We start from the raw sequence: 456,791 nt of genomic DNA, 5'->3' as shown, positions 1-456,791 counted from the left end.
GACCGGCGACAAGGCGGGCGACACTTGCCTGAAGACCTGGACGCTGGCGGCCGCCTACCAGTTCGGCCCGGCTCGGGTCTATGGCTCCTACTCGCGCGTGAAGCTGCCGTTGGCCAAGGTGCCGTCGGAAATCGCCGACAACCCGAAGCACAACTACAGTTTCGCTTCGCTGGCACATCCCAAGGAGCGTGGTGTCACCCCTCACTACAACATGCAAGACAACGGTGACTTCGTCATTGGTGGTTACAACAACGAGTCCAGCAGCACAGTGGACTTCGGCGTGCACTACCAGGTCTCGCCGGCCCTGTCGCTGATCAGCAGCCTGCAGTACACCCGCGCCAAGTTCGCACGCAGCGCCGACGGCCGTCTGCTGCAGGTCAACCTGGGCGCCAAGTACGAGCTGTCCAAGCGCACATCCACCTACGCCGTCGTGCGCAACCTGCGTTCGTCCGACATGTACAGCGTTGGCCTGGGCAAGGATCGCCAGCCTGGCCTGGACCGCAGCCAGACCGGCCTCAACGCCGGCCTGATCCACAGCTTCTAAGATCTGGCACTGCATCCGGGCTCGTGGGAGCCCGATGTTTTGGCCCGCATTCGCAAGGATGCGGGTCTTTTTTATGGCTTCGTCGTACAGCCCTGAGCTGGCTGTGCTGTTTTCTCGGCTTGCCCGGAAAGAGAGGTGGAGCGGTGCTGCCTGCTTGCCATGGTGCGGGGGCGCTGATCCGGTTGCCGCCCAACAAAAAACCCGCATCATCGCTGATGCGGGTTTTTCTCTTGCAGCGCGGGCCATGCGATGCATGGCCCCGGGCCGGAAGGCAAATTACATCATGCCGTCCATGCCGCCCATGCCGCCCATACCACCCATGCCGCCAGGCATGCCGGCCGGCTTGTCTTCTGCCACTTCGGCCACCAGGGCGTCGGTGGTCAGGATCAGGCTGGCCACGGAGGCAGCGTTTTGCAGAGCCGAACGGGTCACCTTGGCCGGATCCAGCACGCCCAGTTCCACCAGGTCACCGTAGGTGCCGTTGGAAGCGTTGTAGCCGAAGTTGCCCGAACCTTCCAGCACCTTGTTGACCACCACCGACGGCTCGTCGCCGGCGTTGAAGACGATCTGGCGCAGCGGTTCTTCGATGGCGCGCAGCACGATCTTGATACCGGCTTCCTGGTCGGCGTTGTCGCCCTTCAGGTCCTTGACGTTGGCGCGAGCGCGCAGCAGGGCCACGCCACCGCCAGGCACGACGCCTTCTTCAACAGCAGCGCGGGTAGCGTGCAGGGCGTCTTCGACGCGGGCCTTCTTTTCCTTCATTTCGACTTCGGTGGCAGCGCCAACCTTGATCAGTGCAACACCGCCAGCCAGCTTGGCCACGCGCTCTTGCAGCTTTTCACGGTCGTAGTCGGAGGTGGCTTCGCCGATCTGGGTGCGGATCATCGCCACGCGCGCTTCGATGCCAGCGGCTTCGCCGTTGCCGTCGATGATGGTGGTGTTTTCCTTGCCGATTTCAACGCGCTTGGCTTGGCCCAGTTCAGCCAGGGTAGCCTTTTCCAGGGTCAGGCCGACTTCTTCGGCGATCACCTGGCCACCGGTCAGGATGGCGATATCTTCCAGCATGGCCTTGCGGCGGTCGCCGAAGCCAGGCGCCTTGACGGCAGCGGTCTTCAGGATGCCACGGATGTTGTTGACCACCAGGGTAGCCAGGGCTTCGCCTTCGACGTCTTCTGCCACGATCAGCAGCGGACGGCCAGCCTTGGCGACTTGTTCCAGCACCGGCAGCAGGTCACGGATGTTGGAGATCTTCTTGTCGAACAGCAGGATGAAGGGATTGTCCAGGGCGACGATCTGCTTCTCTTGATTGTTGATGAAGTACGGCGACAGGTAGCCGCGGTCGAATTGCATACCTTCGACGATATCCAGTTCGTTTTCCAGCGACTTGCCGTCTTCCACGGTGATGACGCCTTCCTTGCCGACCTTTTCCATGGCCTTGGCGATGATGTCGCCGATGTCCGCGTCGGAGTTGGCCGAGATCGAGCCGACTTGAGCGATTTCCTTGGAGGTGGTGGTGGGCTTGGCCAGGTTCTTCACTTCGCCGACGATGGCGGTGACGGCCTTGTCGATACCGCGCTTCAGGTCGGTCGGGTTGAAGCCGGCGGCAACGTACTTGAAGCCTTCGCGCACGATGGCCTGGGCCAGCACGGTAGCGGTGGTGGTACCGTCACCGGCGTTGTCGGAGGTCTTGGAAGCGACTTCCTTGACCAGCTGGGCACCCATGTTTTCCAGCTTGTCCTTCAGTTCGATTTCCTTGGCGACGGAAACGCCGTCCTTGGTCACGGTCGGGGCGCCGAAGCTGCGCTCGAGCACGACGTTGCGGCCCTTGGGACCCAGGGTGACCTTGACTGCGTTGGCCAGGATGTTGACGCCGTTGACGACCTTGGCGCGTGCTTCATCGCCGAAAATAACTTGCTTTGCTGCCATGTTGGATTCTCCAGAAATTCGGTTCAGTTCATGTAGCCGGGCTTGAGCATGAAGCTTCAGGCATACCGGCTGCTGTCTTGCTGCCGCTGGCCTTCAGGTTTTCTCTCTATATATAGAAGGAAAAGGAAGGCCGGATGCCGAATTACTTCTCGACGACGGCGAACAGGTCTTCTTCGCGCATGACCAGCAGTTCCTGGCCATCGATCTTCACGGCCTGGCCGGAGTACTTGCCGAACAGAACGCGGTCGCCGACCTTCACGGCCAGTTGGCGGACCTTGCCATCTTCCAGGATCTTGCCGTTGCCGACGGCCAGGACTTCGCCTTGGTCCGGCTTTTCGGTCGCTGCGTCAGGCAGAACGATACCGGAAGCAGTCTTGGTTTCCTGGTCGAGGCGCTTGACGATAACGCGATCGTGCAAAGGGCGAAGATTCATGAGAACTCCTTAATTTTCAATAAGTTAGCATTGATTGCGGCGAAGCCTGCAACGGTTGTCTTCCAAATGCAGCAAACCTCACCGCAAGAAAAAGGGGATTGCGCCAGGCGGGCTGTTAGCACTCTGCCGTGACGAGTGCTAAGTATAGGGATGGGTTGGGGAATTTTCAAGGCTGCATGGTGGTGGCGTTTGCCATCCTTCTCTGCAAGATTGACGCGATACCCTGCAGCAGCCGGGAACCTGCAGTATTCACGCTCATATCGGCCGCCGGACACTCTCATCCATCGGCGAGTCGGTTGAAATGTAAAAACAAAGTTTTTTTTACATCCGAAATCGCATAAAAATTAGAAAAATCCCTTTATTATCAATTACTTGCGATTTGACTTTTCGATTGACTAGAGCTATCTTCGGCCATCCAATTTTTGGCAACCTTTGAAAATGTCCCCTGGAGCCATGAAGCTTCTTGAACTGCGTAAGCACCTCGGCATGAGTCAAGAGGCGTTTGCGGAGAGCATCGGCGCATCCCCCTCTCAACTGAGTTACATCGAGAGCGGTCAACGCCATGTACCGGATAAAGCCAGTGACATTTTGCGAATATGTGATGGATTGCCACTTTCGCAACATCAATATGCGGCGCTACATGAGGCGCTAACGCTTTCACTTGGGAAATTTCGACTTTCGCCTGGCGCGCCAGAAGAGCAGTTTTTGCTATTGGCTGCATTGCGTGATGCCGTTATGAGGGAGCCCTCACGAGCGAAAGTTTTGCAATGGAGAGAATTGCTGCTAATAACCGCTAAGCAAACGTAAGCAGCATTAACGAAGCCTTAACTAGGAGGATCTAACGAAGACAACAGATTTGAATTTAGCCGCCTGACAGGCAGCAACTAGCTGCCTTCAGGGGATGACGCATACAGATACTACGGTGTAGGAGCCTCAAGTATCCGTCCGCGTCCTCCCCCTGTCAAGTTGCGCCCCCTGTTTTTGAGATGCCTTTCCTGGCAGGGGGACTTGCACCCTAAACATTTTGACGTTTTGGAGGTTACATGGAGCAAATTGGAGCGGGTCGCCGCATCGTAAGAAGAAATCCTCATCGAATTGTGGGCACGATTTCATTTCCTACTCTTGGAAATGCGGATAGGGAATGGGAATCCGTAGTGGAACGGGATGCCTACGCGATCATCGGATATTGCAGCGAGGTCGTTGGTATCAACACACAACCCTTTTCGTTCACATATGAGTCAGGCACAGGGAAAAAGGCAACCTACACCCCAGATGCTCAGATTCTGTTCAAGGAGGGGCGCGAAATACTACTCGAAGTAAAGCCAGCAATCTTCGCCTTGGCGGATGAGGAGTTCGAGCGATTGAGCGCGATAAAGAGGCACTGCAACCTCCATGATGTCGGATTCGATATTCTGACCGACGTCGAAATACAGGCGGACGAAGTTCGTTTGGAAAACATCTTTTTGCTCCGTCGCTTCTTCAGCACGATGAATCTGAGTGAAGCGGCGCACCTAGCTGCAAAAATTTTAGGCGACTACGGCCCCCAGACCGTAGATCAGCTTACTGACATAAGTGACGGAGCCTTATCTGGCCAGACTGTTTTTTCATTGATTGCTGATCGAAAATTATCTATTGACTGGGGCGTTCCGCTCACGCTCAACAGCAAGATCTGGTTCTCTCAGACGAATCCTACGAATCTCTCATATGGCCAACTACGAGCTGAAGCCGAAACAAATCGTTTGGTGGGCGAAAGCGCTCTGGGTTGTGGAAAAGAGATTCAACGAGTCATGGCGCTTGAGAAGGCTAGTCGACGGCCAGTGCTACCTCCTTTCGCATGGGGTATTGGTTGAGCATCTTTTGAATGGAGAGTTAGTTCTCCTCGATATAAAAGATGTTCCATTAGAAGACGCCAGCATCGAGGTGCTGAGGCGTATTACGTCGACGCTAAATTATATGAATTTGAAATGAGCTATTTCTTAGGAAAAGGCTTGCTCATCGAGCGAGAAAAGAAAGTTTACGAATATCTTCATCGATCTGGTCATCGTATCCATTTTAAAGAGATTCAAACTGGCGACATCATCACGATAGAAGAAGATGAATTCCATTTGAAACGGGAGGCTGGTGAAATAGAAATTCTTTGCGCACGAGCATCTGATGCGGAGATAGAGACAAGTGAAAAATCAGTTCATCCCGACGTGTCTGCATTTCCTGAAAAAGTACAAGCCTCCACCTTAAGAGCTTACAGCTACGTCAGAGGAATTCAGCAACGAGGAATTACTCGGGGTGTCCTCCACTTGATCGAAGAGGCTATTACAGAAATTTCTTTGGAGATTAGCGATCTATCGCCGCCCAGCGCGCGAACGGTTTCTTCGTGGGCTGAAAAGTATGAGACTAGTCAAGGAGATCTATTTTCTTTGCTAGACAAGCGAGCGTGCAGGCGTGCGGCTAAAAGAAATAGTGCAGAGAATGAACGCTTAATTCAAGAATCCATAGAAGCTATCTGGATGAATCTCAAGCGTAGAGATATTCGTCATACCTATCAAGCATATCTTGATGCCATAAGAATAGAAAACGACAGACTCGGTAAGATTGGCATCGCTCGGATGGAATGTGTTTCCGAAAGAACCTTCTATCGAAGGGTGGCGGAGGTTCATAAACGGGACGCGGCAATCGCTAGATTTGGGCGGGCTCATGCAAACAATGAGTTCCGAATGATAAAGGGCCATCTTCCTGCAAAGCGACCGCTTGACTATGTTGAAATTGATAGCACAATTCTTGATCTCTATATCGTTGACGATAACTTAAATCTCCCGCTAGGACGGCCTACACTCTACGTGCTGAAGGACCGATATAGCGGGATGGTATTAGGATTCTTCGCCTCGTTCTCAGGATCTTCCGCAGAAGGTGCATTGACAGCTATTGCGAATTCATTCAAGCCGCGTAGCGAGATAAAAAAGCGATTCCCTAGCATTAAAAATGATTGGCCCATCGCTGGTCCCGCAACTGTGTATGTCACCGATAACGGTACAGATTTTCAGTCATTGGCTTTTAGAAGAGGAATTGCTGAGCTAGGAAGTATTCAGTCCCGTTGCGAGGTTCGCACTCCTTGGCATAAACCAAGCGTTGAATCATTTTTCAATGTCTTGAATGGATCCCTCCTTGAAGCAATGCCGGGAAAGACTTTTTCGCATGTGTTGAAACGATTCGGATATGACCCTGTAAGGGATGCAGTGGTCCGATTTTCGGTTTTTGTTGAGCTCCTCTACAAATGGGCTATTGATTACCACAATCAAAGGCCTCATTCGCGAAAGCATCTCTCGCCGAATCAACAATGGATTGAAGCAATGAAGGAACTTCCACTTCCACTTCCTCCTGATCCTCGCTCTATAAATCTAATGATTGGCGAGACGAGAGCAGCTAAGCCCAGTCATGAAGGAATTCGGTGCGAGAACCTGCACTATTCGAGCCCCGAGCTGATTGACCTTTATCACCAGGCTCGGCCGCAAAAGATTGAATTCAAAATCTCGCGTCAGGATCTCGGTCGGATCTACGTGCTGGATCCTCGTCACCGTAGATACATCGAAGTGCAATGTACTCGCATGGATTATGCGCATGGACTGTCTTTAACGCAGCACAAGATGATTTCTAAGTTCAATAGAGAAAAAGGGCGGGCATCGAATTCTACGGAGGAATTAATCGCATCTAAAAAGGAGCTTACAGAAATTCTGATGGAGGACATCGGACGGAGCAAGAGGGCGAACTTAAAAGCCAGTAGATACGTAGGAATTTCAAGTGAGAATGTTTTAGATGGGAGAAATACTTCGATCTCTGTAATTCGAGAAGAGAAGGCCCGAGGAACTGAAGAGCCTGATGTCGATGTGCTCTTCGATGCAATTTCCGCCTATCCAGCCATTTACAAGCAGAGAGGTACCTAATATGTACCAGACGCAATTGCTAGATCCCAGAGAGAACCGTATGTTATTCGACGAGAGCAACAGACGCGACGGCGTAACGAGCATCGAAGAGCGATCGTTAGATCGCGCTGCTTCTGTAGAAGCGATAACAATTCAAACGCCACAACTAGTAAAAGCAGTTGAGTTGATAACGACACTTATTCAAAGATCTGGGGTCCTTTGTGATCCGGGTGGACTCCGTATTATTGGCGCGCCAGGTGCTGGAAAGACACTCATACGCGATCTGATGATTGCAAATTACCCTCCTTCCGTTGGGCCAGATAAGCAGCCAATAGTGCCAATACTGTCCATTGAAATGATGCCCGCTCCTACGGTCTCTCAGATCGCCTTGAGAATGCTTAAAACGCTTGGCGATCAGTTTGAAAATCACAGAAATTCAAACGAAAGAACTGTAATTTTGAAGGAATTTATTCGACGTGCAGGCGTGCTGATTATCTTTATTGATGAGTTTCAGCATACTGTTGAGGGCGGCCGTAACAAGTCCGCCAATACGATTGCAGATTGGCTGAAGAGTCTTTATGACGAGGTGAAAATACCAATTGTTTTCTTTGGAACGCCCATCTCCACGAAGCTGTTTCAAATTAGCGAGCAACTTGCTAGTCGAATTCCCGGCGAGTATGAACTAAGAGCACTGCGGTTCGACGCAGAATTCATTTCGATTCTCGCCTCATTCAACCAGAACATGCCTATTCAGATTCATGCTGAGGACTTTAAAAAGCTCGCCAAGGCCATCTGCAAAAGCACAGTTGGAAGTTTACGGCTGCTGAAAAAGTTATTAAAGGAGGCGGTGATTATTGCTTCCAACCGGGAAGCTACTTCGCTTATTGGCGCGGATTTCAAACTTGCTTATGACCGAATTATTTGCTGTGGTCAAAACCCATTTGAGGAGTTTGTGTGAAAAAGCCAGTAAAACGCCTCCTATTCCCGGTTATGCCAAAAAGGGGAGAATCTCTTGTGGGATTATTGATGCGAGCGGCAGAGAATAATGGTCTCAAAAGCCCGACATCTATTTTAAATGTTCTGAACGGTAAGATCGGACGTCCGCCTCGCGTAGAACATATAGAAGATTTTGCTGAGATGATTGGATGTGATCCAACATTGATTCCTCCATTGTTCGGATTTGTGAATTGGCGCAATGGTGAAAAGCAATGGGATATTGAGGGAAATGTCCTAACCAAGGAATATTTTGTGCGTTCGAGGAGCGTAGCGGTTTGCCCTTGCTGTCTTAGGGAGGATGTTTATTTAAGAGCTTCCTGGGAACTGACGCCTTACGTGACGTGCTCGCGGCATGAATGCTTTCTGATCGACCACTGCGAGTCTTGCTCTCGTCCGCTTAGATGGGACCGCAATCAAATGGCCTTTTGCCCGTGCGGTCATGATCTCAGAACCACTAGTATTCAAAGGGCGTCTAGTGAAGAGATTTTTCTTAGCTGGTTAATTGATTGGAAGCTTGACTATAGCTCTCACATAAACCCGAAAATTCTCAATGTTGTTCATCGAGATGTGCTCAAGTGGCTATCTAAATTGTCCTTGGACGAATTATTTCGCAGTGTATGGTTCTTGGGTCACTGTTTAGCTGATTTTGAAAATACAGGAAAAGGGCATGGGGTAAGAAAAGGGCGACTTGTCGACGCTGCCAATATCGTCCGGCGATGGCGCTGCATGCTCCAGGAGTGGCCGTCGAAATTTGATGAAAAACTCCTCCGAATAAGTGATCGAAAATTTTCTCAGACATCCATGGGAATAATGGAAAAAACTTTCGGTCCTGTGCACACATATGTTGTGGACGAACTCAGAGGAGAAAATCTGGAGTATCTGCATCAAGCTTATAGCCGCTTCGTCATATTCCAATGGGGGAAATATTTGCGGCCACCAAAGTCTATTTTTGACGGTCAGTTGCAGTTAATTTGGGATTAAAGGACGTTAATCTATGCCAATTAAAGTCTTCGTTGATACGGAGTTCACGGACTTCTTTGAGCCGCAGCTTATTAGTATTGGATGCGTGTCGGAGACAGGCGAAACATTTTATGCCGAGGTTCCGTTTGATATTAAAAAGTGCAGTGATTTTGTACGTCAGACGGTTTTGCCTATGCTCGGATATGCATCGAATGCCATTCTTGAGGAAGATGGAGCGGCTTCGCAACTTGCTGAATGGCTTATTGCCTTAAGGCATCACGACGAAAAAATCGACATATGCTACGACTTCCAAACTGATTGGGATTTGTTCTGCAACCTGTTGGGGGAGAAGTTGCCAGAATGGTGCAAAAGTCGATTAATCAATGATCGAATCAACGAGGTGCGGCGTCTCGATTTCTATAAAAGAAGCCGCCTACCGGAGCATCACGCGTTAAATGATGCACGGGCAAATTTCTATGCGTTCGAGGATTAGCTCGTGCGACAGAAATAAAGGGGCTGATTTAGCAGAAAAGGGCGGCCCGCTCCTGCCGCCCGGATCTTCAAATTCTGACTTAAATGCAGAAGATGAAGTGACGCTTGTGTGTGAGCTGCCAACAGCCATTATGGATAAAGCGGGGCGTCACGCTCAGTATACTTCTCTACTTCGCTTCTCGTCCAGCGCCTTGCCAATATCAAAATCGTCTCCCCAAGTTGTGAACCATCTGTTATTCGAAGCCTTGAGCTTGGCCAATCCAGCCGCATCAATTTGGAATATGGCGGCCGCAAGTTGCTGAGTGTGGTCACTCACAAATGGGCAAGAAATTAGATCGAAGAATAGAAGTAGGGATTCTGTATTATGAGGCCAGTGCACCTGAAGATTTTTAAGTTTCTTGAGAGCATGTGCTTCAATAAACTCTCTCAGCTTCAGATAGCGCACCTTCCCTCTCATATATGCGAGAAGAACGGTAATTGAGAAAAAGTTTAAGAAATCTTCTCTTTCATAATTCCCATCCTGGTCAACACAAATAGAAAAGTATTTGACCAATACAGATTCGGGGAGCCAATATTCTTTGCCAATTTGGGATAAAGAAAGAAGAAGATATAGGGTTTCAATCTCCCGATGTTTATCCATTGAGTTTCGATCAATTTGCAAGACGATGTTATCGTGAAACGCTTTAAACAATAAATGCTTTAACTCGTAATTCACTGCTTCTCGGTTCAGGAAAGTGACGGCCGTAGACATCATTCGACATACTCGAATTGTGTGATTGACCTTTGGGCTGGCGGCGTATCCGAAGAACATAAATTCTGTGACAGATAGTAGAGCGCTAATCAATTTCTTTTTATCTTGTGTGGATTTTTCTGTCTCTAGATACGATTTAAGAAGACGTTCTACCTTATTTTCGACAATAGAAAATGTGTAGTTCAATAGGTCGCTATACGTAACATCAGTCTCTTTTAATATCGTCTTATATTGGACGATTAAGCTATTCTTATCGATATGGCAGACTAACTTTTTTTTCTCTGACACCTCAGGTTCTATGGCGATGGATGAGCTTGCCAATGCGCTATTTAGAAGCGAAGAAATCCTTTCCTTTGCGATAGTCACTTCTGTAATAATTGGACGTTCATAGCTTTTCAACTTTGAGCTATTGATGTTGAGTTTCTTTTCCTTTAACGCCCCCTGAAGCACTTCTACGATTATTTCCCGATTCTGTGCCTCGTTATGAAAAATGAAATAGTCGTCAACGTATCTAAAGATTTCGTAATCTACACCGCAGCAGAGGCTGAAGTCTTTTTCAAGCCGCCTTTTTAAAGTGCAATCCACGGATTGCAAGATTATTTCTGCGAAAATTCTAGAAAACTCTGGCCCAATGACGATGCCGTTTGTCTCATTGTAGTTGAGTCGTTGCATCAACTTGTCAAAAATTCCGGCAAAGGTTTGAGTGGATTCAGCCAAATTGAATTTGGTCTGATCTTTTCCCAAAACCGCCCAGGCTATGGAATGTGTGTAAATGCTATCAAAACATTTGCTGACATCCGCACGAAGTAATGTTCGATATTTCTTTTCACAGCGATGATAATCATCCGATTCAAAAAACTTATGGATGTTACTGAATTTCTTGTACACGAAGTATGAACCTAGCTGTTCATACTCGTGATCATCTTGCTCTACTCCTTTTGACACTTCCAGCCGCTGATCATGTAGCTTATCTTTGAAGTAGGCATATCTGGCAACAGATACTGGCCTCCGTATCGAGAAATCACTCTTTGAAGAATAGTATGTAATCAGCGAGCAAAATGTGGCATAAAAAGATGCCACAGAGATTTGGTTTCGAGGATGCACAACGCTAAGTATGCGTCCGTCGAGATTGTGTGCAACGTTAAAATTGAAGGGCGACGTGCTCGCGATATCACGGTCACGATAAGTGACCGACCGAGTATTCTTCAATGAACCCCATTGCCGCAATGGGGCTGTGGTAACCGGAGTTGTTGCGGGAAGGCCAAATAGGAGCTTTATTGTCAGATCAAATCTATCATCGTCGGCGATCCAGGTAATGGTCTTTGCTCGATGATCAAGTTCGATTCTCCTTAAGAAACTATAAAACCCTTTGTTGGAGAAGGTGGGGGGGACTTCAAATGGAAGCATGTCAGTCAAGATTGACCGATGCTTTCTATGTGTCAGCGAAACTCGATGCTTAGCCATGTTCCCATACCTCTACGATATTTTTTAGTTCCTTTGCGCTAAAGTTATGGAATACTCGCTTTTCAAAGCCATCTAGGAATTTGCATTTTTTTAAACGCGATCGAAGTCGAGGACTGCCAACGTGTGAGATGCATTTGACTAGAAATTTATCTAGAAGCGAGAAACTACGAACATGACTTGACAGTGAGTTGCTGTAATAAGAGCCAACGACTGCCGCTGACTTGCTATTTTTCAATCTGGCATTTCCCGTTAAAAATTTTATACGCGAGACGAGATCTCGATGAGCATGACGCGGGCTTGTATGTCGCGTTTTCTCGTAGGCTTCAAAAGCTTTTTGAATTCTTGATTTGTACTTCTTTATTTTTCTTGAGCTTGGTGAGAGCTGAAGTTCATTATTTTTGCGGAAGAATCGGTATCCCAAATATTCAAATTTGACATCCCTGGTCACAGCAAGATCAAAATACACTGTCTTCTGTTGGTTTTGGAGAAGACCATACTGCTCCAAAATTGAAGAGAATTCTTGGTCGAATGTAGATGAGTTAGATTGTGTCGGTGATGGAGAGAGTATTGCGACAATGTCATCCACATAGCGGCAATATAGGACCAAGCCATCTAAACTTCGAACTGACCTGTCGAAGTGACGAAGATAGAGTTCCGCTAAATAAGCACTTATTCCAATTCCTCGTGGGATTCCTTTTTCTGATCCTGCGAGGCGTCCATATATATCGAGAACATTTCTAATATGTCTCTTTGAGGACGAACTTAACAGTTGATCCTCTTCCAGTGTTTGGATTAGAGACTTTCTATCTATATTTTCATAAAAAGATGAGATATCAGTCCTAAGTACTTGATATGGGAAAGTAGAGCTCAAGATGTTTCTTACCTGACAGACTAAATCATGTCGATTGGACTGTTTGACGGCATAGAGATTTTGAAGATTTACCTGAAGCTGCTTCAGAACAAAATATGTCTCTGCCGTGTCTTCTGCGATAAAAATATTCTTCCCCCCCGGGCCAGTCGCCATTCTTAACGAGATCTGAAAACTCTTCGCCCCGACATTTTTACTGACAACCTCTAGTAGCTGATCGAGAAGATCTGATTTGGTCTTCTTGAGAGCATTGATTTGTTCTTTTAGGAGATCTTTTTGTCGATTGAATTCTGACTCGGGAAGTGAATTCTTTCTTGATCTTACGGCACGTAGTTCTTGTACCTTGTCTTTCAAATCGCGAACATTAGGTTCTAAAGTCGGGAAAAATCTAGCTACAAGGTCGTGGCCCCTTCGATTTTCAACATCGTAAATTTTTCGAAAATTCTCTGCGGTAAACAGCTGATCTAACATTGATTTACCCTCCCTGCCAACCAGTTTTCTTATCTGGAAAGTTTGATTATTTGAAGGCTAGCTTCTACTTTTTTAGATCCTCGGCACTTAGGAAATGACCTCTCCACCATTGATTCAATGAGTCTTTCACCGAGGTACACGACTGCGGTGAAAGAAAACCTTCAGCGAAAATGTAAAAGGTGGCAAAAGATCTAATTGTTTCTCGCGTAGCATGTCTGCTAATGGAAGACATAGAGATCGTGATCGACGCGCATATAAGTGACGTTGATGCATTCAAATCGTCAAGCATTTTTGCGTATCTACATACGAACAGTAAGCCGCTACGCACGTCAAGTGATGGAGATTGCAGATAGCGTAGCAAGGTTACTATTTCAGGAGCGGGACCGATGTTCTGGATGTCGGTCAGTGGCAAGAGATCTTCCGGTCTCAATGAAACAAAATCGTAGTTCGCTTTGGCGAGCTGATATAGCACTCTTGATACATCTACATATTCCACGAGCTTCTTCTGGAGACCATATCGGAACAATATAGCTGTCGGAGCTTGCCGAATTCCCACTGATGCTGCGAGCACTTCAATACCCAGATCATCAGCAATCAACGTTCCGTTTTCATTTGCAGAAAGTTGGAATGAGTCCGCAAGATAGGATGGCCATTCTCGCCGCATACGTGAATAATGTTCTTCCGCGATGCCTTCAGTCGGTACAGGTTTTAGTCGAACGTGAGTGTTTATCCACGTAAGAATTTGATCGAACGTTTCCTTCTCTCGCGTAATTTCCTCCGCTGTTATTTCCGTATGCGTGTATTTTCCATTTTCATGAGACGCAGACAACGTAGACCGCGATTTCCCCTCTTTTGAATCGAGCTCATTTCGTTTTTGGCGTATTAAATCTACGGCAGAAATCGACATGAAAAGAGACTTGCTAATGCTGGGTATAAGTTGAAGTATCCCAAAGTAGTGCCAACTGACGACGACAATTGGATCAAGAATCAAACTGAGAGGGGTCTGATCAAGTTGTTCGATCATGCGAGAGACAGTTGCGGTATCCCCCGACATTGCTCGTACGCTGTGCTGGCCACCAGTCAAAGCCATCCACATGTCGATAGGATGGCGATGTATCGCCTGGGCGAGAATGGCAAGCGGGATCGGTGATTTTGAATAGACGGATAGCGCATTAAGCGTGGCGTCTTTACTGTCGTCTAGCATCTTAAAGATGCTAGAAAAGTCATATTCTTCTCCTTCCCCCTTTAGCGAAATATAATAAAGGGAAGGGGCCATGGGAATTTCTTTCCCGTAGCGGCTTTGGATAAGATAGAAGGCGCCTTCAAATATTGGGACGATACGCTCAATTTTGAAGGGTCCGCCAGGAAACGCGCTGATGTCGATTACCGAGCCTAAGGTAGATCCAATTAAGTTTGGTATTTGACTGGATCGAGACGTGTACCATCCATCTGAGACCCTTTCGTCAAAGCGATCATCTACTACAATCCATCGCGATTGATCTGGATGTGATTTCGACGAAATTAAGACGCCGCATTGTTTCGTAACCGAACGCAGTTGTTCGTTGGATTCTTGGGGACGCTTGTTCAGTAAAAAATTTCCTAAAAACCACGCGGCGTTATCCGGGTCGTTTCCCTTTTCTCTAATCCATCGATACGCAATTTCATCTGCTTTTCGATTTTCTGAAAGCCTAGAGGCTTGATGAATATAAAGTTTGATTGCTCCTGCTGGAGACTCAGCATCGAAGCTAATTGCCTCAAATTTCTCTCGGGCATCAGTGTTTTTCCCTTCGTCGAGAAGCAATGCCACTTCCAGAGACTGAAGTCTGAGATTGTTTGGCCGCGTACTTAAAGCAGTTCGAATTGCAGCTAAAGCTGCTGAGTAGTCTCCGCGAGAAAGATGTAAATCTATTCGATAGAAATCAAATCGCGATGAGTAGGGGGCCTGGGGCGAAATGCCTTCTAAGAGTTTAGTGAGTGTTTCGAATCGCTGGAGTCTTAGAAGGCAAAACGCCATTCTTTCTTCCAGAGGACCACCTTGAGGAGAAGTTAGATCTATATTTTTCGATAGCAGAGATAGCGCATCTTCATTGCGTTCAAGTGTAAGTAGTGCATCTACTGCAAACAATAGGTAATTGGGATCCAGGATTTCTTCGTAAAGCTGAATAACCTGCTGTGCGTAGATTTTTGACACATCCGCCATATTCCGATGCGATGCATTTTCAAATACTCTACAAGTGGCGGCCAACTTATTTTGAGATGCGGCGACGAAATCCTTCGTGATCAGGGAGAAGTCTGCAGTCGGTTCCTTTTGCATACGGGCCACAACAAGCATCCAGCCAATGCTGTCGATCATTACGTCATCGATTTCGTGTGATATAGGCCCCGTAGAAATTTTCTCTAGCAGAGTGATGGCCTCTCCAAACCGGCGAAGATGCATTAGGGCGCTGGCCCTCGCCATTTGGAGTTTCGTATCACTGATACTTGCGTGTTCAGTTATATCGAGAGCCTTTTGCTCGTACCCTCCTTCTGCCAAGGCGAGCGCTAAAGAACCAATTTCTTCAACCGTCGTTCCGTAGTTCTTAATAATCTCGGCCGCGACTTCTGCTGCGTCCTTGTAGCGATCAAGCAGTTTGAGCGTAGAGACAAGATTTGTAGCTGTGGAAATCCATACGGCTCTTTCCCGAATGGGGTCGCGTCCAGCGAGAGCTATTTTGTAGAGTTTGGCGGCGGATTCTAAGGCATTCCTATCCTTGCCGTGAATAATCTCCGTGCGGCGTCTCTTGTTGCCACCAATGACACTGTGAAGCTCCAAGTCAGCACGTAAAGACATGAGGTCGGTGTCGTCGCTGTGATCGGATGCCGCTGCATTGGCAATTTCTTGCGCGTGTTTTAAGTCACCGTCATTAATGGCGACTAGTATCCTGACCATTACTACGTCACGCTCAACTTTTAGTCGATTACTTAATAGTCCGTCGATCTCTAAGCGGCGGCCTAGGCGCTGGCCACTAATGAGTGCGGCAGTTGCAGAAAGAACAGACGGTGGCTGAGTAGTTAAACCCTGTAGGGCCAGATCCAATGCCTTTTGATTTTCTTCTATGCAGATAAAGTACTGTGCACGTCTAGCCTTGCTTCCGTCTTCGGATGGATCGACATCGGCAGCTTTTTTCCAATATTCGGCTGCACCATCAAAGTCTGCTGCACGAGCAGCGAGGACTGCAGCCGTACCATACGTTCGTGCCAATTCAGAATCAGAAAGTGCATCTTTTCTTTTTAGAATTAGTTCGATCATGGAGCCAGCTCCCGCCATATCACCTGTTTTGACGCAGTCTCGCACGTCATCGAGCATGGCGGAATAGAGCTGGCTCGCAGTGGCAGCGATTACCGGGGAGCTTTGAGCGTTAGTACTGGATACCACCTCTGGTCGCGAGACCGAGCTTTCGGGGGACCAGGTTGGTGGTGATAAAGAATTTCCAGTGGTTTTTCCATATAGGCGAGCAAACAGACCGTAGCGGCGAACTTCCTCTTCAAAATCTCGCCACATAAAGTAGCTGAAATCAATGCCATGCGATCTGCAGGCTAACTTTTGAGCATCTAAAGCATCGATAGTTTTGGTGTCGCTAGATGCCGATGTATAGAGGAGAAATTTACCAATAGGTGGGTCAATTGCTCGCGAGGCTTCAATATCGCTCGCGATCTGAGCTATGTCTAATTTTCCTCCTTGCGCTACAAACTTGCATTGGACGCCAAGACGAACATCACCGTCGAACGTAGAAAAATCAATTCCGTGTTGTTTTTGCCCGCGTCTACCATAAGCGTTTGGTGTGTGTCCAAATTTGGCAAAAAGGACATGTGATACCCAACTTTCCCAAACAGCTTCATTTGCAGGAAGAGGAACGGCTTGTCCATCTGCATTGCTCATAGTTGTATTCGTCGAATGGAGTGTGCGCTAATATTAATGCCTAATGGACAATTAAGTGCAACTCGATAAAATTGCATAGCAGTATTTTTTGAGCTGTTCATTTTCCACGCTGTTTTCAGAAACCTCGCATGAAATTTCAGATTCTTCAGTCAAAATTCCACCGTAAGTGGCGCTCTACTAATTGTTGAATATCAAAATGCTTCATCAATGGAATTAGTGCGGAATATATTTCCTCAGTTTCTGTTTTGCAGAGCCATGAAGCATCGTCATCTAGTCCCTCCAGTAGAGCGCTTAGCAGATTGCGAACTATATGTGCAGACGGAATGGCGGGCCCATCTTTTATATAGCGCTCCAGAGCATCGATAAGTTCTACACGAGAATTGAAACGATCATCAAGTATTAGCTTGGACGCAATATACGATAAGTAGCCACGGTTCCCCTTTATTACCAATATCAGAGCACGATATAGTTTTCGCGTTTCGTCAGAAGTAATATAAAAACGAGGGGACGAATCCATCATGCTAGATTGCAGAGTCTCAGTTGTAGAGACTAGTCCAATCGATCTGTAGCGCTCGCCTTCCAGTAACGGATATTGGCGGCGCTCCCAAACTCGGACGTGATGGGTCTTCCAAATTTCAAGAAGGGACTTCCGAGAGGGTTTTCGCTGCCACGGTTTGTATGAACGAATTTCCTTATTGATCAGCCAATCCCCGACCGCAGGCAGTAGTTTCTGGCATAGCCAATGAAACGTTTGGGTACAGGACATCCAGCGCCGAGGGTCTATCTCAAAACTCTCGAAAGAATCTGGTGGGGTCCAGGTTAAAACCACGTCAGAATTGTTCGAATCTCTTGATTCGTTGTGGGCATGAATGAATGCGTGGTATCCAGGTTCGAAGTCTGCGTGCTGCTTGTTGGTGAAAACCTTTAAGTAGAGACGATTGAAATCGAAAATATGCCACTCAGTATCTCCGGCACCTGCCTCATGCGCATTTGCAAATTCTAGAATATTTCGCCAAAGGCGCGAAGGTATAGAGCAGAGAACCACCGCTGTATCACTACTCCGGTGTATGACAGGGAATCCCTCTGCTTCCCATCGTCTTTCTAAGCGCCGTAGGGCATCTATATATATTGGAGTAAGTTGGTCCAATGCTTTGCACATCGCATCGACGCCATCGGGGGAAATTTGCAACCTGGCACTATTGATATCAATGGTGACTTCGGAGTTCGGTTTATTCGATACGGGGCCGATGATAAATGGTCGATATGAGTGATCAGCAGGTGCCTGAGGGTGAGATAGAAGATTTTTTAGAAGCCATTCCTGTGATAACGCTATAACCAAGCCGGAAGTGTTCTGCTTCTTGATTACAATCGCTGCAGAACCAGACGAGGATCGTTTCCTTGGTAATAGAGCGGTAATTTGAATCCAGTGTCCATTAAATGACCAATGTGTTTCGTCGCCGTCAACGCGTTCTAGTTGAATATCCTGACTGTCATCACCGGTTCCTTGAGCCACAAATTCTCGCGCTAATTTCCGAACAGAAGGGCGGTCATCTACTAGAGCTTTTTGCAGCTGATCCATAAAATTCACTCGCCGCATCCACTCGTTGCAATAGAGGCTCACCGTGGCATGCGGGAAGAACCTGACAAGAATATCTGGATGGAGACGAATACGTTCTGTTAGATGTAAGCCTGTCCAAAGGTCGCTGCCGATACCAAGAGCCTTGAGTTTTTGTTGTGTTGCACGCCATTCGCCTGCTAGCTTGCCGATTTCAGGCTGAGCAATAATTAGCACGAAGTGGCAGCCAGGTTCGGCCCAAGATTGAGATAGGAATCTATCTACGCTATCTCTTAGTGAGTGAGCGTCATATTCCTGCCAACATTTGCACTCGAACACATGGAGTTCATTCTTGTCGTGCGAGGTCGCAAATAAATCGATTCCCCCTTGGCTTCTGCCTTTACCGCCTATCAGTTGACAACCCTTTATTTCGTAATCTCTCTGCACTACCCACCAACAGAATTGCTCAAATTGCTTCCAGTTCATATCTCTGAATGGCAATGGGTGAATTCCTAGTGGAGGGGCCCCCCAGACGGGTTCAACTTCTACAGAATGATCTAGATGTGGAGGAAAGTCTTGTGGGAGAGATTGCATAAAGGAGGGCTGTTGTTGTGTGCAAATTGAAGGCAATCAATCTGTGTTTTTGTACAGTACCTCCAATATATTGCGTCCTTGCAAGTGAATCAAGACTATCGGCCAGCTCTCGTGATCCCCTGCAAGGAATAGTGTCAAAAAACAGTGGAAATGAAAAATTGAGTGGCAATTTCTCAGGGAAGAATATGGCGGTGAAATGAAAAAGCTCTTTGAAATCAAGAAAGAGGAATGAAGCATTCGATGGCAAACGCCAGGTGGCTTGGTGTCGGAATTCGTTTAAGTCTGAACTCTAGTCACGTAAGTCTGAACTTTTGATTCAGCCGACCAGTTTTTTGCAGCCAGCGAAGAAGTTCTAGTCGAGGGAGCGAGGTTCGCGGTGTCTTATTGGAGGTAAGCCATCCTGATTCTTTGACTGAACGCTCACAAATAGCGATCACCACCTCTATCTCGTCGGGCGCCAAATGTCCAAATAAGCTCAAAACACGTTCTCCGCCAAGTTGTTGCACTTTCTGCAAATAGCACGGTAAGTCATTCAGGCACCGGCGTGCTCCATCTCGCTCGGTTTGGAAGTAGCCGTGCAATATCGATGAAATAATTGCATTTTGGTAATCAATTGTCTTCTTTATGCTAGTTCCCAAAGGGCGCGGAGGATTTTGTCCCGTCTTGCGCATATCAAATCGGCAGTAGAAGCAGGTTGCTAGATTAGCGAGGGGCGCAGTACTGGCGTTTCCACCTAGTATGGAGCGGTGCGTCACCAGCGGCATTTCACATGACGGGCATTGGTCCGCAAGTGGAGTTCCGTGCAATCTGCAATATCGAACATGATGAAATTTCCAGTCTAGCCTGAGATATGGGATCTGATCTTTATGCCAGCAATACGTGCAAAATCGATACTTCCCTTTTGCATGTAATAAGGATTGCAGTCCAGGCTGAATGACGAAGCGACAACAACTGTGTCGGATAAGCTGAAGCGTCTCTTTGGATATATCGCATCTTTTTCCAAAAATATCGAGCTGCTCTGGTGACATAGATAAGTCCATGTCACGGCTCGGCGTTGTCTGAAATATTTTACGAAAACCGGCGAAACTTAAATCATGACGTTGCGCTATGCGTTGTATGAATGAGAGCAACGTTTCATCTGCAAGTGGTGGGGAAATCCCAGGTAATTTGAGATACATTGTTAGAAAAGATGTAGTTGCCTTTGTGTTCGTGGAGTTGCGGAATATTTCCCATTAGATTGGCGCACAAGCTCGCGTGATAGCCAATCAGCAAAGCTGGAATCTGGGGTCGAATCTGCTTCCGACACGAATCCCCTGATGCCGCTGAGGTGGACTGAATCCAGCACTGGGTTGACTTCTCCGCGTGTCGCTGCCGAACAGAAATCTCTTAATCGGCTATATCCCCTTTCAATACAAGATAATGCGTCTTCAGTACGAAGGGCCTTCTGGCTTCGTCCGGGCCCAATATGGCTATTTGCATTTTCCTTAAACCCAAATATCCAAACTAGCTTCGAGACGGCATCAATGCTGAGATTCGACAGTGCAAGATCGAACGAGTCAGAAAGGTTTAGAGCGATACTATTAGGCCGAATCTTGTGTTGGAAGATCGCAGCCAACTGAATTCCAGGAGAACCAAGATTTCTGTGCCCTGCCTGAATTTTGTGCCATGGAAGGCCGCAGTTGCACTGATGCAGAAGCGGTCGCATCCACTGAATGTGGCGCCCGCAGTTAGGGCATTGATCTATAAGCGCGCAAAGATGTACGGGGCACACGCACACGAACTGCAAATCCCAAGCGAGGCGGCAATATCCGATTTCTGTTAGGCAGAGAATACAAATTTGCGGCCGCAGAGGACGAATAAGATATGACCTGGTGATCTTGATTGTGTCTAGGATGTTGATTGCAGAACCGTCGATAAATCTTCGCCTCCACATGGCCCGCTGGATATCTACGATTGGCACGCCGAAGATGGTGGAGATGGCCGAGCAATCTTCAAATTTGAATCTGTTTAACTTATCTCGATTGAGCCGTTGGTACAGCCAGTGGATGCCTTGTACTTCATTTGCATTTGCCATTCTGAGAACGAAGCCCATTATTGACTCGTCATGCTTCAATCCTCCTTGTACGGGCATAGGTAGGAGCTTTTCGCTAACCAAAGATGTTCTCCGTCTGATGGATAGTGCCAAATACGCTTGAATATCCTGCTCTCAGACTTTCCGCATCCAGAATTGTTTTCCCTGATTGAATTCCAGCAGAGGTGCTGGCGATAAGGAGCTGTTTTAATGTTCTCGGAACACCGTTGGTTGCTTTATGGATCTTCTTAGAAAATGTGGTCACAGGCGACAGATCAAAAGCACTGACTTCCTTAGCTATTTTGGTCAGCAGTCCAATCCAACTTTTGTCATAGGGGAATTCGGATAGAGAGAAAGTGGCGGGCGACCTTGATGCGAGTTGATCATTACTTGCTCCGAGAGGCGTAAATTCTCTGGTGCCCATCATTACAATTACTACCCCAGATGCGTCCCTTAGTTCCTTCAGCCAGTCCGTAATAGAGGCTGCAGAAAGTGTTCGTCTTCCACGAGAAATATGCTGAGACTCATCGATGAAGATTGCGGTAACTCGTCGTTCTTTTAGAGTTGCTGCTAACAGCGCGCTTTGCTCGGAGATTGTGGATGCACGGATAATCGTTTGATAGCCGAGTTGCTTCATTAACTGCGAAATAAGTTGACCAATATTTGTATTTGCTCCAGCTGCGACACTCAAGCACATCGCGCCTTTTTGAATGGACTCTTGGCTTGCAATATTCTGCTGAACAAGTTTGATAAGGGAGGTTTTTCCACAGCCCGAAGGCGCAATAACGACTCCACCATAAGCTGTATCGGAAAGGCTGTTGAGATAAATGAGATTCATGATCCCTTTGTATACCTGTTCAAATTTCTCGTGCATTACGATGGTTGAATTGATTTGTCTAGCTGCATCTAGGATTTTTTCGTTATTCATTGAATATCCTTTTAATCAAGAGAGAAGCTAGAGAAAGATGGAATATCTTTTTCTGGGATGGCGTATGCATTTGCATCTACTAACTGTTCGTGCGAGCGTAGGCCGTGACTTCCATTCGTTGGTTCTGAGAGAAGTGTCTGAGATGATGTGAGCGAGCCGAATTTTTGCGCGGCAGCGATATTTTTCTTCCCCTGATTTCCTCGCAAGAAATCGTTATACATATCGATCATTTCAATCTTCCCTTGCTCAAGAGTTGCGATCGCATTATTCCTATTCAGTTGAGATTTCTTCAAAAGTCGAATGGCTCGGTGCTGGATAATGGACAGACCTTGCGTATATCCAGGGTCGCAGCTAGGAACTACGATCCAGTTTTTACTAATCGGATCTTGGATATAGACGTGGCCCAAATCTGGGCCTGTACATAATTTTGTGTAAACGGACTATTGGCAGGAAACTGTCGCCTTGTCCGGAGCCACAATGAGTAAAAAGAAACACGACGTACCCGAAGAATTACTGGCTGGATTGCTAGCCAATTACAAGAATCCCGAAGATTTAATAGGTGAAGAAGGCCTGTTGAAGCATCTCACCAAGCTGGTGGTGGAACGAGCCCTGGAAGCCGAGCTGAGCGAGCACCTGGGCCATGAGAAGCACGGGAGCGTAGCCAATGAGTCGGGCAACACCCGAAACGGCAAGAGTCGCAAGACGCTAAAGGGCGAATTCGGCGAGTTGCCAATTGAAGTTCCTCGAGACCGTCATGGCAGCTTCGAACCGAAGCTGGTAACCAAGCATCAGACGCGCTGGGCCGGCTTCGACGACAAGATTATTTCGCTGTATGCCCGTGGCATGACAGTAAGAGAGATTCAGGCGCACCTGGAAGAGATGTATGGAACCGAGGTGTCACCCAGCCTGATTTCATCGGTCACTGACGCCGTTGTCGATGAAGTCAAAGCCTGGCAAGCTAGGCCATTGAATCCAATTTATCCCATCGTTTATCTCGACTGTATCCATGTCAAAGTGCGTGAAGGAACGGTGCGAGTAAAAGCCGTCTACCTAGCCATCGGCATCACCATGGACGGTGAGAAGGAGGTGTTGGGACTGTGGCTAGCGCAAACGGAAGGCGCCAAGTTCTGGCTGCAGGTTGTCACTGAGCTGCGTAATCGCGGCGTGCAAGATATCTTCATCGCTTGCGTTGACGGCTTGAAGGGCTTCCCGGATGCCATCGAAGCTGTGTTCCCGAAGACCACGGTGCAGCTGTGTATCGTCCACATGGTCCGGCACAGCTTGAATTACGTCTCATGGAAACGACGTCCGGAGGTGGCGGCTGACCTACGATTGATTTACCAGTCGGCAACCGCCGAAGAAGCCGAACTCCGACTCGGTGAATTCGAAGAGAAATGGGATGCAGAGTATCTGCCTATCGGCCAATCCTGGCGGCGCAACTGGCCCCGTCTGATTCCGTTCTTCGACTTCCCACCAGAGATTCGAAAGGTCATCTATACGACCAATGCCATCGAGTCGGTCAACATGAGTTTGCGCAAGCTGACTAAGAACCGGGGCTCGTTCCCCAGCGATGAGGCGCTGATTAAACTCTTCTTCCTGGCCCTGCGCAACATCAGTAAAAAGTGGACGCTGCCCATCCGAGATTGGAAAGCTGCACTGACTCGGTTTACTATCCAGTTCGGTGAACGTATCTCTATGAATTAAACGAAATCCCGTTTACACAAAAAATCGGACACGCCCCCACTTGGGGCTGACATGATGGTGTCGAGACATTGTTGCTTGGCTTCTAGGCTGGCTGAGCCGCGGGCAAAGCGCAGTAGAAAGCTGGCATTTTCTACTTTGATACCATCATCTATTTCCCAGTCTGTTATAACCAAAAACGGAATGTCGTTATTAGCGAGAAGGCGCTGGGCTTCTATTAGCTTTGCTCGGTGCTTTTTTAGGAATTTTCTAGGCTTGATTTCGATCACGACTTTGGTGCCATCCTTCAAAAGGACTAGAAAGTCTGGGACGTATGTACGTGGAGCTCCGTCTTCTATGTATTCGATTCGGAATGGTTGATGGACCACTCGCTTTACCATAGGCAAAACTAGCGTCTGCAGGAGAAAACGGCGCTCCAGTTGCGATTCATATTCAATGCCGCGATCCTGTATCCATGAGCACGCCAAAATGCCAACTGTTCGCTGCGGAGAACGGTGTGTGACCTGCCGCACTGGCCGAATTGCACTCCCTTCGGCAAGATCCTTGAGGAGCTGTTCATTCATCTTTTTCAAAATGACTCCCATGCGCCTTGGAAAACTTCCGAGGCGAATTCCATTTTTTGTGGAGTGAGTGGGTATAGGCGTGCGAACGCAATAGCAGCGTAAGGAGCTATTGACATGCGACGAATGGAAGGGGATACTTTAGAAAGGTTGTCCAGACCTAGAAGCATCCTAAAAGCCCGCAAGCGCTAACTTGCGGGCTTTTTCCATTTCTACACCCTCGGTTTTGAAACTCGGTCGGGGCCGTTATTCCATCGGAAAGTTTCCTTTTCGTTTGTTTGCGATAAGTGGATCAAATATTTAGGTTCGTTCAGACGGCGTTGGAACGTTGTTCGGCTAGCCAAATAGCCACATCCCTAACGAGTGCAAATTTGCCTCGCCGATTCGCGATTGCGAATACGGGAACGGGTATGGTCTTGCGTGCCACTGCTTGTCGAAATGCGTCTTGAGATCCATAGCCGAGTACAAGCCTCAGGTTTTCTCCGGAGACTAAAGGGCCATAGCGCTGGATGAGATCATCCTCCAGTTTCTGAATCAATTCACTGTCTTGCCTAGCGTGCATCTACGCTCCGTCACTGCTTGTCACGGCTGTACTGTAAACAAAATATATAGTGAAAGCCAGACGGTAAGATTTGCCAAAAGTTTTACCCTGTTTCTAGCATCGAGGAATCTGTAAGTGACTGATATACATCGAGTAAATCGGATCTATGAGGAATTTCTCAACTCCATGCGAAATCCAATTAAAGCGCCGAAAGGTCCGCGGAAGGATATCGTCGATGCGATTCGTACCGTTTATTGGTGCCGCGGGGTTTTGGAGAGGTTGGGTCTTAACAGTGTTTATAAGTTGGAGCAGTGTCTTGATGGAAGCTCTTTTAAGCGTTCTAATGGGACAACGAGCCCGTCACACAAGTGGCAAAAATACTCCAGGGGTAGCAATACACCTAGAAGTCGAGAAGTCGATTTGGCAGAGACACGTGCGCCTGGAACAGCGCAGCAGCTGCGCCACCTTTTGTGGGATGTTCTTAAGACGGAGAGTCCAGATACCGTAGACATTCATCATTGGCTTGCACGGCTTCAACCTTCCTCGCAGGGGATTTTGTTCGTGGGGGCACCTACGGCATTAAGTGGCCCTGGCTCGAGAGTTGAAGTGAATTCTCGACTCATACGCCGACTTCATCGACGTGCGAATATTGATGCTCTGGCCGCATTGGTTATCTTATCGAAAGAGGCCTTGATGCTAGGCCGTCGCGACCTCGTACGGATTCTTGTCGGAGCGACCTATCAAATGTTACTTATTCTCGGGATGGAGTTTTTAGCCCGAGGGATTGCTATTGAACTCTTCGATGTTTTTCATAGTCGCATTTTTTTGCCAGCTCTCGCGGATCAATTTCAGTTTGATGTAGATGCCGAGAGATTTGTGAAGGCTAGCTATATACTCAATCGCGCCACGTTTCAGACAAGAAAGACTAGTGGACAGAGTCTTGCCTGGGAAGAAAGAGTTAGGTATATGTGCGATATTTTGGAGGGAAAATTTGGTGAAGATCTGAGGTGTATATTGCGTCCAAATTTTAGGCCGCTAGACCCATCTAACAAGAATTTTGAGAAAGAAATGCGAATATTTCGTTTGTTGGAAGAGTTTTCCAATTGGGGGTGGCATTGTATCGATAATGGCATTTTTGGGAAAATGCGCCCATCTGGACTGGGTCTTTCGGACGGAGTAATAGTTGACCAGCGCGAATAATGGGCAATGGATGAGGAGGCTGGGCCATTGCAATTACCGCTTCGTTTAAGTTTTATCGACTTGAAGGCTATTTACCATGAAATGCCCAACATGTTTCGAAGACGAATTGCTACTTGATACGCGGAGTGTTTCATATAGCTACAAGGGGCAGAATACGATATTTCATTCTGTTGAAGCGGATTTTTGCCCGAAATGCGGAGAGTACCTAACAGGGCCTGCTGAGACGCAGCGTCTATTGGATCTGATGAAAAAATTTAAGGAAGAGGTGAACTTAGCGGTCGCTTCTGCTAACGGGGTGTAATGTTCCAGCGGTCACGTACTCGTGTTCCACCAACATTGGAGCGGGTGCTTATGGATAACGTTTACACCGCACTAGGGCAATTGCCTTGGCTGCATAAAGTGAGCAGGTTTCACTGGGTCATTACATTCAGGTAGAGCTGGGAGGTAGGATGCTGCGTGGAGTGTTTGGATAGAGCTGACGACCATAGTCCAGTGCTCGTTTAGAGCGTGCTATGTACCATGCATTCATCCTGATGTCCCAACTCCGGACGGCACAGAATTGCTCCCAGTTCAGCTCTACGATTCTGCTTAACGTCAAATCTTCATTGAGCAAGACGACAAGAATGAACTCGAAAAGCCTCTGCTCTTTATCTAGAAGGTCTGGATAAATGGTTCCCGTCTTTTTCGCTCTTTGAAGCGTCTTGATGGAATAGCGCTTCCCTTCGCGGGAAATAGCGTCAATGTTTTTGGTACCCCGAGGGGCAGGGGCCAGGATGGGTAGATCAGGGCATTCTTTGAATAGAGAAATTGCCAACTTTTCCCCGATCTCGCCTACAGTGAAATTGAGACCCCGCTTTCGGGCTTCGGTATCAATGGCGGCGCGTAGCTCCAGTAGTTGAATGTCATCAAGATGATTAAGATTGACGGGTAAAGCCTTCGAACCTTTGTATTTATTCTTCATTCGTATAATCCATTCCCCGGATAGTCACCTGCCTGCGTTCCGTGGAAAGCAGGAAGAGCCGGCACTGCTGTATAACTTCATCTACACCTATTTTTCCGGCACCTTTGAGGCTACACTCCCATACGGTGGCAATCCGCCACCCTTGCTCCAGAAGGACTTCTCCGACTCTTTGATCGCGGGCCCGATTCGATGCGATCTTGGCGCTCCAGAAGTCCTGACGAGTTTTGGGAGTCTTGAAGAGCGGGCAATTGTGTCCATGCCAGAAGCAACCATGCACAAAGATTACGGCGCGATAGCGAAGAAACACGAGATCCGGGCGACCGGGTAATTTTCGATCTTGAAGCCGATAGCGGAAGCCGGAGGCATGTAGTCCGCGCCGGATAAGCATTTCCGGCTTGGTATCTCGTCCACGGATCCTGCTCATATTGAGCTGGCGCTGTTCCGGTGTGAGCACATCGACCATCACGGTTTCCCCGTCGAATCTGTGACGATCGCTTTGAGCAAGTTGCGTAGCTCTTTACTGTTCATCCCTGGACGTAGCGTGACGGCACCGAAGCGAAACTTCTCCCGGTAGCGAGGGTGAAAGAGTCGTCCTGGAACCGGTGTTTTCTTAAAGTCCGAGTCAAGGGCGGGAACGTGCGGAGTCAACAGATAGGCGGCCGTGACAATGCCTTCAATTTCATTGTCGCCAACTTCCTGTACCAGAGCATCACGATACGTATGGATAGAGTTCAGGGCATCGTTCAGCCCCTCATTGATGCGATACTTTGCATCCAGCACGATGACCTGCTTTTCCGATCCGCCGAGGCCGGTCCCGGCGAGTACCATATCGGGCACCATGGTCCGGCTGAAACTGCCTTCTCCGCCAAGTTCAAGCCAGTACTCACGATACTGGCGCTGAAAACACAAGACCTTATCAGCCCCCACAGGCACGATGACGGAGCCGGCAGAAATCGTTACTCCTCCGGACGTATCAGTGGTGAACAAACTACTGAGATCCACACCGGCTGGTTCGTACTCTTCGATCGTAGCGCGCAACAGACGCAGAAAGCACCAAAGCTCATACAGTTCGTATGTCCTTGCCAGCGGCATCTGAAGGAAATCACCGAACAAGGCGGTAAGTCCCAGATTCATGTCCTGCCATAGTCGGAAGAAATGGCTATAGGCGGGGTCGTTCCGGAACAGGGATGACATTTGCAGCGTCGCCGGACCGCTGCTTACTTCTTTCATGAACCCTGAGCTGGCCGAATCGTTCAGTTGTCGTGCGATATGCCTTGCCCGAATTGCCCAACTGCCGGCAGTCGTGATGGTTTCTGGATCATCGGTTCTACCTGCCTTTTCCAATACATCGGCCACGCCGGACAGCCATGCTGCCCACGATCTGAGACACCCTTTGATTTGGCGGTGTTCAGGAATATCCACGCTGTTGTGACGCTGGCGTACCTTGATCTGCGCGGGCAGGCGTCCCCCTAATGCCGCCGGTAATCGTGAGGGGGTATTTGTTTCAGTCCGGATGAGGCCAGTTCTGAACGATTTGAGGATCTCCGGCCCTGTTGCGCGTGTGGCGCGGTGTGAGGGCAGCGTGACCTGTTCTGCCTGCAGAAAATGTCTGGGCGAACGGCTAATCGTGGAGATGGTTTTGGTGATCTCGTCTACACGTGAGCGCAGGAACTCCAGCCGCGCCAGGGGCGGCGGTCTGTTTCCGGGCTGGCGTGCAATGCCTTTGCGAAAAGCACTGAGCGAGAAAAGCGCGAAAGTGTCTTGCAGCACTTCACGCACCATTGTGTCGAAGTCCTCACGGGTAAGCTTACGCAGATCCGGATCCGTTGTGATCTCGAAGCGACGGACACCTGTGCCAGGGAGCTTGAGTGCCGCTTCTACTGAACCAGCATGGAAGCCGGGTGTCCAGCGCCAGCGTGCAACGCTTGATTGTCGTGAGCGCAGCGCTTCGACTGGAATGTCGTCAATCAGCAGATCCGCTGCGAGTGCATCAGCGCTATCCCGCAGTTCGAACAGGTAGGTTGAAGCCTCCCTAATTGCACCTGCGGGGATTGCATCCTGCGAAGGCCAGATCTGCCAAGCAGGCCCTGCACCTTCGCGCTGGATGTAAAGCGCACTCATGGTTCACCGCATCGCCTGGAACGACCCGAATTCATCCAGATCGTCCAGCAGCTTGCGGATGTAGGCTTGTGCGCGGGGAAGGCCTTCGCAGACTTTGTCTAGTGCAGAGAGGAGAGGACGCTGACGCTCAGATCCGCGCAACTTGGTCAGAATTTTTTGAATGAGCAATTGATCGGTAACACTCTCAACAGAATTGTGAAGATGTACCGCATCAAACGCGTGGTATCGGACAAACTCTTCGATCACGCGATAGCCAAAGCCCAGGCCGTGCTTGTCAAGCAGATCATGGATCTCGATCAGTTTCTGCTCGGATGCGTCCTTTGCTGCCCGTAGTTCTGGATGCAGGGCAACCAGTGACGCCAAAAAGCCAGGGACATCTACAGCGGACATATCAATTACTGATGCCCGGTCCAGCACTTTGTCGCTTACAGGATTGGTGGTTTCATCGACGTTGATCGTTCCGATAATGTACAGATTAGATGGTAGAGGAATCTCTGCCCGCACGGATGCACCGGTAGTTCCCTCCAGGGGGATACCGTTGGAGTGAAGCTGTAAAGTGCCCCCCGATTCGATGGCAGAAAGCACATCTGAGAGATAGTACTCCACACGTGCGAGGTTCATCTCATCGAGGATCACGAATACAGGGGACTCTTTGTGTGCGGTGGCAACCAGTACTGCTTCCAGGAAGGTGGGAACAACATACCTGTTTGTCAGTACATCGTAATATCCGGTCAGGCCTGTAGGATCAGTCCACTCCGGACGAACGGGGCATTCAAAGAGCAGTGGGTCCTGTTCGATATTGGATGTCAGTCCATGAACTGCACGGGCATACTTCAAAGCCAGTTGCGTCTTACCTGTCCCGGAGAGCCCGGAGAGAATCACGAAGTGCTTGTGATCCAAGAAATTCAGTGCAGCGTGAAAGCGCCTGACTTCTCCATTGGGATAGTGGCCTCCCATTGCCTCGATCGTCATCTCGATGTCTTTGACCGGAATGGTGGACGGCATACGCCGCATGGCTGGCCCAAGCGTCGCGCTATCCGTCCAGACCGGCAGTTCGTGGATCTTTTCTCTGCCGACCAGACTGCCTAGCCATCCGATGAACTCGCGAGCCAGTAGACTTCGCCGGGCGGAAGCGGTAGGAGGGTGCAGTGCAACGACGATCTCGTCGGGTTCAGTGGACGGGCCGAAAGGCGAGAGATCGAAAGCCAAGCTGTCCCAGAACTTGGCATTGCGCAGCCACAAGCGGCCGTCTCTAGCAAGATAAATCGGCACCAGATTATTTCTCGCGCTGTACTTGATGGAAGCTCCAGGAGCTTCTGCTTCGTCGCTGTCGCCAGAAGCTTCAAGTGAAAATTCGGCCTCTTCACTGGCGCTTTTTGCCGCTGTGCCAAGACGCTTCATCTCAGAAAGACGCGCGAGGAAGTTGGTTTTGTCCTTACGGACCAGGACGGCAAAGTAAACCTCGTCCTCCGGCGGAAACCTGAGAACGCAGCCGAAGATCAGCGCTTCGACATCATCCCTGACGTTCTCCAGATTTACGACGCCGAGTTGGATCCCACCTTCAACGATCTTAGCGCTATTTGAGACGCCAAAGAGTTCGCGAGGACGAACGGCTCTTGAGGTACGAAAGTGTTTTTGTGTCGCTTCAAGAAACTGCCGCTGCCGCTCGACGAGGCTCATTCTTTGCTTCCTTCTCAGTGATTGCCAGTCTGATGGTCTGCATCATGTGAGTAGCTAATGCCTTGGCCATCAGAGGGGGGACTGCATTGCCAATTTGCTTGAATGCAGGATTCATAGTGCCGCTGAAGCGGAAGCCATCCGGAAAGGACTGCAGGCGTGCTGCTTCGCGGACGGAGATAGTCCTTGCCTGCTTGCTGTCGTAATGGATATGGCTATAGCTGTCCTTGCCCAAGTGTGCCATGAGCGTGCGCGCGGGTTGGTCCTTCCACATTTTGCGCCACTTGTTCGGGAATTTACTGACGTCATACGGCGGGACGATTGCGTCCCATAGCGCCTTGTATTTTGCTGAACCTTCCGCAAGCTTTTCTCCAAGTGCCCGGGCGGCCGTCAGCCGTTCCTGGAACATTTCGACCGCGTGTGCGTACGCCTCGGGGTATTGATCGCCAGGGTTCATACGGGCAAAGAGTTCGTAGTCCCTGGGGAGGTAGCGTATGACATGATCAGCCAGCCCTTCTTTGGGCGCCTCGTGCCCTGGCCATGTCCGCATCAGCTCGGCGTAAGTGGAAGGCTTCTTGCGGTTGTAACTGACGTGTGTATCGAAACGACGCGCGCCGCGAGTGATCTTTCCGGTTGCGAGTAACTCACGGGCATTGATTGCCGGCAGGTCTGCCAAGGCATCTTCAGCTGTCACCGCGGGTGGCAGATCATGGGTCGCAGCCAGAGGGGCGATATAGGAGTGTGCCTGATCGACGAGATTGCGTAAGGTCTTGAGTGCGACAGAGCGGGACCCTTCGTATCCTGGCGGTAGTACCAGCCAGTGGGAAGGGGCAGGGAACGAGACTTTAGCGCCAAGCTCACGCTTGTACGCGATTAAGAACATGCGCTCTCGCATTTGGGGGACGCCATAAAACGCTGCGTTGAGGAGGGTGTAGCCGCAGACATATCCCTTGGCTTCGAGAACTTCGCAGGTTTCTTCTGCGATGTTCTGTCCACCGTGATTTAAAATATCTGGCACGTTTTCCATGAGAACGGCCAGAGGCTGAAACGCGTCTACATACTCCAGATATTTTTTGTAAAGCTGCGCGCGTGGATCATGGATAAAGGCTTCGGGATGTTCTTCGATCTCGCGCAGCTTGGACCGGCCTACACGGGCAAATGCTTGGCAGGGGGGGCCACCGACGACAATGTCAAAGGAATCGGCAACCTTACCAAGTCCGAGCTGGAGGCACAGATCCGTCGGAGAAGTTTTTGTAATGTCGATCGGTTTGCTATGGGCTTCCGCACTCTGATGAAAGTTCAGACCATGGGATCTGGCGGCATCGGGATCGAATTCGACGGCTCCCGACATCTCGAAGCCAGCGGCTTCGAAACCAAGCGAGATACCGCCGCAACCTGCAAACAGATCCAAAACGCGAGGCTTGGCTTTGGCCTGAAGGCGCGCCAGCTTACGGAGGATGACATCGTTATTCATAAATCGGATCCTTGTCGCCCAGACAGGCGCAGCGGCAGCTCCATCTGTCCTTGGTACTCGTCTAGAAAGCGTTGTACCGCCATCCGGATGACCCAGGCGGACGAAACGTGATTGGAGTCGGCCATCGCCTGCACCTGGAGGTGCACGTCTTCTGGCAGCATGACGGAGGTCCTGACGGTTTTCCGATCCGGAGCAATGGGGCTGCGGGCCATAGGCTGAGCATCAGTGGTAAAAGTGGTGCTATTATGCACCACAATGCATACCTTTGCACCGCGGCATGTACAGCGGGGCTGAGAGTGTTTCACGAAGGATAAGGAAGGAAGTGTCATGCCCCGCAAGCTGGCATTGAAGCGTCTCACCGCTTCAGACTTAACGCTGTTCAAGTGGCATTTCCAGAATCGACCAGCCGGAGCCGGAAAGCAAAAGGCCTTTAACTTGGACACGAATGTCCTGGTCGGCAGGTTGTACCCGCAACTTGGCGAACCTGCTTTGGTTCCTCAGCCTCGCTATCCTTTGGATCTTTATTTGTGCGGGCCGGGGCTTGCACCTGCCAACAATTTGCAGCGCAAGATCCTGAAGCAGCAGAAGAACTGGCGCCTTAACGGGGAACTGATTGACAACCCCGTTGACAGTCCGGAGCTGTACAACGTACTGGTGCCAGGTGACTTTGCTTTGTTCGAATTCACAGGCGATGTGACGCCGACGACAGCGAATGTGGTTTTGATTGCAAGTGCATTACCCGAGGACGCGGCACTTTACGCCGAGCTTGCTCGCCGCTTTGCTGATGGATCTATGTGGCCCCTGGAGGACCAGCTTGTTCATGATGTTCTTTCTGAGGCATCCCCGCCCGCCGGACACCCATTGCACGACTGGGCCGATACCAGTCTGCTAGAGGACGCAGTACTTGGGGGGGCGGCGGGCGCAGAAACAGTCAATACACGACGCGGCAATCGAGGGGTAACTCCTGAGGATTTCATGCGTTCGCGTCGGAATGCTGAGGCTACCGGCGTTGCCGGTGAAGAGCTTCTTAATGCATGGCTGGACGGAGAGCGACGGGACGGGCGTATTCGTGCATTTGAATGGACAGCCAGCATCAATGCCGTAGCTCCGTATGACTTCCGGGTAATCGGTACGACTGATGAAGTTCGCGTCGTGGACGCAAAAAGTACAGTCGGTGGATTTGGGAATCCAGTCCACCTCTCTCTGAGGGAGCTGGCAGTTGCGGTGCAAGGCCCCGCTCCATACGACATCTGTCGTCTTTATGAGGTTACTGAAGGCAGTGGAAAGATGCGAATAGCGAGAAATGTCGGAGCATCGTTACAGAACATCCTCTCGGCACTGAGTGCCATCCCGGAAGGCGTTACAGTGGACTCGATATCGCTTCGTCCGGAAATTCTGGATTTTTCAGCGGAAGTAATTTCGCTTGGTACATCAAACGCTGATGCCTAGGCTGCCACGCGGTCATTGTGAGATTGCATAAAGTTTTGACCCGAGAATTGCATCGAATGTTGACCCTCGGATTTTCAAACAGTACTAATGGTTTTCTTGTTTGATTTCTCTTTCTTTGCTATCTGGGTTGAACTGTTTTTGAAGCGGTAACTATCATTTCCAGTTTCAACGATATGGCAATGATGGGTAAGGCGGTCGAGAAGTGCGGTAGTCATTTTGGGGTCTCCGAAAACTGATCCCCATTCACCAAAGCCCAGGTTCGTGGTGATTACCAGACTTGTTCGCTCATACAGCTTACTGATCAGATGAAAAAGCAAAGCTCCACTTGCTTGGCTAAATGGTAAATATCCAAGCTCATCCAATATCACCAGATCTGTATGAAGTAGACGCGCCGCCAAGTGACCTGGTCGACCTTGTTGTTTTTCTTGCTCAAGCAAATTCACTAGTTCTATTGTAGAGAAGTAGCGCACACGTGCATCGTGATGTTCTATTGCTTGAATGCCAAGTGCGCTGGCCAGATGAGTTTTCCCAGTGCCGGGTCCGCCTACGAAAACCACATTCTGTGCGGTCTCCAAGAAAGAGCAGGAATGCAATTTCTTCACGAGAGCCTCGTTGACTTCGCTAACGCCGAAGTCGAAGCCGTTGATATCTCGATACGCGGGGAATTTCGCAACTTTCATTTGATAGGCTAGTGAGCGTACCTCCCGTTCAGCGATTTCAGCCTTGACCAGATCCGCTAAGATCGGGAGCGCTGCTTGGAATGCTGGTGAGTTCTGTGCAGCCAGGTCCTCGGCCGCCTGTCCCATACCTCGCCATTTAAGTACCCTGAACATTCCCAATAACGCATCAGGCAGCATCGACATGATCGTCCCCTTTCGTCCGTAGGGTGTCATAGCGGCTAATATCGGCTACAGGCTCTTTGACTAATTGCAGCGCCTGCGGCGCCTCAATTGCCGGCACGGGAGCCCCATCAAGGAGGCGGCTGAGAATGTTAAGTACTACTTGCTTTGAGGGTGCCCCGTTCTTCAGCGCTGTTTCAACGGCATTGAGAACCGCCTTTTCGTCGTGAAACAGGACTAGGGCGAGGATCTCGACCATTTCACGGTCACCGCCAGGGCGTTTGAGCAAGATCGATTGCATTTCCTTGAATGCCGCTGGCAGCTCTGCAAAGGGCGCGCCATTGCGCAGGGCACCGGGCTTGCGCTGCAGGACAGCCAAATAATGGCGCCAATCAAATACTGTTTGTCCGGGGCCATGGTCACGATTAATTACTCTGGCGTGTTCAGCAATTGCGTTTCCCTCCGCAACCACGACCAGACGATCAGCATAGATCCGCAGGCTGACAGGCCTGTTAGCAAAGGAAGAAGGCACGCTGTAGCGGTTCCGATCCAAGGTGACCAGGCACGTCGGAGAGACGCGTTTGGAATGCTCCACGAAACCGTCAAATTGCTTTCCCATGGCCAGTAGATGAGTGCGCTCCTCACTCCATACGTTCCCGACAGTGTCATCAAGCTCTGGATGCTTAATAGCCGTCCAAAGGCGTAGGCATTCGGTAGCCAGCCATTCGTTTAAGGCATCGAGGCTGGAAAACGGCGGGACCTTTTGCCATATCCTGTTGCGGCTGTCCCGAACATTCTTTTCAATTTGCCCTTTTTCCCACCCGGAAGCGGGATTACAGAATTCCGCATCAAACAGGTAGTGACTAGTCATGGCATTGAAGCGGGCGTTGATATCGCGTTGCTTCCCAGTTTTAACTTTATCAACAGCGGTTTTCATGTTGTCGTAAATGCCACGCCGCGGAATTCCACCAAAAGCTTCAAACGCGTGAGCATGGGCGTCAAAAAGCATCTCGTGAGTTTGAAGCAAGTAGGCACGAAGGAAAAATGCACGGCTGTAACTGAGTTTGAAGTGAGCAATCTGCAATTTTGTACGTTCGCCGGCAATCACAGCCCAATCTTCACTCCAATCGAACTGAAACGCCTCTCCGGGAGCGAATGAGAGCGGTATATATGTTGATTTGCTCGCAGAATTGACCCTCTCCATTTGACCCACCTTCCATTGCCTTCCAAAGGCTGCCACGCGGTCATAAGACCCTTCATATCCCAGCTCTCGTAAGTCCAGGAACATCTGTTTCAGGGTTCGTCTCTGCTTGCGCGATTTGACTGCCTCAGCGCTGAGCCAGGCTGAAAGTCGAGGCGCGAATTCATCTAGGGCACTGGATGAATGCCTTGAGGGGTAGGAAGGCTCGATCGCTCCGGATCGGATATAGCGACGAACCGTGTTTCGAGAGATGTCCAGCCGGCGGGAGATTTCCCTGATCGAGATGTGATCGCGGATGTACCAGCGTCGAATAATTCCAAGTAGGGCCACGTCTATCACTCCGTTCTCCTGCTCGCTGTGATGAGCAGGATTGTGGTCTAAACATGGGTCAACTTAGGATGCAAATTTCCGGGGAAAGTGGGTCAGTTTTCGATGCAACTCAACATGGGTCAATTTGTATGCAATTGACCCATAGTCAAACGGAAATGCTAAGTGCAATAGGCCTTTCGCCATGTTAGCTGGGTCAATCGAAGCCAGAGTCTCTCCTTAAGCAGCGGCGGCCAACAGACCCGCTTCGCAATTGCATATCAGTGTTTCGGACCGAAGTAGATCTCTCCTTCTTGAAGGAGATCATCCTTGTGGTCTTGAGGCGTGTTGATGCTTCCTAGCAGCTTTGGAACGGGTATGAAAATTAAGTGTTGCGCAAACGACTACAGCTATTGATAGTTTATGTGTATATTTATACAGTGCCATATCTAGATGATATTTTGATTTTTGTTCAATATCTAGTTGTTTGTGGTGCTTTGTTTATATTGCATTAACTCTCCAAGGAGGCGGCAATGGCAAATAAATCTACCGGCAAAAATGTGGCATCCACCTCTGCTCGAGTACTGGGCAGTTCTTCTTCCTCCGCAATTCAACGCAGTTTGGCTGGCAGCGTTCTGTCCCAAACGGGCAATTCAAAAGTCACCGGGAAAGTGATGGAAGCGAAGGCTTCTAATGCGCTTCTCAGCGACAAGTCCAGCAGCATCACAAAAACGTTGGCTGCTTCAGCGGTATCCCAATCCAAGAAAAGTCGCTAGAACGTCCAGCAGGATTCGGCGTTTGGTCGCATGACGCCGGAAATTCAAGCACCTGGTTGCTGGTGTTCAGCAGCTAGGCCTTCATGCGACAGTATCCTAAGCATGGAGGATTTTGTATGGCTAACTGTCACGTTACCTGTATTACCAAACCAAACGTCAATTCCCCGCATGAGCACATCACGCATGTTGGTAATCCCGCTTGGACAATGAAACGGCTGACCGTGGAAGACGTCATCCAGCGGATTAACTCAAGGACGGACACTTTTTATGTGGCCGACCAGTTTGGCAATCGAGCGATGATTGGCGTGGTGAACCCTGGGGCTGGGCGTCGTCCGTTCATCCGAACATACGCTGACGGAAAGTGGACGGATAACTTGCTTGCGCTGGACCAGTGTCGACTGTATTGAGGCAGGGAATTTGGGAAATTTGAAAAGCCGCTTTCGGGCGGCTTCTTCAATTCGACCACGGAGCTAGCTGCAACGCTAGCTCAATCCGGCAAGAGGAAAGTTCAGTGTTAAATGAACAAAATGCGGGAAAGTTCAGACTTAAATGAACCTCGAATTCAGACTTTATTGAATTTGAAATTGAACATGCCGTGTGGGTACTGGATTCGTAGTTCAGACTTAACGGGTTTCTGACACTTGGGTGAGCAGGCGTTGGCAATCGTGTAAGCCAGCCCAACGACGCGGCCACATCTTGCGATGGCCGCTGGGGGATATTTTTGCCTCGGGAAGTCGCCCTTGGCATCAAAAAATTACGAGATTACTTAAGAAAAACAATAACATGCATCGAAACAAGTATAAAAACTAAATGCGACTCATTAACATTTCGCCCTCTTTTGGGACTTGTCCGAAAGATTCCTTTTTTAAATAGGAAATAAACGGCGGAGGTTCGCCAATATTTTTATTGGACCGAAATGTTATGAAGACTAGTCAGGCCACTTTGTTTTTTGCGCGCGATATACGCATCGCTACCTCAACCCTTGCCTCGCTGGTGATACTGGGCTGCCCCTCGGCGGGTCTGGCACAGCAGCCAGCCTCGCCAGAGTCGCAGCCCGGGCTGGAGCCCATTCAGGTCAGCGGCGACTGGCTCGGCACTGGTCTTGAGAGCAGCGTGAAGACTTATCCGGGGGCGCGCACGGTGGTAAAAAAACAGGAGATCGAAAGCACGGGCGCCGTCAACATCGGTGACGTGATGCGCCGCATTCCCGGTGTGCAGTCCAGCGACAATGCCGGTACCTCAGGTAGTGCCATCGCCCTCAACATTGGTGTACGGGGACTGACAGGGCGCTTTTCACCGCGCTCCACCGTTCTGCTGGACGGCATCCCGATGGCGGTGGCGCCCTACGGCCAGCCGCAGCTCTCGTTCGCCCCGCTGAGCCTGAACAACATTGAATCGGTCGACGTCGTGCGGGGCGGCGGCGCCGTGCGCTTCGGTCCGCAGAACGTGGGCGGCATCATCAATTTCAAGACGCGCTCCATTCCCGCAACGACCGGCATCTCCGGCGACGCCTCGGTGCGCTACAACAGTTATGGCCAGGGAGGCGGCAATACGCAGTACACGGCCTTTGCCGGCGGCCAGAATGAGAGCGGCATCGGTATGGCCTTCCTTTATTCGGGGCAGGATGGCAGCGGATGGCGCGACAAGAGCGAGGAGCACCTCAACGATTTTGCGCTGAAGATGCGTTACGAGATCTCGCCGGCTTCCGAACTCTACGCCAAGCTCAATTACTACGATGTGATGAGCCGCACGCCAGGCGGCCTCACCACCGCGCAGTACGCCGCCGACCCCTTCCAGAACACCCGTCGGCGCGACAACTGGAGCGGTACCCGCAAAGGCTTCGACGTGGGTTACCTCAACACGATATCGGACCATCAGGAGTTCGAAATCCGTACCTATTTCAACCAGGCCACCCGCCAGAGCACCTTGATCAATGCGACCGGCGTACGCCTCTCGCATCAACCGCGCAATTACGAAACGCTGGGCATCGAGCCACGGTACACGCAGCGTTTCGCCTGGGGCAGTACCACGCACGACGTCACCGTCGGGTATCGCCATGTCCGCGAGCGCGGGGACGACAATATCTACAACGAGTCAGTCCGCACCGGCGTACTGAGCGGATTCACCCGGTTCCGGAACAGCACCGACGCCCATGCCGGTTACATCGACGACAAGATCGCGTTCAGGCAATGGCGCATCACACCCGGCGTGCGTTTCGAGCACGTGGAGTCCAGCCGGTATGACGTGGGCAACAAGGCGTCCTACCAGGTGGCCAACCGCAAGTTGCTGCCCTCGCTCAATATCGCCTACCTGCTCACCGAGCATCTGACCCTGTTCAGCAACTACAACACCTCCTTCGGCGTGGTGCAGAATTCGCAACTCAACACCATGTCATCGGCCAATCCGCTTTCCCCCGAGCTGGCCAGGACGATCGAAGGCGGCGTGCGTTGGAAGAGCGCCCGGGCCTCCGCCGAGGCGACCGTGTTCCACATCAATTTTGACAACCAGATCGTGTCGGTCCAGGGAACGATGCCCAACGTCTTCCGCAACATCGGCAAGACCCGCCACGATGGCATCGAGCTGGCGATGGACTACGCCTTCGATCAGCAAAGCCTCTTGAAGGGCTGGTCGGTCTTCGCCAACGTCACCTACACCAGGGCCCTGCAGATGTCGGGCAGCAACCCGGGCAAGGACTTGCCGTTCTATGCCCGCATCACCGATACGCTGGGGACCCGTTTCAACACGGGGCCATGGGGCATCACCCTGTCGACCACGCACCAGGGACGCCAGTTTGCCGATGAAGCCAATACCGTCGCCGAAAGCGCCGACGGCAGTATCGGGGAAATCCCCGGCTTGCGGCTCTGGAATGCCCAGGTGAGCTGGAAGGTGCCGGGCAGGAAGGGATTGGACATCTTTGCCGGCGTGAACAACCTGACTGATCGCCGCTATTTCACCCGGACCGTGGACGGCAATCTGGGCAAGCTGGTGGGGGCACCTCGCACCCTGTATGTGCAGGGGCGTTACTCATTCTGACCCGCCTTCGGCGAAGGAAAGCACATCATATCGCCGCTTCAGGCGGGGGCGAGGAGCGGTGCGGGGCGCATCATCGGCGCAGGGTCGGCACGGGTCGGAGCATGCCCTCGGACGATCACCGGAGACCGCCGTGAATTTTGGGCAAGTGAACGAAAATTCTGGCTTATGCTGCTCAGTTCCGCATGAATTGGGCTTGTCGGCAGGAGTCAGCAAGGTTTCAAGTGCGGTTTTCTGCCGTTTGCCCACCCTTATTGGTGCATTTCTTCGCATCATGATTCAAAAAAGTGCATAAAACGTGCGATATGAATGAACGGCCACGTTGGCACGGAACTCGCTCTCCCAGCCGCACCATTACGGTGTATTCTGCCCGGCGGGGCCGTGTATTGGAGGAACTGCCCCGCCTGGCCTGGCGCTGCGGCCGGGCCGCTTGCCTGCTGTGGCTCCGTCCCTTTTTAACCGGGGATGGCCGGCGGGAAAGCGCCCGAGTCGCGATGCTCTCAGGCATGGCTCGTTTTTTGCTGTAGCAGAGTCCGCAAGCAAGAACCGGTCAGAAACTGGGAGGCGCTGCGGCGTTGTCGGGTCTTGCCACCGTCCACAAGGGGGGAGCAGGGCCGGTCAGCGTACATAAAACAAATGGCACAACGCACTGCGTTTTCAATCATTCATTGGAAGTAATAGGAGCAATTCATGCAAAAAATCAAAATGATTCCTGTCGCTACAGCACTGGTGGCAGCGTTCGCATTCGCAGGGGCTGCACAAGCACAAGAAGTCATCAAGATCGGTCACGTCGCTCCCCTGACTGGTCCCAACGCGCACATCGGCAAGGACAATGAAAACGGCGCCCGCATGGCCGTGGACGAACTCAATGCCAAGGGCTTCATGATCGGTGGCAAGAAGGTGACCTTCCAGCTGGTCGCACAGGATGACGCTTCCGACCCGAAGCAAGCTACCACTGTCGCGCAGGCCCTGGTCGATGCCAAGGTCAAGGGCGTGGTCGGCCACATGAACTCCGGTACCACCATCCCGGCTTCCAAGATCTACTACGACGCCGGCATCCCGCAAATTTCGCCGTCGGCGACCAACCCCAAGTACACCCAGCAAGGCTTCAACACCGCCTTCCGCGTGGTGGCCAACGATGGCCAGCTCGGTGGCGTGCTGGGCCGCTATGCCGTCAATGAACTCAAGGGCAAGAGCGTAGCCGTCATCGACGACCGCACCGCCTACGGTCAAGGCGTGGCTGAAGAATTCCGCAAGAGCGCAATGGCAGCTGGCGCCACCATCGTGGCAACCCAGTACACCACCGACAAGGCCACCGACTTCAACGCCATCCTGACCTCGGTCAAGTCCAAGAAGCCGGATCTGGTCTTCTTCGGCGGTATGGACGCCGTGGCCGGCCCGATGCTGCGCCAGATGGATCAGCTGGGCATCGCTGCCAAGTTCATGGGTGGCGACGGTATCTGCACCACCGAACTGCCGAGCCTGGCCGGTGCTGGCCTGAAGGATAGCGAAGTGGTCTGTGCCGAAGCTGGTGGCGTGACCGAAGCCGGCAAGAAGCCGCTGGAAGATTTCAAGGCTGCCTACAAGAAGAAGTTCAACCAGGACGTCGTGATCTATGCACCGTACACCTACGACGCGCTGATGACCCTGGCTGATGCCATGCAACAAGCTGGCTCGTCGGATCCCAAGGTCTACCTGCCGTTCCTGGCCAAGATCCACCACAAGGGCGTGACCGGTGAAATCGCCTTCGACCCGAAGGGCGACATCCTCAACGGCACCCTGACCCTGTACACCTACAAGGGCGGCAAGCGTACCCTGCTGAGCGTGGTGAAGTAAGCATCAGGCTTCATCTCCGGCGCCCTCGCGGTGCCGGATGAAGTTGATTTGAAAGCCCCGGCATCGTTGCCGGGGCTTTTTCGTTCATGTCGGCCCAAAACCGCCTGGCGCCGGCGGCTTCATCCGCCCATCTCCTCATCCATCTCCCGCCCACTCTCCAGAAACACCCGCCGCAGCCATTCGATGCCCGGATCATTGGTGCGATAGCGATGCCACTGCAGCATCTGGTGCATTTCCGCCAGGGGCAGCGGGCTTTCCTTCAACACCACCGGCAGTTGCGGCGCCAGCTTGCGCGCCAGCCGGCCATGCACGGTGGCAATGCGGTCCGTCCCCTGCACCAGCGCCACGCAAGAGGCGAAGCTGAAACTGGTCACTTCCACCCGCCGCGCGAAGCCCAGCTTGTTGGCCATCCACGCTTCCACCGAGGTGGAGTTGGCCCCCGGCGGCACCATCACCACGTGGCCTGCCGTCATGTAGCGCTCGCGCGTGAGTTCGCCCTTGGCGAGGGCGCCATCGCGCCACACCACGCACACATGGCGCTCGCGGAAGACTTCTTCGGCGGGATGGTCGGGCGTACAGAATTCCTGCGGCAGCACCAGCAGATCGACTTCGGCGCGGTCCAGTGAACGGGTCGGGTCCTGCACCTGCGGCATCAGCGCAAAGCGGATGCCCGGCCCCTCGGCATGGGCGCGGGCGATCACGCGCGGGATCAGCACGCTCAGGCTGAAGTCCGAGACCGAGATGCGGAATTCCCGATGAGATTCGGCCGGCACGAAGGCCGGCTTGGCCGAGATCGAACCTTCGATGCGTCGGAGCACGTCGTTGACCGCATCGCGCAGCACCTCGGCGCGCGGCGTCGGTTCCATGCGGCGTCCTACCTGGATCAGCAGCTCGTCATCGAAATAGTCGCGCAGGCGGGCCAGCGCATTGCTCATGGCGGACTGGCTCAGGTGAATCTTTTCGGCGGCGCGGCTGATGTTGAGTTCGGTCAGCAGCGCATCGAGGGCGACCAGCAGATTGAGGTCGAGCTTGTTGAAGCGCATGGATAAGTCTCCGTGGTCAGGGGCCGGCCTTCTTGTGGGATTCGCTGGGCGCGGTCGAGGTATTGATGTCGCCGATATCATGAATCAAAACAATCCATTTGATCAATATCAAACGCAAGCTTAACCTTCGCTCATCCGCTGCACGGCCTCGCAGACAAGCACAAGAAAAGGCCGGCACGGCAAGCCGGTGGCGCAGTACGCAATCCGCGCCGCTGTTCAGCCTGGCCCCGACAAGACGCCGAGACGGCGAGACAACAAGCCAGGCAGGGTAGGAGACAAGGAGACAGAAGTGAAGAGAGGATATGTACCAGCCCGTCGGCTGGCAGCTTGTGCCGTCATGACCGCCTGGGGTGTTGCCAGCATGCAATCCGCGCTAGCCTTTGAAAGTGGCGTTTCGCCGTTCCCTGCCGGGTCCACCAGTGACTACATCGCGGCCTTGCCCCCCATTCCGGGCTTCTTCGCGGTACAGCAGTTCAACTACAACAGTTCGGACGGCCTGTACGACAACCATGGCAACAAGTTGCCCATCCCCTTCAAGTCGGACGCTTTCTCGTCCACCACGCGCCTGCTGGCTTCCTATGGCGTGGAATTCCTGGGTGCCAAGGTGTATTCGCAACTGGTGCTGCCGGTCGTCTCGCTGCATACCGAAGTGTATGGCCACGGTGAGAACCACAACGGCCTCTCCAACGTCACCGTCACGCCCCTGCTGCTGCGCTGGGACGTGGCCGCGAACACCAACGTCACCTGGGGCTTCGACTTCGCACTCAAGACCGGCTCCTACAATCCCGCCCGCACCAGCGTCGCGGTAGGCTACACGTCCTACCAGCCGGTGCTGGCCATCCGCCACAACGATCCGGAGGGTCTGGATCTGGGTATCTCCAACCGCCTGCTCTTCAACGACAAGAACAGCGATACCAACTACCGCTCCGGCTCGGCCTATGTGGCCGACTTCATCGGCGGCTGGAACTTCGGCAAGTGGAAGGTTGGCGTGACCGGTGCCTACCTGAACCAGTTCACCGACGACAGCCAGAACGGCAACACCATCACCGGCAATCGCGCGCGCAGCTTCGCGATGGGACCGATCGTGAACTACAACGCCGGCACCTACAGCATCAACATGAACTATCAGCGCGGCCTGTATGCCGCCAACACGTCCAAGAGCGATGCCATCTGGATCAACTTCGCCATGCCACTGTGGCTGGGCGGGCCGCACTGAGGCAGCAGCAACGCGGCATCCGCGCGCATTACTCATCATCTAAGGAGTTACACCATGTTCCGTTACTTCCCGACGAACTATGTCTGGAATCTTTCCGTCGATCTCGCCATCGAGATGGGCGCCCGCATCGGCGAAATCGAAGCCATGTGCGCGCCCTTGCAGGAGGCGGCCAAGCAGCCTGACGCCGAAGGCACCGCGGCCTTCCGCGCCACCTGGGCGGACATGGCAGAAAAGCTGTGCAGCCTGGCCGCCGAAGATGAAGTGCGCGGCCGGCTGCTCTCGGCCGGCGCCAAGTACAAGCGCGCGGCCAGCTATCTGCTGACCTGCGAACGCCTGCAGGGCCATGGTGCGCCGGGCCGCGTCGAACTGTACCGGCGCTTCCTGGAAGTGTTCCAGCGCGGCATCGCCTTGTCCGGCGACAACTGCGAGCGCGTCGAGATTCCTTATGAAGGCCGTGTCATCTCGGGGCTGTATATACGCGCCCACAAGGTTGACGGTCCGGCGCCGATCCTGGTGCAGCTCAATGGCCTGGATTCGACCAAGGAAATGAAATACATGGTCGGCCTGCCCGGCTGGCTGGCCGAGCGCGGGGTTTCCTCGCTGGTGATCGACCAGCCCGGCACCGGCGAAGCCCTGCGCCTGCAAGGCCTGACCGCACGCTTTGATGCCGAGCACTGGGCCCGCCACGTGGTGGACTGGCTGGAGCAGCGTGACGACGTGGACCCCGCACGCATCGGCTGCGAAGGCGTCTCCCTGGGCGGTTACTACTGCCCGCGCGTGGTCGCCATGGAACCGCGCTTTGCCTGTGGCGTGGTATGGGGCGCCAATCACGACTGGCGCGACGTGCAAAAGCGCCGCCTGGAAAAGGAGGGCGATTTCCCCGTACCGCATTACTGGCAGCACGTCTGCTGGGTCTGGGGTGCCAAGGACATCGACGACTTCATGCGCATTGCCGAGGACGTGCATCTGGATGGTGTGGTCGAGAAGATCCGCGTGCCCTTCCTGGTCACCCATGGCGAGAAGGACAGCCAGATTCCGCTCAAGTGGGCGCAGCGTACTTACGAACAACTGGTCAACAGCCCCAAGCGCGAATTGAAGATCTTCACCGACCGTGAAGGCGGCGCGCAGCACGCCAGTTTCGACAACTCCATCAATGCAGGGCACGTCATCGCCGACTGGGTGGCCGAGACCCTGGGTGGCCGTACCAAGGCCTGACGCACAGCGCCACGAGAAAACACCAAGTCAATCACAAGGAAATCCGCATGAACATCATTGGACCCGATGCCCTGGTCTTTGGCGTGGACGATCTGCCCGCCTGCCGCCAGTACCTGCTCGACTACGGCCTCAAGGACGCCGGCAACGACCGTTACGAAGCGCTGGATGGCACCGCCGTCGTGCTGCGCGCCAAGGACGACGCCACGCTGCCGCCGGCCATGGGCACCGCCAGCCTGCTGCGTGAAACCGTCTATGGCGTGGCCGACGTCGCCACCCTGGACGCCATCGAATCCGAACTGCGCCGCGACCGCGAAGTCAGCCGCCGCGATGGCGTCGTACGTAGCGTCGACGACATGGGTTTTGCGCTGGCCTTCCAGCTGACCGTGCGCCGCGACCTGGCACTGGCCGCCGAACGCGTCAACGGTCCCGGCGACGCCCGGCGCGCTCCCAATGAACTGGGTTTGCCACCTGACCTGCAAGCCCTGCCGCGCACGCTCTCGCACGTGGTGTATTTCGTGCCGGATACGGCCAAGGCCGAGGCCTTCTATCAACGTCTGGGCTTCGTCTGTACCGACCGCTTTACCGGCGTGGGCCCCTTCCTGCGCCCGGCTGGCACGCAGGATCACCATACCCTGTTCATGATCCAGACCCCGCCCTTCATGAAAGGCTGCGAACACTTCACCTTCCACATGGGTGGCCCGACCGAAGTGCTGCTGGCCGGCACCCGCTTCGTCGAGAAGGGTTACCAGAGCTTCTGGGGCCCCGGCCGTCATCGCTTCGGCAGCAACTGGTTCTGGTACTTCAATTCGCCGCTGGGCTGCCACGTCGAATACGACGCCGACATGGACCTGCACGACGATCAGTGGGCCGCACGCGAAGCGCCGATGGGCGCCGACGCCTCGCAGCTGTTCCTGTTCCAGTACCGCGAGAAGTGGGCACCGAGCGGCCCGCCGCCGTCGGGCGCTGCCCGCTGAGCGGTCAGGCGGAGACGGCCATGTACCTGTGCCACGTGACCCAATTGCCCGAGGATGGCGCGCGCGGTTTCGATACCGAAGGCGCAGGGCAGGCCACCATCTTCCTGCTGCGCCGGGGCGATCAGGTCCGTGCCTGGCGCGACATCTGCCCGCACCACGGCACGCCGCTGCCGTGGCGCCGCGATGCCTATCTCGACGCCAGCGGCGAGAACGTGGTCTGTGCCGCCCATGGTGCCTTGTTCGATCCGCTCACCGGCGTATGTACGCTCGGCCCTTGCCTGGGCGATACGCTCACCCCGGTGCCATTGCGCATCGATGATGACGGCGGCCTGCACGTGGCCGGGGACGATCAGGTTTGATTTGTGCAAGAAAAAATTCAGCAAAAAATTCAGGAGACTCACCATGACACTCGCAGCCCAACGCATCCTCATCATCGGCGGCGGATTTTCCGGCACGTCGGCCGCCATCGACCTGCGCCGCCGTGGCGCCCAGGTCGACCTGGTGGAACTCGATGCCCAGTGGCGCAACTACGGCGCCGGCATCAGCCTGGGCCCGGCCACCCTGCGCGCCTTGAAGCAACTGGGCGTGCTCGATGCCTTCCTGCGTGAAGGCGCTGCCGGTGACGGCGTGCAACTGTGCCTGCCGCATGGTCCGCAGGTGGCGGTTCTGCCCACGCCACGCCTGGCCTCGCCGGATGTGCCGGGCGGTGGCGCGATCCTGCGTCCGGTGCTCGCACGCATCCTGGCCGATGCCACCCGCGCGGCGGGCACTGACGTGCGCCTGGGCTGCACCTTCACCGCGCTGCGCGAGATCGGCGATGAAGTCGAGGTGGATTTCACCGATGGCCAGACCCGCCGCTATGACCTGGTGATCGGTGCCGATGGCCTCTATTCCAAGCTGCGCGCCCACATCTTCCCCAATGCGCCCAAGCCGCGCTACAGCGGCCAGGCAGTGTGGCGTGCGGTGCTGCCGCGTCCGGCGGAGATCACCACCTGCACCATGTGGATGGGGCCGCGCATCAAGCCCGGCGTCAATCCGGTGTCCAGGGATGAAATGTATCTCTTCGTCACCGAGCCGCGCCCGGTCAACGATCACGTCGATCCGGCCACTTTCGTCGAGCGCCTGCGCGGCCTGCTGGAGGACTTCAGCGCACCGGTGTTGAAGACCATCCGCGAGCAGCTCGATGACAACGCCCGCATCATCTTCCGTCCGCTGGAAGGCCTGCTGTTGCCGCGTCCGTGGTATTCGGGACGCGTGGTGCTCATCGGCGACGCCGTGCATGCCACCACACCGCACCTGGCCTCGGGTGCTTGCATCGGCATCGAGGATGCCCTGGTGCTGGCCGAAGAGCTGGCGCGCAACGGCAGCGTGCCGCTGGCTTTGTCGGCCTTCGAGGAGCGCCGCTGGGAACGCTGCCGCATGGTGGTGGAGAACTCGGCGCGGCTGGGTGAGATTGAGGTTGAGGGCGGCGACAAGGATGAGCATTCCCGCATCATGCGTGAGTCGCATGCCGCGCTGGTGCAGCCGATCTGATTGAAGAAAAATATAAAAAATATAAACGATTAACGCTGTTCAATCTGCTGCAACAAGGAGACAAGATGATCACGACCTATTCCAAGCGCGCCCTGGCTGCGCTGATGCTGGCGCACTGCGCCGGCATGATTGACCTGGTAGCGCTGCCGGTCTGGGTCGGCACGCTGGTGGCGCATTACCACTTCGATCCGCGGCAGGCCGGCCTGCTGGCTTCGCTGTTCCTGGGCGGGGCCGTGCTGGCTAGCGCCATGCTGGCACCGCGCTTCGATCCCGACACGGCGCGCTGGAAGGCCGCCGTCGGTTTTTCCCTGTCGGCCCTGCTGTTCGCGGTGGCGGCGCAGACCCATCACTACCTGCTGCTGGCCCTGCTGCATGCGGTATGCGGCATCACCACCGGACTTTCCTTGAGTGTCACCCATGGCACCATCGCCCGGGGCAGCAATCCGCATCGCGGTTTTGCGCTGGTAGGCATCTCCTTGGGTGTGTTTGCCATCCTGTTTCTGGGCAGTGTGCCGCCGATTGTTGCCAGCATCGGCGGTCCCGCGCTGTTCTATGTCTTTGCCGGCGTGATGGCGGTGGGCGCACTGGCGTGTGCCTTGGCTTTTCCGCGTCCCGAAACCGACGGTCTACCGCGCGTGATCGTTCCCCGTCAGCCGGTGCCGCGCCAGGTCTGGTACGGCATTGCCGGGATTGCCTGCATGGGACTGGTGCAATCGATGACCTTCAGTTTTTTGGAGCGTGTCGGCAGTGATCGTGGCTTCGGCCTGCAAGCCGTGACCGGCGTGCTGATCGCGCTGGGCTTTGTCAACCTCTTGCCCGCGCCGCTGGCCGCTCTGCTTGAAAAACGACTGCCTGCCCGCAGTGTGCTCATGGCCGGTCCTCTGGTGCAGGCCCTGCTGGTGGTGGCGATCATGTCCTCTGCGCGCTTTGCACCCTATGCTGCGGCAGCGTCGGTGTTTGCCGCCGTGATGATTTTCACCCACACCTTTGCCTTTGGCCTCATGGCTCGGCTGGATCGCAGCGGTCGCGCCATGGCCGCCACGCCTGCCATGCTGATGACGGGTGCGGCCATCGGACCCATCCTCGGGGGCACGCTGGTGCAGGGCTGGGGTTATGCCAGCCTGGGGCCGGTGGCTCTGGTGCTGGGCGTGAGCGCATCGATCTCTTTCTCGCGGCTGCCGCGTGCAGCTGTTGTTCAATCCCAGGAGGCATTGGCATGACCGCACCCTTGCAGGCAGGTCGACGTCATCGTTTCGTCGACTTGTCCATCTATCTTGAAAACGACGTGCTCTCCGATCCGCCTCCGCTGGCGCCGAAGATCACCTACCAGAAGCACGCGGACACCCTGCCGGAATTCATGGCCATGCTGCCCGGCACCCAGCCCGAGGATTATCCCGACGGCGAGGCTGCCGCCGCCGAGTGGGTCACCCTGACCACGCACAATGGCACGCACCTGGACGCGCCCTGGCATTTCCATTCCACCCAGGACGCCAAGAACGGCGGTGCCCGTCCCTCCATCACCATCGATGAAGTGCCGCTGGAATGGTGCTTCCAGGCCGGCGTGAAGCTGGACTTCCGGCACTTCCCCGATGGCTACGTCGCTACGGCGGCGGACGTGGAAGCCGAACTCAAGCGCATCGGCCACGTCCTGCAGCCCCTCGATATCGTGGTGGTCAACACCCGTGCCGGTTCACGCTATGGCCAGCGCGACTATCTGGGTGCCGGCTGCGGCATGGGCTACGAAGCCACCATGTACCTGCTCGAACGCGGCGTGCGCCTGACCGGCACCGATGCCTGGAGCTGGGATGCGCCGTTTTCCTATACCGCCCGGCGCGTGGCCGAGACCGGCAACAAGGCCTTGATCTGGGAGGGCCACAAGGCCGGCCGCGACATCGGCTACTGCCACCTGGAAAAACTCCACAATCTCGAAGCCTTGCCGGCCCACGGCTTCACCATCAGCTGCTTCCCGCACAAGATCCGTGGCGCCAGCGCCGGCTGGACGCGGGCGGTGGCGATCTTCGACGAACCCTGACGCCGGTCTGCTGCGCCGGCAGCGACCAGCGGATTTACGATGCATAGGAGTCCATGATGTCCTTCCCCCCCATTCACCGCGTCGTCACCGGCCACGATGCGCAAGGCCGATCCATCATCACCAGCGACGGCCCGCTGCCCACCGTGGTCGAGGTGGCCGCCATTCCTGGCACGCTCTTCCATGAGGTCTGGAACACCAGTACCACGCCCGTGCGCGTGGACAACGGTGCTGATCCCACCTTGGGGCCGCTGGTGCTGTCGCCGCCCGAGCGCGGCACGCGCATGCGTTTCGTCGACATCCCGCCCGATACCGAGGAATTCCTCGCCAGCGCCAAGAGCAAGATGCATGAAGCCTTCAGCCAGATCGGCGAAGCCGGGGCCTCCACCGTGCAGGCGGATTCTCCGCATCCGCTGATGCACCGGACCGAATCGGTGGATTACGGCATCGTCATCGAAGGCGAGATGACCCTGGTCCTGGAACGCGGCGAAGTCGCACTCAAGCCCGGCAGCGTGGTCGTGCAGCGCGGCACCAACCATGCCTGGGCCAATCGCTCGGGCAAGCCTTGCCGCATGCTCTTCATCCTGATCGATGGCGAATACGATCCGGCCATCGCCGCACAACTGGCCAAGGAGAACGCATCATGAAGTTCGCCACCCTGCGTGACGGCACGCCCGATGGCGCGCTGGTGCTGGTCGCCCGCGACGCCCGCAGTGCCTTGCCGGTGCCACGGATCGCGCGCTCCCTGATCGATGCGATCGCCCGCTGGGACGAGGTATATCCCGCGTTGAGCGCGCACTATCAGGCGCTCAATGAAGGCCGCGCCGAGGGTGTCATCCCCTTCGATGCGCAGCAGTGCATGGCACCGCTGCCGCGTGCGCCGCAATGGCTGGATGCCTCGGCCTTCCTCAATCATGGCCGGCTGATGGAAGAAGCGTTCAATACGCCACCGATCCCCAACTTCGATACGGTGCCCGTGATGTACCAGGGCGCCAGCGATGATTTCCTCGGTCCGTATCAGGACGTGCCGCTGCGCTCGGAACAGGAGGGTATCGATTTCGAAGGCGAGTTCGGCGTGGTGGTCGGCCCGGTGGCCATGGGCGCTACGCCGGAAGAAGCACTGCGCGCCGTGCGCCTGGTGGTGCAGCTCAACGACTGGAGCCTGCGCGCACTCGGCCCGCATGAGATGAAGACCGGCTTCGGCTTCCTGCAAGCCAAGCCCTCTACGGCCTTTGCTCCCATCGCCGTCACTCCCGATGAACTGGGTGACGCCTGGCGCGATGGCCGCGTGCAGATGCACCTGCACGTGCAATGGAATGGCACCCGTTTCGGCGAGCCGCACGGTGGCGAGATGAATTTTTCCTTCGGCCAGCTGGTCGCGCACGCCGCCCACAGCCGCCGCCTCACGGCCGGTTGCATCATCGGTTCGGGGACGGTCTCCAACGTGGCCCGTGCAGCAGGCTCGGCCTGCATCGCCGAACGCCGCGTGATCGAAAAAATTGACCAGGGTGAAATCTGCACCGGCTTCATGCATTTTGGCGATGCGGTACGCATGCAGGCTTGCTACGAGGATGGCCGCGAAGGTCCCTTCGGCGTGGTGCAGCAGCGCGTGGTGCAGGCGCCATGAGGGTCCTGGTCACGGGCGCTGGTGGCTTCATCGGCGCGACGCTGTTGCAGTTGCTGCAGCAAACCGGGCAGGTCGGCAACCGGCGCATTACGCGACTGATGGCCATGGACCGGCAGTTGCCGCCGTTGTCGGGCGAGGTCGAACGCATCGAAGGTGAGTTGCAGGATGCACAGGTGCAGGCGCGCCTGGCGCAGTTCGGAGCCGATCTCTGCTTTCATCTGGCGGCCGTGCCAGGGGGCGCGGCCGAAGCCGATCCGCTGCTGAGCCGCCGCGTCAATCTCGATGCCACGCTGGACCTGTTTGATTTGCTGGCCTCCGGCCGCGCTGCAGGGGCTGCGCCGCCGGTAGTGGTCTACGCCAGCAGCATTGCGGTCTATGGCACACCCTTGCCGAACCCGGTGACACCGGTCACGCCCACGCGGCCGGCGCTGATCTATGGCGCCCACAAGCGCGCCTGCGAAATCCTGCTGGCCGACGCCACGCGCCGAGGCCGGCTTGATGGCCGCTCGCTGCGCCTGCCGGGTATCGTGGCACGTCCGCGTGTGGCCTCGGGATTGGTCTCGGCTTTCATGAGCGAACTGTTGCATGCGCTGGCGGCCGGTGAACCGGTGAGCCTGCCGGTCAGTCCGCAGGCCACGGCCTGGTGGATGTCGGCGCAGCGCTGCGCCGAGAATCTGCTGCATGCGGCGACCATGGATCCCATGCTCGATACCGATGGCCACAGCGAACGCACCTGGGCGTTGCCGGTGCTGAGGCTGTCCATGCAGGAAGTGGTCGATACGCTCTCTGTCCTTTATCGGGTCGATGGCCGGACCCTGGTTCGCTATACCCCGCAAGAGCAGGTGGAGGCGGTCTTTGGCCGCTATCCCGCCCTCGATGATGGTGTCGCGCGTCGCCTCGGATTGCGTGATGACGGCTCGCCCGAGGCGCTGGTGCGGCGCGCGTTGGCCCCTTTTTCCTGAGCATCCCGGAGGCGCATCTTTGATGCGCTTCCTCTTCCTTCTGCTGCCGTGGCGTTCTGCTGCGGCACGCCCTCCTTTTTGCCCTCATGGCGTATAGCCGCCTACTGCTCAATTGATGACAATCCAGTCAACTTGACGCGTCATTGAGCGTCTTGGAATTGCGCTGACGCCGACTCTCAGTGACTTGATGGGTAGCAGCCGTGACGATTCCGGACTGGCAAGACTGTAAAGCATGGTCAAATTTTCGCAACGCATTTTTTCCTGCAGGTAATCCTCTCGCAGTCGGGTAGTTGGACCATCAGCGGCGATGGCTCCACGCCCATGTCAGCAACGCCAACCAAAAAAAAAGAAACAATGAAACAAGATCCCCGGGGAGTCTTGCGGGGCCGTCTGCGCCCGCGCAGGCTTGCTACTGCTTTGTCTTTCGCTTTTACTTTTGTCCAATGCGGTGCTGCAGCCGACGCGCGCTCGCAGAGCGATCCGGCCACGCAGCAATACCAGCGTGAGCAAGAGCGCGAACGCGCACTGCGCCGCCAGCAGGAAAGAGCACCCGACGTGCGTCTGCCCGTGCAGCCTGCCGTATCGGCCCCGTCCGTTCCTCTCCGGGAAACACCGTGCTACCCGATCCGGCGGGTCGAACTGCGCGGTGACGAGGCCGGGCGTTTCGCGTGGCTGCTCGGCAGCGATGCGGCCGTCGAAGGACGCTGCCTGGGCGTGCAAGGGATCAATGCGTTGATGACGCGCCTGCAAAACGCCATCGTCGCGCGCGGCTACATCACGACCCGGATACTGGCCGCACCGCAGGATCTCAACAGCGGCGTGCTGGTCCTGACCGTTCTCCCTGGCCGCGTGCGTCGCATCCGCTTTGCCGCCGATGCCGACCCGCGCAGCACGCAGTGGAATGCGTTGCCGGTACGTCCCGGAGACCTGCTCGACCTGCGCGATATCGAGCAAGGCCTGGAGAACCTCAAACGCGTTCCCACCGCCGAGGCCGACATCAAGGTGGAACCCGCTCAGGGCGAGGGGGCCTTGCCCGGCCAGAGTGATCTGGTCATCAGCTATCGGCAAGCCTTTCCCCTGCGGCTGGCCGTTTCGGTCGACGACAGCGGATCGGATGCCACCGGCAAGTATCAGGGCAGCATCACCTTGTCCTACGACAATTGGTGGACGCTCAACGATCTGTTCTACGTCAGCGTCAACCATGATCTGGGAGGCGGCAATCCTGGGCCACGTGGGACGCGCGGCAGCACCGTCCATTATTCGCTGCCCTTCGGCTATTGGAACCTTGGCTTCACCATCAGCAGCAGCGACTACCACCAGACCATTGCCGGACTGACGCAAAGCTATCTCTATCGTGGCCAGAGCGAGACCAGTGAAATCAAGCTGGCACGCATGGTCTATCGGGATGCCTCGCGCAAGACTTCGGTGTCGGCCAAGGCCTTTCTGCGCCGCGCCAGCAATTACGTCAACGACACCGAAATCGAAGTGCAGCGCCGCCGCACCGTGGGCTGGGAACTCGGCCTGGCCCATCGCGAATTCATTGCCGACGGCGCCCTCGACCTGAGCCTGGCCTACCGGCGCGGCACCGGTGCCTTCTCCGCCTTGCCCGCACCGGAAGATGCCTTCGGCGAAGGCAGCGCCCGCTTCTCGCTGGCCACGCTGGACCTGAACCTGAACCAGCCCTTCGGCCTGGATGCCCCGTGGGGACGGCAGGCGCTGCGCTACACGCTGAACGCACGCGGGCAATGGAATGGCACCGCCCTGGCGCCCCAGGAACGTTTCTCCATCGGCGGGCGCTATACCGTGCGCGGCTTCGACGGCGAGATGACCCTGCTGGCCGACCACGGCTGGTTCGTCCGCAACGAACTGGCGGCGGCGCTGGGCGGCAGCGGACAGGAAATCTTCCTGGGCCTGGACTATGGCGAAGTCGCCGGACCGTCTTCGCAACTGCTGGTCGGCAAGCACCTGGCCGGGGCCGTCATCGGCCTGCGCGGCGCCTTCAAGAGCCTGTCGTGGGAAGCCTTCGCCGGCACCCCGGTCTCCAAGCCGGAACGACTCCAGACCGCCAGCCTCACGGCCGGCTTCTCCCTCACCTGGTCCTACTGAACATCATGACACCCGCTCCCCGCTTCGAGATCCTTGCACCGCGCCTGCTGGAAGGCGAATTCAACGAAGCCACCGCCTTCGGCTCGGCGGCCTGGTTGTGGCTGCATTCGCCAAGGCATCGCAATGTGCCCCTGCATACCTTGTCCACGCTGCTTCTGCCGGCCATCAAGGAAGGCAAGTTCATCCTCGTCTCCGAGCGCGGCCAGCCGGTGTTCTACATGAGCTGGGCCGACCTCGACGAGGCCGCCGAAGCGCGCTACCTGCAGCACTCTCCGGAACAGATGCGCCAGCAAGACTGGAACAGCGGCGAGCGGCTCTGGATACTCGACTGGATCGCCCCCTTCGGCCATACGCGGCTGATGATGCAGCTGGTCCGCAAGCGCCTGATGGCCAATCGCATCATGCGCACGCTCTATCACCGAGGCTCCGAGCAAGGACTGCGGATCAAGGAGCTGCATGGCATGGCCGTACATCCATGCGAGGCGCGCGCCTGGTTTGCGCTCAATCCTCCCGCCGTGCAGGTTGGCCATGCGATTGCACCGGCACCCGCGCCGGCCATCGCTACCTCTCTCGATCCCCTTGCCCTGAGCGCCTGAGCCATGAACAAGCTTCGTTATCGCGTCATCTTCAACAAGACCCGCGGCCTGCTCATGGCCGTGTCCGAACTGGGCCGCAGCCATGGCACCGGGCCCTGCGAGGGCGGTGCACCTGCCGCTGCGGCGTCACACCTGGCGGCTGCCCGCTTGCAGCCCCTGGCCTTTGCCGTGCTGGTGCTGGCCGGTGCCGAACTGCTGGCGATGCCGGCCGCGCACGCGCAGATCGTGGCCGATCCAGCGGCACCGCGTGCGCAGCAGGCCGTGGTGGTCAACACGGCCAACGGGCTGCCGCAGGTCAACATCACCACGCCCAGCGCGGCGGGCGTATCGCGTAATACCTATAGCCAGTTCGACGTCAACAAGCCCGGCGCCATCCTCAACAATGCCCGCAACGACGTGCAGACCCAACTGGGCGGCTGGGTCCAGCGCAATCCCAACCTGGCCACCGGCACGGCCCGCGTGATCCTCAACGAAGTCAATTCGGCCAATCCCAGCTTCTTGCGCGGTTACGTGGAAGTGGCGGGTGACCGCGCGCAGGTCATCGTCGCCAATCCCTCCGGCGTCACCTGTGACGGCTGCGGCTTCATCAATGCCAGCCGCACCACGCTCACTACCGGCACGGCGGTCATGAACAATGGCAATCTGGATGGCTTCGTGGTCCGGCGCGGCACGGTCACGGTCCAGGGCGACGGACTGGACGCCAGCCAGTCCGACTACACCCACATCATTGCCCGTGCGGTGCGCATCAACGCCGGCCTCTGGAGCCGCGAGCTGCGCATCACCACGGGCGCCAACCGCGTCGATGCCGACAATCAGGTCCTCGACAAGCTCGACGGGGAAGGTGATGCGCCTTCCCTGTCCCTCGACGTGGCGCAACTGGGCGGCATGTATGCCAACAAGATCGTGCTGGTCGGCACCGAAGCCGGCGTAGGCGTGCGCAATACCGGCAGCATCGGCGCGGCGGCGGGCGAGGTGCGCATCAGCGCTGCCGGCCGCATCGAAAACAGCGGCAAGATCCAGTCCACGCAAACGGCCAGCATCGACGCCACCGGCCTGGACAACCGGGGCGGCAAGCTGCAGGCGGCCAGCGATATCGAGGTCAGGGCAGGCAGCGGCACCCTGGACAACGCAGGCGGCCTCATCGACACCCGTGCCAACGTGAGCCTGCAGGCCGCCAGCCTCGGCAACCAGGATACCGGCGGCAGCGACCAGGGCATCCATGGCGCCAACATCAGCGTGCAGGCCGACAGCATCGCCAACCAGCGCGGGACGATGCTGGCCAGCCAGACCCAGACACTGCGGGCCGAACGCAGCCTGGACAACAGCGGCGGCGCCATCTCGGCCGGGGGCAGCCTGTCCGTCAGCGGCGGCAGCCTGGTACTCACCAATAGGGACGGCCAGATCCAGACCAATGCAGCATTGAAGGTGCAGGCCGCCAGCATCACCAACACCGATACGATGTCGGCATCCCAGGGCCTGCAGGCCAAGAGCGTCGCGCTCGATGCTGACGTCATCGACAACCGCCGCGGCAAGCTGCGCGCCGATGACGCCCTGACCGTCACGGCCGCCAGTACCGTCGACAACAGCGGCGGTGCGATTTCCGCCACTGCCGGCGTTACCATCCACGACCGTGTGGACGCGCCTGCCACGCGTCAACTCGCCGTGCGCAATGACGGCGGCCTGATCGAAACGGCCAATGCAGTCGACATCAAGGCGGCCAGCCTCTCCAATACCGATACGGACGGCACCAGCCAGGGCCTGCGGGCCAGCCGCATCAACGTCGATGCCGACCGTATCGGCAATTCAGACGGCGCAGCAGATGAAGAAGGCGGCCGAGAGCACCACCGATGGACGGATGAAATTGCTGGCTGCCGCCAACATCGGCTTCGCGGGGAAGAATGCCTATGATGCGGTCAAGGCCGGCCAGGGCGTTGCGGTAGAAGGCAAAGACAATCCGCAAGTGCTGACCAACGCCCGCAACGAAGACGGCAGTCTCAAGATGGGTGCCGACGGCAAACCGGAGACGCGCGATGCCACGGCAGCCGACAAGGCTGGCGGCATCAATCTATCCATCAGCCTGGGCGCGAGCAAGAACGAAAGCCATTCCGAATCCAGTGCCAACACAGCCAAGGGATCGACGGTTGCAGCAGGCGGCAACGTCAATATCACCGCCACGGGTGGGCGGTGTGGTCGGTGGCTCCTCAGGAGTGATTGCAGGAGTGCATGTCGAGGCAAATAATCGTCAGCTACACAAGAAAGAGATCAATTGGATTGAAGAGAACAAGAAGAAGGCCGCGAGGTATTTGACGGAGAAGCTGGAGCGTGAAGTCAGCCCTGAAGAAGCTGCGGCCTATCTGACCTTGGCTGGAGAAGGGAATGTTGATGATGTGTACCAGCGGGACAACGCAAACAACAGGTTAGGGTCGCAGGCTAGTTCTGAACGCCAGCTTTACAACGGCGCAAAGCAATTCATCTTGATGAATGCGGTTGGCTCGTTCACCGACGATCGTGGGGTGACGCAAAAGCTCTTCACAGCGGCGGGTAACGATTTCTATAACGTGAAAGTCAATTCGAAATTGCGAAATGACAAGGAGTACCGAGACTTCTTATGGAAGACGCTGGGCGAAAATCTTCTGCCGGATAATCCGACGGCTGCGGAGCGCGCGGAATACGATGAGCGTCAGAAGATACGATTGGATGCCGATCTAAAGTCGGCAGCGCTCGGGATGATACCGGCGATTCTTGCTGGCATGGCCGTTAAAATCGCGACGACAACTCGGCAGATGCCAGGCATTTCTGAAATAAAGACCACCTCGCCATCGAAGCCTGATGAGATAGCGGGAAGGGAGAAGCTTAATAATTTAGGGCCTAGGCCCGGGGCTCTTATAGGATCAACTGAACATCTTAGTGAGGCTGAGAAAGGCTTCGTTTTAGAGATGCTACAGGGAGGAAGAAATGTTGAAATTATTCCTTCTAGTAATATCGGACGTTCTGCCGACTTTCTTATTGATGGAAAGAAGTATGAGTTAAAGACGATGGCGAATGTTGCTAACCAGACCGCTGATGGCTTATCAAAATCTTTATCCAGTACGATTATGAATGCGCGGGGTCAATCTGAAAATGTGATTGTCGATGCACGAGGCCAACCAGGGATGACAGCGGAAATTGCTGAGCGAGGGATTGTACGAGCATTTGGTCGAGATAAGACGTCAGGAGATAAGATCAGAGAAGTTACGGTCATTACATCGAGTGGGACGGTTTATGTTGCGAAGAAATAGGGGGTGTGAAAGTGTTAAATGGTTATCCTGAAGAGCAAGAACTTAAGAATAGAATCTTGAGACAGCTTAGTTGGCACGAGCCTAATGAGCAGGTTGGAATGCTTTGGCTCGGCTATTTGTCCGGGTTGCTGGAATGGGGAGTGATCGATATCGATGTTTACGGTCGGCTAAAAAATCTACTTCCGCTTGTTGGGGAAAAAGAAGTTCACGAAATGTTTGCGGACGAACCACTTTCTGCCGAAGATGCGAAGAAGATCGAAGCTTATTTAAATACACGTAAACCCTAAGAGGAGCGACCCGGATCAGCGTAGAACGCGTCGCGGCGCTCTACGTCGCCAACGCAGGCGGCACGCTGACCGCCACAGCGGGCCGCGACATCAATGCCCAAGCTGCGCAGATTACCAATAGTGGTGAAGGCGGCAGCACCACGCTTGTCGCAGGCAATAACGTCAACCTGGAAACGGCGGCGTCAAATCGATTTCACCACGTATTGGAAAGAGCGTGAAAAATTGTAATGACCCAGCCAAACCTGCTCACTTTATGCCGCTATCGGCATACCCAAGTAAGCCGAAGCCCGCGGCGCAATCACGTCAACCACTGGCACTTTCTCGATAGCGATCTCGCTTACTTTCTCTTTACTCAGGCCGCTTGCGCTGACTTCGTAATCGTGTCAGCCTAACCGCCAGATAGCGAAATCGATGTTGCACCGGAATAGTTTTCGCCCGCAAGGGTTAGGAAATGTAAAGGAAGGACGGAATCACCAAGGGAAACGATGCCACAGCGGAATGGCTTCGTGGTGAATCGCTCCACGATTTCACCGAGGGCAGCGCTGGACCGTCTACGGCAGCTTGATCCATCAAAAAACGAAAACAAAGGACTGCAATGTATCAACGTATTTTCCATACGCTCTTGCTGGTGACGTTCAGTCTCAGCTTGTCAGCATGCGTGAGTTTTCACTCCTATGTCGATAACTCACTGGGCGATCCCCAATACGCCACCCTGAAGAAGTCAGCCAGCCCGCAACCCATCCAGTTGCAGGTTGAATTCCAGAGCAAGGGCGTCTCCAATGCGCGCGCCACCGAAGCGGTTCGGCCCAAGGTCTTCGAGGAAATCTCGAAGTCAGGCATGTTCAGTACGGTGTCGTATGAGCCCGTTCCGTCCGGCCGCAAGCTGTCGGTCCTGATCACGAACATCGCGACGACCGACGACATCGCGGCCAAAAGTGTCACGACCGGGCTGACCCTGGGGCTGGCGGGCTCCACCGTGGTCGATGGCTATGTCTGCACGATGACCTATATCGAACCCGGTCATGACAATGTGGTACGGGAAATCAGGCATTCGGTGGTGTCCACCATTGGCAATACCGATGGCCCGAGCGGCTTGCAGCCCATGACGACGGCACAGGCCGCCGACAAGGTGATACGCCAGATGATCGGCAAGGGACTGATGGAACTGGGTGAGGCTTCGGATCTTTCGCAATGATGGAGGCCTCCATCACGATCAGCGGCGGCATCGCGTGCGCGGGCGTTCAGGCCGCCAATCCGAATTCTTCCAGCGTATAAGGCTGCCGCTGCTGCAGCACCTCGCCCAGTTCCATCGCCTTGCTGAACAGCCAGCCCTGCGCATGGATCTGCGGTGCGATGCTGCGGATGAGCCGCAACTGTTCTTCGGTCTCGATTCCCTCGATGACCACCTTCAGTTCCAGCTCGGTGGCCAGACGCAGCAGGTTGGGTACGACCGAGCGTAGTGGCGATCCGGTGCTGAGGGCACTGGTGAACAGCCGGTCGATCTTGATGCCGTCAAACTGTGCATACGACAGATGCGAGAGATTGGCACTGCCGGTGCCGAAGTCATCGATCCAGATCGCAAAGCCGGCCTGGCGCAGCAGTTCGATGTTGCGCGTAAAGACGGCCGAGCGGATGTCGGCGCGTTCGGTGACTTCCAGATGCAATTGTGGACGCAGCCCGGGCGTGGGTGCGGTGAGTTCGAGGGCGAATTCGATGAAGTCGGTATCCTCGATGTCGGCGACCTCCGTGTTGACCGCCAGCACCAGCGACGGATCGGCTTGCAGCAGGTCGTGCATCTCGCGTAGCGCCCGTGCCAGCACCACCTTGGCCAGTGCAGTGCTGAGCCGGTTCTGCGCCGCCAGCGGCACGAAGATGTCGGGACCGATTTCGGGCTCGTCGGCAGGCCGCCAGCGCGCCAGCGCTTCATAACCGTTCAGGCTCAGGTCGCGCACGCAGACGATGGGCTGGTACAGCAGCACGATCTCATCCTTGGCGATGCCCTCGCGCAGCTTCTGCAGCACGCCCTGGTTGCGGCGCAGGCGCAGGTAGACCAGATAGGCCAGCGCACCCAGCATGCTGCTGCCCGCCAGTACCGCCATGAAGCTCAGTGGCTGGGCCAGCGCAAACCAGTGCAGGTGCGCCGAGGCCTGTGCGCAGAGGGCCATGTCACGGCTGCATTCGGTGATGTCGATGCCGGGCAGCAGGTCGATGGCGCCCGAGGGGTTGTAGCGCAGGCCGTCGCGCCGGGCATAGGTATGCGTGCCGCTGCCATTGGTGATGCGCAGCGAAACATCCTGATAGAAACGATTCAGATCAAAGGTCGAGGGCGAGGAAATGGCGAGGCTGTGATTGAGCGCCACCAGGTTGCTCACGTAACGCGTCTGCAATACCGCCTGGTCGCTCCATACGTCGAAGCCGCCTCTTGCCTGGTAGTGCGGCGCAGGCAGGCGCACAGCCTGGTTCAGCTTGCCCCACAGCGCCGTGCAGCGCACCGCGCCTTGCTCGAGGCGGCCCACGTCGGCCACGTAGCTGTTGGCATAGGCGATATTGCGCAGGACGGCCAGGTCACCTTCGGAGCAGGCTTCGAAAGGACTGGCCTCGGCGCGCCGCAGGGCATCGGTGGTAGCGCGTCCGGCATCTTCGGCACGCTGCAGCGCCTGTATCGACGAAGCATCGATGTGGCGGATCTCGGAAATGCTCAGCACAAGCTGGGCCAGGATGACTCCCCCCAGCATGCTGCTGCAGGCCCATAGAAGGACTTTCCATAAGGAAATGCGTCGGAAGACTGTGCGGGTCATTGCTCGAGAAATAATTATTTCGGGCAAGCTTAATTTAAAACCGGTCTTCCTTATCTGGTTTTTTTCGCGGCCTGTTGTTTTGAATCGGGTTTTGCGTCCATTTCCCAGCATGCGGTAGAAGCCATGCCTGGCGATGATGCGCGCTGCCCACGAAGCTCACAGGTCCTCGCTCGGCCGCGCGAAGGCTCACAATGTGTGCCATTGGCGCGGTGTCGGGAGAAGGTATTGACGGCCTCCGGATATGCGGGCCCGGATGGGCTTCAGTTGCGCGTGGCAATGGCGGGATAGTCGCCAAAGCCTTCCGGCCAGGGCGTGAGGATTTCGTAACCCTTGGCCGTCACCACCACCATGTGTTCCCACTGCGCCGAGAGCGAGCCGTCGGCGGTCAGCACGGTCCAGCCATCGTCGAGCTGGCGGGTGTGGCGCTTGCCGGCGTTCAACATCGGTTCGATGGTGAAGATCATGCCTTCCTTGAGCGGCAGGCCACTGTTGCGCTGGCCGTAGTGCAGCACCTGTGGCTCGTCGTGATAGATGGTGCCGATGCCGTGGCCGCAGTATTCGCGTACCACCGAAAAGCCGTCGCGCTGCGCCACGCTCTGGATGGCGTGGCCGACGTCGCCCAGCGTGGCCCCTGGCCGCACCGCGCGAATGCCCGCACACATCGCCTCGTAGGTGGTATTGACCAGCTTGCGCGCGGTAGCGTTGGGCGAGCCGACGAAGTACATGCGGCTGCAGTCGCCATACCAGCCATCCTTGATGACGGCCACGTCGATGTTGATGATGTCGCCATCCCTGAGCACCTGGCCGCCGGGGATGCCGTGGCAGATCACGTCATTGACGGAACTGCAGATGGTCTTGGGGAAGCCGTGGTAGCCGACGTTGGCCGGGATGGCCTGCTGCACCTTGACGATGTGGTCGTGGCAGATGCGGTCCAGTTCATCGGTGGTCACGCCGGCCTTGACGTGTTCGGCCACGACGTGCAGCACTTCGGCCGCCAGTTGCCCGGCCACGCGGGCCTGGGCGATTTCTGCGGCGCTGCGCAGCTTTACTTTTCTCATGCTTGTCTGTTCTGTGGATGCCACGCGGTGCGCAGCGGTCATTCGGGCGACTATTTTATCCGGGGTGGCGCGTGGCTGCCGTATTGCTTGCGTTTGCCCGTGTTGCGCGGGTTTCGGGCCAAGTGTTCATTGCTTCACTGGCGCTGCCCGAGGCAGGCGTTTTGCGGCGTTCTCGTGCTGAATCATATGAACCGCCGCACCGCCCGCGGACCCAGCAAGGCCACCGCCACCATCACCAGCGACACGCCCGCGAAGCTCGCCCGCAGATCCAGATGCTCGGCCACGCCGCCGATGCACACCGGTCCCAGCAGCATGCCCACATAGGCGAAGCGCGCCACGGCGGCAATGCTTTCGGCGGCCGCCATGCCGGGCACGCGCGCTGCCGCCAGGAAGAAGATCGGCATCAGGTTGGCAATGCCCAGTCCGGCCAGCAGCAGACCGGCCATGGTCGCCAGTGGTACCGGCCAGGCCGCCGCCAGCGCGATGCCCGCGGCGCCGGCCAAACCGCTGCAGGCCAGCGTGCGCAGGCCGCCGATGCGCTCGCGGATGCGGTCGCCCGTCAGGCGCCCGGCCGCCATGCCGGTGGAAAACGCGGCATAGCTGTAGCCGACCCAGGCCGCCGGAGACTGCGCCACGTCGCGCATGTACACCGCCGCCCAGTCATACATGCCGCCCTCGCACATGAGCGCCAGGAAGGCGATCACGCCCAGTACCAGCACCGTGCGGCGGGCGGACTTGCCGCGGCCCGGAGTGGCCGCCGTTTCATCGTGAACTTCATCGGGCAGCGCAAAGGGGCCGATGGACAACGCCACCGCCAGCGTCACCGCCGCCACCAACGCGGCGTGCGCCAGCGGCGACAGGCCGGGCAGGGCGCCCAGGGCCGAGCCGGCAATGCCGCCGATGCTGAACATGGCGTGAAGGGTGGACATGATGGGCCGGCTGCGGCGTCCTTCGACCAGGGCGGCCTGGACCGACATGGCCACGTCGAAGGCGGCCATGGCGCTGCCGAACACCAGCAGCAGCGCCACCAGCATCCAGAACTGCGGCGCCAGCGGAATGAGCAGCAGCGTGGCGGCATAGACGATGCCGGCCAGGCGCAGGGCGCTGGCACTGCCCACGCGCGCAATCCACTTGCCGGACTGGCCCATGGTCAGCAGGGCGCCGCCGGCCACGGCCAGCATGGCCAGCGACAGCACGGCATCCGACAGGGCGAAGCGTTCCTTCACCGAGGGGATGAGCACGCCCCAGGTGGCGAAGGTGGCGCCATTGACGAAGAATTGCGCCATGGTGGCGCGGGTGGCGTTGCGAATGCGGTGTGGCTCGCAAGCGGGTACGGATGAGTTTCTTGAATGCATGGAGAACTTGCGCAATGAATCAAAGAGCGTGACTGTGCCAGCTTTTGATGCATTCGTTAAATGGAAAATGCGGATGAGCTTGGTCGATGGTGAAGGTGGATGAGGATGTGTTCGCGGCAGCGTATCGAGAAGTCCGAACCGGGATTTCACTGAAACGGAGTATTTCAGCATTTGCTGAAACCCGGATTTTTAGTGAAATAGCGTTTTCTTCCATGTCGTGGCGTCGATCCCTTGCTCAAGGAAGAACAGCGGCAAAAAAGCCCGGCCAGCTTGCGCCGGACCGGGCTGAGGGACTACCGAGGAGAAAGTGTCGGCTTATCGCTTTACCACTCGGCAAAGCTGCCATCCTTGTGGCGCCAGATCGGGTTGCGCCAGCGGTGGCCGACTTCGGCACGCTGACGGACATATTCTTCATTGATCTCGATGCCCAGGCCCGGGCCTTGCGGGATCTTGACGTAGCCGTCTTCATACGCGAACACGTTCTTGTCGCGGATGTAGTCCAGCAGGTCATTGCTTTCGTTGTAGTGGATACCCAGGCTCTGTTCCTGGATGAAGGCGTTGTAGCTGCCGGCGTCCACCTGCAGGCAGGAGGCCAGGGCGATCGGGCCCAGCGGGCAGTGCAGCGCCAGGGCGACGTCGTAGGCTTCGGCCATCATGGCGATCTTGCGGGTTTCGGTGATGCCGCCGGCGTGCGAGACGTCGGGCTGGATGATGTCCACGTAACCCTCGGAGAGGATGCGCTTGAAGTCCCAGCGCGAATACAGGCGCTCGCCCAGGGCGATCGGGGTCGAGGTCAGGTGGGCGATCTCCTTCAGGGCTTCCGAGTTTTCCGACAGCACCGGTTCTTCGATGAACATCAGCTTGTACGGCTCCAGTTCCTTGATCAGCACCTTGGCCATGGGCTTGTGCACGCGGCCGTGGAAGTCCACGCCAATACCCACGTTCGGGCCCACCGCTTCACGCACCGCTTGCACGTTGGCCAGGGTCAGTTCGATCTTGTCGTGGCTGTCGATGAATTGCAGTTCTTCGGTACCGTTCATCTTCACGGCCGTGAAGCCGCGTGCCACCGCATTCTTGGCGGCTGCCGCCGTATCGGCCGGACGGTCGCCGCCGATCCAGGAATAGACACGAATGGAGTTGCGCACCGCGCCACCCAGCAACTGGTGCACGGGCACGCCCAAGGCCTTGCCCTTGATGTCCCACAGGGCCTGGTCGATACCGGCCAGGGCGCTCATGTGGATGGCGCCGCCACGATAGAAGCCGCCGCGATAGAGCACGGTCCAGTGGTCTTCGATGTTGCGCGGGTCCTTGCCGACCAGGTAGTCGGCCAGCTCGTCCACGGCTGCCGCGACGCTGTGGGCGCGGCCTTCAACGATGGGTTCGCCCCAGCCGACGATGCCTTCGTCGGTCTCGATCTTGAGGAAGCACCAGCGCGGGGGCACGATGAAGGTAGAGATCTTGGTGATTTTCATTGTTCTGTCCGTTTATGCGTTTATGCGTTTATGCGTTTATGCGTTTATGCGGTTAAGCGATTAATCGCGTTTGATCTGTTCTGCAGATAAATGATCGTGATTCGATCTGTTGAAACGATGAATGTCGGTGGAGAAGGATCAGCCCAGCGCCTTCCACGCCGCCACGAAGGCCTGCGCACGCTGGCGCACCGCGTCGGCAGACAGGCCCGGTGTGTACAGCGCCGAGCCCAGGCCAAAGCCGGAGGCACCCGCTGCGCGGAATACCGCCATGCCTTCGGGCGTGATACCGCCCACGGGCAGGAGCGCGATGTCGCGGGCGATCACGGCACGCCAGGCCTTGACCACCTGCGGGCCCAACTGCTCGGCCGGGAACATCTTGAGCACGTCGGCACCGTTTTCCAGCGCAGCAAAGGCTTCGGTCACGGTGGCCACACCCGGTGCGCTATACAGGCCCGCATCGCGCGCAGCGCGGATCACGGCACCGTCGCTGTGGGGCATGACGATCAGCTCGCCACCGGCATCCTTGACCTCCTGCACCAGGGCAGGCTTCAAGACCGTGCCGGCACCGACGATGCAATCGGCCGGCAGGCTCTTGCGCAGGATGCTGATGCTGGCCAGCGGTTCAGGCGAATTGAGCGGCACTTCGATGATGCGAAAACCGCTTTCATACAGCGCCGCGCCGATGGCTTCGGCTTCCTCGTTGCGCACGCCGCGCAGGATGGCGATCATGCCGGTGCTGCGCAGGGCGTCGTGGAATCGTTGGGCTTGGGTGGTCATGGTTTCTTCCGTGTTGCGTTGTGCGGGTTGGGGCGGATCAGGCGAGCAGGCCGGCGTGCTGCGCCAGTACCCACAAGCCTGCCTCGGTAGCGCCATCGGCCTGGCTGGCCGGGCCCAGTCCGTAGAGATCCAGCGCCAGCTGGTAGCGGCGGCACAGGCCGGTGTCCCCGATCAGGACGATGGCCGGTGCTGCAGGGTAAAGATTTTTCAGGGCGGCGATTTCGTGGCCGATCAAAAGGCCCGAGAGATAGTCCGGCTGCGCTTGGGCCGCCAGCTCGCCGGTCAGGCCCAGGGTGCGGCTGCTGAAGATGTTGGAGAGCACGCCGCTCTTGCCCTGCGCACTCTGCGCCACACCGGCACCGCGCAGGAAGGCGGCATCATCGGCCACCTCGGGCTTGTGCATGGTGCGGCCCAGGATGGTGTGGCCGCACAGGGCGCCGTAGACTTCGCCGGTCATGAAGGTATCGAAATGCTCGATGCGGCCTTCGACCACCCGTACCCACTTGGAGTGCGTACCGGGCAGGCCGATCAGCAGCTCACGCTCCTGGCGGGTTTGCAGGGCGCCGATGACCTGGGTCTCTTCGCCGCGCATGACGTTGGGCAGGGCACCGTGTTCCAGCAGGCCGGGCACGATCCACAGCGGACGGCCCAGGCCGGTATCGACTTCGGTCAGCTGGCGGGCGATCAGTGCGGGCGCGAGTGGCACGTTCAGGTAGGCAGCCTCGCGCCAGCCCTGCTTGCTGCCGACCATGCCGGCGGCGATCAGCGGTGCGCGCGGTGCCGCCTTGAGCCAGTCGCCGCAGGCCGCTTCCAGGGCGGCGCGGTAAGGCGCATGGGCATCCTCGCCATGGCCCACGGCCGGCAGGTTCATGATGCCCCAGGGATGGGCGCGGCGCTCCACCACCTGGCCGTGGCCATCGAAGCGATAGCAGCGCAGCGAGGAGGTCCCCCAGTCGAGGGCGATCAGGGCGCAGTCTTGGTTATGCTCTTGGTTCATCGTCATTGCGGGCCGGCGTCAGCGCGCCAGGCTGGTGTGTTGGGTGCTGGCCTGCACCGGATCCTGGGCGATGTCGCAGACCGTGAAGCGGGTCAGCAGCACCATGTCTTCGCCGGGCGCCAGGGCGATCAGGCCGGGCTGGTTGGGCTGGTGGAAGGCATCGATGGGATGCGTGACCGGTTCCAGGCAGAAATACGGCAGGCCATTGGGGCGGAACATCAGCACGTAGCCGCTGCGGTCGGTGGTCTGCATCTGCAGGCGCAGGCCGCGCGTCGGGTCTTCGATCATGGCCAGGCCATCCCAGCCCTCGAAGCAGTTGTCGATCAGGCCGCCTTGCAGCGAGGCGGCGCGGTTGTAGTCCCAGCCTGCCGGCAGCTGGCGCGAGAAGCCGGTGGGGATGCGGTCAGGTCCGGACAGCCAGACACCGCGCGAACGGAATTGCAGGCGCGTCTGCGCGTCGTGCAGGAAGTAGGGATGCAGGCCCAGGCCATAGGGCAGGGTCTCTTCGCCAGTGTTGGTCACGCGCAGTTCGATCTCCAGCGCGTTTTCGCGCAGCGTCAGCAACTGACGCGCACGATAGACGTAGGGATTGCCGTCGCAGCGGTCCGATTCCAGTTCCAGCGTCATGCGATCCTCGGCCTGGGCCGCGATGGACCAGGCCTGGCGCCAGCTGTCGCCGTGGATGGGGTAGGGTTCGCCGGGGCGGTTGGGGGCCAGCGGGTAATGCTTGCCGTTGAAATCGAAGCCGCCGCCGGTGATGCGATTGGACCAGGGCAGCAGCGGGAAGCATGAGGTCGCATAGAGCGCGGCCGGATCGGCACTCCACGGACGCAGCAGCGGCAGCCACTTGCGTTCGCGCTGCCACTCCCAGCCGGCCAGTGCGCCGCCCAGCGTGGGCAGCACGTGCAGGCGCTGTCGCCCTGATTGCAGGGTATGGATTTCCGGCAGCCCCGGAGGACTGGTGCGGTGGGCATCGCTTGCTCGGGATGGCATGGTGTCTCGTATCTTGTTATGAAGTGCTGTGTGCATCGTCGGCACAGGAACGCGTTGTCCGTCGCGTCGTCCCCGATGGGGCTCTCTGAAGTCGTCGGCAGGAAGAAGGAGTGGGCTCACGTGGGTTTGCGCTCGGTCTTCAGGCGGGGCGCTTCAAAAAAATCAGGCCGATGCTATCACTGCACTCCGATAGGGAATAATGAAAAAAAGATCGCAAACGATATCAAAATTGCGCGTTCCTTGCCGGTGGCGGGAACGCCCACCCGGCATGCGCCAGCGTGGCGCGTCTGCCGGAGCAGGATGCCCCAACGATGTGCGAAACGATATCAAGAAACGTTAAAAATTCATTGGATACGAATTGGTCGCTTGCCTAATATGGAGCGCGAATCAAGGACGATCAGGGCTGTCCGCGATTCCAGCCGCACCGCGCCGCTTCCAACTCATACTTACAAGTCAAACGCAATTCGGCGCAGCGCACCCCAACGCATAAAACAAAGGGAAGTCCACAATTCCCTGCCAACGGAGACCAAGACAATGAACTCGAAGAGAAGAGCGCTTCTGGGCGCAGCCATTTGCATGGGCCTGGGTAGCAGCGCCATGAGCCTTTCGGCCTTTGCCGCCGACAAACCGCTGACCATGGGCTTCTCGCAGGTGGGCGCCGAGAGCGAATGGCGCACCGCCAATACCGTATCGATCAAGGAGGCGGCCAAAGAGGCCGGCGTCAATCTGAAATTCGCCGATGCCCAGCAGAAACAGGAAAACCAGGTCAAGGCAATCCGTTCCTTCATCGCGCAAAAGGTCGACGTGATCGCCTTCTCGCCGGTGGTGGAGTCGGGCTGGGAAACCGTGCTGCGTGAAGCCAAGGCCGCCAAGATCCCGGTCATCCTGACCGACCGCGCCGTCAACGTCAGCGACAAGTCGCTATATGTGACCTTCATCGGATCGGACTTCGTGGAAGAAGGCCGCCGCGCCGGACGCTGGCTGCTGGACAAGGCCAAGAGCATGCCGGCCGGCGACATCAACATCGTCGAACTGCAAGGCACCGTCGGTTCGGCACCGGCCATTGACCGCAAGGCCGGCTTCGAGGAAGTCATCAAGAGCGAGCCGCGCCTGAAGATCATCCGCTCGCAGACCGGCGACTTCACGCGCGCCAAGGGCAAGGAAGTGATGGAAGCCTTCCTCAAGGCCGAGGGCAAGAAGATCAACGTGCTCTTCGCCCACAACGACGACATGGCCATCGGTGCCATCCAGGCCATCGAGGAAGCAGGTCTCAAACCGGGCAAGGACATCACCATCATCTCCATCGATGGCGTCAAGGGCGCCTTCGAAGCCATGATGGCCGGCAAGCTCAATGTGACCGTCGAATGCAGCCCGCTGCTGGGCCCGCAACTGATGCAGATCGCCAAGGACATCAAGGCCGGCAAGGAAGTACCCAAGCGCATTACCACCGAGGAAGGCATCTTCCCGGCGGAGGTGGCGGCCAAGGAATTCCCGAACCGCAAGTATTGATCATGATGCCGGCATGACGGCAGCGCGCGCACACTGGAGGGCTCGGGGTGCGCGCGCTGCCGGTTTGGCCTGATGCGCACAGTCAGGGCGTGGCGTGCATCAGGGTTCCGATGGTTCTGATGGAGTTGCGATGACGATGTCTGTCGGGACGCAGGCGCGTCCCATGCTGGAACTGAGCGGTATCCACAAGGCATTCGCGGGCGTGAAGGCGCTCACCGATGTCGGCTTGCGGCTGTTCCCGGGGGAAGTGCATACCCTCATGGGACAGAATGGCGCAGGCAAGTCCACGCTGATCAAGGTGCTGACCGGCGTGCATGAACCCGATCAAGGCAAGATAGAACTGGATGGCCGCGCCATTGCGCCGGCCTCCACCCTGGAGGCCCAGTCGCTGGGCATCAGCACGGTCTACCAGGAAGTCAACCTGTGCCCCAATCTGTCGGTGGCCGAGAACATCTTCGTGGGCCGCTATCCGCGCCGCTTCGGGCGCATCGACTGGAAGAGCGTGCACGCGCAATCGCAGCAGCTGCTGCAGCAGCTGCAGATCGATATCGATGTGCGCGCGCAATTGTCGTCCTATCCGCTGGCAATCCAGCAGATGGTGGCGATCTCGCGTGCGCTGTCGGTGTCGGCCAAGGTCCTGATCCTCGATGAACCCACTTCCAGCCTCGACGAAGCCGAGGTGCAGCAACTCTTCAAGGTGCTGCGCCGGCTGCGCGAGCAGGGCATGGCGATTCTGTTCGTGACCCACTTCCTGGACCAGACCTACGAGATTTCGGACCGCATCACCGTGCTGCGCAATGGCGTGCGCGAGGGCGAGTATCTGGTGGACGAGCTGTCGCGGCTGGAGCTGGTCAACAAGATGGTGGGCGTGACGGCGGTCGATCATCGCAAGGTCGAGGCCGGTGCCGAGGCGCTGGCTTCGGGGCTGTCGGCCGATGAAGCCGGTGTGGGCGAAGTCTTCCTGCAAGCTGATGGCTTCGGCCGACGCGGCGTGCTGGCGCCGCAGGATCTGGAATTGCGGCGCGGTGAAGTGTTCGGCCTGTGCGGCCTGCTCGGCTCCGGACGGACCGAGATGGCACGCCTGCTGTTCGGTGCCGACCGCGCCGATTGCGGGGAACTGCGCATCGAAGGCCGCAGCGTGAAGCTCAACGTGCCGCGCGACGCGATTGCTGCCGGCATCGGCTTCTGTTCGGAAGACCGCAAGAAGGAAGGTGCGATCCTGGAACTGTCGGTCCGTGAAAACATCATCCTGGCACTGCAGGCGCGCCAGGGTTTGTTCCGTGTGCTGCCGCGCAAGCGCCAGAACCAGATCGCCGCCGATTACGTCAAGTGGCTGGGCATCAAGACCGCCGACCTGGAAACCCCCATTGGCCTGCTCTCCGGCGGCAACCAGCAAAAGGCCTTGCTGGCGCGCTGGCTGGCCACCGATCCGGGCATGCTGATCCTGGATGAACCCACGCGCGGCATCGATGTGCGCGCCAAGCAGGAGATCATGGATTTCGTCATCGCCATGTGCCGCAAGGGCATGTCCATTCTTTTCATTTCCTCGGAGATTCCCGAGGTCCTGCGCTGCAGCGACCGCATGCTGGTGCTGCGTGACCGCCGTGCCTGCGGCCAGTACCGGCGCGGCGAGCTCGATGAGCAATCGGTCTTGCAGGTCATCGCAGGAGAGGCCGCATGAGTGCATCCATGGATTCCAAACTGATTCCCGACAGCGCCGCCACCAGCGGCGCGCCGGTCTTCGCGGCGCTGCTGCGCCATCCGCTGGTGCGGCCACTGGCGGCGCTGGCCTTGCTGTTGTTGATCGACTTCCTGCTGGTGCCGGGCTTCTTCAAGCTGGAGATCAAGGACGGCCACCTGTATGGCGCGCTGATCGACATTATCAACCGCGCCGCACCGCTGATGCTGGCGGCGCTGGGCATGACCCTGGTGATCGCCACGCGCGGCGTCGATATCTCGGTGGGCGCGGTGGTGGCCATTTCCGGTGCCGTGGCGGCCGTTCTCATCGGCGGCAAGATGGTGGTGGTCAATGGCGTCTCTGAATACGTGAGCAACGTGCCGATGGTGTGGGCCTTGTGTGCGGCCATGGGCGCGGCACTGCTGTGCGGTGCCTGGAACGGCTTGCTGGTGGCCGGTCTCGGGCTGCAGCCCATCATCGCCACGCTGATCCTGATGGTGGCCGGACGCGGGCTGGCGCAGTTGCTCACGGACGGCCAGATCGTGACGGTCTACTACAAGCCCTTCTTCTTCCTGGGAGGCGGCTATCTGTTCGGCTTGCCGTTCTCGCTCACCATCGCCGGGGGCATGTTCGTGCTGCTGGCGCTGCTGATGAAGAAGACCGCGCTGGGCCTGTTCATCGAATCGGTCGGCATCAATCCGGTGGCCTCGCGCCTGGCCGGTATCCGCACCGCTGCGCTGATCTTTTTCGTCTACATGTTCTGCAGTGCCTGTGCCGGCCTGGCCGGGCTGATGATCGCCTCCAACATCAAGAGCGCCGACGCCAACAACGCCGGTCTCTTGCTGGAGCTCGATGCCATCCTGGCCGTCACGCTGGGCGGCACCTCGCTGGCCGGGGGCAAGTTCAGCCTGGTGGGCAGCGTCATCGGCGCGCTCATCATCCAGACCCTGACTTATACGATTTATTCGCTGGGCGTGCCGCCTGAAGTCAACATGGTGGTCAAGTCCATCGTGGTCTTCCTGGTCTGCCTGTCGCAGTCGCCGCAATTTCGCCGCATGTTGAGGATGTCCAAATCATGATGCTCGTTTCTTCCTTGCGGCGCGCTTCGCACGCGCCGTGGTTCACGTCCATGGTCACCGTGGTGTTGCTGGTGCTGATGCTGGTGGCCGGGGCGCTTGGCTATGATGGCTTCCTGTCGCCGCAGGTGATGTTGAATCTCCTGATCGACAACGCCTTCCTGCTGGTGGTGGCCATCGGCATGACCTTCGTCATCCTCTCCGGCGGCATCGACCTGTCGGTCGGTTCCGTGTTGGCGCTGACTACCATGGTGGCGGCCTTCCTGCTGCAGAACTGGCACTGGCCGCCGCTCCTGGTGATCGCTACCGTGCTGCTGATGGGGGCGGGCTTCGGTGCGGCCATGGGCGCGATGATCCACTACTTCAAGCTGCAGGCCTTCATCGTCACGCTGGCCGGGATGTTCCTGGCGCGCGGGCTGTGCTACCTCATCAGCATCAATTCCATCACCATTGATGAGCCGCTGTTCGTGGAGCTGTCGCAGACGCGGCTGGAGTTCGCCGGCCTGTTCATTTCTCCCAGCGTGGTCATCGCTTTGCTGGTGCTGGCCGTGGCAATCTGGATGGCGCACGGTACGCGCTTCGGCCGTGCCGTCTACGCCATCGGCGGCAGCGAGCATTCGGCGCTGCTGATGGGCTTGCCGGTGGGCCGCACCAAGGTCCTGGTGTATGCCTTCAGCGGATTCTGCGCATCGGTGGCGGGGGTGCTGTTTTCTTTCTACATGCTCTCGGGTTACGGGCTGCATGCACAAGGCGTGGAGCTGGATGCGATTGCGGCCGTGGTCATCGGCGGCACCTTGCTCACCGGCGGCTATGGTTATGTGGCCGGCACGCTCACCGGTGTGCTCATCCTTGGCGTGATCCAGACCCTCATTGCCTTCGATGGCACCCTCAGTTCCTGGTGGACCAAGATCTTCATTGGCGGGCTGCTGTTCGTCTTTTGCGTCGCGCAGCGTGTCATTTCACTGGGCGCCCTGCGCGGCCAACCGGCCGGATCGGCGAAAGCCGCGCCAGCCGTGGCTTAGGCGGGATTTTTTAAGCTTAATTAAGATAACTTTACATAGAGGGAGTTATACCGAAAAACATATCCATTACGCTCAAAAAATCATTAGAAATGTATTGGTAAAGCAATTAATGTAGAGCCCGCAAAACAGTTGCTCTGCATGACATTCATCAGAAATCGCGGCGCTGTTTTAGATAACTACAACACGCCATTCCAACAATGAGACTGGAGACTCGAAGCATGAAAATCAAATCCGTATTGAGCGGCATTGCCCTCGGCCTGGGCGTCACCCTGATGTCCATCAGCGCACAGGTGAGCGCACAGAGCAAGGCACTGGTCGGCGTGGCCATGCCCACCAAGTCCTCGGCCCGCTGGATCGCCGACGGCAACAACATGGTCAAGGTCTTGAAGGAAAAGGGCTACCAGACCGACCTGCAATACGCCGAAGACGACATCCCCAACCAGCTGTCCCAGATCGAGAACATGCTGACCAAGGGCGCCAAGGTGCTGGTGATCGCCGCCATCGACGGCACCACCCTGACCGACGTGCTGCAGAAGGCCGCCGACAAGGGCGTCAAGGTCATCGCCTATGACCGCCTGATCCGTGGTTCCAAGAACGTCGACTACTACGCAACCTTCGACAACTTCCAGGTCGGAGTGCTGCAGGCGCAATCGCTGGAAAAAGCCCTGGGCCTGAAGGAAGGCAAGGGTCCGTTCAACATCGAACTGTTCGGTGGTTCCTCGGACGACAACAACGCCTTCTTCTTCTACAACGGTGCCATGTCGGTGCTCAAGCCCTACATCGACAGCGGCAAGCTGGTGGTGCGTTCCAAGCAGATGGGCATGGACAAGGTAGCGACCCTGCGCTGGGATCCGGCGACCGCACAAGCCCGTATGGACAACCTGCTGTCGGCCTTCTACACCAACGCCAAGGTCAACGCCGTGCTGTCCCCGTATGACGGCCTGTCCATCGGTATCCTGTCCTCGCTGCGCGGCGTCGGCTACGGCACCCCGCAACAGCCGTTCCCGTATGTCTCGGGCCAGGATGCGGAAGTGCCTTCGGTCAAGTCCATCATCCGTGGCGAGCAGTACTCCACCATCTTCAAGGACACCCGCGAACTGGCCAAGGTCACCGTCGGTATGGTCGATGCCGTCCTGGGTGGCAAGCAGCCCCAGATCAACGACACCAAGACCTACAACAACGGCGTGAAGGTCGTGCCGTCCTACCTGTTGAAGCCGGTCGTGGTCGACAAGTCGAACTGGAAGGAAATCCTGGTTGGCAGCGGCTACTACACCGAAGCACAACTGAAGTAAGCATCATCCGGTAGCAAGCGGGCGCGCCGCATTCCGATGCAGGCGTTGCCCGTGGCAACATCTCAGCACTCAACAAGAACAAGAAAATACCGCAAGAAGAACAGCATGGTCCCGCTCTGTGCGGGACTAATTCTTTCAGGAAGTCGCGCTTGCCCCACTGCAACGCGCAAGAGACAAACAAGTCCGGCTACGTGATTCACGCCAGGCCGGCAAAAGAGAGGTCAGCATCATGAGCAACATTCTGGAAATGCGCGGCATCGAGAAAAGCTTCCCGGGTGTGAAGGCGTTGAACAACGTCAACCTGGCGGTGCGCGAAGGCGAGATCCATGCGATCGTCGGCGAGAACGGCGCCGGCAAGTCCACGCTGATGAAGGTGCTCTCCGGGGTCTACCCGCACGGCACCTATTCCGGCGATATCGTCTACAAGGGTGAGGTGCGTGCCTTCAAGGATATCCGCGACAGCGAACACCTGGGCATCATCATCATCCACCAGGAGCTGGCCCTGGTGCCGCTGCTGTCGGTGATGGAAAACCTCTTCCTTGGCAATGAGCAAGCCCGTGGCGGCGTGATCGACTGGGAGCAGTCCTACGTGCGCGCCAAGGAACTGCTGGCCAAGGTGGGCCTGAAGGAGTCGCCGCTGACCAAGGTGGGCGACCTGGGCGTGGGCAAGCAGCAGTTGATCGAGATCGCCAAGGCGCTCTCCAAGGAAGTCAAGCTGCTGATTCTGGATGAGCCGACCGCCAGCCTGAACGAAAGCGACTCCGATGCCTTGCTGGAACTGCTGCTGGAACTGAAGCGCCAGGGCATTGCCTCGATCCTGATTTCGCACAAGCTCAACGAAATTTCCAAGGTGGCCGATTCCATCACCGTGCTGCGCGACGGCACCACGGTCGATACCTTCGACTGCCGCGCTGAACCGATCAGCGAAGACCGCATCATCCAGCACATGGTGGGCCGCGAAATGGCCGACCGCTATCCGCAGCGCGACCCGCAGATCGGCGAGGTCATCTTCGAGGTGCGCGACTGGCGCGTGCACCACCCGCTGCACTCGGACCGCCTGGCCATCAAGGACGTCAACATGACCGTGCGCGCCGGCGAGATCGTCGGCATCGCAGGTCTGATGGGCGCGGGCCGTACCGAACTGGCCAAGAGCATCTTCGGCCGTGCCTACGGCAAGAAGATCAGCGGCCAGGCCTTCCTGCATGGCAAGCCGGTGGACCTGTCCACCATCGAGAAAGCCATCGACAAGGGTATTGCCTACGTCACCGAAGACCGCAAGGGCGATGGCCTGGTGCTGGAAGACGACATCAAGAAGAACATCTCGCTGGCCAACCTGGGCGGCGTTTCCGAGCACACCGTCATCGACGAGGCGCGCGAGTACAAGATCGCTGCCGACTTCAAGGCGCAGATGCGCATCCGCTGTTCCAGCGTGTTGCAGAAGGTGGTCAACCTCTCCGGCGGCAACCAGCAGAAGGTGGTGCTGTCGAAGTGGCTGTTCTCGCAGCCCGAGGTGCTGATCCTGGACGAACCCACGCGCGGCATCGATGTCGGCGCCAAGTTCGAGATCTACAACATCATCAGCAAGCTGGCGGCCGACGGCAAGTGCATCATCATGATCTCGTCGGAAATGCCGGAACTGCTGGGCATGTGCGACCGCATCTACGTGATGAACGAGGGCCAGTTCGTGGGCCATCTGCCCAAGGCCGAGGCCACGCAGGAAAACATCATGCGCGCCATCATGCGCAACAAGCGCATCGATGAGCCCGGCCTGTCCCGGGCCGCCTGAACGCAAGACACCAAGCCGGAGCCAAACCGGCGGCAACACCCATAAAGTCCATCAAGACCAGAGAGTACCGAGGAGCAAGACAATGGAGAGCATTGACATGAGCAAGAAACCGGTCGTCGCCAGCGGCGCCGTCGAGAAGAAGGACTACGGCAGCTTCCTGAAGAACAACATGCGCGAATACGGCATGCTGATGTCGCTGGTGGCCATCATGGCCTTCTTCCAGATCATGACCGACGGCACGCTGATGCGTCCGCTGAACCTGACCAACCTGGTCCTGCAAAACAGCTACATCGTCATCATGGCCCTGGGCATGCTGATGGTGATCGTGGCCGGCCACATCGACCTGTCGGTGGGTTCGGTGGTGGGCCTGATCGGTGCACTGGCGGCCGTCCTGATGGTGGATTACGGCTGGGGCTTCGTGCCGGCCTCCATCGTCTGCCTGATCGCCGGTGGCCTGATCGGCGCGGCGCAGGGTTACTGGATCGCCTACTTCAAGATCCCGTCCTTCATCGTCACCCTGGCCGGCATGCTGGTCTTCAAGGGCATGGCGCTGGCGCTGCTGCAAGGCCAGTCCCTGGGCCCGTTCCCGCAGACTTTCCAGATGCTGTCCTCGGGCTTCATCCCTGAGCTGACCGGCAACGCCACCTTCCGTACCACCTCCCTGATCGTGGGCGTGATCGCGGCCGTGGTGCTGATCCTGGTCAAGCTGCATGGCCGCCGCAAGCAGACCAAGCACGGTATGGAAGACGAGCCGGTCACGTTCTTCCTGCTCAAGAACGCCATCTTCGCGGCCGCCATCATCGCCTTCAGCTACCTGCTGTCGACCTATCGCGGCATGCCCAACGTGCTCATCATCATGTTCGCGCTGATGGTGCTCTATACCTTCATCACCAGCCGTACCACCCTGGGCCGCCGTGTCTACGCCGTGGGCGGCAATGAAAAAGCGGCCAAGCTGTCGGGTATCAAGACCGAACGCGTGTCCTTCTTCACCTTCGTCAACATGGGCGTGCTGGCCGCGCTGGCCGGGCTGATCTTTGCGGCCCGTCTGAACACGGCGACCCCCAAGGCCGGCCTGGGCTTCGAGCTGGACGTGATCGCCGCCTGCTTCATCGGTGGCGCCTCGGCCTCGGGTGGCGTGGGCAAGGTCATGGGCGCGGTCATCGGCGCCTTCATCATGGGCGTGATGAACAACGGCATGTCCATCATGGGCATCGGCATCGACTACCAGCAGATGATCAAGGGCCTGGTCCTGCTGATGGCGGTTTGCTTCGACGTCTACAACAAGAACAAGTAAGCCGGATGAGGCAAGGCGGGCGCAGTGCCCGCCTTTTGCATTCGGCACCAGATCCTTCGTTTTCTGTCATTCGGGAATTCAACAATGAGTAGCGACAAAAAAGACAAGAGCCGCACCCTGCGCTCGGCCGGCTGGTTCGGGACCGCCGACAAGAACGGTTTCATGTACCGCAGCTGGATGAAGAACCAGGGCATCCCCGACCACGAGTTCCAGGGCAAGCCGGTCATCGGCATCTGCAATACCTGGTCCGAGCTCACGCCCTGCAATGCCCACTTCCGCAAGGTCGCCGAACACGTGCGTCGCGGCATCATCGAAGCCGGTGGCTTCCCGGTGGAGTTCCCGGTGTTCTCCAATGGCGAATCCAACCTGCGTCCCACCGCCATGCTGACCCGCAACCTGGCCAGCATGGACGTGGAAGAATCCATTCGCGGCAATCCCATCGACGCCGTGGTCCTGCTGACCGGCTGCGACAAGACCACGCCGGCCCTGCTGATGGGCGCGGCCAGCTGCGACGTGCCGGCCATCGTGGTGACCGGTGGCCCGATGTTGAACGGCAAGCACCAGGGCCGCGACATCGGTTCGGGCACCGTGGTGTGGCAATTGTCGGAACAGGTCAAGGCCGGTGAAATCACCATCCACGACTTCATGGCGGCCGAAGCCGGCATGTCGCGTTCGGCCGGTACCTGCAACACCATGGGTACCGCCTCCACCATGGCTTGCATGGCCGAGTCGCTGGGCGTGTCGCTGCCGCACAATGCCGCCATTCCGGCCGTGGATGCGCGCCGCTACGTGCTGGCCCACCTGTCCGGCATGCGTATCGTCGACATGGTGTGGGAAGGACTGACCCTCTCCAAGATCCTGACCCGCAAGGCCTTCGAAAACGCCATTCGCACCAATGCTGCCATCGGCGGTTCCACCAACGCGGTGATCCACCTGAAGGCCATCGCCGGCCGCATCGGCGTGGACCTGGAGCTGGAAGACTGGACCCGCATCGGCCGTGGCACCCCGACCATCGTCGACCTGCAGCCGTCGGGCCGCTTCCTGATGGAAGAGTTCTATTACGCCGGTGGCCTGCCGGCCGTGCTGCGCCGCCTGGGCGAAGCCGACCTGCTGCCGCACAAGGATGCCCTGACCGTCAACGGCCAGACCATGTGGGATAACGTCAAGGATGCGCCGATCTACAACGATGAAGTGGTGCGCCCGCTGGCCAAGCCGCTGATCGAAGATGGCGGCATCTGCATCCTGCGCGGCAACCTGGCCCCGCGCGGTGCCGTGCTCAAGCCCTCGGCGGCCACGCCCGAACTGATGAAGCATCGCGGCCGTGCCGTGGTCTTCGAGGACTTCAACCACTACAAGGAACGCATCAACGATCCCGACCTGGACGTCGATGCCAGTTGCGTGCTGGTGATGAAGAATGTCGGCCCCAAGGGTTATCCGGGCATGGCCGAAGTGGGCAACATGGGCTTGCCGCCCAAGGTGCTGGCCACTGGTGTGAAAGATATGGTCCGTATTTCGGATGCGCGCATGAGCGGCACCGCCTATGGCACCGTGATCCTGCACGTGGCGCCGGAAGCGGCCGCCGGCGGCCCGCTGGGCATCGTCCAGGATGGCGACTTCATCGAGCTCGATGCCTATGCCGGCAAGCTGCAGCTGGACATCAGCGAAGAAGAGATGCAACGCCGCCTGGCCGAGCGCGCCAAGGTACTGGCCGAGCGCAAGCCGGAAATGGCCGGTGGCTACCAGTCCCTGTACGTGGACCGCGTGCTGCAGGCTGACGAAGGCTGCGACTTCGACTTCCTGGTCGGTTGCCGTGGCGCGGCCGTGCCCAAGCATTCGCACTGATCTTCACCTCACTCCATCCGAACCGATGCCCACGCCTGGCGTGGGCATCGCAGAGCAAGGAAACTCCATGAGCAACACTCCCCAGAACGTACAACTGGCGAGCTTCCCCAGCCTGAAGGGCAAGCGCGTCTTCATCACCGGCGGTGGCACCGGCATTGGTGCGGCCATCGTCGAAGCGTTTGCGCAACAAGGTGCACACGTCGCATTCGTCGATATCGCCACCGAAGCCAGCGAAGCGCTGTGCAATGAAGTGGCGGCGGCCGGTCATCCCAAGCCGCTGTTCCGGCATTGCGACCTGCGCGACATCCCGGCATTCCAGGCCACCATTGCCGAGCTGCAAGCTGAGCTGGGCGACTTCGACGTGCTGGTCAACAATGCCGCCAACGACCAGCGCCACAAGCTGGAAGAGGTGACGCTGGAATACTGGAACGATCGTATCGCCATCAACCAGCGTCCGTCCTTCTTCGCCGTGCAGTCCGTGGTGGAAGGCATGAAGCGCCGCGGTGGCGGCTCCATCATCAACTTCAGCTCGATCAGCTGGCACCAGTCCGGTGGCGGCTTCCCGGTCTACACCACGGCCAAGGCCTCGACCCTGGGCCTCACGCGCGGCCTGGCTCGTGACCTTGGTCCGCACAAGATCCGCGTCAATACCGTGACGCCGGGCTGGGTCATGACCGAACGCCAGATCAAGCTGTGGCTGGATGAAGAAGGCAAGAAGTCGATTGCCCGCAACCAGTGCCTGCAGGGCGACCTGCTGCCCTGGCACCTGGCGCGCATGGTGCTGTTCCTGGCTGCTGACGACAGCGCGATGTGCACCGCGCAGGAATTCATCGTCGACGCCGGATGGGTGTGAGGATGGCATTGGCGACGGTGTAGCCGCAGCGATGCCTGCGCCGTCGTGCCGCTGCAAGAGAGTCGCCAGACGGCGACTCTTTTTTTGCGCAAATTTTGCGCAAACGCTCGCATCCAGGAAAACGTCGGCCAGGCTGCCTGGGAATGTGTTCAAAAGCTGTATGACAGCTTCAAAAAACTTAGTTTTTTTCGCCGTTGAAGTGTTGTTTTTTTGCAGCGATTTTTTTAAGTTTTGCGGGCGTGACGAGAATTTGTGTCCGGCGATTTTTGGCGTTTTCAGACAGACTTACGCTTCCTTACATTACTTAATAAAACTCGGCGCACCGGCCCGACCCCGGCATGCTGCATGCCGGGCATCCGCAGCGATCAATAAATCATTTTTGCCACTTCGCGGATCGACTGCAGGACCAGGTTGGCGCCCGGCGAGAGCAGGTTGTCCTGGCGCGTGATGATGCCGAAGCCCGCCATGCGGCAGGGCAACTCGATGGGCAGGATGTCCATCAGGCGCGCCTGGGTGTAGTAGCGCGCCACCTCGGTAGGCATCGCATAGATGAAATCGGTCTGCTGCAACAGGCTCGTAATGAACAGGATCGCGGTGGTATCGACCACGTTGGAAGGCGGCGCCAGGCCTTGCTCGCGGAACATCTGGTCGCAGCGCGCGCGCAGGATGCTGCCCTTGGGGGCCATGATCCAGGCCTCGCCGGCCAGGTCGGCCAGGCTCAGGTCGGTGCGGGTGTGGAAGGGGTGGCCCACGCGCGCCACGGCACAGACCGGCTCGTCGGCCAGCTCTTCATAGAGCAGTCCGCCACGGGCTTCCTCGTCGAGGATGCGGCCGATGATGAAGTCCAGTTCCCCGTGCAAGAGGCGCGAGAGCAGGATGTTGCTGCTTTCCACTTCGACCCCGATGCGCAGCATCGGCGCCTGTTCCTTGACCCGCGCGATGGCCGGCGGCAACAGGGCCATGCCGGGCGAGAGGATCACGCCCACGTCGACCTGGCCGGACAGGCCGGACTTCAGGGCCACGATGTCTTCATGCGCCTTGGACAGGCTGGTCAGGGCCATGCGCGCGTGGCGGATCATGGCCTCGCCATAGATGGTGGGCCGCATGCCGCGCGGCAGGCGCTCGAACAGCGACACGCCCAGCATGTCCTCAAGATCCTTGAGTTGCTTGGAAGCAGCCGGCTGCGTCATGTTGAGCTCGCTGGCAGCGCGGTGGATGTTACGGGTGTCGTCTAGGGCGATCAGCAGAAGAAGCTGGCGAGTCTTCAATCGGGCCCGCAGAAACCAGTTCGGGTCACTGTTTTTCATAAGTCTCCGGGGACGGTTTTCTAAATTTTTTCAATCATTTTTTTATTAGGAATTGATGATATCAAATCGCATATCGGAATTGCTAAAGATTTCATTGGAAAGACATGAACCGAATACTTAGTATCTAGCCACATTCCGGGCTGTACAGGAGACAACCAGCTCAGCACCGGAATGAAAGAAGAGAAGGTCGGGCAGCATCAAAACAACAAGTTGGGAGACTGTCAGGAGCCCGTCAGGCTCCAGGGGTCTGAAGTGCAACGCTGCACGGCCAAGCCCACCGACGAAAAAAATTTTAAACGGCAATATCCACGGAGACTATTCATGAAGCAAGTGAAGCCATCCTTTATTGGAGCAAAGACCCTGTGCGCGCTCGCGCTGATGGGCGCGTTCTCGGCACAGGCGCAGGCGCAGACCAGCAGCGTGACCATCTACGGCCGTGTTGTGGCCGGCGTCGACTTCCTGACCAATGCCGGTACCAATGGCACCGGCACCCGCTGGAGCGCTGCCAACAACCAATGGGGCACCAGCATGATCGGCTTCAAGGGCACGGAAGACCTGGGCGGCGGTACCAATGCCTTCTTCCTGCTGGAATCCGGTTTCAACTCGACCAAGGGCGCCTTCAACGGTTCTGATACCAGCAACGGTACCGCACTGTTCAACCGCCGTTCCTACGTCGGCCTGTCCTCGGCATCGGCCGGTTCGGTCAAGTTCGGCAAGAACCTGTTCATCAACAATGACATCTGGTATCTGGATCCGACCGGCCAGCAAGCCATCGGTACGGCCAGCCTGGTCAACGGCCGCAACTGGCCGGGTGCGTCCAACATCATTGAGTACAACAGCCCTGACATGGGCGGTTTCACCGTCGGCCTGCAGACCAGCCTGGGCGAAAAGCCGGGTTCGTTCAACGGTGGCGTGACCAATGCTGGCACCAGCGATGGCCGCAAGGACGGCATCTCGCTGGCCTACCAGAAGAACGGCCTGGAACTGCGCGTGATTTATGACACCGTGCGCGATGCCAACGGCAACTACAGCGACATCTGGGTCCACTCCAAGGAGCTGATCGTCGGCGGTACCTACAAGTTCGACAAGCTGAAGATGTTCGTCGGCTGGGAAAACCTGCGTGCTGCCGATGCAGTCTCGGGTGCACCGGATCGTGCGAACCAGTACTGGATCGGCGCGAACTATGACGTGACCCCGCAATTCCAACTGGTTGGCGGCTGGTTCCACGTCAACGCCAACAACGCTTCGGTCAGCTCGGCCGGCGTGGGTAACGGCGGTGGTACTGCCAACATGTACATGGCTGGTGTGAACTACTTCCTGTCCAAGCGTACCCTGCTGTACGTTGACGTCGGTACCGTCCGCAACGGCACCGGTGCCAGCCACCAGCTGGAAAACGGCGGCAACCTGGGCGTGTCCGGCCTGAAGCAGACCGGCGGTTACTTCGGTATCGCCCACTCGTTCTGATGTAACGAACAGCAGTATCTGTAATCCTTCCTGAGGTGGTCTTGATGTAGTTGAGGGTGGGCGCAAGCCCACCCTTTTTTGTCGTTTGTTGTCATTGGGTGCAGCATCGCACCTCTTTCAAACGATTTATATTGTTTATTTCATTGACTTGAACTTGATTGGCAGGCGAAACCAAGATGAATGCGCAATTGCTGGTAGACGGACATCATGAACTGGGTGAAGGCGTACTGTGGTGCGAGCGCTCGCAGACGGTCTTCTGGACCGACATCCATGCCTCCCGCCTGTGGAACCACGATCCTGCCAGCGGTGCCACGCGCAGCTGGGGCATGCCGGAACGCCTGTGCTGCTTCGCCTTCACGGCCGATACCCGGCGTCTGCTGATCGGACTGGAATCGCGCCTGGCCTTCCTGGATCTGGACACGGGCAACATCAGCCCGATCTGCCGCATCGAAGACGACCTGCCGACCACGCGCTTAAACGACGGCCGCTGCGACCGCCAGGGCCGCTTCGTCTTCGGCACGCTTAACGAAGATGCCGGCCGTGCGCCCATCGCCAGCTTTTATCGCCTCAATGCCGACCTGAGCCTGGAGCGCCTGGCGCTGCCCGGCATCGCCATTTCCAACAGCATCTGCTTCAGCCTCGACGGCAAGCTGATGTATCACTGCGACTCCATGGCCGGCAAGATCATGGTCTGCGATTACGACACCGCCAGCGGTGCCGTCACCCATCAACGCGTCTTCGCCGATCTGGCGCCGCAGCCGGGTGGCCCGGATGGCTCGACCGTCGATGCCGACGGCTACCTGTGGAACGCCCAGTGGGGCGGGGCGCGTGTGGTGCGTTTCGCGCCGGACGGCAGCATCGACCGCATCATCGAGCTGCCCACGGCGCAGCCGTCCTGCGTGGCTTTCGGTGGAGCTGCCTTCGATACCCTGTTCGTCACCACGGCGCACGAAGGCATGAGCGCCGGGCAGCGCGCCGCAGACAAACTGGCCGGTGCCTTGTTCAGCGTGCCCCTGCCGGATGTACGCGGCCTGCCCGAAGTGCGTTTCGCGGGTTGATCCCATCAAGCGCCTGCCTTGACCGGCATGCGCTACCTCGCCATCGGGTCCGGCTTTAGGACCCGAAACTCGAATCCCCCATCAGGCGCGACAGCCGTGCCGAAATTTCCTGCACGATGCCTTGCACCTCGTCCAGGCTGGGGTTGACCTTCTTGTCGATGCGTTCGATGTAGGGCACGTTCAAGGCCGCCAGCATGCGGTTGTTGGCGCCCATGACCGGATAGGACAGGTTGACCACGCCCCGGATCTGCCGGCTTTCCATGCGCGAGTGACCGCGTTTGCGCGTGTCCTCGATCTGGCGCATCAGTTGCGCCGTCTCGATTTCCTGTTCGCCATCCATACGCACGTGGGCGGCCAGCATGCTGGCGCGTTCGGCCTCATCTCGGAAGGCCAGCAGCACGTGCCCCGAGGCCGTGTCGGTGAGACTCACCAGCGCGCCGACCTTGAGGCCGAAGGCCCAGCGCTCGGGGCTGTCCACCTGCGCCACCACGATGACGCGGCCCGCTTCATAGACGGTGAGGTGCGTCGATTGCATCGACCGATTGGCCAGTTCGCGCATGTGGGGAAGCGCGGTGCTGACCAGCGAGCGGATCGGCTGATGATGATGGGCCAGCTCGAACAGTTTCAGCGAGAGCCGGTAGTGATCGTTGTCGGCCACCAGGTAGCCACGCTGTTCCAGCGTGACCACCATGCGAAAGATTTCGTTGACGCTGCGCCCCAGTTGCTTGGAAATCTGGTTCAGGGTCAGCATCTGTTCAGAGCGACTCAGCAGTTCTAGGATGTCCAGTCCTTTGTCCAGCGCCGGCGCAGCGTAGCGTGTCTTGCCGCCAGCCTGTTCCTCTTCATGGTCGGTGGCCGTCTGCACGGCAGGGGCATCGGCGGGATTGATTTTGCGGGTTCTGGGCATGGCGTTCCGGGCGCAGTGGTCGGCAAGTCGCAACGAATGGACGGGGTTTCTGGGGCCGGATTGTAGGGGATTTTGGTGAAAAATAATTTTATTCGTAAAATTATTTTTCATGAACGGCCCCTTGGCGATGCATTGTCATCCCAAAACCGATATCAATCCGGTCGGAAACTTCATCGGGTCAGCCCTGCAATGAGAGGATAATCGGGGTTATGCTCTGGCACTCACAGATAAAAATAAATTTTATTTGTGAGAGAAATCAAAAAAGGGGCCCGGCCCCGGAGACGATCACCCCGGGCAGTTCGCCACGACTGTCCTGCCGACCGGCGGCATCTTGCCGCAGCGGCATCCACGCTAGAGACCGATGACCAAAATTACCGCCCTGCGCGTGCTGGACGTGCGCTTCCCCACTTCGCAATCGCTGGATGGGTCCGATGCGATGAATCCGGATCCGGATTACTCCGCCGCCTACGTCATCCTCGATACCGACAATGAAGAACTCAAGGGCCACGGCCTGACCTTCACCATCGGCCGCGGCAACGAGATCTGCTGCGCCGCCATTCGCGCCATGGAGCATCTGGTGGTGGGGCTGGAGCTGGACTGGATCGCCGCCGACATGGGCCGCTTCTGGCGCCACGTCACCTCCGACAGCCAGTTGCGCTGGATCGGCCCGGACAAGGGCGCCATCCACCTGGCCACCGGCGCCGTGGTCAATGCCGCCTGGGACCTGTGGGCCAAGGCGGCCGGCAAACCGGTCTGGAAACTGGTGGCTGACATGTCGCCCGAGGAACTGGTGCGCACCATCGATTTCCGCTACATCACCGATTGCATCACCCCGGACGAAGCCCTCGCGCTGCTGCGTGAGAAGGCGGCCGGCAAGGCCGAACGCCTGCGCATCCTGGAGCAGGAAGGCTATCCCTGCTACACCACCTCGGCCGGCTGGCTGGGCTATGACGATGCCAAGCTGCGCCGCCTGTGCCAGGAAGCCATCGACCAGGGCTTCAACTACGTCAAGCTCAAGGTCGGCCGCGACCTGGAAGACGACAAGCGCCGCGTGCGCATCGCCCGCGAGGTGCTGGGGCCGCAGCGCAATCTGATGATCGATGCCAACCAGGTGTGGGAAGTGGACCAGGCCATCGATTGGGTCAACCAGCTGGCCTTCGCCAAACCCTGGTTCATCGAGGAACCGACCAGCCCGGACGACGTGGAAGGGCATCGCAAGATCCGCGCCGGCATTGGTGCGGTCAAGGTCGCCACCGGCGAGATGTGCCAGAACCGCGTGCTCTTCAAGCAGTTCATCATGCGCGATGCCATCGACGTGGTGCAGATCGATTCCTGCCGCCTCGGTGGCGTCAATGAAATCCTGGCCGTCATGCTCATGGCCGCCAAGTATGGCAAGGTGGTGTGCCCGCACGCTGGCGGCGTGGGCCTGTGCGAATACGTGCAGCACCTGTCGATGATCGACTACCTGTGCATTTCCGGCAGCAAGGAAGGGCGGGTGACCGAATACGTGGATCACCTGCACGAGCACTTCGTCGATCCCTGCGTGATCCGCAATGCGGCCTACATGCCGCCCGTTTTGCCGGGGTTTTCCATCGAAATGAAGCCGGCTTCACTGGAACAGTACCGGTTCCGGGGCTGAGCGGCATTCCCCCACGAAAAGATGAACGAAAACGGAGACTGACGTGGATTTGAACCTGCAAGAGAAGGTGGTCATCGTGACCGGCGGCGCTTCCGGCATCGGCGGCGCGATCAGTATGCAGCTGGCGGCCGAGGGGGCCATTCCGGTGGTGTTTGCGCGCAGCGAACCGGAGCCGCAGTTCTGGAGCCGGCTGACCGCGTTGCAGCCGCGCGCCGCCCTGTTCCAGCTGGAGCTGCAGGATGAGGCGCGCTGCGGCGAAGCGGTGGCCGAGACGGTGCGCCGCTTCGGCCGCCTGGACGGGCTGGTCAACAATGCCGGCGTCAACGACAGCGTGGGCCTGGAGGCCGGGCGCAATGCATTCGTCGCCTCGCTGGAACGCAATCTGATCCACTATTACGTGATGGCGCATTACTGCGTGCCGCACCTGAAGGCCACGCGCGGCGCCATCCTCAACGTCTCTTCCAAGACCGCGCTGACCGGGCAGGGCAATACCAGCGGCTATTGCGCCTCCAAGGGCGCGCAGTTGTCGTTGACGCGCGAATGGGCCGCTTCCTTGCGGGACGATGGCGTGCGCGTCAATGCCCTGATCCCGGCCGAAGTGATGACCCCGCTCTACGAGAAATGGATCGCCACCTTCGAGAATCCGCAAGAGAAACTGGACGCCATCACCAGCAAGATCCCGCTGGGCAAGCGTTTTACGACCTCCGAGGAAATGGCCGACATGGCGGTGTTCCTGCTCTCGGGCCGCTCGTCGCATACCACCGGGCAGTGGGTTTTCGTCGATGGGGGCTATACCCATCTCGACCGCGCCCTGACCTGAGACCGCCATGCGTACCGTACTGGCCCTCGACCTCAAGGACGATGCCGCGCTCATCGCCGAATATGAGCAGCATCACCAGCGCATCTGGCCCGAGATCGCCGCGCACCTGCGCGAGCAGGGCGTAACCGGGATGGAAATCTATCGCCTGGGCACGCGCATGGTGATGGTCATGGAAACCGATGACTCCCGCTTTGACGCCGCCGCCATGGCCGCAGCCAGCGAGAGCGATCCCAAGGTGCGGGCATGGGAAGAACTGATGTGGCGCTTCCAGGCTCCTACGCCATGGACGCCAGCCGGGCAGAAGTGGGTGCCGATGGCGCGTATCTTCGACCTGGCTGCACAGGAAGATTAAGTTTGCGTGGCGGCAAAGTTTAGTTTTTGCAAATCGCTTTCTAAGTTTTTCGCAAGGCGGTACAGTAGGCAGCACGCAATCAAGGTAGTACCGAAAACAGCAGCGGCCGCAGAGTCGCGCAAATGATGGCCATGGAGCATCCCAGGCCGGCAATGCATCCACATCCGAGGTGAGCATGCAACAAGACTACGAGACACAAGCCCGCGCGGCTGGGACGGCATCGGCAAGACCGCTGATCCAGCTGCGCAACGTCAGCAAGCGCTTTCCCGGCGTGCTGGCGCTGGACAATTGCCAGTTCGAACTGGTGGCCGGTGAGGTCCACGCCCTGATGGGCGAGAACGGCGCCGGCAAATCCACGCTCATGAAGATCCTCTCCGGGGTCTACCAGCGCGACGGCGGCGACATCCTGCTCGACGGCAAGCCGGTGGAGATCACCGAGCCGCGCCAGGCTCAGGCGCTGGGCATCGGCATCATCCATCAGGAACTGAACCTGATGAACCACCTCTCGGCGGCCCAGAACATCTTCATCGGCCGCGAGCCGCGCAAGGGCTTCGGGCTCATCATTGACGAAGACCAGCTGAACCGCCAGGCCGCCGCCATCTTCGAGCGCATGCGGCTGGACATGGACCCGCGCACCCCGGTGGGCGAGCTGACCGTGGCGCGCCAGCAGATGGTGGAAATCGCCAAGGCCCTGTCCTTCGATTCGCGCGTGCTCATCATGGATGAGCCTACCGCCGCCCTGAACAATGCCGAGATCGCCGAGCTGTTCCGCATCATCCGCGACCTGCAGGCCCAGGGCGTGGGCATCGTCTACATCTCGCACAAGATGGATGAGCTGCGCCAGATCGCTGATCGCGTCAGCGTCATGCGCGATGGCAAGTACATCGCCACCGTGCCCATGCAGGGCACCTCCATGGATACCATCATTTCCATGATGGTGGGCCGCGCCCTTGACGGCGAGCAGCGCATTCCGCCCGATACTTCGGGCAACGAGGTGGTGCTGGAAGTGCGCGGCTTGAATCGTGGCCGGGCCATCCGCGACGTCAGCTTCACCTTGCGCAAGGGAGAGATCCTCGGTTTCGCCGGCCTGATGGGTGCGGGTCGTACCGAAGTAGCGCGCGCCATCTTCGGTGCCGATCCGCTGGAGTCGGGCGAGATCTTCATCCACGGCGGCAAGGCCGTGATCCGCCAGCCGGCCGATGCGGTGGCGCATGGCATCGGCTATCTGTCCGAAGACCGCAAGCATTTCGGACTGGCCGTGGGCATGGATGTGCAGGCCAACATCGCCCTCTCCAGCATGGGCCGCTTTACCAGGGCGGGCTTCATGGACCAGCGCGCCATGCGTGAAGTGGCGCAGGGCTACGTACGCCAGCTGGCCATCAAGACCCCTTCGGTGGAACAGCAGGCTCGCCTGCTCTCGGGCGGCAACCAGCAAAAGATCGTGATTGCCAAGTGGCTGCTGCGCGACTGCGACATTCTCTTCTTCGACGAGCCCACGCGCGGCATCGATATCGGCGCCAAGAGCGAGATCTATAAACTCCTCGATGCCCTGGCCGAGCAAGGCAAGGCCATCGTGATGATTTCTTCCGAGCTGCCCGAAGTGCTGCGCATGAGCCACCGCATCCTGGTGATGTGCGAGGGCCGCGTGACGGGTGAACTCGCCCGCGCCCAGGCCACCCAGGAAAACATCATGCAGCTGGCCACGCAGCGCGAGTCGGCCGTGGCGCAATAACGGTCGCAGGCACCCAGACCTTACAAAGAGAGACAAACCGATCATGGCAAACAATATCCACTCCGCCACCCCCTCATCCACCATGGCCAACAATGCTTCCCCCCCCCGGGCCTGCGCGCCCGCCTGTTCAACCCGGCGGCGCGCCAGAAGCTGCTGGCCTTCGCCAGCCTGTTGCTGATGATCCTGTTCTTCAGCTTCGCCTCGCCCAACTTCATGGAGGTGGACAACCTGGTCAGCATCCTGCAGTCCACCGCCGTCAACGGCGTGCTGGCCATTGCCTGTACCTACGTCATCATCACCGCCGGCATCGACCTGTCGGTGGGCACCATGATGACCTTCTGCGCCGTCATGGCCGGCGTGGTGCTGACCAACTGGGGCATGCCGCTGCCGCTGGGCATCGCCGCCGCGATCTTCTTCGGTGCGCTCTCGGGCTGGATCTCGGGCATGGTGATCGCCAAGCTGAAGGTGCCGCCCTTCATCGCCACGCTGGGCATGATGATGCTGTTGAAGGGCCTCTCGCTGGTGATCTCCGGCACCCGTCCGATCTACTTCAACGATACCGAAGGCTTCTCGGCCATCGCCCAGGATTCGCTGATCGGCGACCTGATTCCTTCGCTGCCGATTCCCAATGCGGTGCTGATCCTCTTCATCGTCGCCATCTGCGCTTCGGTCATCCTCAACAAGACCGTGTTCGGCCGCTATACCTTCGCCCTGGGCAGCAATGAAGAAGCCTTGCGCCTGTCCGGGGTAAAGGTGGATTTCTGGAAGGTTGCGGTCTACACCTTCTCGGGCGCCATCTGCGGCATCGCCGGCCTCATCATCGCCTCCCGCCTGAATTCGGCCCAGCCTGCGCTGGGCCAGGGCTATGAGCTCGATGCGATTGCTGCCGTGGTGATCGGCGGCACCTCGCTCTCGGGCGGCACCGGCACCATCCTGGGCACCATCATCGGCGCGTTCATCATGAGCGTGCTGGTCAATGGCCTGCGTATCATGTCGGTGGCGCAGGAATGGCAGACGGTAGTGACCGGTGTCATCATCATCCTGGCCGTGTACCTGGATATCCTGCGTCGCCGCCGCCGTGCCTGAGAGCAACCGCGCAGTCGCACGCACCGATTGAGAAGTTGCAATGCAAGCCCCGCCGGAAGCGCCATTTCCGGCACTCCATCATCGATAACAAAAGGAGACGTACCGTGTTCAAGAACAAGTTACTGGCCGCTGCCCTGGGTCTGGCCTTCGCCGTCGGCACTTCGGCCGCGCACGCACAGGAAGTGTATGTGCCGCTCATTTCCAAGGGCTTCCAGCACCAGTTCTGGCAGGCTGTCAAAGCCGGTGCCGACCAGGCCGGCCGCGATCTGAAGGTCAAGGTCACCTTCGAAGGTCCGGAAACCGAAGCCATGGTCGACAAGCAGATCGACATGCTCTCCGCCGCCCTGGCCAAGAAGCCGCAGGCCATCGGCTTTGCCGCCCTGGACAGCAAGGCTGCCATCCCGCTGCTGAAGAAGGCACAGGCCGCCAAGATCCCGGTGGTGGCCTTTGACTCGGGCGTGGACAGCGACATCCCCGTCACCACCGCCACCACCGACAACCGCGCTGCCGCTGCCCTGGCGGCCGACAAGATGGCTGAGCTCATCGGCAAGGAAGGCGAAGTCGCCGTGGTCGCCCACGACCAGACCAGCCGTACCGGCGTGGACCGCCGCGATGGCTTCCTGGAGCGCATCAAGGCCGTCTATCCCAAGATCAAGGTGGTCAGCGTGCAATATGGTGCGGGCGACCAGTTGAAGTCCACCGAAGTCACCAAGTCCATCCTGCAGGCCTATCCCAAGATCAAGGGCATCTTCGGCACCAACGAAGGGTCGGCCATCGGCGTGGTCAATGGCGTCCGGGAAATGAAGCGCAAGATCATCATCATCGGCTATGACTCCGGCAAGCAGCAGAAGGATGCCATCCGTGAAGGCGTGATGTCCGGCGCCATCACCCAGAACCCGGTGGGCATCGGCTACAAGACCGTGGAAGCGGCTGTCAAGGCGATCAAGGGCGAGAAGTTGCCCAAGGTCATCGATACCGGCTTCTACTGGTACGACAAGAGCAACATCGACGATCCCAAGATCGCAGCCGTCCTGTACGACTGATCGGTGTCAGGTTTCCCCGGCGCTGCCGGGGAAACCTAAGTTTCATGGTCGCGGTTTCTAAGTTTTTGCTCACAAAAAACTAAGGGATGCATGAGCATCTCTTTCTCTTTCTCCTTCTCCCTCCTCAGAATTCGCCATGAAGCCCCTGCGTATCGATGCTCATCAGCATTTCTGGCGCTATCGCGCCGAAGACTATCCGTGGATTGCCAAGGGCATGGAACTGCTGGCCTGCGATCGCCTGCCGGGGCAGCTGCATCCGGTGCTGGCCGCCGAAGGGCTGCAGGCTTCCATTGCCGTACAGGCCCGCGCCGGACGTGAAGAGACCGGTTTCCTGCTGGATCTGGCGCGCAGTGATCGCCGCATTGCCGGCGTGGTGGGCTGGGAAGATTTGTCTTCCCCGCATCTGGCGGCCAACGTGGCGCAGTGGGGACGGGACAAGCTGCTGGGCTTTCGTCATCAGATCCAGGATGAAACCGACGTCACGGCCTTCGTCGAGGCGCCGGCCTTCAATGCCGGCATCAAGTGGCTGCAGCAGCAGGGCCTGGTCTATGACGTGCTGATCTACGCGAAGCAGATGCCGGAGGTGCAGGCCTTCTGCGCGCGCCATGACCGTCACTGGCTGGTGCTGGATCACCTGGGCAAGCCAGCCCTCGCGGATTTCGGGCGAAATGAAAGTGTCTTCACCAGCTGGAAGCGCCAGTTGCGCTCACTGGCCGCCATGCCGCATGTGGCCTGCAAGTTGTCGGGGCTGGTGACCGAGGCCGATTGGCTGCGCGGACTGCGACAGAAGGATTACGACAATATTGCCCTGTGCCTGGATACGGCACTGGAAGCCTTCGGCCCGCAACGCCTGATGTTCGGCTCGGACTGGCCGGTGTGCCTGCTGGCCACCTCCTATGCCACGGTGGCGGCGGTGGTGCGCGAGTGGGCCGAAACGCGCCTGTCCGCATCGGAACAGGAGCAGCTCTGGGGCGGCACGGCCGCCCGCTGCTATGACCTGGCCTGAGCCAGGGGGGAGGGCCGGCGCCGCCGTTGAGCGCGGCGGCCAGTGCCCTCAGCGCGTGAAGCCGTTGAAGGACACGTGCAGCATGTACTTCACGATCTCTTCCGTGTCCATCTTGCTGAACTTCTGCAGGTAATCCACCGCCGGGTCACAGGTGCGTGCGTAGTAGCTGTACAACACCACATCACTGGGCAGGTCGGCATCGAGCTCGCCCGTCTTCTGCGCTTCCTTCACCAGTTTTTCCAGCTGCCCGTTGAGCTTCAACACGCGCATGACGTATTTGACGTTGCGCATGAGCATCTCGCGCACGTGCGCGCTGGTGGAGGGCAGGAAGGGCAGTCCGCCCTCCAGCCGCACCCGCAGTGCCCATTCCAGCATGGCTTCCAGCTTGCCGCGCGGGCTGGTGATGTGATCGAGCTGCGCCAGCTGGTCGATGGCGCCATCGATGAGGCGCAGCATGGTCTCGCCGATCAGCTCTTCCTTGGACTTGAAATGCTTGTACAGGCTGGGTTTGGAAATCCCCACCGCACCGGCCACGTCGTCCATGGTCATCAGGTCATAGCCCTTGCTGCCCAGTACTGACGTGGCCGCATCCAGGATGGCGTTCTCCCGTAATTTGAAGGCTTGGTCCTTGAAGCTCAGTTTGCCGAAAATACTCATTGGTAGTTTAAGTTACTAATTAGTAGATTTTATTTTTCTTTGGTAGTAATCTTAGCACCTAAATCAAGGATGAGTAGCAAATAAGCGGCGCCGGAGGCCATTTATCGCCCCGCAGCAGGCGCCGCCCCGGTCACCAAAGCGGCACGGGCCAGCAGGGTAGGGAAACATTCCCATGGGCTGGCAACGGCGGAACTTCAATAACAAAGACATAGGCGGGCAAGTTTTCATGAATCCAAGCGAAGCAGCCATCGAGCAGGGCACGGGCCAGCGCATCGCCGTCATCGGCGCCGGTATTTCCGGGCTGGCCAGCGCTTACCTGCTGGCGCGCAAGCATCAGGTGGTGCTGTTCGAGTCCGCGCCAACGCTGGGCGGCCATGCCAATACCGTGGAGATCGCACCGGAGGGCGTGCCTTTCCCGGTCGATACGGGCTTCCTGGTCTTCAACGACTGGACCTATCCCAACCTGATTGCGCTGTTCGACGAACTGAAGGTGGAGACCTACGACACCGACATGTCCTTTGGCGTGTCGATGGACGAGGGAACCTTCGAATGGGCCGGCACCAATCTCGATACCGTCTTCGCCCAGCGCAAGCGCCTGCTGCAGCCGTCCTTCCTGGGCATGCTGCGTGACATCCTGCGCTTCAACGGCGCGGCGCACGCCAACCTGGCCGCCTGTGAAGGGCGTCCGGTCAGCCTGCGCCAGTTGTTGAAGGAGGGTGGCTATGGTGCCTTGTTCAGTGATGCCTATCTGATTCCGATGGCAGCGGCCATCTGGTCCAGTTCGCCTTCCGATATCCTGGACTTCCCGGCGGCGACCTTCCTGCGCTTCTGCATCAACCACGGCCTGCTGCAGGTCAACAACCGCCCGCGCTGGCGTACCGTGCGCGGCGGTTCGCGTGAATACGTGCGCCGCATCGCGGCCACGCTCGATGATGTGCGGCTGGGCAGCCGACTCACCAGCGTCACCCGCAACGAGCGCGGCGTGCTGGTGCGCAGCGGCGGCACCACACCGCGCGAGGAACAGTTCGATGCCGTGGTCTTCGCCACGCATGCACCGCAGACCCTGGCCCTGTTGCAGGACGCCACCATCGCAGAACATCAGGTGCTCTCGGCCGTGCGCTACCAGGCCAATACGGCCTGGCTGCACAGCGACGTGTCGCTCATGCCCCGCCTGGATAAAGTATGGTCGGCCTGGAATTACCTCGGCTCGCGCCACAGCGATGGCAGCCGCGCCGTGTGCGTGAGCTACTGGCTCAATCGTCTGCAGGACCTGCCCTGCAACACCGACATCATCCTCACGCTGAATCCGCCGCAGCCGCCCGATCCGGCCACCGTGATGGGCCGTTTCGATTACGAGCATCCGGTCTTCGACCAGCCGGCCATCGATGCCCAGCGCCGCCTGCCCGAGATCCAGGGCCAGCATCGCGCCTGGTTTGCCGGTGCGTGGACCGGCTACGGCTTCCATGAAGACGGCCTGAAATCGGCCCTGCGCGTGATCAAGGACTTCGGCGTGACGCCGCATTGGGCCACCCTATGAACACCTCGCTACCCTCGCGCACCGATGCCCCTGCGCTGCTCTTGCGCGGACAGGTGATGCACCAGCGCCTGCGTCCGGTGCTGCACAAGTTCGTCTATCCGGTGTTCTGCGTGCGGCTGGACCTGGCGCGACTGGACCAGGCCTGCAATGCCTGGTTCGGCGTGGACCGTCGCCGCCTGATGTGCGTGCGCACCCGTGACTATGGCCCGCGTGACGGCAGCGGCCTGGCGCACTGGGTGCGCGGGCATCTGCAACAGGCCGGGCTGCCGCACGATGGTGCGATCTGGCTGCAGACTTTTCCGCGCCTGTTCGGCTTCGTCTTCAATCCGGTGAGTTTCTTCCTCTGCCATGACGGTGAGGGCCATCTGCGTGCCGTGCTGGCCGAGGTCAACAACACCTTTGGCCAGACCCAGCACTACCTGCTGTCGGCCCCCGCACAGGGTGTCATCGATGAGCACACGCGGCTGGTCTGCAACAAGCTGATGCACGTCTCGCCCTTCTGCGAAGTGCGCGGTTTCTATCGTTTCCGCTTTCGCGACCATGCCCGGCGCGGCGATGCAGATGCACGGGCAGACACCGCCTTCGTCGGCATCGACTATTACGACCACGGTCACCCGGCCGAGGTGACGCAGGGCTTGCAACCCCTCATGCGCACCTCCATCGGTGGCCATCTGTATCCCCTGACGGCGGCCTCGGCCTTGGCCGCGCTGTGTGCGCAACCGCTGCTCACGCTGGGGGTGGTCGCCCGTATCCACTGGCAAGCCTTGCTGTTGTGGCGCAAGCGTGTGCCCTGGTTCAGCAAGCCCGAGCGCAGCGCCGCCGCAGGCCCTACTTCTGGAAAGGAAACCCTATCGTGAACCGCAGCCCCGCATTGCAGACTACCGGCCGCCGCGCCGGACCGATTTCGGCGCGCCTGTTCCTGGCGTTGCTGGAGCGCCTCAACCACGGCCACCTCGAACTGATCACGCCCCATGGCACCACGCTGACCTTCGGCGATCTGCGCCAGCCGCCCAGTGCGCAACTGCGCATCCACGACTGGCGCGCCTGCGGCGCCATCCTGCGCGCCGGCGACATCGGTTTCGGTGAAGCCTATGGCAATGGCTGGGTCGACACCCCCGACCTGGCTGCGCTGCTGCGCCTGGCGATGCGCAACCGTGCCAGGCTGTCCGGTGCCGTCGAAGGGGGCCGCCTGGCCTCGTGGTGGTATCGCCTGCGCCATCTGCTGCGCTCCAACACGCGCAGCGGCAGCCGCCGCAACATCCACGCGCATTACGACCTGGGCAATGATTTCTATCGCCTGTGGCTGGACCCGACGATGACTTATTCCTCGGCCATCTTCAGCGAACCCGGCCAGAGCCTGGCCTCGGCCCAGGCCGCCAAGTACCAGCGCATCGTCGACCAGCTCGGTCTGCGCGCCGGTGACCGCGTGCTGGAGATCGGCTGCGGCTGGGGCGGCTTTGCCGAACATGCGGCGCGCCTGGGCATCCGTGTGCATGGCGTGACGATCTCGCCCTCGCAGCTGGCCTTCGGCCAGGAGCGCATGCGCCGCCAGCAGCTCGATCACCTGGCGCATCTGGAACTGTGCGACTACCGCGACCTGGATGGACAATACGATGCCATCGTTTCCATCGAGATGTTCGAAGCCGTCGGCGAGCGCTTCTGGCAGACGTATTTCGATACCGTCTCGGCACGCCTGAAAACCAATGGCCGCGCCCTGATCCAGTCGATCACGATTGACGAAGCCGTGTTCGAACGCTATCGCGACAGTGCCGACTTCATCCGCGAATTCATCTTCCCCGGCGGCATGTTGCCCAGCCATGAACGCTTCTCGCGCGGCGCCCAGCGGGCCGGGTTGTCCACGCGTGACCGTTTCCACTTCGGCCGCGACTATGCCGAGACGTTGCGCCGCTGGAACGATGCCTTCCAGGCCCAGCGCGAAAGCATCGCCGCGCAAGGTTTTGATGAACGCTTCCGTCGCCTGTGGCAGCTGTATTACGTGTTCTGCGAAGTCGGCTTCGATGAAGGCCAGATCGACGTGGTGCAATTCCTCTTGCACAAGGAGTGAGTCATGGATGCCAAGCTGAAGCGGCCGGGCCTGCCCGCGCGTCTGTGGCACTGGATGGGACTGGCGCTGCTGGCGCTGGTGCTGGGTGGCTGCGCCTCGCAGCAATTGTCGGACTACGCCGCCAAGACGCCGGTGTTCGATCCGGCCGTGTTCTTCAAGGGGCGCACCGAAGCCTGGGGCATGTTCCAGAAGCGCGGCGGTGAAGTGGCGCGGCGTTTCCACGTGGTCGTGACCGGCACCGTGGAGGGCAATACGCTCACGCTGGACGAGCGTTTCCGCTATGACGATGGCGAGACCCAGACCCGTGTCTGGACGCTGGTGCGTCAGAGCGACAACAGCTGGCGCGGACGTGCCGGTGACGTCATCGGCGAGGCCATTGGCCAGACGGCCGGCAATGCCCTGCACTGGAATTACACGCTGCTGCTACCGGTCAACGACAAGCAGTACGAAGTCCAGATGGATGACTGGATGTACCAGATGGACGAGCGCACCCTCATCAATCGCACCAGCATGAGCAAGTTCGGTGTGGAAGTGGGCCAGGTCACGCTGTTCTTCCGCAAGGAGGGTGTATGAACACCCATATCAAACCGTTGCCGAAGGAGGCCGGCGAGGCCGCTGAGGCTAACGAGAAGCGCGCACCGATCTCGCGTCCGGCCGTACTGTTCGGCCCCATGAACCAACCGGTCAGCGACCTGCGTGGCCTGCGCATCTGGCTGGTCGGCGCCTCCAGCGGCATCGGTGCCGAGCTGGCGCGCCAGGCCCTGCAGGCCGGCGCCCGCGTGGCGCTCTCGGCGCGCCGCGCCGACGTGCTGCAGGAGGTGGCAGCGGCCCACAAGAATGCCTTCATCGCGCCGCTGGACGTGCTCTGTCATGATGCCTGGCGCGACCAGCACGCCCGCATCGTGGAGGCGTTTGGTGGCGTCGACCTGCTGGTGTTCTGCGCGGCCAAGTATCGTCCTGAGCGCAGCTGGGAAGTGCAGGAAGACGAGGCCGAACACACCTTGCGCACCAACGTCGCCAGCGTCTATTCGGCATTGGGCGCGGCGCTGCCCGACATGCTGGCGCGCGGCAGCGGCGGGATTGCGCTGGTGGCCAGCGTGGCCGGTTATGTCGGCCTGCCGGGCGCGACCGTGTATGGTCCCGGCAAGGCCGCGCTGATCAATCTGGCGGAAATTCTTTACAGCGATTTGCGGCCCAAGGGTTTGAACGTCTACCTGGTCAATCCCGGTTTCGTGAAGACCGACCTGACCGACAAGAACGACTTTGCCATGCCGGCCATCCAGACCCCGCAGCAGGCGGCCACGGCCATCTGGCGCGGGATCGCCGAGGGCCGCTTCGAGATCCATTTCCCACTGCGCTTCACGGCCTGGCTGAAGATCCTGCGGTTGCTGCCGTTCCGGCTGCGCTTCATGCTGTTCCAACGCTTTTTGCTGAACTGATCATGCAGCACCTGGACCGATTGCTGGACTGGTATGGGGCACTGGATCGCGGCAGCCTGGAACGCATTGGCGAATTCTATGCGCCGGAGGCCTTGTTCAAGGATCCCTTCAACGACATCAAGGGCCTGCGTTCCATCCGCGCCATCTTTGCGCACATGTTCGAGACCACGGAAGATCCGCGCTTCGTGATCCTCGAACGCATGGGGCAGGGCGGGCAGGCCTTTGCCACCTGGCGTTTCGAGTTCCGTTTCAAGGGGCGTTTCTATACGGTGCTGGGGGCGACGCATTTCCGCTTCGACGAAGCGGGACTGGTGACCGAGCACCGCGATTACTGGGATGCGGCCGAAGAGCTCTGGCAGAAGCTGCCGGTCATTGGCGGGCCGGTGAAGTGGTTGCGGGGGAAGTTCAGGGCGCCCACGTACTGATGACGCAGGCGCTGCCGGCTGGCCTCAATCGGTCGTACTCGGACTCCAGAACGCCTGCTTCACCGCCGGCAAGGCCAGCAGGCGTTCCACCAGGCCATCGAGCTCATCGCCATCCACCGAGGTAGCGGCCAGGGTGGCTTCGATTTCCACTTCGTCGTCCGTAAAGGGACGCACGTCCAGATCGTGCGTGGGGTGGCGGCTCTGCTCCAGCATGTCGGTGACGGCGCTGAGCACGCTCTTCTGGTGCGCGCTCTCCACGATCAGGTGGATGGTGTTGGTCACTTCCACCGACGGCACATCCAGCGGCTTGCGGTTGATGGTGTTGACCACCGGGCGCAGCAGCGTATTGGCGGCCAGCACGAAGATGGTGGCCAGGATCGCTTCCAGGATCAGGTCCGCGCCGGCCGCCGCCCCTACCGCCGCCGACCCCCACAAGGTGGCCGCCGTGTTGATGCCGCGCACGTTGCCTTCCTCGCGCATGATCACGCCCGCCCCCAGGAAACCGACCCCCGACACCACGTAGGCCACCACATGCACCGCACCGTCATGCCCGCCCATGCGGTTGGCCATGTCGACGAAGACGGCCGCGCCCAGGGCCACCAGCACATTGGTGCGCAGGCCGGCGGTACGTTGGCGGTACTGGCGTTCCAGCCCGATCAGGCCGCCCAGCACGAAGGCGGCGGTCAGGCTGATGAAGGTATCGAGCAGGGAATCGAGATTGATGTTGGCGATGATTTGCATGGGACTTCCGGTACGGTCTGGGGATAACGTTAGGAGCGGGCTGCGCAATGGTGCGCGATGATGCCCCAGAAATGCAACAGGGAAATGACAAATTCCCTGTCCGGCGCTCTCTGCAAGCACCGCCCGCAAGGCCTACAATCGCGGTCTGCGCCGGCCCGGGTTTTCCGCACGGCAAGATCACTTATCCACAAGGAGTTTCCATGAGCACCCAAGTAGCCCTGATCACCGCCGCCGGCAGCGGCATGGGCGCCGCTGCCGCGCGCCGCCTGGCCGCCGATGGCTTCCAGGTCGGCATCCTCTCTTCCTCCGGCCGTGGCGAGGCGCTGGCCGCCGAGCTGGGCGGCCTCGGCGTGACCGGTTCGAACCAGTCGGCAGACGACCTGCAGAAATTGGTGGACCAGGCCGTGGCCCGCTGGGGCCGCGTAGATGTGCTGGTCAACAGCGCCGGCCATGGTCCGCGCGCACCCATCCTCGACATCACCGATGAAGACTGGCATCGCGGCATGGATACCTACCTGCTCAACGTGATCCGTCCCACGCGCCTGGTCACCCCGCTGATGCAGGCGCAGGGCGGCGGAGCCATCATCAACATTTCCTCGGCCTGGGCCTTCGAACCCTCCGACATGTTCCCGACCTCGGCCGTCTTTCGCGCCGGCCTGGCGGCGTTCACCAAGCTCTTCGCCGACAAGTACGCGCCCGAGAACATCCGCATCAACAACGTCCTGCCGGGCTGGATCGACAGCCTGCCGCAGCGCGAGGAACGCCGCGCCGGCGTGCCCATGCAGCGCTACGGCACCAGCGAGGAAGTGGCCGCGACCATCGCCTTCCTGGCCTCCAGCGGCGCCGGCTACATCACCGGCCAGAACATCCGCGTCGATGGCGGGCTGATGCGCTCGCTGTAATCCCTGAAATACGCCCAGCTCTGCAGTCAAGACGGCTCTGCACGGCAGGGCCGTTTTGCTGCTGTGCATCGTATTTCATTCTCGTTGCCTTGACGCGCAAAAAAGTATCAGTCCTTCTTCGCTGGTGATGTAGAAGCCGCAGCCAGACGGGCACTAAGATGCAGCACATGACGAAAACTGCCCACAACGAATGGGCAGATTCAACAAGGAAAATGCTCTCGGCTGAGAGGAGACACGATGCAGCCCGACCTGGAACTGGTCCATATCCGCAAGGGTGAATCCTTCGCGGCATGGATGCACGGCTACCCCTTCCGTACCGTGCGCTGGCACTACCATCCGGAATACGAGATCCACCTCGTGGTGGCGACCTCGGGACGTTTCTACGTCGGCGACCACATCGGCGACTTTGCGCCCGGCCAGCTGGTGATGACCGGCCCCAATCTTCCGCAGAACTGGATTTCCGACATCGGCCGCGATGAAGTGGTGCCGGTGCGTTCGCTGGTGATCCAGTTCCCCGAGCAACTGGTGGACCAGTGCGCCGCCAGCATCCCCGAGATGGAAGCCATCATGCCGCTGCTGGAACGCAGCCATCGCGGCCTGCTGTTCGATGCCGCCACCAGCGACACGGTGCGGCCGCTGATGCAGCGCCTGATCGACCAGCGTGGCTTGAAGCGCCTGGCCCTGTTTTGGGAAATCCTCGACGTGCTGGCCAATTCACCCGAACCGGAAGTGCTGGCCAGCCTGTCCTACAAGCTCGACCTCTCGGGCGTGAACAGCAGTGGTCTCAACCGCGCCATCGCCTATCTGCGTGAACACCTCACCGACGACATCGCCGAACAGGACCTGGCCGACATGGTGGGCCAGAACCTGAGCACCTTTTCGCGCGCCTTCAAGCGTCATACCGGAACCACCCTGGTGCGCTACAAGAACCAGCTGCGCGTGGACCTGGCCTGCCTGGCCCTGCTCAACAAGCCGCAGGCGCGCATCACCGACATCTGCTACGAGACCGGGTTTTCCAATCTCTCCAATTTCAACCGGCACTTTCACAAGATCAAGGGCATGTCGCCCTCGGAATTCCGCAACACCTTTGCCAGCAACGGCCTCTTTGCCGCCACCGGATAGTCGCGGCCGCTTCAGAAAAATTATTTAAATCATTTCCCTGATCCGGGAAAACGCATTCAGGAAAGCCCCCGCTTTCCGGAACAGGACAGGTGTTGCCTGTCATCCCGCAACGCGCAATTTCATCATCAAGTACACGACCAACAACAATGGAGACTGCAATGAAGAAAGCACTGACCGCACTGGCCCTGTCGGCCGCCACCGTGGCGGCGCTGGCCGCTGCCCCGGCAAGCGCCCAGGAACTGTCCAAGCTCAAGATCGGCATGAGCTTCCAGGAAATGAACAACCCGTATTTCGTTTCGATGAAGAAGGCCCTGGATGAGGCCGCCAGATCCTTCGGCGCCAAGGTCATCGTCACCGATGCGGCCCATAACGTGGCCAAGCAGATCGCCGACATCGAAGACATGCTGCAGCAGAACATCGACATCCTGCTCATCAACCCGACCGACTCGGCCGGCGTGGAAGCAGCCGTCAAGGCGGCCAAGGCGCGCAATGTGATCGTGGTGGCGGTCGATGCCAATGCCTCGGGTCCGGTGGACATGTTCGTCGGTTCCAAGAACAAGGATGCCGGTTATCAATCCTGCCGCGCCCTGGCCGATGCCATCGGCGGCAAGGGGGAAGTGGCCATCCTCGACGGCATTCCCGTGGTGCCCATCCTGCAGCGCGTGGAAGGCTGCAAGCAGGCCCTGGGCGAGTACAAGGACATCAAGCTGGTGGCCACCCAGAACGGCCGTCAGGACCGCTCGGTGGCGTTGGGCGTGGTGGAGAACATGATCCAGTCGCGTCCCAACCTGAAGGGCATCTTCTCCGTCAATGACGGCGGTGCGATGGGCGCGCTGGCGGCCATCCAGGGCAGCGGCAAGGACATCAAGCTGACCTCGGTAGATGGTGCGCCCGAAGCCATCAAGGCCATCGCCGATGGCGGCCCTTTCATCGAGACCACGGCGCAGTTCCCGCGTGACCAGGTGCGCGTGGGCCTGGCCATGGCGCTGGCCAAGAAGTGGGGCGCCCGCGTGGTGCCCAAGGAAGTGCCCATCGACGTCATGCCGGTGACCAAGAAGAACGCGGCCGGCTTCAGCTGGTAAGCCGCCGGCGCGGCAGCCAACGTTGCCGCGCCTTCCTTTCCCTCGATGGAGGCAGCCATGCTCCAACTGACTGGTATCAAGAAGAACTTCGGCCCGGTGACAGTGCTGCGCGGTGTCGATCTGGACGTGCGGGCCGGTGAAGTCCACGCGCTGCTGGGCGAGAACGGCGCGGGCAAGTCCACGCTGATGAAAATCCTGTGCGGCATCGTCACACCCGATGCCGGCGAGATCCGCATCGACGGCCAGGCCTGTCGCTTCGACAGCTATCACCAGGCCATCGCTGCCGGTGTGGGCGTGGTGTTCCAGGAATTTTCGCTGATCCCCTATCTGGATGCGGTGGACAACATGTTCCTGGCACGCGAGCTGCGCAGTTCCTTCGGCCTGCTGCAGCGGGCTGCCATGCGGCGCCGTGCGGCGCAGATCATCGCCCAGCTGGGCGTGGAGATTCCCTTGGACGTGCCGGTCTGCAAGCTCTCGGTGGCGCAGCAGCAGTTCGTCGAGATCGCCAAGGCGCTGGCACTCGATGCCCGCATCCTGGTGCTGGATGAACCGACCGCCACACTGACACCGGGCGAAGTGGAGCACCTGTTCAAGGTCATGCGCGGCTTGCGTGCGCAGGGTGTGGCGATCATCTTCATCTCGCATCATCTGGAAGAAATCTTCGAGATCTGCGACCGCATCACCGTGCTGCGCGATGGCGCCTGGATCGGTACTTGTGCCGTGGCCGAGGTGGACCAGTCACGGCTGGTGGAGATGATGGTGGGCCGTCGCATCGAGAACTGCTTCCCGCCCAAACCTGCGACAGCGCCCGCCAGTGAAGTCGTGCTGGAGGTGCAGGCATTGCAGTTGAAGCGCCACGGCCCGGTATCGCGTTTCCAGTTGCGGCGCGGCGAGATCCTGGGCTTTGCCGGCCTGGTCGGCTCGGGCCGTACCGAGACCGTACTGGCCATGCTGGGCGCGCATCCCTCGGTGCAGTGCAAGCTCACCATGCGCGGGGTGCCGCTGCGCTTTGCCGATCCGGCGCAAGCCCTGCAGGCGGGCATCGGCCTGCTGCCGGAAAGCCGCAAGGAGCAAGGGCTCATCACCAGCTTTCCGATCCTGCACAACATCTCGCTGAACAACTACGGCAAGTATCGCGCGGGCGGTGTGTTCCTGGACCGCCGCCGCGAAGACGAGGCCACCCGCATCGCCATGCAGCGCGTGCGCGTGAAGGCGCCGGATGCGCATGCCCGCGTCGATACGCTCTCCGGCGGCAACCAGCAGAAGGTGGTGATTGCGCGCTGGATCAATCACAACATGCAGGTGCTGATCTTCGATGAGCCCACGCGCGGCATTGACGTCGGCGCCAAGGCCGAGATTTACCAGCTCATGCGCGAATTCACCGCGCAGGGCTATTCCATCATCATGATTTCTTCCGAGTTGCCGGAGGTGGTCGGCATGTCCGACCGGGCGTGCGTCTTCAAGGGCGGCGGCATCGTCGCCACCGTCGAAGGCGCGGCTGTGACCGCTGAAGAGATCATGACCCATGCCACCACCGGGAGACTCCACCATGCAGCATGACGCAAACACCCTCGGCACCGCCCCCGTTCGCAGCGCTTCCCAGGCGCGCTGGCGCGCTTTCATTCATTCGCCGCTGGCGCTGCCGCTGGCCGGCCTGGTGGTGGTCTCGCTGTTGATGGGCCTGGCCTCGGACAATTTCTTTACGGTCTCCAACTGGCTCAACGTGCTGCGCCAGGTCTCCATCGTTGCCATCCTGGCCGTGGGCATGACTTTCGTGATCCTCACCGGCGGCATTGATCTGTCGGTCGGCGCGGCCATGGCGCTGGCCGGCACGCTCTCGGCCGGGCTGATCGTCAACAGCGGCTGGCCGGCACCGATGGCATTGCTGGCCGGCGTGGCGCTGGCCGTGGGGATAGGTTTGCTCAACGGTGCGCTGGTGGCCTGGGGGCGCATGCCAGCCATCATCGTCACGCTGGCCACCATGGGCGTGGCGCGCGGGGTGGGGCTGATCTATTCGGGTGGCTATCCGATCTCCGGGTTGCCGGGCTGGATCGCGTGGTTCGGCGTAGGCCGCATCGGCATGATCCCGGTGCCGGTGATCCTGATGCTGGTGGTCTATGCACTGGCCTGGGTGCTGCTGCAGCGCACGCCCTTCGGCCGCCATGTCTATGCCATTGGCGGCAATGAAATGGCCGCGCGCCTGTCGGGCGTGAAGACCACGCGCATTAAGCTGGCCGTGTATGCGATTTCCGGGTTTACCTCGGGCGTGGCGGCGATCATCCTGACGGGCCGCCTGATGTCGGGCCAGCCCAACGCGGGCGTGGGCTTCGAGCTCGATGCGATTGCTGCCGTGGTGCTGGGCGGCACCGCCATTGCCGGCGGGCGCGGCCTGGTGGTGGGCACGCTGATCGGCGCGGTGCTGCTGGGCATCCTCAACAACGGCCTGAACCTGATGGGCATCAATCCCTACCTGCAGGACATCATTCGCGGCGTGATCATCCTGCTGGCCATCTATATCGCCAGGGAATGGCGTTGAGCATTTCCATTCCTTTTTTTCATACTTAATTTTGTTCACAAGGAGACAGAACATGACGCAATCCCTCGCAGGCAAGATCGCCGTCATCACCGGGGCCGCTTCCGGCATCGGCCTGGCCACCACCGAAAAATTGCTGGCCAATGGCGTGACGGTGGTGATGGTGGACTGGAATGCCAAGGCACTGCAGGAACTGGCCACGCGCCTGGGGCCGCAGGCCATCCCGCAAGTGACCAATCTGCTGGATGCCGACAGTTGTGCAGCGATGGTGCCGGAGGTCCTCAAGAAGGTCGATCACATTGACATCCTCTACTGCAATGCTGGCACCTACATCGGCGGCGAGCTGGTGGACACCACGCCCGAGGCCATCGACAAGATGCTCAACCTCAACGTCAACGCCGTGATGAAGAACGTGCATGCGGTGGCACCGCACATGATGGAACGCAAGAGTGGCGACATCATCGTCACCTGCTCGGTGGCCGGTCATTTCCCGACTTACTGGGAGCCGGTCTATGCCGGTTCCAAATGGGCCATCACCTGCTTCGTGCAGACCATGCGGCGCCAGATGATCCCGCATGGCGTGCGGGTGGGGCAGGTCTCGCCGGGCCCGGTGATCTCGGCGCTGCTGGCCGACTGGCCTGAAGAGAACCTGCGCAAGGCCAAGCAATCCGGCAGCCTGATCGAGCCCTCCGAAGTGGCCGATGCAGTGGAGTACATGCTCACCCGCAATCGCAACGTGACCATCCGCGATATCCTGGTGTTGCCCACCAATTTCGACCGCGTGTGACTGCAATGAACGTGGCACGGTGGTTCGTTCAAGCAACCAGCGAGGAAAGATGGAGACCTATCTGATCGGCATCGATGTAGGCACCGGCTCGGCCCGGGCCGGTGTGTTCGACCGCAACGGCACCCTGTACGCCAGCGCCCGGCATGACATCGATCTCTTCCGCGACGAGCGCCGCGCGCGCGTCGAACAATCCAGTGCGCAAATCTGGGCGGCCGTCTGCCATGCAGTGCGTGCGGCGGTCGCCAAGGCCGGCATCAATGCGGCCGACGTTACCGGCATCGGCGTGGATGCCACCTGTTCGCTGGTGGTGCAGGGCGCACCGGCCGGCGTGGGCGATGCCGGGCATCCGGAACGCGACGTCATCGTGTGGATGGATCACCGCGCGCTGGAGCAGGCACAGCGCATCAATACGGGCGGGCATGCGGTGCTGTCCTATGTGGGGGGCGTGATTTCGCCGGAGATGGAAACGCCCAAGCTGCTCTGGCTCAAGGAACACCTGCCCGGGGTGTATCACGGCGCGGCGCAGTTCTTCGATCTCACCGATTTCCTGACCTGGAAGGCCACCGGTTCGCTGCAGCGCTCGTCCTGCACCGTGACCTGCAAGTGGACCTACCTGGCCCACGAAGGACGCTGGGATGCCGACTACTTCCATCGCATCGGCCTGGGCGATCTGGCCGACGAAGGCTTTGCGCGCATCGGCCAGGAGGTGGTGTGGCCGGGTACGGCGCTGGCCGGGGGCTTGTCCGCTCAGGCTGCACAGGAACTGCAATTGCGCCCCGGCATCGCGGTGGCGGCCGGGCTGATCGACGCCCATGCCGGCGGCGTGGGCACGGTGGCCGCACGCGGAGGAGCCGGGGATGCGGCGACCTGCATGGCCTACGTGTTCGGCACCTCGTCTTGCACCATGACCAGCAATACCGAAGCGGTCTTCGTGCCGGGCGTGTGGGGGCCGTATTACAACGCCATGGCGCCCGGCATGTGGTTGAACGAAGGCGGGCAGTCCGCCGCTGGTGCGGCCATCGATCATCTGCTGACCCTGCATCCGGCTACGTCCGAGGCGCGCCAGTTGGCCGGTGCCGACGGGATGGATTTGCCGCAATGGCTGGCCGCGCGTGCGCTGGCCAAGGTGCAGCATCCGGCCGAGGCGGTCTGGCTGGCCGGGCAACTCAACGTGGTACCGGAATTCCTCGGCAACCGGTCGCCCCTGGCGGATCCGCAGGCCCGTGCCTTGCTGCTGGGGCTGGGCATGGAGCATGACATCGACAGCCTGGTCGCGCTTTACGTAGCCGGGCTGTGCAGCCTGGGCTACGGCTTGCGCCAGATCATCGAGGCGCAGGCGGTGTGCGGCGTGCGTATCGCCAGCATCTCGGTCTCGGGCGGTGCCGGCACCCATCCGCTGACGCGCCAGTTGCTGGCCGATGCCACCGGCTTGCCGGTGGAAGTCACCGCCTGTCCTGAACCGGTGCTGCTGGGTTCGGCCATGCTGGCGGCGGTGGCGGCGGGCAGCTACTTGGACTTGAAGACCGCCATGACTGCCATGTCCAGCGTGGCCGGACGTAATACACCAGCGGGTGAGGCCATCGGCCGCCTGCATGAAGTCCGTTATCAGGCCTTTCTCAAGAGCCAGCAACTGGCGCGCGAGGTGCGCGACAGCCTGGCCCCGCTGCTGGCCACTCACTGAAGAAGGGAATGAACATGGAATTTACCGGAACATCGGTCATCATCACCGGCGCCGGAAAGGGCATCGGCCGTGCCTGTGCGCGACTGATGGCGCAGCGTGGCGCAGAGGTGATCGCGTTGTCACGTACGGCGGCGGATCTGGAGAGCCTGCGCGAAGAAATCGGCGGACGTTCGGTGCAGGTCGACCTGGCCGACCCAAGCGCCGCGCGGCGTGCCATGGAGGAGGCCGGCACGGCCGACTTCCTGATCAACAGCGCCGGCATCAACGTGCTGCAAGCCAGTACCGAGATGACCGATGTCGCCTATGAGGCAGTACTGGGCGTGAACCTGCGCGCGGCCCTCATCACCTGCCAGGCGTTCGCCCTTGCCCGCATCGCAGCCGGTGGGGGCGGGGCCATCGTCAACATCACCTCCATTGCGGGCCATCGCGGCTTTGCCGAGCATCTCTGCTACGCGGCTTCCAAGGCCGGCCTGGAAGGGGCGACACGGGTGCTGGCCAAGGAACTGGGCGCGCATGGCATCCGCGTCAATGCGGTGGCACCGACCATCACCCTGACCGAACTGGCCGAGGCCGCCTGGAGTGATCCGGCCAAGTCGGCCCCGATGATGGTGCGCCATCCGCTGCAACGCTTCGCCTCCGCCGAAGACGTAGCCCGCAGCATTGCCATGTTGCTGTCGGCGGATGCCGCCATGTTGACCGGCGCGGTGGTGCCGGTGGATGGGGGCTTCCTCGCGGTGTAGGCCCTCCAGACGCAACAAGGGCGGCCCGAAGACCGCCCTTGCAAGGGGCTGGTGCCGTCCGCAGTCGGCTCAATGGCCGATCTGATGGCCGATGATGCCGCCCACGGCCGCACCGCCCGCCGTGCCGATGCCGCTGCCACCGGTCAGGATGGCGCCGCCCACGGCACCCACGGTGGCGCCGATGGCGGTGTTCTTGTCGCGGGTGCTCATGTTGCTGCAGCCGGTCATGGCGGTCAGCGCGATGGCGCTGAAGGAAATGGCAGCGATCTTGTGCAGTGTTTTCATGATTTTTTCCTGATCGTAAGGTTCAAACGTGTTCCGGATGTTCTTGAATGTTGAATGAGGGTCCGGCTCGCGCATGCTGCCCCAAGGGAGCCGGCGCGCGGGAGCGGGTATGGCAATAGACCAGCCCGGTCTCGAAAAAATTCGAGTTGCAACACGTTCTCTTACAGTTGTTACATACTCTGGCCTGCGCCGTATCAGCCCTTGGGAAGAGGGCGATTCGACGTTTTTTCCACGACAAACCGACCAGAGAGCCTCATGATCCTGACCTCCCGCCTGCGCCGGGCCGCCCGCCTTTTGTTCACCTCCGCCAGTCTCTTGCTGTGTGCCGCATCGCTGCACGCCGCCGAACCGCCCAAGCCGGTGGAAGGCACATGGGTGGCACCGCGCTTCCAGTTCCATACCGGCCAGACCCTGGATAAGCTGCGCCTGCACTACGTCACCCTGGGCGAGCGCAGCAACCCGGCGGTACTGGTGCTGCACGGCACCTACCAGAGCGCCGGGGCGATGCTGTCCAAGGACTTTGGCGGCCAGTTGTTCGGCCCCGGCCAGCCGCTGGATGCCAGCAAGTACTTCATCATCATTCCCGACGGCATCGGTGTGGGCAAGTCGACCAAGCCCTCCGATGGCCTGCGGGCCGCGTTCCCGCAATACAACTATGACGACATGGTGCTGGCGCAATACCGCATGCTCACCGAAGGCATGGGCATTACGCATTTGCGCCTGATCATCGGCAATTCCATGGGCGGCATGCAGACCTGGCTCTGGGGCGGCACCTATCCCGGGTTCGCGGACGGCCTGGTACCGATGGCGGCCCAGCCCACCGAAATGGCCAGCCGCAACTGGATGATGCGGCGCATGCTGGTGGAATCCATCAAACAGGATCCGGCCTGGAACCAGGGCAACTACACCACCCAGCCACCCTCGCTGCGTCTGGCCAACAACATGTTCGTCTTCGCCACCAATGGCGGCACGCTGGCCTACCAGGCCATTGCCGGTACTCATGCCCAGGCCGACAAGCTGGTCGACGATCGCCTGGCCGCGCCGGTGACGGCGGATGCCAATGATTTCATCTACCAGTGGGGGTCGTCGGCCGACTACAACGCCGCGCCGGGCCTGCCGAAAATCAAGGTCCCGGTGCTGGCCATCAATTCCGCCGACGATGAACGCAACCCGCCCGAGACCGGCATCATGCAGGCCGCCTTGAAGGAAGTGCCTGGTGCGCAATTGCTGCTGATCCCGGCCAGCGCCGAGACACGCGGCCATGGCACCACCGGTATGGCGCGCTTCTACGTGCGTGAGCTGGCGCAGTTCATCCAGTCGCTGCCGTAGCGCTAACGTGCAACGCGGCCAGCGCGCCTCCTGCTGTGGTCAATCACAGCGAAGCAGAATGGGCGCGTACGAGGAGAAATGAAAGCTACTTCATACCTCCCGCCAGGCAACATTGTGGAGGTGCAATGCCGGGCCGAAAACGCCCGTGCCATGGGCCTTTCAGCTTGCCGCTGCCTTGCTGGGCGGATGGCCGATGATGCGTTTGAAGGCGCGACTGAAGGATGCTTCCGAATCGTAGCCAAGCCGACTGGCCACCACCGCCACCCGCAAGCCGTCGCGAGCGATCCAGTGGCGCGCCTGGAACATCTTCACGCGCGCCACGTACCTGGCCGGGGTCTCGCCCACGGTGGCGGAGAATTTCTCGATGAAGCTGGAACGCGAGGCCCCCATGAGTGAGGCCAGTTCGGCCACCGACCAGTCGCGCTCCGGATGATGGTGCACCGCTGCCAGCACGCGCCCCACCTGCGGGCAGCGCACCGCTGCAATCCAGCCGCTGGCGTCGCTGCAGGCACATTCCACCCAGCCCCGGATGATGCTGGCGGCCAGCACGTCGGCCAGGCGCGCCAGGATGCCGCAGGCGCCGATGCGGTTGAGCGCCACTTCACGTTCCATCGCATCGAGCAGGGGCAGCACCGCCGGGTCGCGCTGGGCCAGGTCGCAGGCGCGCATGGCCTCGGGCATCATCATCAGCAGCGGATGCAGCGGGTCCAGGTTGAAGCGCAGCGTGCCGGAAAACACCACGTGCGAAGGGGGCGCCGCCATGGCGGGCGCACCGTCATCGAACCGCGCGCTGTCGTCGACCAGGAAGAGATTGTCGGCTACCGCCTTGCGCGCCAGCTTGCCGATTTCCACCGTAGGCAGTGCACGTGCACTGGCCAGCGCATGCGCAGAGCCACGCGGCAAGAGGACGGCATCGCCCGCATTGAGCTGCAGCCAGTCTTCCTGGCCGACCTGCATCCAGCAACTGCCTTGGGCGACGAAATGAAATGTCGCTTCGCGCCGCGCCGGAAAGGCCACCGCCCAGGGCTCATGGAGCACGTAGCGGGCGTACTCGACACCATCGAGCCGCAGGCCGAGCAGGATCTCGGTGAGCGGATCGACGCCATCGGCGGGGCGGTCCTTGGGCGCGGGCGACGGGATTTTCGAGAGATTTGGACGAATAGTCATATCTTTGCGAAATATCGGCATGGAAAGTCCAGCTATTTAACCATAGACTGCGCTACCCATGTCATCGAAAGGTTTTCCCATGTCCACTCCCGGCATCATCGAGGCCCCGCTGACCGAGACGGCGGCCCCGGCCAGCGCATCCGCCCCTGCCCACCCGGCAGCCCCGGACGTGCCCGCCAACTGGAGCGGCATTGCCAGCCTGGCGCTGGGCGTGTTCAGCCTGGTCACCGCTGAATTCCTGCCAGCCAGCCTGCTCACGGCCATCGCCACCGATCTGCACGTCTCCGATGGGGCCGCCGGCCAGGCCGTCACGGCTACGGCCATCGTCGGCGCCGTGGCCGCCCCCAGCATTCCGCTGCTGACCCGCAACATCGACCGCAAGCGCGTGGTGCTGATGCTCACCTTGCTGTTGCTCATATCGAACGTGCTGGCCGTGCTTGCGCCCAGCCTGCCGGTCCTGCTGCTGGCCCGGGTGATGCTGGGCGTGGCGCTGGGCGGCTTCTGGTCGATGGCGGCGGCGCTGGCCATGCGCCTGGTGCCGGACCACCTGTTTGCGCGGGCCATGTCGTTGATCCTCACCGGGGTGTCCGTGGCTACCGTGTGCGCTGCGCCCATTGGCGCGTACATGGGCAATCTGTGGGGCTGGCGCAGTGCCTTCGTGGCCGCTGGCGTGGTCAGCCTGGTGGCCATGGTGATCCAGTGGGTCGCCATCCCGCGCCTGCCGCCCAAGGATCATCCCAGCCTCAAGGTGTTGGCCGAACTGCTGGGCCGCAAGGACGTGAGGGTGGCGCTGCTGGCGGTGCTGCTGGTGGTGTCGGGGCATTTTGCCGGCTTCACCTACATCCGTCCGCTGATGGAGCAGATCACCCATCTGTCGGTGACGACCATCTCCGCCGTGTTGCTGGGCTATGGCGTGGGTGGCTTTTTCGGCAACTTTGCCGGCGGCTTCATTGCCGAGCGCAGCGAACGCTACGCCATCGTCAGCGGCGGCGCGCTCATCGCCTTGCTGGCCGCGTCGCTGTGGGCGGCAGGCAGTTCGCCGGTGGTGGCGGCCGTGGCCATCACGCTGTGGGGCTTTGCCTTCGGTGCCTTCCCGGTGGGTTTCCAGACCTGGATCGTGCGCGCCGCGCCGGACCATGCGGAAGGCGCGGGCGGCCTGCTGGTGGCGGCGTTCCAAGTCGCCATCGCCAGCGGTGCCATCGGCGGCGGCGTGCTGGTGGACCACGTGGGCGCGCTGGGCGGTCCGATCTTCGCGGTGGTGGCCATCAGCCTGGGTACGTTGCTGACGCTGCGCTATGGTCCGCGTGGCGGCGCTGCCCCGATGGCGGGCAATGCGCACTTCTGAGCAGATGCCCCTGCACGGCTTCCGGTATTGAACCGGAAGTCGTTTCCTCTCTGCATTATTCCTCCCCGTGCAATAAAGAAGTGCCCACGGCGCGGATTCTCTTCATCCGCGCCTGGCTTCACACTGGCCTCACGGTTCAGGAACACTTCCTGGCCGAGCCAACCCACCAGGAGCCACCGCATGAAGATCCATCATTTCCCTCTCTCCGGCCACGCCCATCGCGCCGTCCTGTTTGCCTCGCTGCTGGGCCTGCAGGCCCAGCTGATCGAGGTCGACCTGGCTGCCGGCGCGCACAAGCAGCCGGCCTTCCTCGCCCTCAATCCCTTCGGGCAGGTGCCGGTGCTGGAAGACGGTGACGTGGTGATTGCCGACTCCAATGCCATCCTGGTCTACCTGGCCAAGAAAGCCGGCCGCAGCGACTGGCTGCCGGAAGATCCCCAAGGCGCGGCCGCCGTGCAGCGCTGGCTGTCGGTGGCGGCCGGTGAAATCGCCTATGGCCCGGCCGCCGCAAGGCTGATCACGGTGTTCGGCGCGCGCTTGAATCCGCAGGAAGTGATCCAGCGCGCTCACCTGCTGCTGGGCCGCATGGAGCAGCATCTGACGGGCCGCCCGTGGCTGGCGGCCCGTCATCCCACCATCGCCGACGTAGCGGTCTACAGCTATCTCGTCGGCGCGCCCGAGGGCAATGTCGATCTGGGAGCCTATCCGGAGGTGCTGCGCTTGTTGAGCCAGGTGGAGGCCTTGCCTGGTTTCGTGCCATTCCCCAGGACGGCGGCTGGTCTGAGGGCCGCGCAGGCGTGATTGTCCGGACGCCGCCTGCGCGCGGCTTCCTTGCATCTTCTTTTCGAGAGGTCCGTCATGAGCACATCCCCCAAGCTATCGACCTGGCATGCCGGCGAGAAGCAGCTGCAAGCGCAACTCGGCGTGGCCGACAAGATGCAGGTCATCGGGCAGCGCGTGATACGCGACTTCATGCCCGAGCAGCACCGCGATTTCTACGGCCAGTTGCCGTTCATCGTGCTGGGCAGCGTCGATCCTTCGGGGGATGCGTGGGCGACCTTCCTCGAAGGCCGTCCCGGCTTTCTGGCCTCACCTTCACCGACGCTGCTCGACATGCGCGCCCACGCCGCGCCAGACGATCCGGCGGCTGCCGGCATGGCGGCGGGTGCAGCGGCCGGTCTGCTGGGCATCGAGATGCATACGCGCCGGCGCAACCGCATGAATGGCGTGCTGACACCATTGGCGGACGGCTGGCGGGTACAGGTGGAGCAGAGCTTCGGCAATTGCCCGCGCTATATCCAGTTGCGCGACTATTCCTTTGCGCGTGAGCCTGCCGAGCTGCAAACCGGACAGACCGAATTCCTGGCCGCTCTGGACACCCCGGCCCGCGCCCTGATCGGCCAGGCCGATGCCTTTTTCGTGGCCACTTATGCCGATGTGGAGGCGCGGCGCCAGGTCGATGTCTCCCATCGTGGCGGCAAAACCGGCTTCGTGCGGGTGGATGCCGAGGGTGTGTTGACCGTGCCGGACTTCAACGGCAACCTGTTCTTTTCCACGCTGGGCAACATGGTCCTCAATGGCCGTGCGGGGTTGCTGTTCGTTGACTATGCCACAGGGGACGTACTGCAGATGACCGGGCGGGCAGAAGTCATCCTCGATGCGTCCGAGACGGCCGCCTTCGAGGGGGCCGAGCGCCTGTGGACTTTCCGCCCGCAGCGCATCGTACGCCGCCGTGCTGCGCTGGCCTTGCGCTGGCGATTCCAGGAACAAGGCTGGTCGCCCTATGTGCTGGCGACCGGCCAGTGGCCGCGCGCCGCGTCGTAAGCCCGCTTTGTTCATGCCTGCGCCGATGAATGCATAATGCTTCACTCGTTCACACGCAGGAAGGGGCAGGTTCATGGACCGATGGCTGGCAATGCGAATCTTCGTGCAAGTTGCCGAGACCGCCAGTTTCGCCAAGGCTGCGCGGCAGATGCAGTTGAGTGCGCCGGCGGTGACGCGCACCGTGGCCGGGTTGGAAGAACTGGTCGGCGCGCGCCTCTTGGTGCGTACTACGCGTTCGGTCAAGCCCACCGAGGCCGGCGTCCGCTATCTGGAAGACTGCCGCCGCATCCTCGCTGAGATCGCCGAAGCCGAAGCGGCCGCTGCCGGTCATTACGACCAGCCCTCGGGTACGCTGTCGGTGACGGCGGCCTTGCTGTTCGGGCAGTTGCACGTGCTGCCCATCGTCACCGAATACCTCGATCTCTATCCGGGCATGCGGGCGCGCACTTTCTTCATCGACCGTCCCGTCAACATCGTCGAGGAAGGCATGGACGTGGCTGTGCGCATCGGGCATCTGCCCGATTCCGGATTCACGGCCATCCAGGTCGGTTCGGTACGCCGGGTGATCTGCGCCGCACCCGAGTACCTGCGTCGGCATGGCGTGCCGGATTCCCCCGCCGATCTCAAGCGGCATCGCATCGTCACCTCCACCAGCGCCTGGGCCTCGCCCGAATGGCGCTTTGCCGATGGTCAGCGCGTGCTGGTCGAAGCGGCCCTGCAAACCAATACCAACGAAGCCGCCATCGCTACCGCCCGCCAGGGCTGGGGATTGACGCGCGTGCTGGCCTACCAGGTGGCGGCGGATCTGCAGGCAGGGCGGCTGCAGCGGGTGATGAGAGAGTTCGAGGAACCGTCCCTGCCCATCCACGTGCTCTACCCGGAAGGGCGGCGCTCACCGGCCAAGGTGCGCGCCTTCATCGACCTGGCCGTCAGCCGCTTGCGTGCACATCCCGCATTTGACTGAGGGTCATTGGCCTCAGCCGTAGCACGAGGGCGCGCGTACCGATACGCGCAGGGGCCGGTCCAGCTGGCGGGTCCAGGCGCCGTAGGCCTGCTCGGCGATAGCGCGCAGGTCGGCGATGCGTTCGGGCAGATGGTCGAGGATCTGTGCCCGGCTTTGCGCGGCCGGGCCATGGGCGCGCAGCAGTTCGTTGCTGCCGGCGGTGCACCAGTTGCGTACGCTCTCTTCGGTCACTTCCAGATGCCCCTGGAAACCCCACTGCCGGCCGCGCATGAATCCCTTGTTCAGGCAATGGCTGCCATACATGGTGCGCACCGCGCCTGTGGGGATTTCGAAGGTGTCGTAATGCCAGTTGAACAGTGTCACCTGGCGTGCCAGGCCCATGCGTTGCTGTGCGGGCGGGGTGACCCAGACCGGACTCCAGCCGATGTTGGGGCAGAGGTTGCGGCTGACCTGCGCGCCCATGGCACGGGCCAGCAACTGCGCACCGAAGCAGTGGCCCAGCACGGGGACGTTACGGGCCAGGGCATTTTGCAGGAGAGCGTGTTCGGCGCGGATCCAATGCAGGTCTTCATTGACGCTGTGGTCGCTGCCCAGCGAGATGATGCCGGAGAACTGGCCGGCATCGCGGGGGGCATCGCCTTCTTCGGCGGGGAGGTACAGGCGATAGGGCAGGGCATGCTGTTCCAGATGTTCCAGCAGGACGCCGGGGCCCTGCGTACACTCATGCTGGAGGATGGCGATCGGTCTCATACAAGGGGGACGGGCGCGAGCCGGTCCGTAGTGGAAGAGACCTCAATGTAGGATTGGGCGCGTAAAAATCGGGTTGTATTTTCGGTGGAATATGTAAACGGCGCGTAAAGCGCATGGTTCCTGCCGACGAAAAATCGGCTACTGCGCGGCAGGGACGTCCCGGAGTTGCCTGACCATGGTCTTGATGGCCAGATGATGAATGCAGCCAAGCATGCGCAATTGCGAGGCCCGGCGATGCGCCGGAACGTCTTTGCGCGCAGCGAATTCCTCCTGCAGTGCAAGCGAAGCGGCTTCGATGCCATCGGTCATGCGTGAGACTTCCCGTTGAAAGCCGTTGTTGCCCATGCCCAGTTCTCGCGCGAACGCCTGCAAGTGCGCTGCAGTGAGTTCGCTGTAATGGCGTGCTTGATCAATGGGGAAAGACATGGGAATGTCCGGCCAAGCTGCTTCACCTGGTCCAAGCAGCTCCGGGCGCGCCCAGGCGCCCACGCTCAAGAGGTCGTAATGCGGTGCCAGTTCGTAGCCATCTGCACTCGCATAGAGCGAGAGATTCTTGAGATGCGCATCGCTGTTGCCGATCAGGATGTTGAATAGCGTCCAGCGGAACAATGCGGTACGGGCCGGAGCGGGCGTACGGCATTTTTCAAGAATGTCCAGTAGTGCCTTGGCACCGGAGTGCGCATATTTGGCGGCAGCCGAAAGTGACAATAGCTGCGCTGCATCCAGCGTGTGCAGACGTTGTACGCGATCTTCTCCCGGCTTGCGATCAAAGCGCTCGACGATATAGACCGGCGAGGGTACATAACGCAGTTCGACCTTCGGTACCGGCAATCCCATCGCCTGCGCCAGTCTGGCCGAGAACCATTCATTGACCGCGCTGCAAGGATAGTGCGCACTCAATACATCGGGCTTGAGGATGTGTGTCGATGCCAGACTGCCGGTAGGTTCGAAAAGTTGTCCTTCCCGCAGCACGACCGCCATCTTTTGCTGGGCGCCGGCTAGTGACATCTTCTTGGGCGCGCTCGCCGAGAGCGGTTGGCGTGGCATGGCACGAATACGTGCCTCCAGCTCGGCGTCCGACAACGGGAGTAATCTCGCGGGCGGCAGCGTCGCCCCTGGGGGCAGCAAGGTGATCGCACCGGCAGATTCGGCACCGAAGTGTTCCAGCATGGTCCAGGCATCAACCGCTTGCGTTGCGCCCTGCCTCATGAATGCCATCAATTCCAGCCTGGCGCTTTCTTCCGGCAGGAGGTTATCGAAGAACCATTGCACCGGGCGGATCGAACCGCCGTCTTCGTGCGGGTGCATGCTCAGAGGAAGCCCCGGCGAGAGTTCGTGTCCCGTCCTGATCCAGTCGTGGGCATACTGGAAGGACCATACGCCGGTGTTCTCGAAGAGCTGACCCACCAGGCGCTCGTCGATGTAGACATCGAGCTGGCGCTTCATGGGCGTGCCCGCCTGCGCTTGGTATCCTGGCCTGACGCAGCGATACTCTGTTCATCGACGGCAGACGGCAGCGAGAGATGCAGTTCAATGCCCAGTTCGCGCATCGCCGAAAACAGCTTTTCAACTGCCACCGTCGACTGACCTTGCTCTTGCCGCCGCAGCAGGGTTTGGGAGGTATGCAGTGTTTCAGCCAGATCAGCCAGCGGGACATTGAGTCCTACCCTGACGGCGCGTAATACCGCGCCTAATTCTCGTGGCGAGCTTATTTTCATGCCGACTCCTAACGATGCGATATTGCTCTATTATTTCTAATTTTCTGGAATTTTCAAGATAAAAGAGCAAAATTGCTTCATTAAGGAGGCAAGTGACGGAATTGAGTATAAAAGAGCGATTTTGCTCTTTAAGTCCGGCCAGATTCTTGCAAATGGGCAAATGAAAACGCTGGCCTGAACCAAGTACATTTACCGTACATTCAAGCCGTCCTCACCTCCAGCGGCACCCGCTGGATGAAGCGCTCGAAGGACGACAGAAATGCCTGTTCCGGCGCAGACAGCTTGCGCCTTCCATGCCAGGTCAGGAAGACGTCGATCTCGGCCACCGGCCCGCCCAGCGGCAGCACCTTCAACTGGCCATCGGCCACATCCGGTCCGGCCAGGTGCTCGGGCAGGAAACTCAGGCCGACCCCGGCGATCACCAGGCGGCGGATCTCTTCCACGTGCGGCGAGGTGGCAGCGATATGGCCGGTGAAGCCCTGCTGATCCCGGAAGACCGTCAGCGGTGAAAGCGTATCGCCCAACTGGTCGCTGGCAAAGCAGACGAAATTCTGTACCAGCAGTTCGGCCATGCTGACACTGCGTTGGGCAAACAGCGGATGATGCCGTCCGCACACCAGCACGTAGCGATGTCGCAGGAACAGCCGCCGTTCCAGTTTCTCCACCGGCTTGCGGCACAGACACAAGCCCAGTCCGCTGCTGCCCTTGGCCAGGGTGTCGAGAATGGCGGCGCTCTGCATGACATCGATGCGGAATTCCACGCGCGGATAGCGGCGATGGAATCGCGCCAGGAAATCGTCATACGCCGCACTCTGCACCCGGCTCATCAGCAGCAGGCGCAGCGTGCCCGCCACATCCTCGCCAGCATGGCCGGCAGCGACTTCGATGCGCGCCACCATGCCATACATCTCGCGCGCCACGGCATAGATTTCCTCGCCCAACGGGGTCAGTCGGAATTCGCCATGGCGCCGGTGCAGCAGCACGCCGCCGAGATTGTCTTCCAGCCGCCGCAGTGCCTGGCTGACCGCCGGCTGGCTCAGGCAGAGTGTGCTGGCGGCGCGGCCCACGCCGCGCTCCTGCACCACGAACATGAAGGTCCGCAACAGATTCCAGTCCATGCGCTCGGAGGAGAACGCGGGCAGGGGCGGGCGCAGGCTGGCGGGATCGTGGCGCATGAGGGGCTCGGCGAAGGAAGATCGGAAGGATTCAAACGGACTCCAGTCCGGCAAAGAAGCGCGCCGCGTTATCCTGCAATCCGGCCAGATAGTAACCGCCTTCCTGCACCACCAGCGTGGGCAATCCCAATGCGCCGACCTCGCGCCCCAGCCGTTCGAACCCGGCGCTGCTCACCCCCACCACGGCCTGGGGATCTTTCTCGAAGATGTCGAAGCCCAGCGCGAGCACCAGTACCTCCGGCTGATACAGTGCAATGGCGCGGCAAGCCTGCGCCAGCCGCGCGAAGAACACCGCTTCGGGCGAGCCGTGCGGCATGGGCAGATTGAGGTTGTAGCCCAGGCCCTCGCCGCTGCCGCGCTCCTCTTCGAAGCCCGCCACTGCGGGATAGAAATTCTCCGGGTCGCCATGGATGGAGATGTACATCACGTCACGCCGTGCGTAAAAGATTTCCTGGATGCCCTGGCCGTGATGCATGTCGGTATCGAGGATCAGGACGCGGCGATGCTTTTCACTGAGCATCTGGGCGGCGATGGCGGCATTGTTCAGGTAGCAGAACCCGCCAGCCGCATCGCGCCGCGCATGGTGGCCGGGCGGGCGGCACAGCGCATAGGCGCGCCGTTCGCCCTCCAGCAGCGCCTGCGCCCCGGCCATGGCGCACTGCGCCGACCAGTAAGCCGACTGCCAGGTATGCGGTCCGACCGGACAGCTGCCATCGGCCAGGTAGCGTGCCGCCTTGGCCAGCACGCCGCGCAGCGGATTGGGTTCGCGCACGAAGACGTTGGAGACCACTTCCTGGCCCCAGTCATCAGGCAAGGCCATCCACTGCGCATGCGCCTCCTGCAGAAATTGCAGGTAGTCCAGCGCGTGTACGGCGCTGATGGCGGCCGCTCCCGCATCCGGTGGCGCCTGCACCGCAAAGCCAAGATGCGTGGCCTGGGCGGCCAGTTCGTCCAGCCGTTCCGGCACTTCCTGCGGTATGCGCATCTTGCCGCGCGAGAAGTAGCTCTGGGGGTGGTGCAGCTTTTGTGCGGGATGGTAAAAAGTTTTCATCAGCTCTCCTGTATGTGCAGATGATGAGACATGGACATGGCGCGCTCCCGCCCCAGCCGTGCCACGCACAGCATCGACAGCAGCGAGATGCATGAGAACAGCAGTGCCAGCGGCCACCACTGGCCCCGGAACTGTTCGGCCAGGACTGTGCCCAGAAGGGGCGTGAGGCCGCCGAAGATGGCCCCCGAGACCTGGTAGGCCATGGAGATGCCGGTATAGCGTATACGTGTCGGGAAGGCTTCGCTGACGAAGCCGGCGATGACCGCGTAATACGCACCGATGAAGAGGATGGCGATGGCGACCCCGGCCGTGACGCTGGCCAGCGAACCGAGATCGAGCAGCGAAAACATGGCATAGGGCGAGACGACCGAGAGCGCCGCCATCGTCACCAGGAAACGGTGATTGCCCGACAGCCGCGCCAGATGGGCGGCTACAGGCGTGATGAAGAATTGCATCACCGACACCAGCAGCAAGCCGTTCAATACCAGGGCCCGCTCCAGATGCAGGTATTGCGTGGTGTAGACCAACATGAAGGTATTGGTAAAGTAGAAGCCGGCGATGCCCAGCACGTTGGCACCGATGGCCAGCATCAGCAGGCCGGGTGCGCCGCGCAGCACCTCGGCCAGAGGGGCGCTTTCCGCTCTGGCCGCTGCGGGTGCGGGTGCACTGGCGCGGCGCCGCTGTTCGTCCAGGAAATCGGGCGACTCCTGCACCGAGAGCCGGATCGCAAAACCGACTGCCAGCAGCAGCGCGCTCATCAGGAAGGGAATGCGCCAGCCCCAGTCGAGGAAGGCAGCGTTGTCGAGGCTGCTGACCAGCTTGAACATGAGCGTGGCCAGGATCAGCCCGGCCGGACTGCCCAGTTGTGCGAAGGAGGCCAGGAAGGTACGGCGGCTCTGGTCCGGCGAATGCTCACTGGCCATGAGCACGGCACCGCCCCATTCCCCGCCCACCGCGATGCCCTGGATGAAGCGCAGGGCGACCAGGGCGATGGGTGCCCAGATGCCGATGCTGGCATAGGTCGGCAGCAGTCCGATGAGGACCGTGACCGTGCCCATCATCAGGAGCGTGATGACCAGCGATTTCTTGCGGCCTGCGCGGTCGCCGATATAGCCGAACACAGCACCGCCCAGCGGCCGCGCCAGGAAGCCCACGGCGAAGGTGCCGAAGGACGCCAGCGTGCCGTAGAAGCCGCTGGTGGTGGGAAAGAACAATTTACCGAACACCAGGGCCGAGGCCGTGGCATAGATGTAGAAGTCGTACCATTCGATCATGGTGCCGATGAAGGCCGCCAGAGAGGCGCGTACGGGCTGGTGACGAGATGCTGCGGTGTGCATGATTCAGTCTCCCGAGGGGTTGTCGAGGTGAGGGGGAACTGAAGTTATACGGCTGCTGCGCTCATAAGAAAAATTAGCTTTTTGAATTCTTTACATTCGGATTTCTTATGTCTGCCGCCAACGAAAACGCCGCGCGGCTGTCAGAACAGCGGCGCGGCGTCTTGATGCCGATGATTGCTGCGTTTCAGGCCATCAGATCCCGCCCATACACAAATACTTCACAACCAGATAATCGTCGATGCCGTAGTGCGATCCTTCCCGCCCCAATCCCGACTGCTTCACGCCACCAAACGGCGCGACCTCATTGGAGATGAGCCCGGTATTGATCCCCACCATGCCGGACTCCAATCCTTCTGCCACGCGCCAGATGCGGCCGATGTCGCGTGAATAGAAATAGCTGGCCAGGCCGAATTCGGTATCGTTGGCCAGGGCCAAGGCTTCTTCATCGGTCTTGAAGCGGAACAGCGGCGCCATCGGGCCAAAGGTTTCTTCGCGCGCCACTTGCATGGCCGGGGTCACGTCCGCCAGCACGGTGGGTTCGAAGAAGCTGTGGCCCAGCGCATGGCGCTTGCCGCCCAGCAGCACACGGGCACCCTTGCCGACGGCATCGGCGATGTGCTGCTCGACCTTCTTGACGGCTTGCTCGTTGATCAGCGGGCCTTGGGTCACGCCGTTTTCCATGCCGTCGCCAACCTTCAGTTTCTTGACCGCCTCCACCAGCTTGGCCGCGAAGGCGTCATACACGCCCTCCTGCACGTAGATGCGGTTGGCGCACACGCAGGTCTGGCCGGCATTGCGGTACTTGGAAGCGATGGCACCCTCGACCGCGGCATCCAGATCGGCATCGTCAAAGACGATGAAGGGCGCGTTGCCGCCCAGCTCCAGCGAGAGTTTCTTGATGCTCGATGCGCTCTGCTGCATCAGCAGCTTGCCCACGCCCGTGGAACCGGTGAAGCTGATCTTGCGCACGATGGGGTTGGAGGTCATCTCGCCACCGATGTCCTTGGCGCTGCCGGTAACCACGCTGAAGATGCCCGCCGGCACGCCCGCACGCTCGGCCAGCACGGCCAGGGCCAGGGCCGAGAAGGGCGTGGCTTCGGCCGGCTTCAAGACCATCGGACAACCTGCGGCCAACGCCGGGCCTGCCTTGCGGGTAATCATTGCAGCCGGGAAATTCCACGGCGTGATGGCGGCGCACACACCGATGGCTTCCTTGATGACCACGATGCGGTTGGTGGGCGAAGGCGAGGGAATGGTATCGCCATAGGTGCGCTTGCCTTCTTCGGCGAACCACTCGATGAAGGAAGCGGCATAGCCGATCTCGCCCTTGGCCTCGGCCAGCGGCTTGCCCTGCTCGGCGGTCATGATCAGGGCCAGGTCGTCGGCGTTGGCCAGCATCAGCTCGTACCAGCGGCGCAGGATCGCGCTGCGTTCCTTTGCGGTCTTCTTCTTCCAGGCGGGCCAGGCGGCGTTGGCAGCCTCAATGGCGCGGCGCGTTTCGGCTGCGCCCATCATGGGCACGCTGCCCAGCAGGGTGCCATTGGCGGGGTTGTGGACCTCAAGCTTGCCGCCCTGGTCGGCGTCGCACCACTGGCCGTTGAGATAGGCCTGCTGGCGCAGCAGGGAAGGATCTTTGAGTTGTTGCAGCATGTCGGTTCTCCGTGAAAGAGGGCGCAGGGCTCAGAAGCGCGCTGCGGCCTTGTTGCGCCCGCGCAGCCATTCCAGGGCCAGCAGCAGGCAGGTCGAAAAGAGAATCAGGATCGTCGCCAGGGCGGCGATGGTCGGGCTGATGTTGTCCTTGATGCCGGCAAACATCTGGCGCGGCAAGGTGGCTTGCTCGGGCCCGGCCACGAACAAGGTCAGAACGACTTCATCGAAAGAAGTTGCAAACGCGAACAGCGCACCCGAGATCAGCCCCGGCGCGATCACCGGCAAGGTGATCCGGAAGAAGGTGCGCAAGGGGCTCGCGCCCAGGCTGAGGCTGGCGCGCACCAGGTTGTGGTTGAAGCCCTGCAGTGTGGCCAGCACGGTGGTGACGACGAAGGGCGCACCCAGCGCGGCGTGCGCCAGGATCAGGCCGAGATAGCTGTCCGAGAGCCCGATGCGCGCAAAGAACAGGTACACGCCCACGCCCACCACGACCACCGGCACGATCATGGGCGAGATCAGGATCGCCATCAGGATGCCCTTGCCACGGAAATCGGCCTTGTTCAGACCGACCGCAGCCAGCGTGCCCAGCACGGTGGCAATGACGGTCGCGGCGGGGGCGACGATGAAGCTGTTCTGTGCGGCGCGGATCCAGTCGTCCGAGCTGAACAGGTTCTCGTACCAGCGCAGCGAGAAGCCCTTGATGGGATACATCAGGAAACTGCTGTCAGAGAACGACAGCGGGATCATCACCAGGATCGGCGAGACCAGGAACAGCAGCACCAGCAAATTGAAGCCGCGCGAAGCAAAGAACCAGGCGCGTTCGACCAGCGAGGTGTAGGGCGGAAAGAGTGGCGGTTTGTTCATGGCGTATTCCTTGGATTCTTCAATGGCATCAGCTGATGCCCACGTCGACCTTGGCGAAGCGGCGATAGACGCCGTACAGCACCAGGGTCGCCGCCAGCAGCAGGGCACCCAGCGCGCAGGCCATGCCCCAGTTGATGGTGGTATTGATGAAGTAGGCGATGAAGTAGCTCACCATCTGTTCGTTCGGACCACCCAGCAGCGCCGGGGTGATGTAGTAGCCACCGGCCATGATGAAGACCAGCAGCACGCCCGCGCCCACACCCGGATAGGTCTGCGGCACGTACACGCGCCAGAACGCGGCGAAGGGATGGCTGCCCAGCGAGACGGCGGCTTTCAGGTAAGTTGGCGGCACCGATTTCATGACGCTGTAGAGCGGCAGGATCATGAAGGGCAGCAGGATGTGGGTCATCGAGATATACACGCCGACACGGTTGAAGACCAGCTCCAGCGGCGATTGTGTGAGACCTGCCAGCATCAGCGCCTTGTTGACCAGCCCTTCGGACTGCAGCAGCACGATCCAGGCCGCCACGCGCACCAGGATCGAGGTCCAGAAGGGAATGAGTACCAGGATCATCAGCAGGTTGGCGCGGCGCTCCGGCATGGTGGAGAGCCAGTAGGCCAGCGGATAGGCCAACAGCAGCGTGAAGAAGGTGACCACCGCGCTCATCCACAGCGTGCGGCCGAAGATGGTGCGGTAGATCGAGGATTCAGGTGGTGCGGCTTCGATGTCGCCGAAGACGTTCTGGCGCAGGTCCAGCGAAGCCAGCAGGTAATAGGGGGAGTAGACCGAGCCATTCTGGGCGATCACGCGCCACACGTCCGGCTGGCCCCATTGCGCATTGAGGGCGATGATGGCTTCGCGTGCGGCAGCTGGGCTCAAGGGTTTGCCCTCGGCATCGCGCAGCGGCATGGCGCGTGCGGTGCCCATCACCAGCGAGCGCGAGCCGGACATCTCGATGTTCAGACGCCGTGCCAGGTTGCCGGCGGTGGTGTCTTCCTTGGCGCGGGCCAGGTCTTCTGCCAGGGCCGAATAGGCCTGGTCGGGCAGGGCCGACTTGCGATCCCATTTGGCCAGCACGGCCACGGTCTGCGGCAGGGTGGTGGCGACTTCGGGATTTTCGATGGCGCGCTGCAGGAGGGCCACGATGGGCGCCACGAAGGTCAGCAGCAGGAAGATCGCCAGCGGTGCGATCAGGGCCAGCGCACCGAGGCGCTTGCGGGTCTGGGCGGCGCGCAGGTCGCGCTTGAGTTGCTGCGGATCAGGTTCGGCCAGGGGCATGGCGGCGGAGCGGGTGGCGATGGTGGTCATGTCTCGGGTGTCCGGTGGCAGCGGAGTTCAAGGCAGCGATCCCGCCGGTCGGGGCGGGATCGCTGTCGGTACGGCGTGCAGGCTTACTTCGCAATCCAGGCCGCGAAGCGTTGTTCCAGCTCTTCACCGTGGTCAGTCCAGAACTGCAGGCTCAATTGCACCGCATCCTTGGCATTGCCCGGGGAGGTCGGCAGGTCGGCCAGGGTCTTGGCATCCAGCAGCTTCAACGCACCCTTGTTGACGGGGCCGTAGGCGATGTTGTTGGCATAGACCTTCTGGTTTTCCGGCTGGCTGGCAAAGCTGATGAACTTCTCGGCCAGGGCCTTGTTCGGCGAACCCTTCGGGATCACCCAGTAATCCAGGGTGTAGACGCTGCCGGCCCACACCACCTTGAGGTTCTTGCCTTCGCGCTGGGCGGCGTCGATGCGGCCGTTGTAGGCGTTGGCCATCACCACGTCACCCGAGGCCAGGAACTGCGCCGGCAGGGCGCCTGCATCCCACCACTGGATGTTGGGCTTCAACTGGTCCAGCTTCTTGAAGGCGCGATCCACGCCTTCCTTGGTGGCCAGCACCTTGTAGACGTCCTTGGTCGGCACGCCGTCGGCCATCAGGGCGAACTCCAGGTTGTACTGGGCGCTCTTCTTCATGCCGCGCTTGCCGGGGAATTTCTTGGTATCCCAGAAATCGGCCCAGCCCTTCGGTGCGGTCTTGAGCTTGTCGGCGTTGTAGGCCAGCACGGTGGACCAGACGAAGGCGCCCATGCCGCATTCGCTGACGGTGGCTTCGGGGATGTAGTCATCCTTCTTGATGGTCTTGGCCAGATCCAGTTTTTCGATCAGGCCATCGTCACAGGCGCGGGTCAGGTCGCCGCCATCGATTTCCACCACGTCCCAGCTGACCTTCTTGGCCTCGACCATGGCCTTGACCTTGGCCAGTTCGCCGTTGAATTCGGCCGTCACGACCTTGGTGCCGGTGCTCTTCTGGAAGGGCTCCACGTAGGCGACCTTCTGTGCGTTGCCATTGGCACCACCGAAGTTGACCAGGGTCAGTTCAGCGGCAGAAGCTGCGCCGGAAAACAGCAGGCCCAAAGCGAGCGGGGACAGCAGGGCGGGTGACAGGCGTTTCATTGTTGTTCCTCGTTGGTTAACGTGCGTGTTGACTGTATTGAACTAAGTAAAAAAACCGACGCGCCGAGCGGCAATCTGATGCTGCCTCACGCATGGCGCCGGGGACTGCAAAGCACCAGGTACAGCAAAAAACAAAAGCTGAAAAACTAAGTAAACGGGAGCTTATGTCAGCTTCAGAGGAAGCAGCGCAGACGATCCTGCGCCACATGCAGCACCACGCTGCTGCCTTCGCTCAAACCGGCCAGTGCCGGGTCGGACAGCGAGAGCTTGACGAAGCAGTCTTCCTGCCCCGTCACCGTGCAGCGCACGCGCACGTGATCCCCAAAATAGATCAGGCCGGCGATGCTGGCGCGAATGCTGTTGGGTTCGGCGCTGCCACCCGCAGCCAGGCGGATGCGTTCCGGACGCACGCAGGCCGTGATGGTTTGTCCGGCATGGGCGCGATGCACGTTCAGTCCGGTGACCACCGTGCCATCGGCCAGGCGCACCGTACAGTGTTCGCCCTGCACCGATTCCACATTGCCCTTGAAGCGGTTGTTGTCGCCGATGAAGTTGGCGACGAATTGATTGTCGGGATATTCGTACAGCTCGGTCACGGGGGCCAGTTGCTGGATGACGCCCTGGTCGAACACCGCCACGCGGTCCGACATGGTGAGCGCTTCGCTCTGGTCGTGGGTGACGTAGACGAAGGTCACGCCCAGTCTCTTGTGCAGCGCCTTCAGTTCGAGCTGCATGTGTTCGCGCAGTTGCTTGTCCAGTGCGCCCAGCGGTTCGTCCATCAGCACCAGCTGAGGATCGAAGACCAGCGTGCGTGCCAGCGCCACGCGCTGCTGCTGGCCACCGGAGAGCTGGGTCGGATAGCGGTCGCCGAATTTACCCATCTGCACCATGTCCAGCGCCTGCTTGACCTTGGCTTCGCGGGTGGCACGGTCCATCTTGCGCACCGACAGCGGATAGGCCACGTTCTGCGCAATGGTCATGTGCGGGAACAGCGCATAGTTCTGGAACACCATGCCGATGTTCCGCTTGTGCGGCGGTACGCGATTGAGCAACTGGCCATCGAGGCGGATCTCGCCACCGGTGGGGAATTCGAAACCGGCCAGCATCATCAGGCAGGTGGTCTTGCCGGAGCCGGAGGGGCCCAGCAGGGTCAGGAATTCACCACGGCGAATGTCCAGATCCAGATTCTTGACGATCAGGTTTTCGCCGTCGTAGGTTTTCTTCACGCCACAGAACTGCACCAGCACGTCGCTGCTGCTGCCGGCTGCCGTCGCCTGTGCGGGTGCCGCTTGCTTCATTGCATAAGCTGCCATCATCGATCCTCTCTTATACGCAGGGCCGGATACATGGTCCGGCCCGTCTACCCTGTGCTGAAAGCTGCCTTGCAATGCAAGACTCAGGCCAGCTTGATCGCCTTGGCCAGAATGCCCAGCGCTTCATCCATGACGGTATCGGGAATCGTCAGCGGGAACAAGAAGCGGATCACGTTGCCGTAGCTGCCGCAGGTCAGCAGCAGCAGGCCGTTGTTCAATGCATGCTGCTGGACCTTCTTGGTGTACTCGGCATCGGGCTTGCCGGTGGCCGGATCGGCGAACTCCACGGCCACCATCGCGCCCACGCCGCGCACTTCGGCGATCTGCGGCACGGCCGAACGCCATTCGTTCAGATGTTCCTGCAGCTTGTCGCCGAGACGCTGGCCACGGGCCGGCAGTTTTTCTTCTTCCATCACGTCCAGCACGGCCAGCGCCGAGGCGATGGCCAGCGGGTTGCCGGCATAGGTGCCACCCAGGCCACCGGGGGCGGGCGCATCCATGATCTCGGCGCGGCCGTTGACGGCCGACAGCGGCATGCCGCCTGCCAGGCTCTTGGCCATGGTAATCAGGTCGGGCAGGACATCGTAATGTTCCATCGCAAACAATTTGCCGGTACGGCCATAGCCGGATTGCACTTCATCGGCGATCAGCAGGATGCCGTGCTCGTCGCAGATGGCACGCAGGCCGCGCATGAAGTCGGCCGGGGCGGCATAGAAACCGCCTTCGCCCTGCACCGGCTCCAGGATGATGGCGGCCACACGCTTGGCTTCGATGTCGTTCTTGAAGAGCGCTTTCACCGCATCCAGTGCGTGCTCGGTGCTGATGCCGTGCAAGGCGCTGGGGTAGGGCGCATGGAACACTTCACCGGGGAAGGGACCGAAGCCCAGCTTGTAGGGCGCGACCTTGCCGGTCAGCGCCATGCCCATCATGGTCCGGCCGTGGAAGGCGCCGCCGAAGGCGATCACGCCCGGACGGCCGGTGTGGGCGCGGGCGATCTTGATGGCGTTTTCCACGGCTTCGGCACCGGTGGAGAAGAAGGCGGTCTTCTTGGGATAGTTGCCCGGGGTCACCGCGTTGATGCGTTCGGCCAGTTCCACGTAGCTGGCGTAGGGCACGATCTGGTAGGCGGTGTGGGTGAACTTGTCCAGCTGGGCGCGCATGGCGTCGATCAGCTTGGGGTGGCGGTGGCCGGTGTTCAACACGGCGATGCCGGCGGCGAAGTCGATGAAGCGGCGGCCTTCCACATCCCACAGCTCGGAATTGGACGCCCGTTCGGCGTAGAAGTCACACATCACGCCCACACCGCGCGGGGTGGCGGCGTTCTTGCGCTGTTGCAGCGCTTGGTTGTTGGCCTTGCTGGTCATGGCTTGCTCCGATCTTGCTTCGTTAAGTGGCGCCGATGGCGCGGAAATGGGCAGGAAATTGCTGAATCGGGAAACAATATAAAACCGCAGTGGCACTGTAATATAGAGCCAATTTCAAATATTTGATGGTGCCACTTGAAACTCGCCTCCTTGTCCGATTATCTGCTGCTGCGCATCAATCGCACCCCCGCCAAGTCCGCGTCCGGCAAGGGCAAGGCCGCCAGCGGCCGCGAAAGCGGCGCAGCGAAGACCGCCAAAAATGTAAAGTCCGGTAATGAACGCATGCCCGTGAACCGGCAGATTTACCAGTTGATCCGCGAGGCCATCCTGGCCCACACGCTGCCGGCCGGGATGCAGTTGCCCTCCTCGCGTGACCTGGCGCTGGAGCTGGGCACCTCGCGCAATACGGTGACCTATGCGTATGAACAGTTGCTGGCCGAAGGCTATCTGGAGAGCCGCACCGGGTCCGGGACCTTCGTGGCCGACACCGCGCCCGACCAGATCCCCGAAGCGGTGGAACGCAAGGAGCCGCTGACCGACCCTTCCGGCAAGTCCGAACTCTCGGCGCGCGGCGCACTGCTCACGCGCCAGGCCGGCGTGGGCGAACGCCAGTGGGGTGCCTTCATGCCGGGCGTGCCGGACGTGACCTGCGTACCGCACAAGATCTGGGGACGTTTGCAGAACAAGCACTGGCGCCGTTCCAATTCGGATTTGCTGACCTATGGTCCCGGTGCCGGCTATGCCGGCCTGCGCGAGCAGATCGCGGAATATTTGCGCGTGGCACGCTCGGTCAATTGCACGCCCTCGCAGGTACTCATCACGACCGGCATCCACCAGTCCATCGACATCGTGGTCAAGCTGCTGGGCGAACATGGCGACACCGCCTGGGTGGAAGATCCGTGTTACTGGGGGACGCGCAGCGTGCTCAATTCGCTGGGCATCCAGTCGGTGCCCATTGCAGTGGACCAGGAAGGCATGCGCATGCGCCTGGCCAACCTGCGCCGGCCACCGCGCTTCATCTGCACCACGCCATCGCATCAGTATCCGCTGGGCATGGTGATGAGCCTGTCGCGGCGGCGCATGCTGCTGGAATATGCGGCCACCCACAAGGTCTGGATCATCGAGGATGACTACGACAGCGAATTCCGCTATGGCGGGCGTCCGCTGGCCTCGCTGCAGGGCATGGATACGCAGGACCGGGTGCTGTACATGGGCACCTTCAGCAAGATCATGTTTCCGGGATTGCGCATCGGTTTTCTGGTGGTGCCGGAGTCGTTGGCCCAGGCCTTTTCCACCGGCATTGCCGAGCTGTATCGCAATGGCCAGGTGTTCCTGCAGGCCACGCTGGCCGACTTCATGGCCGAGGGTCACTTCGCCTCGCACATCCGCAAGATGCGCGTGCTCTATGCCGAGCGGCTGCAGTTGCTGCAGCGGGCCATCAACCGGCATTTCGGCGAGAAGATGACCATCACCGGCGGCGAGGCCGGATTGCACCTGGTGCTGGGCCTGCCGCAGGACTGCGATGACGTGCTCATCTGCGAAGAAGCACTGGCGGCAGGCATCATCGTGCGCCCGCTGTCGCGCTACTACATGCATGCACGCGGGGCGCGGCGGGGCTTGCTGCTGGGGTATGCGAGCGTGCCCAATGACGAGATCGCACGGGCGTTTGACAAGCTGGCGGCGGTCATCAAGCCGCATCTGGCCGGCGCTGCCTGAGCGCCGGGGAAGCTATCGCCCGGTGGGGAGGTCGATATCTTCGACGGGAAAGTCATTCGGCCCGAGCGTGGCGGGTACCGCCCATAAGGCATCGCGCAGCGAGCGCTGTACCAGCCCCTCGACCCCGAGCAGCGTCGCAAAGATGGCCATGCGCACCGGCACGCCATTATCGGTTTGCCGGAAGATCGCCAGGCGCGCATCGCCATCCAGGTCGGTATGCAGATCGTGAGCACCGGGCCGGCTGTCGCGCGGCAGGGGATGCATCACGATGACGTCCGCCCGGCAATGCTGGTCGATGACTTTTTTGTTGATCTCGAAGGCCGCCAGGAAATCATCGATCTTCTCGCCGGTGAGTCGTTCGCGCTGGATGCGCGTGGTGTAGATGACGTCGGCGTCGGGCAGTGCATGGGCCAGCGAGTCGGTGGGCGTGACGATGTGGCCGCGTGCGGCGATGAGTTCGACGATTTCTGCCGGCATCTCCAGCGAGGGAGGCGAGACCAGCGTGAAACGCATGTTCCGGTACAGCGACAGCAGCTTGATCAGCGAGTGGGCGGTGCGGCCGTATTTGAGGTCGCCGGTGATGACGATGTGGGCGCCATCGACCAGCTTGCCCAGCCGCGAGAATTCGCGCTGCACCGTATAGAGGTCGATCAAGGCCTGCGTAGGATGCTCGCCTGCGCCATCGCCGCCGTTGATCAGCGGCACATGGGTGGCGGCAGCGAATTGCGCCACCGATCCCTGCTCGGGGTGACGCACCACGATCACGTCGGCATAGCCGCTGACAGTGCGGCTGGTATCGGCAATGGACTCGCCCTTGGCCATGGAGGAATAGGTGAATCCGGTGGTATCGCTCACCGAGCCACCCAGGCGCATGAAGGCCGAGGCAAAGCTTAAGCGGGTGCGGGTACTGGCCTCGAAGAACAGGTTGGCCAGCACTGCGCCCTCCAGAACGCGTGACACCTTGCGGCGTCGGGCGATGGGTTGCATGACGTCGGCCAGCATGAAGAGCCGTTCGGCCGAGTCGCGGCTGAACTGGTCCACCGAGAGCAGGTGGCTGAGACGGCCAAAGGCCGTGGGAATGGCCGTGGCCGCCGGGGTGGGCTGGGCGCCGGCCGATCCGCCGGTGCCGCTGGCCGCCAGGATCTCGGAAATGAAGCGCCGGGCCATTTCGGGCATGGCGCGGAATTCTCCTGATTCCTCCGGCAGCAGCCAGGTATCCAGCGCGCGTTTGGTGCAGCCGATGCGCTGGGACAGGCTTTCCCGGGTCAGGTTGAGGATGCGCATTGCGTCGCGCAGGAAGACTTGTTGAGGGAGGTTCATGGGTCAATAATATACACAAAGCGATTTATATTCAATATGAAATACGCAGTGCGTATATTTACCCCTTTCGAGGCTGCATTTTCGCCCCCACGATGAAACTCTTTCTGCCAGCCAAGGCTGGTTGGCGGGCATCCTCGTCCCTAATATGGGCGAAACGGCTTTTTGCTTCATATCGCCCTGTCATGGCAAAGGCTGGAAGCAGCGTACGTAGCCGGTGCCCATTTTTTAGGTTCATCTAAGAGGATTTTCCATGCAAGCCATCATCACCAACCCGCAAGCCCAGGCCATCAGCGACCCTGCTTCCCTGTCCGCGACCACCTTGCCCGATCCCGTCCCCGGCGAGCATGACCTGCTGGTGGAGGTCAAGGCCATCTCCGTCAATCCGGTCGATACCAAGATCCGCGCCAGCGCCAGCCAGTCCCGCGTGCTGGGCTGGGACGTCAGCGGCGTGGTGCGCGCGGTCGGTGCGAAGGTCACGCTCTTTGCGCCGGGCGATGAGGTCTTCTATGCCGGCGACATCACCCGTCCTGGCGCCAACAGCGAATTGCACGTGGTCGATGAACGCATCGTCGGCCGCAAGCCGGCCAGCCTTGGCCATGCTGACGCCGCAGCCATCCCGCTGACCGCCATCACCGCCTGGGAACTGCTGTTCGACCGCGTGGGCGTGGCCGAAGGAGCGGGGCAGGGACGGCGCCTGCTCCTCATCGGGGCTGCCGGTGGCGTGGGATCGATCCTGACCCAGCTGGCGCGCAAGCTCACGCAACTGACCGTGATCGGCACCGCCTCGCGCAAGGACACCGCGCAGTGGGTGAGCGAGCTGGGCGCGCACCACGTGATCGACCACAGCCAGCCCTTCAAGCCGCAGCTGGAGCAGTTGGGCATCCCTACGGTCGATATCGTCATCAGCCTGACCCACACCGACCAGCACTATGCGCAGATCATCGACGTGCTCGCGCCGCAAGGCCAGCTCGCGCTGATCGATGACCCCGCCACGCTGGATGCGGTGCCGCTCAAGCGCAAGAGCATTTCATTGCATTGGGAGTTGATGTTCACCCGCTCGATGTTCCAGACCGCCGACATGATCCGTCAACATGAGCTGCTGCAGCGGGTGTCGCAACTGCTGGATGAGGGCGTGTTGCGTACTACTACCGGGGAGCATTACGGACGCATCAGCGCGGAGAACCTGCGGCGTGCGCATGCCTTGCTGGAGTCGGGCAAGGCGAAGGGGAAGATTGTGCTGGAGGGTTTTTAAAGGAAGTGTTTTCCCTGGCTTAGTTTTTTGTCGGCATATAATCGCCCCATGTCAGTGACTAGGAGTAGCTCCAGTCGTTATGCTGACCTCTAGTCCGTCTGATTCTACCAATGGGGTTGCGGGGCTTGAATTGATTTCAAGCTCCGCAATCGTAGAGTTGAGCGCATGCGCTGTAACCGACCGATTAAAGATAAATCGCCGCTTCGGAGTCACTCAGGAACGGCGATTCTGTATTGAGACTGTTCCCAATAATCATCCGGGCCCGTTCGGACTGAGTAGGCCCATCGGGCCGTATCGAAGGCGCGCTGGCGATTGCTCGACAGGGGCTTAGAACGCGACAGCCTCAGCGCAAGCTTCGATACGCGGCTACACTGCTACTGAGCACGAACGGTCAACAGCGACGCCAGCAAAGCCGCAACAGCCCCTACCCGTGTTAAATTACGCAGTCCGGACCCGCCCAAGGCGTCCGGGCCCGTTGACAACCCCGATAGGAACCCTCGTTGGAAAACATATTACTGATCGTCGCAGCCTTCTTCCTGGTTGCGTTGAACGGTTTTTTCGTTGCAGCAGAATTCAGTCTGGTCAAGTTGCGTCAAACGCGCATCCGGGCCATCGCAAAAACACAAGGCATGCGCGGCCGTATCCTGGCCGTGGTCCACAATCAGCTCGATGCCTACCTCTCCGCCTGCCAGCTGGGCATCACCCTGGCCTCGCTGGGCCTGGGCTGGATCGGTGAACCCGCCTTCGCGCGCCTGCTGGAGCCGCTCTTCTCGCTGGTCGGCGTGACCAGTCAGGAGCTGATCCATGGCGTCTCCTTCGTGTTCGCCTTCTTCGTCATCTCCTTCCTGCACATCGTGGCCGGTGAACTGGCGCCCAAGTCGCTGGCCATCCGCAGCCCCGAGAAGCTGGGCCTGTGGTGCGCCGTGCCGCTGTATGGCTTTTACTGGGGCATGTATCCGCTGATCTGGGTGCTCAATGCCAGCTCCAACTGGCTGCTGCGCGTGGCCGGGCTGGGTGTCCATCATGGTCACGATGCGCATTATTCCTCGGACGAACTCAAGCTCATCCTGCGCGCCGGCAGCAAGAGCGGCAAGAGTGGCAAGTTCACCCGCGACGAATGGAATGTGCTGGCACAAAGCCTGAACTTCGCCGAACTGGATGTGGCCGACATCATGCGCCCGGCCAGCGAGATCGTGGCCCTGGGCGATGACAAGACCCTGGAAGAAAATCTCGACATCATTTACCGCAACCGCTATTCGCGTTATCCCTATTTCGACGCCGAGCGCCAGCAGGTGCTGGGCCTGGTGCATTTGAAGGATGTGTTCCTGGCGCAGCAGGACGGCCGCGCCATCAGCAACCTGAAGGATTACCTGCGTCCGGTGCAGTTCATCTCCCCGGCCTTGCCGGCGCTGGACCTGCTGAGGCGCTTCCGTACCGGTACGCCGCACTTCGCCATCATCGGCAAGAAGGGCCAGATGCCGCTGGGTTTCATCACGCTGGACAACATGCTGAGTTTTCTGGTCGGTGAGATCCGCGACGAATTCCGCCACAACACCGGCGAATGGAGCCGCCAGGATGACGGCACCCTGCTGGGCAAGGGCAGCCTGCCCATCGTGACGCTGGAACACATGCTGGGCATCGACATCGAGTATGACGACAGCATCGATTCCGTCGGCGGCCTGGTCATGGAAAAACTGGGCGACCTGCCCAAGGAAGGCCAGAAGATCGAGTTCCCCGCCTTTGATGTGGTCATCAAGCGGATGTCGGGGCCGAAGATCGTGCTGGTGAAGGTGTATCCGAAGAGCGGGGAACTGCGCGAGTAAGGCTGCTGGCAGCTTCTTCCCATGTGTTGACGGCATCGGTGAAGCAGTACAAGGTGCGTTCAGCCAGTCCCTTGAAAGTTTGGTGAAGCAGTGCAGGCAGGCGATGGCGTGAGCTCATCGCCTGCCTGTTTTATTTGGAAAGGTGGGCGGTTGTTCTTCCGCAGGCATGCCCTCCACCAGAAAGCTCGCCGTATAGCTCAGGAAGGCCTTGCCGCTGGCATTGGCGGCTTGGTAGTCGGCCACCAGCGTAGCGACCTCGCTCCTGAAGAGACTGGTCGTGGTCGATGCGCTCTGGCCGCTGAGCAGCCAGGTGATGTCGATGCCGAACTGTTCGCGCATGCCGCGCAGCAGCTTGCCACCGGGCACGCAGCGCCCGTGCTCGATCTGGCAGATGTGGTTGGGCGCGGTTTCCAGTGCGCGGGCGAAAAGATTCTGGCTGATGCCCATCTTGAGGCGAACGCTGCGCAGGCGTTCGCCGATGACCGTCAGATCGCGATACAAGCCCGGTGCCAGCAGGTTGGGGGCGGCCTGTAACGTGAAGCTGCCACGGCTGGAGTTGTCAGCAGTTTCGAAGGTATCGAAGCCCAGCATCTTGCCGCCCAGGCTGATGGTTACCAGATACTTCTGCTTGTTCTCAAGGCCAGCGCACCGGCTGCGATGGGCCATTGCACGCCCCAGTTCTTTTCGCTCTGTGAGTTGATTTCGGCATCGGAGATCTGGCTCTGGTTGTCGGGGGATTTGGTCGGCGTGAAGTTGGGTCGCTCGGTGTTGCCGCTGCTGCCGTGGGTTTCGGTGGCGGCGGCCGGGTCGCGCTCTCCCGGCTCGACCAGGACGGGCTTCTCGCCGTCTTCTTCGTCGTCCTTGCGGGCTTTCTTGTTCTTGGCGTTGTTCTGGTTGTAGCGCGTGATTTCCTTGGAACTGACGGTGAGGTTGGCCTCGGGCGAGACGTCGATCTTGTCGATCTGCTGGAACACGCTGCCCAGCGGCAGCCTGCCATCGGCGAACTGCAGCGAGGACTCCGGCGCGCTCATGGCACTGACCGCGCCATTGTTGATGATGATGCGGTCGCCATTCATCAGGATCAGCATCAGGTCCACGTCGAGGGCGCGCACGTCCTTGATGGTCTTGATGGAGATGTTCTTGAGGTAAGCGTCGGCGTCGGACAGCTTCAGGACGGTGATGGTCATGGTGGTACTCCCTTGAAAGTGACAAGTCGAAATCGGGTCACGCACGGTCTCGTCGGAAAACGCAGGCCTGCGGCAGGACACGGAGGTGCCAGCCATCAGGGCGCCATGTCAGCGCTGCGTGCAATCGGAACGGGATGGAATTCGTGCTCAGTGACAAATGCCTGCCATAGTGATGGCGTCGATTTGTCCTGATAAGGGGATCAAGGGAATAAAGCAGAAAAACAAAAATTTAACGAAATGTGCCTCTTCGGATTTCGATATTTTTCTCGAAAATTTTCTTTTGTTCTTTTGAATTTGTTCAAAAAAACAGGGAAGAAAGACCTGGTGTAGTCCGAAAAGCCGCTCTGGTAGCGGATTTCGTTATGGTGTGCCAATCGGGGGAAGTGAAACATGAACGCGGCAGCGAAAATTCACCGGAGTTCGAAGAAATTTATTGTGCCGGAATGAAAATAAGTTTTTGTAGATGGCTTCCGGGTTCAGATGGCCAATTTCGCAGATGAATTTTTATTTGCAAGCGCAAGCCGTCCGGCAAGAAAGAGAAACGGCCTCCTGATAAAAAAAAGGCTCCCGGCCAGTCAGCCGGGAGCCATCCTTGAGGGCCTGCCTGCGAGGGCAGCGGTTCAGCCCGTCAGAAGCCCATGGTACGGCCATCCGGATTGCGCGGATCCGAGAAGCCGTCGAAACCATCCGGCTTGATCTGGATGGTCTGGGTACGGCCCATGGAGGGTTGCACGCTGATCTTCTGGCCCTTGTCCTGGAGGATCTTGATGGTGTCGGCCGACAGGCCCTTTTCCACGCGCAGCTGGTCCGGCACCCACTGGTGGTGGATGCGCGGCGTGATGGTGGCTTCGGCCACGTTCATGTCGTGGTCGATCACGTTGAGGATGGTCTGCAGAGTGGTCGTGATGATGCGGCTGCCGCCGGGGCTGCCGGTGACCAGGAAGGGTTTGCCATCCTTGAGCACGAAGGTGGGCGACATCGACGACAGCGGACGCTTGTAGGGACCGACCGCATTGGCGTCGCCACCGATGAGGCCGAACGCATTGGGCACGCCCGGCTTGGCGGCGAAGTCATCCATCTCGTTGTTGAGCGTGATGCCGGTGCCGGTGGCGACGATGCCGCTGCCGAAGTTCAGGTTCAGCGTGTAGGTCGTGGCCACCAGGTTGCCGTCCTTGTCGGCCACCGAGAAGTGGGTGGTCTGGTCGCTTTCATACGGCTGCGGCTGGCCCGGCTTGATCTCGGCAGAAGGCGTGGCGCGGTCCGGGTTGATCTTCTTGGCCAGTTCGTCGGCATAGGCACGCGAGGTCAGGCCCTTGACCGGCACCTTGGTAAAGTCCGGGTCGCCCAGGTATTCGGAGCGGTCGGCATAGGCCAGCTTCATGGCTTCGGCCATCAGGTGGATGGTCTGGGCGCTGTCGGCACCGTACTGCTTCAGGGGATAGCGTTCCAGGATGTTCATCATCTGGATGATGTGCACCCCGCCCGAGCTTGGCGGCGGCATCGACATGACCTGGTAGCCGCGATAGTTGCCCGACACCGGCTCGCGCTCGACGACCTTGTAGTTCTTCAGGTCTTCGGCGGTGATGAGGCCGCCATGCTTGTCCATCTCGGCCACGATCTTCCTGGCGATGGCGCCGTCATAGAAGGCCTTGGGGCCTTCCTTGGCGATCAGGCGCAGCGACTTGGCCAGGTCCTTCTGGACCAGCAGTTCGCCTTCCTTGAGCGGGCGGCCGTCCTTGAAGAAGATCGCCTTGGAGGAATCCCACTGGCCCAGGTGTTCGCGCTCGGCCGAGAGGATCAGCGCCAGGCTGCGGCTGACCGGATAACCCTTGTCGGCCAGTTCGATGGCCGGCTGGATCACCTGCGACAGTTTCATCGTGCCGTACTTCGACAGCGCATGCGACAGCCCCGCCACCGTGCCCGGCACGCCCACGGCCAGGTGGGTGTAGAGCGAGCGGCCCGGGACCACGTTGCCCTTGTCGTCCAGGTACATGTTGCGGGTAGCGCGCTGGGGCGCCATCTCGCGGAAGTCCAGGGCGACGTTCTTGCCGGTCTTGGCATCGTGAATCATCATGAAACCACCGCCGCCGATGTTGCCCGCATTGGGCAGCACCACGGCCAGCGCAAAGCCCACGGCCACGCCGGCGTCCACCGCGTTGCCGCCTTTTTTGAGGATGTCCACGCCGACCCTGGTGGCCAGTTCCTGTTCGGTGGCCACCATGCCGTGCTGGCTGTGGACCGGGCTGATGATGTCATAGGTCAGGTCGTACTTGACCACGGGGGCCGAGGGCGGCGCCGTCTGGGCGGAAGCCGGCAGGAAGGCCAGCGCGCCGCACAGCGGCAGCAGCGCCAGGGCGGCGGGTTTGCAAAGACCGGTAAACGTCTGCATGAAGGTTGCTCCTGATGATCGGGACTTGGGAATCTACATATTATTTATAAGAATGCCGCCCGCCGCTGCAACTTTGCATCACCGTACTGCTGTGCTGCTGCATTCTTGCAGAGGAGAACGACATCGGGAGATTGTAGAGAATGGCCGTTTTCTGTCCAGAGGCGCGAGACGGCGTTGGATGGATTATTGGCGCGGATTCGTCCACGGATGTGGGGACTGCCCTTAGGTGAGGAAATGGCCGTGCTTCAGGTACTCTCGCGCACGGCCAGTTCAAAGCCCAGGTCCAGCCGGCCCTTGGGAATGTCTTCGCCCTTCAACTGGCGCACCAGCATTTCGGCCGACTTGTAGCCGATGTCGTAGCGCGGCGTGACCACGGTGGTGATGGAAGGCGTGGCGCAGGCCGCCCAGGAGAGATCGTTGAAGCCGGCGATGGCCATCTCGCGCGGCACGCAGATGCCCTGGCGCTGGCATTCGAAGAGCGCCCCCAGGGCCAGGTCATCATTGCAGCAGAACACCGAATCGCAGTCCGGATGCTCTTGCAGCACCCGGCGCAGCAGTTGCGCGCCCATGTCCACGGTGGTCGGTTCGGGCAGCAGCACTTCGATGTCGGGGGCGATGCCAGCTTCCAGCAAGCCTTTGCGGAAACCCTCGCGGCGTTTCATCATGCGCGGATCGAGCTGGGCCGCGAGGAACGCCGGGCGCCGGTAGCCGCGCTCCACCAGGTGTTGCGCCACCGCATGCCCGGCGCGGGTCTGCGAGAAGCCGACCGAGTAGTCATGGTGGCTGCGGCCCAGGTCGAACATGCGCACTGCAGGAATGTCGCGGCTGGCGGGACGGGCCTGCAGGATGTCGTGCTGCTCGCTGCTGGAGAGCAGGAATCCTGCCGGCGCGTGCGCCAGGTAGGTGGCGATGAGCTGCTCTTCCTTGGCCCGGTCGTAGCCGGTCTCACCAATCAGGAACTGGTAGCCGGCGCTGGCCAGGTAATCGCGGATACCGGAGAGTGTCTCGATGAAGACCGCATTGGTGAGCGAAGGCACCAGCACCGCAATCACCAGCGAGCGCGCCGAGGCCAGGGTGGAGGCGGCCTGGTTGGGCACGTAGCCGAGCCGGTCGATGGCTTCGAGGATGCGCTGGCGCGACTGTTCCTGCACCAGGCCTGGATTTTTCAGGGCGCGCGAGACCGTCATCGAGCTGACCCCGGCCGCGGCCGCCACGTCGATGATGGTGATGCGCCCGGTGGCACGGCTGCCACGCACGGCGGGAGGAGACTTGGGCTTGGACTTGGGTGCTGCGCGCTGGGTCATGGATGCAGGCAAGGGCGGTCATTCGGAGTGGCGACATGATACCTGCTTGCCGCCTCGCCGCCCATCCTCAAGCCCTCTCCGGCCGATGCGCCGGGCGGGGCGGCTCAGGGGCGGGTCACGACCCGCCCCTGTTCATCGACGACCACTTCGCCATCTTCCTTGCGCAATGGCCCCTGCTGTGCCTGGGGCAGGATGTCCAGCACGCGTTCGGAGGGCCGGCATAGCCGGGTTCCCAGGGACGTGACCACAAAGGGCCGGTTGATCAGGATGGGATGCGCGAGCATGGCATCGAGCAGTTGCTGATCGCTCAGGCTGGTGTCCTCCAGGCCCAGCGCGGCATAGGGCGTGTCCTTCTGGCGCAGGGCTTCGCGCACGGTCAGGCCGGCCTCATGGATCATCCTGGTCAGTTCTTCCCGGCTCGGCGGGTTTTGCAGATAGTCGACGATGCGAGGCTCCTCACCGCTGTTGCGGATCATCGCCAGGGTATTGCGGGAAGTGCCGCAAGCCGGGTTGTGGTAGATCGTGATCATGGAGATATCCTCGATGGCAGGTGGAATTCGTGATGAACTACGCAAGGCCGTGCCGGCACCGTGATGCCTCACCCGAGGGTGAGCCGCAGGGCCAGCGCTGCTAGCGTCACCAGCAGCACGGGCAGGGTCAGCAGTGCGCCCACGCAAAAGTAGTAGCCCCAGGTGATGCGCAGGTTCTTGCTTTCCAGCACGTGCAGCCAGAGCAAGGTGGCCAGGCTGCCAATGGGGGTGATCTTGGGGCCCAGGTCGCAGCCGATGACGTTGGCATACACCATCGCCTGCCTGACTGCGCCTTGCGCCGTGCTGGCATCGATCGACAGGGCTCCTACCAGGACTGTGGGCATGTTGTTCATGACCGATGAGAGTCCGGCCGCGAGCACGCCGGTGCCCACGGCGGCGCCCCACACGCCGTGGGCGGCGAACGCGTTCAGTGCGGCCGTGATGTACTGGGTCAGGCCGGCGTTGCGCAGCCCGTAGACCACCAGATACATCCCCAGCGCGAAGAACACGATCTGCCATGGCGCGCCCAGCAGCAGCGTGCGGGTGGAGATGACGCGGCCCCTGGCCGCCACTGCCAGCAGAATGAGTGCGCCGACGGCTGCCACGGCGCTTACGGGCAGGCCCCATCCCTCCAGCCAGAAAAACCCGGCCAGCAGCAGGACCAGCACCCAGCCGCCAGCGATGAACGTGGCGCGGTCACGGATGGCACTGGCCGGTTCCGGCAGCGTGGCGTGGTCATAGCTGGCCGGAATGTCGCGGCGGAAGTAGAGAAACAGGACCAGCAGCGTCATCGCCACTGCCGCCAGATCGACCGGGATCATCACCGCTGCATAGCTGGCGAATCCGATGTGGAAGAAGTCCGCCGAGACGATGTTGACCAGATTGGACACTACCAGCGGCAGGCTGGCGGTATCGGCAATGAAGCCTGCGGCCATCACGAAGGCCAGCGTCGCCCTGGGCGGGAACCGTAGCGCCTGCAGCATCGCAATGACGATGGGCGTAAGGATCAGGGCGGCACCGTCATTGGCGAACAGGGCCGACACCGCAGCGCCCAGCAGGATCAGCAGCATGAACAGCATGCGCGCATTGCCCCCTCCCCAGCGTGCTACATGCAAGGCTGCCCAGGCGAAGAAGCCGGCCTGGTCCAGCAGCAAGCTGATGAGGATGATGGCGATGAAGGTGCCGGTGGCGTTCCAGACGATATGCCAGACCACCGGGATGTCGCCCGGATGGATGACCCCCGCCGCCAGCGCCGCCGCCGCACCGGCACAGGCGCTCCAGCCGATGCCCAGGCCCCTGGGCTGCCAGATCACGAAGAGCAGGGTGAGCAGGAAGATCAGAACGGCAGACAGCATTTTTTATCCTCGTCGACGCAACGGTCATCAGGAGCGCGCACTGCCAGCCTCCGCAACACGGCAGGCACTCGCGGGGGAGCACGGGTTGCCGCCGCAGCAGTTCTCGGTCAGGAAGCTCAATACTTCATTCATCACCGTGTAGTTGGCGGCATAGATGACGAAGCGGCCCTCCTGGCGGGCACTCACCAGTCCGGCATGGGAAAGCTCCTTCATATGGAAAGAAAGCGACGAGGGCGCGATGCCCAGCGCCTCGCCGATCTTGCCGGCGTGGCTGCCCTGCGGCCCCACCTGGACCAGATGACGGTAAATGGCCAGGCGCGATTCTTGCGCCAAGGCGGCAAGGGCGGTGATGACGGTGCTCGGTTCCATGGTGGCTGGGCTTTCTTTTCTTGCCGACGAGGGGCCTTGATAATTCAATATTTCAATTATTATTGAAATGAAGCGGACTTGGCAAGCCTTTCCTTCGCACACGTTGCAGCAGATACAGCGGACCAGTCGGTTATTTCCGTGAGGACAGCTTCTACCGCACCGCAGCACAACAAGTGTTTGACCGCCGCAAAATGTTAGCGTTATCATCGCGCCGCATGTTAACGCTAACATCCGAACCTCCGGGAACACGGCGGCGGGGCTGGCGACGGCATACCACACTCAGGCTGGAATCCGCTGCATCCCTCGTGGGTTCCTCTATAAAAACACTACGCAGATAGTGCAGATGCCCGTGCCTTCCCGAGGACCGGCCGCAGGAGACGTTCGCCCCGCTCAATCCCGGCGGGAGGGCGCTGCTGCGCTCCATCCCGGATGTGCACGCCATCGGCTATCGGCAACCGGAGATTCCCATGCTAGGCATGAGCCACGACGCCACCTTGCTGTTCAACGCAGTCATTGCGATCCTCGCGCTGATCCTGATGATCACGCGCCTGCGCATCCATCCCTTCATCGCCCTGACCATTACCTCGGGCCTGCTGGGCCTGATCTCGGGCATGCCGCTGCCCAAGATCGTCAAGTCCTTCCAGGACGGCTTCGGCGGCGTGCTCGGTTTCGTGGGCATCGTGCTGGGCCTGGGTACCATGCTGGGCAAGCTCATGGCCGAGTCCGGCGGTGCTGACCAGATCGCCCAGACCCTGGTGCGCGCCTTCGGTCGCGAGCGCGTGCACTGGGCCATGATGATGGGCGCCTTCCTGGTCGGCATTCCACTGTTCTTCGAGATCGGCTTCGTGCTGCTGATCCCGCTGGTGTTCATCGTGGCGCGCCGCTCGGGCGTGCCGCTGTTCAAGATCGGCATGCCCATGCTGGCCAGCCTGTCGGTGATGCACGGCCTGGTGCCGCCGCATCCGGGGCCGCTGCTGGCCATCGGCATCTTCGGCGCCGATATCGGCAAGACCATCTTCTACGGCCTGGTGGTGGGCCTGCCCACCGTCATCATCGCCGGTCCCATGTTCGGTGCCTTCATCTCGCGCTACGTCGACATCAAGCCCTCCGAAGACCTGATGGAGCAACTGGCGCGCGAGCCGCAGACCACCAACCTGCCGGGCTTTGCCACCACCTTGATCACGGTGCTCTCGCCGGTCTTCCTGATGCTGTTGAAGACCTTCGTCGACGTCACCCTGCCTGAAGGCCACGCCATGCGCGACCTGATGGACTTCATCGGCAACCCCATCGTGGCCCTGCTGGCCGCGCTGCTGCTGGCCATGTGGACCTTCGGCCTGGCCCGTGGCTTCACCCGCCAGCAGCTGCTGAAGTTCGTGGACCAGAGCCTGGCCCCGACCGCAGCCATCGTGCTGATCATCGGTGCGGGTGGCGGCTTCAAGCAGATGCTGGTCAATTCCGGCGTGGGCACTGCCATCGGCCAGCTGGCCGTGCATGCGCAGATCTCGCCGCTGCTGCTGGCCTGGTTCGTGGCCGGCGTGATCCGCGTGGCCACCGGTTCGGCCACCGTCGCCACCATCACGGGCGCCGGCATCGTGGCACCGCTGGTGGCGCTGATCCCCGGCACCAACAAGGAACTGCTGGTGCTGGCTACCGGCGCCGGTTCGCTGATCCTGTCGCACGTCAACGATGCCGGCTTCTGGCTGGTCAAGGAATACTTCAACATGAGCGTCGGTGAAACCTTCAAGACCTGGACGGTGATGGAAACCCTGATCTCGGTTGTTGCTATCATCTTCATCATGTTGCTCAACCTGGTCGTCTAAGACCGCTTGTACCGCCCGGCTGGTCCGGGCGTCTTGCTTTGCCCCGTAAGGAAAATTCGTATGGCCTCTTCCGCACCCTTCATGCTCGGCGTCGACATCGGCACCACCAGTACCAAGTCCGTCGTCTTCACGCTCGATGGCAAGGTGGTGGCCCAGCATGCAGAGGAATATCCGGTTCTCTGTACCGAACCGGGCATGGCGGAACAGGACCCGGACCAGATCGTGGCCGCCGCGCTGGCCTCCATCGCCGGGGCCGTCAAGGCGGCCGGGGCCGCGCCTGGGGACATCGCGCTGCTGTCCTTCAGCGCGGCCATGCACAGCGTCATTGCGCTCGATGAGCAGAACCGGCTGCTGTGCAACAGCATCACCTGGGGCGACATCCGTGCCTCGGTCTGGGCCGAACGCATCAAGCACGAGCACGACGGCAATGCCATCTATCGCCGTACCGGCACGCCGATCCACCCGATGTCGCCGCTGTGCAAGCTGATGTGGCTGCGCCATGAAAAGCCGGAGATTTTCCACCAGGCGGCGCGCTTCGTCGGCATCAAGGAATACCTGCTGTACCAGCTCTTCGGCCAGTGGGTGGTGGACCATTCCATTGCCTCGGCCACCGGCATGTTCAACCTGCGTGAACTGGCCTGGGACAAGGGCGCACTGGATTTGCTGGGTGTGCGGCCCGAGCAGTTGCCCACGCCGGTGCCGACCACGCACCGTCTGCCGGCCCTGGCACCGGAGATGGCGCAGCGCCTGGGCCTGTCAGTCCAGACGCCTTTCATCATCGGCGCCAATGACGGCGTGCTCTCCAACCTGGGCGTGAACGCCATCGAGGTTGGCCATGTGGCCGTGACCATCGGCACCTCTGGTGCCATGCGCACCGTGATCGATGAACCGCTGACCGATCCGCATGGCCGCCTGTTCTGTTATGCGCTGACCGAAAAACACTGGGTGGTCGGTGGCCCGGTGAACAACGGCGGCAACATCTTCCGCTGGGTACGCGACGAGCTGGCCACGGCAGAAGCGGCGGCGGCGCGCGAGGAAGGCGTCGATCCCTATGAGGCCCTGACGCGTATTGCCGAGCAGGTGCGCCCGGGTGCGGAAGGCCTGCTGTTCCATCCCTTCATGGCAGGCGAGCGCGCGCCGCTGTGGAATGCCGACCTGCGCGGTTCCTTCTTCGGCCTGGCCCTGCATCACGGCAAGCACCACATGATCCGTGCGGCGCTGGAGGGGGTGATCTTCAATCTCTACAGCATCCTGCCGGCGCTGGAAGAACTGGTCGGGCCGACCAAACGCATGATGGCCACCGGTGGCTTCGCCCGTTCGGCGCTGTGGCGCCAGATGATGGCCGACATCTTCAACCGCGAAGTAGTGGTGCCGGAGAGTGTCGAGTCGTCCTGCCTGGGGGCGGCCGTGCTGGGTGCCTGGGCGCTGGGGCTGGTGCCGTCGCTGTCGGTCATCTCGGGCATGGTCGGTTCTACCAATCATCACGCCCCCGAGGCTGAAGCGGTGGCCGTCTACGGCCGCCTGCAACCGATCTTTGCCGCCATTCCGGCCAAGCTGGAGGCGGAGTATCACGCCATTGCCGCTTTCCAGCGCGAGACCGGAAAGGCGCACTGAGACCTGTTTTGCGCCATATTGGCCAGGGCAGATATTGACAATGAAATTTCCGACAAGAAGAAAGACACCTCATGACCATCAAGACCACCTCGTTGCCCGCAGGTTTGCAGGGCTTTTCCCTTGAAGGCAAGCTGGCCCTGATCACCGGTTCCTCCGGTGGCATCGGCCTGGCACTGGCGCGCGGCATGGCCGAAGCGGGCGCGGCCATCGTGCTCAACGGACGTGATGCCGGCAAGCTGGCTACCGTCGCGGCGCAATTGCGTGCCGAGGGCCACACCATCCATGAAGCCAGTTTCGACGCGACCTCGGCCGAGGACGTGAAGGCTGCGGTGCAGAAGATCGAAAGCGAGATCGGCGCCATCGGCATCCTGGTCAACAATGCCGGCATCCAGCGCCGCAATCCCTTGGAGGAGTTCAAGGAATCGGACTGGCACGATCTGATCAACACCAACCTCAACAGCGTCTTCTATGCCGCGCAAGCGGTGGCGCGCCACATGATCCCGCGTGGCGCCGGCAAGATCATCAACATCTGCTCGGTGCAGAGCGAACTGGGCCGTCCGGGCATTGCGCCCTATACCGCCACCAAGGGTGCGGTGAAGATGTTCACCAAGGGCATGGCCATCGACTGGGGCAAGTACGGCATCCAGGTCAACGGCCTGGGTCCGGGCTATTTCAAGACCGAGATGAACATGGCCCTGGTCAACGATGCCAAGTTCACCGACTGGCTGGTGGGCCGCACGCCCTCGCGCCGCTGGGGCGACGTCGAAGACCTGGTGGGCGCGGCGGTGTTCCTGGCCAGCGATGCTTCGCGTTTCGTCAACGGCCACATCCTCTACGTGGATGGCGGCGTGACGGCCACCTTGTAAATCATTTAGCTCATTTCGGAGAAGACCATGCAAGAAGGACTCGTCATTCACGCGCCGCACGATTTGCGCATCCAGGCCCTGGAGACCGGCACCCTGCAGCCGCAGCAGCTGAAGGTCAAGGTCAAGGCCGGCGGCATCTGCGGCTCGGACCTGCACTACTATCACCACGGCGGCTTTGGCGTGGTGCGCATCAAGGAACCGATGGTGCTGGGCCATGAAGTCTCGGGCCAGATCGCCGAAGTCGGTTCGGCCATCACCGACATCGCACCCGGCACCCGCATCGCCATCTCGCCCAGCCGTCCCTGCGGCGCCTGCAAGTACTGCCAGGAAGGCAAGCAGAACCACTGCCTGGACATGCGCTTCTACGGCAGCGCCATGCGCACGCCACATGTGCAGGGCGCGTTCCGCCAGGAAATCATCATCGAACGTTCGCAGGCCCACATCGTGGCCGATCACGTCAGCGACGGCGAGGCCGCCATGGCGGAGCCGCTGTCGGTAGCGTTGCATGCGGTGCGCCGCGCCGGCCCGCTGGTGGGCAAGCGCGTGCTGGTGACCGGCTGCGGTCCCATCGGTGCCCTGGTGGTGGTCGCCGCGCGCCGCGCCGGCGCGCTGGAAGTGGTGGTCACCGACGTGGCCAGCATGCCGCTGCAAGCCGCCTTGCAGGTGGGCGCAGATCGTGCCATCAACATGGCCGAGACGCCCGATGCATTGAAGGCCTATGCCGCCGACAAGGGGACCTTCGACGTGCTCTTCGAAGCCAGCGGCAATGAGCGCGCGCTGGTGGGTGCCCTGGAAGCCTTGCGTCCGCAAGCGGTGATCGTGCAGGTCGGCCTGGGCGGAGATATCCAGTTTCCGGCCAATCTGCTGGTGGGCAAGGAACTGGACTGGCGGGGTGCCTTCCGCTTCCATGAAGAGTTCGCCATGGCAGTGGAACTGATGAACCGCAAGCTGGTGGACGTCAAGCCGCTCATCACGGCCACCTATCCCATCGCCCAGGCAGTGGAAGCCTTCGAGATTGCCGGCGACCGCTCGCGCATGATGAAGGTGCAGATCCGTTTTGACTGAATCTGCAAGGTGGCCCGATGGCGGGCCGCTGCAAGGATTCGTGAGGATGCCGTCCGCAGTGTTGCTGGACGGCATTTTTGTTTTCCTCCGCGGGAAGCGATATGAGTCCCGATTGACTCGCCTCGATTGACAAGCCCTGTTGCGCGCTATAAGTTCGTTGCCAAGTCTGTATGGCGCAGCATGGAGGGCGCGCGCCATGTCACGCAGCCATCGCAACACCTCTGGGGGAGAGGAAAATCATGTTCAGGCCTGGGCTTCGCACGCTCACCGTCGGTCAGCGCTTGTCGGTGCTGATCCTGTTGGCCTTGCTGGGGCTGGTCGCCACGGCTGCGGTCAGCTTGCGGCAGATCGAAAGCGTCTATCACGCCGCCAGTTATGCGCAGGTCAACACCGTGCCCAGCGTGACCACGCTGGATGATACGCAGGCCGCATTCAACGCCATCCAGGGACGCATCTATCAATACCTGGTCAATCCCGACCCGCACGACCGTAGCCGGCTGCTGCACGAAATGGAAGTGCAGCGTGCGCGCATGAACCGGCATCTCAAGACCTATACCGATGCCTACGTCACCGACGAGGCCGATGCGGCCATGCTGGCCGATGACCAGGCCCGCATCGCCGCCTTCGAGGAAGTGGTGCAGCGCTTGCTGGCGGTGGCCGAGCAAGACCGGGTTGAGGATAGTTTGAGCCTGGCGGTCCTGGAGTTTCGCGCTGCCATCGATACCGTGCAGGCCACCTTTGCCCGCCATCGTTCCTACAAGATCGCCCAGGGCGACGCTGGCGGGCTCAGTGCGCGCGAGATCATCAGCGATGCGCTGGAGACCGTGATCCAGGTAGCCGGTGGCGTGCTGCTGCTTTTGCTGGTGGCAGGATGGCTGCTCACCCGCACGCTGCTGCGCCAGATGGGGGGCGAGCCGGGCGATGTGGTGACGGTGATGCAGCGCCTCTCCGACGGTGACCTGGTGCAGACGATCACGCCCAAGTCTCGCTACCGCAACAGCATGATGCACGCGATCCAGAAGATGATGACGCGGCTGGGCCAGGTGGTGACCGAGGTGCGTGCCAATGCCGATGTCTTCGTCAGCACTGCCGAGGAAGTCAGCGCGACGGCGCAATCGCTCTCGCGCGCCTCCAGCGAACAGGCGGCCGGGGTGGAACAGGCCAGTGAAGCGCTGGCGCTGATCCACGGCGGCATCATGAGCACCGCGCAGAATGCCCGCCAGACCGACCAGATCGCCTCGGCCGCGGCGCTGGAGGCGCGCCAGTGTGCCGACACGGTCAAGCAGATGGTGGCGGCCATCCAGCAGATTGCCGGCAAGATCGAGGTGATCGATGACATCGCCTACCAGACCAATCTGCTGGCCTTGAATGCCACCATCGAGGCGGCCCATGCAGGTGAGCACGGCACCGGCTTTGCCGTGGTTGCGGCCGAAGTGCGGCGCCTGGCCGAGCGCAGCCAGTCGGCGGCGCAGGAGATCGACCAGGTGGCGCGCGAGAATGTGGCCCTGGCATGTGCGGCCGAACGCCAGCTCAACGACATGGTGCCGACCATCGCCCGCACCTCGGCGCTGGTGCAGGACATCGTGCAGTCGGCAGACCAGCAGTCGGCCGCCGTGAGCCAGATCAGCACCGCCGCCAGTGAACTGGCCCAGGTGATCCAGCAGAATTCGCTGAGCTCGGAAGAGCTGGCCGCCACCTCGGAGGAACTCAACCGCCGCGCGATCCTGCTGCAGACGACGGTGAGCTTCTTCCAATGCCAGCTGGCGCAGGGGATGCAGGCCAGGATGGCTTAGGCGGTCTCCTCCCTTCGGCAGGGCAGACCTGAAAAAGGGCCGCATCGTCAGCACGATGCGGCCCTTTCTGCATTGAGCTTGCTGTGACTATGCCTGGCTCAACGCAATGCGTCGACGATCTGCTCCAGCTTCACCGCATCGGCGGCGAACTGGCGAATGCCTTCGGCCAGCTTCTCGGTGGCCATGGCATCGGCGTTGAGGGCCAGTCGGAAGGCCTTTTCGTCCAGCGAGATGCGTTCGATATCGGCGGCATCGGCGGCTTCCTTGCTCAGCTTGCGTTCGACCGGTGCATCGGTGTCGGCCAGCTTTTGCAGCAGGTCGGGGCTGATGGTCAGCAGGTCGCAGCCGGCCAGTTCCACGATCTGCGAGGTATTGCGGAAGCTCGCGCCCATCACTTCGGTGGCGTAGCCGAACTTGCGGTAGTAGTTGTAGACCGACTTGACCGATTGCACGCCCGGATCCTCGCTGCCGGTGTATTCCTGTCCGGTGGACTTCTTGTACCAGTCATAGATGCGGCCGACGAAAGGCGAGATCAGCTGGACGCGGGCTTCGGCGCAGGCGATGGCCTGCGGCAGCGAGAACAGCAGGGTCAGGTTGCAGCGGATGCCGTCCTTTTCGAGGATCTCGGCGGCACGGATGCCTTCCCAGGTGGAAGCGATCTTGATCAACACGCGCTCGCGGGCGATGCCGGCCTCTTCGTACAGGCGGATCAGCTCGCGGCCCTTGGCGACCGTCCCTGCGGTATCGAAGGACAGGCGCGCATCGGTCTCGGTGGAGACACGCCCCGGGATGAGCTTCAGGATTTCCAGGCCGAAGGCGATCAGCAGGCGGTCGATGATCTCATCGGTGCTCTTGCCGGCGTGGGCCTTGACCACCGATTCCAGCAGCGGCTTGTATTCGGCCTTCTGCACGGCTTTGAGGATCAGCGAGGGATTGGTGGTGGCATCCTGCGGGGCGAAGGCTTTCATCGCCTGGAAGTCGCCGGTATCGGCCACGATGGTGGTGTACTGCTTCAACTGGTCAAGCTGGCTCATGGAAAGTCCTGTTGCTAAAGAGAATGAAAGGGACAGCCGCATTGTACGCAGGGATGCTGCGCTGTCTGTCGGTCAATGGCTGATCCTTGATCCGTCGCAGTCCTTTCAACGGAAGAAGGAGTCGAATTGCATGTCGAATTTCTGCAGCGACTTCTGGGCGTTCTGCATCTTCTTGCGGAATTCCGGTCCGCGCCGCAAGGCCAGGCCCACCGCCAGGATATCGATCACCACCAGGTGCGCCAGGCGCGCCGAGATCGGTGTATAGGGGTCGATGTTGAAGGACAGGTCGATGGGCACCAGCACGGTGGCCAATTCGGCCAGGGGGGTGCCGGACGGCCCCAGCACGATGATGTCGGCGCCGCCCTTGCGCGCCAGCTGGATCGAGCGCAGCAGCGCTGCGTTGCCGCCACGCTGCGAGATCGCCACCACACAGTCGCCCGCTTTCAACAGCGAGGCTGCGATGCTGTGGATGTGCGGGTCGGAATAGGCGACGGTGGGCACACCCGAGCGGAAGAACTTGTGCTGGGCATCGTTGGCCACGATGCCGGAGGTGCCCTGGCCGTAGAACTCGATCTTGTTGGCGCGCGCCAGCACGTCCAGCGCCAGCTGGATGGCATCCGGGTTCAGGTGGTTGCGCAGATCCAGCAGGGTATTGATGGAACGGCTGCAGATCTTGTTGACCAGATCGGCGGCCAGGTCATCCTGGGCCAGTGTCTCGTCGGCGCCAGGCAGGGCCAGCGCCAGGCTCTGCGCGAGTTTCAATTTAAAGTCGTGCCAGCCCTCGTAACCGATGGCGCGGCAGAATCGGATCACGGTCGGTTCCGAGACTTCCGCATTCTTGGCCAGGGCCGTCAGGTTCTCCGCCAGCGCCAGCTGCGGATTGGCGAGGATGGTGGCCGCCACCTTCTTCTCCGACTTGGAGAGGGAGTTGATGTGGGTGCGGATGGAGTCGAGCAGCATGGACATGACGTGGACCTGGTGATGCTGTGCGCTACCTCAGACCTCGGGCAGCGCTTCTTCGCGCCACTGCAGGCCATCGCGGCCGATCAGGGCGCTGGCTGCCGCTGGTCCCCAGGTGCCGGCGTTGTAGGGCACGGGGTCGGCTTCCTGCTGGTCCCAGTAGTTCAGGATCGGTTCCACCCATTCCCAGGCGGCTTCCAGCTCGTCGCTGCGCATGAACAGGGTCAGGTGGCCGCGCAGCACGTCCAGCAGCAGGCGCTCGTAGGCGTCCATGCGCGGGGTCTTGAATTTCTCGCGGAAGTCCAGTTCCAGTTCCACCGGGCGCAGGCGCATGCCATCGCCGGGCTGCTTGGCCATCAGGTTCATGTGCAGGCCTTCGTCGGGCTGCAGGCGGATCACCAGGCAGTTGGGGGTGTCGTTCTGATGCGCGAAGATGGAGTGCGGCACGCTCTTGAAGCGCACCACGATCTCGGCCAGCGAATCGGCCATGCGCTTGCCGGTGCGCAGGTAGAAGGGCACGCCGGCCCAGCGCCAGGTATCGATTTCGGCCTTCACGGCCACATAGGTCTCGGTGCGCGAATCGGGATTGGCATCGGCTTCCTTGCGGTAGCCCGGCACGGCCACGCCATCGACGTGACCGGCGCGGTACTGGCCGCGCACCACGTTCATGGCCAGCGTGGTCGGGCTAAAGCGCTTGAGCGAACGCAGCACTTTCAGTTTTTCGTCACGCACGGCATCGGCCGAGTTGGACACGGGCGGCTCCATGGCCACGATACAGAGCAGTTGCAGCAGGTGGTTCTGCAGCATGTCGCGCAGGGCGCCGGAGGTGTCGTAGTAATCGAAGCGGCCACCCACGCCGAGCTCTTCGGCGATGGTGATCTGCACGTCGGAAATCCATTCACGGCGCCACAGCGGCTCGAACAGGACATTGCCGAAGCGCAGCGCCAGCAGGTTCTGCACGGCTTCCTTGCCGAGGTAGTGGTCGATACGGAAGATCTGCGATTCCTGGAAGAAGCGGCCCACCTGCGCGTTGATGTTGCGGGCGCTTTCCAGGTCGCGGCCCAGCGGTTTTTCCAGCACCACGCGCGAGGTCGGTGTGACCAGTCCGGCCTTGGACAGGTTCTCGCAGATGGAGGCGAACAGGCTCGGCGGCGTGGCCAGGTAGAACACGCGGGCCAGGCCGTCGACGTTGCGCAGGACTTCCTTCAGATGGCTGAAGCTGTCGGCTTCCCTGGCATTGACGGAGGCATATTGCAGACGATTGGTGAAGCGGTCCCAGACGGTGGCATCCATGTTGGAGGCCGACACGTGGGGCTTGGAATCCTTTTCCACCAGCTTCAGGAAATCCTCGCGGGATTTTTCATCGCGGCCCAGGCAGATGATGCGTGCATCGGCCGGCAGGTCGCGCGCGCGTTCGCGGGCATACAGCGCGGGCAGCAGCTTGCGCATCGACAGGTCGCCGGTGCCGCCGAATAAAACCAGATCGAAATCAGAAGTAGCCATGGTGTGTGTTGTCTCTTGTGCGTGAAGTAGCTGGTTGGAGCTACGTGGTTGCTAGCCTTGCTGCGCCTTGCCGGATGCCTGGCGCGCCAGGGCGATCAGGGCGCTGGTGGAGGCGTCGTGCCGTGCGGCATCCGGTGCGGTGTCGGACTTCAGTTCGGCCAGGATGGTCTTGGCCAGGACCTTGCCCAGTTCCACGCCCCACTGGTCGAAACTGTTGATGCCCCAGATCGCGCCTTGCACGAAGGTCTTGTGCTCGTAGAGCGCAATCATCGCGCCCAGCGCATGCGGGCTCAGTTCAGGCAGCAGCAGGGTATTGCTGGGACGGTTGCCGTCGAAGGTTTTGTGCGGGATCAGCGCCGCGAGTTCCGCTTCGGGCAAGCCCTGGGCTTGCAGGTCGGCGCGCACTTCGTCGGCACCCTTGCCGCGCATGAAGGCTTCGGACTGCGCGAAGCAGTTGGCCAGCAGCGCTTCCTGGTGCTCGGCAATGCCGTGCGAAGGTTTCAGTACTGCAATGAAATCGATGGGCGTGATGTCCGTGCCCTGATGCAGCAACTGGAAATAGGCGTGCTGGCCGTTGGTACCGACATCGCCCCAGATGGCCGGGCAGGTCTCTACGGCCACGGGCGTGCCGTCGCGGGTGATGCGCTTGCCGTTGCTCTCCATGTCCAGCTGTTGCAGATAGGCCGGGAAGAAGCGCAGCCATTGGTGATAGGGCGCGATGGTCAGCGAGCCGCTGTCGAGGAAGTTGCGGTTCCAGATGCCCACCAGGGCCTGGATCACCGGCATGTTCGAGGCCAGCGGTGCCTCGCGGAAATGGCGGTCCATGGCGTGGGCGCCGGCCAGGAATTGCGCGAAGTTCTCGTAGCCGACCAGCAGGGCCACCGGCAGACCGATGGCTGACCATACCGAATAGCGGCCGCCGACCCAATCCCAGAAGGGGAACATGTTCTCGGTATCGATGCCGAAGGCGGCCACTTCCTTCGCATTGGTCGAGACGGCCACGAAATGCCTGGCCAGGTCGTCCGGCTTGCCATGCTGCAAGAACCACGCACGCGCCGATTTGGCGTTGAGCATGGTTTCCTGGGTGGTGAAGGTCTTGGAGGCGACGATGAAGAGCGTGGTCTCGGGATCGATGCGCGAGAGCACCTCATCGAGATCGTGCCCATCGACGTTGGAGACGAAGTGCGCCGTCAGCCGTGCATGGCGATAATCGCGCAGCGCCGTACAGACCATCTGCGGACCGAGGAAGGAACCGCCGATGCCGATGTTGACGATATCGGTGATCTCGCGCCCGGTATAGCCGCGCCAGGCGCCGCTGCGCACGCGCTCGGAGAAGGCGCGGATGTGCTGCAAGACGGCGTGAACCTCCTGGGCCACCGGCTGTCCGTCCACTTGGGCGTCGCAGGCATCGGCCGGTGCGCGCAGGGCGGTGTGCAGGACTGCGCGTTGTTCGGTAAAGTTGATCTTCTCGCCGCGGAACATGGCCTCGCGCAGCTCTTCCACACCGCGCTCGCGCGCCAGGCTCAGCAGCAGGTCCAGCGTATCGGCGTTGAGGCGGTTCTTGGAATAATCCAGCAGCAGCCCGGCAGCACGCACGTGCATGCGCTCGAAACGGTCTGGCTGTTGGGCGAACAGGTCGCGCAGGTGCCATTGAACTGCCGTGGCGTGATGGGCTTGCAATGCCTTGAAGGCGGCCGTGTCGGTCAGGGCGATGGTATGCATGAGTTGGAGGTCGGTTGGCTGTCGTGGCCCGGCAGGAGCAACGAGGCCGGCCGTGGGCATGTTCTCGGGACAACGCAGACGACTATACATCAAATGGCGTCAAAGTGGTAGTTTCACTACAGTTTATGACGCCCCCGTTACATTGCTGCGCGGCATCGTCACGATGAGCTTCCCGGTCCGAAGTGATAAGGGTTTTGGAGCAGAATGTTCGTTAGCAATGAAAAGGCTTGCAGGACTGGCCTGCTGCAGCACTCTAAGTGTATGATTTCATTCGGCCAAAATTGTGTAGTAAAATTACAGTGTTAACGCTAACAGGAAACCGACAATGCCTCTCAACGCTACCTTAGCCAGCGTCACCCAACGCATCGCCGAACGTAGCCGTCCTTACCGGACCGCTTATCTCGAACGCCTGGAAGCGGCTCGCCGCAAGGGCGCGCAGCGCGGCGCGCTGGCCTGCACGAACCTGGCCCACGGCTTCGCCGCCTTCCCCGCCAATGACAAGCTGAAGCTGAAGGAGGACAAGGCACCGTCGCTGGCCATCGTTTCGGCTTACAACGACATGCTCTCGGCGCACCAGCCCTTCGAGCGTTTTCCCCAGATACTGAAAGAAGCCGCGCGTGAAGCCGGTGCCGTGGCGCAATTCGCCGGCGGCACCCCGGCCATGTGCGATGGTGTCACGCAAGGCCAGACCGGCATGGAACTGTCGCTGTTCTCGCGCGACGCCATCGCCATGGCTACCGCCATCGCGCTGTCGCACAACATGTTCGATGCGGCGCTGTATCTGGGCGTGTGCGACAAGATCGTGCCAGGCCTGTTGATCGGTGCGCTGCACTTCGGCCATCTTCCTGCCGTGTTCGTTCCGGCCGGTCCGATGACCAGCGGCATGAGCAACAGCGACAAGGTAAAGATCCGCCAGCTCTACACGGCCGGCAAGATCGGCCGCGCCGAGTTGCTGGAAGCAGAATCCAAGTCCTATCACGGCGCCGGCACCTGCACCTTCTATGGCACCGCCAACAGCAACCAGATGCTCATGGAAGCCATGGGCCTGCACCTGCCGGGCGCGGCCTTCATCACCCCCAACACCCCGCTGCGCGATGCGCTCACGGCCGCTGCAGCCAAGCAGGCAGCCAAGATCACCGACCTCGGTTCGCAATACACCCCGGTGGGCCGCATGATCGACGAGAAGGCCATCGTCAACGCCATCGTCGCGCTGCACGCCACCGGTGGTTCCACCAATCACACCCTGCACCTGGTGGCCATCGCCAAGGCGGCCGGCATCGTGATCGACTGGGACGACTTCGACAAGCTCTCGGCCGTGGTGCCGCTGATCACCAAGATCTACCCCAACGGCACGGCCGACGTGAACCACTTCCATGCGGCCGGTGGTACCGGCTTCGTGCTGCGCGAGCTGATCGATGCCGGGCTGATGCATGACGACGTGACCACCATCCTCGGCCAGGGCCTGCGCCAGCACTGCAAGGAACCGATGCTGGCCGCCGAAGGCGAGAATGGCCGTCCCGGCATCGTCACCTGGCACGATGCGCCCGCCCAAAGCGGCGACGAAGGCGTGCTGGGCACCGTGGCCAAGCCGTTTGCGGCCGATGGTGGCTTGAAGCTGCTGCAGGGCAACCTCGGCCGTGCCGTCATCAAGATCTCGGCGGTCAAGCCCGAGCACCGTGTGGTGGAAGCACCGGCCATCGTGTTCCATTCGCAGGAAGCCTTCATGGCCGCCTTCAAGGCCGGCGAGCTGGACCGCGACTTCGTGGCCGTGATCACCTTCCAGGGCCCGCGCGCCAACGGCATGCCCGAGCTGCATTCTCTGACCCCGGCGCTGGGCATCCTGCAGGACAAGGGCCGTCACGTGGCGCTGGTGACCGATGGCCGCATGTCGGGTGCATCGGGTAAAGTACCGGCCGCGATCCACGTCACGCCGGAAGTGCTGGGCGGTGGCCCGCTGGGCCGCGTTCGCACCGGTGACGTCATCCGCCTGGACGCTGATGCGGGTACGCTGCAAGCCAAGGTCGAGGCCGCCGAATGGGATGCACGCGGCCAGGACAGCAGCGACCTGTCGGGCAATCAGCACGGCATGGGCCGCGAATTGTTCAGCCTGTTCCGCAACGCGGTGGGAACCGCAGAAGAGGGCGGCGCCACCTTCGGCCTGCCGCCGATTTTTGAGAAAGAGAAAGTCACGGTATGAAGACCACACTGGAAATCATGCGCGCCTCGCCGGTCATCCCGGTGATCGCCATCGACAAGTTCGAACACGCCGTGCCGCTGGCGCGCGCGCTGGTGGCAGGCGGAATCCGCGTGCTGGAAATCACCCTGCGCACCGAGCATGGCCTGCCGGCCATCCGCGCCATTGCCGAGTCGGTGCCGGACGCCATCGTCGGCGTGGGTACGCTGACCTCGCCCGACGAGTTCACGGCATCACGCGATGCGGGCGCGGTCTTCGGCGTCTCGCCGGGCCTGACGCCTGCGCTGATCGAAGCGGCCAAGCGCAGCGGCCTGCCGCTGCTGCCGGGTGTGATGACGCCTTCGGAAGTGATGGCGGCGCGCGAAGCGGGCTTCCGTCAGCTGAAGCTGTTCCCGGCCGTGCCGGCTGGTGGCGTGGGCATGCTCAACGGCATCGCCGGTCCGCTGGCCGATGTGTCGTTCTGCCCGACCGGTGGTATCACGCAAGAGACCGCGCCACAGTTCCTGGCATGCAAGAACGTTGTCTGCGTGGGCGGCTCCTGGCTGACCCCGAAGGCCGCCATCGAGGCCGGTGATTGGGACAAGATCACCGAGATTGCCAAGGCGGCGGCTGCGTTGAAGAAGGGTTGAGTTGTCCACAGCCTGAAAGAAGGACGGTATCGATAATCCCGATACCGTCTGGCAGATCCAGAAAGCCTCGGTGAGCAGCCGAGGCTTTTTGTTTGGCATGCTGGAAGCAGATCAATTTGCCACGTTTTAGACTAGTCGTTCCCTAAGCTTGGTGTAGCACATTCCTGCATCCGTTTCGCCAAAACGCACTTCACAATAAAGTTTGAACGCGGCGCGCTCAGGGGGCGAAAGCTGATTCATCGGAATGAAATCGAGTCCTGTCTGGACTGGATTGAAGAAGCGAAATTGCAGAGAAGGTCGATGCTTGATGAACGGTTCCCAAGTGACGCCCATCTCGTGATCTCCGACGACTCGCTCGATGCCAATAAAGGGCGATAGTGCAGCGGTGGCGGCTATCGCAAACGCGATCTTGAAAATGGGGCCTTTCATGGCGGCTAAAATTGAAATGGAGTTGGAGTAGCGTTTTGATCAACGTGGAAGATATTGGGTTCGGCAGTCCTTACCATTTCAAGAAAAAGGGCGGGAGCGATTGACTCGCTACCCGCCCTTTTCCTTTGCCTGCTTTTACTTTTTATTCCTTGGCCGTCACTGCCGGCACAACCGGCCCCTGCGCCTGCTGCTTCAACTTGTAAGCCAGCACCAGCAGGATAATCCCCAGCACGATCATCGGCACCGACAGCATCTGCCCGGCCGAGATGGTGATGCCGCCAAAATGCACCTCGTAATCCGGCACGCGGAAATACTCGGTGAAGAAGCGCGCGCAGCCATACAGCAGCGAGAACATCGCCGCCACCGCCATGCGCGGACGGGCATGGCGCGCGAAGATCCACAGGATGATGAACAGCAGAATGCCATCGACCAGCATCTGATAAATCGGCGAAGGATGGCGCGGGATGTTGTCCACGTTGGGCCAGATCATGGCCCAGGGCAGCGAGGGATCGGCCGGACGGCCCGGCAGTTCGGCATTGATGAAGTTGCCCAGGCGGCCAGCGGCATAGCCCAGCGGTACCAGCGGCGCGATGAAGTCCATGATGTCCATCAGGTTGCGCCCGCGCTTGCGGCCCCACAGGTACATCGCCAGCAGCACCCCGAGGAAGCCGCCATGGAAGGACATGCCGCCCTTCCACACCGCGATCATGTCGGCCGGATGCGCAAAGTAATACGCCGGGTTGTAGAACAGGATCTCGCCCAGCCGCCCCCCCAGCACCACCCCGAGCACGCCATAGAAGAGCATGTCATCCAGGTCCTCCTTCTTCCAGCCGACGGCGGCGATGTGCGGTTGCTTGATGCGCAGGCGTCCCAGCGCGATGAATTGGACAAAGGCCAGCAGGTACATGAGGCCGTACCAGTGGACGGCCAGCGGCCCGATGTGGATGGCGATCGGGTCGGGCATGGGATGGACGAGCATGAGTTTGATCTTTCTGTTGTTGGGCGGAACGGCGGTTGGAGCGCGGCAGCCTGCGCAAGTTCGCCAGAATGATTCCCGCAAGATGGGATCAGGTGGGCGTCTCCAGCTGGTCCAGCAACGCGCGCAGGACACCTGAAGGGTTGTCACGGCGCCAGGCCAGGCCGGTCTGGATCTCCGGTGCCGCATCCGAGAGCCGGCGGTAGTCCACGCCCGGGCGTTTCAGATTCGACACGGATTGTGGCACAAGCGCCATTCCCATGCCAGCCGAGACCAGGCCGACGATGGTCTGCATCTGGATCGCTTCCTGGCCGATGTGGGGTGTCACGCCGGCATCGCGGAAGCACGACAGGATGGTGTCATGGAAGGCCGGTGCAATGCGGCGCGGGAAGATGATCAGCGGCAGTTCGCGCAGGCTCTTCAAGGAAACCGGCCCACGCTTCCTGACCGCGCCTTCGGGCAGCGCCGCGATCAGCGGCTCCGACAGCACCGGCCGCACGTCCAGCAGCGCGGCGGCTTTTTCGGGCAGCGGCGGCAGCAGCAGGCCGGCGTCGATCTTGCCCTGCATCAGGTCTTCCAGCTGGACGTCGGTAGTGGCTTCGCGCAATTCGATCTGCACTTGCGGATATCGCGCCCGGAAGCGCTGCAGGAGCGGGGGCAGGATGCTGTAGTCGGCGCTGGAAATGAAGGAAAGTGACAAAAGTCCGGAAGCCCCGCTGGCCGCGCGCCGGGCCAGGTCGGGCAGGGCGGCCGCCTGTTGCAGGATGCGCTGCACCTCCGGCAGCAAGGCCTGGCCGGCCGGCGTGAGCGCCACGCTGCGCTTGGTGCGCTGGAACAGTGGCGTGCCCAGTTGTTCTTCCAGCGCGGCGATGGTCTGCGACAGCGGCGGCTGGGTCATGTGCAGGCGCGCGGCGGCGCGGCCGAAGTGTTTCTCTTCGGCGACGGCGGCAAAGTAGCGCAGCTGGCGCAATTCCAGGCGGGGATGGTCGGACATGGACTGATAGCGGATCCGAATGAGTCGGGCGTCCATGATATCCCCGGCCCGCAGGAGCGACAAGGCGGTGAAGGGGAGATATTTCCATTATGGAATTTGATCTATGACAGATAGTCGCCAGGGCGTATAGAGGGCATGCGCCCAAGCCGGGTAGAATAGCCCCGCCTGTGAAGCGCCTAGAGAATGCTGCCGCAGGCCAGTCCGTTCACCGCTTGCTGAGGAGCCCTAATGAAAACCCTGTTGTTGATCGCCACCCTGATGGCCGGATCGGCCCTGTCGGCCCAAGCCATGGCCAATGAGCAGTTGGCCAAATCCAAGAATTGCATGGCCTGCCACTCGGTGGATGCCAAGATCGTCGGCCCCGCCTACAAGGAAGTGGCCAAGAGGTATGCCGGCCAGAAGGATGCCGAAGCCAAGCTGGTCAAGAAGGTGCTCGAAGGCGGCAGCGGCGCATGGGGCGCAGTGGCCATGCCGGCCAACAAGGGCCAGGTGACCGAGGCGGAAGCGCATCAGTTGGTGAAGTGGGTGTTGAGCCTCAAATAATCGGCCGCTGTTTGCCATCCCAAGATGCGGCTCAGGATTGGCTGAGCTGCATCATGCACTCAGGCGCATTTACTCCAACTCGGGTTTTGAGATCACCATCATCAATTCAGACAGGATGGAGAAGGCGCTGTAAGGCTCAACGCGCGTGGGTGGAGTGCTCTTCGGATTTTGGTGAGCGACCCAGTCGCGATACTGCTTGATTTGTTTGGCTTGACCGATGAGATCGCCAGAGGTGGACTCCTTGAACAGATCCAGCACTTTGCCGAACTGCCATCGTTCGATTTCATCAAAAAATCGTCGCTCGAAGGCATGCAGGAATGAAGAGCCCGGTTTCTCGGCATCGACAAGCTTCACGCGGGTTTGGATGACGTCGAAAACGAAGCGCTCAAAGGTCGCCCACATCGCCAGCACGGCAAGATCATCCAACTGTTGACTGCTTACTGCCAGCGCATCCTGCGCTTGCGCCGCAGACAAATCTTCCAGCGCAGTTCGCTTCAGGAAACGAGACTGCTGGTTCGTCACCAGACGGCGAGTCACGCGAAGACTCTCACGCGACGTTTGGTAGGTTTCGTAGACCCGCTTGAGATTTTCAGGTGTCGCCATATCCAGAGACGTCTTCCAAAAGTGAGCGAAACAGTTGCTCATCCAAACGTTGCGCTTTGATGTTCGTGCGAATGTCCACCCAATACCAGCCATCCCCTTCTATCCCTGAGATCATCTTCACGGTCCGTTCTTCTAGCGGCTCTCCATGATGAATTTTGTGAGTGATCGTCGGACCCTTGCCTCTGAAAAATGTCAGTTTGGCGGTGTCAACCGGTCCGATCAGATCAACTCTTCCATGCGCCCCAAGCAAGTTGTGTCCGACCGGGACCAGACACACGTTCTTGCCAGATGAGCCTGTTGCAATGGAGAGTTCGGGGGCGGTGTAGGAAGGGAATCCCTGTTCTTGTATCGTCCGGTTTCGCTCTTCCACCTTCAGCGATAAAGGCATCACCCATTGACGTACTGAAGCGTACAGTTCTTTGATGCGCGCTACGTATTCTTCATTGGCGACGTTATCGGTCATGTGGTGATTTCCTTGTTTGTCTGCTAGTACCGACTTGACGCTGCCGATGCTGGCAGCATGAGCCAATGAGCAGGCCATGGGCTAGATAAGCGATTGCGCCGGTGCTAGTCAATTGTTTCGGGTGAGACTCCCTATTTTAGTTTGCTTTTATCGAAGTCTTGGTAGATCGCAGCGCGCCGACGACCGTCTGCATCTGACGACGCGGCTCTCGCATGCCTGATGAACCATGCCAAGGACGGCTGGCCTGATTCATCGCGGCATGCAGCACTCGCCTATTTCAACCACCCCCTGATCCGCCCGCTCAACACCTCACAACTGATCCCATACCGGTCATGCAAGGTCGGCAGTGCCCCCGCGTCGAGGAAGGCATCTGGCAAGCCCGCCATCTGGAATCCGGCCGGCTGTACGCGGTTGCGCATCAGCGTGGTGGCGACGATCTCGCTCAGGCCGCCGATGACCGAATGGTTCTCGGCCACGACCACCAGGCGGTTCTTCTTCCTGACTTGCTCCAGCACCGTGGCTTCGTCAAAGGGCTTGATGGTCGGGCAGTGCAGCACCCCTACGCTGATGTTGTCGGCTTCCAGCGCCCTGGCCACTTCCAGTGCGCGCATGGTCATGAAGCCGCTGGAGATGATCAGTACGTCGTTGCCGTCGCGGATTTCCTTGGCTTTGCCCAGCTCGAACTGGTAGTCGTATTCATCCAGCACCAGCGGCACATTGCCACGCGCCAGGCGCATGTACACCGGCCCCTGATGCGCCGCGATCTGCGGTACGGCCTGCTCCAGGTCCAGCGCATCGCAGGGATCGACGATGGTCAGGCCGGGAATGGCGCGCATCATCGCCAGGTCTTCGGTGGCCTGGTGGCTGGGGCCGTAACCGGTGGTCAGGCCGGGCAGCGCGCAGCAGATCTTCACGTTCAGGTTTTCTTCGGCGATCACCTGGTGGATGAAGTCATACGCACGACGCGTGGCGAAGACTGCATAGGTGGTGGCAAAGGGTACCAGCCCTTCCTTGGCCATGCCGCCGGCAGCGGCCATCAACAACTGCTCGGCCATGCCCATCTGGAAGAAGCGCTCGGGATAGGCCTTCTGGAACAGGTGCAGGTCGGTGTACTTGGCCAGGTCGGCAGTGAGGCCCACGATCTCGGGACGGTCGGCGGCATATTCCACCAGTGCCTTGCCGAACGGAGCCGCCTGCACGCGCTGCCCCTCGGCGGCGATGGAGGCGATCATGGCCGAGGTGGTCAGGCGCGGTTTTTTGTCTGCGACGGTGTTCATGCTTGGCTTCCTTGTTGATAAGACTGGTCGAGGATGGATAGCGCCTGCTGCCATTCGGGCGGATCGACACGGATGAAGTGGTTCTTCTCGCGCTGCTCCAGGAAGGGCACGCCCTTGCCCATCAAGGTATCGAACAGGATCACGCGCGGCCTGGCGTCCTTCAGGCTGCGGGCATTGTCGAAGGCCTGCACCACGGCCGCCAGGTCATTGCCATCGACCCGTTGCACATACCAGCCGAAGGCAGCCCATTTGTCGGCCAGCGGCTCAAAGCCCATCACCTTGCTGGACGGACCGTCGGCCTGCTGGTTGTTGATGTCAACCAGGCAGATCAGGTTGCCCAGCTGGTGATGCGCCGCGCCCATGGCCGCTTCCCAGGTCGAGCCTTCGTCCAGCTCGCCATCGGACATGGAGTTGTAGACGAAGGCCGGATTGTTGTTGTACCGCAGCCCCAGCGCCATGCCCACGCCGATGGCCAGACCCTGGCCCAGCGAGCCGCCGGAGATTTCCATGCCCGGCGTATAGGTCGCCATGCCCGACATGGGCAGTCGGCTGTCATCGCTGCCGTAGGATTCCAGTTCTTCGTCGGGGACGATGCCGGCTTCGATCAGGGCCGCATACAGCGCGATGGCGTAGTGGCCGTGCGAGAGCAGGAAGCGGTCGCGGCCGCTCCATTCCGGGTCGTCCGGGCGCAGTTGCATGGCGTGCTTGTAAGCCACGGCCAGCACGTCGGCCCAGCCCAGGGCCTGGCCGATGTAGCCCTGCCCCTGGACCTCGCCCATGCGCACGGCATTGCGGCGGATGCGGTATGCGCTGGCGCGCAGGTTTGCCAAATTGTCAGACATTGCGTGTCCTTGCTAGATGAATGAAAACGTAAAAATCACAGGAAACCAATCGAGAACCACGGCACGAAGGCCACGATCAGCAGGCCCACCACCAGCGCACCGAGATACGGCCAGATGCGTTTGACCGCCACGTCCGGATGCACGCGGCCGATGGTGCAGGCGGCGTAGTAGCCCAGGCCGAAGGGCGGCGCGAACAGGCCCACGCCCATGGAGAGGATGATGACCATGGCGTAATGCACCTCATGCACGCCAATGGCCTTGGCCACCGGGAACAGCAGCGGCGCGAACAGCACCATGGCCGGGATGCCCTCCAGCACGCTGCCCAGCACCACGAAGGCGGCAATCGACACCAGCAGGAAACCGTATTTGCCGCCCGGTACGCTGGTCATGGCCTCGGCCAGTGCATGCGAGAAGCCTGATTGCGTCAGCGCCCACGACATGCCGGTCGCGGTGCCGATGATGAACAGGATGGCGCCCGACAAGGCGGCGGTGTCGACCAGCATCGGATAGAGCCGCTTCCAGTCGAACTTGCGATACACCAGGAGACCCGCCACCACCGAATAGGCGATGCCGATGGTGGAAACCTCGGTGGCGGTGGCCACGCCTTCGACCACGGCCGTGCGGATCAGGATGGGCAGCAGCAGCGCGGGCAGCGCGATGATGAGCGTGCGCAGTACCACGCGGCCGGGCGCGCGCTGGATGCCTTCCATGATCTCGGCACTGCGCCAGCGCGCGAGGATGGCCAGCAGCACGGCCAGCACGATGCCCGGCATGATGCCGCCGGTAAACAGCGCCGCAATCGACACGCCGGCCACCGAACCGATGGTGATCAACACCAGCGAGGGCGGAATGGTCTCGGCCATGGCGCCCGAAGCGGCCAGCAACGAAATCAGCTCACCCTCGTGATTGCCACGGCGCTTCATCTCCGGCAGCAGCACCGGGGCCACCGCCGCCATGTCGGCGGTCTTGGCGCCGGAGATCCCGGAAACCAGCAGCATCGCGCCCAGCAGCACATAGTTCAGGCCGCCGCGCACGTGGCCCAGCAGCGAAGCCAGGAAGTCCACCATGGCCTTGGCCATGCCGGTCATCTCCACCAGGTGGCCCAGCAGGATGAACAGCGGCACCGCCAGCAGGATCAGCGAGGACATGCCTTCATCGAAGCGTCCCGCCACCACCGCCAGCGGGCTGGTGGTCACGGTCAGCATGAAGGCCACCGTGGCCAGCCCAAAGCAGAAGGCAATGGGAATGCCCAGCAGCACCGACACCGCCAGCACCAGGCCGAAGAACACCACCAGGTTCCAGTTGCCGATGGCCTGCAGCCAGTCCGCACCCAGAGTCATCGCACCGGCCACCACGGCCAGCAGCACCAGCACGCCCACCAGATCAACCAGCTTCTGGCGCGAGATGCGCAACAGCGACAGGGTGATCATCAGTGCCGCGCCCACGCCCACGGCCGCTGCGCGCACGGTGTTGGGCCAGCCCAGCGCGGGGGTCTGCACGAACATTTCGTCTTCGGCGTATTCCCACATCGGGTGGATCAGGATCAGCAGCATCACGCAAGGCGCGATGATGGCCAGCGCTTCAGCCCAAGCCTTGCCGCGTTCGCTCATGAAGCCCACCAGCACCGTGGTGCGCATGTGGGTGCCGCGCCGCAGGGCGACGGCTGCGCCCAGGTTGGCCAGCCACAGGAAGAGGATGGACGCCAGTTCATCGGCCCAGGGAATGGGACTGTTGAAGATGAAGCGCATGATCACGCCCGCCAGCAACACCGCCACCTCGCCCACCACCAGCGCCGCAGCGGGGATCTCGATGGCCAAGCCCAGCCAGTGTTCCAGGCGCGCAGACAGCGAGCGGTCATCCGTCACCGGCTGCTCCAGCGACAGGGCGCTCATCCCAGGCTCCCGACGGCGTTCTGCAGCAGCTTCCAGGCATCGTCGCCGAACTTGGCGCGCATGTCCTTGTAGAAGTTGGCCTGGGCCAGGGCGGCCTTGAAGGAGTCCTTGTCGGCTTCGATGATCTGCACGCCCTTGCCCTGCAGGTCATTACGGGCGAAACCGGCCAGCGAGGCGATGTCGGCGCGTTCGTCGGTGGCCGCCTTGTCCAGTTCGCGGCGCACGATTTCCTGGATGTCCTTGGGCAGCTTCTCGAAGGCACGGCGGTTGCCCAGGATCCAGTAGGCATCCCACACGTGGTTGGAGATGGTGCAGAACTTCTGCACTTCATACAGGCGCGCGGTGCTGATGATGGCCAGCGGGTTTTCCTGTCCCTCGACCAGCCTGGTCTGCAGCGACGAATAGACTTCGTTGAAGTTGATGGGCGTGGGGCTCGCACCCAGGGCAGTGAAGAGCGAGGTCAGCATCGGAGCGGCGGGCACGCGCAGCTTCAGGCCCTTCAGCTCGGCGGCGGTCTTGATCGGCTTGGTCGAGGTGGTGATCTGGCGGAAGCCGTTGTCCCAGGGCTTGGACATGGTGAGCAGGCCGACCTTCTCGATCTGCGCGCGCACGTAGGCACCCAGCGGGCCGTCCATGGCTTGCCAGACTTCCTTGTAGTCGTGGAAGGCAAAGCCGGTGTTGACGATGCCGGCCGCCGGCACCAGGGTGGACAAGACCACGCTGGCCTGGTTGAAGAATTCCACGCCGCCATTGCGGATCTGCGACATCAGGTCGGTATCGGAACCCAACTGGTTGGCCGGGAACAGCTTGATGTCCAGGCGGCCACCGGTGGCTTCGCGGATACGGTCGATGGCTTGCTGCGCACGCTTGTTGACCGGGTGCGACGGGTCCTGGCCGGTGGCGAACTTGTAGTTGAACTCGGCCGCATGGGCCGGACGGGTCATGATGGAAAACAGCGGCAGCGCGGCGCCGACCGCGCCTGCCTTGAGCAGCTGGCGGCGGCTCAGGGTGGTCTTGCCGGTTTTATTGTCGTCATGGGTCATGTCAGGTCTCCTGTTTGTTCTGGTATCGGAAAGATGCCGGCCAGGCCGGCGTGGACGAGCATTAAGCTGCGTTTAATGGATCAGCATGCCACCATTAACGTCCAGCGTAATGCCGGTGCAGTACTGCGAGAGCTCGCTGCCCAGGAAGACGCAGGCACCGCCGATGTCATCGGCACGGCCCAGGCGGGCCAGGGGAATGGTCTCGGCGATCTCGGCTTTCTTTTCTTCGGTGAGCTTGCCCTTGATGATGTCGGTGCCGATCAGGCCGGGGGTGATGCAGTTGACGCGGATGCCTTCCGGACCGAACTCGCGTGCCATGGCGCGCGCCAGGCCCAGTACGCCGGCTTTGGCGGCCGAATAGTGCGGACCGCCCAGGATGCCGCCGCCGCGCTGCGCCGACACCGAGGAGATGCAGATGATGGAGCCGCTCTGCTGCGCACGCATGGCCGGCAGTACCGCCTGCGACATGTAAAGCGTGCCGCGCAGGCTGACGTCGAGGATGCGGTCGTAGTCGGCGCCGGTGATCTCCAGCGTCTTGACCGGCTGGGTGATGCCGGCATTGTTGACCAGGATGTCGATGCGGCCGAACTGCTTGAGGATGGCGCTGGCGGCGGCTTCGCAGGAAGCCTTGTCGGTTACGTCGGCCACCAGGCCCAGGTGCTGGCTGCCGATGCGCGCTGCCGCCGCAGCCGGGTCGGCCTGGGCCAGATCCAGCACCACCACGCGGGCGCCTTGTTCTGCCATCAGGCGCGCCGTGGCGTAACCCAGTCCGTTGATGCCTGCACCGCCGGTAATGACGGCAACCTTGTCCTTGAGCAGCATGTCGTGTTCTCCAGATGTTGTTTGCGTTGAGGTGAGCAACAGCGGAGACAGAGCGGATGCGCGAGTGCGCATGCTGCCCGGCTACCGCAAGGCAGGCAGGGCAGGTGAGCATGTCTCCGTTTTTGTTCTGGAATGCATGGTCGGACTTTCCTCGCCTGACGACAAGCGAAGTCTCGTCATGTTAAAGTGACAGATCATCATCTTAGCTCCGGAGCCCGTCCATGGCCGTTCTCCCGCCTTTGCCCAACCTCCAGGCCTTCGAAGCAGTGGCCCGGCGCAAGAGTTTTGCGCTGGCTGCTGCCGAACTGCACCTGACGGCTTCGGCGGTGAGCCATCAGGTGGCGCGGCTGGAGTCCTATCTCGGCATCCGCCTGTTTGAGCGCAGCGCGCATGGCGTGCGCATTACCACTGCGGGGGAGAGCTACCTGGCGCGCATCCAGGGCGCGATCTCGGCCATCACGGCGGCCTCCATGGATGTGCGCCAGGGCGTCAGCAACACGCTCTACATCCATTCCGCCCCCAGCATTGCCAGCCTGTGGCTGATGGCGCGGCTCAATGATTTTGCGCGCAGCTATCCGGAGATCACCTTCAACCTCTCGGCGGCGCATTCGCAGAGCAATTTCGAACTGGGCGAGGTGGACATCGACATCCGTTACGGCATTCCCAACTGGCCCGGGCTGGTGGTGGAGCCGCTGTTCGAGGAACGCATCGTGCCCCTGGCCAGCCCGGCCTTCATCCGGGAATACAGGCTCAGGAAGCCGGCTGACCTGCTGGGCGTGAAGCTTATCCGCAGCAACGTCAGCGTGGTGCAATGGACCGACTGGTTCGGGGAGTTTGCCGACGTGCGTGCGCCGGAGCAGTTCGCGGTGCGCTTCGACCGCGCGCAGATGTCACTGGATGCCGCCACCCAGGGGCTGGGCGTGGCGCTGGAGAGTGCGACCGTGGCCGCGCGCCATATCGAGGAAAAGAAACTCAAGCCCATCTTCGGGCTGGAGCGCGCCATCAAGGTCAAGGCGCACTTTGCAGTCTATCCGGCGCACCATGCGCGGCGGCCGGCGGTGGCGGCGTTTCTGGAATGGCTGCGGGAGCAGGCCGGCGGCCAGGCTTGAGCCGATGAGCAGAGGGGCTACTGCATGGCCTTTTGCTGGCGCGCGACTTCCTTGCGCTTCATCGTGAGATAGTCCTCCCGCGTGAGCTCATGCAACTGGCGGGGATATTGTTCGGTGGCCCCGTACCAGGCCGCCAGGCGCTTTTCCAGGCGCTCTGCGGGCGGGGCGTCCAGGCCGGCGAGATAGGCATCGATGGCCAGGTAATAGCGCATGGTGTTGCGCTCCACCGTGGCCCGGCTGCCCGAGACGTATTGCGGCTGTCCGTTGGCCTCGCGCTTGACGATGCTGAACCCCACCTTGTCGCGGCCCACCGTCATGAGGTAGGCGCGCAGCGCCAGCTTGCTGGCCATGCCATAGGAATAGGCATAGCTGAAATGCAGGAAGGAGCGCTCGCCGTCCAGCGGAATGGCTTCGATCTCGATGCGGTAGTTGGAGGTGTCCAGCGGTCCCTTGTCGGCCAGCATCGAGGAAGAGAAATAGTCCGCTGCGCTGATACCGCCGTGGTAGCGCAGGTCCACGCGATAGGTATCGTCGAGTTCCTGCTCGGTCTTCTTGCCGACCTGCATGCGCAGGGTGGTCTTGCCGCCTTCGCGCAGGAGCCGGCAGTACTTGGTGTTGAGGTGCAGGATCAGGATGTCGCACCAGTGCTCGGGACTGTCCAGCGACGCGCGCACCTGGGTGAAGGGATAGTCCAGCACGGCGTAGATGTCGCCCTTGACGGTACTGCCGTCCTCGCGTGAATTCAGGTAGAGCGGGCGGTGGTAGGCATTGTTGTTGAGTTCGCCCTGCAGCTCTTCATGGCGGCTCTTCATGGCCGCCGCACCGGTCTGGGTTTGCGCCTGTGCCTGCATCCAACCGCAGGCCGCCAGCGCCAGGGCGGCGGCCAGGATCAGATGCAGGCTCAGGCGGGACAACATGGATCGCACGGCGGACTCCTCTTCAAAATCGGCTCAATCGTTCACTTTTTTCGTCGTTCCAGCACGCTCAAAGCAGGCGGGACCAGACGCTGGCGCCAAATTCCTTCATACGCTCGCTAACCGGCCGCTGGTCCCATTGTTCCTTTGTGATCTCCCTGGAGGCGCCAAGATCCCGGTCGAACATGCTTTTCATCTGCACGCCGAATTGCGGGCTCAGGATCACGGCATTGATCTCCTGGTTGTAGACGAAGCTGCGCCAGTCGAGGTTGGTCGAGCCGATGGTGGACCAGACCCCATCGATCAAGGCGGTCTTGGAATGCAGCAGCGCATCCTGGCGTTCGTAGATGCGGATGCCGGCCTCCAGCAGTTCGCTGTAGAAGGAGCGCGAGGCATAGAGCACCAGCGAGGAATCGCTGTGCGAAGGCAGGATCAGGCGCACGTCCACGCCGCGCCTGGCCGCATCCTTGAGCGAATCGCGCAGTTGCGGGTCGGGCACGAAATAGGCGTTGGTCAGGTAGATCGAGCTTTCCGCATGCTGGATGGCCGAGATGAAGGTGGCATAGATGACGCTGTAGGGATCATCGGGCGAACTGCCGATGGCGCGCACGATCTCGTTGCCCGCGGCGGCCACGGGCGGGAAGTAGCGGTGCTCGCCGAGATCAGGCCCACGCTGTTTGGTCCAGGTGTCGATGAAGAGCTTCTGGAATTCCAGCGCCACCGGACCATCGATGCGCACCTGCGTATCGCGCCAGGGGATCTGCTCGCCATCCTTGTTCACGCGCGGCTTTTTCTTGCGGGTGCTGAAGGAGCCGCTGGAATAGACGCTGCTGATGTTGATGCCGCCCACGAAGGCCGTCTTGCCATCGACCACCAGCAGCTTGCGGTGATCGCGCTGGTTGACTTCCCAGTCCTTGCGCACCTGGGTGGGATTGATGGGGTTGTATTCCAGCACGTGGATGCCGGCATCGATCATGGGCTGGAAGAATTCGCGCGGGGTATTGATGGCGCCCACGCTGTCATACATCAGGTTGACCTGGACACCCTTCTTTTGCATGGCGATGAGCAGGTCGGCAAACTGGTGGCCGACCTCATCGTCTTCCATGATGTAGGTTTCCATGTTGATGTGGTAGCGCGCCGCCTGGATGGCCTGCTGCATGGAGGCATAAGTGGCCGGACCGTCGATCAGGAGCGTGACCTTGTTGCCGGTGACCAGGGGCGATCCGGTAATCGCGCCTTCGATGGCCACGTGCCGGTCCAGCAGGGTGTTGTCTGCGTTGCGGGCGCGCAGCTTGTCGAGCACGGCCTTGGCCTGCGCCTCCGAGAGCACGCCGCGTCCGCCCTTCATCTGGATGGTGCGGGCCGATTGCGTGTCCATGTCGGGCACGATGGTGGGGAGCGAGCTGCAGGCCGCCAGCAGCAAGGAGCTCAGCAACAGCAGGAGCCAGGCGGCGGACCAGCTCCTCCAGGGCATGTTCTTGTTGGTCATGGAAGGGTCCCGGTTGGGCGCTGCCATGGACCTGTACACCTGTGTGGCGTCGGGTGGGCAACGCTGTGCGGTCGAGTATATGCCCCGCCGCACGGCCATTGCACAGCCGCAGGCACGAATCGGAACTGTCCTACAGACGAAAGCGGGAGCTGCCTACAGGAGGGGGAAGAGGGTGTTGCATCCTTGCCGGAGGGGGGCCGAGCGCCCTCCGGCCGAGCGGATCAATAGACGTCGCGGCGGTAGCGGTTCTGTTCGATCAGGGCATGCAGGCCGGACTCGCCCAGCAGGTCCGTCAGTACCGCATCCACACCAGCGGCCATGCCATCGAGACTGCCGCAGACGTAGAGCACGGCGCCCTGGTCCAGCCACTGGCGCAATTCATCCGCCGCTTCGCGCAGGCGGTCCTGTACGTAGATGCGTTCGGCCTGGTCGCGCGAGAAGGCCAGGTCCAGGCGCGTCAGCCGGCCTTGTTCCAGCCAGGCCTGCAATTCTTCGCGATAGAGGAAATCGACACGTTCGTTACGTTCTCCGAAGAGCAGCCAGTTGCGTGCGGGCGTTTGCGCATGCTGCACGCGTGCACGAAGATGGCCGCGCAGTCCGGCCAGGCCCGAACCATTGCCGATGAAGATGGCCGGGGTCGCGGCAGGCACCGGCGCGAAGCTGGCATTGTCGATCAGACGCAACTGCACGGTGGCATCGATGGGCGCAAATTCGGTCAGCCACCCGGAGGCCAGGCCGAGTCCATCTTCATGCTGGACCTGGCGCACCAGCAGATGTACGGCGCCATCCTGCGGCACCGAGGCCACCGAATACGAACGCGGCGCCAGCGGTTGCAGCTGGTCGGCCAGGGCCTGCGCCTGGCGCTCGGGATGGGGCGGCAGGACGCTGCCGGCCAGGGCCTCGGCCAGCGTGCGTTCGCTGCCCAGGTGTTTCACGATGACGCTGCCATCCAGTTGCAGGCGCTGCAGCAGCAGGGCGACGCGATCCGGGGCGTGGCGCGGCAGGATTTCCACCAGCGCGCCGGCTTGCCACGCGGGAGGGCTGCCGTCCTGCGTCTGCAATTCCACGTGATACAGCGGCGCACCCTGGCTACCGGGATTCATGAGCACACGGCGTGTCAGCGTCCATGGCTGCCAGGCCGGTGCCGTGGTGGGCAGGATGTCGGTCACGCTGGCCTGCAGGCCGTGGGCGGCCAGTTCGCTCTCCCACTTGCGCAGGGCGGCGCCGGCCATGCGGTCCACTTCCACCAGCGGGAACAGGGGTTTGGCACCGCACTGGCGCAGGCCGTGGTCGAGCGTATGGCCGAAGCCGCAGAACTGCGCGTAATGGCGGTCGCCCAGGGCCAGGATGGCGTAGTGCACGTGGGCCAGCGATTGTCCGGTCGCCTGGCGCAGGCGCTTTTCGAAGCCGCGTGCGCTGTCGGGTGCATCGCCTTCGCCGAAGGTGCTGGCGATGAAGAGGATGCGGCGGTGATGGCGCAGGCTCTCGGGCGTGCTCTGCGCCAGGGATTGCAGATGCACGGCCACGCCGCTGCGGCGCAGGGCGGCAGCGGTATGCAGGGCGATGCGTTCGGCCTGGCCGGTCTGGGAGGCGTAGGCCACCAGCACCGGCTCGCCCTTGGTGGCCGTCGCCGTACCCTCCAGGTGGGCGCGTTCGGCGCGCAGCGCGGCTTTCTTGCGGCGGCGGTCGAGGTAGAGCATCCAGCCGGTGATGCCGAAGAGCGGCATCATCAGGCTGGCGATGGCCATGATGATGCGGCCTGGCAGTCCGAAGTACGTGCCCATGTGCAGCGGGTAGATGGCGGCGATGAGCTTGCCGCCGTTGCGCTTGTCTTCGTAGCGTTCCAGTTGGCGGATCTCGCCGCTTTGCGGCAGCACCACCATGCGGCTGCGTGCGCGCTCGTGGGGCGCGTCGTGATCGAGGAAGAAGATCTGCAGCGGCTGCGTTCCCTGCTCCGGCAGGCGCAGCTGGGCGCTCTGGTAATCCGGAGCCTTGGCGAGGAAGGCGCTCCAGGCCCGGGTCAGGTCCAGCGGCACGGCCTCGTCACGGCCTGGCTTGTGCTTGCCTTCGCCGCGTTGCATGGGCGGGCGGCGGCTCTCGCCGGCCAGCGTGTTGACGCCATCCCGGAACCAGTCCAGGCCCCAGTAGGCACCGGTGGTGGCGAAGATGACGTACATCACCAGCGACCAGGTGCCGATGACCGAATGCAGGTTCCAGAGGAAGGAGCGTCCCTGCAGCTGGAAGTCCAGCCGCAGCCATGCGCGCAGCGACAGCGGGCGGCGCGGCCAGCGCAGGTACAGGCCCGAGAGCGCCAGCATCAGCAGCGATAGCGCCAGAGTGCCCAGGATGATCTTGCCGATCTCGGTGGGCAGCAGCAGCCAGCGGTGGAAGCGTTCGACGACTTCGAAGAAGGCCGCGCCCGTCACCGGCGGCAGCAGTGCGCCGGTATAGGGATCGGCGTAGCGCGCTTCACCGCGCCGCATCCCCGGAGGCGGCGCAAACACCACGCGCGCCGAGGCACCCGGTTCGTTGGTGAGGGTCAAGGCGGCGACGCGCTGCCCGGGGGCGGCCTCATGCAGCTTGTCCAGCAGTTGCTGGGGCGTGAGCGTGGCTTGCTGGCGCACCTGAACGTGCATCACGCCGGGGCTGAGCGCGTCCATGATTTCCTCGCGGAAAGACAGGACGGCGCCGGTCACGCCGATGGTCATCAACAGGGTGCCGGCAGTGATGCCGATGAACCAGTGCAACTGGAACCAGATCTTCTTGAACATGTGTCAGTAGGGCGGCGATGGGCGCGCGTGCGCCTTGTTGGTCTTGTCTGCCGGGCTGCGATGGGGGCGGCTGGCGGGTCAGGCCGCTATTATAGTTCAGATGAAAATGATTCTTATTGTTGTCTTGGTCGAGCCACTGTAACTGCCGGTACACAAAAGACTTCGAGCTTTCCCGCCAATTTTCAAACGGGAAAAGATTTTCCTGCAGGACTGGCTACTCTGGCCAGCCACGCCAGCAGCGGCGTTGGTCTGAAAACGCCCTTGCCATTCGCAAAAAATCTTTTAACGGAATATTCCTTTGGAGGAATATCGCATGCAATGCGAGGTAGAATACACCGATGAATTCGGACACTGGTGGGAACAGCTTGACGAAGCAGAGCAGATCTCGGTCGACGCCTACGTTGGCCTGCTGGAGAAAAACGGACCTGCTCTTCGGTACCCATACTGTTCCGCAATTCTTGGTTCCCGGCACGCACATATGAGAGAGCTCCGGGTCCAGCATGCAGGAAGGCCCTATCGGGTGCTCTATGCATTTGATCCGTTCAGGCATGCGATTCTTCTGATCGGCGGCGACAAGACGGGAAACCAGCGTTGGTACGAGCAGTATGTCCCGCTTGCGGACAAGCTCTACGACATTCATCTCGAGACATTGATGAAGGAGGCAATCAATCATGGCAAGGAAATTTAGCGAACTGCGCGCCGGCATGCGGCCGGAAGCACGAATGCAGGCGCAGGCGAGAACAGAATCCCTGCAGACCAGCATCAAGTTGCAGGCGCTGCGCAAGAGTCTGAAGGTGACGCAGGCCAACCTCGCCTCCAGCCTGCAGGTTCAGCAAGCTGCCATCTCGAAAATGGAAAATCGGGATGATCTGCTGGTGAGTACCGTCATGGATTTCGTGCGCGGCCTGGGTGGCCAGCTGGTGTTGACTGCCACTTTTCCGGGAAACAAGACCTTCGACCTGACGCCTGAACCGGTGAAAGTACGACGCAGCAGCATTGCCGTGTCAGAAAAGCCGCGTGCCAGCCTGCGTCGAGGACGCAAGGCCTGATCAGGCTAGGGCCTGTTCACACTTAATCTGCGAGATGCGTTGCCCCCAGAAGGCGTGCTGGCAAGGCGCGCGTCAGGGCTGGTGGTGGTGCCACCAGCCCTGACGCGCGCCTTGCCAGCACGCCTTCTGGGGGCAACCCTCCGGGAGAGGCCGCCAAGCGTCGCCTGCCGTTGTTGCAGCTCCTTGCCGTGGCACCACCACGGCGCGTCGCTGCGCCTAGGCAGTCAACGCTTGGCGACCTCTCGCACTCGCAGATTAAGTGTGAACAGGCCCTAGCATCATCTTGATCATCGTCCGCGTCAGCACACTTCCCGCATCCGCAGCCACATCCACCACGCTCAGATGATGCTGCTGCGGCAGCGGCACCACTTCCACGGCATGGCCTGACTGGCGCAGGGTGGCGGCATAGAGGTCGCGCTGGCGCAGGAATTCGGCGGACTCCTGTTCCCCCGCACACAGCAGCGCCTGCACCCCATTGGGCATGGCCAGCAGTTGGGGGCTGGCCTGTTGGGCGTCCGAGGGCGACAGGTGCAGTACCTCGTTCAGATAGCTCAGACGCACCGGTTCCAGGTCGTAGATACCGCTGATCCCGCACACGCCGCGCACCGGCGCTGCACCCAGCGAGGCGATCAGCGCGGCCAGATGCGCACCGGCGGAGTGGCCCATGAGCCAGATGGCATCCGGATCGAAGCGCAGCGCGGCCGCCTTGCCGTAGAGCATGCGCAGCGCGCGCCCGCAATCGGCAGCGATGTCGCCCATGCGCACCTGCGGCGCCAGGCGGTAATTGATCAGGGCCACGTTGATGTCCTGCGCCAGGTAGGGCAGGGCGATCTGGCTGAACTGGTGCTTGTCCAGCGAACGCCAGTAGCCGCCATGAATGAACACCAGCAAGGGCCGGCCATTGCTGCGTCCGGGGAAGAAGTCCAGGGTCTGCAGCGCTTCTTCGCCATAGGGCAGGTCGGCCAGGTGCGGATGCGCTTGCCGTGCAGCTTCTCCTTCGCGCGCGAAGCGGTCGAACCAGGTCTGGAAATCGCTGATGTGCAGGCGCACGTTGTACTGCTGGTCCAGGGCTTCGCGGTCATGGTCGCGGTAGATGTTCATCTCTCTTCTCCCTTGCCTTGCGGGGCTAGTAGTCATTCGGCAAAATGCGCCGAGATCAGGTTGCGCAGCCAGACATTGCCCTCGTCCTGATTGTAGCGGCGATGCCAGAACATGTTGGTCTGCAGGGCCGGCAGGCGCAGCGGCGGTTTGATGCACCGTAACCCGAACGGCGCGGCGGCGCTCTCGGCCAGCTTGCGCGGCACCGTCACCACCAGCGCCGTGGTGCTGACGATGTAGGGCACGGCCGTGAAATGCGGCACCCGGAAGCGTACGCTGGGCAGGATGCCGGCTTTTTCCAGGTTCTGGTTGATGCGGTCATAGGGACTCTCCTGCGAGGACACCATCAGATGCTCGGCCGCCAGGAATTCCTTCAGGCTGACCTCGCCGCGCTTGTCCAGCGCGTGGCCGATGCGGAACATGCTCACGTATTCCTGGCGGAACAGGCGCCGCTGGTAAAGCGCTTCAGAGAGGTTGTCAAAGGCGCCGATGGCCAGGTCCACCCGGCCGGCTTCCATCTCGCTCTTGAGATCGATGGCCCCGGCGCGCACGGTCGAAATACGCACACCCGGCGCCACCTCGGCACAGGCCTCGATCAGGCGCGGCATGAAATACACCTCACCCACGTCGGTCATGGCAATGGTAAAGACGCGCTCGCTGCTCTGTGGCGCAAAGCCTTCCTGCAGGTTGAGAGCGCGTGCCACTTGCTGCAGCGCCGCAGCCACCGGCTCGGCCACCTGCTCGGCAAAGGGCGTGGGCTGCATGCCTTGTGCCGTGCGCACGAACAGTTCATCGCCGAAGCTGCGCCGCAGCCGCGCCAGCGCATTGGACACCGCCGGCTGCGACAGCCCCAGCCGGCGCGCCACCGAGGAGATCTGGCGTTCCTGGAATACCTCCTGGAAAACCACCAGCAGGTTGAGGTCGATGTCGCGCGGTTCGATGAGGGCCATGGTCGGAGTCAGCAGGACAGTCAGCCTGCGTGCGCTGCAATATTCATGAAATGAATGGATCGTATTTTCGTATTTATATCGTAAAAGACTGTCGATTGCACTACAGTGACGTCGCGACAAGACCTGCCCGCAGACGGCCAGGGGAGCTGCCATCGACATCATTGTCAGCCTCATCGGCGCAAGCATGGCAGCCAACACAACTAAAAAAACGTAAAGACAGACGAGGAGAAAACGATGAGTACCCACGCAAGTGGCGCTCTGCCCACGGTCCATGTGGACCAGGTGGTGGAGCAGGGCCGGTTTGGCCCTTTCCAGTTCAGCCTGTTGCTGCTGTGCGGCCTGTGCCTGATCATCGATGGTTTCGACGTGCAGGCCATGGGCTACGTGGCTCCGGCCATCATTGCCGATTGGGGCGTGAGCAAGGCCAGCCTGGGGCCGGTGTTCGGCGCCGGCCTGTTCGGCATGCTGCTGGGCTCGCTGGTGCTGACCCCGGTGGGTGACCGTTATGGCCGCCGCCCGGTGCTGATCGTGTCCACGCTTTTCTTTGCGGCCTGCATGCTGGCTACACCGCTGGTCAGCACCATTGATCAGCTGCTGATCGTGCGCTTCATCACCGGTTTCGGCCTGGGCAGCATCATGCCCAATGCGATGGCGCTGGTCGGTGAATTCAGCCCGCAATCCTCGCGCGTGACGCGCATGATGCTGGTGTCCTGCGGCTTCACCGTCGGTGCTGCTGCAGGCGGCTTCGTCAGCGCCGCGCTGATCCCGGCGCACGGCTGGCATGCAGTCTTCTGGGTCGGCGGCGCGGTGCCGCTGGTGCTGGGCCTGGCGATGCTGGTGTGGCTGCCGGAATCGATCCAGTTCCTGGTGCTGCACCGCCGCCCGCGTTCACAGGTGGCGCGCTGGCTGCGCAAGCTCGACCCCACCATCCACATCGATGACAAGACCGAGGTCGTGGTCAAGGAAACCAAGGCCGAGGGCATGCCGGTCGCGGCCCTGTTCCGCGATGGCCGCGCGGGTGTCACGGTGCTGCTGTGGCTGATCAGCTTCATGAACCTGATCAACCTGTATTTCCTCTCCAACTGGCTGCCCACGCTGATCCGCGATGCCGGCTATTCCACCAGCATGGCCGTGCTGATCGGTACGTCACTGCAAGTCGGGGGCGTGGTCGGCACGCTCAGCCTGGGCCGCTTCATCAACCGCTTCGGCTTCACCCGCGTGCTCGGTACCTGCTTCCTGCTGGCCTGCGTCTCCATTGCGCTGATCGGCAAAGTAGCCGCGATGCCGGCCTTGCTGTTCCTGGCGGTGATCGTGGCAGGCTTTTGCATCGTCGGCGGCCAGCCGGCCGTCAATGCGCTGGCCGGTACCTTCTATCCGACCACGCTGCGTTCCACCGGCATCGGCTGGGCGCTGGGCATCGGCCGCATCGGCTCGGTGGTCGGCCCGGTCATCGGTGGCCAGCTGATCGCACTGCAGTGGAGCAATGCGTCGCTGTTCATCGCTGCGTCCGTGCCGGCCCTGGTCTCGGCGCTGACCATTGCCCGTTTGCATCGTACTTCCCGAGGAGTGTCCGCATGAATACCGTCACCGATTCTTCCGTCAGCCATCACGTGCATACGCGCGGCTACCAGTCCGGCTTTGGCAACGAGTTCGCCACCGAGGCGCTGCCGGGCACCTTGCCGGTGCACCAGAATTCGCCGCAGCAGGTGGCTTACGGGCTGTATGCCGAACAGATTTCCGGCACCGCCTTCACCGCACCACGCAGCCACAACCGCCGCTCCTGGCTGTATCGCATCCGTCCGGCGGCGGTGCATCATCCCTTCGAACCGATGGAGCGCGGCCTGCTGGTGAGCCACTTCGACGAGGTGGCCGCGCCGCCCAACCAGCTGCGCTGGGATCCGCTGCCCATGCCGACCGTGCCCACCGATTTCGTCGAAGGCCTGGTCACCATGGCCGGCAATGGTTCACCGCAAGCCCAGAGCGGCTGCGCCATCCACCTGTATGCAGCCAATTGCTCGATGACCGATCGCTTCTTCTATTCGGCCGATGGCGAACTGCTGATCGTGCCGCAGCTGGGCCGTCTGCAATTGCGTACCGAGCTGGGCGTGATCGATATCGAACCGGAAGAGATCGCCGTCATTCCGCGCGGCGTACGCTTCCAGGTGCGGCTGCCCGATGGCGAGGCGCGCGGCTACATCTGCGAAAACTTCGGTGCGCTGTTGCGCCTGCCGGACCTGGGCCCGCTGGGTTCCAACGGCCTGGCCAACCCGCGCGATTTCGCCACGCCGCACGCCTGGTACGAAGACCGCGAGGGCGACTTCCAGCTCATCGCCAAGTTCGGCGGCAACCTGTGGCAGGCCAGGATCGGCCATTCTCCCCTGGACGTGGTGGCCTGGCATGGCAACTACGCGCCCTACAAGTACGACTTGCGCCATTTCAACACCATCGGCTCGATCAGCTACGACCATCCCGATCCGTCGATCTTCCTGGTGCTGCAGTCGCAGAGCGATACGCCGGGCGTGGACACCATCGACTTCGTGATCTTCCCGCCGCGCTGGCTGGCCGCGGAACACACTTTCCGTCCGCCCTGGTTCCACCGCAACGTGGCCAGCGAATACATGGGCCTGATCACCGGCCAGTACGATGCCAAGGAGGGCGGCGGCTTTGTGCCCGGCGGCGGCAGCCTGCATAATTGCATGAGCGGCCACGGACCGGACGCGGCCACCTTCGAGAAGGCCAGCCGCATCGATACCAGCAAGCCGAACAAGGTCGATCACACCATGGCCTTCATGTTCGAGACCCGCAACATCCTTTGCCCGACCCGTCATGCCCTGGCTGCGCCGACCTTGCAGCGCGACTATCAGGATTGCTGGCTGGGCATCCAGAAGAACTTCAACCCGGAGCGCGCATGAGCCTGCCTAGCCTGAAACTGAACGAAACCCACGATCCCGCCCTGCGTAGCTGGGTTGACAGTGCCAATGCAGAAAACTGCAGCTTTCCCATCCAGAACCTGCCTTACGGCGTGTTTCGCCGCGTCGGCAGTGAAGAAGCGTACCGCGCAGGCGTAGCCATCGGCGACCAGATCCTGGACCTGCCCGCTGCCCAGGCGGCGGGCGCCTTCTCTGGCTTTGACGAGGCCACCCGCGCAGCGGCTCACGCAGCCTGCAGCGGCAGCACCCTCAATGCCCTGATGGCACTGAACCCGGCCGCGTGGTCGGCGCTGCGCCTGGCCTTGTCGCGCCTGCTGCGCAGTGGTTCGGCGCACCAGACCGAACTGGCCGCCTGCCTGGTGCCGCAGGCCCAGGCCGGGTACGAGGTGCCGGCTGTCATCGGCGACTACACCGACTTCTACACCTCCATCCATCACGCCACCACGGTGGGCAAGCTGTTCCGTCCGGACAATCCGCTGCTGCCCAACTACAAGTGGGTGCCCATCGGCTATCACGGCCGGGCTTCGTCCATCGCCGTCTCCGGCCAGCAGTTCCGCCGTCCGGTCGGCCAGACCAGGGCGCCCGATGCCGAGACGCCCAGCTTCGGTCCCTGCAAGCGGCTGGATTACGAACTGGAGCTGGGCATCTTCATCGGCGGCGGCAATGCCCTGGGCGAGCCGGTACCGATGCAGCAGGCCGAGGACAAGGTGTTCGGCCTGTGCCTGTTGAACGACTGGTCCGCCCGCGACGTGCAGGCGTGGGAGTACCAGCCGCTCGGTCCCTTCCTATCGAAGAGTTTTGCGTCCACCATCTCGCCGTGGATCGTCACGCTGGAAGCGCTGGCTCCCTACCGCTGCTGCTGGACGCGCCCGGCCGAAGATCCGCAGCCGCTGCCCTACCTGGATGCACCGACCTTGCGCGAGAGCGGCGCCTTCGACATCGAACTGGAAGTACTGATCCAGACCGCCGCCATGCGCGCAGCCGGCAGCGCGCCGCAGCGGCTCTCGCTGGGCAACTATCGTGACGCCTACTGGACCGTCGCGCAGCTGGTCACGCACCACACGGTCAATGGCTGCAACCTGCGTCCGGGTGACTTCTTCGGTTCCGGCACCCTGTCCGGACCGACGCCGGACCAGGCCGGTTCGCTGCTGGAACTGAGCTTGGGCGGCAAGACGCCGCTGACGCTGGCCAATGGCGAGAAGCGGGTGTTCCTGGAGGATGGCGATACCATCATCCTGCGTGCCGTGGCTCGTCGTGACGGCCTGCCCAACATCGGCTTCGGTGAGGTGGCCGGCACCGTGCTGCCCGCGCGCAGCCTGGCCTGATCCGATCTTTCAGTCCTCAGTCTTGAAGGAAAGAAGCGCATGACTACCCTGTACAGCTATTTCCGCAGCTCGGCCTCCTATCGCGTGCGCATCGCCCTGAACCTCAAGGGCGTGGCCTACGAGACGGCGGCCGTGCATCTGTTGAACCAGGGCGGCGAGCAATTGCTGCCCGCCTTCACGCAGTTGAATCCGCACGCGCTGGTGCCGGTGCTGGCCGACCAGGGCCGGCTGCTGACGCAATCGATGGCGATGCTGGAGTATCTGGAAGAACGCTATCCCACGCCGTCGCTGTTGCCGGGCGATGCATTCGCGCGCGCGCACATCCGCGAGTTGTCGCTGGCCATCGCCTGCGAGATCCATCCGCTGAACAACCTGCGCGTGCTGCGTTATCTCAAGCACACGCTGGAGGTGGACGAAGCGCAAAAGACCGCGTGGATCCAGCACTGGATCAAGCTCGGCTTTACCGCGCTGGAACAGCAACTGGCGGACGACACCACGCGCGGCCACTTCTGCGTGGGCGACGCGCCGACCATGGCTGATTGTTTCCTGATTCCGCAGATCTTCAATGCACGCCGCTTCGAGGTCGACATGGCGCCCTATCCGACGCTGTGTGCCATCGAAGCCGCCTGCAATGTCTTGCCAGCCTTCCAGCAGGCGCATCCGGCGCAGCAGCCCGACGCTGCCTGAGCCAGCGTTCAGGCGTGTGCGCTCAGAGCAGGCTGCGGCGCGGCACCAGCAGGTTGCCGGTCATGATGAGCACGGCTTCGTCGTGCTGGTTGTAGGTGGTCACGCGGTGGTTGAGGAAGCCCTGCTGAGGTCTGGATTGCGAGGTCTTGATGCCCAGTACCTCGGCCTCCAGGCGCAGCACGTCCCCGGGCCGGGTGGGGCGCGGCCAGCGGAACTCATCGAAGCCGGCGCCGATAATGCCGCCCTCGATGAGCAGGGTATCGACCAGCAGGCGCATGGTCAGCGCGGCGGTATGCCAGCCACTGGCGGCCAGCCCGCGAAAGAAGCTCTGCTGCGCCGCCGCCTCGTCGAGGTGGAAGGGTTGCGGATCGTACTGGCGGGCGAATTGCTTGATCTCCTCGGCAGTGACGCTGAGGGTGCCGGGCGAGCGGAATATCTGGCCGGGGTGGAAGTCTTCCAGAAAGTTGAGGGTGGTCATGCGGTCTCCCTTGTTGGTCTTGGACGCTGCTACGCCGTTGTTGTCCTCATGTGGCAGGCAGTCAGTATAGCGATACTGCGTAAGCCTGGGGGCGGGCGGCGAGCCATCTGGTGATTTCCTGGTGCTGCTCCAACCACCGGAAGGTATGGGGTGAGCGCCACGCAATGAGTTGGCCGATCATGTGCCAATCCGCATCCAGCGCACGATGGAAGATGGGCTCGTGATGCGCGATGCGATTGCGCAAATGGCGGATGGTGTCGAGCGCGTCGAAGATGTTTTTGCGCGTTTGCGCCACGCTCTGGTTCGGATCGGTGTGAGGCAATACCCGCCGCAAGTGCGGGTTCCATATCCGATTATCATGCCGTGCAGCGAACATGCGCTGCCAGAACACGAACTTGAGTTCGGCGATCACCTTTCCCGTCTGGCCGACTGAGAATGCCTGGCGCGCCTTGAACAAATCCCCTCGTGGGTTGTAGCCCATCGAGGTAACCGGCAGTAACCGGCAGGCTCTGCTCGAAGGCGGCGGACCATGGCCATGCAGCGCCATACTTCGCGCCGAGGGCATCGTCCACCGCATTGCGCAGAATGACTTCGCACAAGTGGAGCGGTGTCAGGAAAGCAGCGGAGAGATGAGCATTCCACAGATACAGCTCGAGTGCGGCGGGATCGTCCGGACTCTTGCAATGTGCTGCTGCGACGTAGGTCGCAATGCGGGCGGGCGAGAGCGCCCAGTGGATTTCCTCGGTCTGCGCCTGAATTGACATTGCACTCGTTAAGCCCTATAGTCGCCACGCGAGCCACGGGATTTGTTAGCGCAAGCTTCCCCCCGCGGACACACGAGAGTTTAACGACGAACCCCGCTTCCAGCGGGGTTTTTCCATTGGGCTTCGGATAAAGCTGCCCGACTCAGGAATTATTCGATGCAGCGTTTCTTCGGCTGGGCCGGGCGTTCTGCGCGGCCCCCATCCATCAAGACGACTTGGACAACTTGCTCAACTGCTGCGTCAGATAGCTCTGCCGCGCCTGCATGGTCGCCAGCGTGACGTTGAGCCGGTTGAACTGGTTGGTGTAGTTGTCCTTCAGGTTCTGCAGGCGCGTATTGGCCGCCGTCTGCTGGTCGGTCACGATCTTGAGGCTGTCCTGCAGGCCCTTGGTCTTGGCAGCCAGCGTGCCGCTGTCGGCGAGGATGCCTTCCATCACCTTCTGCAGCTTGGTCACGACCCCGCCGGTGCCGGTGAAAAGCTTGCTGACCGCCTCGAAATCCTTGTTTCCTGCCGCTGTCAGCTTGGTGGCGTCCAGCGCCAGCGTGCCATCCTTCTGGAAGGCAATGCCGACCTGCGACAGATTCATGCTGCCGTTGTTACCCAATGCACCCAGCATGGTGCTGCGGATCTGCGCCATCATGTTCAGCACCGACGACTCGGCCGCCAGCGGCGAGCCGGTGCTGGCCTGGCCCTTGGTGGTGGAGGGCGTCTGCCTGGTCAGGTTGGCCACGCTCTTGGCCAGGTTGTTGTAGGCGGTGACGAAACTGTTGGCGGCGGTCGACAGCCCGCTGGTGTCGTTCGCAATGGACAGCGTGAAATTGTCAGCCGAGGTGGTGACCTTGGCCAGGTTCAGCGTCACACCCGAAATCGCATTGCTGACCTTGTTGCTGGTGCTGGTCACGGCCACGCCGTCGATGGTCAGCTTGGCATCCTGCGCCTTGGCCAACTGTCCCATGCTGCTGCCGGACAGGCCGGCATAGTCGCTGCTGCCGGTCAGCTGGATGGCATCGGTGCCGGCCGGGCTCAGCACCAGGTGGTCCTGGCTGCCGTCATTGCTGATGCTGGCGGTCACGCCCGTGTTGGCATTGTTGATGGCCTTCATCACGTCGTTCAGGCCAATGGCGCCGCTGCCGTCGAGGTCGGTCGGGGTGATGGTGAAGGACTTGCTGCCCACCTGCAGCGCCAGGCTGCCCGTACTGTAGGTCTGGTTGGTCGCCACGCCGGTGGTGGTGACGGTACCGCTGGGGTCGAAGGCAAAGACCGCGAAGTTGCCCGTGCCGCTCACCCGCAAGGTGTTGGCCGCGCCAGCGTCCTTGGCGGTGAGCACCAGGTGGTCATTGGTCCCATCGCTCACGATGGCGGCATTCACGCCGGCGTCACTGGCATTGATGGCATCGCGTACGCCGGCCAGGGTGTTGGTCTTGGGCTGGATCAGCGCGGTCGAGCCGTTGCCGGTCTTGATGGCCAGCACGCCGTTGTCGAAGGTGGCGCCGGGCGCGATGGCGGCCGAGCTGACCTTGACGGCCTGCGCCAGCTGGCTCACGCCGATGCTGTATTGGCCGGCAGCGGCCTTGGTGGCGTCGCGCGGCGCCTGGATCTGGGTGACCGAGCCCGATACGCTGGGGTCATAGCTCAGCCCCGAGAGCGTGTTGTTGGCCGAGACCTTGATGGTGTTGGCGGTACCGCCGGTATTGGATTCGAGCACCAGGTGGTCGCCGCTGCCATCGGTGACGATGGAAGCCGTCACCCCCGTCTTGGCCGCATTGATGGCATCGCGCACGCCCGAAAGCGTGGCATTGGCCTGCAGCGTGATGAAGGTGGGCTGGTTGGTGCCGACCTTGATGGCGATGGAGTCGCCGGCATTGAACGTGGTGCCGCTGGCATAGCCGCCGGACTGCAGCTTCTGGGCCAGGATCTTGGTCGAATCGTCGCTGTTGGCATCGGCCGTAAAGGGATCGGTGGTCAGGTTGCTCCCGGTACCGGCATTGGACACCGTAGTCTTCTGCGCGCTGAAGCTGGCCGCCGTCATGACCTTCAAGGCGCTCTGGTAGCTCGACAGCGCATTCTTGAGCGAGCCATAGGCGGAAATGAGCGTGTTGAACGCGCTTTCCTTGGTCTTCAGCGGTGTGAGCTTGGACTTGCTTTCGACTGCGATGAGCTGGTTGACCAGCGTCGATACGTCCAGCGGACCGGCCGATGTCGAGATTGTCCCCGTGGAAGTTGCCATCTTGACCCCTATGCAATGATGATTTTCTTATCTTTCGGGAAGCTGACTGCATGTCAGCGACCCGTAAAGATTAACGGCACATCTTTACAAAAGTAAAGGGCGTTTTGCTGACAAAACGTGACGTTTGTTCGGGTTTTTTGTGAGGATTGGCAGGAGAAGGGCGCAACGCGGCTCAAGCGCGCAGCATCAATGTAAAGAAGCGGGGACGGGCGGGCGGCCGAAAGGCAGGCGGGACGGCGCTGGGGAGGCGAACTGAAGGATATTGCGTGAAGGCGGCCTGAAAGCCGCACCGGCAGGCAGGGGCCTGCCGGCCGGCTCAGGTTTGTATGAACTTCTCGAGCGGATAATGATGCTTGATGAAGGGCGACTTGATGACGATGTAGCTGAAGTACTTCTCGATGCGCAGGTTCTGCTCCAGCAGGGATTCGATCACGCTCTGGTAATGCACGACGCTGCGGGTCATGAACTTGAGCAGGTAATCGTAGCCGCCGCTGACCAGGTGGCATTCGATGATCTCGTCCACGTTGCGGATGGTCGATTCGAATTTGGCGAAGTCTTCGCGGCGATGGTCCGAGAGCGTCACTTCGGTGAAGACGATCTGCACGTCGGCCAGTTTTTCCAGACGGATGTAGGCACCGTAGCCGCTGATGTAGCCGGCCTTTTCCAGGCGCTTGACGCGGATCAGGCAGGGGCTGGGGGACAGGCCGACGGCATCGGCCAGGATCACGTTGGTAATGCGGCTATTCTGCTGCAGGTGACACAAAATCCTCAGATCGATCCGGTCCAGTTTCAACGCGCCGTTAGTCATCATGTTGCCTCGGGTTATTCGACTCAGCCCGCCGGCCCTCCTGGCATGGCAGCAGCAGGAAGGGCGGCGGGATGTAGCAGGGCATTTTAACCCCTCCGGCCGCATTTTCCCCAATGGGCAGGAGGGCTACTCGCATTGGCCGCTCAGCGCACCGCCTGGCGCACCTCGGGCTGGGCCAGCACTTCGTCCAGGATGGCCCGCAGACGCGCAAACATCAGTGCAAAGTCCTCTTGCGTGTAGCACAGCGCCGGCGCAAAGCCGAGGATGTTGTCGCCGAAGGCGCGGAAGATCAGCCCATGGCGATAGGCCACCTGGAAGATACGCTCGTGCAGCTTCAGTTCAGGGGCGAAGCGGGCACGAGTGTTCTTGTCGGCCACCAGTTCCAGCGCGCCCAGCAAGCCACGGCTGCGCGCATCGCCCACCAGCGGATGATCCAGCAGGGCGCGCAGGCCACCGGCGAAGACCGGTTCCAGACGGCGGCCGTTTTCCAGCAGGCCGCCTTCCTCGTAGAGCCGCAGGACTTCCAGCGCCACCGCCGCACTGACCGGATGGGCCGAGTAGGTCTGGCCATGGCCGACCACGGTGGACATCGGCGCGCCATCGGCAATGGCGTTGTACACGCGGTCCGACATCATCACCGCGCCCATGGGCGCATAGCCTGCGGTCAGGCCCTTGGCCATGGTCATCAGGTCAGGCTGCACGTCTTCGTCCAGGCAGGCGAACATGGGGCCGGTACGGCCGAAGCCGGTGATGACCTCATCCACCACGAACAGGATATCGAGCTCGTTGCAGGCCAGCTGCATGGCTTTCAACCAGCCCTTGGGCGGCACCACCACGCCACCGGAGCCCTGGATCGGCTCGCAGAAGAAGGCCGCCACGTTGTCCGCACCCAGCTCGGCCACCTTGTCGCGCAGCGACTGCACCGAGGCCTCGATGATGGCTTCATCGCCCTGCACCTCGCTGCGATACGGATAGGGCGAGGGCAGGTAATGCTGGGTCGGCAGCGGCAGGTTGAAGTTGTAATGGAAATTGGGCAGCGCGGTGAGTCCCGCGCCCACCGAGGACGAACCGTGATAGCCCCGCTGCAGCGAGATGAAATGCTTCTTGCCCGGCTTGCCGATGGAGTTGGTGTAGTGCGTGATGTAGCGAATGGCGGCATCCACTGCATCCGAGCCACCCAGGGTGAAGTAGACGTGCTTGAGCGAGGCGGGGCTGATGTCCACCAGCTTCTTGGCCAGCAGGATGGCCGGTTCCGAAGCGAAGTGGAAGTAACCGGTGGCATAAGGCAGGCGCTCCATCTGTTCGGTGGCGGCGCGGATCACGCTTTGCTGGCCATAGCCGGTATTGACGCACCACAGGCCCGAGAAGGCATCCAGCAGCTGCTTGTCCTGGTGATCGGTCAGGTAGGCGCCCTGGCCGGACTTGAGGATGATGGGGCCCAGCTCTTCATGCTCGCGGAAGCTGGCAACGGGATGGATCAGGTGGCTGCGGTCGAGGGCGGCCAGGGTGGAAGTTTGCATAGAGGAGGACTCGCTGGAGATGCGTTGAACAAGGCCGTGCGGCAAACGGCACAACCGGCATGCGTTCTATCCTAGGCCCTCAGCCGCGCAGGCGATGCGCAAGATGCGGGGCTGAAAAAGCATCTTCATGGGTTTTGCGGGCGGCTTTGGCATTTTCTGCGGCACCCGCCCATTTGCCTTCGCCTCAGCCCAGCGCCTGGTTGACGATGGAAAACAGCTGCATGCCCGCATCGCGCGCAGGCGGCTCGCCCTTGCACATGCGCGTAACGCTGTCCACGCAGGTCATGCCCAGCTTGTCGAACCAGGCTGGCAGCCCCGTGGATTCGAACACGTCGATGCGGATGAAGGAATCCGAATAGGTATTGATCCAGTGCGCGATCAGGCCCTTGGCACGCTCGGCATCGGGCGCGACCACCGGCCCGATCACGCGCCCATGGCCGAAGCGGCGCACCAGTGCGAAGCCCAGCATCTCGCCGTCGCGGTCCAGGGCCACGCCTTCGGACATTTCCAGCAGCGCCAGCAGCAGCTTGGAGCGGTCCATGCCGGTAGCCTGCGCATCCAGCGCCAGCAGCCTGGCCACGTCATTCTTGCCCATCGGCCGCACGCGCTCGCCGGGCGGCAGCGACACCAGCACCGGCTGCGCCGAGGCGCCCTGGAACTGGTGCAGCACGTCGTACTGCACGAAACCCAGCTGTTTGTAGAGCGGCATGCCGGCCGCCGTGGCATTGACGATGAGGCTGCGGCCATTGACCTGGCTGGCGGCATGCTGCATCAGCCGCCGTCCCAGGCCGCGCCGCTGCAATTCGGCCTGCACCAGCAGCATGCCGATGACCGCATGCCGCTCTCCATAGGTGGTGCAGACCACGCTGCCCACGATGGGCAAGGGCGCATCCGGTGCCGTGTGTTCCAGCAGATAGCCTTGTCCCATCTCCAGCAGGAAACGCCAGTCTTCCAGCCGGTGCGGCCACTTGAAGCGCAGTGAAAGCCGGTGGCAGTTGCCCAGGTCATTCTCTTCGATGGAGCGCAAGCGCAGGTCGGGCAAAGGCTCGCGGGTAGTCTGGAGATCGTCGGTGGACAGCGCTGGCATGTTGGCTCCTGTTCGTTTCAATGAGAGGGGTGGCGACTGAGCAAGCGACTCAGAGCTGGCCCTGGCAAACGTATTTGGTGTGCAGGTAGTCGTCCAGGCCGTGCACCGAGCCTTCGCGGCCGTAACCGGATTCCTTCACGCCGCCGAAGGGCGCCGCTTCGGCCGCCAGCGCGCCTTCGTTGACGCCCACGATACCGCTTTCCAGGGCATCGGTAACGCGATGGATGCGGCGCACGTCGGTCGAGTAGAAGTAGGCGGCCAGGCCGAAGGGCGTGGCATTGGCAGCGGCGATCACCTCTTGCTCAGTGGCAAAGCGGGTGATCGGCGCGACCGGGCCGAAGGTCTCTTCGCAGCTGCATTGCATTTCCCCGGTGACGTTGGCCAGCACGGTCGGGGCATAGTAGTTGTCGCTCCCGAAGCCCGCTCCCTGCAGGCGCTTGCCGCCGGTGATGACGCGCGCACCGCGTTCGATGGCATCACGCACGTGCTGGTCGATCTTGGCAATGGCGCGGGCATTGATCATGGGACCGATCTGGGAAGCCGGATCGGTGGCCGGACCGACCTTGAGCGCAGCCACGCGCGCGCCCAGCTTGGCCACGAAGATTTCATACACCTTCTCCTGCACGTAGATGCGATTGGGGCTCACGCAGGTCTGGCCACCGTTGCGGAACTTGGCGGCCATCACGCCATCGATGGCGGCGTCCACATCGGCATCGTCAAAGACGATGAAGGGCGCGTTGCCACCCAGCTCCAGCGACAGCTTTTTCAGCGTGTCGGCCGAATGGCGCGCCAGGTGCTTGCCCACGGCGGTCGAGCCGGTGAAGCTGATCTTGCGCACGCGCGCATCGGCCAGCCACACGTCCACCACTTCCGGCGTGCGTTCGCGCGAGGCGGTGACGATGTTGATGACACCGGCCGGCACGCCTGCTTCGAGCGCCAGGCGGATCAGCGCCAGCGAGGTCAGCGGCGTATCCTCGGCCGGCTTGCACACCACGGTGCAGCCGGCGGCCAGGGCCGGGGCGATCTTGCGGGCGATCATCGCGGCCGGGAAATTCCATGGCGTGATGGCAGCCACCACCCCCACCGGTTCCTTCAGGGCCAGCATGCGGCGGCCGGTGACCGGTGCCGGGATGACGTCGCCATTGGCGCGCGTGGCTTCTTCACCAAACCATTCCACATAGCTGGCGGCATAGGCCACTTCGCCCTTGGCTTCGGCCATGGGCTTGCCTTGTTCGCGCGAGATCAGGCGGCCCAGGTCTTCCTGGTGTGCCAGCAGCAGGTCGTTCCAGCGCTTGATGATGGTGGCGCGCTGCTTGGCCGGCGTGGCACGCCAGGCGGGGAAGGCCGCTACGGCCGCATCGACGGCCGCACGGGCATCGGCGGCGGTGCCGTCGGGCACGCTCGCAAAGACCTGGCCGGTGGCCGGGTCGGTCACGTCAAGACGGCGGCCATCGGCCGCATCGCGCCAGTCGGCGCCGATCAGTTGGGCGCCGGGCATCAGATCCTGGCGTTGCAGTGTGAGAGAGTTCATGGTGAGCATTCAGCAAAAGTTAATGCAACAAACTACGGGCATTCATGAAAATTTAATGCAGCAAGCCGGCCGCCTTCACGCCAGCTTGTCCTTGAGCTGGTAGTACAGGCCGATCACCGGCAGGAACCAGGGCGGTCCGAAGTGACCCGGGATGGCCGGCCAGGCGCGTTCGCGCCAGGGATTGGCCAGCGCATCACCGGCCATCACGCGGGCCATGCACTGGCCCATGTGGACCGACATCTGGGTGCCGTGGCCGCTGTAGCCCATGGAGTAATACAGGCCATCGCGTTCGCCGGCCTGCGGCAGGCGGTCGCGCGTCATGTCCACCAGTCCGCCCCAGCAGTAGTCCAGGCGCACCTGGCCCAGTTGCGGGAAGGTCTCGTGCAGCCCCTGGCGCAGGATCTCGCCGCTGGCCGCATCGGACTGCGGACTGGAGATCGCAAAGCGCGCACGGCCGCCGAAGACCAGGCGGGTATCGGGCGTCATGCGGAAATAGTGGTGGATGTTGGCCACCGTGGTGTAGGTGCGCTGTTTGGCCAGCATCGCCGCAGCGCGTTCTGCGCCCAGCGGTTCGGTCACCACGATGAAGCTGCCCACCGGTACGATGCGCCGGCGCAGCCAGCCGAAGCTGCCATAGGCGCCATGGCGGCTGGCACCTGTAGCCAGCAGCACCTGTTTGGCCAGCACGGTACCGCGCGTGGTATGCACGCGATGGCCGTGGCTCTGGCCGATGCGTTCCAGACGCCGCACCTCGGTGCCGGTGTGGATGGCCGCGCCATGGCGTTCGGCGGCGATGGCCAGGCCGTAGGCGAAGCGGCCCATGTGCATCTGGCCGCTGCGCTTGTAGAGCAGGCCGCCGTGGAAACGCTCGCTTTGTACCTCGGCGCGCACGCGCGCGGCATCGAGGATTTCCACGTCGCTGTCCACGCCATCGGCGATGAGCCGCTCGGCGCTGCGCTGCAGGGCCTCCATCTGATAAGGCTTGGTGGCCATCTTGAGTTTGCCGTGGCGCAGGAAATCGCAGGCGATCTGTTCTTCCTCGACCAGCCGCGCCACCGTATCGACGGCATCGTCATAGGCGTGATACCAGGCCCGTGCGCGCTCCACGCCGACCTTGGCGGCCACCTCGGCATAGTCCACCGCCAGGCCGTTGTTGACGTGCCCGCCGTTGCGCCCCGAAGCTTCGGCGGCCACGTGCGGGCCGGCTTCCAGCACGACGACCGAGGCCCCGCGCTTGGCCAGCGCCAGGGCGGCCGACAGGCCCGTGAAGCCGCCGCCAACGATGGCCACGTCGACCTGCCTGGGCAGCTCGCGCGTGGGAGAGATGTACAGCGGGGCAGAATCGGTCCAGTAGGATTCCAGCTTCATGGTGGCGGCTTCAGGCAGGTGAATGGGGCAGGGCGGTAGTGCTGACGCACCACGCCATGTCATCAAGGATAGAACGCATTGGCCAGCGAGGTGACGCGAACTGGCCTGCGCCAGCGGCATGGCATGCCGTTCTGGCGGGGGCGTTCGGCATTTTGTTTGCCATGCGGCATCTCTTGGCGGGCCAGGGCTCAGTAGCCGCGCTGGCGGTCGATCAGGCCCAGCAGCGGCAGGCCCTCGCGATGGCGGCGCAGGTTCTCCAGCACCGCCTCGACCGCGCCGTCCGGCTGGGTCATGCTGGCGATGTGGGGCGTGAGCACGATGTCGGGATGGCTCCAGAACGGGTGCCCTTGCGGCAAGGGTTCGACCTCGCAGACATCCAGCACGGCAGCGCTCAACTGGCCATCGTTGAGGGCGGCCAGCAGATCGTCTTCCACCAGATGGCCACCACGCCCGACGTTGATCAGGGCCGCGCCGCGCGGCAATTGCGCAAACAGGGCGCGGTTGAGCAGGCCACGGGTATCGTCGGTGAGCGGCACCAGGCAGACCAGCACGTCGGTGCGCGCCAGGAAATCGCGCAGGCCGTCGCTGCCGCTGTAGCAATCGATGCCGTCCATCTGGTGCGCCGAGCGGCTCCAGCCCGCGCAGGGAAAGCCCAGCCCGTGCAACTGCTGCAGCACCGCGCGCCCCAGCATGCCCAGGCCCAGTACGCCCACCCGGCAGGCCGAGGCCGGCCGCACGCGATGCGCACGCCAGACCTGTTCACGCTGCTGGCGGGCATAGAGGCGGCTGTCGCGATGCAGGCCCAGCACTGCGTGCGTCACGTACTGCACCATGCCGGCGGCGATGCCCGGCTCGGTCATGCGCACTACCGGCAAATCCGGTGGCAGGGTGGACATGTCGAACTGGTCGATGCCGGCACCGACCGAGAAGAGGATTTCCAGATTGGGGAAGCGCTGGGCAATATCGTCGGGCGGCGTCCATGCTGCCAGATAGCGCACGCTGGCGCCATCGCCTTCATGCGGCCAGATCTGGAAGGGCAGCTCGGGCGCCTTTTGCGCAAACAGTTGGGCCCATTCGGCGCCGCGCACCGGGTCGGCCTTGTAGAGGAAAGTCATGATGGTGTTGGTTGTGTGCGGAAGGGCATTCAGCCCAGCGCCTGGTTGATCATGGAATAGGTGCGCCACGTCTTGCCGATGGCGGGCGGCGTGCCACGGCACATGCTGACCACGTTGTCCACGCAGGTCAGGCCGATTTCCTCCAGCCAGGGTTTGAGGCCTGTGCGGCCTGGCACATCGATGCGCAAATAGGCGCCCGGATAGGCGTGGACCCAATGGGCGATGAGCGCTTTGGCGTCTTCCACGTCGCCGGCGATCACCGGACCGATCACGCGGCCCCGGCCGAATTCGCGCAGGTAGGCCACACCCTTGACCTGGCCGGCCTGTTCCAGCACGGCCACTTCCGAGCTGGCCAGCAGCGGCACCAGCAAGCCGCTGCGATCCATGCCGCTGGCGTGGCGGTCCAGTGCCAGCAGGGCCGGCAGTTCATCCTGGCGCAGGGGCCGGATAAGGGCGCCGGGGGCCAGTACCGGGGTCGCGCGGGCGGTGGTGCTCTGGTGCTGGCTCAGCGTATCGGTGACCACGAAGCCCAGCTTTTCATAGAGCGGACGCCCGGCGTCGGTGGCGTTGAGGATGACGTTGCGCGACCCGGCATCCTGCAGCAGGCGCTGCATCATGGCGCGGCCCAGGCCGCGCCCCTGTAGCTCATCCTTGATGATGACCAGTCCCAGCGAGGCGTAATCGTCGCCCAGCGGGCAGAGCATGCCGCTGCCGGCCACGCTGCGCGTGCCATCGGGCTGTTCCAGTTCAACCGCCCAGCTGCTGCTGACCTGATGGTGGAACTGCCAGTCGGCCAGTCGATGCGGCCAGTGCAGGTGGAGGCTCATGGCGTGGCAGCTGGCCAGGTCCTCGGTGCGCATGGGACGCAGCGTGGTCTGGGCGGCCATGAGCGTGCTTTCGGTATGCATGAAGCGTGTCCTTGTCAGTACGGTGAATAGGCTGATGATGCTGGTGATGCCGGTGAACGCAAACGGCAAGACAGCCCTTCATCGGTCAAATCATATAAAACGTTTAAATCATTAAGTCTGCCTGCGCTGCGCACGCCAGGTCCGCAACGCTACCCCAGCGATGATGCACCGGGTGCGGCATAGAACGGCAGTTTTCAGATGCGCCAATTCGCAATCTTATGGCGATCTGCCCCCTCTTCTCGGCACAAAATTGGGCAGCACCGGCAGTAGCATGGTGCAGCCCCCGCAGGCGCTGCCGTGACAGTGCAGCGCGTCGGGCAAGCCGATGCCGACATTGCAGGGGCGGCGTAAAGCAACCCCGGAAATGGCCCAGCCTGCGGACACGATCCGCACCAGCTTGGTGAAAATGCCCCAAAGCAGCGCACCCGGTTCGCATTGCTGCACTGCTCGGCAAGCTATGCTGATTGGGCCGTCGAAAACACATATTTCTGTTTCGCGGCCCGGTCAAAAAGGAATAAATCGCAAGTTTCGCTATGTTGTAATCCTTCCCATGCAGTGAACCGCAATCTCGCACACGAGCAGCATCCAGCGCAGGGCCGACAGGTGATGCGCCCCTTTTATGACAGGACGATTTTCCATGAGCATTTTCAAGCCCAAATTCATTACCTTCGATTGCTACGGCACCCTGACCCGCTTCCAGATGTCGGAAACTGCGCAGAAGATCTACGCCGATCGCGTCCCGGCGGAAGACATGCCGTTCTTCCTGCGCCAGTTCGCCGCTTACCGCCTGGATGAAGTGCTGGACCAGTGGAAGCCCTACGAACAAGTCTGCAAGAACGCCATCACCCGCACCTGTGAACGCTGGGGCATCCAGACCAATGACGAGGAAACCGGTGCCTTCTACAAGGCCGTGCCGACCTGGGGCCCGCACGCCGACGTGCCGGCCGGTCTGTCCAAGGTGGCCAAGGAATTCCCGCTGGTGATCTTCTCCAATGCCGACGACAGCCAGATCATGCACAACGTCGAGCAGCTCGGCGCGCCGTTCCACAAGGTCTTCACCGCCCAGCAGGCCCAAGCCTACAAGCCGCGCCTGCGCGCCTTCGAGTACATGCTCGACAACCTGAACTGCAATCCGGAAGACGTGCTGCACGTTTCCTCCAGCCTGCGCTATGACCTCATGCCGGCCTCCGACATGGGCATCAAGAACAAGGTCTTCGTGGCACGCGGCCACGAACCCTCGACCCCGTACTACGGCTACACCGAGATCAAGGACATTTCGGGCCTGCCGGGCGTACTCGGTCTGTAAGGCAAGCGCGCGGGAGCAGCCGCTCCCGCGCTTTGCCTGGTTTTCCCCGGTGTCTTCCCGCCCTGGTATCAACTTTGCGAGGAGGAGACCGGACCCCATCAGGCGGTTTGCCCCCGGAGGGATCTGCGATGGCAGACGGAAGGGCAGGCCGGTGGTCTTCGTGGTTGAACTTTTATCGTGAGGCATTTCATGAGCAAGCAGGAAAACGGACGTCACCCCGCAGAGGGAACCCTCATCACCGGCGATACGCTGGAACACGCCCACGGCGGCTTCACCCGCCGCGACATGATGCGCACCCTGCTGGCCGGCAGCATCGTGACCATGGGCGGCACGGGCCTGCTGACCGCCAGCGGCAGCGCCATGGCGCAGACCGGCAAGCGCGGGGGCAAGATGCGCATCGCCACCCAGACCAGCTCCACCGCCGATACCCTGGACCCGGCCAAGACCGCGCACTCCACCGACTACACCCGGGTGCACATGTTCTACAACGGCCTGACCAAGCTCGATGGCAAGCTCGGACCGCAAATGGTGCTGGCTGAGGAAATGCTGACCAACGACGCCATCACCTGGACCGTCAAGCTGAAGAAGGGCATCGTCTTCCATGACGGCAAGCCCTTCACCTCCGCCGACGTGGTGTACTCGCTCATGCGTCACAAGGACCCGGCTACCGCATCCAAGGTCAAGGTACTGGCCGACCAGATCGAGTCCGTCAAGGCCACCGGTCCCAACGAAGTCCAGATCAAGCTCACCAGCGCCAACGCCGACCTGCCGGTGATCCTGGCGACGGCGCAGTTCCTCATCATCCGTGACGGCACCACCAACTTCAGTACCCCCAACGGCACCGGCGCCTTCAAGGTCAAGGAGTTCACCCCGGGCGTGCGGACCATTGGCGTGCGCAACGAGAACTACTGGAAGCCGGGCCTGCCCTATCTGGACGAGGTCGAACTGTTCGGCATCCCCGACGAGGCCGCACGCGTCAATGCGCTGCTCTCCGGCGACGTGCACTGGATCAACGACGTCAACGCCCGCTCCACCGGCCGCGTCAAGGGCACGCCGGGCTACACCGTCATGGAAACCAAGTCCGGCCAGTACACCGACCTGGTGATCCGCCAGGACCAGGCCCCCGGCAACAGCATGGATTTCACGCTGGGCATGAAGTACCTGCTGGACCGCGAGCAGATCAAGATGGCCGCCTTCCGTGGCTATGCCGTCACCGCCAACGACCAGCCCATCGACCCGACCAACCGCTTCTATTTCGCCGGCCTGCCGCAGCGCCCCTACGATCCGGACAAGGCCAAGTTCCACCTGGAGAAGGCCGGCGTGCTGGGCAGCACCATCCCCGTGGTCGCCTCGGTGGCCGCCACCGGTTCGGTCGACATGGCCGTGCTGATGCAGCAGAGCGCCGCCAAGATCGGCCTGAAGCTGGATGTGAAGCGCGTGCCGGCCGACGGCTACTGGTCCAACCAGTGGATGAAGGTGCCGGTAGGCTTCGGCAACATCAACCCGCGCCCCAGCGCTGACATCCTGCTGACCCAGTTCTTCAAGTCGGATGCACAGTGGAACGAATCGGGCTGGAAGAATGCCCAGTTCGACCAGCTGGTGGTGGCCGCACGCGGCGAAACCGACTTCACCAAACGCCGCGCCATGTATGCCGACCTGCAGACCCTGATCCACGAGAAGTGTGGGCTGGGTATCCCGGTCTTCATCACCAACCTGGAAGGCATCAGCACCAAGGTCAAGGGCATCGATCCGGTGCCTCTGGGTGCGTTCATGAACTACACCTGCGCCGAGTACGTCTGGCTGGACGCGTGAGTACGGGAAAGTCTCACGCCTGACTGAAATCGTCAGTGGAAGTTGCGCGGGACCGGTCGCCAAGGCAAACCGGTCCCGCCACTCGTTACCGAGGAAAGCTATGAATGGAATGGTCCTGCGTCTGATCGCGCGCCGCCTCCTGCAGGCGGTGCTGACGCTGCTGCTGGTGTCGGCCGGCGTGTTCTTCATCACCAACCTGCTGCCGGGCGATGCCGCCCAGACCGCGCTGGGCCAGGCCGCCACGCCCGAGACGGTGGCCGCGCTGCGCCTGCAATACGGCCTGGACCTGCCGGCGCCGGTGCGCTATGCCCACTGGCTGGGCAATCTGCTCTCGGGCAATCCCGGCATGTCACTGGTCAACAATGTGCCGGTGGCACAGATGATAGGCGGCCGCTTGCCTGCGTCTCTCATGCTGGCCGCCGTGACCGCGCTGGTGTCGGTGCCGCTGGCGCTGTTCCTGGGCATCTGCTCGGCCATGTACCGAGGGTCCTTCTTTGATCGCGCCGTCAACGTCAGTGCTGTCTCGATGGTGTCGGTGCCGGAATTCCTGGTCGCCACCGTGGCGGTGATGATCTTCGCCGTCAAGCTGCGCTGGCTCTCGGCCCTGTCCCATGCCAGCGATGCTGCCACCCTGGGCGCCTTCATCAAGGCCTATGCCATGCCGGTGCTGACCCTGTGCTGCGTGATCGTGGCCCAGATGACGCGCATGACCCGTGCCGCCGTGATCGACCAGCTGCGTTCCTCCTATGCCGAGATGGCGCTGTTGAAGGGTGTCAAGCGCACCCGCATCGTGCTGCGCCACGCCTTGCCCAATGCCATCGGCCCGATTGCCAATGCGGTGGCGCTGAGCCTGTCCTATCTGCTGGGCGGCGTCATCATCGTCGAGAGCATCTTCAATTACCCCGGCATCGCCACCCTGATGATCGATGCCGTGACCACCCGCGACATGCCGCTGGTGCAAGCCTGTTCCATGATCTTCTGCGCCGGCTACCTGCTGCTGGTGCTCGCCGCCGACGTCATGGCCATTGTTTCCAATCCAAGGTTGAAGACCCGATGAAAGCCCTCCACGACTCCACCGGCACCGAGGCGGGCGCGCCCGCACCTGCGGTGATTGCGCCTGCCAAACGCGTGCGCCGCCATTCGATCATGGCCTGGATCGGCATGGCCATCGTCGGCTTCTGGATCCTGATGGCCATCGTCGGCCCCAGCCTCTCGCCCTATGACGCTACCGCCATCGTCGATACCGACGTGTTCTCCGGCATGAGCCACCAGTTCCTGCTGGGCAGCGACTACCTGGGGCGCGACATGTTGAGCCGCATCCTCTTCGGCACCCGCGCCACCATCGGCCTGGCCCTGGCCGCTACCGTCCTGGCCAGCGCCACCGGTACCGCCATCGCGCTTTTTGCGGCCTTCTCGGGTGGCTGGCGCGATGCCGTCATCAGCCGTGCACTCGATGCCCTGATCTCCATTCCCAGCAAGATGTTCGCGCTGATGATGGTGGCCACTTTCGGCTCCTCCATGCTGCTCCTGGTCATCACTGCTGCCATCACCTACATGCCCGGCGCCTACCGCATCGCGCGTTCGCTGGCGGTCAACGTGCAGGCCATGGAATACGTGCAGGCCGCGCGTGCCCGCGGCGAAGGCGTGTGGTACATCATGACCGTGGAGATGCTGCCCAACATGATCCGTCCGGTGATGGCCGACTTCGGTCTGCGCTTCGTCTACGTGGTGCTGCTGCTGTCGGGCCTGAGCTTCCTCTCGCTGGGCGTGCAGCCGCCCGACGCCGACTGGGGCTCGCTGGTGCGCGAAAACATTTCCGGCCTGGGCGAGGGCGCCCTGGCGGTCATCATGCCGGCGCTGGCGATTGCCTCGCTGACCATCGGTGTGAACCTCTTGATCGACAACCTGCGCGGCAAGCGCGCTGCCAAGGAGTAAGCCTGTGAAGCAATCCGATATCTTCCTCGGCAAGGAAAACGGCGCCGGCAGCGCCGGGGGCGGTGCAGCAGGACGGCCGCTGGTGGAGGTCCAGGGCCTGCGCGTGAATGCCCGCAAGGATGACGGCAGCCAGGTCGAGATCGTCAAGAACGTCAACTTCACCGTGGCGCGTGGCGAAGTGCTGGCGCTGATCGGGGAATCCGGTTCCGGCAAGACCACCATTGCGCTGTCGCTGCTGGGCTATGCGCGCGCGGGCTGCCACATTGCCGGCGGCCAGGTGCGCATCGGCCAGCGCCAGATCGACCAGATGGATGAGAAGGCGCTCCTGGCCATGCGCGGCCACCACGTGGCCTACATCGCCCAGAGCGCGGCGGCGGCCTTCAATCCGGCACGCACGTTGATGGACCAGGTGATCGAAAGCGCCCTGCAGCACGGCGTGATGGACAAGGCCAGCGCCATGCGCAAGGCCGTCGAACTGTTCCGCGCGCTGGCCCTGCCGAACCCGGACAAGATTGGTGAACGGTATCCGCACCAGGTCTCGGGCGGCCAGCTGCAGCGCGTGATGGCGGCCATGGCCCTGATCACCGATCCGGAACTGGTGATCCTGGACGAACCCACTACCGCCCTGGACGTGACCACCCAGATCGAGGTGCTGCGCGCCTTCAAGAAGGTGGTCAAGGAAATCGGCACTACCGCCGTGTACGTCTCGCACGACCTGGCCGTGGTGGCGCAGATGGCCGACCGCATCATCGTGTTGCGCGATGGTGCCGTACGCGAAGTCGGCGCCACCGGCCAGGTGCTGCATGCGCCGGCCGACAGCTACACGCAAAGCCTGGTCGCCGCCGCCTCGCCCGCTGCCCGCGTGGTGCAGCTGCGCGAGATTCTGCCCGAGACCGTGCCAGCCGAGGCCAAGGCACCGCTCTTGCGCATCAGCGGCCTGGTAGCCGGCTATGGTGCGCCGGACCGCCTGGGCCTGCCGGGCGTACGCATCCTCGACGACATCAATCTCACCATCCAGCGCGGCAGCACCGTGGGCATCATCGGCGAATCCGGTTCCGGCAAGACCACCCTGGCGCGCGCCGTGGCCGGCATGATTGCACCGGCCCGTGGCAGCATCCAGCTCGATGGCCAGAACCTCTCGCCGACCCTGGAAGGCCGCACCCGCGAACAATTCCGCCGCGTACAGATCGTGTTCCAGAACGCCGACACGGCGCTCAATCCGGCGCACACCATCGGCCGCATCCTGAACCGCCCGCTGTCCTTCTATCACGGCCTGAAGGGCGAGGCCATGCGGCGCCGCACGGCTGAACTGCTGGACCTGGTGAAGCTGCCTGCGAGCGTCATCGACCGCCTGCCGGCCGAACTCTCGGGCGGCCAGAAGCAGCGCGTGAACCTGGCGCGCGCCCTGGCGGCCAAGCCCGACCTGATCCTGTGCGACGAAGTGACCTCGGCCCTGGATACCGTGGTGGCTGCCGCCATCCTCGAACTGCTGGCCGAACTGCGGCGCGAGCTGCAGGTGTCCTACATGTTCATCAGCCATGACATCAGCACCGTGCGCGCCATCTGCGACGACATCGTGGTGCTCTATGCCGGCCGCATGGTGGCCAACCGTCCCCGCGAGGCGATGATGGCGCCGCCCTATCACCCGTATTCGCACCTGCTGCTGTCGTCGGTACCGGCCATGCAGCAAGGCTGGCTGGAACAGGTGGCCGGTGCCGGCCAGCACAAGCTGCCGCCCATCGGCGCGGTCGATCCCTCGCCGGAGATCTGCGCCTTCCTGCCGCGTTGCTCGCTGCGCGTCGATGGGACGTGCAACGTGGTGCCGCCGCGCCGCCGCAACATGGAACATGGCGGCGAGATCCTCTGCCATCGCTCCGATGCCGATCTGCAGCAGTCGCAGATGCCGCTGATACCGGTGGAGGGCATCACGGTCTGATCCCCGCGTGGTCACGCTCTGTCTGCCTGGCGGCTGGCCATGCCGGGCAGGTGAGGCAGCTTCACAGCATTAAGCCAGGCTTAATGCTGGATTCGAAGAGCATTAATCACAGCCACATGCCGGCGCCGTAGCATCGTCTGACATCGCGTGCTGCCGGCCATGGGGCCGGCCAATGAAGAAGAGATTCGGGCAGGACCGCAAGAGACCAGCCGTGCTGGCCAGACGGTCCCGCCCACCCCCAAGGAAACAGGAGAAAAAATGACTGCAGCGTTGGTGTTGTACCGTGCCTCTGGCACGCCCTTGTCCACCGGATTCCGTGCGGCCGCGCTGGGTGCGGCCGATCCCTTTGCCTCCTCGCGCGAGATCGCCTGGCAGGGCATCGGCGGCATGAGCGCAGGCCGCCTGCGCTTCGAAGGCGCCCTCGACATCGCCCGCTTCCCCCATCAGGAAACCCTGGTGGTGGTGCAGGGTGAATTGCGCATCGACGCCGAAGGCGCAGCGCCCCTGGTGCTCACGCCCGATAGCGGCGTGGTCATCGCTACCGGCGCGGCCGTGCGCATCACGGCCACCCAGCCGACCCTGGCCGTGTTCTGCGCCGCCGAATGCCCGCAGCCGGTGCAGCCGGGCGTGTTCCCGCTGGTGGCCGAGGCCAACTTCAAGCCCTCGCTGAACTCGCTGCCCAAGGAAATCCTGCTGGGCGACGTGCCCACCTGCCGCAGCGACAACGTGGTCGATGAAAGCTCCATCCACTGCAAGATCGGCACCTGGGATTCCACCCCTTACCACCGCATCGTGCGCGCCCACCCGGTCAACGAGTTCATGCATATCCTCGATGGCGGCGTGCGTTTTGCCCAGACCGATGGCAGCGTCGTGTCGGTGGAACGTGGCGATGCCGTCTTCGTGCCGCTGGGTGCGGCCATCGGCTGGGAGAGCAGCGCACGCGTGGCCAAGTTCTATGTCGTGCAGAGCGTGCCGGCCGAGGGAGGAAAGTAAGATGTCGCCTCCACTCGTGCACGTCCAGTCTCCGACCACGCCTCCTGCCTCGGCCGATGTGGTCGTCATCGGCGGCGGCATCATCGGCATCTTCACCGCCTACTACCTGGCCAGGCGCGGCGTCTCGGTGGCCGTGGTCGAAAAGGGCCGCATCGGCGCCGAGCAATCCAGCCGCAACTGGGGCTGGTGCCGCCAGCAGAACCGCGATGCACGCGAACTGCCGATGGCCACCAAGAGCATCGACCTGTGGGAACAGTTCTCCGCCGAGAGCGGCGAAGATACCGGCTTCAACCGTTGCGGCCTGCTGTATTTGTCCAACGATGATGAAGAAATCAACCGCTGGGCCGCCTGGGGCGAGTTCGCCAAGACCGCCGGCGTGACCACCTACATGCTCGATTCAAAGCAGGCCGCCGAACGCGGCCACGCCACCGGCCGCGCCTGGAAGGGCGGGGTGTTTTCCCCCACCGATGGCACGGCCGATCCGGTCAAGGCTGCGCCTGCGGTGGCGCGTGCGGTCATGAAGCTGGGCGGCCACGTGATCCAGAACTGCGCGGCACGCGGCATCGAAACCGAAGGCGGACGTGTCTCGGGCGTCATCACCGAAGCCGGCGTCATCAAGACCAAGGTGGCGGTCATGGCCGGCGGTGCCTGGGCTTCGTCCTTCTGCCACCAGCTGGGCATCCGCTTCCCGCAGGCTTCGGTGCGGCAATCCATCATGAGCGTGGCCCCCATGGAACAGCCCTTGCCGGGCGCGCTGTACACCTCGGGCGTGGCCGTCACGCGCCGCAGCGACGGTTCGTATGCGCTGGCCATCAGCGGCCGCGCCCGTGTCGATCCGACCCTGCAGTTCCTGCGCTTCTCGCCGCAGTTCCTGCCCATGTTCGCCAAGCGCTGGCGCAGCCTGTCGCCGGGCGGCCTGGAAGCCTGGCGCAGTGGTCACGAGACCCTGAGCCGCTGGCGCCTGGACGCGCCCACGCCGATGGAACGCATGCGCATCCTCGATGCCTCGGCTGATCCGGTCTCGATCCGCGCGACCCACCGCCGCGCCGTGGAACTGCTGCCGCAACTGGCACAGGCCAAGGTCACCCACACCTGGGCGGGTTACGTGGACAGCACGCCCGATGGCGTGCCGGGTATCGGTGAATTGCCGCAGACCCCGGGCCTGATCCTGGCGGCCGGTTTCTCCGGTCACGGTTTCGGTATCGGTCCCGGTGCCGGTCACCTGATCGCCGACCTGGCCAGCGGAGTCGAGCCCATCGTCGATCCGCGTCCCTATCACCCCAATCGTTTCTCCGATTCGTCCTGGGGCAAGGTGGCGGACTTCTGACGGAACTCAGCGTCGCCAGGGGGCGGGCTGGAAGGCCCGCTTGGCAGCTTCCAGGAAAACCCGCTGGCGCAGCGTCAGGCCCTGGCGGCCCGGCAGCAGCGCCATGATGGGTGCCGGGTCGAGCTGCCAGCCGGGCAGCACGCGCTTGAAGCTGCCGTCGGCCAGCAGATGGGCGCAATCCCATTCGGAGCGCGCCACGAAGCCGTCGCCATCGAGCGCCCAGTCGCGCGTGATGGTGCCGTCGTTGGACGAGAGCGCACCGTTGAGCTTGACGGTCAGCGCCTTGCCGGTGCGGCGCCCGGCACTGTCGACGGGCGTGAAGCGCAGGCGGCTGAGGTCATCGTCGTTCTCGCGCAGGCTCAGGTAAGGGTAGTCGGCCAGCTCGGAAGGATGCCTGACCCGCTGCATGCGCCGCGCCAGTGACGCAGAGGCGCACAGGAAGCGCTCATTGGGCGCGAGGAAGTGGCCGACCCAGGAAGAACCCTTGACGCGGCCGATGGAAATGATGGCATCCGCCCCGGCGGCGGCCGCCAGCGGACTCTCGGCCAGCAGCAGCGAGATGCTCAGCCGGGGATGGCTGCGGTGCAGGTCGCGTACCAGCGCGGCCACGTAGCGCCGCCCGAAGCCGAAGGGCGCCACCACCCGCAGCGAGCCGCTGACGTTGGCCAGCGATCCGCGTTCCCCGCGATCGGATTCGCGCGAGACGCTGGCCGTGATGGATTCGATGCGCTCCAGGATGTCCATGGCCTCCTGCACCAGGCGCTGGCCTTCATCGGTGAGCGCAAAACCGCGCGCCGCCCGGTTGGCCAGGCGCACGCCGATGCGGTCCTCGATGCGCTGCAGGCGCACCGTCACCGCCGGGGGCGTGAGATCGAGCAGGCGGGCAGCGGCGGCCAGCGAATTGGCCGAGCCCAGTGCGCGCAGCAGTTGCATGTCATCCAGTTGCAGCATTAAAAACCTCTTAATGGTGAATTGAAAGAACATTAAACATCGCTGAAGGCTTTTTGGCTACAGTCCATCTCAGGAAGTGCGTCGACTATCCTGGCCGGCCTTCCGATTTCAGCTTCGACACATCATGACCCAAGACACTCGCACCACCGGCGCCGCCTGTCCCCTCACCCTCAATCCTGCCGGCCTGGCTACGCCGGGCGGTCACTACAGTCACGTGGCCATTGGCAACGGCATGGTCTTCGTCTCCGGCCAGTTGCCCATCGACGCGGCCGGGCGCAAGCTCACCGACGCCTCCTTCGAGGCCCAGGCGCAGCAGGTGCTGGCCAATGTCGAGGCAGCGCTGGCCGGTGCCGGCAGCGGGATCGGCAAGCTGCTGCAGGTGCGCATCTACCTGAGCGACGTGGCGCACTGGCCCGCCTTCAACGAGATCTATGCACGCTGGGCCGGCAACGCTCGCCCGGCGCGTGCGGTGGTGCCGGTGCCGGCGCTGCACTTCGGCCTGCAGGTCGAGGTGGAGGCCACCGCGCTGCTGTGAGCGCCGGACCTTCCTTCCACGCAGTACCCGTAACGCATCAAGGACCTCCAGACATGAGCACTTCCGCAGCTTCCACCGCCCTTTCTCCGCTGGCGCACCTGGCCCGCAACGGCCGGCTGGACCATTTCTACATCGACGGCCAGTGGCAGCGCCCGCAAGGCAGCGAGCGTGCTGCCGTCATCTCGCCGGCCACCGAAGAGCGTGTCTGCGAGATCGCGCTGGGCAATGCGGCCGATGTCGATCATGCGGTGCAGGCCGCCCGCCGTGCCTTGCCGTCCTGGTCCGCGACCTCGCCGCTGGCGCGTGCCGCCCTGCTGGGCCGCGTGCATGCCTTGCTGCTGGAGCGCACCGAACTGTTCGCCCAGGCACTGACGCTGGAGATGGGCGCGCCCATCAGCTATGCGCGCACGGCCCATGTGCCGCTGGCGGCCGAACATCTGCGCGTGGCGCGCGACAACCTGGCCGACTACCCCTTCATCCGCCCGCGCGGCACCACCGCCATCGTGCGCGAGCCCATAGGCGTGTGCGCTCTCATCACGCCCTGGAACTGGCCGATCTACCAGATCACCGCCAAGGTCGGCCCGGCCCTGGCGGCCGGTTGCACCGTGGTGTTGAAACCGAGCGAACTGTCGCCGCTGTCGGCGTTGCTGTTTGCCGAGATCGTGCATGAGGCCGGTGTTCCGGCCGGGGTCTTCAACCTGGTCAACGGCAGCGGTGCCGGGGTCGGGGCGGCCATGTCCTCGCATCCCCAGGTGGACATGATTTCCATCACCGGCTCCACCCGTGCCGGCGTGCTGGTGGCGCAGGCCGCTGCGGTGAGCGTCAAGCGCGTGGCCCAGGAACTGGGTGGCAAGTCGCCCAACCTGGTGCTGCCGGATGCGGACCTGGAGCGTGCCATCCCGCCCGGCGTGGCGGCAGCTTTCCGTAACATGGGCCAGTCCTGCAGCGCGCCCACGCGCCTGATCGTGCCGCGCGCCGGGCTGGGTCGCGTGCATGAACTGGCGCTGGCGGCGCTGGCGCAGATGAAGGTGGGCGATCCCACGGATGCCACCACCACCCATGGCCCGCTGGCCAACCGCGCGCAATTCCTGCGGGTGCAGCAGATGATCGAAGCCGGCCTGCAGGACGGCGCACGCCTGCTGGCCGGTGGCCCCGGCCGCCCGGACGGGCTGGAACAGGGCTATTATGCGCGGCCGACGATTTTCTCCGAAGTCCACACCGACATGGTGATCGCCCAGGAAGAAATCTTCGGCCCGGTGCTGGCCATCCTGCCCTATGACACCGTGGAAGAAGCCATCGCCATCGCCAACGATACGGTCTACGGCCTGGGCGCGCACGTGCAGGGCAGCGACAAGGACCAGGTGCGCGCAGTGGCTGCCCGCATCCAGTCCGGCCAGGTGCACCTGAACTACCCGGCCTGGGATCCGCAGGCGCCCTTCGGTGGCTACAAGCAGTCCGGCAACGGGCGCGAGTATGGCGTGGAAGGCATGGAAGAATACATGGAAGTCAAATCGATCCTGGGCTATTACGCCTGATGGCGCGCAGCGCTTGCAACCCTCATTGAGCATCATGGAACACACTGAACATCAGCACGACAGCCTGCACCAGCACCGCGCCCACTGGGCCGGCCTGCGCCGCGACCTGCACGCGCATCCCGAACTTCGCTTCGAGGAACACCGCACCGCCGACGTGGTGGTGCGGGAACTGCAATCCCTGGGTTATACCGTCACACGCGGCCTGGGTGGCACCGGCGTGGTGGCCAGCCTGCCCGGCACCGACCCGCAGCGCGGCATCGTGCTGCGTGCCGATCTGGATGCCTTGCCCATCGTCGAGGCCAACGACTTCGCCCATGCCTCCTGCAGCCATGGCGTCATGCACGCCTGCGGTCATGACGGCCACACCGTCATGCTGCTGGGCGCGGCGCGCGTGCTCAAGCAGGGACCGGCGCTGCCGGGCAGCGTGCACTTCGTGTTCCAACCGGGGGAAGAGGGCGGGGCGGGAGCGCGCAAGATGATCGACGATGGGCTCTTCGAACGGTTTCCCACCGAGGCCGTGTTCGGCATGCACAACTGGCCGGGCTTGCCGGCCGGGCAGTTCGGCCTGCGTACCGGACCGATCATGGCGGCGGGCTCGCGCCTGAAGATCACCATCACCGGCAAGGGCGCCCATGCGGCCCAGCCTCACCTGGGGCTGGACCCGATCCCGCTGGCCTGTTCCATGGTCTTGCAATGCCAGACCATTGCCGCCCGCCACAAGGACCCGGTGGACCCGGCCGTGATTTCGGTTTGCATGTTCCATGCGGGCGATACCGACAACGTGATTCCCGACCGGGCCGAACTGCGCGGCACCATCCGCACGCTGTCTTCGGGCTTGCAGCAGAAGTTGCAGGACGACATCGGCCGCATGTGCCACGCCCTGGCCGAAGCCTATGGCGCGCAGGTCGAGGTGGAGTTCTTCCAGTATTACCCGGCCACCATCAACACGCCGGCCGAGACCGGTTTCTGCGAACGCGTCATCCGCCAGACCTTTGGCGATGCACGCATCCGCACCGGCATCCCGGCCAACATGACCTCCGAAGACTTCGGCTTCATGCTCGAAGAGCGGCCCGGCACCTACATCCTGATCGGCAATGCACCGCCAGACCGGGCCTCGCACTCGCTGCACCACCCGCACTACGACTTCAACGACGACATCATCGAAGAAGGCGTGCGCTACTGGGTGGCGCTGGCGCAGTCGTATTTCACCAGCGGACCAGAGCGCTGAACCCGCTGATCCCGTTGATCCCGTTGATCCATTACCAGCCGTTGAAGCGCGGCCAGGTCGCCACGCTGCCATCGGCGGCGATGGCGTGATATTCCTGGTACTGCGCACCGGTGGCACAGGCGTGGTTGGGCAGGATGCGCAGGCGCGTGCCGATGGGCAGGTGCTCTGCGATCCGGGTATCGGGCTCACCCTGGCGTGACAGGATGCCGTGTTCCTGATTGGCGCCGCTCATCAGGTAGCGCTGCAGCACCTTGCCATCTTCGGTACAGACCTGGCCATAGCCGAAATCGAGCTTGCGCCCTTGCGTGCCACGGTCGCGGCTCATGGCCATCCATCCGGCATCGACGATGGCCCAGCCCTTTTCGGACTGGTGGCCGATCACGGTGGTCAGTACGCTCAGCGCGATTTCATCGAGCGTATTGACGCCCACGTTGTGCATCACCAGGTCGAACATGGCATAGACGCCGGCACGCACCTCGGTCACGCCGCGCAAGTGTTCGGCGCGCAGGGCGGTGGGGGTGGAGCCGATGCTGACCACTTCGCACGGCAAGCCCGCTGCCCGCAGGCGCTCGGCGGCCTGCACGCAGCCGGCGCGCTCCTGCTCGGCCACGCGGACCAGGGCGGCGTCGTTGTCGTAGTCGTAGCTGGAGCCGGCATGGGCCAGCACCCCGCCCAGGCGCATGCCGCCTTCATGCAGCGCGGTGCCGACGGCCAGCAGGCTGGCGTCCTCCGGGGCGATGCCGGAGCGGTGGCCATCCACGTCGATCTCGATCCAGACTTCGAAGCATTCATTGTTGGCCTGACCGAAGGCCACGATGGCCTCGGCGCAGGCCACGCTGTCGGCCACGATCTTCAGATCGCAACCCTGGCGGCGCAGCGCCAGCGCCTGGCCCAGTTTGGTCGGGGCCATGCCCACGGCGTAGACGATATCGCGGATGCCTGCAGCAAAGAACTGTTCGGCCTCCTTCAGGGTGGAGACGGTGATGCCGCGTGCGCCCGCCTGCAGCTGCGCCTGTACTACCTGCCGGCACTTGGTGGTCTTGACGTGCGGACGGAAACGCACGCCCAGCGCATCCATGCGTTGCTGCATGCGGGCGATGTTGTGCTCCATGCGGGAGATATCGATCAAGGCGGCGGGTGTGGGCAGTGACGCCAGACTCATGGTGGACTCCTGAAGATTGTGCTGTGCGAAGGTTGGACTATAGGAGATCGCCGGCAAACGGTGCTTAATGCTCGGTGAATTGAGCATTAAGCTGCGTTTAATGCATGTTTTTCGGGAGGCCTGGGCATTTCAGGTCTGGTTGAACTGCCGGATGGTCTCCAGCACGTTGATGGTGGCCTTGTCCAGGCCGGGCAAGGCGCGATGGGCCACGCCGACGTGGCGCTTCAGTACCGGCGAGAGTGGAACGATGCGCACGCCCTTGTGCCGCTCAAGCTCTGCCGCCAGCGGCTGCTCCAGCGGCAGGATGGCCGCCCCGTAGCCGGCCGAGACCAGGCTTTTCATGGCCTCGTTGAAGTTGAGTTCGATCCGTGCGCGCGGGTTTTCGCCGGCGGCAGCAAACCAGGCCATGGTGAGCCGGTACATCTGCGTGGTCGCATCGTTGAAGATCATGGGCTTGTCCACCAGCCAGGCTGGCTTGACCGACGCGGGGGATTTCCAGGAGGCCGGCAGGAAGGCCATCATCCGGTCGCTGCGCCAGTGGGTGATGTGGATGTCCTTGGATTTCTGGATGGGTGTGGACACCAGGCCGATGTCGAGCGTGCCTTCCTGCAGCCGGGCCATGGTTTCGTTGGAGCCAAGGATGTTGACCTCCACGTCGATGCCCGGAAAGCTGCTTTCCAGCTGGCGCAATACGCGTGGCAGCAGGTTGACCACCACCCCCGTGGAGGTGCCCAGCCGCACGCGGCCGACCTTGCCTTCCACGTGTTTGCGCGCGGCTTCCAGCATGTCGTCGGTGTCGCGCAACAGGCGTCTGGCCCGGTCGATCACCAGCGCGCCCAGCGCCGTGGCCTGCACACGGCGGCTGCCGCGCATGAGCAGGGCGCCGCCAAGACGTGATTCGAGATCGCTGATATGCAGGCTGATGGTCGGCTGGGCCAGGTGCAGCGCGTTGGCTGCGGCCGAGAAAGTGCCCAGGTCGACGATCGTCACCAGGGTGCGCAACTGGTCCAGACTGAGTTCTCTCATCAGCTTTCCTGATAAATGGCTTCACTAAACTCAATTTTACCAATGTCTTTGCTTGTCCGATGATGGCGACATTCATCAGGAGAAGCTCATGTGGAATATGTTCAGGCAGGTCCTTGCCCGCGTGCTCGGGGACTATCATGCTTCCCGTGAAGGCGCGGCGCTTGAAATGAAGGGCATGGATGCCCGCGAACTCAATGACCTGGGGATAGGCGCCAGCGAAGTTGGCTACGTCCTCAGGGGAGGCAATCAGGAGCGCCGCCTGTATCGGGGCAACTCCCGGGCAAGGGATTGCAGTAGCCGGGCTCTTTCAGGGTCCGCGAAGTTGTCGGCGTGTGGGGAAACGGGGCGGTGATCGGCATGCCCCAGCGGATTCAGAATATTTCTTTCATCCGGCCGGGGCGCGTGCGCCGTCACGGTCACAAGGAGCCAAGCCATGCAACATCTAGCAGAAGTGATCGGAATTGCCACCGCGCTTGCCGCCGGGGCTGTCAGCCCCGGGCCCAGCTTTGTGATGGTGGCGCGGACATCGGCAAGCAGTGGACGATTCAATGGCTTGCTGGCGGCGCTGGGCATGGGCATGGGAGGATTGATCTTCGCCAGCGCGTCGCTACTGGGCTTGCATGCCCTCTTGCTGGCGGTCCCCTCGCTCTATCTGCTGCTCAAGCTTGGCGGCGGTCTTTACCTGGCCTACCTGGGCGTGCGCATCTGGCGCGGTGCGCGCACTCCCCTGGTGGCCGAGATCCAGCTGCGCGACAGTCCACTGCCTGCTTCCCGGCGATTCTTGTTGCTGGGGCTGGTTACGCAGCTCAGCAATCCGAAAACGGCCATCGTCTATGCCAGCGTTTTTGCCGCCTTTCTTCCGTCCGAGAGTTCGCTGCTGCTCAAGGCGTTCATCGCGTCGCTGGTCTTCCTGATTGAATCGTCCTGGTATGCACTTGTCGCGCTGGTTCTCTCTTCACCGCGCCCGCGCAGCTGGTATCTTCACGGAAAGCACTGGTTCGACCGTGTTGCGGGTGGCGTGATGATGGCCCTGGGCATCAAGCTGCTGCTCTCTCACGAGGAACTCTGAAGCGAGGCGGGTGGCACTCCGGGAGGGGGCCACTTCGCATTCTCGGCACGCTGCGCAGCCCATTCTCGGAATACTCTTCTCAATCCGGCTTGCAGCGGAGCGGCACCGTCGCTTAAGAGCAGAAGGTATTTTTCATAAGAAATTTTTCGGCCGCCAAAACTTAATCTGGCGCGTCCGTTGCGATCATTTAAAAAATAAGGAAATCGCACTTTCTCTTGTTCTGTTCTCTACGGAAATCAGACTTTCTAATTTTTAAAATCACTTTAAAAAATGCTTGGCGCCGACCTGTTCTCAGAAAAAGTACAGTGATGACATAAGAGCCGACGCCGCCAAAGCACCCTTGTCGAGGCGGCACCTCTGATGTGCCGCTTTACGAGGCCGAGATATCCTGGCCAGGCTGTTGTACCAGGGCCATTGCAAATCTTCCCTCACCAACAGACCAGTCGGAATAGTCATTCTCATGCATGAAAATGAAAATGTCCCGAGGAGAAATTTTCGCGAATTCTTCCAAGTTGCGCGCAATAGCTGCATATAGCGCCCGTTTCATGGCATCGCTACGGCCCCGTCGGAGCGTAATCTCAATAACGACCAGGTGCGCCGAGCGCTCAATACCATTAAATGTGCGGCTGTACCAGAATTGCTGATTATCAAAGTCAGCCATCAGATTGAATAGTTCATCCTGCGGCATGCCGATGCTTTCCACCAAAGCCTGATGAATGCCGTCGACGATGGCTTGGCGCGTAGCCGGCGTCGTATCAGAATGCACGCTTGTGCGAACAAATGGCATATGATTCTCTTTCAATAAAGTGTTTTAGGAGTCGATAGTGCGGAAAGAATCTGGATATCAGCGTTTTGCCGACCTTCCTTTACCTGGGCGAGATTCTGACAAAATCGCGTTGCTTTTCTAAACGATTTTTTGGGATCTGCTATGTGCAGTAAACTCACCTCATGACGCGCCGTTCTCTTCCACTCAATGCCTTACGCGCTTTTGAAGCCGCTGCTCGACTGGGCCGCATGAATGCTGCGGCAGTTGAACTTTCGGTATCGCCAGGAGCGGTCAGTCGCCAAGTACGACAATTGGAGATCAAACTAGGCTTGCCGTTGTTTGAGGGATCCAAAGCCAATCCGCAACTTACGTCCGAGGCGAAGGCGTTGCTCCCTAGATTGACGGCAGCATTTGATCAGCTTGATTCGGCGGTAGCATCCGTGATCGGCCATGATGATGGCGTGCTCGACGTCTGCTGCTTCAGCACATTCACGGCCAAATGGCTGATTCCCCGGTTGCATGATTTCAATCGTATGCATCCTGGTACCGAGATACGGATGAGTACAAGTAGCTCTGGTCACCAAGGGGATATTGACCGCGAGCGCTACGATCTTATTGTTACCGTCGACACGCAAGGAATGACAGGACACGATAACGTGATTGAGCTGTTTCCGGAATGGCTCGGTGTAGTTCTGGCTCCGTCTCTTGCGAGCAGACTGAAGTTGCGCGTGCCCGCAGATATTCGACGCGCAGTTATGCTTCACACCAAAACGCGTATGGATGCTTGGGAAATGTGGGGTAGTGCCGTGGGCGAAAAGACTCCAGCGGCGGTTGGTCCCCATTTTGATCATTACTATTTCACTTTGGAAGCTGCAATTGCGGGCCTTGGAATTTGCGTCGCCCCATGGCATCTCATTATTGAAGAGGTTCGTAGCGGCCGACTGCTCGCGCCGTTCGGATTTGAAGAGAGCGGCTATCAATATGTCGCAAAATATCAAAATCGTCGTGAAGAACGCATCATGCAGCTCTGTACTTGGTTGAAGAAGCAGGCCCAAGAAACTGCACGCCCTTGCCAAGGGCCGCAGTCACTGAAATAGGATCACGACGCGGTCACGAATGGACAGGTTAAATAGGTCCGTGAGATTTGATCTGCATAGAACGCATCTCACGTCTGTTTATGAAATGAGTTCTAGGGCCTGTTCACATTAAATTTCTCGCAGATTTAATGTGAACAGGCCCTAGTAATTTCGTCGCAGTTGCGATGCTCGAAGTCGATCTCGGAGTGGCACCGCTCTGGCGCAGCAGTCGGCGAACATGATAAGGCTCCACCGAACCCTGTCACTCTAAACCATCCTCTCAATCCAACTTAAACTTCCCCACCACCGCCGCCAAATTCCCCGCCTGCCCCTTCAACGAATCCGCCGCCGCCGCCGCCTGCTCCACCAACGCAGCATTCTGCTGCGTAGTCTCATCCATCTGCGTGATGGCCAGGTTGACTTCATTGATGCCGCCACTCTGCTCCTGCGTGGCTGCACTGATCTCGGCCACCACGTCGGTCACGCGGCGCACGCTGGCGACCACTTCATTCATCGTGCTGCCGGCACGTTCCACCAGCTCGCTGCCGGCGCTGACCTTCTGCACCGAGTCATCGATCAGTTCCTTGATCTCCTTGGCCGCGCCCGCCGAGCGCTGGGCCAGTGAACGTACCTCGGAAGCGACCACCGCAAAGCCGCGCCCCTGCTCGCCCGCGCGGGCTGCTTCCACAGCCGCATTGAGCGCCAGGATGTTGGTCTGGAAGGCAATGCCGTCGATCACGCTGATGATGTCGGCAATGCGGCGCGAACTTTCGGTGATGCCTTCCATGGTCCGTACCACCTGGCTGACCACCTCGCCACCCTGGCTGGCGATGTTGGAGGCGGTGGCCGCCAGCTGGTTGGCCTGGCGCGCATTGTCGGCGTTCTGGGTGACGGTGGAAGTGAGCTGCTCCATGGCCGAGGCGGTTTCTTCCAGCGAGCCGGCCTGCTGTTCGGTGCGGTTGGACAAATCCAGATTGCCGCGCGCAATTTCGTTGGAAGCCGTGGCGATGGTGTCGGTGCCCTGGCGTACTTCGCTCACGATGTCGCGCAGGCTCTCGTTCATGGCGCGCAGGGCTTCCATCAGGCGTCCGGTTTCGTCGCGCCCGGCCGGGCGGATGCGCAGGGTAAGATCGCCGCGCGCCACGCGCTGGGCAATCTCCACGGCTTCCTTGAGCGGCCGCGCCACATTGGCCGCCACCACGAAGGCCAGCAGCGAACCGATGATCACGGTGGCCGCCAGCAGGCCCACGATCCAGCGCTGTGCGCCACGGAACACGCCCGAGGCGTCTTCATCGGCGCGCGCACTGCCGCTGGCATTGAGCTTCACGATGGCGTTGAGATTGCCCACCATGGCGTTGTAGAGCTTGGCCGATTCTCCATTGAAGAGGGCGCGCGTCTCGTCATACTGCTGGTTGGCCGCCATCTCGGCCAGTTGTTCATCCACCTTCAGATAGGCCGCCAGGTTCTTGCCGAACTGGGCGTATTGTTCCTTTTCCTCTGGCTCGGACATGCGCTCTTCAAACACCGCGCGCTGCTTGGCCAGTGCATCCAGGCGCGCCTTGATGGCCTGGTTGGCGGCGGTGCGCTCCTGGGGTGTCACGGCCGTGACCAGTTGCAATTCGGTCAGGCGCAGCGGCGGCAGCGAACCCTGCAGCTCGCGCGCGGCATCCATGGTCGGCATCCACTTGTTGACGATCTCGCCGGAGGCACTGTTGACCTGCTTGAGTTCCTTGATGGCGAACAGCCCCTGCAACAGGGTCAGTGCAATCACTACCGCAAAGGACAGCGCCAGCTTTTTGGCGATGTTGAGGTTGTAGAACCAGATCATGTCTTCCTCGCATTCGATTTATATCGTTTTCAGTGTCGGATCCGGTCGATGCGGTCGAGACCTGTCTGGCGAGGCCGCCCGTTTGGCGTGCGGGCGTCAAGAGAGGCAACCACCCGGGGGCGCGGTCGCGGGAGCAATGAAGTGCTGGTGATGTCATGCGGTCATGCCGTCACGAAGCCTTGGCTTCCTGCCCATCCTGTCTCTCTTGTCGCCGGCGTCATCCCTCTGCCGCCGGCGCTTGCTTGTTCGATGGTCGCATGGCTGGATCGGGCTCGATATTAATCACCGGCAAGATTTCCGGCCAATGAAATTAATCTTGCAGGCAATGTGCTAATTGATATCGATTGTTGTCACGATGTCAGACAAGATTATTCATCTGGCTACTTTGGGGGAGGCCGCCGCTGTAATAAGATGTGCATAAAATTCACTTCAGAGCCTGTTTTGCACTATGCGCCGAAAGATTCCCTCTACCCAGGCCATGGCCGTGTTCGAGTCCGCTGCGCGGCACCAGAGTTTTACCAAGGCGGCGCAGGAAATGGCGGTGACGCAGAGTGCGGTCTGCCGCCAGGTGGCGGCGCTGGAAGAATTCCTGGGCCTGAAGCTGTTTCGCCGTACCAAGCGCGGCGTGCGCCTGACCGAGGCCGGCGTGAGCTACAGCCACCAGGTCGGCCAGCGCCTGGACGAGATCGAGCGCGATGCGCTGCACCTGATGTCGCGCGATGGCCATGGCGATGTGCTGGAGCTGGGCGTGATGCCCACCTTCGCCACCCGCTGGCTGCTGCCGCGCCTGCGCTCCTTCCTGGAGGCGCATCCGGGCGTGACGGTCAACCTGCGCCCACGCACCCGGCCCTTCCTCTTCGAAGAGACCAGTCTCGATGCCACGCTGTACGCCGGACAAGCCAGTTGGCCCGGCACCGAGGGCGTGTTCCTGATGCGAGAGAGCATGGTGGCAGTAGCCAGTCCCGAACTCATCGGCAGCAATCGCACGCTCACGCCGACCGGGCTGCTCGCTTATCCGCTGCTGCAGCAGAGCACGCGGCCGTACGTGTGGCGGCAGTGGTTCGCCTCCTTCGGCATGCAGGTGCAGAACGATCTGGTGGGCACGCAGCTGGAACTGTTTTCCATGCTGACCCAGGCGGCCATCGTGGGCATGGGCGTGGCGCTGATCCCGCGCTTCCTGATCGAGGATGAACTGCGGCGCGGCCTGCTGGTGGTGGCCGTGGAGCATGATTACCTGAGCCCGTACTCCTACTACCTGATCTATCCCGAGCGCACCTCCGAGCGGCCCTTGCTGCGGCTGTTCCAGGAGTGGCTGGAAGAGCAGGCCAAGGCGTACCGGCTGCCCAGCGGACTCGGCTGAAGCGGCGCGCCATGCCTGTCTCGACAGGCGGAACCGGAGTGCATCAACCGCACACGGTGATGCAAACAATTCGTTTGCGCCGGGGCGGGCCGGCACGTATATTTTTGCCCATCGCCGCAGCAGTGCCGCTGTCCGCAGGACAGGGTTTCTGCCGTACCCGTTGATCCCGAGAAGAGGCCTCCATGAGCGCAACGCCGCAACGACATTCCTTCGATTACGCCGACCCCCTGATGCTGGAGCAGCAACTGAGCGACGACGAACGCCAGGTGCGCGATGCCGCACAGGCCTATTGCCAGGACCGCCTGGCGCCGCGCGTGCTGGAGGCTTTCCGCCACGAGCAGATGGATGTGAGCATCTTCCGCGAGATGGGTGAACTGGGCCTCTTGGGGGCGACCATCGATGAGCAGTACGGTGGTGCCGGTCTGAACTATGTCTGCTATGGCCTGATCGCGCGCGAAGTCGAGCGAGTCGATTCCGGTTATCGCTCCATGATGAGCGTGCAATCGTCGCTGGTGATGACGCCCATCAACGCCTTCGGCACCGAAGCGCAAAAGCAGAAATACCTGCCCAAACTGGCCAGCGGCGAATGGATCGGCTGCTTCGGCCTGACCGAACCCAACCACGGCTCCGACCCCGGCAGCATGATCACGCGCGCCCGCAAGGTGGCGGGCGGCTATAGCCTCACCGGCAGCAAGATGTGGATCACCAACAGTCCGGTGGCCGATGTCTTCGTGGTGTGGGCCAAGGATGAAGCAGGCGATATCCGTGGCTTCATCCTCGACAAGGGGGCCAAGGGCCTCTCGGCACCGGCCATTCATGGCAAGGTCGGTTTGCGTTCATCGGTCACGGGCGAGATCGTGATGGACAACGTCTTCTGTCCGGAAGAAAACGCCTTCCCCGATGTGCGTGGATTGAAGGGCCCGTTCACCTGTCTCAACAGTGCCCGCTTCGGCATCGCCTGGGGCGCGCTGGGTGCGGCCGAGGATTGTTATGAACGCGCGCGCCGCTACACCATGGAGCGCCAGCAGTTCGGCCGGCCGCTGGCGGCCAACCAGCTGGTGCAGAAGAAGCTGGCCGACATGCTCACCGAAATCGCGCTGGGCCTGCAAGGCTGCCTGCGCCTGGGGCGGCTGAAGGACGAGGGATATTCCGGCATCGAGCAGACCTCGATCATGAAGCGCAACAGCTGCGGCAAGGCACTGGACATCGCCCGCATGGCGCGCGACATGATGGGCGGCAATGGCATCTCCGACGAGTTCGGCGTGGCGCGCCATCTGGTGAACCTGGAAGTGGTCAATACCTACGAGGGCACGCATGACGTACACGCCCTCATCCTGGGGCGCGCCATCACCGGGCTGGCGGCTTTCTCCAACTGAAGCGAACCCGCACAGGCCGCCAGCAAGGTGGCCTGCGTGTGATCGCTCCCGTCTCTACAGCACGCCCCGCTCGCGCAGCGCGGCGATCTGCGCTTCTTCCATCCCCAGCAAGGACTGCAACACTTCCTCCGTGCCTTCACCCAGCGCGGGCGGCGCCTTGCGCACCGGCAGACGCTGGCCATCGAAACGATAGGGCGGGGCCAGCACCTGCACGCTGCCCACTTCCGCATGCGGCTGCGTGCTGACCAGACCGGCGGAGGTGGCGCGCGGGCTGGTCAGGGCTTCGTGCAGGCCGAGTACTTCGCCGCAGGGAATGCCGGCCTTGTGCAGCCGCTCCAGCAGGTCGGCGCGCTTGCGGGCCTTGAGCTCGCGGTTGATTTCCGGGACCAGCACGTCGCGGTGCTGGCCCCGGCTGACGTTGGTCTTGAAGCGCGCGTCCTCGGCCAGGTCAGGCCGTTCGATGACGCTGTGGCAGAAGCGCTGGTACTGGCTGTTGGTGCCCACGGTGATGACCAGCCGGCCATCGGCGGCATCGAAGACGCCATAGGGAATGATGGACGGATGGGCATTGCCATAGCGTGGCGGATCGTCGCCCAGGATCAGCGCTTCCAGTCCGTAATACGAAGTGATCATCACGCCGCAATCGAACAGCGCCATCTCCACATGGCGGCCCTGGCCGGTCTGCTGGCGCTGGTAGAGCGCCGCCAGCACGGCCTGCGCGCAATACATGCCGGTGAACAGGTCCACTGCCGCTACGCCCAGTTTCAAGGGCGGCTGGCTGGCCTCGCCATTGAGGGACATCAGGCCGGACTCCCCCTGGATCACCAGGTCATAGCCGGGCCGCGTGGCTTCCGGGCCGCTGCTGTCGTAACCGGTGATGGAGCAATAGACCAGGCCGGGATTGTCGCGGCGCAGGCGCTCGTAATCGAGACCGAACTTGTGCACGCCGCCGAACTTGAAGTTCTGGATCACCACGTCGCTCTTGCGGGCCAGCTGGCGCACGATGTCCTGACCTTCCCCGGTCTGCAGGTCCACGCTGATGGAGCGCTTGTTGCGGTTCACGCTGTTGAAATACGCGGTCTCGGTCGAACCGATGCGGGTGCCCCAGTCGCGCGTATCGTCGCCGCGTTCGGGATGCTCGACCTTGATCACTTCGGCACCCAGGTCGCCCAGGACCATGGCACACCACGGGCCCGCCAATACGCGCGAGAGGTCCAGTACACGTACGCCAGCCAGTGGCAGGGATGCTGTCTGTTCAGTCATGTCGTCTCCTCGTTGGACAGGATGCGTGCCGCGCTTTGTTCTTGTGGGGCGCGTGCGGGGCCTCCTGGTACTGATCATTTTTTTGGCGGGGTCGCCTGCAGCCGCAGTCGCCGGAAATCGGCGGGCCGTTTTTCCAGGAAGGCATGGATGCCTTCGGCGGCTTCGTCTTCTCCCTGCGACAGCACCATGTGCTGTGCTTCCAGTTCCAGCTGTTCTTCCAGCGTGGCGCCGTAGGCATGCTGGCACAGATGCTTGATGCGGGCCATGGCCTGGGCTGGTCCATCGGCCAGGGTGGAGGCCAGTTGTACAGCGGCCTCCAGCGCTTGTCCCGGTTCGGCCAGCTGATTGACTGCGCCCATGGCATGCAGGCGTTCGCCATTGAAACGCTCGCCCGACAGGCACAGCTGGGTCAGCATCTGGCGCGACAGGAATTGCGCGAGGAAAGCGGTCACGCCGCCATCGGGCGTGAGCCCGACCTTGACGTAGGCCACGGAGAATTGCGCCTGGCGCGTGGTCACCAGCAGATCGCAAGCCAGCGCCAGCGACAGTCCGGCGCCGGCCGCACCGCCTTCCACGGCGGCGATCACCGGCTTGCTGCAGCGGCCGATGTGGCGGATCAGGTCGTGCAGACCTTCCAGCCGCGCACGCCGCTGCTGGGGCGCCATGCTGCGGCGCTGGGCCAGCAGGCGCAGGTCGCCGCCGGAGCAGAAGAAGCCGTTGGCGCCGGTCAGCACGATGGCGGCCACCTGTGGATCGGCCTGGGCCGCATCCAGTGCGGCGGTCAGTGCGTCATACAGGTCCGCGTTGAGCGCGTTGCGGGTCGCCGGATCATGGTTGACGAGCACGCGCACCGCACCGCGCTGCTCGACCAGCACGGTACTCATGCCACGGCGTCGCGGCCCAGCGCGATGTAGCGTTGCAGGTGGTGGTCTTCGTCGCCCAGCTGATGGTCGATCATCACCAGCCGCTTGGCGTAGTGCGACAGCGGCAGTTCCCAGGTCATGCCGATGCCGCCATGCAGCTGGATCGATTCTTCGGCCACCAGCGTGCCGATGCGGCCGATGCTGAACTTGGCGGCCGACAGCGCCCGTTCGCGCGTGAGCCGGTCGGCATCCAGTGCGGCAGCGGCATTGATGACGGCCGAGCGCGCCTGTTCCACTTCCAGCAGCAGGTCGGCCATGCGATGCTGCAGGGCCTGGAAGCTGCCGATGGGCAGGCCGAACTGCTTGCGTGTGCGCAGGTAATCCAGCGTGGCTTCCTTGGCCACCTCCATCGCACCGAGTGCTTCGGCGCACAGGGCCAGCACGCCACGTCCGAGGATGCGTTCGAGCAGGGCATCGGCCGTTCCCGCTTGTCCCAGCAGGGCATCGGCGGGTAGCACCACATCCTGCAAGAGCAGGTCGGCCACGCGGCCGCCGTCGATGGTATCGCTCCCTTGCAGTTGCAGGCCGGGCGTATTGGCCGGGATCAGGAAGAGCGAGATGCCGTCGGCCTCATCGATCCCACCGCTGCTGCGCGCCGACACCAGGAACAGGTCCGCCGATTCTGCCTGCACCACGACAGCCTTGTGGCCCTGCAGACGCCAGCGGCCATCGACCTCTTGCGTGGCGCGGGTGGCTACGTGCGTGTGCTCATAGTGGCTGTCGGGTTCCTCGTGGGCCAGCGCGGCCAGCGTCTGGCCGGCGATGATCTGCTCCAGCAGTGCTTTCTGTGCGGGTGTGCCGGCTACGGCGATGGCTTCACCTACGAGGATGGCGCTGCCCAGCAGCGGCTCCAGCAGCAGGCCGCGGCCGATTTCTTCAAAGACCACGGCGATGTCGAAACCGCCACCACCGTAGCCGCCGTCTTCTTCGCGCAAGAGGGCGCCGATTACGCCCATCTCGGCCAGCTGATTCCACATGTCGCGGCTCATGCCGGGCGATGATTGCAGCAGTTGCTTGCGCGCCTCAAAACCATACTGTTCGGTAATGAGGCGGCGCAGGCTGTCGGCCAGCATCCGGCGTTCTTCGGTGTGCTCGAAATTCATGGGCGTTTCCTCACAGGCCAAGGATCATCTTGGAGATGATGTTCTTCTGGATTTCATTGGAGCCGCCGAAGATCGACAGCTTGCGATTGTTGAAGTAATGCGCGGCCGCCCCGGCAGCGTCTTCCGGGCCGAGGGCGCGTCCCTCATCAGCTTCGTCCTGTGCCTGCCATTGATAGGGGCGGGCATACGGGCCCATGGCGCGGCGTGTGAGCGCCGTGATTTCCTGGCGGATTTCGGTGCCACGGATCTTGAGCATGGAGCTTTCCGCACCGGGCGCGCCGCCCCCGGCCACGGCCGAGATCACGCGCAGGTTGGTGGTCTTCATGTTCTCCAGGTCGATTTCCACGCGGGCCATGCGGGCGGCAAACAAGGGGTCTTCGGCCAGCGGGCGGCCGTTGCACCGCTGCGTGGCGGCGATTTTCTTCAGGCGCTGCAGTGCGGCCACCGAAAAACCGATGCCGGCGATGTTGGTGCGCTCATAGGTCAGCAGGTACTTGGCGCAGCTCCAGCCACGGTCTTCCTCGCCGACCAGGTTCTGCACCGGCACGCGCACGTCGGTGAAGAAGACCTCGTTGACCTCGTGTTCGCCATCCAGCGTGATGATGGGGCGTACCTCGACACCCGGCGTGTTCATGTCGATCAGCAGGAAGCTGATGCCTTCCTGCTTCTTGGCCTCGCGGTTGGTGCGCACCAGGCAGAAGATCATGTTGGCGTAGTGGCCCAGGGTGGTCCAGGTCTTCTGGCCATTGACGATGTAATGGTCGCCGTCGCGCACGGCATGAGTCTTCACGGCGGCCAGGTCGGAGCCCGCGCCCGGTTCCGAATAGCCCTGGCACCACCAGTCTTCTCCATTGAGGATGCGCGGCAGCCAGTAACGCTTCTGCGCCTCGTTGCCGTACTTGATCAGCACCGGGCCCAGCATGTTCACGCCGAAGGGGACCACGCGCGGGGCATGCGCGAGGCAGCATTCGTGTTCGAAGATGAAGCGCTCGATCACGCTCCATCCGGTGCCGCCATATTCCTTCGGCCAGTGATTGGCCAGCCAGCCGCGCTCGTTGAGGATGGCATGCCACTGCGCCATTTCGTCGCGGCGCAGGTGCTTGCCGCTGGCGACCTTCCCGGACAGGGCCGCAGGCAGCTTCTCGGCCAGGAAGGCGCGCACGCTGTCGCGGAAGGCTTCTTCGGCCGGGGTGAAATTCAGATCCATTCCAGTCTCCTTGAGGATGCGGTGAGGCGCGGGTTCGTTTCAGTAGATTTCAAACAGGCCGGCCGCGCCCATACCGCCAGCGATGCACATGGTGACCACGGCGTAGCGTGCTCCGCGCCGCTTGCCTTCGATCAGCACGTGTCCGGCCAGCCGTGCACCGGTCATGCCGAAGGGATGACCGATGGCGATGGCACCACCGTTGACGTTGAGCAGTTCATCGGGAATGCCCAGGCGGCGCTGGCAATACAGGGCTTGCGAGGCAAAGGCTTCGTTCAGTTCCCACAGGCCGATGTCTTGTACGCGCAGGCCATGGCGCTGCAACAGGCGTGGCACCGCCAGGACCGGGCCGATGCCCATTTCATCCGGTTCGCAGCCGGCCACGGCCAGTCCACGGAAGGCGCCCAGTACCGGCAGGCCGGCGCGTTCGACAGCGCGCGCTTCCATCATCACGCAGGCCGAGGCACCATCGGAAAGCTGCGAGGAATTGCCGGCGGTGATGAACTTGTCCACACCCATCACCGGCGCCAGCCTGGAGAGCGCCTCGACAGTGGTGCCGGGACGGTTGCAGTTGTCGGTGTCCACCGTCACTTCGCGCAGGCTGGTCTGGCCGCTGGCCTTGTCGGTGACTTGCATGGTGGTGGTGCAGGCGATGATTTCGTCGCGGTAGCGCCCGGCCTCCTGCGCCTCGGCGGTCTTGCGCTGGCTGGCTTCGGAGAAACGGTCCTGTTCTTCGCGCGAGATGCCATAGCGCGCGGCCACGATGTCGGCCGTCTCGATCATGGGCAGGTAGAGTTCGGGCTTGTGCTCGACGATCCACGGATCCATGCCGGTGTCGCCACTGTCGGTGGTGCTGCGGCTGCGGAGTTGCGAGATGCTTTCCACACCGCCTGCGATCATCGCATCGGCGCCATCGACCACGATGCGGCCGGCCGCCATGGCGATGGCTTGCAGGCCGGAAGCGCAGAAGCGGTTGACGGTGCTGCCAGCAATGCTGATGGGCAGCCCCGCGCGCACGATGGCCTGGCGCGCGACGTTGCGGCCGGTCGTGCCTTCGGGGTAGCCGCAGCCGAGGATGGCATCTTCGATCTGGCCCGGATCGATGCGCGCGCGCTCGACCGCCGCGCGCACCGCGAAGGCGGCCAGGGTCGGGCCCGGCGTGATGTTGAATTCGCCGCGATGGGCCTTGGTCAAGGGGGTACGCGCAGTGGATACGATGACGGCTTCCCGCATCATGGAGCTCTCCTGAGGTGGTGGTGTCAATGCGGAGACCGGCGCTGGGCGCGGCCCCCGGCGATGCGGGGCGGGCGCTCAGCCGGCCTGGTTCAGCGAATCGAAACTGGCGCCGCGTTCGACCAGTTCCACCAGCAGCGGCGATGGCGTCCAGAACAGCGGATCTTCGGCGGCAAAGGCGCGGATGTCGGCCAGCGCCTTGGGCAGGCCGATCATGTCGGCATACTTCATGGGGCCACCGCGATGACGCGGGAAGCCATAGCCATAGAGGAAGGTCACATCCACATCCAGCGGCCGCAGCGCGATGCCCTGATGCACGACGTTGGCACCTTCGTTGATCATCGCAGCCAGGTAACGGCGCTGGATGTCTTCCTTGCTGAATCGACGGGGCGTGATACCGGCGCGGGCACGTTCCTCGTCGATCAGGGCCAGTACCTCCGGATCGGGCGTGCCGCTGCGTGCGCCCTCGGCATAGCGATAGAAACCGCGTCCGCTCTTCTGGCCGAACCAGCCGCGCTCGCACAGGCGGTCGGCAATGTGCACGTAGCGCGCACGCGGGTCGCGTGTGGCAGCGCGGCGCTTGCGGGTGGCCCAGCCGATGTCGCCACCGGCGAGGTCTGCTACCTGGTAGGGGCCCATGGCAAAGCCGAAGTCGCGTACCGCCTCGTCGATCTCATAGGGCGAGGCGCCATCTTCCATCAGGGCGTCGGCCGCCTGGCGATACACCGCCAGGATGCGATTGCCGATGAAGCCATCGCATACGCCCGCGCGCACCGGCACCTTGCGCAGGCGCCTGGCCAGCTCGAAAGCGGTGGCCACCACGTCGCTGGCGACCTGGCGCGGCACCACGATTTCCAGCAGCTTCATCACGTTGGCGGGCGAGAAGAAATGCAGGCCGATCACGTCCGCAGGCCGCGAGATGCTGGCGGCAATCGCATCGATGTCGAGGTAGGAGGTATTGGTCGCCAGCACTGCGCCGGGCTGGCAGACGCGATCCAGTTCTGCGAATACGGCTTGCTTCACGGCCAGGTCTTCGAATACCGCTTCGATGACCACATCGGCCGTGGCCAGGTCTTCATAGCGGGTGCTGCCCTGCAGGCGTGCCAGCACGGCGTTGCGCGCCTCGGGCGTGAGGCGGCCACGGGCGACCTGGGCATCGACGATCTTTTCCACATGGGCGCGTCCACGTGCCAGCGCGGCGTCGTCGCGTTCGATCATGGTCACCGGCAGGCCCGCATCGAGCACTGCCACCGCAATGCCGGCGCCCATGGTGCCGCCGCCGACCACGCCGATGCGTTCGATGCGGCGTGGCTGGGCGTTGCGGGTCTCGGGGGCTTTCTGCACTTCGCGTTCGGCGAAGAAGGCGTGGATCAGGCCGGCGCGCTGCGGGCTGTCCAGGCATTGCAGGAAGAATTTGCGCTCCAGGGCCAGGCCTTCGTTGAAGGGCAGGGTAGTGGCGGCTTCGACCGCATCGATGATCTTGTGCGGGGAGAACAGGCCGCGCGATTTCTTGCCGGCCTCGGTACGCGCCGCTGCAATGGCCGCTTGCGTGGCGGCCGTGTCGGCCAGGGCGGTGCCATCGCGGCTGCGGCGTACCGGCAGGCGCATCTCCACCAGCGCCTGCAATTCGCGCAGGCCGGCGGCGCGTGCCTGTTCGGCGCTGTCGCCTTCGGCCAGCCGGTCCACCAGTCCCAGGGCCAGGGCTTCCTTCGCACTCAGGTGGCGGCCGGTCAGCATCATGTCCAGCGCTGCCCGGGCACCGATGAGGCGCGGTGTACGTTGCGTGCCACCGGCGCCGGGCAGCAGGCCCAGCTGCACTTCCGGCAGGCCCAGGCGAGCGTTGCCGAGCACCAGCCGGTAATGCGCTGCCAGCGCCACTTCCAGCCCGCCGCCCAGCGCCGCGCCATGGATGGCGGCCAGCACCGACTTGTTGCAGGCTTCGATGCGATTGCAGAGTTCGGTCAGCAGCGGCGCTTGCGGCGGCTTGCCGAATTCGCGGATGTCGGCCCCGCCGATGAAGTTGCGGCCGGCCCCGGTGATGAGGATGGCGGCCACGTTCGTATCGGCTTCGCCCTCTTCGATGGCGGCCAGCAGGCCGCGGCGCACGGCCACGCCCAGGGCGTTCACCGGGGGATTGGCAATGGTCACGACCAGCACGGCGCCGTCGCGCGCCAGATGGACGGGGGCCGACTCGGCCGCCGCCGTCGCTTGGGTGGACATGGAACGTCTCCTGTTTTAGTTGTTCCGCACAGCGAAATTACGGTTCGCAAATGGCTTTTGTCGGCAACGATACCGCATTTGCGCCGGATGTGTAAACCGTGCATACCGCAGTCGCCTGATCTGCACAATTGTCAGGAGGGGGCAGGCGGGGTGGGCGTTTGCGGCCGATTGTCCAAATCGCCGTTCAAGCCAGGGGCCACTGCAGGCGTTGTAGGGAGGCGATATCCGGGTGGCTTATTTTGCACAGCGGAACACGCGTTCGCAAATAATTGACACTGCGATTTCAGGTGTGTACATTCCACAGCCAATGAAGGGCAACGTGACCATGCGGCACGGCCCGGCCACGCGGAGATGTGACGGATGGATGAGATTGTGTCGTTCAAGGGTGAGGATGAGAGCCACGACCGGCAGTTCGTCAATGCCCTGGCGCGTGGACTGGAGATCCTGCGGTGCTTCCGCCCCGGCGAGATCTATCTCACCAATACCGAACTGGCCAAGCGCACCGGCCTGCCCAAGCCGACCATCTCGCGTCTCACGCATACCCTGACCCGGCTGGGCTATCTCGAATATTCCGAAGACCAGGGCCGCTATCAGCTCGGCTCGGGCGTGCTGGCGCTGGGCTATTCACTGCTCTCGGGCATGGACGTGCGCAAGCTGGCGCGTCCCGCGATGCAGGAGCTGGCCGACTATTCGCAATGCAACGTGGCACTGGGCATCCGTGATCGCCTGAGCATGGTCTACATCGAGGCCACGCGCGGCCAGTCGGCCGTGACCCTGCGGCGCGACGTGGGCTCGCGCATCCCGCTGGCCACCACGTCGATGGGACGCGCGCTGCTGTGCGCACTGCCCCAGAACGAACGCGATTTCCTGATGGACCACATCCGCCTGCGCAACGAAGAGCAATGGCCCAAGGTCAAGGCCGGCATCGAGCAGGCCTTCAAGGATTACCAGGATCATGGCTTCTGCATTTCGGTCGGCGAATGGGAAAAGACCATCAGCGCCGTCGGTGTGCCCATGATCGATGCCAACGAAGAAAAGATCATGGCCTTCAACTGTGGCGGCCCAGCCTTCATGCTGACGCGCGAGATGCTGATGGAAGACCTCGGCCCGCGCCTGGTGAACGTCGTGCGCACGGTGGAAGCGAGCATGGGCCGCCATTGAGCGGCCAGTAACAAGAACAAGCAATAACCAGTACGGAGACAGAAAACCGGCAGCGCAGGCATGACCGGTTTCAGTAGCAGCGCGGTACCGCAAGTCCATCAAAACAAGACAAAGAAGATCAGACCGTCCGGATCATGCCGATCCGTTTCAGCAATGGGTACGTTGCGCCTCGGGCGCGAAGGCTACGCCATCTCCATCGCTGAACCGGAACGCGTCCGCACAGGCGGACAGGACATCACATCAACATCATCCAGATGAAAGAGGTGGAGACAATGACGAACAAATACCAAGGCCTCCGGCGGCTGGCCCTGCTGGTCTCGATGACCACGGCTCTGGCAGCCGGCATGAGCAGCGCGGCGGCCGATGAACTCAAGGTCGGCGTGGAAATCCCGCTGACCGGCAGCCTGGCGCGGGTCGGCTCGGGCATGCAGGAAGGTATCAACGTGGCGGCCGACGTCTTCAACAAGACCAATGGCAAGCACAAGATCAAGCTGGTCACCATCGATGACGAATCGGCCCCGGCCAAGGCCATTGCCGCCGTGGAGAAACTGGCCGGGGAGGGTGTGCTGGCCATCACCGGTGGCTACGGTTCCAACAACATCGCCCCGGCCGCCGATGCAGCCGGCAAGGCAGGGCTGGTCTACGTGACCTCGGGCGGGGTGGATGACAACCTGGTCAGCAGCGGCCGCAAGAACTTCTTCCGCATCAACAACGTGGCCGGTTACCAGAAGGCCATGGTGGGCCTGCTGGAAGACATGAATGCGCGCTCGGTGGCCATCGTCTATTCCACCAAGGAAGCCACCGCCGCGCTGGCCAGGGACCTGGAAAAAGCCTGGGGCGCCAAGGGACTGAAGGTGACTTCGCACGCTTTCGATCCGGCCATCAGCGACTTCAAGCCCATCATCAACAAGATCAAGCTGCAGGACAAGCCGGAAGTCATCGCCATGATCGGCTACGAGAACGACTACGTGGGCATCCTGCGTGCGGCGCGCGTGCTGAAGCCCTCGGTCAAGGCCATGGTGGGTGTATGGTCGCTGGCCACGCCCAAGATGGCGCAGGACTTCCCGGACCTGGTGCCCAATGTGTATGGCACGGCACTGCTGCCGTTCCCGGCGCAATTCACCACGGCCGATGGCAAGCTCTTCGAAGAGACCTACCGCCGTCTCTACAAGAAGGACCCGGACTACCTGGGCCAGTTCGGCTACGTGCAATCGATGCTGCTGTTTGAAGCCATCGCCCGCGCCGCCGACAAGGGGACGCTGAAGAAAGACGGCGTGGCCGAAGAAATGCGCAAGACCGACCGCGACACTTTGATCGGCCGCGTGCAGTTCGGTGCCAATGGCGACAACCTGAACTTCACCCACCACATGGGCCAGCACCAGGGCGACAAGGTGGCCATCGTCTGGCCCAGGGCGGCGGCCACCAACAAGATGAATTATCCGGCAGTGCCCTGGTAACGCCCGGCCGGCGCCCACTCCAACGGAATGCAGACATGACTGAACTGATACTGCAAGCCCTGTACTCGGGGCTGCTGCAGGGGGGCTCCTACGCCCTCATTGCCCTGGGCCTGGCGCTGGTGTTCGGCGCCATGCGGGTCATCAACCTGGCGCAGGGCGAGCTGGTGCTGCTGGCCGCCTACATTGCCTATTCGGTGGAGTCCGGCCTGGGCGTCAATCCGGTGCTGGCCATTCCGATTGCGCTGGTGGTGGTGTGCCTGACCTCGGCCATCGTGTATGCCGTGGTCAGCCGCATCAAGAAGGACCGCGAAATCAATTCGCTCATCCTCACCTATGGCATCGGCGTGATCCTGACCAACGGCATGCTGCTGATCTGGAAGGCCGACATCCGCTCCACCAGTTCCGAATGGCTGCAGGAAGCCTTCGTGCTCGGTCCCTTCTACAGCATGCGCAGCGAAGTGCTGTTCTTCGGCGTGAGCCTGTTGATGATGGCCGCCCTCTGGTGGTGGCTCTCGCGCAGCTGGTATGGCCGCGCCGTGCGGGCGGTGTCCAGCAATCGGGATGCGGCCAAGCTCATGGGCATCAACCCGGGCTATACCGAACTGGTGTCCTTCATCGTGGCCGGCATCCTGGCGTCCTTCGCGGGGGTGGCATTGTTCAGTTATGGTGTTATCAGTCCGGCTTATGGCGGGGTGCTCACAGTCAAGGCTTTCATTATTACTGTGCTGGCCGGTGTGGGCTCCATTCCCGGCGTGCTGATCGGGGCGGTGCTGCTGGGTGTGGCCGAAGCGCTGACCGTGACCCTGGCCAGCTCGGCGCTGCAGGAACTGGCGGGCATGGGGCTGTTCCTGCTGGTGCTGTTCATCATGCCCAACGGCTTGTTCGGCCTGCGGGCAAGAAGGGGGTAAGACGATGACGATGAACCGGAACAAGCTGCCCGCCCTGCTGGGCCTGCCCTTGCTGCTGGTGGGTGTGCCGCTGCTGCTGGCGCAGGATCATTACGTGATGAGCCTGCTGGTGGCCTCGATGGTGATCGGTGGCATCGCGCTGTCGTGGGCGCTGCTGGGCAACCTGGGCGGGATGATCAGCTTTGGCCATGCGGCGTTCTTCGGCGTGGGGGCCTATACCTCGGCGGTGTTGAGCATGAAATACGGCGTGCCGGTACTGGCCGCGCTGCTGCTGGGTGGCGTCGGTGCGCTGGTGGCGGCGCTGGCGATGCTGCCGGTGTTGCGCTTGCGCGGACCGTATTTCGCGCTGGCGATCCTGGCCTATGCGCATATCTTCCGCATCCTCGCTACCGAATGGACGTCGATGACGGGCGGCTCGGGCGGGCTGTCCAGCATTGCGCGCCTGCCCACCGTGCTGGGACTGGACCTGTCCAGCAAGATCGGCGCGTATTTCGTGATCCTGCTGATCGTGGCCGTCTTCGCACTGGTCTATGCCCGCGTGCGCGAGAGCCACTATGGCCTTGCCCTGCGCGCGATGCACGAGAGCGAGGATGCCACCCGCGTGGTGGGCGTCAACAGTACCGTGCTCAAGGGCATGATGCTGCTGCTGTCGGCCTTCATGTGCGGCGTGGTCGGCGCCTTCAATGCGCATTACATCAGCTTCCTCGAACCGGACTATGCCTTCAGCGCCTTGTGGGTGACGATTCCCATCGTGGCCGCCATCTTCGGCGGCTATCGCAGCATCACCGGGCCCGTGATCGGTGCGGTGGTGGTGTATCTGCTGGATCAGCTGGTGTTCAAGAACCTCATTCCCTCCGGCCACCAGCTGGTGCTGGGGGCCTTGCTGGTGGCGATGATCGTCTTCAGTCCCGATGGCCTGCTGCCGCTCCTTCGCAAGGTCGGCAAGCTGGGCAAGCGCAATTCGGGAGAACAGCATGCTTGAGCTGCAAAAAGTCTCGGTACGTTTCGGCGGCCTGACGGCGGTCGATGAAGTCTCCCTGAAGGTGGGCACGGGCGATGTGGTCGGATTGGTCGGTGCCAATGGCGCGGGCAAGACCACGCTCTTCAATGCCATCTCCGGACTGGTGCGGCCCACCAGTGGCGCCATCCGCTTCCATGGCCAGGATGTCCTGCATGCACCGCTGCATCGGCGTGCGCGGCTGGGCATCGGGCGCACCTTCCAGATTCCGCAGCCCATGCATGAACTGACCGTGCGCGAGAACCTGATCGTGGCCCAGCGCTTTGCCACCGGCAAGGTGGACGCGCGCAAGATCGATGAGGTGCTGGCCTTCACCGGCCTGACGGAGAAGGCCGGGCGCGATGCCGCCACCGGACTGGCGCTGACCGAGCTGAAGGCGCTGGAGGTGGCCAAGGCGCTGGCTACGCAGCCCAAGCTGCTGTTGCTTGATGAAGTGCTCGCCGGACTGGAAACCAATGGCAAGCGCCGTTTCATGCAGATGCTCAAAGGCCTGCACGAAGCCTTTGCGGTGGGTATCGTCATCATCGAACACGACATCGAAACCATCAGCAAGCTCTGCCCGCGCGTGGCCGTGCTCAACTTCGGCCAGCTCATCGCCGAGGGCGCGCCGGCCCAGGTGTTCAATGATCCGGCGGTCATCAAGAGTTACACGGGAGCGTGAATGCTGGAAGTCACCAATCTGCGCGCCGGCTATGGCGCCATCAACGTGCTGTGGGATGTCTCGCTGACGGTGGGACAGGGACAGCTGACCACCATCATCGGTCCCAATGGCGCCGGCAAGACCACGCTGCTGCGCGCCATCATGGGCCTGATCCCGGTCGGGCAGGGGCAGGTCAGCCTGGACGGCCGAGTGCTCAACGGCATGCCGACCTGGGAAATGTCCAAGGTCTCGATGGCCATGATCCCGGAAGGACGCATGATCTTCCGCGCCATGAGCATCGAGGAAAACCTCATCGTCGGCGCCTTCGCCCCGCAGCATCGGGCGCGGGTGAAGGACAACCTGGAACGCGCCTATACGATGTTCCCGCGCCTGCGCGAACGGCGCCGCCAACTGGCCGGATCGCTCTCGGGCGGGGAGGCGCAGATGCTGGCGATGGCGCGCGGACTGATGTCCGAGCCCAGGCTGCTCATCATCGACGAGCCCTCCTTGGGACTGGCGCCGGTGGTGGTCAACGAGCTCTTCGAGATCCTTGCGCGCCTGAAGGAAGAGGGCCGCACCATCATCCTGGTGGAGCAGAACACCGAGCGCGCCGTGGGCGTGGCCGATCATGTCTACCTGATGCAGGGCGGCAGGGTGATCCTGTCGCAGAAGGCCGCCGATGTAGCGCTAAACCACCTGCATGATCTTTACTTCGCACGATGAGGCTGGGGCGGCCTTGCTGGCCTGCCTCTCCCTCTGGTGCATGAAGGTTCCGGCAAAAAATCACGGTGGCTGCGGCCGCCGTATTTGTTGGATGTTCAGAAGCGCGGCTTGACCGTCTTCCAGTCGGGTTTGTATTTGCGCATCTGGCCCACGTCGTCGCGCTGGCGGATGCCGCATTCCAGGTAGAGCTGGTGCAGCTTGCGCAGCTGATCCTGGTCGATCTCCACGCCCAGGCCCGGCGCATCGGTGATCTGCACGCAGCCATTGCGAATGGGCAGCTTGCCGCCCCGGATGACTTCTTCGTCGGGCTCTTGCCAGGGATAGTGCGTATCGCAGGCATAGGACAAATTCTCCACCGCCGCCGCCACGTGCGACATCGCCATCAGGCTGATGCCCAGGTGGGAGTTGGAATGCATCGACACGCCCAGGCCGAAGACGTCGCACATCTTCGCCAGTTGCTGGGTATCGCGCAGGCCGCCCCAGTAGTGGTGATCGGCCAGCACGATCTGCACGCTGTTCAGGGCGACACTGCGGCGCAGTTCGTCGAAGTCGGTGACCACCATGTTGGTGGCCAGCGGCAGGCCGGTGCGGCGGTGCAGTTCGGCCATGCTTTCCAGGCCGGGGGTCGGGTCTTCGTAATATTGCAGGTCGTCGCCCAGCAGCTCGGCCATGCGGATGGCAGTCTCCAGCGACCAGTTGCCGTTGGGGTCGATGCGCAGCGGGGCGTCGGGGAAGGCTTGCTTGAGCGCCTTGATGCAGGCGACCTCATGCTCGGGGTCCAGCGCGCCGGCCTTGAGCTTGATGCTCTTGAAGCCGTTTTCCTCGATCATCTTGCGCGCCTGCGCCACGATCTGTTCTTCGCTCAGGGCCTCGCCCCAGGCGTCCGGCGCATAGGGACTGTCGATGTGCTGCGCATACTTGAAGAACAGATAGGCGCTGAAGGGAATCTCCTTGCGCACCGCGCCGCCCAGCAGGTCCACCAGCGGCACGTTCAGGTAACGCGCCTGCGCATCCAGGCAAGCGACTTCGAAGGCCGAGTAGGCATTCGACACCGCCTTGCTGGCGTGCGAGCCGGGCGCCAGTTCGGCCCCCGCATTGCTGGCCGGCGCCATCGCCGCCACCACGCCGCGCACGATGGCACGCAGGCCGTTGAGGTTGAACGGGTCCAGGCCGACCAGGTGTTGCTTCACCAGATCGAGGATCTTCAGGGCCGGGGCATCGCCGTAGCTTTCACCCAGGCCGATGTAGCCATTGTCGGTTTCGATCTCGATGATGGAGCGCAGCGCATAGGGTTCGTGGATGCCGCTGGCATTCAACAGCGGACCATCCTTGAAGGCGATGGGGGTGACGGTGACGCGGGCGATTTTCATGCTGAACTTTCTGTGATGTGCGGGAAACGGATTGGACTGATCTTCAGCGCGAGGCCGCCGGCCCCGAGCGCGCCAGCAATACCACGCCGGCCGCCACCAGCGAGGTGATGGCCAGCCCCATCAGGCCACCCTGGATGGAGCCGGTGCGCTGCTCCAGGAAGCCGAAGGTGGTCGGTGCGACGAAGCCGCCGAGGTTGCCGATGGAATTGATCAGGGCAATGACGCCGGCCGCAATGCGCGCATCCAGATAGCCCTGGGGCAGCGGCCAGAACAGCGAGGAAGCCGCCTTGAATCCCACCGCCGCAAAGCAGATCGAGACGAAGGCATAGACCGAGTTGCCGAAGGTGGAGGCGAACATGCCCAGCGCCGCGATCACCAGGGCGGTGGCGGCCCAGGCCTGCTGGTGCTTGAAGCGGGCGGCCAGGGCGGCGAAGGCGTACATGGCGACAATCGAGATCACCCAGGGAATGGAATTGAACAGCCCCACCTGGAAATCGCTGAAGCTGCCCATCTTGCGGATGATGCTGGGCAGCCAGAAGGTGGCCCCATAGATGGTCAGCGAGATCGAGAAGTAGATGAAGCAGAAGATCACTATCTGCGGATCGCGCAGCAATTGCAGCGGCGAGACATGGGCGGGTTTGTGCTTCAGGCGCTCGGCCTGTTCGGCCACGATGGTGCTGGTGATGGCCGCGCGTTCCTCAGTGCTGAGCCACTTCGCATCGGTCGGCATCGAATCCAGCCAGAACCAGACGAAGCCGCACAGTACCACCGAGGCCATGCCTTCGATGATGAACATCCACTGCCAGCCATGCAGGCCGCCGCCATCGAGCTGCAGCAGGCCGCCCGAGATCGGCCCGGAGAGGATGGATGCCAGCGCCGACCCGGACAGGAAGATCGCCATGGCGCGCCCGCGTTCGCTGGCTGGCAGCCATTGCGTGAAGTAGTAGATCACCCCGGGGAAAAAGCCGGCCTCGGCCGCGCCCAGCAGGAAGCGCAGCAGGTAGAAGGTGTTCTCGCTGTTGACGAAGGCCATGGCCGTGGCCGCCAGACCCCAGGTCGCCATGATGCGTGTGAGCCAGGCCTTGGCGCCGAAGCGTTGCAGCAGCAGGTTGGAAGGCACCTCGAAGAGCGCATAGCCGACGAAGAACAATCCCGCGCCCAGTCCATAGGCGGCCGTGCTGATGCCCACGTCGGTGGCCAGGTGGCTGCGCACGAAACCGATGTTGACGCGATCGATGTAGTTGACGATGAACATCACCACGAACAAGGGCAGCACCCGATGCTTGATCTTGCTGACCGCCTGCTGCAAGACGGAAGGCTCGGCCGCTGCGAAGGCGCTGGCCGATGGCTTGATGGTTTCCACACATGTCTCCTGAATGGGAAGGGTGCTGTCGTGGTGGGCTTCTGATGGCCGTGCCGGCACTGAACTTCCTCCGGTCATCGTACGACTGCGCGATTTGATGCATTAAAACACTAATATATTAGTGCGTCAATGAGGCCCGGACAGGTATCATGCCGGGCATGAGAGCTGGCGGCCGGTTTGTTGACACGCTGCCCGTTTTTAATTGAGGATTTCCTGCATGAGTACTGCCACCCCATCCACCGCTACCGAGCCCGTCACCTTCACCGTTCCCCCGCTGGACCGTTCACGTCATGCGGCGCCGCAGGTTTTCGAGCATCTGCGCGAGCTCATCATCGGTGTGCAGCTGGCGCCCGGTACGGTCCTGCAGCGGGCCGAACTGGCCGCGCAATATGGCCTGAGCCAGACGCCCATCCGCGATGCGCTCATCAAGCTGGGTGAGGAGGGGCTGGTCGATATCTTTCCCCAGCATGCCACCATGGTCAGCGCGATCAATGTGACGCTGGCGCGGCAGGCGCATTTCCTGCGCCGATCCATCGAGCTGGAGATCGTCCATACGCTGGCGCGTCGTACCGATGGCGCATTGGTGAGCCGGCTGCGCGGCAGTATCGAGGTGCAGCGCGTGCTGGCCGGGCGGGAGAACTATGCCGAGTTCGTGCTGGCTGACCAGGCTTTCCACCGGCTGATGTATGAGGCGGCGCAAGTGCCGGAGCTGTGGGCCATGGTGCGACGGCAGAGCGGTAACCTGGACCGCCTGCGCAACCTGCACGTGCCGCTGCCCGGCAAGACCCGGCGCGTGTTGCGCGATCACGCAGCCATCGTCGATGCGATTGCGGCGGGCGATGCGCAGGCGGCGCAGGCTGCCTTGCGTGAGCACCTCTCGGGCACGCTCACGCATCTGGAAGAGATCCGGCAGCGCTTCCCGCACTATCTCAAGGATTGAACGCGCCGCCGCGTTCCGGTACTCCCAAGGAAAACGCCCCGCCGTCTTGCGATGGCGGGGCGTTGTTCATGATGCAGCCGAAACGGTGTTACCGGCTCAGGCCTTGGACTTGCCGTCCTGCGCCATGGCCGCAGCCAGCGCGGTCATGTTGATGACGCGACGGACCGTGCTCGATGGGGTCAGCACGTGCACCGGTGCGGCCGCACCCAGCAGGATGGGGCCGATGGTGGTGCCCTGGCCGCTGCTGGTCTTCAAGACGTTGAAGAGGATGTTGGCGGCATCCAGGTTGGGGCAGACCAGCACGTTGGCGGCGCCCGTCAAACCGCTGTCGGCCAGACCGGCATTGTGGCGGATCTTTTCCGACAGGGCGGCGTCGCCATGCAGTTCGCCGGCGGATTCGACTTGCGGGGCCAGCTTCTTGAAGGCTTCATGCGCAGCGGCCATCTTGCGGGCCGAGGGACGCGAGGAGCTGCCCTGGTTGGAGTGCGACAGGAAGGCCACCTTGGGCGGCACACCGAAACGCGCCACTTCTTCGGCCGCGGCCTTGGCGATGCGGGCCAGTTGCTCGGCGTCCGGGCTGTCGTTGACGTAGGTGTCGGTGATGAAGAGGGTCTGTTCCGGCAGCAGCACGGCGTTCAGGGCGGCGAATTCCTGTGCGCCCTCCTTGAGGCCAATGACCTTTTCCACGTGGGCCAGGTGGCCATCGTAGTTGCCGTCCAGGCCGCACAGCATGGCGTCGGCGTCACCGGCCTTGACCATCAGCGCCGCCAGCAGGCTGCCGCTGGCGCGTACGTCGGCTTGGCTGCCGTCCTTGTAGTGGGCGGCGTATTGCGCCACGCGGGAGTCCGTAGCCGGGTCGATCACCTGCACGTCCTGGCCGATCTTGAGGCGCAGGCCGGCCTTCTTGATGCCGGCTTCGATGGCGCCGGGTTCACCGACCAGGATCGGTGCGGCCAGGCCTTCGTCGGCGACGAACTGGACCGCGCGCAGCACGCGCTCATCCTGACCATCGGCGTAGACCACGCGCTGCGGCGCGACCTTGGCGGTGTGGAACACCGGCTGCATGAACATGCCGGTCTGGTAGATGAAGCGGGTCAGTTCTTCGCGGTAGGCGGCGTAGTCCTGGATGGGACGGGTGGCCACGCCGGATTCGGCGGCGGCCTTGGCCACGGCCGGGGCGATCTTCAGGATCAGGCGCGAATCGAACGGGGTCGGGATCAGGTAGTCGGGGCCGAACACCAGTTCCTTGCCCGGATAGGCGGCGCTGACTTCGGCGCTGGTCTCGGCCTTGGCCAGGTCGGCGATTTCACGCACGCAGGCCAGCTTCATGGCTTCGGTGATCTTGGTGGCGCCGCAATCGAGGGCACCACGGAAGATGTAGGGGAAGCACAGCACGTTGTTGACCTGGTTCGGATAGTCCGAACGGCCGGTGGCGATGATGCAATCCGGACGGACCGACTTGGCCAGTTCGGGGCGGATTTCCGGTTCCGGGTTGGCCAGCGCCAGGATGATGGGCTTGTCGGCCATGGTCTTGACCATCTCGGCAGTCAGCACGCCCGGGGCGGAGCAGCCCAGGAAGACGTCGGCGCCATTGACCACATCGGCCAGGGTGCGCGCTTCGGTCTTGATGGCGTAACGCTGCTTGGAAGCGTCCAGGCCACCGGGGCGGCCTTCATAGATGACGCCCTTGCTGTCGACCATGTAGACGTTGTCGCGCTTCACACCCAGCCCGATCATCACTTCCACGCAGGCAATGGCGGCAGCACCCGCGCCGGAGACGGCGATCTTGACCGCGCCGATGTCCTTGCCGACCAGTTCCAGGCCGTTCAGCAGAGCCGCCGAGGAGATGATGGCGGTGCCGTGCTGGTCATCGTGGAAGACCGGGATGTTCATGCGGGCCGAGAGCTTCTGTTCGATGTAGAAGCATTCCGGGGCCTTGATGTCTTCCAGGTTGATGCCGCCCAGGGTCGGTTCCAGCGCGGCGATGATCTCGACCAGCTTGTCGGGGTCGTTCTCGGCCAGTTCGATGTCGAACACGTCCACGCCGGCAAATTTCTTGAACAGGCAGCCCTTGCCTTCCATCACCGGCTTGGACGCCAGCGGACCGATGTTGCCCAGGCCCAGCACGGCGGTGCCGTTGCTGATGACGGCCACCAGGTTGCCGCGCGAGGTGTAGTCGAAGGCCTTCAGCGGATCGGCTTCGATGTCCAGGCAGGGATAGGCCACGCCCGGGGAGTAGGCCAGCGACAGGTCGCGCTGGTTGGACAGCGGCTTGGTGGCACGGACTTCGATCTTGCCGCGTGTCGGGGTGCGATGGTATTCGCGGGCGGCGTCACGCAGGAGTTGCTCGGCGGCGGAAATTTGTTGGGTCATGGTCTTCTTGAGGGTTAAACGGTCCTGGACAAGCGGTCTGCGCAACGACGGGCGTCGGCGGCCAGCTTGCGCTGTTCTTGTTTCCTGGTCTTGAATGCGGCGGGCCGATCGGGAAGGATGGTGGATTCTCGTCGGTCCGGAGTAGGGTGCAGGATCCGGCCGCCGATACCGGTGGCCATGGCCCGCGCCTGCCTCCGCCTGCTCCGGGCTTGTGGCAGCCGGAACGGGTGCGGGGAGGGGGATATTACCTAAAATTTCACATTTCGGGTTTTTTGCCCGCTTGCTGTTTGATCTGGTGGAGCGGCATGTCGGCCCCTTTTGGCTGTTACAACCTGTTTCCAAGTCGACGATTGTTGACACAAATTTGCAAGCGGATCGCGCGCATAATCACTTTGACAGCGGTCCGGCTCATCCACTGCAACAGGCTGGAACGCTGTGTCTACAGTCTTTGTTTCAATCGCGATTGACGCGGTTGACCGTTTTTTATTTCGTTGGGAGCCAGGCATCATGAGTCCGCAAGAAACACAAGCCCTCCAGGATTTTCTCCAGCAACTGACCCAGGTGCGCGGCATCAGCAAGGATGCCCAGGCCGACGCCATGATCCAGGCGGCGGTGGCGCAGCAGCCGGACGCGGCCTATCTGCTGGTACAGCGCGCCTTGCTGATGGAACAGGCCTTGAACGCCACCAAGGCGCAAGTGGCGGCCCTGCAAAGCCAGGTGCAGTCCTTGCAGGCGGGTGCGGCGGGCGGTGGGCGCGAGCCGGGCTTTCTGGATGGCAACGCGTGGGGCCATGCGCCTGCCGCGGCGCGTGCGCAAGCGGCTGCGCCCGCTTATGTACCTGCGGCTGCACCGGCTTACGCGGCACCTGTGCCTGCCGCACCGGCTTATCAGGCAGCGCCAGCGCAGTCTTCCGGTTTCTTCGGCGGTGGCATGGGCAGCATGCTTGGCACCGTGGCGGCTACAGCAGCGGGGGTGGCCGGTGGCGCGTTCCTGTACCAGGGGATCGAACACTTGTTCAACGGCAACAGCGGCTCCGGCTTCGCGCACCAGAACGGCTTGAGCGCGCCGGTGGAGAATATCGAGAACACGACCGTCAACAATTACTACGGCAGTGACGGCGACCGTCAGTCGGACGTGGCCAGCAATGACTACGGCAATGATGTCGGCAGCAGTAGCGATCTGGCTGATCTGAGCAATGTTGATCTGGATGATAGCGGGGGGTATGACGATCTGAGTTAGTAGTAAGAGCGTTTGCCGATTGACTCGAGAATATTTGGTGGGCAGAAGGACTGACTAACTCGATGTAGAAGGGAAAATAATTGGTCCTCCATTTCAAAATAGTCGTTTCTCGGAGCCATATATACGGTAATTCCAGCGCTCTCCAATAGCTCCTTCACCTTACGCTGATGGTCCTTATAGTTGAAGCCGCCCGGCATACCTATGACGCATCGCTCATTTGACTCTTGTATTATTTTGTTCAATTCTTTTACAAAAACTTTATAACTTTCTGAGACAGAGGTTTTGCCAAAGCGCGACTGATCGAAAATCACGTTGTACAGAAGTAGAGCGTCGATCTGCTGTGAAGAGAGTTTTTCTCGTTTTTTAATTTCGGATTCTAAGTATTCGTTAAATACTTTTAGATGCTCAATATGATTGGTGAGGGCCGCATTGCTTGCGGTCGTGAAGTAACTTAGAAGGGCCACAAATATACCTCCGGCCGTTGCTATCGCCACACTTACATCCATTGTGGTCTTCAGTATTCCTAATGTGTTAGGAATCTGTTCGACTAATTCTTTTACGCATCCGTCGCTCCAACAAATAGATCGATTAATTAGTCCCGTTTCTTTCAGTGTGCGGGAAAATGTGAATGCTGAGATAGTCGTGCCGATGAGTATTATCCCGGCGATAAGCCCAGCTAAAATGGCAATGCTCAGATGCTCTGAAAAGAAACGTCTTGCGACTTTAAACATGATTTTTAGGCGGACTAATTGCTCGCAATTCATTTCGAAGTTCGTCGGCTTTCTTGGGGAAGGACCGTTTGAGCACGCCTAGACGTTCGCTCGCGACAAAGAAGCGCTTTCTAAACCATATTGTGTCTTGATATCCAGGCTTTAATAAATCGTTTTTAAGTGAAGCTATTTGTTTTTCTGCTCTTTCGATATCCATGTGTGAGGGCAACGGGAGGATCTTTTTTAATCGAGACAAAAGTGCTGAATGCTGACTATGTCCCACTCGTCCGAGTTTATTTACTCGTCCCATACACCTATTGAAGTCCTTCCGATAAGCTCTAGACGCTCTATATCCAGGAGATGCGGCGAGAAGCTCTAAATTTTTGACGGCAGCTCGTATTTTTCGGGGATCTTCAGGGGGTAATCGAGGTTCATCAAAATCAACGCGTAGTCCGTGAACTATTAGTGGTTTCATGGATGCATATTGCATTCGCGTTTTTTGAAGGTTTAGCGGCAGGCCCGCTTCACTTAGCGTACGCTCGATTTGGGACAGAGCGTAACCAAACTCATAGTTCGCTACTTTCGTGGAGATGGTAATGTCGTCTACGAAACGAGTGTACGTAAGAGATTTGTGGCGCAGCTTTTTTACAAGGGCTCCCTCGTGTTTATAAAGGCATAGAGTCGCCAGATAGCTTGAGGTAAGTGCTCCCTGCGGTAGGCTTTCGCGGTGGCAGCAAAGATCTGCCAGTATTTCGGCGACTTCGATAGGGAAACAAAAAAAATCAGTGAATATCTCGCAGACGTGATCTTGGTGCACGTTGTCAAAGAAATTTTTTATATCTACCGTGAGGATACTTTTGGCTCCACAGTGTTGCCTAGCGCAGTTGACGTAGTCGCGATTAGAGACTGTTCCCTCGGATTCTGAATCTAATTCGATGTCATTTGGGATGGAGCCAAATATATAGTCAGGCCACCTGATGATCTCCGGAACGGAAAACAGCCGCTTATTCAATCTGTGCTGAATTTTCCGGATCAGATGATGGGGGTTATAAACGACGCGATCTGTACCATCTTTTTTAGGGATGACCTTGCGTGTATAGCGTTGCTCGCTAGGAATGGCCAGCGCGTCCGCAAACTGATTGGACTTTAAATCCAATGCAATACACAGCGCTGAAAAAGACCCGATAGTCCCTTGGCTTTCTTTTGTTGGATGCAGACGGTACGAGCGCACGGGAACCCCACGTCGAATTCAAAGTGGTCTGGCCAACCCATACAATAGGGTGCAGAAGGGCATGTCGCCTTCATCGACAGATCGCTGGAAGCTGCCATGCCCCTCATGGCCAGACCCTGCGACTAACTCTCTTCAAGGAAGAGACGGACGGTCTCAGCGCCTCCCCTTTAGCCGGTAAGTAACTTACCGACGCCCCAATGGGCTTTACCCAGAAATCTAATCGTGTCGACTGAAGCGAATGGGCGGGACGCCCACGCGTTTTCCAATGTTACATTAATTCCAACTTTGGTCAACATTATGTTGACACATGTCTGCGCGATTTCGAATTTGGAGATTAAAACTTGACCGATTGCGGTCAGGGAAATACCATGCGTATGCATCTATGTATATGCATAAATATGAATCCGACCCACTATCTATGTATCAAATAAGACTAGGCACAGCTTAATGAGCAAGGACATCTGCACCTGCGCCCCCCTGCGCCGCCTCACGCGCCGGATCACCATCATCTACGACCATCACCTGCAGGACAGCGAACTGAGCATCACCCAGTATTCGCTGTTGAGCCGCATTGGCCGTGAGGGTCCCATTGCCAACATCACGCTGGCCCAGGAAATGGGCATGGACCGCAGCACCTTGAGCCGCGCCTTGAAACCGCTGATGGCGGCAGGCTGGGTCGAGACCGTGGACCTGCCCGAGGACGAACTGCTGGACAAGCGTTCCTTCGCGCTGCAGCTCTCCCGCCCGGGCCGCGCCAAGCTGGAGCAGGCCCGCCCGCGCTGGCGCCGCGCCCAGGACGAGATCGACCGTCGGCTCGGTCCCAGGCTCGCGCGCGACTTCAATGACCTCATCGAAGATGCCTACGCCCGGCTGCAGGATGACTGAGGCCTTGTCTGGCCTGGCTTGAGCGCCCAATGAAGGTAATTTCACCCGCCATTTCCGTCCCGCCCTTCCATCAACCTCGCGTCTGTCTCCATACAGGATCGCAATGAACAAACTGACCCAATCGCTGGCCAATGCCGTCACCCCCCGTTTCCACTATGCCTGGGTGGTGGTGGGTGTGATCTTCCTCGTGCTGCTGTGTTCGGCCGGTATCCGCGCCACGCCTTCGGTGATGATCCTGCCGCTGGAGCAGGAATTCGGCTGGAACCGCTCCACCATCTCGGTGGTGATCTCGGTCAACATCGCCCTCTATGGTTTGATCGGCCCGTTCTCGGCGGCCGCCATGCAGCGCTTCGGCATCCGCCGCGTGGTGCTGGGGGCGCTGGTGCTGCTGGCCAGCGGCACGGCGCTGTCCACCCTCATGCAGATGCCCTGGCACATGCTGCTGTCCTGGGGTTTGCTGGTCGGCGCCGGCACCGGCGTGGCCGCCAATACCCTGGGCGCCACCATCGTCAGCCGCTGGTTCGAAACCCGGCGCGGGCTGGCCATGGGCTTGCTCACCGCCAGTGCGGCCACCGGGCAGATGGTGTTCCTGCCGCTGATGGCAGCCATGGTGGGCAGCTATGGCTGGCGCTCGGTGGCCTTCCTGGTGTCGGCGGTGGCGCTGTTAGCCATTCCGCTGGTGTGGCTGCTGCTGCCGGAAGGGCCGGCGGCCATCGGCCAGAAAATGGTCGGCCAGACCAGCGAGACTGCGGACGACGGCCGTTCCAAACGCAATCCCCTGGCCATCGCCTTGGATGCACTGCGCACCTCGGTACGCATGCCGGACTTCTGGCTGCTGTTCATGAGCTTCTTCGTGTGCGGGCTTTCCACCAACGGTTATATCGGCACCCAGTTCATCGCCATGTGCAATGACTACGGCATCAATGAAGTGCGCGGCGCTTCCATCCTGGCGGCCATGGGCATGCTGGATCTGGTCGGCACCACGCTCTCGGGCTGGCTCTCGGACCGCTACAACCCGCGCGTACTGCTGTTCTGGTACTACGGGCTGCGCGGACTGGCGCTGATCTTCCTGCCTTATGCCTTCGGCCTGCAGTACTACGGCCTGGCCATCTTTGCCCTGTTCTACGGGCTGGACTGGATCGCCACGGTGCCGCCGACCGTGCGCCTGGCCAATGACGTCTTCGGCCGCCTGGCCGCACCCATCGTGTTTGGCTGGATCGTGGCCGGACACCAGCTCGGCGCCGCCACGGCGACCACGGTGGCCGGCTACATGCGCGCCACGCTGGGCAACTACACGCTGTCGTCGATCATGATGGGCGTGGCCTGTCTGGTCGGGGCGGTGCTGGTGTTGCGCATCAAGGGACAGCGCAACCACCCGCAACCCGCTGTGGCGTAAATTATTTCATCCCGGTGTTGTGCAGGACGCCCGCTTTCTTGTGAGAGCGGGAATTTTTTTTCATATATCGGGCATTTGGGGCAATCGCGGAGGTTTCATCTTGCGTGCGAGAATGCATCGCTCCTCCAGTCGGCGCGGCCGGCTGGTCAACCTTTTTCCGCCCGATGATGAACCAGACGATCCAGCGCCGCGTGCCGGTGCTGCCCTTCATGGCCGCGTTGCTGGCCTGCGCATTCGGCCAGCCCCTGTCCGCGCGTGCGGGGGAGGCCATCCTGCCTGCCGTGGAGATCAAGACGCCGCTGCAGTTCAATGCGCAGGCGATGGCGCGGCCGGTTTTCCTGGCCCGCGCGCAGCGACGCTTCGAACAGGACGTGCAGCCTATCGGCGAGTTGCAGGGGGGCCTGTTCTGCTCCCGCAAGAACGACATCCTGTGGAACGCCAAGAGTGCCGACCTGATGTTGCACATCGATACGCTGTCCCAGCGCTTTCGCAGCGAACTGCAGCAGTATGGCTATCCCGTGCCGATGACCCAGGCCACACCGCTGTTTCAGGAAAAGCCTGATGACGGCCTCACCCCCAATGAGGCCCGCCCGGCGGATTTCAATCTGCAAGTGGGCGTGATCGTGACGCAACTGCTGACCAATCTTTGTGTCAAGAGCGGCAATGCCTGGAGCGGCGAAGCGTACCTGCGGCTGGAATGGCAGGTGTTCGCGCCCGAGCAGCGCAAGGTGATCTACCGCAGCCGTACCGAAGGCCTCTATCGGGCGCGCGACAAGGCCCTGGAGGGTGCCGTGCCACCGATTCCGGTGGAGGCCTTCGCGGTGGCGGTCCGCAATCTGCTGGCCGATCCGCAGTTTGCGCTGGCCCTGCAATCGCCCTACGACAGCGCGGCGGCGGCCGCCAACGGCAGCGCGGCGCAGGCAGCCCCGACGGTGCTGCCCGGCAATGCGGTGCTGATCGACAACCAGCCCGCCGATGGTGCTGCTATCGAGATTGCCAGGCGCATGCCCGAATTGCGCTCGGCAGTGGTGACGGTACTGGCCGAGCGCAGTTCCGGTACCGGTTTCTACATCGGCAGCTCAGGGTGGCTGCTGACCAACCTGCACGTGATCGGCCAGTCACGCGTGGTGCGCGTGCGCCTGCCGACCGGGCGTGAACTGGTGGCCGAGGTATTGCGGGTGGATGCGTCGCGCGACATCGCCTTGCTCAAGACCGAGCCGCCGGGCGTGCGGCCGATGCCGTTGCGTACCGGCGCGCCGGGGATCGGCGAGGATGTCTACGCGCTGGGCTCGCCGCTGGGCGATGCCTTCCACAGCACGCTCACGCGCGGCATTCTCAGTGGCGTGCGTACGGTACGTGATCTCGATTTCCTGCAAAGCGATGTCGCCATCCTGCCCGGTAGCAGCGGCGGGCCCTTGCTGGACAAGTCCGGACAGGTGATCGGCATCACCGTGGCCGGGCTCGGGGCCAAGGGGCTGGCGGGAATGAATTTCTTCATCCCGGTGGGTAGCGCGCTGGAGCGCTTGCAGTTGCAATTGCAGAACCGCGAGCCGCGCAAGCCGTGATTTTTTCCGTTCGGGCATTGTTGAACTCAAGTTAAAGATGCTGCATGGGCCGGCTTGGCCCCACCTGCATTGGTATCGCTACCAGCGCCAATGCTAGAATGCCGGCCATGCCAGAACACAGCCCTTTTTCCGCCGATTCCCCTGATTCCAGCCGCAGCAAGGGCGACGACGACAGCGCCGAACCGCGCCGCCGTGGTCCGCGCAAGAGTGCCGGGGGCATCACCCTGCGCGACGTGGCGCAACTGGCCGGGGTGGCGCCGATTACTGCCTCGCGGGCCTTGAACACGCCCTCGGCGGTTTCGCCCAAGGTCTTGCAGAAGGTGCGCGAGGCGGTCGAGAAGACCGGCTACGTCCCCAATCTGCTGGCCGGCGGGCTGGCCTCCAACAAGAGCCGCCTGGTGGCGGTGGTGGTGCCTACCGTCATCGGCCCGGTGTTCCAGGAAATCGTCCATACCCTCACCGAGACCCTCGCTGCGGCCGGCTACCAGGTCATGCTGGGCCAGAGCGGCTATGAGAATTCGCGCGAAGATGCGCTGCTCGAAGCCATCATCGGCCGCCGTCCCGATGGCGTGGTGCTGACCGGCATCATGCGTTCGGCCGAGGCGCGCAAGCGGCTGCTGGCCAGCGGCATTCCGGTAGTGGAAACCTGGGATCTCACGCCCGCGCCCATCGACATGCTGGTCGGTTTTTCGCACGAAGCCATCGGCCGCGAGGTGGCGCGCTATCTGCATGCACGCGGGCGCAGGAAGGTCGCCGTGGTGGGTGGCCGCGACGAGCGCAGCCAGCGACGCATGAACGCTTTTGCGCAAGAGTGTGTGGCCTTGGGCATGCAGGAGGGCAGGGCGACGCTGCCCATGCACCACGTCATCGCGCCGACCACGCTCGGCCAGGGCCGACAGGGACTGGCCGAGTTGCTGCAGGCGCAGCCGGATCTGGATGCCATTTTCTGCAGCTCCGACCTGCTGGCACTGGGCGTGATGATCGAGGCGCAGAGCCGTGGCATCGCCATTCCGCAGCAACTGGCCGTGGTCGGCTTCGGCGATCTTGAGTTCTCGCGTGACCTGCAGCCGCGCCTGACCACCGTGCGCATTGACGGCACCGGTATCGGGCAGCGTGCCGCGCGCTTCATCATCGACCGTGCCGCAGGCATCGAGGTGAGCGAGCGCGTCGTCGACGTAGGCTTTTCCATCATCCCGCGCGATAGCGCCTGAGGGTAGTTCCCAAATCCCTGTTTTGGTGCATTGAGGCAACATGCATTTGCCCATTGACAGGCAAATTTGGTACCGCTACCATTTGTTCACTCTATTTGGTAGCGCTACCAAATTACTTCACCTTCGTTTCCGCAACAGAGAAAGCCCGCCATGACCCAGACCGCTGCATCCGCTTTGTCCTCGACTTCCTCCCCGGCCCTGCACAAGGGCGCGCCGCGCGTGACCGACATGCGCGTCATCCCGGTGGCCGGGCATGACAGCATGTTGCTCAACCTCTCGGGTGCGCACGGTCCCTATTTCACGCGCAACATCGTCATCCTCACCGACAGCGCCGGCAACACCGGCGTGGGCGAAGTGCCGGGCGGGGAGGGCATCCGTCAGACGCTGGAGGATGCGCGCTCGCTGGTGGTGGGCCAGTCCATCGGCAACGTGCAAGGCATCCTCAACCGCGCCCGCAGCGCCTTTGCCGACCGCGACGTCGGTGGCCGCGGCTTGCAGACCTTTGACCTGCGCATCGCCATCCACGCGGTGACGGCGCTGGAAGCGGCCTTGCTGGACTTGCTGGGCAAGTTCCTCGAAGTGCCGGTGGCCGCCCTGCTGGGGGAGGGCCAGCAGCGCGACGAGGTGGAGATGCTGGGTTATCTCTTCTACGTGGCCGACCGCAACAAAACCGACCTGCCTTACCAGTCTGCAGCGGACGCCAGTGACGACTGGCTGCGCCTGCGCCACGAAGCCGCGCTCACGCCGGAAGCGATCGTGCGCCTGGCCGAGGCAGCTTATGCCCGCTACGGCTTCAATGACTTCAAGCTCAAGGGCGGCGTGATGCGCGGCGAGGAAGAAATCGCCGCCGTGACCGCCCTGGCCGAGCGCTTCCCCAAGGCGCGTATCACGCTCGATCCGAACGGCGGTTGGCTGCTCAAGGATGCGATCCGCCTGTGCCGCGACCAGCATGACGTGCTGGCCTATGCGGAAGACCCCTGCGGTGCCGAGGATGGTTATTCGGGCCGCGAGGTGATGGCCGAATTCCGCCGCGCCACCGGCCTGCAGACGGCGACCAACATGGTAGCGACCGACTGGCGCCAGATGGGTCATGCGATCTCGCTGCAATCGGTGGACATTCCGCTGGCCGATCCGCATTTCTGGACCATGCAGGGTTCGGTGCGCGTGGCGCAGATGTGCAACGAGTGGGGCCTGACCTGGGGTTCGCACTCCAACAACCACTTCGACATTTCGCTGGCCATGTTCACCCACGTGGCCGCTGCCGCGCCGGGCAAGATCACGGCCATCGACACCCACTGGATCTGGCAGGACGGCCAGCGCCTGACGCGCGAACCGCTGCAGATCGTTGGCGGCAAGGTACAGGTGCCGAGCAAGCCGGGCCTGGGTGTGGAGCTGGACATGGCGCAGGTCGAAGCAGCACACCAGACTTACCGCAACATGGGCCTGGGGGCGCGTGATGATGCGGTGGCCATGCAATACCTGATCCCGGGCTGGAAGTTCGATCACAAGAAGCCTTGCCTGGTGCGCTGAGCACGAAACGACACCTTGTTTAACCAGGCCGTAACAAGAGCGCGCTCAATGCGCCGGCGGCCTGAGCTTTCTTTCATCCACCAGTAGTACGGGCTCAACAGAGGAGACAACCCGTGAATCCTTCCCAGTCCTCCCCCGCAGCAAGCCTGGCCCTCACCTCGGCGGTGAGCAAGATCAAGTGGCGCATCCTGCCGCTGTTCGTGGCCATGTTCATCATCAACTACATCGATCGCGTCAACATCGGTTTCGTGCGCAGCCATCTGTCGACCGACCTGGGCATCGGCACGGCGGCCTTCGGCCTGGGAGCCGGGCTGTTCTTCGTTGGTTATGCGATCTTCGAAGTGCCGTCCAACATGCTGTTGCAGCGTTACGGCGCGCGCGCCTGGCTCACCCGCATCATGTTCACCTGGGGTCTGGTGGCGGCCTGCATGGCCTTCGTGCACAACGAGACAAGCTTCTACTTCATGCGCTTCCTGCTGGGCGTGACCGAAGCGGGTTTCTTCCCCGGTGTGGTGTATTACTTCACGCAATGGCTGCCCAACCATGAGCGCGGCCGCGCGATGGCGGTGTTCCTGTCGGGTTCGGCGATTGCCTCGATCCTCTCGGGTCCGGTGACCGGGGCGCTGCTGCTGATCGAAGGTGGCGGCCTGCATGGCTGGCAATGGATGTTCCTGATCGAGGGCGGGGTATCGATGGTGTTCTGTGTGGTGGTGTGGATGGTGCTGGATTCTTCGCCCCGCGATGCCAGGTGGCTCTCGCAGGAGCAACGCGAGGCGCTGGTTGCCGTCATCGCCGCCGAGCAGGAGCTGCGCGCGGCCAATCGTCCGGCGCACGTGTCAGCGCTGACGTTGCTGCGCGATCCGCAGATCATCCTGTTCTGCCTGATCTACTTTGCCATCCAGCTGACCATCTACGGTGCCACCTTCTGGTTGCCCACCATCATCAAGAAGATGGGCCATTTCAATGACTTCCAGGTCGGGCTGTTCAACACGATTCCGTGGATCGTGGCCATTGCAGCGATGTATTTCTTTGCGGTGCTGGCGGCGCGCTACAAGAAACAGCAGTTCTGGGTGGCGACCGCGCTGGTGATCTCGGCGACCGGCATGGCGGTCTCGGCCTCGTCCGGGCCGGTGATCGGTTTCGTGGCGGTGTGTTTTGCCGGCATCGGGTTCAAGGCCGCTTCTTCCCTGTTCTGGCCGATTCCGCAGGCCTATCTGGATGCGCGCATTGCGGCGGCGGTGCTGGCGTTGGTCAATTCCCTGGGCAACCTGGGCGGTTTCTTCGCGCCGGCCACCTTTGGCTACCTGGAGCAGAAGACCGGCTCCATCGAGGGCGGCTTGTATGGCTTGTCGGCGGCATCGCTGGTGGCGGCGGTGCTGGTGTTCCTGGCGCGCACCCGGCCATCGGTGAAGGATGGTGGCAGCTCGGCCGAAGGCCGGCCCGAGGCGGTGGTCAAGCACGCGGCCTGAGCAAGGCGGATTATTGGTTTCTCCGAGGTCTTTCCTCGTTTGCGCCCGCTCGCCCGTGATCTCACGGTGCACCGGGCGCATTTTTATGGTGTCTTCAGCGAGCCGGTATCGTCCAAGCAGGGCGGTCGCGCCCCAGCCTATAATGGCACCCTGCAATCCGCCATCACGGCGGAACAGTCGCAGCCACCCGCGCGGCGAGACATCAAGGCAGCCTGGCCATGGACACCCTTTACCACCTGATCGAGCAATACGGTCTGATCCTCGTTTTCGTCAACGTGCTGGTCGAGCAGCTGGGCGCGCCGGTGCCGGCGTATCCCACGCTGATCATCACCGGCGCGCTGTCGGCAACCGGCCGTTACTCGCCGGCGCTGTTGCTGCTGCTGGCCGTGTGCGCGGCGCTCATCGCCGATTACCTCTGGTATCTCGCCGGCCGCCGCTATGGCCGCAAGATCATGTCGCGGCTGTGCCGTATTTCGCTCTCGCCGGATTCCTGCGTGCGCCAGACCGAATCGATCTATCTGCGCTGGGGTGCGCGTTCGCTGCTGCTGGCCAAGTTCATTCCGGGCTTCGCTTCGATTGCCAGTGCGCTCTCCGGCACCATGGGCACGCGCCGGATCAGCTTCGTGCTGTGGGATGCGGCCGGTAGTGCGCTGTGGGCGGGGCTGGGGATTTTTCTCGGGTCGCTGTTCAGCTCGGCCGTGGACGACCTGCTCAACGTGCTGGCCGAGTTGGGGCATTACGGCATGCTCATGATTGCCGTGGCGCTGGCCGCGTTCGTGGCCAACCGGTGGTGGCAGCGCCGTCGCTTCCGCAGGTCGCTGGAGATGGCGCGTATTTCGGTCGATGAGTTGAACACCATGCTCGAAAACGGCAATGCACCGACCATCATCGATGTGCGCTCGCCGCTGTCGCAGCAGGATGGCCGTATTCCCGGTGCCGTGACGATCTCCAACCAGGAAATCCAGACCTTCGTCTTCGATGGTCCCATCGAGGGGGAGGTGGTGGTGTATTGCGCCTGTCCCAATGAAGCCTCGGCGGCCATGGTGGCGCGCCAGCTGATGCGGCGCGGCTATACGCGGGTGCGTCCGCTGACCGGCGGCATCGATGCCTGGCGCGAGGCCGGTTACGCCATCGACGTCTGAATCGCGGTGCCCTGGCGGATGGTCTTGGTGACCGGGGTCTTTTCGCAGATCTCGGCCAGGCGGGTCAACTGTTCCTGAGTGAGCGTATTGCCGAAGCTGATCTTGCGGGTGATGGTTTCCAGCCCGCTGTCATCGCGGCCGAAATGCGCGTCCACCGAAATGCTGCCCAGGTCCCAGCCCTTGCGGTCGGCATACATGCGCAGCGTCAGCGAGGTGCAGGAGGCCAGTGCGGCCAGCAGCAGTTCATACGGGGCCGGGCCGGTGTCCTTGCCGCCATTGCTTTCGGGTTCGTCGGACTTGAGCTGGTGGATGCGTGCCTTGATGTCCTGGGCGTAGCCGGCGGTGTTGTGCAGGGTGACGTGGGCCATGAGGGTCTCCGTTGGGGGAAGTGATCAATGTGACCGGTGATTGTGTCACAAGCCTCACACCAGCGTGCGCACCGAATTGGAAATCGACCGCGCGCATTCCAGCACCAGCGGGCCCAGCTTCTTCTCGGCATCCTCCACGCTCCAGCGGCTGGTCGGCGCCACCACGTGGACCGACGCCACCGGCCTGCGCTCGCTGTTGAACACCGGCGAGGCGATGGTCATATCCCCCAGGAACAGTTCCTCCCGGTTGCTGGCAAAGCCGCGTTCGCGGGTGGTGTCCAGGAGCTGCAGGATGTCTGCCACGTCGGTGCGGGTGTGCGGGGTGTGCACCGTGCGTTCGCTGGACTCCAGGATGGCCTGCGCCTCGGCCGGGTCAAGCCCGCTCAGGTAGGCGCGGCCCGAGGCCGTGCAATACATCGGGATGCGGCTGCCGATGGGCATGTGGATGGGGATGAACTTGCTGGCCACGAAGCGCGCCACGTAGACCATTTCGCAGTCGTAGGGCTCGGTGAGATTGACGGTCTCGCCGGTGATGTTGGCCAGCTCCGACAGAAAGGGATTGGCCACGTCCACCAGGATGTCGGCGGCCAGATAGTTGTAGCCCACCTCCATGACCTTGGGGGTGAGCTGGTAGCGCCGCGTCTTGGGGTGCTTGCAGACATAACCCAGCATTTCCAGCGTATGCACCATGCGTTGCGCCGAACTCTTGGAGATACCCGTGGCGCTGGCGACGTCGCCCAGCGTCATGGTGCGGTGCTGGGCGTCGAAGGCGCGCAGCACGGCCAGGCCCTTTTCCAGCGATTGATTGAACAGCAGGTCCGATGCGGTCTCGTCGGGCTCGTTCATGCGCGCTCCTGGAAGAGTGAGTAAGGCCTCGATTCTACGATAATTCACATCATGTGTATCGAATATCGATACATAAATATCTATTGACGATTCAAGTAAATTAAATATACTTATTTCAACGCGTCATATTGATATTCACGCCCTGCATCGAGGCCATACCGGGCAGTCCGATGCAAGGCCGCTTCCAGTGTTGCAGCATCCGGTTCCGTGAGGGGCCGCCGCAGTCCTTGCATGTCCACGCACCGCCGAGGGTTCTCCAACACCGTCGCGCGGACTTCCAGCTGTCCATTCTGATCGCGCCTGGTCGCGGTCTCGCGTCAAAGGGGAGTCGTATGAAGCCGTTCCATTGCCTTTTCAAACACCTGGTGGGCGGTATCGCCCTGGCCGCCACGCTGGGCATCGCGCCCGCCATGGCGCAGTCCAGCTACAACGTGGGGGCCACATCCACGGGCGTGCCGTTCACCTTCCTCGATATCAAGACCAACAAGCTGCAGGGCATGATGGTCGATACCGTCACCGCCGTGGGCAACAAGGCCGGATTCACGGTCAACATCCAGCAGACGCCCTTTGCCGCGCTGATCCCGTCGCTGACCGGGAACAAGATCGACATCATCGCCGCCGCCATGTTGAAGACCGAGGCACGTGCCCAGATCGTGGACTTCAGCGATCCGGTGTATTCCTATGGCGAGGGCCTGTTCGTCAATGCCCAGGACAGCAAGAGCTACAAGACCCTCGATGATCTCAAGGGCGAGATCGTCGGCGCCCAGGTCGGTACCGTGTTCGTGGATGCCTTGAACAAGAAGGGTGGTTTCAAGGAAGTGAAGACCTATGATTCGGTGGCCGACATGATGCGCGACGTCGGCCTGGGCCGCATCAAGGCCGGTTTCGGGGATCGTCCCATCGTGGCCTATCAGTTGGCGCAAGGCGCCAATGCGCAGGTGCGCCTGGTCAAGGAATACCAGTCCACGCTCATGGGCGATGTCTGCCTGGTCATCCGCAAGGGCGACCCCAAGCTCATGGAGCGCTTGAACAAGGCCATCGCCGAACTCAAGGCCGATGGCACGCTGGCGCGCATCGTGGAGCAGTGGAAGCTGAACTGATCCCGCCGATCACCGTCGTCAGCAGCGGTGGTGCCGCTCCACCGGCGCCCCGCTTGCTTCTTCCCATCCTCACTGTCCGTCTGCGCCCATGCTCCTGCACACCGTGCTGGACTTCCTGCCCATCCTCCTCCAGGGAGCGCTGGTCACCGTGGAAGTCACGATCTGTTCCTTCCTGCTCAGTTCACTGATCGGACTGCTGCTGGCCTTGTTGAAGGTCTCGCGCCTGAAACCGGTAGCGCTGGCCGGCGCCACCATCATCAACATCATCCGCGGGCTGCCCATCATCGTGCAGCTGTTCTACATCTACTTCGTGCTGCCGGAGATCGGTATCCAGTTCTCGGCCTTCCAGGCGGGCGTGATCGGTTTGGGAATCGCCTATTCGGCCTATCAGGCCGAGAATTTCCGCGCCGGTATCGAGGCGGTGGATGTGGGGCAGATCGAGGCAGCGCAATCGATTGGCATGCGCGGGCCGCTGATCATGCGCCGCGTGATCTTGCCGCAGGCCTTTCGCATTGCCTTGCCGCCCTATGGCAATACGCTGGTGATGATGCTCAAGGATTCCTCGCTGGTGTCGACCATCACGGTGCTGGAGATGACCCGGGCCGGCCAGATGATTGCCTCCAGTACTTTCCAGAACATGACGGTCTATACCACCGTGGCGGTCCTGTACCTGATGCTGTCGCTGCCGCTGGTGTTCCTGATCCGGCGTCTGGAGATTCGTTATGGCAAGGGGAGGGCGCGATGATCGAGGTCAAGCGTATTTCGAAGTGCTTCGGCCAGCACGAAGTGCTCAAGGATGTGTCACTCTCGGTGGCCGAGGGCGAGGTGGTCTGCCTGATCGGCCCGTCCGGCTCGGGCAAGTCGACCGTGCTGCGTTGTATCAACGGGCTGGAGTCCTACGAGCGCGGCGATATCCTGATCGACGGCCAGCGTGTCGATTGCAATGGCGCCCACATCCACCGTTTGCGCACCCGCGTGGGGATGGTGTTCCAGCGTTTCAACCTGTTCCCGCATCGCACCGTGCTGGAGAACGTCACCGAGGGGCCCATTTTCGTCAACCGCGTGCCGCGCGAACAGGCGCGGGCGCAGGCCATGGCGTTGCTGGACAAGGTGGGGCTGGCGTCGCGCTGCGATGCCTATCCGTCCCAGCTTTCCGGTGGCCAGCAGCAGCGTGTGGCCATTGCCCGCTCGCTGGCCATGCAGCCTGAAGCGATCCTGTTCGACGAGCCCACCTCGGCGCTGGATCCTGAACTGGTGGGCGAGGTGCTTGCAGTGATGCGCACGCTGGCCGCCGATGGCATGACCATGATCGTGGTCACGCACGAGATGGGATTTGCCCGCGAGGTGGCCGACCGCGTGTGCTTCCTGCACAGCGGCAGCATCGTCGAGTCCGGCGCGGCAGCCCAGGTGCTGTCTGAACCACAGCATGCGCGCACGCAGGATTTCCTGCGGCGCGTGATCGGCAAGTGAGAGTGAGGCCTGGTCCATGACACAGCAATTCAACGCGGCTTTTCCACCTTCGTTATGGGAAGCCACCGGCGGTGACCCGCTCAAGACTCCGCCGCTGCAGGCCAGCGCACGCTATGACGTGGCCATCGTCGGCGCCGGCTACACGGGGCTATCCACCGCCCTGCATTTGGCCGAGGCAGGGGTGTCGGTGTGCGTGCTGGATGCCCATGCTCCGGGCTGGGGCGCATCCGGCCGCAACGGCGGGCAGGTCATCCCCGGCCTCAAGTACGACCCCGACCAGTTGCGGGTGATGTTTGGCAGTGCGGTTGCCGATCCCCTGATTGCGGCGATTGGATCGGCAGCCGATACGGTGTTTGACCTGATCGGGCGTCATGGTATCGCTTGCGAAGCCCAACGTGGCGGCTGGATCCAGCCCACGCATTCTTCCAAGGTGATGCGCGCGCTGGAGGCACGTGCGCGCCAGTGGATGGCCGAGGGTGCGCCGGCCCGGCTGATGGATGGCGCCGAAGTGACCCGCCGCATCGGTACCGGTGCCTATGTCGGCGGATGGAAGGATGAGCGCGCCGGCAGCCTGCATCCCTTGAAATATTGCCGGGGTCTGGCGCAGGCGGCGCAGCGGCTGGGGGTGGTCATCCACGGTGGCACGCCGGTGGCGCGCCTGGAACGCCGTGAGGGCGGCTGGCGCTTGCATGCCGCGCAGGGCCCGCATATCGATGCCGACCGCGTGGTCCTGGCCACGAATGGCTATACCGATGACTTGTGGCCGCACCTGCGCCAGTCGGTGATCGCCGCCAACAGTTTCATCGTCGCCACCCGGCCGCTGCCGCCCGAGCTGGGGGACAGCATCTTGCCTGGCGGCGAAGTGACCTCGGATTCGCGCCGCTTGCTGCTGTATTACCGGCGCGATGCGCAGGGCCGCCTGCTCATGGGCGGACGCGGCCCCTTCCGTGAACCGTGCGGGCCGGCGGACTTCGCCCACCTGGAGCGCTCAGTGGCCCTGCTGTTCCCGCAACTGGCCGGGGTGGAGTTTGAATACCGCTGGTCGGGGCGGGTGGCCATCACGCGCGACTTCCTGCCGCACGTGCATGAACCGGTTGCCGGCTTGAGCATCGCGCTGGGTTACAACGGCCGTGGCATCGCCATGGCCAGTACCATGGGGCGCTGCCTGGCACAGCGCCTGACCGGGCAGGCGGGGACGGTGTTTCCCTTCCCCGTCAGTACCATCCAGCCGATTCCCCTGCATGGCTTGCAGCGGTTCTATATCGCTGCCGGTGTGGCCTGGTACAGCGTGCTGGATCGCTTTTCCTGAGCGTTGCGGCAAGTGGCACAGGCGAAAAAAAACCACGCTCGCGCGTGGTTTTTTTCTTGCCGGGAGGCGTGGGGATCAAGCGAAGTTCTTGGCCACGAAGTCCCAGTTGATGATGCCCCAGTAGTTTTCGACGTACTTGGCGCGTGCATTGCGGTAGTCGATGTAGTAGGCGTGTTCCCACACGTCCACGGTCAAGAGCGGCTTGCTGTCGGTGGTCAGCGGGGTGCCGGCGCCGGTGGTGTTGACGATGTCCAGGGTGCCGTCAGCCTTCTTGACCAGCCAGGTCCAGCCGGAACCGAAGTTGGCCAGGCCCTGCTTGGTGAACTCGGCCTTGAAGGCGTCGAAGGAGCCCCACTTGGCGTTGATGGCGTCCGCCAGCGCGCCGCTCGGAGCGCCTTGGCCCTTCGGGGTCAGGCCGTTCCAGTAGAAGGTGTGGTTCCACACCTGGGCGGCGTTGTTGAAGATGCCGCCGGAAGATTTCTTGATGATCTCTTCCAGGGACAGGTGTTCGAATTCGGTACCAGGGATCAGGTTGTTCAGGTTGGTCACATAGGTCTGATGGTGCTTGCCATAGTGATACTCCAGGGTTTCCTTGGAAATCGTGGGCGCCAGCGCGTCCAGATCGTAAGGCAGTGCCGGAAGGGTATGTGCCATGATGAATCCTTTCAGTCTTGTTGGTTTGCTACGAAGGGGTCTTTTCCGAACCTGAGATTCTAAAGCGGAAGACGATTCTTTGCACTCGATCAAATCTTGCACTCGCCGGCCGCTGGTCCGCCACCAGCGCGGTAATGCGAATGGTTCCCGTTGGCAGGGCGCGGCCCCGCTGCAAGGAAAACCGTAGATGCCAGCACCGGCAAGACGTTCCAGCTCATCGGGGCGGACGCAGGCCGCTCTTGATCGCGCCAGGGCTGCGCCCGCAGCTGCTCAGCGTCGTAAAAAGCTTATGCAAAAAAAGTCTGCCACAGCTGTCAAGCAGCGCTGATTCACGCGCATCAATCCAGCCGCGGCTGCACGCTGGCGATGCCGACCTCGGCACTGCCCTGGGCCAGGCGGATGGTGACTTCGCTGCGCGCGGCCAGCTCGGCCGGGGCGTGTAATACACGGCCCTGACGGTCGCTGACGATGGCATAGCCGCGCTCCAGCGTGCGCTGCGGGTTCAGCAGTTCCAACTGGGTCTGCCAGCCTGCCAGGGCCTGCCGCTGGCGCAACTGCTGTGCGGCCTGCGCGCCTTGCAGGCGCCGTGCCAGGTCCAGCAGGTCGCGGCGGGCGTGGGCGGTGTCGGGAATCTGGTGCGCCAGATGGGTGGAGAGTTGTTGCAGGCGATGGCGCATCCGTGTCAGCGGCACGCGGGTGGCGTGCGAGAGGCGGGTCTGCAGCGCCGCCAGCTTGACGCGTTCATGCTGTATATACGCACTCGGATTGACCAGTCGGCGCGAGAGCCAGTCCACGGTCTGCGCTTTTTCGGTCAGTGTGCGGCGCAGGGCGCGGGTCAGGTCGTTGGCGTGGCCGCGCAGTTCGGCCAGCCAGTCCTCGCGGGCGGTGGCGGCCAGCTCGGCAGCGGCCGTGGGGGTGGGCGCGCGCAGGTCGGCGGCAAAGTCGGCAATGGTGAAATCGGTCTCGTGGCCGACCCCGGAAATCACCGGCATGCCGGCCGCCACGATGGCGCGCGCCACCACCTCTTCATTGAAGGACCACAGATCCTCGATGCTGCCGCCACCCCGGCAGACCAGCAGCACATCGCATTCGGCGCGCGCGGAAGCGGTCTGGATGGCGTTGGCAATGCGCTGGGCCGCGCCTTCGCCCTGCACCGGCGTCGGGTAGAGCACCACTTCCACATGCGGGGCGCGGCGGCGCAGGGTGGTCAGCACGTCCCGCAAGGCCGCTGCCTGCGCACTGGTGACGATGCCGATGCGACGCGGGAAGCCCGGCAGGGCGCGCTTGCGGTCACGGTCGAAGAGGCCTTCGCGTTCCAGCCTTTCCTTCAGTTGCACGAAGGCGGCGTAGAGGTCGCCCACGCCGGAACGGCGGATGGATTCCACGTTCAACTGGTAGTCGCCGCGGGGCGCGTAGAGCGTGACCAGGGTGCGCACCTCTACCTTGTCGCCCTCGCGTGGCATGAAACCGGCGTATTGCGCGCGTCCCTTGAACATCACCGCGCGCACCTGGGCACCGTCATCCTTGAGGTTGAAATACCAGTGGCCGGAAGCGGCGCGGGTGAAATTGGAAATCTCGCCCTTGACCCAGATGAGCGGAAAATTGCGTTCCAGCATCCGTGCCACGGCCTGGTTCAGGGCCGAGACGGTCAGCATGGGCGGGCCGCCCTCGGTGGCGGCAGCCGCCGGCAGGGCGTCGGTACGCGGGCGGGCAGCGGGGAAGGGCGGGAACTTGTCGGCGGGCATGGGACGTAGGCAATCCAAGGGCGATACAATGCCGCATTGTAAAGCCAAGCCGGCATCGCTTGCCCAGGCGCCCGCAACCGGCTACATTCTGCACCGCAGAAAACGGTGGGCTAATTGAGGCCTGCCGTGTTGCCCCGGATTCATCTGCTTTCATCTGTTTTGTCTGACTCACCCGCATTTCATTAGGAGTACGTTTTGCTCGCCATCATCCTCGCCGCCGGCTGGCCGATCTGGCCCTTGCTGATCGCTTCCATCATCGGCCTGGCGCTGGTCATCGAACGACTGGCCTACCTGCGCCGTTCGCGCATCCTGCCGCCGGACCTGCTGGGCGAGGTGGTCCGGGTCTACCAGAGCGGACGCGTCACCGAGGACGTGATCGACAAGCTGGAGCAGAACTCCCCGCTGGGCCAGGTGCTGGCCGCCGGCCTGCGCAACGTCGATGCCCCGCGCGAGGTCATGAAGGAAGCCATCGAGGAAGCCGGCCAGGCCGCCGCACACCGGCTGGAACGTTTCCTCACCACGCTGGGTACGATTGCCTCGCTGGCGCCGCTGATGGGACTCTTTGGCACGGTGGTCGGGATGATCGAGATCTTCGCCTCGCAAAACGCGGCCGGGACCAATCCGGCGCAGCTGGCGCATGGCATTTCCATCGCGCTCTACAACACCGGGTTCGGGCTGGCCATTGCCATGCCGGCGCTGGTGTTCTATCGCCACTTCCGCGCGCTGGTCGATGGCTTCGTGGTCGATATGGAGCAGCAGGCCGTCAAGTTCGTGGATATCGTCCACGACGTGCGCCGCTGATCCCGCACGCTGGAGAAACGCATGAACTTCCGCAAGGGCCGTCCCCGCGAAGATCTTGAGATCAACCTGATCCCCTTCATCGACGTGCTGCTGGTGATCGTGATCTTCCTCATGGTCACCACCACCTACAGCAAGTTCACCGCCTTGCAGATCACGCTGCCTACCGCCGATGCGCAGAAGGCGCTGGAACAGCCCTTCGAGATCAACATCGCCGTCGATGCCAATGGCCGCTATGCCGTCAACAACAAGCGCATCGCCGCGCGCGATGCGCAGGGGCTGTCCGACGAGATGCAGGCGGCGGTCAAGGACAGCGGCAGCAAGGTCGATCCGGTCATCATCATCAATGCCGATGCGCTGGCCACGCACCAGACCGTGGTCAACGTGCTGGAGGCCGCGCGCATGGCCGGCTACCCCAAGGTGACCTTTGCGGCGCAGTCGAGCAGCAAGTAGGGCGCAGCAGTTTTTCCTGAAAATTGACAAATAGCTTCACGTCATCCAAAAGCGATGGCGCCCCGGCCAGGTCCCGCCTGGCCCTCGTTTTTTTTATTCACTGGAACACGAAAATGGCCGAATCCAGGCCCACTGTCGAAGCCATCCTCAGCCGCGCCTGGCAAGGGCGCGGTCCGCTGGCCTGCCTGCTGTGGCCGCTGTCGCTGCTCTTTGGCGCCCTGGCGGCGCTGCGCCGCGCGCTCTTTGCGCTGGGCCTCAAGCGCGCCGAACGGTTGCCGGTGCCGGTGATCGTGGTGGGCAACGTCTTTGTCGGCGGTACTGGCAAGACACCGTTTGCGATCTGGCTCATTGAAGCTTTGCGCGCGGCGGGTCGGCGTCCCGGCGTGATTTCGCGTGGCTATGGCGGTGGCGCGGTACAGACCCTGGAGGTCACTGCCGCCTCGGCTGCAGCGCAGGTGGGCGACGAACCCCTGCTGATCGTCCAGCGCACCGGCGTGCCGCTGGTGGTCGGACGGCGCCGGGTGGAGGCTGGCCGGGCCTTGCTGGCGCGCCATCCCGAGGTCGATGTGATCATTTCCGACGATGGCCTGCAGCACTACGCGCTGGCGCGTGACATCGAGATCGTGCTGTCAGATGCCCGCGGCGTGGGCAATGGCTGGCTGCTGCCGGCCGGTCCGCTGCGCGAGCCGGCTTCGCGGCGGCGCGATTTCTCGGTGCTCAATGTCGGCAGCCAGGGGAGTGCGCCCGAGGGCGTGCATGCCATGCGCCTGCAGGCTGATCTGGCGCTGCAACTGGCCCCGCCTGCTGCCCACAAGCCGCTGGCGCAGATGGGTGAGGGCGGGCTGCGGCTGGCGGCGGTGGCGGGAATCGGCAATCCGGAGCGTTTTTTTGCCACCCTGGAGGGCGCGGGTTTGTCCTTCGCGCGCCATCCCTTGCCTGACCATTTCGACTTCGCCATCGATCCCTTTGCCGGCCTTGCTGCCGATGTCATCCTGATCACGGAAAAGGATGCAGTAAAATGCAGGGCTATTGAGGCCATCCGAAACGACCCGCGCATCTGGGTCGTGCCTGTCTCGGCGCGCATCGACGGCGCGCTGGCTGAACACATAGTGGAGAAACTCCGTGAACGCCCGACTGCTTGATATCCTGGTTTGCCCCATCTGCAAGGGTCCGCTGGACTATGACAAGAAAGCCCAGGAACTGATCTGCAAGGCAGACAAGCTGGCTTACCCCATCCGCGATGGCATCCCCATCATGTGGGCCGATGAAGCCCGCGAACTGACGGCGACCCCGGCCGCGCCGGCAGCCTGAGCCCGGCCCCGTCCCTTGATTCCCGATTTCTGCCTTCCTGCTGCGGTTGATTCCATGACCTTTACCGTCATCATCCCGGCGCGCCTGGCTTCCACGCGCCTGCCCAACAAGCCCCTGGCCGACCTCGGGGGCAAGCCCATGATCGTGCGCGTGGCCGAGCGCGCTGCGCTCTCGGGCGCGACCCGCATCATCGTGGCCACCGACCATCACGACATCCACGCCGCCTGCCAGCAGCATGGCATCGACGTGGCCATGACCCGCGCCGACCATCCCTCCGGCACCGACCGCATCGCCGAAGTGGCCGCCGCCCTGGGCCTGGCCGACGACGAGGTGGTGGTCAACGTGCAGGGCGACGAGCCGCTGATCGATCCCGGCCTGATCGCCGCCACCGCCGCTCACATCAAGGCCGGCGTGCCCATGGCCACGGCCGCGCACGCCATCGAGACCGCCGAGGATGCCTTCAATCCCAACGTGGTCAAGGTGGTGCTGAACAAGGAAGGCTGCGCCATGTATTTCTCGCGCGCCACCATTCCCTGGCATCGCGACGCCTTCGCCAGGTCGCGCGATACGCTGCCTGACGCCAGCGGACCGGATCATGCCAATGAATACGTGCCGCTGCGCCACATCGGGCTGTATGCCTACAGCAACCGTTTCCTGCAGCTCTACCCGACGCTGGCCCCGGCCCCGCTGGAACGTATCGAGGCGCTGGAACAGCTGCGCGTGCTCTGGCACGGCCATGCCATCGCGGTCCACGTCACGTCGCTGGTGCCCGAGGCTGGCGTCGATACGCCCGAGGATCTGTTGCGCGTGCGCAAGCATTTCGAGGCGCCGCCTGACAGCCCGCTGGTCCAGACCATCTCCGCGCTCTGATTTTCTGCGCGGCAGGCATGATCCGGCGCAAGACTGGCCGGATCGGCTTGCTGTAAGTTCCATGTCAAGCTGACACGACACAATCTGCGCCTGGAGACTGCTTAAAAATCAGGCGTTTGTCATGGTTCGGTAAGATTTTGTGGTAAGTTTCGTCCCAGAGCTGATGCAAACGGCGCGCAAACAAGCTGCATAACCGTCCAGATGGCAGCGATCCTCTGTCATCACGTCGCAAAAGAATTCAAGCATTCATATTTCAGAAACCCTCAATTTAGGAAACGTCATGCGCCTCATCCTTTTAGGAGCGCCTGGTGCCGGTAAAGGCACGCAAGCCACTTTTATCAAGGAAAAATTCAACATTCCGCAAATCTCCACCGGTGACATGCTGCGCGCGGCCGTGGCAGCGGGCACCGAGCTTGGCATCGCGGCCAAGAAGGTGATGGATGCAGGTGGTCTGGTTTCCGATGACATCATCATTGGCCTGGTCAAGGATCGCCTGCAGCAGGCTGACTGCGCCAATGGCTATCTGTTCGACGGCTTCCCGCGCACCACGCGCCAGGCCGACGCCATGAAGGAAGCCGGCGTGGCCATCGACTACGTGCTGGAAATCGACGTGCCCGACAGCGCCATCGTCGAACGCATGAGCGGTCGCCGCGTGCACCCGGGTTCGGGCCGCACCTATCACGTCAAGTTCAACCCGCCCAAGGTCGAGGGCAAGGATGACCTGACCGGCGAACCGCTGATCCAGCGCGACGACGACAAGGAAGAAACCGTCAAGAAGCGCCTGGCCGTGTATCACGACCAGACCGAAGTGCTGCTGGGCTACTACGGCAAGTGGGCCGAATCGGGCCAGCCGGGTGCGCCGAAGTATCGCAAGATCGCCGGCGTGGGTCCGGTGGAAGAAATCAGGGATCGTGCATTTGCCGCCCTGGCGGAGTAAAGTGAAGCGGACTTCGGTCCGCTTTTTTTATGCTGTCGCGCTTGCTGCATCCAGCGCCACAGACTGCAAAAACTAAGTAAACCGATCACCGGTAGCCACGCCCGCCCGAGGGCGCGGCACCGGCGGCCCGGCAAGACAGAACAACTCCAAGAAGAAGGGCGACGCAATTTGCAGGCGCAGTATCGGCGGCGATGAACGGGCAGCAGCACAGCCCGGACGGCGCGGCGGATGTTCGTGATTGTTGATGAGTCGTGATAACAAAGGAGACGAAGATGGCACTTGCCCTGTGGTTTGCCATTGCCTGCGGCTTGGTCGCGGTGATCTATGGCCTGGTTTCACGTAGCTGGATTCTCAAGCAGGACCCCGGCAATCCCCGCATGCAGGAAATCGCCCTGGCCATCCAGCAGGGCGCGGCGGCGTATCTGGCGCGCCAGTACCGCACCATTGCCATGGTCGGGGTGGTGCTGCTGATCGTGATTGCCCTGATTCCGGGCCTGGGCTGGCTGACGGCCATCGGCTTTCTGCTGGGCGCGGTATTGTCGGGCGCTTGCGGCTTCATCGGCATGAACGTCTCGGTGCGTGCCAATGTGCGCACCGCCCAGGCTGCCACGCGCGGCATGAACGAGGCGCTGGGCGTGGCTTTCCGGGGCGGGGCGATCACCGGCATGCTGGTGGTGGGCCTGGGATTGCTGGGGGTGTCGCTGTTCTTCTGGGCCCTGTATGTCTATGGGCAGGGCCGTGCGGTCAGCCTGCATGACGCCATCCAGCCGCTGATCGGTCTGGCCTTCGGGGCGTCCCTCATTTCGATTTTTGCGCGGCTGGGCGGTGGCATCTTCACCAAGGGAGCGGACGTGGGTGCCGACCTGGTGGGCAAGGTCGAGGCCGGCATCCCCGAGGATGATCCGCGCAACCCCGCCGTGATCGCCGACAACGTGGGCGACAACGTGGGTGATTGCGCCGGCATGGCCGCCGACCTGTTCGAGACCTACGTGGTCACGCTGGTGGCCACCATGCTGCTGGGCAGCCTGATGTTGACGGGACTGGAAACCCTGGCGGTGCTCTATCCGCTGGCGCTGGGCGGCGTCTCCATCCTCGCTTCCATCGTCGGCTGCGCGATGGTCAAAGCGCAGCCGGGCAAGAAAATCATGTCGGCCCTCTACACCGGCCTGTGGTGGTCGGCCGGGCTGTCGCTGGTGGGCTTTGCGGTGGTCACCTGGCTGCTGCTGCCGCCCGAACTGCGCGTGCCGCTGATGGGCGCGGCGGTGGTGGGCATCGTGCTTACCGGCCTGATGGTCTACATCACCGAGTATTACACCGGTACCGACTTCAAGCCGGTGCGCCACATCGCCGAGGCCTCCACGACCGGGCATGGCACCAACATCATTGCCGGGCTGGGGGTGTCGATGAAGTCCACTGCTTATCCGGTGCTGGCGGTATGCGCGGCGATCCTCGCGTCGTATTGGCTGGCGGGGCTGTACGGGATTGCGATTGCGGCGACCTCCATGCTTTCCATGGCCGGCATCGTGGTGGCGCTCGATGCCTATGGCCCCATCACCGACAACGCCGGCGGCATCGCCGAGATGTCGGGCTTGCCCGATTCGGTGCGGGCCATCACCGATCCGCTCGATGCGGTGGGCAATACCACCAAGGCCGTTACCAAGGGGTATGCCATCGGTTCGGCGGGCCTGGCGGCGCTGGTGCTGTTTGCCGATTACACGCATGCGCTGGAGTCGGTCGGCAAGACGGCCAGCTTCGACCTCTCCAGTCCTGCCGTCATCATTGGCCTGTTCATCGGCGGGCTGATTCCCTATCTGTTCGGCGCCATGGCGATGGAAGCGGTAGGGCGCGCCGCCGGTGCAGTGGTGGTGGAGGTGCGGCGCCAGTTCCGCGACATCGCCGGCATCATGGATGGCAGCGGGCGGCCCGAGTACGACCGCGCCGTGGACATGCTGACCTCCTCCGCCATCCGCGAGATGATCCTGCCCTCGCTGCTGCCGGTAATCGTGCCGATCCTGGTCGGCCTGCTGCTGGGGCCGTCGGCGCTGGGCGGGCTGTTGATGGGGACAATCGTTACGGGGCTGTTCGTGGCAATCTCGATGACCACCGGTGGCGGCGCCTGGGACAACGCCAAGAAATACATCGAGGATGGCCACCACGGCGGCAAGGGATCGGACGCCCACAAGGCCGCCGTCACGGGCGATACCGTGGGCGATCCCTACAAGGATACGGCCGGGCCTGCGGTCAATCCGCTCATCAAGATCATCAACATCGTGGCCTTGCTGCTGGTGCCGCTGTTGCCGGCGGTCTCCTGACCGGAGCTGACGCAAGCTGACTTGCCTCATGATTGTCGCCGCGCGGATAGTCAGCCGTGCGGCGGCATGCGCATAATCTCCCGCACCGCGATGGGCCGGCCTGCATTGCCAGGCTGGCCGATTCGTCAAATAATGCCCCGATGCATCCCATCATCATCGGTTCGCCGGCCAGGCTATCCGCCTTGTTGAGCACCGATAAAAATCAGGAGACTCCATGCGTATCGAAGGAAATGTTTTCATCGTCACCGGCGCGGCGTCCGGCCTGGGCGCCGCGACCGCCCGCATGATCGCCGCAGGCGGCGGCAAGCCGGTGCTGGCTGACCTCAACGAAGAAGCCGGCGGCCAGCTGGCGCAGGAACTGGGCGCCGTCTTCGTGCGCTGCGACGTCAGTTCGGAAGAGGATGCCCAGGCCGTGGTAAGCGCCGCGCAGGCGCTGGGCAGCCTGCGCGGACTGGTCAATTGCGCCGGCATCGCACCGGCCGAGAAGCTGGTGGGCAAGAACGGCGTGCACGGCATGGCCCTGTTCATGAAGACCCTCAACATCAACCTGGTCGGCAGCTTCAACATGGCGCGCTTCGCCGCCGAGGCCATGGCGAAGTCGGAAGCGCAGGAGGATGGCGAGCGCGGCATCATCATCCACACCGCCTCGGTGGCCGCTTACGATGGCCAGATCGGGCAGGTCGCCTATGCCGCCTCCAAGGGCGCCATCGTCGCCATGACCCTGCCGATGGCGCGCGACCTGGCGCGCAGCGGCATTCGCGTCATGACGATTGCCCCCGGTATCTTCGAAACCCCCATGATGCAGGCCATGCCCCAGGAAGTGCGCGATTCGCTGGGCCAGGCCGTGCCGTTCCCGCCACGTCTTGGACGTGCAGCCGAGTATGCGCAGCTGGCCAAGGGCATCATCGAAAACGTGATGTTGAATGGCGAGACCATCCGCCTGGATGGCGCCATCCGCATGCAACCCAAATAAGCGGCATTTGCCTGCCAATTCTTTTGTCCACAGCGGGGGAGCTGCTGATAAGCTCCCCTCATGGAGACAATGGAACACAAAACAGGCTTGATCCTGACCGGTGGCGGTGCGCGGGCGGCATACCAGGTGGGCGTGCTCAACGCCATCTCGATGATCCTGCTCGAAGCCGGCTGGCCGGTACACAGCAATCCCTTCCCCATCATCTGCGGTACCTCGGCCGGAGCCATCAACGGCACCGCGCTGGCCTGCCGCGCCGATGACTTCGGCGAGGCCGTGCGCGAGCTGATGGCGGTGTGGAGCAATTTCCAGGTGGAGCAGGTCTATCGTGCCGATTCGCTGGGCGTGATCCGTTCGGGTGCGCGCTGGCTGTCGCTGTTTTCCTTCGGCTGGCTGCTGCGCAAGTGGCGCGCCAATCCGCCCAATTCCCTGCTGGACAATACCCCGCTGGTGAGCATGCTGCACCGCCTGCTGGACCTGCCGCGCCTGGATGCTGCACTGGCCGAGGGGCAGTTGCATGCGCTGGCAGTCACCGCCTCCTCCTACACCAGCGGCCAGCACATCACCTTCTACCAATGCGCCGAGGAGATCGAACCCTGGCGCCGCACCCAGCGCCTGGCCATGCGCGACCAGATTGGCATCGACCATTTGCTGGCCTCTTCTGCCATTCCCTTCATCTTTCCGGCCATTCCGGTGTACATCGACGGCCGCTGCGAGTATTGCGGGGATGGTTCCATGCGCCAGATCGCGCCGATTTCCCCGGCCATCCACTTGGGGGCCACCAAGGTGCTCATCATCGGCGCCGGCCGCATGGGCGAGAAGGGCGAGCAGGCGCCCACCAATACCCCGCATTACCCCAGCCTGGCCCAGGTGGCCGGGCATGCGATGTCGGGTATCTTCCTCGATGGGCTTTCGGCTGACATCGAACGCATCAACCGCGTCAATCAAACCTTGTCGGTCCTGAACGAAGAGCAGCGCCGTCATACGCCCCTGAAGCCGATCCGCACCCTGGTGATTTCCCCCTCCCAACGCATCGACAGCATCGCCAGCCGCCACGTGGGCGACCTGCCGCGTCCGATCCGCACCATGCTGGGCGGCATCGGCGCCACCGAGGCACGCGGTTCGGCGCTGGCCTCCTACCTGCTGTTTGAACAAAGCTTCACACGCGAGCTGATCGCGCTGGGCCAAAGCGATACCTACGCCAAGCGCGACGAGGTGCTGGCCTTTTTTGAACCGGATACCGCCCGGCTGCTCCAAGCCTCTGCCTGATTTGCTGCCGGTCAAATTCCTGACCTGCCGTGGTTGCCTAGCTGAAAGCAACACGTTACCCTACCGGATACTGTTGCCATTAATTGACAAAACTGCAATTAAGAGAATCAATGCAGATGATGCAGATGCGAGCCCGCTTCATTTCCTCTTTCTTCGCCCGCTATTGGCTGGTGCTGCTGACGGCCTTGATGCTGGCTGCGCCGGTGCAGGCGCGCGGTCCTGCCCCGGGCGAATTGCCGGAGGTCAGCGTGGCGCAACTGCCGCGCGAGGCGCAGCAGACCCTGGCCCTGATCCGTCAGGGCGGCCCCTTCCCGTATGAAAAGGATGGCAGCGTCTTCGGCAACTATGAAGGGGTTTTGCCCAAGCAAAAGCGCGGGTATTATCGCGAATACACCGTCAAGACGCCGCGTGCCCGCAATCGCGGCGCGCGCCGCATCATCAGCGGGGGAGAGCCGGCTTCTTCCGGTGAATACTATTACACCAGCGATCATTACAAGACCTTCAGCCGGATACGCGAGTGATCGCCCCGGGAGCAGGGCAGGGCGCGCAGGCCCTGCTGCAGCCAGCGCCACCCGACAGGTCAGCCCAGCCAGCCACTACAACCAAGACAGCCACACTGCCCCGCCTATGGATACTGAAGGGAAAATGAGTTTGTTCAAAACGGTGCCGCCCAATATCGTGCAATCGATCCGCGCCTTCCGCGTGACCGAGCTGCAGCAGGAGGCCGCGCACCTGCAGCAGCATTTTCTCTATGCCTATTGCGCCGAGGCCGTGACCAAGCAGCAGGTGCTGACCACCATCGCCACCGCTTTTCACTTTCCCCGCCACTTCGGCAAGAATTTCGACGCCCTGCATGATTGCCTCACCGACCTGACTCACAAGGCCGGCAAGCAGATCGGTTTCGTCGTGGTGCTGGAACAACTGCCCAATACCCAGAAATTCGACAAGGAAGCGCGCGAGACGCTGCTGGACGTCTTCCGCGATGCCGCCGATTATTGGGCGGAAAAGAAGGTGCCGTTCCGGGTTTTCTATTCCTTCCAGTGAATAGCAGTAACTATTTGATAAATCTTTTACGCCACGCCACCCCTTTCACATCGTGAAAAACGGCGGCGGACAGGTCCTCAGCAGGTACAATGCGCACACCATGAGAAGCATTGTCATCCTGATTTCCGGACGAGGCAGCAATATGGAAGCCATCGTCCGTGCCGCACAGGCCGAGCGGTGGCCTGCCAGAATCGCCGCCGTCATCAGCAACCGCGCCGACGCCAGCGGCCTGGAATTCGCCGCCAGCCACGGCATTGCCACGGCCGTGATCGCCAACCGCGACTATCCCACGCGCGACCAGTTCGATGCCGCTTTGCGCGAGCAGATCGATAAGTTTGCGCCGGACCTGGTGGTGCTGGCCGGCTTCATGCGGATCCTGACGGCACCGTTCGTCAATCATTACCAGGGCCGCATGCTCAACATCCATCCGTCGCTGCTGCCCAGTTTCCCTGGCCTGGCGACGCACCGCCAGGCACTGGCGGCCGGCGTGAAGCTGCATGGCGCCACCGTGCACTTCGTCACGCCCGACCTCGACCACGGTCCCATCGTGGCCCAGGCGGCGGTGCCGGTGCTGGAGGAGGATAGCGAAGAGACGCTGGCCGAGCGTGTGCTGGAACAGGAACATGTGATCTATCCGCGCGCCGTGCGCTGGTTCGTGCAAGGTCGCCTGGCGCTGGAGGGCGCCCGCGTGCGCCTGGCCGCCGAGGCCTGAACCACAAACGGGCAGGCCAGCAAACGAGCAAGCGCCGCCGCGCAACCCTTATCTTGAATTGAATCTGAAGGACCTAGCATGAGATTGCCTCCCGCGATCATCCCCCATACCGAAGAACTGCTGCGCGAAGTGCTGCGTTTTACCGGCCCGGCCGACGTCACCCTGTCGCGCTATTTCCGCGAGAACCCGCGCCTGGGCAGCCGCGAGCGTGGCGTGATCGCCGAGGCGGTCTATGGCCTGCTGCGCAACAAGACGGTGCTGACCAACTTCGCCGAATCCGGCAGCGGCCCGATGATGCGCCGCCTGGCCCTGCTGGGCCTGGCCGATGCGGTCGGCGCCGAATCCATCGCAGGGCTCCAGGAAGGCGAAGCCGAATGGCTGGAGCGCGTGGCCCAGATCGACCGCACCCAGCTGGCCCCGCAGATGCGCAGCAACCTCCCGCCCTGGTTGTGGGAAAAGCTGGTCGCCCGCATGGGAGAAGAATCCACCCTGCAACTGGCCGATGCCATGAACCGCCCGGCACCGCTGGATCTGCGCGTCAACGCCCTCAAGGCCGACCGCGAAACGGTCATGGCCGAACTGGCCAAGGCCCCGGTGGCTTGCGAGCCGACGCCGTATTCGCCGCTGGGCCTGCGCGTGTTCAAGAAGCCCGCCCTGCAGAATCTGCCGCTGTTCAAGGACGGTGCCATCGAAGTGCAGGATGAAGGCAGCCAGCTGCTGGCCCAGATCGTGGGTGCCAAGCGTGGCGAGATGGTGGTCGATTTCTGCGCCGGTGCCGGTGGCAAGACCCTGGCGCTGGGCGCGCTGATGCGCAATACCGGCCGCCTGTATGCCTTCGACGTCTCCGAAAAGCGCCTGGCCAAGCTCAAACCGCGCCTGGCGCGCAGCGGCTTGTCCAACGTGCATCCGGTGGTGATTGCCCACGAGAACGACGCCAAGGTCAAGCGCCTGGCGGGCAAGCTTGATCGCGTGCTGGTTGATGCGCCCTGCAGCGGCCTGGGCACCCTGCGCCGCAATCCCGACATGAAGTGGCGCCAGACCGTGGAGACGCTCACCGAGATGCGTGCCAAACAAGGCTCCATCCTGGCCAGTGCCGCGCGCCTGGTGCGTCCGGGTGGCCGCCTGGTGTACGGCACCTGCAGCTTCCTGGACGAGGAAAACGATGAAGTCATCGCCGACTTCCTCGCTTCACATCCCGACTTCACGCTGCGCCCGATGAGCGAAGTGCTGGCCGAACAGAAGATTGCGCTGGATACCGGCGACTTCCTCAAGCTGCTGCCGCACCAGCACCAGACGGATGGTTTCTTCGCTGCCGTCCTGGAGCGCCGCGCCGCATCATGATGCGCCGGGTCTGGATGCCTTGCCTGGCCGCCGGCCTGCTGGCGGCGCTTGCCGTCCCCGGCCTGCAGGCCAGGGAAGCCCTGCCGCCGCCACCGGTCGTGGCCGCGCAGGGGACGATCCAGTCCGCCTTTGCACCCTGGGATGACATCGAAGCCCTGATCGTCGGCCAGCTCAATGCGGCGCAGCGCCAGATCCTGATGCAAGCCTACCTGCTGACCAGCCGCCCCATCACCGATGCCCTGGTGGCCGCCCGCAAGCGTGGCATCGACGTGCGCGTGCTGATGGATGCGGGCCAGCTCGACAAGAATTCCGAGGACCGCCTGCGCCAGTTGCGTGCGGCCGGCATTCCGGTCTGGCTGGAAACCGATTACCGCAACGCCCACAACAAGGTCATCATCATCGATGCGGCCTTGCCTACGGCGACCGTCATTACAGGCAGCTACAACTTCACCTGGTCGGCCCAGCACAAGAATGCCGAGAATGTCCTCATCCTCGGCAAGAACCCGCCACTGGCCGCGCGCTACGCCAGCAACTGGCAGCGCCACCGCCAGGATGCGCAAGCGGCACCCTGATCCATGACCGATCATTTCTTTTCCCTGTTCACCGACGTCAGCACCGTCGACCTGCTGCGCCAACTGGTGGTGATTGCGCTCTCGCTGCTGGGCGGCATCGGGTTGTCGCGCTGGCTGCGCGCGCGCTTCGTGTTGCCGGCCGATGGCGAGAAGCAGTCGCTGGTGATGCAGATCGGCGTCAAGAGCTTCGCCCGCGTGCTCTCGCCGCTACTGGCCCTGGGTTTGCTGACGGCGGCCTATCACATCCTGAAGCACGGCCACCATGCCGTCACGCTGTGGGAAATCATGTTCCCGCTGACCATTGCCCAGGTGGCGATGCGCTTCGTGTTCTACGTGTTGCGCGGCATCTTCGTGAAGGATGCGACGGTCGGCGCGCTGCTGCACCTGTCGGAAAAGGTCATCGCGCTGGTGGTCTGGCTGTGCGTGGTGCTGTGGATTACCGGCCTGTGGCCGGATTTCGTCGATTATCTCGATAGCACTACCTTGCCGCTGGCACGCCACAATGTGTCGCTATTGACGATGTTGCAAGGCGCGGCCTCGGTCCTGGTCACCCTCATCATTGCCCTGTGGATAGGCACGGTGCTGGAAAACCGCCTGATGAAGTTCAGCGGCATGCATTCATCGCTGCGCACGGTGGTGGCGCGCATGATGCGGGCCTTGCTGATCCTGATCGCCTTCCTGGTCAGCCTGTCGCTAGTGGGAATTGACCTGACGGTACTGTCGGTCTTCGGTGGCGCGCTGGGTGTGGGTATCGGTCTGGGCCTGCAGAAGATTGCCAGCAGCTATGTGTCCGGCTTCGTGATCCTGCTGGAGCGCAGCATGGTCATCGGCGACATGGTTGCCGTGGATAAATATTTCGGCAAGGTCACCCAGATCAATACCCGCTATACCATCCTCGAAGGCTTGGATGGGATCGAATCGGTGCTGCCGAATGAACTATTTGTCTCCAATCCGGTACAAAACTATTCCTTGACCCATCGCATTGTACGTTTGTCCACACAGCTTACAATTCTGTACCAGGATGATGTGGAAACGGTCTTGGGTATCATGGAACAGGCCGCACTTGGGGTACAACGGGTCTCTCAGCAGACCGCCCCGCAAGCCTTGCTGATCAAGATTGGCGCCGACGGACTGGATCTGGAGCTGGGGTTCTGGATCACCGATCCCGAAAACGGGCGGCTCAATGTGCTGTCCGACGTCAACCGGGCCATCTGGGCTGCCTTCAAGCAACATGGCATCCAGGTGGCGCATCCCAAACGCGACATTCGCATCATGGATGAGCGCAGCTTCCGCCAAAGTACGCGCCAGGAAAATCCTGATGGCCCAGAGACGCAGAATTCGCGTACAATGCCCGGCAATTAAAAGAAAATAAAACCATTTTCACGGAACAAGTAATAATCCTGTTTTGTAGTCCGATAGTTGTTCTCTATTTGGAGTTGTACTGATGACCCTTGATGCGATCCTCGACTTTGTTGCCAACGGCCTGCTGCATGCGTCCGGTTGGCAGATTGTCATTTACACACTGGTGATGACCCACATCACCATCGTGGGCGTGACTCTCTACCTGCATCGTTGCCAGGCGCATCGCGCGCTCGAACTGCACGCGATCCCCAGCCACTTCTTCCGTTTGTGGCTGTGGATGACCACCGGCATGGTGACCAAGGAATGGGCCGCCATCCACCGCAAGCACCACGCCAAGTGCGAGACCGAAGAAGACCCGCACAGCCCGCAGACCCGCGGCATCCAGAAGGTGATGTGGCAGGGCGCCGAGTTGTACCGTTCCGAATCCAGGAATGCCGAGACCATGGAGAAGTTCGGTCACGGCACCCCCGACGACTGGCTGGAACACAACATCTACAGCAAGTACGGCTGGCAGGGCGTGGGCATCATGCTGATCATCGACGTGCTGCTCTTCGGCGCCATCGGCCTGACCGTGTGGGCCGTGCAGATGGCGTGGATCCCGTTCTGGGCCGCTGGCGTGGTCAATGGCCTGGGCCACTTCTGGGGTTACCGCAACTATGACTGCGTGGATGCATCGACCAACCTGTTCCCGATCGGCATCCTGATCGGTGGCGAAGAGATGCACAACAACCACCACACCTTCGGTACCTCGGCCAAGTTCTCGGCCAAGTGGTATGAGTTCGACGTCGGCTGGATGTATATCCGCATCCTCGAAACCTTCGGCCTGGCCAAGGTCAAGAAGGTCCTGCCGGTGCCCAAGTTCGACCGCCAGAAGGCCGTCATCGACTTCGACACCCTGCAGTCGGTCATCGCCAACCGCTACGACGTGACCGCCAAGTACGCGCGTTCCCTCAAGAGCGCCTGGAAGGACGAGCTGGATCACCTGATCGAGAAGGCCAAGCTGGAATCGCGCTTCCTGAAGTCTTCCAAGAAGCTGCTGCAGCGTGAGCCGGGCCGCCTGGAAGACGGCCAGAAGCAGCAACTGTCGGAACTGTTCGCCCACAGCAAGGCGCTGCAGACCATGCATGAGATGCGCATCGAACTGAGCGCCATTTGGGAGCGTTCGCACTCCACCCGCGAACAGCTGCTGCAGCAACTGCAAGACTGGTGCACCCGCGCCGAGGCTTCCGGTGTGAAGGCCCTGCGTGACTTCGCCCTGCGCCTGCGCAGCTACGCCTGACCCTGGCTGGTGAGTCCGATCCTCCGGGGTAAAAGCCGGATGTGAAGGAAAAGAAATGAAAAATCCCCGCAGAGTACTCTGCGGGGATTTTTTTTGAGCCTGCGCCTGCGGGTAGTGAAGCTTCTTGCCAAAAAATGGGAAACCGGAGGAGCGCCTGGCCGACAGGCATGTGCAGCTGCTGCTCCCCTGACCCTGCAGCGCTGTCAGGCATGGCGCCCGGCCAGGCCATGCCGCCGGCAGCAGGCAACAAAAAACCCGCAGAGTGCTCTGCGGGTTTTTCATCGGGATACCGGGATCAATTACTTGATCTTGGTTTCCTTGTATTCCACGTGCTTGCGTGCCTTGGGATCGAACTTCATGATGCTGATCTTTTCGGGCGTAGTACGCTTGTTCTTGGTGGTGGTGTAGAAGTGACCAGTACCTGCGGTCGACTCCAGTTTGATTTTGTCGCGGCCGGATTTCGCCATGATAGATTTCCTTTACTCTGCTAATTAGACTTTTTCGCCACGAGCACGCAGATCGGCCAGAACGGCATCGATGCCGATCTTGTCGATCACGCGCAGGCCGGCGTTGGACAAACGCAGCGAAACCCAGCGGTTCTCGGATTCGACGAAAATGCGGCGGTTCTGCAGGTTGGGCAGGAAACGACGCTTGGTCTTGTTGTTTGCATGGGAAACGTTGTTGCCGACCATCGGCCCCTTCCCGGTGACTTGGCAGACACGTGCCATGTGAGACTCCTTAAAAATTTCCGAATTTGGGAAAAACGAGAGTATATGGAAAAAACTCAGGTTTTTCAATGACTTGCGAAAAACAATTGTGTCTTGTTGTGCGCGGTTGATTTAACAATTTCGGAAACATTGTTTCGCGGGCTCCGCCCCGTCGGGCGCTATCCCAGTCCCGGCAAGGGTTTGCGGCCTGTTGGCGAGGCTTGGTATCAAGTCTGGGCGTGATGGGCGATGGAGTACAGGCGTGTCCCGGCGACCACGACATGATCCAGCAACTCCACCTCAATGAGCGCCAGTGCCTGCTTGAGCGTGCCCGTCAGGCGCAGGTCTGCCTCGCTGGGCTGCGGGCAGCCGGAGGGGTGATTGTGGGCCACGATGACCGAGGCGGCGTTATGGCGCAGCGCGGCCTTGACCACTTCACGCGGATAAACCACCGTATGGTTCAGCGTGCCTCTGAACATTTCTTCCGTAGCGAGCAACTGGTTGCGCATGTTCAGGAAGAGGGCGACGAAACATTCATGTTCCTTGCCGGCGAAGATCAGCTTGAGATATTCGCCCACGGCCCGGGTGGAGTTGAGGGCCGACTCTTCCTTCAGATTGGCGTTGATGGCGCGCTTGGCCAGCTCCAGGGAGGCCGATATCTGCGCGCATTTGGCCGGGCCAAGGCCGCTGCCCAGGGTTGGATCCCGTTGGGCTGCATTGCACAGTGCCCCCAGCGAGCCGAAACGCTGCAGCAGGTCCATGGCCACCTCCATCACGGTCTTGCCCGGTGTGCCCACCCGCAGGAAGATCGCCAGCAATTCCGCGTCCGAGAGGGCTGCAGGGCCCCACTCCAGCAGGCGTTCGCGTGGCCGCTGGTCCTTGGGCCAATCGATGATGGTCATGGTCATGATGTGAATCTCCTTTGCACTTGAGAGGGGATACTGCGGACGACCCCGCCCGGGATCGCGCCAAAAGAATATGAACACCGCTGCAGTGCGCTTGCGCCGCCGCAAGGAAGCGACCGATGCTGCATCCGGCCACTGCACCAGGATGCAGCCGTCGGCGGCGTATCGGCCCAACGTGGCTTACAATAGCGGGCTCTTGTGCATCTTCCCGTTTCCCAGCCATGTCCAGCCCAACCGTTCCCGTCGTCACCGAAAACGCCTACCTCACCCTGCATTACCGCCTGGCCTCGCTGGATGGCGAAGATATCGTCAGCACCTTCAACGAAAACCCGGCCACCCTGCAGTTCGGCCAGGGCCAGCTGGCGCCTTTCCTGGAGAGCTGCCTGCTGGGCCTGCCCGAGGGCACGCACCAGACTTTCGAGCTGAGCCCGGAGCAGGCTTTCGGTGCGCGCAGCGATGAGCTGATCCAGCGCATCTCCCGCGCCACCCTGGAAGAAAACTCGTCCATGGACGAGCAGTACCGCGTCGGTGATCTGGTCGATTTCGCCGCCCCCGGTGGCGGCCGCTTTGCCGGCATCCTGCGAGCGATTGATGATGATGGCGCAATTTTCGACTTCAATCACCCGCTGGCCGGGCAAACGCTGAAGTTCGAAGTAAAAATCATCGGAATCCTGTAATCGCCTCGTCATTTGGCGAGATGACCCTCGCAATGTTTTGAAGAATCAAGGAATTACCATGACCATGGAACAAGCCGACTCCGAAATCCTGCTGGCCCAGCCCCGTGGTTTCTGTGCGGGCGTGGACCGCGCCATCGAGATCGTCGAGCGCGCGCTGATGCAGTTCGGCGCGCCCATCTACGTGCGCCACGAAATCGTGCACAACGCCTATGTGGTCAACGACCTGCGGGCCAAGGGTGCGGTCTTCATCGAGGAACTGGCCGACGTGCCGGCCGGCAATACGGTCATCTTCTCGGCGCACGGTGTATCCAAGGCGATCCAGGCCGAGGCGGCCGAGCGTGGCCTGACGGTGTTTGATGCCACCTGCCCGCTGGTCACGAAAGTGCATATGGAAGTGGCCAAGATGCGCCGCGAAGGCCGTGAAATAATCATGATCGGCCACGCCGGCCACCCCGAGGTCGAAGGCACCATGGGCCAGACCGAAGCCGGCATGCACCTGGTGGAAACGGTGGAAGACGTGGAGCGCCTGCAGGTGGCCGATCCCGGGCTGCTGGCCTATGTCTCCCAGACCACGCTGTCGGTGGACGACACGGCCGACATCATCGCGGCCCTGCGCGCACGCTTCCCGGCCATTGCCGAACCCAAGAAGGGCGACATCTGCTACGCCACCACCAACCGCCAGGAGGCCGTCAAATTCATGGCCCCGCAGGTGGACGTGGTGATCGTGGTGGGCAGTCCCAACAGCTCCAATTCGAACCGCTTGCGCGAGTTGGCCGAGAAGAAGGGCGTGCCGGCCTTCATGGTCGACAACGCTGCCCTGATCGATCCGCAATGGATCGCCGGACGCCAGCGCATCGGCGTGACGGCCGGTGCATCGGCACCGGAGGTGCTGGTGCAGGCCGTGATCGATCGCATCAAGGAAATCGGCGCCCGCAGCGTGCGCGTCCTGGACGGTATTGAAGAAAACGTCACCTTCCCCCTGCCCAAGGGCTTGGGAGCGCGCACCTCGTCGGCCGAGTCGGCCTGAGTCCCGTAAACCGATGTGATGAAATATGAATGTCCGGGCAGAAAAGCCGCCCGGCGTTTGCGCAAACAGGTCCGCTGATGCGGGCCTGTTTCATTTCCGCGAGAGTTGTTGTGAATATGTACGGCGATTCATTGGTCTTACCGCACTTTCTTCTGTAACAGGCGATTGTTTGTGCTCGATTGTTGGAATCTTCTGCGTATAATTCCGCACCATTATCGACGGACCGCCCAAAAGGCGGCCGAGCGCTAGCCCTCACCAAAGTGGGCAGGGCGCCGCCAAGGCGGCGTCATTCAGAGACGGGAGACATTCATATGCAAGAGCATCTGCGCACCGGCCCCGCCCGGTGCCTCCGGCGAAGACCTCCCGGGCGCGCGCCCAGCCGGCGCGCCGCCCCTAGCCCCAGCCCCAGGGGTTGCCGCGGCAACAGCGGCTGATTTCCGATTTGACCGACCCTGCCATCAAGTCCGCTTGAGGGGAGCGCATTCACCCTTTTTATGAAGAGTGATAACGCGCTCCCGACTGTCGGGAACGGATTTTGCTAATCGACATGCTTTCGCGCGGTGTCCGCTTTGGTGCAGACCCACGTGTTTTTCTTGTTATCCATTTAGATCGAAGAGTTATTCATGGACATTTTCATCCAGCAGATCATCAACGGATTGGTGCTAGGCAGCATGTACGCACTGATCGCCCTGGGTTACACCATGGTGTACGGGGTGCTGAACCTGATCAACTTTGCCCACGGCGACATCCTGATGGTCGGGGCCATGGTTGGCCTGTCGCTCCTCAAATTGGTGCAACAGGTGGCGCCTGAGCTGCCGGGCATCGTCAAGCTGATCATCGCCATCGTTGGTGCCATTCCGGTGTGCGTGATCGTGAGCCTGTTGATCGAGCGCATCGCCTACCGTCCGCTGCGCAATGCACCGCGCCTGGCCCCGCTGATCACCGCCATCGGCGTGTCGATCCTGCTGCAGACCTTTGCCATGATGATCTGGGGCCGCAGCCCGCTGCCGTTCCCGCAGATCATGCCCTCGACTCCGGTCAACATCGCCGGTGCCCTGATCTCGCCGACCCAGATCATGCTGCTGATCCTGGCCCTGGCCGCGATGATCGGCCTGGTGCTGATCGTGGAAAAGACCAAGATGGGCCGCGCCATGCGCGCCACCGCCGAGAACCCGCGCATTGCGGGCTTGATGGGCGTGGACGCCAACCGCGTCATCATCGTCACCTTCGGCATCGGTGCGGCGCTGGCCGCGATCGCCGGCGTGATGTGGGCCGCCAACTACTCCACCGCACAATTCGCCATGGGCTTCGTACCGGGCCTGAAGGCCTTCTCGGCCGCAGTGCTGGGCGGTATCGGCAACATCTACGGTGCCATGCTGGGCGGCATCCTGCTGGGCCTGATCGAAAGCCTGGGCGCCGGCTACATCGGCGACCTGACCGGCAACTTCCTGGGCAGCAACTACCAGGACATCTTCGCCTTCATCGTGCTGATCATCGTGCTGACCCTGCGCCCGTCCGGGATCATGGGTGAGCGTGTGGCAGATCGCGCATAAGTTTTAAGTTTTAAAGTCTCAAAAACTTAAAAACGAATACTTAAAAGTTTAGAAAACAGAACTTAGAAAATCGGAAGAGAACACTATGGCTCTCATGACCTTCGACATGAAGCGCAACCCCCAACAGGCCCGCATCAGCCTGCTGGTGCTGTTGGCGCTGATGATCATCTTCCCCATGATCGCCCAGCAGTTCGGCAATTCGTGGGTGCGCATCATGGATATGGCGCTGCTCTACATCATGCTGGCCCTGGGCCTGAACGTGGTGGTGGGTTTTGCCGGCCTGCTGGACCTGGGCTACATCGCCTTCTATGCCATCGGTGCGTACAGCACCGGCTTGCTGGCCTCGCCCCAGTTTGCGCAGGTGATCGAATCCTTCGTCAACACCTATCCGTCCATCGGCAATTTCCTGGTCTGGCTGTGCGGTCCGCAGATCGTGCAGAACGGCATCCACCTCTCGCTGTGGCTGATCGTACCGATCTCGGGCGTGCTGGCGGCGATCTTCGGGGCCCTGCTGGGCGCTCCGACCCTGAAGCTGCGCGGTGACTACCTGGCCATCGTGACGCTGGGCTTCGGCGAGATCATCCGTATCTTCATGAACAACCTCAACGCGCCGGTCAACATCACCAACGGTCCGCAGGGCATCAACCTGATCGATCCGATCCGCGTGTTCGGCGTGTCGCTGGCCGGCGAGCCGGGTTCGGGTTCGATGGTCAAGGTGTTGGGCATGAGCCTGCCCTCGGTCAACGCGTATTACTACCTGTTCCTGGTGCTGTGCATCTTCGTGATCTTCTTCTCCAGCCGCCTGCAGGATTCCCGCCTGGGCCGCGCCTGGGTCGCGATCCGCGAAGACGAGATCGCTGCCAAGGCGATGGGCATCAATACCCGCAACGTCAAGCTGCTGGCTTTCGCCATGGGTGCTTCGTTTGGTGGCGTGGCCGGTGCCATGTTCGGTGCCTTCCAGGGCTTCGTTTCGCCGGAATCCTTCTCCCTGACCGAATCCATCGCCGTGCTGGCCATGGTGGTGCTGGGCGGTATCGGCCACATCCCTGGCGTGGTGCTGGGGGGCGTGATCCTGGCAGCGCTGCCGGAAGTGCTGCGCCACGTGGTGGAGCCGCTGCAGATGGCGATCTTCGGCCGTGTGTGGATCGATGCGGAAGTGCTGCGCCAGCTGCTCTACGGCCTGGCCATGGTCATCATCATGCTGACCCGTCCGGCCGGCCTGTGGCCCTCGCCGCGCCATGAAGACCGTCCCGAAGTGGACCATACCAAAGTCGGCACCACCGGCGAAGTCAAAGCCTAAGCCATATCAGGAGCACAGAACATGACACAAACACTGCTCAAGATCCGTGACGTCAGCAAGCGTTTCGGCGGCCTGCAAGCCTTGAACGGCGTGGGCATCACCATCGAGCGCGGCCAGATCTATGGCCTGATCGGCCCCAACGGCGCCGGCAAGACCACCTTCTTCAACGTCATCACGGGCCTGTATCAACCCGATACCGGCACCTTCGAACTGGACGGCAAGCCCTATTCGCCGAGCGCCCCGCACGAAGTGGCCAAGGCCGGCATCGCCCGGACCTTCCAGAACATTCGCCTCTTCGGTGAAATGACCGTGCTGGAAAACGTGATGGTCGGTTGCCACGTGCGCACCAAGCAGAACGTCTTCGGTGCGGTGTTCCGCCACAAGGCTGCGCGTGAGGAAGAAGCGGCGATCCGCGCGAAGTCGCAGCACCTGCTGGACTTCGTGGGCATCGGCCAGTTCTCCAAGCGCACTGCGCGCCACCTGTCGTATGGCGACCAGCGCCGCCTGGAAATCGCTCGTGCCCTGGCGACCGATCCGCAACTGCTGGCGCTGGATGAACCGGCGGCCGGCATGAACGCCACCGAGAAGCTGGGCCTGCGCGAGCTGCTGGTGAAGATCCAGGCCGAAGGCAAAACCATCCTGCTGATCGAACACGATGTGAAGCTGATGATGGGCCTGTGCAATCGCATCACCGTGCTGGACTACGGCAAGCCGATTGCCGAGGGCGTACCGGCCGACGTGCAGAAGAACCCGGCCGTGATTGAAGCCTACCTGGGCGCCGGACATTAAGCGAGACCACAGAACATGACAACCAATATCCTCAAAGTCGAACAACTGAGCGTGGCCTATGGCGGCATCCAGGCCGTCAAGGGCATCAGCCTGGAGGTCAACGATGGTGAGCTGGTCACCCTGATCGGCGCCAATGGCGCCGGCAAGACCACGACCCTTAAAGCCATCACCGGCACGCTGCCCAGCAGCAAGGTGGATGGTCACATCTACTATCTCGGCAATCCGTTGAAGGGCAAGAAGTCCTTCGAGCTGGTCAAGGACAAGCTGGCGATGGTGCCGGAAGGTCGTGGCGTCTTTACGCGCATGAGCATCCAGGAAAACCTGCTCATGGGCGCCTACACCAGCAATGACAAGGGCCAGATCCAGGCCGACATCGACCGCTGGTTCGAGGTCTTCCCGCGCCTGAAGGAACGTGCGGCGCAGATGGCGGGTACGCTCTCGGGTGGTGAGCAGCAGATGCTGGCGATGGCGCGTGCGCTGATGAGCCATCCCAAGCTGCTGCTGCTGGATGAACCTTCGATGGGCCTGTCGCCGATCATGGTGGAGAAGATCTTTGAAGTGATCCGCAATGTGTCGGCCCAGGGCATCACGATCCTGCTGGTGGAACAGAACGCCAAGCTGGCGCTGGAGGCGGCGCATCGCGGCTATGTGATGGAGTCGGGCCTCATTACCATGGAAGGGCAGGCCAAGCAGATGCTGGATGATCCGCGGGTGAAGGCGGCTTATCTGGGAGAAGGCTAAGGCAGTGCGCTGACAAGATTTGCATAAATGATATAAATCATTTACGGAAAATCAGGTCGACAATGAAAAAACGCAGCCAAGGCTGCGTTTTTTTTCGTCCTCAGCGAGAGGAAGAATCCTCTCCTCAAGCCGTCTTGCGCGCCCGCACCTCATTGCGCAGGCTGCGCACCTTGTCGTGATTGGCCAGCACGCCCTGGTACTGGCGTTCGACGATGAGCCGGATATCGGTCGGCAGATCCTCGCTCAAGGCCTTGCGATAGGCATTGACGGCGGCATCCTCGCCGCGTTCGCATTCTTCGAGGATGCTTTCGTCATCGCGTCCCGTGATGGCGGTCTTCAGGTTGACCCACTGGCGATGCAAGGTGCCGCCCAAGGTGCTGTGGCTGGCCGGTTCGCCGCCCAGGCGCCGCACCAGGTCCTGCAGATCCAGCGCGGCCTGCGCACAGTCGGTGGCGCGCTGCATGAAGGTTTCCTTGTAGGGAATGTAGCGCTCCTGGGCATCGTCGGCACAGGCGCGGAAGCCCTTTTCGCCATCGATGGAAATCTGGATCAGGTCATTCAGGGTGGAGATGAGGTGGTCATTGTTCATGTTGCCCTCCTTTCTTGTCGGCCGCCCGTCGCAGCGCGGCCGGGTGGTAGCGGGTGGTCAATGGACGAAGAAGTAGATCAGTACCAGCAGAAAAGCGGGAACGCCGCACAGCCACGCCAGGAAATACTTGCCCATGATGTTCTCCTTGTCGATAGTGGGGATGGTCAATGCACGCAATCCGGGAAGCGGGACCGTCGTTGCACATGTCCATCCTAGGAGCCTGGCCGACCGAATTCCATCGGACGGCGGCGCAAGCCCCTGTAGGAGGCGGCCGTGCTTTTGCCTGCCGCAAGCGCTACGGTGCAGATTGCCTGACCCGCCGCAACTCCAATCCCCACAAGGCTTTCCGCTTTGTCCTACAAGACAATCGGCCGCCGTCCTATAGAGCCGGACAGTAGCTGCTCGCTATCATTTTTCCCATGATGTCGAGGCACACCGGGACAACTGCAACCCCTGCAACCGGCCCCGCTGACCTGAACATCCCCACGCAAGACCTGTGTTGCACCTTGAAATCCATGTTGAACCCTTGACCACGAGGAAACGCATCATGAACAAGAAGACGATCACCGGCCAGTTCAACTTTGCGCTGGGCAAGTTCCAGGAAAGCGTGGGATCGGTATTGGGCAACGTGCAGCTGCAGCGCGCCGCCCAGCGCCGCCAGATGGACGGCCGCATCCTGCACGCCGTCGGCGAGGCGCAGGACCTGATCAAACGCTCCCTGCGCCAGCGCGCAGGTTCGCTGTGAACGCAAGCAGATCAGGGCGTTGAACATTTTCGTTCAACCAGCTGTGCATTGATGCACAGCGCTGACGCAGCGCAACAGGTGGCGATGGGGCCTTTGTCCTACACGGCAATCGGTCTGGCACCGATACAAAGCGCAACAAGGCATCGGTATCTTGCACCTGACTCGCCAAGAGAAAGCACAACGCATCAGCGCAAGACCAAGAGCAAGGGAGATGACCATGGACAAGCTCGTACTCGGATGGCTTCTGGGCGTGCCGGTGCTGATGCTGATCGTGCTGCAGTACCTGATGTGAGCAGCGCCCGAGCGCGCCGCACGCCGGGTGGCCGGGCCAGCCCCGCCGACCCGGTCAACCCGTAACGAATTCAAGGAGGGCAAGCATGCAAGCCAACAAGTTCAAGACCGTCCGTACCGATGTGCAATCGCTGTTGCAGCAGGCACAGGACATGTTCGCCGAAGCCGCCAACGCCACCGGCAAGAAAGCCGATGACCTGCGCGCCGGCGCCCAGGCCCTGCTGGAGCAGGCATTGAATACCGCCCAGGATGCGCAGGCCGCCGTGATCGAAACGGGCCGCCAGGTGGTCACTACCACCGACGATTACGTGCAGTCCAACCCGTGGCGTGCGATTGCCATCGGCACCGGCATTGGCCTGTTGGTCGGTCTGGCGGTGGGCCGCTGCGCAGATCGCTACTGAGTCCACGCATTTTTCCCGGAACCCGGCGCTGCCCGCCCGCATGCCGGATCCAGCCAGGCGCGCCACTGCCCCCGCAGCGTGTAGCGCATTAGTCAAGAAACCGGAGAGAAGGAATGACCATGACCAAGAATCCCCCACAGACTAGCGTCAAGAGCAAGCAGGCCTTCCACCTCGACAAGGAGGCCATCCGCGCCGCCGCCAGCAAGATCGATGACGGTGCCGTCACCGAAGGCTATCGCGGCAACCGCGAAGAAGTGGTGGCGATGTTGAACGATGCCCTGGCCACCGAGCTGCTGTGCGTGATGCGCTACAAGCGCCATTACTACACCGCCAAGGGCCTCGATGTCGAAGCCATCAAGGGCGAGTTCCTGCAGCACGCCCAGGAAGAACAAAGCCACGCCGACCAGATTGCCGAGCGCATCGTGCAGCTCAATGGCGAGCCCGATTTCAATCCCAGGACCATCGCCGAGCGCAGCCATGCGCAATACGACGAGTCCGGGGACATCAAGGACATGATCCGCGCCAACCTGGTGGAAGAGCGCGTGGCCATCGAAGCCTATCGCCAGATGATCGAACGCATCGGCGACGACGACCCCACCACCAAGCACCTGCTGATCCAGATCATGGCACAGGAAGAGGAACATGCCGACGACATGAGCGATCTGCTGGGCCTGTAATCCGGCTGGCACCGGATCCATTCCATCCATCACTACAAGGAGAGCAACATGAACTGGGACATCGTGGAAGGCAACTGGAAGCAATTCAAGGGCAAGGCCAAGGAGCAATGGGGCAAGCTGACCGACGACGACCTGGACGTCATCGCCGGCAAGCGTGACCAGCTGGCCGGCCGTGTGCAGGAAGCCTATGGCGTGAGCAAGGACGAAGCCGAAAAGCAGATCCGCGACTGGGAAGACCGCAACAAGGACTGGCGTCAATAAGCACCCCGCAGTCGTAGCGTCGCCGCAGTGTGCGCAGCCACCGTGGCGACGGCAAGGAGTTGGAGTGAGTGTGAGTGAAGGTGCAGGACGCAGGCCGGTCATCTGCCGGCCTGCATAAGAATACGGCCCACGGCCGCAACCCAAGCAAACCATGAGGAAGGACACAATGAAAAAAATCATCGCAACCATGATCTTCGGTGCAGCCGCCATCGGCCTGCAAGGCGCAGCATTCGCAGCCGATCCGGCCGCCTCCCAGTACAAGGCCGACAAATCCAGGGCCGATGCCGACTACAAGGCGGCCAAGAAGAAGTGCAGTCCGATGAAGGGCAACGACAAGGACGTCTGCGAGAAGGAAGCCAAGGCCGCCCACGAATCGGCCATCGCTGATGCCAAGGCCAAGCGCAAGGGCGCCGAAGCCGACAAGGACGCGCAAAAGGACAAGAACGACGCCAACTATGACGTCGCCAAGGAAAAGTGCGACGCCATGAGCGGCGACGCCAAGGACAAGTGCGTGGCCAACGCCAAGGCCAAGTACGGCAAATAATTCCCCTCAAGCAAGGCCCCTCCTGCGCCTGAGAGCGCGGTCGATCCGCACCGGGCACGGTGCGCGGGCGGATCGGCAACCCGCAAGACCATTTCGTTCCCGATGCGATCACCTGATTGCCGAACACAACCTCAAAGGAGTTTCATCATGTCGCTGACCAAAATGTCCCTGACCAAGCGTTTCCTCGGTTTCTTCCTGGCCCTGTTCATGGTGTCCCTGGTGGGCTGCGCATCCAGCCCGGGCAAGGAAGGCACCGGCGAATACGTCGATGATGCCGTCATCACCACCAAGGTGAAGGCTGCCATCTTCAACGAACCGAACCTGAAGTCCTCCGAAATCAACGTTGAAACCTACAAGGGCGTGGTCCAGCTCTCCGGCTTCGTCTCCAGCTCGACCTCCGCTGCCCGCGCCACCGAACTGGCGCGCGGCGTCAAGGGTGTGGTCTCGGTGCGTAATGATCTGCGCCTGAAGCAGTAAGCCCGGGAACTTGCAAGCGCGCGGCCGGTCTCTTGACCGGTCCGCGCTTGCCTGCTTGCGGACTTGCCGCTCGCAAAGCGCATCGAAACGATCCGGTGCGTTTCGCCAGCAGACAGGTCAGGGTCTGTCAGGTATAGTTGGAATCCGTTGCTGCCAGGCAGGGGCAGGCCACCGGCCTGTCAGGACAGGGAGGCAGTGGCGCTGGCTGAGGCCACGCCTGCTTTGACTATCGATTGCCGTACCGGATCGGTAGGCGGCACGCAGACACAGAGTACAAACATAAAACAGCTCCAAGCAGCGCCGACGGCGCTGGCGTTTCAATTCACCGCTCAAACATGCCATGACAAAAATACTTGTAGTCGATGACCACGCGGTCGTACGCGCAGGTGTGCACCACTTCATTTCGGAAATTCCGTCGATGGAAATCGGCGGCGAGGCCAGCACGGCGGAAGAAGCCATCCGTCTGGTGCGCACCCAGGATTGGGATATCGTGCTGCTCGATATCGCCATGCCCGACAAGAGTGGCGTGGAAGTCTTGAAGCAGATCAAGCGTGAAAAGCCGGAATTGCCCGTGCTGATGCTGTCGATGCACCCCGAGAGCCGCTATGCGGTGCAGGTGCTGCGCAGCGGCGCTTCCGGCTATGTGCAGAAGGAAGCGTTGGCCACCGAACTGGTCAACGCCATCAATACCATCCTGCGCGGTCACAAGTACATCAGCTACGGCGTGGCCGAGCTGCTCACCAGCGAGCCGGTGGATTCCGAGAAGCCGCTGCATGAGACCCTCTCGCAGCGCGAGTACGAAATTTTCTACAAGCTGGGCCAGGGCCAGGGCGTGACGCAAATCGCCGACGAACTGTGCCTGTCGGTCAAGACGGTCAGCACCTATCGTTCGCGGGTGCTGCAGAAGATGAGCATGACCAACAACGCGGACATCATTTATTACGCGATCAAGAACAACCTGATCGACTGAGCCTGGCACCCCGGGCGGCAGGCAAGGAAGAGTGGTACGGCGCATCATGGATGACAAACTCAACAGCAGGCCCCAGCGCGACAGCGACGGGACGCCCTTGCGGATCTTCCTGGTGGAGGATTCCGAGGACGTGCGGGACCTGATCGTGGAGAGCCTGTCGGAAATCACCGGCGTGCGCCTGGTGGGGCATGCCGAGAGTGAACTGGAAGCCTTGCGCCACCTGCAGCAGAACAGCTATGACGTGCTGATCCTGGATATCCAGTTGAAGCAGGGCAATGGCATGAGCCTGCTGCAATCGCTGGCCCGCTCCAATACGCGGCGCCAGAGCGAGGTCAAGGTGGTCTTCAGCAATCACGTCAGCCCGACCTACCGGCGCGCAGGTGTGCAATGCGGGGTGCAGCACTTCTTCGACAAATCTTCCGAACTGCCGCTGCTGTGCGATCTGCTGGAAGAGCTGGCGGCGAAGAAGGCCGGCAAGCCCGGCCGCACTTCCTCGAGCAACAATTCGCCGCAGGGACCAGCCCAGGCGGGGGGACTTTGACGCATTTTTTTGCTGCATGATTCGCGCAGCCAACCATCGTGTCGCCAAGGCATTTCGGCGCGGCCCGGATGGACCAGACGACGAGAACCGATCCTGGCCGGCGTGACGCACGCCATGGCCATCGCGGCAGGGATCGCACTACGCACTAGAGCAAGGGATTTCCGACGATGCAGAAGAACAATGACGGCCTTCGTCCGTCCTCCGCCGATCTCCAGAACAGCGCATCGGTCGAGTATTTTGCGGCGTCCCATGCGCATTACAGCAGCATGGTAACGCTGGCCATGGGCCTGGCCATGGCGGTGATCCTGCTGGCGGTGGTGGTGCTGGTGACGGGCGCGCTGGGCGAAGAGTACCGGCGCCTGCTCTCGGGCCTGCTGGCCGTGCGCGAAGTGACGGCGATCGGTTTCATCCTGGGCGGCTCGGCCCTCTACCTGCGCTGCATGCATTCGGGCACGCGCCGGGCGACGCTGCGCAAGCTGGCCGTGGCGCTGGCCGTGCTGCTGCTGGTGCTGGGCGTGGTCTCACTGGTACAGGGCGTGATGTATATCCTGGGTTGGCTGCCGCTGGATACGGCGCATCCGGTCTCCCCGCTGGCCATTCCGCCGCTGCTGTCGATCGGCTTCGTGCTGATGGCCCTGGCCCTGCTGCTGCATGACTGGCGCCTGCTGGGCGGCTACTATCCGGCCGAATACCTGGCCTTCACCATCATGGGCCTGTCGGCCATTCCGCTGGTGGGCTATCTGTATGACGTCAGCCAGTTCATCTATCTCGACTTCCCGCTGCCGATCTCGCTGCTGTCGTCGCTGGTCTTCGCCTTGCTGGGGGCGGCGCTGTTGATGGCGCGGCCTTCTCATCCGCTGATGGCGGTGATCCTGCGCATTGCGCCGGGCGGACAGATGCTGCGCCATCTGTTGCCGCAGACCCTGTTCCTGCTGCTGGCCTTCAGCCTCTTGCTGAACTGGGGCATGACGCATGGCTGGATCCTGCCCGAACTGGTGCTGCCCACGCTCACGCTGATCAATGGCGTGATCGTGCTCTTCATCTTCTGGGGTTCGGCCAGCCGGCTCGACAGCGAATACGGCGAGCGCACCCGCAATGCGCAGAAGCTGGCCGAAACCAGTGCCTTGCTCAATGCGGTCAGCGAAAGTACCAGCGATCCGATCTTCGTGAAGAACCGCCAGGGCCTGATGATCTTTGCCAACCCGGCCACGTTGCACAAGCTGGGCAAGACCTGGGAAGAGACCATGTACCGCTCCAGCCGCGAGTTGTTCCTGGTCGAGGAAGAGGCCGATACCATCGACCGCGACGACCGCCGCGTGATGGCCTCGGGCAAGCCCGAGAAGCTGGAGCAGACGCTGCACCTGCCCGAAGGCGTGGTCACCTTCCAGACCGCCAAGGTGCCCTGGTTCGGCAAGGATGGCAGCGTGCAGGGGGTGATCGGCATCAGCACCGACATCACCGAGCGCAAGCAGGCCGAGGATGAATTGCGCCAGCGCGAGAGCCAGCTGGAAAAGACCGTGATCCAGCGGACTGCCTTGCTGCGCGAACTGACCAACCACCTGGAGACCGTGCGTGAAGAAGAAAAACGCGCGATTGCCCGCGAGTTGCACGACAACATGGGCGCCTCGCTGACCGCCTTGTCGATGCATCTGGAGGGCGTCTACCAGATCCTGCCCCCGGACGAGAAATGGGCCGACCGCAAGACCCGCATGCAAGGCCTCATGAAGTCGCTGGTGGCCACCACGCGGCGTATTCAGACCGAGCTGCGGCCCAATACGCTGGACCTGTTCGGGCTGAAGGCGGCGATCTCCGAACAGCTCGACGAATTGCACGAGCGCACCGGCATCACCTGCCGCGCCAGCCTGCCGGATGAAGACGTCGAAGTGGGACATGAGATGGAAATCGCCATCTACCGCATGCTGCAGGAAATGCTCAACAACGTCACCAAGCATGCCAAGGCCAGCAAGGTCGACGTCATCCTCGACATCGACGAAGACCACGTGGCCCTGACCGTGCGCGATGACGGCGTGGGCATCCCCGAGGAGCGGCGCGACAATCACAAGACCTATGGCTTGCGCGGCCTGCGCGAACGCGCCACCTTCTTTGGCGGCGAGGTCGATATCCGCTCCACGCCCGGCAAGGGCGCGTTGATCAGCATCAGCCTGCCGATCCGTCCGGAACTGGCGGCCAGCGAGAGCTGACGCACGCGCGCACGGCCCGCTTCAACGCCGCTGCAATCCCTCCGAAAGCCGCCATCAGGGCGGCTTTCTGCGTTCTGGTGAGCATTGTTGCAAGGGCGTTTTTCCGGCACGGTTTTTCGGTTTTTCCTACGCGTGAAAGGGCGCCTCTCTTATGGGCGCGCCATGGGCTCATCGTTACCATGAACTCATCGTCACGCAACGCCCGGCGGGCGCTGCAGCGTGACGGAGCCGGCCCATGCGCCGGGTAACCCTCAGCCAACAAACGCAAAGGAGCCATCATGAACAAGGACCAGATCAAGGGCAGCCTGAAGGAAGCCGCAGGCAAGGTGCAGGAGAAGACGGGCGAGCTGACCGGCAACACCAGCCAGCAGGTCAAGGGCGCAGCCAAGCAGGTGGAAGGCAATGTCCAGAAGACCTATGGCGACGCCAAGGAAGCCGCCAAGGACTGATGCCACTTGTACCTCCGGCTGGGCCGGGCCGGCGTTGGTGCAGGCCCCAAGCTCAGCCGTGTAGGAAAGCGCCTACGCGAGAATCGGAAACGGCTGATTTTGTGATGCGGCAATTTCCGCGACCATGACGTCATGGTGCTGGTAGAGCCGGGAAATCAAAAAGAGTTCTCGGTTTGCCGCATGAAATTCTCAGCTCACCGCCAGAAGGGATCCCTGAAAGGGCAGACCATGAAAAAAACAGTCGGTATTTGCATGCTGGCAGCCGCTTCGGCTTTCGCCTCCCACGCTTTCGCAGAAACCCCGCAAGCCGTCGACAGCGCCGCGCGCTGGTCGGCTTCCACGATGGACCGTCACATGCCGGTGGATGCAGCCCGCCTGCACACAGCAGGGCAGAAGAAATTCCGCTACATGGACATGGCCGAGACCAAGCGTTCGAAGTCCTTGCAGAACGCCGTGCTGCTGTATGGCGCACGCGCGGCCAAGAGCAAGGATGCGCAAGGCGAGCGTGGCCATGAGGCCGCACCGCGCACACCGGTCTATCGCAATCAGGCGCCTGCCCAGGCACCGCGCGTGATCATGCGCCCGTCGACCTGAACGCCGGACGCTCCCCCATCTGACAAAGAGGAAGGAGTCATCATGAAGACCATCAAGACACTGGCAGTGACCACCGTAGCCATCTGTGCCTTCACGGCACTGAGCGGCTGCAGCAACATGAGCCAGCGAGACAAGAATACCGCCATCGGCGCAGGCGCCGGTGCAGTGGGCGGTGCCGTACTCACCGGAGGCAGCGGCCTCGGTACCGTGGGTGGTGCTGCCGTGGGTGGCGTGATCGGCAATCAGGTCGGCAAATAAGTCGAACATCAGTCCGCTATAAGTCTAAGTCGACTGATAAACCGCCGGCGATCGCTGAGCAGGGCCACTGCAGGATCATCAACAACGCCGCGACGAGTCATCTCGTCGCGGCGTTGTTGCATGCAGCGCGTGCATGCGAGCGCTTATTGTCTGGCGTGCCTGTGCGAGTGCCTGGATGAGGGGGCAGGCGCTGCCGCAGCTGGCTGTGCTGCCTGGTAGTCCTTGAAGATACGTCCGGCGCGTGCCGTATCTTCCGCACGCGCTTGTGCTGCTTCCTTGCGGCAGGCAGCGGCCTCCTTGCCGCGCAGGCTGCGGCAGGCCTTCAGCGCCTCGGCATAGGCGGCCGCCGTTTCCTGGTTCAGGTTGCGCAGACGGGCCCGGGGGCTGTTGTCTTCCTGGTACCAGCGCTGGGGATCGGCCTTGCTGACGTCCTCCTCGGCCGCATGCACGGTAGCCGCCCCGAGCAGGGACACGACAGCCAGGATGCCCGGCAGGAAAGGAGTGAGGAATTTATTGTTCATCGGTTGGGAGCCTCATCACGTTACGGAGATAGGAAGAGCCGTCAGCGTGAGGATGCCCGCAAGCAAACGGCGCGGCCGGTGACAGGCACCGGCCGCGCCGTTTTCCCGTCCGCCACCGGATGGTATCAGGCTTGCGGGAGGGAAGGGAGTGGACCAGGGCAGGGGCGCATGGCAGCCGGGGAATGAACCGGCCGGCCGCCGCCCCGCCTTATATCTTGCCCAGTAGCAGCAGGATCAGCAGGATGATGACGATGGTGCCAGCGATACCGCTGGGACCATAGCCCCAGCCACGGCTGTGCGGCCAGGCCGGGATGACGCCGATGAGGATCAGGATCAGGACGATGAGCAGGATGGTGCCGAGGGTCATGGATTTCTCCTTTCTTATTGAGTTCGCTCTTGCCCGCCAGGGTGCAAGAAGCGCCGGGTGATGCGTGAAGCTGGGGCCATCTTAGGGCGGCCCTCATCGCCGCACGATCAGCGCCCCTCGCAATGTGCTGTAGGAAAATCCTGCAAGCGCGGGTAGGTGGCCGCGCGCCCCTGCCTTGGCTGACAGATCACTGCCAACTTGGTGCAAGGCACAACGGAAGTGCGGGCCACGCCCGATTTGATCGCGCCGTCCGCGCTGTCGGGGCGTTGCCGTCAGGCCGCACCATGTGCCGCCAGGTCAGGCTGCATGCGGTTTTGCGGCGAGCACCCAGGTTCTGGCACGCTCTTTGCTGAACGATGGTCACAGCGCAGCAGTGCGCAAGCAATGTGAAGGTGTGGCCAACGACGGTCGCGCCGTCCAGGACAAAGGCGTCTTCCGATATGGCTCACCCATGTCGGAACACGCCTTTTTTGTTTGGGCTTTCGACAAATCGCAACGCAAGGGGAACAGGGCTATGGAATCCAAGGGTCAGGTGGACAAGGCAGGCGTGCTGGTGGACAACGACAGCGCACAGGGCGCGCAGGTCGATTCTGTGCAGGCAGTGGACGGCAAGCGCCGCAAGCTGATGCAGGGCGCGGCCCTGGCTGCCGGTGGCGGCATGCTGGGCCTGGCCCCGGGCGGCGCCTGGGCAGCCGGTTCCGACAAGCCGGAAAAGGAAGAAGTGAAAATCGGCTTCATCCCCCTGACCGATTGCGCCTCGGTGGTGATGGCCTCGGTGCTGGGTTTGGACAAGAAGTACGGCATCAAGATCGTCCCCAGCAAGGAAGCCTCCTGGGCCGGCGTGCGCGACAAGCTGACCAATGGCGAACTGGATGCGGCCCACGTGCTGTATGGCCTGATCTATGGCGTGCAGCTGGGCATCGGCGGACAGAAGAAGGACATGGCCGTGCTGATGGGACTGAACCACAATGGCCAGGCCATCACACTCTCCAAAAAGCTGGCCGACAAGGGGGCCGTCGATGGCGCCTCGCTCTACAAGCTGATGCAGACCGACAAGCGCGAATACACCTTCGCCCAGACTTTCCCTACCGGCACCCATGCCATGTGGCTGTATTACTGGCTGGCCGCCAATGGCATCAACCCGATGAAGGATGCCAAGGTCATCACCGTGCCGCCGCCGCAGATGGTGGCCAACATGCGGGTGGGCAACATGGATGGCTTCTGCGTGGGCGAACCCTGGGGCCATCGCGCCATCGTCGATGGCGTGGGCATCACCGCCATCACCACCCAGGACATCTGGAAGGACCATCCCGAAAAGGTGCTGGGCACCTCGCGCGAATTCGTGCAGAAGTATCCCAACACCTGCCGCGCGATGATGGCCGCCATCCTGGAAGCCAGCAAGTGGATCGATGCCTCGCTGGTCAACAAGAACAAGATGGCTGAAGTGATCGCCGACAAGTCCTATGTGAACACCAGCAAGGACGTGATCGACCAGCGCATCCTCGGCCGCTACCAGAACGGCCTGGGCAAGACCTGGGACGATCCCAACTACATGAAGTTCTATGAAGAAGGCCAGGTCAACTTCCCCTTCCTCTCCGACGGCATGTGGTTCATGACCCAGCATCGCCGCTGGGGCCTGTTGAAGAGTGACCCGGATTACCTGGCCGTGGCCAAATCGGTCAACCAGATCGATCTCTACAAGGAGGCCGCGGCCATGACCAAGACGCCGCTGCCCAAGGAGGTGATGCGCAGTTCGAAACTGGTGGATGGCATCGTGTGGGACGGCAAGAATCCGGCGGCCTACGCGCAGTCCTTCAAGATCAAGGTGTAAGCAGCTGTGGCCGCAGGCCGGGGCCATTACGGTGAAGTGTATCGAGCAAGGGGAAAACGATGAGTGCAGTCGTGGAAAGCATCATGGGCGACAACGCCAAGCCCGCCGGCAACAGCCATGGCGGATCTGTTCCTGCCGTCGAGCCGGTGCGCGCGGCCGCTGCCAACGAAGCGCAGGCCGCACCCGCTGCCGTCCCGGCCAGGGCACGCAGCCTGCGCAAGAAGATCGTCGCAGGCGGCCTCTTCATGCGCGTGGTGCCGCCGCTGTTGGGTGTGGCGCTGCTGGTGCTGGTGTGGCAGATCATCGCCTTGAAGACCAGCAGCTTCCCCACGCCCTGGGCGACCTTGAAGGAAGCGGGCGTGATGTTCTCCGATCCCTTCTACCGCAACAGTCCCAATGACCAGGGCATAGGCTGGAACGTGCTGGCCTCGCTGCAGCGGGTCGGCATGGGCTTCGGGCTGGCGGCGCTGGTGGGCATTCCGCTGGGCTTTGCGATTGGCCGGGTGGAGTTTCTCTCGCGCATGTTCGGCCCCATCATCAGTTTGCTGCGCCCGGTCTCGCCGCTGGCCTGGCTGCCCATTGGCCTGTTGGTCTTCAAGTCGGCCAATCCGGCGGCGATCTGGTCGATCTTCATCTGCTCGATCTGGCCGATGATCATCAACACCGCCGTGGGCGTGCAGCGCGTGCCGCAGGATTACATGAACGTGGCGCAGGTCTTGAATCTCTCGGAATGGAAGGTGCTGACCAAGATCCTCTTCCCCTCGGTCTTGCCCTACATGCTGACGGGCGTGCGCCTGTCCATCGGCACCGCATGGCTGGTGATCGTGGCGGCCGAGATGCTGACCGGTGGCGTGGGCATCGGCTTCTGGGTCTGGGATGAATGGAACAACCTGAACGTGCCGCACATCATCATCGCCATCGTCGTCATCGGGGTGGTCGGGCTGGTGCTGGAGCAATTGCTGGTGGCACTGGCCAAGGCATTTACCTACGAGCAGGTCAACAACTAAGGGACGCGGATCATGGACAACCTCAACGGCAAATTCATCGACATCCACGGCGTGGAGATGGTGTTCCACACCAAGAAGGGCGTCTTCCATGCCCTGCGTGACATCAACCTGACGGTGGCCAAGGGCGAGTTCGTCACCCTGATCGGCCACTCCGGCTGCGGCAAATCGACCTTGCTGAACCTGATCGCCGGTTTGCTGAAACCCAGCGATGGCGTGCTGCTCTGTGCCAACCGCGAGATCGGCGGCCCGGCCCCGGAACGTGCGGTGGTGTTCCAGAACCATTCGCTGCTGCCCTGGCTGACCTGCTACGAAAACATCTATCTCGGTGTGGAGCGTGTCTTCGGGGCGACCGAAAATCGCACCCAGTTGCGCGACCGCACCCGCGCCGCGCTGGCGCTGGTGGGCCTGAGCGCGGCCGAGAGCAAGCGTCCCAATGAAATCTCGGGCGGCATGAAGCAGCGCGTGGGCATTGCCCGTGCGCTGGCCATGGAGCCCAAGGTCTTGCTGATGGATGAACCCTTCGGCGCCCTCGATGCCCTGACCCGCGCGCATCTGCAGGACGAGCTCCTGAAGATCGTCGCCAAGACCGGCTCCACCGTGGTGATGGTGACCCACGACGTGGATGAGGCGGTGCTGCTGTCGGACCGCATCGTGATGATGACCAATGGACCGGCCGCCACCATCGGTGACGTCGTGGAAGTGAAACTGCCGCGCCCGCGCGATCGCGTCACGCTGGCGCAGGATGCGCAGTATGGCGCCTACCGCACGGCGGTGCTGGAATTCCTGTATCGCAAGCAGGCGCATCCGGCGCGCGAGGCCGCTTGAGCCGGCGATCAATTGCATGGGAAGGAGATGTTCATGAGCAGCCTGGCTGTCATCGAGGAGAGCCCCGCCGCAGGGGCTGAACCGACCGAATCCACGCCGCTGTCCGGCGAGGTGTTCGGGGCCTTGATCAATCTATCTGGCCGCCGCCGTTTCACCTCGCAGCGGCTGGTGCTCTACGCGGTGTTGGCGGCTCAGGGGCAGCAGGAGGCGTGCGCCACGGCGCGCGAAGCGCTGGCGCTGTTTCGCAGCGCGCACACGGCCCTGATCCGGCGCTCGGCCGGCTTGCCCGGCGTATTCTGTGCGGAACTGGAAGAGGTGTATTTCGGCCGCAGCCGGGGCGATGCCCGCATCACCGGTTTCGCCGAACTGGCGCAGCGCGCGCTCAATGCCATCGAAGACAAACTGAAGACCGCACCGGCCCTGCTGGAACAACTGGTGCAGGAAACCACGCCCTTGCTGGCGGTGTTGAACGAGATCACGGCGGTCTATGAAGCGCAGTCCAAGAAACATGCGCGGCTCATGCGCGAGCAGCTGCGCGGCATCATGACCGACATCGAAACCATCGCGCGCGAAGCCAAGATGGTGGCCTTCAACGCCCGTATCGTGGCAGCCCGCTCGGGCCAGGCCGGCAAGGAATTCTCGGTGGTGGCCGGGGTGCTCTCCAACATCACCGGCGAGATCGACGAGCTGGTCAAGGAAGCCTTGAGCGGGGCGGCGGCCTGACATTGCGCTTCGCCGGGACCGTTAATCTCGGCTTAATCCTGTTTGATCGAGCATTGAATTTTGCTTAATGCTGCTGTTGGGACGCTGGTTGGCTTTTCAGCGCCGCCCATGCCACCAGCAGCCAGGCTGCCAGGAAGGCCACGCCGCCAAAGGGCGTGATCGCCCCGAGGATGCGCGTGCCGGTCAGGGCCAGCAGGTAGAGGCTGCCGCTGAAGATGACGATGCCCGCCAGCATCAGCCTGCCGGCCCAGGCCAGGGCGGCACCGGCCATGCGCGGCATCAGCAGGGCGATGGCGATCATGCCCAGGGCATGCATGACCTGGTAGGTCACGGCGGTATGCCAGATGGCCAGCATCTCTTCGGAAATCATCTTCTTCAGGCCATGGGCGCCGAAGGCGCCACAGCCAACGGCCACGAACATGTTCAGCGCGCCGGCGGCGATCAGGGTGCGTTCTTTCATCGTGCTTGCTTTCAGTCAGGTGGCCATTCAATAGCCGGTGCGCATGCTCTTGCCGAGCCGGTACTCATGCCGCAATACGAACTGCGACGTGGCAATCAATCCCGACAGTCCCAGGATCAGTTGCGTGAGCGTATCCGGCGGCAGCACCCACACGCTGCCAGCGGGCGCGGCCACGTTGGCGGCGGCGCTGATGACCGGGGCGGCCCAGGCGGCTTCTTCGCTGACGTCCAGCAGGATCTGGCCTTCGGGAGCGGTGTGCAGGTAGATTTCGCCACCCAGTTCCAGCGTGAAGCAGATGCCCTGGCCGGCGTTGACGGTGTTCATCTTGTGGCGGAAGACCACGGCTTGCAGTTCGCGGTTGTAGGTGTCGATCCAGGTCTCGACCTCCTGCACGTTCTGCAGCACGATCCAGGGGCGCGGGGCAGGGATGGTCTCGGCGCCGGCTACGGCGTCATCGGGGAAGATCGGTTCGGGGGCTTGCTCGGACATGGTGGAGACGGGGTACGGGGAAGGCAGCAGTATATCGGATCGCTCTGCCCCGCACCCGGCTCAATAAGCCAGCCGGTACGCCTCATTGGTCGATTCCAGCCGGCTGGCGATGACCTTGACCACGTAAGCATGCAGCCGCAGTGCCGTGGCCGGATCGTCCTGTTCCAGCTGGCGCAGGCTGTCCCGGCTCAGCTGGTAAGCGCGGGTGGGACGGTCGGTGACGACATCGGCGGTGCGCCGCTGGCCGCGATAGAGCGCCATCTCGCCCACGATGGTGGCGCTGCCGAAGGAACGCAGGCGCATGCGGCCGCCGCCTTCCAGCGGCAGCGTAATGCTGACCATGCCTTCCTCGATGAAATACATCGAGTCACCGGCATCGCCCTTGCGAAACAGCAGCGTGCCGGCCGCCAGGTCGACCCGCTCCATGCGCGCCAGCAGCGAGGCCAGTTCGCGCGCCTCGAAATGTTCGGCCAGGCTGGTGTGCAGGGTATCGCGCGATTCGTCGCGGGAGGCGTGTTCCAGCAGGCGGTCTTCCACCCATTCCAGCGCCAGGTCGAGATCGGCGAACTCCTGCGGCGCGTTGCCGGGGAAGGCGGCGCGTGCGATGGGGCGGCGGATGGGTTCGCTGATGCCGGTCAGGATCAGGGTCACCTTGTATTGTTCACACACCTGCGCCAGCTTGACGAAGCTCTGCGAGGTCGAGGCATCCAGTCCCTGCACGTGGCGAAAGTCGATGATGATGAACTGGCGCGGCGACTGCAATTGCTCGCGCACGCGATGCACGATCTGGTTGGCGCTGCCGAAGAAGAGGAAACCCTGCAGGCGCATGCCGAAAACGCGCTGGCCCAGTTGCTTCAGTTCGGCATGGGCGGCGGCGCTGCGCTCGAGTTTGGAATGCAGGGTGGCGCCGGTGAATTCCATCTTCACGCAGGATACGCGTCCATAGTCCAGCACGAACAGCACGCAGGCCACCACCACCCCCAGCGCCACGCCGGTGACGAAGCCATAGCAGGCCACCACCGCCACGATCAGCACGATCAGGAAATAATCCCCGCGCGCCAGGCGCCGGCTGCGCACCAGCCATTCATTGAGCAATCCGCCGCCCAGGCCGATCAAGAGGCCCGCCAGGACCGGCTTGGGGAAATAGCCCAGGAGCGGGATGAAGAACAGCGCAAAGGCCAGGCAGAGTACCGCCGCCACCAGCGTGGCGATGCGGTCGCGCGAGCCGAAGCGGTAGTTGAGCAGGGTGCGCGAGAGCGAATGGCAGCCGATCACGCCACCGAAGAGCCCGCTGAGCACATTGGCCAGGCCGGCGCTGCGCAGCTCGCGGTTGAAATCGACCTCGCGCCGCGTGGCCAGGCTCACGCCGGTGGCATTGAGCAGGATGGCCAGCGTGGTGACGGCGATGAGCGCCAGCAATTCGCCGTAATGGCGCCACAGGACGTCCCAGTGCACCAGCGACCAGGAGACCTGCACCGGCAGCTGCACGTGGCCCAGGCTCAGGGGCGCGAACATCCAGCCCAGCGCCCGCGCCTGCTCCAGCGAGATGCCGCTGGCGGCCAGTGCCCCGTAGAAGGCGGCACTGGCCAGGCCCAGCGCCACGGGCAGCGCCAGCGGATGGTCGAACCTGCGTCCGGGCAGCCCCAGCATGCCGATCACCACGATGGCCACCGGCAGCAACTGCTGCCAGTGCAGTGCGATGCCGGCGCTGAAGATATCCAGTCCCAGGGGACGGCCGGTCAGCACCGTGAAGGCACCCATCCACAGCAGGTAGCCGGTACCGGCGAGGAAGCCGCCGATCACCGGAAAGGGCACGAACTGCACCAGGTTGCCCCGGCGCAGCACGCCCAGCAGCATCAGCACCAGCCCGACCAGGAGGCTGCTCAAGGTGATGGCAGTGGTGACCGTGGCCAGGATCTCGGCCGGTGACAGCGCGGCGCGCTGCATGCTGGCGCTGATGCCGCCGACCATCAGCGAGAGCAGGCCGACCGAATTGGAGTCCGCGCCGCCCAGCATGAAGGGCAGGGAACTGGTGAAGCAGATCACCAGCAGGCACAGCACGCTAGTGATGAACATGAGCGGCAAGCCCGCCTGCAAGAGGCCCTCACCGCTGCTGCCGAAGATCATGACGGCATAGCTGACCGCATAGCTCACCGACACCAGGGCCACCACGCAGGCCGCTGGCAGGCTGCCCAGCCAGTGGCGCGCACGCGTGAGCGGATTGGATTGCGGCATCAGATGACCTTCCCCGAAGGCTGCGCGTTTGTGCGGCATGCCTGTACCCCCATCGATATGGCCCAGCGATTGCGCTGGCCGTTCTTGTTGTATGGCGTGGTCCCCGCAGGTCCCCGGCGCGCCCCCGCGCGCCGTACCGGCCCGGCGCCGCCGCAGATGCATGCCGCAGCGGTCGCTGGTGTCTCGGTATTGCCAATGATGAATGCCAATTTATCACAAGAAAATGACAGATCGGCAACAATGGGGCGCTTTCCGGGGTAAATGAAGTAAAGGGCAGACATTCACGTAGCGACGGCCTCGTAGCCGTTTCTCGCAGGAAAAAAGGTGAACGTTTACACCGTTTTTCAGGAAAATCTGTCGTCGGCCTGCTGCCGGTGCCACTGCACCGACGCTTGCCCGGCCAGTTCACGCAGGCTACGCAGGGAGGCGACTTCTTCTGCGGTCAGTCCGTCGCGCTGGCGACGCAGGCCACCCAGTTCGTGCAGGGCAGTCTCGGCCTCGATGCTGGCCAGTCCGGCCTGGCGCTGCAGGTGGCGCAGCACCGGGGCCGGCTGGTGCTCCAGTACGGCATCCAGATAAGCGCGGTTGGCCTCCAGCCCGGCGGCGATGCGCTGGCGCGGCGAGGCGCCCAGGTCGGGCCACAGCGCCAGCGCGGCCAGCAGGGCGGCACCGCTGCCGATCAGGTTGTCCAGCGCGCGGGCCGAGGCGATGCCGGCACCGGGCTGCAGCATGTCGGTCACGCAGATGAAGAGCATGGTCAGGAACACCACGAACACCGTGTAGTTCACCAGCCGCAGGGCAATCGCCAGCCCGGCCAGCAACACCGCCACCAGCGGCAGCAGCAGTCCGTCGGCCGGGATGATCTGCAACAGCGTCAGGGCCAGCAGGCCGCCCGTCAGGCTGCCGAGGATGCGTTCGACACAGCGCGCCCAGGTCTGGCGGGCGGCGCCCTGCAACACCACCACCACGGCCATCGTGGCCCAGTAGGGATAGCCCAGGTGAAAGGCCTGCGCCGCATAGAACACGGCGGCCACGCCCGCTGCCTGGCGTCCACCTTGTTGCAGGCTCTTGTGCAGCCGGGCCAGCAGGGCGGTGCGGGGCAGCGGGGGCGGGGCTTCTGCCGCCTCCGGGGAGCGCTGATCGGCCCACAGCAGGCGATCGGCTTGCCACAGGGCGCGCAGGCAGCCGGCGATCAGCGGGTCGGAGACCGGCGCTTGCTGGCTGGCGCTGAAGCGTTCCCGCAACGCATGGCCGGGGGCGGTGCTGCGTGCGCCATCCAGCCGTGCGTGGGCGCGCAGCAGCACGGCCAGGGCCAGGCGCGCGGCGCGGCGCTGATCGTGCGGTGTGGTCAGTTGCTGGATGGCGGCGTGCTCCAGGGCGATCAGGGTGTGGAAGATCATTTCGCAGGAGTGCAGCAGGCGCGCCCAGGTATGCGCATCGGCCATGGCGGTGCCGGCATGCCGCTGCAGCATGGCGCGCAGGCGTTCCAGGGCCAGCCGCGTGGCGCGCCGATGTTCGCCGTGTTCCCGGTGCCAGTGCTGGTCGCGGTGCTGGCCGGCAGGCGAGGCCAGCAGGGCCTGGCTCATGTCGAGCATGCGCAGCAGCGCCGCACGTGCCGCCTGGCGCAGGGCAGCCTGGTCATCGATGCGCCAGGCCAGGTTGATCAACAGCCAGGCCCAGACCGCGCCAGCACAGAAGGAGGCGGCTTGCAACGCCGCCATCGCCAGCCCATGCGGAAAGCCTGCCGCCACCACGGCCACCACCGCCAGCAACGTGCCCAGCAGCGCGCCGGATTCGATGGCACCGGTCAGCGTGACCGCGCCCAGCACCATCAGCGGGGCGGTCAGCAGGGCGGCGTGCGGCGTCCATGAGGCGCTCCAGGCACCGATGAAGGCCACCGCCGTCCCGGCCAGCGCAAAGATGCCCAGCAGCAGGCGGCGCTGCGCATGCGGGCCGGGCGCATCGCACAGGCAGGTCCAGAAGGCCGCGAACACCGCCCACGCCAGCCAGCGCTGTCCGCTCAGCATGGCCGCCGCCAGCGGCAGGGCAATGGCAACCCCGGCGCGCAAGCCTTCTTGGGCGCTGAACTGTTCCTGCAACAAAGGGAAGGAGCGCAACTCCAACCGCCGTGCGATGCGGCGCGCATGGGCGGCGAGAGAGCGGGTGTCGGGCAGCGGGAGGAAAGTGCGCATGGCAAAAACTAAGTGGTCGGACCACTTTCTGAATGAATTTGGGCCCCTGTTAAGCGAATACTACAATCGACTGCACTATCTTCGTAAGAATCCAATAAAGTGGTCCGACCACATTGAAAGGAGCCGCCGATGACTGCCTCTCCCCTGGTTGACCGCCTGGCCGACCTGATTACCCAACGTGCGCTGGCGCCGGGACAGAAGCTACCATCTGAACGCGCGCTGGCCACGGAGTTCGGCGTGTCGCGCTCGTCGCTGCGCGAGGCCATCGGTGTGCTCACCAGCCGGGGTGTGCTGGTGGCGCGCCATGGCGGTGGCACCTTCCTCGCCGCCGACGAACATGCTGCGCTGACCGATCCGATTGCCCAAGCCTTGCAGCCGCTCGCCCCGCTGGCCCGCAGCGATGCCGGCTATTGGAAGGACGTGGCCGAGATCCGTTTTTCGCTGGAAGGCGATGCCGCGTATTTCGCCGCCCTGCGCGCCAGCGACGCAGACAAGCGGCGTTTGCAGCAGGCGTATTTCGCCGTCTCCACTGCACCCCTCGATGACCTGGCCGCGCAGGCCCGCACCGATGCCGCCTTTCACCTCGCCATCGCCCAGGCCTCGCGCAATGTGGTGCTGCGGCAGGTGATGTCGGGCCTCTTGCGGCTGCTGGAGATCAGCATTGCCGACACCTTGCGGCAGTTGTATCGCTTGCCCGACATCGTGGCCCAGCTCGATTGCCAGCACCGCCAGATCCTCGATGCCATCCTCGCCGGCCGGGCCGAGGAGGCGCGCCAGCATGCCAATGCCCATCTCGATTTCGTGCAGCAGCGCCTGCTCGATATCGAAGAAGCCCCTGCCCGCGCGCGGCGGGCTGCTGCGGTTTGATTCCCTTCCCGTTCACAAGGACCTCCATGATCATCTCTTCCACCCACGATTACCGCGAAGCCGCCCGTCGGCGCTTGCCGCGTTTCCTGTTCGATTACATCGATGGCGGCGCCTACGATGAACACACGCTGGCGCGCAATTCGCTGGACCTGCGCCAGCTGGCCTTGCGCCAGCGGGTCTTGAAGGAAGTCGGCGAGGTCGATCTCTCCACCACACTCCTGGGGCAGTCGCTGGCCATGCCGCTGGCGCTCTCACCGGTCGGTTTGACGGGGATGTATGCGCGGCGCGGCGAAGTGCAGGCAGCGCGGGCGGCGACCAAGGCGGGCATTCCCTTCACCTTGTCCACGGTGTCGGTCTGCCCGATTGAAGAAGTGCAGCAGGCGGTGGCGCAGCCGATCTGGTTCCAGCTGTATGTGTTGAAGGATCGCGGCTTCATGAAGAACGTGCTCGACCGCGCCTGGGCGGCCGGTGTGCGCACGCTGGTGTTCACGGTGGACATGCCGGTGCCGGGGGCGCGCTATCGTGATCGTCACTCGGGCATGTCCGGTCCGTATGCAGCGCTGCGCCGCTATCTGCAAGCCGTCACGCATCCGCGCTGGGCCCTGGATGTGGGTTTGCTGGGGCGTCCGCATGACCTGGGCAATGTGTCCGCTTACCTCAAGAAGAAGACCGGGCTGGAAGATTACGTGGGCTGGCTGGGCGCCAATTTCGATCCGGGCATTGGCTGGCATGACCTGCAATGGATACGCGATGCGTGGCAGGGCAAGATGCTGCTCAAGGGCATTCTCGATCCCGAGGATGCGCGCCAGGCGGTCGGTTTCGGCGCCGATGGCATCGTGGTCTCCAACCATGGCGGACGCCAGCTTGATGGCGTGCTCTCGACTGCGCGTGCCTTGCCGGAGATCGCCAGCGCGGTCAAGGGCGAGCTGGCCATCCTGGTGGACTCGGGCGTGCGTTCGGGGCTGGACGTGGTGCGCCTGCTGGCCTTGGGGGCCGATACCGTGATGCTGGGCCGCGCGTTCATCTATGCGCTGGCTGCCGAGGGGCAGGCTGGCGTGGAGAATGTACTGAGTCTCTTTGCCAAGGAAATGCAGGTGGCCATGACCTTGACGGGGGCGCGCAGGATTGCCGACATCAGCGCCGATAGTCTGGTGAGGGCGGGGGCGGACGGACCGTAAGACAGCAGAGGTGAGCACGGGCCGGCAAGCAGGGAAGGGGGCGGGTGGCGGCCCGGTAATCTGGACTTCTAAAAAATAGAAGTCTTCGGCTTCTCTCATTTTTTCGGCACAGGCTCCGGTCGCGATGGTGCGCCGGAGTCACAATAAGTTGCAACAATGTTGCATATATTTACCGGTCCCTATAACATCCCGGTAAATGCAACACTATTGCAAAAACCATCGCTCATCGCCCGGGCGCGTGCCTGGGCATCACCACGTCACGGTCTGGCTGGCCATCGTGATCGTGGTGCTACAGCTATGGTGCAGTGGTTTTCATCATCATGCATTGAACGAGAAGAGCGACGATTGCGTCGCCTGCCAGCTGGCCGAACAAGACCTGCCGCCGCCCCTTGAGGTGCCGCAGCCCGATCTGTCGGCCGTGCAGTATTTCCTGGCGGGCGGCACCGTGGTGGCGCTCGCGTATTTCTTCCTGCAGTCCATCAGTCCTTATCTCGCTCCTTATTCCCAGGCGCCGCCCGTGCTGCCTTCGCGGCACTGATTCAATCCGTCAATTCATTCTGAAGACTGCCTCGCGAGGAGCGCAGTCCGGCTTCGTTCATTCTTGGGAAACCCTCATGCATTTCAATCTCTTGCGGCTCAGCGCGCTGAGCACGCTGATCGCCCTTGCCTACGGCACCCTTTCGCTGCCTGCCTGTGCGCAATCCGTTTCGACTACGCCATCCAGTGGCACCGACGTGCAAGACACGGCGGATTCCTCGGGCAGCACCGCTGCACTGCCCACCATTTCGGTTTCTTCCGAACGCCTTGACCGGGCCCGCAATGGCATCCTGGTCGAGACCGGCAGCAGCGCTTATCACATCGGCCAAAAGGATATCCAGGCCTTGCCGCAGGGAGAGAACACGCCCTTCAATGACTTGCTGCTGCAAGCACCGGGCGTGGCGCAGGATTCGTATGGCCAGTTGCACGTGCGGGGCGACCATGCCAACCTGCAATATCGTCTCAACGGCATCCTGCTGCCGGAAAGCATTTCCGGGTTTGGACAAACGCTGGATACCCGCTTCGTCGATAGCGTCAACCTGCTCACCGGTGCGCTGCCGGCGCAATACGGCTATCGCACCGCCGGCATCGTTGATATCCATACCAAGACTGCCGGCCTGACACCGGGCGGGGATATCGGCGTGGTCATGGGCAGCAACAACACGCGCCAGGTCAATGGCCAGGCCAATGGCGTCGTCAACGGCATCAGTTATTACGTCACCGGTTCGCTGGATGCCAACAATCTGGGGATCGAAAATCCCACCGGTTCTTCCTCGGCATTGCATGACCGCACCACCCAGAGCAAGGCGTTCGGGTATTTCTCCTATCTGATCAATCCTGATACGCGCCTGAGCCTGATCCTGGCCAATACCAACAGTCACTTCCAGATTCCCAATACGGCGGGGCAGACGCCGAGTTTCAATGTCGCGGGTGGCAATGTCGCGTCCGAGAACCTGAATGAAACCCAGGATGAAATCACCCGCTACGGCATCCTGTCGCTGCAGGGCGTGATCGGCGAGGACATCGATTACCAGATCGCCGCCTTCAGCCGCTATACCAGCGTGAAGTTCCAGCCGGACACGCTGGGGGACCTGATGTACACCGGCGTATCGACCAAGGTCGCGCGCGCGGGCCTGGCCAATGGCTTGCAGGCCGATGGCAGCTATCGTCTCAATGACCGCCATACCTTGCGCAGCGGCATTTCCTATACCCGCGAAACCCTGACCAACAGCGATCAATCCCTGACCTTGCCGACCGATGCCAATGGCAACCAGAGCAGCGACACGCCCATTGCGATCAGCGATGGCAATCGCAAGATCACCACCGAAGTGGGTGTCTATCTGCAGGACGAATGGAAGATCACGGACGCGCTGACGCTCAATTACGGTGCCCGCTTCGACGAGTTGAATGCCTACGTCACCGGCAGCCAGTTGAGCCCGCGCATCGGCGTGGTGTATCAGCTCAATGAGCGCACCACCTTGCACGCCGGCTATGCCCGCTACTTCACGCCGCCCACCAGCGAACTGATTGCGGCCAGCACCATCAACAACTTTGCCAACACGACTGGTGCACCGCCGACCAGTGGCAACGATGCAGTGCAGCCGGAGCGGTCCAATACCTATGACCTGGGAGTGAGCCACAAGCTGACCAATCAGCTGACGCTGGGTGTGGATGGCTATTACAAGCAGATCACCAACCTGCTCGATGAAGGGCAGTTTGGTTCTGCGCTGCTCTATACGCCGTTCAATTATTCGCAGGGGAAGATCTATGGCGTGGAGCTGACGCTGAACTATCGCAAGGATGATCTGGCGGCATATTTCAACCTGGCTCGCGCTACTGCGCTGGGCAAGAACATCTCATCGAGCCAATACAATTTCAGCCAGGATGAACTCAACTACATTGCCAACCACTGGGTTCATCTGGATCACGATCAGGCGATCACGGTATCGGCCGGGGCGTCCTATGTTTATCACGACACCACCTATAGCGGCAGCGTAGTCTCGGGTAGCGGCTTGCGCAGCGGTTTTGCCAATACCGATCATCTGCCGTATTACACCAGCGTCAATTTGTCGGTGGCGCATGAGTTCAGGGATTCGCCGATTGGTCATGCGACGGTGCGCCTGAGTGCCATCAACGTGCTGGATGCGGTTTACGAAATCCGCGATGGCAGCGGGATCGGGGTGGGGGCGCCGCAGTATGGGCAGCGGCGAGGGGTATATCTGGCGGTGACCAAGCATTTCTGAGGGGCGGGACGCGGGTGGGTGCCCGCGTGCCAGTCGCGGAAGACTTGAGCGAAGGCGATATACGCGTTGAGAGGCAATGCAAGACACCGAAACAGGTTCTGGGTGAGTAAACTGCCAAACGCGCCGGGGCCTCGGCATGGGAAAAATCAAGGAAGGGGCGTGGTCATCGGGGAGAACAATAAGGCAGGACGAGCTCAATAAGGCACGAGGAGCAGGTCAGTGAAACTTCAGATCCTCTGTCTGTTCGGTTTCCGCCACCGGTAGGTGATCCCACGGCACAACTCGACTCATTCTCTCCAAGACTGCTTCTGGCTCGGTATGCTGTCTCGCTTACTCGCCCGTACTTGCCTTGCCAGAGAATCAGGGCAGCGGCGGCGGACCAAATTTCCCACCCGCGAACTGGTCATCTATTGCCGGAAATTGTTGATCGAAAAGGCGTTTTTGCTCGGCAGAGAGCATTCCGTAAAGTTTTCGAAGAGAAGAGAGCTTTCTCTCCAAATCCGTTTGACGCTTCTTGGCGATGGTGAGCTCCCGCTCCGTGCGTTCAATTGCGGAAAGATTGCTTGCTTGGGCTTCGGCACGAGCGTTGTCTGGTCTCAATGACTGTATGAAGCCAAGCCATGCCGCTTTTTGCTCTGTGGACAGTTTCAGTTTTTCTTGTAGCTCGGCCTGTCTCTTGAGCCGAATCTCATCCTCTTTTTGTGGGTCATGACCACCTGGAGGGCGATTGTCGAGATTCTTCCCGTTTTCTTTCGGCGGTGGGGCAGGTGGTTGCTGGGCAAATGACGTGGAACCGAGTATCAGGAACATCACCCCGAAACAAAAACAATGCCCGATGGATTTTAGCTTCGCGACAAACATATGAGTTTGATTCCTATGTCTTAATATGGAAGATTCCAGCATACAGGTAACACCTCATCCATCACAACGTCGTATCGGGACTTTGATGAATCAGGAGGGGGCATTTACCGAAATGCGTTGCCTCTTTTTTACCAGAGTGAACCAGGACGGGTAGAGCACCGCCGAGTGACGAATTTCCAAGTTGCGCGGATTCCAGCAATTTAGCTGTGTATGGACGAAAAAAAAGCACCCCGATTTCTCGTAAGTGCTTTTTTTCTACTGCAAATTCGTGGTAGGCCGTGCGGGACTCGAACCTGCGACCAACGGATTAAAAGTCCGCTGCTCTACCAACTGAGCTAACGACCCGAAAGACCGCTATTATAGGCAAACTCTATCGGCAGTGTCAACACTAAGGCGGCACAAACCATCCGCCATCGCGTGTAACACCACAACATCCGCCAGCTTCGCTTACTTGAGCGAGGCCATCCTGTCCTTGCCGGTCTGGGCGGCAGGAGTGTTCGGGTACTTGGCGATCAACTGTTCCAAAGTCTTCTTGGCCGCTGCCTTGTCTTTCAGTTCAGCTTGCGAACTGGCGATGTTGAGCAGGGCGTCGGCCGCCTTGGGGTTGTCCGGATAATTCTTCACCACCACCTGCTGCGCCGCGATGGCGCCTTTGTAGTCGCGCTGGGCGTACAGGGCATTGCCTTGCCAGTATTGCGCCGAGGCGGCATAGCCGGATTGCGGATAGCGCTTCAGGAAGTCGGCAAAGGCGTTGGCCGCACCCTTGTAGTCGCCGCCCTTGAATTGCGACAGCGCTGCATCATAGGCCTGCTGTTCGGACACGCCTACAGCGACCGTCTGGCCATCCACCTGCACCTGTTGCGGCTCCAGCTTGCGCAGGCGCGCGTCCAGGTCGACGTAGAAATCCTTCTGGCGTTGCTGGGCGTTGGTAATCTCGTTGGTCAGTACCTCGATCTGGCCGCGCAGCGCCGCAATCTGGGATTGCAGGTTGTCGTTGCGGTCCGAGAGCGTCAGGACACTGTTCTTGTCAGCCTTGTTGGCGACGTCACGCTGCAGGGCTTCGATCTTGGAACGCATGTCCAGGATGGCCTTGCGCGCCTCGTCATCATCAAACAGGCCGGCTCGGGCGGTAAGCGGTAAGAAAGCCGTGGCGGCCAGCATGGCCGCCACGGTTACCGATTTCAGTTTGAAAGCGGTATGCATGACGATTATTGGTAAGCGATGTCAGCGCGACGGTTTTCAGCGTAGGCCGCTTCATCCTGGCCCAGTGCCTTCGGCTTTTCCTTGCCGAAGGAAACCGCTTCCACTTGTGCGTCCGACACGCCCAGCAGGACCAGGGCCTTGCGGACGGCTTCAGCACGCTTCTGGCCCAGGGCCAGGTTGTATTCGGCGCCACCGCGATCGTCGGTGTTGCCTTGGATGATGACCTTGCGATCCTTGTGGGCCACCAGGTACTTGGCGTGGTTTTCGATGACGGTACGGTATTCCGGCTTGACGGTGTAGCTGTCGTAGTCGAAGTACACGCTACGCTTGGCCAGCACGCCTTGCGGGTCGTTCAGCGGGTCAACGGAACCGGCGTTGACGGTGCCCACGGTGCGGGTGTCAGCGCCGTTGCTGGCGCCGGTCTGCACGGGGGCATTGGCCTTGTCGTCCAGCTTGGTCGACGAGCAGGCGGCCAGCAGAACAGCGCTGGAGACGATGAGGGCGAAGGTACTGATAGTGCGCATTTTGGATTTCTCCTTGTCGTGATGAAAGCAATATTGGATTTCTTTATTTCATGAACGGACCCCAGGTCGGTTCCCTGATATCACCGGCCTGCGTCGTCAGACGCTGTTTGATTCGACCGTCGGTAGAAACGACGGCCAGGGATCCGCGACGACCAGATTCCGTCGCGTACATGATGTATTTGCCGTTGGGCGCAAAGCTGGGCGACTGGTCGCGGCTGCCGTCGGAGAGGCGAATCTCCTGGCCATTGGTCAGGTCCAGTGCATACAGCTGGAACAGGCCGTCGCGACGGGAGATGAAGGCCAGCGTCTTGCCATCAGGCGAAATGCGCGGGCTGATGTTGTAGCTGCCATTGAAGGTGACGCGCTGGGGCGAGCCGCCATCCAGGCCCACCTTGTACACCTGCGGGCCACCGCTGCGGTCGCTGGTGAAGTAGATGCTGCCGCCATCGGGCGAAAACTGCGGTTCGGTATCGATGCCGGCACTGTTGGTCAGGCGGCGCAGGCCGGAACCATCGGCATTGATGATGTAGACCTGGGTCAGGCCATCGCGCGTCAGGGCCACGGCCAGGCGCGAGCCGTCCGGCGACCAGGCCGGGGCCGAGTTGCTGCCCTTGAAGTTGGCCACGATGGAACGCTGGCGCGTCACCAGGTTCTGGATGTAGACCACCGGCTTCTTCATCTCGAAGGAGACGTAGGCGACCTTGGTGCCATCGGGCGACCAGGACGGCGAGATGATCGGCTCGTTGGAGCGCAGCGCCACCTGCGTGCCTTCGCCATCGGCATCGGCCACTTCCAGGCGGTATTCGTTGCCGGACTTGGTGACGTAAGAAATGCGGGTGGAGAAGATGCCGGGGATGCCGGTCAGCTTCTGGTAGATGTCGTCGGCGATCTTGTGCGCGGTCAGGCGCAGCAGTTGCGGCTGGGCACCGATGGACAGCGCCGAGAGCTGGGTCGACTGCACCGTGTCGAAGAGGCGATAGCGCACGTCGAAGCGGCCATCGGCCAGGCGCGTGACGCTACCCACGGCCAGCGCATTGGCACCGCGCTTTTGCCAGTCGGCATAGTTGATGGCCGAGGAGTCAGAGAGCGCATCGCCATTGTCGATCAGCTTGAAGACGCCACTGCGGGCCAGGTCGGCCTTGACCACCGGGGTGATCTGCTGCGGCGCGGTTTCTTCGCCGGGGAAGGCGGTGATGGCCACCGGAATCTGCGAGGCGCCCACGCCGGTGATCTCGAAGCGCAGCTGCGCCTGCGAGGCCGGGGCGAAGGACAGGCCGGCCACCGCCACGGTGGCAGCGGCGATACGCGTCAGGTTCAGGGTCAGGTAACGGGCTTTAATCATCGTTTACTGATCTTTCGGATAATGGGTGAATGTGAAGCTGGACGGTACCTTGCCATCCGTGTCGGCCGGGAAGGGCTGAGACTTCATGATGGCACTACGCACGGCTTCATCGAAGCCCGGGACACCTGAAGGCTTGTTCACACGCACGCTGCGCACGGTCCCGTCCGGGAACAATTCGACAGTGTACTCCCCGGCAGGGTTTCCGCTGACGTCGCTGTTGTCGAAGAGCGTGTTGGCACGGATCTTCGCGCGCAGCTTGTTGGCATAGTTGGGGCTACCCTTCGGACCCTGCGATTTCTCGGCCGTGCCGGTGCCACCGGTGGCGCTGGTAGCCTGGCCCATCATGCGCTTCAAGTCTTCCTGGCGACGCTGTTCAGCGGCCTTGGCGTCGGCTGCGGCTTGCTGCTGCTTCTTCTTGTCGGCAGCCTGCTTCTCGGCGTCGGCCTTCTTCCTGGCTTCTTCTTCCTTCTGCTTTTCTTCCTTGAGCTTCTTCTGCTTGTCGGCTTCCCGCTTTTCCTTCTTCTCGCGCTCAGCCTTGTCCTTCTCGGCCTGCTCCTTCTTCTCGCGGTCGGCCTTTTCCTTCTCGGCCTTGAGCTTGTCGGCCTTTTCCTGTTCCAGGCGCTGCTGCTTTTCCTGCTCTTCCTTGCGCTTCTTTTCCTTCTCCTTCTGCAAGGCGATATCGGGTTTCTCGACCTTGGGTTCGTCGATCACCTTGGGCGGAACGGGCTTGGGTTCAGGCTGCGGCTGGGGTTGCGGTTGCGGCGGCTCGACCACGACCGGCTGCGGCTCCGGTTGCGGCGGCGTGGGCAGCGGTGCGGCTTCCTTGTATTGCGGATCCCAGATCTCGGCTTCCACCGTCAGCGGCGTTTCGCTCTGCCAGCGGATGCCGATCCAGAAGAACAGGAACAAGGCCACGTGCATCACCAGCGCCAGCGTGATGGCGCGCCAGCGGCCGGGCGGCTTGGGGATGGTGTAGTGTGCGTTATCGCTCATATCACTCGGCTGTGCGCTTACTTGGTGGCCAGGCCGACCCGCGCGATTCCTTGTTTCTTGGCTTCCGAGATGACCTGCACCACGTCGTCGTACTTGATGTCCTTGTCGGCCGAAATCATCACCGCCAGGTCGGGATTGTCTTCATGCAACTGGCGCAGGCGTTCGGCCAGGTCGGTCTTGCCGGTCACGGTCTCGGCCTTCTTGCCGCCGCTCTTGGGGCCGTTGATGCGGATGGTGGCCTGGGCGTTGGGCTTCAGGGCGATCTCGATGTAGTCCGACGGCGGCTGCGTGGACTTGCCCGCCGTGGGCAGGTTGATCACGCTGGGATTGGTGATGGGCGTGGCCACCATGAAGATGATGAGCAGCACCAGCATCACGTCGATGTAGGGCACGACGTTGATTTCGGACTTGAACTTGCGGGGACGGCCCCCGCGCATCGATGAGCCAGCCATTAGCGTGCCTGACGTTGCAAGATGTTGGAGAACTCTTCGATGAAGCTTTCGAAGCGGATCGCCAGACGGTCGATATCGTGCGAATAGCGGTTGTAGGCCACCACCGCCGGGATCGCCGCGAACAGGCCGATGGCAGTCGCAATCAGGGCTTCGGCAATGCCGGGGGCCACTGCGGCCAGGGTGGCCTGCTGCACGTTGGCCAGGCCGCGGAAGGCGTTCATGATGCCCCAGACGGTGCCGAACAGGCCCACGTAGGGAGACACCGAACCCACCGACGCCAGGAAGGCCAGGTGCGATTCCAGTGCATCCATCTCGCGCTGGTAGGCCGCGCGCATGGCGCGGCGGGCGCCGTCCAGCAGCAGGCCGGGATCGACCGCACCGCCACGGGCCGCCACCGAGGCCTTGGCCTTGGTGAATTCACCCATGCCGGCCTGGAAGATGCGTTCCAGCGCGCCACCGGCGCCGCCGGCCTTGCGGCGGTTGGACAGGGCATCCTGGTACAGCGCCGACAGGTTGCCGCCGGACCAGAAGACGCGCTCGAATTCCTCGGTCTGCACACGGGCCGAGCGGATGGTGAACATCTTGCGGAAGATGTAGGTCCAGCTGGTGACCGAGGCCGACAACAGCAGCAACATCACCAGTTGCACCAGGACGGACGCGTTTGCGATCAGTGAAATGAAGGACAGGTCTTGTGTGACATTCATGGGAAAGTGTGGCGGCTTGGAGGCGGCGTTTGGATGGATAGTCGAGAGTTAAAAATCTTTTGTTCAGTTGGCGTGCAAGCAATACGAAACAAAAGACGGCAAATACGGACAGAAGTTTTCCCTGCGGCAGATCGTCCCAGCCGGCGGGAGCGGCCTGCGGGCAGGCGCGGATCCCAGTGCCATAAAGGCGCGGATGAGCTTTTCCGTTGACATCATGTGGCCTTCTTGATGCAAGTCAGCACTTCGTCAGGAATCGGGCGGGGCCGGAAAGTGGCCTGGTCCACGCAGACGACGGTGATGCTGCCGCGGGCCAGCAGCCTGGGTTCGCCGTCCCCCGACGGCAGGCGCCAGGCCTCCTGGATGAATTGCATGGAAGCATTTCGAAGTTTTTCGACCACGACGGTCAGGCGGAGTTCATCGTCCAGGCGGGCTGGCGAGAGATAGTCGACGCTGGTGTTGCTGACCACGAAGAGGGCGCCGGTGGTCTCGGCCAGGTGTTGTTGCTGGAAACCGAAGGAGCGCAGCCATTCCGTCCGGGCGCGCTCGAAGAACTTCAGGTAGTTGGCGTAGAAGACCACGCCTCCGGTGTCGGTATCTTCGTAATAGACCCGGATGTTCCAGTCGAATGGACTACTGGGGGCACTCATATGCTTCTTGTTATTGGGAAATCTGCGGTGGCAGCGGAGAAAGAATCAGGAAAAATGAATCAAGGACCCAGGATGATGCCGGGAAGCAAGCGGACCGGGTGGCGACCTGCCGCTGCCTGAAGAACTTGCCAATCAGCCAAGCGATCAGCTAGGGAAGGCGTTCTTGCGGCGCCAGGGCGCCGTCGGCAAAAACGCCATTCTACTCCATCCCTTACTGTTTGCGCTTGATGTTGAAGGGGCTGAAGCCCTGGCAGGTCGGCATCAGTTCCATGTAGTTGATGTTCACATGGGCGGGCATGGTGGCGACCCAGAAGGCCGCTTCTGCGATGTCCTCGGCCGTCAGCGGGGTCGTTCCTTCATACACCTTGGCCGCGGCGCCATCATCGCCCTTGAAGCGCACGTTGGAGAACTCGGTGCCGCCGCACAGGCCGGGGGCCAGGTTGGTAGCGCGTACGCCGGTGCCCACCAGGTCGGCGCGCAGGTTCAGGGTGAACTGGTCGACGAAGGCCTTGGTGGCGCCGTAGACGTTGCCGCCCGGGTAGGGATAGGCACCGGCCACCGAGCCCAGGTTGATGATGGTGCCGCTGCCGCGCTTGACCATTTCCGGCAGCAGGGCGTGGGTGATGGTGACCAGGCCCTTGACGTTGGTATCGATCATGGTTTCCCAGTCCGACAGCGCCACTTCATGGGCCGGGCCCAGACCCAGGGCCAGGCCGGCGTTGTTGATGAGCACGTCGACCTGCTTCCATTCGCCCGAGAGGCTGGCCAGGCCGGCGTTGATCGATTCCTTGCTGGTCACATCCAGCACCAGGGGCAGGATCTTGTCGGCGCCCAGCTCCTTGACCAGATCATCCAGGCGTTCCTTGCGGCGACCGGCGGCGATCACCTTGTGACCGTTGCCGGCAAATTTGCGCGCCATGGCGGCGCCGAAGCCTGCGGTTGCTCCGGTAATCAAGACGACCATCTTTTGATTCTCCTGTTGTGTGGCAGTTGGGTAGCTGGGCTGGCAGCGGCATCGCAGACTGCACAAGCCTTCATGCCGGCGCCGGGAATAAAACGAAATTGTAGCCCAAAGCCGCTTTTTACGAGGGAGGGCTCGCTTTTTCCTTCATTTCGCCCTGGAGCGGGCCTGTTGCGAAGCCGCCATGGTTCTTGCCCAAATCGCCCCGTTTCACTACAATGCGCTCACCATTTCGTCTCACGTGACTGGCGAAACGCCGCGTAAAACCGGCCAAGATGGGGATCCATCGGGAAGCGTGAGATTTCAACAGCCGTGCGCCTGGGCAGCCGAATGGACAGTACGACTGAGGCTGCCCGCACTCCCACACTATTTTTGGCCCTCATTCGATTTCGGAAGTCGAGCTACCGGCATGTCCGCATCCTGCCGGTGACACGATCTTCGGCCGCAGCTCATCAATTTGGAGAAACACCATGTTTGACAAGAACCAGACTCTCGCAAAAGTCGATCCCGACCTGTGGTCTGCCATCCAGAAGGAAAACGCCCGCCAGCAGGATCACATCGAGCTGATCGCTTCTGAAAACTACACCTCGCCGGCCGTGATGGAAGCGCAAGGTTCGCAGCTGACCAACAAGTACGCCGAAGGCTATCCGGGCAAGCGCTACTACGGTGGCTGCGAATACGTGGACGTGGCCGAGCAGCTGGCCATCGACCGCCTGAAGGCCCTGTTCGGCGCCGAAGCCGCCAACGTGCAGCCCAACTCCGGCTCCCAGGCCAATCAGGGCGTGTTCTTCGCCATGTTGAAGCCGGGCGACACCATCATGGGCATGTCGCTGGCAGAAGGCGGCCACCTGACCCACGGCATGGCGCTGAACATGTCGGGCAAGTGGTTCAACGTGGTTTCCTACGGTCTGAACGAAAAGGAAGAGATCGACTACGACGCCATGGAACGCCTGGCCCGTGAGAAGAAGCCCAAGCTGATCATCGCTGGCGCCTCCGCCTACTCGCTGCGCATCGATTTCGAGCGCTTCGCCAAGATTGCCAAGGAAGTCGGCGCCTACTTCATGGTCGACATGGCTCACTACGCCGGCCTGATCGCTGCAGGCGTGTACCCGAACCCGGTGCCCTTCGCCGACTTCGTGACCTCGACCACCCACAAGTCCCTGCGCGGTCCGCGCGGTGGCGTGATCCTGATGAAGGCCGAGCATGAGAAGGCCATCAACTCGGCCATCTTCCCCGGCATCCAGGGCGGTCCGCTGATGCACGTGATCGCCGCCAAGGCCGTGGCCTTCAAGGAAGCGGCTTCGCCGGAATTCAAGGCTTACCAGCAGCAAGTGGTGAAGAACGCCGACGTGCTGGCCAAGACCCTGATCGCGCGTGGTTTGCGTATCGTCTCCGGCGGCACCGAGTCGCACGTGATGCTGGTGGACCTGCGTCCGAAGGGCCTGACCGGCAAGGAAGCCGAAGCCATCCTGGGTTCGGCCCACATGACCTGCAACAAGAACGGCATCCCCAACGATCCGGAAAAGCCATTCGTGACCTCCGGCATCCGTCTGGGCAGCCCGGCCATGACCACCCGTGGTTTCAAGGAAGCCGAAGCCGAGAAGGTCGGCAACCTCATCGCCGACGTGCTGGACAACCCGCACGACGCCGCCACCATTGAGCGCGTCAAGGCCGAAGTGAAGAAGCTGACCGACGCCTTCCCGGTCTACGGCTGATTGGCGTTGGCAGGGCCGGACCGTTGCGGGCCGGCATGAAGTTTCCTGCCAAAATCGGGAAAATTGAAAAGTTGGTCCTGACGGCGCCCGTTCCTGCGGGCGCCGTCGTTGTCTGCACTACCATACGATGGTCCTGGCGGCACGGCGATGCGACACTGCGGGGTTCGCCCTGGCCGGCCCGATCTGCAGCACCGAAGTTCCGGGGGTTCGGCCCTCATTGTCCAGCTCAATCACATTACTGCCACCATGAAGTGCCCATTCTGCAATCACGAAGACACCCCGGTGCTGGATACGCGCCTGTCCGAGGACGGCCATTCGATCCGTCGCCGCCGCCGCTGCGGAAATTGCGACAAGCGCTTCACGACCTATGAGCGCATCGAGCTGACCATGCCGGTGATCGTCAAGAAGAATGGCAGCCGCACCGACTTCGATCCGGCCAAGCTGCGCGGCAGTCTCATGCTGGCGCTGCGCAAGCGCCCGGTCTCGGCCGAGGCGGTGGACATGGCCATCCAGAGCATCCAGGACAAGCTGTTGCAAAGCGGCGAGCGCGAGGTGATGTCGGGGCAGGTGGGGGAGCTGGTGATGCGCGAACTGAAGCGTCTGGACAAGATCGCCTACATCCGCTTTGCCTCGGTCTACAAGAGCTTCGAGGATGTGACCGAATTCCAGGATGCCATCGATGAAGTGGGGCTGGAGCGCAAGTCGGCCAAGAAGCGGGAGAGCTGAGGCCAGTGTGGATGGGTGCATGAGTGCATGCACTTTTTTGATTCACTCACCAACTCGCCCGGTGAGCAGGCATAAAAAAACGGCTGCAAATGCAGCCGTTTTCCTTGAATCAAGTCCCGCCTGTGCCGCTGTGCCGGCATCCTGAACCTGACGGTTCAAGTTGGCTGCAGTAGTTCAATTTCGGGTTCATCGGACTAGCGACGCTCACGCCCATCGAACGATCCCACAGCCTATGCTCGTAAATGGTTCAAGGAATATATGGCAATCGCGAACACGGCAGGAGTACGAAGTCTAACCCATTCAGGGTTCTCCTCCAAGACCTTCGCCGAAAATAAGTCCACGATTTTGTAACCGGATTTTCGATGCCTCAGTGGAGCAAGGCAAGGAAGCAAAAATGGCTGCGCGAGGCAGCCATTTTTTTTGCAGCAAGTGCCGAGGATGTCTGCGGACGACACCCTCAGAACAGTTTTTCCTGGGGTGCCAGCGCCTGGTCCACTACCTCGGTGATGGCGGCGATCTGCTGCTGCCACTGGGCAATGGTGAGGCCGGCGAAGGGGCCTTCGGCGCGTTGCATGCTCAGCAACTCGGCAGCGATGCCCAGGCCCGCCATCACGGCGATACGGTCGGTGCCCTTGATGCGGCCGGCGTCGCGGATGGCGCGCATCTTCTGGTCGAGATAGGCGACCGCGTGATGCAGCGCGGCCTGTTCGCCTTCCTGGCAGGCCAGCGTGTAGGACTGGCCCATGATCATGGCATTGATCTGGATGGTGCTCATGCAGCCTCCTCATCGGCCGCAGCCGTTTCTTCCTCGGCGGCTACCGGCAGTTGCGCCAGGACGGCGGCAACGCGCTGGTAGGCTTGATCCACACGGGTGGCGAGGGTGGTGTTGTCTTCGGAGAGCAGTTTGACTTTCCGGCGCAGCTCGGCATTTTCTTCGCGCAGGCCTTGGGCCAGCTGGGCGAGCTGTGTGACTTTTTCAGCCAGTTGCAGGAATTCGGAACTCATGTGTTGATTTGTTCGCAGGGATGGGATGACGCCGGCGGGCGCCAGCGCTTGTCAGAGATGTTCAGGATGACCAGGGCTCAATCGTTCAATTATAAGCGTATTGCCGCGCCACCTGAACAAGAACGGCCGCACGCAGCGGCCGGATGGGTTGGTCAGCGCTGGCCGGGTTTGGTTCCCCGGGGCCGGCCGCACAGGTCTATTCGCTGCGCCGCGTAGCTTGTCCGTGCATGCGCATGTAGCCCTGTTGCAGCACGAAGTTGTCGAAGGCGGTCAGCAGGGGATGATATTTTTCGCTGTTGCGCTCCAGTTGCATCAAGGCATAGCCGGTGGCTTCGAGGGTGGCCAGTTGCTCGGGCTTGTGCGACTTGCGGATGGTGTAGCGCGAGGTCGGGGTGTCGATCAGCATCATGCGCGGCAGGCTCTGCAGCATCGGGTTTTCGAACAGCATCTTGCGGCTCTTGCGCCAGGTACCGTCGAGGATCACCAGGCGGATGCGCTTGAGCGGTTCCTGCTTGTCCACCATCATGGTGCGCGCGTCGAAATAGCGCGTCTCTGCGGTGCAGGCGTCATCCGTGTAGAGCAGCACGGGATGCACGGTTTCGCTGGGGGAAACGCTGCGCAGGCGGGAAGGCGCGTGCAGCATCGCATGCAGTTCCTCGGGATCGAACACCGAGCCCACCACCAGCTTGCTGTAGGGCAGGCTCAGGTGCAGCAGGCGCACGCTGTTCTTGGCGTTGCTCACTTCGAGCGGATGCTGCAGGATCAGCACATCGATGGCGTGATCGATGGGAGAGGTCCAGTGGCAGATGCATGCCGTCAGCGCCCTCTGGCAGATGGGACAGAGCAATCTGCGGGCCAATTGTTGATCGTGGTTGGAAACCAAAATGTTCAGCCTTCTGTAGTTTAGCGATGGTCACCTGGCAGAACGGCAGGGCGGCGGGGAACAAGCGTGCGCGGTCCGCTGCCGAGTGATGAACCCGTTCTTCGTGGGCCGTAGATTGGACTCAGTACTGCCGTACGTCAATCGACATAAAGCGAAGAAATTCTCGATTTTTGCGGAAATGTGGTTGGCATTTTGCTGATTCGGGTTTGCAGCCCTTGCGCTGGCCCACGTCCTGAGACATGCTGGAAAGCTTTTCTGCCGGCGTCCCGCAGCCTGCGACGGCCAGCACCTTCTTGCTGACCACCTTCTGCCGCCTCATACCTTGAGGAAGTCTTCCCGTCCCCCGAGCCAGCGCGCCAGATGGCGATCCACGATGTCAGGCGCATGCTGCAGCAGGGCCTGGGCGGTATCGCGGGCCTTTTCCACCAGCCACTGGTCGGTTGCCAGATCGGCAAAGCGCAGCATGGCTTCGCCCGATTGCCTTGCTCCAAGGAATTCCCCCGGCCCGCGGATATCCAGGTCGCGCCGCGCGATCTCGAAACCGTCGGTGGTCTCGCGCATGGTCGCCAGGCGCTGCTTGGCGGTGCCGCCCAGCGGGCCCTGGTACAGCAGCAGGCAGACGCTGGCCGCTGATCCCCGTCCCACGCGTCCGCGCAGCTGGTGCAACTGCGACAGGCCGAAACGCTCGGCATGCTCGATTACCATCAGCGAGGCATTGGGCACGTCCACGCCGACTTCGATGACGGTGGTGGCCACCAGCAGGTGGATCGCGCCGCGGCTGAAGCCTTCCATCACGATCTGCTTTTCCACCGGTTTCATGCGGCCGTGCACCAGGCCGATCTGCAGGTCAGGCAGCGCCGCCGAGAGGGCGGCGTGGGTATCGGTGGCGGTCTGCAATTGCAGGGCTTCGGATTCCTCGATCAGCGGGCAGACCCAATAAATCTGCTTGCCTTCCAGTGCCGCCGCATGCACCCGCTCGATGACTTCATCGCGGCGGTTCTGGTCGATCACCCGGGTGACGATGGGTGAGCGCCCTGGCGGCAATTCGTCGATCACCGACACTTCGAGGTCGGCGTAATAGGTCATGGCCAGGGTGCGCGGAATGGGCGTGGCCGACATCATCAACTGGTGCGGCACGGCCGCTGCATCGCGGTCGGCGGCATTGAAACTCTTGTTGCGCAAGGCCAGGCGCTGACCCACGCCGAAGCGATGCTGCTCGTCCACGATCACCAGGCCCAGGTTCTCGAACTGCACCGTGTCCTGGATCAGCGCATGGGTGCCGATGACCAGACGCGCCGCGCCGGATTCGATGTGGGCCAGGGCTTCGGTCTTTTCCTTTTTCTTCTGGCTGCCTGAGAGCCACGCGACGCCCACGTTGAGCGGCTCCATCCAGGCGGCGATCTTGCGGAAATGCTGTTCGGCCAGGATTTCGGTGGGCGCCATCAGCACCGCCTGGCAACCGCTGTCGATGGCCTGGGCGGCGGCCAGCGCGGCCACCACCGTCTTGCCGCTGCCGACGTCGCCCTGCAGCAGGCGCTGCATGGGGAAGGACTGGCGCAGGTCGGCGCGGATTTCTTCCAGCACGCGCTGTTGCGCGCCGGTCAGCTGGAAGGGCAGGATTTTGGTCAGTTCCTCGGTGATGCGCCCGGTCACTGGCAGTGCGCGCGAAGTCTTGGCACGGCGCGCGGCCTGGGCGCGCTTCAACGACAGTTGCTGGGCCAGCAGTTCATCGAACTTCATGCGGATCCAGGCCGGGTGGGAACGTTCGATCAATGCATGTTCATCCACATCCGGCGGCGGATTGTGCAGCAGCCGCACCGAGGGCTCGAAGGCGGCCAGGTTGAGGGTTTGCAGCATCGAGGGCGGCAGCGTGTCGCTCCAGTCCAGGCGGCTCATGGCATTGGCGATGGCCTTGCGCAGATAGGCTTGCGAGAGCCCTTCACCGGCCGGGTAGACCGGCGTGAGCACCTCCGGCAAGGGCGCGCCTTCATTGACCACCTTGTAGGAAGGGTGGACCATCTCGGCCCCGAAAAAGCCGTGCCGCAATTCGCCGCGTACCCTCACACGCGTGCCTTCGGCCAGTTGCTTGGTCTGGCTGCCGTAGAAATTGAGAAAACGCAGCGTGAGCTGGCCGCTGTCGTCGCCCATGGTCACGATCAACTGGCGGCGCGGGCGGAACTGCACCTCGCAGGACGTCACCACGCCTTCCACCTGTACCGTCTGCAAACCGCGCATGGAGGCTTCGGCGATGCTCATGAGGGTAGTTTCATCCTCATAGCGCAGTGGCAGGTGCAACACCAGGTCCATGTCATTGTGCAGGCCCAGCTTGGCCAGCTTGTTTTCTGGCTTGGCGGCCGGCTTGGCGGCGGATGCGGCTTTCTTCTTCGTGGCCGGCGGGCTGGTTTTCTTCGCGGTAGCGGGCATGCGGTCGGCGTGATAGGGACGGAGGGCCATTCGGGCGAGTCGCACGCGCATATGGGAAAAACGCGCAGACAGCGTAAAATAGCGGGTTACGCTATTTTACTGTGATTATTTACAGTATCAATCCCGCCGGCAACACTTCTTGCCCGGGACGCGCCGCTGCTCAGGCGCCCTGAGCGCCGCCGCACGCACTGCCTCCATCATTATTTTGCAAGCATGTATTCTCTTTCCGACTTCGATTTCGAGCTCCCCCCCGAGCTGATCGCCCAGACCCCGCTGCCCGAGCGCAGCGCTTCGCGCCTCTTGCAGGTGCAGGGCGCGCAACTGACCGACCGCCGTTTCTCCGACATCGTGGAGCTGCTGCAACCCGGCGACCTGCTGGTCTTCAACGATACCCGCGTCATCAAGGCGCGCCTGTTCGGGGTGAAGGAAACTGGCGGCAAGATCGAGGCGCTGGTCGAGCGCATCCTCGATCCGCGTACCGTCCACGCCCAGGTGCGCGCCTCCAAGTCGCCGCCACCGGGCACCCGCATCCGCCTGGCCGATGCCTTCGACGTGACCGTAGGTGAACGTTTCGGCGAATTCTACACATTGCACTTCCCGCAGGATGCCTTCGAATTGCTGGAGCAATACGGCAGCCTGCCGCTGCCGCCCTACATCGACCACGAGGCCGATGCCTATGACGAAACGCGCTACCAGACCGTCTACGCCAAAGAGCCCGGCGCAGTGGCCGCACCGACGGCCGGCCTGCACTTCGACCAGACCCTGCTGGAGCAACTCGCCACGCGTGGCGTCAAGCAAGCCTTCGTGACCCTGCACGTGGGCGCCGGCACCTTCCAGCCGGTGCGGGTGGAAGACCTGTCCCAGCACAAGATGCACAGCGAGTGGTACACCATCTCGGCCGAAACGGTGGAGGCCGTGCGCGCCACCAAGGCCGCTGGCCGCCGCGTGATCGCGGTGGGCACCACCAGCATGCGCGCGCTGGAGTCGGGCTCGCAGAGTGGCGAGCTCAAGGCCGGCAGCGATGACACGCAACTCTTCATCACGCCCGGCTACACCTTCAAGACCGTGGACCAGCTGGTGACCAACTTCCACCTGCCCAAGTCGACCCTGCTGATGCTGGTCTCTGCCTTCGCGGGCTATGAACACATCCGCGCCGCCTATGCGCACGCCATCGCACAGAAGTATCGTTTCTTCAGCTATGGCGATGCCATGCTGCTGACCCGTACCTGAGAAACCCGGAAAGAACAGAGAACCCCATGCTGGAATTCACCCTCCTGAAGACCGACGGTAAAGCCCGCCGCGGCCGCGTCAAACTGAACCACGGCACTGTTGAGACGCCCATCTTCATGCCGGTCGGCACCTATGGTTCGGTCAAGGCCATGTCGCCGCTGGAACTGAAGGAAATCAACGCCCAGATCATCCTGGGCAATACCTTTCACCTGTGGCTGCGCCCGGGGCTGGAAGTGGTCAGCAAGTTCGGCGGCCTGCACAAGTTCATCGGCTGGGACAAGCCCATCCTGACCGATTCGGGCGGCTTCCAGGTGTTTTCCCTGGGCGAGATGCGCAAGATCACGGAAGAGGGCGTGCACTTCGCTTCTCCCATCAATGGTGACCGCCTGTTCCTCTCGCCGGAAATCTCCATGCAGATCCAGCGCGTGCTCAATTCGGATATCGTCATGCAGTTCGACGAATGCACGCCCTACGAGATCGACGGCCGTCCCGCCACCCGCGAAGAAGCCGGCAAGTCCATGCGCATGTCGCTGCGCTGGGCCAAGCGTTCCAAGGATGAATTCGATCGCGGCGAGAATCCCAATGCGCTCTTCGGCATTGTCCAGGGCGGTATGTTCGAAGGCTTGCGCGATGAATCGCTGGCCGGGCTGGAAGAACTGGGCTTCGACGGCTTTGCCATTGGCGGCCTCTCGGTGGGCGAGCCCAAGGAAGACATGATGCGCGTGCTGGAACACGTCGGCCCGCGCCTGCCGGCCGACAAGCCACACTACCTGATGGGCGTGGGTACGCCAGAAGACCTGGTGGAAGGCGTCTCCAATGGCGTGGACATGTTCGATTGCGTCATGCCCACCCGCAATGCCCGCAATGGCTGGATCTTCACCCGCTATGGCGACGTCAAGATCAAGAACGCCAGGTACAAGAACGATGACCGTCCCTTCGACGAAAGCTGCGACTGCTACGCCTGCAAGAACTTCTCGCGCGCCTACCTGCACCACCTGCATCGTGCCGGCGAAATCCTGGGCGCGCGCATGAATACGGTCCACAACCTGCACTACTACCTGCAACTGATGCAGGAGATGCGCGACGCCATCGATGCCGGCACCTTCCAGAATTTCGTGAAGACATTCAAGGAAGACCGCGCCCGCGGCGTCGACTGATCTCCTGACAGGCCCTAGTCCATCAGCGATGGCGCACCCGCTGCGCCGTCGCCGCCAGCCGCAGCAAGGCTTCCCACAACTGCGCCGGTGCCACCGGCTTGTGCAGCACCGGAATGCCGCTCTGGCTGGCTTCGCGCAGCCGTGCCGGGGCTGTGTCGCCGGTAATCAGGAGTGCGCCGATATCGCGCCCGCTGGCGCGGCGCACGGCGGCAATGGCCTCGGTGCCATTGCGGTGCGCGCGCAGGCGGTAGTCGCTGATGATCACGTCGAACACGTGCGATCCTGCCAGCGCTTCGGCTTCTTCCAGGCTTTCCACCTCGATGCTGTGACAACCCCACTGCGCCAGCAAGTGCGCCATGCTGTCGCGCACGCGCTGATCGTCGTCCACCAGCAGGATGCGCAAGCCTTGTAGGTCGCGCTCCATCATGCCCTCCGGCGCCGGTGCGTGCGCCGGTAGCGGCGTGGTGGCCACAGGCAGCTTGAGCTTGAAGACGCTGCCGCGTCCGGGCCGCGATTGCACCGTCAGTTCCAATCCCTGCCGCTTGGCCAGGCCCTCGGCGATAGCCAGTCCCAAGCCCATGCCCTTGTTGTGATCGCGTTCGGGATTGCCCAGCTGGTGGAACTCGCGGAAGATTTCCTGCTGCTGCGCCGGGGCAATGCCGATGCCGGTATCCCACACCTCCAGCCACACTCGCGCACCGCGCCGACGGCAAGCCACCAGCACGCCGCCGTGCTCGGTATAGCGGATCGCGTTGGAAACTAGGTTGCGCAGGATCAGTTCGGTCAGGGCGGCATCGGCATGGGCCACCGCATCGCTCTCGCGCAAACGGAATACCAGGCCCTTGGCTTCGGCTTGCGTGGCCATTTCGCGGCTGATGCGATGGATCAGCGCCTGTGGGCGGAAGGGAGCGGGCTGCGGCGTGACCACGCCGGCCTCGATCCGGGAATAATCCAGCAGGGTATGCAGCATCTCGGCACAGTTGTCGGCGGCATTGCGCAGGCGGCTCACCACGTCGCGCTGCATGGGGTCCAGCGGCGTATTGGCCAGTACCTCCAGGAACAATCCCTGGGCATGGATGGGCTGGCGCAGGTCATGGCTGGCACCGGCCAGGAAGCGCGACTTGGCGGCATTGGCCTGTTCGGCCTGCTGCAGGGCTTGCCGGGTCTTCTCGGACTGGCGCTGCAGGCGTTCGATCAGCGCATTGTTTTCAAAGCGCAGCATGATGGCCGCCTTGGCCGCACGCGCACTGTTGCGCGCCTGCACCAGCAGCGAGGCCACGTAGAGCAGGGCGGCGATGGCCAGGACCTGCAGCGAGGCTTCGTGGGTATGCCAGGCGCTGGTGGCCAGCATGCCCAGCTCCACCAGGCAGAACGAGACGAAGGCCGGCATCACCGGCGAGAGGATGGACATGGAGTTGCCCGCCACCCCGGCCAGCACGCCGATGAGCAGGATGCTGCCGCCGGGGCTGGCGGTATCCAGCGCCAATGGGGCCAGCCAGCCCCAGGCCGCGCCATCGATACCATGCAGCAGGACCAGCCGGCGCTTGATCCGGCCGATGTTGCCGGGCGTGATCTCGGCTGTCAGCAGACGCCGCGCGTCGGCATAGTCGAACAGCTTGGAAGCGATGACGCTACCGGCCCAGGCCAGCAGCGGCAACAGCCCGGCGTTGTCGCGCAGCGCGTACACCACCAGCAGCGCCACCAGGATGCCCGGCAGCACCGAACTGCCGAGGTTGCCGCACAGCAGCCGGATCTGTTCGACCCGCACGCGGTGCAGGGTGTCTTCTCCCAGCTCGGCGGAGGGAGCAGAAGAGGCCATCCAGCCCGGGCGCTCCATCTCAGCTCACCAGCCCGCGCCGGCGCGCGGCGAAGGCGGCCTCGGCGCGGTTGTCCACGTCCAGGGCCAGCAGGATCGCCTGGACGTGGCCACGGATGGTGTTTTCCGACAGATTGAGCCGGCGCCCGATGGCCTTGTTCGTCAGGCCCTGGCTGAGCAGCCCCAGCACCTCATACTGGCGCGGCGTGAACTGCGGCTTGCCGGCGGTCCCGGCGGTGACGCCCTCCAGCGGCTGGGCATGCTGCCCTCCCGCCACTTCCAGCAAGACCTGCAGGATGTGTTCGGCGGTGGCCGCCTTGGAGACGAAGGCCGCCGCCCCGCGCCGGGTGGCTTCGCGCACGGTCTCGTCGGTATCGTCGGCCGAAAGGATGATCACAGGCACCTGCGGCCACTTGCGCGCCAATACCGACATGCCGTCGATGCCATTGAGCCCGCCCAGCTGGATGTCCAGCAGCACCAGGCCTGGCATCTGGCTGTCTTCCAGGCGCATGGCATCCTCCAGCGAGGCGGCTTCGGCAATGTTGGTGTGTGGCAAGGCGGCCTGCAGCACCAGCCGCAGGCCGGAACGAAAGAGCGCGTGATCGTCGATGATCAGAAGACGTGAAGTCGGCATGTTTGGAAACCCTCCCGCAGCCGCTATCGCAATGCGTATCGGCCTTCGGAAACTGTTTTTGTTGTGCCGCGATTCTACGCTGTTGTGAAGGATTGAGCCGGAGTACGGCGCCCTCCGTTGCGCTGGCTCAAGCAGCCTCTTCGAGGCAGAGCGTGAACAGGCTGCCAGCCCCGGCCTGGCTTTGCACGCTGATGGTGCCACCCATCAGATTGGCCAGCTTCTGGCTCAGGTACAGGCCCTGGCCCATGCCGTCATGCCTGCGCGAGGCCGTGGCGTCGAGCTGGGTAAAGGCGCGAAAAAGTTTTCGCTGGTCCTCTTCGCTGATGCCGCAGCCGCTGTCGCGGACTTCGATCCAGCTGGTGAGGCCTTCCGCGTGGCGTTGCTGGCGCAGCTTGACCTGCACCTGGCCGCGCTCGGTGAACTTGATGGCGTTGCTCACCAGGTTCAGCAGGATCTGCGTCATTGCGCGGCGGTTGGCGTGGATCCGGACCTCGCCCGTGTAGGCAGCGAGGTTCAGCTGCAAGCCCTTTTTTACTGCAGCCGGACGCAGGACCGCCACCGCTTCCTCGATCAGCTCGGAACAGAGCAGGGCCTCGGGAATCAGGTCGGCTTCCTCGGCTTGCATGCGCGAGACGTCCAGCAGGCTTGTGATCAGTTCCAGCAGGTGCTGGGCACTCTCATGCACGGTCTGCAATTGTTGCTCCTGGTCGGCCGTGAGCGGACCGCCCATGCGCGTGAGCAGGATTTCGGTGAAGCCCAGGATGGCGTTCAGAGGCGTACGCAACTCATGCGAGGTATTGGCCAGGAAGCGGTTGCGCGATTCCACCGCATCCTGCAAGGCGCGGTTTTTCTCGGCCAGGTCTTCCTCGATGCGCTTGCGGTCGCTGATGTCGCGCACGGCAATCATGAGGAAGGTCTCGCCCTCGATGACCAGCGGGCTCAGGCTCACGTCGACCGGGAATTCGCTGCCATTGCGCTTCTTGCCGCACAGGTCGGGCGTGGTATTGCTGGCCGGGCCCGCCGTGCCGCAGAGGTAGTTGGCCAGGTTCTGCGCATGCATGGCCAGGAAGCGCTGCGGGATCAGTACGTCGATGGCGCGTCCGGTCAGCTCACCCACCTCCCAGCCGAACAGTTCGCCGGCCCGGCGATTGGCCAGCACTACGCGGTCCAGTGCATTGACCACGATGATGCCGTCAGGCAGCGAATCGTAGAGTCCGTGGACCTTCGCGGCAATGAGGCTGATGTCGCGCAGCACGGTGGCCTGGCTGATGTCGCGCTTGCAGGAGAGCACGTATTGCGGCTGCCCGCGTTCATCGCGCAGCAGCTTGTTGGAGACCGACAGGTGCAGCAGCGCGCCATCCTTGCGGCGGCGTATCGACTGGCATTCGGCGCGGCCCATGGCGACGGTATCGGCGAAGACCCGGTCTTCCTCGCCGCGCCGCTCGGGCGGCACGATGAAGTCCGACAGCTGCTGGCCCAGTACCTCCCGGGCGGCATAACCGAACAACTGTTCGGCGCAGCGATTCCAGTAGACCACCCCGCCGGCCATGTCCATGAGGACATAGGCGTCGGGGGCTTCGCTCAAGAGCAGTTGTTCAAGGTGTTGCATCACTGCTGTCGCCGGCCTCTTGCAGGCGCAGCAGTTTGTCGTGGATCTGGCCGGGCAGGCCCTGCCACAGGGTCTTGGCGCTCAGGTGCATGCTCTGGGTCCAGTCCTGCCAGTCTTCGCCGGCCACCTGGTACAGCTCGGGGAAATCATGCGGCGCCAGTTGCAGTTGCGGCAGCGCCCGCGCCACCTTGGGCAGGGCGGCCTCGGCCACCTGCGGGGTGCCGCAGCCCAGCTCGGCCATGGCCGCAGACAGGTACAGGGTCCAGATGATTTCCAGCGGGCGCGGCACCGGCCATTCCTGCGGCAGCGCCGGGGTTTCATAGTGCAGCACGGCATCGCAGAACAGTTCCGGAATCTTCCAGTCCTGCATCAGTGCGGCGGCGACGTTGAGGTGGTTGAAGCCGAACAGCGACTGTTCCATCGCCTGTTGCGCGGAGGGCTCCAGGGGCCGCGTGAGCAGCGCCGAATAGCCCGCCGGGTGGGCCGAGGCCAGGGTCAGCTTGCCGATGTTGGCCAACAGGCCCGTGGTGAACATTTCTCCCAGCGGCGCCACGCGGGTGTGGCTGCTGATGGCCTGGGCGCTGCACGCCATCGCAAAGCTGTGTGCCCAGAACGCCGGCAGCTTGAAGTTCACGCACGAGGCTGGCGCCGTGGTTTCGGCCAGGGATAGCGCCAGGGCCAGCTGGCGCACGGCTTGCAGTCCGACCAGCAGCAAGCTGTCCATGCTGACCGAGGCGATCGGGCGCACGCGGTCGGCATTGAGCACGTTGACGATGCGGATGATGCGCCCGGACAGGGCCGGATCGCCCTGCACCAGATGGATCAGTTCATGCATGTCCGGATCATCCTGCGCACACATGCGCATGATGGTCAGGCGCACCCCGCCGGGCGAGGGCAGGGCTTGCGCGGTCCTGAGCTGCTCGAACAGCGTGGGTTCGATGAAGGTGAGCATCATTGGCGGTCCTGATTGCGGTTGTAGATCTCGACCACCTCCTCCCAGCCGTCAAAGAAGGCGTCCACGCAGCGTGGATCGAAGTGGCTGCCGGCATTCTTGCGCAGAAACGCACCGGCGTCTTCCAGGCTCCAGCCTTTCTTGTAGGGGCGCGAGGAGGTCAGCGCGTCGAACACGTCGGCCACCGCCACGATGCGGCCATACAGGGGGATATCCTCACCCTTGAGGCCATTGGGATAGCCGCTGCCATCCCATTTCTCATGGTGGCTCCCGGCGATCTCGGAAGCGGTCTGCAGCAGCGCCGAGGGACTGTCGCGGAGGATATCGGCACCGATCTGGGCATGCATGCGCATGACCTTCAGTTCTTCTTCATCGAGCCGTCCGGGTTTGAGCAGGATGTGATCGGGAATGCCCATCTTGCCGATGTCGTGCATGGGGGCTGCACTCTGCAGCAGGTCCTGTTCTTCCTTGGGCAAGCCCAGGCGGGCGGCGATGATGCGGGTGTAGTTGGACATGCGCACCAGGTGTTCGCCCGTTTCCGGATCGCGGTAGCCGGCCGCGCGCGCGAGCAGGTCCACCGAATTGAGTGCGAGGGTATTGCTGTGATGCGCCTTCTGTTCGACCTCCTCGGACAGGTGCTCGATCTTCTGGCTCATGGCCAGCTGCGACTTGCGCATGGCCAGCATGTTTTTTACGCGCGCCAGCAGCTCGACCCGGTTCACCGGTTTGGAGAGAAAATCATTGGCCGTCATCTGCAGCGCCTTGTGGCGCACCTGCAGGCCCATGTCGGCGGTGATCATGATGACCGGCGTCATCTCCTGGCCCGGCATGGCGCGAAAGCGCGAGAGGAAATCCAGCCCGTCCATGCCCGGCATCATGTAGTCCAGCAGGATCAGGTCGGGCTCGTGCGTGCCGCACCAGTCCAACGCTTCATAGGCGTCCGGGCAGGTACTGATGCTGGTGTCGGGCAATTGCGCGAGCATGTGCGTAAATAGCGACAGATTGGTCTTGTCGTCGTCGACGATCAGAATCTTCATGTGTTCCCCCGGCCCCTCTCTTGTAGGTGTTGCCGCAAGACTGCGAAGGCGCGCGCGCACTCCTCAGCCAGCGTGCGGACCTGCGCCAGGTCACCCTGGCGTGCCGCCATTTCCATCTGTCGCCCCAGCTGGCCCAGCGCCTGGATGCCCAGGTTCAGGCAGCTGCCCGCCAGCCGGTGGCCCAATGCCTGGAGCTCGCCCAGCAGCGGATGGCTGGCCTGGCAATACCGGGCCAGCTCGTCCATTACCGGCGTGGTGTGTTCGATGAACATCTCCAGCATCTCGCCGGCAAGGCCAGTGTCCTCACCGAAGAGTTCCTGCAGGCGGCTTTCATCCAGTATCGGCGGCGCAGCCCCGGCCGAGGCCGCTGGCTCTTCCTGCGTGGCGGGCAGGTAATGCTCCAGCATCGCCGCCAGTTGCGAGCGCAGCAGGGGCTTGGTGAGATAGTCGTCCATCCCTGCCTCCAGGCATTGTTCGCGGTCTCCGGCCATGGCATTGGCGGTCATCGCGATGATCGGGGTATGGGCCCGTTCGCCCTGCAAACGCCGGATGCGGCGCGTGGTTTCGTAGCCATCCAGCACCGGCATCTGGCAATCCATCAGGATCAGCGCGTACTTGCGCTGCGCCAGCTTCTCCAGCGCCTCTGCGCCGTTGGAGGCGATGTCGACCGCGTAGCCCATGGCATTGAGCTGGTACACCGCCACTTTCTGGTTCATTGCATTGTCTTCCACCAGCAGGAGTTCGTGCGCTTCGTGCTGCCCTTGCTGCCCCGGATGGGGCAGTACCCTCATGAGACGGCCCGCTGCCGGTACGCTGGCGTCCGCCTGTTCCTTGCCGCTTTGCTGCGGATCGACTGCGCGCAGCAGCTGTTGCTTGCGCAGCGGCAACTGCAGTGCTGCCGACGTTGCTTGTCCGTCTATATTAAGGCCGTGTACGCCATGGTCAAGCAGCACGCACGTGAGGGTGGGCCGTTCGGCATGCAGGCGCGCCAGTACCGCCGTCGGCGGCACATCGCGGATCTCGCTGCTGACGATCAGGGTATCGATGCCGCTGGCGGTGGCTGCCGGGCCGGTCAGGGCCGCCAGGGCGTCGCTGGCGCTGCTGTAGCGGATCGTTTCCAGTCCGGCACCGCGCAGGTATTCGTGCAGCATGGCGGCGCTGCCGTCATGCGTTTCGAGCAGGGCCACCTGTCGTTTTTTGGCTGCAAGCGGGCGGCTCGGGAACCGGGGAGGTTGCGCCACGGGAATGCCCAGTTCGAACCAGAAGCAGGAGCCGGTGCCGGGCGTGCTCTCCACCCCGATCTTGCCGCCCATCAGTTCCACCAGTCGCTTGCAGATCGACAGGCCCAGGCCGGTGCCGCCATATTGGCGGGTGACCGAATTGTCGGCTTGCGAGAAGGGGGAGAACAGGCGGCGCAGCGTGTCGTCATCCATGCCGATGCCGCTGTCGCGCACTTCGAAGCGCACCCGGCAGTGGTCACCCGCGACATGCAGCGCCTGCACCCGCAACAGGACTTCGCCCACGTGGGTGAACTTGAGCGCATTGCCCAGCAGGTTCAACAGGATCTGGCGGATGCGTCCGGGGTCGCCCAGCAAGCGCACCGGCAGGCGCGGATCGACGTGCGCCAGCAGCCGCACGTGCTTTTCGTGGGCCTTGAAGGAGAGCGCTTCGGCACTGGCTTCCACCACTTCCAGCAGGTCGAACTCGACCACCGCGATATCCATCTTGCCGACGTCGATCTTGGAGAAATCCAGGACGTCATTGACGATGCCTAGCAAGGCATTGGCCGAATCCTCGATGGCCTTGGCGAATTCGGCCTGCTGGGTATCCAGCCGCGTGCTGCGCAAGAGACCGGCCATGCCCAGCACCGCATTCATGGGCGTGCGGATTTCATGGCTCATGGTGGACAGAAACGCCCCGCGGGTGAGCATGGCCTGGTCAGCCGCTTCCTTGGCCAGCACCAGACTGCGGGCGGCGCGCTGGTGCTCGCGCAGCAGGCGCAGCAGGATCAGCGCGCGCACCAGCCACAGGGCCAGCACCATCAGGATCAGCCAGGCTGGCCAGTCGGTATGCCACAGCGCGGTCACCGTCAGCACGGCAAAGCCGGCCTCGGCCAGGCCCAGCAGCAGGCGCCCGTCGCGCGGGGCGGCCGGGGGGCGCTGCGCATCGGTGGTGGTGCTGTCTGACATCACGAGCTTGTCTCCATGGGTTCCGGCTCCGGTTCGATTCTGCGCGCGGGCGTGAATTGCCCTTGCCCTCCATGGAATCAATTATAACGAATAGATCAGTAAATTGCCGAATTTGTTTTATTTGTTCCCGTGAACAGATGCGCATGTGGTCAAAATGCGGCATGAGGTTGTGCTTGTCGTGACGATCATATCGGATGGTGCGGGATGTCCGGTCAGTCCGGGCGTACTTTCTCGCAAGATGTTGAAATAAATAATATTATTATTTGCAATTATTAAATTAATGATATTGATTTAATCGCTTAATGCAGTCCAGGCACGCTGGCCGCCAGCACCCCCAGCAGCACCACTGCCCAGGACGGCCACTTGCGCCAGACCAGCGCTGCGAAGGCGGCCAGGGCGATGAGCAGGTCACGCACCGTGAAGATGGCGCTGGTCCACACCGGCTGGTAGAGCGCGGCCAGCAACAAGCCGACCACGGCCGCATTGACGCCGGCCAGCACCGCCTGCATGGCGGCCTGGCGGCGCACCCCGTCCCAGAACGGCAGCAGCCCGGTCACCAGCAGGAAAGACGGCGCGAAGATCGCCAGCAGGCACAGTACGCCCCCGGCCACGCCATTGGGCCAGGACGACATGACCACGCCAAGATAGGCAGCCAGCGTGAAGAGCGGGCCGGGCACCGCCTGGGCCGCGCCATAGCCGGCCAGGAAGACATCCTTGTCCACCCAGCCGGTGGGCACCAGTTCGGTCTGCAGCAGCGGCAGCACCACGTGGCCGCCACCGAAGACCAGCGAGCCGACGCGGTAGAAGATATTGAGTTGCTGCAGCCAGGCCGCCGGATGAAGCGCCGCCAGCAGCGGGATGCCCGCCAGCAGCACGAAGAAGAGCGTGAGGCAGAACCGTCCCGTGCGTCGGCTGACCACCAGCGGCAGCTGCTCTTGCAGCGCGATCTGCGGACCGTGCAGCAGCAGGCGCCCGGCTACGCCGGCCAGCGCGATCACGCCCAGCTGCACCAGGCTGCCCTGCACCTGCCAGGCGGCCAGCGCCGCCAGCAGCATGATGAGCAGGCGCAGTGGTCCCCGGCACAGGGTGCGCGCCATGCCCCACACCGCCTGCGCCACGATGGCCACGGCCACGATCTTCAGGCCATGCACCACCTCGCCCGAGAGCCAGCGCGCATCCTCCAGCACCGACAGCGCCACCGCCATCAGCAGCAGTGCCGAGGGCAGGGTAAAGCCCAGCCAGGCGGCGGCCGCGCCGCGATAGCCGCCCCGGATCAGGCCGATGGCCAGCCCGACCTGGCTGCTGGAGGGGCCGGGCAGGAACTGGCACATGGCCACCAGGTCGGCATAGGTCTGTTCGGAAAGCCAGTGCCGGCGTGCCACGAATTCCTGGCGGAAATAACCGAGATGGGCGGCCGGCCCGCCAAAGGAAGTCAGGCCCAGCCGCAGGAAGACCAGGAAGAGGTGCCAGGCCGGCTGGCGCGGGAGCGTATCGGGAGCTGGGGAAGCGGACATGCGGTGGTCAGGTCGGAGGATCGGTTGCGGTGGCGCTATCTTAGTGGCGCTACCAGGCGGCTTGGAGGCGAAATGAAGTTTTTTTCACGCGATCAGCCATTTCATGCGGCGTACGCCGTGTTGCGGGCCCGCGCTGGTGATAAAAAAGCCCGATTTGGCCGGGTTCCCCCTTGATCTGCGGCAATGCGTCCCGATTTGGCGGTTTGGCGCCTGCGCAGTGCTAGAATGCAGGGCTATTTTTCAATCAACATTGGAGCCTCACGTGTTTATTTCCGACGCATACGCGCAAACGGCCGCAGCAGCCCCTGGTGGCGCGATGGGCAACCTGGCCAGCTTCCTGCCGATCATCCTGATGTTCGTGGTCCTGTACTTCCTGATGATCCGCCCGCAGATGAAGCGTCAGAAAGAACAGAAAGCCATGATGGACGCACTGGGCAAGGGCGACGAAGTCGTCACCTCCGGTGGTCTGCTGGGCCGCATCACCAAGGTCGCTGATGGTTACATCACCATCGAAGTGGCCGAAGGCACCGAAGTCATCGTGCAGAAGGGCGCCGTGACCACCCTGCTGCCCAAGGGCACCATCAAGGGCCTGTAAGCAGGCCTCACCGGTTCAGCCGGCTTGAACCGGCGAACCCATGGGCGCATCGCTGATGCGCCCATGTCGTTAGAACGGCGCGCAGAATCTTCCGGTTTTGCGCGCCGGTTCTGAACAGGGCGGCATTTCCTGCCTCCCTTTCCCGCAAGCAAGAAGCACAAGACCATGAATCGTTACTCTCTCTGGAAATACGCACTGATCGTCCTGGCCCTGCTGTTCGGCGTGATCTATACCGTCCCGAACTTCTTCGGCGAATCCCCCGCGGTGCAGATCAGCAGTGCCAAGTCGACCCTGAAGGTCGAGCCTGCCGTGGCCGGCCGTGTCGATCAGATCCTGAAACAAGGCAATCTCGGCGCAGAGAGTGTGGCGTTCGACAACAGCGGCTCGCAGCCCTCGGTGCGCGCCCGCTTTGCCAGCACCGACATCCAGTTCAAGGCCAAGGCCCTGCTGGAAAAGGAACTCAACACCGACCCCAGCGACCCGACCTACATCGTCGCCTTCAACCTGCTGCCCAACACCCCGCAATGGCTGCAAAGCCTGCACGCCTTCCCCATGTACCTGGGCCTGGACTTGCGCGGCGGCGTGCACTTCCTGATGCAGGTCGACATCAAGGCGGTCCTGAACAAGCGCCTGCAAGGCCTGCAAGCGAGCGTGCGCAGCCTGCTGCGTGACAAGAACATCCGCCACAGCGGCATCAACCGCGTGGGCGACAGCATCGAGATTTCCTTCCGCGATGCCGATACCCGCAACAAGGCCCGCGCCGCCCTGGGCGAGCTGCAGGAAATGCTGCTGACCGACGCCGGCAGCGGCGATGACCTCAAGCTGGTCGCGACATTGCGTCCGGAAGCCCTGAAGCAGACCCAGGAAGATGGCGTCAAGCAGAACATCAGCACCCTGTCCAAGCGCGTCAACGAGCTGGGCGTGGCCGAGCCGCTGATCCAGCGCCAGGGCGCCGACCGCATCGTGGTCGAGCTGCCGGGCGTGCAGGATGTCTCGCGCGCCAAGGACATCATCGGCCGCACCGCCACCCTGGAAGTGCGCATGGTGGACGACAGCGTGGTGCGCGGTACCGAAGAAACCTCGGCGATTCCATTCGGCTCCGAACTGTTCAAGGTCGGCAAGGGTGCGCCCGTGGTCCTGGTCAAGGAACCGGTGCTGACCGGCGACTACATCTCCAACGCCTCGGCCAGCTTCGATGAAAACCACCAGCCGGCGGTCAGCATCGACTTGAACGGCGACGGCGGCCGCAAGATGCGCGAAGCCACCCGCGACAAGGTGGGCAAGGCCATGGCCATCGTCCTGTTCGAAAAGGGCAAGGGCGAAGTCCTGACCGTGGCCACCATCCGCTCCGAACTCGGTTCGCGCTTCCAGATCACCGGCATGGGGTCGCCCGAAGCCGCCAGCGACCTGGCCCTGCTGCTGCGTGCCGGTTCCCTGGCCGCACCGATGGACATCATCGAAGAACGCACCATCGGCCCGCAACTGGGCGCCGACAACATCAAGAAGGGCTTCGACTCGGTGCTGTATGGCTTCGTGGCCATGGCCATCTTCATGGTGATCTACTACCAGCTGTTCGGCTTCTTCAGTGCACTGGCGCTGTCGGTGAACGTGCTGCTGCTGGTGGCGCTGCTGTCGACACTGCAGGTGACGCTGACCTTGCCGGGTATTGCCGCTATCGCGCTGGCGCTGGGCATGGCGATCGACTCCAACGTGCTGATCAACGAGCGCATCCGTGAAGAACTGCGTGCCGGCAATTCGCCCCAGGCTGCCATCGCGGCCGGTTTCGACCGCGCCTGGGCGACCATCCTGGACTCCAACGTGACCACCCTGATCGCCGGCCTGGCGCTGCTGATCTTCGGTTCCGGCGCGGTGCGCGGCTTTGCGGTGGTGCACTGCCTGGGCATCCTGACCTCGATGTTCTCGGCCGTGTTCTTCTCGCGCGGCGTGGTCAACCTCTGGTACGGCCGCAAGAAGCGTCTGTCGGGCCTGGCCATCGGCCAGATCTGGAAGCCGCAGGGCGAGGTGCTCTCCACCTCCGGCAAGGCCTCGGCCAAGCGCGACGCCAAGTAAGCACGGCAATACCAGACATAGCAGCACAGCCAGATTTGAGCCGGCCGCCACGATGACCGTGGCGCCGGCACCGAAAGGATAGTGATGGAATTTTTCCGCATCAAAAAAGACATTCCCTTCATGCGTCATGCCCTGATCTTCAACGCGATCTCGGCACTGACCTTCGTGGCCGCGGTGTTCTTCCTGTTCTCCAAGGGATTGCACTTCTCCATCGAATTCACCGGCGGCACGGTCATGGAAGTGGCCTACAACAAGCCGGCCGACCTGGAAAAGATCCGCACCTCCATCGAAGGACTGGGTTACCGTGACACCCTGGTGCAAAGCTTCGGCACCGCCCAGGACGTGATGATCCGCCTGCCGGCGCAAGCCGGCGTGAACGCCAGCCAGCAAAGCGAAAAGGTCAACGCCGCACTGCGTGCCGATGATCCGGACGTGCGCCTGCAGCGTGTGGAATTCGTCGGTCCCCAGGTCGGCGACGAGCTGGCCCATGACGGCCTGCTGGCGCTGGCCATGGTGGTGGTGGGCATCGTGATCTACCTGGCCTTCCGCTTCGAATGGAAGTTCGCGGTAGCTGCGGTGATCGCCAACCTGCACGACATCGTGATCATCCTGGGCTTCTTCGCCTTCTTCCAGTGGGAATTCTCGCTGACCGTGCTGGCGGCCGTGCTGGCCGTGCTGGGTTACTCGGTCAACGAATCGGTGGTGGTGTTCGACCGCGTGCGCGAAGCCTTCCGTGACCGCCGCTTCGGCAAGCTCTCCGCGCCGGAAGTGCTGAACCACGCCATCACCAGCACCATGTCGCGTACCGTCATCACCCACGGCAGTACCGAAATGATGGTGCTGGCCATGTTCTTCTTCGGTGGCCCGACGCTGCACTACTTCGCGCTGGCGCTGACCATCGGCATCCTGTTCGGTATCTATTCGTCGGTGTTCGTGGCGGCGGCCCTGGCCATGTGGCTGGGCGTGAAGCGCGAAGACCTGATCAAGCCGGTCAAGGTCAAGGACGAGAACGGCGGCGCGGTGGTCTGATTTCAGGATTTCCGCACCACGCAAAAAGGGCCGCCGCGTTCATGCTGCGGCCCTTTTTCATGAGAGGCCATCAGGCCGATAACACTGCATTGAAGTTTGAACATGAGCACATCCATCGATCTGAACGATATCGACTATGAGCGCCGCTTCGGTGGCGTAGCCCGCCTGTATGGCGCCGCCGCCCTGCAACGCTTCCGCCAGGCGCGGGTTTGCGTGGTCGGGGTAGGAGGGGTGGGCTCGTGGATCGTCGAAGCGCTGGCGCGCAGCGCCATCGGCCACCTGACCCTGATCGACCTGGACAACCTGGCCGAATCTAACGTCAACCGCCAGATCCACGCCTTGACCAGCACGCTGGGCCAGGCCAAGGTGACGGCGCTGCATGAGCGCATCGGCCAGATCAATCCGACCTGCGTGGTCACGGAGGTGGAGGATTTCGTCGATCCGGAGAATGTGGAACAGATGCTGGGCGGTGGCCGTTTCGATTACGTCATCGACGCCATCGACAATGTGCCTGCCAAGGTGGCCATGATCGCCTGGTGCCGCAAGAATGGCATGCCCATGGTCACCATCGGCAGTGCGGGCGGGCAGATCGATCCGACCCGGATTGAAATCCGCGACCTCTGCCGCACCGAGCAGGAACCGCTGCTGGCCAAGGTGCGCAAGCGCTTGCGTTCTCAGCATGGTTTTCCGCGCGGGACGAAGAACAAATTCCACATCGATGCCGTGTTTTCCACCGAGCCGCTGCGCTTCCCGGAGCTGGCCGAGGGCGAGGCCTGTGAGGTCGCGCCGGCAGAAGACATGGACGTGGGCGAGGATGCCGCCGACAGCACGCAAGCCGGCGTCACCGGCCTGAACTGCGCCGGCTTCGGCTCGGCCATGGTAGTCACGGCGACCTTCGGCCTGGTGGCCGCTGCGCATGTGTTGAAGAAGCTGGCCGAGCAGGCTTCCACCCAGCCGCAGTGAGGTGCGGGCCTCAGTGCCCGCCGCCCTCATCGACCCGGTGCGCCGAGACGCACAGCAATACGCTCACCGTCACCAGCACCATCGCCGCGATCTCAAGCAGGGTCGGCCAGCGCTGTTCCCACAGAAAGCCGTAGAGCAGGGCGAACAGGGTTTCAAACAGGATCATCTGCCCGATCATGGTCAGCGGCAGCAAGCGGCTGGCCTTGTTCCAGCAGGCATTGCCGAACAGCGAGGCAAAGATCGCCACCCCGGCCGACACCGCCACGAAGTGCATCCATTCACTGCCCGGATGCGGCTGCAGCATCACGGTAAAGGCGGGCACGGCGATGAACAGCGACAAGAGCCCGGTGACCACGCCGATCAGCAGGTTCCAGTCGTGGGCAGAAACTTCATGCAGGCGTGCCAGCCAGCGGCTGTTACCTACCGCATAGGTGGTCCAGGAGGCCAGTGCGGCCAGGGCGCAGAAGAAACCGATGACACTTTCCTTCATATCGCCCCCGGCCGCCCCTCCCAGCGACTGCCAGGCCACGCAGGTAATCCCGGCCAGGCCCAATGCCAGCGAAGGTGCCAGCTTGCGCAGCGGGACCGCACCGTGTCCACGGCTGCCGATGATGCTCACCGCCACCGGCAGGAAGCCGATCACCAGAGACGTCATGGCCATTCCGCCCAGTTGCACGGCACTGGCCAGGAATACGTAATAGACCACATTGCCCAAGAGGCTCAGCCACACCAGCGCACGCCATTCGGCGCGGCCCAGGTGCGGCAGCAGTTTGCCGATGCGCGGCGCGATCAGGAGGGCGGCGAAGAGGCCATAAGCGAGATAGCGCCCGGCCGTCAGTTGCCAGGGCGAGAAGGCGCGGGTCAGTTCAGGCGCCAGGAACACCAGGCCCCAGGCAGCGCCGGCCAGCGCGCCATAGAAAATGCCTTGCAGGATCGTGTTGGAACTCATCAGGAGAAAGCCAGCCAGGTTGCAAAGGGTGGCAGTATGCCCGAGACGCGCGGGGAAGGATTGTTGCAGGCTACGGTTTTCTTGCGTCGGGCAGCGGAGCTGGAAAGACAGAAACGACAACGCCGGCACAAGGCCGGCGTTTTCATGGACAAACAGCAAGCGCTTCAGATGATCGAGCCAAACAATCCCGCACCCACGAAGGCCAGCGCCACTACGCCGATGCCCATCGACAGATAGGCCAGCACGGCCACGCCGGTGATGATGGTGGCCGAGGCCAGCACGATGGCCACCTGCAGCATGCCGGCGGCCATTTCCATCTTTTCGTATTTCTCCATGTAGGCATGGGCTTCATGCTCGGCTTCGCGCGCCTTGTGCGACAGCTCCTTCTTGCCTTCGCCGGTCTTTTCATCGCTGTCGTAGTGGGCGATGGCATCGTCAAGCTTGGCGATGGCGGCATTGACGCGCTCATCCTTGGGATTGCCCAGCAGCATCAACTGCTGCTTGGACAACTGCGCCGCATTGCCGCGCACCGACTTGGCCTGGAAGAAGGCCCACAGGTTGGCGGCCTCCTGGCTCTTCAGGATGACCTCGGTCTGGTAGGACTTGGACAGGGTTTCGGTAATGGCCAGTACCAGCGCCAGGATGGCGATGAGCAGGGCCAGCTTCTTGTTGCCGGAGGCATGGGCGTGCTCGGCGTGTTCCAGGTTTTCGGTGGTTTCCGTCATGATCTTTTTTGTAATGGTGAGGAAGTGAGGCGAGCCCGGTGGGCGGGCAGCGTTTCAACAACGATTCACGTCCATATCGGTTGACCTGAATCATTGTGAGGCTCGTATTCTAGCGTAGTGCAGGGTGGCTGGCTTACTCCGGAGAATCTGCCCACAAGATCAATCCCCGCCTGCAACATTCGCATTTTCTCACGGGGCGCAACGAGAGCGGGCTCGGCTGTCGTGCGGCAAGCCCGACAGGGCTATCTGCCTTTGGCTACACTGTTGAGTCACAAATTCTGAAGGTGTGGGATTGGATTTATTGACTGACGTTATACATAAAGACAATCACCTGATTGTTTTTGATGAATTACATTAATGGTTCTTCGCAAGCACGACCGGGACAAGGCGAAGCTGGCCCCGCAGTACGGCGTCACGATGCCGTAGCAGAACGCAGCCAGGATTTTGCCGAAACAAGCCGCCACACGTCAGCCAGGCTGGATGTGGCCAACAGGATGCCCGTTCCCCGGTCCGGGCGTCATGACCATCGGGTCGATCAACAGGAGAGAACGCAATGTCGAATGAAGCCAAGTGCCCCTTCAACCACACCGCCGGCGGCGGCACCAGCAACCGCGACTGGTGGCCCAAGCAGCTCCGCCTGGACCTGCTGGCCCAGCATTCTTCCAAATCCAACCCCATGGGTGAGGATTTCAACTACGCAGAAGCCTTCAAGAGCCTGGACCTGGCCGCCGTCAAGGCCGACCTGGCCAAGGTGATGACCGATTCGCAGGACTGGTGGCCGGCCGACTTCGGCCACTATGGTCCGCTGTTCATCCGCATGGCCTGGCACAGCGCCGGCACCTATCGCATCGGCGATGGCCGTGGCGGTGCCGGCCGTGGCCAGCAGCGCTTTGCGCCCCTGAACAGCTGGCCGGACAACGTGAACCTGGACAAGGCGCGGCGCCTGATCTGGCCGGTCAAGCAGAAATATGGCAACAAGATTTCCTGGGCCGACCTGCTGATCCTGACCGGCAACGTCGCGCTGGAAACCATGGGCTTCAAGACCTTCGGCTTCGCTGGTGGCCGCCAGGACGTGTGGGAACCGGATCTGGACGTCTATTGGGGAACCGAATCGACCTGGCTGGGCGGCGATGACCGTTACGGCAAGGGCAAGTCGGGTGCCAGCCATGGCGAGATCACGGCCGATGCCGACCGCCATGGCAATGAGCAGGCCCGCACCGCGCCGGCTGGCCGCAACCTGGAAAACCCGCTGGCGGCCGTGCAGATGGGTCTGATCTACGTGAACCCGGAAGGCCCGGAAGGCAATCCCGATCCGCTGGCTGCCGCGCATGACATCCGCGAAACCTTCGCCCGCATGGCGATGAACGATGAAGAAACCGTGGCCCTGATCGCTGGCGGCCACACCTTCGGCAAGACCCACGGTGCAGGCGATGCCAAGCACGTGGGCCGTGAGCCGGAAGGCAGCGACCTGGAAAGCCAGGGCCTGGGCTGGAAGAGCAGCTTCGGCAGCGGCGCCGGTGGCGACACCATCAGCTCGGGCCTGGAAGTGACCTGGACCCAGACCCCGGCCCAGTGGAGCAATTACTTCTTCGAGAACCTGTTCAACTATGAATGGGAACTGACCAAGAGCCCGGCCGGTGCCCACCAGTGGGTGGCCAAGGGCGCCGATGCGGTGATCCCGCACGCCCATGGCGGCGCACCGGTGCGTCCGACCATGCTGACGACGGACTTGTCGCTGCGCTTTGATCCGGCCTATGAAAAGATCTCGCGCCGCTTCCTGGAGCACCCCGACCAGTTCGCTGACGCCTTCGCCCGCGCCTGGTTCAAGCTGACCCACCGCGACCTGGGCCCGCGTTCGCGCTACCTCGGTCCGGAAGTGCCGGCTGAAGAACTGATCTGGCAAGACCCGCTGCCCGAGGCAGAGGGTGCGCCCATCGAAGCGGCTGATGTTGCGGCATTGAAGGCCAAGATTCTGGCGTCGGGACTGTCGGTCTCTGAACTGGTCTCCACCGCCTGGGCCTCGGCCTCTACCTTCCGTGGCGGCGACATGCGTGGCGGCGCCAATGGTGCGCGCATCCGCCTGGCTCCGCAAAAGGATTGGGCGGCCAACCAGCCGGCCCAGCTGGCCAAGGTGCTGAAGGTGCTGGAAGGCATCCAGGCGGAGTTCAACCAGGGTGCCAAGAAGGTCTCGCTGGCTGACCTGATCGTGCTGGCCGGTAGCGCTGCTGTCGAAAAGGCGGCCAAGGATGCCGGCGTGGCGGTGACCGTGCCTTTCAGCGCGGGCCGTGTGGATGCGTCGCAGGAACAGACCGACGTGGACTCCTTCGCGCCGCTGGAACCCATCGTCGATGGTTTCCGCAACTTCCAGAAGCAGCGCTATGCCGTGCGTGCCGAAGACATGCTGATCGACAAGGCCCAGCAGCTGACCCTGACCGCGCCGGAAATGACGGTCCTCATCGGTGGTTTGCGCGTGCTGGGCAACACCGTCGGTGGCAGCACCAAGGGTGTGTTCACCTCTCAGGTTGGCGTGCTGTCCAATGACTTCTTCGTCAATCTGCTGGACATGGGCACCGAGTGGAAGTCCACCTCGCCCGCCCAGGAAGAGTTCGAAGGCCGCGACCGCAAGAGCGGCGCCGTCAAGTGGACCGGCACTCGCGTCGACCTGGTGTTCGGTTCCAACGCCGTGCTGCGCGCCCTGGCCGAAGTCTATGCCAGCGCCGACGCCAAGGAAAAGTTCGTCAACGACTTCGTGGCAGCGTGGGTCAAGGTGATGGATCTGGATCGCTATGACCTGAAGAAGTAAGCCATCAAGCAGTGAAGCGATGAAGGACGGCGGGCCGCAAGGCTCGCCGTTTTTTCTTTGCGTGTGTGCATGTCATGGAGATGTCACGGAGTGCGCCGGTGCAGCGGCTATAGTGGCGTTCAGTCTTTTTCTTCACCTGCGAGGCGCATGATGGCACTGAGTCTGGACGACATCGCCCAACTGTTCACACGGCACGGCCACACCCAATACACCGGTGAACCCGTCACGCAACTGGAGCACGCGCTGCAATCGGCGCTGCTGGCCGAGCAGGAGGGCGCCGCCCCCAGCCTGATCGTGGCCAGTCTCTTGCACGACCTCGGTCATCTGCTCGAAGACCTGGGCGACACGCCCACGCTGGCCGGCATCGATGACCTGCACCAGTACCGCGTGCTGCCTTTCCTGCGCGGTGTATTCAAGGAGTCGGTACTGGCGCCCATCGCGCTGCACGTGGATGCCAAGCGCTACCTGTGCGCGACCGATCCGGATTATGTTTCGCAGCTCTCGGCCGATTCGGTGCGCAGCCTGCAGTTGCAGGGCGGGATCTTCGATGTGGAACAGGCGGCCGCTTTCATCGACCGACCCTATGCCCCGGATGCCGTCCGTCTGCGGCGCTGGGACGACCGTGCCAAGACGGCCGGACTGCCCACTCCCGACTACGCGCACTTTGCCGGCTACTTCAGCGAGTGCCTGCTGCGGCCGGGCAAGGCCAGCCGTCCTCAGCCCAGGTAATTCTTCCGGTAAGCCGATGGCGTCGTACCGCGCAGCTTGCGCAGGGCGTGCGTCATTGCGCTCTGGTCGCCATAGCCGCAGCGCTGGGCAATCTGGGCCAGCGGCAAACGGCTGGTGCGCAAGAGCTGGCAAGCCTGGGCCACGCGCACTTCGGCCAGCCAGGCGCGCGGCGAGGTGTCCAGTTCGGCGCGGAACCATTCGTGCAGGCGGCTCGGCGAGATCGCGGCCAGGTCGGCCATCTGCGCCACCGTCCAGGGATGAGCCGCGCGCGCTTCCACCCGCGCCAGCATCAGGCGCAGCCGCGACAGGGCTTGCGGGGGCTGTTGCGTGAGCGTGTCCAGCAGCAGCGGTACCCAGTGTTGTAGCGTGGCGCCGCCCGGGCGCGTCTCGGCCAGCGCCACCGCCATGAATTCCACCAGCTTGCCCGCCGCCCGCGACAAGGGCAGGAAAGGCCGTTGCGCCAGCATTTCCAGTTGAAGACTGTTGACCGTGGCCGGCGCCAGATCGAGCACCAATGAACGATTCTCACCGCTGGCCCGGGTGGCGTGCCACGCACCGGGTTCCACGAAGGCCGCCGTGGCGGTATCGGCCAGACCTTCACGGCCGGCGATGTCCAGCGCCAGGCATCCCGACAAGGGAAGTACCAGTTGCGGGAAATCATGCCGGTCCGTCGGAAACTCCTCGCGATAGCTGCGCAGGTGCAGCTGCGCCACGGGCGGGGCAGGGTCGGGATGCGGAGATGGCGGAAGAATCATGGCAGGGCGGCTCGGGGCGATCCCGCCATGATAGCGGACTTCTACAGCTGGATCTGCTCGAAGCCGGTGATGCGCATGCGCGCCTCGCCCACCTGCGGCTGCTTGCCCTGGGCGATGGTATCGGCTGCGCGGACCTTGGCGCCGAAGTCCAGGCCGGTCATCCTTTCCAGTTCGGGGATGGCCACGCGCCAGTGGTTCACGTCCACCGAAGGCAGATCGTGCGGCGCACCCAGGCTGTGCCGGCTCTCGGAGAGCAGGGCGGACTGGTCGGCCAGCAGGCCCACCGCCTTCAGGCCCTGCTTGCCTTTCCACACCACGATCTTGAAGAACGAGGAGGGAATCTGCACCTCATCGGCCCACAGGTCGATCTGGTCATTGAACACCGGTCCCTGGAAGACGCACAGCCGGCCCTTGCTGCTGCTGGCCAGCACGCCGTTTTCCAGTACGTAGCGCTCCAGGCCCTGCCAGTAGGTGGCGCTCTGGTTGAAGCGGAAGTGCTGGGGCGAGCAATTGGTGAAGTGGAAGGTGTCGGCATTGGCGCGCTCGGCTTCTTCGGGCGTGCCCCAGCTCGGGTCCGAGCGGCGCGTCAGGTGGCCGCGGTCGAAGTAGTTCGACCAGGCCGAATAGAAATCCTGTTCGAGCACGCTCCCGGCCGCCACGCGCGGATCGCGGAACCAGGCATCGCCCTCGGCGGCATTGGCCTGGCCGCTGCCGCGATCAACTGCAAGGTAATGCGTGCCATCAATGTTGGTGGCGGTGAAGGCTGCCATGCGGCGAGGCTTGAGCAGCTTGATGCTGAAGTGTTCGTATTTCAGTTCCCCGTCATCGGCCGCAACATTGGCGCCTGACAGCAGGGGAACGATCTGCGCAGCCAGCCTGGCGTCCGGCTGGGGTAGCGCCAACTCTACGCCGGGGATGAAGGCTGCATCGTAGCCGCTGCGATTGCTGTAATCCGGATCGATGCGCAAGGCTTCGGCGCCGGAGGAAGGGCGGGGCGGGGAGAGACGTCGCGGCGGTTCAAGCGTGGCTGCGGTGTTCGCTGCGGGTGCGGCCGTGGTGCTGGTGGTCGCTGCGCTGCCTGCCACCTTGACCGTGATCTCCAGCGGGATGGTGAAGGTGGCGGCCTGGGCGCCGTTGTCCTTGCCGCTGCTGTTCATGCTGGTCTCCTGTGTGATGTCGTTCTTGGCGGCGGCCGGTACGGCACCGCCCTGGTAGCTCAAGGCTTCCTGCAGCAGCGGCCGCGCCTGGTCCGATAGCGTCGGCAGGCGCGCCAGCAGATCGCTGTAGAGCGCGCTGATGCGGATGCCTTCATTGACCTTGCGTGGCGTTTGTCCGGTGCCGGTTGCGCTGGCATCGCGATAAGGTTCGCCCCAGTGATGCAGGGCCACCAGCTGCCAGTCGTCGTTGAAGACGGGCGAGCCGGAAGAGCCCTGTTCGGTATCGGTTTCGTAGAGCAGGGTGTGTTCGGTACGCGCGGTGACGGTGTTGTTGCGGATGCTGACCATCTTCATCCAGCCGGACGGATGCTGGATGATGTTGGCGGCCATGCCGATGACGTGCTTGTCGGGCTGGTCCGAGAGGGGACAGAAGCCCAGCGCCTCCACCTCGGCCGTGCCGGACTGGTGTTCGCCCAGCGCGATGACGGCATAGTCGAGCTGGTCGGCCGGCGAGAACAGGGCCAGGCGCTCCGGCGCCAGCAGATAGCTGGTGGTGGCGCGCGGCACGCCCCGTGCATCGAGTTCGCGCAGGAAGGTGATCCGCGTGCCACGCGCGGCAGCCAGGTCGGCAATCACGTGCTGGTTGGTCAGGAGCAGGCGCGGGCTGATCAGGAAGCCCGTGGCCACCTCGCTGGTCTGGCCGCTGTTGACTTCCACATAGGCCACCGCCCGCGCCACCGCCGCCCCTTGTTCCAGAAAGCTCGCCCGCAGGAAGTCTTCGGTGTCGCCGATGATAGATTCCGGGCCGCCAGGATGGCCCAGGTTGCGCTGGCGCAAGGCGTAGGCACGGGCGCGTTCGCTGTCGGGCTCGGCCTGGCGCCATTGGCCGCAGGCAACCAGTTCGCGCACCCGCTGGCGTTCACTCTCGGTATCGGCCACGCAGGCGTGGAAATCCTTCAAGGCTTGGGTATCCATCTGGTCTCCTGGCGAGGGGAGGGTCTGGATTTACCTTATTACCTTCATATGACCTTGGCATGACGTGAACATCGCTGCCTGACATCGATGTTTCCGCGCACCAAGCAAAAGCCGCCGGGCTTGCGCCACGGCGGCTTGCGAGGGGGGCTCGGTGCAGGTGACGTTTACTGCATATGCCAGCCGTGGCTGACCACCACGGATTGCCCGGTCAGGGCATTGGTCGGGAAGGCCGCCAGGAAGACCGCGGTCTGGGCCACGTCCTGGGTGGTGGTGAATTCGCCGTCCACGGTGTCCTTCAACATGATCTTCTTGATGACTTCCTCTTCGCTGATGCCGAATTCCTTGGCCTGTTCGGGGATCTGTTTTTCCACCAGCGGCGTGCGCACGAAGCCGGGACAGATGACGTTGGTGCGGATCTTGTCCTTGGCGCCTTCCTTGGCCACCGTCTTGGCCAGGCCCAGCAGGCCGTGCTTGGCGGTGACATAGGGCGCCTTCAAGGGCGAGGCCAGATGGGAGTGTACCGAGCCCATGTAGATGATGGAGCCGCCACGGCCCTGCTTGATCATGGCTTTCATGGCGGCGCGGGTGGTGAGGAAGGCGCCGTCCAGGTGGATCGCCAGCATCTTGCGCCAGTTCTCCAGCGACAGTTCGGCCACCGGGCTGATGATCTGGATACCGGCATTGCTGATCATGATGTCCAGCCCGCCATAGGTGTTGACGGCATCGGCCACGCCCTTGTCGACCTGGGTTTCATCGGTGACGTTCATGGCCACGGCCATGGCGGTGCCGCCATTCCTGACGATTTCTTCGGCCGTGGCCTTGGCGGCTTCCAGGGCCAGGTCGGCGATGACGACCTTGGCGCCCTCTTTGGCGTATTCGACCGCGATTTCCTTGCCGATGCCGCTGGCCGAACCGGTAATGAGAGCGACTTTATCCTTGAGTAGCATGATCTTCCTTTATGTTTCGAGTTGACGGACATTGCAAAGCACGGCCGCCATCGGCACCGGCGCTGCTGCGCCCGGCCATGATGGCGACCATCAATCCCTGGTTTCGATGAATGGCCCATCGAAAGATTCCGCAGGTGCCGGCGTGGCCGGCTCATCTGTTTTCCTTGCCCTCGCGCGTGCGCCTGCTCCTGTCCTGGACCGGAGGTCTCCCGGCGCCGCTTTGTCATGCCATTGTAACGCTGGGCAGCTTCTTGTTGCTGCACCGCCAAAACGGCTGCAAAGGTCATGTGCGTGAAACATTCGCTGGGTAGTCTGTGCAGCGTTATCCCGGGGACATCGGCTGTTTCTCGAAATTCATCAATCAATTCTTCGATTTCATTTGAGACAGCCGCAATTCTGAGGGGGTGCCGCAAGCAGGTCAGGCGAGGTCGCTTATGTTGTTTGGTTGACCTGGCGGATGTCTGTCACGGTCCCCTTCAAACATCACCACAAAGGACAATGCATGAGACTGCTTACCATTCCTGCCGATGCCAATCCGAGTTTCGCCAAGCTCAACCTGAGCCTGGCCAGCACTGCGGAAGAAGTGCGCGAAGTACAGCGCCTGCGCTACAAGGTCTTCATCGAAGCGATGAACCTGTCGGCCCTGGCCAACCCGGAAGGCCTGGACAAGGATGAGTTCGACGACTACTGCGATCACCTGATCGTACGCGACAGCAAGACTCTCTCGGTGGTCGGCACCTATCGCGTGCTGAGCCCGCACGGCGCACGCCGCATGGGCAAGTTCTACTCGGAACAGGAATTCGATCTCTCGCGCCTGGACAACATCCGCGGCGTCATCGCCGAAGCCGGCCGCGCCTGCATCCACCCCGACTACCGCAGCGGCGGCGTCATCATGATGCTGTGGGCCGGCCTGGCCGCCTACATGCGCAAGGAACGCTGCGAATACCTGATGGGTTGCGCCAGCGTCAGCCTGGCCGATGGCGGCCACAATGCGGCTGCCCTGTACCACGCTTTCCGCGAGAAGAACCTGGCCCCGCCGGACTATCGCGTCACGCCGCTGTTGCCCTTCCCGCTGGAAGACCGCCAGGCCGGCATCGAACCGCAGATTCCGCCGCTGCTGCGCGGCTACCTGCGCAGCGGTGCCTGGGTGTGCGGCGAACCGGCCTGGGATCCTGATTTCCACTCGGCCGATTTCTTCCTGCTGCTGCCGCTCTCCAAGCTCGACAGCCGCTATGCCCGCCACTACCTCAAGGATTCGAGGACCGCATGAAGCCACGCGAACAGTTCATGGAAAAAGCCCAGGGGCTGTTCGCCGACCTGGGCCCCGACCAAGACGCCGGTGATGACGAAGCCAAGCGTGATCCGCTGCGCTTTCGCACCATCTGGATTTCCGACATCCACCTCGGCACCACCGGCTGCCAGGCTGAGCGCCTGCTGGAATTCCTGCGCGCCACCGAATCCGACACGCTCTACCTGGTCGGCGACATCATCGACGGCTGGCAGCTCAAGCGTCGCTGGTACTGGGACCAGTCCCACAACAACGTGGTGCAGACCGTGTTGAAGAAGGCCAAGAAGGGCACCAACGTCATCTTCGTGCCCGGCAACCATGACGAAGTGATCCGCCAGTTCATCGACCTCGATTTCGGCGGCATCAAGATCCGCGACGAACTGGTGCACGTCACTGCCGAAGGCAAGCGCATGCTGGTGCTGCACGGCGACCGCTTCGATGGCGTGATTGCCTGTGCCAAGTGGCTGGCCTACGTGGGCGACACGCTCTACACCATGATCCTCAAGTTCAACCAGTGGTTCAACAGCTGGCGTGCACGCGCCGGCCTGCCTTACTGGTCGCTCTCGCAATACCTGAAATCCAAGGTCAAGAATGCGGTGAACTACATCACCTCCTTCGAAGATGCGCTGGCTGAGGAGGCCAAGAAGAAGGGCCTGGATGGCGTCATCTGTGGCCACATCCACAAGCCCGAGATCCGCGACATCGGCGGTGTGGTCTACTGCAACGATGGCGACTGGGTGGAAAGCCTGTCGGCGCTGGTGGAAGAGCCCAGCGGCGAACTGCGCCTGGTCAGCTGGCAGGAAATCATGCAATTGAAGCGCGCCGGCAAGGAAGCCCGCCAGGCCGCACGCGAATTCGCCACCGCCTGAAGGGCGGCGGGTTCATCACGTTATATATTGTTTATATAGTTTATGCGCATTGCCATCATCAGCGACGCCGGAGAGCCGCAAGTCAACGGCGTCGTCAACACCTTGCGCTCCACCGTGCGTTGCCTGCGCGGTCTCGGCCACGAAGTCCTGCTGCTCTCGCCGCGCGACTTCCGCACCTTTGCCTGCCCGACCTATCCTGAAATCCGGCTGGCCTACAAGCCCTACGCCCGCATCGCTGCCGCGCTCGAATCCTTCCAGCCGGAGTGCATCCACATCGCCACCGAAGGTCCGATGGGACTGGCCGCGCGCCGTTACTGCGTGCGTCATAAACTCAGTTTCACCACCGCATACCATACCCGCTTCCCCGAATACCTGGCCGCACGCAAGCTGCTGCCCAAGGCCATCACCTATCGCCTGCTGCGCTGGTTCCACGGCCGTTCCGAAGCCATCATGGTGCCCACCCCGGCGATGAAGACCGCGCTGGAAGAAGAGGGCTTCCGCAACGTCGTCCTGTGGGGCCGCGGCGTGGATACCAATCACTTCCGACCGGCCGTGGAAGACCACGCCTGCATCGAGCGTCCGCTGTTCCTCTACGTGGGCCGCGTCGCAGTGGAAAAGAATATCGAAGCCTTCCTCAAGCTCGACCTGCCCGGCACCAAGTGGGTGGTCGGTGACGGCCCGCAACTGGAAGACCTGACGGCGCGCTATCCCCAGGTGCGCTTCCTGGGCGCCAAGGGCCATGATGAATTGCCGGCCTACTACAATTGCGCCGACGTGTTCGTCTTCCCCAGCAAGACCGATACCTTCGGCCTGGTGCTGCTGGAGGCCATGGCCTGCGGCATCCCGGTGGCCGCCTATCCGGTCGAGGGGCCCATCGATGTGGTCGACAATGGCGTCTCCGGCGTGCTGCGCCACGATCTCCAGCAGGCCTGCCTGCAAGCCTTGAAGCTGGACCATGAAGCCGTGCGTGCCCATGCCGCCAGACGCTCCTGGGAATCGGCCACCCAGCAGTTCCTGCAGCATCTGCATCTGGCCCATTGCAAGGTCCCCGGCAAGGCCACGGCCATCAAGCCGGTACGCGAGAGTCGCTGATTCGCTGATTGCCGGCGACGGCCGCGCAGTACAAGCCGGCCGAATCTTCATCATTTGACAACTATGCAGGACACACATGGGCGCATGCCGACAAAGCATTGGCATGCCCGCCTGCGCCTCTTCTAAGATGCGCCACGCCCGCGTGCGCGCACCGCATTCCACAACAAAAAGCCAAGAGACCAGCACGTTGCCGAGAGACAGCGTGGGAGCGGGCATGAATCATGCTCCACTGCAAGTCCAGGAACTGCGAAAGCAAAACCGGCTCCCCCCGCCGGCCACGCGCCGGTATGGCCCTGCGTACCACAGTCGACGTTTGCGTTAGAAGGAAGAGAAGACCCATGATTCAACATCTCAAGATCGGCAGCCGTCTGGCCTTCGGTTTTTGCCTGGTCCTGCTGCTGGCGACCGCCATCCTGCTGATCGGTTTGTGGCGCATGGCCGAGCTGGAATCCAGCAGTGAATACCTGATCGAGAAAAAGGTGACCGCCATGACCGCCGCCATGAACATGCGCGAGGCCGGCATCGAGCTTGCACTGGCGCTGCGCAAGGTGGTCACCCCGACCGATGCCGCCGAAGGCAAGGCCGAGGACGCGCACCTGGGCAAGATCCTGCAAGCCTATGCCGGCTTCGAAAAGCAGATCACCGAACTGAGCGCCGAGGGCCGTGGCAAGGAGCTGCTGGCGGCCACCAGCGGCGAGGGCAAGAAGCTGTTTCCGCTGGTCGAGCAGATCCGCCAGCAAGTGGCCAGCAACAATTACTTCGATGCCGCCCAGCAGTTGAAGAGCGACTTCCTGCCCGCGCATGAGAAGTGGATGGCCAGCGTGGCTGCGCTGGCCGCCTTCCAGCAGGAGGACATGAAGCAAGCCCACGCCGATGCCAAGGACAGCTACCGCAAGGCGCAGATCGGCATGCTGGCCATGGGCGTGTTGACGCTCGGCCTGGGCTTCTTCTTCACCTTCGTCATCACGCGTTCCATCGTTCGGCCGTTGAAGCGCGCCGGCCAGATTGCGGAAACGATTTCCCAGGGCGACCTGACCCAGGACTTCCACGACCAGGGCCGCGATGAAGCCGCGCACCTGGTCAATGCCCTCGATGCCATGCAGGGCCACCTGGCCAGCACCCTCAACGAGGTCAAGGAAAGCGCCGCCGTCATCGCCGTGGCCTCGCACGAGATCGCACGTGGCAACGTCGACCTTTCCAACCGCACCGAATCGCAGGCCTCCAGCCTGGAAGAAACCGCCAGCTCCATGGAGCAGCTCACCTCCACCGTGCAGCAGAACGCGGCCAATGCGCAGCAGGCCAATCAGCTGGTGCTCTCGGCCTCGGACTACGCCACCAAGGGCGGACGCGTGGTGGGCGACGTGGTGGCCACGATGGGCTCGATCAAGGAAAGCTCGGGCAAGATCGTCGACATCATCGGCGTCATCGACGGCATCGCTTTCCAGACCAACATCCTGGCCCTGAACGCTGCCGTCGAAGCAGCCCGTGCCGGCGAGCAGGGGCGCGGGTTTGCGGTGGTGGCGTCCGAAGTGCGGGCGCTGGCCCAGCGCAGCGCGGCGGCCGCCAAGGAAATCAAGGGGCTCATCAGTGACTCGGTGGAAAAGGTCGACAACGGCGGCAAGCTGGTCGACGAAGCCGGTGCCACCATGAGCGAGATCGTGGCCTCGGTCAAGCACGTGGCCGACATCATGGGCGAGATCACCGCCGCCAGCCAGGAACAAAGCGCCGGCATCGCCGAGGTCAACAATGCCATCGCCCAGATCGACGAGATTACCCAGCAGAATGCCGCCCTGGTCGAACAGGCCGCCGCTGCAGCCGAAAGCCTGCAGGAGCAGTCCGACGTGCTGGCCCGCGCGGTGGCGGTGTTCAGGCTCAAGACGGCGCACCCGGCGCAGCCCGCGCCGGTACCGGCACCGGTGATGCGCAGTGCGCAGCCGGCGCGCACGGTCAATGCAGCGCCAGTGCTGCCTGCAGCGAAGAACCCGCCGGTGGCCAGCCTGCCGGCAGCGGGCACGCCCGCCAAACGCAAGCCCGCCGCCGTGGCGCGCGATGATGATTTCGAAGAATTCTGAAGGCAGCGCACCGCGGACGGAGTGTAATTTCAGTTAATTAATAGTTAAGAAAAAATCGCGTCAGCGCGCAAGCGCCGCCATCCGGCACGGTGGCGGCGCTTTTTTACGGGCATGCGGCCAGCACGATTCGTGATAATTGAAGATAATTGCGAAGTTGCCGTAAAGCTATATCAAACGCTGCAGGAAGGTCGTCCCGCAAAGGGGAAGGACGGCCGCCTGCACGGCCAGGGGCGAGAGCGCAATGCCACCGCGTACCAGTACGCGACTTCTGGGAACCAGTTCGGCCACTTCCTCTTCATCCACCGGAACCAGTCCATGTCACTCAAGAACCTTTCCATCAAGGCGCAACTCGCCATTGCCGTCCTTGTCCTGTCCATCCTGCTGCTGGCGCTCGGCCTGTCGGGCTTGCTGGGCATGTCCGCCGCCGTGAGCATCAACCGCCAGCTGTCCGAAGAACGCATTCCCAAGACGGTTGCCGCCGACAACACGCTGATCTGGATCGGCCGCCAGCGCACCTCGCTGGACCAGGCCGCCATGACCAATGATCCGGCCTGGGCCGAGCGCATGATGGGCATGGATGCCAATGCCCGCAAGGAAGCGCTGCAGTGGTGGGCCAAGTACACCGCCTTGCCGCAGACGGAAGAAGGCCGCGCCCTGGTGAAGAAGGTCTCGGACGGTATCGACAAGACCGAGCAGGAACTGGTGCGCTTCGCCGAGATCATCAAGGGGGGCGACCGCCAGGCCATCGCCGACCAGGCGCGCAAGGTCGGTACCATCTACACCGTCATGCAGCTCGATGGCCAGGCCTTGAGCAAGTATGAAACCGAGCAGGCCGCGCAAAGCGTGGGGGCGTCCATGGCGCGGTTTGAAGCTTCGCGCATGTTTTCCACCGTGGCTGTCATCGCCGGCCTGCTGCTGGCCTTCTTCAGCTGGTGGTCGCTGCGCCGTGCCATCGGCGAGCCGATGCAGCGGGCGCTGCGCCATTTCGATGCGATTGCCAGCGGCGACCTGACCCAGCCGGTGCACGTGCACTCGAAGAATGAAATGGGCCAGTTGCTGCAAGGCCTGGCGCGCATGCAGGAAAGCCTCTCGCGCACCGTGCGCGCGGTGCGCGGCGGCAGTGATGCAATTGCCACGGCCACCCGCGAGATCGCCTCGGGCAACCTCGACCTCTCCCATCGCACCGAGCAGCAGGCGGCTTCGCTGGAAGAAACCGCTTCCAGCATGGAAGAGCTGACCGGCACCGTGAAGCACAACGCCGACAACGCCCGCCAGGCCACCACGTTGGCGGTCAATGCCTCCACCATCGCGGCCGACGGCAATGCCGTGGTGGGCCGTGTGGTGCAGACGATGGAAGAGATCCGCGAGAGTTCGGCGCGCATCACCGATATCGTCAGCATCATCGATGGCATCGCCTTCCAGACCAACATCCTGGCGCTCAATGCGGCAGTCGAGGCGGCCCGTGCCGGCGAGCAGGGCCGCGGCTTTGCCGTGGTGGCCACCGAAGTGCGCGCGCTGGCGCAGCGTTCCTCCAGCGCCGCCAAGGAAATCAAGGAATTGATCATGCATTCGGTGGACCGCGTGCAGGCCGGTTCCGAACTGGTCGGCCAGGCCGGCGACACCATGAACGACGTGATCCAGGCAGTGCAGCGCGTGACCGACATCATGAGCGAGATCTCGGCAGCCTCCAACGAACAGAGCGCCGGTATCGATCAGGTCTCGCGTGCGGTCACGCAGATGGATGAAGCCACCCAGCAGAACGCCGCCCTGGTGGAACAAGCCAGTGCCGCCGCCAAGTCGCTGGAGCAGCAAGCCCAGGCGCTGATGCAGGAAGTGGCGATCTTCCGCGTGGGACAAGCCGATGCGGCGCCCGCGCGGCCCCAGGTCCAGGTGCCGCAGCCCGCGCCCAAGGCGGCGGCGACGCCGCCCAAGCCGGCCGCGCCCAAGGCGGCTGCGGTCCTGAAGCGTCCGGCCTTGCCGGCGGCTTCCGGCAGCGCCAAGCCGGCAGCACGGGTGACACCTGCCGGCGATGAAGGCGACTGGGAGACTTTCTGACCGTCTGGTTTTCTGACCAGAAACTTCACCTGTCTTGATGAAGCATCGCCGCGGCCCGTTTGCACGGGGCGCGGCGATTTTTTTATTCACGTTTTGCTTTGGGAGGGCCGATCCGCCCATCCGGTGCGGCTTTCAGCGCGGCGGATGCTTGCCCGAACTGGCCAGGAATTCCGGCGCCACCACCGCCTTGAGATAGTTGGTGGTGACGTCGCCGCGCTCACGCTGGGCGATCCACCACACGTTGCCCTTGCGCAGCGACCACTCCTGCGGCTGGCCCGAGATCAGGCGCGCGGCCACCTGGCCCAGCGTCGGCTGGTGGCCCACGATCAGGACCGGTTCGCGGCTGTCGGGCCAGTTGGCCGCGCGCAGCAGGTCGTCGGCACTCATGGTCGGGGCCAGGTCGGCCACGACCTTGTACTTGCGCTTCAAGGCTTCCACCGTCTGCAAGGTGCGCGTGGCCGGGCTGACCAGGATGCGGCAGCTTTCGGGCAGGTTGCGGTCTAGCCATTCGGCCATCTTGGCAGCCTGCTTGTGACCCTTGGGGGTCAGTGCGCGGCCCTCGTCGGGTTCGCCCAGTTCGGCCTCGGCGTGACGCCATAGAATCAGGTCCATCTCAGCTCCTTGGGAAATCAGCAGGCGGCCATGGGCAGGATCACCCTTGCTCTTCGGGTGGCGTGGCCGGAATGCCCAGCGTGGTCATGAGGTGCTGCTGGGCGTTGAAGCTCTGCTGCTTGTTGCGCGCTTTCTTGAGGGTGTAGACACCGTTGACGTCGAGGTGCCAGGCGTTGGTGTTGTCCTTCAGGTAGGGATTGAGTCCTTCGGTCATCACCCGCTTCTTGAGCGACTTGTCCAGTACCGGGAAGGCCACTTCGATGCGGCGGAACAGGTTGCGGTTCATCCAGTCGGCGCTGGCCAGGTAGACGTCGTGCTTGAGGTCGTTGCGGAAGTAATAGATGCGCGAGTGTTCCAGGTAGCGGCCGATGATGGAACGCACCTTGATGTTTTCCGACAGTCCGCGCACCCCCGGCCGCAGCGCGCAGGCGCCGCGCACGATCAGGTCGATCTTGACGCCATCGGCCGAGGCCGCATAGAGCGCGCGGATCACCGATTCATCCAGCAGCGCATTCATCTTGGCGATGATGCGCGCCGGCCGTCCCTCGCGGGCGATCTGGCCCTCGTTGCGGATGGCGCGGATGATTTCCTTCTGCAGCGAGAAGGGCGCCAGCCACAGGTGTGTCAGATTGCGCGGCTTGGTCAGGCTGGTGAGGTGGATGAAGACTTCGTTGACTTCGGCGGTGAGCTCCTGGTTGGAGGTCAACAGGCCAAAGTCGGTATAGAACTTGGTGGTGTTGGGGTGGTAGTTGCCGGTGCCCAGGTGCGCATAGAAGCGCAGGTTCTGGTCCTCGCCACGGCGGATCACCAGCGCCAGCTTGGCGTGCGTCTTCAGGCCGACCACGCCGTAGACCACCTGGGCGCCGGCCTGCTCCAGCTTGACGGCCCAGTTGATGTTGGCTTCTTCGTCGAAGCGCGCCATCAGTTCCACGATCACCGTGACTTCCTTGCCATGCTGGGCGGCGTAGATCAGCGCCTCCATCAGGTCCGAGTTCATGCCGGTGCGGTAGATGGTCTGCTTGATGGCCAGCACGCGCGGATCATGAGCGGCGGTACGGATGAAGTCCACCACCGGCTGGAAGGACTGGAAGGGGTGGTGCAGCAGCACGTCCTTCTTGTCCAGGGCGTCGAAGATGTTTTCGCTGGCCAGCTGCGGTGGCAGGGTGGGCGAGAAGGGCGGGAAGCGCAACTCCGGCTGGTTGACCAGGTTGGCGATCTCGCCCAGGCGCACCATGTTCACCGGCCCTTGTACTGCATACAGGCGGTTGCGCTCGATGTTGAACTGGTTCAGCAGGAACTGCGCCAGGTGTTCCGGGCAATTGGCTGCCACTTCCAGGCGCACCGCCACGCCGAACTGGCGGCTTTGCAATTCGGTCTCCAGCGCCTGGCGCAGGTTCTTGACCTCTTCTTCATCGACCCACAGGTCGCTGTTGCGGGTGACGCGGAATTGCGAATAGGCAGTGATCTCGCGTCCGGGGAACAGGTCCGCGATATGCGCATGGATCACTGAAGAGAGCAGGCAGAACGAAGACTGTCCCTTGGCCGAGAGATGGTCCGGCAGCTTGATCACGCGCGGCAGCACCCGGGGCGCCTTGATGATGACCACCGCCGTGCCGCGCCCGAAGGCATCCTTGCCGGAGAGCTCGATGATGAAATTGAGGCTCTTGTTGTGGACCTGCGGGAAGGGGTGGGCCGGATCCAGGCCGATGGGCGTCAACAGCGGCCGTACGTGCTGCTCGAAATATTGCTTCACCCACGCGCGCTGGGCATCGTTGCGGTCGTCATGGCGCAGCAGGTGGATGCCGTTGGCGGCCAGTTGCGGCAGGATCTCTTCGTTGAGGAGTTCATATTGCCGCGTGACGATGCGGTGGCATTCGGCACTGGTGCGCTCCAGCGCCGCGCGCAGTTCGGGCGGATCGATGTTCTCGCCCTCGATGCGGTTGGCCAGCAGGCTGGCAATGCGCACTTCAAAGAATTCGTCCAGATTGCTGCTGCAAATGCACAGATAGCGCAGGCGCTCCAGCAGGGGCACGCTGTCGTCTTCGGCCTGGGCCAGCACGCGGCGGTTGAAGGCCAGTTGCGACAGTTCACGGTTAAGGTAAATCGTATTGGCAGGAAGTTCAGGTTGGGTACTGCTTTCCGGCTTTGCTTTTCTGGTCATCAATGATTCCTGTCCATCCACTTTGAGCGGGCAGTGTATTTAGGAGGTATGACGAAGTTATGACACCACCTGTGAAGGTTTGTCACATTTCCTCAGTATAAATGCAAAGTCTATATGATGACAAAATCATATTTGTCTGTCGGCAACCTGTCTGTTGCCGACGCCCCCATCGTGACATCAAATTGTCAGGAAAGCCGCTTGGTGGCTGGCTGATGGCTTCTTTGGACCGGTCTTGGAAGGGGCCGGAGAGGGGCAGGGGAAAGGGCCGGAACCGGCCGCCGGCCCGCGTGCGCTCTGGCATGGATGACAAGTTTGGGTCATAAACTCGTCACATTAGCTGGTTAAAGTTCGGCGTGTCTCGAAAGTCATCCCTCCCGATGTGATGTTTCTCGGTGACGATCCTCTCTTCAAAATCATAGGAGTAGCAGAAATGGGTTTTAACCATCTGATCAAGTCTGTTGCAGTCGCAGTGGCCGGCGCCTTCGCCTTCAGCGCTGCCGCGCACGCAGCAGAAATCACCGGCGCTGGCGCCTCCTTCCCGTACCCGGTCTATGCCAAGTGGGCTGAGCTGTACAAGACCGCCACCGGCAACAGCCTGAACTACCAATCCATCGGTTCGGGTGGTGGTATCAAGCAGATCAAGGCCAAGACCGTCGATTTCGGCGCTTCCGACGCCCCGCTGCCGCAAAGCGAACTGGCTGAAGCCGGTCTGACCCAGTTCCCGGCCGTGGTCGGTGGCGTGGTCCCCGTGGTCAACCTGGACGGCGTGACCCCCGGCCAGATCAAGCTGTCGGGCCAGGTCCTGGGCGACATCTATGCTGGCAAGATCACCAAGTGGAACGCACCGGAAATCACCGCCCTGAACCCGGGCGTGAAGCTGCCGGCTGAAGACATCACCGTCGTCTACCGTTCGGACGCATCGGGCACTTCCTACGTGTTCACTTCCTACCTGTCCAAGGCCAATGCCGACTTCAAGGCCAAGATCGGTGCCGGTACTGCCGTCAAGTGGCCCACCGGCGTGGGTGGCAAGGGCAACGAAGGCGTTGCCGCCAACGTGCAGAAGGTCAAGGGCGCCATTGGTTACGTCGAGTACGCCTACGTCAAGAAGAACAAGCTGAACTACACCCAGCTGAAGAACAAGGATGGCAACTTCGTCTCCCCGGACGACACCTCCTTCAAGGCCGCTACCGCCCACGGCGACTGGGCCAAGACTCCTGGTTTCGCTGTTGACTTCACCGACGCTGCCGGCAAGGAATCGTGGCCGATCTCCAGCGCCACCTTCATCCTGCTGCACAAGGAACAGGCTGGCGACGGCGCCAAGGGCAAGGAAGTCCTGAAGTTCTTCGACTGGGCCTACAAGAACGGCGGCAAGGTTGCTGCTGAACTGGACTACGTGCCGCTGCCGGATTCGGTCACCAAGCTGGTGGAAGATTCCTGGAAGAGCAACGTCAAGGACAGCAGCGGCAAGGCCATCTGGTAATTCCAGGCCAAGTCGTGCCGGGCTGAACAGCCCGGCCTAGCAAGCCTCTCCTCCCACGGAGTATTCGGGCCATCGCAGCGAAGACGAGCAACTCTGGAGCACAGAGCATTCGCGGCGATGGCCCGTTTTAATGGTGAATTCAAATGAGCGCTAATTATTCCACCACGGCAATGTCGAATACCGAAATCAAAAAATCCCCGACAGAGACTGAAAGTGCGCAGGTAGCGCGCGAGAAGTTGATGGCCGTCATGCGCCGCCAGCGACTGCAAGATTTCTTCTTCCACAAGATCACCCTGATCTTCGCCCTGTCCGTGCTGCTGATGCTGGGCGGGATCATCGTTTCCCTCATCATCGGTTCCGCGCCCGCCTTCCAGGCCTTCGGCCCGGGCTTCATCACGCGCGTCGAATGGGATCCGACCAATAACGAATTCGGCGCCATGATCGCCATCGTCGGCACCTTGTCGACCTCGATCATTGCCTTGCTGATCGCCTTCCCGGTCAGCTTCGGCATCGCCCTGTTCCTGACCGAAATCTGCCCCGCCAAGCTGCGCCGCCCGCTGGGTACCTGCGTGGAACTGCTGGCCGGCGTGCCCTCCATCATCTACGGCATGTGGGGCCTGTTCGTGTTTGCACCGCTCTTCTCCGAATACGGCCAGCCCTTCCTGAAGGCCACGCTGGGCCAGATCCCGGGCATCGGCGTGCTGTTCTCGGGCCCGACCATGGGTATCGGCATCCTGACAGCCGGCCTGATCCTGTCGGTGATGATCATCCCCTTCATCTCCTCGGTGATGCGCGACGTGTTTGAAGTCGTGCCTGCGGTCCTGAAGGAATCGGCCTATGGCCTGGGCTGCACCCGCTGGGAAGTGGTGCGCAAGGTGGTCCTGCCCTATACCAAGACCGGTGTGGTCGGCGGCGTCATGCTGGGTCTGGGCCGCGCCCTGGGCGAGACCATGGCCGTCACCTTCGTGATCGGCAATTCGCATCGCCTGTCCTGGTCGCTGTTCTCGGCCGGCAACTCGATTGCCTCGACCCTGGCCAATGAAATCGCCGAAGCCTCCAGCAAGCTGCACGTGTCCTCGCTGTTTGCCCTGGGCCTGATCCTGTTCGTCATCACCTTCATCGTTCTGTCCGCCGCCAAGATCATGCTCATGGGCATGACCCGTCGGGAAGGAGCCAAATAATGAGCCAGACCGTACAAGCCGGCACCAACGGCGCCGACCAGGCGCAAGCCATGAATCCCGTCTATCGCAAGCGCCTCATGCAGCATCGCATGGGCATGCTGTTCTCCTTCCTGGCCATGGGCCTGGGCCTGTTCGTGCTGGCCTGGATCCTGCTGACCCTGGTCTTCAAGGGCGTGGCTGCGCTGAACCTGGGCCTGCTGACCGAAAACACGCCCGGTCCGGGCGATGCCGGCGGCGGCCTCCTGAACCCCATCGTCGGTTCCTTGATGATGGTCGGGATCAGTACCATCATCAGCACCCCGATCGGCATCCTGGCCGGCGTCTATCTGGCCGAATACGGCGAGGAAAGCAAGCTGGCCCAGGTGACCCGCTTCGTCACCGACATCATGCTGTCGGCACCGTCGATCGTGATCGGTCTGTTCATCTACGCCATCTACGTGGCCAACGTGAACCACTTCTCGGGCTGGGCCGGTACCTTCGCCATCTCGCTGATTGCCATTCCGGTGGTGGTGCGCACCACTGACAACATGTTGAAACTGGTCCCGAGCGGCCTGCGCGAAGCGGCTTTCGCCCTGGGTGCGCCGCGCTGGAAGGTGGCCATCATCGTGCGCCTGCGTGCCGTCAAGGCAGGTGTGGTGACCGGTGTGCTGCTGGCGGTGGCCCGTATTTCGGGTGAGACCGCGCCGCTGCTGTTCACCGCGCTCAACAACCAGTTCTTCAGCACCAACATGAACCGTCCGATCGCCAACCTGCCGGTGGTGATCAACCAGTTCGCCATGAGCCCGTATGACAACTGGGTCTCGCTGGCATGGGGCGGCGCCCTGCTGATCACCTTCAGCGTGTTGCTGCTCAACGTGCTCTCGCGCACCCTGTTCAAACAACAAATCCCCGGCTAATTCTCCAAGTGACCGACATGACTACTGCTCATCAAATGGCAAGCCACGCTTCGACCGCACCCCACAACGCCGCTGCGACCCAGAAGGCCACGCTGGAAGTTTCGCAACTGAACTTCTACTACGGTGGATTCCAGGGCCTGAAGAACATCAATCTGAACATCTGGGAAGGCAAGGTCACCGCCTTCATCGGCCCCTCGGGCTGCGGCAAGTCCACGCTGCTGCGCACTTTCAACCGCATGTATGACCTGTACCCCGGCCAGCGCGCCGAGGGCAAGATCATCTACGCCGGCAACAATATCCTCGAGCCCGGCCAGGATCTGAACATGCTGCGCGCCAAGGTCGGCATGGTGTTCCAGAAGCCGACCCCGTTCCCGATGTCGGTGTACGACAACATCGCCTTCGGCATCCGGCTGTATGAAAACCTGCCCAAGGGCGAGATGGATGAGCGCGTCGAATGGGCGCTCAACAAGGCCGCCCTGTGGGGTGAAGTCAAGGACAAGCTGAACAAGAGCGGCCTGTCGCTCTCCGGCGGTCAGCAACAGCGCCTGTGTATCGCACGCGGCGTGGCCGTCAAGCCGGAAGTGCTGCTGCTGGACGAACCGACCTCGGCGCTGGACCCGATCTCGACGGCCAAGGTGGAAGAACTGATCGGTGAGCTCAAGAACGACTACACCATCGCCATCGTGACCCACAACATGCAGCAGGCGGCCCGTTGCTCGGACTACACCGCCTACATGTACCTGGGCGAGCTGGTGGAGTTTGGCGAGACCGACCAGATCTTCATGAATCCGGTGCGCAAGGAAACCCAAGACTACATCACCGGCCGCTTTGGGTGATCGAACCGTCGTCTCGGCTACTGCGCGCTCCGATTTCGCGTCTGCGATGCTCGCCGTACCCCAGTACGGCTGCGCTTCTCGACGCGAACTCGAAGCGCTCGCTACGCCGATACGACGATTCCACAGAGTAGTCATTGCACTGTATATATTATTTATAGAATTTCTTTTTAGGGACGTCACATGACCGGCGATCATTCCTCCAAACAGTATGACCAGGATCTGGAGCAGATCCGCTCCAAGGTGCTTGCCATGGGCGGCATGGTGGAACACCAGTTCCAGGACGCGATTGCGGCCTTCCGTAACGGCAACCTCGACGTGGCCCATCGCGTGATGAAGGACGACGAGGCCGTCAACCGCCTCGAAGTCGAACTCGATGACGCCTGCAGCCACCTCATCGTGCGTCGCCAGCCGACCGCCAATGACCTGCGTACCGTCATGGCGACCATCAAGATCATCACCGATCTTGAACGCGTGGGCGATGAGGCGACCAAGATTGCCCGCACCGCCATCCACCTGCACAAGCGCGGTATCGGCCTGGTCTCGCACTACGAAACCGTGAGCCTGATCGCCGAACAGGCCATGGACCAGCTGCGCAGCGCCCTCGACGCCTTCGCCCGCCTCGATGACCAGCAGGCCGCCGAACTGATCAAGCAGGATGAACGCATCGACCACGGTTTCCGCTCCATCACCCGCAGCCTCATCACCTTCATGATGGAAGACCCGCGCACCATCTCCGGTTCCATCGATACCCTGTGGGTGGCCAAGGCCATCGAACGCATCGGCGACCATGCCAAGAACATCGCCGAATACGTGGTCTACGTGGTCGGTGGCAAGGATATCCGCCATACCGACTTCGGTTCGGCCAAGACCACCCAGGAAGAAGACTAAGCACGACGGCACCGGTGGCGGCAAGCGGGGAAGCACTGCCACCACCGGATTGCGGAGGGGAGACCCGCGATACAGCTCAGAAGCATCACTACCATGACCACTATCCTCATCGTCGAAGACGAACCCTCCATCGCCGAACTGATTGCCTTCACCCTGAAAGAGGCCGGCTGGTCCAGCTTCGTCGTCACCAATGCCGCCGCTGCCTGGGATTTCGTTCAGCATCGCGCACCGCAACTGGTGCTGCTGGACTGGATGCTGCCCGACCGCAGCGGCCTGCACCTGCTCTCGCGCATCCGCGCCGACCGCCAGTTGCAGCAACTCTCGGTCATCATGCTCACCGCCAAGAGCATGGAAGAAGACAAGATCGCCGGTCTCGACAACGGCGCCGACGACTACATCACCAAGCCCTTTTCGCCGCGCGAACTGACCGCGCGCATCAAGGCGCTGCTGCGCCGCAAGAGCCCCGAGCATGCGCAGGAAGTGATGTCGGCCGGCCCCGTCACGCTGGACCCGGCCAGCTGCTCGGTGAGCCTGGCAGGGGTGCGCATCGATATCGGCCATGCCGAATACAAACTCCTGAAGTTCTTCCTGGCCCATCCCGACCGCGTGTTTTCGCGCAGCCAGTTGCTCGACCGCGTGTGGGGCGACCATGTAGTGATCGAAGAGCGCACCGTGGACGTCCACGTGCTGCGCCTGCGCAAGGCCCTGCGCGATGCCGAGCACCTCATCAAGACGGTACGCAGCGTCGGCTATATGCTCTCGACCAAATAAGATCAAAGACCAAACCAGCCCGCGTCAGTCATAATCAGGACAATTACAAATCCGGCGCGCGGGCGCTTCCAAGATTTATCTGTCAAATCAATGAGTCCACAACTTTTGTTCTGGATTCCTGCTGTATTGCGCCTGGTGTTATGCCTGGCCGGAGCGGGAGTCGTCGGTTTCTTCTTTGGTCCCATCATCGGCTTGGTCACCGCAGTGCTGGGGGTGGGCGCGATGATGATTACGCACCTGCATTACCTGCTGCGCCTGTCCACCTGGCTGGATGATTCCGGCCAGTCGCGCCTGCCCGATGGCTGGGGCGCCTGGACCGACGTCTATGCGCGCCTGTATCGCATGCGCCGCGACGATGAAAGGAACCAGGCTGAACTGGCCGAGTGGCTGGCACGCTTCCGCCAGGCCATGAGCCTCTTGCCCGATGGCGTGGTCATCATGGATGACGTGCTGTTCCTGGAGTGGTGCAACCCGGCCGCGCAGTCGCACCTGGGCCTGAAGCTGGATCGCGACAAGGGCATGCGGGTCACCAACCTGATCCGCAATCCGGCCTTCATCGACTACATCATCCTGGGCCGTTACGAGCAGCCGCTCACGCTGGCCCTGCATGAACGCAAGCTGATCATCCAGATCATCCCCTTCGAGAACCGGCGCCAGATCCTGGTGACCCACGACGTCACCGAATCCCAGCGCATCGACATGATGCGCCGTGATTTCGTGGCCAATGCCTCGCATGAACTGCGCACGCCACTGACCGTCATCAACGGTTTCCTGGAAATCGCCCTGGCCCAGCCCAACCTCGAAGAATCCACCCGCATGGGGCACCTGAAGCTGATGACCGAGCAGGGCCAGCGTATGCAGAACCTGATCGACGACATGCTCACGCTGACCCGCCTCGAATCGATCGACTATCCCTTGCGCTCTGAAGTGCTGCGCGTGCGTCCCCTGCTGGAACGCATCGCCGAGGAAGGCCGTGCCCTGTCGGCGGGCAAGCACGACATCCGCCTCGTCGTTGATGGGCCCGATCTGAAGGGCAATGCCGACGAACTGCGCAGCGCCTTCACCAACCTGGTCACCAATGCGGTGCGCTACACCCCGGAAGGCGGCACCATCACCCTGCGCTGGGAGAGCGACGAGCAGGGTGCGCATTTTTCGGTGCAGGATACCGGCATCGGCATCAGCCCCGAGCACATCTCGCGCCTGACCGAGCGCTTCTACCGCGTCGACAAGAGCCGTTCGCGCGAGACCCAGGGCACCGGCCTGGGCCTGGCCATCGTGCGCCACGTGCTGCTGCGCCACCATGCCACGCTGGACATCGCCTCGGTCCCCGACCACGGCAGCACCTTTACCGTCAACTTCCCGGCGACCCAGACCATTGCCGATTATGCTGCGCAGCAATAAACGGGGTCAGTGGATCAAAAGAAATGAAACGAAATTAAAAGGATGCTTCGGCATCCTTTTTTTCTGTTTGAATCGGCTGAGGGGGCGTACCATGGGGCGGTCATTCTGTATTGTCGCGCTGTCGGGCAGCCCCCCACAATCACCTTGCTGACAGCCCGGTGTCAGGAAAACCCTGATCGCGCCGCAGCGATATTGGCCGCACCATGAAGTCCGAGCGCCGCATACCGGTCCGCGCCCTGGCCCGGTTTTCCCCTCCACCTACCGCGCAAAGAGAAAACCATGAGCTATTTCGCCGACATGAAGATAGGCCGCCGTCTGGGCCTGGGTTTTGCCGTCATCCTGGCTGCGGCCAGCATCGTGGTGGCCCTCTCGATCTGGCGACTGCAAGGCATTGCCGAAGCCACCAACGAAATGATGCACGAGCCGCTGACCAAGGAGCGTCTGGTCTCCGACTGGTACCGCACCATCCACACCAGCGTGCGCCGCACCACGGCCATCGCCAAGAGCGCCGATCCCAGCCTGGCGGCCTTCTTCGCTGCGGACGCTGCCGATGCCAGCCGCATGTCCACCACGCAACAGAAGGCCATTGAAGCCCTGATCGAGTCGCCCGAAGAGAAAGCCGTCTTCGCCAAGCTGGGCGAGGTGCGCAAGGATTACATCAAGTACCGCGATGCAATCTCCAAGGCCAAGGCCGATGGCCAGCCCGAGGAAGCCGCCAAGATCCTGGCCGGTCCCTTTGACGTGGCCGCCAAGGGCTATCTCGATCTGCTGCAGCAGTTGCTCGACCTGCAGCGCGCCAACATCGACCAGGTGGCCGCCCATATCCAGACGGTTTACCACGAAAGCCGCAACCTCATGATCGGCCTGGCCATCCTGCAGGTGCTGCTGGGCTGGTTGTTTGCCCGCAGCCTGGCACTGGGCATCACGCGTCCGCTCGAACAGGCCGTCACGGTGGCCGAGGCGGTCGCTGCCGGAGACCTGACCACCCGCGTTGATGAACGCCTGGCTGCGCGCCGCGATGAAACCGGCAAGCTCATGCACGCTCTGCATGCCATGACCGTCAACCTGGCGCGCATCGTCGGCCAGGTGCGCAGCGGGACTGACGCCATCACCACGGCCTCGCGCGAGATCGCTACCGGCAACATGGACCTCTCGGCCCGTACCGAACGCCAGGCCGGCGCCCTGGAAGAAACTGCCTCGGCCATGGAAGAACTGACCTCCACCGTGGCCCAGAACGCCGACAACGCCCGCCAGGCCAACCAGCTGGCCGCCTCCGCCTCGTCGGTGGCGCAGCAGGGCGGGGAAGTGGTGTCGCAGGTCATTTCCACCATGGGCTCGATCAATGAATCCTCGCGCAAGATCGTCGACATCATCAGCGTCATCGATGGCATTGCCTTCCAGACCAACATCCTGGCCTTGAACGCCGCCGTGGAAGCCGCCCGTGCCGGTGAGCAGGGCAGGGGCTTTGCGGTGGTGGCGTCGGAGGTACGCTCGCTGGCCCAGCGCTCGGCCTCGGCGGCCAAGGAAATCAAGACCCTGATCGATGACTCGGTGGCCAAGGTCGGCTCCGGCAGCGAACTGGTCGGCCGCGCCGGCACCACCATGGATGAAGTGGTGTCCAGCGTGCGCCACGTCGCCGACATCGTGGCCGAGATCACCGCTGCCAGCAGCGAGCAGAGCGACGGCATCAGCCAGGTCAACCTGGCCATCACCGACATGGACCAGACCACCCAGCAGAACGCCGCCTTGGTCGAAGAGGCCGCTGCCGCTGCCGAGGCCATGCAGGATCAGGCCGCCCGCCTGTCCGAGGTGGTCAGCCAGTTCAAGGTGCTGGCCCAGGACCAGATGGCCTATGCCAGCGTCGATGTGGCCGGCCGCGCGCCGGTGGACATCACCCCGCCGCGCCCCGCCTTGCACTGAATCTGACGCCGCAAAAAAAGAACCCGCCATTCATTTCATGGCGGGTTCCTTGTTTTGGGCAGGCCGCCATCACGGTGGCTTGCGGCACAGGTGAAACAATCTGCTTCACACCGCGCCCTCAGTACGTTGCCCGACCACCTGACAGGTCGAACACCGAAGCCGTCGTGAAGGAATTTTCCTCCGAGACCAGCCACGCCACCATCGCCGCCAGCTCTTCCACCTTCACGAAGCGCGCCCGTGGAATCTTGGAGAGCATGTAGTCGATGTGCGCCTGGGTGCATTGCTCCAGGATGCGCGTCTGCGCCGCCGCCGGGGTGATGGCGTTGACGGCGATGTTGCGGGTCGCGGTTTCCTTGCCCAGGCTCTTGGTGAGGGCGATCATGCCGGCCTTGGCCGCGCTGTAGGCCGAGGCGGTCGGATTGCCCTCCTTGCCGGCGATGGAAGCGATGTTGACGATGCGGCCGTAGTTCTGCGCGATCATGCGCTGGACCACCACCTGGTTGACGTAGAAGGCGCCGTTGAGGTCGATGTCGATCACGCGGCGCCATTCTTCCGGCGAATAGTCCGCCACCGGATTGTTCTGCCCGGCGATACCGGCGCTGTGCACCAGGATGTCGATGGATTGGGTCAGCTTCTCGGTGGCCTCGATGGCTTGCTGCACGTCGGCCTGGCTGGCGATGTCGACCCTGATGGTCTCGACGTTGCCCAGCGCTTCGAGTTTGCTGCGGGCTTGCGCCAGTGCCTGTTCGTCCATGTCCCACAGTACGACCTTGGCCTTGCCCTGCAGCAGGCGTTCGGCCACGGCATAGCCGAAGCCCTGCGCACCGCCGGTGATGATGGCGCTGCGGCCCTGGAAATCATAGTGATTCATCGTGTCTTCTCCTTCCCGGTGTCGGTCATTGGATGGCGCGCACGGCATGCGCGCGCCTCGTCGTTCTTTTTATTGGGGATGCTGCCGCGCTGCCGTGACGGCAGCGCGGTGGTGACGCGCAGACCTGAGTGGATCAGGCGTCGATGGTCTTCTGCTGCTGTTCGCCCAGGCCGTCGATGCCCAGGCGCATGGTCTGGCCGGCGCGCAGGTAGATCGCTTCCGGCTTGACGCCCATGCCCACGCCCGGGGGCGTGCCGGTGGAGATGACGTCGCCCGGCTGCAGGCTCATGAAGCGCGAGAGGTAGGAAACGATATGGGCCACGCCGAAGATCATGGTGCTGGTGTTACCGTTCTGGTAGCGCTTGCCATCCACTTCCAGCCACATGCCCAGCTTTTGCGGATCGGCGATTTCGTCGCGGGTGACCAGCCAGGGGCCGATGGGGCCGAAGGTATCGCAGCCCTTGCCCTTGTCCCACGTACCGCCGCGTTCGATCTGGTATTCGCGTTCGGAGACGTCGTTGACCACGCAATAGCCGGCCACGTGCGACATCGCATCCTTCTCGTCGATGTAGCTGCCGCCCTTGCCGATGACCACGCCCAGTTCCACTTCCCAGTCGGTCTTCTTGGAGCCGCGCGGGATCTTCACGTCGTCATTGGGACCGACCACGGCCGAAGTCCACTTGTTGAACACCACCGGTTCGGCGGGGATGGGCAGGTTGGATTCGGCGGCGTGGTCAGCGTAGTTCAGGCCGATGCAGATGAACTTGCCGATATTGCCCACGCAGGCGCCGATGCGCGGCGACCCTTCGACGGCCGGCAGGCTTTCCAGGTCCAGCTTGCGCAGTTTGTCCAGCGATGCGTCATCGAGCACGGCGCCGTTGACGTCCTTGATGTAGGCCGACAGGTCGCGGATCTTGCCGGATTGGTCGAGGATGCCGGGCTTTTCCTGCCCTGCCGGGCCGTAACGCAGTAATTTCATCGTGATTCCTTTGGGAAAGTTGTCGTCTCTATGTGGGCCTTGGCGCGCTGCCGGCTTGTTGAGGGCGTGCAGGCGCGGGCTTGTGTCATTTTGCGAAATTGGATATTACCAGTTTATTGGTAAGACCAATAGGTGGCCGGAATGGGGGCGTGTCCGAATTTTTGTGTAAACGGGATTTCGTTTAATTCATAGAGATACGTTCACCGAACTGGATAGTAAACCGAGTCAGTGCAGCTTTCCAATCTCGGATGGGCAGCGTCCACTTTTTACTGATGTTGCGCAGGGCCAGGAAGAAGAGTTTAATCAGCGCCTCATCGCTGGGGAACGAGCCCCGGTTCTTAGTCAGCTTGCGCAAACTCATGTTGACTGACTCGATGGCATTGGTCGTATAGATGACCTTTCGAATCTCTGGTGGGAAGTCGAAGAACGGAATCAGACGTGGCCAGTTGCGCCGCCAGGATTGGCCGATAGGCAGATACTCTGCATCCCATTTCTCTTCGAATTCACCGAGTCGGAGTTCGGCCTCTTCGGCGGTTGCCGACTGGTAAATCAATCGTAGGTCAGCCGCCACCTCCGGACGTCGTTTCCATGAGACGTAATTCAAGCTATGCCGGACCATGTGGACGATACACAGCTGCACCGTGGTCTTCGGGAACACAGCTTCGATGGCATCCGGGAAGCCCTTCAAGCCGTCAACGCAAGCGATGAAGATATCTTGCACACCCCGATTACGCAGCTCAGTGACAACCTGTAGCCAGAACTTGGCGCCTTCCGTTTGCGCTAGCCACAGTCCCAACACCTCCTTCTCACCGTCCATGGTGATGCCGATGGCCAGGTAGACGGCTTTTACTCGCACCGTTCCTTCACGCACTTTGACATGGATACAGTCCAGATAAACGATGGGATAAATTGGATTCAATGGCCTGGCTTGCCAGGCTTTGACTTCATCGACAACGGCGTCAGTGACCGATGAAATCAGGCTGGGTGACACCTCGGTTCCATACATCTCTTCCAGGTGCGCCTGAATCTCTCTTACTGTCATGCCACGGGCATACAGCGAAATAATCTTGTCGTCGAAGCCGGCCCAGCGCGTCTGATGCTTGGTTACCAGCTTCGGTTCGAAGCTGCCATGACGGTCCCGAGGAACTTCGATTGGCAACTCGCCAAATTCGCCCTTGAGCGTCTTGCGACTCTTGCCGTTTCGGGTATTGCCCGACTCATTGGCTACGCTCCCGTGCTTCTCATGGCCCAGGTGCTCGCTCAGTTCGGCTTCCAGGGCTCGCTCCACCACCAGCTTGGTGAGATGCTTCAACAGGCCTTCTTCACCTATTAAATCTTCGGGATTCTTGTAATTGGCTAGCAATCCAGCCAGTAATTCTTCTGGTACGTCGTGTTTCTTTTTGCTCATTGTGGCTCCGGACAAGGCGACAGTTTCCTGCCAATAGTCCGTTTACACAAAATTATGTACAGGCCCGTTATCGGCTCTTTCACTCAAGGGTTCGGTCACCCCATTTGAGTTTCTTCAGCCAAACGACATAACCGACGCAGCCGCCATGACCCCTCAGGATAGATAATGTCGATATACAGGTGTACGCCAGGAATTCCTTTGGATGCTGTTGTCTTGTTTAGCTGGTACCAGTTCTTTGATACGCTGCGGCGACTAAGTGGCCGCGCAATACCGACGGAGAGTTTGCGCAAGCTGGCTAAGAACCGGGGCTCGTTCCCCAGCGATGAGGCGCTGATTAAACTCTTCTTCCTGGCCCTGCGCATCATCAGTAAAAAGTGGACGCTCCCCATCCGAGATTGGAAAGCTGCACTGACTCGGTTTACTAGCCAGTTCGGTGAACGTATTTCTATGAATTAAACGAAACCCCGTTTACACAAAAATTCGGACACGCCCGGATGAGAACGAAAAAAATGGACCACTTGCATGGTCCATTTTTCTTAGATCAGTTACTGCTAAGGCTGTCCTGAAAATCAACATTGCTTAGCGATTTCTGTTGTAGTAGTCGGAGTCTCCTTTTTCGTTCCTTTAGGGGGGGGTGGGAGTCAAAGAAGCCGTGTCCTTCGCGCTGGTCATCCGGAAGAACATTCAAACCGATCAGCATCATCTCGGGTGAGGTTAGCTCTGCACCTCCGGCATCTGCAGCAAATTCCCTGCTTCTACTATAAGTGGCGGCGACATGGCGCAGTAGGTGCGTCAAAGCCCATGAGCCCACAATCGCCGCGAAGGCCGGCCAGATGACTCTAAAAATTGGCCGCAATACGTCTAAGTGTGTTGAAAGGGTACCTGGCCCGTTAATAAACGCGAGACCGATGATGATCAGTCCTAGGAAAAGAAGCGGCCATTTGAAGCTGGCCAATACAGATTTAGCCAGCATTGCGAGGATTCTTGGAATGAATTCCAAAGAAGCATGGAATGCCAGAATAAAAAGTTTGTTCCGTGAATCGCCATTCTTTACGTGTGCGACCTCGTGAGCTGCGATTGCATAGAGTTCGTCTGATGAGGCACGTGCTATGAGTGCGGATGAAAAGGCAACGACGGCTTTCTTTCCGGTAATTGAACTGATGGCGAATGCGTTGAGATCTGTTGATGGATATATGCCAACCTGAATGTCTGCAGAGATTCCAGTTAACAAAGGGGCAATGAATTTCTTAAGCTCGGTATCGGCACGAAATTTGTTTGCCGCGAGGGTGTTTTTGAGGTCATCAATAGTGAAAAATTTTATTAATGCGAGGGCAGGTAAGAATAAAAAGGCTGTTATACGAGCCGCTACATCGTGCAATTGACCGGGAGCTGTTTGGCTCATGAAGATGAATGCCAATGCCCACATCACAATGGTCATGATTACGCTGTACTTCGCTATACGTGCATAAAATATCGACACAAGCTTCGCTCCTGTTAGTGAATGATGTTGAGTTGCATCGAAAACTGCCCCACTTGCCTCTGAAATTTGCATCCTAAGTTGACCCATGTTTAGACCACAATCCTGCTCATCACAGCGAGCGGGAGAACGGAGTGATAGACGTGGCCCTACTTGGAATTATTCGACGCTGGTACATCCGGGATCGCATTTCGATCAGAGAGATTGCACGCCGGCTGGACATCTCCCGCTACACGGCTCGCCGCTACATTCGATCTCACGCGATCGAGCCGTCCTATCCCACCAGGCGCTCTACGAGCGCCTTCGACCCATTCGCGCCTCGGCTATCAACAGGCTTGCCCGCAATAGTTCGAGACCACTGGCGATAATTTGTTGTTGCAATAGGGAAATTTAATTGTAAATTATAAGTGGAGCTCTTTTCAACTTTTTAACGGCCAGAATCGATGCAAGCCGCCGCGCTAACCTATTGATTTTTATAGGTCGATTTTCAACTCATAATTCTCAAGCACACTTGAATTATCTGGCGCCGGTACATCAGCGGCCATCTCTGCGTCCGGGAAATCGTCGCCAGTTGGACATCTCCAGCAATGCCTTTATTCGGTATATGCGGTGTGCTTGACGTCGCCTGCATGACGGGGATAATATGACGGCCATCATGCAAACCAAGCTGACCCGCAAACAGATTAGCCACGACCGTATCGTCGATGTCGCCTCGCGCGCCATCCGGCGAGCGGGGACCAATGGGGTCGGCGTGGCTGACATCATGAGCGAAGCTGGCCTCACCCATGGCGGCTTCTATGCCCATTTCGAATCGCGCAGCGCGTTGGTGAGCGAAGCGATGCAGCATGCATGGCAAGACACGTCGCATGCGTTGACCAACGCCGTGGCACGGCGGGTGGCGGGTGGCGAAAGTCATTTCGCCGCGCTGGTGAATTCATACCTGAGTGAGAGTCATCTGGAGAAAGTCGAACGCGGTTGCGTGATTGCAGCCCTGTCTTCCGAGATGACCCGTCTGGAGGATGCCGCTCGCGGTGATGCCAGGCGGCTCGTCGCCCAGTTGATCGAGCTGGTGCGTTCATGCTTGCCGCCCGGCTGCGATCCGGATACAGGCGCAGTCATCGCCTCCACCATGGTAGGTGCATTGCAATTGGCGCGGGCATTGGGAGGCAAGCAGGGCGGTGATTTACTGGCCCTTGCCCGAGAGCAGTTGATCATGCAGCACGATCCGGTTTTTGGTTGATCCGTCGGCCGCATGTTGCCGACGCAGTAATTTTGCTTAAAAATATGACGGTCATCATAAATATATGCATCATGAAAGTTGCGGCCTTACCGCCTTGATGACCTGACCCGACACCTTGTTGGCAATGTGCCCGTGGTACTCCCCCGGACTTGAATCTGCCAAAAAGACCGCCTTGAAGCCGAACAACGATCAGGAACTACGTAGATGACGATCATGACTGGACAGGGAACTCCCATTCCCGCGAGTGCCGCGAAATCACCCTGGCCGGTATTCTGGGTGGTCAGCACGGCGGTGTTTCTTGTCTCCATGGATGGCACGATGCTGTTCGCCGCGTTCAGTTCATTGCGGGCAGGATTTCCATCCGCTACCGCAGCGGACCTGTCATGGGTACTCAATGCCTATACGGTGGTCTATGCCGCCATGCTGATCCCATCGGGTGGATTGGCGGACAAGCATGGGCGCAAGAAAGTATTTTTAGCAGGCGTTACGCTTTTCCTGGTTTCCTCGGTGTCCTGCGGGCTGGCACCGGCCGTGGAATGGCTGGTCTTCGCGCGCGCTATTCAGGCCATCGGCGCAGCTCTGCTTACCCCAGCTTCGCTGTCGTTGTTGCTGGCTGCATTTCCAGGTCACCGGCGTGCCTTGGCGGTCAGTTTATGGGGAGCAGTGGGCGGCTTGGCTGCGGCGGTCGGCCCCAGCATCGGTTCGTTCGTCATCGCCGCACTTGGCTGGCAATGGGCGTTCTATCTGAACCTGCCCTTGGGAATCATTTCCATATGGCGCGGTATCGCCGTGTTGACGGAATCCAGCAAGGTAACGACGAGACGCTCCCTGGATCTTGTCGGCATGGCTCTGCTGGTCATTGGAATCGGAAGTGTTGCGCTATCCGTCGTCCAGGCTGATTCGCCCGACTGGACAAGGCAGGAGCTGGTGACCGCTGCAGGGATTGGATTGGCAAGCATGGCCGGATTTATCGCATGGGCGAGGTTCATGCCAGAGCCCCTGGTGGACTTGCAGTTGTTCAGGAACGTCACCTACCGCTATGTCAATCTCGCGACCTTCACCTTCGGTATCGCCTTTTCAATGATGTTTTTCGCCTTCTTTTTCTACATGAATGCGATCTGGAAATATCCATTGCCACTGGCGGGCATCGCAATGGCACCCGGACCGCTGATGGTCATTCCAACAGCGGCGCTCTCCGGACGGGTGGCCAGCAAGCGTGGACACCGCCCCTTGCTGATGACCGGATGCCTTGTCTATGCGGCCAGTGCGGTCTGGTTCTTGTCCGTCCCTGGTGTGGAGCCAGCGTACCTGACTCAGTGGTTGCCAGGAATGCTGCTCAGTGGCGTCGGGGTTGGTATGGTCATGCCGTCATTGGCCGGGGCGGCGGTCAGTTACCTGCCGGCCGAGCATTACGCGGTAGGCAGCGCCATCAACCAGGCGATACGCCAGATTGGCTCTGTCATGGGCGTTGCCTTGACCGTGCTGCTGCTTGGCGCAGCCACCTTGCAGCGCTCTGACTTCACGGGGATCTACTTCTGTCACATGGTTCTGGCATTGATTACCGCAGTACTCTGCTTGCCGGTGAGCACGTCTCCCGCCGCCCTTGCCAGATTCCACGCGTTACGGAAAAGTCCTGACCAGCCAGTTTGAATCTCTTTCCCCGTTGAGTCTGTCCGTTGTGTTGCCGACAGCCTCGTTTTCCATCGAAATATGATGTATATAATAATTTAGGTGTCCCATGAAGATTGCTGATTCCACCGTTCTTGTTACCGGCGCCAATCGTGGCATCGGTCTGGCATTCGCCAAGGCTTTCCTTGCCCGTGGCGCACGCAAGGTCTACGCGGGCGCGCGCGATCCTTCAAGCATTGCCTTGCCAGGGGTCGAGCCGCTGAAGCTCGACGTGACTTCACCAGGGGATGTTGAGGCTGCCGCGCGCGTGGCGAGCGACGTAAGCATCGTCGTGAACAACGCGGGCATTGCGGCACTTGGTGGTTTCCTTGTTGAAGATGCCGAAGCGTTGCTTCGCCGTCACTTTGAGACCAATGTCTTCGGTGTGCTGCGCGTGAGCCGTGCCTTCGCGCCCGCCCTCGCGCGCAATGGCGGTGGGGCGCTGCTGAACGTGGCATCGATCGGAAGCTGGCTGAGTGCGCCGATGCTGGCTACCTATGCCACGTCCAAGGCGGCTCTCTGGAGCATGAGCAATGGTTTGCGCAACGAGCTGCGCGAGCAGGGCACACAGGTGATGAGCCTGCATATGGGCTTCGTCGATACGGATCTCACCAAGGGACTGGATGCCCAGAAATCATCTCCGGAAGTGATTGTGGAATACGCACTGGATGCGCTCGAGGCTGGAGCGGAGGAAGCCCTTGCCGATGAGCTTACCCGGCAAGTGCATGGAGGTTTGTCGGCTGAGCAACCGATTTACCTGAAGCAACGTTGAAATTGGATGGGCTCCTTCGCACGACAAAATCAACATGAATCCATGTTGGACAAAACGCGGCCCAGCGAAAAAGACGTCTTCAATCCGCAGGTAGCGTGACGTGAGCGTCTCGCTGCCGGCCGCCCGCTGCCGGCAGCTTGCGCTCGAATTCGCTGGCGATCAGCGGCTTTGAGAAATAGTAGCCCTGCAGGATATCGGTGCCGAGCGCCTGGCACAGTTGAATTTGCGCCAGGGTTTCCACGCCTTCGGCAATGACTTCCAGCTCCAGGCTCTTGGCCAGCGTGATGATGGATCTGAATAGCCGGACATCCGCAGGTGACTGTGGCACCTGCTGCAGGAAGCTCTTGTCGATCTTGAGCACCGAGATGGGGAGCTGCCGCAAATAGGAGATGGACGAATAACCGGTACCGAAGTCGTCCAGCGCAATGGTCATCCCCATGTCCCTGAGCTGCGTCAACACTGCCGCAGCGTTCGTAAAGTCGGCCACCAGGATGTTTTCCGTGACTTCGACGGACAGGCCCGTGGCATCGCAACCGATACTCTCCAGGTCTTTTCTGAACGCCTCCGGGAAGGAGCGGTCATGCAAGGTGGATGCGCTGATATTGATCGCCATCTGGAAAGACCGGTCCACCCGGCCTTCTTCACGCCATGCACGCAGCTGCCGCAGCGATGCCTGGCGACTGTAGTCATCAATGACGGTCATCATGCCGCATTCCTCGGCGATCGAAATGAAATGATCTGGCGTGAGCAGGCCCAGTACAGGGTGCTGCCATCGCACGAGCACTTCGGCGCCGCAAATCGCCTGGCTGTTTGCCTGGACAAACGGCTGATAGAAAACGCGTAGCTGGTGTATCAGATCCTTGGAGCGCAACGCATTTTCTATTTCCATCCGGTACAGCACTTTCGCCTGCAATTGCTCGGAATAGAAGTAGAAGCCGTTTCGCCGGTTGTTTTTGACGTGATACATCGCCAGATCGGCATGCCGGCACAAATCGGCGGCATTCTGGGCACACTCCGGATAAGAGGCGATGCCGATGCTGCACGTGACGACCTGCTCGATGTTGTCGAACACAAAGGGATCTTCCATCGACTTGATGACGCGCGTGGACAAATCCATGAGATCGTGCGTGCCCGAGATATCCTGCGCGATGATGGCAAATTCATCGCCGCCCAGACGCGCGGCCATTTCGTTGCTGTGCAATACGTTGAGCAGTCTCTTGGCGACGATCCTGAGCAGCATGTTGCCAGCGGAATGGCCGTAACAATCGTTGATCAGCTTGAAATTATCCAGGTCGATGAACAATATGCCAAAGCGACTCTCCTGTTGGCGCGCGAGCTCAAAGGTCGCTGCCAGTTTATTGTCGAAGCAGTAGCGATTGGCCATGCCGGTCAATGGATCGTTTTCGGCCAGCAATTGCAGGCGATGGTGCGCCTCCAGCAATTGCAGTTTGAGGTCCTGGCGCGTCTTGGCATGGAGCAGGGCTTTGCGGCATATCTGTGCAGACACTTCGCTCTTGAGCAGGAAGTCCTGGGCGCCGGCTTCGATGCATTGGCACTCCAGATCTTCTTCAGCCGGGCCGCCGGTCAGGACGATCACGGCCACGTTGTGCGTCACGGTCCGGTTGATCGCCTGCAAGGCATCCAGGCAATCCATGTCGGGAAGACGGTAGTCAAGCAGTACCGCATCGTATGCGCCCTGCGTCAGCGCATTCAGTCCTTCCCTGGCCGTCGCTGCCTCGGCGATCTCGCTCGACACTTTGGCCGCGCGGATGGTTCTGGCTATCGACATCCGGTCTACTGTGTCGTCATCGATAATGAGCAGTCTCATGTATGCGTTCCTTTATTCACAGGGTCTCGGCAGCTCAACGATGCGCCAATAGTGTTCGAGCAATCCAACGGCCTTCATGAAGTCACGATTGATGGCGCTTTTGGTCATATAGCCGGCGATATGTTTTTCGTAAGCCATCGCCATGTCTTCCTCGGCCTTGGAAGTGGTCAGAACAAATACAACGGTCTTCGTCAACTCCTTGTCGGCGCGCAGCTCCCTGAGGAACTCGATGCCGTTCATGCGCGGCATGTTCAGGTCGAGCAGCACGATGGAGGGTGGCGGTATGGACCCGTCACGCAGCATCTCAAGCGCCTCCAGGCCATCCTTGGCGCGAAAGTTCGGATTGGCGATCTTCAGTTTTTCGAGTGCTCTGCGCACGCCCATGACGTCGATATCATCATCGTCGACGATCAGCAGCGAGACTTCTCTGCGAGGCTCGGGAGAAGCCATTCAGGCCTCCTGATGTGGGGTCGGTGAGAGTGGCCAGGTAAAAATGAAAGTACAACCGCGTTGAACCGGTGCGTTGCTGAGCAGGTGGATTCTGCCGCCGGCGTTCTCCACCAGCTTCTTGACCAGTGCCAATCCGATACCGCTGCCTTCAACCTCGTCGCGCGGCCGCAGGGTCTGGAACATCTGGAATACGCGCTGGTGAAATGCCGGGTCAATTCCCGGTCCATCATCGGCCACCGTGAATTCGGCCATATCATCCGCTGACCGACGCACTGCGACCGTGATCGTCCCATTCGGCCGGTCGTGATGCTTGACCGCATTGGACATCAAGTTGCGCAACACCTGTTCCAGTGTTGGCTGGCAGGTCCGTATGGGAAAATGCTGCCCCTCCAGATGCAGATGAAAGGTCGACACTGGCAGATACGAATCATAGATCTGACGCACCAGCTCATAGGCATCAATGTCGTCCAGAAGCATGTCGTAGCGCCCGGCCCGGGAGTAGAGCAGCAGATCGTCGAGCAATTTGTCCATGCGTGCGATGCGTTGCTGCATCATGTCCAGATGCTCCGCGACCGAGGTCGAATTGCGTTCGGCCAGATCTTCCTTGATCCAGTTGGCGAGCTGGCCAATGCCGCGCAAGGGCGACTTCAGATCGTGCGACGCCACATAGGCAAAGGCCAGCAGTTCGTCATTGCTTCGCTTCAGTTCGTGTCGTTGAGCTTCCAGCCTGTGGTTGGCGATGACACGCTCGGTAATGACGCTGTGGGAAATGATGAAGAAGGTGTTCATTTCCACCACGGGTGCGATCCGCATCATGAACCAGCGCTGTTCATCGGGGCTGTGGCATGGATACTCATACTGAAAGAACGGTGCTTCAAAGTCGAGAACTGATTTGATGCCCGTATATACGTTTTGCCCATCACACTCGCCACTCTCGCCTGCCGCGCGGCAGGCGGCAAGATAGCTGATGCCAATCCACCGGTATTGAGCGGGCATGCCATTCTCTTTGCCGAAGTCACACCATGTCTTGTTGACGTAATGGATCATCCCGGCACGGTCTATCAATGCAATCTGACTCTCCAGAGAGTCCAGGGTCGCTCCAAGCAGTCCGGGGAATTGGCCTGCCGTGGAACTTTCGTACTGTGATCCACGATGTTCTTCTTCAAGGTCGCTCTTCATGCCTCCACTCCTGTCTTTTAATTAAATAGATCGGGATGAATGCGCTATCGAGCAGATCACCCCGGCTATCGTGCCGGCATCAACGATTCAGGGCTCATAGATGCACAGGAACAGATCTACGCCTCTGCGAACGCGCCGGCTTATTTCCTCATGACTTGGCGCGGGCAGTGAGCCCATCACCATTTGCCAAACGGAGGCACCATGCCATAAACCAACGATATCTCCGACGGCTTGAGAGGCATCACATGAGATGAGCCTGCCGCTTGCCATCCCTTGCTCGACAATGCGCGTCAGTAATGCATAGTCCCGGCTTCGGGCCTCAAAGAACATGCGTTCAGCCAAGCTGGGATACGTCTGGTTTGCCGAGACCAGAAGCCGCGCCCATTTGAGCTCCTTGCGCCGGCTGATGCCGTTCAGATAGCCGATGCCAAGTTCGTACAGTGCCTCTGCCAGCGGCTTTCCCAAGATGCCTGCCAACTTGTCTTCTGACGTGTCAGTTGCTGTCTCCGCGTCTCGCAACAGCTCTGCAACGAAGGCTTCCTTGTCTTCGAAATAGCTATAGAAAGTGCGCCTGGCTACCCCCGCATTCACCGCAATCGACTCGATATTGAAGTCCAGCCCATGCTCCAATATCAGCATGCGTCCGGCGTCCAGAAGCCGGTCTCTGCTTTCAGGATTGCGTGGTCGTCCAGGACGTCTCGTTGTCGCGCCCTGCTCGGAATGAACTTGCATCGTGAAGGCCCCCCATCATCGACTGACCAAGTAACTTGAAAATTGTTGGTTATTGATTCACAGGCTGGTTCAGTCCCGCCAACTTGTTGGTGCGTTCTCTTGTATTGGCGTGCGGCTTGATCTCCGTGGCAATCTCGACGCGATTGCGTCCGTTATTTTTAGCGCGATAGAGTGCTGAGTCGGCCAGGGAAAGAAGCGTCGTACCATCCTGTTCAAACTGAAAGGCCGCGACGCCGAAGCTGCATGTCCGCTGGTGGACAAAGACGAAGCGATGTCGCTCGACAATCAATCTTAATTTCTCGGCCATGCGGGAGGCCGCCTTCAGGTCGCACTCCGGCAAGATCAGCAGGAACTCTTCTCCGCCCCAACGGCCGACGACATCGGTGGCCCGGACGTTCGCCCTCAGTATCTCCGCGATACGTACAAGAACGGCGTCGCCAGCCGAATGTCCGAACTTGTCATTGACTTCCTTGAAGTGATCCACGTCAAGCAGTATCAGCGATAACTTTTTTCCATATCGACGGGCACGCATGATTTCGCTCTCAAGTGCTTCGTCCAGCTTCATTCTGTTGGCCAGGCCTGTCAATTTATCCGTGACGGCCAGAAGCGCAAGTTTTTCATTGAGCCGCTCTATGCGCTGTTCAGCCAACTTGCGTCCCGTGATGACGTTGTGAGAAATGACGAAGAAATTGTCTGCTTCCAGCACCGGGGCTATGCGCATCATGAACCAACGCTGTTCATTGGGGCTATGGCAGGGATATTCGTGCTGAAAGCATGGCACCTCGGATTCGAGAACTGACTGGATACCGGCATACACGTGTTGTCCGTCACGGTCGCCACTGTTGCCTGCCGAACGGCATACGGCAAGATAGTTGGTGCCGATCCACCGGTACCCGGAGGGGATGCCATTCTCCTTGCCGAAATCGCACCATGCTCTGTTCACGTAATGGATCACACCAGTACAGTCGATCAATGCGATCTGGCTATCCAGGGAATCCAGGGCCGCCTGGAGCAGCCTGGGGAAATGGCTCGCCGCAGGTTTGCCGGCCTGCGGTTGACGCTGATTTTCTCCAAGGTCCGTCTTCATGCCCCGCTCCAATCCTTTAATTTAATTAAACAGATCAGCATGACTATGTGCACCGTCGCAGTTCTTTCGAAACGCATTCCCTCTCACGGAACCTGCCACCAGCGTTCTCAGAAACCCGTACGGCGCATATGGCCTGGCCAACAACAAGCAGCGCAATACGCCGGCTCTCATGGGCCGGGCCGACTACTTCGCACGCGTAGAAGTACTGGTCAGTCTGCTGAAGTTGAAAGGGGATCGAAGAGCTTGCTGAACGTCCGGCCCGATGGCAATACGCGATGTGATTGACGAAGTGTCCCGGGCGGGCGTTCGACATCATGTTTGAGGCGTTCTGCTGTCTCTGACAGGCAAGCATGCTCATTTCGCGCGAGCAGCCCTGTCTGAGTCGTGACGACGTTACGCATTTGCTTCCCCCCTTTACGCAACAGGCCTAGCGACATCGCTAATTTTTTTCTTGATGGCGATGACCAGAACTCGAGATCGCCCAGGCACTGCACCAGGGCTCAGGACAAGGAATTCGTGATCAGCAACCTGATGGAAACGCTACTGTCTGCACAACAATTTGGTGCGCGTACTTTTTTGCAGAACCTTGGAATCGGCAGTATTGGTGAGTTTTGCCGAGATCCCCAACAACAACATCCCCGCTTAGTTTTCATCATGCCGCAGACCCCGGAGGGTCGCGGATTCAACGTGGGATGGTGAGCTAACAAAAACGACGCTATTCGCAAGGTATTTGACATCCCCCGATGTCAGCAATACGTCAGACAAATGCTAACTACTAAGTTAACAATTTTCAAGTGTTTGGTTTGAGGATTGATTACTCTTTGCAGCAATACCTGTCACCGTTAAATAAAGCGAAAGACACTTGTTAAGCAATGCTTGGAATCGATATAAAACCGTTAAGGTCTGTTCCCGTCGGTGCTGGTAGCATGGCTTTCCAATCATGATCTGGATCACATCAGTTCATCCCGAAACGCCGGGATGCGAGCCTTCGCCCAAAGGATGAAGGCTTCGTTCTGGTAGAGCAGGCCCCAGTACTTCAGCAGCGGTGTGCGCATATCCATGGGTATCGTCCCCGAAGAGGCTATCTGCGCCGCTCCCATCGTCATTTGCCTGGTGTTGCGCAAGAGCAATTCGAGCAGCGCCGATTCCTTCCCCTCGAAGTTCGAATAGAACGCGCCACGGGCGTAACCGGCTGCGGCGGTGATCTCTTCGATGGTGGCTCCAGCCAGGCCTTTTTGCCAAAACAGTTCCCGGCGGCCTCAAGAAGGCGCTCTCTGGTTTCGTCTTTGACATACAGCTCACCGTTGTCGCAGTTCCTTGTCGCCTTGCGCCAGGCTGCGTCAAGGCGCTGTGCCTGGCGGTTTTTCACACGCGCAGATTGAACGTGCACAGGTCTAAAATTCTGGTAAAGCCTGTCAGTCGTAACGGCCTCGACTTTCGTCATTCAAGCTGATGTTTTGCAAGGCAACGTGCAGATCCTTATCCGATACTTTTTCCTGTCGATAGAGCTCGATGAGCAAGGCTACCGCTGTTGGGACATCTTCGCCTTTTTCGAATCGGCTGCCGCGTGATTGTGTAACGCCAAAGCGTTGCCAGAACTGAGTCTGATTCTCGTTCTTGATGCCGCGCAGTTCTCTAACGTATTGCATCGACGTTGTGCCTTTTTTCGCTTGTTCCATCACTATTTTCATCGCTTAAATCTCCCTGCGGCCCAAAGGTGTCAGTGTATTCGCTGAGCCGTAGTCGCTCTAGTAAAAGAGAACTTTCCTATTCGTTCTACTAGTTACCTTTTTATGCAAAACGCATAAACATGGGCGCTCCACAAATAAAGAAAAGGAGTGCATATGTCGTTGATTATTGAAATCGCCAATCGACGTGACTTTCAGAGTTACACCTTGCGTGAGATGCACCAGTTGCGTGCAAAAGTCTTTGGCAAGCGGCTGGAATGGGATGTGCTGATCTTGAGTGGAATGGAAATTGATGGTTACGACGCCATGGATCCTCACTATATGATGATGCATGATCTCGGCGGCCAATTGCGGGGATGCTGGCGCTTGCTTCCTACGGACGGTCCCTATATGTTGAAGGACTCATTCCCGCAGTTACTGCACGGCGCGGAGGCGCCCTCCGATCCGAGGATATGGGAGCTAAGTCGCTTTGCCATTGAAACCGACAGGGATACGGCATTTGGATTTTCCAATATCGCGATGCATTCGATTGCAGAAATTATTGCCTACGGCCATCGCAACAACATCGAGCAGTATGTCACCGTCACCACCACCGCCATCGAGCGAATGCTCCGCAAAGCGGGGATTGTCATGCGACGTTTCGGTCCTTCCCTTGCCATCGGTGTGGAAAACGCTGTTGCACTCTATATTGAAATTGAAGCTTCCCATCAGGCACTGGCGGTATTTCGGGCAGCAACATTGATGCAGGCTGCCGCCGAGTCCCGCGACTCCATCAACCTGCTTGCCGGACAGCGAAAAGGCACGCTGTATGCGGCAATACAATAACTGGAGCCGGGTGGTGAACCGAGTTTGAAAATGATAGCGCTGATTGGCCGGGAGTTTTGTAAAAATACTTCCATTTGATCGGCGTTATCATTCCAAAATCAAGAAAATGGCCTGCTCAGTTTGCAGTTCCTGATCGCTCCATGGGGCAGCTTTTCATGGAGATGACATGCAATGTTGTTGCAGAATATCCGGCGTCAGCCCTGCGATTTGATACGGAATGTCATGTGCGTGTAGTCCTTCAGCCGGCCGCTGCCCGAACATATTGCGCAAGTAAAAATCATCCGGCACTTCATGGATTTCCAGCACCTTGCTGTCGGTGCTTTGATCGACGTGGCAATAAAGCAGCTGTTGCTGGCGTGGGACGCCGACGCCCGCCGCGACCACGCGTATGGTGCTACTCCGATTTGTGGGGGACCCATGAATCATACGGTGATCCATATACAGCACCTGGCCCGCGCGCATGGGCAAGTATCGCATGTACTTCTCTTCAATCAGTTCTACCAGATCGGGATAGGGGAGCGAACAGGTCGTACGGTAGTGCGGATTCAATAAATGGCTATACGGCACTACGCCGAGGTTGCCGTTATCTTGATTGACGTCATCCAGCGGACACCAGATCGAAATTCCCGCCTGCTCATCTTCATGAATGAACGATGGGTCCTGGTGCAACGGGAACTTGCCGACTTCGCACGAGGCTTCCTTGGTGACAAAGGATGTCACTGGAATGCGATAGTCGTTCAGGACCGGTAACAGACGCTCACTGAAAATGGGATGCAAGGCCGCATGGATCGCTTTTCGCTGCGCCAGTTGATCGGTGAGAACCGTCACGCCGATAGGGCCACGATGCAGGATTTCTACACTGTCAAAGCAAGTGCGCATGGCTGCAATATCTTCTGTAGTGAGCAAATCCAGGATGAGGTAACCCTCGCGTCTGAATATCGCCTCGTGCAGTTCGTCGAGGAAAACTGACTTTCTCATCTTGCACTCTCTGTTTGGTCAAATGAGCCGGGATAGCACTGTCAGGACCGTAGCGGTCGTGATGGTGCCCCGCATGTCTTCGTAGTATTCGCCTTCAGGCTGCAACCATGGCGTGTGGCAGCCGGGATCGGTCACACGCAGGTTCGCCGCCGCCGGCCATTGGCCAGACGGTAGTTGCATGCGGCAGAGTTTGTCCAGCGGTGCAGCCATGACTTCCTCGGGCAGCTCCAGTGCATGCAGGATTCCGATCGCCCAGGCCAGTTCAAATGCAGAATCTACGGTGACACGGATGGCCGCTACTTCTTTCGGGATGGCAAGCCCAAGCCGCCGGTACAAGGCCAGCATGTGCCAGGTGGAATAGAGATGATTTTTCCACCAATACGTGGGCCAGCCTGTACCGGGAATAAAACTGGAATCGCAGTAGCGCTGCAAAGCGGCTGTCCGCTGTTCGAGCCGTTTGTCGTCGAGTGCCAGTGCTGCCACTGCGGAAACGTCAGCATGAGACTTTCCCCAGCCAGAATCCTCGATGTAGGTGCACACGCCGCCATCCGCACAGAAGTGCGTCATCAGGCAGTCCATGTCTTTCTCCGGGACGTTGAGATCCAATGCTCTGAACAGCCTTATCGATTGAGCCGTGCTATCGGCGTCCACACCGGTAGCTGCGTTGTAACCCCATCCGGCTGCATAGTGCTGCGACGTGCGCAGGAACTGTGCTGCAGCATGTGCCGACATCAATGCACTCGGATCGTCCAGGCGAAGCGCCGCACTTAACACGCCCATGGCTGTGAATGCGGTGACCCACTGGTCCGATTCGCCAACGGGAAGCTGATAGTCGCGCCAGCTGCCGGTAGCATCCTGTACTCCCATCAGATAGGCGAGGCCCAGGCGCAAACAGGATTGGGGATCCTGCAAGTTATTCATGCCGTTCCTGCTTTCAGATAAATGTTCAAACGTTTTTTTCCACTGGTATTGATGGCGATGCCCAGAAAGGAGGGGGCCAGGTTGAAGCGGGAAAGCAGTGCCTCCACATTGATCGGCTGTAGCCGCAGTGCCTCGCAGCAGTGAGCCACTGTCTTCTCCAGCTGTGCTGCATCCAATGCAAGGGCAGATCCGGAGATATCGATTTTCAGGTCTTCCAACTTTCCGGAAGTCGCATGAAAACCGAAGTTGAACAACACGTCCTCGAACGACAGTCCGCGGTCGCCCACGAGGGCAGATAAAGCTCCTGACTCAATGAGCGCATTGACAGGCGGAAACAGGTTTCCGACTGTCCCTTCCGGCATCATCTGGTACATCCGGGCATAGAGCTTGATGCGGCTGTTTTCCGGGGAGCTTCCTTCAATGCCGATACTCGACAGCCAGCAGTAGGCTCTGAGGCGCTCAATGACAGAAGCGGCCGGGAGGCCATCAGTGCAGGCATCGTGGATGAACTGTCTGGCGTGATCCCAGGCACTATCAATGGTGTGTGGCGATGTGTCGGTGTAAATCGCAATGCCGTCTTTTTCCAGCGAAGCGCCTACCCAGAATACGCCACGGGTGAAGAGATCGACGAAGGGCGGGTCAGATGGTGAAAAGTGCGTCAGCATGGAGGCAACAAGGGCAGCATTGGCTTGCGTTCCAGTGCGTTCGTGTACGGAAGGCATGGCTTGCAGCGCACGCCGGTAGCGTTGTGCCGGAATGCTTTCGTGACTGCATGGATCGGCAATCAAGCGACATTGAATCTCCCCGACGGAGCTTGTGATGCATAACTGCATTGGCGTCTGATCCGCATTGAGACCAGATTCACCGCAACGTTCTCCGAGGAGCTCCGACTCATGCACAGTAAGGAGATTGGCAAATTCCAGGACATGCTCGATCGGTGCACCGGTCAAGAAACTGTAGGCGGGCAATAGCTGATATGCCTTCTTGATTCGTTGCTGATAGTTCATGGGTGAGAGCGGCAATTGTGAGGGGGAATGGCATCATCCCGGCTAAAAATGCCTCATCAGGCGATGCCATGATGAGGCATTTCCATTTCACGGTGACGCTTTGACGATGTGCAGTATGCATCGTCGGCGCATTCGATTCAGCTGGGAATAGGCAAGAATGTCCAGGATCCGGCCGCACCAGCGCTACCGGCGCTACCGGTGTTTCCTGGCTTGCCAGCGCTTCCCGGAGAGCCCCCGCTACCAGAGCCTGCGGCACCGCCGGCGCCGCCGATACCGCCGGTTCCACCAGTGCCTCCGCTGGCTGGATTGGCCGCAATCACGAAGTTGACGTTATTGGCAGGCGGGCAGTAGATGGTCAGAGTGGGACCATCACCGCCCACCCCCCCGTTGCCACCGTTGCCGCCATTGCCGCCACTGCCGCCGGATCCGGCGGCGGAGCCCCCGTTCTGGTCGCCGCCGGCACCACCGGCACCACCGGCACCGCCATTGCCGCCATTACCGCCGACACCACCAGCGATACTGATGGAGATGATGCCAGTGAGCGCGCCTGCATAGATGGTTGCCGGCGCCGCTGCTGCGCCGCTGCCGCCGTTGGCGCCAGCGATACCGGTGCCACCCGCTGTTCCGGTACCCCCGGCGTAGTAAGATTTGGAGCCTTTCCAATCCGTACTGCTGCCGCCGTTCGAACCTTTGTTCCCCGCGACACCGGTGCCGCCCGATGCACCATTGCCGCCGCTGGCAGCGGTATACACAATCTGATCTGAAGTCGTTGTCATCTCTTTTTCCTTAGGTTGCCAAGTTCTCAATAGCGCCGGCGTTGATCGTCAACACACCAATGTTCACGATCTGTCCACCCGGTTCGAAGATGATGGTGTCGGCCACGATGGCATTGATGCCGGAGCTGGTGATGACCGAGCTCACTACCAGGGTATTGGTCGTGGCGACCTGCACTTCACGGGTGCCGAGCTTGCTTTCTATGGCTGCCTTGTGTTGCTTCAGAGTGCTGCTGTCGCCATAGATATAGGCCGATGCAGCGTCGAAGATCCGGTCCTCTGGCAAGGTCGACAGGGACGAAAGGTAGCGGTGCGTATCCGATTGCTGCTTGGCATCTGAATCGGGCACGCCGATGAGTCGCTTCAACTCGTCCAGGTCATTGGTCTTGATCGTCTTGACGGTAAACGGGCAGTTATCCTTATCCCAGGTGACGGGGTCCGTGATGTGGATCTTGTCATGGCCGACTTGGGCAACGCCGTAATGTGCTAGGCGTTTGGAAAATTCCGGGCTGTGACGCTGCATTGTGATTTCTCCTAAAGATTAAGAAAACCAAGAGTGATTCATTTCGAAGAAATGAAACCCTATCCCGCTGATTAAATGGCCGTGCCAGTTGCACGCACATTTAAACTGTTGAAGTTGATGGGGGCGGTAATTTCGTCAGTGTTCCTACTACGCCCGGCTTGCCTGCGCTGCCATTTCCCCCTGGGTTGCCAGGTTGACCGGAACTGCCTGGTGTCGAGCCGCCATCGGCGCTGCCTCCTGCCCCGAAATTTCCGCCGCTTCCCCCGGTCCCGCCGATGCCACCATAGGCGGGCGTCTCCACCAGCGTGATGTTTTTCCACTGCTCCGGAGGCAAATAGATCGTCAGGTTGCCGCCATTGCCGCCGTCCCCGCCATTGCCACCGTTGCCGCCATTGCCACCGTTACCACCGTCACCGCTGGCACCATAGCCGTTTCCGTTTCCACCGGCGCCACCATTGCCACCATTGCCTCCATTACCGCCATTGCCCCCTGTTCCGCCGCAGAGCTGGATGAGCAAGGAACCGGTGAGTGTGCCGATGAGGATCGTCGCATCAGCCGCCGCAGCGCCGTCGCTGCCATTGGCGCCGGTACCACCATTGCCACCGTTGCCGCCAGCACCAGCAGTCTGGGGAATGAGGTTGCCTCTCCAGTCTTTTTTGGGTGAGGTCAAGGAGGCTCCGGTTGTTCCTGCAGGGGCCGATGGTGCAGGATCAGCATTGGCGCCGCTGGGTGCGGAATAGATGATGTTTGGCGTGCTCATGTTGTGACGTCCGATCATGGTTGAATGTCGTCATTGGTGTTAGCCGCTTGCTCCCTGCATTCCAGTGTGCGCGGCCAGCAGCGCACTGATTGTTGAGTCAGGAGCAGCAAGGGGCTGCACAGAAATCACCAACATCTGCTGACGCTGCCAAGGCGTGTTTGACAGGTGCTGGAGTAGCGTTCTGGTGACGGCATTGATTCTGCATTTATTCGAAGTCGGGCTATAGCTATCAACTCTGCTAGGGCATCTCCTCACTGAATCTGCGAGTACGAGAGGTCACCAAGCGTTGACTGCCTGGGTGCAGTGACGCGCCGTAGTGGTACGAGGGCCAGGCGCTCCAACAACGACAGGCGCCTGGCGGCTTCTTCCGCAGAGGCGCTTTGCGACAACAGCGCTGGCCATGTGCCTTGCCATCACGCCATCTGGGAGCACTGTATTTCGCAGCTTGAAGGGCAATAGTCTCTGCGCGGCTTGAATCCGCTAACTTTCGTGTTTAATTTTTAATTTTTAAGCTTGTTTATTTTTTTAAGCTTTTTTATTTTTTAAATTTCTTGGGAATGAATGCTCAAGTAGCGCAGCAACTCAGGCGGGAACGATCAAGCCTTCCTTGATAGCCTTGACCACGGCTTGTTGCCTTGTCTGGACTTGAAATTTCCGTTTCAGATTGGCAATGTGGAAATTGATGGTGGCCTCTGAACAGCATAGAATCCGGGCGATTTCCCAAGAGGACTTTCCTGCCATTACCCACTTGATACATTCCAACTCACGGGGTGTCAGGCGTGTTTGAGCGAGGTCATTGGGAAGCGTCCTGGCGAATCGGATCGACGATTCGAGGGCGTAATCGCGAACTAGCGACAAACTCGTCAGGAGCTCATAGTTGCAAAGGGCACGCATATGAAGACGATTGGCGGAAACAAAACTGAGCATGCCAAACTCTCCCTCGGCCCCATGTATCGGATAGGTGATTCCCGATCGTAGTCCATGGCCACTGGCTTGTTCATAGAAATCCTGCTGTACGTTGCCCCTGAAACTATCTGCGGACCAGGCAATGGGAAGGGCGCTGGCCTGGCAATGTGCGACCACGGGATCGATGTAATGGAAACACTTCCGATCATAGATGTTTCGCCATTGTTCAGAGTAGTTGCTTCTGATGAACGCTGTTTCAAAGGGCGTTTTCTTACTTTGCATCACCCCGTACAAAGCATATTGAAAACCACATTGCCGGGCAATTTCAAACAAGGCCGCAGACCAAGCGTCAGCATTTTTGCAATCAAACAGTTGCAACATCTTTTCGATCTGGATCATGTGCATTCAGTGCTTCAGCGTGCGCACATTGAGCCAAAGGATTGCTTGGCAATAACGGCAGACGGGCTCGTCACCGAGATGCCTGTAGCCAGTTCAGGCTTGAAAAGAGACGTTCCGTTGGCAGGGGGATGGTGACGCAGGTAAGACTCTCGGAATGAGCTGACAGTGAAGATTTTCCAGGCATTCATTCCATCCCCCCTCATTTTTGAGTATATTTTTCAGGAATTTACTTAGAACCCATTTCATCAATACACGTGAGTACGTGCAAGTCCCGTTTGGAATGAAGTCTGCGACTCTTGCAATTCGCCCAAACGGGTCACCGCTTTCTGTACAGAACACACTTCATCCCTACTGCTGAAATGCGTCCTCATTAATAATTAACGGGCGCGCTTAATTCTACGCCAGATTTTTCCTGATAAAAATTGCGGGAAATGTTTTTCTGGCGTAAATGCCTAAGAGGCTGTTGCAAAATTAAATTTCGGGGCTGTCAACTTTCCCGACTTGATGTTGACTTCCTGTCTTGTTTTTCCTGATGGGATGGGATGCGATGTGATGCGATGCCTAAAGAACTTGTCGATGATGAATTGTGGTCACTCATCGAACCACTTCTGCCCGTCCGAGCGCCTCGCAATCGCCAGTATGCAGGTCGCCAGCCAATATCTGACCGTGCAGTGCTCACTGGCATAGTGTTCGTCTTGCGCTCGGGTATCGCGTGGAACTTACTACCCCAGGAAATGGGTTGCGGCTCGGGCACAGCCTGTTGGCGACGGCTTGATGCTTCGCAACAGCCTCTTATTAACCAATGCATGGAATTCGAGATAAAACCGTTAGCTATCCGGTTGATGCATGTCGCGAGGATTTCCAATCATCAGTCTCGATCACGACCAGATCGTACGCACTGCCGCTGTGAAAGGCTCGCCTGCAGCGCGCTGGTCAGGCGGGTTTTCCCAAAAGCGCGCTGGAGAGGAAATAGGCCATGACCGTTTCCACCATCTCGTCGCTGATGTGTTGCGGGTCGGAGATTTTGTTGGCCTGAATCCCCTCGAACAGGGCGGCCAATCCGAATGCAATATAAGAAGGCGGCACTTCGAGCTTGAGGCCCGTGGCATCGGCAAACTTGTTGAGGATGTCGACGATATGGGAAAGGGCGTCTTTGATCAGCTCGTTGAACGCCGCCCGGAATCGTTCATCCCGAAACGCCAGGATGCGAGCCTCCGCCCAAAGGATGAACGCTTCGTTCTGGTAGAACAGTGTCCGGTAGTACTTCAGCAGCGATGTGCGCATTTCCATGGGCGTCGTTCCCGAAGAGGCTATCTGCGCCGCTCCCATCGTCATTTGCCTGGTATTGCGCAAGAGCAATTCAAGCAGCACCGATTCCTTCCCCTCGAAGTTCGAATAGAACGCGCCACGGGTGTAACCGGCTGCGGCGGTGATTTCTTCGATGGTGGCTCCAGCCAGGCCTTTTTGCAAAAACAGTTTCCTGGCAGCCTCAAGAAGGCGTTCTCTGGTTTCGTCTTTGCTCTGCTGGCGGGTCATTCGTTGCTTCATGGGCGTAGTTTAGCATCGGCATCCCTACGATTCTTTATGGATCTTAGTACATGGTGAATCGGAATGTTATTTGTATTTCTGATGAAACGCTTCCGGGTACCGATCTCAGAGGAAAAGCGAGTCAAGCTTTCTCTCCAGTCATCACAGCAGCTTGCAAAGAAGGCACCCCCGATTCGGCGAAGCTTCCGCCTGTTCATCCCTCGCGCCAGCCCTTCAGGGCAGTCACCAAAGCCAATAAACAACAGAGATCAATCCGCATGAAAATACGGATTGTATTCAAATACATGATGAATTATAGTTTGTTCCGGATGTCTATGTTAGGCGTCATCATGTCGGGGCATGGTCACGCGTCTCAGGATTTTCCAAGCGCTTTTTCGCAAATTCTGCACGGATAGACGAACACCGTTTCCCTCCGCTTTGCACCGTTTGCGCTTCGTCCTGCTCGAACGCCGCGACACTCACCGGGTGCGCCGCTCTTCTCTTACGTTGTCCGCAATGCCTGGTCTCAAGAAAAATTCCTCTCGTCCTTCCGACCCGCGTGCTGCCGCGCAAGGCAGCAATGCCTTGCCCTTTCATTCCACCCCAACCTTCATCTGAGCCAGAACAATCCTTCCGAGTCCGAACAAGAGAAGGAGACGATTCTTCCATAGCCACGAATGGATTCAACCTGTCATGAGCATCGCCAAAAAACTCTACCTTCTCTCGTTTCTGATTGTGCTGGCCTTGGCCTCCTTGTGTGGCGTCAATTATCAGCAGATACATAAAGTCAACGCCTCATTCTCCAGGATCGTCAACGATACGATACCCAGCGTGACGGATCTGGATCAGATCACGGCATCGGTCTTCAAGCTGCGCATCGCCGTCCTCAGCTACGTCTTCATCAATGACGAAGCCGTCAGGCAGCGTGCCAGGAAGGATATCGACCAAGCCTATCAATTGGCGCAACAGGCCCTGGCACGTTATGAGAGCCAGGACATTTCCGACGACAAGGATCGCGCGCTGTTTGCACAGGTCCAGAAAAACTTCGCAGCTTATAACGAGATGAGGCTCAGCCTCCTGCAGCAATCCGATATCAGCAAAGCCGCAGGGATCCTCTTGCAGAGCACCGACCTGATTGCGGCGCTGATGCAAAGCATCGATGCCGACAAGGCCTACAATCGCGAGCTGGCCAGGCGTTACAACGATGATGTCGATGCCACCACGTCAGCGTCCACTACCATCAATCTGATCGCATTCGTCTCGAGTACGGCACTGATCCTGATCGTCAGCCTCTGGCTTGCCCGCCAGATTTCGACGCGCCTGCAGTACGCTGGCGAGGTCGCGGAAAGCATCGGTGCTGGTCGGCTCGCAGTTGACGTGAACGCTACCGGGAACGATGAAATCTCCCGCCTGATGCAGGCGATCGCAAAGATGCGTGGCAACCTCGAACGCGTGATTGAAGAAATCCAACGCAGCACGGATGCAGTCTCCCTGGCCGCCGCCGAGATTGCCGAGGGCAACAGCGACCTGTCCCACCGGACTGAAAAGCAGGCTGCTTCCCTGGAAGAGACTGCATCCAGCGTGGAAGAATTGCTCAGCGCCGTGCAGATGAATTCCACCAACGCCAGGTCGGCCAGTGAACTGGCGGTCAACGGATCGCAGGTAGCCGAGCGCAGCAGCAAGGAAATCAGCCATGCGGTCCAGACCATGCATGAGATTGCCAGCAGCTCCGGACGCATGTCGGAAATCATCAGCGTCATCGAAGGTATCTCTTTCCAGACCAATATCCTGGCGCTCAATGCCGCAGTGGAGGCCGCCCGCGCCGGGGAAAACGGCCGAGGCTTTGCGGTGGTGGCCACCGAAGTGCGTGCACTGGCACAGCGTAGCTCCAGCGCTGCCAAGGAAATCAAGGACCTGATCGTCGCCTCGGTGGCCCAGATCGAAGAGGGCAAGCACATCGTCGAAGGTACTGTGGGCACCATCTCGGAAATCACGTCCGCCTCCCGCACCACGAGGGAGCTGATGCACGAGATCGCCAATGCATCGGGGGAGCAAAGCTCGGGGATCGCCCAGATCAACGATGCCATCGTGCAGATCGACCAGACCACGCAGCAGAATGCCTCCCTGGTCGAGCAAATCGCCGCGACCTCCACGCTGCTCAAGGAGCAGGCCATGCTCCTGCAGAAAACCATTGCGTTCTTCGAGACACGGAACAAGCAACATCATCAGGATGTGATCGACGTCTGACGGTCGATCGTCATCACGGCTGTGCTGCGAACTGACAAGCCACGGCACGCTTGCACGGTACCAATCAAATAGCGAGTCAAGAAGGGCCGCACCTCAGAATGTCCCTCGCAAGGGGAGCGAAGGAGTTCCATTTGATCAATCCTGCCGATGATATGTCCGCTGAAGATGAGCAACGCCTGTTGCTCACTCAACTGGCCAAGCTCAATGAAATTTCCAAGGCACTGGAAGAGCTCGCTGACGACCTCCTTCTCCAGTATCCGGGGAAGGATATCCGGGGCATCAAGTCATCTGCCGCTGCTGCCTTGAAAAAAGCCAATGGACGCGGCTAGAAAAGCGTCATCTTTGATGGGTTGACAGCCCAGGGGGTGATACGGCGTTGCATCTCCGGGGTTCGTCATTGTTAGTAAATAATTTAAAAAATAAATGGATGGGATGTATGTCGTTCTTGAACAGGTTGTCGGTAGGAAGGCGTCTGGCATTGGGTTTCGCCTTGATCATAGCTCTGATCATCGTGATGTTGCTTGCGATGCAGGCCCAGTTGAAGGAAGTGCAGAGAGCCAACATGATTCTCCAGCAGGAGCAGGCTGAGCGGCTTGCCCTGGCCAAAGAATGGCGCGAAAACATCATCGTGAACGTGGCGCGCGCGTTGGCGTTGGGTGTCACCGCCAATGAAACACTGCTGAAGTTCTTCTCCGACGACATGGCGTATCTGGTCAAGCGCACCACCGAGATCCAGAAACGCTACGCTGAACTCGACGTGAGTGACGAAGGCAAGGCGATCCTGGTTCGCATGGGGGAAGAGCGCAAGCGCTACCTGGTGGTGCGTCAGCAACTGGAGGAGGTGGGCGCCGATGCTCAGACCCGGCAAAAGCTGGTCTACGACATGAAGTCCATCTCAACGGCCTACGTGAATGCGGGCACCGAACTGGTCCGTTATCAGGAGCGCCGCACGGCTGAATTCGGCGAGAAAATCGAAGACGCCATCCACAAATCGAAGATGGTTCTCCTGAGCATTACGACGGCAAGCATTGTGTTTTCGATGCTCCTGGCATGGTTGCTCACGCGAAGCATTGCCTCGCCCTTGCGCGAGCTGGAGCGCATCACGCTGAAAATTGCGGAGGGCGATCTCAGCAGCACGGTGCCGGTCCTGCACGGGAAGTCGGAAATTGCCAGTTTCTCGAGAAACGTGGGCAGCATGCAGGAATCCCTGCGCTCCCTGGTCAGCAAGTCCCGGCGCGCTGCGCTTGCGGTCAATCGGGCCAGCAGTGAGGCTGCCGCCGGCAATAGCGATCTGAGCGGAAGAACCGAGCAGGCCGCATCCAGTCTGGAAGAAACCGCCAGTGCCATGGAACAGATTGCCGCGACCGTCCAGCAATCGGCGGACTTCGCGCGGGCCGCGAGTACGCAGGTGTCGGAAGCTTCCGAGGTCGCGCAGCGTGGTGGCCAAGTGATGAGCGATGTGGTCGAGACGATGGACCGTATCGATGAGGCCAGCCGCAAGATTGCGGACATCATCGGCGTCATTGACGGCATCGCTTTCCAGACCAATATCCTGGCGCTCAATGCCGCCGTGGAAGCGGCCCGTGCGGGCGAACAGGGACGCGGCTTTGCCGTGGTCGCCTCGGAGGTGAGAAGCCTGGCCCAGCGCAGCGCTACCGCCGCCAGAGAGATCAAGGATCTCATCTCTGCCTCGCTGGCCGCCGTGGAGGGCGGTTCCAGCCTGGTCAGCAATGCCGGCAAGATCATTCAGGACGTGGTACACAATGTTGATCTCGTGCGTCAGACCATTGCCGAGATTGCGGTGGCAGCGCAAGAGCAGAGCCGTGGCGTGGGCGAGATCAACGAGGCGATTTCCCAGCTTGAACAGGCCACGCAACGCAATGCGACGCTGGTGGAAGAAACCAATGCCGCCACCACGCAACTGAATCAGCAGGCCCATGTATTGGCCGAGGTCATCAGTGACTTCAAGCTTCCGGAGCAATACCAGTAGCTGAGGCACCGGCCGGTCGCAGTCGCTCGGATACATGCTGAGGCATGTGACTGCGCCGGTCGGATTTTCCCTGCTGCCCCGGCGACTCGCCACGCTGCGACAAGTCAGGGGTGGCTTGTTGCGTATCCTCTTTGCACGCCGGCCATCTTGCCCCGATATCCGCCGCGCTCGCTCTGTTTTCCTGATACCGCCTATTGGAAAACACGGTTTCCCCGATAGCTCTGTACTTCCTATACTGCGCCTGATTTCAACAAGGCAAAGCTTGCCCTTCCAACGGGATGCCAGACCCTTGCCGCCATCACGGAGACCGCAGTGCAGACAAGAAGAGTGCCGGGAAGCAAGCCTTCCCTGCTGGCCGCCCGCCTGGCCGGCATGATTGAGCTGGTGAACTTGCCGTCGTCCGCTGTTCTCTTCATTTTTCAACCCGGGGTAGATCATGAGTGAGCTTGTGTTTTTCAACGTCCGTATTTTCGATGGCAGCGGTGCCGCACCGTTTGCCGGGGAAGTCCGCATTCGAGGCAACCGCATCGAAGAAGTGGTGCGGGCACCGCAAACGCTGGCCCCGCGCGCAGGTGAGCGGCGCATTGATGGCCGTGGCCGCACGCTCATGCCAGGACTGACGGAGGCGCACGCGCATTTGTCCTGGCCCAGTTCGGTGGAGCGCTTCGTGCCCGGCATGATGCTGCCGCTGGAAGATCTGGTGCTGACCACTGCCCGCAATGCCCGGATCCTGCTCGATCATGGGTTCACCAGCGCCTATTCGGCCGGTTCGCTGAGCAAGACGGTGGAAGTGACCCTGTATTCGCACATCGTCGATGGTGGTCTTCCTGGTCCGCGCCTGATTCCGTCGTCGGTGGAACGGGCTCCGCCAAGCAGCGAAGAAATGAGCGCCGGCGTAGTGGAAGAACACGGCAGGGGACCAGAAGCAGTGCGCGCTTTCGTCAAAAAGTGCGGTGAGATCGGTGCACGGTCGGTGAAGTTCCTGCTGTCAGGCGAGGATGCCCTGCAGCCAGGATCGTCGCAGCAACTGCTGTACACCGAGGAAGAAGCAAAGGCTGCGGGCGAACAGGCGCAGCAATCGCAAGTCTGGCTGTGCGCCCACGCACAGGCGGCCGAAGCGGTGAAGATGGCACTTCGCAACAACTTCCGCGTGCTGTACCACTGCACCTACGCCGACGCGGAAGCGATGGACATGCTGCAAGCCAAGCGCGAGGATATTTTCGTGGCTCCCGCCATCGGCATCATCCAGGCCACCCTCGACGCCAGTCCGCCACCGCATTTCGACATGCGCGACATGAAGCGCAGTGCGGCCGAAGTGCTGGAACTGCAACAACAACTGATCCCGGAGTTACGGCGCCGTGGCGTGCGCGTGCTGCCGGGCGGCGACTACGGTTTTCCCTTCAATCCGACGGGCCGCAACGCCTGGGATCTGGAATTGTTCGTTCGCCATTTTGGCTACACCCCGACCGAAGCGCTGGTGGCCGCCACCCGTCTGGGCGGCGAGCTGATGGGCATGGGCGATGAACTGGGCCAGATCAAGGCCGGCTATCTGGCCGACCTGCTGCTGGTCGATGGCGACCCGACCGAAGACATCCGTCTCCTGCAGAACAAGGCAGCGTTGCTGGCCATCATGAAGGACGGCCAGTTCCACAAAGCACCAGCGTTGCCGCTGCAATGAAGGAGGAGGGACGCATCATGTCAACTACAGCCATTCCGGCCTCGCTGGCGGCCCGCATTCGCGCACAGGGGCCGGTGATCGATCCGCCTGCCACCAAGGCCATGTATCAGGGCGAGTCGTCACAGGTGCCGGCCGATGCCGTGGATTGTCGCAGCGACGTGCCGTACGGCAGTGATCCGCGCCACGTGCTGGACATCTATACGGCAAGGGCTGACGGCGCTGGGCAGCGGCCAGACGCAGCCGCACTGATCTACCTGCACGGCGGTGGTTTCATCCGCGGCGACAAGACCGAGCGCGCCAATGCCGGCCGCTATTTTGCCGCGCAGGGCATTGTCACCGTGCTGCCCAATTATCGCCTGGGGCCGACGCATCGCTGGCCGGCGGGCGCAGAGGATGTGGCGGCGGTGTATGCCTGGGTGCAGCAACACGCCCGGGAGCTGGGCATCGATCCGCAGCGCGTTTTTTTGGGTGGTGAATCGGCTGGTGCGGCGCATGTGGCAGCGGCCAGCCTGCTGCGCCGCTTCGGTCTGCATGCGGGGCAGCGCCCGGCCGGTGTACTGTTGACGTCGGGTGTCTACAACGTCGAACTCGAACAGCGCAGCCGCCGCCAGTTCGGCATCGCTACCCCGGATCCCCGCAATGATGCCTATTTCGGCACCGACCTTGGCGCCATGGCCGCCATGTCCACGGTGCGCCAGATCGACGTGGCTGCTTTTCCGCTGTGGCTCAGCTATGCCGAACTGGATCCGGTACAGATGCAGGTTCAGGCCGGTGAACTGTTTGCCACGCTGGTGGTGCAGCATGGCTTCGCGCCCGAGATCGCCACCATCGCCGGACACAACCACCTGAGCCAGGTCTATGCCATCAACACCGTCGACGATTCGCTGGCGGCACCGATGCTGGCATTCATCCGGCAGACACCACGCGCCCCATCAGCCTTGTGACCTGACCGCCCCTGCTCCCGCGAACCATGCTGCTTCCTTGCGGGCCCGGTGGCGCGCATTCCTTCGCCAGGGGCGGTCCGCTCTGGCGCAAATGGTTTATCCAATCTGAAATCAATCCGGCAGCACCCCTATGCAGGCCTGCCCGCGCGTCAAAGCGGAATGGCCAGAATCTGTTCACGCAGCCAGCGGTGGCAGGGATCATTTTCCTGATAGCGATGCCACTGCATGCTTTCGCGCACGCGCGGCAGGCTCAGAGGCGGTGCCAGCAGGCGCAGCGGCAGGCGTTGCTGGCTGGCGCGTGCCAGCCGGGAATGCATGGTCGCCATCAGCTGGGTGCCTACCAACACCTGCGGCATGGCGCTGAAGTCGGCCGTGTAGGCGCAAATGCGGCGATGTATCCCTTGTTTTTGCAGGAACACTTCTTCCATGGTCGGTGCGCGTGGTCGTCCCAGCAGCGGGGCCACGTGGCCCACCGACAGATAGCCAGGCAGATCCAGCGTCTGGCCAATACTGATATTGCCTTCCCACACCACACAGATGAATTCATCTTCGAAGAGCAACTGGCGCGGGTGATCCTCGGCCAGAAAGTCTTCCGGGATGATCAACAGGTCCGTTTCGCCACGGCGCAGCTTTTCGCCCGAGTTTTCAGTCTGCGGCAACAATTCCAGCGTGATCTTCGGCGCCTGCGCCTGTAGCCTCGCCAGTAGCGGGCCAATCAACAGCGACACCACATAATCGGAGGCGGTGATGCGGAAGTGGCGGCTTTCGGTTTCCTGATTGAAAACCGGGCGCACGGCCACGGTCGACTGGATCTGCAGCAATACTTCGCGTAGTGGATTGGCGAGGTCGCGCCCCAGCGGGGTGAGCTCCATATGGCGTCCTACCAGGACCAGCAATTCATCGCCGAAATATTCGCGCAGCCGGGCCAGCATGCCGCTGACGGCAGACTGGCTCACATTGAGGCGCTCTGCCGCCTTGGTGGTCTTTTTTTCTTCCAGCAGCGCATCCAGGGCGACCAGCAGATTGAGATCAAGACGGTTGAAACGCATGGATGGGGCTCCTCAGGAGTGAGCCGTTGTCTTGATGCGCACGCCGGGCATGGCACGACGTATCGGCACGCTCCTCGGACGCAGCTCACACGTATATATTTATTTGAGATTTAAAATATAATCGATTTAAAGTTAAATAAAAATATTTTATCGATATTAATAATCCCAAATAGGCCGTGAAGATGCACCTGACGCATCGATCTCACAACACCGGTTTCCAGCCCCTCATCCTCCGGCGTAGCGCTCACCTCACCGCATACCCCTCCAGAAACGCCTTCACGGCCTCTGTTGCCAGCCGCGTCAACTCCTTCTTCGTGGGTTGCTCAATGGTGCCCCACATCAGATTCTCGATCAGGTCGCCCGCGCAGATCGCCTTGAAATGCAGGGCGGCCCGTTCGGCGTGGCAGCCGTCGATCTTGCCGCTGTCGATGCAGCGGGCCATCACCTCGGTAATGCCCGCCACCGTGCGCTTGGGGCCATTCTTGAAGAAGATGCGCGCCAGTTCCGGATAGCGCCTGGCCTCGCCGATGATGAGCCGGTCCAGTGCGATCACGTCCGGCCGCGACACCAGGCGCAGCAGCGCCAGGCCCAGACGCTGCAAGATGTCCCGGGCACTGTCCTTTTCCTCGTACACCCTGGTCAGTTCTTCCACCGCCCCCGCACCGGCCTGCACGACGAAGGCCTCGAACAATTCCTCCTTGTTCGAAAAATAGTTGTACAGCGTCACCTTGGATTTGCCCGCCGCCGCCGCAATGGCTTCCATGGTCACGGCGGCATAGCCCTGCTGGATGAACAGGTGGCCTGCGGCATCGATGAATTCATTGCGTTGTTCCACGGTCTTGACCCGCATCGCTTTAGATCCTTTTTTTATATATGAACGTATGCGTACATTTTATCACGGGCTGTGCTACCATCTTTTTAAGTGAACGATGTCGTTCATTATTAAGCGGGAGCCTGATCCATCCTGGCTGCCCGCGCTATCCGTTCGCGCACGGCAACGGTCCGGCGCGGACTCTTTCGCCACCCCGGCGCATGACAATCAAGGAGACCACCGTGAAAGACCAGCAGACATTACCGCTCTACCAAGGCTTTACCGGCCAGTACATTGGCGGGCAGTGGCGCGACGGCACTGCCGCCAGCCTTTTGCAGGACCATGATCCCTATACCGGGCAAGTGCTGACCGAGATCCGCCAGGCGTCCCTGGCCGACCTCGACGCCGCCTATGCCGCCGCCGCCCAGGCGCAGCAGGCGTGGGCGGCGGCCTTGCCGGCGGAGCGGGCAGCCCTGTTCCTGCGTGCGGCGGCCATCATGGACCAGCGCCACGCCGAGATCGTCGACTGGCTGATCCGCGAATCCGGCAGCACCCGTATCAAGGCCGAGATCGAGTGGGCCTCGGTCAAGTCCGTCATGCTCGCCGCCACTGCCTTGCCGGGGCGTGTACACGGCCGCATCCTGCCCATCGATATCCCTGGCCGCGAAAGCCGGGTCTATCGCCGGCCACTGGGCGTGGTCGGCGTCATCAGCCCCTGGAACTGGCCGATGCAACTGTCGAACCGTTCCATTGCCCCGGCATTGGCCGTGGGCAATGCGGTGGTGGTCAAGCCGGCCGACGACACGCCCGTCACGGGGGGCTTGCTGCTGGCGAAGATCTATGAAGAAGCCGGCCTGCCGCCGGGCCTGCTCAACATCGTCGTCGGCGCCGTCAGCGAGATCGGCGATGCCTTCACGCTGCACCCCACGCCCAAGTTCATTTCCTTTACCGGTTCGACCCGGGTGGGCCGCCACATCGGTGCGCTGGCCATGACCGGGCCAACGATGAAGCGCGTCGGACTGGAGCTGGGCGGCAACGCCCCCTGCGTGGTGCTGGACGATGCGGATCTGGAGCGGGCCGTCGACGGTGCCATCCTCGGGCGCTTCCTGCACCAGGGGCAGATCTGCATGAGCAGCAATCGCATCATCGTCGATGCCAGCCTCTATCCGCGCTTCGTCGATGCCTTCGTGGAAAAGGCCAGGGCGCTCAAGCATGGCAATCCCAATGATCCCGATACCCTGATCGGCCCGCTGATCAACGAACGCCAGTTGCAGGCCGCGCAGGGCCGGCTGGAAGCCGCGCGCCAGGCCGGCCAGCGCCAGGTGCTCGGTGGCGAGGCAGAAGGATTGGTGTTGCCGCCGCAGGTCTTCGTGGACGTGGCCAATGATTCGCCGCTGGCCCAGGCTGAGCAGTTTGCTCCCATCGCGCCGCTCATCAAGGCTGCCGATGAGGCCGAGGCGCTGCACCTGGCCAACCAGACCGAATACGGCCTGTCGAGCTGTGTCTTCACACGCGACGAAGCACGCGGCGTGCGTTTTGCACAGGGCATCGACGCGGGCATGACGCACGTCAATGCCATCTCCCCCTGCGACGATCCCAACAACATGTTCGGCGGCGAGAAAAACAGCGGCATCGGCCGCTTCAACAGCGACTGGATCGTCGCCGAGATGACCATGGAGCACTGGGTCAGCATCCAGTCGCCGCAGTCCCGGCAGCACTGAAGTTCCTCCCCTCTCCACAAGGAAGCCAGATCATGTCTCTACAATATCCCGCCACCCCTGAGTTCCAGGGTATCTATCGTCCCAGCCGGGTCGAGGCCAGCGTGCAGGCGCTGGAAGTCTCAGGCCAGCTGCCCGCGCAGCTGCAGGGCTGCTTCTACCAGGTCTCGCCCGATCCGGCCTATCCGCCGATGCTGGGCCAGGACATCTTTTTCAACGGCGACGGCATGGTCAGTGCCTTTCGCTTCGGCCAGGGGCAGGTGAGCCTGACCCGCCGCTACGTCCAGACCGAGCGGCTCAAGGCGCAGCGCCAGGCCGGGCGCTCGCTCAATGGCATCTACCGCAATGTCCATACCAATGCGCCCGAGGCGGCCCGCGACAACACCACGGCCAATACCACCGTGATCAAGCATGCCGGGGTACTGCTGGCGCTGAAGGAAGACAGCCTGCCCTATGCCATGGACCCGGTGACCCTGGACACCCTCGGGGTCTGGGATTTCCACGGCCAGGTGAAATCGGCGACCTTCACCGCCCATCCCAAGATTTGTCCGCAGACCGGGAGCATGCTGTGCTTCGCCTACGAGGCCAAGGGCGACGGCACCCCCGACATCGCCTATTACGAGATCGATGCGGCCGGCAAGCTCACCCGCGAAACCTGGTTCCAGGCGCCTTACGCGGCCATGATCCATGATTTCGCGGTGACGGAAAATTACGTGATCTTCCCCATCATCCCCCTGACCGTGGACGTGGAGAGGATGAAGCGTGGCGGCCAGCACTTCCAGTGGCAACCCGATCTGCCGCAACTGTTCGGCGTGCTGCCGCGTGATGGCAAGGCCAGCGATGTGCGCTGGTTCCATGGTCCGGCCGACGGCTTCCAGGGCCATACGCTCAACGCCTATGAGCAGGGCCGCAAGCTGATCCTGGACATGCCCGTCACCAGCGGCAACGTGTTCTATTTCTTCCCGCAGGCCGATGGTTTCGTCCCTTCCCCGGAGACGCTCAAATCCAGCCTGGCGCGCTGGACCTTTGACCTGGATGCCGACAGCGATCAGGTCCTGCCCGAACCGCTGACCACGTTCCCCTGCGAGTTCCCGCGTTGCGACGAACGCTACAGCGGCCATCCCTACCAGCATGGCTTCATGCTGGCCTTCGATCCGACGCTGCCCTTCGATGCCGCCACGCTGGGCGCGCCGCCGTTCCAGTTCTTCAACCAGCTGGCCCACGTCAACGTACGCACCGGGGAGACCCGTACCTGGTTTGCGGGGGATGCGCACTGCTTCCAGGAACCGGTCTTCGTGCCGCGCAGCGCCGACGCGCCCGAGGGCGACGGCTTCCTGTTGAGCCTGCTCAATCACCTGCGCACCGGCGCGGCCGAGCTGGTGATCCTGGATACGCGCGATCTGTCTGCCGGACCGGTGGCGCGGGTGCAGATCCCCTTGCGCATGCGCATGTCCCTGCATGGCAACTGGTCCCCAGACTGAGGTTCATGGCGCAGCGGCGGACAGGTTCACACCTGTCCGGCGCTGTTTCAACCGGTCGCCTGCCTCCGCGCGTCAGTCGGTGCAGGGTGTCTCTGCGCGGCGATTGAAGACGATGGCCAGCCCGGCGATCACCGCCGGGGTGATGCCCATCAGGAAGATATGCTTCACGTCCATCTGCCATCCCAGCATCAGGCTGCCGGCCAGCGGTCCGCAGATCGATCCGATGCGGCCGATACCCAGTGCGAATCCAACCCCGGTGGCGCGCATGGCGGTCGGATAGATTTCGGTGGCCAGCACGTTCAGTCCTGCCTGTGCACCCTGGATCACCACGCCCATCAGGCTGCTGGCCACGATCACGTTCCATTCCGATTGCGGCCAGTTGGCCAGGCCCAGGGCCAGCAAGGCATACAGCGCCAGTTCCAGCACCAGGGTGCGGCGCACGCCCAGCGCATTCATCAGCCAGCCCTGCAACAGGCTACCGAGGACTCCGCCGGCACTGAAGCAGGAGATGGCGGTAATGCCCACGGTGACCGGATGATGCGCGCCCATGAGCACGGCCGGCATCCAGCTGACGATGAAATACAGCACCACCAGGTTCATGAAGTAGGGGATCCACAGCAACACCGTGTCCTTCCAGCGGCCATGGCGAAACAGCTCGGCCACGGGCACGCCCGGCGCCTGCGGCGGCGGTGCCGGTGCCGCCAGGTCCTGATCGGCGCCGAGTTCCGGCGCGATACGGCGCATCAGCGCCTGCAGGCGGGCGCGGTGTTTGCCGCGTACCAGCAGGAAGCGCGCCGACTCGGGCATGAACACCAGCGCAAACAGCGCCACCGCGATGGGCAATGCGCCGCCGACGATGAATACCGCGTGCCAGCCATGCGAAGGCAGCAGCAGCGAAGTGACGATGCCGCCCAGTACCGCCCCCAGCGGCATGCCGCACATCAGGGTGGCGACGATCACGCGTGCATGGCGGCGCGGGGAATACTCGGACGCCAGCGCCAGCGCATTGGGCAGCGCACCCCCCAGGCCGATGCCGGTCAGGAAGCGCAACAGCAGTAGATCATCATGGCTGGCCGCCAGCGCGGTCAGCAGCGACATGCTGCCAAAGGCCAGGGTGGAGGCGATCACCATGGTCTTGCGGCCGAAGCGGTCGGCCAGCGGGCCCAGGATCATCGCGCCCACCAGCATGCCCAGCAGGCCGGCGCTGAAGATGGGGCCGAAGCTGGCCATCGGTATGCCCAGTTCGCGCGACATGGCCGGGGCCAGCATGCCGATGGTCTGGGTATCGAAGCCGTCCAGCACGGCGATCAGGATGCAGGTACCGATGGCGCTCCATTGCACCATGCCGACAGGGCGCGCGTCGATGACCTCGCTGACCTGGATGGGGGTAGCGGATTGCATGTGTCTCTTCCTCTTCTTGTCGTGATTGTCGTTGTTGTCCTGGCGTGCGCTGCGCTCCCTGGGAGGGCAGCGGCGCAGGCGGCCGACGGCCTGCCGCAAAAGCGGCGGCCATCGCGAGGCAGTCTAGGAGTTTGACTTTTATCAATCAATACGCCCATGCTGATACTTTTCATCAGCAATATTGATAAAGGCCATGGACAATCTCGACCTCCGGCAGCTGCGCATCTTTCTCGAAATCTACAAGACCCAGAGCATTTCCCAGGCCGCTGCCAGCCTGGACCTGGGGCAGCCGGCAGTCAGCATGGCGCTGGCCAAGCTGCGCGAACACTATGGCGATCCGCTGTTTTCGCGCACCTCCGGCGGCATGTTGCCGACCCCGCTGGCCGAGCAGATCGTGGGGCCGATGCGGCTGGCGCTCAGTACCCTGACCTCGACCTTGCAACACCGCGTGAGCTTCGACCCGGCGCGCTCGGACCGGCTGTTCCGCCTGTGCATCACCGACATCGGCCAGCGCGTCATCATTCCCCGGCTCCTGGCGCACCTGAAGCAAGCCGCACCGGCCATCCGCATGGAACTCAGCTACGTGTCCGAGCGCACCAGCAAGGATCTGGAATCGGGCCAGATCGATCTGGCGCTGGGCTACATCAGCGGTCTTGATGCCGGGTTCTACCAGCAGGCCTTGTTCACCGAACGCTTCATCTGCATGGTCAGCCGCGATCATCCGCGCATCCGCAGGGGGCGCATGTCGCTGCGCGACTTCGAGCGGGAGCGGCATCTGGTCATCTCCACCCAGGGCACCGGCCATCACATGATCGACCGCAAGATCGAGGAAGAGCTGGGCATCCAGCGCAAGGTGGGACTGCGCATTCCCAACTACCTGGGTGTGGTCTCCAGCATCATCGATTCGGATTACCTGGCCCTGGTGCCGGAACGCTTCGGCCGCATCGTTTCCCACCACAATCCGGTGCGGCTGGTGGAGTTGCCCTTCCGGCTGGAACCTTACCGCGTCATGCAGCACTGGCATGGGCGCTACGCCAACGATCCCGGCCTCCGATGGTTGCGGCAGATCATCGCGCGCTTGTTCGGGGATGCGGACGGCGCCGGGCAGCATGGTGAATAACATTAAACACAAATCTCTCATTTGGATTTTTTGATATGTAACTATTACAAAAATTATCTTATTTTGAGAATTATGTTTACTTCTCCGAGTTGACGGGATTAAGATCGGGTCCTCGAACAACAAAGGAGATGTCATGAAATTCGCGAGTTTTCGCCATCAGGGCAAGGACAGTTTCGGCCTCGTCACGGGCGAGCAGGTGATCGATCTGGGCCATGCCGGTGCCGGCAGCCTGAAGCAGTACCTGGCCCGGGGCGGCGCAGCGCGCGCGCAGCAGGACGCCGAACAGGGACGTGCGCTAGCCATTGCTGAAGTGCAATTCCTGCCGGTCATTCCCGATCCTGAAAAGATCCTGTGCGTGGGCATCAACTACCTGTCGCACGTCAAGGAAACCGGACGCGAACTGCCCAAGCACCCGATGATCTTCGCCCGTTTTGCCGACTCGCAGACCGGCCACCTGCAGCCCATCATCCGTCCGCATGCGTCCGAAAAGCTCGATTTCGAAGGGGAGCTGGCCGTGGTCATCGGCCGCAAGGCACGTCACGTCAAGGCTGCCGAAGCCCTGGACTATGTGGCCGGTTACGCCTGCTACAACGATGGCAGCGTGCGCGACTGGCAAAAGCACACCATCCAGTTCATCCCCGGCAAGAACTTCCCGCAGACCGGCGGCTTCGGCCCCTGGCTGGTCACGCCTGACGAAGCGGGCGATCCCTCGCAACTGAGCCTGGTGACCCGGCTCAACGGCACCGTCGTGCAGGAAGCCCGCACCGATGACCTGATCTTCCCCATCCCGGCGCTCATCGAATACTGCAGCACCTTCACCGAGCTCAATCCGGGCGACGTCATCATCACCGGCACCACCGGTGGCGTGGGTGCCTTCCGTGAACCGCCGCTGTGGATGAAGCCCGGCGATGTGGTCGAGGTCGAGATCTCCGGCCTGGGCAAGCTGGTCAATCCGGTCGCCCAGGAAGCCTGAGCGGGAGCCTGCGTCCTGGCCCTGTGGCGATGAAAGCGCCGGGGCAGGGCGCCTTGGAAGAGAGAGACACCCATGACAGACCAACAGACGCACAGCGTCGATATCCTCATCGTCGGGGCTGGCCCGACCGGCCTGACGCTGGCCAACATCCTGGGCCAGGCCGGCATCCGCACCCTCATCATCGACCGCAAGCCATCGACCGTGGCCGAGCCGCGCGCAGTCTCCATCGATGATGAATCCTTGCGCACCATGCAGTTCATCGGACTGGACCAGCCGGTGCTGAAGGACGTGGTGCTGGGATACGGCGTGCATTATTTCACCCGCCCCGGCGGCCACTGTTTCGGCAAGGTCGAGCCGACCCGCAGCGAGTATGGTTTTCCGCGCCGCAACGCCTTCCGCCAGCCGCTCTTCGAGGCCACGCTGCGCGAGGGTGCGCAGCGTTTCGCTGCGCTGGACATGCGCTTCGGGCACGAGCTGGAATCCTTCCTGCAGACTGACGGGCAGGTAGAGGCACTGATCCGCGACGACGCCGGCCAGCCACTGAAGGTCAGCGCGCGCTATCTGGTGGCCTGCGACGGTGGCCGCAGTCCGGTGCGCACCCTGCTCGACATCCCCATGTCGGGCACCACCTTCAAGTCGCGCTGGATCGTGCTCGATACCGAGAACGATGACGATCCCTTCTGGCAGACCCGCGTCTATTGCGATGCCGGCCGGCCCATCGTGGAAGTGCCGGGGCCGCATCGCACGCGCCGTTTCGAGGTGATGATCCATCCGCATGAAGATGCCGATGCCATGCTCCAGGACGAGCGCATCCGCGAATTCCTGCGGCCCTTCCGGGGCGACAAGCCCACCACCATCGTGCGCAAGGTGGTCTATACCTTCCACGCCCGCATGGCCGAACGCTGGCGCATCGGCAACGTCTTCCTGGCCGGCGACGCCGCCCACCTGACGCCGCCCTATGCGGGCCAGGGCATGAACAGCGGCATTCGCGATGCCCACAACCTGGGCTGGAAACTGGCCGAGGTGATCGCCGGGCGTCTGCCCGATACCGCTTTGGATTCCTATGAAGCCGAGCGCCGTCCGCATGCCTGGGCACTCATCAAGCTGGCCCTGAACCTGGGTGAAGTGATGGCGCCGCGCAGCCGCTGGCATGCCGCCGCCATCAGCGGTTTCTTCCGGCTGGTGGCGCATGTGCCGCCGCTGCGCGACTACTTCCTGCAGATGAAATTCAAGCCCAAGCCGCGCTATCACCGTGGCCTGCTGATCGGCCAGGGCAAGGCGGGTGCCCAGGCGCTGGTCGGCACCATGAGCCCGCAGCCGAGGCTGCAGGCGGCAGACGGCAGCATCGTGCGGCTCGACGATGTGGTGGGTCCACGCTATGCCTTGCTGGCCTTCGGTGCGCAAGCGGCGCAGTGGCTGGCCGGTTTGCAGGCACCCCTGTGGGAGGCCCTCGGTGTGCGCCGCATCGCCATTCTGCCGCGCCAGGCCGCTGCGCCCATCGATATCGCGGGCGTGCTCCAGTGTGTGGACGCGGAGGACCAAGCCCTGGCCTTCTTCAAGTCCTTGGGGCAATCCATCGTGCTGGTCCGTCCGGACCGCTACGTCGCCGGCAGTTTTACCGTTGCCCAGGAAGCTGGCTTCGCCCAGGCCTGCATGGACAGCTTCGGCCTGCGCCCGGCCCCGGCTGCCATCCCCGCTCGTGCAGATGGCATTGCCGACACAAGCGCCCTGGCCCGTCCCACCGCCTGAACCGAATGAGGAAACCCGACATGAGCATGCAATCCCACAGCCCGGCCCAGCTGCACCACCTGCACATCACCAGCCCGGATCCGGATGCGCTGGCGCGCTTCTACAGCCAGAACATGGACCTGCAAGCCAGCCTTGAACAGGACCGCCACGTCTTGCGCGGCGGCAGCCGTGCCGCCGTGATGTCGGCCGGACCGGCCGGCCTGCTGTATCCCGCCTATGTCCTGCGTGACGCCGCCGCCCTGGACGCGCTGGCCACGCGGCTGGCGCGCAATGGCGTGGCCATGCAAGGCATCGATGATCCCCTGCTGCAAGCCGGCGCCTTCAGCATCGCCGATCCGCAAGGCCGCCTGACCGTCTACGGCCTGGCACGCGCACCGCGCCAGGCCGATGCCATGCCGGCGCGCCTGCAGCACGCCGTGTTCCAGACCACCCAGCTCGATGAAGTGGTGCGTTTCTACGTCGAACAGGTGGGCTTCACCGTCTCCGACGAGGGCGTCGATGAAGAGAGTGGCCGCATCATGGTGGTCTTCCTGCGCTCGGATGACGAGCATCATTCGCTGGCCTTCTTCCGCGGATCGCGCAACGAATGGGATCATCATTGCTACGAGACCGATGAATGGAATAACATTCGCGACTGGGGCGATCGCTTCGCGCGCTTGAGGATTCCGATCTTCTTCGGGCCGGGCCGTCATGGACCAGGCAACAACCTGTTCTTCATGGTCACCGATCCGGATGGCAACCGCCTGGAAATTTCGGCCGAGCTCGATCGCGTCGCCATCGACGCCACGCCCGGCGTCTGGCCCCACAATGAATACACCCTCAATTCGTGGGGCCGCGCCTGGATCCGGACCTGAGCGCCGGCCCGGCAAGACCGACAGGAAACCCATGGCAACCGACCGATCGCTGAGCGTACTGCGCCTGTTCACGCTGGAGACGCCAGCCTGGACCGTGGAGCAGATAGCCCGCACGCTGGAGGTGTCCATGAGTACCGCCTACCGCTACGTGCTGGCGCTGGAAGAGGTCGGCCTGGTCGCCTCCAGCGGTGGCGGCTACTACATCCTGGGCCCGGCCATCCTGCAGCTGGATCGCCAGATCCAGCTGACCGATCCGCTGCTGCTGAGTGCGCGCCCGGTGATGAACCGCCTGGCCGGTTATGCACCGGACGGCTCGGTGGTGCTGCTGTGCCGTGCCTTTGCCGATACCGTACTGTGCATCCACCAGGTACATACCAGGGGTCCGCAATCGCTGATCAGCTACGAGCGCGGCCGGCCGATGCCGCTGTTGCGCGGCGCGACCTCGCGCATCATCCTGGCGCATGAACCGACGCGCCGCTTGAAGCGGCTCTACGAACGCCACCAGGAAGAGTTGCGCAGCAGCGGCATGGCCGACTCCTGGGAACAGTTCCGCAGCCAGCAGTCGCAACTGCGCAAGACCGGTTATGCGGTGTCCTTCGGCGAGATCGATCCGGACCGCATCGGTATCGCCGTGGCACTGCTGGGCGAAGCACGACAGCCCATCGGCAGCCTCAGCTTCGTGCTGCCGGGCAGTGCCGGGCAGGAGCACATTCCCATCCTGGCCAGTGTCTTGGCTACCGGCAGCCGGGATATTGCCGCAGGTATGCAGGGCGGCGGAGAGGACGAGGCCAGACGCGCAAGCGCCTGAGCCGACATGACCTGTTGCCCGGCGAGGCCGCAGGCGAAAAAAAAGAGCAATGCACGCGTGAGCTGCCCCATGCAGCCGCGAAGACGCTAGCCAAGGAGATCAGCATGGCAAAACTGGCCGTCGTCGTCACCGACGACATCGCCCAAGTCGACCGCAGCCAGGTCTGGAAAACCTGGCTCAGTACCTATGTGGCGCGTGATCCGGAAGATCTGGCAACGTCGGGCATCAGCTTCAGTCCCGGCGATTGGCTGGGCTTTCGTGGCTGTATCGAATATGGTGACCTGGGCGAGGCCAGCCTGTGCCGGGTGCGCAGCGATGCCTGCCGCTATGTGCGCCAGCCGGCAGGGACGCCAGATGCGCCGGGCACGGCCATGATCGTCCTGCAGACGCGCGGCACCAGCGTGTTCCGCCAGGGCCAGCGGCAGGATGTCTTGCGTCCCGGCGACTGGAGTGTCTACGACACCACGCGCGCCTTCGCCATCGCCAGCGAAGGGGAGAGCGAGCATCTGGTCCTGCTGCATCCACGTTCGGCCGAACCGCCCCTGCAAGCCGCCCTGGGCCATCTTGCCGCCCGCAGTTTCGGCCGCACCGGCATTGAGCGCATGGTGCGCGAACAGATCAGCAGTGCCTTCCGCGAATGCCACACCATGCCCCTGCGCTCGGGCAATGTGGTGGCCAACACCATCCTGCAACTGGTGGGCTCGGCCCTGGAAGCCAGCAACGACAATCCTGCCGGCGCGGCCATGGGGCTGCGCCAGCGCATCGTGCAATTCATCGATGAGCACCTGAGCGACGAGCACCTCACGGTGGCGCGCATCGCCGAGGCATTCGGTTATTCCAGCCGGCAGATCCATCGCATGTTCAGCGACGAGACCGGCATGACGGTGGCCCAATATCTGTGGCAGCGCCGGCTGGCGCAGAGTCTCAAGGATCTGCAGGATAGCGAGCAGGCCGGCTGCACCATCACCGAGATCGCTTTCCGCTGGGGCTTCAGCAATGCGGCGCACTTCAGCCATGCGTTCAAGCAGGCCTATGGTCTCAGTCCGCGCGAGTGCAGGGTGGCGGCGCGCTGCTGAACGATTCAACTCCGCTCCGTCTGCATGATCCGGCCCGCTCTGGCGGGCCGTTTGCTTTTCTGCGCGGCGTTTCTTTGCTTGCCGCGCCTTCGCCACTGCACAGGTCACTTTGAACAAAGAGCGCGTCGCTCACGCAAAAGAGCCGCTGCGGCATTGCTTCTACACTTGTCCCGAACTTGATCAGACCGCTTGACAGGGCCGCACTGACAGGGCTGGAAAAGCGGCTTCAGGTTTCACTATAACAAGACAAGACAGCGATCCGCAGATCGCTCCATATCGGAGACAACCATGCAAGTGCCATCGGGAAAGCATCGTGCTTTCCGTCATCTCATCCCCATCACCCTCTTCGGTGCCAGCCTGGCCCTGGGGGCCGATCATGCGCTGGCGCAGGTCAGCGGCATTGCCCCCACGGTATCGCAGCCGCCGGGACTGAACCTGGGTGAAACCAGTTTCATGGATGGTTTTTCGCGCACCGAACCGGGCTGGGTCTACCTGCCTGCACTGCGTTACGCCAACGGCAACGCCATCAAGGATGGCAACGGACGCGATTCGGCCGCCTTCAAGGATCCGCACATCGACGCCCTGACCCTGGTCAACCATCTTTCCTATACCTCGCCCATTCGCATCGGCAATGCCACGCTGGGCATGAACGCGATCCTGCCCGTGGTTTCCGTGGATGGAAGCTTTGGCCAGCCCGGTGCCACGCTGGCCGGTGGCGGCACCAGCATCGGCGATCTGACCATCGGCCCGTCGCTGCAATTCGATCCCGTGATGGGCGCGGCCGGACCGGTTTATTCGCAGCGTCTTGAGTTCTCATTCCTGCTGCCCACCGGCCACTACAACCGCAACAACGACATCAACCAGGGCTCCGGCTATTACTCGATCAACCCCTACTGGGCCGCCACACTGTTGCCCACGCCGCGCTGGGAAATCAGCTGGCGCCTGCATTATCTCTACAACTTCAAGAACACCCAGCCGGCCGGCAGCGCCCCGCTGGCCTACCAGGGGCAGTCGGTGCGCGACACCCAGGCCGGGCAGGCGGCCTGGATCAATCTGTCCACGTCCTATGAAGTGATGCGCGACGTGCGCCTGGGCATCAACAGCTACTACTTCAAACAGCTCACCGACAGCAAGACCAATGGCACGGACATGGCCGATTCGCGCGAGCAGGTGCTCGGTGTGGGCCTGGGCGCAATGTTCACCATCCATCGCGGCGACAAGCGCGATGCCTTGTGGATCAACAGCTATACCGAAAGTCACGTGCGCAACCGCACCCGCAACAGCCTGGTCTTGCAGGCGCGTTACGCCTACGAATTCTGATTCCGGCCACTACAGGAGAACATGATGAGCCAGCAAGACAAGACAGAGGCAAGCCACAACGTCGACAGCGGCAAGACGCTGGGGCTGTTGGGCTTCCTGATGATGATCGGTGTAGGGACGCTGCAGATGCAACCGGTGCTGGGCGGTGCGCTGGTCGATCATTGGGGATTGAACCTGCAGCAGATGGGCATGCTGTTTGGGGCTGAACTGATCGCCATGGCCATCGGCTGCGGCAGTTCGGCGCTGGTGGTCAATCACTGGGACCGGCGCCGGCTGTGCCAGGGCGGCTTGCTGCTGCTGGCCGGCGGCAGTGCGCTCAGTGCCTTGCATGGCACTTACTGGCTGCTGTGCGCTTCGCGCGCGCTGGCCGGTTTCGGTGGTGGCGTGGCGCAAACGGTGGTGTATGCCACCAGCGCGCAACGCAGCAACAAGGACCGCACCTATGCGGCCACCAACATCATTCTCTTGCTGTGGGGAGCGGTCTCGATTGGCGCTGCGCCCTTGCTGATCTCGGCGGCCGGCGTCGGTGCGGTGTTCCTGAGCTTCCCCGTGATGGTACTGCCGGCCCTGGCCATGACCGGCCTGATCCCGCGCCAGGCGCGTCTGGCCGCACGCAGCGCTGAGCCGCTGGTGGCGCCGCCGCTGACGCTGCGCACCAGCTTGCTGCTGGTCTTGTTCGGCCTGCTCTTTGCCGGGCATGGCGTGCTGTGGGTGTATCAGGAGCGTATCGGCGTCTCCATCGGCCTGTCCGGTCCGGTGATCGGTGCCATTCTCGGCCTGAGCACGCTGGCCGGGGCTGCTGGCGCGGCGGTCGCAGGCGTGCTGGGCAAACGCTTGGGGCATCTGTCCGCACAGGTGATCGGGTTTGCCGGCTCCATCGTGGCCTCGCTGGCCATCGTGCATGGCCAGACCCAACTGGTCTATGCGGCATCGGCGGCGCTGGTGATGGCGGTGTGGTTCTTCGGGCTGACCTACCTGTTCGCCCTGTCTGCCGAACTGGACCCGACCGGGCGCCTCACCAGCCTGGCCAATGCCGCCGTCTTCGTTGGCCAGGGGCTGGGGCCGGTGATGGCCGCACTGATCGTGAGCGGCAATCACTTCCGTTCGGTCGGATGGCTGGCCGCCAGCATCTATGCCGTCTGCCTGGTCATTGCGCTGTACGTGACCACTCATGCTGCACCGGCGGCGCCACAAGGCGCGGTGCAGCACTGAGCGGGAGCAGGGCGGTCGTCAGCGACTTGCCACCAGCTTGTTCTTTCTGAATGCGTCCAGCACGAGCGCTGCCGACTGTTCCGCATCCGCATTGGTGATCTTGCCGAATATCGGTCCTTCGGTAACGTACAGGTAGCCCTCCCATACGACCGCATTGGTGCCCAGGTCCTTCAGCACCGCATGGACCTCAACGCTGGTCCGGCAGCCGCTGGCGCATTGCGTGCGTGCAGTCATGGGAGAGAGGATCAGCAAATGGGTCGAGCCTGGTGGTATGCGGATGCCTGCAACATCGCCGGGATCGGCGGAGCTGGCCAGTTCAGCTGGCAGTCCCTGCGCATTGAGCGCGTTGGTAAATACGGCTTTGAACGCGGCTTCCGTATCGGCCATGGCCGCTCGCCCGGACGTAGGGGCGCGGCCATATCCTCCCGTGAGCGGCATGGCGGTGACGGCGTGTGGCTCCAGGACGAAAACCGCCAGCTTGCTGATGACACCCTCATAGGAGGCAAGCTTGGTGTTGTTGCCCAGCTTGGCCCCCGTCGGTGTATCGATCACCTTCACGCAGGTCACACAGGTGGAACAGGCCGTCAGCATCAGGATGAGCGACAGCGACAGAAAACGCAGAACGGAGGATGTACGAGCCAAGACGGTGCCTTTCCAGTGCAAGAGGATGAAGGCGGGAGCGCGTGGCCGGATGGCCTGGCCATTTTCATGCATGGCGGCCATGGGCACGCGCGGCGCAGGCATCCTGAAAGCCCTCTGTCCGAGTCACATCATCGCGTCAGCGCGTGACTTTCCCCCTTCGTCAGCGAAATCCTAACAAGCTCATCTGACAAAATCCTGTCCGCCGCGCGATCCTCAGCCGGCCTGCTCCAGCGCCGCCGCAATGGCATCGGGCACGAACGGACGGTTGTTCATGAAGCAGGCGCCCACGAAGACGGCCTCTGCATACACCACATCGCCCACCTTGATCTGCTGGACGAAGTTGACCCGGCTGCGCTTCTCATGCCTTTGCAGTGCGCAGGTGACTTCCATGGTGTCGCCCTTTTGCAGGCTCTTGCGAAAGCGTAAGGAATATTCCAGCACCATGAACACCTGTCCCTGCTTGAACGCCTCTTCGATATCGATCCCCAGGGCTTCCTTCAAAAAAGCATGGCGCGTCCATTCCATATAAAACGGGTAATAGAGGCCATCGACGACGCCTTGAAAATCGATATGCCTGGGGTCTACTTCAAATTGTTTGGTGAACACGGTCTTGCTCCATCGTGGCGGTGAAAGTGGTACACGATAATCGCAATAGGCGAGGACGTCCATCATCCCCACGCAAGAGCGCAGGGCAGCTTGCTCGTAAAGCGGAGTGAAGACCGACCCGGTTTCGGAAATCCCGTTATCATTGCGCGGTATTGCGCTAACGCGCGCCCGTTCTGACGTCTACTTTTGTACCTGCGCCCATGCCGCCCATTCCCTTTTTCTCCCGTGCCAGGACAGCGCTTGCTGCCGGCTTGTTCAGCCTGCTTGGCGGTCTGCTGATGCTGTCTCCTGCTGCCTCTGCCCAGAGCAATCCCGCTGTCGACGCGCCGGTCTATGGACCGCAACTGGAGGGCTTCGCCTATCGCTGGCCGGTCTCGCGCTTTCGTTTCCACTCCCAGCGGCAGGACGTCGAGATGGCCTATCTGGACGTCGCTGCGGCAACCGGCAGCACGCCCCGGGGCACCGTGGTTCTGCTGCATGGGAAGAACTTCTGTGCCGGCACCTGGGAAGCAAGCATCGACGTGCTCAGCCGTGCCGGCTACCGCGTGATCGCACCGGACCAGATCGGTTTCTGCAAATCCAGCAAGCCTGACCGTTACCAGTTCAGCTTTGCGCAGCTGGCCGCCAACACGCATGCCTTGCTGGCCTCGCTGGGTATCAACGATCCGATCCTGATCGGACATTCCACTGGCGGCATGCTGGCCATCCGCTATGCGCTGTCCTATCCGGACCAGACCCGCCAGCTGGTGCTGGTCGATCCCATCGGACTGGAAGACTGGCGCGCCAAGGGCGTGCCGCCGGTGTCGGTGGACCAGTGGTATGCGCGTGAACTGGGCACCACCGCCGAGCGCATCCGCAACTATGAACGCGCCACGTATTTCGCCGGCCAGTGGAGCGAGGCCTATGAGCGATGGGTGCAGATGCTGGCCGGGATGTACCGTGGGCCCGGCAAGGAAGCGGTGGCGTGGAATTCCGCCTTGCTCTACGACATGATCCTCACGCAGCCGGTGTATTACGAACTGAAGAACCTGAAGACGCCAACGGTGCTGATGATCGGCGACCAGGACCGTACTGCCATCGGCAAGGAATTCGCCCCGCCTGAATTGCGTGCCGCGCTGGGCAATTATGCGGTCCTGGGACGCGAGGCTGCGGCATTGATTCCACATGCCCGGCTGGTGGTCTTCACTGGCGCCGGCCACGCGCCGCAGATGCAGATGCCCGAACTGTTTCATGCGCAGTTGCTCAAGAGCCTGGATCCTGAATCAGGCCAGGCGCAGCGCACGCCATAAGGGCCGCTCGGATCACTGCGGCTTTCCTGTAACGCTGCGTGTCGTGCCGGGTATTACTTCACCCCCGCCGACGCCGCCAGCCGATCAAAATCCGTATCCAGCTTCTGCAGCGACCCGGCAATATGCTGCTGCCGGGCCTTGATCCACGCATCCTGCTGCGCCACGCGCGCGGTGGCCTCGCGCAGCATGCGGTCCATCTCGGCCGGTTGCGGTCCGCCCACGGTGGCGCGGTTGCGCACGATGGCCACCGGATCGAGGGTGCTGCGGAACTCCTGTTCCGACATCGGCAGCGCCTGCGGGAATTCCGAATTCAGCACTGCCTCGTGATAGATGCGCTGCGCCTGTGCATAGGGAAAATCGAGCGGACGGATATTGTTGGCCTTGGCGTATTCCACGACCTCCGAAGCGAAGTGATGCCCCACGCGGAAGGGCAGCTTGTACTTGCGCATGAGGACGTCGGCCAGTTCCTGGGAAGCGGTCCAGTCGCTGTTGAGTTCTTCCAGCGCGCGTTGCGGATCGATGACCAGCGCACCCAGGATGCTCTCCCAGTTCTTGAGCACCTTGACCGTGTTCATCACCATCTCCTTGGTGGGCTTCACATCCTTGGCGTCGCTCATGCCGGGCGGCAGGTTGTGCGCCACGATGGCTGCACCCATGCCCTCGGCCAGCACCACGGACGCATCGCGCCGGGTGCTGTTGAGCAGGCCCGGATTGCGCTTCTGCGGCATGGCCGAGGAGACGTAGGTATTGGCGCCGCCTTCCTGCAGCAGGATCCACGGACGCGGCTGCGCATATTGCGTCATCACGTCCTGGATGAAGGTGCCGGCATGCAGGGCGATGGAAGACACCAGCGCACCGGCTTCCACCGGCCCATCCACGGCCGACAGTTGGGCGGCGTCATAGGCGTTGTCGACGATGGCGGCAAAGCCCAGGTAGTCGGCCATGCGCTGGCGGTTCAGCGGCCAACTGGTACCGTTGAGGACGGTGGTGCCCATGGCCGAGCGGTCCAGCCGCACATAGGCTTCGCGCAGGCGCTGGGCGTCACGGTCCAGCGCCGCCGCAAAGCCCAGCAGGTAGTGGCCGTAGCTGTTGGGCTGGGCGGCTACGCCATTGGTGTAGTTGGGAACGATGGTGTCGCGCTGGCTGGCCGCCAGCTTCACCAGTGCTGCCGTGGTGGCGTTGAGCTGGGCGGCCAGGGTCAGCAGGTCTTCGCGCAGGATGGCCGCGCGCAGCGTGGAGAGCATGTCCTGGCTGGAGCGCCCGGCATGCAGCAGCGTGATCTGCGGGCCGGCTGCCTGGATCAGCAGCGGCTCGAAGGTGATCACCAGCGTCGGCCGTTTGGCGCCCGGCAGTTCGCCATCTGCCAGCACCTTGCGGATGCCCTTGACGATGAGCGGCGTCATCGACTTGTCCAGCAAGCCTTCGTCGGTGTTGATGACGGCGGTAGCCTTGTTGATTTCGCCGAGCCAGAAGAATTCATCGTGGCGCAGGGGCTGCTGTGCCTGCAGCGGGGCAGCGCACAGCAGCGCAGCGGACAGGGCAAGGGCTTGGCTGGAAAGCTTGGGCAAGGTGGTCTCCTGGGTCGATATGGTGTTGATTGTGCTCATCGGAGCAGGGGCCTATCTTAGCGGGCAATCGTGTTTTCGTTTTGGACGATTCCGTTCGGGCGAGGCATCAGCCTATGGCGTTGACCAGGTTCTCACCGCCGCTCACCTCCAGCACCGTGCCGGTGATATAGGGATTGGTCATCAGGAACAAGGCCGCATGCGCGATATCGGCCGCCTGCCCGGCACGGCGGGCCGGGAAGCTGGCGGCGACCTGCTGCGACATGCCCGCCCGCACTTCGGCCGGGAGGAAATTCCACATATCGGTTTCCACATAGCCCGGGCGAATGGTGTTCACTCGGGTGGGTGCCAGTTCCACCGCCAGCGAGGCCGACAGCGCTTCGACGGCGGCAAAGCTGGAAGTGACGGCGGTAAACCCGGGCTTGGGCCGCGCGGCCATGCCGCCGCTGAGGAAGCTCATCGAGCCGCCAGTGCGCAGCAGCGGCGCGGCATAGCGGGCACAGGCCCAGGTGCCGAGAAACTTGCCCTCGACATAGCTGCGCACGCCGCCCATGTCGGCATCCATGAAGCTGCCCCAGGTGCCGATGTCGGGCGCGGCCGTGACTACCAGATGATCGAAAGGCCCGATGGCGGCGAAGGCGTTGCGCACCGAGGTTTCATCGCGCATGTCCATGCTCGCCTGCTCGAACCCGGCCAGGTCCGGGCGTGATCCGGTGGAGGTGATGCGGCGGCTGGCGACGACTACCGTAGCGCCGGCCGCCAGCGCGGCGCGGGCAATTCCGAGTCCGATACCGGTCTTGCCGCCGACCACCACGACCTTCTTGCCGCTGAGGTCGAGGGAGGGCGCCGGATGGCTTGCAGGGTTGTGATGTGCAGTGTTCATGATGTGTGTCCAATCGGTTCAAGGGAAAAAGGGCGGGATTCAGAGGGAAGTCCGGCCAGGTGCTGAGGCATGGTAATTGCCCTTGTTTCGATTGATAATCCGACAAAATACGATGACTGTTATTCTGATTTGGAATAAATAAAAGGATGCACATGGACAGGTTCCAGGAACTCACGGCCTTCGCCGCCGTGGTTGAAACGGGCGGTTTTTCTGCTGCTGCGCGCCGGCTGGGTGAATCGCAGTCGAGCGTGAGCAAGTCGGTCAGCGCCCTCGAAAAGCGCCTGGGCGTGCAACTGCTCAACCGCAGCACCCGCAGCGTGACGCTGACCGATCACGGCCGCAGCTATTACGCCCGCACCACGCCCCTGCTGGAAGAGATGGCGCAGGCCGATGCCGAGCTGGCCAGCAGTACCGTGGCGGCCACAGGCCTGGTACGACTGGCGGCTTCGGCCACCTTCGGCCGCCTGCACGTACTGCCGCTGATACCGGCGCTGCTGGCCCGGCATCCCGGCATTCGCCTCGATCTGCAGTTTTCGGACGGCGTGCGTGATCTGCTGGCCGACGGCATCGACCTGGCCATCCGCGTGAGTCCGCAGCATCATCCCGATGCCGTGGTCAAGCGTGTCACCAGCGTGCCCCTGGTGTGCGTGGGAGCACGCCGTTATTTTGCGCGGTTCGGCGTCCCGCAGACACCGCAGCAGCTGGTACGGCACAACTGCCTGATCTTCAACGACATGAACGAATGGACCTTCAGCGGTCCACAGGGCCGCTTCAGCGTGCCGGTACAGGGCAACCTGTCCTCCAACACGGTGGAAGCCATCCTGGCTGCAGTGCAGGCCGGCGTGGGCATCGGCATGTTCAACCGGGCTTCGCTGGTGGGTGAGCTGTGCCGTCCGCATATCGTCACCGTCCTCGATGCCTATGTGGCCGAGACGCGCGACATCTGTCTGGTTTGGCCGCGCCGCCGCTTCATCCCGGCGCGGGTGCGAGTGGTGACCGATTTTTTTGCCGCTGAGCTGGCACGCAGGCTGTGAGCGGCTGAGCGGGCAGGGATGATTCCCGGGGCTTCATTTTTGGCGCGGCAAATATGGTGGATTACGCTGAAAAGGCTATACTGTTCATCCATACAGTTATCGCTCGACTCTTTTTCCGCGTTTGTTCCCCCGATGCCCGCCGTTCCCGATCACCGTTTCTACTACCTGAGCAATTTCCAGCAGGCGCTGGACTGGCTGGCGCAGCGCTATGCCGACCTGCTCAGTGTAGAGGAGTGCGCTTTCATGCAGCGCTTTGCCGGACTGCCGCTGGCTTCGCGCGCGCTCTTCGTGCGCCTGATGATGCGCAAGGGGGAACACTTCCGCGTGAGCCGCCTGGCTTATCCGGAAATCGGCTGTGCGCTGCAGGCCGCACGGGACTTGCCGCAGGAGTGGATCGACCTGGATCCGCCGCTGTCCCTGGCCGAGCTGTTCGCGCTGGCGACCAAGCCGGAACTGGTGCGCGCATTTGCCTTGAGCGGCGCGCTCAAGACCGCGCGCAAGGAGGATCTGCTGGCCGCGCTGGCAGCCGATGCGGCCCACGCCGCGCCCCGTCCTTTTGCGCAATGGATGGCGCCCGGGCAGGGCGGCGAAGAGGTCCTGCGCATGCGGCTTGGCGGCCTGTGTGAACGTTTGCGCCTGATGTTCTTCGGCAACCTGCGCCAGGACTGGAGCGAGTTCGTCCTGGCCGACCTGGGCATGCTGCGCTATGAACAGATTGCCCTGTCACCGCAGGCGCGCGGTTTTCGCAGCCGCGCCGATATCGACCTCTACCTGCAACTGCAGGCCAGCAAGGACCGCTACCACGCCGGCGAGGAGGCGGCTGCGATCCTGGCGGCGCTGCCCTCGGGCCGCTTCGACAATCCCTGGCTGCAGAGTCGCCGCGAGCGCCTGCTGTTCCAGCTCGGCCAGCTGTTTGAGAAGGCTGGCGACTGGGCACAGGCGCAGCAGGTCTATGCCGCTTGCGCCTATCCCGGGGCGCGGGTGCGTGCCATCCGCGTGCTGGAAAAACAGGGCCGCTTCGGTCCCGCCCATGACCTGCTGAAAGTCGCCTCGCAGGCGCCCGAGAGCGAGGCTGAGCGCCAGCAGTTGCTGCGCATCGCGCCGCGCCTGGCACGCCAGCTGGGCTTGCCCCCCGCGCTGCGCCCTCGTCCGGCCATAGTTGATCAGATCGCGCTGGTACTGCCCGCCGATGGCCGCCGCGTCGAGGTCGTGGTTCAGCGTCATCTGCAGCAGGCGCAGGCGCCGGTGTTCTACGTCGAGAACGCGCTGGCCAATACGCTCTTTGGCCTGCTGTGCTGGGAAGCCCTGTTTGCGGCCATTCCCGGTGCCTTCTTCCATCCCTTCCAGCGCGAGCCCGCTGATCTGCTGAGCGCCGATTTCGCTGCGCGGCGGCGCGAGCTGCTGGCGCGCTGCTTGGGGCGACTCGATGATGGCAGCTATCGTGAATCCATCCTCGCCACCCATGAGGCCAAGCAGGGTCTGCAATCGCCCTTCGTTGCCTGGGGAGCAATCCCGCGCGAGGTGCTGACGATGGCGCTGGACTGCATTCCGGCTGCGCATCTGAAGCTGTGGTGCCTGCGCATCCTCGAGGACGTGCGGGAGAACCGTAACGGCTTCCCCGACCTGATCCAGTTCTGGCCGCAGCAACGGCGCTATCGCATGATCGAAGTGAAAGGGCCGGGCGACCGCCTGCAGGACAACCAGCGCCGCTGGCTGGACTATTGCGCGCGTCACGCCATGCCGGTCTCGGTGTGCTATCTGCAATGGGAGCAGGCTGCCGCATGAGTGCCGTCACCGTTGCGCGTTACACCGTGTCGGTGCGTGCGCTGTGCGAATTCACGGCCAAGGAGGGCGATCTCGACCTGCGTTTCACGCCCACGCCGACCGCCCAGGAAGGCATCGCCGGGCATGCCGTCGTGGCCGCGCGCAGGGGCGAGGGCTACCAGAGCGAAGTGACGCTTTCTGCCGACCATGGCGCGCTGCACGTGCGGGGACGCGCCGATGGCTATGATCCCGTCCGCCAGCGGCTGGAAGAAGTGAAGACTTATCGTGGCCAGCTCTCCAGCCTGCCGGACAATCACCGTCACCTGCACTGGGCGCAACTGCGCGTGTACGGCCACCTGATGTGCGAGAAGCTGGGGCTGGAACGCATCCATCTGGCGCTGGTGTATTTCGACATCGGCAGCCAGCAGGAAACGGTGCTGGAAGAAACCCGCAGCCGCGAGGATCTGGCGGCGCTCTTTGCTGGGCAGTGCGAGCGTTTCATGCGCTGGGCCGAACTGGAGCTGGCCCATCGCGCCGCGCGCGATGCCGCCTTGCAGGGGCTGCGCTTTCCGCATGGCGACTTTCGCCCCGGCCAGCGGCAACTGGCCGAGGCCGTGTTCCGCGCCCACAGCGGCCGGCGCAGTTTGTTGGTGCAAGCGCCCACCGGCATCGGCAAGACCTTGGGCACGCTCTTTCCGGCACTCAAGGCTGCGCCCGCACAGCAACTGGACAAGATTCTCTTCCTCGCCGCCAAGACCCCTGGCCGCCAACTGGCGCTGGATGCGGCAGCGACACTGAAGTCGCAGGGCGACGTGCCGCTGCGCGTGCTGGAACTCTGCGCGCGCGACAAGGCCTGCGAATACCCGGACCGGCTGTGCCGGGGCGATTCCTGCCCGCTGGCGCAGGGCTTCTATGACCGTCTCCCCGCGGCCCGCGCGGCCTGCCTGACGCAGCCCCTGCTGGACCGCGAACACGTGCGCAGCGTGGCCCTGCAGCATCAGGTCTGTCCCTACTACCTGGGCAGCGAGATGACGCGCTGGAGCGACGTCATCGTCGGCGACTACAACTACTGGTTCGATGGCGGCGCCATGCTCTACGGGATGGCGCAGGCGCATGACTGGCGCGTGAGCGTACTGGCCGACGAGGCCCACAACCTGGTCTCGCGCGCCCGCAGCATGTACAGCGCGCAACTGGGCCGCGCGTCCCTGCGCGCGGCACGCGCGGTGGCGCCGCCGGCAGTGGCCAAGCCGCTGGAACGGCTGGGCCGCGCCTGGACCGCCGCCGGCAAGAAAGCCGACTTGCCCTACCAGGTGCTGGAGGCGCCGCCGCCCAAATTCGTCGATGCCCTGGGCAGCAGCGTGAGCGCCATCAGCGATTACCTGGCCCAGGTGGCGGTGCCGCTGGAGCCGCCGCTGCGGGATTTCTACTTCGACGCCATGGCCTTCGTGCGGCTGGCCGAATCCTTTGGTCCGCACTCGCTGTTCGACCTCACCCGCGAGGATGAACGCAACACCGTGCTGTGCATCCGCAACGTGGTGCCCGCGCCCTTCCTGGGACCGCGCTTTGCCTTTGCTCATGCCACCACGCTGTTCTCGGCCACGCTGGCACCGTGGAATTACTTCGCCGATCTGCTGGGCATGCCGGCCTCGACCGCCTGGATCGACGTCGAATCGCCGTTCCACGCCAGCCAGTTGCAGGTCAAGGTGGCGCACCGGATCTCCACCACCTGGCAGCGCCGCGCCGCTTCCATCGCGCCGATCTGCGGCGTGATGGCGCGTCAGTTCGGCGAGCGGCCGGGCAATTACCTGGCGTTCTTTTCCAGCTTCGAGTATTTGCAGCAGGCACGCGACGCCTTCGTGCGCGCGCATCCCCAGATCGCCACCTGGCAACAGTCGCGCCGCATGTCCGAAAGTGAGCGCGATGCCTTCCTCGAGCGCTTCGAACACGGCGGGCAGGGCATCGGTTTTGCCGTGCTGGGCGGCTCCTTCGGCGAAGGGGTGGACTTGCCCGGTGAGCGTCTCATCGGCGCGTTCGTCGCCACGCTGGGCCTGCCGCAGTTCAATCCGGTCAACGAACAGTTGCGCCTGCGCATGGATCAGCTGTTCGGCTGCGGCTATGACTACACCTACCTCTATCCCGGCCTGCAGAAAGTGGTGCAGGCGGCCGGCCGCGTGATCCGCACCGAAACCGACCAGGGCACCGTCTGGCTGATCGACCAGCGCTTCGGCCGCCCGGAGGTGCAAGCCTTGCTACCCGCATGGTGGCAATTGGACGCGTCTGCTGACCAAACCTGACATCAGGTTTTTCCCGAGTGACAAGTTTTGCTGATCGGATAAGATGTGTTCGTCATGCAACACACAGTAACTTGCACCTATATCCTGTCATTTGAGAGCAAAAATCGCTTATTTCATTGCTATGAGGAAATTTGGAATGCCTGTCGGCAACTGTGTTCCAAAACCGCGACGCTATTCGGCACAAATAGTCGCTGATAGGCGACAAAAACTCTACGAGGCGGGTAAGATTCGCGCCTTGTTGCCGACATTCTCGTGAGCAAGATTTTCTCACCTGATGAAAATTTGCATTCCTGACAACAAATAAGCTTGCGTCAGTAGATTTTGTTTGCTTTAATGACAACACGAAATGTAGTCTTGATGACAACATTTCTGCGCCTGGTTCGCACGAAGTCCGCTTCGTATCCAGAGGGGAAAAGGACCGCCGATAGAGCGGAATATCGAAAATAGCAAGGGGATGTCGACATATGAGAACGTTTATAGCGGTTTAACAAGGTTGCAGGCAGGTCCGGCGGGGCGGCCGGTGCTGTAGCCCTCGGGCCTGGGCAGGGAGTCAAGAATGGGAAACGATATCTCCAACTTGCTGAGCAAGTTCGGGGCGACGGTGGACGGATACCTCGAAGTCGAGGCTGCCATCAACTACAAGGAACCGGCGCGCAAGGCAAAGGTGTCCCCGGTGGTAGAGCAGAAGACGGAGTCCGGCGTCAAGGCAGTCGAGCCGGCCACTGGCATCGACCAGGCCGAACCGGCGCCGGTGCCGGCGGCCAGTACTCCCGCTCCCGTGCTGGAAAGCCAGCCGGTTGCCGCTCCACAACGTATCGAACCCGTCATTGAGCCGCTGGCCGCACCGGCCCGCGAGCCACAACCGGCCCCGCTGGCCGAGACCGCCCAGCCGCCCGTGGCGGCCCAGCCCGCGCCGGCCGCTCCGGTGGCCGAGGTTGCGCCTGCCCTCAAGCTTGCGCCCGCCGAGCCCAAGCGGGCTCCTGCCGTGCCGCAGGCGCTGGCCCCGGCGGTCCCGATCAGTCCTGCCACCACCAGCGATCCCGCCGTGCCAACCCTGCTGCGCTCGATGCTGGGCGACGCCGCGCGCGAGCGCCAGGCCCAGCAACGCAGCGGCAGCGATGCGCCGGGGCAGTCCGCTTTGACTCCGCCACCCTCCACGCCAGCCCAGGTCATCGCCGTGGTGTCGCCCAAGGGCGGCGTCGGCAAGACCACCTTGTGCTCGGCCCTGGCCTGTAGCCTGGCGCGTCACGGCCGCGTGATTGCCGTCGATCTCGATCCACAGAATGCTTTGCAATACCACCTGGGTGTGAGCACCGAAGCGGCCACCCCGGTGACACTTCCTCCCTTCGTAGCTGACTGGCGCGACGGCCTGCTCAGCGGCATGGCTGGCACACAGGTGGTCAACCATGCCCTGGTGGCCAGTGCCGGAGAGGCCGTACTGGCCCAGCAGATGGCCCAGGATGGTCAATGGCTCATGCGCTGGCTGCAGGCCATGCAGTTGCAGGCGGGCGATGTGGTCCTGCTGGACCTGCCGGCCGGCCAGACGGCTTACTTCGACCAGGCATTGCAGGCGGCCGACCAGGTGCTGGCGGTGGTTACGCCCGACGCCGGTTCCTTCCTCGCGCTCGAACACATGCGCCAGGCCCTGCATGGCCGCAACAACTGCCGCTATGTGGTCAACAAATACGACGCCAGCCGCAGCTTCTGCCAGGACATGCTGGAAGTGCTCAAGCGCTGGATGGGGCCGCGCCTGGCCGGGGTGATCGCGCTCGATCACGCCATCAGCGAGGGGCTGGCCTATGGTTTCAACCCCCTCATCAAGGCCAGCGACTCGCCTGTCTATGACCAGCTCCAGGGCGTCAGTGAAGTCTTGCGTGTCGCCGCGGCCAAGGCGCGTGCTGCAGGTGGCCGCGCATGACGACAGGACCACAAATGCCATTACAACAGCCTCAGCAAGAGCCGGTCCAGATGGATGCGCCGCCCACGATATCGGCCGATCCGCCGGGACAGGAACCCTCGGCACGGCCATCGGAAAACCGCCTGCAGCAATGGATACAGCGGGTCGGCGAACGTCTTGAAGGCCTGCCGCGCGGCCCACGCCGCGTGGTGCAATGGGCGGTGCTGCTGTTTGCCACGATGCTGGCGCTGCTGCTCATCTCGGTTCCGCTGGACTTCAACACCCAGTGCGTATTTGCCGTTGGCTGCTTCATCGCTGCGCTGGTACTGCGCAAGCAGTCGGGACGCTTCCCCGTGCTGGTGCTGATCACGCTCTCGCTGATCGTCTCGATGCGCTACATGTACTGGCGCATCGACTCCACGCTGGGCTTTGAAAGCTGGATGGACATCGTGTTTGGCTATGGGCTCCTGGTGGCCGAGCTGTATTCGCTGCTGGTGTTGGTGCTGGGCTATCTGCAGACCGCCTGGCCGCTGCGCCGCACGCCGCAGATGCTGACCATTCCACCCTCGGAATGGCCGACGGTGGACGTCTTCATTCCCTCCTACAACGAATCGCTGGACATCGTTTCGCTCACCATCTTCGCCGCGCAGGCCATCGACTGGCCGCAGGACAAGCTGCGCGTGCACGTGCTCGACGATGGCCGCCGCGAGGAATTCCGCGAGTTCTGCGACAACATCGGCGTGAACTACCTGGTGCGTTCGAACAACCATCACGCCAAGGCCGGCAACCTCAACGAAGCGCTCAAGGTCACCGATGGCGAATTCGTGGCCATCTTCGATGCCGACCACGTGCCTACGCGTTCCTTCCTGCAGATCTGCGTGGGCTGGTTCTACCGCGACGCCAAGCTGGCCATGCTGCAGACGCCGCACTTCTTCTTCTCGCCCGATCCCTTCGAGAAGAACCTCAATACCTTCCGCTCGGTGCCCAACGAGGGCGAGCTCTTCTATGGCCTGGTGCAGGATGGCAATGACCTGTGGAATGCGGCCTTCTTCTGTGGCTCCTGCGCCATCATGCGCCGCACGGCCTTGATGGAAATCGGCGGCATCGCCGTCGAGACCCTGACCGAAGATGCCCACACGGCGCTGAAGATGAACCGCGCCGGTTACAACACCGCCTATCTCGCCATCCCCCAGGCCGCCGGCCTGGCCACCGAGAACCTGGCGCGCCACATCCGCCAGCGCATCCGCTGGGCACGCGGCATGGCGCAGATCTTCCGGGTCGACAATCCCCTGAAGGGGCGCGGACTGCGGCTGGGCCAGCGGCTGTGCTACCTCAACGCCATGCTGCACTTTTTCTATGGCTTGCCGCGCCTGATCTTCCTGACCGCACCGCTGACCTACCTGTTCTTCGGCGCCCACATCTTCCACGCCTCGGCCCTGCTGATCACGGCCTACGTGCTACCCCACGTGCTGCACGCCAACCTGACCAACTCCAGCATCCAGGGACGGTTCCGCCACTCCTTCTGGAACGAGGTCTACGAGACCGTGCTGGCCTGGTACATCCTGGGGCCGGTGCTGCTGGCGCTGGTCAACCCCAAGCTGGGCGGCTTCAACGTCACCGACAAGGGCGGCATCATTGCCGAGGATCATTTCGACTGGAAGCTGGCACGGCCCTACATCCTGCTGCTGCTGCTCAACGTGCTCGGCCTGGTCTTTGGCGTATGGCAGCTGGTGACGGGCGATCCGGGTGCCGTCACCACCATCCTCATCAACATGGCCTGGACGCTCTACAACGTCATCATCAGCAGCGCCGCCATGGCGGTGGCGGCAGAAACCCGCCAGGTGCGCAGTGAGCCGCGCGTGGCCGCCGAGCTGCCGGCGCGCGTCCAGCTCGACGATGGCAGCGTCATCGAGGCCACCACGCTGGACTTCTCGCAGAAGGGGATCGGCCTGCGCTTGCCGGCTGGCGTCAACATTGCGCGCAATGCGCACATCCAGGTGACGCTGTTCCGCAACGAGCAGGAAAAGATGTTCCCGGCGGTGGTGGTGTTCAGCCGCAACGACATGGTGGGTGCGCAGTTCCACGAACTGACATTGCGCCAGCAAAGCGAACTGGTGCGCCTGACCTTCTCGCGCGCCGACATCTGGGCCAACAACTGGGGCAAGACGCGTCACGACACGCCGCTCAAGTCCTTGCGCGAAGTGGCCGGCATCGGCATGAACGGGGTCCGGGAATTGATCAGGGCGGCATTGATTGAAGTGCGTAAATGGCGCGCCAGACGACGGGAGGCCGCTGAACTGGCGGCAGCTGGCGCGGCAGGGGCAGCAGGGGTGGCGGCCACGGGAGCACCCTCGACAGCGGGTTTGGACAACACTATGGAAGAACAATAATGAGCAATATGCCTTCTGAATTTCTGGCCACGCCTTTGCGTCGGCGTGCCATTTGCCTGACCATGCTCGGCGTGATCGGCGTGAGCAGCCTGCCCCTCCAGGCCCTGGCAGCCCCTGTGGCTGCCGCCGTCCCGGTCGCGGGTGACCCCTATGTGTTCAGTCTCAAGCAGCTGGGTCGCGGCTATCCGATCAATCTGCATGGTACCGACGCCACCGACAACGTGAGCTTCGACGTGCCGGTCAACCTGGTAGCCACCGGGGCCCAGGTCAATCTGCAATACACCTATTCGCCGGCACTGTTGCCGGACCTGTCGCAGATCAACGTCATGGTCAACGACGTGGTGGCCGGCAGCATTCCCTTGCCCAAGGAGGGCGCCGGGACGCTGCAGAGCGCCAAGGTCGAGATTCCGCCCAAGCTGATCACCGAATTCAACCGCCTCAGCCTGCAGTTCATCGGCCATTACACGATGAATTGCGAAGACCCTCTGCATTCCAGCCTGTGGGCGCGGGTCAGCAATGACTCCACGCTGAGCCTGCAGACTACCCAGCTGCCGCTCAAGGATGACCTGGCCCTGATGCCGATCCCCTTCTTCGACCGCCGCGATACGCGCATGCTGAGCCTGCCCTTCGTGTTTGCCGGCAACCCCGACAATGGCACGCTGGAAGCGGCGGGCACGCTGTCGTCCTGGTTTGGTGCCCTGGCCGCCTACCGTGGCGCGCGCTTCCCGGTGCAGATCAATGCCTTGCCGGCCAAGGGCAATGGCATCGTGCTGGCCAGTGGCGAAGGCCCGCTGCAGGTCGGCGACCTGCAGGTGGCGGCGGCCAAGGGACCGACCCTGACCGTCATGGCCAATCCCAATGATCCCAACGGCAAGCTGCTGGTGGTGTCGGGCCGCAATACTGCCGAGCTCAAGCGCGCTGCGGCCGCCATCGCCTTGGGCAGCAAGAGTCTCTCGGGCAGCAGCGCCGTGATCGACAACCTCTTGCCGCTGGTGCCGCGCAAGCCCTACGACGCGCCCAACTGGCTGCCCACGGACCGTCCGGTCAAACTGGCCGAGCTGATCGATCCCAAGCGCCTGAACGTGGCCGGCTACAACCCGGGTGAAATCAGCATTCCGCTCAATTTCCCTCCGGGTCTGTCGAACTGGCGCCAGGATGGCGTCAGGCTCAAGCTGTCCTATCGCTATACGCCGCAGCCGACTTCGCGCAACTCGTCATTCATCGTCAGTTTCAATGACGCCCTGATCAAGTCCGACGTCCTGCTGCCCAAGGACAAACTGGACAAGGGCCTGCTGGCCGCCATCAAGGATGAAAGCCTGACCCGCGAGATGGACGTGCGCCTGCCCCTCAATACGGCCGGAGTGCAATCGCGCCTGCAACTGCGCTTCATGTACGACTACGTGAAAGAGGGCCAGTGCCAGGACGTGATCATCGACAACGTGCGCGGCAGCATCGACCCCGAGTCCACCCTCGACCTGCGCGATTACGACCATTTCATGGCCATGCCCAATCTGGCAGTGTTCAAGGATGCCGGCTTCCCCTTCACGCGCATGGCTGACCTGTCGGAAACGGCCGTGGTCATGCCCGACGGCGCTACCGCAGCCGACGCCTCGGCCTATCTGTCGGTCCTGGGCCGCTTCGGCAGTGCCACCGGCTATCCCGCTACCGGCGTCTCGGTGATCCAGGCCGCACAGGTCGACAAGTTCGGCGACAAGGACCTGCTGGTGCTGGCCTCGGGCCAGGATCAACCGCTGCTCAAGCAGTGGGCCGAGCGTCTGCCCAGCCAGATCTCCGGAAACAAGCAGCGCTTCGACCTGGCCGACCTGGCGCTGCGCGTGCGCACCTGGTTCAACTCCGATGCGCCCGAGGCCCTGCGCCGTGCGCGCCTGTCCATGAGCTATAGCGGCAGTAGCACCACCTCCTATCTGAGCGGCTTCGAATCGCCCCTGCAGTCCGGGCGCAGCGTGGTGGTGATGGCCGGTGCCGATGGCGCCGGGTTGTCGCAGATCCTCGATGCCCTGGCCAGCAAGGATGCCGAGGCCGCCACCGTGCAGGGTAGCCTGGTGGCCGTGCATGGCACCACCATCGAGCCTTTGCTGGGCGAGGAAAATTATTTCGTGGGCAGCATGAATCCCTTGCGCTACCTGCGCTGGTGGCTCTCGCGCCATGTCTGGGGCATGTTCGTGCTGATCGCTGGCGGCATCCTGATGCTGGGCGGCCTGGCCTATCTGACCCTGCGTGCCAAGGCAAGAAAGCGGCTCAATGCTTGATCGCGGCATTTCCTGCGGACGGCGCCGGCTCCTGGCGGCCCTGGTCATGACGATGGCGTTCGGTACGACAGCCTTGCCGGCCGTGGCCGCGCCAGCGGCTGCGGCCAGGTGCGCGCCGGCCGACTGGCCGGCCTGGCAATCCTGGGCTGCACGCTACATCCAGCCGGACGGGCGGGTGCTGTATTCGAGCCTGCAAGCCAACCACACCACCTCCGAAGGGCAGTCCTACAACCTGCTGCTGGCGCTCATTGCCAATGATCCCGAGCGCTTCGACCAGGTGTGGAACTGGACCCGGAGCAACATGATGGGCGCCGAGGCCGTCAACCGCCTCCCCGGCTGGCTGTGGGGGCAGGGCGCCGATGGCAAGTGGCAATTGCAGGATGCCAATTCGGCCTCCGATGCCGATCTGTGGATCGCCTATGCGCTGCTGGAAGCGGGCCGGCTGTGGCATCGCCCGACCTATCGCAGCGATGCCCTGCGCCTGCTCGACAGCATCGAAGCCCGCCTGGTGGTGGAGCTGCCGGGCCTGGGCAAGATGGTGCTGCCGGGGCCGCTGGGCTTCAACCAGCGCAACCAGGTCTGGACCCTTAATCCGAGTTACCTGCCGCTACCCCTGTTGCGCCGCCTGCAGAAGGAACGGCCCAATGGCCCCTGGCAGCAGATCGCCACCAACACCGTGCGCATGATCCAGGCCACCAGTCCCATGGGCTTTGTTGCCGATTGGGTCGGCTACAAGATGACGGCCGTACAGACCGGCCAGTTCATGGTCGATCCGGCCAAGGGCGAGCTGGGCAGCTATGACGCCATCCGCGTCTACCTGTGGGCCGGCATGACGCCCGCGCGCGACCCCGAGGCGGCGCCGCTGCTGGCGGCGCTGGACGGCATGCGGCAAGTGATCGCGGCCACGGGTGCGCCCCCCGAGAAGGTGAAAGTCACCACCGGCGCCACCGAAGGCCAGGCGCCTTTCGGCTTTGGTGCGGCGCTGCTGCCGTATCTCCAGGCCAAGGGCGAAAGCGCACTGGCCGCGCAATGGCAAGCCCGCGCCACTCAGCAACTGGAAGGCGCACTGGCCCAGCCCAGTACGCAACCCGAAATCCTTTACTACAACGTCATGCTGGGCCTGTTCGGAACCGGATGGGCCGAGAAGCGATACCAGTTCCGCGATGACGGAACACTCAATCTGTCTTGGGAGAAGTCATGCGCACGCGCCGTACCACGTTAGCCCTCGGAGTGCTGGCCGCGCTGCTGGGTGCACCTGCCGCACCGGCCCTGGCCGCGCCCGAGGATATCCAGGCCCAGCTGGTGGAGCAGGGCCAGTACTGGCAGGCGCGCAACAACAACCAGCGCGCCGCCGAGGTCTGGCAGAAAGTGCTGCAGCTGGACCAGGCCCAGGTCAATGCCCTGTATGGCATGGGCCTGATCAGCGTGAAGCAGAACAAGCCGCAGCAGGCCAACGCCTATCTGCAACGCCTGCAAGCGATCTCGCCCGAGCCCTGGCAAGCCCGCCAGCTGATGCAGGACATCGCGCTGGCGCGTCCGGAAAACCAGGCCCTGCTGGCCGAAGCGCGGCGCCTGGCCGATGCCGGCGAGCGCGACCGCGCCACCGACACCTTCCGCAAGATGTTCAACGGCCTGACGCCCTCGGGCACCATCGGCCGCGAGTACTACAACAACCTCGCCTTCAGCGACGCCAGCTGGCCGGAAGCGCGCAAGGGCATGGAACGCCTGCTGCGGGAAACCCCGGGCGACACCATCCTGGCCCTGTTCTACGGCAAGCAGCTGGCACGCCACGAAGACAGCCGGGTCGAGGGCATCCGCGTACTCGCGCGCCTGACCAAGCAGGTCGACATCGCCGGCGACGCCGATGAAAGCTGGCGCCTGGCGCTGACCTGGCTGGGCCCGCCGAAACCGGCGCAGTTCCCGCTGTTCGAAGAATTCTTGAAGGCCCATCCGGACGACAAGGACATCCGCGACCTGCTGGCCAAGGGCCGTGCCCAGGTGCCCGGCGCGCAGCCGCCCACGGTGCTCTCGCGCGGTCTGCAGGCGCTCGAAAAGGGCGACCTGCAGGAAGCCGAAAAGGCCTTCCAGGAAGAGCTCCAGACCCATCCCGATGAGACCGATGCCTTGGGCGGCATGGGCGTGGTACGCCAGCAGCAGAACCGTCTGGCCGAAGCCGAACCCCTGCTCGCGCGCGCCGTGGCCAAGGGCGGCAACGGCTGGAAGAAGGCCCTCGACAGTGTGCGCTACTGGCTGCTGATCCAGCGTGCCCGCGAGCTGCAGGCGCGCGGCCAGACCGCGCCGGCGCAAGAGGCGCTGGCCCAGGCGCTGCGCCTGGACGCCAAGAATACCGACGGCCTGGTCGCCATCGCCGACATCGAAGCCACGGCCGGCCGCTTTGACGCCGCCACCGCACGTTATCGTCAGGTGCTGGCAGTGCAGCCGGGGCAACTGGGCGCCTTGCGTGGTCTCATCAACGTGCTCTCGCAAACCGGCCACGCCGAAGAAGCGCTGCGCCTGCTCGACCAGCTCACCCCGCAGCAGCAGGCCGAGTTCGGCGACCAGGGCCGCCTGCGCGCGCTGCGTGCGACCCAGCAGGCCAACCTGGCCGAGCAGCGCGGCGATCTCAATGCCGCGCTGGACGCCATGCGGGAAGCCGTGCGCAACGACCCCGACAACGTATGGACCACCTTCGACCTGGCACGCCTGTACGTCAAGGCCGGCCAGTCACGCCAGGCGCGCGTGACCATCGACGACTTCACCCGCGAGCATCGCGATAACGTCGATGCGCTCTACGCCAGCGCCTTGCTGTCCGTGGAGATGGAGCAATGGCAGGATGCCCTCGACACCCTGCGCCGCATTCCAGACGCACGCCGCACCGCCGCCATGACGGATCTGACACGTCAGGTCACGCTGACCATCCAGGTCGGCCATGCGGTCGAGCTGACCAAGACCGGCCAGCGCCAGGAAGCGCTGGCCCTGCTGGACCGCGTGCAACCCGAGGCTGCCGGCAGCGCCGAACGCACCGGCACGCTGGCTTCGGCCTATGTGGATGCGGGTGACACGCCGCGCGCCATGGCGCTGATGCAGCCGCTCATTGCACCACCGGCCCAGCCCACCATCGGTACCCGCCTGCAATATGCGGGCATCCTGCTCAAGGCCGGTGAAGATGCGCAGGTCTACAGCGTGCTCACGTCCTTGCAGAAGCAGAACATGGACGTGGCCACCCGCAAGCAATATGACGATCTGCGCTTCCAGTACCGCGTGCGCCAGGCCGAACGCCTGCGCGAGGGCGGCAACCTGGCGGCCGCCTACGATACGCTGGCCCCGGCACTGTCGCAGCGGCCCACCGACGTCGGCGCCATCTCGGCGCTGGCGCGCATGTTCAATGCGGCCGGCGACAATCTGCGCGCACTGGCGCTCTACAAGCCCCTGGCCGAGCGCAATCCGCGCGACGTCAACGTGCTGCTGGGCGCAGCCGACACCGCCATGCAGGCGCACGACAACGCTTACGCCGTTACCCTGCTGGAGCAGTTCGGCCAGCTCGACAGCAGCGACCCCACCACCCTGACCGAGGCCGCGCGCATCTATCGCGCCCTGGGCAAGGTAGGCGAAGCCACGGCCCTGCTGCGCAAGGCGGTGGCCATCGAAAATACCGCCCGCCAGCGCAGCCTGGCCGCGCAGGGCAATGGCTTCGATCCGGCCATCAATCCCTTCCGCACCCAGCGCCGCCTGCCGGGCAACGACGACCTGGCCGCCATTCCGCCGCCGGCCGAGACTCTGCTGCGTCCGGTGGCACTGGCGGCAGCACCGGCTGGGGCCGATGTCCTGCCAGCCCCGGCCACGTCCCGTGCAGCCGCCACGCCGGCAGCGCCTGCGGTGGCCTACGGCCAGGCGCTCGGTCCGGTGTTCAGCACGGCCACGCCCGCCTCGGCTACCAATGCACAGGCCGTCCAGCCCTTGCAGGCAGCCACCTCCGCAACAGCGTCCACAGCGCTGCCAGCTACCGCCACGGCCGCCCAGCGCGCCTTGCTGGCGCTGCAAGGGCAGGGTGCTCTGCCGGCCGACAATCTGAGCCCCGCCCAGCGTGCCCTCAACGACATCCTGCAGGCCCGCAGCGCCTACGTCACCCAAGGCGTGGTGGTGCGCACCAACTCGGGCGAATCGGGCCTGAGCCGCATCAACGATATCGAAGCCCCGCTGGAAGTGAACATGCCGGTCGGCAATGACCGCGTGGCCGTGCGCGTCACGCCGGTCTCGCTGGATGGCGGCACCATGAGCGACAACGCCGCCAGCCGCTTTGGCGGCGGCGGTTCCAGCGCCAGCGGCGTGGGCAAGCAAAGTGCCAGCGGCGTGGGCGTGGCAGTGGCCTATGAACGGCCGGATGATGGCGTCAAGGCCGACATCGGCACCACGCCAACCGGCTTCCGCTATGCCAACGTAGTCGGCGGCGTCAGTGTGGAGCAGCCCATCGCCGGCAGCAGTACCAACCGCTTCGGTGTGACCGTCTCGCGCCGCGCCGTCAACGACAGCATTACCTCCTTTGCCGGCAGCACCGACCCGCGCGCGGGCCTTTCCTGGGGCGGCGTGACCGCCAATGGCGCACGTGCCGAGATCAGTTCGGACGATGCGCAGACCGGCGTGTATGCCTATGGCTCCCTGCACAGCCTGATGGGCCACAACGTGGAATCCAACACGCGCATGGAAGTTGGCGGCGGTGCCTACCAGTATCTGGCCAACAGCAAGGACGAGAAGATGACGGCCGGGGTGTCGGCCACCGTCCTGAGCTACGCCAACAACCAGAACTTCTATACCTACGGCCACGGCGGCTACTTCAGCCCGCAGGCCTACCTGGGACTGGGCGTGCCGGTTACCTGGTCCCGGCGCAGCGACCGCTACACCTTCCAGCTCAAGGGCTCGGCGGGCGTGCAGTACTTCCGCCAGGATGGTGCGAATTACTTCCCCACCGATTCGGCGCTGCAGGCCGCCAGCGGCAACACCTATGGCGGGCAGACCAAGACCGGCCTGGGCTACAGCCTGGAAGGCAGCGGCGAATACCGCTTCGCCCCGCGCCTGTTCGTGGGCGGCACGCTGCGCCTGAACAATTCGAGCGACTTCCGCGAACTCAACGTCGCCATGTACTTGCGTTACACCCTGGAGGACATGCAGGGCAGCTTCCTGACCCTGCCGGTGAGCCCTTACCGTTCGCCTTACTCCAACTGACCTCCACCCGACTTGATCCTTATTTTTTGATAGAGAGATTGCCATGGCAGCTGCATCCATTCTCGCTGGTCTGAGTATCCTGGTTCTGGGCGAAAGCCACATGAGCCTGGCCGACCACCTCACCGAACCCCTGAACGCCAAGCTGGTCCAGATGGGCGCCAAGGTCCATTCCATTGGCGCCTGCGGCGCCAGCGCCGGCGACTGGCTGACCACCAAGAAGGTCGACTGCGGCGCCGAGCAGGTCAACAACGGCAAGCTGCAGATCAAGGGCCGCGACGCCACCACCACACCGGTGGCCGAGCTGATCGCCAAGGACAAGCCGGACCTGGTGGTGCTGGTCATCGGCGACACCATGGCCTCCTACGACAAGCCGGACTTCCCCAAGGCCTGGGCCTGGCAAAGCGTGACCAGCCTGACCAAGGCGATTGCCGCCACCGGCACCAAATGCGCCTGGGTCGGCCCGGCCTGGGGCAAGGCCGGCGGCATGTACCACAAGAACGATGCGCGCACCGAACTGATGTCGCGCTTCCTGGCCGCCAACGTGGCGCCCTGCACCTACATCGATTCGCTGGCCATGTCCAAGCCCGGCCAGTGGATCACCACCGATGGCCAGCACTTCACCGTGGCCGGCTACAAGTCCTGGGGCAGCGCCATCGGCGATGCACTGGGCAAGCTGCCGGCCTCCGCCGTGAGCGCCAAGGGAGGCAAGTAATGAGCGTGCTGCGCGCACTGGCCGCCACGGTCGCCCTGTTGGGCAGCGCCGGCGCGATGGCGGGCGACATCCCGCTCTATCCGACCGGACCGGCCGAGGATGCCGCCTTCATCCGCTTCATCAACGGCACCAGCGAGCCGCTGCAGGTGGTGGCGCAGAAGGGCCAGCCGCCGCTGAAGCTGGAGGCCGCCAAGCCGGTCTCGTCCTTCTTCCCGGTGCAGGCCAAGTCCACCATCAAGGGCACCCTGACGGTGGCCGGCAAGAGCCTGGAACTGGGCGTGCAGGCCAAGCCGGGCGAGTTCGCCACCGTGGTGGTGCTGCCCGACGCCAAGGGCATCCGCCAGGTCACCGTGCAGGACAATCCGGACGACTTCAATGGCCTGAAGGCCTCGCTGGCCTTCTTCAATCTCGACGCCTCCTGCGCGGCGGCGGCATTGCGTCCGGCCGGGCGCACTGCTGACCTGTTCAAGGGCGTGGCGCAAGGCGGATTGCAGCGTCGTTCGATCAATCCGGTCAAGCTCGCGGTGCAACTGGTCTGCGGCGGTGCCAACACCGGCCCGGTACTGGACCTGGGTGAACTCAAGGCCGGCGAACGCTACAGCGTCCTGCTGATGCCCTCGGCCAGCGGCCCGCGTCTGATGGCGGCCACCGACAAGCTGGCCAATTGATCGACTGCCTGACTGCACCCCGCCATGGTCTTTGCCTCGCTTGAGTTCCTGACGCTGTTTCTGCCGCTGTTCCTGCTGGTCTATGCCCTCGTGCCGCAACGCGCTCGCAATGGCGTGCTGCTGGCGGGCAGCTGGCTTTTCTATGGCTGGCTGAGCCCGCTGTTCCTGTCGCTGCACGTGGTGCTGACCATCGTGGCCTGGGTCGGCGGGCTGTTCGTCGACCGTGCGCGCCAGCAGGGCGGCCAGCGCCGCCCGGTGCTGCTGATCGCGCTGGTGGTCTTCAATACCGCCGTGCTGGTCTGGTACAAGTACGCCAACATCGTCGCCGCTACCGTCAGCGAGGTGATGCAGCATTACGGTGCCTTGCCGCTGGCCTGGCAGAAGGTGGCGCTGCCGGCAGGGCTGTCCTTCATCGTGCTGCAGGCGATCTCCTACCTGGTGGACGTGCATCGGCGCACGGTGGCGGTGGAGCGCAGCTTCATCAATTACGCCACTTACATCTCCATGTTCGGCCACTCGATTGCCGGCCCCATCATCCGTTATGACTGGGTGCAGCGCGAACTGACCCAGCGCTGGTTCAACCGCGAGAATTTCTCGCTGGGCGCGCGCCGCTTCATGGTCGGCATGGCCATGAAGGTGCTGGTGGCCGATACCCTCTCGCCGCTGGTGGATGCCGCCTTCCACCTGGGACAGCCCACTTTCGTGGATGCCTGGATCGGCTGCCTGGCCTATTCGATGCAGCTGTTCTTCGATTTCTCCGGCTACAGCGCCATGGCCATCGGCCTGGGCCTGATGCTGGGCTTCCACTTCCCGGAAAACTTCAACCATCCCTACCTGGCCGGCAGCATCCAAGATTTCTGGCGGCGCTGGCACATCTCGCTGTCCAGCTGGCTGCGCGACTATCTCTACATCGGCCTGGGCGGCAACCGCCATGGCGTGTGGAAGACCTATCGCAACCTGTTCCTGACCATGGCCATCGCCGGTCTCTGGCATGGCGGCGACAGCTGGAATTACCTGCTGTGGGGCTCGGCCCACGGGGTAGCGCTGTGCGTTGACCGCGCCTGGTCGCGCTCGTCGCTGCCCGCCATTCCCTCGTGGCTGGCCCATGCGCTGACGCTGCTGTTCGTGTGCCTGGCCTGGACCTTGTTCCGCGCGCCCGATTTCGCCACGGCCGCAGCCATGTATGCCGGCCAGTTCGGCCTGCATGGGCTGGGCCTGAGCGATGCCCTGGCCGTGATGCTGCGCCCGGTGCAGGCGCTGGCCGTGTTGCTGGGGCTGTTCTGGATCGTCGTGCCGCTGTGGCAGTCGGCGCTGGAAGCGCTCTGGGGCGAACGCACCCTGTATCTCTGCTTCGTGCGGGTGTGGCCCATTGCCGCCTTCCTGCTCTCCTTCGCCCTGATCGCCAGCCGCGAGACAGTGCCTTTCCTTTACTTCCAGTTCTGAATCCACGATGAGCACGCCTCCCGTTGCCGCTCCCCACACCCCCGCTGCCCCCAGCGCACTGGCGCGCCGTGCCAGCCGCTGGTCCGGCCTGGCGCTGGCCGCCGTGCTGGGCGCGGGATTGCTGTCCTGCGCCTGGCTGGTGCAAGGCGGCAAGGTCGAGTGGCTGCCCGCCAGCTGGACCCGCGACGACGCCCTGCATGGTGAGCTGACCCATCAACTGGCCAGGCAGCTTTCCAACGCCTGGCTGCCCGATGAGGCTGCCAGGCTGGAACGTGCCGGCAGCTGGCTGCTGCTGGGCGACACCGGCCCGCGCGTGCGCAGCGGCTGCCCCGGCTGGCTGTTCCTCGCCGAAGAATTGCAGGTCCATCCCCACGCCCAGGACAATGCCCAGGCCAAGCGCGCGGCGGTGCTGTCCATCCGTGCCGCGCTGGCCCGGCGCGGCATCCAGCTGCTGGTGGCGGTGGTGCCGGACAAGAGCCGCATTGCCGCCAGCGCCTTGTGTGGCCTGACGCGTCCGGCCGAATTGAATACCCGTGCCGCGCAGTGGGTGGCTGGTTTGCAGCAGGCCGGCGTGACCGCCATCGACCTGGCCCCCACGCTGGCACCGCTGGGCGCGGGCGCCTACCTGCATACCGATACCCACTGGAACGAGACCGGTGCCCGCGCGGCGGCTCAGGTGATTGCCGGGCGCGTCGCCGCTTCCGGCTTCCAGGCTATGCCCCGGCAGGCTTATACCGCCCAGCCCGGCCCGCTGGCGCGCCGTCCCGGCGACCTGGTACACCTGGCCGGGCTGGACTGGCTGCCGCTGCGCTGGCAACCGGCCCCGGAGAGCGTGGCCGCGACCGTCTTCACTGAAGTGCCCGCCGCAGGGCAGGGCGGGGCGGCCAAGGGTGGCGATGATCTGGATGACCTGCTGGGCGATAGCCAGTTGCCCAACGTGGCCTTGATCGGGACCTCCTTCTCGCGCAATTCCAACTTCGCCGGTTTCCTGCAGCAGGCGCTGGGCGCGAAGATCGGCAGCTTTGCCAGGGACGGCGGCAAGTTCTCCGGCAGCGCCCGCGAATACTTCGCCAATCCCGCCTTCACCCAGACCCCGCCCAAGCTGGTGATCTGGGAAATCCCCGAGCGCGACCTGCAGACGCCCTACGAACCCATCGCGCTGGCGCGTTGACACATCATTAAGCCAACGTTAATGCTGTTCTAAAGGGCATTAATGTTGCATTAATGCAATAAATCATTTCCTTTCCGGCCCGTTTTCCTGTGCGCCGGTGTCCGCTTTGCTGGAGGCCGCCCCCGGGGCCTGCTAAACTTGCCGGTCCGCCCACCGACCCGGGCAGGACCCAGGCCAGTGCCTGGACAACCTCCACGACAAATTGACAGAAGAATTCGACCCCGCTCCCCTTGCCGACGAGCATGAATCCGGCTCCTTCGAGAGCTACTTCCGCGATCCCGCGCAAGCCGCCGAAGCGCCCCTGGCCTGGGGCCTCGGCCAGCGGCTGGACGTGCTGGACGCGCTGCGCGGTCTGGTCTCCGGTGGCCAGGCGGCAGCGCGCCTGCGCATCTGGATGTTCCTCGAACTGGCGGCGCAGCCGCAGGGCCGTCTGCAGCGCGAAGACCTGAACCAGCTCTTCTATGCCTTGAAGCCCGAGGCCATGGAAGCCGCCCTGAAGCGCCTGCGCGACCTGGGCCTGCTGGTCTGGGACGCCACCGGCCAGGATTACCAGCTCTCGCCCATCGCCCAGCAGGTGCAAGCCCTGCTGGCGCCGCTCACGCGGGCCGTCGGCGAGGATGACGAGATGGCCGCGCTGCTGTCCCAGGTGGCCGGCGCGCAGGCGCTGGGCCTGTCCGACGCCAGCCAGATCCGTCACCTGCACGCCCAGCTGGCGCGCCTGCACGACCAGTTCGCCGACGCCATCGCCAGCGGTTCGGAAGCCCTGCTGCGCCAGGCTCAGCCGCGTTTCGAACGCGCCCTGAAACTGGTCAACCGCGCCGGTGAAGCGCTGACCGCATTGATCCGCAGCGAACACGCCGACGCCCGCCTGGAACGCGAAGCCCGCGCCCTCGGCAATGGCCAGGCGCGTCTGCTGACCATGGCCAGCCAGTTCACCCGCGCCCTGCAACAGGCCGACCGCCAGCGCGTCACGCTCGGCAGCACCGGCGTGACCAGCTCGGACGTGCGGCGCTGGCTGCAAGGGCATCCGGATTTGTCCGCATTGATGGGCGAGGCGCTGTCCATCGGTGTGAAGCCGGTCTTTGTCAGCGGACACGAATTGCTGGACGTGGCTGAAGGCGAATTCGAGCGCGACCGTCCCGATGCCCAGCGTTCGCAAGGCCTGCCGCCGCCGACCCAGGCGGTGGAAGGCAAGATCGAAGCCTTGCGCATGCCGGCCGAGCTGGGCGAGCTGATCGAACAACTGACCCGCCTGGGCGCCATGCCGGAAGGGGAAGAGGCCACGGCGCCGCAACCCCAGCCGCTGTCCTCGGTGGTGCTGGGCGGCAGCTTCGGCAAGGCCGCCTATCGCCTGCAATTGCTGCCGCTGCTGGGCGACCCGCAGGCCCGCACGCTGCAGGGACAGACCGGCGACCTGGCGCGCCTGCCGTGGCAAGCCGGCTTCCTGCCGCGTGTCCAACAACTCGATGACCCCGTGGTCGCCGCCATGAGCGCCGGGGCCGTCCATCCCGATCCATCTCCGGAAAGACCGCATGAGTGAGACCCTAGACGAGGCCGGCCTGTTGGCCGCCGAACTGCTGGCGCGCCGCTGGCTGCCCCGCAAGCACCCGCGCGTGCGCCGCGCCCTGGTCGATGCCGACCTGTGGCAAGCCCTGCAGGACCGCCTGACCCAGGTCGGCCTGCGCCTGGTGGACAACATCCACGCCGACCACATCAGCGTGGCCCTGGTGCGCCCGGCCGAGTCCGCCGTCTTCGGCGAGGCCGGCATGAATGCCAACAACAACCTCGACCTGCCGCGCGATGCGATTTCGCTGCTGGTGGTGCTGTGGGCGCTGATCGTGCTGCCCAAGCGCGAACGCCAGTCAGCCCGCGCCGCCGGTGACGAGGGCCAACAGCAGGACGAAATGTTCCAGACCGAAAAACCCATGCCCACCGCCGCCGAGGTCAGCCCGGTGGTGTCCTACCGTGCACTGCTGGCCGACTTCGGCAACCAGCTCGGCAAGAAGATGCGCATGGATGGCAACCTGCGCCGCCTGGAAGCCCATGGCTTCATCGTGCGCCGTGGCGATGACATCGCCGAAGGCCCCTTGCTGGACCTGCTGCTGGACTACGATGCGCTGGCCCCGCGCATCCTCGATGGCGCGCTGGGCGACGTGCTGTCCCGTGCCACCGCGCGTGACGACAGCGGCGCACCGCAAGAGGAGCCGGCCGAGGCCGAAGCCCCCTCCGAAACCGACGAGGGAGACGCCTGATGTTCCACCTGCAATCACTGGAACTGCTGCAGTGGGATTATTGCCAGCGCCTCACGCTCCCCCTGGACGGTTCCATCATCACCATCGCCGGCCCCAATGGTTCGGGCAAGACCACGCTGCTGGACGCCATGCGTACCCTGCTGGGCCTGGATTGCTCGGGCGGGCGCAGCTACAAGACCTACGCCCGTCACGCCAATGCCGACACCACCTGGCTGCGCGCCACCGTGGACAACCGCCCGCATGGCCGCCAGACCTCGACCCGTCCCTTCGCCCGCAACCTGCTCTATGCGGATCAGGTCACGCTGGCCTGCCGCATCGAGCGCAATGGTGGCGACTGGCAGCGCCGCTACTGCATGAGCGATGGCGACGTCGCCATCGAAACCCTGGCGCAATTGCCCGAGAAGGATTGGCTGGGCCTGGACCACTGGCGCAAGCGCCTCGAAGGCGCTGGCCTGTCGCGTGCAATCGCCCGCGTGCTGGCGCTGGAACAGGGCCAGACCGACCGCCTGTGCGAATTCTCGCCCAAGGAATTGCTGCGCCTGGTCTTTGAAGTCTTCGGCGACCAGGAAGTGCTGGACCGCTACGAAGAAGCCCGCCGCCATCAACGCGACCTGGCCGCCGAGGTCACCCTGGCCGAACAGGAACTGGCCTACAGCGAAGCACAACTGGCCCAGCTCGACAGCCGCGTGACGCTCTATCGCCAATACCAGGGCAAGCTGCGCGAACGCGAAACCCTGGCCACCGAAGTGATTCCGGTCTTGCGCTGGCATGAAGAGCGCCAGACGACGGCCACGCGCCTGCGCGAACTGCATCGCCAGCGCCTGCATCACAATCATCTGCGCCGCCAGCGCAGCAGCGACACCCTGCAGCTATCGGCCCTGCTGACACAGCAGCAAGCCGCCCGCGACAAGGTGGCCGCGCTGGAACGCGACAAGGCCGAGGCGCAGCAAGCCCAGCAAAAGGCACGCGACGCCGAGAAGCCGGTGGAAGAACTGGTCAAGCAGGCCGATGAACTGCTGGCGCTGTCGGCCGTGGAAGGCGACGCCACGCAATTGCTGGCGCGCGTGGACGAACTGGAGCAGCAGAAGAACACCCTGCACGACCGCTGGCGCGACCTGGAACAACAACGCAAGGACGCTAGCGGCGCGCTGGAGCGCCTGACCGGGCAGCACCAGGCACCGCGCCCGGGCGACGTACAGCAGTTCACGCGGGCGCTGCGCCAGGCGGGCATTGCGCATCACCTGCTGGCCGATGTGATCGAGATTGCGGACGACCAGTGGCGTGCCGCCGCCGAAGGCGTGCTGCGCGCCTCCTGCTGGGTAGTGGTACTGGACGATCCCAAGGATGAAGCCGCCGCCATGGCCCTGGCCGAGCGTGAGCGCTATCGCCATTACGTGGTGTCCGATGCCGCCACCGCCACCACGCAGCCACCGGCAGAGAGTCTCCTGGCGGTGCTGCGCTTCTCGGCCAAGGCACCGTCCTGGCTGCTGCGCCAGCTGGCACAGATCCGCCGCGTGGCCGACACCGCCGAAGGCGCGCGCAGCGGCGGCGAATGGATCACCCCGCAAGCCTACTGGCGCGATGGCCGGGGCGGGCGCAGCGTCTGGCGCGATCCGGGCGACTACCAGTTCGGTGCGGCTGCACTGGCGGCGCGTCAGGCCTCCATCCAGAAGCGTCTGGCCACGCTGGATGAGCAACTGACCGACGTCGTGCTCAAGCAAAGTGACATCAAGCGCCAGCTCGACGCCGCCAAGAAAGCCACCGAAGGCCACCTCGCCGCAGAGGCGCTGGCGAAGCGAAGTGAAGAATTCGAGCAGGCGCGGCGACAGTTGCCGGCCCTGCGCGAGGCGCGCGCCGCTGCAAGTGAACGCTGGAGCCAGTTGGACGCCCAACATGCCGAGGCCATCGAACAGCGCACCATCCTCGACGGCAAGCACGACGCCCTGCAACGCCGTCTGCGCGACAGCGAAGGCGACCTGGCCGGGCAGGAACGCGACTGGCGCTTGCGCCACGATGAGCAGCGTGCCCGTGCCCTGGCTTCGCGTGCGCAGAAGGGCCGCTTCCCGGCGCGCTGGATCGCCCCCGATGCGGTGCAGGCGCTCTACGAGAAATACAGCAACGCCAAGCAGGCCGAGCTGCGCATGGCCTCGGTTGAAAACGAACTGGAAACCGGCCAGTGGGAGAAAGACGGCACGGTCGAAGACAAGCACCTCATCATGCAGGGCACGGTGGGCAACCAGCGTAACGAACTGGACTCGCGCAAGATCAGCAATGCCCAGGCCGAGGAAGCCGTGGGCAACGCCCGCGAGCGCTACATCGACGTGCTGCGCGCCACGGTACGCCGCTATCGCAAGAACATCGTCGATCTGGGCGCATTGGCCGGGGTGGTGGTCAGCGCCGACCTGCCGCATCTCGACAATGACGACGCCATCCTGCGCCAGGCCGAACTGAAGGTCAGCTTCAACTTCGACGGCAAGGGCGAGATCGGGCTCAATGACGGCGAGGCGTCGGGTGGTCAGCAGGTCATCAAGTCGCTGATCCTGCTGGTGGGCTTGTTGAAGGACGACGACATGCCGGGCGGCTTCGTCTTCATCGACGAACCCTTTGCCCACCTGGACGTGCGCAACATCCAGCTGGTCGGCAACTTCCTCAAGTCCACCCGCGCGCAATACGTGCTGACCACACCGATCACGCACAACGTCGAAGTCTTCGAACCGGCCGATGTCACCCTGGTGACTTCGAAGAAACCGCGAGACGCCCGCTGGGCGCCACCCATCGGCGTGCTGCAGCGGCGCTTGCGGCTGGACGCCTGAGCGCAGGCCCGGGCCCGCACAGAGAAAGGACAGCAAGCCGGCCACGCGCCGGTTTGCTGCATGATGGAGCAGTGGAGCGAGCACCCTGCGCGACGTCGAGGCAGCATGTCTGCGCGCATTGCATGAATCTTGGCTGCCAGCAATTGATGGGCCGCGCATGCCCGTGCGCCGGGACAGGTAATCAATTCCTACACGGCTTGTAGCCGTTGTCTTGCATGGCTTCAAAGCCGAGTCACCTAGAATGTTCTTGACCGCGCGTCCAAGGGGACCGGTGACGCCGGATCGTTATGCCTATCACCATAGCGCCAGCCGGCCATCCCCATGTCACGATGAAGGTGGTGGCCACGGCAGGCCCATCAAGGACAGAACAAGAACATGACTTCCGCCCGCACCGAACAACTTGGCCACATCCTCCAACAGCATCACCAGAGCCTGCTCGACGACTGGCTGCGCACCCTGACCTCCAAGCTCGGCCGCAAGGAAAAGAGCGGTGAATTCGAGATCCGCCGCCAGGCCGAGCAATTCCTGAACCTGCTTGGCCGTACCGTGGACGGCGGTGCCAGCGGCGACACCGATGGCAGCGACTGGGCCGATGTGCGCCATCTGCTGGGCGAAGTGTCGCGCACGCGCGCCCTGCAGGGCTTCTCCTCCCTGGACACGGCCAGCTTCGTGTTCGCCCTGAAGGAACCGCTGTTCGACCACCTGCGCAGTGCCCTGGGCGAGCAGCCGCTGCTGCTGGCCCAGGAGATCGCCGTCACCAGTGCGCTCTTTGACAAGCTCGGCCTGTACACCATCGAAGTCCACCAGAAGGCGCGCGAACAGGTCATCCTGCGCCAGCAACAGGAACTACTGGAACTGTCCACCCCGGTGGTGCAGCTGTGGCAGAACGTGCTGGCGCTGCCGCTGATCGGCACCCTCGACAGCGCGCGCACCCAGGTGGTGATGGAAAGCCTGTTGCAAAAGATCGTCGAGACCGGCGCCATGATCGCCATCATCGACATCACCGGCGTGCCCACCGTGGATACGCTGGTGGCCCAGCACCTGCTCAAGACCATCGCCGCCGCGCGCCTGATGGGCGCCGATTGCATCATCAGCGGCATCCGTCCGCAGATTGCCCAGACCATCGTGCACCTGGGCGTGAACCTGGAAGATGTGACCACCAAGGCCACGCTGGCCGATGCCTTCATGGTCGCGCTCAGGAAGACCGGCTCGCGCGTTACCCTGCAGCACGCGGAGTAGGGCATGGAACGCATCCCTATCCTGCGCATGGGGCGCCTGCTGCTGGTGACCATCCAGGTCGACATGCACGACCGCCTGGCCATGGCGTTGCAGGATGACCTCACCGAACGCATCGTGCGCGACCGTGCGCGCGGCGTACTGATCGACATCTCCGCGCTGGACGTGGTGGATTCCTTCATCGGCCGCATGATCAGCAACACCGCCTCCATGGCCCGCGTGCTCGATGCCGCTACCGTGGTGGTGGGCATGCAGCCGGCCGTGGCCATCACCCTGGTCGAGCTCGGACTGACACTGGAAGGCGTGCGGACCGCGCTCAATGTGGAGCGCGGCGTCAGGCTGCTTGAGTCGGAGATCGACTGATGGCTTCGCGCTCCCTGTCGTGCGAGGTACACGGTGGATGAACATCCCCTCCTGACCCAGCCCCTGCAGACCGATGAAGACGTGGTGCGCCTGCGCAAGCTGGTGCGTGACCACCTGGTGCGGCTGGGCTTTTCGCTGGTCGAGCAGACCAAGATGGTGACGGCCGCCAGCGAACTGGCGCGCAATACCCTGCGCTACGGCGGTGGCGGCGAAGCCCTGGTGGATGAACTCCAGGACGGCAGCAAGCGTGGCTTGCGGCTGGTCTTTGCCGACCAGGGGCCGGGTATCGCCGATGTCACGCTGGCCCTCACCGATGGCTATACCACGGGCGGCGGACTGGGGCTGGGCTTGTCCGGCGCCAAACGTCTGGCCGACGAATTCGATATCGAGACTGCACCGCAGGCGGGCACCCGCGTGCGCATCATCAAATGGAAACTGTTCTGACGGCCCCGCGCACCGAGGCCTGCGTGGCCGTCGGTGAAACCGTCGACGTCGCAGCGGCACGCCGCGCTGCGGCCGACCTGTCGCACCGGCTGGGCTTCGCGCAAGCGCCAGCGGCCCGGCTGGCGCTGGTGGTGACCGAAGCGGCCACCAATATCCTCAAGCATGCCGGGCATGGTGAAATCCTGCTGCGCATCGTCATGGGCCGCCAGGCCGACGGGGCAGCGGCGCGTGGCATCGAGATGCTGGCCATCGACAGCGGGGCAGGCATGCAGGATACCGCCGAGGCGATGGCCGATGGCAATTCCACGGCAGGCAGCTACGGGGTGGGGCTGGGAGCGATCCGGCGCCAGTCCGACTGCTTCGATTTCTATACCTGGCCCGGGCACGGCACGGTCCTGCGTGCCGTGCTGTGGGAGAGCGCTGGGGCTGGCGAGCCCTGGCAATGCGGGCTGGTCTGCCTGCCGCTGGCGGGCGAACAGGCCTGCGGCGACGCCGGCTGGGCAGCGGTCATCGATGACGGCGTGCTGCTGATGCTGGCCGATGGGCTGGGCCACGGCGAGGCCGCTGCCGAAGCCGCCGATGCAGCGGTCGAGGTCATGGCCGCGCTGGCGGCCAGCAGTCCCGGCTTGCCGCCTCCGGTGCTGGCCATGCACCTGCATGCCGCCTTGCAGAAGACGCGCGGCGCCGCCGTGGCCATTGCCCATATCGATGCGCACGCCGGCCAGGTGCAGTTTGCCGGGGTTGGCAATATCGCTGGCTGTACCAGCCTGGCAGGACAGGCGCGGCATCTGGTCTCCACCAACGGCATCGTCGGCCATAACCTGCGCAAGGTGCAGGCCTTCGAGACTGCCTGGCAGGAGGGGATGCTGCTCATCCTCCATTCGGACGGACTGACCAGCCGCTGGTCGCTGGACGCCTATCCCGGCCTGGAGCAAGCCCATCCGGCATTGATTGCCGCCGTACTCTATCGTGATTGCTATCGCGGCCGTGATGATGTCAGCGTCATGGTCCTGCGCCGGGGAGAGGTGCCATGACGCAGCGCCTGCTCATCGTCTCCATCAGCAGCGAGATCGACGTGGTGGGTGCCCGCCAGCGTGCGCGCCAGATCGCCGACCTGTGCGGTTTCGCCCAGCAGGATCAGGTGCGCATCGCCACCAGCATTTCGGAGCTGGTGCGCAATGCCTTCCGCTATGCCGGACGCGGCCAGGTCGAGTTCGCCATCGAGGGCAGTACCGCGCCGCAGACCTTGCTGATGACGGTACGCGACCAGGGGCCGGGCATCGATGACCTGCACCTCGTGCTGTCGGGCCAGTACCGCTCCAGCACCGGCATGGGCCTGGGTTTGCTGGGCGCGCGCAAGCTCATGGATGCGTTCGACGTGCAGACCGGCAAAGGGCAGGGCACCGTCGTGACCGTGCGCAAGCTGCTGCCACCGGCTGCACGCCTGATCACCCCGCATGCGGCCGCCGAGATCGGCGCCGCGCTGGCGGCCGTCGCCGCGCCGGCCGGGGTGGCGCTGTTCGAGACCCAGCAGCAGAACCAGGAATTGCTGACCACGCTGGCCGAGCTCAAAGGCCGCCAGGAAGAATTGCTGCAACTGACGCGCGAGCTGGAAGACACCAATCGCGGCGTGGTCGCCCTCTATGCGGAACTGGATGAAAAGGCCGATCACCTGCGCCGTGCCGACGAGGCCAAGTCGCGCTTCCTCTCCAACATGAGCCATGAATTCCGCACGCCGCTGTCGTCCATCCGGGCGCTGGCCAAGCTCTTGCTGGATCGCGTCGATGGCGAGCTCTCCACCGAGCAGGAGCGCCAGGTGCGCTACATCCTCGACAGTGCCCAGTCCTTGTCCGAACTGGTCAATGACTTGCTTGACCTGGCCAAGATCGAGGCCGGCAAGGTCGAACTCCAGCCCGGCCGCTTCCAGGTGAGCGAGCTCTTCAGCGCCTTGCGCGGCATGCTGCGTCCGCTGCTGGTATCGGACAGGCTGCGCCTGAATTTCGTCGCGCCACGGGACTGCGAGATGGTGACCGATGAGGGCAAGCTTTCGCAAATCCTGCGCAACTTCATTTCCAATGCCATCAAGTTCACCGAGCAGGGCAGTATCACGGTCTCCGCCGAGCCGCTGCCAGAGCGGCGCGCGGTGCGTTTTTCGGTCAGCGATACGGGCATTGGCATTGCGCCCGAGCACATCGGCATCATCTTCGAAGAATTCGCCCAGGTGGAAAACCACCTCCAAGGCCAGGTCAAGGGCACCGGCCTGGGCCTGCCGCTGTGCCGCCAGCTCGCTACCCTGCTGGGCGGGACGGTGGCAGTCAGCAGCACGCCGGGGCAGGGCGCCACCTTCAGTGCGGTGATTCCGGCCGAGTGCCCTGCGCTTGCCGCGCCGCGCCAGCCGGAACGGCCGCCGCGTGCGGAGCCCGCCGCGGCTACCGCCATCCTGCCCGTGCTGGTGGTGGAAGACCGGCCCGAACAGCAGTTGCTGTACCAGCGCTACCTGCAGCAGTCCGAGTTCCGCATGGTGCCCGCAGCCTCGGTGGTGGAGGCCGAAGCCCTGTGGCGCAATGGCGAGCCCTGCGCCGTGGTGCTCGATATCCTGCTCGGCGGCAAGGATGCCTGGCACTGGCTGGTGCAGCTCAAGAATGACCCGGCGCGCTGTGACGTGCCTGTCCTCATCGTCTCCGAGGTGGATGACAAGGGCAAGGCCATGGGGCTGGGCGCGAACGCGTATTTCAGGAAGCCCATGGGACGCGACGAGCTGCTGGCGGCGCTGCGCTCGCTGGTCGATTTGCCGGGGCCACGAAACGAAATGACCGCCCCTGCAGTCCATGATTGAACAGGCCCTTCTTTTTCATCGCGGCGTTTTCTGCCACCAACGCAATCCAGGCATGCCATGAGTCATCCGGACCAACTGATTCTCAACGTCGACGATACCGATGCGGCCCGCTATGCGCGTACCCGCATCCTCACCAAGGCCGGGCTGCGGGTGGTGGAGGCGGCCAGCGGCAGCGAGGCGCTGGCGCTGGCGCGCGAGCTCAAGCCGGCCCTGATCCTGCTGGACGTGAAACTGCCCGACATCCACGGCATGGAAGTCTGCGCACGGCTCAAGTCCGATCCGGTCACGTCATTCATCCTGGTATTGCAGACCTCGGCCTCCTACATCGGCGTAGCCGACAAGATCCGCGCGCTCGAAGGCGGTGCCGACAACTACCTGTTCGAACCGATCGAACCGGCCGAGCTGGTGGCCAACGTGCACGCGCTGTTGCGGCTGGCCAAGGTAGAGCAGGAGCTGCGCGAGACCGACCGCCGCAAGGACGAGTTCCTGGCCATCCTGGCGCACGAGTTGCGCAATCCGCTGGTGCCGATGCGCAATGCCATCGGCATCCTCAACACGCGCGCACCGCAGGCGCCGGACTGGGAGCTGCGCGCGCGCAATACCATTTCCCATCACCTCGACCACATGGTGCGGCTGGTCGATGACCTGCTGGACGTGTCGCGCCTGTCGCACAACAAGCTGGCCCTGCAGTTGCGGCCTACGCGTATCGCCGAGGTAGTACATCACGCGGTTGAATCGACCCAGCTGATGATGGAGCGCAAGCACCAGCAACTGCTGCTGGATCAGGCCGATCCGCTGCTGGCGGTGCAGGGCGATCCCGTGCGGCTGGCCCAGGTGCTCATCAACCTGTTGCACAACGCCGCCAAGTTCAGCCCCGAGGGCGCGCGCATCTTCGTGGCGGCGCGTGCCGAGGCCGATCAGGTGTTGCTGACGGTGAGGGATGAGGGCATCGGCATTGCAGTCGAGCGCCTGGGCGACATCTTCGGCATGTTTGCGCAAGCCAATGCGCTCGGCCATGACCGCCAGGATGGCCTGGGCATCGGCCTGTCGCTGGCGCGCAGCCTGGTGGAACTGCACGGTGGCAGCCTCAGGGCGCATAGCGCCGGCATCGGCCATGGCAGCCTGTTTACCATCGTCTTGCCACGGATCGCCCCCGACCGCACGGACCAGCCCGGGACGGCCGCGTCATCGCTGGCGCAGTTGGCGCCGCAGGAGGGCAAGCGCGTGCTGGTGGTGGACGACAATGCGGACATCGCCGACACCATGAAAGAACTCATGGAATTGCTCGGCCACGAAGTCGAGGTGGCCTACAGCGGCACCCGTGCCATCGCGCGGGCGCAGGAATGGATTCCGGATGCCGTGCTGCTGGACATCGGCCTGAAAGACATGACCGGCCACGATCTCATCCGCGCACTGCGCGCCGCCCCGGCCACGCGCGAGATCTACCTGCTGGCCTGCTCGGGATTCAGCAGCGAGGAAGACAAGCGCGCTGCCTTCGATGCCGGTGTCGATGACTACCTGGTCAAGCCGGTCGACGTCGACACCCTGGCGCGGCTGGAACTGCGCCGTACCCCGTCGCCCACGCCCTCGGCCAGCGTCGCTACCGGCTGAACCCTCAGGGTTGCCCCGTCAGGAACTGCACCACCGCCTGCGTAAAGGCGCGCGGCTGCTGCTGGCTGGAGATGTGGGCCGCATCGAATTCCACATACAGCGCACCGGGAATGGTGGCGCGCATGAACTGCGCATCGCCCGGTGGTGTCGGAATGTCGCCGCTGCCGGCAATGATCAGCGTAGGCGCGCGGATGCCGGCAATGGCCTCGCGCAGATCATTGTCACGCACGGCGGCACAGGCGCCGGCATAGCCCTCCGCGGGCGTGGCCAGCAGCATGGCGGTCAGGTCCTGGACCTGCTGCGGATGCTGCTCTGCATACTCGGGCGTCAGCCAGCGCGAGACTACGGCGGCGGCAATGGCAGGGAGGCCATCACGCTGCACCGTCTCGATGCGGCTGTTCCAGGCCTCGGCCGTGCCGATCTTGGCACCGGTGTTGCAGAGGATGAGTTTGTTCACGCGCTCGGGGTGATGCACCGCCAGCCACATGAAGGTGCTGCCGCCCATGGAGAGACCGCAGAAGTGTGCTTGCGCAATCTCCAGCTGGTCGAGCAGGGCGATCACGTCGCTGCCCAGCTGGGCGATGGTGTAAGGGCCGGGCGTGACCTCGGACTGGCCGTGGCCGCGCGTGTCATAGCGGAGCACGCGGAAGTGCTTGCTCAGCTCTGGAATCTGCGGCTCCCACATCGCCAGCGAGGTGCCCAGCGAATTGGACAGGACCAGCACCGGCAAGGCTGCATCGCCGTCGAGCTGGTAATGCAATTTGATTCCGTTCAGTGTTGCAAATGGCATGGAGAAATCCTTGGCGCGCCCCACGCGACGGCGGGTGCGGGCATGTGTGAATCAAAAAGCTTCAGATGCGGCTGTCATCAGCCAATCTGGGCAATGGCCGAGGGATGCTGGGTCAGCGGAGTGACCGAAATGGTCATGAACGGGTAGAGCGGCAGTGCCGAGAGAATGTTGTGCAGCTCATCGTTGCCGGAGACGTTGAAGATGCTCACGTTGGCATACTGCCCGACCACGCGCCACAGATCGCGCCACTTGCCTTCGCGCTGCAGTTTCTGTGACATCTCCTTCTCATCCTTCTTCAACTGATCGGCCGCGGCCTTGTCGAGCGTGGCGGGAATGTTGACTTGCATTTGAACCATGAACAGCATGATGTGATCTCCGTTGTCGTTATGGGTGGGGCTTGCATTGTTCGATAAACGAACATAAATCCTTTATTCGCACAACCGAGTTTAGGCGTGTGCGCAACACACTGTCAACTTGGGCAGACGATCTGGCGCTTCAGTCACGCCGCTCAGGCATCGGGAAACCGGTCGCCGGGAAGGAACTGGTCTCGATGTCCAGCCAGGCCGGATGCTCGGCGTACATGTCGGCCACCAGTTGCTTGATGGCCGCGATGTACCAGGCATTGTCGTTGATGCGGTGGGTCAGGATGATGGGCGAGGTGGCCCGCGCATCGTCGATCAGGCGGTAGTGCAGGTCATTGCGCAGCCGCGCCGAGGCCGGGATCAGGCACAGCCCCGATTCGGCCGCCACCAGGCCTAGGGCGGTCTGGATCTCGCGCACCTCATGGACTTCGGCCGGCTGGATGTCCTGGTCGTTGAGCAGGCTCAGGATGTGGTCGGCAAAGCTGGGGCGCGGCTCCTTGGGATAGACGATCAGCTTCTGCCCATGCACTTCCTTCAGGCTCACGCGCTGCTGGCTGGCCGCCAGCGGGAAGGCCGGCGGGATCGCCAGCACCAGCCTTTCCTCGCGCAGCACGGTGCGCGCCACGGTGGCGTCATTGCTGCGGATGCGGCCGAAACCGATGTCGATGCGGCCCGATTTGAGCGCGGCAAACTGCTGCATCGAGGTCAGTTCCAGCAACTGGATATCCACCTCCGGATAATGCTGGCGCAGCTTGCGCACCAGCATCGGCAGGCCGCCGTAGAGCGTCGAGGCGACGAAGCCGATGGAGAGCGTCTGGCGCTGGTTCAGCCCGATCTGCTGGGTGGCGTTCTTGAGTTGCTCCAGGCGGTTGAGGATTTGCAGGGCCTGCTCGTAGAACACCCGGCCGGCCTCCGTCAGCCGTAGCGGGCGGCTGTTGCGCAGGATCAACTGCACGCCCAGTTCTTCTTCCAGCAACTGGATCTGGCGTGACAGCGGCGGTTGCGCAATGTGCAGTTGTTCGGACGCGCGTGTGAAGTTGCGCGTATTGGCCACGGCCACGAAGTATTTCAGTTGTCTGATGTCCATGGCCAAAAATCATATCCCACGGGGAATAAGGATGTCTAATGCTTTGATTTTTATGGTGTTGCACTGCAACTATATAAAAAAGGTATGAAACTAGACGTATTTGGTGTTGGCAATGGCAGGGCTTCCGGGTGTTCAATGCAGTCCATGGATACCCAAGCACACCTTCACACTGCGGCCCCGGCACTGATCGACCGGGTAGAGACCTTCCTGGTCGATCTGCCGACGATCCGGCCCCATCAGTTGTCCATGGCGACGATGAATGGGCAGACGCTGATGCTCGTGCGTCTGTACTGTTCGGACGGCACCGTCGGCGTGGGCGAGGGCACCACCATCGGTGGCCTGGCTTACGGCGCCGAGTCGCCCGAGGGCATGAAGCTGGCCATCGATACCTATTTCGCGCCGCTGCTGCTGGGCGCTGACGCCAGCCTGATCCCGGCCATCATGGCGCGCCTGAACAAGGCCATCCAGGATAACCGCTTCGCCAAGTGCGCCATCGAGACCGCGCTCTTCGATGCCCTGGGCCAGCGCACCGGCCTGCCGGTTTCGCAGCTGCTGGGCGGCCGCGCCCGCGAGAGCCTGCCGGTTGCCTGGACCCTGGCCTCGGGCGATACCGCCCGCGACATCGACGAAGCCGAGCGCATGCTGGCCGCGCGCCGCCACAAGATCTTCAAGCTCAAGATCGGCCGCCGCGAGGTCGAGGCCGACGTCGCCCACGTGGCCGCCATCAAGAAGGCGCTGGGCGACCGTGGTTCGGTGCGGGTGGACGTCAACATGGCCTGGAGCGAACTGGAAGCCCAGCGCGGCCTGGCCGGCCTGGTCGATGCCGGCTGCGAACTGGTGGAGCAGCCCGTGGCTTCGCCCCAGGCGCTGGCACGGCTCAAGGGCAGGCATCCCATTGCGGTCATGGCCGATGAATCCCTGACCGGTCCTGCCTCGGCCTTTGCGCTGGCGCGCATCGGTGGCGCTGACGTGTTCGCCATCAAGATCGAACAATCCGGCGGCCTGCGCGCGGCCCAGCAGGTGGCCGCCATCGGCGACGCGGCCGGCATCGAACTGTATGGCGGCACCATGCTGGAAGGCGCCATCGGTACCATTGCCTCGGCCCATGCCTTTGCCACTTTCCGTGAGCTGCAGTGGGGCACCGAACTGTTTGGCCCGCTGCTGCTGACCGAGGAAATCCTGGCCGAGCCCTTGCGCTACCAGGATTTCGAACTGGCCATTCCCAACCGCCCCGGCCTGGGCATCGTGCTGGATGAAGAGCGTGTGCAATACTTCCGGCGCGACCGCAAGCAAGGGGCGACAGTGACAGCAGCGAGGCCGGCCACCCTGGCCGGATAAAACAAGAAACGCAGTTCCCCAATCCATAAATCCAAAAGGAGACATCACATGGCAGCCAAGATTTTCAGCACCCCCGAAGTCCAAGATTTCCTGCGCCTGGCCAGTGGCATGGACACCGAAGGCGGTAGCGCGCGCACCAAGAAGATCGTGCATCGCATCCTCTCGGACCTGTTCAAGGCCATCGAAGACCTGGAGATCACCTCCGACGAATACTGGGCCGGCGTGGCTTACCTCAACCGCCTGGGCGCCGCCAGCGAAGCCGGTTTGCTCTCGCCGGGCCTGGGCCTGGACCGCTTCCTGGACATGCGCATGGATGCCGAAGATGCCGCCCTGGGCATTACCGGCGGCACCCCGCGCACCATCGAGGGTCCGCTGTACGTCGCCGGAGCACCGGTGGAGCAGGGCTTCGCGCGCCTGGATGACGGCAGCGAAAAGTCCGGCAAGACCATCATCATGCACGGCACCGTCTACGGCGCCGATGGCAAGCCCATGCCGGGCGCGCAGGTGGAAGTCTGGCACGCCAACACCAAGGGCTTCTATTCGCACTTCGATCCGACCGGCGAGCAAAAGCCCTTCAACATGCGCCGCACCATCATCACCGATGCCCAGGGCCGCTACAAATTCCGCAGCATCATGCCGGCCGCCTATGGCTGCCCGCCGGCCGGTCCTACCCAGGCACTGCTGAACCAACTGGGTCGCCACGGCAACCGTCCGGCCCACATCCACTTCTTCGTCACCGCCGACGGCCATCGCAAGCTGACCACCCAGATCAACATCGAGGGCGATCCGCTGATCTATGACGACTTCGCCTACGCCACCCGCGAAGGCCTGGTGCCGCCGCTGGTCGAACGCAGCGATGCGGCCAGCATCAAGGCCGAGGGCTTGGAGGGTCCGTTTGCCGAAATCGTCTTCGATATCACCCTGACCACGCTGGTCAATGGTGCCGACAACCAGGTGGTCGACCGCCCGCGCCTGGCCGCCTGATCCCCTGATGGTCCAGCGCCAGCGCTGCTGGCGCACTGGTCTGCCCGATCCCTGCCGCATGCACTGCCGCGATGGCCGCCATCGCGGCCGGTGGGCTGCACCCTGGAGAAAGCTCACATGAACACTCTCGCCGCCGACAAGTACGACGCGCTTGAACGCCTGCTCGATACGGCCCTGGAAGAGGATGCCACCAACGGTATCTTCCGCTGCCGCCGCGACATCTTCACCAACCCCGACCTGTTCGAGCTGGAGATGAAGCACCTGTTCGAATCGAACTGGGTCTACCTGGCCCATGAAAGCCAGGTCCCCGAGATCAACGATTACTACAGCACCTGGATCGGCCGCCAGCCGGTCGTGGTCACCCGCGACAAGAACGGTGAGCTGCACGCGGTCATCAATGCCTGCGCCCACAAGGGGGCCATGCTGTGTCGTCGCAAGCATGGCAACAAGAGCAGCTTCACCTGTCCCTTCCATGGCTGGACCTTTTCCAACACTGGCAAACTGTTGAAGGTCAAGGACGAGAAGACCACCGAGTATCCGGTCTCCTTCAACAAGAATGGCTCGCACGACCTGACCCGGGTGGCGCGCTTCCAGAGCTATCGCGGCTTCCTCTTCGGCAGCCTCTCGGAAGACGTGTTGCCGCTGGAAGAGTACCTGGGCGAGACCCGCGTCATCATCGACCAGATCGTCGACCAGGCCCCCAATGGCCTGGAGGTCCTGCGCGGCAATTCCAGCTACCTCTATGACGGCAACTGGAAGATGCAGATGGAAAATGGTTGCGATGGTTACCATGTCAGTTCCGTACACTGGAACTACGCGGCCACCATGAGCCGCCGCAAGGAAGGCGGCACCAAGGCCACCGATGCCAACAACTGGAGCAAGGCCGTGGCCGGCGTCTACGGTTTCGAGAATGGCCACATCCTGTTGTGGACCAATACCCTGAACCCCGAAGTACGCCCGATCTGGAACCAGCGCGAAGAACTGGCCGCCCGCGTCGGCCAGGCGCGTGCCGATACCATCGTGGCGCAGACGCGCAACCTGTGCCTGTATCCCAACGTGTTCCTGATGGACCAGTTCGGCACGCAGATCCGCGTGGCCCGTCCCGTCAGCGTGGACCAGACCGAGATCAGCATCTTCTGCTTCGGCCCCAAGGGCGAGAGCGATGAAGACCGCCGCGTGCGCATCCGCCAGTACGAGGATTTCTTCAACGTCTCCGGCATGGGTACCGCCGACGACCTGGAAGAGTTCCGCGCCTGCCAGGTCGGCTATGCCGGTTCGACGGTGCGCTACAACGACATGAGCCGCGGCGCCCCGCTGTGGAAGCAGGGCCCCGACGAGAATGCGAAGAAGATGGGCATGAACCCCAAGCTGAGCGGTGAACGCAGCGAAGACGAAGGCCTCTTCGTCTGCCAGCACCATTACTGGACCGAGCAGATGCGCCATGCCGTCCACAAGGAGCGCGCCGCCGTGCAGGAAGGAGCCGCAGCATGAGCCAGCCCATTGCACCCGATGCCGTCTGCGCCTTCCTCTACCGCGAGGCGCGCTACCTCGATGAACGCCAGTGGGAATCCTGGCTGGAACTGTACGCCCCCGACGTCGAATACTGGATGCCGGCCTGGGACGACGATGACCAGCTCACCGAAGACCCGCAGCGCGAGATTTCGCTGATGTATTACGCCAATCGCGATGGATTGGAAGACCGCGTATTTCGCATCAAGACCGAACGCTCCAGCGCCTCCATGCCGGAGCCGCGCACCAGCCACATGATCTCCAACGTGGAAATCCTGGAGCAGCGCGACGATGCGGTGGAGGTGCGCTACAACTTCCACACCCTGTCGCACCGCTACAAGATCACCGACCAGTTCTTCGGCACCGCGCTGGTGAGCTTGCGCAAGGTAGAGGGCGGCTTCCAGATCGCCCGCAAGAAGATCGTGCTGAAGAACGACTACATCCGCCAGGTCATCGACGTCTATCACGTCTGACCGGCCCGCAGGAGACATGACATGAGCAGCTATCGCATCGCCCTCAATTTTGAAGACGGGGTGACCCGCATCATCGAGTGCGGCGCCACGGAAAAAGTCCTGGACGCCGCGTTCCGCCAGCGCATCAACCTGCCCATGGATTGTTCCGATGGCGTGTGCGGCACCTGCAAGTGCCGCGCCGAGAGCGGGCAATACGAGCTGGGCGACGACTACATCGAAGAAGCCCTCAACGTCGATGAAGCCGCCGAAGGCATGGTGCTGACCTGTCAGATGGTGCCGCAGTCCGATTGCGTGATTGCCGTGCCCGTGCGCTCCACGGCCTGCAAGACCGGTACTGCGAAGTTCGGCGGCAAGGTGGCCGAGGTGACCGCTTTCGGCGGAGCCGCCTTTGAACTGGTGCTGGAGGTGGGTGCGGATGCACCGGCCTTCCTGCCGGGGCAATACGTCAACATCGTTGTACCCGGCAGCGGCCAGCATCGCGCCTATTCCTTCAGCTCGCCCTCGGGCGCGGCGCGCATGAGCTTCTTCATCAAGAACGTGCCGGGCGGGCTCATGAGTGGCTGGCTGGCCAACGCCGCTGCGGGTGATGCGCTGGAACTGACCGGCCCGCTGGGCAGCTTCTACCTGCGTCCGGTGAACAAGCCGGTGTTGATGCTGGCCGGTGGCACCGGTTTGGCGCCTTTCCTGTCGATGCTGGAAGAGATGGTGCGGCAGGGCGTGCAGCAGCCGGTACACCTGATCTATGGCGTCACCCGTGACCAGGATCTGGTGCTGGTGGAGCGGCTGGAAGAGCTGCAGCAACGCCTGCCGGGCTTGACCTTCTCCACCTGCGTGGCCGACCCGGCCACTGCCCATCCGCGCCAGGGCTACGTGACCCAGCACATGCCGGCCGAGGTCCTGCATGATGGCCAGGTCGATGTTTATCTGTGCGGTCCGCCGCCGATGGTGGAGGCGGTACAGCAGCACTTCCAGGCACAGGGCATCGTCCCGGCCAGCTTCCATTACGAGAAGTTCGTCACCAGCCAGCCGGTGGCGGTGGCAGCATGAGCACTCGCTTCACCGGCAAGGTCGCCGTGGTCACCGGCGCGGCCCAGGGCATCCTGCGCGGCGTGGCGATGGGCATTGCGCAAGAAGGCGGGCAGGTGCTGCTGGTGGATCGCGCCGAGTTCATCCATGAGGTGGCGATGGAGGCCGCTCAAGGGCGTGGCACAGGTTTCATCGCTGATCTCGAAACCTATGCCGGAGCGCAAGCTGCGATGGCACGGGCGATCCAGTTGCATGGCCGCATCGACCTGCTGGTCAATGGCGTGGGCGGCGCCATCCGCATGCGCCCCTTTGCCCAATACGAGGCCGCGCAGATCGATGCCGAGATCCGCCGCTCGCTCATGCCCACGCTCTACGGTTGTCATGCAGTGCTGCCGCACATGCTGCAGCAGGGCCGGGGCACCATCGTCAACGTCTCTTCCAATGCCACGCGCGGCATTCGCCGCGTGCCGTACTCGGCGGCCAAGGGCGGGGTCAATGCCCTGACCACCGCACTGGCGATGGAATACGGCGAAGAGGGCATCCGCGTGGTGGCCACCGCGCCCGGTGGCACCCAGGCACCACCGCGCCGTGTGCCGCGCAATGCCGAGGGCGACAGTGCGCAGGAGCAGGCATGGATGCAGGAGGCCGTGCAACAGGTCACCGGGTCCAACTTCTTCAAACGCTACGGCACGCTGGAAGAGCAGATCGCACCGATTCTCTTTCTTGCCTCCGATGACGCCAGCTACATCACCGGCGCCGTGTTGCCGGTGGCGGGTGGCGACAACGGTTGAAACCCCTTTCCATCGAACGGAGACACCATGTCTGAACGCCAGGCCATCATCCCCAAGGGAATGGAAGAGGTCTACGAAAAAATCGGCTATGCCCCCGGTGTGCTGGTGGGCGATGTGCTGTATGTGTCCGGCCAGATCGGGCGCGGTCCCGACATGCAACTGGTGGAGCCGCGCGAAGCCCAGATCGTGCAAGCCTTCGAGAACCTCAAGCACGTGCTGGAGACGGCGGGCGGCACGCTGGACGATATCGTCGATCTGTCCACCTTCCACACCGACATGCGCGACCTGCCGCTGTTCATCAAGGTGCGCCAACGCTATCTGACCAGCTACCCGTTGCCGGCCTGGACCGCTACCGGCGCCCACATGCTCGGCGGCGGACCTGGTTACATCATCGAAATCAAGGCGGTGGCGCATCTGCGCAAGAAGGGAACGACACCGGCCTGAAACGCAAGCAACAACACTGATCCGTCCGCGCAAACAGCAAGCAGACCATAACAGCGCAGCCCACGGAAGACTACCCACACCAAGGAGGAGGAGACCCCATGAAAACCCAGGAAGTGAGCCTGCTCATCGATGGCGCGCGTTTCACGCAATTCCACTGGATGGTGATGTGCCTGTGCGCATTGCTGCTGGTGTTCGACGGCTATGACCTGTTCATCTACGGCGCCGTGCTGCCGGTGCTGATGAAGGAGTGGGCACTCTCGCCGGTGCAGGCCGGCGCCCTCGGCAGCTATGCCCTGTTCGGCATGATGTTCGGCGCCTTCGTCTTCGGTCCGCTGGCCGACCGCATCGGCCGCAAGAAGGGCGTGGCGATCAGCTTCGTGCTCTTCAGCGTTTCCACCTTCCTGAGCGGCTTTGCCACTTCGCCCACCGAGTTTGGCATCTTCCGCTTCGCCGCCGGCCTGGGCTGCGGCGGCCTCATGCCCAATGCGGTGGCGCTGATGAATGAATACGCGCCCAAGCGCCTGCGCAGCACCCTGGTGGCCATCATGTTCAGCGGCTATTCGCTGGGCGGCGTGCTGTGCGCGGG

At 61.9% G+C, this 456,791-nt stretch carries 404 protein-coding genes, 1 tRNA gene, 1 other RNA gene, 3 pseudogenes and 1 riboswitch (2 of these 410 running past the window's edge); of the genes and pseudogenes, 238 read left to right on the top strand and 171 right to left on the bottom strand.

Features of this window, described 5'->3' with window-relative positions; genetic code table 11:
- Window positions 1-544, top strand: the end of a protein-coding gene (locus ACVC5H_RS21260; RefSeq protein ID WP_489619715.1) for a porin. 710 nt of this gene lie to the left of the window's left edge; only the last 544 of its 1,254 coding nucleotides appear in the window; the start codon falls outside the window, past its left edge; it ends in the stop codon at window positions 542-544.
- Between the two features lie 276 nt (window positions 545-820).
- On the opposite strand, the gene groL is transcribed toward ACVC5H_RS21260, so the two are convergent.
- The gene (gene groL, locus ACVC5H_RS21255; RefSeq protein ID WP_017451309.1) at window positions 821-2,470 is read right to left on the bottom strand and encodes a chaperonin GroEL; all 1,650 of its coding nucleotides are present in this window, start codon (window positions 2,468-2,470) and stop codon (window positions 821-823) included.
- A 142-nt stretch (window positions 2,471-2,612) separates the two neighbouring features.
- On the bottom strand, window positions 2,613-2,903 hold the full coding sequence (gene groES / locus ACVC5H_RS21250) for a co-chaperone GroES (RefSeq protein WP_008115200.1): 291 nt from the start codon (window positions 2,901-2,903) through the stop codon (window positions 2,613-2,615).
- A 453-nt stretch (window positions 2,904-3,356) separates the two neighbouring features.
- On the opposite strand from groES, the gene ACVC5H_RS21245 reads away from it, so the two are divergent.
- From ACVC5H_RS21245 to ACVC5H_RS21220, 6 genes are all read left to right on the top strand, one after another.
- Window positions 3,357-3,710, top strand: a complete 354-nt coding sequence (locus tag ACVC5H_RS21245; RefSeq protein ID WP_181458997.1) for a helix-turn-helix domain-containing protein — start codon at window positions 3,357-3,359, stop codon at window positions 3,708-3,710.
- 236 nt (window positions 3,711-3,946) lie between these two features.
- Window positions 3,947-4,753 (top strand): Tn7 transposase TnsA N-terminal domain-containing protein, encoded by an 807-nt coding sequence (locus tag ACVC5H_RS21240; protein ID WP_489619714.1) that lies wholly within the window; start codon window positions 3,947-3,949, stop codon window positions 4,751-4,753.
- Window positions 4,754-4,867: 114 nt separating this feature from the next.
- Window positions 4,868-6,838, top strand: coding sequence for a Mu transposase C-terminal domain-containing protein (locus ACVC5H_RS21235; protein WP_489619713.1), 1,971 nt, complete (start codon window positions 4,868-4,870; stop codon window positions 6,836-6,838).
- Between the two features lie 40 nt (window positions 6,839-6,878).
- Window positions 6,879-7,775 (top strand): TniB family NTP-binding protein, encoded by an 897-nt coding sequence (locus tag ACVC5H_RS21230; protein ID WP_489619712.1) that lies wholly within the window; start codon window positions 6,879-6,881, stop codon window positions 7,773-7,775.
- Window positions 7,772-8,794, top strand: coding sequence for a TniQ family protein (locus tag ACVC5H_RS21225; RefSeq protein WP_489619711.1), 1,023 nt, complete (start codon window positions 7,772-7,774; stop codon window positions 8,792-8,794). The genes ACVC5H_RS21230 and ACVC5H_RS21225 overlap by 4 nt, the downstream gene beginning before the upstream one ends.
- A gap of 13 nt (window positions 8,795-8,807) precedes the next feature.
- Window positions 8,808-9,266, top strand: coding sequence for a hypothetical protein (locus ACVC5H_RS21220; RefSeq protein WP_489619710.1), 459 nt, complete (start codon window positions 8,808-8,810; stop codon window positions 9,264-9,266).
- Window positions 9,267-9,419: 153 nt separating this feature from the next.
- On the opposite strand, the gene drt3b is transcribed toward ACVC5H_RS21220, so the two are convergent.
- From drt3b to ACVC5H_RS21180, 8 genes are all read right to left on the bottom strand, one after another.
- The gene (drt3b, locus tag ACVC5H_RS21215; RefSeq protein ID WP_489622742.1) at window positions 9,420-11,423 is read right to left on the bottom strand and encodes an antiviral reverse transcriptase Drt3b; all 2,004 of its coding nucleotides are present in this window, start codon (window positions 11,421-11,423) and stop codon (window positions 9,420-9,422) included.
- 49 nt (window positions 11,424-11,472) lie between these two features.
- Window positions 11,473-12,819 (bottom strand): antiviral reverse transcriptase Drt3a, encoded by a 1,347-nt coding sequence (drt3a, locus tag ACVC5H_RS21210; RefSeq protein WP_489619709.1) that lies wholly within the window; start codon window positions 12,817-12,819, stop codon window positions 11,473-11,475.
- 64 nt (window positions 12,820-12,883) lie between these two features.
- Window positions 12,884-16,738, bottom strand: a complete 3,855-nt coding sequence (locus tag ACVC5H_RS21205) for a PIN domain-containing protein (RefSeq protein WP_489619708.1) — start codon at window positions 16,736-16,738, stop codon at window positions 12,884-12,886.
- 145 nt (window positions 16,739-16,883) lie between these two features.
- The gene (locus tag ACVC5H_RS21200; RefSeq protein WP_489619707.1) at window positions 16,884-18,779 is read right to left on the bottom strand and encodes a hypothetical protein; all 1,896 of its coding nucleotides are present in this window, start codon (window positions 18,777-18,779) and stop codon (window positions 16,884-16,886) included.
- Window positions 18,780-19,180: 401 nt separating this feature from the next.
- Window positions 19,181-20,065: a TniQ family protein gene (locus ACVC5H_RS21195; RefSeq protein WP_489619706.1), complete on the bottom strand. Its 885-nt coding sequence runs from the start codon at window positions 20,063-20,065 to the stop codon at window positions 19,181-19,183.
- Between the two features lie 2 nt (window positions 20,066-20,067).
- The gene (locus ACVC5H_RS21190; RefSeq protein WP_489622741.1) at window positions 20,068-20,961 is read right to left on the bottom strand and encodes a TniQ family protein; all 894 of its coding nucleotides are present in this window, start codon (window positions 20,959-20,961) and stop codon (window positions 20,068-20,070) included.
- A 73-nt stretch (window positions 20,962-21,034) separates the two neighbouring features.
- Entirely contained in the window at window positions 21,035-21,886 is an 852-nt protein-coding gene (locus ACVC5H_RS21185; RefSeq protein WP_489619705.1) for a TniB family NTP-binding protein, read from the bottom strand.
- 11 nt (window positions 21,887-21,897) lie between these two features.
- On the bottom strand, window positions 21,898-22,293 hold the full coding sequence (locus ACVC5H_RS21180; protein WP_489619704.1) for a hypothetical protein: 396 nt from the start codon (window positions 22,291-22,293) through the stop codon (window positions 21,898-21,900).
- A 70-nt stretch (window positions 22,294-22,363) separates the two neighbouring features.
- Between ACVC5H_RS21180 and ACVC5H_RS21175 the strand changes: the two genes are divergently transcribed.
- On the top strand, window positions 22,364-23,590 hold the full coding sequence (locus ACVC5H_RS21175; protein WP_209585377.1) for an IS256 family transposase: 1,227 nt from the start codon (window positions 22,364-22,366) through the stop codon (window positions 23,588-23,590).
- On the opposite strand, the gene ACVC5H_RS21170 is transcribed toward ACVC5H_RS21175, so the two are convergent.
- Entirely contained in the window at window positions 23,587-24,171 is a 585-nt protein-coding gene (locus ACVC5H_RS21170) for a TnsA endonuclease N-terminal domain-containing protein (RefSeq protein ID WP_489619703.1), read from the bottom strand. The genes ACVC5H_RS21175 and ACVC5H_RS21170 overlap by 4 nt on opposite strands.
- A gap of 652 nt (window positions 24,172-24,823) precedes the next feature.
- On the opposite strand from ACVC5H_RS21170, the gene ACVC5H_RS21165 reads away from it, so the two are divergent.
- A complete protein-coding gene (locus ACVC5H_RS21165; RefSeq protein ID WP_489619702.1) occupies window positions 24,824-25,888 on the top strand; it encodes a hypothetical protein in 1,065 nt (354 codons plus the stop codon).
- A 76-nt stretch (window positions 25,889-25,964) separates the two neighbouring features.
- The gene (locus ACVC5H_RS21160) at window positions 25,965-26,189 is read left to right on the top strand and encodes a type II toxin-antitoxin system MqsA family antitoxin (RefSeq protein WP_489619701.1); all 225 of its coding nucleotides are present in this window, start codon (window positions 25,965-25,967) and stop codon (window positions 26,187-26,189) included.
- Between the two features lie 126 nt (window positions 26,190-26,315).
- On the opposite strand, the gene ACVC5H_RS21155 is transcribed toward ACVC5H_RS21160, so the two are convergent.
- Genes ACVC5H_RS21155 through ACVC5H_RS21130 form a run of 6 tightly spaced genes read right to left on the bottom strand, consistent with a single transcriptional unit; the run spans window position 26,316 to window position 32,282 of the window.
- Entirely contained in the window at window positions 26,316-26,849 is a 534-nt protein-coding gene (locus tag ACVC5H_RS21155) for a hypothetical protein (protein WP_489619700.1), read from the bottom strand.
- Window positions 26,839-27,312, bottom strand: coding sequence for a very short patch repair endonuclease (locus ACVC5H_RS21150; RefSeq protein WP_489619699.1), 474 nt, complete (start codon window positions 27,310-27,312; stop codon window positions 26,839-26,841). Before ACVC5H_RS21150 ends, ACVC5H_RS21155 begins: the two co-directional genes overlap by 11 nt.
- The gene (locus ACVC5H_RS21145; protein WP_489619698.1) at window positions 27,312-28,970 is read right to left on the bottom strand and encodes a DUF2357 domain-containing protein; all 1,659 of its coding nucleotides are present in this window, start codon (window positions 28,968-28,970) and stop codon (window positions 27,312-27,314) included. Before ACVC5H_RS21145 ends, ACVC5H_RS21150 begins: the two co-directional genes overlap by 1 nt.
- Window positions 28,971-28,973: 3 nt before the next feature.
- Window positions 28,974-30,650 (bottom strand): McrB family protein, encoded by a 1,677-nt coding sequence (locus tag ACVC5H_RS21140; protein ID WP_489619697.1) that lies wholly within the window; start codon window positions 30,648-30,650, stop codon window positions 28,974-28,976.
- Entirely contained in the window at window positions 30,616-32,121 is a 1,506-nt protein-coding gene (locus ACVC5H_RS21135; protein WP_489619696.1) for a DNA cytosine methyltransferase, read from the bottom strand. The genes ACVC5H_RS21140 and ACVC5H_RS21135 overlap by 35 nt, the downstream gene beginning before the upstream one ends.
- Complete coding sequence (locus ACVC5H_RS21130; protein WP_489619695.1) at window positions 32,118-32,282, bottom strand: hypothetical protein; 165 nt, start codon at window positions 32,280-32,282, stop codon at window positions 32,118-32,120. The genes ACVC5H_RS21135 and ACVC5H_RS21130 overlap by 4 nt, the downstream gene beginning before the upstream one ends.
- A 166-nt stretch (window positions 32,283-32,448) precedes the next feature.
- Here ACVC5H_RS21130 and ACVC5H_RS21125 point away from each other — a divergent pair, with 166 nt between their 5' ends.
- On the top strand, window positions 32,449-33,570 hold the full coding sequence (locus ACVC5H_RS21125; protein ID WP_489619694.1) for a hypothetical protein: 1,122 nt from the start codon (window positions 32,449-32,451) through the stop codon (window positions 33,568-33,570).
- 74 nt (window positions 33,571-33,644) lie between these two features.
- Here the strand turns inward: ACVC5H_RS21125 and istB are convergent, their stop codons facing one another.
- Window positions 33,645-34,427 carry an IS21-like element helper ATPase IstB gene (istB, locus tag ACVC5H_RS21120; RefSeq protein ID WP_489622740.1) on the bottom strand — a complete coding sequence of 261 codons (783 nt, stop codon included), beginning with the start codon at window positions 34,425-34,427 and terminating at the stop codon, window positions 33,645-33,647.
- Window positions 34,417-35,949 (bottom strand): IS21 family transposase, encoded by a 1,533-nt coding sequence (gene istA / locus ACVC5H_RS21115; protein ID WP_489619693.1) that lies wholly within the window; start codon window positions 35,947-35,949, stop codon window positions 34,417-34,419. Before istA ends, istB begins: the two co-directional genes overlap by 11 nt.
- A 500-nt stretch (window positions 35,950-36,449) precedes the next feature.
- Here istA and ACVC5H_RS21110 point away from each other — a divergent pair, with 500 nt between their 5' ends.
- The 4 genes from ACVC5H_RS21110 (at window position 36,450) to ACVC5H_RS21095 (ending at window position 41,558) form a co-directional block, all read left to right on the top strand.
- The gene (locus tag ACVC5H_RS21110) at window positions 36,450-36,692 is read left to right on the top strand and encodes a hypothetical protein (RefSeq protein WP_489619692.1); all 243 of its coding nucleotides are present in this window, start codon (window positions 36,450-36,452) and stop codon (window positions 36,690-36,692) included.
- An 83-nt stretch (window positions 36,693-36,775) separates the two neighbouring features.
- Window positions 36,776-37,099 (top strand): DUF3892 domain-containing protein, encoded by a 324-nt coding sequence (locus tag ACVC5H_RS21105; protein ID WP_489619691.1) that lies wholly within the window; start codon window positions 36,776-36,778, stop codon window positions 37,097-37,099.
- Window positions 37,100-37,613: 514 nt separating this feature from the next.
- Window positions 37,614-39,725: a TonB-dependent receptor family protein gene (locus ACVC5H_RS21100; protein ID WP_489619690.1), complete on the top strand. Its 2,112-nt coding sequence runs from the start codon at window positions 37,614-37,616 to the stop codon at window positions 39,723-39,725.
- Window positions 39,726-40,412: 687 nt separating this feature from the next.
- A complete protein-coding gene (locus ACVC5H_RS21095; protein WP_489619689.1) occupies window positions 40,413-41,558 on the top strand; it encodes a branched-chain amino acid ABC transporter substrate-binding protein in 1,146 nt (381 codons plus the stop codon).
- A gap of 119 nt (window positions 41,559-41,677) precedes the next feature.
- Here the strand turns inward: ACVC5H_RS21095 and ACVC5H_RS21090 are convergent, their stop codons facing one another.
- A complete protein-coding gene (locus tag ACVC5H_RS21090; protein ID WP_489619688.1) occupies window positions 41,678-42,601 on the bottom strand; it encodes a LysR family transcriptional regulator in 924 nt (307 codons plus the stop codon).
- Between the two features lie 361 nt (window positions 42,602-42,962).
- Between ACVC5H_RS21090 and ACVC5H_RS21085 the strand changes: the two genes are divergently transcribed.
- The 17 genes from ACVC5H_RS21085 (at window position 42,963) to ACVC5H_RS21005 (ending at window position 59,619) form a co-directional block, all read left to right on the top strand.
- On the top strand, window positions 42,963-43,817 hold the full coding sequence (locus tag ACVC5H_RS21085; RefSeq protein ID WP_489619687.1) for a SphA family protein: 855 nt from the start codon (window positions 42,963-42,965) through the stop codon (window positions 43,815-43,817).
- 54 nt (window positions 43,818-43,871) lie between these two features.
- A complete protein-coding gene (locus ACVC5H_RS21080) occupies window positions 43,872-45,032 on the top strand; it encodes an alpha/beta hydrolase family protein (RefSeq protein WP_489619686.1) in 1,161 nt (386 codons plus the stop codon).
- A 47-nt stretch (window positions 45,033-45,079) separates the two neighbouring features.
- A complete protein-coding gene (locus ACVC5H_RS21075; RefSeq protein WP_489619685.1) occupies window positions 45,080-46,006 on the top strand; it encodes a VOC family protein in 927 nt (308 codons plus the stop codon).
- Between the two features lie 20 nt (window positions 46,007-46,026).
- Window positions 46,027-46,365, top strand: a complete 339-nt coding sequence (locus ACVC5H_RS21070; RefSeq protein ID WP_489619684.1) for a Rieske (2Fe-2S) protein — start codon at window positions 46,027-46,029, stop codon at window positions 46,363-46,365.
- Window positions 46,366-46,408: 43 nt separating this feature from the next.
- Window positions 46,409-47,539 (top strand): FAD-dependent oxidoreductase, encoded by a 1,131-nt coding sequence (locus ACVC5H_RS21065; protein ID WP_489619683.1) that lies wholly within the window; start codon window positions 46,409-46,411, stop codon window positions 47,537-47,539.
- Between the two features lie 65 nt (window positions 47,540-47,604).
- Complete coding sequence (locus ACVC5H_RS21060) at window positions 47,605-48,759, top strand: MFS transporter (protein ID WP_489619682.1); 1,155 nt, start codon at window positions 47,605-47,607, stop codon at window positions 48,757-48,759.
- Window positions 48,756-49,571 (top strand): cyclase family protein, encoded by an 816-nt coding sequence (locus tag ACVC5H_RS21055; RefSeq protein ID WP_489619681.1) that lies wholly within the window; start codon window positions 48,756-48,758, stop codon window positions 49,569-49,571. The genes ACVC5H_RS21060 and ACVC5H_RS21055 overlap by 4 nt, the downstream gene beginning before the upstream one ends.
- 56 nt (window positions 49,572-49,627) lie before the next feature.
- On the top strand, window positions 49,628-50,215 hold the full coding sequence (locus ACVC5H_RS21050) for a cupin domain-containing protein (RefSeq protein ID WP_489619680.1): 588 nt from the start codon (window positions 49,628-49,630) through the stop codon (window positions 50,213-50,215).
- Window positions 50,212-51,195 (top strand): fumarylacetoacetate hydrolase family protein, encoded by a 984-nt coding sequence (locus tag ACVC5H_RS21045; protein WP_489619679.1) that lies wholly within the window; start codon window positions 50,212-50,214, stop codon window positions 51,193-51,195. The genes ACVC5H_RS21050 and ACVC5H_RS21045 overlap by 4 nt, the downstream gene beginning before the upstream one ends.
- Window positions 51,192-52,157: an NAD-dependent epimerase/dehydratase family protein gene (locus ACVC5H_RS21040; RefSeq protein WP_489619678.1), complete on the top strand. Its 966-nt coding sequence runs from the start codon at window positions 51,192-51,194 to the stop codon at window positions 52,155-52,157. The genes ACVC5H_RS21045 and ACVC5H_RS21040 overlap by 4 nt, the downstream gene beginning before the upstream one ends.
- Window positions 52,158-52,511: 354 nt before the next feature.
- A complete protein-coding gene (locus tag ACVC5H_RS21035) occupies window positions 52,512-54,263 on the top strand; it encodes a ShlB/FhaC/HecB family hemolysin secretion/activation protein (RefSeq protein WP_489619677.1) in 1,752 nt (583 codons plus the stop codon).
- 5 nt (window positions 54,264-54,268) lie between these two features.
- Entirely contained in the window at window positions 54,269-54,859 is a 591-nt protein-coding gene (locus ACVC5H_RS21030; protein WP_489619676.1) for a toxin-activating lysine-acyltransferase, read from the top strand.
- Between the two features lie 3 nt (window positions 54,860-54,862).
- Window positions 54,863-56,767 (top strand): two-partner secretion domain-containing protein, encoded by a 1,905-nt coding sequence (locus ACVC5H_RS21025; protein WP_489619675.1) that lies wholly within the window; start codon window positions 54,863-54,865, stop codon window positions 56,765-56,767.
- Window positions 56,715-57,098 carry a hemagglutinin repeat-containing protein gene (locus tag ACVC5H_RS21020; RefSeq protein WP_489619674.1) on the top strand — a complete coding sequence of 128 codons (384 nt, stop codon included), beginning with the start codon at window positions 56,715-56,717 and terminating at the stop codon, window positions 57,096-57,098. The genes ACVC5H_RS21025 and ACVC5H_RS21020 overlap by 53 nt, the downstream gene beginning before the upstream one ends.
- The gene (locus tag ACVC5H_RS21015; protein WP_489619673.1) at window positions 57,079-58,137 is read left to right on the top strand and encodes a CdiA C-terminal domain-containing protein; all 1,059 of its coding nucleotides are present in this window, start codon (window positions 57,079-57,081) and stop codon (window positions 58,135-58,137) included. Before ACVC5H_RS21020 ends, ACVC5H_RS21015 begins: the two co-directional genes overlap by 20 nt.
- A 5-nt stretch (window positions 58,138-58,142) precedes the next feature.
- Window positions 58,143-58,424: a hypothetical protein gene (locus ACVC5H_RS21010; RefSeq protein WP_489619672.1), complete on the top strand. Its 282-nt coding sequence runs from the start codon at window positions 58,143-58,145 to the stop codon at window positions 58,422-58,424.
- Between the two features lie 595 nt (window positions 58,425-59,019).
- Window positions 59,020-59,619: a hypothetical protein gene (locus ACVC5H_RS21005; protein ID WP_489619671.1), complete on the top strand. Its 600-nt coding sequence runs from the start codon at window positions 59,020-59,022 to the stop codon at window positions 59,617-59,619.
- Between the two features lie 46 nt (window positions 59,620-59,665).
- On the opposite strand, the gene ACVC5H_RS21000 is transcribed toward ACVC5H_RS21005, so the two are convergent.
- The 7 genes from ACVC5H_RS21000 to ACVC5H_RS20970 all read right to left on the bottom strand — a co-directional run bounded on the left by ACVC5H_RS21000 (window position 59,666) and on the right by ACVC5H_RS20970 (window position 67,874).
- A complete protein-coding gene (locus ACVC5H_RS21000; protein ID WP_489619670.1) occupies window positions 59,666-61,159 on the bottom strand; it encodes an EAL domain-containing protein in 1,494 nt (497 codons plus the stop codon).
- A 323-nt stretch (window positions 61,160-61,482) separates the two neighbouring features.
- Complete coding sequence (gene map / locus ACVC5H_RS20995) at window positions 61,483-62,280, bottom strand: type I methionyl aminopeptidase (protein ID WP_489619669.1); 798 nt, start codon at window positions 62,278-62,280, stop codon at window positions 61,483-61,485.
- 182 nt (window positions 62,281-62,462) lie between these two features.
- Window positions 62,463-63,635, bottom strand: a complete 1,173-nt coding sequence (locus ACVC5H_RS20990) for an MFS transporter (protein ID WP_489619668.1) — start codon at window positions 63,633-63,635, stop codon at window positions 62,463-62,465.
- 323 nt (window positions 63,636-63,958) lie between these two features.
- On the bottom strand, window positions 63,959-65,107 hold the full coding sequence (dgoD, locus tag ACVC5H_RS20985) for a galactonate dehydratase (RefSeq protein ID WP_088755358.1): 1,149 nt from the start codon (window positions 65,105-65,107) through the stop codon (window positions 63,959-63,961).
- Window positions 65,108-65,245: 138 nt separating this feature from the next.
- A complete protein-coding gene (locus ACVC5H_RS20980; RefSeq protein ID WP_489619667.1) occupies window positions 65,246-65,884 on the bottom strand; it encodes a 2-dehydro-3-deoxy-6-phosphogalactonate aldolase in 639 nt (212 codons plus the stop codon).
- Window positions 65,885-65,921: 37 nt separating this feature from the next.
- On the bottom strand, window positions 65,922-66,881 hold the full coding sequence (locus ACVC5H_RS20975) for a 2-dehydro-3-deoxygalactonokinase (protein ID WP_489619666.1): 960 nt from the start codon (window positions 66,879-66,881) through the stop codon (window positions 65,922-65,924).
- An 18-nt stretch (window positions 66,882-66,899) separates the two neighbouring features.
- Window positions 66,900-67,874, bottom strand: coding sequence for an aldose 1-epimerase (locus ACVC5H_RS20970; protein WP_489619665.1), 975 nt, complete (start codon window positions 67,872-67,874; stop codon window positions 66,900-66,902).
- Window positions 67,875-68,408: 534 nt separating this feature from the next.
- Between ACVC5H_RS20970 and ACVC5H_RS20965 the strand changes: the two genes are divergently transcribed.
- From ACVC5H_RS20965 to ACVC5H_RS20925, 9 genes are all read left to right on the top strand, one after another.
- Window positions 68,409-69,383, top strand: coding sequence for an ABC transporter substrate-binding protein (locus tag ACVC5H_RS20965; protein ID WP_489619664.1), 975 nt, complete (start codon window positions 68,409-68,411; stop codon window positions 69,381-69,383).
- 130 nt (window positions 69,384-69,513) lie between these two features.
- The gene (locus ACVC5H_RS20960; RefSeq protein WP_489619663.1) at window positions 69,514-71,064 is read left to right on the top strand and encodes a sugar ABC transporter ATP-binding protein; all 1,551 of its coding nucleotides are present in this window, start codon (window positions 69,514-69,516) and stop codon (window positions 71,062-71,064) included.
- On the top strand, window positions 71,061-72,140 hold the full coding sequence (locus ACVC5H_RS20955) for an ABC transporter permease (RefSeq protein ID WP_489619662.1): 1,080 nt from the start codon (window positions 71,061-71,063) through the stop codon (window positions 72,138-72,140). Before ACVC5H_RS20960 ends, ACVC5H_RS20955 begins: the two co-directional genes overlap by 4 nt.
- Window positions 72,137-73,159 carry a galactofuranose ABC transporter, permease protein YjfF gene (gene yjfF / locus ACVC5H_RS20950; protein ID WP_489619661.1) on the top strand — a complete coding sequence of 341 codons (1,023 nt, stop codon included), beginning with the start codon at window positions 72,137-72,139 and terminating at the stop codon, window positions 73,157-73,159. Before ACVC5H_RS20955 ends, yjfF begins: the two co-directional genes overlap by 4 nt.
- Window positions 73,160-73,377: 218 nt before the next feature.
- Window positions 73,378-74,451 (top strand): multiple monosaccharide ABC transporter substrate-binding protein, encoded by a 1,074-nt coding sequence (gene chvE / locus ACVC5H_RS20945; RefSeq protein ID WP_489619660.1) that lies wholly within the window; start codon window positions 73,378-73,380, stop codon window positions 74,449-74,451.
- Window positions 74,452-74,680: 229 nt separating this feature from the next.
- Window positions 74,681-76,237, top strand: a complete 1,557-nt coding sequence (gene mmsA, locus ACVC5H_RS20940; protein WP_489619659.1) for a multiple monosaccharide ABC transporter ATP-binding protein — start codon at window positions 74,681-74,683, stop codon at window positions 76,235-76,237.
- Between the two features lie 82 nt (window positions 76,238-76,319).
- Entirely contained in the window at window positions 76,320-77,531 is a 1,212-nt protein-coding gene (mmsB, locus tag ACVC5H_RS20935) for a multiple monosaccharide ABC transporter permease (RefSeq protein ID WP_489619658.1), read from the top strand.
- Window positions 77,532-77,615: 84 nt separating this feature from the next.
- Window positions 77,616-79,373, top strand: coding sequence for an IlvD/Edd family dehydratase (locus ACVC5H_RS20930; RefSeq protein ID WP_489619657.1), 1,758 nt, complete (start codon window positions 77,616-77,618; stop codon window positions 79,371-79,373).
- A 67-nt stretch (window positions 79,374-79,440) separates the two neighbouring features.
- On the top strand, window positions 79,441-80,226 hold the full coding sequence (locus ACVC5H_RS20925) for an SDR family NAD(P)-dependent oxidoreductase (protein ID WP_489619656.1): 786 nt from the start codon (window positions 79,441-79,443) through the stop codon (window positions 80,224-80,226).
- Between the two features lie 365 nt (window positions 80,227-80,591).
- Here the strand turns inward: ACVC5H_RS20925 and ACVC5H_RS20920 are convergent, their stop codons facing one another.
- Window positions 80,592-81,533: a LysR family transcriptional regulator gene (locus ACVC5H_RS20920; RefSeq protein WP_489619655.1), complete on the bottom strand. Its 942-nt coding sequence runs from the start codon at window positions 81,531-81,533 to the stop codon at window positions 80,592-80,594.
- A 321-nt stretch (window positions 81,534-81,854) separates the two neighbouring features.
- Here ACVC5H_RS20920 and ACVC5H_RS20915 point away from each other — a divergent pair, with 321 nt between their 5' ends.
- Together ACVC5H_RS20915 and ACVC5H_RS20910 are read left to right on the top strand one after the other, a co-directional pair.
- Window positions 81,855-82,997, top strand: a complete 1,143-nt coding sequence (locus ACVC5H_RS20915) for a porin (RefSeq protein ID WP_489619654.1) — start codon at window positions 81,855-81,857, stop codon at window positions 82,995-82,997.
- Between the two features lie 176 nt (window positions 82,998-83,173).
- The gene (locus tag ACVC5H_RS20910) at window positions 83,174-84,055 is read left to right on the top strand and encodes an SMP-30/gluconolactonase/LRE family protein (RefSeq protein WP_489619653.1); all 882 of its coding nucleotides are present in this window, start codon (window positions 83,174-83,176) and stop codon (window positions 84,053-84,055) included.
- Window positions 84,056-84,110: 55 nt separating this feature from the next.
- Here the strand turns inward: ACVC5H_RS20910 and ACVC5H_RS20905 are convergent, their stop codons facing one another.
- Window positions 84,111-84,962: an IclR family transcriptional regulator gene (locus ACVC5H_RS20905; protein WP_489619652.1), complete on the bottom strand. Its 852-nt coding sequence runs from the start codon at window positions 84,960-84,962 to the stop codon at window positions 84,111-84,113.
- 361 nt (window positions 84,963-85,323) lie between these two features.
- Here ACVC5H_RS20905 and ACVC5H_RS20900 point away from each other — a divergent pair, with 361 nt between their 5' ends.
- The 7 genes and pseudogenes from ACVC5H_RS20900 to ACVC5H_RS20870 all read left to right on the top strand — a co-directional run bounded on the left by ACVC5H_RS20900 (window position 85,324) and on the right by ACVC5H_RS20870 (window position 92,640).
- Window positions 85,324-86,601 carry an L-fuconate dehydratase gene (locus ACVC5H_RS20900; RefSeq protein WP_489619651.1) on the top strand — a complete coding sequence of 426 codons (1,278 nt, stop codon included), beginning with the start codon at window positions 85,324-85,326 and terminating at the stop codon, window positions 86,599-86,601.
- 43 nt (window positions 86,602-86,644) lie between these two features.
- Window positions 86,645-87,421, top strand: a complete 777-nt coding sequence (locus tag ACVC5H_RS20895; RefSeq protein ID WP_489619650.1) for an SDR family oxidoreductase — start codon at window positions 86,645-86,647, stop codon at window positions 87,419-87,421.
- A gap of 7 nt (window positions 87,422-87,428) precedes the next feature.
- Window positions 87,429-87,773, top strand: a complete 345-nt coding sequence (locus ACVC5H_RS20890; RefSeq protein WP_489619649.1) for an L-rhamnose mutarotase — start codon at window positions 87,429-87,431, stop codon at window positions 87,771-87,773.
- 175 nt (window positions 87,774-87,948) lie between these two features.
- Window positions 87,949-89,505, top strand: coding sequence for a sugar ABC transporter ATP-binding protein (locus ACVC5H_RS20885; RefSeq protein ID WP_489619648.1), 1,557 nt, complete (start codon window positions 87,949-87,951; stop codon window positions 89,503-89,505).
- An 82-nt stretch (window positions 89,506-89,587) separates the two neighbouring features.
- Window positions 89,588-90,591 (top strand): annotated as a pseudogene (locus ACVC5H_RS20880) (ABC transporter permease).
- Window positions 90,592-90,695: 104 nt separating this feature from the next.
- Window positions 90,696-91,634 (top strand): ABC transporter substrate-binding protein, encoded by a 939-nt coding sequence (locus ACVC5H_RS20875; RefSeq protein WP_489619647.1) that lies wholly within the window; start codon window positions 90,696-90,698, stop codon window positions 91,632-91,634.
- A gap of 136 nt (window positions 91,635-91,770) precedes the next feature.
- Complete coding sequence (locus ACVC5H_RS20870) at window positions 91,771-92,640, top strand: L-fucono-1,5-lactonase (RefSeq protein ID WP_489619646.1); 870 nt, start codon at window positions 91,771-91,773, stop codon at window positions 92,638-92,640.
- 48 nt (window positions 92,641-92,688) lie between these two features.
- On the opposite strand, the gene ACVC5H_RS20865 is transcribed toward ACVC5H_RS20870, so the two are convergent.
- Window positions 92,689-93,297 (bottom strand): TetR/AcrR family transcriptional regulator, encoded by a 609-nt coding sequence (locus tag ACVC5H_RS20865; RefSeq protein WP_489619645.1) that lies wholly within the window; start codon window positions 93,295-93,297, stop codon window positions 92,689-92,691.
- 226 nt (window positions 93,298-93,523) lie between these two features.
- On the opposite strand from ACVC5H_RS20865, the gene ACVC5H_RS20860 reads away from it, so the two are divergent.
- From ACVC5H_RS20860 to ACVC5H_RS20835, 6 genes are read left to right on the top strand one after another with little or no spacing between them, the layout of a single operon-like run.
- Window positions 93,524-94,834: an NAD(P)/FAD-dependent oxidoreductase gene (locus tag ACVC5H_RS20860; protein WP_489619644.1), complete on the top strand. Its 1,311-nt coding sequence runs from the start codon at window positions 93,524-93,526 to the stop codon at window positions 94,832-94,834.
- Window positions 94,831-95,691, top strand: coding sequence for a DUF1365 domain-containing protein (locus tag ACVC5H_RS20855; protein ID WP_489619643.1), 861 nt, complete (start codon window positions 94,831-94,833; stop codon window positions 95,689-95,691). The genes ACVC5H_RS20860 and ACVC5H_RS20855 overlap by 4 nt, the downstream gene beginning before the upstream one ends.
- The gene (locus tag ACVC5H_RS20850; protein WP_489619642.1) at window positions 95,688-96,899 is read left to right on the top strand and encodes a class I SAM-dependent methyltransferase; all 1,212 of its coding nucleotides are present in this window, start codon (window positions 95,688-95,690) and stop codon (window positions 96,897-96,899) included. Before ACVC5H_RS20855 ends, ACVC5H_RS20850 begins: the two co-directional genes overlap by 4 nt.
- A gap of 3 nt (window positions 96,900-96,902) precedes the next feature.
- Window positions 96,903-97,472: a DUF3833 domain-containing protein gene (locus ACVC5H_RS20845; RefSeq protein ID WP_489619641.1), complete on the top strand. Its 570-nt coding sequence runs from the start codon at window positions 96,903-96,905 to the stop codon at window positions 97,470-97,472.
- Complete coding sequence (locus tag ACVC5H_RS20840; protein WP_489619640.1) at window positions 97,469-98,338, top strand: SDR family NAD(P)-dependent oxidoreductase; 870 nt, start codon at window positions 97,469-97,471, stop codon at window positions 98,336-98,338. The genes ACVC5H_RS20845 and ACVC5H_RS20840 overlap by 4 nt, the downstream gene beginning before the upstream one ends.
- Before the next feature lie 2 nt (window positions 98,339-98,340).
- On the top strand, window positions 98,341-98,763 hold the full coding sequence (locus ACVC5H_RS20835; RefSeq protein ID WP_489619639.1) for a nuclear transport factor 2 family protein: 423 nt from the start codon (window positions 98,341-98,343) through the stop codon (window positions 98,761-98,763).
- A gap of 24 nt (window positions 98,764-98,787) precedes the next feature.
- Here the strand turns inward: ACVC5H_RS20835 and ACVC5H_RS20830 are convergent, their stop codons facing one another.
- Complete coding sequence (locus ACVC5H_RS20830) at window positions 98,788-99,504, bottom strand: MgtC/SapB family protein (RefSeq protein WP_489619638.1); 717 nt, start codon at window positions 99,502-99,504, stop codon at window positions 98,788-98,790.
- A 200-nt stretch (window positions 99,505-99,704) separates the two neighbouring features.
- Here ACVC5H_RS20830 and ACVC5H_RS20825 point away from each other — a divergent pair, with 200 nt between their 5' ends.
- The 8 genes from ACVC5H_RS20825 (at window position 99,705) to ACVC5H_RS20790 (ending at window position 108,351) form a co-directional block, all read left to right on the top strand.
- Complete coding sequence (locus ACVC5H_RS20825) at window positions 99,705-100,406, top strand: SDR family oxidoreductase (protein WP_489619637.1); 702 nt, start codon at window positions 99,705-99,707, stop codon at window positions 100,404-100,406.
- A gap of 237 nt (window positions 100,407-100,643) precedes the next feature.
- A complete protein-coding gene (locus ACVC5H_RS20820) occupies window positions 100,644-101,528 on the top strand; it encodes a helix-turn-helix domain-containing protein (protein ID WP_489619636.1) in 885 nt (294 codons plus the stop codon).
- Window positions 101,529-101,686: 158 nt separating this feature from the next.
- Window positions 101,687-102,610, top strand: a complete 924-nt coding sequence (locus ACVC5H_RS20815) for an ABC transporter substrate-binding protein (RefSeq protein WP_489619635.1) — start codon at window positions 101,687-101,689, stop codon at window positions 102,608-102,610.
- A 57-nt stretch (window positions 102,611-102,667) separates the two neighbouring features.
- Window positions 102,668-104,170: a sugar ABC transporter ATP-binding protein gene (locus tag ACVC5H_RS20810; protein ID WP_489619634.1), complete on the top strand. Its 1,503-nt coding sequence runs from the start codon at window positions 102,668-102,670 to the stop codon at window positions 104,168-104,170.
- Entirely contained in the window at window positions 104,160-105,146 is a 987-nt protein-coding gene (locus tag ACVC5H_RS20805) for an ABC transporter permease (protein WP_489619633.1), read from the top strand. The genes ACVC5H_RS20810 and ACVC5H_RS20805 overlap by 11 nt, the downstream gene beginning before the upstream one ends.
- A gap of 52 nt (window positions 105,147-105,198) precedes the next feature.
- Window positions 105,199-105,930, top strand: a complete 732-nt coding sequence (locus tag ACVC5H_RS20800) for an SDR family oxidoreductase (protein WP_489619632.1) — start codon at window positions 105,199-105,201, stop codon at window positions 105,928-105,930.
- Window positions 105,931-105,979: 49 nt separating this feature from the next.
- Entirely contained in the window at window positions 105,980-107,611 is a 1,632-nt protein-coding gene (locus tag ACVC5H_RS20795) for an FGGY-family carbohydrate kinase (RefSeq protein WP_489619631.1), read from the top strand.
- A gap of 14 nt (window positions 107,612-107,625) precedes the next feature.
- Window positions 107,626-108,351 (top strand): SDR family oxidoreductase, encoded by a 726-nt coding sequence (locus ACVC5H_RS20790; RefSeq protein WP_489619630.1) that lies wholly within the window; start codon window positions 107,626-107,628, stop codon window positions 108,349-108,351.
- 69 nt (window positions 108,352-108,420) lie between these two features.
- On the opposite strand, the gene ACVC5H_RS20785 is transcribed toward ACVC5H_RS20790, so the two are convergent.
- Window positions 108,421-108,636 (bottom strand): YMGG-like glycine zipper-containing protein, encoded by a 216-nt coding sequence (locus ACVC5H_RS20785; protein WP_489619629.1) that lies wholly within the window; start codon window positions 108,634-108,636, stop codon window positions 108,421-108,423.
- A gap of 255 nt (window positions 108,637-108,891) precedes the next feature.
- Between ACVC5H_RS20785 and ACVC5H_RS20780 the strand changes: the two genes are divergently transcribed.
- A complete protein-coding gene (locus tag ACVC5H_RS20780) occupies window positions 108,892-109,965 on the top strand; it encodes an alpha/beta fold hydrolase (RefSeq protein ID WP_489619628.1) in 1,074 nt (357 codons plus the stop codon).
- A 159-nt stretch (window positions 109,966-110,124) separates the two neighbouring features.
- Here the strand turns inward: ACVC5H_RS20780 and ACVC5H_RS20775 are convergent, their stop codons facing one another.
- Window positions 110,125-111,132, bottom strand: a complete 1,008-nt coding sequence (locus ACVC5H_RS20775) for an AraC family transcriptional regulator (protein ID WP_489619627.1) — start codon at window positions 111,130-111,132, stop codon at window positions 110,125-110,127.
- A gap of 79 nt (window positions 111,133-111,211) precedes the next feature.
- Here ACVC5H_RS20775 and ACVC5H_RS20770 point away from each other — a divergent pair, with 79 nt between their 5' ends.
- From ACVC5H_RS20770 to ACVC5H_RS20755, 4 genes are all read left to right on the top strand, one after another.
- Window positions 111,212-112,477 (top strand): MFS transporter, encoded by a 1,266-nt coding sequence (locus ACVC5H_RS20770; RefSeq protein ID WP_489619626.1) that lies wholly within the window; start codon window positions 111,212-111,214, stop codon window positions 112,475-112,477.
- A gap of 180 nt (window positions 112,478-112,657) precedes the next feature.
- The gene (locus ACVC5H_RS20765) at window positions 112,658-113,278 is read left to right on the top strand and encodes a glutathione S-transferase family protein (RefSeq protein ID WP_489619625.1); all 621 of its coding nucleotides are present in this window, start codon (window positions 112,658-112,660) and stop codon (window positions 113,276-113,278) included.
- Between the two features lie 57 nt (window positions 113,279-113,335).
- Window positions 113,336-114,301 carry a flavin-nucleotide-binding protein gene (locus ACVC5H_RS20760; protein WP_489619624.1) on the top strand — a complete coding sequence of 322 codons (966 nt, stop codon included), beginning with the start codon at window positions 113,336-113,338 and terminating at the stop codon, window positions 114,299-114,301.
- Between the two features lie 73 nt (window positions 114,302-114,374).
- Complete coding sequence (locus ACVC5H_RS20755; RefSeq protein WP_489619623.1) at window positions 114,375-115,265, top strand: LysR family transcriptional regulator; 891 nt, start codon at window positions 114,375-114,377, stop codon at window positions 115,263-115,265.
- Between the two features lie 12 nt (window positions 115,266-115,277).
- Here the strand turns inward: ACVC5H_RS20755 and ACVC5H_RS20750 are convergent, their stop codons facing one another.
- From ACVC5H_RS20750 to ACVC5H_RS20695, 12 genes are all read right to left on the bottom strand, one after another.
- Window positions 115,278-116,015, bottom strand: coding sequence for a type 1 glutamine amidotransferase (locus ACVC5H_RS20750; protein ID WP_489619622.1), 738 nt, complete (start codon window positions 116,013-116,015; stop codon window positions 115,278-115,280).
- Window positions 116,016-116,153: 138 nt separating this feature from the next.
- Window positions 116,154-117,461, bottom strand: coding sequence for a HipA domain-containing protein (locus ACVC5H_RS20745; protein WP_489619621.1), 1,308 nt, complete (start codon window positions 117,459-117,461; stop codon window positions 116,154-116,156).
- Window positions 117,458-117,733: a hypothetical protein gene (locus ACVC5H_RS20740; protein ID WP_489619620.1), complete on the bottom strand. Its 276-nt coding sequence runs from the start codon at window positions 117,731-117,733 to the stop codon at window positions 117,458-117,460. Before ACVC5H_RS20740 ends, ACVC5H_RS20745 begins: the two co-directional genes overlap by 4 nt.
- Before the next feature lie 200 nt (window positions 117,734-117,933).
- Complete coding sequence (locus tag ACVC5H_RS20735; RefSeq protein ID WP_489619619.1) at window positions 117,934-118,908, bottom strand: LysR family transcriptional regulator; 975 nt, start codon at window positions 118,906-118,908, stop codon at window positions 117,934-117,936.
- A gap of 31 nt (window positions 118,909-118,939) precedes the next feature.
- Window positions 118,940-119,959 carry a histone deacetylase family protein gene (locus tag ACVC5H_RS20730; protein ID WP_489619618.1) on the bottom strand — a complete coding sequence of 340 codons (1,020 nt, stop codon included), beginning with the start codon at window positions 119,957-119,959 and terminating at the stop codon, window positions 118,940-118,942.
- Window positions 119,959-121,296: an MFS transporter gene (locus ACVC5H_RS20725; protein WP_489619617.1), complete on the bottom strand. Its 1,338-nt coding sequence runs from the start codon at window positions 121,294-121,296 to the stop codon at window positions 119,959-119,961. Before ACVC5H_RS20725 ends, ACVC5H_RS20730 begins: the two co-directional genes overlap by 1 nt.
- 192 nt (window positions 121,297-121,488) lie before the next feature.
- Window positions 121,489-122,946 (bottom strand): NADP-dependent succinate-semialdehyde dehydrogenase, encoded by a 1,458-nt coding sequence (gene gabD / locus ACVC5H_RS20720; protein WP_489619616.1) that lies wholly within the window; start codon window positions 122,944-122,946, stop codon window positions 121,489-121,491.
- A 30-nt stretch (window positions 122,947-122,976) separates the two neighbouring features.
- On the bottom strand, window positions 122,977-123,810 hold the full coding sequence (locus tag ACVC5H_RS20715; RefSeq protein ID WP_489619615.1) for an ABC transporter permease: 834 nt from the start codon (window positions 123,808-123,810) through the stop codon (window positions 122,977-122,979).
- A 28-nt stretch (window positions 123,811-123,838) separates the two neighbouring features.
- Window positions 123,839-125,119, bottom strand: a complete 1,281-nt coding sequence (locus tag ACVC5H_RS20710; protein ID WP_489619614.1) for an ABC transporter permease — start codon at window positions 125,117-125,119, stop codon at window positions 123,839-123,841.
- Window positions 125,120-125,202: 83 nt separating this feature from the next.
- The gene (locus ACVC5H_RS20705; RefSeq protein WP_489619613.1) at window positions 125,203-126,246 is read right to left on the bottom strand and encodes an ABC transporter substrate-binding protein; all 1,044 of its coding nucleotides are present in this window, start codon (window positions 126,244-126,246) and stop codon (window positions 125,203-125,205) included.
- A 173-nt stretch (window positions 126,247-126,419) separates the two neighbouring features.
- Window positions 126,420-127,562, bottom strand: a complete 1,143-nt coding sequence (locus tag ACVC5H_RS20700; RefSeq protein WP_489619612.1) for an ABC transporter ATP-binding protein — start codon at window positions 127,560-127,562, stop codon at window positions 126,420-126,422.
- Between the two features lie 80 nt (window positions 127,563-127,642).
- Window positions 127,643-128,923, bottom strand: coding sequence for a 4-aminobutyrate--2-oxoglutarate transaminase (locus ACVC5H_RS20695; RefSeq protein WP_489619611.1), 1,281 nt, complete (start codon window positions 128,921-128,923; stop codon window positions 127,643-127,645).
- 135 nt (window positions 128,924-129,058) lie between these two features.
- Here ACVC5H_RS20695 and pdxR point away from each other — a divergent pair, with 135 nt between their 5' ends.
- A complete protein-coding gene (gene pdxR, locus ACVC5H_RS20690; protein ID WP_489619610.1) occupies window positions 129,059-130,639 on the top strand; it encodes a MocR-like pyridoxine biosynthesis transcription factor PdxR in 1,581 nt (526 codons plus the stop codon).
- Between the two features lie 12 nt (window positions 130,640-130,651).
- Here the strand turns inward: pdxR and ACVC5H_RS20685 are convergent, their stop codons facing one another.
- Entirely contained in the window at window positions 130,652-131,959 is a 1,308-nt protein-coding gene (locus tag ACVC5H_RS20685) for an aspartate carbamoyltransferase (RefSeq protein WP_489619609.1), read from the bottom strand.
- A 250-nt stretch (window positions 131,960-132,209) separates the two neighbouring features.
- Between ACVC5H_RS20685 and ACVC5H_RS20680 the strand changes: the two genes are divergently transcribed.
- Together ACVC5H_RS20680 and ACVC5H_RS20675 are read left to right on the top strand one after the other, a co-directional pair.
- Entirely contained in the window at window positions 132,210-133,211 is a 1,002-nt protein-coding gene (locus ACVC5H_RS20680) for a zinc-binding alcohol dehydrogenase family protein (protein ID WP_489619608.1), read from the top strand.
- Between the two features lie 500 nt (window positions 133,212-133,711).
- Complete coding sequence (locus ACVC5H_RS20675; protein ID WP_489619607.1) at window positions 133,712-135,034, top strand: hemolysin family protein; 1,323 nt, start codon at window positions 133,712-133,714, stop codon at window positions 135,032-135,034.
- A gap of 114 nt (window positions 135,035-135,148) precedes the next feature.
- Here ACVC5H_RS20675 and ACVC5H_RS20670 read toward each other — a convergent pair whose 3' ends face one another.
- The 7 genes from ACVC5H_RS20670 to ACVC5H_RS20640 form a co-directional block, all read right to left on the bottom strand.
- Window positions 135,149-135,700 (bottom strand): helix-turn-helix domain-containing protein, encoded by a 552-nt coding sequence (locus ACVC5H_RS20670; RefSeq protein ID WP_489619606.1) that lies wholly within the window; start codon window positions 135,698-135,700, stop codon window positions 135,149-135,151.
- Entirely contained in the window at window positions 135,646-136,221 is a 576-nt protein-coding gene (locus ACVC5H_RS20665; protein WP_489619605.1) for a hypothetical protein, read from the bottom strand. The genes ACVC5H_RS20670 and ACVC5H_RS20665 overlap by 55 nt, the downstream gene beginning before the upstream one ends.
- A 628-nt stretch (window positions 136,222-136,849) precedes the next feature.
- Window positions 136,850-138,610 carry a gamma-glutamyltransferase gene (ggt, locus tag ACVC5H_RS20660; protein WP_489619604.1) on the bottom strand — a complete coding sequence of 587 codons (1,761 nt, stop codon included), beginning with the start codon at window positions 138,608-138,610 and terminating at the stop codon, window positions 136,850-136,852.
- A gap of 245 nt (window positions 138,611-138,855) precedes the next feature.
- Complete coding sequence (gene gntR / locus ACVC5H_RS20655) at window positions 138,856-139,914, bottom strand: HTH-type transcriptional regulator GntR (protein WP_489622739.1); 1,059 nt, start codon at window positions 139,912-139,914, stop codon at window positions 138,856-138,858.
- Between the two features lie 104 nt (window positions 139,915-140,018).
- The gene (gene arsC / locus ACVC5H_RS20650; RefSeq protein ID WP_489619603.1) at window positions 140,019-140,444 is read right to left on the bottom strand and encodes an arsenate reductase (glutaredoxin); all 426 of its coding nucleotides are present in this window, start codon (window positions 140,442-140,444) and stop codon (window positions 140,019-140,021) included.
- A 68-nt stretch (window positions 140,445-140,512) separates the two neighbouring features.
- A complete protein-coding gene (locus ACVC5H_RS20645) occupies window positions 140,513-141,799 on the bottom strand; it encodes an arsenic transporter (RefSeq protein WP_489619602.1) in 1,287 nt (428 codons plus the stop codon).
- Window positions 141,800-141,826: 27 nt separating this feature from the next.
- A complete protein-coding gene (locus ACVC5H_RS20640; RefSeq protein ID WP_489619601.1) occupies window positions 141,827-142,168 on the bottom strand; it encodes an ArsR/SmtB family transcription factor in 342 nt (113 codons plus the stop codon).
- A 467-nt stretch (window positions 142,169-142,635) separates the two neighbouring features.
- On the opposite strand from ACVC5H_RS20640, the gene ACVC5H_RS20635 reads away from it, so the two are divergent.
- The 5 genes from ACVC5H_RS20635 to ACVC5H_RS20615 all read left to right on the top strand — a co-directional run bounded on the left by ACVC5H_RS20635 (window position 142,636) and on the right by ACVC5H_RS20615 (window position 149,326).
- Window positions 142,636-143,988, top strand: coding sequence for a GntP family permease (locus tag ACVC5H_RS20635; protein WP_489619600.1), 1,353 nt, complete (start codon window positions 142,636-142,638; stop codon window positions 143,986-143,988).
- A gap of 60 nt (window positions 143,989-144,048) precedes the next feature.
- Window positions 144,049-145,602 carry a gluconokinase gene (gntK, locus tag ACVC5H_RS20630; RefSeq protein WP_489619599.1) on the top strand — a complete coding sequence of 518 codons (1,554 nt, stop codon included), beginning with the start codon at window positions 144,049-144,051 and terminating at the stop codon, window positions 145,600-145,602.
- Between the two features lie 71 nt (window positions 145,603-145,673).
- Window positions 145,674-146,468, top strand: coding sequence for an SDR family NAD(P)-dependent oxidoreductase (locus ACVC5H_RS20625; RefSeq protein ID WP_489619598.1), 795 nt, complete (start codon window positions 145,674-145,676; stop codon window positions 146,466-146,468).
- Window positions 146,469-146,495: 27 nt separating this feature from the next.
- Window positions 146,496-147,533, top strand: coding sequence for an L-idonate 5-dehydrogenase (locus ACVC5H_RS20620; protein WP_489619597.1), 1,038 nt, complete (start codon window positions 146,496-146,498; stop codon window positions 147,531-147,533).
- Window positions 147,534-147,772: 239 nt separating this feature from the next.
- Window positions 147,773-149,326 (top strand): methyl-accepting chemotaxis protein, encoded by a 1,554-nt coding sequence (locus ACVC5H_RS20615; RefSeq protein WP_489619596.1) that lies wholly within the window; start codon window positions 147,773-147,775, stop codon window positions 149,324-149,326.
- Window positions 149,327-149,424: 98 nt separating this feature from the next.
- Here ACVC5H_RS20615 and tal read toward each other — a convergent pair whose 3' ends face one another.
- The 4 genes from tal to pgi form a co-directional block, all read right to left on the bottom strand.
- Window positions 149,425-150,360, bottom strand: a complete 936-nt coding sequence (tal, locus tag ACVC5H_RS20610) for a transaldolase (RefSeq protein WP_489619595.1) — start codon at window positions 150,358-150,360, stop codon at window positions 149,425-149,427.
- A 105-nt stretch (window positions 150,361-150,465) separates the two neighbouring features.
- On the bottom strand, window positions 150,466-151,320 hold the full coding sequence (locus tag ACVC5H_RS20605) for an SIS domain-containing protein (RefSeq protein ID WP_034310514.1): 855 nt from the start codon (window positions 151,318-151,320) through the stop codon (window positions 150,466-150,468).
- A 36-nt stretch (window positions 151,321-151,356) separates the two neighbouring features.
- Window positions 151,357-152,823, bottom strand: a complete 1,467-nt coding sequence (gene zwf / locus ACVC5H_RS20600) for a glucose-6-phosphate dehydrogenase (protein WP_489619594.1) — start codon at window positions 152,821-152,823, stop codon at window positions 151,357-151,359.
- Window positions 152,824-152,874: 51 nt separating this feature from the next.
- Complete coding sequence (pgi, locus tag ACVC5H_RS20595) at window positions 152,875-154,545, bottom strand: glucose-6-phosphate isomerase (protein WP_489619593.1); 1,671 nt, start codon at window positions 154,543-154,545, stop codon at window positions 152,875-152,877.
- A gap of 325 nt (window positions 154,546-154,870) precedes the next feature.
- Here pgi and edd point away from each other — a divergent pair, with 325 nt between their 5' ends.
- Both edd and ACVC5H_RS20585 read left to right on the top strand, forming a co-directional pair.
- A complete protein-coding gene (gene edd / locus ACVC5H_RS20590; RefSeq protein ID WP_489619592.1) occupies window positions 154,871-156,742 on the top strand; it encodes a phosphogluconate dehydratase in 1,872 nt (623 codons plus the stop codon).
- Window positions 156,739-157,368, top strand: a complete 630-nt coding sequence (locus ACVC5H_RS20585; RefSeq protein ID WP_489619591.1) for a bifunctional 4-hydroxy-2-oxoglutarate aldolase/2-dehydro-3-deoxy-phosphogluconate aldolase — start codon at window positions 156,739-156,741, stop codon at window positions 157,366-157,368. The genes edd and ACVC5H_RS20585 overlap by 4 nt, the downstream gene beginning before the upstream one ends.
- Before the next feature lie 126 nt (window positions 157,369-157,494).
- Here the strand turns inward: ACVC5H_RS20585 and ACVC5H_RS20580 are convergent, their stop codons facing one another.
- From ACVC5H_RS20580 to ACVC5H_RS20570, 3 genes are all read right to left on the bottom strand, one after another.
- Window positions 157,495-157,797: a hypothetical protein gene (locus ACVC5H_RS20580; protein ID WP_489619590.1), complete on the bottom strand. Its 303-nt coding sequence runs from the start codon at window positions 157,795-157,797 to the stop codon at window positions 157,495-157,497.
- 142 nt (window positions 157,798-157,939) lie between these two features.
- On the bottom strand, window positions 157,940-158,776 hold the full coding sequence (gene lgt, locus ACVC5H_RS20575; protein ID WP_489619589.1) for a prolipoprotein diacylglyceryl transferase: 837 nt from the start codon (window positions 158,774-158,776) through the stop codon (window positions 157,940-157,942).
- 88 nt (window positions 158,777-158,864) lie between these two features.
- Window positions 158,865-159,767 carry a LysR family transcriptional regulator gene (locus tag ACVC5H_RS20570; RefSeq protein WP_489619588.1) on the bottom strand — a complete coding sequence of 301 codons (903 nt, stop codon included), beginning with the start codon at window positions 159,765-159,767 and terminating at the stop codon, window positions 158,865-158,867.
- A gap of 228 nt (window positions 159,768-159,995) precedes the next feature.
- Here ACVC5H_RS20570 and ACVC5H_RS20565 point away from each other — a divergent pair, with 228 nt between their 5' ends.
- Window positions 159,996-160,310 carry a c-type cytochrome gene (locus ACVC5H_RS20565; protein ID WP_489619587.1) on the top strand — a complete coding sequence of 105 codons (315 nt, stop codon included), beginning with the start codon at window positions 159,996-159,998 and terminating at the stop codon, window positions 160,308-160,310.
- A 69-nt stretch (window positions 160,311-160,379) separates the two neighbouring features.
- Here the strand turns inward: ACVC5H_RS20565 and ACVC5H_RS20560 are convergent, their stop codons facing one another.
- From ACVC5H_RS20560 to ACVC5H_RS20530, 7 genes are all read right to left on the bottom strand, one after another.
- A complete protein-coding gene (locus tag ACVC5H_RS20560; RefSeq protein WP_489619586.1) occupies window positions 160,380-160,913 on the bottom strand; it encodes a hypothetical protein in 534 nt (177 codons plus the stop codon).
- Window positions 160,900-161,376, bottom strand: a complete 477-nt coding sequence (locus ACVC5H_RS20555) for a hypothetical protein (RefSeq protein ID WP_489619585.1) — start codon at window positions 161,374-161,376, stop codon at window positions 160,900-160,902. The genes ACVC5H_RS20560 and ACVC5H_RS20555 overlap by 14 nt, the downstream gene beginning before the upstream one ends.
- A 272-nt stretch (window positions 161,377-161,648) precedes the next feature.
- Complete coding sequence (locus ACVC5H_RS20550) at window positions 161,649-162,653, bottom strand: transketolase family protein (protein ID WP_489619584.1); 1,005 nt, start codon at window positions 162,651-162,653, stop codon at window positions 161,649-161,651.
- Entirely contained in the window at window positions 162,650-163,495 is an 846-nt protein-coding gene (locus tag ACVC5H_RS20545) for a transketolase (protein WP_489619583.1), read from the bottom strand. Before ACVC5H_RS20545 ends, ACVC5H_RS20550 begins: the two co-directional genes overlap by 4 nt.
- Before the next feature lie 35 nt (window positions 163,496-163,530).
- Entirely contained in the window at window positions 163,531-165,387 is a 1,857-nt protein-coding gene (locus ACVC5H_RS20540; protein ID WP_489619582.1) for a TRAP transporter large permease, read from the bottom strand.
- Window positions 165,384-166,430 carry a TRAP transporter substrate-binding protein gene (locus tag ACVC5H_RS20535; RefSeq protein WP_489619581.1) on the bottom strand — a complete coding sequence of 349 codons (1,047 nt, stop codon included), beginning with the start codon at window positions 166,428-166,430 and terminating at the stop codon, window positions 165,384-165,386. Before ACVC5H_RS20535 ends, ACVC5H_RS20540 begins: the two co-directional genes overlap by 4 nt.
- Before the next feature lie 72 nt (window positions 166,431-166,502).
- Window positions 166,503-167,252 carry an SDR family NAD(P)-dependent oxidoreductase gene (locus ACVC5H_RS20530; RefSeq protein ID WP_489619580.1) on the bottom strand — a complete coding sequence of 250 codons (750 nt, stop codon included), beginning with the start codon at window positions 167,250-167,252 and terminating at the stop codon, window positions 166,503-166,505.
- Between the two features lie 221 nt (window positions 167,253-167,473).
- Here ACVC5H_RS20530 and ACVC5H_RS20525 point away from each other — a divergent pair, with 221 nt between their 5' ends.
- Window positions 167,474-168,361, top strand: coding sequence for a LysR substrate-binding domain-containing protein (locus tag ACVC5H_RS20525; protein ID WP_489619579.1), 888 nt, complete (start codon window positions 167,474-167,476; stop codon window positions 168,359-168,361).
- Window positions 168,362-168,378: 17 nt separating this feature from the next.
- Here the strand turns inward: ACVC5H_RS20525 and ACVC5H_RS20520 are convergent, their stop codons facing one another.
- From ACVC5H_RS20520 to ACVC5H_RS20510, 3 genes are all read right to left on the bottom strand, one after another.
- Window positions 168,379-169,278 carry a hypothetical protein gene (locus ACVC5H_RS20520; RefSeq protein WP_489622738.1) on the bottom strand — a complete coding sequence of 300 codons (900 nt, stop codon included), beginning with the start codon at window positions 169,276-169,278 and terminating at the stop codon, window positions 168,379-168,381.
- Between the two features lie 67 nt (window positions 169,279-169,345).
- Entirely contained in the window at window positions 169,346-170,764 is a 1,419-nt protein-coding gene (cls, locus tag ACVC5H_RS20515; RefSeq protein WP_489619578.1) for a cardiolipin synthase, read from the bottom strand.
- Window positions 170,765-170,985: 221 nt separating this feature from the next.
- The gene (locus ACVC5H_RS20510; protein WP_489619577.1) at window positions 170,986-173,535 is read right to left on the bottom strand and encodes a PepSY domain-containing protein; all 2,550 of its coding nucleotides are present in this window, start codon (window positions 173,533-173,535) and stop codon (window positions 170,986-170,988) included.
- A 313-nt stretch (window positions 173,536-173,848) separates the two neighbouring features.
- On the opposite strand from ACVC5H_RS20510, the gene ACVC5H_RS20505 reads away from it, so the two are divergent.
- Window positions 173,849-174,223, top strand: a complete 375-nt coding sequence (locus tag ACVC5H_RS20505) for a type II toxin-antitoxin system RelE/ParE family toxin (RefSeq protein WP_489619576.1) — start codon at window positions 173,849-173,851, stop codon at window positions 174,221-174,223.
- Between the two features lie 34 nt (window positions 174,224-174,257).
- Complete coding sequence (locus tag ACVC5H_RS20500; RefSeq protein ID WP_489619575.1) at window positions 174,258-174,584, top strand: XRE family transcriptional regulator; 327 nt, start codon at window positions 174,258-174,260, stop codon at window positions 174,582-174,584.
- A 255-nt stretch (window positions 174,585-174,839) separates the two neighbouring features.
- Here the strand turns inward: ACVC5H_RS20500 and ACVC5H_RS20495 are convergent, their stop codons facing one another.
- Both ACVC5H_RS20495 and ACVC5H_RS20490 read right to left on the bottom strand, forming a co-directional pair.
- Window positions 174,840-175,685, bottom strand: coding sequence for an alpha/beta hydrolase (locus ACVC5H_RS20495; protein ID WP_489619574.1), 846 nt, complete (start codon window positions 175,683-175,685; stop codon window positions 174,840-174,842).
- A 32-nt stretch (window positions 175,686-175,717) separates the two neighbouring features.
- Window positions 175,718-176,632 (bottom strand): LysR family transcriptional regulator, encoded by a 915-nt coding sequence (locus ACVC5H_RS20490; protein ID WP_489619573.1) that lies wholly within the window; start codon window positions 176,630-176,632, stop codon window positions 175,718-175,720.
- 234 nt (window positions 176,633-176,866) lie between these two features.
- On the opposite strand from ACVC5H_RS20490, the gene ACVC5H_RS20485 reads away from it, so the two are divergent.
- From ACVC5H_RS20485 to maiA, 4 genes are read left to right on the top strand one after another with little or no spacing between them, the layout of a single operon-like run.
- On the top strand, window positions 176,867-178,210 hold the full coding sequence (locus ACVC5H_RS20485) for an MFS transporter (RefSeq protein WP_489619572.1): 1,344 nt from the start codon (window positions 176,867-176,869) through the stop codon (window positions 178,208-178,210).
- Complete coding sequence (gene hmgA / locus ACVC5H_RS20480) at window positions 178,207-179,544, top strand: homogentisate 1,2-dioxygenase (RefSeq protein ID WP_489619571.1); 1,338 nt, start codon at window positions 178,207-178,209, stop codon at window positions 179,542-179,544. The genes ACVC5H_RS20485 and hmgA overlap by 4 nt, the downstream gene beginning before the upstream one ends.
- A complete protein-coding gene (gene fahA / locus ACVC5H_RS20475) occupies window positions 179,541-180,887 on the top strand; it encodes a fumarylacetoacetase (RefSeq protein ID WP_489619570.1) in 1,347 nt (448 codons plus the stop codon). The genes hmgA and fahA overlap by 4 nt, the downstream gene beginning before the upstream one ends.
- Before the next feature lie 39 nt (window positions 180,888-180,926).
- Complete coding sequence (gene maiA, locus ACVC5H_RS20470; RefSeq protein WP_489619569.1) at window positions 180,927-181,574, top strand: maleylacetoacetate isomerase; 648 nt, start codon at window positions 180,927-180,929, stop codon at window positions 181,572-181,574.
- A gap of 22 nt (window positions 181,575-181,596) precedes the next feature.
- Here maiA and ACVC5H_RS20465 read toward each other — a convergent pair whose 3' ends face one another.
- The 10 genes from ACVC5H_RS20465 to ACVC5H_RS20420 all read right to left on the bottom strand — a co-directional run bounded on the left by ACVC5H_RS20465 (window position 181,597) and on the right by ACVC5H_RS20420 (window position 193,380).
- On the bottom strand, window positions 181,597-182,052 hold the full coding sequence (locus ACVC5H_RS20465; RefSeq protein ID WP_489619568.1) for a MaoC family dehydratase: 456 nt from the start codon (window positions 182,050-182,052) through the stop codon (window positions 181,597-181,599).
- A 61-nt stretch (window positions 182,053-182,113) separates the two neighbouring features.
- Complete coding sequence (locus ACVC5H_RS20460; protein WP_489619567.1) at window positions 182,114-182,533, bottom strand: hypothetical protein; 420 nt, start codon at window positions 182,531-182,533, stop codon at window positions 182,114-182,116.
- A 488-nt stretch (window positions 182,534-183,021) separates the two neighbouring features.
- Window positions 183,022-185,043 (bottom strand): flagellar filament capping protein FliD, encoded by a 2,022-nt coding sequence (gene fliD / locus ACVC5H_RS20455; protein ID WP_489619566.1) that lies wholly within the window; start codon window positions 185,041-185,043, stop codon window positions 183,022-183,024.
- Between the two features lie 316 nt (window positions 185,044-185,359).
- The gene (locus ACVC5H_RS20450; RefSeq protein ID WP_145605163.1) at window positions 185,360-185,854 is read right to left on the bottom strand and encodes an Lrp/AsnC family transcriptional regulator; all 495 of its coding nucleotides are present in this window, start codon (window positions 185,852-185,854) and stop codon (window positions 185,360-185,362) included.
- Between the two features lie 140 nt (window positions 185,855-185,994).
- Complete coding sequence (locus ACVC5H_RS20445; RefSeq protein WP_489619565.1) at window positions 185,995-187,371, bottom strand: aspartate aminotransferase family protein; 1,377 nt, start codon at window positions 187,369-187,371, stop codon at window positions 185,995-185,997.
- A 184-nt stretch (window positions 187,372-187,555) separates the two neighbouring features.
- Complete coding sequence (locus tag ACVC5H_RS20440; protein WP_489619564.1) at window positions 187,556-188,458, bottom strand: GNAT family N-acetyltransferase; 903 nt, start codon at window positions 188,456-188,458, stop codon at window positions 187,556-187,558.
- A 49-nt stretch (window positions 188,459-188,507) separates the two neighbouring features.
- Window positions 188,508-189,989, bottom strand: a complete 1,482-nt coding sequence (locus tag ACVC5H_RS20435; protein ID WP_489619563.1) for an NAD-dependent succinate-semialdehyde dehydrogenase — start codon at window positions 189,987-189,989, stop codon at window positions 188,508-188,510.
- Window positions 189,990-190,064: 75 nt separating this feature from the next.
- Window positions 190,065-191,357 carry an NAD(P)/FAD-dependent oxidoreductase gene (locus ACVC5H_RS20430; protein ID WP_489619562.1) on the bottom strand — a complete coding sequence of 431 codons (1,293 nt, stop codon included), beginning with the start codon at window positions 191,355-191,357 and terminating at the stop codon, window positions 190,065-190,067.
- A gap of 188 nt (window positions 191,358-191,545) precedes the next feature.
- Complete coding sequence (locus ACVC5H_RS20425; RefSeq protein WP_489619561.1) at window positions 191,546-192,472, bottom strand: 2-hydroxyacid dehydrogenase; 927 nt, start codon at window positions 192,470-192,472, stop codon at window positions 191,546-191,548.
- A 29-nt stretch (window positions 192,473-192,501) separates the two neighbouring features.
- Window positions 192,502-193,380, bottom strand: coding sequence for a GNAT family N-acetyltransferase (locus ACVC5H_RS20420; protein WP_489619560.1), 879 nt, complete (start codon window positions 193,378-193,380; stop codon window positions 192,502-192,504).
- 637 nt (window positions 193,381-194,017) lie between these two features.
- On the opposite strand from ACVC5H_RS20420, the gene ACVC5H_RS20415 reads away from it, so the two are divergent.
- From ACVC5H_RS20415 to ACVC5H_RS20385, 7 genes are all read left to right on the top strand, one after another.
- Window positions 194,018-194,686 (top strand): haloacid dehalogenase type II, encoded by a 669-nt coding sequence (locus tag ACVC5H_RS20415; protein ID WP_489619559.1) that lies wholly within the window; start codon window positions 194,018-194,020, stop codon window positions 194,684-194,686.
- Between the two features lie 189 nt (window positions 194,687-194,875).
- A complete protein-coding gene (locus ACVC5H_RS20410; RefSeq protein WP_489619558.1) occupies window positions 194,876-196,498 on the top strand; it encodes an ABC transporter substrate-binding protein in 1,623 nt (540 codons plus the stop codon).
- Window positions 196,499-196,598: 100 nt separating this feature from the next.
- The gene (locus tag ACVC5H_RS20405) at window positions 196,599-197,555 is read left to right on the top strand and encodes an ABC transporter permease (protein ID WP_489619557.1); all 957 of its coding nucleotides are present in this window, start codon (window positions 196,599-196,601) and stop codon (window positions 197,553-197,555) included.
- Window positions 197,552-198,433 (top strand): ABC transporter permease, encoded by an 882-nt coding sequence (locus ACVC5H_RS20400; RefSeq protein ID WP_489619556.1) that lies wholly within the window; start codon window positions 197,552-197,554, stop codon window positions 198,431-198,433. Before ACVC5H_RS20405 ends, ACVC5H_RS20400 begins: the two co-directional genes overlap by 4 nt.
- Window positions 198,434-198,437: 4 nt before the next feature.
- On the top strand, window positions 198,438-200,369 hold the full coding sequence (locus tag ACVC5H_RS20395) for an ABC transporter ATP-binding protein (RefSeq protein ID WP_489619555.1): 1,932 nt from the start codon (window positions 198,438-198,440) through the stop codon (window positions 200,367-200,369).
- 258 nt (window positions 200,370-200,627) lie between these two features.
- Window positions 200,628-201,362 (top strand): cupin domain-containing protein, encoded by a 735-nt coding sequence (locus ACVC5H_RS20390; protein WP_489619554.1) that lies wholly within the window; start codon window positions 200,628-200,630, stop codon window positions 201,360-201,362.
- A gap of 1 nt (window position 201,363) precedes the next feature.
- The gene (locus ACVC5H_RS20385) at window positions 201,364-202,689 is read left to right on the top strand and encodes an NAD(P)/FAD-dependent oxidoreductase (protein ID WP_489619553.1); all 1,326 of its coding nucleotides are present in this window, start codon (window positions 201,364-201,366) and stop codon (window positions 202,687-202,689) included.
- 6 nt (window positions 202,690-202,695) lie between these two features.
- Here the strand turns inward: ACVC5H_RS20385 and ACVC5H_RS20380 are convergent, their stop codons facing one another.
- Window positions 202,696-203,640, bottom strand: a complete 945-nt coding sequence (locus ACVC5H_RS20380) for a LysR family transcriptional regulator (RefSeq protein ID WP_489619552.1) — start codon at window positions 203,638-203,640, stop codon at window positions 202,696-202,698.
- A 124-nt stretch (window positions 203,641-203,764) separates the two neighbouring features.
- Here ACVC5H_RS20380 and ACVC5H_RS20375 point away from each other — a divergent pair, with 124 nt between their 5' ends.
- Genes ACVC5H_RS20375 through ACVC5H_RS20365 form a run of 3 tightly spaced genes read left to right on the top strand, consistent with a single transcriptional unit; the run spans window position 203,765 to window position 206,938 of the window.
- Window positions 203,765-204,175 (top strand): RidA family protein, encoded by a 411-nt coding sequence (locus ACVC5H_RS20375; RefSeq protein ID WP_489619551.1) that lies wholly within the window; start codon window positions 203,765-203,767, stop codon window positions 204,173-204,175.
- Window positions 204,176-204,228: 53 nt separating this feature from the next.
- Window positions 204,229-205,710: an aldehyde dehydrogenase family protein gene (locus tag ACVC5H_RS20370; RefSeq protein ID WP_489619550.1), complete on the top strand. Its 1,482-nt coding sequence runs from the start codon at window positions 204,229-204,231 to the stop codon at window positions 205,708-205,710.
- Between the two features lie 34 nt (window positions 205,711-205,744).
- Window positions 205,745-206,938, top strand: a complete 1,194-nt coding sequence (locus tag ACVC5H_RS20365; protein WP_489619549.1) for a M20 aminoacylase family protein — start codon at window positions 205,745-205,747, stop codon at window positions 206,936-206,938.
- A gap of 31 nt (window positions 206,939-206,969) precedes the next feature.
- On the opposite strand, the gene ACVC5H_RS20360 is transcribed toward ACVC5H_RS20365, so the two are convergent.
- Both ACVC5H_RS20360 and ACVC5H_RS20355 read right to left on the bottom strand, forming a co-directional pair.
- Window positions 206,970-208,100, bottom strand: coding sequence for a DSD1 family PLP-dependent enzyme (locus ACVC5H_RS20360; RefSeq protein WP_489619548.1), 1,131 nt, complete (start codon window positions 208,098-208,100; stop codon window positions 206,970-206,972).
- A gap of 129 nt (window positions 208,101-208,229) precedes the next feature.
- Window positions 208,230-209,126, bottom strand: a complete 897-nt coding sequence (locus ACVC5H_RS20355; RefSeq protein WP_489619547.1) for a LysR family transcriptional regulator — start codon at window positions 209,124-209,126, stop codon at window positions 208,230-208,232.
- 433 nt (window positions 209,127-209,559) lie between these two features.
- Between ACVC5H_RS20355 and ACVC5H_RS20350 the strand changes: the two genes are divergently transcribed.
- Window positions 209,560-210,195: a LysE family translocator gene (locus ACVC5H_RS20350; RefSeq protein WP_489619546.1), complete on the top strand. Its 636-nt coding sequence runs from the start codon at window positions 209,560-209,562 to the stop codon at window positions 210,193-210,195.
- 370 nt (window positions 210,196-210,565) lie between these two features.
- Here ACVC5H_RS20350 and ACVC5H_RS20345 read toward each other — a convergent pair whose 3' ends face one another.
- A complete protein-coding gene (locus ACVC5H_RS20345) occupies window positions 210,566-210,982 on the bottom strand; it encodes a tautomerase family protein (RefSeq protein WP_489619545.1) in 417 nt (138 codons plus the stop codon).
- A gap of 161 nt (window positions 210,983-211,143) precedes the next feature.
- On the opposite strand from ACVC5H_RS20345, the gene ACVC5H_RS20340 reads away from it, so the two are divergent.
- A complete protein-coding gene (locus tag ACVC5H_RS20340; RefSeq protein WP_489619544.1) occupies window positions 211,144-212,058 on the top strand; it encodes a LysR substrate-binding domain-containing protein in 915 nt (304 codons plus the stop codon).
- A gap of 259 nt (window positions 212,059-212,317) precedes the next feature.
- On the opposite strand, the gene ACVC5H_RS20335 is transcribed toward ACVC5H_RS20340, so the two are convergent.
- On the bottom strand, window positions 212,318-213,865 hold the full coding sequence (locus ACVC5H_RS20335) for a methyl-accepting chemotaxis protein (protein ID WP_489619543.1): 1,548 nt from the start codon (window positions 213,863-213,865) through the stop codon (window positions 212,318-212,320).
- A gap of 448 nt (window positions 213,866-214,313) precedes the next feature.
- Between ACVC5H_RS20335 and ACVC5H_RS20330 the strand changes: the two genes are divergently transcribed.
- Both ACVC5H_RS20330 and ACVC5H_RS20325 read left to right on the top strand, forming a co-directional pair.
- Window positions 214,314-215,225, top strand: coding sequence for a LysR family transcriptional regulator (locus ACVC5H_RS20330; RefSeq protein WP_489619542.1), 912 nt, complete (start codon window positions 214,314-214,316; stop codon window positions 215,223-215,225).
- A 182-nt stretch (window positions 215,226-215,407) separates the two neighbouring features.
- Complete coding sequence (locus tag ACVC5H_RS20325) at window positions 215,408-216,601, top strand: acyl-CoA dehydrogenase (RefSeq protein WP_489619541.1); 1,194 nt, start codon at window positions 215,408-215,410, stop codon at window positions 216,599-216,601.
- Between the two features lie 54 nt (window positions 216,602-216,655).
- Here the strand turns inward: ACVC5H_RS20325 and ACVC5H_RS20320 are convergent, their stop codons facing one another.
- The 6 genes from ACVC5H_RS20320 to ACVC5H_RS20295 form a co-directional block, all read right to left on the bottom strand.
- Window positions 216,656-217,864, bottom strand: a complete 1,209-nt coding sequence (locus tag ACVC5H_RS20320) for a CaiB/BaiF CoA transferase family protein (RefSeq protein WP_489619540.1) — start codon at window positions 217,862-217,864, stop codon at window positions 216,656-216,658.
- 74 nt (window positions 217,865-217,938) lie between these two features.
- A complete protein-coding gene (locus ACVC5H_RS20315) occupies window positions 217,939-218,748 on the bottom strand; it encodes an oxepin-CoA hydrolase, alternative type (protein WP_489619539.1) in 810 nt (269 codons plus the stop codon).
- A complete protein-coding gene (locus ACVC5H_RS20310; protein WP_489619538.1) occupies window positions 218,745-219,890 on the bottom strand; it encodes an acyl-CoA dehydrogenase family protein in 1,146 nt (381 codons plus the stop codon). The genes ACVC5H_RS20315 and ACVC5H_RS20310 overlap by 4 nt, the downstream gene beginning before the upstream one ends.
- A gap of 10 nt (window positions 219,891-219,900) precedes the next feature.
- On the bottom strand, window positions 219,901-221,097 hold the full coding sequence (locus tag ACVC5H_RS20305; RefSeq protein ID WP_489619537.1) for an acyl-CoA dehydrogenase family protein: 1,197 nt from the start codon (window positions 221,095-221,097) through the stop codon (window positions 219,901-219,903).
- A gap of 39 nt (window positions 221,098-221,136) precedes the next feature.
- Complete coding sequence (locus ACVC5H_RS20300) at window positions 221,137-222,327, bottom strand: acetyl-CoA C-acyltransferase (protein WP_489622737.1); 1,191 nt, start codon at window positions 222,325-222,327, stop codon at window positions 221,137-221,139.
- 78 nt (window positions 222,328-222,405) lie between these two features.
- Window positions 222,406-224,547 carry a 3-hydroxyacyl-CoA dehydrogenase NAD-binding domain-containing protein gene (locus ACVC5H_RS20295; RefSeq protein ID WP_489619536.1) on the bottom strand — a complete coding sequence of 714 codons (2,142 nt, stop codon included), beginning with the start codon at window positions 224,545-224,547 and terminating at the stop codon, window positions 222,406-222,408.
- Window positions 224,548-224,907: 360 nt separating this feature from the next.
- Between ACVC5H_RS20295 and ACVC5H_RS20290 the strand changes: the two genes are divergently transcribed.
- From ACVC5H_RS20290 to ACVC5H_RS20265, 6 genes are all read left to right on the top strand, one after another.
- Window positions 224,908-225,708: an IclR family transcriptional regulator gene (locus tag ACVC5H_RS20290; RefSeq protein WP_008326330.1), complete on the top strand. Its 801-nt coding sequence runs from the start codon at window positions 224,908-224,910 to the stop codon at window positions 225,706-225,708.
- A 272-nt stretch (window positions 225,709-225,980) separates the two neighbouring features.
- The gene (locus ACVC5H_RS20285; protein WP_489619535.1) at window positions 225,981-227,165 is read left to right on the top strand and encodes an ABC transporter substrate-binding protein; all 1,185 of its coding nucleotides are present in this window, start codon (window positions 225,981-225,983) and stop codon (window positions 227,163-227,165) included.
- 35 nt (window positions 227,166-227,200) lie between these two features.
- On the top strand, window positions 227,201-228,073 hold the full coding sequence (locus tag ACVC5H_RS20280) for a branched-chain amino acid ABC transporter permease (RefSeq protein WP_489619534.1): 873 nt from the start codon (window positions 227,201-227,203) through the stop codon (window positions 228,071-228,073).
- Between the two features lie 4 nt (window positions 228,074-228,077).
- Window positions 228,078-229,055 (top strand): branched-chain amino acid ABC transporter permease, encoded by a 978-nt coding sequence (locus ACVC5H_RS20275; RefSeq protein ID WP_489619533.1) that lies wholly within the window; start codon window positions 228,078-228,080, stop codon window positions 229,053-229,055.
- Window positions 229,048-229,752 carry an ABC transporter ATP-binding protein gene (locus ACVC5H_RS20270; protein WP_489619532.1) on the top strand — a complete coding sequence of 235 codons (705 nt, stop codon included), beginning with the start codon at window positions 229,048-229,050 and terminating at the stop codon, window positions 229,750-229,752. The genes ACVC5H_RS20275 and ACVC5H_RS20270 overlap by 8 nt, the downstream gene beginning before the upstream one ends.
- Window positions 229,753-230,454, top strand: coding sequence for an ABC transporter ATP-binding protein (locus tag ACVC5H_RS20265; protein ID WP_489619531.1), 702 nt, complete (start codon window positions 229,753-229,755; stop codon window positions 230,452-230,454).
- Window positions 230,455-230,549: 95 nt separating this feature from the next.
- Here ACVC5H_RS20265 and ACVC5H_RS20260 read toward each other — a convergent pair whose 3' ends face one another.
- On the bottom strand, window positions 230,550-231,824 hold the full coding sequence (locus ACVC5H_RS20260) for a glucarate dehydratase family protein (RefSeq protein ID WP_489619530.1): 1,275 nt from the start codon (window positions 231,822-231,824) through the stop codon (window positions 230,550-230,552).
- 43 nt (window positions 231,825-231,867) lie between these two features.
- Window positions 231,868-233,187 (bottom strand): MFS transporter, encoded by a 1,320-nt coding sequence (locus tag ACVC5H_RS20255; protein WP_489619529.1) that lies wholly within the window; start codon window positions 233,185-233,187, stop codon window positions 231,868-231,870.
- 217 nt (window positions 233,188-233,404) lie between these two features.
- Between ACVC5H_RS20255 and ACVC5H_RS20250 the strand changes: the two genes are divergently transcribed.
- Entirely contained in the window at window positions 233,405-234,127 is a 723-nt protein-coding gene (locus tag ACVC5H_RS20250) for a GntR family transcriptional regulator (RefSeq protein WP_489619528.1), read from the top strand.
- A 96-nt stretch (window positions 234,128-234,223) separates the two neighbouring features.
- Here the strand turns inward: ACVC5H_RS20250 and ACVC5H_RS20245 are convergent, their stop codons facing one another.
- Together ACVC5H_RS20245 and ACVC5H_RS20240 are read right to left on the bottom strand one after the other, a co-directional pair.
- Window positions 234,224-236,500: an NADP-dependent malic enzyme gene (locus tag ACVC5H_RS20245; protein ID WP_489619527.1), complete on the bottom strand. Its 2,277-nt coding sequence runs from the start codon at window positions 236,498-236,500 to the stop codon at window positions 234,224-234,226.
- 14 nt (window positions 236,501-236,514) lie between these two features.
- Window positions 236,515-236,679: a hypothetical protein gene (locus ACVC5H_RS20240; protein ID WP_489619526.1), complete on the bottom strand. Its 165-nt coding sequence runs from the start codon at window positions 236,677-236,679 to the stop codon at window positions 236,515-236,517.
- A 328-nt stretch (window positions 236,680-237,007) separates the two neighbouring features.
- Between ACVC5H_RS20240 and ACVC5H_RS20235 the strand changes: the two genes are divergently transcribed.
- Window positions 237,008-237,739 carry a DUF2076 domain-containing protein gene (locus ACVC5H_RS20235; RefSeq protein ID WP_489619525.1) on the top strand — a complete coding sequence of 244 codons (732 nt, stop codon included), beginning with the start codon at window positions 237,008-237,010 and terminating at the stop codon, window positions 237,737-237,739.
- Here ACVC5H_RS20235 and ACVC5H_RS20230 read toward each other — a convergent pair.
- Both ACVC5H_RS20230 and ACVC5H_RS20225 read right to left on the bottom strand, forming a co-directional pair.
- Window positions 237,736-238,470 carry a retron Ec48 family effector membrane protein gene (locus tag ACVC5H_RS20230; RefSeq protein WP_489619524.1) on the bottom strand — a complete coding sequence of 245 codons (735 nt, stop codon included), beginning with the start codon at window positions 238,468-238,470 and terminating at the stop codon, window positions 237,736-237,738. The two genes, ACVC5H_RS20235 and ACVC5H_RS20230, sit on opposite strands and share 4 nt — an antisense overlap.
- Complete coding sequence (locus ACVC5H_RS20225) at window positions 238,463-239,680, bottom strand: reverse transcriptase family protein (RefSeq protein ID WP_489619523.1); 1,218 nt, start codon at window positions 239,678-239,680, stop codon at window positions 238,463-238,465. The genes ACVC5H_RS20230 and ACVC5H_RS20225 overlap by 8 nt, the downstream gene beginning before the upstream one ends.
- 447 nt (window positions 239,681-240,127) lie before the next feature.
- Between ACVC5H_RS20225 and ACVC5H_RS20220 the strand changes: the two genes are divergently transcribed.
- The 7 genes from ACVC5H_RS20220 to ACVC5H_RS20190 all read left to right on the top strand — a co-directional run bounded on the left by ACVC5H_RS20220 (window position 240,128) and on the right by ACVC5H_RS20190 (window position 248,878).
- A complete protein-coding gene (locus ACVC5H_RS20220) occupies window positions 240,128-240,565 on the top strand; it encodes a MarR family winged helix-turn-helix transcriptional regulator (RefSeq protein ID WP_489619522.1) in 438 nt (145 codons plus the stop codon).
- 103 nt (window positions 240,566-240,668) lie between these two features.
- Window positions 240,669-241,961, top strand: coding sequence for an MFS transporter (locus ACVC5H_RS20215; protein WP_489619521.1), 1,293 nt, complete (start codon window positions 240,669-240,671; stop codon window positions 241,959-241,961).
- 167 nt (window positions 241,962-242,128) lie between these two features.
- Window positions 242,129-243,526: a S1C family serine protease gene (locus ACVC5H_RS20210; RefSeq protein ID WP_489619520.1), complete on the top strand. Its 1,398-nt coding sequence runs from the start codon at window positions 242,129-242,131 to the stop codon at window positions 243,524-243,526.
- Between the two features lie 98 nt (window positions 243,527-243,624).
- Window positions 243,625-244,737: a LacI family DNA-binding transcriptional regulator gene (locus ACVC5H_RS20205; RefSeq protein WP_489619519.1), complete on the top strand. Its 1,113-nt coding sequence runs from the start codon at window positions 243,625-243,627 to the stop codon at window positions 244,735-244,737.
- 150 nt (window positions 244,738-244,887) lie between these two features.
- Window positions 244,888-246,267, top strand: a complete 1,380-nt coding sequence (gudD, locus tag ACVC5H_RS20200; RefSeq protein ID WP_489619518.1) for a glucarate dehydratase — start codon at window positions 244,888-244,890, stop codon at window positions 246,265-246,267.
- 113 nt (window positions 246,268-246,380) lie between these two features.
- On the top strand, window positions 246,381-247,736 hold the full coding sequence (locus ACVC5H_RS20195; protein ID WP_489619517.1) for an MFS transporter: 1,356 nt from the start codon (window positions 246,381-246,383) through the stop codon (window positions 247,734-247,736).
- Between the two features lie 218 nt (window positions 247,737-247,954).
- Window positions 247,955-248,878 carry a rhodanese-like domain-containing protein gene (locus ACVC5H_RS20190; RefSeq protein ID WP_489619516.1) on the top strand — a complete coding sequence of 308 codons (924 nt, stop codon included), beginning with the start codon at window positions 247,955-247,957 and terminating at the stop codon, window positions 248,876-248,878.
- Here ACVC5H_RS20190 and ACVC5H_RS20185 read toward each other — a convergent pair.
- Both ACVC5H_RS20185 and ACVC5H_RS20180 read right to left on the bottom strand, forming a co-directional pair.
- Window positions 248,860-249,246: an OsmC family protein gene (locus ACVC5H_RS20185; RefSeq protein WP_489619515.1), complete on the bottom strand. Its 387-nt coding sequence runs from the start codon at window positions 249,244-249,246 to the stop codon at window positions 248,860-248,862. The two genes, ACVC5H_RS20190 and ACVC5H_RS20185, sit on opposite strands and share 19 nt — an antisense overlap.
- 54 nt (window positions 249,247-249,300) lie before the next feature.
- On the bottom strand, window positions 249,301-250,092 hold the full coding sequence (locus ACVC5H_RS20180) for an IclR family transcriptional regulator (RefSeq protein WP_008326385.1): 792 nt from the start codon (window positions 250,090-250,092) through the stop codon (window positions 249,301-249,303).
- A gap of 332 nt (window positions 250,093-250,424) precedes the next feature.
- On the opposite strand from ACVC5H_RS20180, the gene ACVC5H_RS20175 reads away from it, so the two are divergent.
- From ACVC5H_RS20175 to ACVC5H_RS20160, 4 genes are all read left to right on the top strand, one after another.
- A complete protein-coding gene (locus ACVC5H_RS20175; protein WP_489619514.1) occupies window positions 250,425-251,192 on the top strand; it encodes an ABC transporter substrate-binding protein in 768 nt (255 codons plus the stop codon).
- An 88-nt stretch (window positions 251,193-251,280) separates the two neighbouring features.
- Window positions 251,281-251,937 carry an amino acid ABC transporter permease gene (locus ACVC5H_RS20170; protein ID WP_489619513.1) on the top strand — a complete coding sequence of 219 codons (657 nt, stop codon included), beginning with the start codon at window positions 251,281-251,283 and terminating at the stop codon, window positions 251,935-251,937.
- Complete coding sequence (locus ACVC5H_RS20165; protein WP_489619512.1) at window positions 251,934-252,662, top strand: amino acid ABC transporter ATP-binding protein; 729 nt, start codon at window positions 251,934-251,936, stop codon at window positions 252,660-252,662. The genes ACVC5H_RS20170 and ACVC5H_RS20165 overlap by 4 nt, the downstream gene beginning before the upstream one ends.
- Before the next feature lie 16 nt (window positions 252,663-252,678).
- On the top strand, window positions 252,679-253,971 hold the full coding sequence (locus tag ACVC5H_RS20160; RefSeq protein ID WP_489619511.1) for an NAD(P)/FAD-dependent oxidoreductase: 1,293 nt from the start codon (window positions 252,679-252,681) through the stop codon (window positions 253,969-253,971).
- Window positions 253,972-254,046: 75 nt separating this feature from the next.
- Here ACVC5H_RS20160 and sodB read toward each other — a convergent pair whose 3' ends face one another.
- Together sodB and xseA are read right to left on the bottom strand one after the other, a co-directional pair.
- On the bottom strand, window positions 254,047-254,625 hold the full coding sequence (gene sodB, locus ACVC5H_RS20155) for a superoxide dismutase [Fe] (protein WP_338718328.1): 579 nt from the start codon (window positions 254,623-254,625) through the stop codon (window positions 254,047-254,049).
- A gap of 338 nt (window positions 254,626-254,963) precedes the next feature.
- A complete protein-coding gene (gene xseA, locus ACVC5H_RS20150) occupies window positions 254,964-256,370 on the bottom strand; it encodes an exodeoxyribonuclease VII large subunit (RefSeq protein ID WP_489619510.1) in 1,407 nt (468 codons plus the stop codon).
- A gap of 195 nt (window positions 256,371-256,565) precedes the next feature.
- Between xseA and ACVC5H_RS20145 the strand changes: the two genes are divergently transcribed.
- The 16 genes from ACVC5H_RS20145 to ACVC5H_RS20070 all read left to right on the top strand — a co-directional run bounded on the left by ACVC5H_RS20145 (window position 256,566) and on the right by ACVC5H_RS20070 (window position 271,600).
- Window positions 256,566-257,171 (top strand): MotA/TolQ/ExbB proton channel family protein, encoded by a 606-nt coding sequence (locus ACVC5H_RS20145; RefSeq protein WP_489619509.1) that lies wholly within the window; start codon window positions 256,566-256,568, stop codon window positions 257,169-257,171.
- 21 nt (window positions 257,172-257,192) lie between these two features.
- Window positions 257,193-257,621, top strand: a complete 429-nt coding sequence (locus tag ACVC5H_RS20140) for an ExbD/TolR family protein (protein WP_338718331.1) — start codon at window positions 257,193-257,195, stop codon at window positions 257,619-257,621.
- Between the two features lie 113 nt (window positions 257,622-257,734).
- A complete protein-coding gene (gene lpxK / locus ACVC5H_RS20135) occupies window positions 257,735-258,763 on the top strand; it encodes a tetraacyldisaccharide 4'-kinase (RefSeq protein ID WP_489619508.1) in 1,029 nt (342 codons plus the stop codon).
- Entirely contained in the window at window positions 258,744-258,932 is a 189-nt protein-coding gene (locus ACVC5H_RS20130) for a Trm112 family protein (RefSeq protein WP_338718333.1), read from the top strand. Before lpxK ends, ACVC5H_RS20130 begins: the two co-directional genes overlap by 20 nt.
- Window positions 258,933-258,986: 54 nt before the next feature.
- Window positions 258,987-259,802 carry a 3-deoxy-manno-octulosonate cytidylyltransferase gene (kdsB, locus tag ACVC5H_RS20125; RefSeq protein WP_489619507.1) on the top strand — a complete coding sequence of 272 codons (816 nt, stop codon included), beginning with the start codon at window positions 258,987-258,989 and terminating at the stop codon, window positions 259,800-259,802.
- Between the two features lie 280 nt (window positions 259,803-260,082).
- Window positions 260,083-260,739 carry an adenylate kinase gene (gene adk, locus ACVC5H_RS20120; protein WP_338718335.1) on the top strand — a complete coding sequence of 219 codons (657 nt, stop codon included), beginning with the start codon at window positions 260,083-260,085 and terminating at the stop codon, window positions 260,737-260,739.
- 272 nt (window positions 260,740-261,011) lie between these two features.
- A complete protein-coding gene (locus ACVC5H_RS20115) occupies window positions 261,012-263,051 on the top strand; it encodes a sodium-translocating pyrophosphatase (RefSeq protein ID WP_489619506.1) in 2,040 nt (679 codons plus the stop codon).
- Between the two features lie 214 nt (window positions 263,052-263,265).
- Entirely contained in the window at window positions 263,266-264,024 is a 759-nt protein-coding gene (locus tag ACVC5H_RS20110) for an SDR family NAD(P)-dependent oxidoreductase (protein ID WP_489619505.1), read from the top strand.
- Window positions 264,025-264,084: 60 nt separating this feature from the next.
- Window positions 264,085-265,290, top strand: coding sequence for a patatin-like phospholipase family protein (locus ACVC5H_RS20105; protein WP_489619504.1), 1,206 nt, complete (start codon window positions 264,085-264,087; stop codon window positions 265,288-265,290).
- A 125-nt stretch (window positions 265,291-265,415) separates the two neighbouring features.
- The gene (locus ACVC5H_RS20100; RefSeq protein ID WP_489622736.1) at window positions 265,416-265,811 is read left to right on the top strand and encodes a guanyl-specific ribonuclease; all 396 of its coding nucleotides are present in this window, start codon (window positions 265,416-265,418) and stop codon (window positions 265,809-265,811) included.
- Window positions 265,780-266,334: a barstar family protein gene (locus ACVC5H_RS20095; RefSeq protein ID WP_489622735.1), complete on the top strand. Its 555-nt coding sequence runs from the start codon at window positions 265,780-265,782 to the stop codon at window positions 266,332-266,334. Before ACVC5H_RS20100 ends, ACVC5H_RS20095 begins: the two co-directional genes overlap by 32 nt.
- 100 nt (window positions 266,335-266,434) lie before the next feature.
- Window positions 266,435-267,046, top strand: coding sequence for a phosphoribosylglycinamide formyltransferase (gene purN / locus ACVC5H_RS20090; protein WP_489619503.1), 612 nt, complete (start codon window positions 266,435-266,437; stop codon window positions 267,044-267,046).
- A gap of 78 nt (window positions 267,047-267,124) precedes the next feature.
- A complete protein-coding gene (locus ACVC5H_RS20085; RefSeq protein WP_489619502.1) occupies window positions 267,125-268,387 on the top strand; it encodes an RsmB/NOP family class I SAM-dependent RNA methyltransferase in 1,263 nt (420 codons plus the stop codon).
- On the top strand, window positions 268,384-268,959 hold the full coding sequence (locus tag ACVC5H_RS20080; protein ID WP_489619501.1) for a phospholipase D family nuclease: 576 nt from the start codon (window positions 268,384-268,386) through the stop codon (window positions 268,957-268,959). Before ACVC5H_RS20085 ends, ACVC5H_RS20080 begins: the two co-directional genes overlap by 4 nt.
- A 3-nt stretch (window positions 268,960-268,962) precedes the next feature.
- Entirely contained in the window at window positions 268,963-270,321 is a 1,359-nt protein-coding gene (locus tag ACVC5H_RS20075; RefSeq protein WP_489619500.1) for a mechanosensitive ion channel family protein, read from the top strand.
- Between the two features lie 82 nt (window positions 270,322-270,403).
- Window positions 270,404-271,600 carry a DesA family fatty acid desaturase gene (locus ACVC5H_RS20070; RefSeq protein WP_489619499.1) on the top strand — a complete coding sequence of 399 codons (1,197 nt, stop codon included), beginning with the start codon at window positions 270,404-270,406 and terminating at the stop codon, window positions 271,598-271,600.
- 299 nt (window positions 271,601-271,899) lie between these two features.
- On the opposite strand, the gene rpmG is transcribed toward ACVC5H_RS20070, so the two are convergent.
- The 3 genes from rpmG to radC all read right to left on the bottom strand — a co-directional run bounded on the left by rpmG (window position 271,900) and on the right by radC (window position 273,209).
- Complete coding sequence (rpmG, locus tag ACVC5H_RS20065) at window positions 271,900-272,067, bottom strand: 50S ribosomal protein L33 (protein WP_006463731.1); 168 nt, start codon at window positions 272,065-272,067, stop codon at window positions 271,900-271,902.
- A 24-nt stretch (window positions 272,068-272,091) separates the two neighbouring features.
- Window positions 272,092-272,328 (bottom strand): 50S ribosomal protein L28, encoded by a 237-nt coding sequence (gene rpmB / locus ACVC5H_RS20060; protein ID WP_006463730.1) that lies wholly within the window; start codon window positions 272,326-272,328, stop codon window positions 272,092-272,094.
- A 206-nt stretch (window positions 272,329-272,534) separates the two neighbouring features.
- Window positions 272,535-273,209, bottom strand: coding sequence for a RadC family protein (radC, locus tag ACVC5H_RS20055; RefSeq protein WP_489622734.1), 675 nt, complete (start codon window positions 273,207-273,209; stop codon window positions 272,535-272,537).
- 224 nt (window positions 273,210-273,433) lie between these two features.
- Between radC and ACVC5H_RS20050 the strand changes: the two genes are divergently transcribed.
- The 6 genes from ACVC5H_RS20050 to ACVC5H_RS20025 all read left to right on the top strand — a co-directional run bounded on the left by ACVC5H_RS20050 (window position 273,434) and on the right by ACVC5H_RS20025 (window position 279,299).
- Window positions 273,434-273,889, top strand: coding sequence for an FKBP-type peptidyl-prolyl cis-trans isomerase (locus tag ACVC5H_RS20050; protein ID WP_489619498.1), 456 nt, complete (start codon window positions 273,434-273,436; stop codon window positions 273,887-273,889).
- 58 nt (window positions 273,890-273,947) lie between these two features.
- Complete coding sequence (gene ispH / locus ACVC5H_RS20045) at window positions 273,948-274,916, top strand: 4-hydroxy-3-methylbut-2-enyl diphosphate reductase (protein WP_489619497.1); 969 nt, start codon at window positions 273,948-273,950, stop codon at window positions 274,914-274,916.
- 623 nt (window positions 274,917-275,539) lie between these two features.
- Window positions 275,540-276,469, top strand: a complete 930-nt coding sequence (locus tag ACVC5H_RS20040) for a branched-chain amino acid ABC transporter permease (RefSeq protein WP_489619496.1) — start codon at window positions 275,540-275,542, stop codon at window positions 276,467-276,469.
- Window positions 276,470-276,554: 85 nt separating this feature from the next.
- Complete coding sequence (locus tag ACVC5H_RS20035; protein ID WP_489619495.1) at window positions 276,555-277,769, top strand: ABC transporter permease subunit; 1,215 nt, start codon at window positions 276,555-276,557, stop codon at window positions 277,767-277,769.
- A 21-nt stretch (window positions 277,770-277,790) separates the two neighbouring features.
- Window positions 277,791-278,558: an ABC transporter ATP-binding protein gene (locus ACVC5H_RS20030; RefSeq protein ID WP_489619494.1), complete on the top strand. Its 768-nt coding sequence runs from the start codon at window positions 277,791-277,793 to the stop codon at window positions 278,556-278,558.
- A 15-nt stretch (window positions 278,559-278,573) separates the two neighbouring features.
- On the top strand, window positions 278,574-279,299 hold the full coding sequence (locus ACVC5H_RS20025) for an ABC transporter ATP-binding protein (RefSeq protein WP_489619493.1): 726 nt from the start codon (window positions 278,574-278,576) through the stop codon (window positions 279,297-279,299).
- Between the two features lie 124 nt (window positions 279,300-279,423).
- Here the strand turns inward: ACVC5H_RS20025 and ACVC5H_RS20020 are convergent, their stop codons facing one another.
- Complete coding sequence (locus ACVC5H_RS20020; RefSeq protein WP_489619492.1) at window positions 279,424-279,888, bottom strand: ferritin-like domain-containing protein; 465 nt, start codon at window positions 279,886-279,888, stop codon at window positions 279,424-279,426.
- A gap of 547 nt (window positions 279,889-280,435) precedes the next feature.
- Between ACVC5H_RS20020 and ACVC5H_RS20015 the strand changes: the two genes are divergently transcribed.
- The 13 genes from ACVC5H_RS20015 (at window position 280,436) to osmB (ending at window position 288,297) form a co-directional block, all read left to right on the top strand.
- Window positions 280,436-280,633 (top strand): CsbD family protein, encoded by a 198-nt coding sequence (locus tag ACVC5H_RS20015; RefSeq protein WP_338718350.1) that lies wholly within the window; start codon window positions 280,436-280,438, stop codon window positions 280,631-280,633.
- A 151-nt stretch (window positions 280,634-280,784) separates the two neighbouring features.
- Entirely contained in the window at window positions 280,785-280,925 is a 141-nt protein-coding gene (locus ACVC5H_RS20010) for a hypothetical protein (protein ID WP_489619491.1), read from the top strand.
- Window positions 280,926-281,010: 85 nt separating this feature from the next.
- Window positions 281,011-281,325, top strand: a complete 315-nt coding sequence (locus ACVC5H_RS20005; protein ID WP_489619490.1) for an ElaB/YgaM/YqjD family protein — start codon at window positions 281,011-281,013, stop codon at window positions 281,323-281,325.
- Between the two features lie 113 nt (window positions 281,326-281,438).
- Window positions 281,439-282,002: a ferritin-like domain-containing protein gene (locus tag ACVC5H_RS20000; protein ID WP_489619489.1), complete on the top strand. Its 564-nt coding sequence runs from the start codon at window positions 281,439-281,441 to the stop codon at window positions 282,000-282,002.
- Between the two features lie 48 nt (window positions 282,003-282,050).
- Window positions 282,051-282,263 (top strand): CsbD family protein, encoded by a 213-nt coding sequence (locus tag ACVC5H_RS19995; protein WP_058894511.1) that lies wholly within the window; start codon window positions 282,051-282,053, stop codon window positions 282,261-282,263.
- Window positions 282,264-282,429: 166 nt separating this feature from the next.
- Entirely contained in the window at window positions 282,430-282,807 is a 378-nt protein-coding gene (locus tag ACVC5H_RS19990) for a cell envelope biogenesis protein TolA (protein WP_489619488.1), read from the top strand.
- Between the two features lie 147 nt (window positions 282,808-282,954).
- On the top strand, window positions 282,955-283,284 hold the full coding sequence (locus tag ACVC5H_RS19985; protein ID WP_006464714.1) for a BON domain-containing protein: 330 nt from the start codon (window positions 282,955-282,957) through the stop codon (window positions 283,282-283,284).
- 340 nt (window positions 283,285-283,624) lie between these two features.
- Complete coding sequence (locus ACVC5H_RS19980; protein WP_006464715.1) at window positions 283,625-284,254, top strand: response regulator; 630 nt, start codon at window positions 283,625-283,627, stop codon at window positions 284,252-284,254.
- A 46-nt stretch (window positions 284,255-284,300) separates the two neighbouring features.
- Window positions 284,301-284,795 (top strand): response regulator, encoded by a 495-nt coding sequence (locus tag ACVC5H_RS19975; protein WP_489619487.1) that lies wholly within the window; start codon window positions 284,301-284,303, stop codon window positions 284,793-284,795.
- A 167-nt stretch (window positions 284,796-284,962) separates the two neighbouring features.
- Window positions 284,963-286,996, top strand: coding sequence for a PAS domain-containing sensor histidine kinase (locus ACVC5H_RS19970; RefSeq protein ID WP_489619486.1), 2,034 nt, complete (start codon window positions 284,963-284,965; stop codon window positions 286,994-286,996).
- 278 nt (window positions 286,997-287,274) lie between these two features.
- On the top strand, window positions 287,275-287,445 hold the full coding sequence (locus ACVC5H_RS19965) for a CsbD family protein (RefSeq protein ID WP_145607732.1): 171 nt from the start codon (window positions 287,275-287,277) through the stop codon (window positions 287,443-287,445).
- Window positions 287,446-287,673: 228 nt separating this feature from the next.
- The gene (locus tag ACVC5H_RS19960; protein WP_489619485.1) at window positions 287,674-288,039 is read left to right on the top strand and encodes a hypothetical protein; all 366 of its coding nucleotides are present in this window, start codon (window positions 287,674-287,676) and stop codon (window positions 288,037-288,039) included.
- 42 nt (window positions 288,040-288,081) lie between these two features.
- Window positions 288,082-288,297: an osmotically-inducible lipoprotein OsmB gene (gene osmB, locus ACVC5H_RS19955; RefSeq protein WP_489619484.1), complete on the top strand. Its 216-nt coding sequence runs from the start codon at window positions 288,082-288,084 to the stop codon at window positions 288,295-288,297.
- 143 nt (window positions 288,298-288,440) lie between these two features.
- On the opposite strand, the gene ACVC5H_RS19950 is transcribed toward osmB, so the two are convergent.
- Both ACVC5H_RS19950 and ACVC5H_RS19945 read right to left on the bottom strand, forming a co-directional pair.
- The gene (locus ACVC5H_RS19950; protein ID WP_489619483.1) at window positions 288,441-288,818 is read right to left on the bottom strand and encodes a hypothetical protein; all 378 of its coding nucleotides are present in this window, start codon (window positions 288,816-288,818) and stop codon (window positions 288,441-288,443) included.
- 208 nt (window positions 288,819-289,026) lie between these two features.
- Window positions 289,027-289,185, bottom strand: coding sequence for a DUF3309 family protein (locus tag ACVC5H_RS19945; RefSeq protein WP_338718362.1), 159 nt, complete (start codon window positions 289,183-289,185; stop codon window positions 289,027-289,029).
- 514 nt (window positions 289,186-289,699) lie between these two features.
- Here ACVC5H_RS19945 and ACVC5H_RS19940 point away from each other — a divergent pair.
- From ACVC5H_RS19940 to ACVC5H_RS19925, 4 genes are read left to right on the top strand one after another with little or no spacing between them, the layout of a single operon-like run.
- Window positions 289,700-291,016, top strand: coding sequence for a CmpA/NrtA family ABC transporter substrate-binding protein (locus tag ACVC5H_RS19940; protein WP_489619482.1), 1,317 nt, complete (start codon window positions 289,700-289,702; stop codon window positions 291,014-291,016).
- 59 nt (window positions 291,017-291,075) lie between these two features.
- On the top strand, window positions 291,076-292,023 hold the full coding sequence (gene ntrB / locus ACVC5H_RS19935; RefSeq protein ID WP_489619481.1) for a nitrate ABC transporter permease: 948 nt from the start codon (window positions 291,076-291,078) through the stop codon (window positions 292,021-292,023).
- A gap of 12 nt (window positions 292,024-292,035) precedes the next feature.
- Window positions 292,036-292,848, top strand: a complete 813-nt coding sequence (locus ACVC5H_RS19930) for an ABC transporter ATP-binding protein (RefSeq protein WP_489619480.1) — start codon at window positions 292,036-292,038, stop codon at window positions 292,846-292,848.
- Between the two features lie 33 nt (window positions 292,849-292,881).
- Window positions 292,882-293,571: a type IV pili methyl-accepting chemotaxis transducer N-terminal domain-containing protein gene (locus ACVC5H_RS19925; RefSeq protein ID WP_489619479.1), complete on the top strand. Its 690-nt coding sequence runs from the start codon at window positions 292,882-292,884 to the stop codon at window positions 293,569-293,571.
- A gap of 64 nt (window positions 293,572-293,635) precedes the next feature.
- On the opposite strand, the gene ACVC5H_RS19920 is transcribed toward ACVC5H_RS19925, so the two are convergent.
- The 4 genes from ACVC5H_RS19920 to ACVC5H_RS19905 form a co-directional block, all read right to left on the bottom strand.
- Window positions 293,636-294,031, bottom strand: coding sequence for a DUF423 domain-containing protein (locus tag ACVC5H_RS19920; protein WP_489619478.1), 396 nt, complete (start codon window positions 294,029-294,031; stop codon window positions 293,636-293,638).
- A 27-nt stretch (window positions 294,032-294,058) separates the two neighbouring features.
- Window positions 294,059-294,520, bottom strand: coding sequence for a hypothetical protein (locus ACVC5H_RS19915; RefSeq protein WP_489619477.1), 462 nt, complete (start codon window positions 294,518-294,520; stop codon window positions 294,059-294,061).
- Window positions 294,521-294,580: 60 nt separating this feature from the next.
- Window positions 294,581-296,794 (bottom strand): SLC26A/SulP transporter family protein, encoded by a 2,214-nt coding sequence (locus ACVC5H_RS19910; protein WP_489619476.1) that lies wholly within the window; start codon window positions 296,792-296,794, stop codon window positions 294,581-294,583.
- A 305-nt stretch (window positions 296,795-297,099) separates the two neighbouring features.
- The gene (locus ACVC5H_RS19905) at window positions 297,100-298,947 is read right to left on the bottom strand and encodes an FUSC family protein (RefSeq protein ID WP_489619475.1); all 1,848 of its coding nucleotides are present in this window, start codon (window positions 298,945-298,947) and stop codon (window positions 297,100-297,102) included.
- A 129-nt stretch (window positions 298,948-299,076) separates the two neighbouring features.
- Between ACVC5H_RS19905 and ACVC5H_RS19900 the strand changes: the two genes are divergently transcribed.
- The 4 genes from ACVC5H_RS19900 to ACVC5H_RS19885 all read left to right on the top strand — a co-directional run bounded on the left by ACVC5H_RS19900 (window position 299,077) and on the right by ACVC5H_RS19885 (window position 303,772).
- Window positions 299,077-299,814, top strand: a complete 738-nt coding sequence (locus tag ACVC5H_RS19900) for an FCD domain-containing protein (protein ID WP_489619474.1) — start codon at window positions 299,077-299,079, stop codon at window positions 299,812-299,814.
- Window positions 299,815-299,840: 26 nt separating this feature from the next.
- A complete protein-coding gene (lldD, locus tag ACVC5H_RS19895; protein WP_489619473.1) occupies window positions 299,841-300,992 on the top strand; it encodes an FMN-dependent L-lactate dehydrogenase LldD in 1,152 nt (383 codons plus the stop codon).
- A gap of 238 nt (window positions 300,993-301,230) precedes the next feature.
- A complete protein-coding gene (locus ACVC5H_RS19890) occupies window positions 301,231-301,530 on the top strand; it encodes a hypothetical protein (protein WP_489619472.1) in 300 nt (99 codons plus the stop codon).
- A 76-nt stretch (window positions 301,531-301,606) separates the two neighbouring features.
- Complete coding sequence (locus ACVC5H_RS19885) at window positions 301,607-303,772, top strand: TonB-dependent receptor (protein WP_489619471.1); 2,166 nt, start codon at window positions 301,607-301,609, stop codon at window positions 303,770-303,772.
- Between the two features lie 360 nt (window positions 303,773-304,132).
- On the opposite strand, the gene ACVC5H_RS19880 is transcribed toward ACVC5H_RS19885, so the two are convergent.
- From ACVC5H_RS19880 to ACVC5H_RS19835, 10 genes are all read right to left on the bottom strand, one after another.
- Window positions 304,133-304,675, bottom strand: coding sequence for a hypothetical protein (locus ACVC5H_RS19880; RefSeq protein WP_489619470.1), 543 nt, complete (start codon window positions 304,673-304,675; stop codon window positions 304,133-304,135).
- A gap of 227 nt (window positions 304,676-304,902) precedes the next feature.
- Window positions 304,903-304,978: transfer RNA gene (locus tag ACVC5H_RS19875), tRNA-Lys, on the bottom strand.
- A 102-nt stretch (window positions 304,979-305,080) separates the two neighbouring features.
- Window positions 305,081-305,836: a tol-pal system protein YbgF gene (ybgF, locus tag ACVC5H_RS19870; RefSeq protein WP_489619469.1), complete on the bottom strand. Its 756-nt coding sequence runs from the start codon at window positions 305,834-305,836 to the stop codon at window positions 305,081-305,083.
- 5 nt (window positions 305,837-305,841) lie between these two features.
- Window positions 305,842-306,360 (bottom strand): peptidoglycan-associated lipoprotein Pal, encoded by a 519-nt coding sequence (gene pal, locus ACVC5H_RS19865; RefSeq protein ID WP_338718391.1) that lies wholly within the window; start codon window positions 306,358-306,360, stop codon window positions 305,842-305,844.
- Between the two features lie 43 nt (window positions 306,361-306,403).
- Window positions 306,404-307,702 (bottom strand): Tol-Pal system beta propeller repeat protein TolB, encoded by a 1,299-nt coding sequence (tolB, locus tag ACVC5H_RS19860; protein WP_489619468.1) that lies wholly within the window; start codon window positions 307,700-307,702, stop codon window positions 306,404-306,406.
- 3 nt (window positions 307,703-307,705) lie between these two features.
- Window positions 307,706-308,695, bottom strand: coding sequence for a cell envelope integrity protein TolA (gene tolA, locus ACVC5H_RS19855; RefSeq protein WP_489619467.1), 990 nt, complete (start codon window positions 308,693-308,695; stop codon window positions 307,706-307,708).
- Window positions 308,696-308,712: 17 nt separating this feature from the next.
- Window positions 308,713-309,147, bottom strand: coding sequence for an ExbD/TolR family protein (locus tag ACVC5H_RS19850; RefSeq protein WP_017453098.1), 435 nt, complete (start codon window positions 309,145-309,147; stop codon window positions 308,713-308,715).
- The gene (gene tolQ / locus ACVC5H_RS19845; RefSeq protein WP_008326550.1) at window positions 309,147-309,851 is read right to left on the bottom strand and encodes a protein TolQ; all 705 of its coding nucleotides are present in this window, start codon (window positions 309,849-309,851) and stop codon (window positions 309,147-309,149) included. The genes ACVC5H_RS19850 and tolQ overlap by 1 nt, the downstream gene beginning before the upstream one ends.
- Before the next feature lie 212 nt (window positions 309,852-310,063).
- Window positions 310,064-310,498, bottom strand: coding sequence for a tol-pal system-associated acyl-CoA thioesterase (gene ybgC, locus ACVC5H_RS19840; protein WP_489619466.1), 435 nt, complete (start codon window positions 310,496-310,498; stop codon window positions 310,064-310,066).
- A gap of 211 nt (window positions 310,499-310,709) precedes the next feature.
- A complete protein-coding gene (locus ACVC5H_RS19835; RefSeq protein WP_489619465.1) occupies window positions 310,710-311,462 on the bottom strand; it encodes an SDR family oxidoreductase in 753 nt (250 codons plus the stop codon).
- A gap of 228 nt (window positions 311,463-311,690) precedes the next feature.
- A riboswitch (ZMP/ZTP riboswitch) is annotated at window positions 311,691-311,790 on the top strand.
- Window positions 311,791-311,929: 139 nt separating this feature from the next.
- Here ACVC5H_RS19835 and glyA point away from each other — a divergent pair.
- Complete coding sequence (gene glyA, locus ACVC5H_RS19830; RefSeq protein ID WP_489619464.1) at window positions 311,930-313,174, top strand: serine hydroxymethyltransferase; 1,245 nt, start codon at window positions 311,930-311,932, stop codon at window positions 313,172-313,174.
- Window positions 313,175-313,420: 246 nt separating this feature from the next.
- The gene (nrdR, locus tag ACVC5H_RS19825) at window positions 313,421-313,900 is read left to right on the top strand and encodes a transcriptional regulator NrdR (RefSeq protein ID WP_489619463.1); all 480 of its coding nucleotides are present in this window, start codon (window positions 313,421-313,423) and stop codon (window positions 313,898-313,900) included.
- Between the two features lie 109 nt (window positions 313,901-314,009).
- Here nrdR and ssrS read toward each other — a convergent pair.
- From ssrS to recG, 6 genes are all read right to left on the bottom strand, one after another.
- A non-coding RNA gene (ssrS, locus tag ACVC5H_RS19820) (6S RNA) lies at window positions 314,010-314,186 on the bottom strand.
- Window positions 314,187-314,357: 171 nt separating this feature from the next.
- Window positions 314,358-314,675 carry a cell division protein ZapA gene (locus tag ACVC5H_RS19815; RefSeq protein ID WP_034330349.1) on the bottom strand — a complete coding sequence of 106 codons (318 nt, stop codon included), beginning with the start codon at window positions 314,673-314,675 and terminating at the stop codon, window positions 314,358-314,360.
- A complete protein-coding gene (locus tag ACVC5H_RS19810) occupies window positions 314,672-314,905 on the bottom strand; it encodes a DUF904 domain-containing protein (RefSeq protein WP_489619462.1) in 234 nt (77 codons plus the stop codon). The genes ACVC5H_RS19815 and ACVC5H_RS19810 overlap by 4 nt, the downstream gene beginning before the upstream one ends.
- A gap of 196 nt (window positions 314,906-315,101) precedes the next feature.
- The gene (locus tag ACVC5H_RS19805; RefSeq protein ID WP_489619461.1) at window positions 315,102-315,788 is read right to left on the bottom strand and encodes a tRNA-uridine aminocarboxypropyltransferase; all 687 of its coding nucleotides are present in this window, start codon (window positions 315,786-315,788) and stop codon (window positions 315,102-315,104) included.
- 121 nt (window positions 315,789-315,909) lie between these two features.
- Window positions 315,910-316,092 carry a hypothetical protein gene (locus ACVC5H_RS19800; protein WP_489619460.1) on the bottom strand — a complete coding sequence of 61 codons (183 nt, stop codon included), beginning with the start codon at window positions 316,090-316,092 and terminating at the stop codon, window positions 315,910-315,912.
- A gap of 11 nt (window positions 316,093-316,103) precedes the next feature.
- Window positions 316,104-318,212: an ATP-dependent DNA helicase RecG gene (gene recG, locus ACVC5H_RS19795; RefSeq protein WP_489622733.1), complete on the bottom strand. Its 2,109-nt coding sequence runs from the start codon at window positions 318,210-318,212 to the stop codon at window positions 316,104-316,106.
- A 213-nt stretch (window positions 318,213-318,425) separates the two neighbouring features.
- On the opposite strand from recG, the gene queA reads away from it, so the two are divergent.
- Both queA and tgt read left to right on the top strand, forming a co-directional pair.
- Complete coding sequence (gene queA, locus ACVC5H_RS19790; RefSeq protein ID WP_489619459.1) at window positions 318,426-319,442, top strand: tRNA preQ1(34) S-adenosylmethionine ribosyltransferase-isomerase QueA; 1,017 nt, start codon at window positions 318,426-318,428, stop codon at window positions 319,440-319,442.
- 26 nt (window positions 319,443-319,468) lie between these two features.
- Window positions 319,469-320,599, top strand: coding sequence for a tRNA guanosine(34) transglycosylase Tgt (gene tgt / locus ACVC5H_RS19785; RefSeq protein ID WP_489619458.1), 1,131 nt, complete (start codon window positions 319,469-319,471; stop codon window positions 320,597-320,599).
- A gap of 22 nt (window positions 320,600-320,621) precedes the next feature.
- Here the strand turns inward: tgt and ACVC5H_RS19780 are convergent, their stop codons facing one another.
- From ACVC5H_RS19780 to chrA, 7 genes are all read right to left on the bottom strand, one after another.
- Complete coding sequence (locus tag ACVC5H_RS19780; protein WP_489619457.1) at window positions 320,622-322,418, bottom strand: ATP-binding response regulator; 1,797 nt, start codon at window positions 322,416-322,418, stop codon at window positions 320,622-320,624.
- Between the two features lie 19 nt (window positions 322,419-322,437).
- Window positions 322,438-323,049 (bottom strand): response regulator, encoded by a 612-nt coding sequence (locus tag ACVC5H_RS19775; protein ID WP_489619456.1) that lies wholly within the window; start codon window positions 323,047-323,049, stop codon window positions 322,438-322,440.
- Window positions 323,050-323,176: 127 nt separating this feature from the next.
- Window positions 323,177-324,658: a PAS domain-containing sensor histidine kinase gene (locus ACVC5H_RS19770; protein WP_489619455.1), complete on the bottom strand. Its 1,482-nt coding sequence runs from the start codon at window positions 324,656-324,658 to the stop codon at window positions 323,177-323,179.
- Window positions 324,645-325,613 carry an HDOD domain-containing protein gene (locus tag ACVC5H_RS19765; protein WP_489619454.1) on the bottom strand — a complete coding sequence of 323 codons (969 nt, stop codon included), beginning with the start codon at window positions 325,611-325,613 and terminating at the stop codon, window positions 324,645-324,647. The genes ACVC5H_RS19770 and ACVC5H_RS19765 overlap by 14 nt, the downstream gene beginning before the upstream one ends.
- Entirely contained in the window at window positions 325,610-326,647 is a 1,038-nt protein-coding gene (locus tag ACVC5H_RS19760; protein ID WP_489619453.1) for an HD domain-containing phosphohydrolase, read from the bottom strand. Before ACVC5H_RS19760 ends, ACVC5H_RS19765 begins: the two co-directional genes overlap by 4 nt.
- Window positions 326,644-328,836, bottom strand: a complete 2,193-nt coding sequence (locus tag ACVC5H_RS19755; RefSeq protein ID WP_489622732.1) for an ATP-binding protein — start codon at window positions 328,834-328,836, stop codon at window positions 326,644-326,646. The genes ACVC5H_RS19760 and ACVC5H_RS19755 overlap by 4 nt, the downstream gene beginning before the upstream one ends.
- 299 nt (window positions 328,837-329,135) lie before the next feature.
- Entirely contained in the window at window positions 329,136-330,350 is a 1,215-nt protein-coding gene (chrA, locus tag ACVC5H_RS19750) for a chromate efflux transporter (RefSeq protein WP_489619452.1), read from the bottom strand.
- Window positions 330,351-330,666: 316 nt separating this feature from the next.
- Between chrA and yajC the strand changes: the two genes are divergently transcribed.
- From yajC to tcdA, 4 genes are all read left to right on the top strand, one after another.
- Window positions 330,667-330,945 (top strand): preprotein translocase subunit YajC, encoded by a 279-nt coding sequence (yajC, locus tag ACVC5H_RS19745; protein ID WP_338720184.1) that lies wholly within the window; start codon window positions 330,667-330,669, stop codon window positions 330,943-330,945.
- 165 nt (window positions 330,946-331,110) lie between these two features.
- Entirely contained in the window at window positions 331,111-333,015 is a 1,905-nt protein-coding gene (gene secD, locus ACVC5H_RS19740; RefSeq protein ID WP_489619451.1) for a protein translocase subunit SecD, read from the top strand.
- Between the two features lie 84 nt (window positions 333,016-333,099).
- Complete coding sequence (gene secF, locus ACVC5H_RS19735) at window positions 333,100-334,044, top strand: protein translocase subunit SecF (protein WP_489619450.1); 945 nt, start codon at window positions 333,100-333,102, stop codon at window positions 334,042-334,044.
- A gap of 102 nt (window positions 334,045-334,146) precedes the next feature.
- Window positions 334,147-335,007 (top strand): tRNA cyclic N6-threonylcarbamoyladenosine(37) synthase TcdA, encoded by an 861-nt coding sequence (gene tcdA / locus ACVC5H_RS19730; protein ID WP_489619449.1) that lies wholly within the window; start codon window positions 334,147-334,149, stop codon window positions 335,005-335,007.
- A gap of 10 nt (window positions 335,008-335,017) precedes the next feature.
- Here tcdA and ACVC5H_RS19725 read toward each other — a convergent pair whose 3' ends face one another.
- The gene (locus tag ACVC5H_RS19725) at window positions 335,018-335,956 is read right to left on the bottom strand and encodes a DMT family transporter (protein WP_489619448.1); all 939 of its coding nucleotides are present in this window, start codon (window positions 335,954-335,956) and stop codon (window positions 335,018-335,020) included.
- Window positions 335,957-336,120: 164 nt separating this feature from the next.
- On the bottom strand, window positions 336,121-336,681 hold the full coding sequence (locus ACVC5H_RS19720; protein WP_489619447.1) for a DUF4337 domain-containing protein: 561 nt from the start codon (window positions 336,679-336,681) through the stop codon (window positions 336,121-336,123).
- A 553-nt stretch (window positions 336,682-337,234) separates the two neighbouring features.
- Here ACVC5H_RS19720 and katG point away from each other — a divergent pair.
- Together katG and ACVC5H_RS19710 are read left to right on the top strand one after the other, a co-directional pair.
- Window positions 337,235-339,484, top strand: a complete 2,250-nt coding sequence (katG, locus tag ACVC5H_RS19715) for a catalase/peroxidase HPI (protein ID WP_489619446.1) — start codon at window positions 337,235-337,237, stop codon at window positions 339,482-339,484.
- A gap of 150 nt (window positions 339,485-339,634) precedes the next feature.
- A complete protein-coding gene (locus ACVC5H_RS19710; protein WP_489622731.1) occupies window positions 339,635-340,213 on the top strand; it encodes a phosphonate degradation HD-domain oxygenase in 579 nt (192 codons plus the stop codon).
- Here ACVC5H_RS19710 and ACVC5H_RS19705 read toward each other — a convergent pair.
- From ACVC5H_RS19705 to ACVC5H_RS19695, 3 genes are all read right to left on the bottom strand, one after another.
- Window positions 340,201-340,968, bottom strand: coding sequence for a helix-turn-helix transcriptional regulator (locus ACVC5H_RS19705; protein ID WP_489619445.1), 768 nt, complete (start codon window positions 340,966-340,968; stop codon window positions 340,201-340,203). The genes ACVC5H_RS19710 and ACVC5H_RS19705 overlap by 13 nt on opposite strands.
- 41 nt (window positions 340,969-341,009) lie before the next feature.
- Window positions 341,010-343,100, bottom strand: a complete 2,091-nt coding sequence (locus ACVC5H_RS19700; protein WP_489619444.1) for a DNA/RNA non-specific endonuclease — start codon at window positions 343,098-343,100, stop codon at window positions 341,010-341,012.
- Between the two features lie 164 nt (window positions 343,101-343,264).
- Window positions 343,265-344,047 (bottom strand): 3-hydroxybutyrate dehydrogenase, encoded by a 783-nt coding sequence (locus ACVC5H_RS19695; protein WP_489619443.1) that lies wholly within the window; start codon window positions 344,045-344,047, stop codon window positions 343,265-343,267.
- A 502-nt stretch (window positions 344,048-344,549) separates the two neighbouring features.
- Here ACVC5H_RS19695 and ACVC5H_RS19690 point away from each other — a divergent pair.
- The 5 genes from ACVC5H_RS19690 (at window position 344,550) to ACVC5H_RS19670 (ending at window position 351,423) form a co-directional block, all read left to right on the top strand.
- Window positions 344,550-345,317, top strand: coding sequence for a GNAT family N-acetyltransferase (locus ACVC5H_RS19690; RefSeq protein WP_338718425.1), 768 nt, complete (start codon window positions 344,550-344,552; stop codon window positions 345,315-345,317).
- Entirely contained in the window at window positions 345,314-346,204 is an 891-nt protein-coding gene (locus ACVC5H_RS19685) for a UDP-2,3-diacylglucosamine diphosphatase (RefSeq protein ID WP_489619442.1), read from the top strand. The genes ACVC5H_RS19690 and ACVC5H_RS19685 overlap by 4 nt, the downstream gene beginning before the upstream one ends.
- 42 nt (window positions 346,205-346,246) lie before the next feature.
- Complete coding sequence (locus tag ACVC5H_RS19680; protein ID WP_489619441.1) at window positions 346,247-347,296, top strand: glycosyltransferase family 4 protein; 1,050 nt, start codon at window positions 346,247-346,249, stop codon at window positions 347,294-347,296.
- 338 nt (window positions 347,297-347,634) lie between these two features.
- Window positions 347,635-349,368, top strand: a complete 1,734-nt coding sequence (locus tag ACVC5H_RS19675; protein WP_489619440.1) for a methyl-accepting chemotaxis protein — start codon at window positions 347,635-347,637, stop codon at window positions 349,366-349,368.
- 315 nt (window positions 349,369-349,683) lie between these two features.
- Window positions 349,684-351,423 (top strand): methyl-accepting chemotaxis protein, encoded by a 1,740-nt coding sequence (locus ACVC5H_RS19670; protein WP_489619439.1) that lies wholly within the window; start codon window positions 349,684-349,686, stop codon window positions 351,421-351,423.
- Between the two features lie 132 nt (window positions 351,424-351,555).
- On the opposite strand, the gene sixA is transcribed toward ACVC5H_RS19670, so the two are convergent.
- Both sixA and ppk1 read right to left on the bottom strand, forming a co-directional pair.
- Window positions 351,556-352,035, bottom strand: coding sequence for a phosphohistidine phosphatase SixA (gene sixA, locus ACVC5H_RS19665; protein ID WP_489619438.1), 480 nt, complete (start codon window positions 352,033-352,035; stop codon window positions 351,556-351,558).
- 40 nt (window positions 352,036-352,075) lie between these two features.
- Window positions 352,076-354,196 carry a polyphosphate kinase 1 gene (gene ppk1, locus ACVC5H_RS19660; RefSeq protein ID WP_489619437.1) on the bottom strand — a complete coding sequence of 707 codons (2,121 nt, stop codon included), beginning with the start codon at window positions 354,194-354,196 and terminating at the stop codon, window positions 352,076-352,078.
- Between the two features lie 430 nt (window positions 354,197-354,626).
- Between ppk1 and pstS the strand changes: the two genes are divergently transcribed.
- The 8 genes from pstS to ACVC5H_RS19620 all read left to right on the top strand — a co-directional run bounded on the left by pstS (window position 354,627) and on the right by ACVC5H_RS19620 (window position 363,569).
- Window positions 354,627-355,676 carry a phosphate ABC transporter substrate-binding protein PstS gene (gene pstS / locus ACVC5H_RS19655; protein WP_489619436.1) on the top strand — a complete coding sequence of 350 codons (1,050 nt, stop codon included), beginning with the start codon at window positions 354,627-354,629 and terminating at the stop codon, window positions 355,674-355,676.
- Window positions 355,677-355,846: 170 nt separating this feature from the next.
- Complete coding sequence (gene pstC, locus ACVC5H_RS19650) at window positions 355,847-356,857, top strand: phosphate ABC transporter permease subunit PstC (protein ID WP_489622730.1); 1,011 nt, start codon at window positions 355,847-355,849, stop codon at window positions 356,855-356,857.
- Window positions 356,857-357,753, top strand: a complete 897-nt coding sequence (gene pstA, locus ACVC5H_RS19645; RefSeq protein WP_489619435.1) for a phosphate ABC transporter permease PstA — start codon at window positions 356,857-356,859, stop codon at window positions 357,751-357,753. The genes pstC and pstA overlap by 1 nt, the downstream gene beginning before the upstream one ends.
- A gap of 35 nt (window positions 357,754-357,788) precedes the next feature.
- Window positions 357,789-358,589, top strand: a complete 801-nt coding sequence (pstB, locus tag ACVC5H_RS19640) for a phosphate ABC transporter ATP-binding protein PstB (protein ID WP_489619434.1) — start codon at window positions 357,789-357,791, stop codon at window positions 358,587-358,589.
- A gap of 180 nt (window positions 358,590-358,769) precedes the next feature.
- Window positions 358,770-359,477: a phosphate signaling complex protein PhoU gene (phoU, locus tag ACVC5H_RS19635; protein WP_489619433.1), complete on the top strand. Its 708-nt coding sequence runs from the start codon at window positions 358,770-358,772 to the stop codon at window positions 359,475-359,477.
- A 93-nt stretch (window positions 359,478-359,570) separates the two neighbouring features.
- Window positions 359,571-360,248 carry a response regulator gene (locus tag ACVC5H_RS19630; protein ID WP_489619432.1) on the top strand — a complete coding sequence of 226 codons (678 nt, stop codon included), beginning with the start codon at window positions 359,571-359,573 and terminating at the stop codon, window positions 360,246-360,248.
- Window positions 360,249-360,338: 90 nt separating this feature from the next.
- The gene (gene phoR / locus ACVC5H_RS19625; RefSeq protein ID WP_489619431.1) at window positions 360,339-361,649 is read left to right on the top strand and encodes a phosphate regulon sensor histidine kinase PhoR; all 1,311 of its coding nucleotides are present in this window, start codon (window positions 360,339-360,341) and stop codon (window positions 361,647-361,649) included.
- A 279-nt stretch (window positions 361,650-361,928) separates the two neighbouring features.
- Entirely contained in the window at window positions 361,929-363,569 is a 1,641-nt protein-coding gene (locus ACVC5H_RS19620) for a methyl-accepting chemotaxis protein (RefSeq protein WP_489619430.1), read from the top strand.
- Between the two features lie 118 nt (window positions 363,570-363,687).
- Here the strand turns inward: ACVC5H_RS19620 and ACVC5H_RS19615 are convergent, their stop codons facing one another.
- The 3 genes from ACVC5H_RS19615 to ACVC5H_RS19605 form a co-directional block, all read right to left on the bottom strand.
- Window positions 363,688-364,440 (bottom strand): SDR family NAD(P)-dependent oxidoreductase, encoded by a 753-nt coding sequence (locus tag ACVC5H_RS19615; RefSeq protein WP_489619429.1) that lies wholly within the window; start codon window positions 364,438-364,440, stop codon window positions 363,688-363,690.
- 133 nt (window positions 364,441-364,573) lie between these two features.
- Window positions 364,574-365,419, bottom strand: a complete 846-nt coding sequence (locus ACVC5H_RS19610) for an ureidoglycolate lyase (protein ID WP_489619428.1) — start codon at window positions 365,417-365,419, stop codon at window positions 364,574-364,576.
- 181 nt (window positions 365,420-365,600) lie between these two features.
- A complete protein-coding gene (locus tag ACVC5H_RS19605) occupies window positions 365,601-366,827 on the bottom strand; it encodes an IS256 family transposase (RefSeq protein ID WP_209585377.1) in 1,227 nt (408 codons plus the stop codon).
- Window positions 366,828-367,106: 279 nt separating this feature from the next.
- On the opposite strand from ACVC5H_RS19605, the pseudogene ACVC5H_RS19600 reads away from it, so the two are divergent.
- Window positions 367,107-367,283 (top strand): annotated as a pseudogene (locus ACVC5H_RS19600) (IS256 family transposase); the annotation flags it as partial.
- Window positions 367,284-367,368: 85 nt separating this feature from the next.
- Here the strand turns inward: ACVC5H_RS19600 and ACVC5H_RS19595 are convergent.
- The gene (locus ACVC5H_RS19595) at window positions 367,369-368,265 is read right to left on the bottom strand and encodes a M48 family metalloprotease (protein ID WP_489619427.1); all 897 of its coding nucleotides are present in this window, start codon (window positions 368,263-368,265) and stop codon (window positions 367,369-367,371) included.
- A gap of 694 nt (window positions 368,266-368,959) precedes the next feature.
- Between ACVC5H_RS19595 and ACVC5H_RS19590 the strand changes: the two genes are divergently transcribed.
- The 3 genes from ACVC5H_RS19590 (at window position 368,960) to ACVC5H_RS19580 (ending at window position 371,984) form a co-directional block, all read left to right on the top strand.
- Window positions 368,960-369,544, top strand: a complete 585-nt coding sequence (locus ACVC5H_RS19590; RefSeq protein WP_489619426.1) for a TetR/AcrR family transcriptional regulator — start codon at window positions 368,960-368,962, stop codon at window positions 369,542-369,544.
- A 204-nt stretch (window positions 369,545-369,748) separates the two neighbouring features.
- On the top strand, window positions 369,749-371,194 hold the full coding sequence (locus ACVC5H_RS19585) for a DHA2 family efflux MFS transporter permease subunit (protein WP_489619425.1): 1,446 nt from the start codon (window positions 369,749-369,751) through the stop codon (window positions 371,192-371,194).
- 88 nt (window positions 371,195-371,282) lie between these two features.
- On the top strand, window positions 371,283-371,984 hold the full coding sequence (locus ACVC5H_RS19580; protein WP_489619424.1) for an SDR family oxidoreductase: 702 nt from the start codon (window positions 371,283-371,285) through the stop codon (window positions 371,982-371,984).
- 79 nt (window positions 371,985-372,063) lie between these two features.
- On the opposite strand, the gene ACVC5H_RS19575 is transcribed toward ACVC5H_RS19580, so the two are convergent.
- From ACVC5H_RS19575 to ACVC5H_RS19555, 5 genes are all read right to left on the bottom strand, one after another.
- Window positions 372,064-373,812, bottom strand: coding sequence for a putative bifunctional diguanylate cyclase/phosphodiesterase (locus tag ACVC5H_RS19575; RefSeq protein ID WP_489619423.1), 1,749 nt, complete (start codon window positions 373,810-373,812; stop codon window positions 372,064-372,066).
- Window positions 373,813-373,824: 12 nt separating this feature from the next.
- Window positions 373,825-374,262: a response regulator gene (locus tag ACVC5H_RS19570; protein ID WP_489619422.1), complete on the bottom strand. Its 438-nt coding sequence runs from the start codon at window positions 374,260-374,262 to the stop codon at window positions 373,825-373,827.
- Window positions 374,263-375,441 carry a sensor histidine kinase gene (locus ACVC5H_RS19565; protein WP_489619421.1) on the bottom strand — a complete coding sequence of 393 codons (1,179 nt, stop codon included), beginning with the start codon at window positions 375,439-375,441 and terminating at the stop codon, window positions 374,263-374,265.
- 87 nt (window positions 375,442-375,528) lie between these two features.
- A complete protein-coding gene (locus ACVC5H_RS19560) occupies window positions 375,529-376,080 on the bottom strand; it encodes a TetR/AcrR family transcriptional regulator C-terminal domain-containing protein (RefSeq protein ID WP_489619420.1) in 552 nt (183 codons plus the stop codon).
- A 142-nt stretch (window positions 376,081-376,222) separates the two neighbouring features.
- Window positions 376,223-377,260 carry a GGDEF domain-containing protein gene (locus ACVC5H_RS19555; RefSeq protein WP_489619419.1) on the bottom strand — a complete coding sequence of 346 codons (1,038 nt, stop codon included), beginning with the start codon at window positions 377,258-377,260 and terminating at the stop codon, window positions 376,223-376,225.
- Window positions 377,261-377,776: 516 nt separating this feature from the next.
- Here ACVC5H_RS19555 and ACVC5H_RS19550 point away from each other — a divergent pair.
- The gene (locus ACVC5H_RS19550) at window positions 377,777-377,959 is read left to right on the top strand and encodes a hypothetical protein (protein ID WP_489619418.1); all 183 of its coding nucleotides are present in this window, start codon (window positions 377,777-377,779) and stop codon (window positions 377,957-377,959) included.
- A 716-nt stretch (window positions 377,960-378,675) separates the two neighbouring features.
- Here ACVC5H_RS19550 and ACVC5H_RS19545 read toward each other — a convergent pair.
- Window positions 378,676-378,939 (bottom strand): helix-turn-helix domain-containing protein, encoded by a 264-nt coding sequence (locus ACVC5H_RS19545; RefSeq protein WP_489619417.1) that lies wholly within the window; start codon window positions 378,937-378,939, stop codon window positions 378,676-378,678.
- Between the two features lie 165 nt (window positions 378,940-379,104).
- On the opposite strand from ACVC5H_RS19545, the gene ACVC5H_RS19540 reads away from it, so the two are divergent.
- Window positions 379,105-379,773, top strand: coding sequence for an acyl-homoserine-lactone synthase (locus tag ACVC5H_RS19540; RefSeq protein WP_489619416.1), 669 nt, complete (start codon window positions 379,105-379,107; stop codon window positions 379,771-379,773).
- Window positions 379,774-379,926: 153 nt separating this feature from the next.
- On the opposite strand, the gene ACVC5H_RS19535 is transcribed toward ACVC5H_RS19540, so the two are convergent.
- From ACVC5H_RS19535 to ACVC5H_RS19505, 7 genes are all read right to left on the bottom strand, one after another.
- Window positions 379,927-380,751: a phytanoyl-CoA dioxygenase family protein gene (locus ACVC5H_RS19535; protein ID WP_489619415.1), complete on the bottom strand. Its 825-nt coding sequence runs from the start codon at window positions 380,749-380,751 to the stop codon at window positions 379,927-379,929.
- Window positions 380,752-380,769: 18 nt separating this feature from the next.
- Entirely contained in the window at window positions 380,770-381,672 is a 903-nt protein-coding gene (locus ACVC5H_RS19530) for a prenyltransferase/squalene oxidase repeat-containing protein (protein ID WP_489619414.1), read from the bottom strand.
- Window positions 381,669-382,679 (bottom strand): hypothetical protein, encoded by a 1,011-nt coding sequence (locus tag ACVC5H_RS19525; protein ID WP_489619413.1) that lies wholly within the window; start codon window positions 382,677-382,679, stop codon window positions 381,669-381,671. The genes ACVC5H_RS19530 and ACVC5H_RS19525 overlap by 4 nt, the downstream gene beginning before the upstream one ends.
- A gap of 137 nt (window positions 382,680-382,816) precedes the next feature.
- Window positions 382,817-383,455 carry a hypothetical protein gene (locus ACVC5H_RS19520; protein ID WP_489619412.1) on the bottom strand — a complete coding sequence of 213 codons (639 nt, stop codon included), beginning with the start codon at window positions 383,453-383,455 and terminating at the stop codon, window positions 382,817-382,819.
- Window positions 383,456-383,465: 10 nt separating this feature from the next.
- The gene (locus tag ACVC5H_RS19515; protein WP_489619411.1) at window positions 383,466-383,975 is read right to left on the bottom strand and encodes a hypothetical protein; all 510 of its coding nucleotides are present in this window, start codon (window positions 383,973-383,975) and stop codon (window positions 383,466-383,468) included.
- 100 nt (window positions 383,976-384,075) lie between these two features.
- Window positions 384,076-384,735: a hypothetical protein gene (locus ACVC5H_RS19510; RefSeq protein ID WP_489619410.1), complete on the bottom strand. Its 660-nt coding sequence runs from the start codon at window positions 384,733-384,735 to the stop codon at window positions 384,076-384,078.
- Between the two features lie 582 nt (window positions 384,736-385,317).
- Window positions 385,318-386,040 carry an autoinducer binding domain-containing protein gene (locus tag ACVC5H_RS19505; protein ID WP_489619409.1) on the bottom strand — a complete coding sequence of 241 codons (723 nt, stop codon included), beginning with the start codon at window positions 386,038-386,040 and terminating at the stop codon, window positions 385,318-385,320.
- A 557-nt stretch (window positions 386,041-386,597) separates the two neighbouring features.
- Between ACVC5H_RS19505 and ACVC5H_RS19500 the strand changes: the two are divergent.
- A pseudogene (locus tag ACVC5H_RS19500) lies at window positions 386,598-386,813 on the top strand (transposase); the annotation flags it as partial.
- 160 nt (window positions 386,814-386,973) lie between these two features.
- Here the strand turns inward: ACVC5H_RS19500 and ACVC5H_RS19495 are convergent.
- Entirely contained in the window at window positions 386,974-387,576 is a 603-nt protein-coding gene (locus ACVC5H_RS19495; protein ID WP_489619408.1) for a TetR/AcrR family transcriptional regulator, read from the bottom strand.
- Window positions 387,577-388,260: 684 nt separating this feature from the next.
- Here ACVC5H_RS19495 and ACVC5H_RS19490 point away from each other — a divergent pair.
- From ACVC5H_RS19490 to ACVC5H_RS19470, 5 genes are all read left to right on the top strand, one after another.
- Window positions 388,261-389,814 carry a methyl-accepting chemotaxis protein gene (locus tag ACVC5H_RS19490; RefSeq protein WP_489619407.1) on the top strand — a complete coding sequence of 518 codons (1,554 nt, stop codon included), beginning with the start codon at window positions 388,261-388,263 and terminating at the stop codon, window positions 389,812-389,814.
- Window positions 389,815-389,945: 131 nt separating this feature from the next.
- Window positions 389,946-390,143, top strand: a complete 198-nt coding sequence (locus tag ACVC5H_RS19485; RefSeq protein ID WP_489619406.1) for a hypothetical protein — start codon at window positions 389,946-389,948, stop codon at window positions 390,141-390,143.
- Between the two features lie 107 nt (window positions 390,144-390,250).
- Entirely contained in the window at window positions 390,251-391,804 is a 1,554-nt protein-coding gene (locus ACVC5H_RS19480; RefSeq protein ID WP_489619405.1) for a methyl-accepting chemotaxis protein, read from the top strand.
- A gap of 436 nt (window positions 391,805-392,240) precedes the next feature.
- On the top strand, window positions 392,241-393,482 hold the full coding sequence (locus tag ACVC5H_RS19475; RefSeq protein ID WP_489619404.1) for an amidohydrolase family protein: 1,242 nt from the start codon (window positions 392,241-392,243) through the stop codon (window positions 393,480-393,482).
- A 17-nt stretch (window positions 393,483-393,499) separates the two neighbouring features.
- Entirely contained in the window at window positions 393,500-394,426 is a 927-nt protein-coding gene (locus ACVC5H_RS19470; RefSeq protein ID WP_489619403.1) for an alpha/beta hydrolase, read from the top strand.
- A 149-nt stretch (window positions 394,427-394,575) separates the two neighbouring features.
- Here the strand turns inward: ACVC5H_RS19470 and ACVC5H_RS19465 are convergent, their stop codons facing one another.
- A complete protein-coding gene (locus tag ACVC5H_RS19465; protein WP_489619402.1) occupies window positions 394,576-395,475 on the bottom strand; it encodes a LysR family transcriptional regulator in 900 nt (299 codons plus the stop codon).
- A 244-nt stretch (window positions 395,476-395,719) separates the two neighbouring features.
- The gene (locus tag ACVC5H_RS19460) at window positions 395,720-396,325 is read right to left on the bottom strand and encodes a TetR/AcrR family transcriptional regulator (RefSeq protein ID WP_489619401.1); all 606 of its coding nucleotides are present in this window, start codon (window positions 396,323-396,325) and stop codon (window positions 395,720-395,722) included.
- A gap of 203 nt (window positions 396,326-396,528) precedes the next feature.
- On the opposite strand from ACVC5H_RS19460, the gene ACVC5H_RS19455 reads away from it, so the two are divergent.
- Window positions 396,529-398,007 carry an aldehyde dehydrogenase family protein gene (locus ACVC5H_RS19455; protein ID WP_489619400.1) on the top strand — a complete coding sequence of 493 codons (1,479 nt, stop codon included), beginning with the start codon at window positions 396,529-396,531 and terminating at the stop codon, window positions 398,005-398,007.
- Window positions 398,008-398,039: 32 nt separating this feature from the next.
- Window positions 398,040-399,485 carry a carotenoid oxygenase family protein gene (locus tag ACVC5H_RS19450; protein WP_039783329.1) on the top strand — a complete coding sequence of 482 codons (1,446 nt, stop codon included), beginning with the start codon at window positions 398,040-398,042 and terminating at the stop codon, window positions 399,483-399,485.
- A gap of 72 nt (window positions 399,486-399,557) precedes the next feature.
- Here ACVC5H_RS19450 and ACVC5H_RS19445 read toward each other — a convergent pair whose 3' ends face one another.
- Window positions 399,558-400,886: an MFS transporter gene (locus tag ACVC5H_RS19445; RefSeq protein WP_489619399.1), complete on the bottom strand. Its 1,329-nt coding sequence runs from the start codon at window positions 400,884-400,886 to the stop codon at window positions 399,558-399,560.
- A 193-nt stretch (window positions 400,887-401,079) separates the two neighbouring features.
- Between ACVC5H_RS19445 and ACVC5H_RS19440 the strand changes: the two genes are divergently transcribed.
- The 8 genes from ACVC5H_RS19440 to ACVC5H_RS19405 all read left to right on the top strand — a co-directional run bounded on the left by ACVC5H_RS19440 (window position 401,080) and on the right by ACVC5H_RS19405 (window position 409,998).
- Window positions 401,080-402,006, top strand: a complete 927-nt coding sequence (locus ACVC5H_RS19440) for a LysR family transcriptional regulator (protein ID WP_259433540.1) — start codon at window positions 401,080-401,082, stop codon at window positions 402,004-402,006.
- Between the two features lie 133 nt (window positions 402,007-402,139).
- A complete protein-coding gene (locus tag ACVC5H_RS19435) occupies window positions 402,140-402,979 on the top strand; it encodes a fumarylacetoacetate hydrolase family protein (protein WP_209584898.1) in 840 nt (279 codons plus the stop codon).
- Window positions 402,980-403,051: 72 nt separating this feature from the next.
- Window positions 403,052-404,728 carry a bifunctional 3-(3-hydroxy-phenyl)propionate/3-hydroxycinnamic acid hydroxylase gene (locus ACVC5H_RS19430; protein ID WP_489619398.1) on the top strand — a complete coding sequence of 559 codons (1,677 nt, stop codon included), beginning with the start codon at window positions 403,052-403,054 and terminating at the stop codon, window positions 404,726-404,728.
- A gap of 20 nt (window positions 404,729-404,748) precedes the next feature.
- The gene (locus tag ACVC5H_RS19425; protein ID WP_489619397.1) at window positions 404,749-405,582 is read left to right on the top strand and encodes a VOC family protein; all 834 of its coding nucleotides are present in this window, start codon (window positions 404,749-404,751) and stop codon (window positions 405,580-405,582) included.
- 31 nt (window positions 405,583-405,613) lie between these two features.
- Window positions 405,614-406,390, top strand: a complete 777-nt coding sequence (locus ACVC5H_RS19420; RefSeq protein WP_234294866.1) for an IclR family transcriptional regulator — start codon at window positions 405,614-405,616, stop codon at window positions 406,388-406,390.
- 104 nt (window positions 406,391-406,494) lie between these two features.
- The gene (locus ACVC5H_RS19415; protein ID WP_209584890.1) at window positions 406,495-407,466 is read left to right on the top strand and encodes a helix-turn-helix domain-containing protein; all 972 of its coding nucleotides are present in this window, start codon (window positions 406,495-406,497) and stop codon (window positions 407,464-407,466) included.
- A 288-nt stretch (window positions 407,467-407,754) separates the two neighbouring features.
- Window positions 407,755-408,786, top strand: coding sequence for a SphA family protein (locus tag ACVC5H_RS19410; protein WP_489619396.1), 1,032 nt, complete (start codon window positions 407,755-407,757; stop codon window positions 408,784-408,786).
- Window positions 408,787-408,810: 24 nt separating this feature from the next.
- Complete coding sequence (locus tag ACVC5H_RS19405) at window positions 408,811-409,998, top strand: MFS transporter (RefSeq protein ID WP_489619395.1); 1,188 nt, start codon at window positions 408,811-408,813, stop codon at window positions 409,996-409,998.
- An 18-nt stretch (window positions 409,999-410,016) separates the two neighbouring features.
- On the opposite strand, the gene ACVC5H_RS19400 is transcribed toward ACVC5H_RS19405, so the two are convergent.
- Both ACVC5H_RS19400 and ACVC5H_RS19395 read right to left on the bottom strand, forming a co-directional pair.
- Window positions 410,017-410,721 (bottom strand): hypothetical protein, encoded by a 705-nt coding sequence (locus ACVC5H_RS19400; protein WP_489619394.1) that lies wholly within the window; start codon window positions 410,719-410,721, stop codon window positions 410,017-410,019.
- A gap of 132 nt (window positions 410,722-410,853) precedes the next feature.
- On the bottom strand, window positions 410,854-411,312 hold the full coding sequence (locus ACVC5H_RS19395; protein WP_489619393.1) for an acyl-CoA thioesterase: 459 nt from the start codon (window positions 411,310-411,312) through the stop codon (window positions 410,854-410,856).
- Between the two features lie 134 nt (window positions 411,313-411,446).
- Here ACVC5H_RS19395 and ACVC5H_RS19390 point away from each other — a divergent pair, with 134 nt between their 5' ends.
- Complete coding sequence (locus ACVC5H_RS19390; protein WP_489619392.1) at window positions 411,447-412,535, top strand: alpha/beta fold hydrolase; 1,089 nt, start codon at window positions 411,447-411,449, stop codon at window positions 412,533-412,535.
- 53 nt (window positions 412,536-412,588) lie between these two features.
- Here ACVC5H_RS19390 and ACVC5H_RS19385 read toward each other — a convergent pair whose 3' ends face one another.
- Together ACVC5H_RS19385 and ACVC5H_RS19380 are read right to left on the bottom strand one after the other, a co-directional pair.
- Window positions 412,589-414,103, bottom strand: coding sequence for a lyase family protein (locus tag ACVC5H_RS19385; protein WP_489622729.1), 1,515 nt, complete (start codon window positions 414,101-414,103; stop codon window positions 412,589-412,591).
- Window positions 414,104-414,209: 106 nt separating this feature from the next.
- A complete protein-coding gene (locus ACVC5H_RS19380; RefSeq protein WP_489619391.1) occupies window positions 414,210-414,983 on the bottom strand; it encodes an SDR family oxidoreductase in 774 nt (257 codons plus the stop codon).
- Between the two features lie 152 nt (window positions 414,984-415,135).
- On the opposite strand from ACVC5H_RS19380, the gene ACVC5H_RS19375 reads away from it, so the two are divergent.
- The 21 genes from ACVC5H_RS19375 to ACVC5H_RS19275 all read left to right on the top strand — a co-directional run bounded on the left by ACVC5H_RS19375 (window position 415,136) and on the right by ACVC5H_RS19275 (window position 447,401).
- Complete coding sequence (locus tag ACVC5H_RS19375) at window positions 415,136-416,017, top strand: LysR family transcriptional regulator (RefSeq protein WP_489619390.1); 882 nt, start codon at window positions 415,136-415,138, stop codon at window positions 416,015-416,017.
- Between the two features lie 132 nt (window positions 416,018-416,149).
- Window positions 416,150-417,802 (top strand): VRR-NUC domain-containing protein, encoded by a 1,653-nt coding sequence (locus ACVC5H_RS19370; protein ID WP_489619389.1) that lies wholly within the window; start codon window positions 416,150-416,152, stop codon window positions 417,800-417,802.
- Complete coding sequence (locus ACVC5H_RS19365) at window positions 417,799-420,075, top strand: ATP-dependent DNA helicase (RefSeq protein WP_489619388.1); 2,277 nt, start codon at window positions 417,799-417,801, stop codon at window positions 420,073-420,075. Before ACVC5H_RS19370 ends, ACVC5H_RS19365 begins: the two co-directional genes overlap by 4 nt.
- A gap of 556 nt (window positions 420,076-420,631) precedes the next feature.
- Window positions 420,632-421,993 carry a cellulose biosynthesis protein BcsQ gene (gene bcsQ, locus ACVC5H_RS19360; RefSeq protein WP_489619387.1) on the top strand — a complete coding sequence of 454 codons (1,362 nt, stop codon included), beginning with the start codon at window positions 420,632-420,634 and terminating at the stop codon, window positions 421,991-421,993.
- Entirely contained in the window at window positions 421,990-424,362 is a 2,373-nt protein-coding gene (gene bcsA / locus ACVC5H_RS19355; protein ID WP_489619386.1) for a UDP-forming cellulose synthase catalytic subunit, read from the top strand. The genes bcsQ and bcsA overlap by 4 nt, the downstream gene beginning before the upstream one ends.
- A gap of 8 nt (window positions 424,363-424,370) precedes the next feature.
- Complete coding sequence (gene bcsB / locus ACVC5H_RS19350; RefSeq protein WP_489619385.1) at window positions 424,371-426,632, top strand: cellulose biosynthesis cyclic di-GMP-binding regulatory protein BcsB; 2,262 nt, start codon at window positions 424,371-424,373, stop codon at window positions 426,630-426,632.
- A 46-nt stretch (window positions 426,633-426,678) separates the two neighbouring features.
- Entirely contained in the window at window positions 426,679-427,854 is a 1,176-nt protein-coding gene (bcsZ, locus tag ACVC5H_RS19345) for a cellulose synthase complex periplasmic endoglucanase BcsZ (protein WP_489619384.1), read from the top strand.
- Window positions 427,830-431,852 (top strand): cellulose synthase subunit BcsC-related outer membrane protein, encoded by a 4,023-nt coding sequence (locus tag ACVC5H_RS19340; protein ID WP_489619383.1) that lies wholly within the window; start codon window positions 427,830-427,832, stop codon window positions 431,850-431,852. Before bcsZ ends, ACVC5H_RS19340 begins: the two co-directional genes overlap by 25 nt.
- A gap of 43 nt (window positions 431,853-431,895) precedes the next feature.
- On the top strand, window positions 431,896-432,564 hold the full coding sequence (locus tag ACVC5H_RS19335) for an SGNH/GDSL hydrolase family protein (RefSeq protein WP_489619382.1): 669 nt from the start codon (window positions 431,896-431,898) through the stop codon (window positions 432,562-432,564).
- Window positions 432,564-433,232, top strand: coding sequence for an alginate O-acetyltransferase AlgF (locus tag ACVC5H_RS19330; RefSeq protein ID WP_489619381.1), 669 nt, complete (start codon window positions 432,564-432,566; stop codon window positions 433,230-433,232). The genes ACVC5H_RS19335 and ACVC5H_RS19330 overlap by 1 nt, the downstream gene beginning before the upstream one ends.
- 24 nt (window positions 433,233-433,256) lie before the next feature.
- Complete coding sequence (locus ACVC5H_RS19325; protein ID WP_489619380.1) at window positions 433,257-434,675, top strand: MBOAT family O-acyltransferase; 1,419 nt, start codon at window positions 433,257-433,259, stop codon at window positions 434,673-434,675.
- A 7-nt stretch (window positions 434,676-434,682) separates the two neighbouring features.
- Window positions 434,683-435,846 carry an alginate O-acetyltransferase AlgX-related protein gene (locus ACVC5H_RS19320; RefSeq protein ID WP_489619379.1) on the top strand — a complete coding sequence of 388 codons (1,164 nt, stop codon included), beginning with the start codon at window positions 434,683-434,685 and terminating at the stop codon, window positions 435,844-435,846.
- Between the two features lie 202 nt (window positions 435,847-436,048).
- Window positions 436,049-437,386 carry a hypothetical protein gene (locus ACVC5H_RS19315; protein ID WP_489619378.1) on the top strand — a complete coding sequence of 446 codons (1,338 nt, stop codon included), beginning with the start codon at window positions 436,049-436,051 and terminating at the stop codon, window positions 437,384-437,386.
- Window positions 437,379-438,098, top strand: coding sequence for a hypothetical protein (locus tag ACVC5H_RS19310; protein ID WP_489619377.1), 720 nt, complete (start codon window positions 437,379-437,381; stop codon window positions 438,096-438,098). Before ACVC5H_RS19315 ends, ACVC5H_RS19310 begins: the two co-directional genes overlap by 8 nt.
- Entirely contained in the window at window positions 438,098-440,911 is a 2,814-nt protein-coding gene (locus ACVC5H_RS19305; RefSeq protein ID WP_489619376.1) for an ATP-binding protein, read from the top strand. The genes ACVC5H_RS19310 and ACVC5H_RS19305 overlap by 1 nt, the downstream gene beginning before the upstream one ends.
- Window positions 440,912-441,286: 375 nt before the next feature.
- A complete protein-coding gene (locus ACVC5H_RS19300; RefSeq protein ID WP_489619375.1) occupies window positions 441,287-442,150 on the top strand; it encodes an STAS domain-containing protein in 864 nt (287 codons plus the stop codon).
- Between the two features lie 3 nt (window positions 442,151-442,153).
- A complete protein-coding gene (locus ACVC5H_RS19295; RefSeq protein ID WP_489619374.1) occupies window positions 442,154-442,510 on the top strand; it encodes an STAS domain-containing protein in 357 nt (118 codons plus the stop codon).
- Between the two features lie 33 nt (window positions 442,511-442,543).
- Window positions 442,544-442,954: an ATP-binding protein gene (locus tag ACVC5H_RS19290; protein ID WP_489619373.1), complete on the top strand. Its 411-nt coding sequence runs from the start codon at window positions 442,544-442,546 to the stop codon at window positions 442,952-442,954.
- Entirely contained in the window at window positions 442,939-443,988 is a 1,050-nt protein-coding gene (locus ACVC5H_RS19285; protein ID WP_489619372.1) for a SpoIIE family protein phosphatase, read from the top strand. The genes ACVC5H_RS19290 and ACVC5H_RS19285 overlap by 16 nt, the downstream gene beginning before the upstream one ends.
- A complete protein-coding gene (locus ACVC5H_RS19280; protein ID WP_489619371.1) occupies window positions 443,985-445,790 on the top strand; it encodes an ATP-binding protein in 1,806 nt (601 codons plus the stop codon). The genes ACVC5H_RS19285 and ACVC5H_RS19280 overlap by 4 nt, the downstream gene beginning before the upstream one ends.
- Before the next feature lie 57 nt (window positions 445,791-445,847).
- Window positions 445,848-447,401, top strand: coding sequence for a response regulator (locus ACVC5H_RS19275; RefSeq protein WP_489619370.1), 1,554 nt, complete (start codon window positions 445,848-445,850; stop codon window positions 447,399-447,401).
- A gap of 4 nt (window positions 447,402-447,405) precedes the next feature.
- Here ACVC5H_RS19275 and pcaD read toward each other — a convergent pair whose 3' ends face one another.
- The 3 genes from pcaD to ACVC5H_RS19260 form a co-directional block, all read right to left on the bottom strand.
- Window positions 447,406-448,191, bottom strand: coding sequence for a 3-oxoadipate enol-lactonase (gene pcaD, locus ACVC5H_RS19270; RefSeq protein WP_489619369.1), 786 nt, complete (start codon window positions 448,189-448,191; stop codon window positions 447,406-447,408).
- Between the two features lie 77 nt (window positions 448,192-448,268).
- A complete protein-coding gene (gene catC / locus ACVC5H_RS19265) occupies window positions 448,269-448,556 on the bottom strand; it encodes a muconolactone Delta-isomerase (RefSeq protein WP_489619368.1) in 288 nt (95 codons plus the stop codon).
- 130 nt (window positions 448,557-448,686) lie between these two features.
- Window positions 448,687-449,640 carry a LysR family transcriptional regulator gene (locus ACVC5H_RS19260; protein WP_489619367.1) on the bottom strand — a complete coding sequence of 318 codons (954 nt, stop codon included), beginning with the start codon at window positions 449,638-449,640 and terminating at the stop codon, window positions 448,687-448,689.
- Between the two features lie 144 nt (window positions 449,641-449,784).
- Here ACVC5H_RS19260 and ACVC5H_RS19255 point away from each other — a divergent pair, with 144 nt between their 5' ends.
- The 8 genes from ACVC5H_RS19255 to ACVC5H_RS19220 form a co-directional block, all read left to right on the top strand.
- Entirely contained in the window at window positions 449,785-450,978 is a 1,194-nt protein-coding gene (locus tag ACVC5H_RS19255; protein WP_489619366.1) for a muconate/chloromuconate family cycloisomerase, read from the top strand.
- Between the two features lie 48 nt (window positions 450,979-451,026).
- The gene (gene catA, locus ACVC5H_RS19250) at window positions 451,027-451,962 is read left to right on the top strand and encodes a catechol 1,2-dioxygenase (protein WP_489619365.1); all 936 of its coding nucleotides are present in this window, start codon (window positions 451,027-451,029) and stop codon (window positions 451,960-451,962) included.
- Window positions 451,963-452,079: 117 nt separating this feature from the next.
- On the top strand, window positions 452,080-453,453 hold the full coding sequence (locus ACVC5H_RS19245; protein ID WP_489619364.1) for a Rieske 2Fe-2S domain-containing protein: 1,374 nt from the start codon (window positions 452,080-452,082) through the stop codon (window positions 453,451-453,453).
- Window positions 453,450-453,944, top strand: coding sequence for a benzoate 1,2-dioxygenase small subunit (benB, locus tag ACVC5H_RS19240; protein ID WP_489619363.1), 495 nt, complete (start codon window positions 453,450-453,452; stop codon window positions 453,942-453,944). Before ACVC5H_RS19245 ends, benB begins: the two co-directional genes overlap by 4 nt.
- 21 nt (window positions 453,945-453,965) lie before the next feature.
- Entirely contained in the window at window positions 453,966-454,991 is a 1,026-nt protein-coding gene (gene benC / locus ACVC5H_RS19235; protein ID WP_489619362.1) for a benzoate 1,2-dioxygenase electron transfer component BenC, read from the top strand.
- Entirely contained in the window at window positions 454,988-455,761 is a 774-nt protein-coding gene (gene benD, locus ACVC5H_RS19230) for a benzoate diol dehydrogenase BenD (protein WP_489619361.1), read from the top strand. Before benC ends, benD begins: the two co-directional genes overlap by 4 nt.
- A 27-nt stretch (window positions 455,762-455,788) precedes the next feature.
- Complete coding sequence (locus ACVC5H_RS19225) at window positions 455,789-456,205, top strand: RidA family protein (RefSeq protein ID WP_489619360.1); 417 nt, start codon at window positions 455,789-455,791, stop codon at window positions 456,203-456,205.
- 98 nt (window positions 456,206-456,303) lie between these two features.
- A protein-coding gene (locus ACVC5H_RS19220) for an MFS transporter (RefSeq protein ID WP_489619359.1) crosses the window boundary here: on the top strand, window positions 456,304-456,791 show its beginning. The gene runs 877 nt beyond the window's last position; 488 of the gene's 1,365 nt are visible here — the first part of the coding sequence; the start codon lies at window positions 456,304-456,306; its stop codon lies beyond the right edge, outside the window.

This window comes from Herbaspirillum sp. Her3 (genome assembly GCF_057961275.1).
The sequence above is the reverse complement of the archived record's forward strand: the minus strand, read 5'-3'. Positions and strand labels throughout refer to the sequence as shown.

What these genes read in the sequence shown, in the direction of transcription:
- ACVC5H_RS20110 (WP_489619505.1), top strand. Translation starts at nt 263,266, where the DNA reads ATGCGTATCGAAGGAAATGTTTTCATCGTCACCGGCGCGGCGTCCGGC.
- ACVC5H_RS19705 (WP_489619445.1), bottom strand. Translation starts at nt 340,968, where the DNA reads ATGATTCTTCCGCCATCTCCGCATCCCGACCCTGCCCCGCCCGTGGCG.
- chvE (WP_489619660.1), top strand. Translation starts at nt 73,378, where the DNA reads ATGAAAATCAAATCCGTATTGAGCGGCATTGCCCTCGGCCTGGGCGTC.
- ACVC5H_RS20835 (WP_489619639.1), top strand. Translation starts at nt 98,341, where the DNA reads ATGCAGCACCTGGACCGATTGCTGGACTGGTATGGGGCACTGGATCGC.
- pcaD (WP_489619369.1), bottom strand. Translation starts at nt 448,191, where the DNA reads ATGCCATTTGCAACACTGAACGGAATCAAATTGCATTACCAGCTCGAC.
- ACVC5H_RS20550 (WP_489619584.1), bottom strand. Translation starts at nt 162,653, where the DNA reads ATGAACACCGTCGCAGACAAAAAACCGCGCCTGACCACCTCGGCCATG.
- ACVC5H_RS19760 (WP_489619453.1), bottom strand. Translation starts at nt 326,647, where the DNA reads ATGAAGATTCTGATCGTCGACGACGACAAGACCAATCTGTCGCTATTT.
- ACVC5H_RS20740 (WP_489619620.1), bottom strand. Translation starts at nt 117,733, where the DNA reads ATGAAAATAAGCTCGCCACGAGAATTAGGCGCGGTATTACGCGCCGTC.
- ACVC5H_RS21070 (WP_489619684.1), top strand. Translation starts at nt 46,027, where the DNA reads ATGTACCTGTGCCACGTGACCCAATTGCCCGAGGATGGCGCGCGCGGT.
- benC (WP_489619362.1), top strand. Translation starts at nt 453,966, where the DNA reads ATGAGCAGCTATCGCATCGCCCTCAATTTTGAAGACGGGGTGACCCGC.
- ACVC5H_RS20245 (WP_489619527.1), bottom strand. Translation starts at nt 236,500, where the DNA reads ATGACCCAACAAATTTCCGCCGCCGAGCAACTCCTGCGTGACGCCGCC.
- tolQ (WP_008326550.1), bottom strand. Translation starts at nt 309,851, where the DNA reads ATGAATGTCACACAAGACCTGTCCTTCATTTCACTGATCGCAAACGCG.
- ACVC5H_RS20805 (WP_489619633.1), top strand. Translation starts at nt 104,160, where the DNA reads ATGCAGCATGACGCAAACACCCTCGGCACCGCCCCCGTTCGCAGCGCT.
- ACVC5H_RS19535 (WP_489619415.1), bottom strand. Translation starts at nt 380,751, where the DNA reads ATGAGAAAGTCAGTTTTCCTCGACGAACTGCACGAGGCGATATTCAGA.
- zwf (WP_489619594.1), bottom strand. Translation starts at nt 152,823, where the DNA reads ATGGCTACTTCTGATTTCGATCTGGTTTTATTCGGCGGCACCGGCGAC.
- ACVC5H_RS20795 (WP_489619631.1), top strand. Translation starts at nt 105,980, where the DNA reads ATGGAGACCTATCTGATCGGCATCGATGTAGGCACCGGCTCGGCCCGG.
- ppk1 (WP_489619437.1), bottom strand. Translation starts at nt 354,196, where the DNA reads ATGACCAGAAAAGCAAAGCCGGAAAGCAGTACCCAACCTGAACTTCCT.
- katG (WP_489619446.1), top strand. Translation starts at nt 337,235, where the DNA reads ATGTCGAATGAAGCCAAGTGCCCCTTCAACCACACCGCCGGCGGCGGC.
- ACVC5H_RS19450 (WP_039783329.1), top strand. Translation starts at nt 398,040, where the DNA reads ATGTCTCTACAATATCCCGCCACCCCTGAGTTCCAGGGTATCTATCGT.
- ACVC5H_RS20645 (WP_489619602.1), bottom strand. Translation starts at nt 141,799, where the DNA reads ATGCTGTCTGCCGTTCTGATCTTCCTGCTCACCCTGCTCTTCGTGATC.
- ACVC5H_RS19680 (WP_489619441.1), top strand. Translation starts at nt 346,247, where the DNA reads ATGCGCATTGCCATCATCAGCGACGCCGGAGAGCCGCAAGTCAACGGC.
- ACVC5H_RS20620 (WP_489619597.1), top strand. Translation starts at nt 146,496, where the DNA reads ATGCAAGAAGGACTCGTCATTCACGCGCCGCACGATTTGCGCATCCAG.
- ACVC5H_RS20615 (WP_489619596.1), top strand. Translation starts at nt 147,773, where the DNA reads ATGTTCAGGCCTGGGCTTCGCACGCTCACCGTCGGTCAGCGCTTGTCG.
- ACVC5H_RS20035 (WP_489619495.1), top strand. Translation starts at nt 276,555, where the DNA reads ATGGCTCTCATGACCTTCGACATGAAGCGCAACCCCCAACAGGCCCGC.
- ACVC5H_RS20545 (WP_489619583.1), bottom strand. Translation starts at nt 163,495, where the DNA reads ATGTCTGACAATTTGGCAAACCTGCGCGCCAGCGCATACCGCATCCGC.
- tcdA (WP_489619449.1), top strand. Translation starts at nt 334,147, where the DNA reads ATGAGCACATCCATCGATCTGAACGATATCGACTATGAGCGCCGCTTC.
- ACVC5H_RS20860 (WP_489619644.1), top strand. Translation starts at nt 93,524, where the DNA reads ATGAATCCAAGCGAAGCAGCCATCGAGCAGGGCACGGGCCAGCGCATC.
- ACVC5H_RS21075 (WP_489619685.1), top strand. Translation starts at nt 45,080, where the DNA reads ATGAACATCATTGGACCCGATGCCCTGGTCTTTGGCGTGGACGATCTG.
- kdsB (WP_489619507.1), top strand. Translation starts at nt 258,987, where the DNA reads ATGACCTTTACCGTCATCATCCCGGCGCGCCTGGCTTCCACGCGCCTG.
- ACVC5H_RS19490 (WP_489619407.1), top strand. Translation starts at nt 388,261, where the DNA reads ATGAGCATCGCCAAAAAACTCTACCTTCTCTCGTTTCTGATTGTGCTG.
- sodB (WP_338718328.1), bottom strand. Translation starts at nt 254,625, where the DNA reads ATGGCACATACCCTTCCGGCACTGCCTTACGATCTGGACGCGCTGGCG.
- ACVC5H_RS20335 (WP_489619543.1), bottom strand. Translation starts at nt 213,865, where the DNA reads ATGATCTGGTTCTACAACCTCAACATCGCCAAAAAGCTGGCGCTGTCC.
- ACVC5H_RS20235 (WP_489619525.1), top strand. Translation starts at nt 237,008, where the DNA reads ATGAGTCCGCAAGAAACACAAGCCCTCCAGGATTTTCTCCAGCAACTG.
- adk (WP_338718335.1), top strand. Translation starts at nt 260,083, where the DNA reads ATGCGCCTCATCCTTTTAGGAGCGCCTGGTGCCGGTAAAGGCACGCAA.
- ACVC5H_RS20240 (WP_489619526.1), bottom strand. Translation starts at nt 236,679, where the DNA reads ATGGCCACCGGTATCGGCGGCCGGATCCTGCACCCTACTCCGGACCGA.
- ACVC5H_RS19605 (WP_209585377.1), bottom strand. Translation starts at nt 366,827, where the DNA reads ATGAGCAAAAAGAAACACGACGTACCAGAAGAATTACTGGCTGGATTG.
- ACVC5H_RS20520 (WP_489622738.1), bottom strand. Translation starts at nt 169,278, where the DNA reads ATGTTGTCCCGCCTGAGCCTGCATCTGATCCTGGCCGCCGCCCTGGCG.
- ACVC5H_RS20525 (WP_489619579.1), top strand. Translation starts at nt 167,474, where the DNA reads ATGGCCGTTCTCCCGCCTTTGCCCAACCTCCAGGCCTTCGAAGCAGTG.
- ACVC5H_RS20500 (WP_489619575.1), top strand. Translation starts at nt 174,258, where the DNA reads ATGCAGGCGCAGGCGAGAACAGAATCCCTGCAGACCAGCATCAAGTTG.
- rpmB (WP_006463730.1), bottom strand. Translation starts at nt 272,328, where the DNA reads ATGGCACGTGTCTGCCAAGTCACCGGGAAGGGGCCGATGGTCGGCAAC.
- ACVC5H_RS20680 (WP_489619608.1), top strand. Translation starts at nt 132,210, where the DNA reads ATGCAAGCCATCATCACCAACCCGCAAGCCCAGGCCATCAGCGACCCT.
- ACVC5H_RS20260 (WP_489619530.1), bottom strand. Translation starts at nt 231,824, where the DNA reads ATGAAAATCGCCCGCGTCACCGTCACCCCCATCGCCTTCAAGGATGGT.
- ACVC5H_RS20510 (WP_489619577.1), bottom strand. Translation starts at nt 173,535, where the DNA reads ATGTTCAAGAAGATCTGGTTCCAGTTGCACTGGTTCATCGGCATCACT.
- ACVC5H_RS20960 (WP_489619663.1), top strand. Translation starts at nt 69,514, where the DNA reads ATGACGATGTCTGTCGGGACGCAGGCGCGTCCCATGCTGGAACTGAGC.
- ACVC5H_RS19560 (WP_489619420.1), bottom strand. Translation starts at nt 376,080, where the DNA reads ATGCTGATATTGGAGCATGGGCTGGACTTCAATATCGAGTCGATTGCG.
- ACVC5H_RS19835 (WP_489619465.1), bottom strand. Translation starts at nt 311,462, where the DNA reads ATGGTCGTCTTGATTACCGGAGCAACCGCAGGCTTCGGCGCCGCCATG.
- ACVC5H_RS19520 (WP_489619412.1), bottom strand. Translation starts at nt 383,455, where the DNA reads ATGACAACGACTTCAGATCAGATTGTGTATACCGCTGCCAGCGGCGGC.
- rpmG (WP_006463731.1), bottom strand. Translation starts at nt 272,067, where the DNA reads ATGGCGAAATCCGGCCGCGACAAAATCAAACTGGAGTCGACCGCAGGT.
- ACVC5H_RS19525 (WP_489619413.1), bottom strand. Translation starts at nt 382,679, where the DNA reads ATGAACTATCAGCAACGAATCAAGAAGGCATATCAGCTATTGCCCGCC.
- ACVC5H_RS20750 (WP_489619622.1), bottom strand. Translation starts at nt 116,015, where the DNA reads ATGAGACCGATCGCCATCCTCCAGCATGAGTGTACGCAGGGCCCCGGC.
- ACVC5H_RS21245 (WP_181458997.1), top strand. Translation starts at nt 3,357, where the DNA reads ATGAAGCTTCTTGAACTGCGTAAGCACCTCGGCATGAGTCAAGAGGCG.
- edd (WP_489619592.1), top strand. Translation starts at nt 154,871, where the DNA reads ATGCCTCTCAACGCTACCTTAGCCAGCGTCACCCAACGCATCGCCGAA.
- tgt (WP_489619458.1), top strand. Translation starts at nt 319,469, where the DNA reads ATGCTGGAATTCACCCTCCTGAAGACCGACGGTAAAGCCCGCCGCGGC.
- ACVC5H_RS19960 (WP_489619485.1), top strand. Translation starts at nt 287,674, where the DNA reads ATGAAAAAAACAGTCGGTATTTGCATGCTGGCAGCCGCTTCGGCTTTC.
- ACVC5H_RS20445 (WP_489619565.1), bottom strand. Translation starts at nt 187,371, where the DNA reads ATGCAAACTTCCACCCTGGCCGCCCTCGACCGCAGCCACCTGATCCAT.
- ACVC5H_RS20635 (WP_489619600.1), top strand. Translation starts at nt 142,636, where the DNA reads ATGCTAGGCATGAGCCACGACGCCACCTTGCTGTTCAACGCAGTCATT.
- ACVC5H_RS19700 (WP_489619444.1), bottom strand. Translation starts at nt 343,100, where the DNA reads ATGGATACCCAAGCCTTGAAGGATTTCCACGCCTGCGTGGCCGATACC.
- ACVC5H_RS21030 (WP_489619676.1), top strand. Translation starts at nt 54,269, where the DNA reads ATGACACCCGCTCCCCGCTTCGAGATCCTTGCACCGCGCCTGCTGGAA.
- ACVC5H_RS21230 (WP_489619712.1), top strand. Translation starts at nt 6,879, where the DNA reads ATGTTATTCGACGAGAGCAACAGACGCGACGGCGTAACGAGCATCGAA.
- ACVC5H_RS20915 (WP_489619654.1), top strand. Translation starts at nt 81,855, where the DNA reads ATGAAGCAAGTGAAGCCATCCTTTATTGGAGCAAAGACCCTGTGCGCG.
- ACVC5H_RS20925 (WP_489619656.1), top strand. Translation starts at nt 79,441, where the DNA reads ATGAGCAACACTCCCCAGAACGTACAACTGGCGAGCTTCCCCAGCCTG.
- ACVC5H_RS20855 (WP_489619643.1), top strand. Translation starts at nt 94,831, where the DNA reads ATGAACACCTCGCTACCCTCGCGCACCGATGCCCCTGCGCTGCTCTTG.
- pal (WP_338718391.1), bottom strand. Translation starts at nt 306,360, where the DNA reads ATGCGCACTATCAGTACCTTCGCCCTCATCGTCTCCAGCGCTGTTCTG.
- bcsZ (WP_489619384.1), top strand. Translation starts at nt 426,679, where the DNA reads ATGACGATGGCGTTCGGTACGACAGCCTTGCCGGCCGTGGCCGCGCCA.
- ACVC5H_RS20410 (WP_489619558.1), top strand. Translation starts at nt 194,876, where the DNA reads ATGAGCAAGCAGGAAAACGGACGTCACCCCGCAGAGGGAACCCTCATC.
- ACVC5H_RS19725 (WP_489619448.1), bottom strand. Translation starts at nt 335,956, where the DNA reads ATGAGTTCCAACACGATCCTGCAAGGCATTTTCTATGGCGCGCTGGCC.
- ACVC5H_RS19510 (WP_489619410.1), bottom strand. Translation starts at nt 384,735, where the DNA reads ATGAGCACGCCAAACATCATCTATTCCGCACCCAGCGGCGCCAATGCT.
- ACVC5H_RS20990 (WP_489619668.1), bottom strand. Translation starts at nt 63,635, where the DNA reads ATGCATTCAAGAAACTCATCCGTACCCGCTTGCGAGCCACACCGCATT.
- ACVC5H_RS19575 (WP_489619423.1), bottom strand. Translation starts at nt 373,812, where the DNA reads ATGAGACTGCTCATTATCGATGACGACACAGTAGACCGGATGTCGATA.
- ACVC5H_RS20205 (WP_489619519.1), top strand. Translation starts at nt 243,625, where the DNA reads ATGCCGGCCATGCCAGAACACAGCCCTTTTTCCGCCGATTCCCCTGAT.
- ACVC5H_RS19945 (WP_338718362.1), bottom strand. Translation starts at nt 289,185, where the DNA reads ATGACCCTCGGCACCATCCTGCTCATCGTCCTGATCCTGATCCTCATC.
- ACVC5H_RS20540 (WP_489619582.1), bottom strand. Translation starts at nt 165,387, where the DNA reads ATGAGCGCCCTGTCGCTGGAGCAGCCGGTGACGGATGACCGCTCGCTG.
- ACVC5H_RS20745 (WP_489619621.1), bottom strand. Translation starts at nt 117,461, where the DNA reads ATGAAGCGCCAGCTCGATGTCTACATCGACGAGCGCCTGGTGGGTCAG.
- ACVC5H_RS19910 (WP_489619476.1), bottom strand. Translation starts at nt 296,794, where the DNA reads ATGCCGCACAAACGCGCAGCCTTCGGGGAAGGTCATCTGATGCCGCAA.
- ACVC5H_RS19370 (WP_489619389.1), top strand. Translation starts at nt 416,150, where the DNA reads ATGCCCGCCGTTCCCGATCACCGTTTCTACTACCTGAGCAATTTCCAG.
- ACVC5H_RS21200 (WP_489619707.1), bottom strand. Translation starts at nt 18,779, where the DNA reads ATGAACTGGAAGCAATTTGAGCAATTCTGTTGGTGGGTAGTGCAGAGA.
- ACVC5H_RS19365 (WP_489619388.1), top strand. Translation starts at nt 417,799, where the DNA reads ATGAGTGCCGTCACCGTTGCGCGTTACACCGTGTCGGTGCGTGCGCTG.
- ACVC5H_RS20190 (WP_489619516.1), top strand. Translation starts at nt 247,955, where the DNA reads ATGGACACCCTTTACCACCTGATCGAGCAATACGGTCTGATCCTCGTT.
- ACVC5H_RS19225 (WP_489619360.1), top strand. Translation starts at nt 455,789, where the DNA reads ATGTCTGAACGCCAGGCCATCATCCCCAAGGGAATGGAAGAGGTCTAC.
- ACVC5H_RS19420 (WP_234294866.1), top strand. Translation starts at nt 405,614, where the DNA reads ATGGCAACCGACCGATCGCTGAGCGTACTGCGCCTGTTCACGCTGGAG.
- map (WP_489619669.1), bottom strand. Translation starts at nt 62,280, where the DNA reads ATGAGAAAAGTAAAGCTGCGCAGCGCCGCAGAAATCGCCCAGGCCCGC.
- ACVC5H_RS19255 (WP_489619366.1), top strand. Translation starts at nt 449,785, where the DNA reads ATGGATACCCAAGCACACCTTCACACTGCGGCCCCGGCACTGATCGAC.
- ACVC5H_RS20770 (WP_489619626.1), top strand. Translation starts at nt 111,212, where the DNA reads ATGTCCACTCCCGGCATCATCGAGGCCCCGCTGACCGAGACGGCGGCC.
- ACVC5H_RS19300 (WP_489619375.1), top strand. Translation starts at nt 441,287, where the DNA reads ATGACTTCCGCCCGCACCGAACAACTTGGCCACATCCTCCAACAGCAT.
- ACVC5H_RS19410 (WP_489619396.1), top strand. Translation starts at nt 407,755, where the DNA reads ATGCAAGTGCCATCGGGAAAGCATCGTGCTTTCCGTCATCTCATCCCC.
- ACVC5H_RS20325 (WP_489619541.1), top strand. Translation starts at nt 215,408, where the DNA reads ATGAGCGCAACGCCGCAACGACATTCCTTCGATTACGCCGACCCCCTG.
- ACVC5H_RS20425 (WP_489619561.1), bottom strand. Translation starts at nt 192,472, where the DNA reads ATGACTTTCCTCTACAAGGCCGACCCGGTGCGCGGCGCCGAATGGGCC.
- ACVC5H_RS19545 (WP_489619417.1), bottom strand. Translation starts at nt 378,939, where the DNA reads ATGGAACAAGCGAAAAAAGGCACAACGTCGATGCAATACGTTAGAGAA.
- ACVC5H_RS21090 (WP_489619688.1), bottom strand. Translation starts at nt 42,601, where the DNA reads ATGCGCTTCAACAAGCTCGACCTCAATCTGCTGGTCGCCCTCGATGCG.
- ACVC5H_RS20005 (WP_489619490.1), top strand. Translation starts at nt 281,011, where the DNA reads ATGCAAGCCAACAAGTTCAAGACCGTCCGTACCGATGTGCAATCGCTG.
- secD (WP_489619451.1), top strand. Translation starts at nt 331,111, where the DNA reads ATGAATCGTTACTCTCTCTGGAAATACGCACTGATCGTCCTGGCCCTG.
- ACVC5H_RS19780 (WP_489619457.1), bottom strand. Translation starts at nt 322,418, where the DNA reads ATGGCCTCTTCTGCTCCCTCCGCCGAGCTGGGAGAAGACACCCTGCAC.
- istB (WP_489622740.1), bottom strand. Translation starts at nt 34,427, where the DNA reads ATGCTGCCTGATGCGTTATTGGGAATGTTCAGGGTACTTAAATGGCGA.
- ACVC5H_RS21095 (WP_489619689.1), top strand. Translation starts at nt 40,413, where the DNA reads ATGCAAAAAATCAAAATGATTCCTGTCGCTACAGCACTGGTGGCAGCG.
- ACVC5H_RS20920 (WP_489619655.1), bottom strand. Translation starts at nt 81,533, where the DNA reads ATGAAAAACAGTGACCCGAACTGGTTTCTGCGGGCCCGATTGAAGACT.
- ACVC5H_RS20310 (WP_489619538.1), bottom strand. Translation starts at nt 219,890, where the DNA reads ATGAATTTCGAGCACACCGAAGAACGCCGGATGCTGGCCGACAGCCTG.
- ACVC5H_RS20775 (WP_489619627.1), bottom strand. Translation starts at nt 111,132, where the DNA reads ATGACTATTCGTCCAAATCTCTCGAAAATCCCGTCGCCCGCGCCCAAG.
- ACVC5H_RS19880 (WP_489619470.1), bottom strand. Translation starts at nt 304,675, where the DNA reads ATGCTGGAATCTTCCATATTAAGACATAGGAATCAAACTCATATGTTT.
- ACVC5H_RS21135 (WP_489619696.1), bottom strand. Translation starts at nt 32,121, where the DNA reads ATGAATAACGATGTCATCCTCCGTAAGCTGGCGCGCCTTCAGGCCAAA.
- drt3a (WP_489619709.1), bottom strand. Translation starts at nt 12,819, where the DNA reads ATGTTAGATCAGCTGTTTACCGCAGAGAATTTTCGAAAAATTTACGAT.
- ACVC5H_RS19710 (WP_489622731.1), top strand. Translation starts at nt 339,635, where the DNA reads ATGGCACTGAGTCTGGACGACATCGCCCAACTGTTCACACGGCACGGC.
- tal (WP_489619595.1), bottom strand. Translation starts at nt 150,360, where the DNA reads ATGAGCCAGCTTGACCAGTTGAAGCAGTACACCACCATCGTGGCCGAT.
- ACVC5H_RS19980 (WP_006464715.1), top strand. Translation starts at nt 283,625, where the DNA reads ATGACAAAAATACTTGTAGTCGATGACCACGCGGTCGTACGCGCAGGT.
- ACVC5H_RS20435 (WP_489619563.1), bottom strand. Translation starts at nt 189,989, where the DNA reads ATGAACTCTCTCACACTGCAACGCCAGGATCTGATGCCCGGCGCCCAA.
- purN (WP_489619503.1), top strand. Translation starts at nt 266,435, where the DNA reads ATGAGAAGCATTGTCATCCTGATTTCCGGACGAGGCAGCAATATGGAA.
- lldD (WP_489619473.1), top strand. Translation starts at nt 299,841, where the DNA reads ATGATCATCTCTTCCACCCACGATTACCGCGAAGCCGCCCGTCGGCGC.
- ACVC5H_RS20845 (WP_489619641.1), top strand. Translation starts at nt 96,903, where the DNA reads ATGGATGCCAAGCTGAAGCGGCCGGGCCTGCCCGCGCGTCTGTGGCAC.
- ACVC5H_RS20265 (WP_489619531.1), top strand. Translation starts at nt 229,753, where the DNA reads ATGCTGGAAGTCACCAATCTGCGCGCCGGCTATGGCGCCATCAACGTG.
- pstA (WP_489619435.1), top strand. Translation starts at nt 356,857, where the DNA reads ATGAGCCAGACCGTACAAGCCGGCACCAACGGCGCCGACCAGGCGCAA.
- osmB (WP_489619484.1), top strand. Translation starts at nt 288,082, where the DNA reads ATGAAGACCATCAAGACACTGGCAGTGACCACCGTAGCCATCTGTGCC.
- ACVC5H_RS20865 (WP_489619645.1), bottom strand. Translation starts at nt 93,297, where the DNA reads ATGAGTATTTTCGGCAAACTGAGCTTCAAGGACCAAGCCTTCAAATTA.
- ACVC5H_RS20175 (WP_489619514.1), top strand. Translation starts at nt 250,425, where the DNA reads ATGAAGCCGTTCCATTGCCTTTTCAAACACCTGGTGGGCGGTATCGCC.
- ACVC5H_RS20640 (WP_489619601.1), bottom strand. Translation starts at nt 142,168, where the DNA reads ATGGAACCGAGCACCGTCATCACCGCCCTTGCCGCCTTGGCGCAAGAA.
- ACVC5H_RS21060 (WP_489619682.1), top strand. Translation starts at nt 47,605, where the DNA reads ATGATCACGACCTATTCCAAGCGCGCCCTGGCTGCGCTGATGCTGGCG.
- ACVC5H_RS21190 (WP_489622741.1), bottom strand. Translation starts at nt 20,961, where the DNA reads ATGGCAAATGCAAATGAAGTACAAGGCATCCACTGGCTGTACCAACGG.
- ACVC5H_RS19690 (WP_338718425.1), top strand. Translation starts at nt 344,550, where the DNA reads ATGAGACTGCTTACCATTCCTGCCGATGCCAATCCGAGTTTCGCCAAG.
- ACVC5H_RS21205 (WP_489619708.1), bottom strand. Translation starts at nt 16,738, where the DNA reads ATGAGCAATGCAGATGGACAAGCCGTTCCTCTTCCTGCAAATGAAGCT.
- ACVC5H_RS20870 (WP_489619646.1), top strand. Translation starts at nt 91,771, where the DNA reads ATGAAGCCCCTGCGTATCGATGCTCATCAGCATTTCTGGCGCTATCGC.
- ACVC5H_RS20295 (WP_489619536.1), bottom strand. Translation starts at nt 224,547, where the DNA reads ATGTCCACCCAAGCGACGGCGGCGGCCGAGTCGGCCCCCGTCCATCTG.
- ACVC5H_RS19440 (WP_259433540.1), top strand. Translation starts at nt 401,080, where the DNA reads ATGGACAATCTCGACCTCCGGCAGCTGCGCATCTTTCTCGAAATCTAC.
- drt3b (WP_489622742.1), bottom strand. Translation starts at nt 11,423, where the DNA reads ATGCTTCCATTTGAAGTCCCCCCCACCTTCTCCAACAAAGGGTTTTAT.
- ACVC5H_RS19505 (WP_489619409.1), bottom strand. Translation starts at nt 386,040, where the DNA reads ATGATCCAGATCGAAAAGATGTTGCAACTGTTTGATTGCAAAAATGCT.
- ACVC5H_RS20210 (WP_489619520.1), top strand. Translation starts at nt 242,129, where the DNA reads ATGAACCAGACGATCCAGCGCCGCGTGCCGGTGCTGCCCTTCATGGCC.
- maiA (WP_489619569.1), top strand. Translation starts at nt 180,927, where the DNA reads ATGACTACCCTGTACAGCTATTTCCGCAGCTCGGCCTCCTATCGCGTG.
- ACVC5H_RS20365 (WP_489619549.1), top strand. Translation starts at nt 205,745, where the DNA reads ATGGAACACACTGAACATCAGCACGACAGCCTGCACCAGCACCGCGCC.
- ACVC5H_RS21065 (WP_489619683.1), top strand. Translation starts at nt 46,409, where the DNA reads ATGACACTCGCAGCCCAACGCATCCTCATCATCGGCGGCGGATTTTCC.
- ACVC5H_RS19540 (WP_489619416.1), top strand. Translation starts at nt 379,105, where the DNA reads ATGTCGTTGATTATTGAAATCGCCAATCGACGTGACTTTCAGAGTTAC.
- ACVC5H_RS19615 (WP_489619429.1), bottom strand. Translation starts at nt 364,440, where the DNA reads ATGAATCACTATGATTTCCAGGGCCGCAGCGCCATCATCACCGGCGGT.
- ACVC5H_RS20840 (WP_489619640.1), top strand. Translation starts at nt 97,469, where the DNA reads ATGAACACCCATATCAAACCGTTGCCGAAGGAGGCCGGCGAGGCCGCT.
- pgi (WP_489619593.1), bottom strand. Translation starts at nt 154,545, where the DNA reads ATGCATACCATCGCCCTGACCGACACGGCCGCCTTCAAGGCATTGCAA.
- ACVC5H_RS20505 (WP_489619576.1), top strand. Translation starts at nt 173,849, where the DNA reads ATGCAATGCGAGGTAGAATACACCGATGAATTCGGACACTGGTGGGAA.
- ACVC5H_RS19675 (WP_489619440.1), top strand. Translation starts at nt 347,635, where the DNA reads ATGATTCAACATCTCAAGATCGGCAGCCGTCTGGCCTTCGGTTTTTGC.
- ACVC5H_RS21100 (WP_489619690.1), top strand. Translation starts at nt 37,614, where the DNA reads ATGAAGACTAGTCAGGCCACTTTGTTTTTTGCGCGCGATATACGCATC.
- hmgA (WP_489619571.1), top strand. Translation starts at nt 178,207, where the DNA reads ATGAATACCGTCACCGATTCTTCCGTCAGCCATCACGTGCATACGCGC.
- ggt (WP_489619604.1), bottom strand. Translation starts at nt 138,610, where the DNA reads ATGCAGACGTTTACCGGTCTTTGCAAACCCGCCGCCCTGGCGCTGCTG.
- cls (WP_489619578.1), bottom strand. Translation starts at nt 170,764, where the DNA reads ATGACCAACAAGAACATGCCCTGGAGGAGCTGGTCCGCCGCCTGGCTC.
- ACVC5H_RS19720 (WP_489619447.1), bottom strand. Translation starts at nt 336,681, where the DNA reads ATGACGGAAACCACCGAAAACCTGGAACACGCCGAGCACGCCCATGCC.
- ACVC5H_RS21240 (WP_489619714.1), top strand. Translation starts at nt 3,947, where the DNA reads ATGGAGCAAATTGGAGCGGGTCGCCGCATCGTAAGAAGAAATCCTCAT.
- ACVC5H_RS20070 (WP_489619499.1), top strand. Translation starts at nt 270,404, where the DNA reads ATGACCCTTGATGCGATCCTCGACTTTGTTGCCAACGGCCTGCTGCAT.
- ACVC5H_RS20485 (WP_489619572.1), top strand. Translation starts at nt 176,867, where the DNA reads ATGAGTACCCACGCAAGTGGCGCTCTGCCCACGGTCCATGTGGACCAG.
- ACVC5H_RS21195 (WP_489619706.1), bottom strand. Translation starts at nt 20,065, where the DNA reads ATGTATCTCAAATTACCTGGGATTTCCCCACCACTTGCAGATGAAACG.
- ACVC5H_RS20020 (WP_489619492.1), bottom strand. Translation starts at nt 279,888, where the DNA reads ATGAACAATGACCACCTCATCTCCACCCTGAATGACCTGATCCAGATT.
- ACVC5H_RS20530 (WP_489619580.1), bottom strand. Translation starts at nt 167,252, where the DNA reads ATGCTGCTCAAGGACAAGGTTGCCGTCATTACCGGCGGTGCAGGCATC.
- arsC (WP_489619603.1), bottom strand. Translation starts at nt 140,444, where the DNA reads ATGATCACGATCTACCACAACCCGGCTTGCGGCACTTCCCGCAATACC.
- ACVC5H_RS19685 (WP_489619442.1), top strand. Translation starts at nt 345,314, where the DNA reads ATGAAGCCACGCGAACAGTTCATGGAAAAAGCCCAGGGGCTGTTCGCC.
- ACVC5H_RS20800 (WP_489619632.1), top strand. Translation starts at nt 105,199, where the DNA reads ATGACGCAATCCCTCGCAGGCAAGATCGCCGTCATCACCGGGGCCGCT.
- pstC (WP_489622730.1), top strand. Translation starts at nt 355,847, where the DNA reads ATGTCGAATACCGAAATCAAAAAATCCCCGACAGAGACTGAAAGTGCG.
- ACVC5H_RS20560 (WP_489619586.1), bottom strand. Translation starts at nt 160,913, where the DNA reads ATGGCGACACCTGAAAATCTCAAGCGGGTCTACGAAACCTACCAAACG.
- sixA (WP_489619438.1), bottom strand. Translation starts at nt 352,035, where the DNA reads ATGGACCTGATTCTATGGCGTCACGCCGAGGCCGAACTGGGCGAACCC.
- ACVC5H_RS19245 (WP_489619364.1), top strand. Translation starts at nt 452,080, where the DNA reads ATGAACACTCTCGCCGCCGACAAGTACGACGCGCTTGAACGCCTGCTC.
- ACVC5H_RS20970 (WP_489619665.1), bottom strand. Translation starts at nt 67,874, where the DNA reads ATGCCATCCCGAGCAAGCGATGCCCACCGCACCAGTCCTCCGGGGCTG.
- ACVC5H_RS20705 (WP_489619613.1), bottom strand. Translation starts at nt 126,246, where the DNA reads ATGAAACGCCTGTCACCCGCCCTGCTGTCCCCGCTCGCTTTGGGCCTG.
- ACVC5H_RS21000 (WP_489619670.1), bottom strand. Translation starts at nt 61,159, where the DNA reads ATGCTGGGGGGAGTCATCCTGGCCCAGCTTGTGCTGAGCATTTCCGAG.
- ACVC5H_RS20570 (WP_489619588.1), bottom strand. Translation starts at nt 159,767, where the DNA reads ATGTCCGACCATCCCCGCCTGGAATTGCGCCAGCTGCGCTACTTTGCC.
- ACVC5H_RS20715 (WP_489619615.1), bottom strand. Translation starts at nt 123,810, where the DNA reads ATGAACAAACCGCCACTCTTTCCGCCCTACACCTCGCTGGTCGAACGC.
- fliD (WP_489619566.1), bottom strand. Translation starts at nt 185,043, where the DNA reads ATGGCAACTTCCACGGGGACAATCTCGACATCGGCCGGTCCGCTGGAC.
- ACVC5H_RS19985 (WP_006464714.1), top strand. Translation starts at nt 282,955, where the DNA reads ATGTCGCTGACCAAAATGTCCCTGACCAAGCGTTTCCTCGGTTTCTTC.
- ACVC5H_RS21220 (WP_489619710.1), top strand. Translation starts at nt 8,808, where the DNA reads ATGCCAATTAAAGTCTTCGTTGATACGGAGTTCACGGACTTCTTTGAG.
- ACVC5H_RS19950 (WP_489619483.1), bottom strand. Translation starts at nt 288,818, where the DNA reads ATGAACAATAAATTCCTCACTCCTTTCCTGCCGGGCATCCTGGCTGTC.
- ACVC5H_RS20105 (WP_489619504.1), top strand. Translation starts at nt 264,085, where the DNA reads ATGGAGACAATGGAACACAAAACAGGCTTGATCCTGACCGGTGGCGGT.
- ACVC5H_RS19555 (WP_489619419.1), bottom strand. Translation starts at nt 377,260, where the DNA reads ATGAAGACGGACCTTGGAGAAAATCAGCGTCAACCGCAGGCCGGCAAA.
- ACVC5H_RS20280 (WP_489619534.1), top strand. Translation starts at nt 227,201, where the DNA reads ATGACTGAACTGATACTGCAAGCCCTGTACTCGGGGCTGCTGCAGGGG.
- yajC (WP_338720184.1), top strand. Translation starts at nt 330,667, where the DNA reads ATGGGCAACCTGGCCAGCTTCCTGCCGATCATCCTGATGTTCGTGGTC.
- gntR (WP_489622739.1), bottom strand. Translation starts at nt 139,914, where the DNA reads ATGACCCAGCGCGCAGCACCCAAGTCCAAGCCCAAGTCTCCTCCCGCC.
- ispH (WP_489619497.1), top strand. Translation starts at nt 273,948, where the DNA reads ATGACCATGGAACAAGCCGACTCCGAAATCCTGCTGGCCCAGCCCCGT.
- ACVC5H_RS20220 (WP_489619522.1), top strand. Translation starts at nt 240,128, where the DNA reads ATGAGCAAGGACATCTGCACCTGCGCCCCCCTGCGCCGCCTCACGCGC.
- ACVC5H_RS19885 (WP_489619471.1), top strand. Translation starts at nt 301,607, where the DNA reads ATGCATTTCAATCTCTTGCGGCTCAGCGCGCTGAGCACGCTGATCGCC.
- ACVC5H_RS19425 (WP_489619397.1), top strand. Translation starts at nt 404,749, where the DNA reads ATGAGCATGCAATCCCACAGCCCGGCCCAGCTGCACCACCTGCACATC.
- ACVC5H_RS20580 (WP_489619590.1), bottom strand. Translation starts at nt 157,797, where the DNA reads ATGAAAGGCCCCATTTTCAAGATCGCGTTTGCGATAGCCGCCACCGCT.
- ACVC5H_RS20430 (WP_489619562.1), bottom strand. Translation starts at nt 191,357, where the DNA reads ATGAAGCTGGAATCCTACTGGACCGATTCTGCCCCGCTGTACATCTCT.
- ACVC5H_RS20025 (WP_489619493.1), top strand. Translation starts at nt 278,574, where the DNA reads ATGACAACCAATATCCTCAAAGTCGAACAACTGAGCGTGGCCTATGGC.
- ACVC5H_RS20830 (WP_489619638.1), bottom strand. Translation starts at nt 99,504, where the DNA reads ATGCAAATCATCGCCAACATCAATCTCGATTCCCTGCTCGATACCTTC.
- ACVC5H_RS19905 (WP_489619475.1), bottom strand. Translation starts at nt 298,947, where the DNA reads ATGCGCACTTTCCTCCCGCTGCCCGACACCCGCTCTCTCGCCGCCCAT.
- ACVC5H_RS19965 (WP_145607732.1), top strand. Translation starts at nt 287,275, where the DNA reads ATGAACAAGGACCAGATCAAGGGCAGCCTGAAGGAAGCCGCAGGCAAG.
- ACVC5H_RS19460 (WP_489619401.1), bottom strand. Translation starts at nt 396,325, where the DNA reads ATGCGGGTCAAGACCGTGGAACAACGCAATGAATTCATCGATGCCGCA.
- ACVC5H_RS19775 (WP_489619456.1), bottom strand. Translation starts at nt 323,049, where the DNA reads ATGCCGACTTCACGTCTTCTGATCATCGACGATCACGCGCTCTTTCGT.
- ACVC5H_RS21005 (WP_489619671.1), top strand. Translation starts at nt 59,020, where the DNA reads ATGTATCAACGTATTTTCCATACGCTCTTGCTGGTGACGTTCAGTCTC.
- glyA (WP_489619464.1), top strand. Translation starts at nt 311,930, where the DNA reads ATGTTTGACAAGAACCAGACTCTCGCAAAAGTCGATCCCGACCTGTGG.
- ACVC5H_RS19280 (WP_489619371.1), top strand. Translation starts at nt 443,985, where the DNA reads ATGACGCAGCGCCTGCTCATCGTCTCCATCAGCAGCGAGATCGACGTG.
- ACVC5H_RS19850 (WP_017453098.1), bottom strand. Translation starts at nt 309,147, where the DNA reads ATGGCTGGCTCATCGATGCGCGGGGGCCGTCCCCGCAAGTTCAAGTCC.
- ACVC5H_RS19695 (WP_489619443.1), bottom strand. Translation starts at nt 344,047, where the DNA reads ATGCTACTCAAGGATAAAGTCGCTCTCATTACCGGTTCGGCCAGCGGC.
- ACVC5H_RS19395 (WP_489619393.1), bottom strand. Translation starts at nt 411,312, where the DNA reads ATGATGGACGTCCTCGCCTATTGCGATTATCGTGTACCACTTTCACCG.
- ACVC5H_RS20100 (WP_489622736.1), top strand. Translation starts at nt 265,416, where the DNA reads ATGCGAGCCCGCTTCATTTCCTCTTTCTTCGCCCGCTATTGGCTGGTG.
- ACVC5H_RS20685 (WP_489619609.1), bottom strand. Translation starts at nt 131,959, where the DNA reads ATGAACCTCCCTCAACAAGTCTTCCTGCGCGACGCAATGCGCATCCTC.
- ACVC5H_RS20700 (WP_489619612.1), bottom strand. Translation starts at nt 127,562, where the DNA reads ATGATGGCAGCTTATGCAATGAAGCAAGCGGCACCCGCACAGGCGACG.
- ACVC5H_RS19915 (WP_489619477.1), bottom strand. Translation starts at nt 294,520, where the DNA reads ATGTCCGAGCAAGCCCCCGAACCGATCTTCCCCGATGACGCCGTAGCC.
- ACVC5H_RS20760 (WP_489619624.1), top strand. Translation starts at nt 113,336, where the DNA reads ATGAGCACATCCCCCAAGCTATCGACCTGGCATGCCGGCGAGAAGCAG.
- ACVC5H_RS20790 (WP_489619630.1), top strand. Translation starts at nt 107,626, where the DNA reads ATGGAATTTACCGGAACATCGGTCATCATCACCGGCGCCGGAAAGGGC.
- ACVC5H_RS19340 (WP_489619383.1), top strand. Translation starts at nt 427,830, where the DNA reads ATGCGCACGCGCCGTACCACGTTAGCCCTCGGAGTGCTGGCCGCGCTG.
- ACVC5H_RS19295 (WP_489619374.1), top strand. Translation starts at nt 442,154, where the DNA reads ATGGAACGCATCCCTATCCTGCGCATGGGGCGCCTGCTGCTGGTGACC.
- ACVC5H_RS19900 (WP_489619474.1), top strand. Translation starts at nt 299,077, where the DNA reads ATGACTGCCTCTCCCCTGGTTGACCGCCTGGCCGACCTGATTACCCAA.
- ACVC5H_RS20900 (WP_489619651.1), top strand. Translation starts at nt 85,324, where the DNA reads ATGACCAAAATTACCGCCCTGCGCGTGCTGGACGTGCGCTTCCCCACT.
- ACVC5H_RS21085 (WP_489619687.1), top strand. Translation starts at nt 42,963, where the DNA reads ATGCAATCCGCGCTAGCCTTTGAAAGTGGCGTTTCGCCGTTCCCTGCC.
- ACVC5H_RS20170 (WP_489619513.1), top strand. Translation starts at nt 251,281, where the DNA reads ATGCTCCTGCACACCGTGCTGGACTTCCTGCCCATCCTCCTCCAGGGA.
- ACVC5H_RS20955 (WP_489619662.1), top strand. Translation starts at nt 71,061, where the DNA reads ATGAGTGCATCCATGGATTCCAAACTGATTCCCGACAGCGCCGCCACC.
- ACVC5H_RS20345 (WP_489619545.1), bottom strand. Translation starts at nt 210,982, where the DNA reads ATGCCATTTGTTCGCACAAGCGTGCATTCTGATACGACGCCGGCTACG.
- ACVC5H_RS19375 (WP_489619390.1), top strand. Translation starts at nt 415,136, where the DNA reads ATGGACAGGTTCCAGGAACTCACGGCCTTCGCCGCCGTGGTTGAAACG.
- ACVC5H_RS20270 (WP_489619532.1), top strand. Translation starts at nt 229,048, where the DNA reads ATGCTTGAGCTGCAAAAAGTCTCGGTACGTTTCGGCGGCCTGACGGCG.
- ACVC5H_RS20555 (WP_489619585.1), bottom strand. Translation starts at nt 161,376, where the DNA reads ATGACCGATAACGTCGCCAATGAAGAATACGTAGCGCGCATCAAAGAA.
- radC (WP_489622734.1), bottom strand. Translation starts at nt 273,209, where the DNA reads ATGACCATCATCGATTGGCCCAAGGACCAGCGGCCACGCGAACGCCTG.
- ACVC5H_RS19920 (WP_489619478.1), bottom strand. Translation starts at nt 294,031, where the DNA reads ATGAAAGAACGCACCCTGATCGCCGCCGGCGCGCTGAACATGTTCGTG.
- ntrB (WP_489619481.1), top strand. Translation starts at nt 291,076, where the DNA reads ATGAGTGCAGTCGTGGAAAGCATCATGGGCGACAACGCCAAGCCCGCC.
- ACVC5H_RS20320 (WP_489619540.1), bottom strand. Translation starts at nt 217,864, where the DNA reads ATGACTGAACAGACAGCATCCCTGCCACTGGCTGGCGTACGTGTACTG.
- ybgC (WP_489619466.1), bottom strand. Translation starts at nt 310,498, where the DNA reads ATGAGTGCCCCCAGTAGTCCATTCGACTGGAACATCCGGGTCTATTAC.
- ACVC5H_RS21040 (WP_489619678.1), top strand. Translation starts at nt 51,192, where the DNA reads ATGAGGGTCCTGGTCACGGGCGCTGGTGGCTTCATCGGCGCGACGCTG.
- ACVC5H_RS19435 (WP_209584898.1), top strand. Translation starts at nt 402,140, where the DNA reads ATGAAATTCGCGAGTTTTCGCCATCAGGGCAAGGACAGTTTCGGCCTC.
- bcsQ (WP_489619387.1), top strand. Translation starts at nt 420,632, where the DNA reads ATGGGAAACGATATCTCCAACTTGCTGAGCAAGTTCGGGGCGACGGTG.
- ACVC5H_RS20980 (WP_489619667.1), bottom strand. Translation starts at nt 65,884, where the DNA reads ATGACCACCCAAGCCCAACGATTCCACGACGCCCTGCGCAGCACCGGC.
- ACVC5H_RS19390 (WP_489619392.1), top strand. Translation starts at nt 411,447, where the DNA reads ATGCCGCCCATTCCCTTTTTCTCCCGTGCCAGGACAGCGCTTGCTGCC.
- ACVC5H_RS20085 (WP_489619502.1), top strand. Translation starts at nt 267,125, where the DNA reads ATGAGATTGCCTCCCGCGATCATCCCCCATACCGAAGAACTGCTGCGC.
- ACVC5H_RS20730 (WP_489619618.1), bottom strand. Translation starts at nt 119,959, where the DNA reads ATGAAAACTTTTTACCATCCCGCACAAAAGCTGCACCACCCCCAGAGC.
- ACVC5H_RS20930 (WP_489619657.1), top strand. Translation starts at nt 77,616, where the DNA reads ATGAGTAGCGACAAAAAAGACAAGAGCCGCACCCTGCGCTCGGCCGGC.
- ACVC5H_RS20050 (WP_489619498.1), top strand. Translation starts at nt 273,434, where the DNA reads ATGTCCAGCCCAACCGTTCCCGTCGTCACCGAAAACGCCTACCTCACC.
- ACVC5H_RS21175 (WP_209585377.1), top strand. Translation starts at nt 22,364, where the DNA reads ATGAGTAAAAAGAAACACGACGTACCCGAAGAATTACTGGCTGGATTG.
- pstB (WP_489619434.1), top strand. Translation starts at nt 357,789, where the DNA reads ATGGCAAGCCACGCTTCGACCGCACCCCACAACGCCGCTGCGACCCAG.
- yjfF (WP_489619661.1), top strand. Translation starts at nt 72,137, where the DNA reads ATGATGCTCGTTTCTTCCTTGCGGCGCGCTTCGCACGCGCCGTGGTTC.
- ACVC5H_RS20460 (WP_489619567.1), bottom strand. Translation starts at nt 182,533, where the DNA reads ATGGGCTACAACCCACGAGGGGATTTGTTCAAGGCGCGCCAGGCATTC.
- ACVC5H_RS19765 (WP_489619454.1), bottom strand. Translation starts at nt 325,613, where the DNA reads ATGATGCTCACCTTCATCGAACCCACGCTGTTCGAGCAGCTCAGGACC.
- ACVC5H_RS19815 (WP_034330349.1), bottom strand. Translation starts at nt 314,675, where the DNA reads ATGAGCACCATCCAGATCAATGCCATGATCATGGGCCAGTCCTACACG.
- ACVC5H_RS19990 (WP_489619488.1), top strand. Translation starts at nt 282,430, where the DNA reads ATGAAAAAAATCATCGCAACCATGATCTTCGGTGCAGCCGCCATCGGC.
- ACVC5H_RS21080 (WP_489619686.1), top strand. Translation starts at nt 43,872, where the DNA reads ATGTTCCGTTACTTCCCGACGAACTATGTCTGGAATCTTTCCGTCGAT.
- ACVC5H_RS19445 (WP_489619399.1), bottom strand. Translation starts at nt 400,886, where the DNA reads ATGCAATCCGCTACCCCCATCCAGGTCAGCGAGGTCATCGACGCGCGC.
- ACVC5H_RS20315 (WP_489619539.1), bottom strand. Translation starts at nt 218,748, where the DNA reads ATGAGTACCGTGCTGGTCGAGCAGCGCGGTGCGGTGCGCGTGCTCGTC.
- ACVC5H_RS20350 (WP_489619546.1), top strand. Translation starts at nt 209,560, where the DNA reads ATGCAACATCTAGCAGAAGTGATCGGAATTGCCACCGCGCTTGCCGCC.
- ACVC5H_RS21170 (WP_489619703.1), bottom strand. Translation starts at nt 24,171, where the DNA reads ATGGGAGTCATTTTGAAAAAGATGAATGAACAGCTCCTCAAGGATCTT.
- ACVC5H_RS20300 (WP_489622737.1), bottom strand. Translation starts at nt 222,327, where the DNA reads ATGCGGGAAGCCGTCATCGTATCCACTGCGCGTACCCCCTTGACCAAG.
- ACVC5H_RS20975 (WP_489619666.1), bottom strand. Translation starts at nt 66,881, where the DNA reads ATGAACCAAGAGCATAACCAAGACTGCGCCCTGATCGCCCTCGACTGG.
- ACVC5H_RS20040 (WP_489619496.1), top strand. Translation starts at nt 275,540, where the DNA reads ATGGACATTTTCATCCAGCAGATCATCAACGGATTGGTGCTAGGCAGC.
- ACVC5H_RS20160 (WP_489619511.1), top strand. Translation starts at nt 252,679, where the DNA reads ATGACACAGCAATTCAACGCGGCTTTTCCACCTTCGTTATGGGAAGCC.
- ACVC5H_RS20400 (WP_489619556.1), top strand. Translation starts at nt 197,552, where the DNA reads ATGAAAGCCCTCCACGACTCCACCGGCACCGAGGCGGGCGCGCCCGCA.
- ACVC5H_RS21035 (WP_489619677.1), top strand. Translation starts at nt 52,512, where the DNA reads ATGAAACAAGATCCCCGGGGAGTCTTGCGGGGCCGTCTGCGCCCGCGC.
- ACVC5H_RS21140 (WP_489619697.1), bottom strand. Translation starts at nt 30,650, where the DNA reads ATGAGCCTCGTCGAGCGGCAGCGGCAGTTTCTTGAAGCGACACAAAAA.
- ACVC5H_RS19530 (WP_489619414.1), bottom strand. Translation starts at nt 381,672, where the DNA reads ATGAATAACTTGCAGGATCCCCAATCCTGTTTGCGCCTGGGCCTCGCC.
- mmsA (WP_489619659.1), top strand. Translation starts at nt 74,681, where the DNA reads ATGAGCAACATTCTGGAAATGCGCGGCATCGAGAAAAGCTTCCCGGGT.
- ACVC5H_RS20250 (WP_489619528.1), top strand. Translation starts at nt 233,405, where the DNA reads ATGAGTACTGCCACCCCATCCACCGCTACCGAGCCCGTCACCTTCACC.
- ACVC5H_RS19305 (WP_489619376.1), top strand. Translation starts at nt 438,098, where the DNA reads ATGTTCCACCTGCAATCACTGGAACTGCTGCAGTGGGATTATTGCCAG.
- ACVC5H_RS20390 (WP_489619554.1), top strand. Translation starts at nt 200,628, where the DNA reads ATGACTGCAGCGTTGGTGTTGTACCGTGCCTCTGGCACGCCCTTGTCC.
- ACVC5H_RS20765 (WP_489619625.1), top strand. Translation starts at nt 112,658, where the DNA reads ATGAAGATCCATCATTTCCCTCTCTCCGGCCACGCCCATCGCGCCGTC.
- ACVC5H_RS21160 (WP_489619701.1), top strand. Translation starts at nt 25,965, where the DNA reads ATGAAATGCCCAACATGTTTCGAAGACGAATTGCTACTTGATACGCGG.
- xseA (WP_489619510.1), bottom strand. Translation starts at nt 256,370, where the DNA reads ATGCCCGCCGACAAGTTCCCGCCCTTCCCCGCTGCCCGCCCGCGTACC.
- ACVC5H_RS20305 (WP_489619537.1), bottom strand. Translation starts at nt 221,097, where the DNA reads ATGGATCTGAATTTCACCCCGGCCGAAGAAGCCTTCCGCGACAGCGTG.
- gabD (WP_489619616.1), bottom strand. Translation starts at nt 122,946, where the DNA reads ATGCTGCAACAACTCAAAGATCCTTCCCTGCTGCGCCAGCAGGCCTAT.
- ACVC5H_RS19400 (WP_489619394.1), bottom strand. Translation starts at nt 410,721, where the DNA reads ATGGCCGCCATGCATGAAAATGGCCAGGCCATCCGGCCACGCGCTCCC.
- ACVC5H_RS20165 (WP_489619512.1), top strand. Translation starts at nt 251,934, where the DNA reads ATGATCGAGGTCAAGCGTATTTCGAAGTGCTTCGGCCAGCACGAAGTG.
- ACVC5H_RS19580 (WP_489619424.1), top strand. Translation starts at nt 371,283, where the DNA reads ATGAAGATTGCTGATTCCACCGTTCTTGTTACCGGCGCCAATCGTGGC.
- ACVC5H_RS20665 (WP_489619605.1), bottom strand. Translation starts at nt 136,221, where the DNA reads ATGACCATCACCGTCCTGAAGCTGTCCGACGCCGACGCTTACCTCAAG.
- ACVC5H_RS21050 (WP_489619680.1), top strand. Translation starts at nt 49,628, where the DNA reads ATGTCCTTCCCCCCCATTCACCGCGTCGTCACCGGCCACGATGCGCAA.
- ACVC5H_RS20285 (WP_489619535.1), top strand. Translation starts at nt 225,981, where the DNA reads ATGACGAACAAATACCAAGGCCTCCGGCGGCTGGCCCTGCTGGTCTCG.
- ACVC5H_RS20420 (WP_489619560.1), bottom strand. Translation starts at nt 193,380, where the DNA reads ATGCATACCGAAAGCACGCTCATGGCCGCCCAGACCACGCTGCGTCCC.
- ACVC5H_RS19630 (WP_489619432.1), top strand. Translation starts at nt 359,571, where the DNA reads ATGACCACTATCCTCATCGTCGAAGACGAACCCTCCATCGCCGAACTG.
- ACVC5H_RS20370 (WP_489619550.1), top strand. Translation starts at nt 204,229, where the DNA reads ATGAGCACTTCCGCAGCTTCCACCGCCCTTTCTCCGCTGGCGCACCTG.
- ACVC5H_RS19755 (WP_489622732.1), bottom strand. Translation starts at nt 328,836, where the DNA reads ATGTCAGACAGCACCACCACCGATGCGCAGCGCCCCCCGGCCGCCCCG.
- ACVC5H_RS20080 (WP_489619501.1), top strand. Translation starts at nt 268,384, where the DNA reads ATGATGCGCCGGGTCTGGATGCCTTGCCTGGCCGCCGGCCTGCTGGCG.
- ACVC5H_RS21020 (WP_489619674.1), top strand. Translation starts at nt 56,715, where the DNA reads ATGAAATTGCTGGCTGCCGCCAACATCGGCTTCGCGGGGAAGAATGCC.
- ACVC5H_RS20385 (WP_489619553.1), top strand. Translation starts at nt 201,364, where the DNA reads ATGTCGCCTCCACTCGTGCACGTCCAGTCTCCGACCACGCCTCCTGCC.
- ACVC5H_RS20180 (WP_008326385.1), bottom strand. Translation starts at nt 250,092, where the DNA reads ATGAACGAGCCCGACGAGACCGCATCGGACCTGCTGTTCAATCAATCG.
- ACVC5H_RS20670 (WP_489619606.1), bottom strand. Translation starts at nt 135,700, where the DNA reads ATGGCCCATCGCAGCCGGTGCGCTGGCCTTGAGAACAAGCAGAAGTAT.
- dgoD (WP_088755358.1), bottom strand. Translation starts at nt 65,107, where the DNA reads ATGAAAATCACCAAGATCTCTACCTTCATCGTGCCCCCGCGCTGGTGC.
- ACVC5H_RS21125 (WP_489619694.1), top strand. Translation starts at nt 32,449, where the DNA reads ATGCCCCGCAAGCTGGCATTGAAGCGTCTCACCGCTTCAGACTTAACG.
- ACVC5H_RS20735 (WP_489619619.1), bottom strand. Translation starts at nt 118,908, where the DNA reads ATGCGCCACGATCCCGCCAGCCTGCGCCCGCCCCTGCCCGCGTTCTCC.
- ACVC5H_RS19320 (WP_489619379.1), top strand. Translation starts at nt 434,683, where the DNA reads ATGAGCACGCCTCCCGTTGCCGCTCCCCACACCCCCGCTGCCCCCAGC.
- ACVC5H_RS19515 (WP_489619411.1), bottom strand. Translation starts at nt 383,975, where the DNA reads ATGCAGCGTCACAGCCCGGAATTTTCCAAACGCCTAGCACATTACGGC.
- ACVC5H_RS20890 (WP_489619649.1), top strand. Translation starts at nt 87,429, where the DNA reads ATGCGTACCGTACTGGCCCTCGACCTCAAGGACGATGCCGCGCTCATC.
- catA (WP_489619365.1), top strand. Translation starts at nt 451,027, where the DNA reads ATGGCAGCCAAGATTTTCAGCACCCCCGAAGTCCAAGATTTCCTGCGC.
- ACVC5H_RS20015 (WP_338718350.1), top strand. Translation starts at nt 280,436, where the DNA reads ATGAACAAGAAGACGATCACCGGCCAGTTCAACTTTGCGCTGGGCAAG.
- ACVC5H_RS20355 (WP_489619547.1), bottom strand. Translation starts at nt 209,126, where the DNA reads ATGAGAGAACTCAGTCTGGACCAGTTGCGCACCCTGGTGACGATCGTC.
- fahA (WP_489619570.1), top strand. Translation starts at nt 179,541, where the DNA reads ATGAGCCTGCCTAGCCTGAAACTGAACGAAACCCACGATCCCGCCCTG.
- ACVC5H_RS21145 (WP_489619698.1), bottom strand. Translation starts at nt 28,970, where the DNA reads ATGAGTGCGCTTTACATCCAGCGCGAAGGTGCAGGGCCTGCTTGGCAG.
- ACVC5H_RS19380 (WP_489619391.1), bottom strand. Translation starts at nt 414,983, where the DNA reads ATGAACACTGCACATCACAACCCTGCAAGCCATCCGGCGCCCTCCCTC.
- ACVC5H_RS19670 (WP_489619439.1), top strand. Translation starts at nt 349,684, where the DNA reads ATGTCACTCAAGAACCTTTCCATCAAGGCGCAACTCGCCATTGCCGTC.
- ACVC5H_RS20330 (WP_489619542.1), top strand. Translation starts at nt 214,314, where the DNA reads ATGCGCCGAAAGATTCCCTCTACCCAGGCCATGGCCGTGTTCGAGTCC.
- ACVC5H_RS20815 (WP_489619635.1), top strand. Translation starts at nt 101,687, where the DNA reads ATGAAGAAAGCACTGACCGCACTGGCCCTGTCGGCCGCCACCGTGGCG.
- ACVC5H_RS20290 (WP_008326330.1), top strand. Translation starts at nt 224,908, where the DNA reads ATGGATGAGATTGTGTCGTTCAAGGGTGAGGATGAGAGCCACGACCGG.
- phoU (WP_489619433.1), top strand. Translation starts at nt 358,770, where the DNA reads ATGACCGGCGATCATTCCTCCAAACAGTATGACCAGGATCTGGAGCAG.
- ACVC5H_RS20075 (WP_489619500.1), top strand. Translation starts at nt 268,963, where the DNA reads ATGACCGATCATTTCTTTTCCCTGTTCACCGACGTCAGCACCGTCGAC.
- phoR (WP_489619431.1), top strand. Translation starts at nt 360,339, where the DNA reads ATGAGTCCACAACTTTTGTTCTGGATTCCTGCTGTATTGCGCCTGGTG.
- queA (WP_489619459.1), top strand. Translation starts at nt 318,426, where the DNA reads ATGTATTCTCTTTCCGACTTCGATTTCGAGCTCCCCCCCGAGCTGATC.
- gudD (WP_489619518.1), top strand. Translation starts at nt 244,888, where the DNA reads ATGACCCAGACCGCTGCATCCGCTTTGTCCTCGACTTCCTCCCCGGCC.
- tolB (WP_489619468.1), bottom strand. Translation starts at nt 307,702, where the DNA reads ATGATTAAAGCCCGTTACCTGACCCTGAACCTGACGCGTATCGCCGCT.
- ACVC5H_RS19565 (WP_489619421.1), bottom strand. Translation starts at nt 375,441, where the DNA reads ATGAAGAGCGACCTTGAAGAAGAACATCGTGGATCACAGTACGAAAGT.
- ACVC5H_RS20710 (WP_489619614.1), bottom strand. Translation starts at nt 125,119, where the DNA reads ATGACCACCATCGCCACCCGCTCCGCCGCCATGCCCCTGGCCGAACCT.
- ACVC5H_RS20625 (WP_489619598.1), top strand. Translation starts at nt 145,674, where the DNA reads ATGACCATCAAGACCACCTCGTTGCCCGCAGGTTTGCAGGGCTTTTCC.
- ACVC5H_RS20440 (WP_489619564.1), bottom strand. Translation starts at nt 188,458, where the DNA reads ATGCCAGCGCTGTCCACCGACGATCTCCAGACTACCCGCGAGCCTTTG.
- ACVC5H_RS21045 (WP_489619679.1), top strand. Translation starts at nt 50,212, where the DNA reads ATGAAGTTCGCCACCCTGCGTGACGGCACGCCCGATGGCGCGCTGGTG.
- ACVC5H_RS20965 (WP_489619664.1), top strand. Translation starts at nt 68,409, where the DNA reads ATGAACTCGAAGAGAAGAGCGCTTCTGGGCGCAGCCATTTGCATGGGC.
- ACVC5H_RS19495 (WP_489619408.1), bottom strand. Translation starts at nt 387,576, where the DNA reads ATGACCCGCCAGCAGAGCAAAGACGAAACCAGAGAACGCCTTCTTGAG.
- ACVC5H_RS19585 (WP_489619425.1), top strand. Translation starts at nt 369,749, where the DNA reads ATGACGATCATGACTGGACAGGGAACTCCCATTCCCGCGAGTGCCGCG.
- ACVC5H_RS20415 (WP_489619559.1), top strand. Translation starts at nt 194,018, where the DNA reads ATGAGCATTTTCAAGCCCAAATTCATTACCTTCGATTGCTACGGCACC.
- ACVC5H_RS20030 (WP_489619494.1), top strand. Translation starts at nt 277,791, where the DNA reads ATGACACAAACACTGCTCAAGATCCGTGACGTCAGCAAGCGTTTCGGC.
- ACVC5H_RS20375 (WP_489619551.1), top strand. Translation starts at nt 203,765, where the DNA reads ATGACCCAAGACACTCGCACCACCGGCGCCGCCTGTCCCCTCACCCTC.
- ACVC5H_RS19570 (WP_489619422.1), bottom strand. Translation starts at nt 374,262, where the DNA reads ATGGCTTCTCCCGAGCCTCGCAGAGAAGTCTCGCTGCTGATCGTCGAC.
- ACVC5H_RS20115 (WP_489619506.1), top strand. Translation starts at nt 261,012, where the DNA reads ATGGCACTTGCCCTGTGGTTTGCCATTGCCTGCGGCTTGGTCGCGGTG.
- ACVC5H_RS20755 (WP_489619623.1), top strand. Translation starts at nt 114,375, where the DNA reads ATGGACCGATGGCTGGCAATGCGAATCTTCGTGCAAGTTGCCGAGACC.
- ACVC5H_RS19770 (WP_489619455.1), bottom strand. Translation starts at nt 324,658, where the DNA reads ATGCAACACCTTGAACAACTGCTCTTGAGCGAAGCCCCCGACGCCTAT.
- ACVC5H_RS19465 (WP_489619402.1), bottom strand. Translation starts at nt 395,475, where the DNA reads ATGCGTTTCAACCGTCTTGATCTCAATCTGCTGGTCGCCCTGGATGCG.
- pstS (WP_489619436.1), top strand. Translation starts at nt 354,627, where the DNA reads ATGGGTTTTAACCATCTGATCAAGTCTGTTGCAGTCGCAGTGGCCGGC.
- ACVC5H_RS20275 (WP_489619533.1), top strand. Translation starts at nt 228,078, where the DNA reads ATGACGATGAACCGGAACAAGCTGCCCGCCCTGCTGGGCCTGCCCTTG.
- ACVC5H_RS20215 (WP_489619521.1), top strand. Translation starts at nt 240,669, where the DNA reads ATGAACAAACTGACCCAATCGCTGGCCAATGCCGTCACCCCCCGTTTC.
- ACVC5H_RS20695 (WP_489619611.1), bottom strand. Translation starts at nt 128,923, where the DNA reads ATGACCAGCAAGGCCAACAACCAAGCGCTGCAACAGCGCAAGAACGCC.
- ACVC5H_RS19810 (WP_489619462.1), bottom strand. Translation starts at nt 314,905, where the DNA reads ATGAGTTCCGAATTCCTGCAACTGGCTGAAAAAGTCACACAGCTCGCC.
- recG (WP_489622733.1), bottom strand. Translation starts at nt 318,212, where the DNA reads ATGCCCGCTACCGCGAAGAAAACCAGCCCGCCGGCCACGAAGAAGAAA.
- ACVC5H_RS19310 (WP_489619377.1), top strand. Translation starts at nt 437,379, where the DNA reads ATGAGTGAGACCCTAGACGAGGCCGGCCTGTTGGCCGCCGAACTGCTG.
- ACVC5H_RS19335 (WP_489619382.1), top strand. Translation starts at nt 431,896, where the DNA reads ATGGCAGCTGCATCCATTCTCGCTGGTCTGAGTATCCTGGTTCTGGGC.
- catC (WP_489619368.1), bottom strand. Translation starts at nt 448,556, where the DNA reads ATGCTGTTCATGGTTCAAATGCAAGTCAACATTCCCGCCACGCTCGAC.
- ACVC5H_RS21130 (WP_489619695.1), bottom strand. Translation starts at nt 32,282, where the DNA reads ATGCTGCCAGAAGACGTGCACCTCCAGGTGCAGGCGATGGCCGACTCC.
- ACVC5H_RS19970 (WP_489619486.1), top strand. Translation starts at nt 284,963, where the DNA reads ATGCAGAAGAACAATGACGGCCTTCGTCCGTCCTCCGCCGATCTCCAG.
- ACVC5H_RS19285 (WP_489619372.1), top strand. Translation starts at nt 442,939, where the DNA reads ATGGAAACTGTTCTGACGGCCCCGCGCACCGAGGCCTGCGTGGCCGTC.
- ACVC5H_RS20380 (WP_489619552.1), bottom strand. Translation starts at nt 203,640, where the DNA reads ATGCTGCAACTGGATGACATGCAACTGCTGCGCGCACTGGGCTCGGCC.
- ACVC5H_RS20810 (WP_489619634.1), top strand. Translation starts at nt 102,668, where the DNA reads ATGCTCCAACTGACTGGTATCAAGAAGAACTTCGGCCCGGTGACAGTG.
- ACVC5H_RS20825 (WP_489619637.1), top strand. Translation starts at nt 99,705, where the DNA reads ATGAGCACCCAAGTAGCCCTGATCACCGCCGCCGGCAGCGGCATGGGC.
- ACVC5H_RS20230 (WP_489619524.1), bottom strand. Translation starts at nt 238,470, where the DNA reads ATGTTTAAAGTCGCAAGACGTTTCTTTTCAGAGCATCTGAGCATTGCC.
- ACVC5H_RS20780 (WP_489619628.1), top strand. Translation starts at nt 108,892, where the DNA reads ATGATCCTGACCTCCCGCCTGCGCCGGGCCGCCCGCCTTTTGTTCACC.
- ACVC5H_RS20000 (WP_489619489.1), top strand. Translation starts at nt 281,439, where the DNA reads ATGACCATGACCAAGAATCCCCCACAGACTAGCGTCAAGAGCAAGCAG.
- tolA (WP_489619467.1), bottom strand. Translation starts at nt 308,695, where the DNA reads ATGAGCGATAACGCACACTACACCATCCCCAAGCCGCCCGGCCGCTGG.
- nrdR (WP_489619463.1), top strand. Translation starts at nt 313,421, where the DNA reads ATGAAGTGCCCATTCTGCAATCACGAAGACACCCCGGTGCTGGATACG.
- ACVC5H_RS20725 (WP_489619617.1), bottom strand. Translation starts at nt 121,296, where the DNA reads ATGCACACCGCAGCATCTCGTCACCAGCCCGTACGCGCCTCTCTGGCG.
- ACVC5H_RS20405 (WP_489619557.1), top strand. Translation starts at nt 196,599, where the DNA reads ATGAATGGAATGGTCCTGCGTCTGATCGCGCGCCGCCTCCTGCAGGCG.
- ybgF (WP_489619469.1), bottom strand. Translation starts at nt 305,836, where the DNA reads ATGCATACCGCTTTCAAACTGAAATCGGTAACCGTGGCGGCCATGCTG.
- ACVC5H_RS19275 (WP_489619370.1), top strand. Translation starts at nt 445,848, where the DNA reads ATGAGTCATCCGGACCAACTGATTCTCAACGTCGACGATACCGATGCG.
- ACVC5H_RS21025 (WP_489619675.1), top strand. Translation starts at nt 54,863, where the DNA reads ATGAACAAGCTTCGTTATCGCGTCATCTTCAACAAGACCCGCGGCCTG.
- ACVC5H_RS19940 (WP_489619482.1), top strand. Translation starts at nt 289,700, where the DNA reads ATGGAATCCAAGGGTCAGGTGGACAAGGCAGGCGTGCTGGTGGACAAC.
- chrA (WP_489619452.1), bottom strand. Translation starts at nt 330,350, where the DNA reads ATGTCCGCTTCCCCAGCTCCCGATACGCTCCCGCGCCAGCCGGCCTGG.
- ACVC5H_RS19430 (WP_489619398.1), top strand. Translation starts at nt 403,052, where the DNA reads ATGACAGACCAACAGACGCACAGCGTCGATATCCTCATCGTCGGGGCT.
- ACVC5H_RS20490 (WP_489619573.1), bottom strand. Translation starts at nt 176,632, where the DNA reads ATGGCCCTCATCGAACCGCGCGACATCGACCTCAACCTGCTGGTGGTT.
- ACVC5H_RS20450 (WP_145605163.1), bottom strand. Translation starts at nt 185,854, where the DNA reads ATGATGACTAACGGCGCGTTGAAACTGGACCGGATCGATCTGAGGATT.
- ACVC5H_RS21110 (WP_489619692.1), top strand. Translation starts at nt 36,450, where the DNA reads ATGGCAAATAAATCTACCGGCAAAAATGTGGCATCCACCTCTGCTCGA.
- ACVC5H_RS19260 (WP_489619367.1), bottom strand. Translation starts at nt 449,640, where the DNA reads ATGGACATCAGACAACTGAAATACTTCGTGGCCGTGGCCAATACGCGC.
- ACVC5H_RS19475 (WP_489619404.1), top strand. Translation starts at nt 392,241, where the DNA reads ATGAGTGAGCTTGTGTTTTTCAACGTCCGTATTTTCGATGGCAGCGGT.
- ACVC5H_RS19405 (WP_489619395.1), top strand. Translation starts at nt 408,811, where the DNA reads ATGAGCCAGCAAGACAAGACAGAGGCAAGCCACAACGTCGACAGCGGC.
- ACVC5H_RS19595 (WP_489619427.1), bottom strand. Translation starts at nt 368,265, where the DNA reads ATGACCATTGTGATGTGGGCATTGGCATTCATCTTCATGAGCCAAACA.
- ACVC5H_RS20465 (WP_489619568.1), bottom strand. Translation starts at nt 182,052, where the DNA reads ATGACCACCCTCAACTTTCTGGAAGACTTCCACCCCGGCCAGATATTC.
- lgt (WP_489619589.1), bottom strand. Translation starts at nt 158,776, where the DNA reads ATGCTCGTCCATCCCATGCCCGACCCGATCGCCATCCACATCGGGCCG.
- ACVC5H_RS19925 (WP_489619479.1), top strand. Translation starts at nt 292,882, where the DNA reads ATGAGCAGCCTGGCTGTCATCGAGGAGAGCCCCGCCGCAGGGGCTGAA.
- ACVC5H_RS19610 (WP_489619428.1), bottom strand. Translation starts at nt 365,419, where the DNA reads ATGAAATTACTGCGTTACGGCCCGGCAGGGCAGGAAAAGCCCGGCATC.
- ACVC5H_RS21155 (WP_489619700.1), bottom strand. Translation starts at nt 26,849, where the DNA reads ATGAAGAATAAATACAAAGGTTCGAAGGCTTTACCCGTCAATCTTAAT.
- ACVC5H_RS20360 (WP_489619548.1), bottom strand. Translation starts at nt 208,100, where the DNA reads ATGAGTCTGGCGTCACTGCCCACACCCGCCGCCTTGATCGATATCTCC.
- ACVC5H_RS20785 (WP_489619629.1), bottom strand. Translation starts at nt 108,636, where the DNA reads ATGAAAACACTGCACAAGATCGCTGCCATTTCCTTCAGCGCCATCGCG.
- groL (WP_017451309.1), bottom strand. Translation starts at nt 2,470, where the DNA reads ATGGCAGCAAAGCAAGTTATTTTCGGCGATGAAGCACGCGCCAAGGTC.
- ACVC5H_RS19480 (WP_489619405.1), top strand. Translation starts at nt 390,251, where the DNA reads ATGTCGTTCTTGAACAGGTTGTCGGTAGGAAGGCGTCTGGCATTGGGT.
- ACVC5H_RS20340 (WP_489619544.1), top strand. Translation starts at nt 211,144, where the DNA reads ATGACGCGCCGTTCTCTTCCACTCAATGCCTTACGCGCTTTTGAAGCC.
- ACVC5H_RS21235 (WP_489619713.1), top strand. Translation starts at nt 4,868, where the DNA reads ATGAGCTATTTCTTAGGAAAAGGCTTGCTCATCGAGCGAGAAAAGAAA.
- ACVC5H_RS19415 (WP_209584890.1), top strand. Translation starts at nt 406,495, where the DNA reads ATGGCAAAACTGGCCGTCGTCGTCACCGACGACATCGCCCAAGTCGAC.
- bcsB (WP_489619385.1), top strand. Translation starts at nt 424,371, where the DNA reads ATGCCTTCTGAATTTCTGGCCACGCCTTTGCGTCGGCGTGCCATTTGC.
- benB (WP_489619363.1), top strand. Translation starts at nt 453,450, where the DNA reads ATGAGCCAGCCCATTGCACCCGATGCCGTCTGCGCCTTCCTCTACCGC.
- ACVC5H_RS19325 (WP_489619380.1), top strand. Translation starts at nt 433,257, where the DNA reads ATGGTCTTTGCCTCGCTTGAGTTCCTGACGCTGTTTCTGCCGCTGTTC.
- ACVC5H_RS21185 (WP_489619705.1), bottom strand. Translation starts at nt 21,886, where the DNA reads ATGAATAACGAAAAAATCCTAGATGCAGCTAGACAAATCAATTCAACC.
- ACVC5H_RS20910 (WP_489619653.1), top strand. Translation starts at nt 83,174, where the DNA reads ATGAATGCGCAATTGCTGGTAGACGGACATCATGAACTGGGTGAAGGC.
- ACVC5H_RS19975 (WP_489619487.1), top strand. Translation starts at nt 284,301, where the DNA reads ATGGATGACAAACTCAACAGCAGGCCCCAGCGCGACAGCGACGGGACG.
- ACVC5H_RS20185 (WP_489619515.1), bottom strand. Translation starts at nt 249,246, where the DNA reads ATGGCCCACGTCACCCTGCACAACACCGCCGGCTACGCCCAGGACATC.
- ACVC5H_RS19590 (WP_489619426.1), top strand. Translation starts at nt 368,960, where the DNA reads ATGCAAACCAAGCTGACCCGCAAACAGATTAGCCACGACCGTATCGTC.
- ACVC5H_RS19620 (WP_489619430.1), top strand. Translation starts at nt 361,929, where the DNA reads ATGAGCTATTTCGCCGACATGAAGATAGGCCGCCGTCTGGGCCTGGGT.
- benD (WP_489619361.1), top strand. Translation starts at nt 454,988, where the DNA reads ATGAGCACTCGCTTCACCGGCAAGGTCGCCGTGGTCACCGGCGCGGCC.
- ACVC5H_RS20495 (WP_489619574.1), bottom strand. Translation starts at nt 175,685, where the DNA reads ATGAACATCTACCGCGACCATGACCGCGAAGCCCTGGACCAGCAGTAC.
- ACVC5H_RS20605 (WP_034310514.1), bottom strand. Translation starts at nt 151,320, where the DNA reads ATGCTGCTCGACTCCATCCGCACCCACATCAACTCCCTCTCCAAGTCG.
- gntK (WP_489619599.1), top strand. Translation starts at nt 144,049, where the DNA reads ATGGCCTCTTCCGCACCCTTCATGCTCGGCGTCGACATCGGCACCACC.
- ACVC5H_RS20140 (WP_338718331.1), top strand. Translation starts at nt 257,193, where the DNA reads ATGAACTTCCGCAAGGGCCGTCCCCGCGAAGATCTTGAGATCAACCTG.
- lpxK (WP_489619508.1), top strand. Translation starts at nt 257,735, where the DNA reads ATGGCCGAATCCAGGCCCACTGTCGAAGCCATCCTCAGCCGCGCCTGG.
- ACVC5H_RS19330 (WP_489619381.1), top strand. Translation starts at nt 432,564, where the DNA reads ATGAGCGTGCTGCGCGCACTGGCCGCCACGGTCGCCCTGTTGGGCAGC.
- ACVC5H_RS20905 (WP_489619652.1), bottom strand. Translation starts at nt 84,962, where the DNA reads ATGCCCAGAACCCGCAAAATCAATCCCGCCGATGCCCCTGCCGTGCAG.
- ACVC5H_RS20565 (WP_489619587.1), top strand. Translation starts at nt 159,996, where the DNA reads ATGAAAACCCTGTTGTTGATCGCCACCCTGATGGCCGGATCGGCCCTG.
- ACVC5H_RS20535 (WP_489619581.1), bottom strand. Translation starts at nt 166,430, where the DNA reads ATGACCCATGACGACAATAAAACCGGCAAGACCACCCTGAGCCGCCGC.
- bcsA (WP_489619386.1), top strand. Translation starts at nt 421,990, where the DNA reads ATGACGACAGGACCACAAATGCCATTACAACAGCCTCAGCAAGAGCCG.
- ACVC5H_RS19470 (WP_489619403.1), top strand. Translation starts at nt 393,500, where the DNA reads ATGTCAACTACAGCCATTCCGGCCTCGCTGGCGGCCCGCATTCGCGCA.
- ACVC5H_RS19930 (WP_489619480.1), top strand. Translation starts at nt 292,036, where the DNA reads ATGGACAACCTCAACGGCAAATTCATCGACATCCACGGCGTGGAGATG.
- ACVC5H_RS20585 (WP_489619591.1), top strand. Translation starts at nt 156,739, where the DNA reads ATGAAGACCACACTGGAAATCATGCGCGCCTCGCCGGTCATCCCGGTG.
- secF (WP_489619450.1), top strand. Translation starts at nt 333,100, where the DNA reads ATGGAATTTTTCCGCATCAAAAAAGACATTCCCTTCATGCGTCATGCC.
- ACVC5H_RS21105 (WP_489619691.1), top strand. Translation starts at nt 36,776, where the DNA reads ATGCGACAGTATCCTAAGCATGGAGGATTTTGTATGGCTAACTGTCAC.
- ACVC5H_RS21150 (WP_489619699.1), bottom strand. Translation starts at nt 27,312, where the DNA reads ATGGTCGATGTGCTCACACCGGAACAGCGCCAGCTCAATATGAGCAGG.
- ACVC5H_RS21055 (WP_489619681.1), top strand. Translation starts at nt 48,756, where the DNA reads ATGACCGCACCCTTGCAGGCAGGTCGACGTCATCGTTTCGTCGACTTG.
- ACVC5H_RS20885 (WP_489619648.1), top strand. Translation starts at nt 87,949, where the DNA reads ATGCAACAAGACTACGAGACACAAGCCCGCGCGGCTGGGACGGCATCG.
- groES (WP_008115200.1), bottom strand. Translation starts at nt 2,903, where the DNA reads ATGAATCTTCGCCCTTTGCACGATCGCGTTATCGTCAAGCGCCTCGAC.
- mmsB (WP_489619658.1), top strand. Translation starts at nt 76,320, where the DNA reads ATGGAGAGCATTGACATGAGCAAGAAACCGGTCGTCGCCAGCGGCGCC.
- ACVC5H_RS20820 (WP_489619636.1), top strand. Translation starts at nt 100,644, where the DNA reads ATGCAGCCCGACCTGGAACTGGTCCATATCCGCAAGGGTGAATCCTTC.
- ACVC5H_RS19995 (WP_058894511.1), top strand. Translation starts at nt 282,051, where the DNA reads ATGAACTGGGACATCGTGGAAGGCAACTGGAAGCAATTCAAGGGCAAG.